Annotated in this window: 389 protein-coding genes, 3 tRNA genes, 3 rRNA genes, 1 other RNA gene, 2 pseudogenes and 1 riboswitch (2 of these 399 only partly in view); of the genes and pseudogenes, 230 read left to right on the top strand and 168 right to left on the bottom strand. The window is 49.7% G+C overall.

From position 1 onward, the window contains the following. The 7 genes from ACXX82_RS07810 to rpe all read right to left on the bottom strand — a co-directional run. Window positions 1-1,265, bottom strand: partial view of a GspE/PulE family protein gene (locus ACXX82_RS07810; RefSeq protein ID WP_458562719.1) — the 5' portion only. 1,126 nt of this gene lie to the left of the window's left edge; the window shows 1,265 of its 2,391 coding nt (coding positions 1-1,265); the start codon lies at window positions 1,263-1,265; its stop codon lies beyond the left edge, outside the window. Window positions 1,266-1,404: 139 nt separating this feature from the next. Beyond that, window positions 1,405-2,208: an indole-3-glycerol phosphate synthase TrpC gene (gene trpC, locus ACXX82_RS07805; protein ID WP_322233342.1), complete on the bottom strand. Its 804-nt coding sequence runs from the start codon at window positions 2,206-2,208 to the stop codon at window positions 1,405-1,407. 59 nt (window positions 2,209-2,267) lie between these two features. Continuing rightward, a complete protein-coding gene (trpD, locus tag ACXX82_RS07800) occupies window positions 2,268-3,305 on the bottom strand; it encodes an anthranilate phosphoribosyltransferase (RefSeq protein ID WP_322233341.1) in 1,038 nt (345 codons plus the stop codon). A gap of 194 nt (window positions 3,306-3,499) precedes the next feature. Then, a complete protein-coding gene (locus ACXX82_RS07795) occupies window positions 3,500-4,063 on the bottom strand; it encodes an anthranilate synthase component II (RefSeq protein ID WP_458562718.1) in 564 nt (187 codons plus the stop codon). Further along, entirely contained in the window at window positions 4,063-5,577 is a 1,515-nt protein-coding gene (gene trpE, locus ACXX82_RS07790; protein ID WP_322233337.1) for an anthranilate synthase component I, read from the bottom strand. The genes ACXX82_RS07795 and trpE overlap by 1 nt, the downstream gene beginning before the upstream one ends. Window positions 5,578-5,815: 238 nt before the next feature. Continuing rightward, window positions 5,816-6,532, bottom strand: coding sequence for a phosphoglycolate phosphatase (locus ACXX82_RS07785; RefSeq protein WP_416186782.1), 717 nt, complete (start codon window positions 6,530-6,532; stop codon window positions 5,816-5,818). Continuing rightward, a complete protein-coding gene (gene rpe, locus ACXX82_RS07780; RefSeq protein ID WP_322233335.1) occupies window positions 6,529-7,203 on the bottom strand; it encodes a ribulose-phosphate 3-epimerase in 675 nt (224 codons plus the stop codon). Before rpe ends, ACXX82_RS07785 begins: the two co-directional genes overlap by 4 nt. 205 nt (window positions 7,204-7,408) lie before the next feature. Between rpe and apaG the strand changes: the two genes are divergently transcribed. Both apaG and mltA read left to right on the top strand, forming a co-directional pair. Continuing rightward, window positions 7,409-7,783: a Co2+/Mg2+ efflux facilitator ApaG/CorD gene (gene apaG / locus ACXX82_RS07775; protein WP_322233333.1), complete on the top strand. Its 375-nt coding sequence runs from the start codon at window positions 7,409-7,411 to the stop codon at window positions 7,781-7,783. A gap of 246 nt (window positions 7,784-8,029) precedes the next feature. After that, complete coding sequence (gene mltA, locus ACXX82_RS07770) at window positions 8,030-9,265, top strand: murein transglycosylase A (RefSeq protein ID WP_323506552.1); 1,236 nt, start codon at window positions 8,030-8,032, stop codon at window positions 9,263-9,265. 138 nt (window positions 9,266-9,403) lie between these two features. On the opposite strand, the gene ACXX82_RS07765 is transcribed toward mltA, so the two are convergent. After that, window positions 9,404-9,841 carry a universal stress protein gene (locus ACXX82_RS07765; protein WP_322233329.1) on the bottom strand — a complete coding sequence of 146 codons (438 nt, stop codon included), beginning with the start codon at window positions 9,839-9,841 and terminating at the stop codon, window positions 9,404-9,406. Between the two features lie 243 nt (window positions 9,842-10,084). Between ACXX82_RS07765 and ACXX82_RS07760 the strand changes: the two genes are divergently transcribed. From ACXX82_RS07760 to ACXX82_RS07715, 10 genes are all read left to right on the top strand, one after another. Then, entirely contained in the window at window positions 10,085-10,861 is a 777-nt protein-coding gene (locus tag ACXX82_RS07760; protein ID WP_322233327.1) for an enoyl-CoA hydratase, read from the top strand. Window positions 10,862-11,393: 532 nt separating this feature from the next. Then, window positions 11,394-12,926, top strand: a 16S ribosomal RNA gene (locus ACXX82_RS07755). Window positions 12,927-13,015: 89 nt separating this feature from the next. Beyond that, window positions 13,016-13,092, top strand: a tRNA-Ile gene (locus ACXX82_RS07750). 21 nt (window positions 13,093-13,113) lie between these two features. After that, window positions 13,114-13,189: transfer RNA gene (locus tag ACXX82_RS07745), tRNA-Ala, on the top strand. Window positions 13,190-13,547: 358 nt separating this feature from the next. After that, window positions 13,548-16,430, top strand: a 23S ribosomal RNA gene (locus ACXX82_RS07740). Window positions 16,431-16,608: 178 nt separating this feature from the next. Then, window positions 16,609-16,721 (top strand): 5S ribosomal RNA (rrf, locus tag ACXX82_RS07735). Together the 16S, 23S and 5S rRNA genes with 2 tRNA genes alongside form the textbook arrangement of a ribosomal RNA operon. Window positions 16,722-17,559: 838 nt before the next feature. Next, on the top strand, window positions 17,560-18,138 hold the full coding sequence (gene ruvA / locus ACXX82_RS07730) for a Holliday junction branch migration protein RuvA (protein WP_458562717.1): 579 nt from the start codon (window positions 17,560-17,562) through the stop codon (window positions 18,136-18,138). 129 nt (window positions 18,139-18,267) lie between these two features. Beyond that, window positions 18,268-19,326, top strand: a complete 1,059-nt coding sequence (gene ruvB / locus ACXX82_RS07725) for a Holliday junction branch migration DNA helicase RuvB (RefSeq protein WP_322233323.1) — start codon at window positions 18,268-18,270, stop codon at window positions 19,324-19,326. Window positions 19,327-19,360: 34 nt separating this feature from the next. Next, the gene (locus ACXX82_RS07720; protein ID WP_322233321.1) at window positions 19,361-19,819 is read left to right on the top strand and encodes a YaiI/YqxD family protein; all 459 of its coding nucleotides are present in this window, start codon (window positions 19,361-19,363) and stop codon (window positions 19,817-19,819) included. 95 nt (window positions 19,820-19,914) lie between these two features. Continuing rightward, the gene (locus tag ACXX82_RS07715) at window positions 19,915-20,757 is read left to right on the top strand and encodes a 2-keto-4-pentenoate hydratase (protein ID WP_322233319.1); all 843 of its coding nucleotides are present in this window, start codon (window positions 19,915-19,917) and stop codon (window positions 20,755-20,757) included. Window positions 20,758-20,915: 158 nt separating this feature from the next. Here ACXX82_RS07715 and ACXX82_RS07710 read toward each other — a convergent pair whose 3' ends face one another. Both ACXX82_RS07710 and ACXX82_RS07705 read right to left on the bottom strand, forming a co-directional pair. After that, complete coding sequence (locus tag ACXX82_RS07710; protein WP_416186781.1) at window positions 20,916-21,362, bottom strand: DUF2147 domain-containing protein; 447 nt, start codon at window positions 21,360-21,362, stop codon at window positions 20,916-20,918. Between the two features lie 130 nt (window positions 21,363-21,492). Then, window positions 21,493-24,312: a valine--tRNA ligase gene (locus tag ACXX82_RS07705; RefSeq protein ID WP_458562716.1), complete on the bottom strand. Its 2,820-nt coding sequence runs from the start codon at window positions 24,310-24,312 to the stop codon at window positions 21,493-21,495. Window positions 24,313-24,592: 280 nt separating this feature from the next. Beyond that, window positions 24,593-24,711, top strand: a riboswitch (TPP riboswitch). Window positions 24,712-24,809: 98 nt separating this feature from the next. On the opposite strand from ACXX82_RS07705, the gene thiC reads away from it, so the two are divergent. The 5 genes from thiC to thiE all read left to right on the top strand — a co-directional run bounded on the left by thiC (window position 24,810) and on the right by thiE (window position 29,473). Continuing rightward, a complete protein-coding gene (gene thiC / locus ACXX82_RS07700; protein ID WP_323506731.1) occupies window positions 24,810-26,723 on the top strand; it encodes a phosphomethylpyrimidine synthase ThiC in 1,914 nt (637 codons plus the stop codon). A gap of 8 nt (window positions 26,724-26,731) precedes the next feature. Further along, window positions 26,732-26,932, top strand: coding sequence for a sulfur carrier protein ThiS (gene thiS / locus ACXX82_RS07695; protein WP_322240225.1), 201 nt, complete (start codon window positions 26,732-26,734; stop codon window positions 26,930-26,932). Between the two features lie 211 nt (window positions 26,933-27,143). Continuing rightward, window positions 27,144-27,950, top strand: coding sequence for a thiazole synthase (locus ACXX82_RS07690; RefSeq protein WP_416348545.1), 807 nt, complete (start codon window positions 27,144-27,146; stop codon window positions 27,948-27,950). Then, window positions 27,947-28,792: a bifunctional hydroxymethylpyrimidine kinase/phosphomethylpyrimidine kinase gene (gene thiD / locus ACXX82_RS07685; protein ID WP_458562715.1), complete on the top strand. Its 846-nt coding sequence runs from the start codon at window positions 27,947-27,949 to the stop codon at window positions 28,790-28,792. Before ACXX82_RS07690 ends, thiD (ACXX82_RS07685) begins: the two co-directional genes overlap by 4 nt. 54 nt (window positions 28,793-28,846) lie before the next feature. After that, window positions 28,847-29,473: a thiamine phosphate synthase gene (gene thiE / locus ACXX82_RS07680; protein WP_458562714.1), complete on the top strand. Its 627-nt coding sequence runs from the start codon at window positions 28,847-28,849 to the stop codon at window positions 29,471-29,473. Window positions 29,474-29,560: 87 nt separating this feature from the next. Here the strand turns inward: thiE and ACXX82_RS07675 are convergent, their stop codons facing one another. Both ACXX82_RS07675 and ACXX82_RS07670 read right to left on the bottom strand, forming a co-directional pair. Continuing rightward, window positions 29,561-30,061, bottom strand: a complete 501-nt coding sequence (locus tag ACXX82_RS07675; RefSeq protein ID WP_322233307.1) for a Dps family protein — start codon at window positions 30,059-30,061, stop codon at window positions 29,561-29,563. Window positions 30,062-30,230: 169 nt separating this feature from the next. Continuing rightward, a complete protein-coding gene (locus ACXX82_RS07670; RefSeq protein ID WP_458563969.1) occupies window positions 30,231-31,469 on the bottom strand; it encodes an MFS transporter in 1,239 nt (412 codons plus the stop codon). Between the two features lie 291 nt (window positions 31,470-31,760). Here ACXX82_RS07670 and ACXX82_RS07665 point away from each other — a divergent pair, with 291 nt between their 5' ends. Further along, window positions 31,761-34,043, top strand: coding sequence for a UvrD-helicase domain-containing protein (locus ACXX82_RS07665; RefSeq protein ID WP_458562713.1), 2,283 nt, complete (start codon window positions 31,761-31,763; stop codon window positions 34,041-34,043). A gap of 63 nt (window positions 34,044-34,106) precedes the next feature. Here ACXX82_RS07665 and ACXX82_RS07660 read toward each other — a convergent pair whose 3' ends face one another. The 4 genes from ACXX82_RS07660 to ACXX82_RS07645 all read right to left on the bottom strand — a co-directional run bounded on the left by ACXX82_RS07660 (window position 34,107) and on the right by ACXX82_RS07645 (window position 37,545). After that, a complete protein-coding gene (locus tag ACXX82_RS07660) occupies window positions 34,107-34,877 on the bottom strand; it encodes a BPSS1780 family membrane protein (protein WP_322233303.1) in 771 nt (256 codons plus the stop codon). A gap of 5 nt (window positions 34,878-34,882) precedes the next feature. Then, window positions 34,883-35,839 (bottom strand): homoserine kinase, encoded by a 957-nt coding sequence (locus tag ACXX82_RS07655; RefSeq protein WP_322233301.1) that lies wholly within the window; start codon window positions 35,837-35,839, stop codon window positions 34,883-34,885. Window positions 35,840-35,976: 137 nt separating this feature from the next. Next, a complete protein-coding gene (locus ACXX82_RS07650; protein WP_323506727.1) occupies window positions 35,977-36,447 on the bottom strand; it encodes a hypothetical protein in 471 nt (156 codons plus the stop codon). Between the two features lie 345 nt (window positions 36,448-36,792). Then, window positions 36,793-37,545 (bottom strand): LOG family protein, encoded by a 753-nt coding sequence (locus ACXX82_RS07645; RefSeq protein ID WP_323506726.1) that lies wholly within the window; start codon window positions 37,543-37,545, stop codon window positions 36,793-36,795. On the opposite strand from ACXX82_RS07645, the gene polA reads away from it, so the two are divergent. Next, window positions 37,546-40,347: a DNA polymerase I gene (gene polA, locus ACXX82_RS07640; protein ID WP_458562712.1), complete on the top strand. Its 2,802-nt coding sequence runs from the start codon at window positions 37,546-37,548 to the stop codon at window positions 40,345-40,347. Window positions 40,348-40,560: 213 nt separating this feature from the next. Then, entirely contained in the window at window positions 40,561-41,445 is an 885-nt protein-coding gene (locus ACXX82_RS07635) for a dienelactone hydrolase family protein (protein WP_323506724.1), read from the top strand. Between the two features lie 141 nt (window positions 41,446-41,586). Here the strand turns inward: ACXX82_RS07635 and ACXX82_RS07630 are convergent, their stop codons facing one another. Both ACXX82_RS07630 and ACXX82_RS07625 read right to left on the bottom strand, forming a co-directional pair. After that, entirely contained in the window at window positions 41,587-42,453 is an 867-nt protein-coding gene (locus ACXX82_RS07630; protein ID WP_458562711.1) for a sulfurtransferase, read from the bottom strand. Window positions 42,454-42,960: 507 nt separating this feature from the next. Next, window positions 42,961-44,079 (bottom strand): aromatic ring-hydroxylating oxygenase subunit alpha, encoded by a 1,119-nt coding sequence (locus ACXX82_RS07625; protein ID WP_322233291.1) that lies wholly within the window; start codon window positions 44,077-44,079, stop codon window positions 42,961-42,963. A 387-nt stretch (window positions 44,080-44,466) separates the two neighbouring features. Here ACXX82_RS07625 and ACXX82_RS07620 point away from each other — a divergent pair, with 387 nt between their 5' ends. The 3 genes from ACXX82_RS07620 to dxs all read left to right on the top strand — a co-directional run bounded on the left by ACXX82_RS07620 (window position 44,467) and on the right by dxs (window position 47,556). Next, entirely contained in the window at window positions 44,467-44,727 is a 261-nt protein-coding gene (locus ACXX82_RS07620; protein WP_322233289.1) for an exodeoxyribonuclease VII small subunit, read from the top strand. A gap of 83 nt (window positions 44,728-44,810) precedes the next feature. Then, window positions 44,811-45,680: a polyprenyl synthetase family protein gene (locus ACXX82_RS07615; RefSeq protein ID WP_322240221.1), complete on the top strand. Its 870-nt coding sequence runs from the start codon at window positions 44,811-44,813 to the stop codon at window positions 45,678-45,680. A 4-nt stretch (window positions 45,681-45,684) separates the two neighbouring features. Beyond that, entirely contained in the window at window positions 45,685-47,556 is a 1,872-nt protein-coding gene (gene dxs, locus ACXX82_RS07610; protein ID WP_322233287.1) for a 1-deoxy-D-xylulose-5-phosphate synthase, read from the top strand. Window positions 47,557-47,826: 270 nt separating this feature from the next. Here dxs and ACXX82_RS07605 read toward each other — a convergent pair whose 3' ends face one another. Beyond that, on the bottom strand, window positions 47,827-48,384 hold the full coding sequence (locus ACXX82_RS07605; RefSeq protein ID WP_322233285.1) for a cob(I)yrinic acid a,c-diamide adenosyltransferase: 558 nt from the start codon (window positions 48,382-48,384) through the stop codon (window positions 47,827-47,829). A gap of 123 nt (window positions 48,385-48,507) precedes the next feature. Here ACXX82_RS07605 and ACXX82_RS07600 point away from each other — a divergent pair, with 123 nt between their 5' ends. Then, a complete protein-coding gene (locus tag ACXX82_RS07600) occupies window positions 48,508-49,917 on the top strand; it encodes an FAD-binding oxidoreductase (RefSeq protein ID WP_458562710.1) in 1,410 nt (469 codons plus the stop codon). 192 nt (window positions 49,918-50,109) lie between these two features. Then, window positions 50,110-50,997, top strand: a complete 888-nt coding sequence (locus ACXX82_RS07595) for a LysR substrate-binding domain-containing protein (RefSeq protein WP_322240219.1) — start codon at window positions 50,110-50,112, stop codon at window positions 50,995-50,997. 57 nt (window positions 50,998-51,054) lie between these two features. Here ACXX82_RS07595 and ACXX82_RS07590 read toward each other — a convergent pair whose 3' ends face one another. Next, window positions 51,055-51,249, bottom strand: a complete 195-nt coding sequence (locus tag ACXX82_RS07590) for a hypothetical protein (protein WP_323506721.1) — start codon at window positions 51,247-51,249, stop codon at window positions 51,055-51,057. A gap of 52 nt (window positions 51,250-51,301) precedes the next feature. Here ACXX82_RS07590 and ACXX82_RS07585 point away from each other — a divergent pair, with 52 nt between their 5' ends. The 6 genes from ACXX82_RS07585 to ACXX82_RS07560 all read left to right on the top strand — a co-directional run bounded on the left by ACXX82_RS07585 (window position 51,302) and on the right by ACXX82_RS07560 (window position 59,706). Then, window positions 51,302-52,801, top strand: coding sequence for an FAD-linked oxidase C-terminal domain-containing protein (locus ACXX82_RS07585; RefSeq protein WP_322233279.1), 1,500 nt, complete (start codon window positions 51,302-51,304; stop codon window positions 52,799-52,801). 76 nt (window positions 52,802-52,877) lie between these two features. Continuing rightward, window positions 52,878-53,930: a glycolate oxidase subunit GlcE gene (glcE, locus tag ACXX82_RS07580; RefSeq protein ID WP_458562709.1), complete on the top strand. Its 1,053-nt coding sequence runs from the start codon at window positions 52,878-52,880 to the stop codon at window positions 53,928-53,930. 205 nt (window positions 53,931-54,135) lie between these two features. After that, window positions 54,136-55,386 (top strand): glycolate oxidase subunit GlcF, encoded by a 1,251-nt coding sequence (gene glcF, locus ACXX82_RS07575; RefSeq protein WP_322233275.1) that lies wholly within the window; start codon window positions 54,136-54,138, stop codon window positions 55,384-55,386. Window positions 55,387-55,739: 353 nt separating this feature from the next. Further along, window positions 55,740-57,290, top strand: coding sequence for a glycerol-3-phosphate dehydrogenase (glpD, locus tag ACXX82_RS07570; protein ID WP_322233273.1), 1,551 nt, complete (start codon window positions 55,740-55,742; stop codon window positions 57,288-57,290). 131 nt (window positions 57,291-57,421) lie between these two features. Further along, window positions 57,422-58,924, top strand: a complete 1,503-nt coding sequence (gene glpK, locus ACXX82_RS07565; RefSeq protein WP_458563968.1) for a glycerol kinase GlpK — start codon at window positions 57,422-57,424, stop codon at window positions 58,922-58,924. Window positions 58,925-58,986: 62 nt separating this feature from the next. Beyond that, complete coding sequence (locus ACXX82_RS07560; RefSeq protein WP_322233271.1) at window positions 58,987-59,706, top strand: MIP/aquaporin family protein; 720 nt, start codon at window positions 58,987-58,989, stop codon at window positions 59,704-59,706. Window positions 59,707-59,782: 76 nt separating this feature from the next. Here ACXX82_RS07560 and ACXX82_RS07555 read toward each other — a convergent pair whose 3' ends face one another. The 3 genes from ACXX82_RS07555 to ACXX82_RS07545 form a co-directional block, all read right to left on the bottom strand. Further along, entirely contained in the window at window positions 59,783-60,280 is a 498-nt protein-coding gene (locus ACXX82_RS07555; RefSeq protein WP_322233269.1) for a glutathione peroxidase, read from the bottom strand. Continuing rightward, entirely contained in the window at window positions 60,277-61,413 is a 1,137-nt protein-coding gene (locus ACXX82_RS07550) for a PilT/PilU family type 4a pilus ATPase (RefSeq protein ID WP_322233267.1), read from the bottom strand. The genes ACXX82_RS07555 and ACXX82_RS07550 overlap by 4 nt, the downstream gene beginning before the upstream one ends. A gap of 61 nt (window positions 61,414-61,474) precedes the next feature. Then, complete coding sequence (locus tag ACXX82_RS07545) at window positions 61,475-62,518, bottom strand: type IV pilus twitching motility protein PilT (RefSeq protein WP_322233265.1); 1,044 nt, start codon at window positions 62,516-62,518, stop codon at window positions 61,475-61,477. A gap of 151 nt (window positions 62,519-62,669) precedes the next feature. On the opposite strand from ACXX82_RS07545, the gene ACXX82_RS07540 reads away from it, so the two are divergent. Together ACXX82_RS07540 and proC are read left to right on the top strand one after the other, a co-directional pair. Next, window positions 62,670-63,371 carry a YggS family pyridoxal phosphate-dependent enzyme gene (locus ACXX82_RS07540; protein WP_323506736.1) on the top strand — a complete coding sequence of 234 codons (702 nt, stop codon included), beginning with the start codon at window positions 62,670-62,672 and terminating at the stop codon, window positions 63,369-63,371. 114 nt (window positions 63,372-63,485) lie between these two features. Then, window positions 63,486-64,310, top strand: a complete 825-nt coding sequence (proC, locus tag ACXX82_RS07535) for a pyrroline-5-carboxylate reductase (RefSeq protein ID WP_322233263.1) — start codon at window positions 63,486-63,488, stop codon at window positions 64,308-64,310. Window positions 64,311-64,442: 132 nt separating this feature from the next. Here proC and ACXX82_RS07530 read toward each other — a convergent pair whose 3' ends face one another. The 4 genes from ACXX82_RS07530 to recG form a co-directional block, all read right to left on the bottom strand. Then, window positions 64,443-64,766, bottom strand: a complete 324-nt coding sequence (locus tag ACXX82_RS07530) for an ElaB/YgaM/YqjD family protein (RefSeq protein WP_322233261.1) — start codon at window positions 64,764-64,766, stop codon at window positions 64,443-64,445. Between the two features lie 81 nt (window positions 64,767-64,847). Next, a complete protein-coding gene (gene ubiA, locus ACXX82_RS07525) occupies window positions 64,848-65,702 on the bottom strand; it encodes a 4-hydroxybenzoate octaprenyltransferase (RefSeq protein WP_323506718.1) in 855 nt (284 codons plus the stop codon). A 293-nt stretch (window positions 65,703-65,995) separates the two neighbouring features. Further along, complete coding sequence (locus ACXX82_RS07520) at window positions 65,996-66,943, bottom strand: LysR substrate-binding domain-containing protein (protein WP_322233256.1); 948 nt, start codon at window positions 66,941-66,943, stop codon at window positions 65,996-65,998. Window positions 66,944-67,166: 223 nt separating this feature from the next. After that, on the bottom strand, window positions 67,167-69,293 hold the full coding sequence (gene recG, locus ACXX82_RS07515) for an ATP-dependent DNA helicase RecG (RefSeq protein ID WP_458562708.1): 2,127 nt from the start codon (window positions 69,291-69,293) through the stop codon (window positions 67,167-67,169). Between the two features lie 214 nt (window positions 69,294-69,507). On the opposite strand from recG, the gene queA reads away from it, so the two are divergent. The 5 genes from queA to secF all read left to right on the top strand — a co-directional run bounded on the left by queA (window position 69,508) and on the right by secF (window position 75,738). After that, entirely contained in the window at window positions 69,508-70,575 is a 1,068-nt protein-coding gene (gene queA / locus ACXX82_RS07510; RefSeq protein WP_323506717.1) for a tRNA preQ1(34) S-adenosylmethionine ribosyltransferase-isomerase QueA, read from the top strand. 143 nt (window positions 70,576-70,718) lie between these two features. After that, window positions 70,719-71,846: a tRNA guanosine(34) transglycosylase Tgt gene (tgt, locus tag ACXX82_RS07505; RefSeq protein ID WP_322233250.1), complete on the top strand. Its 1,128-nt coding sequence runs from the start codon at window positions 70,719-70,721 to the stop codon at window positions 71,844-71,846. A 182-nt stretch (window positions 71,847-72,028) separates the two neighbouring features. After that, window positions 72,029-72,376: a preprotein translocase subunit YajC gene (gene yajC, locus ACXX82_RS07500; RefSeq protein WP_322233248.1), complete on the top strand. Its 348-nt coding sequence runs from the start codon at window positions 72,029-72,031 to the stop codon at window positions 72,374-72,376. A 438-nt stretch (window positions 72,377-72,814) separates the two neighbouring features. After that, window positions 72,815-74,674, top strand: coding sequence for a protein translocase subunit SecD (secD, locus tag ACXX82_RS07495; RefSeq protein WP_322233246.1), 1,860 nt, complete (start codon window positions 72,815-72,817; stop codon window positions 74,672-74,674). Between the two features lie 119 nt (window positions 74,675-74,793). Next, window positions 74,794-75,738: a protein translocase subunit SecF gene (secF, locus tag ACXX82_RS07490; RefSeq protein ID WP_322233244.1), complete on the top strand. Its 945-nt coding sequence runs from the start codon at window positions 74,794-74,796 to the stop codon at window positions 75,736-75,738. Window positions 75,739-75,876: 138 nt separating this feature from the next. Here secF and ACXX82_RS07485 read toward each other — a convergent pair whose 3' ends face one another. The 3 genes from ACXX82_RS07485 to ACXX82_RS07475 all read right to left on the bottom strand — a co-directional run bounded on the left by ACXX82_RS07485 (window position 75,877) and on the right by ACXX82_RS07475 (window position 78,958). After that, the gene (locus ACXX82_RS07485; RefSeq protein WP_322233242.1) at window positions 75,877-76,185 is read right to left on the bottom strand and encodes an AtuA-related protein; all 309 of its coding nucleotides are present in this window, start codon (window positions 76,183-76,185) and stop codon (window positions 75,877-75,879) included. A gap of 11 nt (window positions 76,186-76,196) precedes the next feature. After that, on the bottom strand, window positions 76,197-77,531 hold the full coding sequence (locus tag ACXX82_RS07480) for an acyclic terpene utilization AtuA family protein (RefSeq protein WP_458562707.1): 1,335 nt from the start codon (window positions 77,529-77,531) through the stop codon (window positions 76,197-76,199). Between the two features lie 128 nt (window positions 77,532-77,659). Further along, window positions 77,660-78,958, bottom strand: coding sequence for a CitMHS family transporter (locus ACXX82_RS07475; RefSeq protein ID WP_458562706.1), 1,299 nt, complete (start codon window positions 78,956-78,958; stop codon window positions 77,660-77,662). Between the two features lie 191 nt (window positions 78,959-79,149). Between ACXX82_RS07475 and ACXX82_RS07470 the strand changes: the two genes are divergently transcribed. Further along, window positions 79,150-80,067, top strand: coding sequence for a LysR family transcriptional regulator (locus tag ACXX82_RS07470; protein WP_323506713.1), 918 nt, complete (start codon window positions 79,150-79,152; stop codon window positions 80,065-80,067). A gap of 325 nt (window positions 80,068-80,392) precedes the next feature. Beyond that, the gene (locus ACXX82_RS07465) at window positions 80,393-82,219 is read left to right on the top strand and encodes an ABC transporter ATP-binding protein/permease (protein ID WP_458562705.1); all 1,827 of its coding nucleotides are present in this window, start codon (window positions 80,393-80,395) and stop codon (window positions 82,217-82,219) included. A 196-nt stretch (window positions 82,220-82,415) separates the two neighbouring features. Here ACXX82_RS07465 and purB read toward each other — a convergent pair whose 3' ends face one another. Further along, window positions 82,416-83,783, bottom strand: a complete 1,368-nt coding sequence (gene purB, locus ACXX82_RS07460; RefSeq protein WP_458562704.1) for an adenylosuccinate lyase — start codon at window positions 83,781-83,783, stop codon at window positions 82,416-82,418. 304 nt (window positions 83,784-84,087) lie between these two features. Between purB and ACXX82_RS07455 the strand changes: the two genes are divergently transcribed. After that, window positions 84,088-84,696, top strand: a complete 609-nt coding sequence (locus tag ACXX82_RS07455; protein WP_322233230.1) for a glutathione S-transferase N-terminal domain-containing protein — start codon at window positions 84,088-84,090, stop codon at window positions 84,694-84,696. 64 nt (window positions 84,697-84,760) lie between these two features. On the opposite strand, the gene ACXX82_RS07450 is transcribed toward ACXX82_RS07455, so the two are convergent. Continuing rightward, window positions 84,761-85,591 (bottom strand): AraC family transcriptional regulator, encoded by an 831-nt coding sequence (locus tag ACXX82_RS07450; RefSeq protein ID WP_322233229.1) that lies wholly within the window; start codon window positions 85,589-85,591, stop codon window positions 84,761-84,763. Between the two features lie 315 nt (window positions 85,592-85,906). On the opposite strand from ACXX82_RS07450, the gene ACXX82_RS07445 reads away from it, so the two are divergent. Beyond that, window positions 85,907-87,139, top strand: a complete 1,233-nt coding sequence (locus ACXX82_RS07445; protein ID WP_322233227.1) for an MFS transporter — start codon at window positions 85,907-85,909, stop codon at window positions 87,137-87,139. Window positions 87,140-87,354: 215 nt separating this feature from the next. Here the strand turns inward: ACXX82_RS07445 and ACXX82_RS07440 are convergent, their stop codons facing one another. From ACXX82_RS07440 to ACXX82_RS07395, 10 genes are all read right to left on the bottom strand, one after another. Continuing rightward, complete coding sequence (locus tag ACXX82_RS07440; RefSeq protein ID WP_323506709.1) at window positions 87,355-87,903, bottom strand: peroxiredoxin; 549 nt, start codon at window positions 87,901-87,903, stop codon at window positions 87,355-87,357. 93 nt (window positions 87,904-87,996) lie between these two features. Continuing rightward, on the bottom strand, window positions 87,997-88,350 hold the full coding sequence (locus ACXX82_RS07435; protein ID WP_458562703.1) for a hypothetical protein: 354 nt from the start codon (window positions 88,348-88,350) through the stop codon (window positions 87,997-87,999). 215 nt (window positions 88,351-88,565) lie between these two features. Further along, on the bottom strand, window positions 88,566-89,507 hold the full coding sequence (locus ACXX82_RS07430; protein WP_323506707.1) for a carbohydrate kinase family protein: 942 nt from the start codon (window positions 89,505-89,507) through the stop codon (window positions 88,566-88,568). Between the two features lie 129 nt (window positions 89,508-89,636). Further along, entirely contained in the window at window positions 89,637-91,124 is a 1,488-nt protein-coding gene (locus tag ACXX82_RS07425; RefSeq protein WP_323506706.1) for a DUF3426 domain-containing protein, read from the bottom strand. Between the two features lie 2 nt (window positions 91,125-91,126). Next, complete coding sequence (prmA, locus tag ACXX82_RS07420) at window positions 91,127-92,062, bottom strand: 50S ribosomal protein L11 methyltransferase (protein ID WP_458562702.1); 936 nt, start codon at window positions 92,060-92,062, stop codon at window positions 91,127-91,129. Window positions 92,063-92,070: 8 nt separating this feature from the next. After that, a complete protein-coding gene (accC, locus tag ACXX82_RS07415; protein WP_322233215.1) occupies window positions 92,071-93,441 on the bottom strand; it encodes an acetyl-CoA carboxylase biotin carboxylase subunit in 1,371 nt (456 codons plus the stop codon). Between the two features lie 194 nt (window positions 93,442-93,635). After that, complete coding sequence (accB, locus tag ACXX82_RS07410; RefSeq protein WP_322233213.1) at window positions 93,636-94,085, bottom strand: acetyl-CoA carboxylase biotin carboxyl carrier protein; 450 nt, start codon at window positions 94,083-94,085, stop codon at window positions 93,636-93,638. Window positions 94,086-94,201: 116 nt separating this feature from the next. After that, on the bottom strand, window positions 94,202-94,639 hold the full coding sequence (gene aroQ, locus ACXX82_RS07405) for a type II 3-dehydroquinate dehydratase (protein ID WP_322233211.1): 438 nt from the start codon (window positions 94,637-94,639) through the stop codon (window positions 94,202-94,204). 166 nt (window positions 94,640-94,805) lie between these two features. After that, window positions 94,806-95,333, bottom strand: coding sequence for a TlpA family protein disulfide reductase (locus ACXX82_RS07400; RefSeq protein ID WP_322233209.1), 528 nt, complete (start codon window positions 95,331-95,333; stop codon window positions 94,806-94,808). Next, window positions 95,330-96,049: a hypothetical protein gene (locus ACXX82_RS07395; RefSeq protein WP_458562701.1), complete on the bottom strand. Its 720-nt coding sequence runs from the start codon at window positions 96,047-96,049 to the stop codon at window positions 95,330-95,332. Before ACXX82_RS07395 ends, ACXX82_RS07400 begins: the two co-directional genes overlap by 4 nt. A 174-nt stretch (window positions 96,050-96,223) precedes the next feature. Here ACXX82_RS07395 and mpl point away from each other — a divergent pair, with 174 nt between their 5' ends. From mpl to mtgA, 8 genes are all read left to right on the top strand, one after another. Then, the gene (gene mpl / locus ACXX82_RS07390; protein WP_323506702.1) at window positions 96,224-97,720 is read left to right on the top strand and encodes a UDP-N-acetylmuramate:L-alanyl-gamma-D-glutamyl-meso-diaminopimelate ligase; all 1,497 of its coding nucleotides are present in this window, start codon (window positions 96,224-96,226) and stop codon (window positions 97,718-97,720) included. Beyond that, window positions 97,717-98,310, top strand: coding sequence for a YqiA/YcfP family alpha/beta fold hydrolase (locus ACXX82_RS07385; RefSeq protein WP_322233204.1), 594 nt, complete (start codon window positions 97,717-97,719; stop codon window positions 98,308-98,310). The genes mpl and ACXX82_RS07385 overlap by 4 nt, the downstream gene beginning before the upstream one ends. After that, entirely contained in the window at window positions 98,310-98,879 is a 570-nt protein-coding gene (locus tag ACXX82_RS07380) for a chorismate--pyruvate lyase family protein (protein WP_323506701.1), read from the top strand. The genes ACXX82_RS07385 and ACXX82_RS07380 overlap by 1 nt, the downstream gene beginning before the upstream one ends. Window positions 98,880-98,995: 116 nt before the next feature. After that, window positions 98,996-99,133 (top strand): hypothetical protein, encoded by a 138-nt coding sequence (locus ACXX82_RS07375; protein WP_323506700.1) that lies wholly within the window; start codon window positions 98,996-98,998, stop codon window positions 99,131-99,133. Window positions 99,134-99,155: 22 nt separating this feature from the next. Next, entirely contained in the window at window positions 99,156-101,324 is a 2,169-nt protein-coding gene (locus tag ACXX82_RS07370; RefSeq protein WP_458562700.1) for a ribonuclease catalytic domain-containing protein, read from the top strand. A gap of 34 nt (window positions 101,325-101,358) precedes the next feature. Then, window positions 101,359-102,258, top strand: coding sequence for an energy transducer TonB (locus ACXX82_RS07365; RefSeq protein WP_323506735.1), 900 nt, complete (start codon window positions 101,359-101,361; stop codon window positions 102,256-102,258). 272 nt (window positions 102,259-102,530) lie between these two features. Next, window positions 102,531-103,355: a shikimate dehydrogenase gene (gene aroE / locus ACXX82_RS07360; protein WP_458563967.1), complete on the top strand. Its 825-nt coding sequence runs from the start codon at window positions 102,531-102,533 to the stop codon at window positions 103,353-103,355. An 18-nt stretch (window positions 103,356-103,373) separates the two neighbouring features. Further along, window positions 103,374-104,069 carry a monofunctional biosynthetic peptidoglycan transglycosylase gene (gene mtgA / locus ACXX82_RS07355; RefSeq protein WP_322240210.1) on the top strand — a complete coding sequence of 232 codons (696 nt, stop codon included), beginning with the start codon at window positions 103,374-103,376 and terminating at the stop codon, window positions 104,067-104,069. Between the two features lie 119 nt (window positions 104,070-104,188). On the opposite strand, the gene hemL is transcribed toward mtgA, so the two are convergent. Then, window positions 104,189-105,481, bottom strand: a complete 1,293-nt coding sequence (gene hemL, locus ACXX82_RS07350) for a glutamate-1-semialdehyde 2,1-aminomutase (RefSeq protein ID WP_323506698.1) — start codon at window positions 105,479-105,481, stop codon at window positions 104,189-104,191. Between the two features lie 84 nt (window positions 105,482-105,565). After that, on the bottom strand, window positions 105,566-106,450 hold the full coding sequence (gene thiD / locus ACXX82_RS07345; RefSeq protein ID WP_323506697.1) for a bifunctional hydroxymethylpyrimidine kinase/phosphomethylpyrimidine kinase: 885 nt from the start codon (window positions 106,448-106,450) through the stop codon (window positions 105,566-105,568). Between the two features lie 113 nt (window positions 106,451-106,563). On the opposite strand from thiD (ACXX82_RS07345), the gene ACXX82_RS07340 reads away from it, so the two are divergent. The 6 genes from ACXX82_RS07340 (at window position 106,564) to ACXX82_RS07315 (ending at window position 117,404) form a co-directional block, all read left to right on the top strand. Beyond that, window positions 106,564-106,716 (top strand): rubredoxin, encoded by a 153-nt coding sequence (locus ACXX82_RS07340; RefSeq protein ID WP_323506733.1) that lies wholly within the window; start codon window positions 106,564-106,566, stop codon window positions 106,714-106,716. Window positions 106,717-106,963: 247 nt separating this feature from the next. Then, entirely contained in the window at window positions 106,964-107,434 is a 471-nt protein-coding gene (locus ACXX82_RS07335; protein ID WP_322233193.1) for a response regulator, read from the top strand. Between the two features lie 18 nt (window positions 107,435-107,452). Further along, entirely contained in the window at window positions 107,453-107,818 is a 366-nt protein-coding gene (locus ACXX82_RS07330; RefSeq protein WP_322233191.1) for a response regulator transcription factor, read from the top strand. A gap of 16 nt (window positions 107,819-107,834) precedes the next feature. Then, on the top strand, window positions 107,835-108,473 hold the full coding sequence (locus tag ACXX82_RS07325) for a chemotaxis protein CheW (protein ID WP_458562699.1): 639 nt from the start codon (window positions 107,835-107,837) through the stop codon (window positions 108,471-108,473). 95 nt (window positions 108,474-108,568) lie between these two features. Beyond that, complete coding sequence (locus ACXX82_RS07320) at window positions 108,569-110,953, top strand: methyl-accepting chemotaxis protein (RefSeq protein ID WP_458562698.1); 2,385 nt, start codon at window positions 108,569-108,571, stop codon at window positions 110,951-110,953. A 214-nt stretch (window positions 110,954-111,167) separates the two neighbouring features. Next, a complete protein-coding gene (locus ACXX82_RS07315) occupies window positions 111,168-117,404 on the top strand; it encodes a hybrid sensor histidine kinase/response regulator (protein WP_458562697.1) in 6,237 nt (2,078 codons plus the stop codon). Window positions 117,405-117,651: 247 nt separating this feature from the next. On the opposite strand, the gene ACXX82_RS07310 is transcribed toward ACXX82_RS07315, so the two are convergent. Next, window positions 117,652-119,142, bottom strand: coding sequence for a cryptochrome/photolyase family protein (locus tag ACXX82_RS07310; protein WP_323506695.1), 1,491 nt, complete (start codon window positions 119,140-119,142; stop codon window positions 117,652-117,654). Between the two features lie 283 nt (window positions 119,143-119,425). Between ACXX82_RS07310 and ACXX82_RS07305 the strand changes: the two genes are divergently transcribed. The 6 genes from ACXX82_RS07305 to ACXX82_RS07280 all read left to right on the top strand — a co-directional run bounded on the left by ACXX82_RS07305 (window position 119,426) and on the right by ACXX82_RS07280 (window position 124,402). Then, window positions 119,426-120,001: a YqgE/AlgH family protein gene (locus tag ACXX82_RS07305; protein WP_416186848.1), complete on the top strand. Its 576-nt coding sequence runs from the start codon at window positions 119,426-119,428 to the stop codon at window positions 119,999-120,001. A gap of 72 nt (window positions 120,002-120,073) precedes the next feature. Further along, window positions 120,074-120,460 (top strand): Holliday junction resolvase RuvX, encoded by a 387-nt coding sequence (gene ruvX / locus ACXX82_RS07300; RefSeq protein ID WP_322233179.1) that lies wholly within the window; start codon window positions 120,074-120,076, stop codon window positions 120,458-120,460. Between the two features lie 159 nt (window positions 120,461-120,619). Beyond that, complete coding sequence (gene pyrR / locus ACXX82_RS07295) at window positions 120,620-121,150, top strand: bifunctional pyr operon transcriptional regulator/uracil phosphoribosyltransferase PyrR (protein ID WP_322233177.1); 531 nt, start codon at window positions 120,620-120,622, stop codon at window positions 121,148-121,150. Then, the gene (locus tag ACXX82_RS07290; RefSeq protein WP_322233175.1) at window positions 121,143-122,102 is read left to right on the top strand and encodes an aspartate carbamoyltransferase catalytic subunit; all 960 of its coding nucleotides are present in this window, start codon (window positions 121,143-121,145) and stop codon (window positions 122,100-122,102) included. The genes pyrR and ACXX82_RS07290 overlap by 8 nt, the downstream gene beginning before the upstream one ends. A gap of 207 nt (window positions 122,103-122,309) precedes the next feature. Continuing rightward, entirely contained in the window at window positions 122,310-123,632 is a 1,323-nt protein-coding gene (locus ACXX82_RS07285) for a dihydroorotase (protein WP_322233173.1), read from the top strand. Continuing rightward, a complete protein-coding gene (locus ACXX82_RS07280) occupies window positions 123,629-124,402 on the top strand; it encodes a lysophospholipid acyltransferase family protein (protein WP_323506693.1) in 774 nt (257 codons plus the stop codon). Before ACXX82_RS07285 ends, ACXX82_RS07280 begins: the two co-directional genes overlap by 4 nt. 81 nt (window positions 124,403-124,483) lie before the next feature. On the opposite strand, the gene ACXX82_RS07275 is transcribed toward ACXX82_RS07280, so the two are convergent. Next, window positions 124,484-125,317, bottom strand: coding sequence for a symmetrical bis(5'-nucleosyl)-tetraphosphatase (locus tag ACXX82_RS07275; protein WP_323506692.1), 834 nt, complete (start codon window positions 125,315-125,317; stop codon window positions 124,484-124,486). 452 nt (window positions 125,318-125,769) lie between these two features. Between ACXX82_RS07275 and rfbB the strand changes: the two genes are divergently transcribed. From rfbB to ACXX82_RS07205, 14 genes are all read left to right on the top strand, one after another. Continuing rightward, window positions 125,770-126,849 (top strand): dTDP-glucose 4,6-dehydratase, encoded by a 1,080-nt coding sequence (gene rfbB / locus ACXX82_RS07270; RefSeq protein WP_458562696.1) that lies wholly within the window; start codon window positions 125,770-125,772, stop codon window positions 126,847-126,849. After that, a complete protein-coding gene (rfbA, locus tag ACXX82_RS07265; RefSeq protein WP_322233164.1) occupies window positions 126,849-127,736 on the top strand; it encodes a glucose-1-phosphate thymidylyltransferase RfbA in 888 nt (295 codons plus the stop codon). Before rfbB ends, rfbA begins: the two co-directional genes overlap by 1 nt. Window positions 127,737-127,738: 2 nt before the next feature. After that, the gene (gene rfbC / locus ACXX82_RS07260) at window positions 127,739-128,284 is read left to right on the top strand and encodes a dTDP-4-dehydrorhamnose 3,5-epimerase (protein WP_323506690.1); all 546 of its coding nucleotides are present in this window, start codon (window positions 127,739-127,741) and stop codon (window positions 128,282-128,284) included. After that, window positions 128,281-129,192: a dTDP-4-dehydrorhamnose reductase gene (rfbD, locus tag ACXX82_RS07255; protein WP_458562695.1), complete on the top strand. Its 912-nt coding sequence runs from the start codon at window positions 128,281-128,283 to the stop codon at window positions 129,190-129,192. The genes rfbC and rfbD overlap by 4 nt, the downstream gene beginning before the upstream one ends. 33 nt (window positions 129,193-129,225) lie before the next feature. After that, window positions 129,226-130,080 carry an ABC transporter permease gene (locus ACXX82_RS07250; protein WP_323506688.1) on the top strand — a complete coding sequence of 285 codons (855 nt, stop codon included), beginning with the start codon at window positions 129,226-129,228 and terminating at the stop codon, window positions 130,078-130,080. Then, window positions 130,070-131,500, top strand: a complete 1,431-nt coding sequence (locus tag ACXX82_RS07245) for an ABC transporter ATP-binding protein (protein ID WP_323506687.1) — start codon at window positions 130,070-130,072, stop codon at window positions 131,498-131,500. The genes ACXX82_RS07250 and ACXX82_RS07245 overlap by 11 nt, the downstream gene beginning before the upstream one ends. Then, complete coding sequence (locus ACXX82_RS07240) at window positions 131,500-134,970, top strand: FkbM family methyltransferase (RefSeq protein WP_458562694.1); 3,471 nt, start codon at window positions 131,500-131,502, stop codon at window positions 134,968-134,970. Before ACXX82_RS07245 ends, ACXX82_RS07240 begins: the two co-directional genes overlap by 1 nt. A 385-nt stretch (window positions 134,971-135,355) precedes the next feature. After that, a complete protein-coding gene (locus ACXX82_RS07235; protein ID WP_458562693.1) occupies window positions 135,356-136,399 on the top strand; it encodes a glycosyltransferase in 1,044 nt (347 codons plus the stop codon). Then, entirely contained in the window at window positions 136,381-137,514 is a 1,134-nt protein-coding gene (locus ACXX82_RS07230; RefSeq protein ID WP_323506684.1) for an NAD(P)/FAD-dependent oxidoreductase, read from the top strand. The genes ACXX82_RS07235 and ACXX82_RS07230 overlap by 19 nt, the downstream gene beginning before the upstream one ends. A 39-nt stretch (window positions 137,515-137,553) precedes the next feature. Further along, on the top strand, window positions 137,554-138,519 hold the full coding sequence (locus ACXX82_RS07225) for a glycosyltransferase family 2 protein (protein ID WP_322233154.1): 966 nt from the start codon (window positions 137,554-137,556) through the stop codon (window positions 138,517-138,519). After that, entirely contained in the window at window positions 138,506-139,462 is a 957-nt protein-coding gene (locus tag ACXX82_RS07220) for an aldo/keto reductase (protein WP_458562692.1), read from the top strand. Before ACXX82_RS07225 ends, ACXX82_RS07220 begins: the two co-directional genes overlap by 14 nt. Continuing rightward, complete coding sequence (locus ACXX82_RS07215) at window positions 139,459-140,253, top strand: sugar phosphate isomerase/epimerase family protein (protein WP_322233151.1); 795 nt, start codon at window positions 139,459-139,461, stop codon at window positions 140,251-140,253. The genes ACXX82_RS07220 and ACXX82_RS07215 overlap by 4 nt, the downstream gene beginning before the upstream one ends. Then, entirely contained in the window at window positions 140,250-142,304 is a 2,055-nt protein-coding gene (locus ACXX82_RS07210; RefSeq protein ID WP_458562691.1) for a GtrA family protein, read from the top strand. Before ACXX82_RS07215 ends, ACXX82_RS07210 begins: the two co-directional genes overlap by 4 nt. Before the next feature lie 439 nt (window positions 142,305-142,743). Then, window positions 142,744-143,172, top strand: coding sequence for an acyltransferase (locus ACXX82_RS07205; RefSeq protein ID WP_458562690.1), 429 nt, complete (start codon window positions 142,744-142,746; stop codon window positions 143,170-143,172). Window positions 143,173-143,202: 30 nt separating this feature from the next. Here ACXX82_RS07205 and tnpC read toward each other — a convergent pair whose 3' ends face one another. The 5 genes and pseudogenes from tnpC to ACXX82_RS07180 form a co-directional block, all read right to left on the bottom strand. Then, window positions 143,203-144,768 carry an IS66 family transposase gene (gene tnpC / locus ACXX82_RS07200; RefSeq protein ID WP_458562689.1) on the bottom strand — a complete coding sequence of 522 codons (1,566 nt, stop codon included), beginning with the start codon at window positions 144,766-144,768 and terminating at the stop codon, window positions 143,203-143,205. Between the two features lie 29 nt (window positions 144,769-144,797). Then, window positions 144,798-145,112: pseudogene (gene tnpB, locus ACXX82_RS07195) on the bottom strand (IS66 family insertion sequence element accessory protein TnpB). A gap of 29 nt (window positions 145,113-145,141) precedes the next feature. Next, on the bottom strand, window positions 145,142-145,534 hold the full coding sequence (gene tnpA / locus ACXX82_RS07190; protein ID WP_416186780.1) for an IS66-like element accessory protein TnpA: 393 nt from the start codon (window positions 145,532-145,534) through the stop codon (window positions 145,142-145,144). A gap of 919 nt (window positions 145,535-146,453) precedes the next feature. Beyond that, complete coding sequence (locus tag ACXX82_RS07185; RefSeq protein ID WP_458562688.1) at window positions 146,454-147,671, bottom strand: hypothetical protein; 1,218 nt, start codon at window positions 147,669-147,671, stop codon at window positions 146,454-146,456. A gap of 167 nt (window positions 147,672-147,838) precedes the next feature. Further along, complete coding sequence (locus tag ACXX82_RS07180; protein WP_458562687.1) at window positions 147,839-148,984, bottom strand: hypothetical protein; 1,146 nt, start codon at window positions 148,982-148,984, stop codon at window positions 147,839-147,841. Between the two features lie 313 nt (window positions 148,985-149,297). Between ACXX82_RS07180 and ACXX82_RS07175 the strand changes: the two genes are divergently transcribed. The 8 genes from ACXX82_RS07175 (at window position 149,298) to waaC (ending at window position 157,884) form a co-directional block, all read left to right on the top strand. Further along, entirely contained in the window at window positions 149,298-149,459 is a 162-nt protein-coding gene (locus ACXX82_RS07175; protein WP_458562686.1) for a hypothetical protein, read from the top strand. Window positions 149,460-149,973: 514 nt separating this feature from the next. Continuing rightward, window positions 149,974-150,762: a glycosyltransferase family protein gene (locus ACXX82_RS07170; RefSeq protein WP_322233139.1), complete on the top strand. Its 789-nt coding sequence runs from the start codon at window positions 149,974-149,976 to the stop codon at window positions 150,760-150,762. Window positions 150,763-150,833: 71 nt separating this feature from the next. Further along, window positions 150,834-151,811, top strand: coding sequence for a UDP-glucose 4-epimerase family protein (locus ACXX82_RS07165; protein WP_458562685.1), 978 nt, complete (start codon window positions 150,834-150,836; stop codon window positions 151,809-151,811). Between the two features lie 13 nt (window positions 151,812-151,824). After that, window positions 151,825-152,385, top strand: a complete 561-nt coding sequence (locus ACXX82_RS07160) for a sugar transferase (protein WP_458562684.1) — start codon at window positions 151,825-151,827, stop codon at window positions 152,383-152,385. Between the two features lie 64 nt (window positions 152,386-152,449). After that, window positions 152,450-154,378, top strand: coding sequence for a polysaccharide biosynthesis protein (locus ACXX82_RS07155; RefSeq protein ID WP_458562683.1), 1,929 nt, complete (start codon window positions 152,450-152,452; stop codon window positions 154,376-154,378). A gap of 315 nt (window positions 154,379-154,693) precedes the next feature. Next, a complete protein-coding gene (locus ACXX82_RS07150) occupies window positions 154,694-155,014 on the top strand; it encodes an H-NS histone family protein (RefSeq protein ID WP_322233131.1) in 321 nt (106 codons plus the stop codon). Between the two features lie 447 nt (window positions 155,015-155,461). Beyond that, window positions 155,462-156,856, top strand: coding sequence for a phosphomannomutase/phosphoglucomutase (locus tag ACXX82_RS07145; protein ID WP_458562682.1), 1,395 nt, complete (start codon window positions 155,462-155,464; stop codon window positions 156,854-156,856). Between the two features lie 23 nt (window positions 156,857-156,879). Further along, entirely contained in the window at window positions 156,880-157,884 is a 1,005-nt protein-coding gene (gene waaC / locus ACXX82_RS07140) for a lipopolysaccharide heptosyltransferase I (protein WP_458562681.1), read from the top strand. On the opposite strand, the pseudogene ACXX82_RS07135 reads toward waaC, so the two are convergent. The 6 genes and pseudogenes from ACXX82_RS07135 to ACXX82_RS07110 form a co-directional block, all read right to left on the bottom strand. Further along, window positions 157,881-159,155 (bottom strand): annotated as a pseudogene (locus tag ACXX82_RS07135) (IS5 family transposase). The gene waaC and the pseudogene ACXX82_RS07135 sit on opposite strands and share 4 nt — an antisense overlap. A gap of 178 nt (window positions 159,156-159,333) precedes the next feature. Further along, a complete protein-coding gene (locus tag ACXX82_RS07130; RefSeq protein WP_458562680.1) occupies window positions 159,334-159,729 on the bottom strand; it encodes a GtrA family protein in 396 nt (131 codons plus the stop codon). Window positions 159,730-159,744: 15 nt separating this feature from the next. Beyond that, window positions 159,745-160,689: a WxcM-like domain-containing protein gene (locus ACXX82_RS07125; RefSeq protein ID WP_458562679.1), complete on the bottom strand. Its 945-nt coding sequence runs from the start codon at window positions 160,687-160,689 to the stop codon at window positions 159,745-159,747. After that, the gene (locus tag ACXX82_RS07120; RefSeq protein ID WP_458562678.1) at window positions 160,676-161,620 is read right to left on the bottom strand and encodes a glycosyltransferase family 2 protein; all 945 of its coding nucleotides are present in this window, start codon (window positions 161,618-161,620) and stop codon (window positions 160,676-160,678) included. Before ACXX82_RS07120 ends, ACXX82_RS07125 begins: the two co-directional genes overlap by 14 nt. 2 nt (window positions 161,621-161,622) lie before the next feature. Beyond that, window positions 161,623-162,732, bottom strand: a complete 1,110-nt coding sequence (locus ACXX82_RS07115; RefSeq protein ID WP_458562677.1) for a DegT/DnrJ/EryC1/StrS family aminotransferase — start codon at window positions 162,730-162,732, stop codon at window positions 161,623-161,625. 28 nt (window positions 162,733-162,760) lie between these two features. Next, a complete protein-coding gene (locus tag ACXX82_RS07110; RefSeq protein WP_458562676.1) occupies window positions 162,761-164,644 on the bottom strand; it encodes a glucosyltransferase domain-containing protein in 1,884 nt (627 codons plus the stop codon). Window positions 164,645-165,495: 851 nt separating this feature from the next. On the opposite strand from ACXX82_RS07110, the gene kdoO reads away from it, so the two are divergent. The 3 genes from kdoO to ACXX82_RS07095 all read left to right on the top strand — a co-directional run bounded on the left by kdoO (window position 165,496) and on the right by ACXX82_RS07095 (window position 168,565). Continuing rightward, window positions 165,496-166,365 carry a Kdo hydroxylase KdoO gene (gene kdoO / locus ACXX82_RS07105; protein WP_458562675.1) on the top strand — a complete coding sequence of 290 codons (870 nt, stop codon included), beginning with the start codon at window positions 165,496-165,498 and terminating at the stop codon, window positions 166,363-166,365. Then, entirely contained in the window at window positions 166,365-167,678 is a 1,314-nt protein-coding gene (gene waaA / locus ACXX82_RS07100; RefSeq protein ID WP_458562674.1) for a lipid IV(A) 3-deoxy-D-manno-octulosonic acid transferase, read from the top strand. The genes kdoO and waaA overlap by 1 nt, the downstream gene beginning before the upstream one ends. Before the next feature lie 125 nt (window positions 167,679-167,803). Next, window positions 167,804-168,565 (top strand): YdcF family protein, encoded by a 762-nt coding sequence (locus tag ACXX82_RS07095; protein WP_458562673.1) that lies wholly within the window; start codon window positions 167,804-167,806, stop codon window positions 168,563-168,565. A 118-nt stretch (window positions 168,566-168,683) separates the two neighbouring features. On the opposite strand, the gene ACXX82_RS07090 is transcribed toward ACXX82_RS07095, so the two are convergent. From ACXX82_RS07090 to ACXX82_RS07080, 3 genes are read right to left on the bottom strand one after another with little or no spacing between them, the layout of a single operon-like run. Beyond that, window positions 168,684-170,144, bottom strand: a complete 1,461-nt coding sequence (locus ACXX82_RS07090) for an efflux transporter outer membrane subunit (protein ID WP_322233118.1) — start codon at window positions 170,142-170,144, stop codon at window positions 168,684-168,686. Next, entirely contained in the window at window positions 170,137-173,289 is a 3,153-nt protein-coding gene (locus ACXX82_RS07085; RefSeq protein ID WP_458562672.1) for an efflux RND transporter permease subunit, read from the bottom strand. Before ACXX82_RS07085 ends, ACXX82_RS07090 begins: the two co-directional genes overlap by 8 nt. A gap of 11 nt (window positions 173,290-173,300) precedes the next feature. Continuing rightward, entirely contained in the window at window positions 173,301-174,551 is a 1,251-nt protein-coding gene (locus tag ACXX82_RS07080; RefSeq protein WP_323506891.1) for an efflux RND transporter periplasmic adaptor subunit, read from the bottom strand. Between the two features lie 269 nt (window positions 174,552-174,820). Here ACXX82_RS07080 and ACXX82_RS07075 point away from each other — a divergent pair, with 269 nt between their 5' ends. Beyond that, window positions 174,821-175,456, top strand: coding sequence for a TetR family transcriptional regulator (locus ACXX82_RS07075; protein WP_322233112.1), 636 nt, complete (start codon window positions 174,821-174,823; stop codon window positions 175,454-175,456). A gap of 275 nt (window positions 175,457-175,731) precedes the next feature. Here ACXX82_RS07075 and ACXX82_RS07070 read toward each other — a convergent pair whose 3' ends face one another. From ACXX82_RS07070 to ACXX82_RS07055, 4 genes are all read right to left on the bottom strand, one after another. Continuing rightward, window positions 175,732-177,012: a TolC family outer membrane protein gene (locus ACXX82_RS07070; protein WP_458563966.1), complete on the bottom strand. Its 1,281-nt coding sequence runs from the start codon at window positions 177,010-177,012 to the stop codon at window positions 175,732-175,734. A 113-nt stretch (window positions 177,013-177,125) separates the two neighbouring features. Next, entirely contained in the window at window positions 177,126-177,449 is a 324-nt protein-coding gene (locus ACXX82_RS07065; protein WP_322233110.1) for a rhodanese-like domain-containing protein, read from the bottom strand. A gap of 136 nt (window positions 177,450-177,585) precedes the next feature. Beyond that, complete coding sequence (locus ACXX82_RS07060; RefSeq protein WP_458562671.1) at window positions 177,586-178,251, bottom strand: protein-L-isoaspartate O-methyltransferase family protein; 666 nt, start codon at window positions 178,249-178,251, stop codon at window positions 177,586-177,588. Between the two features lie 215 nt (window positions 178,252-178,466). Continuing rightward, window positions 178,467-178,664, bottom strand: a complete 198-nt coding sequence (locus ACXX82_RS07055) for a hypothetical protein (protein WP_322240762.1) — start codon at window positions 178,662-178,664, stop codon at window positions 178,467-178,469. Here ACXX82_RS07055 and ACXX82_RS07050 point away from each other — a divergent pair. The 5 genes from ACXX82_RS07050 (at window position 178,597) to recQ (ending at window position 183,635) form a co-directional block, all read left to right on the top strand. Beyond that, window positions 178,597-178,857, top strand: a complete 261-nt coding sequence (locus tag ACXX82_RS07050) for a YkgJ family cysteine cluster protein (RefSeq protein ID WP_322240201.1) — start codon at window positions 178,597-178,599, stop codon at window positions 178,855-178,857. The genes ACXX82_RS07055 and ACXX82_RS07050 overlap by 68 nt on opposite strands. 75 nt (window positions 178,858-178,932) lie before the next feature. Next, complete coding sequence (locus ACXX82_RS07045) at window positions 178,933-179,484, top strand: DUF1439 domain-containing protein (protein ID WP_322233106.1); 552 nt, start codon at window positions 178,933-178,935, stop codon at window positions 179,482-179,484. Between the two features lie 168 nt (window positions 179,485-179,652). Further along, the gene (locus ACXX82_RS07040) at window positions 179,653-180,507 is read left to right on the top strand and encodes an undecaprenyl-diphosphate phosphatase (protein WP_322233104.1); all 855 of its coding nucleotides are present in this window, start codon (window positions 179,653-179,655) and stop codon (window positions 180,505-180,507) included. Between the two features lie 157 nt (window positions 180,508-180,664). Beyond that, the gene (locus tag ACXX82_RS07035) at window positions 180,665-181,537 is read left to right on the top strand and encodes an undecaprenyl-diphosphate phosphatase (protein WP_322233102.1); all 873 of its coding nucleotides are present in this window, start codon (window positions 180,665-180,667) and stop codon (window positions 181,535-181,537) included. Between the two features lie 277 nt (window positions 181,538-181,814). Continuing rightward, complete coding sequence (recQ, locus tag ACXX82_RS07030; RefSeq protein ID WP_322233100.1) at window positions 181,815-183,635, top strand: DNA helicase RecQ; 1,821 nt, start codon at window positions 181,815-181,817, stop codon at window positions 183,633-183,635. Between the two features lie 403 nt (window positions 183,636-184,038). On the opposite strand, the gene ACXX82_RS07025 is transcribed toward recQ, so the two are convergent. Continuing rightward, the gene (locus tag ACXX82_RS07025) at window positions 184,039-185,220 is read right to left on the bottom strand and encodes an FAD-dependent oxidoreductase (protein WP_322233098.1); all 1,182 of its coding nucleotides are present in this window, start codon (window positions 185,218-185,220) and stop codon (window positions 184,039-184,041) included. A 440-nt stretch (window positions 185,221-185,660) separates the two neighbouring features. Between ACXX82_RS07025 and ACXX82_RS07020 the strand changes: the two genes are divergently transcribed. Beyond that, window positions 185,661-187,979, top strand: a complete 2,319-nt coding sequence (locus ACXX82_RS07020; RefSeq protein WP_322233096.1) for an NADP-dependent malic enzyme — start codon at window positions 185,661-185,663, stop codon at window positions 187,977-187,979. 183 nt (window positions 187,980-188,162) lie between these two features. On the opposite strand, the gene ACXX82_RS07015 is transcribed toward ACXX82_RS07020, so the two are convergent. The 3 genes from ACXX82_RS07015 to ACXX82_RS07005 form a co-directional block, all read right to left on the bottom strand. Beyond that, window positions 188,163-189,110 (bottom strand): 5'-nucleotidase, encoded by a 948-nt coding sequence (locus ACXX82_RS07015; protein WP_458562670.1) that lies wholly within the window; start codon window positions 189,108-189,110, stop codon window positions 188,163-188,165. Window positions 189,111-189,285: 175 nt separating this feature from the next. After that, entirely contained in the window at window positions 189,286-190,293 is a 1,008-nt protein-coding gene (locus ACXX82_RS07010; protein WP_458563965.1) for a response regulator, read from the bottom strand. Next, entirely contained in the window at window positions 190,277-193,795 is a 3,519-nt protein-coding gene (locus ACXX82_RS07005; protein ID WP_323506885.1) for an ATP-binding protein, read from the bottom strand. Before ACXX82_RS07005 ends, ACXX82_RS07010 begins: the two co-directional genes overlap by 17 nt. Window positions 193,796-194,419: 624 nt before the next feature. Between ACXX82_RS07005 and urtA the strand changes: the two genes are divergently transcribed. The 10 genes from urtA (at window position 194,420) to ACXX82_RS06955 (ending at window position 208,578) form a co-directional block, all read left to right on the top strand. Further along, window positions 194,420-195,688, top strand: coding sequence for an urea ABC transporter substrate-binding protein (gene urtA, locus ACXX82_RS07000; RefSeq protein WP_323506884.1), 1,269 nt, complete (start codon window positions 194,420-194,422; stop codon window positions 195,686-195,688). A gap of 181 nt (window positions 195,689-195,869) precedes the next feature. Beyond that, window positions 195,870-196,787: an urea ABC transporter permease subunit UrtB gene (gene urtB / locus ACXX82_RS06995; RefSeq protein WP_322233088.1), complete on the top strand. Its 918-nt coding sequence runs from the start codon at window positions 195,870-195,872 to the stop codon at window positions 196,785-196,787. Window positions 196,788-196,818: 31 nt separating this feature from the next. Further along, window positions 196,819-198,033: an urea ABC transporter permease subunit UrtC gene (gene urtC, locus ACXX82_RS06990; RefSeq protein WP_322233086.1), complete on the top strand. Its 1,215-nt coding sequence runs from the start codon at window positions 196,819-196,821 to the stop codon at window positions 198,031-198,033. After that, window positions 198,030-198,794 (top strand): urea ABC transporter ATP-binding protein UrtD, encoded by a 765-nt coding sequence (urtD, locus tag ACXX82_RS06985; RefSeq protein WP_458562669.1) that lies wholly within the window; start codon window positions 198,030-198,032, stop codon window positions 198,792-198,794. Before urtC ends, urtD begins: the two co-directional genes overlap by 4 nt. 21 nt (window positions 198,795-198,815) lie before the next feature. After that, the gene (gene urtE / locus ACXX82_RS06980) at window positions 198,816-199,505 is read left to right on the top strand and encodes an urea ABC transporter ATP-binding subunit UrtE (RefSeq protein WP_323506883.1); all 690 of its coding nucleotides are present in this window, start codon (window positions 198,816-198,818) and stop codon (window positions 199,503-199,505) included. Between the two features lie 84 nt (window positions 199,506-199,589). Then, complete coding sequence (locus ACXX82_RS06975) at window positions 199,590-200,612, top strand: aliphatic amidase (protein WP_323506882.1); 1,023 nt, start codon at window positions 199,590-199,592, stop codon at window positions 200,610-200,612. Between the two features lie 84 nt (window positions 200,613-200,696). After that, window positions 200,697-201,869: a formamidase gene (fmdA, locus tag ACXX82_RS06970; RefSeq protein WP_322233078.1), complete on the top strand. Its 1,173-nt coding sequence runs from the start codon at window positions 200,697-200,699 to the stop codon at window positions 201,867-201,869. Between the two features lie 90 nt (window positions 201,870-201,959). Beyond that, complete coding sequence (locus ACXX82_RS06965; protein ID WP_458562668.1) at window positions 201,960-202,256, top strand: FmdB family zinc ribbon protein; 297 nt, start codon at window positions 201,960-201,962, stop codon at window positions 202,254-202,256. Between the two features lie 1,154 nt (window positions 202,257-203,410). After that, window positions 203,411-206,347 carry a chemotaxis protein CheB gene (locus ACXX82_RS06960; RefSeq protein ID WP_458562667.1) on the top strand — a complete coding sequence of 979 codons (2,937 nt, stop codon included), beginning with the start codon at window positions 203,411-203,413 and terminating at the stop codon, window positions 206,345-206,347. Then, complete coding sequence (locus ACXX82_RS06955; protein WP_458562666.1) at window positions 206,344-208,578, top strand: putative bifunctional diguanylate cyclase/phosphodiesterase; 2,235 nt, start codon at window positions 206,344-206,346, stop codon at window positions 208,576-208,578. The genes ACXX82_RS06960 and ACXX82_RS06955 overlap by 4 nt, the downstream gene beginning before the upstream one ends. 145 nt (window positions 208,579-208,723) lie before the next feature. Here the strand turns inward: ACXX82_RS06955 and ACXX82_RS06950 are convergent, their stop codons facing one another. Beyond that, window positions 208,724-209,857: a sigma-54-dependent Fis family transcriptional regulator gene (locus ACXX82_RS06950; protein ID WP_322233068.1), complete on the bottom strand. Its 1,134-nt coding sequence runs from the start codon at window positions 209,855-209,857 to the stop codon at window positions 208,724-208,726. 249 nt (window positions 209,858-210,106) lie between these two features. Between ACXX82_RS06950 and ACXX82_RS06945 the strand changes: the two genes are divergently transcribed. Then, on the top strand, window positions 210,107-211,009 hold the full coding sequence (locus ACXX82_RS06945) for a LysR family transcriptional regulator (RefSeq protein WP_323506878.1): 903 nt from the start codon (window positions 210,107-210,109) through the stop codon (window positions 211,007-211,009). A 112-nt stretch (window positions 211,010-211,121) separates the two neighbouring features. Here ACXX82_RS06945 and ACXX82_RS06940 read toward each other — a convergent pair whose 3' ends face one another. From ACXX82_RS06940 to ACXX82_RS06925, 4 genes are all read right to left on the bottom strand, one after another. Continuing rightward, complete coding sequence (locus ACXX82_RS06940; RefSeq protein WP_322233064.1) at window positions 211,122-211,919, bottom strand: SDR family NAD(P)-dependent oxidoreductase; 798 nt, start codon at window positions 211,917-211,919, stop codon at window positions 211,122-211,124. Window positions 211,920-212,020: 101 nt separating this feature from the next. Then, window positions 212,021-212,794: an SDR family NAD(P)-dependent oxidoreductase gene (locus ACXX82_RS06935; protein WP_458562665.1), complete on the bottom strand. Its 774-nt coding sequence runs from the start codon at window positions 212,792-212,794 to the stop codon at window positions 212,021-212,023. Window positions 212,795-212,882: 88 nt separating this feature from the next. Continuing rightward, window positions 212,883-214,769, bottom strand: coding sequence for a TRAP transporter large permease (locus tag ACXX82_RS06930; protein WP_416186779.1), 1,887 nt, complete (start codon window positions 214,767-214,769; stop codon window positions 212,883-212,885). Next, window positions 214,769-215,812, bottom strand: a complete 1,044-nt coding sequence (locus ACXX82_RS06925; protein WP_322233060.1) for a TRAP transporter substrate-binding protein — start codon at window positions 215,810-215,812, stop codon at window positions 214,769-214,771. The genes ACXX82_RS06930 and ACXX82_RS06925 overlap by 1 nt, the downstream gene beginning before the upstream one ends. A gap of 558 nt (window positions 215,813-216,370) precedes the next feature. Between ACXX82_RS06925 and ACXX82_RS06920 the strand changes: the two genes are divergently transcribed. The 5 genes from ACXX82_RS06920 (at window position 216,371) to cfa (ending at window position 222,067) form a co-directional block, all read left to right on the top strand. Next, window positions 216,371-217,561: an acetyl-CoA acetyltransferase gene (locus tag ACXX82_RS06920; RefSeq protein WP_322233058.1), complete on the top strand. Its 1,191-nt coding sequence runs from the start codon at window positions 216,371-216,373 to the stop codon at window positions 217,559-217,561. A 201-nt stretch (window positions 217,562-217,762) separates the two neighbouring features. After that, window positions 217,763-219,418: an acyl-CoA synthetase gene (locus ACXX82_RS06915; RefSeq protein ID WP_322233056.1), complete on the top strand. Its 1,656-nt coding sequence runs from the start codon at window positions 217,763-217,765 to the stop codon at window positions 219,416-219,418. Continuing rightward, complete coding sequence (locus ACXX82_RS06910; RefSeq protein WP_458562664.1) at window positions 219,415-219,987, top strand: PPC domain-containing DNA-binding protein; 573 nt, start codon at window positions 219,415-219,417, stop codon at window positions 219,985-219,987. Before ACXX82_RS06915 ends, ACXX82_RS06910 begins: the two co-directional genes overlap by 4 nt. Then, window positions 219,980-220,378 carry a PPC domain-containing DNA-binding protein gene (locus tag ACXX82_RS06905; RefSeq protein WP_322233053.1) on the top strand — a complete coding sequence of 133 codons (399 nt, stop codon included), beginning with the start codon at window positions 219,980-219,982 and terminating at the stop codon, window positions 220,376-220,378. The genes ACXX82_RS06910 and ACXX82_RS06905 overlap by 8 nt, the downstream gene beginning before the upstream one ends. A gap of 534 nt (window positions 220,379-220,912) precedes the next feature. Further along, window positions 220,913-222,067 carry a cyclopropane fatty acyl phospholipid synthase gene (cfa, locus tag ACXX82_RS06900; RefSeq protein ID WP_458562663.1) on the top strand — a complete coding sequence of 385 codons (1,155 nt, stop codon included), beginning with the start codon at window positions 220,913-220,915 and terminating at the stop codon, window positions 222,065-222,067. A gap of 122 nt (window positions 222,068-222,189) precedes the next feature. Here the strand turns inward: cfa and ACXX82_RS06895 are convergent, their stop codons facing one another. Then, the gene (locus tag ACXX82_RS06895) at window positions 222,190-222,663 is read right to left on the bottom strand and encodes a MarR family winged helix-turn-helix transcriptional regulator (RefSeq protein ID WP_322233049.1); all 474 of its coding nucleotides are present in this window, start codon (window positions 222,661-222,663) and stop codon (window positions 222,190-222,192) included. 200 nt (window positions 222,664-222,863) lie between these two features. Here ACXX82_RS06895 and ACXX82_RS06890 point away from each other — a divergent pair, with 200 nt between their 5' ends. The 3 genes from ACXX82_RS06890 to ACXX82_RS06880 all read left to right on the top strand — a co-directional run bounded on the left by ACXX82_RS06890 (window position 222,864) and on the right by ACXX82_RS06880 (window position 225,782). After that, window positions 222,864-223,223 (top strand): CzcE family metal-binding protein, encoded by a 360-nt coding sequence (locus ACXX82_RS06890; RefSeq protein ID WP_322233047.1) that lies wholly within the window; start codon window positions 222,864-222,866, stop codon window positions 223,221-223,223. 376 nt (window positions 223,224-223,599) lie between these two features. Continuing rightward, window positions 223,600-224,601 (top strand): Bug family tripartite tricarboxylate transporter substrate binding protein, encoded by a 1,002-nt coding sequence (locus tag ACXX82_RS06885; RefSeq protein ID WP_322233045.1) that lies wholly within the window; start codon window positions 223,600-223,602, stop codon window positions 224,599-224,601. Window positions 224,602-224,651: 50 nt separating this feature from the next. Then, window positions 224,652-225,782, top strand: a complete 1,131-nt coding sequence (locus tag ACXX82_RS06880) for a nitronate monooxygenase (protein WP_458562662.1) — start codon at window positions 224,652-224,654, stop codon at window positions 225,780-225,782. 12 nt (window positions 225,783-225,794) lie between these two features. On the opposite strand, the gene ACXX82_RS06875 is transcribed toward ACXX82_RS06880, so the two are convergent. After that, the gene (locus tag ACXX82_RS06875) at window positions 225,795-226,562 is read right to left on the bottom strand and encodes a hypothetical protein (RefSeq protein WP_458562661.1); all 768 of its coding nucleotides are present in this window, start codon (window positions 226,560-226,562) and stop codon (window positions 225,795-225,797) included. Between the two features lie 243 nt (window positions 226,563-226,805). Between ACXX82_RS06875 and ACXX82_RS06870 the strand changes: the two genes are divergently transcribed. From ACXX82_RS06870 to ACXX82_RS06860, 3 genes are all read left to right on the top strand, one after another. Beyond that, window positions 226,806-227,768 carry an alpha/beta hydrolase gene (locus tag ACXX82_RS06870; RefSeq protein WP_322233039.1) on the top strand — a complete coding sequence of 321 codons (963 nt, stop codon included), beginning with the start codon at window positions 226,806-226,808 and terminating at the stop codon, window positions 227,766-227,768. 12 nt (window positions 227,769-227,780) lie between these two features. Continuing rightward, window positions 227,781-229,412 (top strand): flavin-containing monooxygenase, encoded by a 1,632-nt coding sequence (locus ACXX82_RS06865; RefSeq protein WP_458562660.1) that lies wholly within the window; start codon window positions 227,781-227,783, stop codon window positions 229,410-229,412. Window positions 229,413-229,523: 111 nt separating this feature from the next. Continuing rightward, window positions 229,524-230,267: an SDR family oxidoreductase gene (locus ACXX82_RS06860; RefSeq protein WP_458562659.1), complete on the top strand. Its 744-nt coding sequence runs from the start codon at window positions 229,524-229,526 to the stop codon at window positions 230,265-230,267. A 15-nt stretch (window positions 230,268-230,282) separates the two neighbouring features. Here the strand turns inward: ACXX82_RS06860 and ACXX82_RS06855 are convergent, their stop codons facing one another. Beyond that, entirely contained in the window at window positions 230,283-230,540 is a 258-nt protein-coding gene (locus ACXX82_RS06855; protein WP_458562658.1) for a hypothetical protein, read from the bottom strand. Between the two features lie 229 nt (window positions 230,541-230,769). Between ACXX82_RS06855 and ACXX82_RS06850 the strand changes: the two genes are divergently transcribed. From ACXX82_RS06850 to ACXX82_RS06825, 6 genes are read left to right on the top strand one after another with little or no spacing between them, the layout of a single operon-like run. Next, complete coding sequence (locus ACXX82_RS06850; protein ID WP_458562657.1) at window positions 230,770-231,999, top strand: ABC transporter substrate-binding protein; 1,230 nt, start codon at window positions 230,770-230,772, stop codon at window positions 231,997-231,999. A 1-nt stretch (window position 232,000) separates the two neighbouring features. Next, window positions 232,001-232,867, top strand: coding sequence for a branched-chain amino acid ABC transporter permease (locus ACXX82_RS06845; protein WP_322233029.1), 867 nt, complete (start codon window positions 232,001-232,003; stop codon window positions 232,865-232,867). Between the two features lie 4 nt (window positions 232,868-232,871). Beyond that, complete coding sequence (locus ACXX82_RS06840; RefSeq protein WP_322233027.1) at window positions 232,872-233,990, top strand: branched-chain amino acid ABC transporter permease; 1,119 nt, start codon at window positions 232,872-232,874, stop codon at window positions 233,988-233,990. Beyond that, entirely contained in the window at window positions 233,981-234,733 is a 753-nt protein-coding gene (locus ACXX82_RS06835) for an ABC transporter ATP-binding protein (protein ID WP_322233025.1), read from the top strand. The genes ACXX82_RS06840 and ACXX82_RS06835 overlap by 10 nt, the downstream gene beginning before the upstream one ends. Continuing rightward, on the top strand, window positions 234,730-235,575 hold the full coding sequence (locus tag ACXX82_RS06830) for an ABC transporter ATP-binding protein (protein WP_458562656.1): 846 nt from the start codon (window positions 234,730-234,732) through the stop codon (window positions 235,573-235,575). Before ACXX82_RS06835 ends, ACXX82_RS06830 begins: the two co-directional genes overlap by 4 nt. 54 nt (window positions 235,576-235,629) lie before the next feature. After that, window positions 235,630-237,285 carry a flavin-containing monooxygenase gene (locus ACXX82_RS06825; RefSeq protein WP_322233020.1) on the top strand — a complete coding sequence of 552 codons (1,656 nt, stop codon included), beginning with the start codon at window positions 235,630-235,632 and terminating at the stop codon, window positions 237,283-237,285. Window positions 237,286-237,460: 175 nt separating this feature from the next. On the opposite strand, the gene ACXX82_RS06820 is transcribed toward ACXX82_RS06825, so the two are convergent. Further along, entirely contained in the window at window positions 237,461-238,237 is a 777-nt protein-coding gene (locus tag ACXX82_RS06820) for an SDR family NAD(P)-dependent oxidoreductase (protein WP_323506868.1), read from the bottom strand. Between the two features lie 434 nt (window positions 238,238-238,671). Between ACXX82_RS06820 and ACXX82_RS06815 the strand changes: the two genes are divergently transcribed. From ACXX82_RS06815 to ACXX82_RS06760, 12 genes are all read left to right on the top strand, one after another. Beyond that, window positions 238,672-239,961 carry an ABC transporter substrate-binding protein gene (locus ACXX82_RS06815; protein WP_458562655.1) on the top strand — a complete coding sequence of 430 codons (1,290 nt, stop codon included), beginning with the start codon at window positions 238,672-238,674 and terminating at the stop codon, window positions 239,959-239,961. A 253-nt stretch (window positions 239,962-240,214) separates the two neighbouring features. Further along, window positions 240,215-240,973, top strand: a complete 759-nt coding sequence (locus ACXX82_RS06810; protein WP_322233014.1) for an IclR family transcriptional regulator — start codon at window positions 240,215-240,217, stop codon at window positions 240,971-240,973. 560 nt (window positions 240,974-241,533) lie between these two features. Then, window positions 241,534-242,619 carry an LLM class flavin-dependent oxidoreductase gene (locus ACXX82_RS06805; RefSeq protein WP_458562654.1) on the top strand — a complete coding sequence of 362 codons (1,086 nt, stop codon included), beginning with the start codon at window positions 241,534-241,536 and terminating at the stop codon, window positions 242,617-242,619. Between the two features lie 75 nt (window positions 242,620-242,694). Continuing rightward, the gene (locus tag ACXX82_RS06800; RefSeq protein WP_322233008.1) at window positions 242,695-243,252 is read left to right on the top strand and encodes a flavin reductase family protein; all 558 of its coding nucleotides are present in this window, start codon (window positions 242,695-242,697) and stop codon (window positions 243,250-243,252) included. A 49-nt stretch (window positions 243,253-243,301) separates the two neighbouring features. Next, window positions 243,302-244,234, top strand: a complete 933-nt coding sequence (locus tag ACXX82_RS06795) for a LysR family transcriptional regulator (RefSeq protein ID WP_458562653.1) — start codon at window positions 243,302-243,304, stop codon at window positions 244,232-244,234. Between the two features lie 225 nt (window positions 244,235-244,459). Further along, on the top strand, window positions 244,460-245,722 hold the full coding sequence (locus tag ACXX82_RS06790) for an ABC transporter substrate-binding protein (RefSeq protein ID WP_458562652.1): 1,263 nt from the start codon (window positions 244,460-244,462) through the stop codon (window positions 245,720-245,722). A 114-nt stretch (window positions 245,723-245,836) separates the two neighbouring features. Further along, window positions 245,837-246,742 carry a branched-chain amino acid ABC transporter permease gene (locus tag ACXX82_RS06785; RefSeq protein WP_458562651.1) on the top strand — a complete coding sequence of 302 codons (906 nt, stop codon included), beginning with the start codon at window positions 245,837-245,839 and terminating at the stop codon, window positions 246,740-246,742. Beyond that, a complete protein-coding gene (locus ACXX82_RS06780; protein WP_322233001.1) occupies window positions 246,739-247,752 on the top strand; it encodes a branched-chain amino acid ABC transporter permease in 1,014 nt (337 codons plus the stop codon). The genes ACXX82_RS06785 and ACXX82_RS06780 overlap by 4 nt, the downstream gene beginning before the upstream one ends. 61 nt (window positions 247,753-247,813) lie before the next feature. Continuing rightward, window positions 247,814-248,581, top strand: coding sequence for an ABC transporter ATP-binding protein (locus tag ACXX82_RS06775; protein WP_322232999.1), 768 nt, complete (start codon window positions 247,814-247,816; stop codon window positions 248,579-248,581). After that, window positions 248,578-249,294: an ABC transporter ATP-binding protein gene (locus tag ACXX82_RS06770; RefSeq protein ID WP_322232997.1), complete on the top strand. Its 717-nt coding sequence runs from the start codon at window positions 248,578-248,580 to the stop codon at window positions 249,292-249,294. Before ACXX82_RS06775 ends, ACXX82_RS06770 begins: the two co-directional genes overlap by 4 nt. Window positions 249,295-249,430: 136 nt before the next feature. Further along, complete coding sequence (locus ACXX82_RS06765; protein WP_458562650.1) at window positions 249,431-251,122, top strand: PQQ-dependent dehydrogenase, methanol/ethanol family; 1,692 nt, start codon at window positions 249,431-249,433, stop codon at window positions 251,120-251,122. A 65-nt stretch (window positions 251,123-251,187) separates the two neighbouring features. Continuing rightward, window positions 251,188-251,547, top strand: coding sequence for a c-type cytochrome (locus tag ACXX82_RS06760; RefSeq protein WP_322232994.1), 360 nt, complete (start codon window positions 251,188-251,190; stop codon window positions 251,545-251,547). 50 nt (window positions 251,548-251,597) lie between these two features. Here the strand turns inward: ACXX82_RS06760 and ACXX82_RS06755 are convergent, their stop codons facing one another. Next, window positions 251,598-252,050, bottom strand: coding sequence for a CzcE family metal-binding protein (locus ACXX82_RS06755; RefSeq protein WP_458562649.1), 453 nt, complete (start codon window positions 252,048-252,050; stop codon window positions 251,598-251,600). Between the two features lie 767 nt (window positions 252,051-252,817). On the opposite strand from ACXX82_RS06755, the gene ACXX82_RS06750 reads away from it, so the two are divergent. The 11 genes from ACXX82_RS06750 to ACXX82_RS06700 all read left to right on the top strand — a co-directional run bounded on the left by ACXX82_RS06750 (window position 252,818) and on the right by ACXX82_RS06700 (window position 263,328). Beyond that, window positions 252,818-253,804, top strand: coding sequence for a Bug family tripartite tricarboxylate transporter substrate binding protein (locus ACXX82_RS06750; RefSeq protein WP_322232990.1), 987 nt, complete (start codon window positions 252,818-252,820; stop codon window positions 253,802-253,804). Continuing rightward, on the top strand, window positions 253,801-255,426 hold the full coding sequence (locus ACXX82_RS06745; RefSeq protein ID WP_458562648.1) for a class I adenylate-forming enzyme family protein: 1,626 nt from the start codon (window positions 253,801-253,803) through the stop codon (window positions 255,424-255,426). The genes ACXX82_RS06750 and ACXX82_RS06745 overlap by 4 nt, the downstream gene beginning before the upstream one ends. A gap of 27 nt (window positions 255,427-255,453) precedes the next feature. Continuing rightward, a complete protein-coding gene (locus tag ACXX82_RS06740) occupies window positions 255,454-256,605 on the top strand; it encodes a thiolase C-terminal domain-containing protein (protein ID WP_322232986.1) in 1,152 nt (383 codons plus the stop codon). Next, complete coding sequence (locus tag ACXX82_RS06735; RefSeq protein WP_322232984.1) at window positions 256,602-257,795, top strand: thiolase family protein; 1,194 nt, start codon at window positions 256,602-256,604, stop codon at window positions 257,793-257,795. The genes ACXX82_RS06740 and ACXX82_RS06735 overlap by 4 nt, the downstream gene beginning before the upstream one ends. Window positions 257,796-257,996: 201 nt before the next feature. Next, window positions 257,997-258,455 (top strand): Zn-ribbon domain-containing OB-fold protein, encoded by a 459-nt coding sequence (locus ACXX82_RS06730; protein ID WP_322232982.1) that lies wholly within the window; start codon window positions 257,997-257,999, stop codon window positions 258,453-258,455. After that, entirely contained in the window at window positions 258,455-259,825 is a 1,371-nt protein-coding gene (locus ACXX82_RS06725; RefSeq protein WP_323507546.1) for a flavin-containing monooxygenase, read from the top strand. The genes ACXX82_RS06730 and ACXX82_RS06725 overlap by 1 nt, the downstream gene beginning before the upstream one ends. 139 nt (window positions 259,826-259,964) lie before the next feature. Continuing rightward, a complete protein-coding gene (locus ACXX82_RS06720) occupies window positions 259,965-261,119 on the top strand; it encodes a thiolase family protein (protein ID WP_322232978.1) in 1,155 nt (384 codons plus the stop codon). Between the two features lie 4 nt (window positions 261,120-261,123). After that, window positions 261,124-261,534, top strand: a complete 411-nt coding sequence (locus tag ACXX82_RS06715) for a Zn-ribbon domain-containing OB-fold protein (RefSeq protein WP_322232976.1) — start codon at window positions 261,124-261,126, stop codon at window positions 261,532-261,534. Next, window positions 261,531-262,319: a TetR/AcrR family transcriptional regulator gene (locus ACXX82_RS06710; RefSeq protein WP_322232974.1), complete on the top strand. Its 789-nt coding sequence runs from the start codon at window positions 261,531-261,533 to the stop codon at window positions 262,317-262,319. The genes ACXX82_RS06715 and ACXX82_RS06710 overlap by 4 nt, the downstream gene beginning before the upstream one ends. A 359-nt stretch (window positions 262,320-262,678) precedes the next feature. Further along, window positions 262,679-262,969, top strand: a complete 291-nt coding sequence (locus ACXX82_RS06705; RefSeq protein WP_322232972.1) for a nucleotidyltransferase family protein — start codon at window positions 262,679-262,681, stop codon at window positions 262,967-262,969. Beyond that, on the top strand, window positions 262,966-263,328 hold the full coding sequence (locus ACXX82_RS06700; protein ID WP_322232970.1) for a HepT-like ribonuclease domain-containing protein: 363 nt from the start codon (window positions 262,966-262,968) through the stop codon (window positions 263,326-263,328). Before ACXX82_RS06705 ends, ACXX82_RS06700 begins: the two co-directional genes overlap by 4 nt. Before the next feature lie 160 nt (window positions 263,329-263,488). Here the strand turns inward: ACXX82_RS06700 and ACXX82_RS06695 are convergent, their stop codons facing one another. Then, the gene (locus tag ACXX82_RS06695; protein ID WP_322232968.1) at window positions 263,489-264,595 is read right to left on the bottom strand and encodes a CaiB/BaiF CoA transferase family protein; all 1,107 of its coding nucleotides are present in this window, start codon (window positions 264,593-264,595) and stop codon (window positions 263,489-263,491) included. A gap of 280 nt (window positions 264,596-264,875) precedes the next feature. On the opposite strand from ACXX82_RS06695, the gene ACXX82_RS06690 reads away from it, so the two are divergent. The 38 genes from ACXX82_RS06690 to ACXX82_RS06505 all read left to right on the top strand — a co-directional run bounded on the left by ACXX82_RS06690 (window position 264,876) and on the right by ACXX82_RS06505 (window position 306,694). Then, window positions 264,876-265,640 carry a crotonase/enoyl-CoA hydratase family protein gene (locus ACXX82_RS06690; protein WP_322232966.1) on the top strand — a complete coding sequence of 255 codons (765 nt, stop codon included), beginning with the start codon at window positions 264,876-264,878 and terminating at the stop codon, window positions 265,638-265,640. Between the two features lie 122 nt (window positions 265,641-265,762). Then, entirely contained in the window at window positions 265,763-266,929 is a 1,167-nt protein-coding gene (locus ACXX82_RS06685; protein WP_458562647.1) for an acyl-CoA dehydrogenase family protein, read from the top strand. A 682-nt stretch (window positions 266,930-267,611) separates the two neighbouring features. Next, a complete protein-coding gene (locus tag ACXX82_RS06680) occupies window positions 267,612-268,082 on the top strand; it encodes a tripartite tricarboxylate transporter TctB family protein (RefSeq protein WP_322232962.1) in 471 nt (156 codons plus the stop codon). 3 nt (window positions 268,083-268,085) lie between these two features. Next, window positions 268,086-269,639 carry a tripartite tricarboxylate transporter permease gene (locus ACXX82_RS06675; RefSeq protein ID WP_458562646.1) on the top strand — a complete coding sequence of 518 codons (1,554 nt, stop codon included), beginning with the start codon at window positions 268,086-268,088 and terminating at the stop codon, window positions 269,637-269,639. A gap of 275 nt (window positions 269,640-269,914) precedes the next feature. Continuing rightward, window positions 269,915-270,754 carry an AraC family transcriptional regulator gene (locus ACXX82_RS06670; RefSeq protein WP_322232958.1) on the top strand — a complete coding sequence of 280 codons (840 nt, stop codon included), beginning with the start codon at window positions 269,915-269,917 and terminating at the stop codon, window positions 270,752-270,754. 619 nt (window positions 270,755-271,373) lie between these two features. After that, on the top strand, window positions 271,374-273,011 hold the full coding sequence (locus ACXX82_RS06665; RefSeq protein WP_458562645.1) for a class I adenylate-forming enzyme family protein: 1,638 nt from the start codon (window positions 271,374-271,376) through the stop codon (window positions 273,009-273,011). 88 nt (window positions 273,012-273,099) lie between these two features. Continuing rightward, on the top strand, window positions 273,100-273,993 hold the full coding sequence (locus ACXX82_RS06660; RefSeq protein ID WP_323505909.1) for a LysR family transcriptional regulator: 894 nt from the start codon (window positions 273,100-273,102) through the stop codon (window positions 273,991-273,993). Between the two features lie 192 nt (window positions 273,994-274,185). Beyond that, window positions 274,186-275,133, top strand: coding sequence for a cupin domain-containing protein (locus ACXX82_RS06655; RefSeq protein ID WP_458562644.1), 948 nt, complete (start codon window positions 274,186-274,188; stop codon window positions 275,131-275,133). Window positions 275,134-275,250: 117 nt separating this feature from the next. After that, the gene (locus tag ACXX82_RS06650) at window positions 275,251-276,147 is read left to right on the top strand and encodes a TauD/TfdA dioxygenase family protein (protein ID WP_322232950.1); all 897 of its coding nucleotides are present in this window, start codon (window positions 275,251-275,253) and stop codon (window positions 276,145-276,147) included. Between the two features lie 107 nt (window positions 276,148-276,254). After that, window positions 276,255-277,286 (top strand): amidohydrolase family protein, encoded by a 1,032-nt coding sequence (locus ACXX82_RS06645; protein ID WP_322232948.1) that lies wholly within the window; start codon window positions 276,255-276,257, stop codon window positions 277,284-277,286. 161 nt (window positions 277,287-277,447) lie between these two features. Continuing rightward, a complete protein-coding gene (locus ACXX82_RS06640) occupies window positions 277,448-279,115 on the top strand; it encodes a flavin-containing monooxygenase (RefSeq protein WP_458562643.1) in 1,668 nt (555 codons plus the stop codon). Between the two features lie 111 nt (window positions 279,116-279,226). Next, the gene (locus ACXX82_RS06635; protein WP_322232944.1) at window positions 279,227-280,423 is read left to right on the top strand and encodes an ABC transporter substrate-binding protein; all 1,197 of its coding nucleotides are present in this window, start codon (window positions 279,227-279,229) and stop codon (window positions 280,421-280,423) included. A gap of 42 nt (window positions 280,424-280,465) precedes the next feature. Continuing rightward, window positions 280,466-281,386 carry a branched-chain amino acid ABC transporter permease gene (locus ACXX82_RS06630; protein ID WP_322232942.1) on the top strand — a complete coding sequence of 307 codons (921 nt, stop codon included), beginning with the start codon at window positions 280,466-280,468 and terminating at the stop codon, window positions 281,384-281,386. Then, entirely contained in the window at window positions 281,386-283,245 is a 1,860-nt protein-coding gene (locus ACXX82_RS06625; protein WP_458562642.1) for a branched-chain amino acid ABC transporter ATP-binding protein/permease, read from the top strand. Before ACXX82_RS06630 ends, ACXX82_RS06625 begins: the two co-directional genes overlap by 1 nt. Then, window positions 283,239-283,961 carry an ABC transporter ATP-binding protein gene (locus ACXX82_RS06620; protein WP_458562641.1) on the top strand — a complete coding sequence of 241 codons (723 nt, stop codon included), beginning with the start codon at window positions 283,239-283,241 and terminating at the stop codon, window positions 283,959-283,961. Before ACXX82_RS06625 ends, ACXX82_RS06620 begins: the two co-directional genes overlap by 7 nt. Window positions 283,962-284,058: 97 nt before the next feature. Continuing rightward, entirely contained in the window at window positions 284,059-284,910 is an 852-nt protein-coding gene (locus ACXX82_RS06615; protein WP_458562640.1) for an SDR family NAD(P)-dependent oxidoreductase, read from the top strand. A gap of 80 nt (window positions 284,911-284,990) precedes the next feature. Further along, window positions 284,991-285,944 (top strand): glutathione S-transferase family protein, encoded by a 954-nt coding sequence (locus tag ACXX82_RS06610; RefSeq protein WP_323505915.1) that lies wholly within the window; start codon window positions 284,991-284,993, stop codon window positions 285,942-285,944. Between the two features lie 91 nt (window positions 285,945-286,035). Then, on the top strand, window positions 286,036-287,271 hold the full coding sequence (locus ACXX82_RS06605) for an ABC transporter substrate-binding protein (protein WP_322232933.1): 1,236 nt from the start codon (window positions 286,036-286,038) through the stop codon (window positions 287,269-287,271). 71 nt (window positions 287,272-287,342) lie between these two features. Beyond that, window positions 287,343-288,233, top strand: coding sequence for a branched-chain amino acid ABC transporter permease (locus ACXX82_RS06600; RefSeq protein ID WP_322232931.1), 891 nt, complete (start codon window positions 287,343-287,345; stop codon window positions 288,231-288,233). Then, entirely contained in the window at window positions 288,220-289,335 is a 1,116-nt protein-coding gene (locus ACXX82_RS06595; RefSeq protein ID WP_322232929.1) for a branched-chain amino acid ABC transporter permease, read from the top strand. Before ACXX82_RS06600 ends, ACXX82_RS06595 begins: the two co-directional genes overlap by 14 nt. Before the next feature lie 8 nt (window positions 289,336-289,343). Then, a complete protein-coding gene (locus tag ACXX82_RS06590; RefSeq protein WP_322232927.1) occupies window positions 289,344-290,090 on the top strand; it encodes an ABC transporter ATP-binding protein in 747 nt (248 codons plus the stop codon). After that, on the top strand, window positions 290,087-290,806 hold the full coding sequence (locus ACXX82_RS06585; RefSeq protein WP_322232924.1) for an ABC transporter ATP-binding protein: 720 nt from the start codon (window positions 290,087-290,089) through the stop codon (window positions 290,804-290,806). The genes ACXX82_RS06590 and ACXX82_RS06585 overlap by 4 nt, the downstream gene beginning before the upstream one ends. A gap of 511 nt (window positions 290,807-291,317) precedes the next feature. Next, the gene (locus ACXX82_RS06580; protein WP_322232921.1) at window positions 291,318-292,505 is read left to right on the top strand and encodes a porin; all 1,188 of its coding nucleotides are present in this window, start codon (window positions 291,318-291,320) and stop codon (window positions 292,503-292,505) included. A gap of 568 nt (window positions 292,506-293,073) precedes the next feature. Continuing rightward, window positions 293,074-294,312, top strand: a complete 1,239-nt coding sequence (locus tag ACXX82_RS06575; protein WP_322232920.1) for an ABC transporter substrate-binding protein — start codon at window positions 293,074-293,076, stop codon at window positions 294,310-294,312. Further along, the gene (locus ACXX82_RS06570; RefSeq protein WP_322232918.1) at window positions 294,312-294,824 is read left to right on the top strand and encodes a 2,4'-dihydroxyacetophenone dioxygenase family protein; all 513 of its coding nucleotides are present in this window, start codon (window positions 294,312-294,314) and stop codon (window positions 294,822-294,824) included. The genes ACXX82_RS06575 and ACXX82_RS06570 overlap by 1 nt, the downstream gene beginning before the upstream one ends. A gap of 68 nt (window positions 294,825-294,892) precedes the next feature. Next, the gene (locus ACXX82_RS06565; protein WP_322232916.1) at window positions 294,893-296,200 is read left to right on the top strand and encodes an NtaA/DmoA family FMN-dependent monooxygenase; all 1,308 of its coding nucleotides are present in this window, start codon (window positions 294,893-294,895) and stop codon (window positions 296,198-296,200) included. 13 nt (window positions 296,201-296,213) lie between these two features. Further along, window positions 296,214-296,966 carry an ABC transporter ATP-binding protein gene (locus ACXX82_RS06560; protein ID WP_323505917.1) on the top strand — a complete coding sequence of 251 codons (753 nt, stop codon included), beginning with the start codon at window positions 296,214-296,216 and terminating at the stop codon, window positions 296,964-296,966. Then, a complete protein-coding gene (locus tag ACXX82_RS06555; protein ID WP_322232911.1) occupies window positions 296,959-297,684 on the top strand; it encodes an ABC transporter ATP-binding protein in 726 nt (241 codons plus the stop codon). The genes ACXX82_RS06560 and ACXX82_RS06555 overlap by 8 nt, the downstream gene beginning before the upstream one ends. 3 nt (window positions 297,685-297,687) lie before the next feature. After that, complete coding sequence (locus tag ACXX82_RS06550) at window positions 297,688-298,575, top strand: branched-chain amino acid ABC transporter permease (protein WP_323505918.1); 888 nt, start codon at window positions 297,688-297,690, stop codon at window positions 298,573-298,575. Window positions 298,576-298,598: 23 nt separating this feature from the next. Next, window positions 298,599-299,654: a branched-chain amino acid ABC transporter permease gene (locus ACXX82_RS06545; protein ID WP_322240195.1), complete on the top strand. Its 1,056-nt coding sequence runs from the start codon at window positions 298,599-298,601 to the stop codon at window positions 299,652-299,654. Further along, on the top strand, window positions 299,647-300,747 hold the full coding sequence (locus ACXX82_RS06540; RefSeq protein ID WP_323505919.1) for a flavin reductase: 1,101 nt from the start codon (window positions 299,647-299,649) through the stop codon (window positions 300,745-300,747). The genes ACXX82_RS06545 and ACXX82_RS06540 overlap by 8 nt, the downstream gene beginning before the upstream one ends. 53 nt (window positions 300,748-300,800) lie before the next feature. Then, a complete protein-coding gene (locus ACXX82_RS06535; protein ID WP_322232905.1) occupies window positions 300,801-301,676 on the top strand; it encodes a cyclase family protein in 876 nt (291 codons plus the stop codon). 3 nt (window positions 301,677-301,679) lie between these two features. Further along, window positions 301,680-302,894, top strand: a complete 1,215-nt coding sequence (locus ACXX82_RS06530; RefSeq protein WP_323505920.1) for a CaiB/BaiF CoA transferase family protein — start codon at window positions 301,680-301,682, stop codon at window positions 302,892-302,894. Between the two features lie 797 nt (window positions 302,895-303,691). Beyond that, the gene (locus tag ACXX82_RS06525) at window positions 303,692-304,048 is read left to right on the top strand and encodes a hypothetical protein (protein ID WP_322232901.1); all 357 of its coding nucleotides are present in this window, start codon (window positions 303,692-303,694) and stop codon (window positions 304,046-304,048) included. 136 nt (window positions 304,049-304,184) lie between these two features. Next, window positions 304,185-304,436 carry a hypothetical protein gene (locus tag ACXX82_RS06520; protein ID WP_323505921.1) on the top strand — a complete coding sequence of 84 codons (252 nt, stop codon included), beginning with the start codon at window positions 304,185-304,187 and terminating at the stop codon, window positions 304,434-304,436. 989 nt (window positions 304,437-305,425) lie between these two features. Beyond that, complete coding sequence (locus ACXX82_RS06515) at window positions 305,426-305,890, top strand: Hsp20/alpha crystallin family protein (RefSeq protein ID WP_458562639.1); 465 nt, start codon at window positions 305,426-305,428, stop codon at window positions 305,888-305,890. A gap of 28 nt (window positions 305,891-305,918) precedes the next feature. Next, entirely contained in the window at window positions 305,919-306,299 is a 381-nt protein-coding gene (locus ACXX82_RS06510; RefSeq protein WP_322232895.1) for an Hsp20/alpha crystallin family protein, read from the top strand. A gap of 74 nt (window positions 306,300-306,373) precedes the next feature. Next, window positions 306,374-306,694 (top strand): hypothetical protein, encoded by a 321-nt coding sequence (locus tag ACXX82_RS06505; RefSeq protein WP_322232893.1) that lies wholly within the window; start codon window positions 306,374-306,376, stop codon window positions 306,692-306,694. Window positions 306,695-307,478: 784 nt separating this feature from the next. Here the strand turns inward: ACXX82_RS06505 and ACXX82_RS06500 are convergent. Beyond that, window positions 307,479-308,489, bottom strand: a complete 1,011-nt coding sequence (locus tag ACXX82_RS06500; RefSeq protein WP_458562638.1) for a PEP-CTERM sorting domain-containing protein — start codon at window positions 308,487-308,489, stop codon at window positions 307,479-307,481. Window positions 308,490-308,820: 331 nt separating this feature from the next. Between ACXX82_RS06500 and ACXX82_RS06495 the strand changes: the two genes are divergently transcribed. Beyond that, entirely contained in the window at window positions 308,821-309,390 is a 570-nt protein-coding gene (locus ACXX82_RS06495; RefSeq protein ID WP_458562637.1) for a recombinase family protein, read from the top strand. Window positions 309,391-309,924: 534 nt separating this feature from the next. On the opposite strand, the gene ACXX82_RS06490 is transcribed toward ACXX82_RS06495, so the two are convergent. The 19 genes from ACXX82_RS06490 to trxA form a co-directional block, all read right to left on the bottom strand. Next, window positions 309,925-313,194, bottom strand: coding sequence for an autotransporter domain-containing protein (locus ACXX82_RS06490; protein WP_458562636.1), 3,270 nt, complete (start codon window positions 313,192-313,194; stop codon window positions 309,925-309,927). Between the two features lie 1,435 nt (window positions 313,195-314,629). After that, on the bottom strand, window positions 314,630-315,490 hold the full coding sequence (locus tag ACXX82_RS06485; protein ID WP_458562635.1) for a baseplate hub protein: 861 nt from the start codon (window positions 315,488-315,490) through the stop codon (window positions 314,630-314,632). A 119-nt stretch (window positions 315,491-315,609) separates the two neighbouring features. Next, window positions 315,610-316,008 carry a hypothetical protein gene (locus tag ACXX82_RS06480; protein WP_458562634.1) on the bottom strand — a complete coding sequence of 133 codons (399 nt, stop codon included), beginning with the start codon at window positions 316,006-316,008 and terminating at the stop codon, window positions 315,610-315,612. 164 nt (window positions 316,009-316,172) lie between these two features. Next, window positions 316,173-318,836, bottom strand: a complete 2,664-nt coding sequence (locus tag ACXX82_RS06475) for a DUF927 domain-containing protein (RefSeq protein WP_458562633.1) — start codon at window positions 318,834-318,836, stop codon at window positions 316,173-316,175. Beyond that, window positions 318,833-319,024, bottom strand: coding sequence for a hypothetical protein (locus ACXX82_RS06470; RefSeq protein WP_458562632.1), 192 nt, complete (start codon window positions 319,022-319,024; stop codon window positions 318,833-318,835). Before ACXX82_RS06470 ends, ACXX82_RS06475 begins: the two co-directional genes overlap by 4 nt. Before the next feature lie 175 nt (window positions 319,025-319,199). Beyond that, window positions 319,200-319,520, bottom strand: a complete 321-nt coding sequence (locus ACXX82_RS06465) for a hypothetical protein (protein WP_458562631.1) — start codon at window positions 319,518-319,520, stop codon at window positions 319,200-319,202. Then, the gene (locus ACXX82_RS06460; protein WP_458562630.1) at window positions 319,520-319,738 is read right to left on the bottom strand and encodes a hypothetical protein; all 219 of its coding nucleotides are present in this window, start codon (window positions 319,736-319,738) and stop codon (window positions 319,520-319,522) included. Before ACXX82_RS06460 ends, ACXX82_RS06465 begins: the two co-directional genes overlap by 1 nt. Then, on the bottom strand, window positions 319,735-319,935 hold the full coding sequence (locus ACXX82_RS06455; protein ID WP_458562629.1) for a hypothetical protein: 201 nt from the start codon (window positions 319,933-319,935) through the stop codon (window positions 319,735-319,737). Before ACXX82_RS06455 ends, ACXX82_RS06460 begins: the two co-directional genes overlap by 4 nt. 249 nt (window positions 319,936-320,184) lie before the next feature. Continuing rightward, on the bottom strand, window positions 320,185-320,475 hold the full coding sequence (locus tag ACXX82_RS06450) for a helix-turn-helix domain-containing protein (RefSeq protein ID WP_458562628.1): 291 nt from the start codon (window positions 320,473-320,475) through the stop codon (window positions 320,185-320,187). Further along, window positions 320,472-321,161 carry a Rha family transcriptional regulator gene (locus ACXX82_RS06445; RefSeq protein WP_458562627.1) on the bottom strand — a complete coding sequence of 230 codons (690 nt, stop codon included), beginning with the start codon at window positions 321,159-321,161 and terminating at the stop codon, window positions 320,472-320,474. The genes ACXX82_RS06450 and ACXX82_RS06445 overlap by 4 nt, the downstream gene beginning before the upstream one ends. A 449-nt stretch (window positions 321,162-321,610) precedes the next feature. Next, window positions 321,611-322,093 carry a hypothetical protein gene (locus tag ACXX82_RS06440; RefSeq protein WP_458562626.1) on the bottom strand — a complete coding sequence of 161 codons (483 nt, stop codon included), beginning with the start codon at window positions 322,091-322,093 and terminating at the stop codon, window positions 321,611-321,613. Window positions 322,094-322,198: 105 nt separating this feature from the next. Further along, window positions 322,199-323,431, bottom strand: a complete 1,233-nt coding sequence (locus ACXX82_RS06435) for a tyrosine-type recombinase/integrase (protein WP_458562625.1) — start codon at window positions 323,429-323,431, stop codon at window positions 322,199-322,201. A gap of 162 nt (window positions 323,432-323,593) precedes the next feature. Next, a tRNA-Leu gene (locus ACXX82_RS06430) sits at window positions 323,594-323,678 on the bottom strand. 118 nt (window positions 323,679-323,796) lie between these two features. Next, window positions 323,797-325,194: an MATE family efflux transporter gene (locus ACXX82_RS06425; protein ID WP_416348518.1), complete on the bottom strand. Its 1,398-nt coding sequence runs from the start codon at window positions 325,192-325,194 to the stop codon at window positions 323,797-323,799. A 51-nt stretch (window positions 325,195-325,245) separates the two neighbouring features. Then, complete coding sequence (locus tag ACXX82_RS06420; RefSeq protein ID WP_322240191.1) at window positions 325,246-327,015, bottom strand: ArnT family glycosyltransferase; 1,770 nt, start codon at window positions 327,013-327,015, stop codon at window positions 325,246-325,248. Between the two features lie 283 nt (window positions 327,016-327,298). Further along, entirely contained in the window at window positions 327,299-327,568 is a 270-nt protein-coding gene (locus ACXX82_RS06415) for a type B 50S ribosomal protein L31 (protein ID WP_205319311.1), read from the bottom strand. 244 nt (window positions 327,569-327,812) lie between these two features. Beyond that, entirely contained in the window at window positions 327,813-329,111 is a 1,299-nt protein-coding gene (locus ACXX82_RS06410; protein WP_458562624.1) for an MFS transporter, read from the bottom strand. A gap of 448 nt (window positions 329,112-329,559) precedes the next feature. Beyond that, the gene (rho, locus tag ACXX82_RS06405) at window positions 329,560-330,822 is read right to left on the bottom strand and encodes a transcription termination factor Rho (protein ID WP_205319314.1); all 1,263 of its coding nucleotides are present in this window, start codon (window positions 330,820-330,822) and stop codon (window positions 329,560-329,562) included. 171 nt (window positions 330,823-330,993) lie between these two features. Then, window positions 330,994-331,320, bottom strand: coding sequence for a thioredoxin TrxA (trxA, locus tag ACXX82_RS06400; RefSeq protein WP_322232888.1), 327 nt, complete (start codon window positions 331,318-331,320; stop codon window positions 330,994-330,996). A gap of 356 nt (window positions 331,321-331,676) precedes the next feature. Between trxA and ACXX82_RS06395 the strand changes: the two genes are divergently transcribed. Both ACXX82_RS06395 and ACXX82_RS06390 read left to right on the top strand, forming a co-directional pair. Beyond that, window positions 331,677-334,433, top strand: a complete 2,757-nt coding sequence (locus tag ACXX82_RS06395; RefSeq protein ID WP_458562623.1) for a PD-(D/E)XK nuclease family protein — start codon at window positions 331,677-331,679, stop codon at window positions 334,431-334,433. Between the two features lie 56 nt (window positions 334,434-334,489). Then, window positions 334,490-337,921 carry a UvrD-helicase domain-containing protein gene (locus ACXX82_RS06390; protein WP_458563964.1) on the top strand — a complete coding sequence of 1,144 codons (3,432 nt, stop codon included), beginning with the start codon at window positions 334,490-334,492 and terminating at the stop codon, window positions 337,919-337,921. Window positions 337,922-338,079: 158 nt separating this feature from the next. Here the strand turns inward: ACXX82_RS06390 and ACXX82_RS06385 are convergent, their stop codons facing one another. The 4 genes from ACXX82_RS06385 to ACXX82_RS06370 form a co-directional block, all read right to left on the bottom strand. Continuing rightward, window positions 338,080-338,823 (bottom strand): amino acid ABC transporter permease, encoded by a 744-nt coding sequence (locus ACXX82_RS06385; protein ID WP_322232884.1) that lies wholly within the window; start codon window positions 338,821-338,823, stop codon window positions 338,080-338,082. 340 nt (window positions 338,824-339,163) lie between these two features. Continuing rightward, entirely contained in the window at window positions 339,164-339,970 is an 807-nt protein-coding gene (locus ACXX82_RS06380; protein WP_322232882.1) for a transporter substrate-binding domain-containing protein, read from the bottom strand. Window positions 339,971-340,071: 101 nt separating this feature from the next. Further along, the gene (locus ACXX82_RS06375) at window positions 340,072-340,863 is read right to left on the bottom strand and encodes a basic amino acid ABC transporter substrate-binding protein (RefSeq protein ID WP_322232880.1); all 792 of its coding nucleotides are present in this window, start codon (window positions 340,861-340,863) and stop codon (window positions 340,072-340,074) included. 288 nt (window positions 340,864-341,151) lie between these two features. Continuing rightward, the gene (locus tag ACXX82_RS06370; RefSeq protein WP_323505942.1) at window positions 341,152-342,228 is read right to left on the bottom strand and encodes a substrate-binding domain-containing protein; all 1,077 of its coding nucleotides are present in this window, start codon (window positions 342,226-342,228) and stop codon (window positions 341,152-341,154) included. A 300-nt stretch (window positions 342,229-342,528) separates the two neighbouring features. Between ACXX82_RS06370 and ACXX82_RS06365 the strand changes: the two genes are divergently transcribed. The 13 genes from ACXX82_RS06365 to ACXX82_RS06305 all read left to right on the top strand — a co-directional run bounded on the left by ACXX82_RS06365 (window position 342,529) and on the right by ACXX82_RS06305 (window position 355,577). Continuing rightward, window positions 342,529-344,169: an OFA family MFS transporter gene (locus ACXX82_RS06365; RefSeq protein WP_323505944.1), complete on the top strand. Its 1,641-nt coding sequence runs from the start codon at window positions 342,529-342,531 to the stop codon at window positions 344,167-344,169. A gap of 208 nt (window positions 344,170-344,377) precedes the next feature. Beyond that, the gene (locus ACXX82_RS06360; RefSeq protein ID WP_323506042.1) at window positions 344,378-344,890 is read left to right on the top strand and encodes a formate dehydrogenase subunit gamma; all 513 of its coding nucleotides are present in this window, start codon (window positions 344,378-344,380) and stop codon (window positions 344,888-344,890) included. Further along, window positions 344,887-346,464, top strand: coding sequence for a formate dehydrogenase beta subunit (locus ACXX82_RS06355; protein ID WP_322232873.1), 1,578 nt, complete (start codon window positions 344,887-344,889; stop codon window positions 346,462-346,464). The genes ACXX82_RS06360 and ACXX82_RS06355 overlap by 4 nt, the downstream gene beginning before the upstream one ends. Window positions 346,465-346,663: 199 nt before the next feature. After that, window positions 346,664-349,522 carry a formate dehydrogenase subunit alpha gene (fdhF, locus tag ACXX82_RS06350; RefSeq protein WP_322232871.1) on the top strand — a complete coding sequence of 953 codons (2,859 nt, stop codon included), beginning with the start codon at window positions 346,664-346,666 and terminating at the stop codon, window positions 349,520-349,522. Between the two features lie 36 nt (window positions 349,523-349,558). Further along, entirely contained in the window at window positions 349,559-350,410 is an 852-nt protein-coding gene (gene fdhD / locus ACXX82_RS06345; RefSeq protein WP_323505945.1) for a formate dehydrogenase accessory sulfurtransferase FdhD, read from the top strand. Between the two features lie 562 nt (window positions 350,411-350,972). Then, window positions 350,973-351,197, top strand: coding sequence for a formate dehydrogenase subunit delta (locus ACXX82_RS06340; RefSeq protein WP_322232867.1), 225 nt, complete (start codon window positions 350,973-350,975; stop codon window positions 351,195-351,197). Between the two features lie 225 nt (window positions 351,198-351,422). Beyond that, complete coding sequence (locus ACXX82_RS06335) at window positions 351,423-351,941, top strand: FUSC family protein (protein ID WP_322232865.1); 519 nt, start codon at window positions 351,423-351,425, stop codon at window positions 351,939-351,941. A 109-nt stretch (window positions 351,942-352,050) separates the two neighbouring features. Continuing rightward, on the top strand, window positions 352,051-352,290 hold the full coding sequence (locus tag ACXX82_RS06330; protein ID WP_322232863.1) for a DUF904 domain-containing protein: 240 nt from the start codon (window positions 352,051-352,053) through the stop codon (window positions 352,288-352,290). Continuing rightward, complete coding sequence (locus ACXX82_RS06325; RefSeq protein WP_322232861.1) at window positions 352,287-352,598, top strand: cell division protein ZapA; 312 nt, start codon at window positions 352,287-352,289, stop codon at window positions 352,596-352,598. Before ACXX82_RS06330 ends, ACXX82_RS06325 begins: the two co-directional genes overlap by 4 nt. 46 nt (window positions 352,599-352,644) lie before the next feature. After that, window positions 352,645-352,823, top strand: a non-coding RNA gene (gene ssrS, locus ACXX82_RS06320) — 6S RNA. Between the two features lie 68 nt (window positions 352,824-352,891). Next, window positions 352,892-353,353: an EVE domain-containing protein gene (locus tag ACXX82_RS06315; protein WP_323505946.1), complete on the top strand. Its 462-nt coding sequence runs from the start codon at window positions 352,892-352,894 to the stop codon at window positions 353,351-353,353. A gap of 330 nt (window positions 353,354-353,683) precedes the next feature. Then, window positions 353,684-354,466 carry a class II aldolase/adducin family protein gene (locus tag ACXX82_RS06310; RefSeq protein WP_458562622.1) on the top strand — a complete coding sequence of 261 codons (783 nt, stop codon included), beginning with the start codon at window positions 353,684-353,686 and terminating at the stop codon, window positions 354,464-354,466. Between the two features lie 73 nt (window positions 354,467-354,539). Beyond that, a complete protein-coding gene (locus ACXX82_RS06305; protein ID WP_458562621.1) occupies window positions 354,540-355,577 on the top strand; it encodes a Bug family tripartite tricarboxylate transporter substrate binding protein in 1,038 nt (345 codons plus the stop codon). A 244-nt stretch (window positions 355,578-355,821) separates the two neighbouring features. Here ACXX82_RS06305 and lgt read toward each other — a convergent pair whose 3' ends face one another. The 3 genes from lgt to ACXX82_RS06290 form a co-directional block, all read right to left on the bottom strand. Further along, complete coding sequence (gene lgt / locus ACXX82_RS06300; protein ID WP_322232853.1) at window positions 355,822-356,634, bottom strand: prolipoprotein diacylglyceryl transferase; 813 nt, start codon at window positions 356,632-356,634, stop codon at window positions 355,822-355,824. After that, window positions 356,635-357,531: a LysR family transcriptional regulator gene (locus ACXX82_RS06295; protein WP_322232851.1), complete on the bottom strand. Its 897-nt coding sequence runs from the start codon at window positions 357,529-357,531 to the stop codon at window positions 356,635-356,637. Between the two features lie 116 nt (window positions 357,532-357,647). After that, window positions 357,648-357,887 (bottom strand): TIGR04438 family Trp-rich protein, encoded by a 240-nt coding sequence (locus ACXX82_RS06290; RefSeq protein ID WP_322232849.1) that lies wholly within the window; start codon window positions 357,885-357,887, stop codon window positions 357,648-357,650. A 389-nt stretch (window positions 357,888-358,276) separates the two neighbouring features. Between ACXX82_RS06290 and ACXX82_RS06285 the strand changes: the two genes are divergently transcribed. Both ACXX82_RS06285 and ACXX82_RS06280 read left to right on the top strand, forming a co-directional pair. Beyond that, window positions 358,277-358,435, top strand: a complete 159-nt coding sequence (locus ACXX82_RS06285; protein ID WP_322232847.1) for a DUF5993 family protein — start codon at window positions 358,277-358,279, stop codon at window positions 358,433-358,435. Window positions 358,436-358,449: 14 nt separating this feature from the next. After that, a complete protein-coding gene (locus ACXX82_RS06280) occupies window positions 358,450-359,037 on the top strand; it encodes a disulfide bond formation protein B (protein ID WP_322232845.1) in 588 nt (195 codons plus the stop codon). Between the two features lie 165 nt (window positions 359,038-359,202). Here the strand turns inward: ACXX82_RS06280 and ACXX82_RS06275 are convergent, their stop codons facing one another. The 9 genes from ACXX82_RS06275 to ACXX82_RS06235 all read right to left on the bottom strand — a co-directional run bounded on the left by ACXX82_RS06275 (window position 359,203) and on the right by ACXX82_RS06235 (window position 366,516). Beyond that, the gene (locus tag ACXX82_RS06275) at window positions 359,203-359,931 is read right to left on the bottom strand and encodes an amino acid ABC transporter ATP-binding protein (protein ID WP_322232843.1); all 729 of its coding nucleotides are present in this window, start codon (window positions 359,929-359,931) and stop codon (window positions 359,203-359,205) included. Then, window positions 359,912-360,568, bottom strand: coding sequence for an amino acid ABC transporter permease (locus tag ACXX82_RS06270; RefSeq protein ID WP_322232841.1), 657 nt, complete (start codon window positions 360,566-360,568; stop codon window positions 359,912-359,914). The genes ACXX82_RS06275 and ACXX82_RS06270 overlap by 20 nt, the downstream gene beginning before the upstream one ends. Beyond that, window positions 360,565-361,245 carry an amino acid ABC transporter permease gene (locus ACXX82_RS06265; RefSeq protein WP_322232839.1) on the bottom strand — a complete coding sequence of 227 codons (681 nt, stop codon included), beginning with the start codon at window positions 361,243-361,245 and terminating at the stop codon, window positions 360,565-360,567. The genes ACXX82_RS06270 and ACXX82_RS06265 overlap by 4 nt, the downstream gene beginning before the upstream one ends. A gap of 118 nt (window positions 361,246-361,363) precedes the next feature. Beyond that, window positions 361,364-362,155: a transporter substrate-binding domain-containing protein gene (locus ACXX82_RS06260; protein WP_323505950.1), complete on the bottom strand. Its 792-nt coding sequence runs from the start codon at window positions 362,153-362,155 to the stop codon at window positions 361,364-361,366. Further along, on the bottom strand, window positions 362,152-362,898 hold the full coding sequence (locus ACXX82_RS06255) for a GntR family transcriptional regulator (RefSeq protein ID WP_323505951.1): 747 nt from the start codon (window positions 362,896-362,898) through the stop codon (window positions 362,152-362,154). Before ACXX82_RS06255 ends, ACXX82_RS06260 begins: the two co-directional genes overlap by 4 nt. A 332-nt stretch (window positions 362,899-363,230) precedes the next feature. Then, entirely contained in the window at window positions 363,231-363,647 is a 417-nt protein-coding gene (locus tag ACXX82_RS06250; RefSeq protein WP_323505952.1) for a VOC family protein, read from the bottom strand. Between the two features lie 105 nt (window positions 363,648-363,752). Then, window positions 363,753-364,778 carry a threonine ammonia-lyase gene (locus ACXX82_RS06245; protein ID WP_323505953.1) on the bottom strand — a complete coding sequence of 342 codons (1,026 nt, stop codon included), beginning with the start codon at window positions 364,776-364,778 and terminating at the stop codon, window positions 363,753-363,755. An 83-nt stretch (window positions 364,779-364,861) separates the two neighbouring features. Beyond that, window positions 364,862-365,755 carry an amino acid ABC transporter substrate-binding protein gene (locus ACXX82_RS06240; RefSeq protein ID WP_458562620.1) on the bottom strand — a complete coding sequence of 298 codons (894 nt, stop codon included), beginning with the start codon at window positions 365,753-365,755 and terminating at the stop codon, window positions 364,862-364,864. A gap of 35 nt (window positions 365,756-365,790) precedes the next feature. After that, window positions 365,791-366,516 (bottom strand): HAD hydrolase-like protein, encoded by a 726-nt coding sequence (locus tag ACXX82_RS06235; protein WP_322232829.1) that lies wholly within the window; start codon window positions 366,514-366,516, stop codon window positions 365,791-365,793. A 107-nt stretch (window positions 366,517-366,623) separates the two neighbouring features. Between ACXX82_RS06235 and ACXX82_RS06230 the strand changes: the two genes are divergently transcribed. Continuing rightward, entirely contained in the window at window positions 366,624-367,307 is a 684-nt protein-coding gene (locus tag ACXX82_RS06230) for a GntR family transcriptional regulator (RefSeq protein WP_322232828.1), read from the top strand. Window positions 367,308-367,534: 227 nt separating this feature from the next. Here ACXX82_RS06230 and ACXX82_RS06225 read toward each other — a convergent pair whose 3' ends face one another. From ACXX82_RS06225 to ACXX82_RS06215, 3 genes are all read right to left on the bottom strand, one after another. Beyond that, window positions 367,535-370,363, bottom strand: a complete 2,829-nt coding sequence (locus tag ACXX82_RS06225) for a winged helix-turn-helix domain-containing protein (protein ID WP_458562619.1) — start codon at window positions 370,361-370,363, stop codon at window positions 367,535-367,537. 688 nt (window positions 370,364-371,051) lie between these two features. Then, the gene (locus tag ACXX82_RS06220; protein WP_322232824.1) at window positions 371,052-371,882 is read right to left on the bottom strand and encodes an OmpW/AlkL family protein; all 831 of its coding nucleotides are present in this window, start codon (window positions 371,880-371,882) and stop codon (window positions 371,052-371,054) included. A gap of 131 nt (window positions 371,883-372,013) precedes the next feature. Beyond that, the gene (locus ACXX82_RS06215; RefSeq protein ID WP_458562618.1) at window positions 372,014-373,144 is read right to left on the bottom strand and encodes a collagen-like triple helix repeat-containing protein; all 1,131 of its coding nucleotides are present in this window, start codon (window positions 373,142-373,144) and stop codon (window positions 372,014-372,016) included. Window positions 373,145-373,629: 485 nt separating this feature from the next. On the opposite strand from ACXX82_RS06215, the gene ACXX82_RS06210 reads away from it, so the two are divergent. The 7 genes from ACXX82_RS06210 (at window position 373,630) to denD (ending at window position 380,851) form a co-directional block, all read left to right on the top strand. Then, entirely contained in the window at window positions 373,630-374,421 is a 792-nt protein-coding gene (locus tag ACXX82_RS06210) for a FadR/GntR family transcriptional regulator (RefSeq protein WP_322232820.1), read from the top strand. Between the two features lie 123 nt (window positions 374,422-374,544). Then, window positions 374,545-375,438, top strand: a complete 894-nt coding sequence (gene ltnD, locus ACXX82_RS06205; RefSeq protein WP_322232818.1) for an L-threonate dehydrogenase — start codon at window positions 374,545-374,547, stop codon at window positions 375,436-375,438. Between the two features lie 4 nt (window positions 375,439-375,442). Further along, window positions 375,443-376,780 carry a 3-oxo-tetronate kinase gene (gene otnK / locus ACXX82_RS06200; RefSeq protein ID WP_322232815.1) on the top strand — a complete coding sequence of 446 codons (1,338 nt, stop codon included), beginning with the start codon at window positions 375,443-375,445 and terminating at the stop codon, window positions 376,778-376,780. Then, window positions 376,780-377,442 carry a 3-oxo-tetronate 4-phosphate decarboxylase gene (otnC, locus tag ACXX82_RS06195; protein ID WP_322232813.1) on the top strand — a complete coding sequence of 221 codons (663 nt, stop codon included), beginning with the start codon at window positions 376,780-376,782 and terminating at the stop codon, window positions 377,440-377,442. Before otnK ends, otnC begins: the two co-directional genes overlap by 1 nt. Before the next feature lie 120 nt (window positions 377,443-377,562). Next, entirely contained in the window at window positions 377,563-378,912 is a 1,350-nt protein-coding gene (locus tag ACXX82_RS06190) for an MFS transporter (protein WP_322232812.1), read from the top strand. Between the two features lie 78 nt (window positions 378,913-378,990). Continuing rightward, complete coding sequence (gene otnI / locus ACXX82_RS06185; protein ID WP_458562617.1) at window positions 378,991-379,785, top strand: 2-oxo-tetronate isomerase; 795 nt, start codon at window positions 378,991-378,993, stop codon at window positions 379,783-379,785. An 88-nt stretch (window positions 379,786-379,873) separates the two neighbouring features. Further along, window positions 379,874-380,851, top strand: coding sequence for a D-erythronate dehydrogenase (gene denD, locus ACXX82_RS06180; protein ID WP_458562616.1), 978 nt, complete (start codon window positions 379,874-379,876; stop codon window positions 380,849-380,851). A gap of 184 nt (window positions 380,852-381,035) precedes the next feature. Here the strand turns inward: denD and ACXX82_RS06175 are convergent, their stop codons facing one another. The 12 genes from ACXX82_RS06175 to ACXX82_RS06120 form a co-directional block, all read right to left on the bottom strand. Then, window positions 381,036-381,761 carry a GntR family transcriptional regulator gene (locus ACXX82_RS06175; RefSeq protein WP_458562615.1) on the bottom strand — a complete coding sequence of 242 codons (726 nt, stop codon included), beginning with the start codon at window positions 381,759-381,761 and terminating at the stop codon, window positions 381,036-381,038. Between the two features lie 132 nt (window positions 381,762-381,893). Next, window positions 381,894-383,192 carry an MFS transporter gene (locus ACXX82_RS06170; protein ID WP_322232804.1) on the bottom strand — a complete coding sequence of 433 codons (1,299 nt, stop codon included), beginning with the start codon at window positions 383,190-383,192 and terminating at the stop codon, window positions 381,894-381,896. Between the two features lie 95 nt (window positions 383,193-383,287). After that, window positions 383,288-384,730, bottom strand: coding sequence for a tagaturonate reductase (locus ACXX82_RS06165; RefSeq protein WP_458562614.1), 1,443 nt, complete (start codon window positions 384,728-384,730; stop codon window positions 383,288-383,290). Between the two features lie 28 nt (window positions 384,731-384,758). Next, on the bottom strand, window positions 384,759-386,366 hold the full coding sequence (locus ACXX82_RS06160; RefSeq protein WP_323505963.1) for a UxaA family hydrolase: 1,608 nt from the start codon (window positions 386,364-386,366) through the stop codon (window positions 384,759-384,761). A gap of 52 nt (window positions 386,367-386,418) precedes the next feature. After that, complete coding sequence (gene uxaC / locus ACXX82_RS06155; protein ID WP_322232798.1) at window positions 386,419-387,813, bottom strand: glucuronate isomerase; 1,395 nt, start codon at window positions 387,811-387,813, stop codon at window positions 386,419-386,421. Window positions 387,814-388,330: 517 nt separating this feature from the next. Then, entirely contained in the window at window positions 388,331-389,254 is a 924-nt protein-coding gene (locus ACXX82_RS06150; RefSeq protein ID WP_322232797.1) for an HlyD family secretion protein, read from the bottom strand. 7 nt (window positions 389,255-389,261) lie between these two features. Beyond that, complete coding sequence (locus ACXX82_RS06145) at window positions 389,262-389,465, bottom strand: DUF1656 domain-containing protein (protein ID WP_322232795.1); 204 nt, start codon at window positions 389,463-389,465, stop codon at window positions 389,262-389,264. Further along, window positions 389,455-391,701, bottom strand: coding sequence for an FUSC family protein (locus tag ACXX82_RS06140; RefSeq protein WP_322232793.1), 2,247 nt, complete (start codon window positions 391,699-391,701; stop codon window positions 389,455-389,457). The genes ACXX82_RS06145 and ACXX82_RS06140 overlap by 11 nt, the downstream gene beginning before the upstream one ends. Before the next feature lie 15 nt (window positions 391,702-391,716). Then, a complete protein-coding gene (locus ACXX82_RS06135; protein ID WP_458562613.1) occupies window positions 391,717-393,351 on the bottom strand; it encodes an efflux transporter outer membrane subunit in 1,635 nt (544 codons plus the stop codon). Between the two features lie 235 nt (window positions 393,352-393,586). Then, a complete protein-coding gene (locus ACXX82_RS06130) occupies window positions 393,587-393,862 on the bottom strand; it encodes a DUF4148 domain-containing protein (RefSeq protein ID WP_322232789.1) in 276 nt (91 codons plus the stop codon). 578 nt (window positions 393,863-394,440) lie between these two features. Next, complete coding sequence (mnmA, locus tag ACXX82_RS06125; protein WP_323505966.1) at window positions 394,441-395,577, bottom strand: tRNA 2-thiouridine(34) synthase MnmA; 1,137 nt, start codon at window positions 395,575-395,577, stop codon at window positions 394,441-394,443. Beyond that, window positions 395,570-396,073 (bottom strand): NUDIX hydrolase, encoded by a 504-nt coding sequence (locus ACXX82_RS06120; RefSeq protein ID WP_322232784.1) that lies wholly within the window; start codon window positions 396,071-396,073, stop codon window positions 395,570-395,572. The genes mnmA and ACXX82_RS06120 overlap by 8 nt, the downstream gene beginning before the upstream one ends. A gap of 359 nt (window positions 396,074-396,432) precedes the next feature. Here ACXX82_RS06120 and ACXX82_RS06115 point away from each other — a divergent pair, with 359 nt between their 5' ends. The 5 genes from ACXX82_RS06115 (at window position 396,433) to kdsA (ending at window position 401,161) form a co-directional block, all read left to right on the top strand. Next, on the top strand, window positions 396,433-397,548 hold the full coding sequence (locus ACXX82_RS06115) for a Re/Si-specific NAD(P)(+) transhydrogenase subunit alpha (RefSeq protein ID WP_322232782.1): 1,116 nt from the start codon (window positions 396,433-396,435) through the stop codon (window positions 397,546-397,548). Window positions 397,549-397,619: 71 nt separating this feature from the next. Then, the gene (gene panD / locus ACXX82_RS06110) at window positions 397,620-397,976 is read left to right on the top strand and encodes an aspartate 1-decarboxylase (RefSeq protein WP_322232780.1); all 357 of its coding nucleotides are present in this window, start codon (window positions 397,620-397,622) and stop codon (window positions 397,974-397,976) included. Window positions 397,977-398,047: 71 nt separating this feature from the next. Then, complete coding sequence (locus ACXX82_RS06105; protein ID WP_322232778.1) at window positions 398,048-398,380, top strand: NAD(P) transhydrogenase subunit alpha part 2; 333 nt, start codon at window positions 398,048-398,050, stop codon at window positions 398,378-398,380. Then, window positions 398,380-399,840, top strand: a complete 1,461-nt coding sequence (locus ACXX82_RS06100) for an NAD(P)(+) transhydrogenase (Re/Si-specific) subunit beta (RefSeq protein WP_322232776.1) — start codon at window positions 398,380-398,382, stop codon at window positions 399,838-399,840. Before ACXX82_RS06105 ends, ACXX82_RS06100 begins: the two co-directional genes overlap by 1 nt. Before the next feature lie 478 nt (window positions 399,841-400,318). After that, entirely contained in the window at window positions 400,319-401,161 is an 843-nt protein-coding gene (kdsA, locus tag ACXX82_RS06095; protein ID WP_322232774.1) for a 3-deoxy-8-phosphooctulonate synthase, read from the top strand. A 121-nt stretch (window positions 401,162-401,282) separates the two neighbouring features. On the opposite strand, the gene ACXX82_RS06090 is transcribed toward kdsA, so the two are convergent. The 4 genes from ACXX82_RS06090 to ACXX82_RS06075 all read right to left on the bottom strand — a co-directional run bounded on the left by ACXX82_RS06090 (window position 401,283) and on the right by ACXX82_RS06075 (window position 405,844). Continuing rightward, complete coding sequence (locus ACXX82_RS06090) at window positions 401,283-402,437, bottom strand: UbiH/UbiF/VisC/COQ6 family ubiquinone biosynthesis hydroxylase (RefSeq protein WP_323505967.1); 1,155 nt, start codon at window positions 402,435-402,437, stop codon at window positions 401,283-401,285. A 10-nt stretch (window positions 402,438-402,447) separates the two neighbouring features. Next, window positions 402,448-403,788: an aminopeptidase P N-terminal domain-containing protein gene (locus ACXX82_RS06085; protein ID WP_323505968.1), complete on the bottom strand. Its 1,341-nt coding sequence runs from the start codon at window positions 403,786-403,788 to the stop codon at window positions 402,448-402,450. Window positions 403,789-403,951: 163 nt separating this feature from the next. Continuing rightward, window positions 403,952-404,662: an N-acetylmuramate alpha-1-phosphate uridylyltransferase MurU gene (gene murU, locus ACXX82_RS06080; RefSeq protein WP_322232769.1), complete on the bottom strand. Its 711-nt coding sequence runs from the start codon at window positions 404,660-404,662 to the stop codon at window positions 403,952-403,954. A 93-nt stretch (window positions 404,663-404,755) separates the two neighbouring features. Next, the gene (locus tag ACXX82_RS06075; protein WP_323505969.1) at window positions 404,756-405,844 is read right to left on the bottom strand and encodes an aminoglycoside phosphotransferase family protein; all 1,089 of its coding nucleotides are present in this window, start codon (window positions 405,842-405,844) and stop codon (window positions 404,756-404,758) included. A gap of 190 nt (window positions 405,845-406,034) precedes the next feature. Between ACXX82_RS06075 and ACXX82_RS06070 the strand changes: the two genes are divergently transcribed. From ACXX82_RS06070 to rsmA, 4 genes are all read left to right on the top strand, one after another. After that, a complete protein-coding gene (locus ACXX82_RS06070) occupies window positions 406,035-408,329 on the top strand; it encodes an LPS-assembly protein LptD (protein WP_322232765.1) in 2,295 nt (764 codons plus the stop codon). Window positions 408,330-408,346: 17 nt separating this feature from the next. Next, window positions 408,347-409,828: a peptidylprolyl isomerase gene (locus ACXX82_RS06065; protein ID WP_458562612.1), complete on the top strand. Its 1,482-nt coding sequence runs from the start codon at window positions 408,347-408,349 to the stop codon at window positions 409,826-409,828. A gap of 126 nt (window positions 409,829-409,954) precedes the next feature. Next, window positions 409,955-411,064, top strand: coding sequence for a 4-hydroxythreonine-4-phosphate dehydrogenase PdxA (pdxA, locus tag ACXX82_RS06060; RefSeq protein ID WP_322232762.1), 1,110 nt, complete (start codon window positions 409,955-409,957; stop codon window positions 411,062-411,064). Window positions 411,065-411,276: 212 nt separating this feature from the next. Beyond that, a complete protein-coding gene (rsmA, locus tag ACXX82_RS06055; protein ID WP_322232760.1) occupies window positions 411,277-412,047 on the top strand; it encodes a 16S rRNA (adenine(1518)-N(6)/adenine(1519)-N(6))-dimethyltransferase RsmA in 771 nt (256 codons plus the stop codon). A 29-nt stretch (window positions 412,048-412,076) separates the two neighbouring features. Here rsmA and gloA read toward each other — a convergent pair whose 3' ends face one another. The 23 genes from gloA to ACXX82_RS05940 all read right to left on the bottom strand — a co-directional run bounded on the left by gloA (window position 412,077) and on the right by ACXX82_RS05940 (window position 438,370). Next, entirely contained in the window at window positions 412,077-412,487 is a 411-nt protein-coding gene (gene gloA, locus ACXX82_RS06050; RefSeq protein ID WP_322232757.1) for a lactoylglutathione lyase, read from the bottom strand. A 178-nt stretch (window positions 412,488-412,665) separates the two neighbouring features. Next, entirely contained in the window at window positions 412,666-413,655 is a 990-nt protein-coding gene (locus ACXX82_RS06045; RefSeq protein ID WP_322232755.1) for a M48 family metallopeptidase, read from the bottom strand. 47 nt (window positions 413,656-413,702) lie between these two features. Continuing rightward, a complete protein-coding gene (locus tag ACXX82_RS06040) occupies window positions 413,703-414,434 on the bottom strand; it encodes a lysophospholipid acyltransferase family protein (RefSeq protein WP_322232753.1) in 732 nt (243 codons plus the stop codon). A gap of 159 nt (window positions 414,435-414,593) precedes the next feature. After that, window positions 414,594-415,151 carry a D-glycero-beta-D-manno-heptose 1,7-bisphosphate 7-phosphatase gene (gene gmhB / locus ACXX82_RS06035; protein ID WP_322240185.1) on the bottom strand — a complete coding sequence of 186 codons (558 nt, stop codon included), beginning with the start codon at window positions 415,149-415,151 and terminating at the stop codon, window positions 414,594-414,596. A 19-nt stretch (window positions 415,152-415,170) separates the two neighbouring features. After that, entirely contained in the window at window positions 415,171-417,291 is a 2,121-nt protein-coding gene (gene glyS, locus ACXX82_RS06030; RefSeq protein ID WP_322232751.1) for a glycine--tRNA ligase subunit beta, read from the bottom strand. Beyond that, window positions 417,288-418,271 carry a glycine--tRNA ligase subunit alpha gene (glyQ, locus tag ACXX82_RS06025; RefSeq protein WP_322232749.1) on the bottom strand — a complete coding sequence of 328 codons (984 nt, stop codon included), beginning with the start codon at window positions 418,269-418,271 and terminating at the stop codon, window positions 417,288-417,290. The genes glyS and glyQ overlap by 4 nt, the downstream gene beginning before the upstream one ends. 240 nt (window positions 418,272-418,511) lie before the next feature. After that, on the bottom strand, window positions 418,512-420,077 hold the full coding sequence (gene lnt, locus ACXX82_RS06020; RefSeq protein ID WP_458562611.1) for an apolipoprotein N-acyltransferase: 1,566 nt from the start codon (window positions 420,075-420,077) through the stop codon (window positions 418,512-418,514). A 288-nt stretch (window positions 420,078-420,365) separates the two neighbouring features. Next, window positions 420,366-421,250, bottom strand: a complete 885-nt coding sequence (locus ACXX82_RS06015; protein ID WP_322232745.1) for a CorC family transporter — start codon at window positions 421,248-421,250, stop codon at window positions 420,366-420,368. A 179-nt stretch (window positions 421,251-421,429) separates the two neighbouring features. Continuing rightward, complete coding sequence (locus ACXX82_RS06010; protein WP_323505973.1) at window positions 421,430-421,690, bottom strand: pentapeptide MXKDX repeat protein; 261 nt, start codon at window positions 421,688-421,690, stop codon at window positions 421,430-421,432. 184 nt (window positions 421,691-421,874) lie between these two features. Further along, window positions 421,875-422,660 (bottom strand): molybdopterin-dependent oxidoreductase, encoded by a 786-nt coding sequence (locus ACXX82_RS06005; RefSeq protein ID WP_322232741.1) that lies wholly within the window; start codon window positions 422,658-422,660, stop codon window positions 421,875-421,877. A 72-nt stretch (window positions 422,661-422,732) separates the two neighbouring features. After that, the gene (locus tag ACXX82_RS06000; RefSeq protein ID WP_322232739.1) at window positions 422,733-423,347 is read right to left on the bottom strand and encodes a cytochrome b/b6 domain-containing protein; all 615 of its coding nucleotides are present in this window, start codon (window positions 423,345-423,347) and stop codon (window positions 422,733-422,735) included. Window positions 423,348-423,944: 597 nt separating this feature from the next. Continuing rightward, on the bottom strand, window positions 423,945-424,439 hold the full coding sequence (gene ybeY / locus ACXX82_RS05995; protein WP_323505975.1) for an rRNA maturation RNase YbeY: 495 nt from the start codon (window positions 424,437-424,439) through the stop codon (window positions 423,945-423,947). Further along, window positions 424,423-425,601 (bottom strand): PhoH family protein, encoded by a 1,179-nt coding sequence (locus ACXX82_RS05990; protein WP_322232734.1) that lies wholly within the window; start codon window positions 425,599-425,601, stop codon window positions 424,423-424,425. The genes ybeY and ACXX82_RS05990 overlap by 17 nt, the downstream gene beginning before the upstream one ends. 178 nt (window positions 425,602-425,779) lie before the next feature. Continuing rightward, window positions 425,780-427,135, bottom strand: coding sequence for a tRNA (N6-isopentenyl adenosine(37)-C2)-methylthiotransferase MiaB (gene miaB / locus ACXX82_RS05985; RefSeq protein ID WP_322240183.1), 1,356 nt, complete (start codon window positions 427,133-427,135; stop codon window positions 425,780-425,782). 14 nt (window positions 427,136-427,149) lie between these two features. After that, entirely contained in the window at window positions 427,150-427,500 is a 351-nt protein-coding gene (locus ACXX82_RS05980) for a hypothetical protein (protein WP_458562610.1), read from the bottom strand. Window positions 427,501-428,130: 630 nt separating this feature from the next. After that, window positions 428,131-429,255, bottom strand: coding sequence for an Imm72 family immunity protein (locus tag ACXX82_RS05975; protein WP_323505977.1), 1,125 nt, complete (start codon window positions 429,253-429,255; stop codon window positions 428,131-428,133). Between the two features lie 16 nt (window positions 429,256-429,271). After that, window positions 429,272-430,768 (bottom strand): hypothetical protein, encoded by a 1,497-nt coding sequence (locus ACXX82_RS05970; protein ID WP_458562609.1) that lies wholly within the window; start codon window positions 430,766-430,768, stop codon window positions 429,272-429,274. Between the two features lie 510 nt (window positions 430,769-431,278). Further along, window positions 431,279-432,220, bottom strand: coding sequence for an SHOCT domain-containing protein (locus tag ACXX82_RS05965; protein ID WP_458562608.1), 942 nt, complete (start codon window positions 432,218-432,220; stop codon window positions 431,279-431,281). Window positions 432,221-433,097: 877 nt separating this feature from the next. Next, window positions 433,098-434,525, bottom strand: a complete 1,428-nt coding sequence (locus ACXX82_RS05960; RefSeq protein WP_458562607.1) for an amidohydrolase family protein — start codon at window positions 434,523-434,525, stop codon at window positions 433,098-433,100. Further along, complete coding sequence (locus ACXX82_RS05955; protein WP_458562606.1) at window positions 434,522-435,316, bottom strand: ABC transporter permease; 795 nt, start codon at window positions 435,314-435,316, stop codon at window positions 434,522-434,524. The genes ACXX82_RS05960 and ACXX82_RS05955 overlap by 4 nt, the downstream gene beginning before the upstream one ends. Before the next feature lie 12 nt (window positions 435,317-435,328). Beyond that, window positions 435,329-436,150 (bottom strand): ABC transporter ATP-binding protein, encoded by an 822-nt coding sequence (locus tag ACXX82_RS05950; RefSeq protein ID WP_322240181.1) that lies wholly within the window; start codon window positions 436,148-436,150, stop codon window positions 435,329-435,331. A 29-nt stretch (window positions 436,151-436,179) separates the two neighbouring features. Beyond that, window positions 436,180-437,199 carry an aromatic ring-hydroxylating dioxygenase subunit alpha gene (locus ACXX82_RS05945; protein WP_458562605.1) on the bottom strand — a complete coding sequence of 340 codons (1,020 nt, stop codon included), beginning with the start codon at window positions 437,197-437,199 and terminating at the stop codon, window positions 436,180-436,182. A gap of 220 nt (window positions 437,200-437,419) precedes the next feature. Next, window positions 437,420-438,370 (bottom strand): ABC transporter substrate-binding protein, encoded by a 951-nt coding sequence (locus tag ACXX82_RS05940; protein WP_323506043.1) that lies wholly within the window; start codon window positions 438,368-438,370, stop codon window positions 437,420-437,422. Between the two features lie 775 nt (window positions 438,371-439,145). Here ACXX82_RS05940 and ACXX82_RS05935 point away from each other — a divergent pair. Next, window positions 439,146-441,221 (top strand): PEP/pyruvate-binding domain-containing protein, encoded by a 2,076-nt coding sequence (locus tag ACXX82_RS05935; protein ID WP_458562604.1) that lies wholly within the window; start codon window positions 439,146-439,148, stop codon window positions 441,219-441,221. 142 nt (window positions 441,222-441,363) lie between these two features. Here the strand turns inward: ACXX82_RS05935 and ACXX82_RS05930 are convergent, their stop codons facing one another. From ACXX82_RS05930 to ACXX82_RS05915, 4 genes are all read right to left on the bottom strand, one after another. Further along, window positions 441,364-442,035: a glutathione S-transferase family protein gene (locus tag ACXX82_RS05930; protein ID WP_322232713.1), complete on the bottom strand. Its 672-nt coding sequence runs from the start codon at window positions 442,033-442,035 to the stop codon at window positions 441,364-441,366. Window positions 442,036-442,095: 60 nt separating this feature from the next. Further along, window positions 442,096-443,544 carry an MFS transporter gene (locus ACXX82_RS05925; protein WP_322232711.1) on the bottom strand — a complete coding sequence of 483 codons (1,449 nt, stop codon included), beginning with the start codon at window positions 443,542-443,544 and terminating at the stop codon, window positions 442,096-442,098. 212 nt (window positions 443,545-443,756) lie between these two features. Then, window positions 443,757-445,727 (bottom strand): aconitase family protein, encoded by a 1,971-nt coding sequence (locus ACXX82_RS05920; protein WP_458562603.1) that lies wholly within the window; start codon window positions 445,725-445,727, stop codon window positions 443,757-443,759. A gap of 141 nt (window positions 445,728-445,868) precedes the next feature. After that, on the bottom strand, window positions 445,869-446,756 hold the full coding sequence (locus tag ACXX82_RS05915) for a LysR family transcriptional regulator (protein ID WP_322232707.1): 888 nt from the start codon (window positions 446,754-446,756) through the stop codon (window positions 445,869-445,871). 381 nt (window positions 446,757-447,137) lie between these two features. On the opposite strand from ACXX82_RS05915, the gene ACXX82_RS05910 reads away from it, so the two are divergent. The 3 genes from ACXX82_RS05910 to ACXX82_RS05900 all read left to right on the top strand — a co-directional run bounded on the left by ACXX82_RS05910 (window position 447,138) and on the right by ACXX82_RS05900 (window position 449,016). Then, window positions 447,138-447,794 carry an alpha/beta fold hydrolase gene (locus tag ACXX82_RS05910; RefSeq protein ID WP_458562602.1) on the top strand — a complete coding sequence of 219 codons (657 nt, stop codon included), beginning with the start codon at window positions 447,138-447,140 and terminating at the stop codon, window positions 447,792-447,794. Window positions 447,795-447,817: 23 nt separating this feature from the next. Next, on the top strand, window positions 447,818-448,081 hold the full coding sequence (locus ACXX82_RS05905) for an alpha/beta fold hydrolase (protein ID WP_458562601.1): 264 nt from the start codon (window positions 447,818-447,820) through the stop codon (window positions 448,079-448,081). 626 nt (window positions 448,082-448,707) lie between these two features. Continuing rightward, window positions 448,708-449,016 carry a hypothetical protein gene (locus ACXX82_RS05900; protein WP_322232703.1) on the top strand — a complete coding sequence of 103 codons (309 nt, stop codon included), beginning with the start codon at window positions 448,708-448,710 and terminating at the stop codon, window positions 449,014-449,016. A 280-nt stretch (window positions 449,017-449,296) separates the two neighbouring features. Here the strand turns inward: ACXX82_RS05900 and ACXX82_RS05895 are convergent, their stop codons facing one another. After that, window positions 449,297-449,497 carry a hypothetical protein gene (locus ACXX82_RS05895; protein WP_322232700.1) on the bottom strand — a complete coding sequence of 67 codons (201 nt, stop codon included), beginning with the start codon at window positions 449,495-449,497 and terminating at the stop codon, window positions 449,297-449,299. Between the two features lie 614 nt (window positions 449,498-450,111). On the opposite strand from ACXX82_RS05895, the gene ACXX82_RS05890 reads away from it, so the two are divergent. Then, the gene (locus tag ACXX82_RS05890; protein ID WP_458563963.1) at window positions 450,112-450,420 is read left to right on the top strand and encodes a panthothenate synthetase; all 309 of its coding nucleotides are present in this window, start codon (window positions 450,112-450,114) and stop codon (window positions 450,418-450,420) included. A 69-nt stretch (window positions 450,421-450,489) separates the two neighbouring features. Here ACXX82_RS05890 and ACXX82_RS05885 read toward each other — a convergent pair whose 3' ends face one another. Next, window positions 450,490-450,690 (bottom strand): hypothetical protein, encoded by a 201-nt coding sequence (locus ACXX82_RS05885; RefSeq protein WP_322232698.1) that lies wholly within the window; start codon window positions 450,688-450,690, stop codon window positions 450,490-450,492. 391 nt (window positions 450,691-451,081) lie between these two features. Between ACXX82_RS05885 and ACXX82_RS05880 the strand changes: the two genes are divergently transcribed. The 7 genes from ACXX82_RS05880 (at window position 451,082) to ACXX82_RS05850 (ending at window position 457,519) form a co-directional block, all read left to right on the top strand. Next, the gene (locus ACXX82_RS05880; protein WP_322232696.1) at window positions 451,082-451,810 is read left to right on the top strand and encodes a TetR/AcrR family transcriptional regulator; all 729 of its coding nucleotides are present in this window, start codon (window positions 451,082-451,084) and stop codon (window positions 451,808-451,810) included. Beyond that, entirely contained in the window at window positions 451,807-452,553 is a 747-nt protein-coding gene (locus tag ACXX82_RS05875; protein WP_322232694.1) for an enoyl-CoA hydratase-related protein, read from the top strand. Before ACXX82_RS05880 ends, ACXX82_RS05875 begins: the two co-directional genes overlap by 4 nt. Window positions 452,554-452,568: 15 nt before the next feature. Next, window positions 452,569-453,288 (top strand): NAD(P)H-dependent oxidoreductase, encoded by a 720-nt coding sequence (locus ACXX82_RS05870; protein ID WP_322232692.1) that lies wholly within the window; start codon window positions 452,569-452,571, stop codon window positions 453,286-453,288. A 62-nt stretch (window positions 453,289-453,350) separates the two neighbouring features. After that, window positions 453,351-453,806, top strand: coding sequence for a DUF2000 family protein (locus ACXX82_RS05865; protein WP_322232690.1), 456 nt, complete (start codon window positions 453,351-453,353; stop codon window positions 453,804-453,806). Window positions 453,807-454,031: 225 nt separating this feature from the next. Beyond that, entirely contained in the window at window positions 454,032-455,228 is a 1,197-nt protein-coding gene (locus ACXX82_RS05860; protein ID WP_322232688.1) for an amino acid aminotransferase, read from the top strand. A gap of 430 nt (window positions 455,229-455,658) precedes the next feature. Beyond that, the gene (locus ACXX82_RS05855; protein ID WP_458562600.1) at window positions 455,659-456,792 is read left to right on the top strand and encodes a porin; all 1,134 of its coding nucleotides are present in this window, start codon (window positions 455,659-455,661) and stop codon (window positions 456,790-456,792) included. Window positions 456,793-457,054: 262 nt separating this feature from the next. Further along, entirely contained in the window at window positions 457,055-457,519 is a 465-nt protein-coding gene (locus ACXX82_RS05850) for a porin (protein WP_416186778.1), read from the top strand. Here the strand turns inward: ACXX82_RS05850 and ACXX82_RS05845 are convergent. The 5 genes from ACXX82_RS05845 to ACXX82_RS05825 form a co-directional block, all read right to left on the bottom strand. After that, on the bottom strand, window positions 457,428-458,111 hold the full coding sequence (locus tag ACXX82_RS05845) for a response regulator (protein WP_458562599.1): 684 nt from the start codon (window positions 458,109-458,111) through the stop codon (window positions 457,428-457,430). The two genes, ACXX82_RS05850 and ACXX82_RS05845, sit on opposite strands and share 92 nt — an antisense overlap. Next, window positions 458,108-458,653, bottom strand: coding sequence for a type II secretion system protein (locus ACXX82_RS05840; RefSeq protein ID WP_458562598.1), 546 nt, complete (start codon window positions 458,651-458,653; stop codon window positions 458,108-458,110). The genes ACXX82_RS05845 and ACXX82_RS05840 overlap by 4 nt, the downstream gene beginning before the upstream one ends. Next, window positions 458,640-459,074 carry a type II secretion system protein gene (locus ACXX82_RS05835; protein WP_322232676.1) on the bottom strand — a complete coding sequence of 145 codons (435 nt, stop codon included), beginning with the start codon at window positions 459,072-459,074 and terminating at the stop codon, window positions 458,640-458,642. Before ACXX82_RS05835 ends, ACXX82_RS05840 begins: the two co-directional genes overlap by 14 nt. A 2-nt stretch (window positions 459,075-459,076) precedes the next feature. After that, window positions 459,077-459,556 (bottom strand): type II secretion system protein, encoded by a 480-nt coding sequence (locus ACXX82_RS05830; protein ID WP_458563962.1) that lies wholly within the window; start codon window positions 459,554-459,556, stop codon window positions 459,077-459,079. 289 nt (window positions 459,557-459,845) lie between these two features. Further along, window positions 459,846-461,373, bottom strand: the 3' portion of a protein-coding gene (locus tag ACXX82_RS05825; protein ID WP_458562597.1) for a secretin GspD/PilQ domain-containing protein. The gene runs 1,058 nt beyond the window's last position; 1,528 of the gene's 2,586 nt are visible here — the last part of the coding sequence; the start codon falls outside the window, past its right edge — the gene reads right to left on this strand; the stop codon is at window positions 459,846-459,848.

Raw genomic sequence — 461,373 nt, 5'->3', positions numbered from 1 at the left:
TCATGTCCCTTCATGGTTTCAATATGGATGTCAGAAGCCCCTTGTTCATAGGCGTCCATGATGATTTTATTCACCAGGCGAACCATGGTGTTATCGGACTCGGTGATCACGTCATCGGCGGGCTCGTTGGTGACGGAGCCGCTGCTATCATCCAGTTTGGAAACAAAATCTGCAATATTCTGGCGTTCACCTTGCGTGCCATAAAACTTGGAAATCACGGATGCGAGGTCGGCCTCGGATGCCATGACAGGATCAATAGTATGTTTCGTGTAGACCGTGAGTGCTTTTAAAGCGTCCGATGAAAGCGGGTCTTCCATTGCAACCACCATCCGGGTTTGCGCACGGTATAACGGCATGACTCTATAGCGGCGGACGAGATCACCGGGGACTATTTTGATCAGTTCCAGATCAAACTGGAACTTCAGCAAAGTGACAAAGGGGATGCCCAGTTTTTGTGCGAGGACTCTCTTGATAGTGTCTTTGTTGACCACACCCATATCACATAGAATATCGCCTAAATGTATTCGCCGATCCGAGGCCTGACGCTGGAGCGCCTGTACCAATTGATCTTCCGTGATAAGGCGCTCTTGAATCAGCGCCTCCCCAAGTCTTAGATGCGGTATTGACTTTTGTCTTTGTAAAGCTGTTTCAACTTGCAACTCCGTGACTAGATTTTCCTGTTGCAGGTAATCGCCTAATTTGGATGCACGGAGTTCATTTTGTCTTTTTAGTCCGGCATCTAACGCATCGGCAGAGACAATTTTTTCGTCTACAAGTATCTTTCCCAGCTTTTCGCCAATTTGATAGTTAGCAATCGATCCAGCTGGAATGAACCAGCGCAATACGTTATTGCCGACTGTGGAAAGAAAAAGGAAAAGCCCCGTTTCGTGCGGAACGAAGGCGACGGTTTCAGTAATCAGGCGCTCGCCATCATTGAAGGAAATAATGCATTTTTGCTTAACGGAGGCGGAAGGTGCCTCGTGCAATCCCGCTGCTAACGGTAGGGACAATCTTTGGAGCGTAACCGGATTGGTCAGACGGATACTTTTTATGGCTGAAAATCCGATGTGAATGTTTTCACCTGCACGTTCAGGGTGAAACTCCAATTGGGCTGCGTCGAGATTAAAACGTATTAGCTCGCCGACTTTTTGGCGCCCATCGTGCAAGGTCACGACGCACGGCACGATGTGGTTATTTTCTGCTGGCGGAGTGGTCGCTATTACCTCGAAGTGAGCGGGTGTGGGCCATTCCAAATCGAATTCCATTGGTTTCTCCATTTAAGTTCAAAAGCCCCCTGTTACGTTCTGATGACGTTCAGGGTGTCGTGCTTGAAATTGTCATGCGTACCCGCCGGAAGAATACATCCGCTTTTTTGCCACTCCTAACTTATATGAAACTCTCTAGTTAATTCTTAAACAGATTTGCCAATTCCAGACCAGGTTCTGGCGCGCGCATAAATGTTTCACCTATCAAAAAAGAGTGTACGTTGGCGTCGCGCATTTGCTTTACGTCTTCTGCTGTTCGAATACCGGATTCGGTCACGACCAGCTTGTCGGGAGAAATATGCGGTAGCAAAACCAGCGTATTTTCCAGCGACGTTTCAAAGGTACGCAGATTGCGGTTGTTAATGCCTAATAGCGCTGTTTTTAGTTTGAGGGCAGCGGTGAGTTCTTCTGCGTTATGTACTTCAACCAGCACGCTCATCCCAAGCTCTAGCGCGATGGCTTCCATTTCTGCCATTAAGCCATGATCAAGAGCCGCAACGATCAGCAAAATAGCATCGGCACCCCAATAACGCGCCTGATAAATTTGATACGGATCAATCATGAAATCTTTACGCAAGACCGGAAGTGCGCAAGCCGACCGCGCTTGTTTCATGTATTCCGGCGACCCTTGAAAAAATTTCTCATCAGTGAGTACGGATAAACACGCAGCGCCATGCGTCGCGTAGCTGATAGCTATATCAGCGGGGCGGAAATCAGCACGAATGATACCTTTTGATGGCGATGCTTTTTTGATTTCAGCGATGATGCCAGCATTACCAGCATCGACTTTGGTTCTCAGTGCGGCCTCGAAGTCACGCAACTGTAATCGGGCATCGGAATCGGTTTCGACCTCACGTCGCAGACTGGCTAGGTCACGCTGTTTTTTGGCAGCGGTGATTTCGTCTGCTTTGACGTCGAGAATTTTATTTAATATATCGGACATAGCGGATTTCCATTTCGTATTCTGAATGCGCGTATTCTCGCGGATTGGAATGTATTTAACTAGGTGTTGGCACCAAGCGATTGCGTGGCTTGCACAAACTGTTCCAGTTTGCGGCGCGCAGCACCTGAAGCCATGACTGCGCGTGCTTTAATCAAACCATCGGCAATTGAATTGGTAATGCCCGCAGCATAGAGAGCGGTGCCAGCGTTGAGGGCGACGATATCCCGAGCAGGGCCCGGTACGTCATCGAGCGCTTCGAATATTTTTTCTTTTGACTCGTGCGAATTGGCGACCTTTAAATTGCGGCTAGCGATCATTTGTAGCCCGAAATCCTCCGGATGTATTTCGTATTCGCGGATTTCGCCATCGATCAATTCACCCACCAGCGTTGCTGCGCCGAGCGACACTTCATCCATATTGTCGCGGCCCCAAACAACGATTGCACGCTGCGCACCAAGGCGCTGCAACACGCGCACCTGGATTCCTACCAGATCAGAATGGAACACGCCCATCAGGATATTCGGTGCGCCAGCGGGATTAGTGAGCGGGCCTAAAATATTGAAAATCGTCCGCACGCCTAGCTCTTTACGCACCGGTGCCGCATATTTCATCGCCGCATGATGGTTTGGCGCAAACATGAAGCCGATGCCGGTTTGGTCTATCGAGCGCGAAACTTGCTCCGGTGTCAGGTTGATGTTGGCACCCAATGATTCGAGTACATCAGCGCTGCCGGACGAAGAAGAAACACTCCGGCCGCCATGTTTCGCAATGCGTGCACCAGCGGCTGCGGCGACGAACATGGTTGCTGTAGAAATATTAAAAGTCTGTGCACCGTCACCGCCGGTTCCGACAATATCGAGTAGATTGCTGGTATTTGTGGTCGGAACCGGGGTTGCAAATTCCCGCATCACTTGTGCAGCAGCGGCAATTTCACCGATTGTTTCTTTTTTAACGCGTAACCCCATGGTCAATGCTGCGATCATGACTGGCGACATTTCACCCCTCATGATTTTGCGAAAGAGATGCAACATTTCATCGTGGAAAATTTCGCGATGCTCAATGCAGCGCAAGAGTGCTTCTTGGTCAGTAATCGGCATGAACTTCCTCTTGAGGCTTTACGTGGACGACATCTTTAATACCAATGCCATCGTATCCTGAATACATGGGTAATGTTAGCGCGCAACGGCTGGATGGCCGCTACGTGTTGCTGGATTAGGGTATATCTGAATGGTTGAGTTAGCGTTCCGCAGGCATCTGGATCGAATGTCAGATCGAAAAGCGCCCGGCAACATTAACGCTGTAAGAAATTTTTAAGCAGAGCGTGACCATGTTCGGACAAAATGGATTCCGGATGAAATTGGACGCCTTCAATATCAAGCGTCTTATGGCGCACCCCCATAATTTCACCGTCATCGGTCCACGCTGTGATTTCCAGGCAATCGGGTAAGGATGCGCGTTCGATCGCCAGCGAATGATAGCGCGTGACATTAAACGGGTTGGGTAAATCCTTGAACACGCCAACGCCGGTATGATTAATGAGCGACGTTTTGCCATGCATAACTTGTTGTGCACGAATCACTTCACCGCCGAATGCCTCGCCAATTGCCTGATGTCCCAGACAGACGCCGAGGATTGGCAGCGTGCCGCCTAACTTTTGCAATAGCTCAACGCAAATGCCGGCCTCTTTTGGACTACAGGGACCGGGCGATAAACAGATACGATCGGGATTCAGTGTCGCGATTTCAGCGAATGAAATTTCGTCGTTACGGAAGGTGCGGACATCTTCACCCAGTTCACCGAAGTATTGGACCAGGTTATAGGTGAAGGAGTCATAGTTATCGATCATCAGTAGCATCAGATTTCTCCATCCAGGCCATCTTGTACTTGTTCGGCTGCGCGCAATACTGCGCGGGCTTTATTTTCGGTTTCTTCCCATTCGGTCTCTGGCACCGAGTCAGCGACGATACCGGCGGCGGCTTGTACATATAGCATGCCGTCTTTAATGACACCGGTGCGGATGGCAATAGCGACATCCATTTCGCCACCGAATGACAAATAACCGCAAGCGCCGCCATAAATGCCGCGCTTGGTGAGTTCTAGTTCATCGATGACTTCCATCGCCCGCACTTTTGGTGCACCGGAAAGGGTGCCAGCGGGGAAGGTTGCCTTCAGGACGTCAAGATTGGATAGGCCGGATTTCAGCACGCCTTCTACGTTTGAGACAATATGTTGCACGTGAGAATATTTTTCGATGACCATCTGGTCGGTGACTTTGACGCTGCCGGTTTCGGCAATGCGACCAATATCGTTGCGCGCCAGATCAATCAGCATGACGTGCTCTGCTATCTCTTTTGGATCGGCTAGCAATTCGATTGCCAGTTGTTCGTCACGTTCCGGTGTCGAGCCGCGTGGACGCGTACCAGCCAGTGGGCGGATGGTGACTTTACGTTTTCCGTCAGAGGTGGGCGTCGGCGCAGCAGTTTGCTCGTTGCGGACCAGTATTTCGGGTGATGAGCCGACAATCTGCATATCACCGAAATTGTAGAAATACATGTACGGAGACGGATTTAATGACCGCAATGCGCGATACAGCATGAGCGGTGAATCGACGTACGGTTTTTTGATGCGTTGGCCAATTTGTACTTGCATCAAATCACCGGCCATGACGTAGTCTTTGGCTTTGGCCACCGCTTTGAGGTAATCCTCTTTTTTGAATTCGCGAATTGTTTCTGTCCGTACCGAGGCAGATGTTACAGGAGCGTCCGCAGGACGGCGTAACATCATGCGTAACTCTTTCAGGCGTTGGCGGCCCTTGGAAAACGCTTCCGGCTGGGTTGGATCGGTGTAGACGATTAGATATAGTTTGCCTGACAGATTGTCGATTACCGCGAGTTCTTCCGTGAGCAGCAATTGAATGTCAGGCAAGCCCAAATCATCTCTGGGCGTGGTGTTTGCCAGCCGTTTTTCGATGTGGCGTACGGTGTCATAGCCAAAGTAACCCGCCAGACCGCCGCAAAAGCGTGGCATACCAGGGCGGATTGCTACTTTGTAGCGCGATTGGAATTCGCCGATGAAATCGAGCGGATTGCCTTCAAGGCTTTCGATGATCTTGTCATTTTTGACGACTTCGATCCGTGTGCCAAAACTGCGCAACAGCGTTGATGCTGGCAAGCCGATAAATGAGTAGCGCCCAAAGCGCTCTCCACCGACGACCGACTCTAGCAAAAAGGTATTTTTGCCAGTTTGCTGGGTCTGCGCAAGCTTTAGATACAGCGTCAAAGGGGTTTCGAGATCTGCCAATGCTTCGGCGATCAGTGGGATGCGATTATAGCCTTGTGCGGCCAGCGATTTGAATTCGAGTTCGGTCATGTTTCTCTCCAGACCGCTATTGTAAAACAGCGGGGGTCGACTACAAAAAACGTTGTCGGTGATCGTCTTTATAAAAAGGCGAAAAGTCGGACAGCGGCGATCAGCGGGTTACTTAGCCCAGGATTGCCAGCGTCGCCAGAGCCAGGCCTCAGCGGCGGCTAATGGGACAATACGTTTTTTTTCGAGAAACATCATTTGAGAATTTTGTTTAAGAGTTTTTTAGCTAAGACGTTTGAACTTAGCTGGAAATGTAGTGCGCCGCGGAAAGCAGCGTGGATACTATACCATCCGAATCGACGTCTTGTATAGGCTCGCCATGATTGTAGCCATACGGAACACTCAATACGCGGCATCCGGCTGCGCGGGCTGCTATTGCGTCATTTGAGGAGTCACCAATAGCTACGACTTGTGCTGGCGCCAACTTGAATTGCCGAAAAACCTCCAGAAACGGCATCGGGTCAGGTTTTTTTCTGGAAAACGAGTCGCCGCCGTAGACCAGTTCAAAAAAATCGCGTAATCCGGTGGTTTCCATTAGCGGTAGCGCAAATGCAATGGGCTTGTTTGTGACACAAGCCAGACGCAAGCCCGATGCGCGCATGGATTGAAGTCCTGCGATGACATCTGGGTACAGTGTCGCGTAATGGCCATTGATCGCCAGATAATGGTGTTGATAAGAGGCTAGTGCTGCGTCGAAATGCGTTTCGACCTGCGCTGGAGGATAATCTGCGCCTAAGACGCGGCGGATCAGATTTTCCGACCCTTTGCCGACGAAGTTGCTAATGGTTTGCAGCGGCAGCGGTGCCAGATCAAAATCAGCACGCATGCGATTGATGGCGACGTGGAAGTCCGGGGCCGTATCGAGCATGGTGCCGTCCAAATCGATGATGACCGCTTTAATGCCGGTCAGCATGACGCTGCGCATACTAGTCGTCACTTCGGCGCTAGGCAAAGTCATACTTTTGCCAATTCACCACGCATTGCATCAATCACTGTTTTGTAATCAGGCTTTCCAAAGATGGCTGAACCAGCGACGAAAGTGTCTGCGCCGGCGGCGGCGGCTTGGGCGATATTTTCTATTTTGATACCGCCGTCGACTTCTAGCATGATATTGCGGCCGGAATCGTCGATCAAGCGACGCACTATGGCGATTTTGCGCAGTGCTTCAAGAATGAAAGACTGGCCGCCGAAGCCTGGGTTGACCGACATAATCAGGATAATGTCGAGTTTGTCCATGACATGCTCAAGATAGTCTAAAGAGGTCGCTGGATTGAACACCAAGCCCGCTTTACAGCCATGGTCGCGAATCAATTGCAAGGATCGATCAATATGTTCTGATGCTTCTGGATGAAATGTGATGATGTTTGCGCCAGCTTTGGCAAAATCCGGAATAATACGATCCACCGGCTTGACCATAAGGTGAACGTCAATCGGTACTTGTACATGAGGACGAATTGCTTGGCAGACCAGCGGTCCAATGGTGAGATTGGGAACGTAATGGTTATCCATGACGTCAAAGTGAATCATATCTGCGCCAGCGCTGACAACATTGCGCACTTCTTCGCCGAGACGGGCAAAGTCGGCAGATAGAATACTTGGGGCGATTCGGTAGGTTGGTTTGTTTGGCATGGCGGTCACTAAATGAGATGATGCGTAAAAGATGCGCTATTTTACTCCGCGCATGCTGTCTGGGCGGAGTTGTACTTGCATCAGTTGATAATTTCGTGTGCAATGATCTGCGGGAATCCATGGATCCGAGAGCGTCGCGCTGAAGTTGTCCGTCGGCTTGTTCAGTGGTTCCACTGAACTAATGGTTTAAATAGAGGAAAACTGCATGTCCGCTTATGAATTTACCGTCACTGTCAAAACCCAATATCTTGAAGAGCAATCCGAACCGGATCGCAATCACTATGTTTTTGCCTATGCAATTACCATTAAAAATACTGGTAAAGTCGCTGCGCAACTGATTTCTCGCCATTGGGTGATTACGAATGCTAACAATGAAGTACAGGAAGTCCGCGGGCTTGGCGTGATAGGCCATCAACCTTTGCTGCAACCTGGTGAAAGCTTTGAGTATTCCAGCGGAACATCGTTGGCAACACCACAAGGATCTATGTTTGGCGAATTTTTCTGCGTGGCAGAGGATGGCGAGCAATTCGAGTCGCGAATTCCAGAATTCGTTTTATCGCTGCCACGGACGTTGCATTAATGTACGTTGTATAAGGCCAGGTTGCATCGCATAACGCGTCATTGAAAAATGTGGCGTTACTTCCTGTAAATGTTATCTAGTCGTTACTTACTTAGTATGTTGATCGCCACTTTGTTTCTGTGGCGGCGCTTTACGTGATGGTGTCTGGTCCGGTTTTCGGCCCGACATAGTCCACCATACAATAAACACAAATAAGAAGAAGGCAACGCTCGCCTCAAGTATCAATAACCACATAAAGAATCCTCAATGTCATTCAAGCGCATAAGTCTACCCGTTTCAGCCCGTATCTCAGCTCTAATTGTTGCTCTCAGTCTGGCAGCGTGCTCTACTTCTCCGCCACTGTCATCATCAATCACACCTAAATCGCCTGAAATTAAACCCCCTCCGTCAGCTTACGTCGGACCCTTGCCAGATATGAAGGTACCTGCTGGTACCTTGAGGTTAAGTACCTTTTCTGCCTTGCCGGGTTGGCTTAATGACGATGTACGTCAGGCGCTACCGGCGTTCTTGACGTCGTGTTCAACCATGGTGAGAAGAGTTGGCTGGACGGAGCCTTGTACTATCGCACGTGATTTGGATGCGACCAGTGAAAGCGTTGTTCGTACATTTTTTGAGGCATTTTTTGCCCCGTATCAAGTAATTAACGCCGATGGTACCGATAATGGTTTGGTTACAGGATATTACGAGCCGCTATTACGCGGTTCCCGCAAGCGCGGGGGTGTCTACCAGACGCCCCTTTATCATGCGCCAGATGATTTATTAACAATAGATTTGGCTAGCGTTTATCCTGAGCTAAAAGGACTGCGTTTACGTGGTCGCATCGTTGGCAATAAGGTGGTGCCCTATCCAAATCGCGCTGAACTGGACAAAACAGGCAGTCTTAGCGGGAAAGAAATTGTGTGGGTAGATGACCCTGTCGATGCATTTTTCCTGCAAGTGCAAGGTTCAGGGCGTGTCCAGATGGCGAATGGGGAAATTTTGCGCGTAGCTTACGCCGATCAAAATGGCTATCCTTATAGATCGATCGGTCGTTATTTGATTGATAAAGGTGAGTTGACGCTGGCGCAGGCTTCGGCGCAAGGAATTAAAGCCTGGTTGGTGGCAAATCCTTCGCGGCGGCAGGAGTTATTGAATTCGAATCCGAGTTATGTCTTTTTTAAGGAGGAGAAAGTGTTGGATCCGAGTCAAGGGCCGAAAGGCGCCCAAGGTGTCCCTTTGACCGCTCAGCGTTCGATTGCGGTTGATCCTCATTTTATTCCTCTCGGCGTTCCTGTATTTTTGGCGACGACTCAGCCAAATAGTACTAAGCCGCTCCAGCAGTTGGTCGTTGCGCAAGATACTGGTGGCGCGATTAAGGGTGCTGTGCGGGCAGATTTTTTCTGGGGTTTTGGTAATGATGCCGGAGAGAAGGCAGGAAAAATGAAGCAACGAGGCGCAATGTGGGTTTTGCTGCCGAAGTTGTCTGTTATAGCCGGACGTTGATTGGCAGCGGAGTCTTTAGTGGATTTTCTTGCAAACTCAACGCCAACTGGCGTTGAGGCTTTCACTATATATATGCACCTACCTAAATAGATAAGCATCTAATTGTGTGTATGTAGCCGTGCGCTCTGCCGCCTTATATTAGCGTAACACCAGTACTGGGATTGTAGAGTGAGCCAGGACCCTTTGAGTTTTGCTGCCTAGAAACAGGCGACTTAAGCCGCTTCGACCATGTGAAGCCATAAAAATAACGTCACAACCGTATTTTTCCGCCGCATTGATAATTTCTTCATCTGGATTGAATGCTTGAGCGGTAAGTATTTCACATTCCACTCCTGCCGCCTTAGCCGCATCGGCAACTTTTTGAACATGTAATTGTGCGAGAGCCAGCATATTCTCTTCATAAGTTCCGGGATCAGCCGCCATAGTGCTCTCTGCCATGGGCGAAAATGGATAAGGTTCAGCCACTGACAAACCAATTACCTTGCCGTTGCCAAATTTTGCAAATTCGATGGCTGCGGAAATTGCCTTATCCGACAACACTGAGCCATCTGTCGGTACCAATATGGTTTTGAACATTATGTCCCCTTTGTTAATGAAGAAATTGTGACACTTTCAAGATGTCGCCATTGCAATAATACTTCTTAGGGCGATAGTTAGACGCAATAATTGGACACATTACTGTCTGATAAATTCCTCATCTAATCGAAGCCCTAATTATGAGTGTTAAAAATGTAATGCGCTTCCTGCGAGATCATCGTATCTGTTATCTTTAAGAGGCTACAATTAATCTTTCATAACACCTACTGACACGGAGACACAATGCCATACGAAGCAATTTTGGTTGAGACACAAGGAAAAGTCGGACTGATTCGGCTAAACCGCCCGAAAGCCTTGAACGCTTTGAATGAGCAGCTGATGACTGAGCTAGGGCGGGCGCTGTTGGCGTTCGATAGCGATGACGCAATCGGATGCATCGTTATTACCGGAAGTGAAAAAGCATTCGCAGCCGGTGCCGATATCGGCGCAATGGCCAATTACTCTTACATGGATGCGTACAAAGGTGACTACATCACGCGTAACTGGGAGGAAATACGCCGTGTTCGTAAGCCTGTTATTGCAGCAGTAGCCGGTTTTGCTCTAGGAGGTGGATGTGAGTTGGCAATGATGTGTGATTTCATCATTGCAGCGGACAATGCGAAGTTCGGTCAGCCCGAAATTAAATTGGGTGTGATTCCAGGTGCTGGTGGAACGCAGCGTTTGCCACGCGCGATATCAAAAGCTAAGGCAATGGATATGTGCCTGACAGCTCGGATGATGGATGCGGTTGAAGCTGAGCGCGCCGGACTTGTGTCACGGGTCGTGCCTCTGGATCAATTGATGGCCGAAACCTTGGCAGCAGCAACTGTCATTGCCAATATGTCGCTTCCAGCGGTAATGATGGTCAAAGAGTCGGTTAATCGTGCTTATGAAACCACCTTGGCAGAAGGCATTCACTTTGAGCGTAGATTGTTTCATAGCACCTTCGCCACAGAAGATCAAAAAGAGGGAATGCAGGCATTTTTAGAGAAGCGTTCACCTGTTTTTAAAAATGTTTAAAATTGTTTATAAAATTGCTTGCCAGTGTTGAGATGTGTTGCTATAGTTCGGCCTCTGTTGAAAACGACGCGAAATACTGAGTACGGCGCAAGCGGTGCGAAGGGCGAAATTGGAGGCGGAAACGAGGTTGTAAAGTGGGGTGTTTTGAGCGGTAGTTGTGAGTTGATTTGGTTTTAAATTGTTTCTAAAATGATTTAAAAAGAAGTTGACGAAAAGTTCGAAGTGCCACATAATCTCATCTCTCTGCTGCTGACAAACAAAACGCTTTGTCAGCGCTGCGAACACCGAGCGTAAGGTTGGGTGTGACGCCAAACAGAGACAGTTCTTTAACAATTAACAGCCGATAAGTGTGGGCGTTTAATGAAAGTGCAGCGTGAACTACTTCGGTGGTTTGCGTATAACTTAAAACATTAAATGTTCACAAAAGAAGAAAATAGGATATTTGCCTGAGTCAAATTGGGGAGATAGCCTGTCAGTATTTTGAGTGAGCGATAGCAGCGATGCTAGGCAGCAATGCCACAAAACAGAGATTAAACTGAAGAGTTTGATCCTGGCTCAGATTGAACGCTGGCGGCATGCCTTACACATGCAAGTCGAACGGTAACAGGGAGCTTGCTCCGCTGACGAGTGGCGAACGGGTGAGTAATATATCGGAACGTGCCTGGTAATGGGGGACAACTAGTCGAAAGATTAGCTAATACCGCATACGCCCTACGGGGGAAAGAGGGGGCTTCGCAAGAACCTCTCGTTATCAGAGCGGCCGATATCTGATTAGCTAGTTGGTGAGGTAAAGGCTCACCAAGGCTTCGATCAGTAGCTGGTCTGAGAGGACGACCAGCCACACTGGGACTGAGACACGGCCCAGACTCCTACGGGAGGCAGCAGTGGGGAATTTTGGACAATGGGCGCAAGCCTGATCCAGCAATGCCGCGTGAGTGAAGAAGGCCTTCGGGTTGTAAAGCTCTTTTGTCAGGGAAGAAACGGTCTTGGTTAATACCTGGGGCTAATGACGGTACCTGAAGAATAAGCACCGGCTAACTACGTGCCAGCAGCCGCGGTAATACGTAGGGTGCAAGCGTTAATCGGAATTACTGGGCGTAAAGCGTGCGCAGGCGGTTTTTTAAGACAGGTGTGAAATCCCCGGGCTTAACCTGGGAATGGCATTTGTGACTGGAAGGCTAGAGTGTGTCAGAGGGGGGTAGAATTCCACGTGTAGCAGTGAAATGCGTAGAGATGTGGAGGAATACCGATGGCGAAGGCAGCCCCCTGGGATAACACTGACGCTCATGCACGAAAGCGTGGGGAGCAAACAGGATTAGATACCCTGGTAGTCCACGCCCTAAACGATGTCTACTAGTTGTCGGGTCTTAATTGACTTGGTAACGCAGCTAACGCGTGAAGTAGACCGCCTGGGGAGTACGGTCGCAAGATTAAAACTCAAAGGAATTGACGGGGACCCGCACAAGCGGTGGATGATGTGGATTAATTCGATGCAACGCGAAAAACCTTACCTACCCTTGACATGGCTGGAATCCTTGAGAGATCAGGGAGTGCTTGAAAGAGAACCAGTACACAGGTGCTGCATGGCTGTCGTCAGCTCGTGTCGTGAGATGTTGGGTTAAGTCCCGCAACGAGCGCAACCCTTGTCATTAGTTGCTACGAAAGGGCACTCTAATGAGACTGCCGGTGACAAACCGGAGGAAGGTGGGGATGACGTCAAGTCCTCATGGCCCTTATGGGTAGGGCTTCACACGTCATACAATGGTACATACAGAGGGCCGCCAACCCGCGAGGGGGAGCTAATCCCAGAAAGTGTATCGTAGTCCGGATTGTAGTCTGCAACTCGACTACATGAAGTTGGAATCGCTAGTAATCGCGGATCAGCATGTCGCGGTGAATACGTTCCCGGGTCTTGTACACACCGCCCGTCACACCATGGGAGCGGGTTTCACCAGAAGTAGGTAGCCTAACCGCAAGGAGGGCGCTTACCACGGTGGGATTCGTGACTGGGGTGAAGTCGTAACAAGGTAGCCGTATCGGAAGGTGCGGCTGGATCACCTCCTTTCTAGAGTTTGCCCGGACATTAAGCGTCCACACTTATCGGTGTGTTAGTTAGAAGAAGAACAGTCATATTAGGAACGTGCTAATCAGGACGGGTCTGTAGCTCAGTTGGTTAGAGCACCGTGTTGATAACGCGGGGGTCGTTGGTTCGAGCCCAACCAGACCCACCAGTTATAGAGGTACGATTTAAGGGGGGCTTAGCTCAGCTGGGAGAGCACCTGCTTTGCAAGCAGGGGGTCATCGGTTCGATCCCGTTAGCCTCCACCATTTACTTTGCTGGGCACACCGCCTGGTGCATAAAGTAAGCGTAAAAAATCAAACCTAAGTCAGTATTTGCGCGGGGTAGTAGCGTGAAATAAAGCGATTTAGGTTTGATCTTTTTAAGATCATTGGCTGTTTGTTCTTTAACAATTTAGAAGAAGTAAAGATTCGTCTGCGCTACGACAGTAGTGTGGATGGGTATGATTGTATCAAATCAAAAAGTATTAAAGAGTTCTCAAAAGAGCATACGTAAGTATGCAAATGCGATAACACTTTGGATACGGCAAACGCTAAAGTAATACTCATAAGTAATATCCTATAACCGGTTTTTGGTCGTGAACGCGATCAGAGGCTAACGTTATAGGGACAAGTGAATAAGTGCACATGGTGGATGCCTTGGCGATTACAGGCGATGAAGGACGTAGTAGCTTGCGATAAGCTGCGGGGAGCCAGCAAACAGGCTTTGATCCGCAGATTTCCGAATGGGGAAACCCACCCTTTATGGGTATTGCATACTGAATACATAGGTATGCAAGGCGAACGTGGCGAACTGAAACATCTAAGTAGCTACAGGAAAAGAAATCAACCGAGATTCCCAGAGTAGTGGCGAGCGAAATGGGAACAGCCTGCACGATTTAGCATCAGCGATAATGGAACACTCTGGAAATAGTGGCCATAGAGGGTGATAGCCCCTTACATGAAATCGGTGGTGTGGAACTAAGTGTGCGACAAGTAGGGCGGGACACGTGTAATCCTGTCTGAACATGGGGGGACCATCCTCCAAGGCTAAATACTCGTAATCGACCGATAGTGAACCAGTACCGTGAGGGAAAGGCGAAAAGAACCCCGGAAGGGGAGTGAAATAGATCCTGAAACCGTGTGCATACAAACAGTAGGAGCGGACTTGTTCCGTGACTGCGTACCTTTTGTATAATGGGTCAGCGACTTACATTCAGTGGCAAGCTTAACCGTATAGGGAAGGCGTAGAGAAATCGAGTCCGAATAGGGCGTTCAGTCGCTGGGTGTAGACCCGAAACCAAGTGATCTACTCATGGCCAGGATGAAGGTGCGGTAACACGCACTGGAGGTCCGAACCCACTAATGTTGAAAAATTAGGGGATGAGCTGTGGGTAGGGGTGAAAGGCTAAACAAACTTGGAAATAGCTGGTTCTCTCCGAAAACTATTTAGGTAGTGCCTCAAGTATCACCATCGGGGGTAGAGCACTGTTATGGCTAGGGGTTCATTGCGAATTACCAACCCATTGCAAACTCCGAATACCGATGAGTGCGAGCTTGGGAGACAGACGCCGGGTGCTAACGTCCGACGTCAAGAGGGAAACAACCCAGACCGCCAGCTAAGGTCCCAAAGATTGGCTAAGTGGCAAACGAAGTGGGAAGGCTAAAACAGTCAGGAGGTTGGCTTAGAAGCAGCCATCCTTTAAAGAAAGCGTAATAGCTCACTGATCGAGTCGTCCTGCGCGGAAGATGTAACGGGGCTAAGCCAGTCACCGAAGCTGCGGATATGTACCTATTTATAGGTCATATGGTAGGAGAGCGTTCTGTAAGCCTGCGAAGGTGTCTTGTAAAGGATGCTGGAGGTATCAGAAGTGCGAATGCTGACATGAGTAGCGATAATGGGGGTGAAAAGCCTCCACGCCGTAAGCCCAAGGTTTCCTGTTCAACGTTCATCGGAGCAGGGTGAGTCGGCCCCTAAGGCGAGGCAGAGATGCGTAGCTGATGGGAAGCAGGTTAATATTCCTGCACCGTCGTGTGATGCGATGGGGGGACGGATCGCGGAAGGTTGTCCGACTGTTGGAATAGTCGGTTTTTGGCTCAGAGAAGGCTGTTAGGCAAATCCGGCAGCGTAATTCAAGGGGTTGAGACGAGTGAATTTATTCATGAAGCAATCGGAAGTGGTTCCAAGAAAAGCCTCTAAGCTTCAGTCACACGAGACCGTACCGCAAACCGACACAGGTGGGCGAGATGAGTATTCTAAGGCGCTTGAGAGAACTCGGGAGAAGGAACTCGGCAAATTTGTACCGTAACTTCGGGATAAGGTACGCCCCGGTAGCTTGACTGGCTCGCGCCAGAAGGGTGAAAGGGCTGCAATAAAAAGGTGGCTGCGACTGTTTAATAAAAACACAGCACTATGCAAACACGAAAGTGGACGTATATGGTGTGACTCCTGCCCGGTGCTGGAAGATTAAATGATGGGGTGCAAGCTCTTGATTGAAGTCCCAGTAAACGGCGGCCGTAACTATAACGGTCCTAAGGTAGCGAAATTCCTTGTCGGGTAAGTTCCGACCTGCACGAATGGAGTAACGATGGCCACACTGTCTCCTCCCGAGACTCAGCGAAGTTGAAATGTTTGTGATGATGCAATCTACCCGCGGCTAGACGGAAAGACCCCATGAACCTTTACTGTAGCTTTGCATTGAATTTTGAACCAATCTGTGTAGGATAGGTGGGAGGCTTTGAAGCGTGAACGCTAGTTTGCGTGGAGCCAACCTTGAAATACCACCCTGGTTTGTTTGAGATTCTAACCTTGGTCCGTTATCCGGATCGGGGACAGTGCATGGTAGGCAGTTTGACTGGGGCGGTCTCCTCCCAAAGTGTAACGGAGGAGTTCGAAGGTACGCTAGGTACGGTCGGACATCGTGCTGTTAGTGCAATGGCATAAGCGTGCTTAACTGCGAGACTGACAAGTCGAGCAGGTACGAAAGTAGGACATAGTGATCCGGTGGTTCTGTATGGAAGGGCCATCGCTCAACGGATAAAAGGTACTCTGGGGATAACAGGCTGATTCCTCCCAAGAGTTCATATCGACGGGGGAGTTTGGCACCTCGATGTCGGCTCATCACATCCTGGGGCTGTAGCCGGTCCCAAGGGTATGGCTGTTCGCCATTTAAAGTGGTACGTGAGCTGGGTTTAAAACGTCGTGAGACAGTTTGGTCCCTATCTGCCGTGGGCGTTGGAAATTTGAAGGGGGCTGCTCCTAGTACGAGAGGACCGGAGTGGACGAACCTCTGGTGTACCGGTTGTCACGCCAGTGGCATTGCCGGGTAGCTAAGTTCGGAAGAGATAACCGCTGAAAGCATCTAAGCGGGAAACTTGCCTTGAGATGATATTTCCCGGGAACTAGATTCCCCTAAAGGGTCGTTCGAGACCAGGACGTTGATAGGCTGGGTGTGGAAGCGTAGTAATACGTTAAGCTAACCAGTACTAATTGCCCGTGAGGCTTGTCCCTATAACCTTAGCAGGTTATAGATTAAGCTAATGAGATATGTGTTTGCCTGAAAAGTGCAATCATACCCAGCAGTGCGGTGACACACCCTTGTCACTGCACTGCAGTAATACAAAACTTTACTTCTTCTAGATTGCGTTGTTTGTTGCCCCATTGGGAACACACGACACTACAGTTTATGCCTGATGACCATAGCGAGTTGGTACCACCCCTTCCCATCCCGAACAGGACCGTGAAACGACTTTGCGCCGATGATAGTGCTGCAACCAGTGTGAAAGTAGGTCATCGTCAGGCTCTTATTAGAAAACCCTCTCCGAGTAATCGGGGAGGGTTTTTGCTTTGCAGAAACGATTTATGCAATGACAACACCCAACACCCAACACCCAACACCCAACACCCAACACACACCAACATTAACTACGCATCATCACCCCGCGCGCCGATAAGATGTAGTCTGCAAGACAAATTCCCTCAGTGCCAACAGTCAAACTCAACCCTACAGCCTCACATTTCGCCACGCTCTCCCAATCTTGAGATACTTAGGTAAGCAATCTCGTCCTATTTATAGTGGTAACGATTTTTTTATAAAAACTATAGCCACCAACCGGTAATCACTGGGCCATAAGCCATTAAGTCACATCCCACTACACCAAAATAATTGCCTCCCGCCGTGTTTGGAAAGATATCTGTCACCGCCCTTTGATCAAGCCTGCCTTCACCAAACTTTACTTTACGATCATTCTTTAAACCCAATCGATCAATGTCTCGTCATTCTGGTTTGATTTGTAAGTTAACATCGCGAAATTGTCATGCATTTTTCTTGGAAATCCCGAAAGACAACTTTGCGCACAATAATCTACCCTGATAATAATGCCTTATAAGTTACTTAGCGCCCGACGATCCTGTGGAGGCATCGTTTATGTAAAAAAAATTTACGAGAGCATTAAGAGACAGCATATTTTCGCCAACGTGTGAACCGCATGAGCAATGACGTCATCCAGTTAAATAGCAATGCCTAGAATATCTATATCCAAAATACGCTACTAAGCAAAACAACAAACAGACAACTACTGGGTTTTTAACCAGTTGTCCTGTATGATTTCGTATAAATTAAGACTAAGGTGCTACTAAGATGATAGGTCGTCTCTCCGGGATTTTACTTGAGAAAAATCCGCCGCAATTAATAGTTGATTGCAATGGCGTCGGCTATGAAGTAGGAGTACCCATGAGCACCTTTTACAATCTTCCCGTAATTGGAGAAAGGGTCGTCTTATTGACACATTTGGCCATACGAGAAGATGCGCATGTACTGTTTGGATTCGGCACCGCGGAAGAGCGCAACGTTTTCAAACAACTAATCAAAATTAGTGGAGTAGGTGCGCGTATGGCGCTCTCAATTTTGTCTGGAATGTCAGTTCACGACTTAGCACAGGCGATCACGTTGCAAGAGGCGGGACGCTTGACCAAGGTTCCTGGCATTGGCAAAAAAACTGCAGAACGTTTATTGCTGGAGTTAAAAGGAAAACTAGGTGCTGATATTGGCGCGGTCGGAGGACACCCCGTTAACGTTGTGACGGGTGATATTTTGAATGCGTTGGTTGCGTTAGGTTATTCCGATAAAGAGGCATCGCTAGCTTTAAAGCAAATACCAGAGGACATTACAGTATCCGACGGTATTAAATTGGCACTGAAGGCGTTATCCAAATTGTAATGTTATTTTATTAATGCTAATTTTCGCAATAAGCCGATGAGTATCAAATTTTCCCTCATTCAGATATGGCCGTAGCAAGCTTATCTAAACTACGACATCTAAACCTTTCAGTCCGGCTACAATTCGATCATGAGCATTCAAACCGACGACTTTACCGAGCAGCGAATTATCGCGGCCACTCCGGCCTCTCCAAACGAAGAGGCAATTGAACGTGCGCTGCGACCAAAGCATTTAGATGAATATGTAGGGCAGCAAAAAATTCGTGAGCAGTTGGAAATTTTTATTACTGCTGCTCGCCAACGTAAAGAGGCATTGGATCATACCTTGCTGTTTGGACCTCCAGGGCTGGGAAAAACTACTCTAGCCCACATCATCGCCCGTGAAATGGGTGTTAATTTACGCCAAACATCAGGTCCGGTCCTTGAGCGAGCGGGAGATTTAGCTGCGTTATTGACGAATCTCGAAGCAAATGATGTTCTTTTTATTGACGAAATTCATCGGCTTTCACCGGTCGTAGAGGAAATTCTTTATCCTGCTCTTGAGGATTATCAAATAGATATTATGATCGGAGAAGGTCCAGCCGCACGCTCCGTCCGGCTCGACTTGCAACCTTTTACGTTGGTTGGTGCGACGACTCGTGCGGGAATGTTAACAAATCCGCTGCGGGATCGTTTTGGCATCGTTGCCAGATTGGAATTTTATACGCCGGAAGAATTAACCAGAATTGTTACGCGCAGTTCGGCTTTACTCAACGCGCCAATAGTCGGGGATGGCGCGTTTGAAATTGCTAAGCGCAGCCGTGGTACGCCACGTATCGCCAATCGACTTTTAAGACGTGTTCGAGACTATGCCGAGGTAAAGGGAAATGGTGAAATAACTAAAGCCATCGCCGATGCCGCGTTAGTTATGCTAGATGTTGATCCAGTCGGATTCGATGTAATGGATCGTAAATTGCTCGAAGCTGTGCTCTTTAAATTTGGTGGTGGCCCGGTTGGTCTTGATAATTTGGCCGCAGCAATAGGCGAAGAGCGTGACACTATTGAAGACGTGCTGGAGCCCTATTTGATACAGCAAGGCTTCTTGCAGCGGACGCCGCGAGGTAGGATCGCGACTCCTGCTGCCTATGCGCACTTTGGTGTTAGTGCGCCGCAGACCGGTCCCAACGGCGAACTTTGGGGCCAAAATTAACAACCCCTCGGGCGGAGATGCTTCCGGCGCAAAAATGTCAACTTTCCAGATATGGATTGACGCTGACGCTTGTCCCAATGCGATTAAAGAAATTTTATTTCGCGTTGCAGAACGGCGTCACATGACGATTACGTTGGTAGCCAACAAGTTATTGCGAACCCCACCCTCTCGTTTTATCAAGGCAATTCAAGTGCCAGCGGGATTTGATGTTGCAGATCAGGAAATAATACGTTTGTTGCATCCGGGAGATTTAGTCATTACGGCCGATATTCCGCTGGCAGCACAAGTCCTTGATTGTGGCGGCGACGCACTAAATCCTCGTGGCGAGTTTTATAATCTCGATAATATTCAACAGCATTTAGCTATGAGAAAATGGTTGGAGGAGTTGCGCGGATCGGGTGTCGATACTGGCGGACCAGCAATATTTAGCCAGAGTGATCGCCATCATTTTGCCGCGCAATTAGATCGGCATTTACAAAAAGCGTCTATTTAACAAGGAAGAAACGCATATTCGTCAAGGCGATGCTTGTGTAAAAATTAAACGTCACAGACAATGCGATAGTCGTCACCAATTTGTGTAAGCGAACCATGCTCATGTCAACAAAAGCTAATCGGTACGCGCATCAACTCATCGATGCCAGAGCCAGCGCTCGATTGTTACCCCCATTTTCCAACGGCGAGGCGTTATTGCCGGTAGATGGCTATGATATTTCCAAGCGAATTCTTGACGCGAGCATTAGTCGTGGAGAGATTCCAAAAGGGCGTAAATTAGGTTTCACCAATCGTACTTTATGGCCCAAGTATGGGGTTAATCAACCCATTGAGTCACTCATGTGGGCGCATATTTTTGATAGCACCGTGCGTTTTGCTGAAGACAACCGAGGAATCCAAAGTCTAGAAGGCGCGGTACAACCACGAATCGAACCCGAAATCGTATTCAAATTGGGAACCACTCCAAGTCCGGATGCAAGTCTCAGTGAGTTGGCCGATTGTATTGAGTGGATGGCGCATGCGTTTGAGATCGTTGTGTGCCCATTCCCTGATTGGAAATTTGAGGCTGCAGATGCCATCGCCGCATTCGGTTTGCACGGCACTCTGATCATCGGAGAGCCACACGTCCTGTCGACCGCTACGCGACGTAATTTGGGAGATATATTAGCCAATGCGAGCGTTTCATTGTCTTGTTGTACCGAGGATTCCGTGACTTTATGCGGTGCTGGATTTGGTAGCGATGTGCTTGATAGCCCGTTACACGCCGTATGGCATTTACATCAGTTACTTAAAACCCAGCCACAATTTTCACCGCTCTCCGCTGGTGAGGTAATTACAACGGGGACCTGGACTGATGCATATCCAGTCCAACGGGGGCAAACGTGGGTGACGGCATTTTCTGGGGTAGCCCTTCCTGGCTTAACATTGTCATTTATATAGCTAAAAAACAACTCAACCCTCATCCATCTAATGAGGGTCGAATGCAAAAATGCCACGCAACGTCAACATTGTGTGGCATATTTTCATCACATTAATTTAGGCTTAATAACCTTACCAAGAGCTTTAAAACCTCAATAAGCGTACTGAAGTAGTTAACCTTATTCTTCACGCACCCAGGTTTGTGAGCGTCCAAGCAAGGGCACCCCGATATATCCGCGTACGCTTAATTTTTTACCGTCATCAAGAAGTGACATCTTGCTTTTGTAGACCTTACCGTTTGCTGGGTCCAGAATAGTCCCACCACTGTACTCAGCGCCATCAGCCTTCATACCTTGCAGCATTGTCAGGCCAACAATTGGCTTGTCCTTATTGTCGCCTTCGCATTTGACACACTTCGGATTAGCTTCTTCGTTGGGCTCACGAAATAATTTTTCGATCTTTCCTGACAACTCACCACCAGATTCAGTTATCCGAATCAACGCTTTGGGCTTGCCGGTAGAGTCGTCAATATTTTTCCATAATCCAACTGGAGATGTAGTTTGCGCCGTGGCGCAAAATGCTAGGAGCAAACCAGCCGCGAGGATACTCATTGAACTTTTTTTCATGCATGTCTCCCTTATTTTTTTGTTGTGCGTAAGCGATTTATTTAACAACTTACTTTAGCCACTTAATTTACCCGCCTACGCACATTGATTTACAGGGTTTCATAATGCAATGAGGCTTTGTGATGCGTTTCTAGTCCTTCAGTTTGGCAAACTGTTCGTTTAGTTTAACCAAGATGGCGGTAAAACTAGCCACGCGCTCTTGTTCCTGCGCAACCACTTGCGCGGGTGCCCGAGCTACAAAGCTGTCATTGCTTAGTTTCGCCTGTGCTTTTGTAATTTCTGCTTCCAAACGGGTGATCTCCTTGGTAAGGCGCTCACGCTCGGCGGCAACATCAATTTCTACCTTCAGCATTAGCTTAGCATTACCGACGATGGAAATAGGTGCCGGAGACTCGGGGAAATCCTCTAATACTTGCACTTCCGATAATTTTGCTAGTCCTTGCAAGTATGGCGCGAATGCTTTCAGAGCCGCTTGATTTGATGCATCACCAGCAATAATCAGTGGTATCCGCAATGCTGGCGACAGCTGCATTTCACCCCGCAGATTACGACAGGCATCAGTCAGGGATTTCAATTCTGTCATCCATGCTTCCGCTTTTTCATCGATTTTGTCAGGGCGTGCTTCTGGGTAAGATTGACGCATGATCGAATCGCCAGCTGGATCCATCACGTGGCCAGTCAATGGTGCAACGCTTTGCCACAATGCCTCAGTCACAAAAGGAATGATCGGATGGGCCAGACGCAAAATAGTTTCCAGCACCCGTAATAACGTTCGACGCGTAGCTTGCTGTTGTGCCGGGCTGCCGTTTTGTATCTGAATTTTTGCGACTTCCAAATACCAATCGCAATATTCATCCCATACGAATTTATAGATAGCGGATGAAATATTATCGAAACGATAGTCGGTGAAACCCTTCGCGATGTCAATTTCGGTGCGTTGTAATTGAGAAACAATCCAACGGTCTGCATAAGAGAAATCCAGCTTCTCTTTGTTGCACTCGCCAGCTGTATGACCTTCAAATCCGCAATCCTTACCTTCGGTATTCATCAGAACAAAGCGGGTAGCGTTCCACAATTTGTTGCAGAAATTCCGGTAACCATCGCAACGGCTCAGGTCAAAATTAATATTGCGACCAAGCGTCGCTAGTGACGCAAAGGTGAACCTCAGCGCATCGGTGCCAAAAGCGGGAATGCCATCGGCAAATTCTTTGCGCGTAGCCTTGGCGATGCTATCTGCCTGCTTGGGGTTCATCAGACCCGTGGTGCGTTTTGTGACCAATGTTTCGACGTCAATGCCATCGATCAGGTCGATTGGATCGAGCGTATTTCCTTTGGATTTAGACATTTTTTGGCCGCTACCATCGCGTACCAGACCATGCACGTATACGGTCCCGAACGGCACTTTGCCGGTGAAGTGGGTAGTCATCATGACCATCCGTGCAACCCAAAAGAAGATAATGTCAAAGCCGGTCACCAGCACTGATGATGGTAAGAACATTTTGTAATCAGGCGTTTCTTCAGGCCAACCAAGCGTTGAAAAAGGTATCAGCGCAGAAGAGAACCAGGTATCGAGGACGTCATCATCGCGTCTGATAACTTTGTTGCCAGCTTGAGTCTGCGCTTCCGCTTCGGTCCGCGCGACGTAGATATTTCCGTCTTCGTCGTACCAGGCGGGAATCTGATGGCCCCACCACAATTGACGCGAAACACACCAATCCTGAATATTGTTGAGCCATTGATTGTAAGTGGTGTTCCAGTTCTCTGGCACCATCTTGATTTCACCATTAGCGACTTTTTCCAGCGCGACTTCGGCAATCGATTTGCCTGGGAAATGCGTGCCTTCTGGTGCCGGTTTGCTCATCGCCACAAACCATTGATCGGTCAACATTGGCTCAATCACAACGCCAGTGCGGTCTCCACGTGGGACCATCAATTTATGCGGCTTAACCGATTCGAGCAGACCGAGTGCATCAAGGTCGGCGACGATTTGTTTACGTGCGACAAACCGGTCCATGCCCTGATATTGTTGTGGCGCTTCCTCGTTGATTTTTGCATCGAGTGTCAGGATGCTGATTTTGTCCAGATTATGACGCTGACCCACCGCATAATCATTAAAGTCATGCGCTGGCGTGATCTTCACGCAGCCGGTACCGAACTCTTTATCCACGTATTCATCGGCGATGATCGGAATTTCGCGACCGCACAATGGCAACGTCAGCATCTTGCCGACCAGATGACGATAACGCTCATCGGTTGGGTCGACGGCAACGGCGGCATCGCCGAGCATGGTTTCCGGGCGCGTGGTGGCCACGGTCAAATGACCGCTGCCATCGACCAGCGGATAGCGGATGTACCACATCGAACCGTCTTCTTCTTCCGATACCACTTCGAGATCAGAAACTGCCGTGCCGAGCATCGGGTCCCAGTTGACCAGACGTTTTCCGCGATAAATTAAACCTTGTTCGAATAGTCTGACAAAGACCTCGGTCACGGTCCCGGATAAGTCGGTGTCCATCGTGAAATACTCACGATCCCAATCGGCGGATGATCCAAGGCGACGCATCTGGGCGGTAATCGCAGAGCCAGATTTTTCTTTCCACTCCCAGACTTTTTCGATAAATTTTTCACGGCCTAGATCGTGACGCGATATTTTTTGCGCATCGAGTTGACGCTCGACCACAATTTGGGTCGCTATGCCGGCGTGGTCGGTTCCCGGTATCCATGCGGTATTGAAGCCACGCATGCGGTGGTAGCGCACCAGGCCATCCATGATGGTCTGATTGAATGCGTGGCCCATGTGCAAGGTGCCGGTAACATTTGGTGGCGGTAACTGAATGCTGAACGATGGTTTGCTGGCATCGGTGGTCGCGGCATAGTACCCGCGTTTTTCCCACTCGCTACGCCAAAATTGTTCAATCTCGGCAGGGTCGAAAGACTTGGCTAATTCCATGATTTAGTGGTGTTTTTTGCTAAAACAATGATTATAAAGGACGACACGTTTGCTTCGGCACATAGGCCAGACATATTTAAGGAACGTGACTATAAAATGGTCAAATGCCCTACTTTGAGGAGGCAAAGATCATTTTTTGTCAGAATATTTATTGTTGATCAGAGTAAATAGTCTGATCAACAATGTATAAAACTTTCTTGAAGAGCAAATGTAAATCTTCGCGCGATCTGGATTGTCGGTGTTAGAATTCAGTTCGCTAGCTTGAAATTACGCCAAGTTAGCAAAATGCTAGGGGTCCTGACTATCAGCGTTAATTTATTAACACTGATAGTCGGGTGAGAAACACCCTCTGAACCTGATCTGGGTAATGCCAGCGAAGGGAAGCCGTCGAGTTTGTTGTTGGCCTTATTTCATAACGCTTCACGCCGTTATTCCGCCGCATTCTCGAAAACTCCTTTGCTGGCTCCACGCCGAGACAACCACGCAAAGGAGCCAAAATGAACGCAAATCCAAAATTTCTATCTGCCACCGCCACGGTGGATGAAGCAGCCATTCAGCCACTACCGAATTCCCGCAAGATCTATGTCACAGGATCGCGGCCGGATATTCGTGTGCCGATGCGCCAAATTACCCAATCCGACACCGAAGCGTCGTTCGGTGCCGAAAAAAATCCCCCCATTTATGTCTATGACACTTCGGGACCGTATTCCGACCCGGACGTCAAAATTGACATTCGGTCCGGATTGTCGACACCACGCACACCTTGGATCACCGAGCGGGAAGATACCGACGAGCTATCTGGACCAAGCTCGGAATATGGGATTGAGCGCTTAAACGATCCAAAGTTGACAGAATTGCGTTTCAACTTGCAACGCAAACCTCGCCGTGCCAAAGTAGGTAAAAATGTCTCGCAAATGCATTATGCGCGTCAAGGCATCGTGACGCCGGAAATGGAATACGTCGCTATCCGCGAAAATATGCGTCGTCAGGAATATCTGGAAGAGTTAAAAGCGTCCGGCCCAATGGGCAATCGTCTCGCTGATTTGATGGGCCGTCAACATCCGGGGCAATCGTTTGGTGCAAGTATTCCAGCAGAAATCACGCCAGAATTTGTCCGCTCAGAAATAGCGCGTGGCCGTGCCATTATTCCAGCCAACATCAATCATCCTGAAGTCGAGCCGATGATTATCGGGCGCAACTTCCTGGTGAAGATTAACGCCAATATCGGTAACTCAGCGGTCACGTCATCGATTGGTGAAGAAGTCGAGAAAATGACTTGGGCGATTCGTTGGGGCGGCGATAACGTCATGGATTTGTCGACTGGCAAACACATTCATGAAACCCGCGAATGGATCATCCGTAATTCACCTGTGCCAATTGGCACTGTACCGATTTATCAGGCGTTGGAAAAGGTCAACGGCAAGGCCGAAGATCTGACGTGGGAAATTTTCCGTGACACACTGATTGAGCAAGCCGAGCAGGGCGTTGACTACTTTACGATTCACGCCGGTGTGCGTTTGCAATACGTGCCGATGACTGCCAAGCGGCTAACCGGAATCGTTTCGCGCGGTGGTTCGATTATGGCGAAATGGTGTCTTGCACATCATCAGGAATCGTTCCTGTATGACCATTTCGAGGACATCTGCGAGATCATGAAAGCGTATGACGTCTCGTTCAGTCTGGGTGATGGATTGCGTCCAGGATCGATCTATGATGCCAACGACGAGGCACAACTGGCCGAATTGAAAACGCTGGGTGAGCTCACCCAAATTGCGTGGAAGCATGATGTGCAGGTAATGATCGAAGGGCCGGGCCACGTGCCGCTGCATTTGATCAAGGAAAACATGGATCTGCAACTTGAGCAATGTGACGAAGCACCGTTTTACACATTGGGACCGCTGACCACTGACATTGCACCGGGTTACGATCACATCACGTCCGGCATCGGCGCGGCCACGATCGGTTGGTATGGCACCGCGATGTTGTGTTACGTCACGCCAAAGGAGCATTTGGGCTTGCCGAACAAAGCTGATGTGAAGGACGGCATCATCACCTACAAAATTGCAGCGCACGTCGCGGATTTGGCGAAGGGCCATCCCGGTGCTCAGATTCGTGACAATGCATTGTCTAAAGCACGGTTCGAATTCCGTTGGGATGACCAGTTCAATATTGGTCTTGATCCAGATAAAGCACGCGAATTTCACGATGAAACGTTGCCGAAGGATTCTGCCAAAGTAGCGCATTTTTGCTCGATGTGTGGGCCCCATTTCTGCTCCATGAAAATCACACAGGAAGTGCGGGAATACGCTGCCAAGCAAGGTATCACCGAGATCGCTGCGTTGAAGAAAGGGATGGAAGTGAAGTCCATCGAATTCATCAAAAGCGGTGCGGAAATTTATAGAAAACAGTGAGCGTGATGATGGAAATCGAACTTAACGGTGCGCCGCATCAGCTCGACGATCATCAGACGTTGCAGCAGTTGGTAGCGGCGCTGGCGATGTCCGGCAAGGCGATTGCCGTGGCGGTCAATCGTCAGGTGGTACCGTCCCACTTATGGGCGCAGCATGTCTTGCAGTCACATGATAAGGTCGACGTGGTGCGGGCTATCGGGGGCGGTTAAGGTTGGCGTAACTGGCATAAAGCGAGCGTAAGGCGGGGTGTGAAGTTGGGTGCTGGCGATCTCTGCCATCACGCAGACCATAAGCTGTCCTTACGTCAATTTATGCTGCGAATGTCTTGCCTGCCAAATGCAACTGTTTGCAACGATATTGGTTCGGTAGCGCTGAGCGTTACCGAACCATCAAAGCAATTCGAAAGGAAAAATCATGAACATGCACAATGCCCTCTCAGAAAGCCAACAGGATAGTGGCTTGATTATCGCAGGGAAAACCTACCGTTCGCGGCTGCTAGTCGGTAGTGGGAAATACCGCGATCTGGACCAAACGCGTGACGCGACTGAAGCCAGCGGTGCAGAAATTATTACGGTCGCGATTCGTCGGGTCAATATCGGCCAAGACCCAGACGCGCCTAATCTGCTAGATGTTGTGCCGCAGTCGCGCTATACGATATTGCCTAATTCTGCCGGTTGCTATACGGCGAAAGATGCCGTGTATACGTTGCAATTAGGCCGTGAATTACTGGGCGGTCACAAGTTGGCAAAGCTGGAAGTACTCGGCGACGAAAAGACTTTGTTTCCCAATATGCCCGAGACCTTGAAAGCAGCAGAAACACTCGTCAAAGATGGTTTTGATGTCATGGTGTATTGCAGCGATGATCCGATTCAGGCGCGTATTCTCGAGGAAATCGGTTGCGTTGCCATCATGCCACTGGCTTCATTAATTGGGTCCGGAATGGGGATTTTGAACCCTTGGAATTTATCGCTGATTATCGATCAGGCTAAAGTACCGGTGTTAGTTGATGCCGGAGTTGGCACTGCTTCCGACGCCGCGATTGCGATGGAGTTGGGCTGTGATGGCGTGTTGATGAATACGGCGATTGCTGGCGCGCGTGACCCGATTCGCATGGCGCGAGCGATGCGCTTGGCGGTTGAAGCCGGTCGTGAAGCTTATCTGGCGGGGAGAATTCCTAAGCGCTTTGCAGCGTCCCCCTCGTCGCCTATGGCTGGGCGTGTAAAGTGACGGGGAGACAATCCAGTCTTTCAGAATCGACTACAGAGCGCTCAACGCCTCCGTGCGTTTTGGTCTTCTCGGGTTCTGATCCTAGCGGTGGTGCCGGTTTGCAAGCCGACATCACCGCCATTGCCGGACTTGGTGCGCACCCGATGTCGGTCGTGACGGTCCTCACTGTCCAGGATAACCAGCGTGTCTTCGGGGTTTATCCGGTGGCGGCTGATCTGGTTCATCAACAGGCGCAAGTCTTGGTGGACAGGATCGAGATCGCAGCCGTCAAACTCGGCATTGTGGGCAATCGCGCCAACGCCGACGTGATCGCCGCCATCATACGCCAACTGCGTGCACGCCAGCCTGACTTGCCAGTGGTGTTTGACCCCGTGTTGGCAAACGGTGCGGGCGACACCTTGTCGACGGAAGACCCAATTGCCGCGCTAGCACCATTGTTTGCCTTGGCAACGGTGATTACGCCGAACCGGATTGAGGCGAACCGGTTATGCGGCTCTCCATCTAGCGCGGATCATGATCCCGATGTTCAGGCGCAGCAATTGTTGGCGCGTGGGTGTCAGCATGTATTGTTGAAGGGTGGACATGGCCCCGAGCAGGATCACGTATTGAATCGGTGGTACACCCGCGAACACCAGCAGAGCTGGCGTTGGCCACGCTTGCAGGGAGAGTTTCATGGTAGCGGTTGCACTCTCGCAGCAGGTTTGGCAGCATTGTTGGCGCAGGGAATGTCGATGGAACAAGCGATCAGCGCTGCGCAGACGTATTGTCAGCAAACGTTGACATCGTCATACGGCATCGCCGATGGGCAGCGCATACCGAATCGTTTAAAGCAACTTGCTTAACCCACATCGGCTAACTTTGGCGTCGGCATTTTTTTAGAATACGAAGGAGTCGTTATGAAAACGTTTAACCTGAAAGGCCTCTATATTGTCACGCCGGACTGGGATGATACGGCCAAATTGCTCGCGGTAAGCGAGCAAGCATTGCAAGGCGGTGCGACGTTACTACAGTATCGTCATAAGACCGCAGATGCCGCGTTACGTCAGGAGCAAGCCGCATTATTATTTGCATTGTGTCGGCGCTACCAGCGACCGTTCATCATCAATGATCATGTTGATCTTTGTCTGGCTTTGGACGCGGACGGCATTCACGTTGGTGGCACTGACGCCAGCGTGGCAGAAATACGTGCCAAAGTCGGTCCAGATAAAATCGTTGGTGCATCCTGTTACGGCAGCTTGGAACTGGCGCACGATGCTGTACGTTGTGGTGCTAGTTATGTTGCATTCGGTGGATTCTTTCCATCCAAAGTAAAAAAATACGACGTGACGACGCAAGCGTCAATCATGACAATCGCTAAAACTGAGATCGCGTTACCAAATGTCGTTATCGGCGGCATGACGGCACAAAATGCGATGCCATTAGTGGCGGCTGGCGCTGATATGGTGGCGGCGATTAGTAGTGTTTATCTGGCTGATGATCCGGTCGCAGCAGCGCGTGAATTCGTCGCTCTGTTTACGCGTTAGCACTTCGAAATTGCTCACGACGGTGAAAAAAAACGGCGCTGATTGCGCCGTTTTAATATCTTCATACGATTGGCCACGGCCTAAAAATTAGCCCTCTAGCAAACTACGCAACATCCATGCATTTTTTTCATGCAGCTGCATGCGTTGCGTCAAAAGATCCGCCGTTGGCTCATCAGATGCGGCGTCGACTACTGGGAAAATTGAGCGAGCAGTGCGTGTGACGGACTCTTGTCCTGCGACGAGTTGTTGAATCATTTCTGTTGCGGTCGGGACGCCAACTGCCTCGGCGATTGTCGATAATTTAGCAAACGCAGCATATGAACCAGGTGCAGGGTAACCCAATGCGCGGATGCGTTCAGCAATCAGGTCAACGGCAAGCGAGAGTTCTGTGTACTGACCTTCAAACATCAAATGCAATGTGTTGAACATTGGACCGGTCACATTCCAATGGAAATTGTGCGTTTTCAGATATAACGTGTACGTGTCGGCGAGTAATTTGCTGAGGCCGTCTGCAATTTTCTTGCGGTCTTTATCGTTGATGCCGATGTTGATGACTGCGACGTTTTTCTTTGCGGCTATCTTTGCCATTGGATTACTCCTTCTGTGGGCTACGGGTTTTGGAATTGCCAAAATACTTATATGTTTGTTTGCAACTATTCTATGTCAATTTGATGCATAGCGACACCAGACGTCTAAATCCGATTGCCTTGTCACGATTGAAGTTACGTTCAATCGTGTAGGACGCGCTGTTAACCAATCACTCAATCGACATATTTCCCATCGACTGTTCCGAGCGTCTATACAGAGTGATCGTTAAGGCAACACCTGCAAGCGCAGCCAGGGCAGCGAACAGGAATACTTCGGGATAACCAAATGCGGTGGCGATTAATCCCGCTAACGGTCCGGTAATGCCGAGCGCCACGTCTAAAAACATGGAGTAAGCGCCTAGCGCACTTCCGCGATTATGCTGCGGCACCCTGCGCACGGCCTCGACACCTAGTGCAGGAAAAACCAGCGCAAAGCCACAGCCGGTTAGGGCCGCTCCGCATAACGCGACCCAAGAAGCGGTGGAGAAGCCAAGCAACAGCAATCCCACTGCCTCGACTGCAAAGCAGGCAACTGCCACGCGAAAGCCGCCAAATCGTGTAATCACCGAACCAAATAAGAGCCGGGCACCCACAAAAAAGCCACCAAATAATGTGAGAGCGAAGGCGGCGTTAGACCAATGATGGCTCGCATAAAAGAGGGTAATAAAAGTAGCAATTGATCCAAATCCGACTGACCCAAGGGCCAGCCCGAGACCATGCGGCAACACGCGGCGCAACACGTTTCTAAACGGAAGGTGATCACCTTTAATCACTGCGGTGGCTTGTTTGCGCCGGGCTAGATAGTAACCAAGCCCGCCCAGCCCGATAATGGCAACGCCGACCCATGCCAAACCCCATGCGTGAACGATCACGACGCCCAATGGCGCTCCCACTGCAAGTGCGCCGTAGGTAGCAATGCCGTTCCACGAAATCATGCGTGCGGTATGTTGAGATCCAACGCGACCAATGCCCCAGGCAATGGCCCCGGTACCAACCAGACTTTCCGAGTAACCGAGCACTAACCTGCTAAGCATCAATATAACCAAGCTGAGCCATGGGACGGAGGGCAATAATGCCGCGACAATTAATATTGCTCCACTTGCCGTACATCCAATTAAGCCATACAACACCGATGTTTTGGGACCGACTGAATCAGCAATGCGGCCAGCGCGCGGGCGGCTTAGCATGGTGGCCAGATATTGAATACTGATGGCGAGGCCAGCTAGCACCGAACTGTAGCCTAAATCGACATGGACGTAGCCAGGCAATACCGCCAATGGCAGGCCAATTGACAGGTAGCAGATAAAAGTAAAAAAAGAAGTGGCGATAATATGGAAGCTAACGGCACCCTCTGAAAGGGGCTGCGCGTCTAGCTTTGACGCTTGCTGTAAATCAGGCGCAGGCGACATGCCAGGTTCGGAAGTGGACGGCTTACCGCGGTTGAAGCGGGCTGGTTCGGACATGGTAGTTAACGTAGAAAGATGAGGAAGCGAGAGTAATCGACAAAAAGCGGTGTAACCAGGATGTAACCTAAGAGGTCAACGCAGACAGGATTTTTGCTTTGCTGCAACGCAGTATTTTACTCTTTGGAGTGAATTATTGCTTGCCGTGTGCCGATGTTATAGCGTATACCCTTCGTAACAGTCTCGGTACTCTCGTGGAACGCGCTTCTTTTATAGCCGCGCAGTTATAATGATGGGATGCAAAATCTTCTTCAGAATCTCAATCCCGAACAACTCGCCGCAGTCACTTTGCCCGCTCAACCAGCCTTGATTCTCGCCGGTGCCGGATCCGGTAAGACGCGCGTACTGATCACCCGCATTGCGTGGCTTATTCAAACCGGACAAGTTTCACCGTCAGGCGTACTAGCCGTCACCTTTACCAATAAGGCGGCCAAAGAAATGATGATGCGATTATCAGCGATGTTGCCGATTAATACACGCGGGATGTGGATAGGGACGTTCCACGGCCTCTGCAACCGCCTGCTACGTGCGCATCACAAGGATGCCGCGCTGACGCCGACGTTTCAGATTTTTGATTCGCAAGATCAGTTATCGGCGATCAAACGGTTGCTTAAATCATTGAGCATCGATGATGAGAAGTATCCGCCGCGTAACTTGATGTACTTTATCAATGGTGCAAAAGATCAGGGTTTGCGTGCGCACGATGTCGAAGCTAACGATGACTACAATCGCAAATTTGTCGAGTTATACGCCCTTTATGATCAGCAATGCCAGCGCGAAGGGGTCGTTGATTTTGCCGAACTATTATTGCGCACCTATGAATTGATGGTCAGAAATCAGCCTTTGCGTGAGCATTATCAAGCCCGTTTTAAACATATTTTGGTGGACGAGTTTCAAGATACCAACGATCTCCAATATAAATGGTTAAAGTTGATGGCAGGGCAAGGCGGCGCGGTGTTTGCCGTTGGCGATGACGATCAAAGTATTTATGCATTTCGCGGCGCGAATGTCGGCAACATGAGTACCTTTCAGCGTGAATTTCAGGTCGAAAATTTGATCAAGCTGGAGCAAAATTATCGCTCGCAAGGTCATATTCTAGACTCTGCCAATACGCTAATCGCTAATAATAGCAAGCGTCTGGGTAAAAACTTGCGCACTGATGCTGGCCACGGCGAGCCGGTGAGAATTTATGAGTCAACTAGTGATTTACTCGAAGCCCAGTGGATTATCGAGGAAGCCAAGAGCCTGATCAATGAGGGTGCAACGCGTAGCGAAATAGCGATCCTGTATCGTTCAAACGCGCAATCGCGGGTGATTGAGCATGCGTTATTTTCAGCTGGCATTCCGTATCGGGTGTATGGCGGTCAACGCTATTTTGAGCGTGCAGAAGTCAAGCATGCAATCGCGTATTTGCAACTGATGGACAATCCCCATAACGATTCAGCATTTTTGCGCGTCGTGAATTTTCCAACACGCGGTATTGGCGCGCGTTCTCTCGAACACCTACAGGATGCCGCACGTCAGCAAGGTATTTCGCTGTATGCAGCGGTACCGTACGTGGCGGGAAAGGCCGGCACCTCTCTCGGCGCATTTCTCAAGTTAATTGAAGGTGCACGCTTTGAAACGCAGCATTTGCCGTTGCCAGAAATGGTGCAGATTATGCTCGGCATGAGTGGGCTAATAACGCATTACGGTACCGAGCGCGAGGGCGCCGACCGCATCGAAAATCTGGAGCAATTGGTCAACGCTGCGACCTTATTCGTCTCAGAAGAAGGATTTGGAGTAGAAGCGCCGGCATTGCTCGGCCCGCAAGCCGATGTGTTGGCAGCGGCCTCTATTACGACCGCGGATGGGATTGAAATTATTGATGCGGACGCACGGCTGTCGTTCATCATGTCGCCGTTGTCAGCATTTTTGTCACATGCCTCGTTAGAGGCGGGAGATAATCAGGCTAAAACCGGGCAAGACGCCTTGCAGCTAATGACGGTGCATTCATCCAAAGGTCTGGAGTTTGAAGCGGTATTTATTACAGGGCTGGAAGAGGGATTGTTTCCCCATGAGAATTCCCAAAAAGAAGACTCTGGCGTGGAAGAAGAGCGGCGTCTGATGTATGTCGCTATCACGCGTGCTAAAAAGCGCCTTTACATGAGTTTCTCGCAGACGCGAATGCTGCACGGGCAGACGCGTTATAACCTGCGGTCACGATTCTTCGATGAGTTGCCTGAAGACTCGCTCAAGTGGTTGTCACCCAAAATACAACCACAGCAACAAAGCTGGTTTGCGCACCCGAAAGCGGCATGGGTTGATGAGCCCCAATATGGCGCTAATGCCATTGCAAACAAAATCACGAAACAGGATGTGGGTTGGCGCATTGGGGAAAATGTCGCCCATCAAAAATTCGGTGAAGGCGTGATTGTCAATATCGAAGGTGGTGGTGGAAACGCCCGCGCGCAAATTAACTTTGGCAAGCATGGAATGAAATTGCTGGACTTAACGATCGCCAAGCTGGATAAGGTGTAGGCATCAGATCTCTTATAATTCACTTCTCCGGGGAGACCGGGGAAGTGAACAAGCTACAAGAGTTTACTTTTCAGAGGGTTCCGGCTCGCCAAATACCTGCTTGTAGGTGGGATAAAACGAGCAATACATGACGACTGTTAGCAGGATCGACAGTGGCAACAGCACCATAAGCGTAATCGATGCATTACCTACTAACAGCGCGACGATCACGCTGATAATGGCAGGGAACAATACGCCGAAGACGACCCATGAAAGTCCGTACACCATAAACGCTTTTGTCTCACGCTGAACCGCGAAAAAGCTATAAAAAATCGCCTTGAATACGCTCATTTTTTGCCACGCAATAAGAGGAGCCGCGTACCAGAATCCCATGGCAAAGGGCACGTACACGGCGGCAGAGAACATCATGGCTAATGTCATATTCGATTCTTGCGCCGTTTTGGCATCAAGTGGAATCTGTCCGGTCATAGCTTCCCAGAAAACGCCGCCATCAATCAATGCCGAGGCGCCAATGGCGATCATTGCGGCGAGTAAGTATAAGCACCCAAGTAGTAACAGATTTTTCACTGCAGGCGAACGAAATCCCGTCAGCAGTAAATTTGGGAAAACGCGTTTGTCGTTCTCAATTTGCACACAGGCCTGCATGAACGCCATTGAAAATACAGGTATCAGTATCAGCGGTAGCAGTTGACCCAATACAGGTACGATACCGACAGCCAGCATCAGGAACATATAGGCAAGGAAAAGAGTCGAGATTTCAGCTGGTTGTTTGCGGAATAACGCAAAGCCACTTTTTACCCAGATCCAACCAGTTTTTGCAGGTAATTTTTCCATTATATTCAGAGCAGGGCCGGAGCCGGGTGAGCGATGCGTTGTCGCAAGATCCGTTCAAAATGCGCCGGATCATGCGGCGTCAGCATTTCTGCTGCGCGAGGTAAGTAAAAGTCATAAAGACGAGATAGCCAGAAGCGCAATGCGGCGGCGCGTAACATGGGTTGCCAGGCGGTTTGATCGTCACTACTAAACGCTTGCACTGAGCGGTAGCCGTCCAGCATTGCCGCTACGCGCACCTCGTCAAGTTCTCCTGTATCGACGTCGATACACCAATCGTTAACGGTGACGGCAAGATCGAATAGCCAAGTATCGCATCCAGCAAAATAAAAGTCGAAAAAGCCCGATAATTTATCGCCGTCAAACATCACATTATTGCGGAAAAGATCGGCATGCACGGGCCCTTTGGACAGGCTTTGATAAGTGGCAGTTACCGCAAAATCCTCCTGAAACTTAATTTCGGAACCGAGCAGCTGTTTAATCTCTGCAGGCAAAAATGGCAGCACGGCAGGTGCTGTGTCCCGCCACCATGCGAGTCCACGCAAGTTAGGCTGATAAATCGGAAAATCTTGTGCCGCCAGATGCATTTTTGCCAGCATGACCCCGACTTCGCGGCAATGCACAGGACCCGGCGACATTTCGGATTCGCCACGCAGTTTGCTAACGATCGCAGCGGGTTTGCCGTGTAGTGCATTAATAAGCGCGCCATGCTGATTGGCTATGGGAGCAGGCACCGCCACGCCACGCTGCGCCAGGTGACGCATAAGTTCAAGGTAAAAAGGCAATTGTTCGAACGTCAGTTTTTCAAAAACTGTCAGCACGTATTCGCCGGCCTCGGTATTGATGAAAAAATTACTATTTTCGATACCGGACGAAATACCTTTGATCGCCAGTGCTTTGCCTAAGGGAAATTGTGAAAGCCATTGGCTAAGGTCATCGAGGCTGACCGGGGTAAATACTGCCATGAGAAAAATTTAAAAAAAGAGATTTCGGAAAAAGTCGAAAGGTCACGCTATTTGTGAGAATGTAGAAAAAAGACCCAACATTTGAATCTCTCATCAACATTTGCCGCAGGGCTACAAAAAGCACCAGAAAAGCCGCCTTATTGGGCTGGCGTGGTAGGTGGCATTGGCGCTGTTTTACTATCAACAGCCTGTTCTTGGCCGGGAGTTGCTGGCTTTTCTTTCTTTTGGCCCCAATCGAACTCCTTAATCACCCATCGCGCACCGTTCGCTGGTGCACTTGGCGTATCGCCCGGCAACGACGTGCCGGCTGTTCTAGGTACGATGTGATAAGTACTGCCGCCGCTGTTAACCTTGATGTCCGTGACAACGCCTTGCTGGCGCTGCTGCGTGATGGTGTCTTCCGGCGCTTTCTCGTTTTTTTGAATGGTAATGGCAGGTTTTTCACCCTCTTCCAGATTCTGTAGTTCGGGCGGCGGCGGTGCCAGATTTGCAGGCCGCGGCGTATTCGTCTGCTGCTGTGCCTGCACCATTGATGTCGTCATTACACCAACCGCAGCAATTAAAAGCGCTGATAACGTTGCCACTGGCCAGACTTTAAGGTTATTCATGGTTTTTTGGATGCCATAGTTGTTCGTTGGTATCGAACTAGTAAAAAAATCTAGTTAGATGCAATGGTTCCATTGTAGCAAACCGGCCGTAACGATAGGGCACAAGTCGTAGATCAAGCCCAATTAGCACAGATAAATCGCACCTTTTTGGGGCTGTTGTTGTTGCTTGGCGATGTCACTGCCATTCATAGCGCAACGCTGTCGACCGGCAGGCTGGAAAGTCAGCGCTTAATCTTGTTTAAGCGAAGCCAATAGGAGTCGGACGAAATCGTCCAAATCCAGCTATCCTGGCCATAGGCAGGACCGACACTTTATATGTCGATCCCGTTGTAGTGCGGGTAAAAATTACAACAATGCGCCGGTGTCGGTATGACGGTCTACAGAATCTGCCAGCGATGTTTCACCTTTGTCATAAAAGTCGAAGACGGCATCTACAATCAGCGCAGGATCGTCGATAACCTGAATCAGATCAAGGTCTTTTGCGCCGATCATTCCAGTGGTAACCAACGTCGTACGGAACCACTCCAGCAGGCCTTCCCAGAACGTACTGCCGACTAAAATGATCGGAATCTTTCGACATTTCCCGGTCTGAATCAAGGTCAGGACCTCGGTTAGCTCATCCATGGTGCCAAAGCCGCCGGGTAATACGATATAGGCATCCGCATGCCGTACGAAGGCAACCTTACGCGCAAAAAAGTGGCGGAAACTTAACGAAATATCTTGCCACTTATTACTGCTTTGCTCGTGTGGTAGCTCAATATTGAGGCCAATCGAGGGTGACTTTCCTTCAAACGCGCCCTTATTGGCCGCTTCCATCAAACCAGGACCGCCGCCTGAAATAACCGCGAATCCAGCGTCCGAAAAGCGTCGTGCAATATCCGAACATTGTTCGTAATACGGGTTATCTTCTTTAATCCGCGCCGAGCCAAAGATGGAGACTGCAGGATGTAACTCAGACAGACGTTCGGTCGACTCGATAAACTCTGCCATAATTGTGAACATATGCCATGATTCGCGCGCCTTCTTGGAGGTAGCACGTTCGATGTCCGTCACTTGCCGCAACCGCGGTACATTTTTTCCGTTCGAGTTCGATTCCATATGCAAAAAACCCTGCTGTTAGTTGATGGTTCCAGTTACCTTTATCGGGCTTTTCATGCTCTGCCCGATATGCGCAATGCCGACAACGAGCCGACCGGCGCGTTGTACGGTATTTTAAATATGCTTCGTCGTTTACGTCTTGATTACCCTGCAGCTTACATTGCCTGCGTGTTCGATGCAAAAGGGAAAACGTTTCGTGACGATATGTATACCGAGTACAAGGCTACACGCGCTTCAATGCCGGAAGACCTAGTTAAACAGATTACGCCTATTCACGCTGCAGTGCGCGCTATGGGATGGCCTATTTTAATGGTTGAAGGTGTTGAAGCCGACGATGTCATCGGTACCTTGACAGTTCAGGCGGTCGCGCACGGGATGACCGCGGTGGTTTCCACCGGCGACAAGGACCTGGCGCAACTGGTTAATCAGCACGTGACACTGATTAACACAATGAATAATGAGAAATTGGATCCGCCGGGGGTAATTGCCAAATTTGGCGTTCCCCCAGACCGTATTGTTGACTACCTGACCTTGATCGGTGATACGGTCGATAATATTCCCGGCGTCTCTAAAGTTGGTCCGAAAACCGCGGTGAAATGGCTGGCCCAATACGATACGGTGGATCAAGTGATTGCCAATGCCGCAAACATCGGTGGCGCGGTGGGCGAAAATCTGCGGAAGGCGGTCGATTGGCTACCTCAGGCTAAAGCGCTGGTTACCGTTAAGACCGATTGCGATCTTAGCGAACACATGGGCTTATTTCCAGATTCACTGGCTATTTTGCCGCAAGATAGTGAAACATTAATCTCGCTTTATACGCGTTACAATTTTAAAACATGGCTACGTGAGCTTAGTAGTAGTGTGGCTAGCAGTGTGGCTGCAACGGCCAAAGTAGAAAATACCAGTAAAGCGGATGGCGATGAAAAAGTCGACCTGATCGATGCCGTCACGACGGCAGTGGAAAGTCTGGGGCAAAGTAGTTTGTTTCCGCGGGCGGTAACAAATTATGAGGCCGTCACGACCGAACAGCAACTTGATCACTGGATGACCGTCATTGCCGATGCGCCATTAACCTCGGTCGATACTGAGACAACCTCGCTTGATCCGATGACTGCACAATTAGTCGGTATTTCGCTCAGTTGCACTATAGGCGTGGCCGCGTATATTCCAGTAGCGCATCGGACGCAAGACGGCGCGCAACAGCTATCGTTGGAATTTGTATTGGGAAAAATGAAATCCTGGCTGGAAGATCCAATTAAGTTAAAAGTCGGCCAAAATTTAAAATACGACAGTCATATTTTTGCCAATCAAGGCGTGACACTACGCGGCATCGAGCACGATACGATGCTGGAATCGTATGTTTTCGAATCCCACCGTCCGCATGACATGGACAGCATGGCGTTGCGCCATCTTGGACATAAAACGATTACTTTTCAAGAGGTCTGCGGAAAAGGCGCGTCACAAATTTGTTTCGATGAAGTCGAGATTGCACGTGCCACTGAATATGCCGCGGAAGATGCTGACGTCACTTTGCGCTTGCATCAGACTATGTGGCCGCATATTGAGAGCGACGAAAAGCTGCGTTTTATTTACGAAAGTATCGAAGTCCCAACCGCGGTTGTTTTACAAAAAATTGAACGCAATGGCGTCTTGATCGATGCGGGTTTGTTGAAGACCCAATCGAATGAAATAGGTAAACGCCTGTTGGAAATTGAACAGCAAGCTTATATCCTGGCGGGTCAGCCATTCAATCTTAATTCTCCTAAACAATTGGGAGAAATTTTCTTTGAAAAGCTGCAATTACCAATCATCAAGAAAACGCCTTCCGGTGCACCGTCGACCGATGAAGAAGTACTGCAAAAGCTAGCGGAAGACTATCCGCTACCGAAGATTTTGCTCGATTATCGTAGTCTTTCAAAGTTGAAGTCGACCTATACCGACAAGTTGCCGAAAATGGTCAATCAGTCTACTGGACGGGTGCATACCAACTACGCACAGGCGGTGGCGGTGACGGGGCGATTGGCTTCGAACGATCCGAATTTACAAAACATTCCCATCCGCACCGCCGAAGGGCGTCGTATCAGGGAGGCGTTCGTTGCGCCTGAAAATAGCGTGATCGTCTCGGCTGATTATTCGCAAATTGAACTACGTATCATGGCGCACATTTCCGGCGATGAAAACATGTTGCGGGCGTTTGCTGATGGTATTGATATTCACCGCGCAACCGGGGCCGAAATTTTCGGTGTAACAGCTTCGGATGTCAGTAGCGAGCAGCGTCGTTACGCCAAGGTGATTAACTTCGGTTTGATTTATGGCATGAGCGCGTTCGGTCTGGCAGGTAATCTGGGTATCGAGCGGGCGGCGGCGCAAATGTATATCGAAAAATATTTTATGCGCTTTTCCGGCGTCAAATTGTTTATGGACAACACGCGCTTGCAGGCCAAAGCGCAAGGTTACGTTGAAACGGTTTTCGGCCGTCGTTTATGGTTGCCAGAAATCAACTCGCCAAACGGACCACGCCGCCAAGGTGCAGAGCGCGCTGCGATTAACGCACCGATGCAAGGCACCGCTGCCGACTTGATTAAGTTGTCCATGATTGCCGTGCAGGGCTGGCTTGAGGCAGAACAGCTAAAATCCAAAATGGTGATGCAGGTCCATGATGAATTGGTGCTTGAAGTGCCGCAAGAAGAGTTGGAATTAGTTCGCGTAAAGTTGCCTGAACTGATGGCTAGCGTAGCAAAGTTACGGGTCCCGCTGATTGCCGAAGTCGGGGTTGGAAAAAATTGGGATGAAGCACATTGATGCTGGTTTGAATTGAGTCTGTATGAACGATGCGACGGTTTGTATCGTGTTGATGTCGCTCTCAGCGTACAAATGCTGAGAGCAGTTCATGCAAAGGAGTTAGACGTGGTTAGACAGTCTTAACCGTTTTTTAAATAATTCCATGTGTATTTCATCGCTTTCACGACGACAACTTGACCCACGATAGTTTCACCACTTTTTAGGAGAATCTGAGTGCCGAACTTAAAAGATGATTTTGATAGCCTGGTAGGAAAAGCGCGGTTATCCGACGACGTTGATCGCAGGACCTTTATTAAGACCGCCCTGGGCACCGGCTTTGCGGCTGCGGTTTTGCCGGTCTGCGCACAGACTGTGATTAAGACCGATACCATTGGATTGACCGCCGGTACTGTTGAAGTACAAATCAATGGTCTGACCGTGCCAATATACCGGGCCCAACCGGAAGGTAAGCGCAACTTGCCGGTAGTGCTGGTAATCTCCGAAATTTTTGGTGTACATGAACATATCGCGGACGTGGCACGACGTTTTGCGAAGCTTGGCTATCTGGCTATCGCACCCGATTTGTTTATTCGTCAGGGAAATCCGGCGGCCTTCGCCTCGATTGCGGAACTGCAAAAAGAAGTGATTTCGAAGGTGCCGGACGATCAGGTACTTGGGGATTTGGATGCCTGCGTAGCTTGGGCCAAAGAAAATGGTGGAAATATCGATAAGCTTGCCATTAACGGATTTTGTTGGGGCGGTCGCATTACGTGGTTGTACTGTGCCCACAATCCTAAAGTCACAGCGGGAGCGGCATGGTACGGCCGTCTGGTCGGCGATAAGAGCGCGCTCAATCCCCATCAACCGGTCGATATCGCAGCCGCATTGAAAGTGCCGGTACTCGGTTTATATGGCGGCAAAGATGAGGGAATTACGCAAGATAGTATTCAGCAAATGAAGGCTGCACTTGCAAAGGGCAGCAGCAAATCGACCTTTGTCGTGTATCCAAACTCAGGCCACGCGTTTAACGCGGATTATCGTTCGAGTTATGTTGAAGCTGACGCCAGGGATGGCTGGAAACGCGCCCTGGAATGGTTTAAAAGCCACGGTGTTAGTTGAGCTGAATTGAACGGCGTTGCTCTCGTTAGAGTAGTGCAATTTGAGTGACGCGCATCGTCGGAAGAGTGTGTAGGTCAGTTGCCTTTGCGACTAACCAAACACTCTTTTATTTACTACCGCCAGCGCTGTTTGGAAGGAATATCAAGCACCGGTGGCAATCGGGCGACTTGGATCTGCGCACCATTCGCTCCACGATCCAGGATACAACGCTGCGCCGTGCAAGCCAGCAATTTCCAAAGCCAGCAAGTTGTGACATGCAGTTACGCCAGATCCGCATTGCATCACTGCAGCCTGGGATGCACTGATAATGTTACTAAACTCTTCGTGCAGTTGATGACCCGGTTTAAAGCGTCCATCGGCTTGTAAATTATTTTTAAAGAAGCGATTTTTTGCACCAGGAATATGACCGCCGATGGGGTCTATGGTCTCGTTTTCGCCACGGAAGCGGTCCGGTGCGCGGGCATCGACCACAGTACGTTGTGGATTGGTTAAATTATTTAAAACATCCTGCGCATCAACGTTGGTGACTAACGCGGGTTTGATGCTGATAGTACCCTTCACGTTTGTAGTGACTGTGGTTGATAGCGTTTGCCCTTCTGCTAGCCAAGCCGCTAATCCACCATCAAGCACCGCTACGGAGGCATGACCAATTGAGCGCAGCAGCCACCAAAGTCGCGCAGCAAAGATGCCGCCTTGCGCATCGTAAGCAACGACCTCCGTATCGTCATTGATACCCCATTGGCGCAAAGTCGCGATCAGGGCATCTTGTTCTGGTAACGGATGGCGTCCTTTGAAAACGCCATCTGCAGCTAGCTTGGCACCAGATAAATCTTGATCGAGATGCGCGAATTGCGCCATAGGAATATGGCCAGAAGTATAGGCTGCGCGGCCAGCATCCAGATCGGCCAAATCGTGACGGCAATCGATTATGACCCAGTTCGCTTGCGGCGCATTTTGCAACAGGTTGGCAGCTGAAATCAGCGTGGTGTAAGGATGTTTGTTTGGCATAGCGATCTCCTGTAGTTCTTGCATGTAGCAGCGAATATATTGTACCCAAGCTTGCCATTTAAGTTCGCAATAGTGCCTTGAAATTCAATCTCACATTTGATACTTGGTTTATCGCTCGCTTTTGAGGCGATAAGCGATTTAGCAGTCGAGAATGTTCACTTTAATTATAGAGCGTTGTTGTCGATCAGCCGTTGATAATTAATGGCGGTAGCGACCACATAAAGGGGATTACAAAAAAATCATCAAACTTGGAAAATAAGATAAAGCAACTATCTCAGTAAATGTCGCAGTTGATGCGGACTAAATGCCACAAAGCGCTGCTAATCTTTGATGGCGCACTTATCGCTGCGAGGAACAAATTTGATGGTGTTTCAGCCATAATCAAGTTGAAAAGCGCGGGAGTACGAGCGATAAGTCAAAAACGAGGGAGAAGAAAGGAAGAGAAGAATGAATCTGAACGACTGATTTTTCGAAGTCGTACAGATTAAAGTAATTGATCAGCGGGTGTTAGTCGACGTTAGTTTTTGGTAGGTCCATCTGGCTGCGATACCATTCGTGGAAATGCTGCATACCATCCTCCATCGGTGATTGATATGGCCCGACTTCGCTTACGCCTCGCGCCATTAAAATACTGCGGCCAGCGTCCATGCGTAGCGCAATTTCATCATCTTCGACACAGGTTTCCATGTATGCAGCGCGTTCGGCCTCTACCATTTCGCGCTCGAATAACGCGATTTCTTCAGGGTAGTAGAACTCAACCACATTCGTTGTCTTTTGAGGCCCCCTTGGCCACAAAGTGGATACCACCAATACGTGGGGATACCATTCGACCATGATGTTTGGATATATTGTTAGCCAAATTGCACCGAATTTTGGTGGTTTGCCGTTGCCAAATTTGAGAACCTGTTCTTGCCATTTTTTGTAAGCCGGTGATCCGGATTTTGCCAGACCATGATTGACACCGACTGTTTGTACGCTGTAATCCTTGCTGAATTCCCACGTGAGATCGTCGCAACTGACAAAACTACCCAATCCGGGGTGAAACGGCTCAACGTGATAATCCTCCAGATAAACCTCAATAAAAGTTTTCCAGTTGTAATCGCATTCATGCACTTCAACGTGATCAAACAAATAGTTGCTGAAATCAAGGTCTTTCGACACCCCTAACTTGTTGAGTTTTTCCCCGACATTAAAGCCGTTTTCTTCAAACAGTAAGCCGTTCCAGCTTTGCAGCGGTGTTTGAGACAGGTTCATACATGGAGTTTCGCCGAAATGCGGCGCTCCGATGAGTTCACCTTTGAGGTCATAAGTCCAGCGATGTAGCGGACAGACGATAGTGCGGGCGTTGCCATGACCGTCGAGCATCTTCGCTTGACGATGACGACAGACGTTAGAAACTAGCACAATGCCCTCAGGATTGCGCACTAACATGCGGCCTTCATTTTCGGATGCCATTGTGGCGTAATCGCCAACATTGGGTACCATTAACTCGTGGCCAACATAACGTGGACCACTTTGAAATAGCTGTTGTATTTCGCGTTTTAACAGTGTTTCGTCAAAATAGACGTCGACTGGAAGTTGCGCATCAGACCGCGCCAGCGTGGCAAAAATAGCCAGATCGGACATTCCCGTCCCCCAAATTAATCTGCACCAACCTAAGAGAGAAAGAATCCGTAAAAATCTGTATTCAAATAATATAAAATTAATATGAAGCGGAAGTTTCGGACATAACCTACTATTATGCCACAGCTAGACTTGCTTTTCTCTATTTGACCATAAATTGCCGGATAATCCCTCAGAAATTCAACGGGTTATAACTGTTTGCACTAAAATAGCGGACACCACAATTAAGCACTCGCCTAGAGTTTCTGACTTTAGCTTTTGCTTCCCCGCAATCAGCCGTTACCATCTGCAGTGCTCGGCTTGGTATTGATTCAGATCAACGACGACATCGTGCAGGCTGGCCAATGACTGATGGTAAGGCAACATTATTTTGAACAGGCTTTAACAATTATGGCAAAGAACGCACTTTCTGCCAGTAATCCGGCATCATTTGAACAGGCAATGGCTGAATTGGAGCAACTTGTTGCCCAGATGGAAGCCGGTGAGTTACCGTTGGAGGCGTCGGTAGCGGCTTATAAACGCGGCTCAGAACTGGTTAAATTTTGCGCAGTACAACTCGATAAAGTTGATAGTCAGGTAAAAGTTCTGGAGGGAGATATGTTGAAACCTTTCGCCGCGCCCGCTGATCAGTCCGATGGAAGCGATGCATGACGGGTGCTGACAATACGACGGAAGCTATAGAGTCGCTTCACGCAATTGGAGTGCCGGATGATATTGCTGGGTTTTCTGAATGGATGCGGCAGATTCAGTCAGTAACTGAAGCTGCATTGACAACATTTTTGCCCTTGCCTACGGATGTTCCGGTACGCTTGCACCAGGCTATGCGTTATGCGGTTTTAGATGGCGGCAAGCGGATACGGCCTCTTTTGGTATTCGCGGCTGGTGAGCTGTTCGGAGCACCTCAACCTATGTTGGAACGCGCAGCAGCAGCAGTCGAAATGATTCATGCGTATTCGCTGGTGCATGACGATATGCCGTGTATGGACGACGACGCACTACGCCGCGGTAAACCGACCGTGCATGTGCAATATGATGAACCAACCGCATTATTAGTTGGCGATGCATTGCAGTCGCAAGCGTTTATTGTGTTGTCTGCCAATGTCGAGACTGTTGATCCGGTGCGCCAGATGATGATGTTGCGCTTGCTGGCGGCGGCGTCCGGGTCTTTCGGTATGTGCGGCGGTCAGGCAATCGATTTGGATAGTGTCGGTTTGCAGCTATCTCTGGATGCGCTGGAGTTGATGCATCGATTGAAGACCGGCGCCTTACTACGCGCCTCAGTCCTATTGGGGGCCACCAGCGGCAAGACGTTATCGTTCACGGAAGTGCAAGCATTGGAAGCATACGGTACGGCGATTGGGTTGGCGTTTCAGGTGGTCGACGATATCCTTGATGCGACTGCCGATTCAGCAACTTTAGGCAAGACAGCGGGCAAGGACGCAGCGAATAATAAACCAACCTATGTATCGATCATCGGGTTGACGGAATCGCAGGTATTGGCAGATAAGTTGCGTAACGACGCTCACGCGGCGATTGCGCCCTTTGGAAATAAAGCCCGTCGCCTGCGTGAATTGGCAGATTTGATTGTGCAGCGGAAAGCTTAGTCCCATGAATTTACTTAATACAATAAACAGCCCGGCCGACTTGCGCCTTTTAACGCGTGCGCAATTGCGACCGCTGGCTGATGAACTACGCGAATTCGTTATTGATTCCGTGTCCCAGACTGGCGGCCATTTGTCGTCAAATTTAGGAACCGTTGAACTGACAATCGCGCTGCATTACGTTTTTAATACGCCCGAAGATCGTATCGTATGGGACGTAGGTCACCAAACCTACCCGCACAAAATACTGACAGGTCGTCGTGATCAAATGAAAACCTTGCGTCAGTTTGAAGGTATTTCGGGATTTCCTCGTCGTGACGAGAGTGAATACGATACCTTTGGGACGGCGCATTCGTCAACATCGATTTCGGCAGCGCTGGGCATGGCCTTAGCCGCCAAGACCAAAGGTGAAAAGGATCGTCACGCTGTCGCAGTGATCGGTGACGGTGCAATGACCGCCGGTATGGTTTTTGAAGCGATGAACAACGCTGGCGTGTATGACGACATCAATATGTTGGTTATCTTAAATGACAACGATATGTCGATCTCTCCACCGGTCGGCGCATTGAATCGTTATCTGGCGCGCTTGATGTCCGGTCAATTTTATGCCAAGGCCAAAAATGTCGGCAAATCGATGCTGCCGGGACCAGTGTTGCAATTGGCCAAGCGGTTTGAAGAGCACGCCAAAGGCATGATTGTACCTGCCACCATGTTTGAGGAATTAGGTTTCAATTACATCGGTCCCATTGATGGGCATGATTTGGAATCGCTGATTCCAACGTTGCAAAATCTGAAGCATTTGAAAGGTCCGCAATTTTTGCACGTGGTAACAAAAAAAGGTCAGGGTTATAAGTTGGCTGAGGCCGATCCCGTGCTTTATCACGGGCCCGGAAAGTTTAATCCAGCCGTCGGCATCAAGCCAGCGACGTCCAGCAAGATGACGTATACGCAAGTTTTCAGTGACTGGCTATGCGATATGGCAGCGCAAGATGAAAAACTAATCGGTATTACGCCAGCAATGGCGGGCGGCTCTGGATTGGTGGAGTTTGAGCAGCGCTTTCCAGAGCGTTACTACGATGTTGGTATCGCCGAGCAACACGCGGTGACTTTTGCCGCTGGCCTTGCTTGCGAAGGCCTCAAGCCAGTTGTGGCGATTTATTCGACCTTCTTGCAACGTGCTTATGATCAATTGATACATGATGTCGCGCTGCAAAATCTGGATGTCACCTTTGCGCTTGATCGTGCTGGTCTGGTCGGAGCTGATGGCGCGACTCACGCTGGCAATTATGACATCGCTTTCTTGCGTTGTATTCCCAACATGGTGGTCATGGCTGCTTCTGACGAAAACGAATGTCGCCAGATGTTGTCGACAGCTTATCTCTACAAAGGGCCAGCCGCCGTGCGCTATCCCCGTGGCAGTGGTGTTGGCGCAGTGATTGATCAGGCATTAGTTGGGTTGCCATTTGGCAAAGGCGAGATTCGGCGCGAAGGTAAGGGAATAGCGATTTTGGCCTTTGGTACGATGGTTGCGCCAAGTCTTGAAGCGGCCGAAGCATTGAATGCGACCGTCGCTAATATGCGCTTCATTAAACCGCTGGATGTTGCGCTGTTACTCGAACTGGCAAATTCGCACGAGGCAATTGTCACTGTAGAAGAAGGTTCGATCATGGGTGGCGCTGGCGCCGCGGTGGCAGAAGCTTTGGCGGCGGCAGGATGTGTCAAACCGCTTCTGAATCTGGGTTTGCCCGATCGTTTTATCGATCATGGTGACGCTACACAGTTATTGGCGATGTGTGGTTTGAATGCAGAAGGAATTGCGGCGAGTATTCGTCAACGATTTGGCAAAGAGGTATTGCATTTGGTGGCTATGCAGAATTAGATTGGGTTTTTGATTCCCTCTGATGATGGGTGATTAAGTGTGTTGTCAGCTACGGTCTTCGATAGGTAATTTACAAAGACCGTAGTGAGTGCATTAGTGGACGATCCGGCCAATAAAAAAGTCTTCATCGGTGCAGTCTGATTTGCTTTGTTGGAGCATCTGCCCGAAGCAGAAAAGGAACGCATTACGCAACCGATCCAGATCACCATCGACGCTAAAATCTTGTCAACGCTCAGGTCTCATCAATAGCGCAATAGCGATCAAAGCGGCTCAAACGTCACTGCGCCCGACATTTTTCCACAAAACATCACTGCCGCCATCCAACCGATTTAACACCCGCGACAAAACAAACAACAAATCCGATAGTCGATTGACGTAAAGCCGCACAGGAACGTTGACCGTTTCACTCTTGCCCAGCGTGATGATACTGCGCTCAGCGCGGCGACACACTGTCCGGCAAACATGTGCCAGCGCCGCTGTGCGTGCTCCGCCAGGTAAAATAAATTCCCGTAACGGTGGCAAGTCTGCATTATATTTTTCGAGCAATGCGTCAAGTCGCGCCACTTGTGACTCCTTGATCATCACGTAACCCGGAATACACAACTCGCCACCGAGATCGAATAAATCATGCTGAATCGTCAGCAGATCATCGCGCAAAGTAGTCGGTAATACCTCGCAGAGTAAAACACCGAGATGTGAGTTCAGTTCATCGACATCGCCAATTGCGTGAATCCGCAGACTATCTTTGTCTGTGCGGCTACCGTCGCCAAGGCCAGTTGTGCCGTTGTCGCCCGTGCGCGTAGCTATTTTTGAGAGTCGATTACCCATGTTGGTTGTATATAGTGAAATTATAGTGAGATAGGCGATTACTTTACACTAGTGGCCCAATGCCGTGACAAATTCCCGGCAATCGCTATCGAAGAGTAAAATCTTAACAAAACGGAGACTCTTATGAATCATATCGCCACATTGGCAGCATTAAAAAAGCCGCTGCCTGACGCGTTGCTTGTTGTACTCAAAACCTTATTTGGGGACCGCTTCTCCACTACGCATGCCATGCGCGCGCATCACGGTAGTGACGAATCGTCCTACGATCCGATGTTGCCTGATGCCGTGGTGTTTGCTGAGTCGACCGAAGATGTCGCGGCGACCGTCAAATTGTGCAGTGAATATCAAATACCGCTCATTCCGTACGGTTGCGGGACATCTCTGGAAGGCCATATATTGGCCTTGCAAGGCGGTATTTCGATCGACTTGTCACGCATGAATCGTCTGTTGGCGGTGCACGCTGAAGATATGACCGCTACGGTTCAGGCCGGTGTGACGCGCAAGCAGATCAATCACGAAATCAAAGATAGCGGACTGTTTTTCCCCATTGATCCGGGTGCTGATGCGTCGCTTGGTGGCATGGCCGCGACGCGTGCGTCCGGGACTAACGCCGTGCGTTACGGCACCATGCGTGAGAACACTTTGGCGCTGACCGTCGTCACATCGGATGGCCGTATTATCAAAACCGGCACGCGCGCTAAAAAATCTTCCGCTGGCTATGATCTGACGCGCATATTTGTCGGTAGTGAAGGGACGTTGGGCATTATTACAGAGGTGACCGTTCGGCTATATCCGCAGCCCGAAGCTATTTCTGCGGCGGTGTGTTCGTTCGAGACTATCGGTGACGCCGTCAACTCAGTGATTCAGATTATTCAGCTTGGTGTACCGATTGCGCGGGTCGAATTTCTCGATGAAAATAGTGTCAAGGCGATTAATGCCAATGCTAAATTAGGCTTGCCAGAAAAACCATTATTACTATTTGAGTTTCACGGCAGCGAAAACGGCGTGAAAGAACAAGCCGAAGTGGTCCAGTCCGTGGTCAATGAGTTCCACGCAATTGGCTTCGAATGGGCGACGCAGCCTGAAGATCGTTCACGTTTGTGGGCTGCGCGACATAACGCTTTTTTTTCGCTCTTGCAGTTGCGTCCGGGATCTCGCGCCATATCAACCGATTGTTGCGTGCCGATTTCGCGCTTAGCAGAGTGCATGTTGTCGACCAAAGCAGATTGCGATGCTCACGGCATGATTTATTCGATATTAGGCCATGTTGGTGATGGCAATTTTCATGTGCAAATGCTGGTTGATCCAGATAATGCGGTGGAGATTGCTTGCGCCGAAGGTATTAATAGTCGCATGGTGGCGTTAGCGATTTCGATGGATGGAACTTGCACCGGTGAACATGGTGTCGGCTTGCATAAGATGGATTTTTTGATCGCTGAACATGGCGACGCCGCGATTGAGACTATGCGGGTGCTGAAGCATGCTTTTGATCCGAAGAATATTCTTAATCCCGGTAAAATTATTCGTTGGTAGGGCGATACGACTATCTATAAAAGCAAAATGGATACTTTCAGTTAGTCCTAAAAGTATCTTCGGCCCTAAGCGTTGCAGCGCGGTATGCTACAGCGTTCAGTGATTGCAACATCAGATCAGTGAATCACTAAATCGCACTTTCGGATATCGAATGAAAATTGCCTCATACGGAATATGCTAAACAAGTCCTCCATCGCGACCCGATTGCCACCGGTCCACGCCCTGTCGGCGTTCGAGGCCGCAGCGCGCCATAACTCATTTGCACTCGCTGCCGATGAGTTATGCATTACGCCTTCGGCGCTGTCGCACCGGATTCGCTTGCTTGAGGATTTCGTCGGTGAGCGGCTGTTTAGTCGTGAAGGGCGCACCGTCACTTTGTCGGAATTTGGCCGCCGGTATCTGGACGTGGTACGCAATGCTTTGCGCACGTTAATTGAGTTTCCGATGCCGCATCGCGCTTCTCAGGCGCAGCCGCGGATCAAAATAACAGTGCCACCCACCTTTGCACGCTATTTGCTGATTCCGCATTTAGGCAGTTTTATCGCAGAGCATCCGGACATAGTTGTAGAAATATTCTTGTCGGTTCCGCTGTACGACTTAAGTCTTTCGGAAAGTGATATTGAAGTGCGTTTTGGCGCTGGCAGATATCCCAACACCACGACCGAAAAACTCTTCGAGGAACCTGCGTTTGCCGTTGCTACGCCGGATTATTTGCGTCAAATCGGTGGTATTGATACGCCTGCCGATTTGCGCAAGGCAACACTATTACGCTCTGCTTTAGAGCCTTGGCAGCCTTGGTTTGAGGCAGCCGGATTGGATTGGCCGGAGCCTGCGTCGGGATTGCGCGCAGACGATTTAGGATTGCTGCTTGAGTTGATTCGAAATGGATTTGGCGTCGGATTGACGCGCAAACACTTTGCACAAAAAATGATCGCAGATGGAGAGTTGGTGCAATTGTTTGACGTGAGTCTGACTTCTCCGCCGCATGCTTATTATCTGGTGTACGAGCAAAAGCCCTATGAACGTCCGGAAGTGACGATTTTCATTGCCTGGATGAAAAAAACCTTCAAACGACTTTAAAAAATCGATTTGCGTAGCCTGTCTTACTCGAGCGGTTTTGAAACACGTGAAAAAAATTCATCCGCACAGCATAAGAGTTTCAGCCGCAGATGTTACATAAGCGCCGCCTGACAATGACATTTTCGCTATACTCTGCACTACAAAGCGTGCGCGGGCGGGCGAGAGTGATGGCGTATTCATGGCCTGTTCGGCATGGTTAAAGTCAGGTAACTGATTCCCTTCTCTCTTAAAGTCTGAATTAAAGTTTGTCATTTAGCCTCCGACAGCACGTTACTACCTTACAGTTATCTCGCATAGGAATCGCATGAACGCCCCCGCAGAGACTTCAATTACACCTTCTTTTACTGCTGAACGGCAACGTCAGGTTGCTGCTGCGTTGCGTGCTGTTCTGCCGACGCATTCAGTGCTATTCAATGAGGAGGACACGCGCCCCTACGAGTGTGATGGTTTGGCCGCGTATCGGCAATTACCAATGGTCGTCGCGTTGCCGGAAAACGAGGCGCAAGTTGCCGCGATTCTCAAGATTTGCCGTGATCTGAAAGTACCGATCGTGCCACGCGGCGCGGGAACGGGCTTGTCCGGTGGGGCAATGCCGATTGCCGATGGCGTTGTAGTGTCGACGGCCAAACTTAACCGTATCGTCAAAATGGACGCCTATTCCCGTACCGCGGTTGTCCAGCCGGGCGTGCGTAATCTAGCCATTTCTGACGCTGCGGCGGCACATAATTTGTATTACGCACCAGACCCGTCATCGCAGATTGCCTGCACGATAGGTGGTAACGTTGCAGAAAACTCGGGCGGCGTTCATTGCCTGAAATACGGCCTCACGGTGCATAACGTCATGCGCGTGCGTATGGTTACGATTGATGGTGAGATCGTCGAACTGGGCGGCGCGTCGCTGGACGCACCGGGCCTCGATTTGCTTTCCGTTTTTGTCGGCTCCGAAGGCATGCTCGGTATCGTCACTGAAGTCACCGTCAAGCTCATTCCAAAACCACAACTGGCTCGCGTCATTATGGCGTCGTTCGACGATGTCGTAAAAAGCGGCAATGCTGTTGCCAACGTGATTGCCGCCGGGATTATTCCCGCCGGTTTGGAGATGATGGATAAAACCAGTTCGCGCATGGTTGAACCGTTTGTCAAAGCCGGTTACGACATTGATGCCGCCGCAATTTTGCTATGCGAGTCGGACGGTACAACTGAAGAAGTAGAGGAAGAAATCGGTCGTATGAGCGCGGTACTTGATGCCAGCGGCGCGACCCGGATTGAGGTGTCGCAATCGGAAGCTGAGCGACTGCGGTTTTGGTCTGGACGCAAAAATGCGTTCCCGGCGGCAGGGCGTATTTCACCTGATTATTATTGTATGGACGGGACGATTCCAAGGAAAAATCTGGCGCAAGTATTGCTGCGGATTGAAGAAATGGAAACCAAACATGGCTTACGTTGCGCTAACGTGTTCCATGCCGGTGATGGTAATTTGCACCCTTTGATTTTGTTCGATGCAAACGTGCCGGGCGAGTTTCATCGTGCTGAAGCTTTTGGCGCTGAAATTCTGGAGTTGTGTGTCGAAGTCGGTGGCACGATTACCGGTGAACATGGTGTTGGAATTGAAAAAATTAATTCGATGTGTGTGCAGTTTTCGCCACTCGAGCGTGAGGCATTCTTTGGCGTAAAGCGAGCGTTTGACACGGCGTTTTTGCTCAACCCCGATAAGGCAATCCCGACGTTACAACGATGTGCCGAATACGGGAAAATGCACGTAAAGCGTGGTCAACTAAAATTCCCGGATTTGCCGCGGTTCTAAAAAATAGTGCGACGTTGCCAGAAAAAATGAAAACAGGTCTGGAAATCAGGCCAAAAGCGAGACCAGAAACGAGACGATGGATAATCAAAAATTTAAGGATCAGATCCTTTCCGCCAACAGCACAGGAAGTGCGCTGCAAATTCGCGGCGGCGGGACCAAAGATTGGTACGGCCAAACGCCGCAAGGCGCGGTGCTTGACACCCGCGAACACAGCGGCATCATCGATTACGAGCCTACCGAACTAGTGATTACCGCACGTTGCGGCACGCCCTTGGCAGACATTGAGACCGCACTCGCAGAACGCGGTCAGTCGCTTGCATTCGAGCCTCCGCACTTTGGCGCAAATGCCACCGTCGGCGGTATGGTGGCGAGTGGATTATCTGGTCCTTCTCGGCAGTCGGTTGGCGCTTTACGCGATTATGTATTAGGCGTGGTGTTGATGGATGGCAAAGGCGATGTGCTGCATTTTGGCGGTCAAGTCATGAAGAACGTTGCTGGTTATGATGTCTCACGTTTATTAACCGGATCGATGGGTACGCTGGGTTTGATACTTGAAGCGTCTATCAAAGTGCTGCCACGCGCAATTGCGAGCAGCAGTCGCCGTTTTATGGTCGCCGAGGCTGAAGCGCTACGTTGGTTGAACGAATGGGGTGGTCAACCATTGCCGATTTCTGCCAGTTGCTGGTGTGATGGCGTATTGACCGTTCGATTAGCCGGCGCACAAGCTGCGGTCAGCGCAGCAGAGAAAAAAATGGGCGGCGAAGCAGTGTCCGATGCCGACGCTTTCTGGCAGGGAGTACGTGAGCAAACGCATGCATTTTTTGATACACAATCGCCAATTTGGCGTTTGTCGGTGCCATCTGTAACACCTCCGCTTGCGTTATCAGGAACGTCAATGATTGAGTGGGGCGGCGCGCAACGCTGGTTGCTCACTGATGCCAATCCTTTGGATATACGGGCCGCTGCCAGTGCAGTCGGAGGACACGCGACTCTGTATCGCGGTGGCGATAAGAATGTCGGCGTATTCCAGCCGTTAGCGCCAGCAGTCTCAAAAATTCATCATAATTTGAAAGCGACGTTTGATCCGGCCAGAATTTTTAATCGCGGACGAATGTATCAGGATTTATAAGATAAAAATGTTTTTTTGCGAACGGTCATTGTGCGATACAAGTGACGCGTTTTCTACGACACATTTTTTTGCGTTTAATTTAATGCACCGACTGCGTCAGGCATGCGCAATTGTTAGCACGCCAGCATAGAGAAGGGTAGTGAATTTCCCCGCAAGGATATTTGCCAACTCTCGATGCAAGCCAATAACTGAACCTCAGGATTCTATGCAAACCAATTTAGCGCCATTCATCAAAGATACCCGCGAAGGCCAGGAGGCCGAGGCAATTTTGCGCGCCTGTGTGCATTGCGGATTTTGCACTGCCACCTGTCCCACCTATCAGATTTTGGGTGATGAGCTGGATGGACCGCGTGGACGGATTTATCTCATCAAGCAAGTTCTGGAAGGACAACCCGCCACGGCCAAGACACAGCTGCATTTGGATCGCTGCCTGACATGCCGCAATTGCGAATCGACTTGCCCATCCGGTGTGGAATACGGCCGACTACTGGATATTGGTCGCAAGGTTGTCGACGATCAAGTACCAAGATCATTAGAGCAGCGCATCACACGGACGGCATTGAAACAACTGCTACCGCGCAAATGGCTATTCACGCCTGCGTTTAAAACGGGGCAAGCTTTGCGTTCCTGGATGCCGCAAAAACTGAAAGAAAAATTACCGGCAAAACAGGCGGCCGGAAGCTGGCCGCAACGCCAGCATGCACGCAAAATGTTACTTCTCGATGGCTGCGTGCAACCAGCGATGGCACCCAATATCAATAGCGCAACCGCGCGAGTATTGGACGCGCTGGAAGTACAAGTATTAATTGCCCCCAAAGCAGGTTGTTGCGGGGCGATTCGTTATCACCTTAACGACCACGAAGGCGGCCTTGATGATATGCGCCGCAATATCGACGCATGGTGGCCGTATGTCGATGGTAGCAATGGTCAAAAGATTGAGGCGATTGTGATGACTGCATCGGGTTGCGGCACTACCGTCAAAGAATACGGACACTTGTTGGCTGCCGATGCTGAGTACGCCGAAAAAGCGCAAAAAATCTCTGCGCTGACACGTGATTTAAGTGAGATTTTGCCTGAGCTTGAGACGCCGTTACTCGCTAAATTAAAAGGGAAAATCAGTAAGCGTGTTGTCTTTCATCCGCCGTGCACTTTGCAGCATGGTCAACAAATTCGCGGCAAGGTAGAGGGTTTGCTACGTGGCGCTGGCGTTGACGTGCAACTGTGTGCTGACAGTCACCTGTGTTGCGGTTCGGCCGGGACTTATTCTGTGTTGCAACCAGAACTCTCGCATCAGTTGCGGGATAACAAATTGCGTAATCTGGAAGCTACGCAGCCTGAGATGATCGTATCTGCCAACATTGGTTGTCTGACGCATTTACAGTCGGGAACGCAGACGCCTGTGAAGCATTGGATTGAGCTGTTGGATCAGGCTTTAGGGCAGCCTGCGGTGCATTAAACAAGTTGCACCTTTCACGCTAATGTGGTCGCCATGCAATGCTATGGCGGCCTTTTTTTTGCATCAGAATCTTTATTTTCGTGCGGTTTGAAGAGGCTTATTAAAATAAATATGCTTATTAAAAAAGACAAATTTAACAAGTTTATTGTTATTTAGTTAAATATATTTTGGCAAAATAATATTGCTATCGCACAATAAATGTCTATAAAAAAATTTGCCTTTCAATGTTCGAATTCGAACATTATAATTTCGAATGTAAATATTTAATGTCCATTTGCAACTAAAGTGCCCAACTTGAGTCAATTAACGGTAAATAGTTGACGATTATCAGTAGGCGAAATCGAGGGGAAATTGTGAGCGCAGGAAAAATTGTTGATTTGTTAGTGGTGGGTGGCGGTGTTAATGGCGCAGGCATTGCGCGAGATGCTGCCGGGCGAGGTCTAAGCGTGTTTCTGTGCGAGCAGGACGATTTGGCCGCGCACACGTCCTCCGCCAGCACAAAGCTGATCCACGGTGGCCTTCGCTATTTAGAACACTACGAATTTAGTCTCGTGCGCAAGGCATTACAAGAGCGGGAAATATTGCTGCGTCTCGCACCGCATATCATTTCACCTTTGCGCTTCGTTATGCCGCATGTCTCCAGCCTGCGGCCAGCATGGATGATCCGTGCGGGCTTATTTTTGTATGACCATCTGAGCAAACGTGAAGTATTACCTGGTTCACATGGCATTGATTTCCGCACGCATATCTCTGGCGGACCGTTAAAAAAGTCGTTGAAAAAAGGTTTTGTCTATTCAGACGCCGCAGTGCAGGATGCGCGCCTAGTAGTTCTCAATGCGATGGATGCGCGGGAGCGTGGCGCGACCATTCTCACTAAAACACGCTTGATTGCAGCAAAGCAAGGACCGCAACATTGGGATGCGACGTTGCAGTCGACGCTTAACGGCGAAACCACGCTCGTGCAAGCGCGCTGTGTTGTCAACGCAGCGGGGCCTTGGGTCGGGAGTTTGCTAAGCGGTGCATTGAATACCTCGGCACGACACCATGTCCGCCTGGTTAAGGGTAGCCATATCGTGACAAAACGGTTGTTTGATCATGATCACGCTTATATTTTTCAAAATCCGGATAAACGGATCGTGTTCGCGATTCCTTACGAAAACGATTTCACCGCAATTGGTACGACCGATGTCGAATACAGCGGCGACCCAAGCAAGGTTGATATTTCGGAAGAAGAAACAGCTTATCTATGCGAATCGGTGAATCGCTATTTCGATATCCCTGTATCGCCATCGCAAGTTGTCTGGTCGTGGTCCGGCGTTCGCCCATTGCTTGAGGAAGAAGTTGCGAATCCTTCTGCCGTGACCCGAGACTATCGTCTGGACCTGACGGCTGAAAACAATCTCGCCCCGGTGTTATCTGTGTTTGGCGGAAAAATCACCACCTACCGGCGTTTGGCGGAAGAGGCGATGGAAAAGTTGCAGCCGTTGTTCAGCTATATGGAAACAGAAGACTGGACGGCACACGCGCCATTACCAGGTGGAGATATTGAAAATGCAGATTTTGCGCGGTTCCTGACGCAATTTCGGCAACGTTGCCCTTGGTTGCCAGTGGTGACCGCCAAGCGTTACGCGCATGCGTATGGGACCCGCGTAGACATGTTGTTGGACGGTATCCACGATGTGACGGAGCTCGGCGAATTATTCGGAGCTGATCTGTACGAGGTTGAGGTGCGCTATCTTATTGAACATGAGTGGGCGCTTACAGCAGAAGATATTATCTGGCGTCGTTCCAAGTTGGGTTTACGTTTAAATGCTGCTGAAGTCGCACGATTAACCGCATGGTTGCAAACTCAAAATAGCGTGAACATTAGTGCGCCGACCATTGAATGCACAGAAGGTATTTGAACCACTGGAAAATCCAGTGACAAAGCAGGCGACGGTTCATTCTTAACTAGTCAACGTTACTGTGATTGGTCAGCAGTTTTAGGGATAAAAATAATGGCGCATCTATGCGCCTCCAACCTTGGAGTAGACAGTTGAAAGATAAATATATATTGGCCTTGGATCAAGGCACTACCAGTTCGCGTGCGATCCTTTTTGACCGGCAAGGAAACATCGTTTCATCTGCCCAGAAAGAATTCCACCAAATCTATCCGCAACCAGGTTGGGTTGAGCATGATCCGCAGGAAATCTGGTCGACGCAGGTTGGCGTGGCCGCCGAAGCGACGACTAGCGTTGGTTTGAATGGTGCTTCAATCGCCGCTATCGGCATTACCAATCAGCGCGAAACAACGATAGTCTGGGATCGCGAAACCGGCAAAGCAATTTATAACGCCATCGTTTGGCAGGATCGCCGGACTGCTTTATTTTGCGACGACCTAAAGCGTCAGGGTCTGGCAGATCAAATTCGTGAAAAAACCGGACTATTAGTAGACTCATATTTTTCGGGTACTAAAATACGCTGGATTCTGGATAATGTCGACGGTGCGCGACAACTGGCGGATCAAGGTCGTCTGGCGTTCGGCACTGTTGATACCTGGCTAGTCTGGAATATGACGCGTGGCAAACTTCACATTACTGATGTGTCGAATGCCTCTCGCACTATGTTGTTTAACATTCATACGCTGGATTGGGACGACGAACTTTTGAATATTATCGGCGTCCCACGCAGTATGTTGCCGACGGTAAAATCATCCAGCGAAGTGTATGGTCATACTGAAAAATCAGGCTTCGGTGCCGAAATTCCGATCGCTGGTATTGCCGGTGATCAGCAAGCGGCGCTGTTCGGGCAAATGTGTACAGAACCGGGGATGGTGAAAAACACCTACGGTACGGGTTGTTTCATGGTGATGAACACCGGCACTAAGCCTATCGTTTCCAAAAATAACTTACTCACGACCGTCGCATGGAAAATCGGTGATGAAGTAAATTATGCGTTAGAGGGCAGTATTTTTATCGGCGGCGCTGTCGTGCAATGGTTACGTGATGGGTTAGGAATCATCAAAAAATCCAGCGAAGTTGAGGGTCTGGCGCGCAGTGTCAAGAATACAGACGGTGTCTATCTGGTACCAGCGTTCGCCGGTCTGGGTGCGCCACATTGGAATCCGCATGCACGCGGCACCGTATTTGGTGTGACGCGTGGCACCACCTCCGCTCATTACGCCCGCGCGGCGCTGGACAGTATCGCCTATCAGACGATGGACGTATTAAAGGCCATGGAAGCGGATTCAGGAATTGTTATTCCTGAATTGCGCGTTGATGGTGGCGCGACTGCAAATAATTTACTGATGCAATTTCAGTCGGACATTCTAGGCGTCGACGTGGTTCGCCCAACAGTCACCGAAACCACGGCACTAGGCGCAGCGTATCTTGCGGGTCTGGCTGTCGGGTATTGGAGCAGCATTGACGAAGTGCGCGGTCAATGGCAGCTAAACAAACGCTTTCATTCCGAGATGCCGATTGACGAGGTCAAGGCCAATATCAAAGGCTGGCAACGTGCCATCGTAGCCGCTATCGCTTGGGCCGATGATCGTATCTAAAACATAATTTATGGTGGCGTTGCGCTATTCAATGTCGGACCTTGTTATTCGAAAGATTTTCTATGCATCCCTTATTAGGTGAATTTGTGGGGACAACGTTGGTTGTCTTGCTGGGAAATGGCGTCGTTGCCAATGTCATCTTGAGTAAAACAAAAGGTCATGGCGGCGGATTGATCGTGATTACTGTTGGTTGGGCAATGGCGGTTTTTGTCGGTGTTTTTACCGTAGCTTCGGCTAGCGGCGCGCATCTTAATCCTGCTGTGACAGTCGCTTTGGCGGTCGCCGGAAAATTTCCGTGGGGAAGTGTGCCGGGATATATTGCGGCCCAAATGTTAGGTGGCATGACGGGTGCTTTTTTAGTCTGGTTAGTATATCGAAAGCATTTTGAACAGACGACAGATGGCGATACCAAGCTCGCCGTATTTTGTACGGGGCCAGCGATACGCAACATCTTTGGCAATTTGATATCCGAGATTGTCGGGACATTTGTCCTGGTATTTGGCGTATTAAGTATTGCTTCACCAAAATTTGGACTGGGTGCGCTCGATGCGTTGCCAGTCGCGTTGCTGGTAATGAGTATCGGTGTTTCGTTAGGCGGTACTACCGGCTATGCGATTAACCCGGCACGCGATCTGGGGCCGCGTCTGATGCATGCTTTGTTACCCATCCCGGGCAAACGTGACAGTGACTGGGGTTATGCTTTTGTGCCGGTGTTTGGTTCCATTGCAGGTGGCGTCCTGGCGGCATTGTTATATGGTTTAGGTTCTACGATGACGCATTAAAGCCATCGTGAAAGGTTCTCTCCGCAGTCCCTTTGCGCAGCCTTTCGGTTGCGCTTTTTTTATCGTATTGGTAAGTTTACAGTGCCAGCAATTTTTCAATGTCTGTCGTTAGTGCTTCGGGTTTTGTTTGTGGTGCGTAACGATCAAATACCGTACCGTCTTTGTTGATTAGAAATTTGGTGAAATTCCATTTGATTCCTTCACTTCCGAGTAAGCCTGGCGCGGAATTTTTCAGATATTGGAAAAGCGGTGCAGCGTGATCTCCATTGACGTCGATTTTGGCGAAAAGTGGAAAGTTCACGCCGAAGTTTTTTTCGCAAAATGCACCGATTTCCTCTGCGGTTCCTGGCTCTTGCGACCCGAACTGATTACAGGGGAAACCAAGTACCTCAAATCCCTGAGAGTGATATTTATCATACAGTTCTTCAAGCCCTTTGTATTGGGGCGTGAATCCGCATTTGCTGGCGGTATTGACGATGAGTACCACCTTGCCGCGGTAGTCTGCCAATGTTGTGGGTGTGCCGTCGAGTCGCTCAACGGCGAAATCGTAGATGTTGGTCGGTTGATGATTCATATTATTCCCAAATGTTCGGTGCCCGCACTTAAGTCGCGCGTGTTGGCATCTTTGCTGCGTAACTTGATGGCTAGTCGAAGATCGTTGAGCGAGTCGGCATTGCGCAACGCATCTTCATAGGTAATTTTATCCGCTTCGTACAAATCGAACAACGCCTGATCAAAAGTTTGCATGCCGAGTTCACGTGATTTCTTCATGATTTCTTTAATTTCGAGTACATCACCCTTAAAAATTAATTCAGAAATCAGTGGTGAATTAAGCATAATTTCCACAGCAAGACAGCGTCCCTTGGTCTTTTTCAGAGGAATTAATCGTTGCGATACGACGCCTTTTAAATTTAAAGAAAGATCCATCAATAATTGTGCGCGCCGCTCTTCGGGGAAAAAGTTGATGATGCGATCCAGTGCCTGGTTCGCGCTATTGGCATGTAATGTTGCCAGGCACAAATGACCAGTCTCAGCAAAAGAAATCGCATAATCCATGGTCTCGCGGTCGCGAATTTCGCCGATTAAAATGACGTCTGGCGCTTGACGTAATGTATTCTTCAGCGCGACGCCCCAACTTTCAGTATCCACACCGATCTCACGCTGTGTGATGATGCAGTTCTTGTGTGGATGCACGTATTCGACCGGGTCCTCCAGCGTGATGATGTGACCGTGACTGTTCTCGTTACGAAAGCCGATCATCGCCGCTAACGTGGTCGATTTGCCGGATCCGGTAGCGCCGACCATGATCACCAGACCGCGCTTGGTCATCGCGATTTCTTTTAACGATTCGGGTAAGCCAAGGTCGTCGAAGTTTGGAATCTCCGTGGTGATCATTCGAAGCACCATTCCCACGCGTCCTTGTTGTATAAACGCAGATACCCGAAAGCGTCCGACTCCAGTCGGGGTAATCGCAAAATTGCACTCTTTTGACGCCTCAAAATCTGCTGCTTGCTTGTCATTCATGATCGCGCGCGCGAGCTCCATCGTGTGCGCCGTGCTCAGCGGTTGATTCGATACCGGTGTGATTTTGCCATCGATTTTGAAGGCTGGCGGAAAGTCCGCTGTGATGAACAGGTCGGAGCCGCGCTTACTAACCATCAAGCGCAGCAGGTCGTGCATGAATTTGGTAGCCTGATCCCGTTCCATAATACTTTTGCCTAACAAAAAAAATAGTGCGAATAGTGGATAAGGAGTAATTTTTTAAATACTAACCTGGAAAATTATCTGGCGTCTTCGCCGCAGCGCGGGCCGTGGCCACGGAGATAATATTGCGTTTTACCAGATCGGTCAGATTACTATCAAGTGTTTGCATGCCAACGTTGCTGCTCGTTTGAATGGTTGAATACATCTGTGCAATTTTGCTATCGCGAATCAGACTACGGATCGCTGGGGTTCCCAGCATGATTTCATGGGCAGCGACGCGACCGGTGCCGTCTTTTGTTTTAAGAAGTGTTTGCGAAATCACAGCTTGCAAGGATTCAGACAGCATCGCCCTCACCATTTCTTTTTCCTCGCCCGGAAATACGTCGACTATGCGGTCAATGGTCTTGGCTGCGGAAGAGGTGTGCAATGTACCGAACACCAAATGACCGGTTTCAGCCGCTGTCAGGGCCAGTCGGATGGTTTCCAGATCGCGTAATTCGCCGACCAGAATGACATCTGGATCTTCCCGCAATGCTGATCGCAGTGCATTGTCGAACGAGTGGGTGTGCGGCCCGACTTCGCGTTGATTGATCAGACATTTATTCGACTGATGAACAAATTCAATCGGATCTTCAATCGTCAGAATGTGGGCATATTCGTTTTCATTGACGTGATTAACCATCGCTGCCAGCGTAGTGGATTTGCCAGAACCGGTCGGCCCCGTAACCAACACCAAACCACGCGGTTTCAACGCAAGCTCAGTAAAAATACGCGGTGTATTAAGTTGTTCAAGAGAAAGAATTTTGGACGGAATCGTCCGCATGACCGCTGCCGCACCGCGATCCTGATTAAAGGCATTCACGCGAAATCGGGCTAATCCAGGAATTTCAAACGAAAAATCGCATTCCAGATTTTCTTCATATACTTTACGTTGGCCGTCGTTCATGATGTCATAAATCATGCTGTGAACGGCTTTGTGATCCAGCGGCGGCAGATTAATGCGGCGTACATCGCCATTTACCCGGATCATTGGTGGCAGCCCCGCAGATAAATGCAAGTCGGAAGCCTTGTTCTTAACCGAAAAGGCCAGAAGTTCGGTAATGTCCATTTATAATCCCTGAGCTATTTTGTTTCGCTAACGATGAAAAGTGTTGCTGGTCCGCTCGCGGTACCGGCGCGTTTGAATGAGTATTAATGCAGTGTATTTACGGGTATTACGTTTGACCATGTGCCGAACGGCAAATTCAACCAAGTCGATTATGTCCTCAATCTCTCAGAAGTTGCAAGCTGTGCACGAAAGTATCCTGAACGCGACGACCCGGGCGTCGCGTCCGCTCGACACCGTGGCGTTATTAGCCGTATCAAAAACATTTGGTGCCGAAGCGGTATTAGAGGCAATTGCCGCTGGTCAACGTGCTTTTGGTGAGAATTATCTGCAGGAAGCATTAGACAAGATGGTGAAGGTCAGTGCATCTGGATTGGCCAGCGGTATTGAATGGCATTTTATTGGGCCAATTCAAAGCAATAAGACACGACCTATTGCCGAGCATTTTGATTGGGTCCATACGATTGAGCGTGAAAAAATTGCACAGCGTTTGTCCGATCAACGGCCGCCGGAACGCGTGCCGTTGAATGTTTGCCTGCAAATAAATATTAGCGGTGAGGCTAGCAAAAGTGGCGTGTCACCCGATCAGGCGCTCACCGTAGCACATGCCATTGCCGCTTTGCCCCGTTTGAGGTTAAGAGGTTTGATGGCGATCCCGGAAGCTACTGACGACGTGGTTCGGCAGCGCGCAGCATTCCGCCAGGTGAGAGAATTATTTGAACATTTACAAGGTGGCGGATTGGCATTGGATACCTTATCAATGGGGATGTCGGCTGACATGGATTCCGCAATTGCAGAAGGCGCCACGATTATACGTATTGGCAGTGCTATTTTTGGGCAGCGGGATTATTCCTGATGCTGATTCTGGCCGATCATGATCGATCAGCCCAGATTGTTGCTGAAACCACGTGCTGTGATTGATGCGCAATATTATGCAAAAAACACCTATTAATAATGATTGGGAAATAAGATGGAACAGAAGCTAAAAATAAGCTTTATCGGCGGTGGCAACATGGCGACTGCCTTGATTGGCGGTTTGGCTGGGACCGTCACCGAGGGTGTAAATATACATGTGGTGGATGTTAATTCTGCGGCGCTTCAAAAACTTGCACAGCGATTTTTAGTCACCACATCGACCGAAATCGATGCCACCGTCAGCGGCAGTGATGTTGTCGTTTTAGCCGTAAAACCGCAACAAATGAAGCAGGTAATTACGGCTTTGTTGCCTTACGTCAATGGTCAGCTAATACTTTCCATTGCTGCTGGAATTCAAGCTGTGGATTTATCTCGTTGGTTAAATGGCCACAATGCGATCGTCCGTTGTATGCCCAATACCCCCGCACTTATCGGTAAAGGAATTACCGGCATGGTCGCAACCGCTGGAGTATCCCCACAGCAGCACGCTATGGCCGACTTGATTATGTGTGCAGTTGGTTCAACTATTTGGCTGGATGATGAAGCGTTGATTGATTCTGTTACCGCGATTTCCGGCAGCGGCCCGGCTTATGTGTTTTACTTTATCGAGGCGATGCAGCAAGCGGCCCAGGAATTGGGGTTGACTCCTGAACAAGGCAACGCATTAGCGATTGCGACCTTTGTTGGCGCATCCCAGTTAGCTGTAGAGTCTTCCGATCCGGTGTCGATTTTACGTGAGCGGGTAACGTCAAAAGGCGGCACCACTTATGCAGCCTTAAACAGTTTGGAGGCGAGCGGAGTAAAGGCGTCCATCATCGAGGCAGCGAAAGCGGCAGCGTTGCGTGGCAAGGAGTTAGGCGAAGAATTTGGGCGTGATTAACGAAGCGATAAAAACAGGGATATTTTGCTCTTCCTGGACAGCTTAACGAAAGATTGCCGGAAGGCCGACCCAGTTTAAAAAGGCGTAAACGATTTTCGTTTGCGCCTTTTTTTACCAAAATTTATGTAATTCTTACTTGCTGCGACCAATCACGATGCCAGCCAGCAGACCAATCGCCGCAGCCACGCCGACAGCTTTCCATGGATTCCCGCCAACGTATTCGTCGGTGACATGTGCGGCGTGCTTGCTTTTTTCTACCGCTTTTTTTGTCACTTTCGGGAGTTCTGATTTTGCGCTCTGTAAGGCTGCTTTCAGCTTCTCACGGGCGACTTTGAAACGGTCATCTACCTGATCACCTGTTGCATCGATAAGGTCTTGCGCATCTTGCATAACAGATTTCAGTCCGCCGCCTAAATTCTCGCGACCGTCTTTTATGGATTCGTTATTAATAGCCATAATTTACCTCTTTCATGTGAGTGAGCAAAACAATTAATTCGAAATGGTTCTATAGGAAAATTAGAATAATTGTATGATTTATTATCGTAAAGCATAGTCAAGTACAACGCCACAAAATAGTGCCGCACCGAGCCAATTGTTATGCCGGAATGCGGCGAAACAACGGGCTCGATCACGACCTCGTATCAGAATGTAATGATAGATTGCAAACAAACTTGCTACCAATAAACCCGCGCTGAACCACCCACGCAAACCGTACTGCCAGCCAACAAAAAACAGCAATAAAAAACAGATGGCATAGCAGATCATCACAGCTAAAACATCGAAACGACCAAATGTAATGGCTGAGGTTTTTATGCCGATATGGAGATCATCTTCACGGTCCACCATTGCATATTCAGTGTCGTAGGCAATCGCCCAAAATACATTTGAGATCAACAAAATCCATACTAGTAGTGGTACAGCATTTTGAACGGCAGCAAAACTCATTGGTATGCCAAAGCCGAATGCGATACCCAGATATGCTTGCGGTATCGCAAAAAAACGTTTGAAATAAGGATACGTTCCAGCGATGATCACGGCCGCGACCGAGAGTTGTTTGGTATAGGTGTTCAGGGGTATGATCAGCAATAATGCCGCGACAGCCAATACAGCCGCTACCATCAATGCTTCCCAACTGGCAATCTTGCCGCTTGTTAAAGGGCGCAGAGCGGTACGTGAAACATGTTTATCGAAATCGCGATCAGCATAATCGTTGATGGCGCAACCGGCGGACCGCATCAAAACCGTGCCCACTGCAAAAATCAAGACTAGCTTCCAATCCGGTTTGCCATCGCTCGCTAACCAGAGAGCGATGAGAGTCGGCCACAGCAATAACAGGATGCCGATGGGTTTGTCGATGCGGATGAGTTGGCAGTAAAGTTTAAATCGGTTCATGGTTTCTAATCGTGGTGTCTTTATCTATCTGCACTCTTTGCGTTTGGATAGATAAAGAACATGCTGGCGCGCTAACAGTCGTTTCTTTATTTGGTAAATATTGATGATGCAAAAAATAAATAAAGAGCTTACATAACCAGCGGTGACACTTTCCAGTCGGTATGTCGTTTATTCTGCTTTACTCTTGGTGCCGTTTGCCTGATGGTCGGCCAAAGACTCCGTGCTAGTAAGCCAATAGTTGGCCGGATGCTGCCATTTAAACGATGGTTTCTGAAGTGGCGATTAACCCGCAATCATCCCTCAATCACTTTTTCATCTGGCAGAAAGCTCACTCCTGGCAAACCGCATGCCAGCACCGCTTGCCGGACTGACTCGATTGCGGCAAGTCGGGTAAAACTTTTGCGCCACGCAATCACGACGCGTCGTGATGGACGAGGAGAGGAAAACGGAATGTAGCGCAGGTTACCCTCTTTCGTATCCATGTCGGGCACGGATGCACGTGGTAACGCAGTGATGCCGATACCGGACGCGACCATGTGGCGGATTGTTTCCAATGATGAACCTTCAAAAGTTCGGGCTATACCGTCACCGGTTGTGGAGAAGCGAGACATTTCCGGGCACACTTCTAACACCTGATCGCGGAAGCAATGGCCGTTGCCAAGCAGCAGCATGGTTTCTGATTTTAAATCTTCTGCACTAATATTTTTACGACTGGCCCAGTCGTGATCCTTAGGTAGCGCGACGACAAATTCTTCGTCGTAAAGCGGTTGCACCATCAGACCGTGCTCCTGAAATGGCAATGCCATGATGGCAGCGTCTAACTCCCCTTGACGTAATAATTCAAGCAGCCGCACTGTAAAATTTTCTTGCAAAACCAAGGGCATTTGGGGGACGCGGTCGATCATGGTTTTGACCAGCGGCGGTAGCAAATAAGGGCCAACGGTATAAATAATGCCAAGTCTTAGCGGGCCAGCTAACGGGTCTTTATTTTGATTTGCGATCTCGCGGATGGTGGCTGTTTGTTCCAATACCCGTTCGGCCTGCGCGACAATTTGCAAACCCAATGGCGTGATGGAAATTTCACTGCCACCGCGCTCAAAAATCACAACACCCAGTTCCTCTTCCAGCTTTCTAATGGCAACGGACAGAGTCGGTTGTGCGACAAAGCAGGCTTCCGCTGCATGGCCAAAATGTTTTACGCGGGCTACGGCGACGATATATTTTAGTTCGGTTAGAGTCATGTCATTATCTTCGCATATTTTTTAAGACGTTTTTTTACAATTGAATAATTGGGACATCATCGTGATGTACATCAAGCGGGCATAAAGGCGTGCATTAAAGGATGCATCAAACAGCGCATCAAGTCGCACACCGTATCCAATATATTCAGGGCAGCAGCACAATAAAACTGACAATAATACGATGGCCGCTACGTTACTGTACGGCGTGTGACCGTAGCAGATTTTACACCTTCAAAAAATCTTCGCGGCCAGCAAGCCAGCGCGCCAGATGTGCCTCGACTGTTATCACGTTTTCTGGCGTTGAATGGTGCAAAAGACTCTCTGCGAGCGCGCTTGCCTGATCGACGATCCATTGATCAGTACTCAAGTCCGCAAAGCGCAGCATGGCTTGTCCAGATTGACGCGCTCCTAAAAATTCTCCAGGGCCGCGTATTTCCAGATCACGACGTGCAATCTCAAAGCCATCCGTCGTTTCTCTCATTGTCATGAGACGCTGCTTAGCAATCGGGCCTAATGGACTTTGATATAGTAACAAACATACGCTGGCCGCGAGGCCACGTCCAACCCGGCCCCGTAATTGATGTAATTGCGACAAGCCAAAGCGCTCTGCGTGTTCGATTACCATCAAAGAGGCATTGGGTACGTCGACACCGACTTCGATCACGGTTGTGGCGACCAGCACGTGAATATTACCGGCTATGAAGGCCTCCATGACAGCTTGCTTTTCGGCGGGCTTAAGACGCCCGTGCACGAGGCCAATCTGCAAGTCTGGCAGCGCTTCGACCAGCATCGCATAGGTATCCGTCGCAGTTTGTAATTGCAAGGCCTCAGACTCTTCGATCAAGGGGCAGACCCAATACACCTGGCGACCTTCCTGTGCCGCGGCGTGGACGCGTTGGATGACTTCTTCACGACGATTCTGGTCGACGCTGCGGGTTACGATCGGGGTGCGTCCAGGTGGGAGCTCGTCGATGACAGAAATTTCCAGATCTGCGTAATAGGTCATCGCTAGCGTACGCGGAATCGGCGTTGCGCTCATCATCAATTGATGTGGCACTACCTCGGATGCGACGGCATCCGGATTACTGCTTTCGGTCGTCGATTTTTGCCTTAGCGTCAGGCGCTGACCGACACCGAAACGATGCTGTTCATCGACAATTACTAGCCCAAGTTTGAAAAATTGCACGGTTTCCTGGATCAACGCATGCGTGCCGATGACCAATTGCGCCTCTCCGGACGCAATGCGCACCAACGATGCGAGTTTTTCTTTTTTCTTTAAACTACCGGTTAGCCAAGCCACGCTGATACCTAACGGTTCCATCCAGCCAGCAATTTTACGGAAATGCTGATCTGCCAGGATTTCCGTCGGGGCCATCAAAACTGCTTGAAAGCCGCTATCGATTGCTTGCGCAGCGGCTAGCGCGGCAACCACGGTTTTGCCGCTGCCGACATCGCCTTGAAGCAAGCGCTGCATCGGAAATGGCTCCTTGATATCGGTGCGAATCTCTGCCATCACCCGCTGTTGTGCGGCAGTCAGGGTGAACGGCAACGTTTTTAAAAAAGCATCGGATAATGCGCCGATCAACGGAAGCGCCCGCGCATTTTGGGCGCGACGTGCGAATTGCGCACGTTTTAGCGACAACTGTTGGGCCAATAGTTCATCAAATTTCATTCGTACCCACGCAGGGTGAGAACGATCTGCCAACGCTCCTTCGTCAATTTCAGGCGGTGGATTATGTAATAAACGGACAGCTGGCTCAAACGGGACTAATTGATAGGTTTTTAGCTGGGCCGGGGATAAAGTGTCACTCCATTCTATTTTTTGCATGGCATCGGCGATTGATTTGCGCAGAAAAAGTTGCGACAAACCTTCGCCTGACGGATAAACGGGCGTTAATGCGCTTGGCAGCGGCGCACCCTCAAGGACGATTTTGTAGGTTGGATGGACTACCTCGGCACCAAAAAAACCGTGCCGGATTTCGCCGCGCGCACGAACGCGTGTGCCGACCGCCAATTGCGTGATTTGGCTGCCGTAAAAATTGAGAAACCGCATCATCAACTGACCACTGTCATCTGCCAATGTCACAACCAGTTGGCGCCGTGGCCGATATTGAACGTCGCAGGCGCTGACAATGCCTTCGACTTGTGCGACGGTGGTTCCCATCATACTAGCCTGATGGATGGTGACGACCTGGGTTTCGTCCTCATAGCGGGCTGGCAGATGCAACACCAGATCCATATCGGTACGTAAGCCGAGGCGTGCTAACTTGGTTTCCCTGCTCGCAGCAGGGGCTTTGGCGGGCTTACGAAGTTTGGTGGCAGATGATGGTTTTCGCGTTGGTTCAGGCATATAGGCCGTAAATGTGGCGGCTGGGCGTAAAATAGCGGGTTGTTTGAGGTTAATACAGAACTTATGCAAAACTTATGCAATATAAGTGCAACGCCTGGTCCTTAGAGTTGTGCCATTGTAAAGGCTACTCGACACATTCGTAAGGTGCATAAACCTTAAGTGTTGATAGATCGGATATTTTTAATCTTATTATTTACTCAGTTATTAGTTAAGTATGCATTCTCTTTCCGATTACGATTTCACCCTACCACCCGAATTGATTGCGCAACTGCCGTTGAGCGAGCGTAGCGCCTCTCGTTTATTGCATGTTGACGATGCATCGTTTGGCGCATTAGATGGTGCGTCATTAATTGATCGCCAGTTTACGGATGTGGTGGATTTGCTATCACCCGGTGATTTATTGGTATTCAACGATACCCGCGTATTGAAAGCCCGTTTCTTTGGTGTCAAAGCGACTGGCGGCAAAGTCGAGGTACTGGTCGAACGCGTGATCGATAACCGCACCGTGCACGCGCAGGTGCGCGCGTCAAAATCGCCGCAAACGGGGACGCAGATACGTTTAGCTGAAGCTTTTGACGTCACCGTCGGCGAGCGTGTCGGTGAGTTTTTTACACTGATATTCCCAGCGGATGTATTCGAACTGATCGAGACGCATGGTCGCTTGCCGTTGCCGCCCTACATAGAGCACACGGCAGACGCGTTCGACGAGACGCGCTATCAGACCGTCTATGCGAAGCAACCTGGTGCCGTAGCGGCGCCGACTGCAGGCTTGCATTTCGATTTGGCGTTGCTCGAGCGTTTGCGTGAAAAAGGCATCGGTTTTGCCTACGTCACCTTGCACGTCGGGGCCGGGACTTTCCAGCCGGTACGTACTGAAAACCTTGCCGACCATAAAATGCATACAGAGTGGTACACAATCGATTCTGCGACTGTGGAGGCAGTCCGGGCGACCAAGGCCGCTGGTGGTAACGTCGTCGCTGTGGGAACTACTAGCTTGCGTGCGCTGGAATCAGCTTCCCAAACCGGTGAATTGCTGGCCGGCGGTGCCGATACTGCGTTATTTATAACGCCGGGTTATCGCTTTAAGACTGTTGATCGTCTCATTACCAATTTCCATTTGCCGAAATCGACATTGCTGATGTTAGTGTCGGCTTTTGCCGGTTACGATGTGATCAAGGCAGCTTACGCGCACGCGATTTTACAAAAGTATCGGTTTTTTAGCTATGGCGATGCCATGTTGCTTACTTATCGGCGAAGTAGCGGTAAAGGTGCCGAAAAATGAAATGATATTGCGTTTATGCTGGGCTACGTTGTAGAGCATTTGTTCTGTGATCGCCCGCAATATAAAATGCAAAGCGCGTGACGGCGCGTTTGATGATGTCAGGCGTGCCAAAGTGCGTGCCAAAAATACAATTGAGAATCCATATGCTTGAATTTACGCTGCTTAAAACTGAAGGAAACGCACGCCGAGGCCGCGTTAAACTCAATCACGGTATAGTCGAAACACCGATTTTCATGCCAGTCGGCACATACGGTTCAGTCAAGGCCATGTCGCCGCTGGAACTAAAAGAGATCGACGCACATATTATCTTGGGTAATACCTTTCATCTGTGGTTGCGCCCGGGTATCGAAGTCGTCAAAAAGTTTGGTGGTCTTCATAAATTTATGGGCTGGGACAAGCCGATCTTGACAGATTCCGGCGGATTTCAGGTGTTTTCTCTCGGGGCGATGCGCAAGATTACCGAAGAAGGTGTCAAGTTTTCATCGCCTATTAATGGTGATAAGTTATTTTTGTCGCCGGAAGTATCGATGCAAATTCAGAAAGTCCTGAATTCTGACATCGTGATGCAGTTTGATGAGTGTACGCCGTACGAAATTGACGGTCGTCCTGCCACGCAAGTTGAGGCAGCTGAGTCGATGCGCATGTCTTTGCGCTGGGCCAAGCGCTCGCAAGATGAGTTCATTGGCGGCGAAAACTCCAATGCTTTGTTCGGTATCGTCCAGGGCGGGATGTTTGAACATTTGCGCGATGAGTCGTTGGCGGGTCTAAGCGAGCTGGATTTCCATGGCGTGGCGATTGGCGGTCTGTCGGTCGGCGAGCCAAAAGAAGAAATGATGCGCGTACTGGAACATATCGGCCCTAAGTTGCCAGCCAACAAGCCGCATTATTTAATGGGTGTCGGCACGCCGGAAGATCTGGTGGCCGGTGTTCAAAGCGGCATTGACATGTTTGACTGCGTTATGCCGACGCGAAACGCGCGAAACGGTTGGTTGTTCACGCGTTTTGGTGATGTGAAAATCAAAAATGCGCGCTATAAAGAGGATATTCAACCGCTTGATGAAACCTGCGGTTGCTATGCATGCCAAAACTTTTCACGTGCTTATTTACATCATTTGCACCGCACTGGCGAGATTCTGGGCGCGCGTTTAAATACGATTCATAACTTGCATTACTACCTCGATTTAATGCAAAACATTCGTAATTCTCTCGATGTCGGGGGATTTTCGGCATTTGTAGAGCAATTTCATGCAGATCGCGCGCGCGGGGTTTAACGAAGAAATACTGCAAAAAAGTGCCAAAAACTGGCAAAAAATAGGTAATTAAGAGGGGGAAGTCGCAAATCACTCAGCGTTGCCCCATAAGCATCTGCCTAGTATTTAGGCAGTATGCTATTCCTGGGCCGCCCAATGCTAAAATGCGAGGCTATTTTAAAACAACCATCAGGAGCATTCTCGTGTTTATTACTACTGCACATGCGCAGACTGCGCCCGCCGCCACAGCATCTACAGGCCCTTTTGGTCTGGGTGGCAATCTGACTAGTTTCCTGCCGATCATCTTGATGTTCGTCGTTTTATACTTCCTGATGATTCGTCCGCAGATGAAACGTCAGAAAGAACAAAAATCCATGATGGATGCTTTGGGTAAGGGCGACGAAGTCGTCACAACCGGCGGCATTCTGGGTAAAGTTGTAAAAGTCGCTGATGGTTACGTGACGTTGGAAATCGCCAGTGGCACTGAAGTTACTCTGCAAAAAAACGCAGTGACAACATTGCTGCCTAAAGGCACGATCAAAGCACTGTAAGCACCTCGCTGATTGCTGGCGTGATAAGAACGTTCACTGATAATTTTACGATTTGGGCGTTAAGAGTGAGTTTATTGGTTGCATAGTGGTTGCTTACTATTCACCCATTGCTCGCTCTCATAAATTGTGATTTTATCGGTGAGGCGTTCTTAATATCATCAGGTTCAGTAGTGGTTGTGGATGTGAGTATTGAATCGTAAAAGTTGAAAAGCCAAATTTTTGCCGTTTTGCCAATAGCTTCGCTATTGATCATAAAAACCGACAAAATTTGTTTTTCTTAGTAATTTTTCGCCTTGAATCCTCGCCTTGATTCCTGAAGTGAGACGCTGTCTGTTTTATCAGACGTTTCTATCGGTATCGGGCATTATTTTTAGTAGTACGAGTATGTTGCAAATTGCGTTTTGCAAGTTGCGGACTCACACCAAACGCTGAATCACTATGAATCGCTATCCAATCTGGAAATATATTGTGATCGTCATCGCGCTGTTGTTTGGCGTGCTGTACACACTGCCGAATTTTTTTGGCGAATCACCTGCGGTACAAATCAGCAGCATAAAGTCTACCCTGAAGGTAGATAGTGCGTTGAGTGGGAGGGTGGAACAGGTTCTGGACCAAGCCAATCTGGCGCCCCTCAATGTTATCTTTGATAATGCCGGTGCCGAAGGCTCGGTGCGTGCGCGTTTCAAGGATACGGACACCCAGTTCAAGGCTAAGACCGTACTGGAAAAAGCATTAAATACCGATCCGACCGATCCAACTTATAGCGTCGCGTTTAATCTGGTCCCGAATACGCCGCAATGGCTACAAAGTATTCACGCGTTCCCTATGTTTCTTGGGCTTGATTTGCGCGGCGGAGTGTATTTCCTGATGCAAGTTGATGTTAAGGCGGTCGCCAACAAGCGCATTCAGGGTTTGCAATCAAGTGCTCGCAGCATTTTGCGCGACAAGGATATACGTTATAGCGGTATTGATCGTAACGGTGATGCGATTGAAATCAGTTTCCGCGATCAAGATACTCTGGGCAAGGCAAAAACCTTACTGGCAGATCAATTGCCGGAGCTGACGCTGACCGATGGACCAGTTGGTGCCGATCCAAAGCTGATTGCGACCTTGAAAGCGGATGTGTTGAAAACAACCACTGATCAGAGCGTGCAGCAAAATATTCTGACGTTGTCCAAGCGCGTCAACGAGTTGGGTGTTGCCGAACCGATCATTCAACGCCAAGGCGCTGATCGCATCGTGGTGCAGTTGCCGGGTGTGCAAGATGTAGCGCGCGCCAAGGACATTATTGGTCGTACCGCCACCCTGGAAGTGCGGATGGTCGATGAGTCAGTTACGCGCGGTACCGAGGCAACTGCCGCTGTGCCGTTTGGTTCTGAATTGTTCAAGATTGGCAAGAACGCCCCGGTGGTTTTGTACAAAGATCCCGTACTGACCGGCGACTATATCTCTAACGCGTCTGTGTCGTTTGATCAAAATCATCAGCCAGCGGTGAGTATTGATTTGAATGGTGATGGCGGGCGCAAGATGCGCGCTGCTACACGCGACAAAATCGGTAAAGCGATGGCAGTCGTTCTGTTTGAAAAAGGCAAGGGCGAAGTCCTGACGGTAGCAACAATTCAAAGTGAGTTGGGTTCCAGCTTTCAGATTACGGGCATGGGTACGCCACAAGCGGCTGCCGATCTGTCGTTGTTGATGCGTGCTGGTTCGCTGGCTGCACCAATGGAAATTATTGAAGAGCGGACCATCGGACCGCAACTCGGTGCCGAGAATATCAAAAAAGGTTTTGATTCAACCATGTACGGCTTCCTGGTGGTCTCGATCTTCATGATCGCGTACTACTTGTTATTTGGTGCGTTTAGTGTGATTGCGTTGTCGGTCAATCTGTTGCTTCTGGTAGCAGTATTATCGACGCTGCAAGCAACCTTGACGCTGCCCGGTATCGCCGCGATCGCGTTGACACTCGGTATGGCAATTGATGCCAACGTGCTGGTGAACGAGCGGATACGAGAAGAATTACGCAAAGGGAACTCACCGCAAGCGGCGATTGCTTTGGGCTTCGAGCATGCCTGGCATACCATTCTCGACTCTAATGTGACCGCATTAATTGCCGGTATTGCGTTGCTGACGTTTGGTTCAGGTGCGATTCGCGGCTTTGCAGTGGTGCATTGCCTTGGTATTCTGACCTCGATGTTTTCAGCGGTGTTCTTCTCGCGTGGTTTGGCCAATTTGTGGTACGGCCGCCGTAAGAAACTGACATCATTGTCGATTGGTAAAGTCTGGACGCCGGGCGATTAATTGTTTGTCTGTTGTCTGATAAAAATTGCTAAAGTAATTGTTGATATGACCGGAGTGCCAATTTTTACTCCCTGCAGTGCAGGTTAGAAAGATGGCACGGTCGAACTGAAAGGTCTGTGATGGAATTTTTCCGAATTAAAAAAGATATTCCGTTTATGCGCCACGCATTGATTTTGAATGCGGTGTCAGCGCTAACGTTTGTCTTAGCCGTGTTTTTCCTTTTTCATAAAGGATTGCATTTATCGATCGAATTCACCGGTGGTACAGTGATGGAGCTGACGTACAGTCAACCGGCAAATATCGACGGCATCCGCAAGACGGTCGAAGATATTGGTTTTACTGACAATCAGATCCAAAGTTTTGGTACTGCGCAGGATGTCTTGATTCGCCTTCCAGCCAAAAAAGGCGTCAGTTCATCTCAACAGAGTGAGACTGTTTTGACTGCGCTGAAGGCCGTGAATCCTGACGTTCAGTTGAAACGCACCGAGTTTGTCGGGCCGCAGGTTGGTGACGAACTGGCACATGACGGTTTGATGGCATTGCTGTTCGTGATTATTGGTATCGTTATCTATCTGGCGATTCGCTTTGAGTGGAAATACGCAGTCGCAGCGATCATCGCTAACTTGCATGATGTGGTGATTATTCTAGGATTTTTTGCCTTCTTCCAGTGGGAATTTTCTCTTACCGTATTGGCGGCAGTATTGGCCGTATTGGGATATTCCGTCAATGAATCGGTGGTGGTGTTTGACCGGGTTCGCGAGACATTCCGTGACCGAAAATACGGCAAAATGGCGACGCCGGATGTATTGAATCACGCGATTACAAGCACAATCTCTCGCACAATTATCACTCACGGTAGTACCGAAATCATGGTGTTATCAATGCTGATATTCGGCGGCCCAACGCTGCATTATTTTGCTGCTGCGCTGACCATCGGTATTCTGTTTGGTATTTATTCTTCGGTATTTGTCGCTGCTGCGCTGGCTATGTGGTTGGGTGTTAAGCGCGAAGATCTGATCAAGCCGATTAAAGAAAAAGATGAAACTGAAGGCGCTGTAGTTTAAGTGTCAGTTTGAAATCCCAGTTTGACTCCCGATCAGCCCCGTTAAGAAAAACGGGGCTTTTTTTCGTCTGTTGCTGACGTCTTTGCAATTATCAGTATGGATATGACTGCTCAGTTATTTATGCGGCCACTGAGCACTTTAAGCGTCAGGGATGTTGAGACTCAGTAACGCTGAACTAAGGCATTTTCCATGTGCATCAAGCGCTAGCGAGCGAGTAACGCCGCCGCCGAGTGCTTTCTGCAAAACAAAATTCATAGCGCCGAGGTTGGGTAGCATATAGCGGACGACTTCGCCAAATACGATATCGGCGAAGTGCGCTTTCACTACCTCGGCGGTGACATATTTTTCTAATAGTGGATAGTCTTTGCCATCATAAGCAATGAGCGAAAGGTTAGAAATATCTCCCTTGTCGCCAGCGCGAGAATGGGCAATATCGCGAAGCTTCATGTCAGGTCTCCTTATGCTGAATAGTGAATAGAGGTCATGACCGAAGCCTCCGGCAGCAACGTTGAGCGCACGGCAACCACATCTTTCGCCACCTTGGTTGCACCGCCGCCGCCAGCTGGTCCGCAGGTATATAAAGTCTCAACTTCATTACCGATGCGGATGGCTTCTTTCAGGCTGTCGGTACGCGCTACTACGCGGATGCGGACTTCGTGCGGCTCCGAATCTGGCATACTTAAGCCAGCGCCATGGATAGCATTGACGCCGATTAAGTCATACCGGATTTCGTCAACTTTCACTTCGGTTGTTTTCAATCTTTCAGCAACAATATCTAGCGCGAATTGAGCGCGTGCCAAGGCACCGGGACCGGCATACGACATTTGTCCTTCACCGATATAACTATCGATGTAGCCAATCGATACCTTTAGCATGCCGGTCTTTGGATGGCCTGTCGCGCCATGAATGGCGACCCGATCCGTGCCGATTTCGGAGATCGTTACTGCAGAGAAGTCGGCCACGACATCTGGCGTCAAATAGGCCGCCGGATTATGAATTTCGTAGAGCAGTTGTTCCTTGCATGTCGCGGCCGTGACCCGCCCGCCAGAACCAGCCACCTTGGTAATAATCACGCTGCCATCCTCGGATACCTCGCCAATCGGAAAGCCCAACCGTGCCAGGTCAGGGACGTCCTTATAACCTGGGTCAGCAAAATAGCCACCGGTAATTTGCCCTGCGCATTCGAGCAAATGGCCTACTAACGTACCTTGCCCGAGTCGATGCCAATCGTCCATCTCCCATCCAAACGCATGAATCAGCGGTGCGAGAACTAAGGCCGGATCGGCCACACGGCCGGTGACGATCACGTCTGCGCCTTGGGCCAAGGCATCCACCAACGGTTGGGCGCCAAGATAAGCGTTGGCAGACAGTAAGCGCTCGCCCAATGCCATCACTGGACTGCCACTCTCGTCTACATAATGACCTTGCTGAAGGATGGACAAAACGTCATCGCCAGAAATCGCAGCAATTTTCAGTTTGGTCAAACCCAGTGATAACGCAATCTCCTTAATCTTGGCGGCGGCGCCAAGTGGGTTTGCGGCACCCATATTGGTAATGATTTTGATCCCTTTTTCGCTGCAAATCCGCAATACCGCCTGCATCCTGTCTGCGAGCAGCGGATCGTAACCCAGCGTAGGATCTTTCATTTTTGCTTGTTGGGCCAAGGCAATCGTGCGCTCTGCAAGGCATTCGAATATCAAATAGTCGATATTGCCTTTTTCGGCCAGTTCAATTGCTGGCTCAATGCGGTCGCCCGAGTAGCCAGCACCGGCTCCAATACGGATATGTTTCATTATTTCTCCTTTCACCTAGCGCCTGTATTCGGACGCCAGCCATCAAAGTGGACATTATTAATTCGGCACTATCGATATAAAAATACCAACGTAGATAACACTGGTCACGGTCATCATTGGGCCTGACGTTACAGCGGAAAAATCCCGAGAATAACGCAAGCGATGGTCATCACAATTGATGCTGCAAATAGATATTTGAACGTGTATTTTTGATGATCAGCCAGATCGATTCCGGCAAGTCCTGCGACCAAAAATGTGGCTGGTGTCAGCGGACTGATAGGAAATCCTGTCGTCATCTGACCCAATAATGCCGCCTGTGCCACCTGGATCGGCGGCACACCCAGCATATGACTGACCTCCGCGACTACCGGAAGCACGCCGAAATAAAACGAGTCGGGATCGAACAGTAAAGAGAGCGGCATCGACAGCAATCCCAGCACCACAGGAATATGCGACGCCATTGAGGGTGGCACCAAGGCGACCGCTGCCTTTGCCATCGCCGAAAGCATGCCTGATTTGGTCATGATGCCGGTAAATACGCCTGCCGCAAATAGAATGCTGGCCATCAGCAATGCCGCTTTAGCATGTGCGTCGACGCGGGCGCGTTGCATGTCCACGTTCGGGTAATTGATCATCAGCGCGAGGACGACGCCAACCATAAACATCACCACTGGATCAATCTTGCCGCTGATCATGACGCCAAGGACGATCACTGTTAGTGCAATGTTGATCCAGAAATTGCGAGGCCGACGAATCTGCTTTTCGAGATCGGTCAATTCATGCTTGTGGACAAATCCGATCGGCGCGCCGTTGGTCAGACCTAAACGGATTTCCTCTTTCCGGCCCAACCAATAGGACACTCCGAAAACAAATACCAGACCGATCAGTTGAATCGGTATCAATGGAGTGAAAATTTCGCTTACCGGTATATGAAGCGCAGCCGAAGCACGGATCATCGGGCCAGTCCATGGTAAAAAATTTACGCCGGCTGCCAGCGATGCAACACAAGCGAGAACCCGTTTGTCTATACCAAGCCGCGTATACAGCGGCAGCATCGCTGGAATTGTCACCAGAAAGGTTACCGCGCCCGAGCCGTCAAGCTGGATCAGCAATGCCAGCAACGCTGTGCCGGGAACAATGCGCGTCGGACGACTTCCCACCACCCGCAAGATGCCGCTGATGACGGGGTCGAGCATGCCTGCGTCAGTGACGATTCCGAAGAACAAAATAGCAAATACGAACATTCCTGCGACGGGCGCAATATTGGTAATGCCGGCGACAATGAATTTTGAGGTTTCCAGCCCGAAGCCACCGATCAGCGCGGCAATAATTGGTATGGCAATAAGCGCCACCAACGGCGACATTTTTTTGGTGAGGATCATCGTCAGCAATACGATAATCGTGATAAATCCGAGCAGTGCCAGCATGTTGTCTCCAGGTTTTTTAAATATGCTTATCTAGGTAGCATTTGGGTATATTCTGAATGGCTTTATTTATATTGTAAAATTAGATTTTTAGATGAATTAATCGGTAATTGAGATTAATTGACCGTCAAATCAAAATGCGAGTGGTGGGTAGCGAACACTAACTTTTCTCAATCTATCGTTGAGCCGAACGTATGCAGCCTAATATCTCCACAAAGTTACTCCACGCGTTTCTTGCCCTCAACGAGTGCCGGCATTTTACGCGGGCGGCGCAGCGATGCCATTTGTCGCAGTCGGCATTTAGCGTGGTGATTCAAAAATTGGAGACGACAGTCGGTACGCAACTGGTCGAGCGCGATACACGTAACGTCACACTCACTGCAGAAGGTGAAATTTTTGTGGAAGTGGCGCGCAGTCTTGTTGCTGATATCGAATCCGCATTTTCGGATATGGCCGATTACGTGGCTCGCCGTAAAGGACGGGTATCCATGGCGGCACTGCCATCGTTGGCCGCCAATGGCTTACCGGCGGTGATTGCGGCGTATAAAAAACAATTTCCGGGGATTAGCGTTCAGCTTTATGACGCGCTATCCGATCAATGTCTGGAATTGTTGCGATTGGGAAAGGTCGATCTGGTGGTGACCGCACCTGGCGCTCGTTTGATGGAGTTTGAGACGAGAACGCTTTGCAGTGATCCGTTTTACCTCGTTTGCCGACGGGATCATCCTTTGGCGGAAAAAACGAGTATCGCCTTAACCGACTTAACCGGCTGCGATTTGATTCACCTGGCGAAGTCCACTAGCGTGCGGCAAAAGGTCGATCTTCTTATCCGCAATATAGCGGTCAACGATACGGGATTCGAAGTCGAGCATTTAGCGACAGTAGCGGGGCTAATCGAGCACGGCTTGGGCATAAGCTTGGTTCCTGCGCTCACTTTATTCCAATTTCGACAGTTGAATCTGAAGGCGATTCCGGTCGAAACCGAGGGCGTAATCCGTCCGATATATATCGTGAAACAAAAGGATCGCAATCTCTCTATCGCCGCACGGGGAATGTTCGATTTGATCGTGGCAAGCTTTCAAAACCCTGCATTGCCAGATCCATACCTATGATCTCGATTCTGCGCTGACCGTTTAGCTAATCGGCTCTTTCAGGCAATTATCCAGCGAAGATGATGGTAGCGCTAGCCGAGAAGACATGCCGTAACCAGAGCGCTCCGTTACATCTATTGAATGAGATCCAGCGTATAAAAAAGCAAGATATCAAGTCTACAGGCATAATTAGATCGGTCGTGAACTGAGGCGTGCTCCTATCGTCATAACGCTATCCACCAAAAAATGTTTGGCATTGTCGGCATTGGATTTTTGTACAGAATTGTTGTAAATCAATATTCAAAAAAATGATGCGCCAATTGGCGATTAGCGGACAGGAGTAAAGATGGATTGGAATAATGCGCTGCTGGAAAGCCTGATATGGATCAGTAAGGCTTTCGTTATCAGCATTATCTGCTTGACCCTGATCGTGCTGATTCTGGCGCGTTTTACAACCTGGGGGAAACAGTTTAGCCGGCTAACAGCGGATTTTTTTAATCCTGCAAGAAGTAAGCAACCATTAATCTGGTTAGTTGGGATTGTTATTCTGACCCTTTCTTCGGTGCGAATGACTGTTCTATTTTCATTTTGGAGCAACGGTCTTTACAGTGCGTTGCAAAAATTGGATGCCAAAACGTTTTGGGCCATGATGATGATTTTTTCCATCTTGGCTACCGTTCACGTTTTCCGTGTGTTAGTTAATTTTTATGTGCGGCAGGCTTTTTTGATTCATTGGCGCGTGTGGCTTACCAACAATTTGGTGGATCGCTGGCTGGCCAATCAAGCCTATCACCGCACACAATTTGTTGCGCAAAAAATCGATAACCCCGACCAACGTATTCAGCAGGATGTAGAAGGTTTTGTGTCAAGTTCGCTGACCTTATCGATGGGCGTGCTGGATTCGGTCGTTTCACTCTTCTCGTTTAGTATTATCTTATGGGGCTTGTCTGGCGCGCTGGCAATGTTTGGTATTGAGATCCCGCGCGGCATGGTATTTGTGGTTTATATTTACGTACTGATCGCCACAATTTTTGCAGTAAAAGTTGGTCATCCATTGATGCGATTAGCGTTCTTAAGCGAAAAATTTAACGCGGATTTTCGTTATGCATTGGTCCGCATACGCGAATATGCGGAAAGTATCGCTTTTTTTCGTGGTGAGAATGTTGAGCGCAACACGTTGGGTATCCGTTTCGGCAATTTGATTGGCAACATGTGGGCGATCGTTTCTCGATCCCTGAAGTTTCAAGGCTTGAATCTCGTCATTAGTCAGATCGCGGTAGTGTTTCCCCTAATCATTCAAGCGCCACGTTTTTTCAGTAAACAAATTACGTTGGGCGACATGATGCAAACGGCGCAAGCATTTGGGCAAGTCCAGGATGCGCTTTCGTTCTTCCGTAATGCGTATGATGATTTTGCAAGCTATCGGGCGATTATGAATCGCCTTACAGGCTTCCTTGATTCGATCGACGCCGCACAACAGTTACCGGGCGCTCAGATCGATTATCAACAGAATGCGTTTATCGTCGACGGGCTGACGGTCAAAACGCCAACGCAGGTGGCGTTGGTAGAAAATCTAAGTTTTAGTTTGATGCCAGCGTCGTCGCTTCTAATACGCGGTCGTTCGGGTGTCGGAAAGACTACATTGTTGCGTGCAGTTTCTGGATTGTGGCCTTACGTTGAGGGCGATGTGGTACGTCCGGACGTTGAGCACGCTTTATTTCTACCGCAAAAGCCGTATCTTCCTTTGGGTACGCTGCGTACCGCCTTGCATTATCCAAACCTTGTGCTTAACGATGATAGTGCAGATGAAGTGCTGCGCCAGTGCCAACTCGGACATTTGATTGGGCGGCTCGATGATCCGGCTGACTGGACGCAAATACTATCGCTAGGTGAACAACAACGGCTGGCAATTGGCCGCGTGTTATTGAGTCGACCGCAAGTCGTTTTTCTCGATGAGGCGAGTTCGGCAATGGATGAAGGGTTGGAGCATGCGATGTATCAATTAATGCGCGAATCGTTGCCGCAATTGATCATGGTCAGCGTTGGGCATAGGAGCAGTTTAGCGATGTTCCACGCCCAGGAATTGGTCTTGCTTGGCAGTGGAAAATGGCGGCTCGGGGCGATGGAAGGTTGGCTGGATGCTTCCGAAACGCCGCTGCTACCGGTGGTTTGACGGGTTTGCACACCCGGTCAGTTTAATCGAATGATTTTGTTTTTGATTTGGTTACGCCGGGTCAAGAGCTTCAAAATACTTTTTATGGTGCGACTATTTTTATAGTCCTAAAATATTAAGTCGAAAAAAATGGCTACCGTAAGTAGCCATTTTTTTGTCGGGCAAGGGAAACGCAGCAACCTAAACTACGTTTCTATTAAATCTTCTTCGCAAGTTCAGCTGCATAGCCGATGTAATTTGCTGGCGTCATTGCCAGCAAAAGATCTTTTGCTTCTTGCGGAATGGCCAGTGTCAAAATGAACGTCCGCAATGCGTCTTTGGAAATGCCTTTGCCACGGGTTAGTTCCTTTAATTGCTCGTAGGGATTTTCGATACCATAGCGACGCATCACGGTTTGGACCGGTTCTGCCAATACTTCCCACGTTGCATCAAGGTCTTCCGCCAGGCGGGATGGATTGACTTCCAGCTTGTTCAGGCCGCGCAAGCAACTGTCATAAGCCAGCAGCGAATAGCCAAGTCCGACACCGATATTGCGCAGCACGGTGGAGTCGGTCAAGTCACGCTGCCAGCGCGAGACCGGCAATTTTTCCGACATGTGTTTGAGTACAGCGTTGGCCATACCCAGATTGCCTTCGGAGTTTTCAAAGTCAATAGGATTGACCTTATGCGGCATTGTCGACGAGCCGATTTCACCAGCCTTAAGGCGCTGCTTGAAATAACCAAGGGCAACATAGCCCCAAATATCGCGATTCAGGTCGAGCAATATCGTGTTGGTGCGGGCAACCGCATCAAACAGTTCCGCCATGTAATCGTGTGGCTCAATTTGAATTGTGTAGGGGTTGTAAATCAGGCCGAGGCGTTGTTCAATCACATTTTTCGAGAATGCTTCCCAATCAAATGTTGGGTAGGCAGAAAGGTGGGCGTTGTAGTTGCCGACTGCACCATTCATTTTGCCCAGTATTTCCACATCAGCTATACGCTTGGCGGCACGCTGAAGGCGGGCGACGACGTTTGCCATTTCCTTGCCAAGCGTTGTCGGACTTGCCGGTTGACCATGCGTGCGCGACAGCATCGGTAGTTCGGCGTTCTCGTGCGCCATTGCGGTGAGCTTGGCGATTAATTGTTGTAGCGATGGCAGCAAAACAGTGTCTCGCGCTGCCTTCAACATCATACCGTGGGATGTATTATTAATGTCTTCTGAGGTGCAGGCAAAATGGATGAATTCCGATGCTGCGACGAGTTCGGGCACGTCCTTGACTTGCTCTTTAAGCCAGTATTCCACTGCTTTTACGTCGTGGTTGGTGACTGCTTCTATTTCTTTAATTCTCGCGGCGTCTGACTCAGTAAATTCAGCGGCTATCCTATCCAACTGTGCGTTTGCGATTGCCGAAAACGGTTTGATTTCGGTAAAACCAGCGTTAGATAGAGCTTGCAGCCACGATATTTCTACTTTGACACGGTGGTGCATGAAGCCGGACTCAGACAAGATCGGGCGCAGTTTGTCGGTTTTTGCGGCATAACGACCGTCTAGCGGAGACAAGGCAGAAAGTGCGGTAAGGGACATGGTAGTGAAGATCAGAAAGTGTGAATCAAAGCGCCGAGAATTTCTTTGGCGAAACTATTGTATTGGTGTCAATTGAGCGAGCACCATCGCTATTGCGTGTTCTGTACGATGTTACTGCGATGCGCGTGATCCGGAAGTCTAGGATAACCAACAACTTCTGCATTGCCGCAGGCACGACCAGAGTCGAATTTTACCATTTGCGAGGGTGATGATCTGTTGTTTTGCATGTCGGCCAGTGATGGGAGTTGCCGAAAATGATAAACCCCGAGTTATAATCGGGGCCAATTATTTCTATAAGTAGCATATGAAGCTGATCGGATCTCTAGGTAGTCCCTACGTGCGTAAAGTCCGCGTTGTCATGGCGGAAAAAAAACTCGACTATACTTTTGTCCTGGAGGACGTCTGGTCTGATAACACCGCGATTCAGATATCCAACCCACTGGGCAAGGTACCGTGCCTGGTGATGGAAGATGGCGGCGCGATGTTTGACTCACATGTGATTGTTGAATATCTCGACACCCTGACCCCGGTCGGTAAATTGATTCCGGTGAACACTCGCGAGCGTGCTGAAGTTAAATGCTGGGAAGCATTAGCCGACGGTGTGTCGGATGCGGCAATCTTAATGCGGCTGGAGCGCTTGCAACGTCCCGTCGAACATCAAAGTGAAGCGTGGGTTGCGCGTCAGCGCAGCAAGGTTGATGCGGGATTGAAAGCGATGGCGGCCGGTTTGGGCGAGAAGCCATTTTGTTCAGGTAATCATTACACGCTGGCGGACGTTGCTGTCGGTTGCGCACTGGCCTGGATCAGCTTTAGATTTCCTGAAATCGAATGGCGCGAGACTTATCCTACGCTTGCGAAGTTGGTTGATAAAGTATCAGAGCGTCCATCTTTTAAAGATACTGCGCCACAATAATTACACCATAGCTCAGTGATTGTGCAGTAAAGGCGCAGCAAAAAGCTGAGTAAAAGTATTTCGACTACTCATTCGGATGGTTAATCTTAGTGGGTAGCTGACTTTTTTTAGTCGTGAAAAAAGTCGATGGTGACTCTCCAAACGTCTTCTTGAACATTGCAGAAAATGCGGATTGGCTAGCGTAGCCCAATTCGGCAGCGACCAAAGAGAGTGGCATGCCACGGGTGATCATCGGTGCTGCGTGCGCAAGCCTGATTTGCTGCCTCCATTGTCCAAATGTCATTCCTAAATCGCGCTCAAATAAACGCGCTAACGTTCTTTCAGATGCGCCCACCCGTTGTGCCCAATCACCAAGTGTCATCGCAGAACCTGGATCGTTAAGCAACGCCTTGCATAGCGTCACCAGGCGTTTTTCGGTCGGTAACGCGACACGAATCGCTTGTGTCTCTGCGAGCGTCAGTTCGTTCAAAATAAGTTGGCTTAGAAGCGATTCACGCACGCTCTCCTTGTCAGCATCGACTAACGTTAATGCAGCGATCAATTCACGCAACAGCGAGGAAACTTCCACAACGATGCATTGATCACCCTGAAATGGTGTGGCGCTGGTATGGATATATAGTGCACGCAACTGTGCTTTCTCGATGGTCTTGATTTCATGTACGACTTGCGGAGGAATCCAGATTGCACGAAGCGGCGGTACGATCCACGTGCTGTTGCCGACTGAAACACGAAGCGTGCCTTCAGGCGCATATGTGACTTGACCCCAAGCGTGCATATGCGGGTGCAATACCGCAGATGCGGCAAGATCGCGTGCTCGCATCCGAACAGGGTGACGTTGATCCGGCACCGAATCTCTAAGGTCTGTCTCGGTATGAGTCAGTATTGGAATTGGCATGATGGTGGCAATCGGTATGAGCGAATGGCAGAAATGCGATAGAAGATGACATTTTATCTTAAAACAGTCGCCGTGTTTTTGCTTACACTGCAGTGAGTAGCGGTGTAATCTGTCCGCTTTAAAAGTGATTTTCGCCTGATACCCAGAGTTGTTAAGCCCGGCCATCCAAAAGTTATCCGGGAGATAATTAGCGTAACAAGATCAGGATTAAGTCAAAGTCAGCAAATGTTGAGGCAAGTTGCTGGCACCGTCGGCCCTAAGCCTTATTGAGCTTATGCCTTCCACCATCAGTTTTTATACTTTTTTCTACTCGCCATGCAAACAGCTATCAATCAATTACCCGTTTCGCAGAAAGAGCAAAGTTCGGAAAAAACCGGCTTTCGCGTTCTAGGCGCGATCAGTTTTGCCCATTTTTTGAATGACATGATTCAGTCGCTGATTCTGGCGATTTATCCGTTGTTAAAGGCTAACTTTAGCCTCAGTTTTGCTGAAATCGGGCTTATTACCTTAACCTATCAGATTACTGCCTCGATTTTGCAACCAGTGGTTGGTCTCTACACTGACAAGCATCCAAAGCCGTATTCGTTGGCGGCAGGAATGTGTTTCACGCTGGTCGGGTTGGTAACGTTGGCAATGGCACCAAGTTTTGGGGTGTTATTGGTCGCAGCGGCGCTGGTCGGTACTGGATCATCTATCTTTCATCCAGAGTCATCGCGTGTAGCGCGTATGGCGTCGGGTGGGCGGCACGGTCTGGCGCAATCAATATTTCAGGTCGGCGGCAATGCGGGTAGCTCGATGGGACCGTTGCTGGCCGCATGGATTATTATTCCACACGGACAAACCAGCATTGCCTGGTTTTCGTTGGCGGCGTTGTTAGCCATTGCAGTGTTATGGCAAATTGGCAACTGGTACAAACAACAGGGGCGGATAAAAAAGAGCGCCAAAGCACATCAGGTCTTCGTTGCTTTACCACGCAAAAAAGTACTATTTTCAATTGGTATTTTGCTGCTACTCATTTTTTCTAAGTATTTTTACATGGCTAGTTTGAGCAGCTATTTTACTTTTTACCTGATTGATAAATTTCATTTGTCAGTGCAGTCGGCGCAAGTGCATCTGTTCATATTTTTGTTTGCGGTTGCGGCTGGCACAATGCTGGGCGGTCCAATCGGCGACCGCGTCGGGCGCAAGTTGGTGATTTGGGTATCGATATTAGGCGTTGCGCCTTTTACGCTGATGTTGCCCTATGCTAATTTGTTCTGGACCGGCATTTTGACGGTTGTGATTGGCTTAATTCTGGCTTCTGCGTTCTCAGCCATTTTGGTATTCGCTCAGGAGTTGGTGCCGGGCAAAGTTGGTACTGTGTCTGGTTTATTCTTTGGATTTGCGTTCGGCATGGGAGGGATTGGCGCGGCAGCTTTGGGTAAATTAGCCGATATGACCGATATTCACTTTGTTTATCAGGTGTGTTCGTTCCTCCCTTTGATTGGGTTATTCGCGGCTTTTCTACCTAATCTTGATGCGCACAGACAAAAAGCGGTGGCTAGCTAAAAAGCTAACCGCTCAAGGTGGCGCGACAGCAGGATGTCAACAGTAATAATTGGCATGAGAAGCAAGATTATTGTCAATTTACGACTGTCGATAGCCACACCTGAAGCTATTACCTTTATGCAGATTTGGAAGCTAGAAATATAAAAGCGCGCTTACTCATCGTAAGCGCGCTTTTTTGTATGCTTTAGCAACAATACTCAACGTTAGTCGTTAAATTATTTTTTATTGTTCGTGACCCATTGCTGCAATGCCTGCATTGTATTTTCAACGTGCTTTTCAGGGCTCAAGCTGCTGTATTCGTAAATAATATTGCCATTCGGGGCAATAACATAAGATACGCGATCGGCATAACTGGTCTTGGATAGCAGAACTGAGTCGTATGACTTCATGATGCTTTGGGTAGTATCGGCTGCAACAGCAAATTTACTACGACATTCGCTGAGAGAAAATTTATTGAGTGTGTCAATATTGTCGTTGGAAACACCGATTACAGTCGCGCCGAGAGCCTTGTATTTATCGGTTGCATCAGCAAACAAGTGGGCTTCAATCGTGCAGCCTTTAGTGAATGCCGCGGGATAAAAATACAATACGACCGGCCCCTTTTTCAGCTCATTGGCTAAAGAATAAGTAAAGACCTTGCCACCCAAAGATGCCTCGGTGGTGAAGTTGGGCGCTTTTTCGCCAACTTTCAGTGCTGCCAGCGCAGGCACGATTACAGTCGCGCTCACCACAAGTCCAGCTAGTGCGGCAATCCATCGTCTCATGTCAATTCCTTTAGAGATAACCATTAAAAGTATTGGTTATCATGCGGCCTTAACGTTGCTTTGTCGACTGGATTTTGATTGCTGCGGAGACTCTTAGCGTCCGCCGCCCCAATGACCGCCTCCGCCACGTCCACCTCCACCTCCACCTCCACCGCGCCCGCCGTGACCCCATCCGCCGTGACCCCATCCGCCGCCGCGACCACCATGCCAACCGTTACCCCAGCGATACGGGCTGTACCCAAAGTTAGAGTATCCGAACCCTAACGATACTGCTGGTGCTGCGTAAACGGGGCCCCCGCCGACATAGGCGCCATCTACCGCACCATAAGGCGTATAGCCACCGCCATAACCGTAGCCGGAGTTTCCATAACCGTCATAAGGGACGGCAACACAGCCACCGAGTAGCAGCATTGCGCCCACGGCGCCTAATAAAAGAATTTTTTTCATGATCCCTGCTTCCTTGTCGTGATGCAATATTGGACGCGGAACGACAGGTGAAGTTCATAAGCGGTTTTTATTGATCTTAACAATGAAAAAAATGCAATGAACCACGATAAGGGGTGAAATATTCTGATCTTCGCTTAAATAGTAGCTATTTAAGCGCAATTTAGCTTCGGGTTATGAGCGCCCTCATGATTTCCGGTTAAACTTTGATTATCATTTTACAATTGGTAACCAAATGCCTTTTGAAAACGATCATCGATTTCTGCGCGAGTTGGAGCATGATTTTGCGGTCCTTGCTCAGCGATTTTTATACTACCCATTAAATTGGACAGTCGCGTAATCGTAGGCCAGTCCATACCCGTTGTAAGTCCGTATAACATTCCGGCGCGGAAAGCATCGCCGCATCCGGTCGGATCTAGCAAGCGTTCAGCCTCCACGCAAGGAATCGTGACTTTGTTGCCACTGGTAAAGACATCCGCTCCTAACTCGCCACGTGTCACCACCAGCGCAGTTACTTGATCAGCAATTTGTGACAGCGACAGACCTGTCCGTGAAGTCAGTAATTCAGCCTCGTAATCATTGACCGCAATGTAGGTTGCCCAATCAATAAAACGCCGCAACTCCGCGCCGTCAAACATGGGCATACCTTGGCCTGGATCAAAGATCAGCGGAATGCCATGTGATACCGCATGCTCAGCATGTTGCAGCATCCCGTCACGACCATCCGGTGCGACGATGGCGTATTTGATAGCGCTACGCGTGCTTAAATCAGCCATGGTCACTTCGTGTGAGTGCGTCATTGCACCTGGGTGGAAAGCGGTAATCTGGTTGTTATTTGCATCCGTGGTGATAAAGCATTGTGCGGTGTAGATGGAGTCGATGGTGCGAATGCCGGCACATGAAATATCCAACTGTTTCAACCGTTCCAGATAGGGGGCCGCATCATTGCCAACGGTCGCCATGATCAATGGTTCGCCACCCAGCAATTTTAAATTGTAAGCAATATTGCCAGCGCACCCGCCGAAATCCCGGCGCATGGTGGGTACTAAAAAGGACACGTTTATTTTATGCAATTGATCCGGCAGAAGGGCATCCGCAAAGCGGCCCGGATATTGCATGATGACGTCGTAAGCTAATGAACCGGAGATGAGGGATGTCATAGGTGGTTTTCAGAATAAGGAGAAATCGGTTGGAATGTGGTTGTAAATCAGTTCGGTAATCAGTTTAGCAATAATGCCGAAAACAGATCAGAATACCCACTTTAAAATTTGGTAGTTGACGCGCAGAAACTATGGGTAAAAGAGGTAAACCCGATATCCGGATGGCTTTAACTGTAACAGTTCAAACGTCAATATGACGGGATGTTCGGTGTTACGGCGGAATCCATCTGCTGTATCCGCCACGGTCGTTAGATAGTCGCTTGGCGCAAAGACACGTCGCGCTATCGCTTTTTCGCTAGCGTCATTCAATGTCAGTTCGACTGTTGGCCAAGCTTGCGCCGTGCTGCTGCGATTACGCATCAGCAATGTTAAGGCAAACAGATTACGCGCAGGCGCGATTAATTGCAGTTCATTAGATTCGATCGATATATCGTCGATGCTGGTTGGTAAGTTTATCTGGCATCCAAATTTGCCGCATGCCCTCTGCAGTAATGGTTTGAGCATGGGGACACTTGCCGCGAGTTGATCCCGATAGCGATAACCCGTTTGTCCAATCAAGCCAACGGTCAGGATCACACTAGCGATCCACATGAAGGTCCTAACCACGCCGCCGACACGCTGTTTGCGTTTTGCTTGCTGCATAAATCGCGGTTCTGCTAGGACATCGTGCATGCCTTGGTCGGCCTGGCGCGGGTTTTCTTGACTGGTTTCATTGCTGCGGCCCTTGAAAGTAACGTCTACGCCACTCTCAATGGTTGGCTCTGGCGGATTCTTCTTTTTTCCATTCCAGTGCCTATTTTGCAGCTCGTCAATCAGTCGATCAAGCTCTTCATCTTCAGCAGTATCTGTGCCGTCCGGCAAGAATACGTTTTCAGCATGAGGCGAATTGCCAGAGGCTACCTGAAATAAGGTCATCCGCTGCAACGGGTCTTCCTCGTCGACCGGACTATTTATTCCACTTAGATCTGGTTCGTTGGTCTGAAGACGATGCCACACATCTGGTAATTTTATGCTGCTAGTCGCAGAAGTTGTATGCTGAACGTCAACCCCAACTTGTGGGGTCGCTTCGCCTGGCGCTTCTACTTCGGTTGGCTTAACGTCCTGATCTGAAGATGGCGCAAACGTTGGCTCAAACGGATGGCCTTCCACGCCCTCTGTGAATGCGAGAGGTTTAGTTGGCGGAGAGTATAGCGTTGACGAAAGCGCCGAGGACAGATATTCAGAAGTTGACGACGGCGGTTGTGCTGAATCAGGTAAATAAACTGGACGACGTTCCAGTGGCCCAAACCACTTACTGTTGGCGATGGCAGTGGAAGAGGTTTTTGTCAGTACTATTTCTGGAGCAATTGGCGCAGGTGCTGAAAATGTGGTGCGATCTGGAAAAGCTGTTGAGGCCTGAAATGCAGGCGTCGTTTGAGACGGATCGCTATGGTCTTTAGCTGTTAGGCTTATAGGGATTTCGGTCGGCGCTGAATGGTCTGGCCTTACCAAGTGTTCGATGCCATTGAACACTTCACGGCAGGAGCCGCATCGGACCAACCCTGCGCGCAATTTCAATTGATCATTAGCGACCCGAAAGGTGGTCTGACAATGGGGGCATCGCGTCGCCAGCGCCATAATTACCTAGGTAATCCAGCTGACACTGTCGGTAAAGTGCCCGACAATGCAACCCAGCCATCCTGCTCGCGCCAGACCGTCAGCTCTATCCACGGTGCATAAGCCGCAATGACGTCCTGTGCTTGCTCTGCTAAAACGCCTGACAACGTGAGGCTGCCGCCAAGTGCAATGCGCGCGCACAACATCGCAGACATCAGCTGTAACGGACCTGACAAAATGTTTGCCACGACGATGTCGAATGTCTCTTGTCCTGCGCGTTTCACGAAATCATCTGGCAAATAATAATTAATATCACAGTGATTGCGGGCGCTATTGTCGCTCGCGGACACGATCGCCTGGGGATCAATGTCCACCCCAATGACGCTCGCTGCGCCGAGTTTTTTAGCTACCATCGCCAAAATACCTGAGCCGCATCCGTAATCGAGTACAGACTCCACCTTTTGTTCGCCAAGATGGGTTTCTAGCCACTCCATGCACAAACGTGTGGTCGGATGGCTGCCGGTGCCGAATGCGAGGCCGGGATCCAGTTCGAGGATCAGTCCATTTGCTTCAGGCGCATCGTGCCAGCTTGGCACGACCCAAATATTTTTACCGATATGAATGGGAGCAAACTGTGACTGCGTTAACCGCACCCAGTCTTGCTCGCCAACCGAGCGCAACGTGTATACCGGTGCTGATTGCAAGCCGCACGCTAATGCGGCGGCGGTGACAATGGCGTCATGATCAACGTCGACGTCACTCAACGCGACAACACGGCTCCGCTCCCATGCTGCTTCTTCCGGTTCCATGCCCGGTTCGCCGAACAAAGGTTGTTCGGCTGCCGTGCCTTCGTCCGCGTCTTCCACTGAGACCGATAATGCGCCAGCTTCCATCAATGCGTCTGACAACGCTTCAGCGTGACTGCGCGATACTTCTATAACAATTTCGGTCCAGCTCATGTGCAGCCTTACTTCTTTTCAGGTTTAGGTAAATCCGGTCTTTCGGCCAGTTTATGTTCCAGATAGTGGATGTTGGTACCGCCTTCAATAAAGCGCGCATCGATCATTAACTCACGATGCAGTGGAATATTGGTGCTAATACCTTCGACTACCATCTCGGAGAGCGCAATTTGCATGCGCTTGATCGCTTGTTCGCGGGTAGTGCCGTATGAGATCACCTTGCCGATCATTGAATCATAGTGTGGCGGTACGTAATAGCCAGCGTATGCATGCGAGTCAACCCGAATTCCAGGGCCGCCCGGGACATGCCACGTGAGGATTTTACCCGGCGATGGCGTGAACTTGAACGCATCTTCGGCGTTGATGCGACATTCTATCGAATGACCGGTCAGATGAATATCGCGTTGGCGATACCGCAATTTTTCGCCTGCAGCGATATGAATTTGCTCTTGAACGATGTCAACACCGGTAATCATTTCGGTGATCGGATGTTCAACCTGGACGCGTGTATTCATTTCGATGAAATAGAACTCACCGTTTTCATACAAAAATTCAAACGTCCCAGCGCCGCGATAATCCATCTTGCGACAGGCTTCGGCACAACGATCGCCAATTTTTTCAACGACTTTGCGCGGGATGCCCGGTGCTGGTGCTTCTTCAATCACTTTTTGGTGGCGGCGTTGCATGGAGCAGTCGCGCTCACCGAGCCAAATGGCATTCTTATACTGATCGGCCAAAATCTGAATTTCCACGTGACGCGGATTTTCCAGATATTTTTCCATATAGACTTCTGGATTGCCGAAAGCTGCGCCAGCTTCAGTTTTTGTCATCGTGACGGCATTAGCCAATGCTGCTTCCGTATGGACAACACGCATACCGCGTCCGCCACCACCGCCTGATGCTTTAATAATGACCGGATAACCGACTTTACGAGCAATCTTAATTACTTCTTTCGGATCGTCTGGCAGTGCGCCTTCTGAACCTGGAACGCATGGCACGCCAGCACGGATCATTGCTTGTTTGGCGGAGACTTTATCGCCCATCAAGCGGATATTTGCTGGCCGCGGTCCAATAAAGACAAAACCGGATTGTTCAACACGTTCAGCAAAATCGGCATTTTCGGATAGGAAACCGTAGCCGGGATGAATTGCTTCAGCATCAGTTACTTCTGCCGCGCTAATAATCGCTGGCATATTTAGATAACTAAGACTTGAGGGTGCGGGGCCGATACAAACTGATTCATCTGCCAACTTCACATATTTGGCGTCGCGGTCAGCTTCTGAGTGGACCACCACGGTTTTGATGCCCATTTCGCGGCATGCGCGCTGGATTCGCAAAGCAATTTCGCCGCGATTGGCGATGAGAATTTTTTCAAACATAGTAAATGGTATTCCGTGGCTAGTATTTAAGCGTTAATTCGAACGATATCAAGCGTTCGGGCGGCAGATGCGTGAAAGGCGTACGACGACACTTCTGAGAAGAGCCGCTGTCTACATAAATACGCCGGTATCATGCTCAATGCCGTCCGCAAGTTTATTCGGTTCTCCCGAATAAACTCTCCGTTGGCGCGAACTTAACCGATGATAAACAAAGGTTGACCGAATTCTACCGGTTGGCCATTTTCCACCAGAATTTTTTTCACCACACCAGAAACGTCGGCTTCGATTTCATTCAGCAGCTTCATCGCTTCAATGATGCACAACGTTTCGCCTTCCTTGATTTCCGAGCCGACCTCTACAAATACTCCCGCGCCTGGAGCTGACGAACGATAAAACGTGCCGACCATAGGTGATTTGACGATGTGACCTTCTGGGACCGCAGGGACTTCTACCGCTGGCGCGCTGACTGGTGCCGCCATTTGCGCCTGGTACGGTTGTTGAGCAACTTGCGGTTGCATCATCACGACCTGATTGTGCGATGACTTAACAATACGTACTTTGCTTTCACCCTCGGTGACTTCCAGCTCTTCGATATCCGATTCAGCGACTAGGTCGATTAACGTTTTAAGTTTTCTCAAATCCATAATGCAATCCTTCAGTGTATGTTTTAAGAATAAAAAGTGTTAACGAATGAATTACTGCCATTCTTGTTTTTTAGTAGGCAGAACCATCCGTTTGGTACGAATTAATGTTTGTAAGCCTAAAGTTGATCGATTGCGAACGAAATCGCGATGCGATAACCCTCTACGCCCAACCCGCAGATGACGCCAACGGCAATGCCTGATAGATAAGAGTGATGCCTAAACTCTTCTCGTTGGTGAATATTGGAAATATGCATTTCCACAAAGCGTATTGCCACGCCAGATAATGCATCTCTCAATGCAACACTGGTGTGTGTCAGTCCACCGGGGTTGATAACAATAGCATCTACCCCTTCAGCTTTTGCGGCATGGATACGATCAATCAGCGCACCTTCGTGGTTGCTCTGAAAATGCGCCAGGCGAACACCAGCATCGGCTGCTTGAGCCTGCGCTGCGAGCACAATATCTGCTAGCGTAGTTGATCCGTAGACTTCTGGCTCACGCGTGCCCAACAAATTCAGGTTAGGACCATTGAGGAGAAGTAAATTTTTTGCCATGGAGATCGTGCTTCGTTTGACGACGTTGAGCGCATTTTGCCGTTAAATGACTTTAACTGGCAAGCGGAATTTTGTTATGGTTCGATTGGGTTTATTTTTTCGCGTCCATAAATCCCAATTATCTCAGCGCAGACGATAGTTATTTTAATTGCTAATAATCAACTATTTAGTGCTGCAATAATGACAAATCTTTGCGTAATTCATCAAATTTAATGCTCCCAAGGTAAGTCTTTTTTACCTGCCCGTCAGCGCCGATCAATACGGTAAATGGCAATCCGCCAGCGGCATTACCAAATTGTCGCAAGAGAGATGTGCCGTCTGTTCCTGCAACATATAAAGGATAGGTAATTTTATATTTCTCAGCAAACTTAGCGATCGCCTCTTGTGAGTCAATACCGACGCCAATCACATGAATATCTTTTTTAACAAGTTCAGTGCGTAATGCATTCAATTCTGGCATTTCTTCGACGCAAGGGCCGCACCAGGTCGCCCAAAAATTCACTATGAGCGGTTTCCCTTTCCATTGGGATAACGGCGTTTGCTTACCGCTAGTGTCTGCCATCGATTGAGCGAATAGATTAGCAACAGCCGGCGCTTGAGGAGGAGATGGTGTCAGTCGTTGAAGATTGAAATAGACGCCGATAGCGCAAAATAGGATCGCAATCGGTATATATAGGAACAATTTTTTTTTCATTCGGTATCGTTTGTCTTTGAAAGTGTGGCTCTTACTTGCTCTGTAGTAATGCCAATTTGTTGTTCAAGCAACAAGCGTGCTGCAACCAGATCCAGTCGGTCGCTGCGCGATAAGTGTGTTCGGCTCGGCCTGATACTACCGCGTAAGGCGTTACTTTCATATAGCGCTAAGTGTATACCCTCGTTTTTATAGGCAAAATGAAGAATTTCAGCTGGATCGTTACCCGTATGATGGCGATGGCGTTTTTCGGTCTGGTTATCGCTCTCCAGGTCGGACACAGTGAATTGCACATTTTTATTAAGCAGGTAAATTTCCACATCTTTAGGACTATCAACGAATAACTGTAAATGGATATCAGAGTGTTCGCCAGCGGTGCCATTGCACACTGCCCCGGTCAAATAAGGGCAAAAGGCCGAAAGTTCAGACATTACCTCAATCGCAATTTTTCTTAAATGCAATAGCCTGACGGGCTGGGTCTCAGCCAAGAACAATGCATTATATGAACGCACTTCCTCTTCTATCTGACTATTATTTGGTATGAAATCACTATCAATTCGCCTATTGCCCAGTAACTGTTGCGCGGCTTTTCGCTTGGCGCTAGCGTAATCTGCCCCATCTTCTGCAATCAAACGTGCCGCGGCGACGGCAATTTCTGATCTTAGTCGATGCGATGGATTAAATTCAGAGGATTTTTTGTAAGCCATAGCAATCATCATAATGTTATTCGCTACTGATTTCTTGCTAGACCTCATTTGCGGTCGCCAAGAAATAGCGGTGTAAACAAGCGTCACTTAAGCATAATTGATAAATACGCGTTCGACTTTTAACGGCGGCGCTGGCGTGTCAGGTAAAATTCACTATTCTTCTTTTACGAATGTTGACACTTTAGAATGCACATCCATATCCTGGGTATTTGTGGCACCTTTATGGGCGGTTTGGCCGTTCTCGCAAAACAAGCCGGACATAAAGTCACAGGCTGCGATGCGAACGTCTATCCCCCAATGAGTACGCAACTCGAAGCGCAAGGGATACAGTTAATTCAGGGCTTTGGGGCCGAGCAGACCGCACTGACACCGGATTTGTTCGTGATAGGCAACGTCGTCTCCCGTGGCAATCCTTTAATGGAAGAGATTCTTAATCGCGGTTTACCTTACACTTCTGGCCCCCAATGGATCGGTGAGCACATCCTGGCCGACAAATGGGTACTGGCCGTTGCCGGTACGCATGGCAAAACCACCACCTCGGCAATGCTCGCGTGGATATTGGAAGATGCTGGTTACAATCCGGGCTTTTTGATTGGTGGCGTGCCGATGAATTTTGGTATTTCGGCGCGATTATCGGGTAACGGGATCGAGACGTCTGCGTCTCCTTTTTTTGTGATCGAAGCAGATGAATACGATACGGCTTTCTTCGATAAGCGTAGTAAGTTCGTGCATTACCACGCAAAGACTGCAATTCTGAATAATCTCGAATACGATCATGCCGACATTTTCCCCGATCTTGCCGCGATAGAGACGCAGTTTCACCACTTGGTGCGCACCGTGCCAGGAATAGGTCGATTAGTTGTCAACGCGCGCGAACCCGCTTTGCAGCGCGTATTGACGCGTGGCTGTTGGAGCGAGCAAGAGTTATTCGGGATTGACGCACAAGCCGCCCAACATAACCCGACGCAGCTGGGCTGGTCCTTGACCACTCATACGGATGGCAACTTTGACGTGATTTTCAACGGCGATCACCAGGGAACCGTGGTGTGGTCGCTGACTGGCGAGCATAATCGCATGAATGCGATCGCGGCGATTGCTGCAGCGCGCCATGTTGGCATACCAACTGTTCAGGCTATCAAGGCACTCGGACGGTTTGAGAACGTGAAGCGCAGGATGGAATTGCGCGGCACCGTCAATCAGATTGCGGTGTATGACGACTTTGCGCATCACCCGACGGCGATTACCACCACCATCGCAGGTTTACGTAAAAAGATTGGCAATGCCCGCATTTTGGCTGTTTTGGAGCCGCGTTCCAATACGATGAAACTTGGGGCCATGAAAGAGGCGTTGCCGGATAGTCTGATTGATGCCGATCTGGTGTTTGGTTATGGGGCCAAGGGTGAAGGTAAGGAAGCGCTCGGATGGGATCTCGGTCAGGCCTTGGCTCCGTTAGGCAATAAGGCGCAAGCTTTCGACGTGCTGGATCGATTGATCGGCGCGGTTGCGCAGGCCGCACACCCGGGCGATCAGATATTGGTGATGAGCAATGGCGGATTTGGCGGTGTTCATCAAAAAATCCTGGATGCGTTGGCAAATCCGGGTACACACTCTTTGCCAGAGTCAGCGCCACATTCTGGCAATGCATCGGCCACGGCGTCAGTGATCATTCCAGCGCGATCATGATCCTTTACTTGCACGGCTTTCGCTCATCGCCCTCGTCATTTAAGGCGCGTTTTCTGGCTGAGCGACTACAAAGTTTAGGACTGCAAGACAAGTATATCTGTCCGCAATTACCAGCCTCACCGCAGGCTGCGATCCAACTCGCGCAGGCTTGTATCGCGCACGTCAACCCAGGCGATCTGACGGTAATCGGTTCTTCACTTGGCGGTTTTTATGCAACGTGGCTGGCCGAACAGACCGGTTGTCGGGCGGTATTGCTCAATCCTGCGGTGAAGCCGCCGCGCGATCTGGAAAAATATGTGGGTATGCATACGCAGTATCACTCTGACGCACCTTTTGAATTCAAGCGCGAATATATTGCTGAACTTGAAGTGCTTGTTTCGGCGAAAATTACGCTGCCGTCACGCTATTTCCTTGTTGCAGCCACCGGCGACGAGGTTCTCGATTGGCACGAAATGGTTGATCACTATCCATTGACGAAGCAATTGATTATCAATGGAGGTGATCACGGTCTCAGCGACTTTGCGGATTATGCCGATGCCATACTGACGTTTTGCGGAGTAGACGTTCCTCCTTTGCCGAGTGATCGCTGATGGCGCGCTCGCCGAGTTTTGCGCATTGGCATGATCATCCAAATGGTGTTCACCCAACGGCGTCGATGCGCGACTGGTTGATTGATCGCGCGTCGCTGACCTATAAGTTAATGGCAAACAGCACGCAATTTCGAGTGCAGCGTTTGCATCAGCATCGTGCAATGTGTCTTGCTGACGAATGCGCTGCAATTTTGTTGCCTCAGCGGCAAGTGGTGCAAGAGCGGGATGTATTGCTAATCTGCGATGGTCATCCTGTGGTGTTAGGTCATACTGTCTTGTCATTGGGCGCGACAACTGCCGAGTGGCCATTTTTCGGCACATTGGGTGAGCGCTCATTAGGCACCACACTGTTTGGCGATCCACTTGTGGCGCGGGGACAATTGCAATATGCCCGTTTGTATAATGGTCATCCGTTGGTCCGTCGGATGCGCGCGGCGACTGGTTTGGCAACACTGCCGACTCCCCTATTTGCGCGGCGTTCGACGTTTCGTCGCAAAGGCGGCGTAATGCTGGTGACTGAAGTGTTTTTTCCGGAAATTAAATTTTTACGGAATGTTTTAACGGGTTAGTCGAATGAATCCGGCGTTATTTTGTTGATCATCATTTTTTTTGAATGATAAAAGTTGTTCTTTGCCGTTATCGATTAAAAACAGATACGGGATTTACGCAAGATGCGTGCTGCAGCATGTCACTATTTGTTGCCGATGTGGTGGTGATGTTAATGCAACGCAATGCACCATCTTGCGTAAGTCATCATTACACCATGCAGGCGGTATCAACTAGCAAAGTAGTCATCACCGCAATACTCAGAATCCATAATTAAAGTAATCAATGAATCGTAATCAATGAATCTATTTTTTGAAGAGTCCGGCGACTTTAAAGCAGGGTCTGTTTTGTCACAGCAGGGCGAGGCTTATCAGGTCGAACTACCTACCGGAAAGCGTAGCAAAATTAAGTCAAAAGACGTATTGATACAGTTTGGCGCCCCGACACCGCAACAACTGCTCGATGACGCAAAACTTATCGCACAAGAAGTTGATGTTGATTTCTTATGGGAAGTTGCGGGTCAGGAAGAGTTTGGTTTTGCAGAATTGGGTGCCGAGTATTTTGGTCATGCTCCAATACCGTCTGAAGCCGCCGGATTGTTGATGTGCTTACATTCGGCACCGATATATTTTTATAAAAAGGGTCGTGGGCGCTATAAGGCTGCGCCTGAAGCGTCGCTTAAAGCCGCGCAGGCTGGCGTCGAAAAAAAGCGCCAGCAAGCGCTCATACAGGCTGAATATGTCGAACAATTGGTCGCTAATCAGTTGCCCGATGCGATGAAGCCGTTGGCTTTGCAGTTATTATTTAAACCAGATAAAAATAGTATTGAATACAAGGCGCTTGATGCCGCTTGCGTTTTCTTGCAAACCACACCGCAGCGTTTGATGCTGGTCGTTGGGGGCATTGCATCGCCAAAGGATCTGCATTTTTCCAAGTTTCTGTTTGAGTTTTTCCCGAAAGGCGCGGGTTTCCCAGAAATCTCGGTGCCAACTATTCCGACCGCTGCAACCTTGCCTTTGGCTGACGTCCTTGCATTTTCTATCGATGACGTGACAACCACCGAAATCGACGATGCGCTGTCAGTTGTGATATTGCCAGATGGCAATGTACGGATCGGTATCCATATCGCTGCGCCTGGACTCTCGATCAAACGTGATGACGCCATCGATGCGATCGCGCGTCATCGCATGTCAACCGTCTACATGCCCGGCGACAAAATTACCATGTTGCCCGATGCGTTGGTCGAAGCGTTCTCTCTGGATGAGGGAAAGAACTGTCCGGCTTTGTCGTTATACGCAACGCTGGACCCGCAAGACTGGCGCTTGATCAGCACCGAAACCAAAGCCGAATTGGTACCAATCTCCGCTAATTTACGTCACAACACGCTCGATATGCTGGTGACAGAAGATAACTTGGCGAGCGGTGAAGGCGACTATCCCCATAAGGCGGATATCGCCATTCTGTGGCAATGGATTTCTGTACTCGAACAAGGTCGGATGGCGAAGCGAGAAAGTTTCGGCCTGCGTCCCGAACAAAATAATCGCGTTGACTTCAATTTTTATGTTGAAGACGACGTTGTCACGATTGCTCGTCGCAAACGTGGTGCGCCGCTCGACAAGATCGTTGCTGAACTGATGATTTTTGCCAATAGTACTTGGGGAAAACTGATGAATGACCACGGTGTGCCGGGAATTTATCGTGCACAGGGCGGCGGCAGTGGTGGTTGGGCGACAAAAATGCAGGTGCGCATGGTAACCCACGCCGCGCCTCATCAGGGATTGGGCGTCGACCAATATGCATGGAGTACTTCACCGTTGCGTCGTTATACCGATCTTGTGAATCAATGGCAGATTTTGGCGTGCGTTGAGAGTGGCGTCACGGCGCCACTGGTGGCGCCATTCAAACCGCGCGATGCAGACTTGTTCGCGATTGTTTCGGCTTTCGATGCAACCTACGCGGGTTACGGTGATTTTCAGTCAACGATGGAACGCTATTGGTGTCTTCGTTGGCTGGGCCAGGAACAGGTGAAGCAGGTTGAAGCGGTTGTGTTGAAGGACGAAATTTTACGTCTGACCGATATACCTTTAGTAATCAAGTTACCTGGTATGCCACAAGTTGCACGGGGCGCGTCAGTAAAACTTGATTTGATTCGTTGGGACGAAATCGATTTGAGTATCGAGGTACGATTGCTGGAAGTGTTGACGCCGCCCGCGACCACGGCACAGGGCGATCCAAATGATGCCTCGGATGATGATGAAATGGTGGACGAACTTAATGCGGCCATGGATTTGCCGAACGAGCATTCGGGAATAGAAAAAGAGGGTGAGGGAACCGCGGAGGACGGTAATATCAATAGTATTGATGACCGTGAAGTTACAGATGTCGCGGTCAATGGTGTCGATGCGGAAACTGATGCCAAAGCAGATGTGGTTGCGGGCAGCGCTGCTTCAACCGACATGAAGCCTTAAGCTTTTGACGACCGGACGCCCAATCTTGCTGCGCGTGAAACCATTTTCTCAAAATCTGGTTTTATATATCGCCATCGCTATTTCGGTTTTAGTGCACGGGGCGCTGCTGGCCGTTCGCTTTACGCTGCCAGCATCGGCTAAGGTCAGGCTAACTGATCCAGCACTAGAAGTGATTCTCGTGAACGCCAAAACGCAGAGTGCGCCGGTGAAAGCGGAGGCGTTGGCGCAAGCAAATCTGGATGGAGGTGGTAACGCCGACGCTGGCCGTGCCAAGTCGCCGTTACCGGATATGCTGAAAACAGAAGATGGCGACAGCCTCAACACCGCCGATCACCGGATCGCGGCGCTAGAGAAAAAGCAGCAGCAAATGTTGTCACAGATGCAGAGCGCGGCATTGTTTTCGGTTCCGGAAACGACATCTCAGGATAGCCGTACAGATGCCGTGCCGACAGAGGATGGTAATGAGCTTACGCCGGATACCAAAGCACTGCGTCGCGAACAGGCCGAAATTGCCAAGAGTATCGAAGACTATAACAAGCGGCCGCGGAAAACTGTGATAACGCCCAGTACGCGTGGCGTGCGGTACGCGATGTATTACAAAGCTTTTGCGGACAGAGTGGAGCGCTTGGGAACGTTGAATTTTCCTCGTAAAAATGGGAGAAAATTGTACGGTAAATTAGTAGTGTCGGTCCCGATCTTTCAGGACGGGAGTATTTATACAAAAGACGGCGGCCTAGAAGTGGAGAGAAGTTCGAACGTTCCTGGCCTTGATGCCGCCGCGCTGAAAATAATCGAAAGAGCAGCGCCGTTTAACCGTTTTCCGCATAATATGCGCTCTGGCACTGCGGATGAAGTATGGGAAGTGATTGTAACCTTGGATTTTTCTCGCGAAGGTCAACTTGAGACCAAATTGCGGAGTGTTGATAATCATTAAGCAAAGCTGTCGTCGCTTCTTTTGGGCAAGTATGGGTGAATATGAATCTATAAGATTGGTTTTTCATATCCGGCGATCTTTGTCTTGTTTGTATCAATATAAATATTAATAAAAAATTTTCATAAAGCTTTCAATATCAGTCTTTATCGATAGAACATCGATGTGTGGTGTTCCAAAAAATAACATAAAAAATTGCCAACATTATGTCTGCACCTGCTTCAAACTCATGCGATTTATCAAACGCAATATTAGCTTCCGTGCAATCTTCTTCTATGCCAGATCGCTATGTCGTCATTGGCAATCCGATAGCGCATAGCAAGTCCCCCGATATTCATGCGCGTTTTGCTGCTGAAACCGGACAGTCTATCGACTATGCGCGCTTGCTTGCGCCGCTGGATGGTTTTGCGAATGCGGTACGGGAATTTATCTTGCAAGGCGGTAAAGGCGCGAATGTTACCGTGCCATTTAAACTTGCTGCCTACGCATTGGCAACAACGTTGACCGCACGCGCCGAAGCCGCAGGGGCAGTCAACACCCTCGCTTTCAGAGATGAACAGATAATTGGCGATAATACCGACGGTATCGGTTTGGTGACAGATATCGTGCGTAATGCAGGGTCGCCAATCGCTGGAAAGCGCGTCTTGTTATTGGGAGCTGGTGGTGCGGCGCGTGGGGCGCTATTGCCACTATTGCTGGCGCGTCCAGCGCAACTGGTTTTGGCTAACCGGACAGTGGCTAAAGCGCAAGAATTAGTGGACCAGTTTGCACAAAAATTTCCTCAGGAAAATACCATCATTGCTTGCGGGTTTGCGGATGTGCATGGTCCGTTTGACTTGATCATCAACGCGACGTCTGCCAGTTTACAAGCCGACGTGCCGCCAATCTCAGCAAACGTTTTTGGACCGCAGACCTTGGCCTATGACATGATGTATGGCAAACAAGCTACCGTGTTTATGCAGTTTGCCAGTGCCCATGGTGCAACGGTGCGCGATGGTTTAGGAATGTTGGTGGAGCAAGCGGCAGAGTCGTTTTTTGTTTGGCGCTCCGTCCGACCGAACACTAGCGGCGTGTTTGCCGCATTGCGTGCGCAGCTTTAATTCTGACGGGAAATAATGATGAAATCTGTCAGTAAACTGGTGTGGCGTTTGTTCCTGATTGTCATTGTCGCAATATTAGCGTTGCAACTTTATTTTTTCGTTCAAATTTGGTGGTGGGTCGATCACAACCCTAGTTCCACCAGCTTCATGCGACATCAATTGTCAGTCCTGCGCGAAACGAATCCGACTGTTCAGTTGCAATACACATGGGTACCGTATAACCGTATTTCGACTAACTTAAAGCGTGCCATCATTGCTTCGGAAGATGCTAATTTTTCAGAGCATGAAGGAATTGACTGGGATGCACTGGAAAAAGCGTACGCGCGAAATAATAAAAAAGGCAAAATCATGCTTGGTGGTTCAACCATCACCCAGCAATTAGCCAAAAATCTCTTTTTATCGGGGGAGCGCAGTTATATTCGCAAAGGTCAGGAATTCGTTATCACGTACATGCTTGAATTTCTCATGGATAAAGAGCGGATTTACGAGATCTATCTGAACGTTGTGGAATGGGGAAGCGGCGTCTACGGCGCTGAAGCAGCAGCCCAACATTATTACCGTTCATCAGCGGCTAATCTTGGTGCTAGTCAGGCTGCGCGGTTGGCGGTCATGCTGCCACGTCCGCGTTTTTATGACAAAAATCGCGGATCAGCTTATTTGTCGAGGCGCACTGGTTTGATTTTGCGGCGCATGGGATCGGCCGAGTTGCCGTAAGCAGCCAATAAAATATTGGCTTTATAAAAATAAAACCGCTGGTAAAGCAACGTGCTTTACCAGCGGTTTTATTGTTAGTCCATCACACTTTAGCGGTATTGGATGACTAGTCGGATAATTTACGAGGTTGCGCGTAACTTTGCAAAAGCCCCACACGCCGCCTCAAGCGTCGCCTCTATCACTGCATCATCATGTTGTGCGGACACGAAGCCAGCCTCAAAGGCAGACGGTGCCAAATACACGCCCGCATCCAGCATTGCATGGAAAAATACGTTGAACTGCTCTTTATCGGTAGCCATCATTTCAGCAAAAGTATTCGGTACTTTTTCTGAGAAGTAGAGACCGAACATGCCACCGATAGCGTCAGCACAAAAAGCAACTCCGGCGTCAGCCGCAGCTTTAGTCAGGCCTTGTGTCAGCCTCAGGGTTTGCGCGCTGAGGTGTTGGTAGAAACCAGGCTCCTGAATCAACTTCAGTGTCGTCATGCCGGCTGCGACTGCGACTGGATTGCCGGATAGTGTACCGGCTTGGTAGACGCCGCCGAGTGGTGCCATGTGCTGCATCAGGTCAGCGCGACCGCCGAATGCGGCCACCGGCAAGCCGCCACCAATGACTTTGCCGAGCGCGGTAATATCCGGGACAACCTGATACAACGCTTGCGCACCGCCAAGTGCCACGCGGAAGCCACACATGACTTCATCAAAAATGAGCACAGCACCATATTTTGTACACAAACTACGCATAGCTTGTAAGAATTCCGGCGTGGCGCGAATCAAATTCATGTTGCCAGCAACCGGTTCGACGATCACACAGGCGATTTCGTCACCCATGTTTGCAAACGCTTCTTCCAGCTGGGAAACATTATTGTAGTCAAGTACCAGTGTGTGCTTGACGAAATCGGCTGGAACGCCAGACGAAGTAGGGTTGCCAAAGGTTAGCAAACCACTACCAGCTTTAACCAGTAACGAGTCAGCATGACCGTGATAGCAACCTTCAAACTTGACGATTTTGTCGCGTCCGGTGGCACCGCGTGCCAGGCGCAGGGCGCTCATGGTGGCTTCTGTGCCGCTCGAAACCAGACGCAGTTGCTCAATTGATGGCATCAGTTTGCAGATTTCTTCGGCAATCAGGATTTCGCCTTCGGTTGGCGCTCCAAAGCTTAGTCCGCGGGCGGCGGCGTCCTGAACTGCTTTAACCACGGTTGGATGAGCGTGACCAACGATCGCGGGACCCCACGACCCAATGTAATCAATGTAGCGACGATCATCCGCATCCCAGAAATAAGGTCCTTCAGCACGCGTGATAAAACGTGGTGTCCCGCCTACCGAGCGAAAAGCGCGCACTGGCGAATTAACACCGCCAGGAGTCGTTAATTGCGCACGGGAAAATAGCGTATCGTTATTGGATGTCATGTCGTAAGGATCATTAGAATAGGGTGCGCGCCCTTCATATTAAGGGCAAAAAAATGAACAGTCAGGCAATGCAGCCCAACTACATCAAGATACTATTGGTGGATTTTGTTCTTTCTCGTCGTTTTGTTGGCTTTCCTCTTCCGCAAGTCCATCCAAAACATCTTCTCGGGCCCAGAAAAAACGGTCGGGGACCAATTTTCCCATACCGAGTCGTTGGCCGGCCATGACCGCAGCGAGGGTGAACTCTTGTGCTTCGGAGACCGCTTCGGGAACATCAAGCCCGTTTGCCAGCATTGCAGCAATGGCAGCGGAGAGCGTAGTGCCAGCACCGCTAAACGAGCCAGAGACGCGCGGCCAGCTATCTTGCCGCAATATCCCGGTATCGTTAAACAGCGTATTGCTGATTTCTGCTGCTGTCCCGGGTGTTCCGGTGACGAACAGGTATTCGCATCCCAGTTCGATGATGTGCATTGCATCGACAGTCGATAGATCCTGTGTCGACGGTTCGCGCCAGGTTTCGGCTAGTCGCGATAATTCGACGGCCGACAAGACCATTACCGTGCTTTGCGGGATCAATAGTTCGCGCATCGCGGTCAGAAGATCTTCGCTATCCTGACCTTGATCAGGCATCGCCGTCAGGAACGGATCGAGAATTAAAGGAATGTCAGGGTAATCGGAGACGATCTCTGCGATCACGGAGACACTTTCAATACTGCCGATTGCGCCAACCTTAAAGGCGGCCACCGGCATATCTTCGAGTAAAACGCGGGCTTGATCAGCGACCCAATCGGCGTCAATCTGCTGCGTATCTTCGATACGTGCAGTGTCACCGATTAAAATCGAGGTAATAACCGATAATCCATGGCAACCCATGGAAGAAAATGTGGCAAGATCTGCCTGAATTCCAGCGGCGCCGACTGGATCAGCAACACCGAATGTCAATATAAGAGGAGAAGTTTGGTTTTGCACGGCTGTTAGATTAAGATATCCGACTTTACATTTTACTTGATTGAAGGGTTTCCGCCGTGAGCAATACCAACGAAACATCGAACGAAGCGTCAAAACCAGCATATAAAACCTGGATGTGTCTGATTTGCGGCTGGATTTACGACGAAGAGCAGGGATTGCCGGAAGAGGGAATCGCTGCCGGAACGCTGTGGGATGACGTGCCTATGAACTGGACTTGTCCGGAATGTGGTGCGCGAAAGGAAGATTTTGAAATGGTAGTAATGTAATTTTAGCAATTTAGTTGTTAGTTGCAATTTGATCCCATCTGGATGAAATGTCATGCAGATTAAACCGCGTAATTAATCTGTGTAAATAGCAGATTAATCGCTACTCAACGATCAAAAGTGACAGACTTTTCTGTAGTAAACTCAAAAAAAACCGTCAAATTTGGCGGTGCGTCGAAATGTTGTTCTAAAGTTTCTTGAACTTTGTTACAGTGATTTGGTAAATCAAATTGATCTGGACAAAAACTTCATGACACAACCCATTGGCATCGCAAGCCTGAAGGTTATGGTGATTGACGATAGCAGCACTATTCGTCGTTCCGCCGAGATTTTTTTAAATTTGGCGGGTTATCAAGTGATCCTCGCAGAGGATGGTTTTGATGCCCTTGCCAAAATTAACGACCATAAGCCCGCCCTTATTTTTTGTGATATTTTGATGCCCCGACTGGATGGGTATCAAACCTGTGCGCTTATCAAAAAGAGTGCCAGATTTCATGCAACGCCAGTGGTGATGTTGTCTTCAAAAGACGGCTTATTCGATCGTGCCAGAGGGGCGATGGTGGGTGCCGACGAGTATCTGACCAAGCCTTTCACCAAAGATAGTCTGCTAAAGACTGTCCACCACTACACACAGCATCTTCAGGAAGCGAATCAGGCATTCGCTTCTACGACGTCCCCTGTTATGCCAGCTGAAACAGCGCTGGTACCTATTCCGACATAATTGAAGTAAAGGTTGAGCATGGCCATTCAAAAGGTTTTGGTTGTTGACGACTCTCCTACAGAGCGTTATTTTCTGACAGATATTCTGGCAAGAGGCGGTTACTCCGTCTCGACCTCTGAGAGTGGCGACGGCGTTATCAGCAAAATCAAGGCCGACAAACCGGACTTGATATTGATGGATATTGTGATGCCCGGTCAAAACGGATTTCAGGTCACACGTTCCATTTCACGCGATCCGGAGTTGCAAGATATTCCCATCATCATCTGTAGCAGTAAGGGCCTGGAGACAGATCGGATTTGGGGCTTGCGCCAAGGTGCGCGTGATTATCTGGTGAAGCCGATTAATCCGCAGGAGTTGCTGGCTAAAATCGCAGCACTCGGCTAATTCCAGGCGCTATTCAATGAGCCAATCAGAAGCTGATCCGCATATACCGTATTTGGCTGTCCCTCCTCCGCGCAAATTCGGCACTGACGCGGATGCGCGGCGTAGTCGTCTACGTGAATTTCAATCGCATTTACTCGAACGGATGGAAGCTGCACGCAGCGGTGTCAAGGTCCACCATAACCAATTAGGTTTATTAATCGGGCAACAACGCTGGCTACTTAGCCTGGAAGAAGCGGGTGAAATTGTCGCTGTTGACCGCATCACCAAAGTACCGTTGACGCAGGATTGGTATCTCGGTCTGACAAATATCCGCGGTACCTTAATAAGCGTTATCGATTTTGCACGCTATCAAGGGCAGGCCATCACGGTCATCGACCAAGATACGAGGATTGTCGCATTTGCCAATGCACTAGCATTTAACAGCGGTTTATTGGTAAGTCGAGTTCTCGGCTTACGCAATATCGATGAAATGGTCTTGCAACCGATTTCCCAGGATGTCGACGGGATTGGAGTTGAAGCCGCCGGTAGGGCTGATCCAGTTAATAGTGTGAAGGCAAGTGCCGCACAGTATTTGGATAGTGAGTCGCAGCTCTGGACTGAACTCAAATTGACGCAGGTACTAAGTAGCCCACGATTTTTACACATTGGTAGATGAAATCAGGGAAATAGAGGCCAGTTTATCGACGTCAGCAGTTGACGTAATAGTGGTGACATCGGGCAGCATCGAATTGGCAATTAGGAGATTCAGCAATGGCATTTAAACTACCGTTCCTATTCAAGACGGCGAAAGAAGAACAGATTAATGGCGGCAATTTTTTTCGACAAGAGTCGGGACCCGCAGGGATAGCATCGCTTGCCGCAGTCGGCGAGCATGGCGCAACGTCGAACAAAAGCCAGGCACCGCTGATGATGCGGGGCCATGAAGCATCATCGCTCAACGCCTCGGCAGTATTTCCATCATCGGAATTTATAGACGCAACTAGTTCAGTGGAGTCATCTGGTGCATCTGGTGTAGCAAGTCAGCCCTTCAGATCGTATCAAGACAAGCCATTACCACTGATCGGCAAGTTGCCGCAACAGCAGCAAGTTCGTACCCTATTGGCCATAATGGGTGCCGGCCTCGTGCTGACGATTGTCTTCCTGTGGTTGAGTACCAGAAGTGACACGCTAATTGCGACGCAGACCCAAATTGCAGGCGATGCGTTGATGCATTCCCAGCGGATTGGTAAAGCGACGCCGAATGCTATTCAGGGTAATACAGAAGCGTTTAAGCAGTTGTCCGATAGCCGCAAAGAACTTAATCAGGATTTGGTTTTACTGACTACCGGTGGGGTGTACAAAGGAAGCGAAATTCCTGCGCCGAGCCCACGAATGGCTTCTGCAGCCGCGGATGTGGAGAAAGTTTGGTTGAACACCGATAAGGCAGCTGAGACTATCTTAAAGCACCAAAAAGAATTGTCAGGCTTTGGCGTAATCTTACAAAAGCTAAACGGGATTTCGCCTGTATTGCTGGATTTGTCGGAGCAAATTGCCGCGATGAAGACGGAAGGCAGAGCAACACCGCGCGAAATTTCCGCAGCCTCACAACTGGTAATGCTGACGCAGCGTCTAGGGCGCAGCGCCAATGAATTTCTGACTTCTCAGGGGGTTAATCCTGAAACTGCATTTTTGCTTGGCAAGGATACCAACACCTTTCGCGACATCGTTAGTGGGTTTTTGAATGGTAGCGCCATATTGCGTTTGCCCGCTTCCAAAAATGAAGAAGAGCGCCAAAAATTAGCTGAGTTAGAAAACAGCTTTGCTGAATACCAGGTCGCCGTCACCGCTATTTTGGCGAACATACAGAACTTTGTATCGACTAAGCAATCCGAAGAATTGATCTTTACCGAAAACGAACTGTTAAAGCAGCGCCTGAGTACCTTGCAAGATAGTTATCGTAATGCACAGGATGAACTTAGCCTTCCATTTTGGCTGATGCTGGCATCGGCGTTGCTCGCCCTATTGGCTGCGGCCGGAATCGCGTGGGTCCAATTACAGGACGGACACCGTCGAACGCACGACGCAGACATGCGTCGACTTGAAGCCGAAGATCAGCGCTTAATGGCTATTCAGCATGAACTGGATACCAGCAACTTGAACGACCAGAATCAGGCAGCTATTTTACGTTTAATGAACGAGTTGCAAGAGGTAGCGGACGGTGATTTGACGGTGCAAGCGACAGTCTCTGAAGACATAACCGGGGCTATTGCGGATTCCGTGAACTACACAGTTGAAGAGTTGCGCGGACTGGTTGGTCGTGTCACCGCGACTGCACGACAAGTAACGACAGCGTCAGATCAGGCGCAAAGCATTTCGACCGAATTGTTAGAGGCATCCCAAACACAGGCGCGCGAGATCAAGGAAGCTACGCTAGCGGTGTTGGCAATGGCAACACAGATTACGGATGTATCCAAATCCGCGAGCGCGTCCGTTGATGTGGCACGGCAATCGGTAAGTGCGGCAGAAGAGGGTTCAAAAGCCGTTGAAAACGCCATTACCGGCATGAATGAAATTCGTGAGCAGATTCAGGAAACCTCAAAGCGGATTAAGCGTCTTGGAGAATCTTCACAAGAGATTGGTGAAATCACTGAGCTTATCGCTGATATTACGGAGCAGACCAATGTGCTGGCATTGAATGCAGCGATTCAGGCTGCATCCGCTGGTGAGGCGGGTCGTGGCTTTTCGGTGGTGGCTGAAGAAGTCCAGCGCCTGGCAGAGCGCTCCGGTGCGGCAACCAAGCAGATTGGCGCGCTGGTACGCACCATTCAAACCGATACGCACGATGCCGTGGTCGCGATGGAAAAGTCGACACAGGGCGTGGTCGAAGGAGCAAAGCTATCCGATGCCGCTGGCGCTGCACTGTCAGACATTCGTGGCGTGTCGAACCTGTTGGCCGAATTGATTCAAAATATTTCGTTGGCAACTGAGCAGCAGGCAAACTCGGCAAATGGTGTCGCTTCCAACATTCAGAATATTCTTACGGTGACCGAAAAAACACGGGAAGGAACTAGTCAGACTGCGTCGTCTATTCGTGAGTTGTCTAAACTTGCAGAAGATTTGAAAAGTTCGGTATCGCGCTTCCGCGTCACCAACTAACAACACCTTTATTGATTCGATTGCAGCGTGGCTATCTTTCCTGGTAACGGAATTGAGAGACTGGCGATAAAGTTAGTCTCTATAGTCTGAATGTTAAATTGCAAAATTTGAAAAAATATCACTCACACTTTTTACGTTCAATAAGATCAAGTCACCTGAATCAGGTCAACCCGTGGGATGACCGTATTGATTCCTTAGAACTGATGAGGCAGTCATGAGCACAGATTTTCACGGGCCCGCTACAGTGTCACAAATACAGCCAATGCAACCAATGCAATTAGATACCGGCCCGTTGTCTTGGGTGATGAGCGAAATTCGCGTAGCACTTGGACAATCACTCCAGGCTTTACAGTACTCATTGGCGGTAAGTGATGACCTTTCGGCAACCGACGTTGTTGAGACACCAGTTGTGGGTGGCGTTGTGCCCCCGTACGATCAAACTACTGCGCTGCAATATGCCAAGACATATTTGCATCAGGCGCACGGTGCGTTGCAAATGGTGGATATAGACGGTGTCACAGTGATTACTGACGCCGTTGAAAATCTACTTGAATATGCGCAAACTGAGCAATGTATTGGTCGGACAGCGCTAACCGTTGAAAACGTGCAGAGTATTCAATCTGCTTATCAGGCATTGATCGAATATCTGGAAGAACTATTGGCTGGGGCGATGCACCAGCCTGTGAAATTGTTCCCCTATTACAAAGCACTACTAGAAATTCGCGGCGCTGATCGGATTCATCCTGCAGACTTGTTTTTCCCTGATTTGACGACTCGTCCGCAGTTCGACATGATCGAGAGTTCTACCAGCTTCGGAGCGAGCCCGTTGCTTGGACAATTGAGCGATCAGGTGATCGACCAGTCGGTCGACTACAGCCCATTGCGCAAACGTTTTGAAATGGCCCTCTTGCCATTTTTAAAAAGTGCCGATAGCACCGTTGAGTGTACCAATGCGGCGATTATGCAGGCTGTTATTGCTGATATTTCTCTTGTGCAAAAAAATCATCAGGTAAGGGCTTTCTGGTGGGTATTGCAAGGGTTTGCCGATGGCGTGGCGAATGCGCAAATTGCAAACGAGTTGTTCGTTAAGCAGTTATTTGCCCGCATCAATTTACAGCTACGTCGTTTAAGTCAGGGCTCATCAAGTATCTCGGAACGTCTTTTACGCGATGCATTATTTTTTATCTCCAGAATAGATGCTCCATCAGCACTAAACGCACAGATTCGTAGCACTTATCGGCTGGATGGACTCGTTCCCTCGGATTTTTCTTTGCATCGGTATGGTCAGGTTGATTTGGCAGCTTTGCGTGCGGCCAAAGAACATTTAACGCGGGCTAAACAAATGTGGGATTGTCTCGCCGCTGGTGAGCCCGATCTTCACCAGGAGTTTGAGCAAGAAATGCTTGGGTTGAGCGCTGTTGGCAGTAAGTTAAACGCGCCATCTCTCGCTAAGTTATTGCGAGAGTTAAGCGGTATTGCGCGTCATGCCACCTTGGCCAGACAGGGTGATCCAATCGGTTTGGAGATAGCGACGAGTTTACTATTTATCGAATACTCCCTTAGCTGTATTAACCGTTTGCCGGTGAATTTTTCGGAAAGTGCCGATGCCATGACGGCACACTTATTATCAGTGATGTCAGATGAGCCACCCGCTGAACCGATGCCTTGGTTGGATGATATCTATCGGGACGCGCAACAAAAAAAAATAGTCAAGGTGCTAGTTGGCGAGATGCTAGTTAGCTTGCGCCATGTCGAAAAGTTACTCGACGAATATTTTGTAATGCCAACCAAGCGCGAAGTATTAACTCAGATCGACTATGTCTTACATCAGATCGAAGGGGCGCTTGCTATACAAGAGAAGTCAGAGGCGGCAGCCGTGGTTGCGCATACGCGCGTCGCACTTCAACAGCTTTTTGACGCGGGAGAGGATGTGGCTGAGCCAGCACAGGAGGAGTTTGAGCGCATTGCACAAAACATCGGCGCGCTCAGTTTCTATCTTGAGGCAGTGCAGCACCAAGCCGATAAGTCTGACTTCACGGATGCCTTCGGTTCGCAAACTATACGCTTAAGTTTCGATCCGCAACGCAGTGTATTTCGCGTGAATTTATTAGAGCGCCACACTGCGGTGCACTTGCCACAGAGTGGAGCGATGCCGCATTCAGTTGCCTCGATCTCCACCATTACAATATCGCCTATAGAAACCTCGTTTGAGAAATTAGAACAGACCGATGTTTTTACGGAAAAATCTGGCGACAGCAGCCAGTCAATATCGTCGTCATTCTTGGAAGCGCTACCATCGTTGTCTTTTCTTGATGTGCCGACTGTAGAAGTCGAGTTGTTGCAACATCAGACCCAATCTGTAGAGTTGGCGCGGTCACTGGCGGCAAACCCAGAGAATGCCGCTCTGCACGGGCAGCTAAAAGACGCGTTAGTGCAATTGCGGGTCGACGCAGCCCTAAGTGACGATCATGCGGCTGTCGAACGAGCTCAAGCTGCGATTAAGATTCTCAACGACCAATATTTTTCCGCATCACAGCAGTCGCTCACTGAGATTATTGCTGTGATTGTGCCACATCATAATGTCGAAAATTTTCCAGAAATGGATTTGGATGCGCCGTCTCAGATCAGTGAAGAAGAGGCCGACGCCGAGCTTCTCGATATTTTTCTGTCAGAAGCAGAGGAAGTGCTGGACATCGTCCAGCAGACAGTTCCGCTTGCCCGCTCAGCACCTGATGCGCAAGAACATCTCATCGTATTACGACGGGCTTTTCACACATTAAAGGGTAGTAGCCGGATGATCGGCATGAATGCATTTGGGGATGCATCGTGGGCTGTTGAGCAAGTGCTGAATTTGTGGCTCACCGAGGCAAGATCCGGTACGCCCGATTTATATGCGTTGCTTGACCATGCGGTAGTCTTCCTCGACGACTGGGTAAAAGAGGTTTACGCAGATGGAGGCTCAACCCGTACCTCACAAATACTCATCGAATATGCAGAACAAGTACGCGATGGGAAAACATTTTTGTTGGTCGAGTCCGCTACGACGCCAATTAAGCCAAGCAGCGCGGCATTCCGTGACATTGATCTATCACTTTCGTCAAATATAGAGAATATTGCTTTAATTGGTAACCCGGAGGCGCTACTCTTTTCTTTTAATCGCGATAATTCAGCGTTAGAAAACGATGAGGCAGCCTATCAACCAAGTCAGATTGGGTCGATTGATCAGAGCAAATTTTCTCACGCGAGCTTGTCGAATATTCACGCCGATTTTTTTGATCCCGGCGCAGAGATATTTGGTTTTCCAGGTTTGCCCGAGACGCGACAAGATGACAGCATTAAAAAAATTGGAGATTTGTCGATCAGCCTGCCGCTGTATAACATTTACTTGTCGGAGACCGACCAGTTGGTACGCTTGTTATCACACGACTTTTCTGAATGGCGTCACGAACCAGAACGGCCAGTCGCCGTGCAATCCATCTACGCCGCGCATTCGCTGGCGGGAAGCTCTGCGACCGTTGGCTTTAAACCATTACATAACGTTGCGCATGCGCTAGAAATGGTTTTGCAGAGGATGGCCTTACAGCCAAGCCCCGTGCGCGAGCAAGAATTCGACATTATTGAATCGACGATCACGCGGGCCAAATGGATGTTGCAGCAATTTGCGCAAAGTGAAATGCCGTACTACGAACCTGCATTGGTCAGCGCGCTTGAGGCTTTACGGCATGGGCCGCAAGTGCAGATTGATGATCTCGCTGATGAGACAGTTATTCAATCAGATGTTTATCCCGAACATCAGCGAATAAACCCTTCAGAAAACGCGGCTAGCGTCAGCCCACATCAACAATCGCTAACGATTAACCGACGACCGCTTATATCTGCGTCGTTACAAGCGATCGATGCTACCGGGCTCGACGTTGATCCCTCTTCGATTTTACGTGACGAGATTGATGTTGATTTATTGCCTGTATTTTTGGAAGAAGGGCGCGATATTCTTCCGCAAATCGAAAGTGCATTACGAAGTTGGCAGAGTACTGCAATGTATGGCGACGATGGCAATTCTGATCGTAATAGTGGCATTCATAGCCACGCTCTTACTGCCATTCCAGTAGAAACCGTACACGCTATTTTGCGACATTTGCACACCATTAAAGGTAGCGCGCGTATGGCAGGCGCGATGGTGCTTGGTCAGCATATGCACGAGATGGAAAGTCATATTGAGGCAACGTTATACAGCCCCACGCCATCGCCGCATGTGAGCGAAGAATTGCTGGCGCATTACGATCATGGCGTCCAGATGTTCGAAGGCTTGCAACGTCCAAGCCCAATTTCTTCTGCTCAACAGGCTCTCCAACAAGCTCTCCAACAGGCGACACCACAGGCGATAAGTGGAAGTGCATTGGAAGACGCGAAGGTGTTCAATCCGAGAAATATGGTGTCAACGTCGGTTGGTGCCACGAACCTGATGTCGGCGAATGCTGTTCACGGTAGCGCGCCAGCGCCATGGCTAGCAACAGTTCCTGGTGTTGCCGCAGTGACGCAGGTGCGCGTCAATGCCGATGTGTTAGACCGCTTGGTGAATCAGGCTGGTGAAGTGTCGATTGCCCGCTCTCGGATGGAATTTGGCGTGGGTTCGCTCCAACAATCCTTAGTGGAGTTAACCGAAAATGTTGACCGCTTGCGTGGTCAGTTACGTGAAATTGAAATGCAAGCAGAAACACAGATATCCTCGCGGATGACATTGGCAGGTGAGCGCGAATTTGATCCACTCGAGTTTGATCGCTTTACGCGCCTGCAAGAATTAACCAGGATCATGGCAGAGAGCGTCAATGATGTGTCGTCTCTACAAAAAAGCCTGACCAAGACGGTAGAAAGCACTAGCGCAGACCTTGTTATGCAAGGACGCCTTACGCGTGATTTGCAACAAGACTTGATGCATGTGCGGATGGTGCAGTTTGCCAGTGTCGCCGAGCGATTATATCGATTGACGCGCCAGGTATCGAAAGAAATCGATAAACGTGTAAATTTGGATATTCGCGGTAGCACGGTGGAAATTGATCGTAGCGTTCTAGAAAAAATGGTCGGACCTTTTGAGCATTTGCTGCGTAATGCGATCGTTCACGGCATTGAATCACGTGAAGGTCGTCGCGCCGCCGGTAAGAACGATGTTGGCCAATTGAAAATTGAAATTCGTCAGAATGGTAACGAGATATTGATTCAGCTGTCTGATGACGGCCAAGGTTTGCAATTAGGCCACATCCGCGACAAGGCTGAGGCACTTGGCTTGTTGGACAGCGGGCAGCAACTCTCTGACGGTGAGTTAAATGATTTTATTTTCCGGTCAGGATTTTCTACCGTTACTGAAGTGACTAAACTTGCAGGTCGTGGAATTGGTATGGATGTTGTGCGCTCTGAAGCCGCAGCGCTCGGTGGCCGTGTTGCAGTCTCCAGTGAAGCCGGCAAGGGAACGCATTTTACGATTCATTTACCGCTTACGCTTGCTGTGACGCAAGTAGTCATTTTTTCGACCGGCAGCAATACTTATGCAGTACCGTCGGCCTTGGTAGAGCAAGTGCAACACTTGAAAGCAACAGCGTTGGCGAGTGCCTACAATGACGGCACAGTATTGTGGCAGGACCAATACGTTCCGCTACATTACTTGTCGGCGTTGTTGGGGGAGCATCAGGTGACGCCGATAACCCAGCAATACTCGCCAATTATTCTTTTGCGCAGCGGTAACGATCGGGTGGCAATCCACGTGGACGCTATCATTGGTAACCGAGAAGTGGTCGTCAAAAATATCGGTCCGCAATTGTCGCGCATGATCGGTATCGTCGGTGCGACGGTTCTCGGGTCAGGTGACATTGTATTAATTTTGAACCCTGTGCCAGTGGCGTTGCGGTTGGCCCAGCAATTGCGCTCACCGCTTAAAGTAAAAAGTAACGAGTCAAATATGGCGGAGATTAGCCAATACGTTAATGAAGAGTTAGTCAATCCTGGTCAGGTGATTGGTGCGGTCGCCAGCATCGTCGCACCCAATCAACCGGCCGTGCCTGTGCAGGGTCTCCGAACCCAAAAAATTGTTATGGTAGTCGACGATTCGCTAACCGTACGTCGCGTCACGCAGCGCTTGTTATCGCGCGAAGGGTATCAGGTGGTATTAGCAAAAGACGGTATCGATGCCCTGCAACAATTACAGGCAGTCACGCCCGACGTCATGCTCGTAGATATTGAAATGCCACATATGGATGGCTTTGATCTGACACGTAACATCCGCAACGATGATCGGACTCGCCATATTCCCATCATCATGATTACGTCGCGCACAGCCGCAAAACATCGAACTTACGCAATGGAATTAGGTGTCAATGAATACCTCGGAAAACCATTTCAGGAGGACGCGTTGTTGGCTGCGATTAGTGCATTTGTAAAAAAAGAAATAGCAATAATGTGATTTGGTGTGATTTGGTGTGGTTTGCTGTGATAGCAGATCAAGCTGACAACCGGAGCGTCAAGTTGGGGGTGTCCGGCAAGGGACGCCCGCCTTATAGTTCCAGGACTCAGGAGTCCTTCCAGGTTGTCACGCAATTTCACTTGTCTAAGTATTGGTTAGCGCTAAAAATCTACGTTAGCGCGTGTTGATGGAACTTCCTGATTCGTATCGGATGGCGTGCCGAAACGCGAATGAAGCCAGGTCATGTTTATTCTTCCGTGACCTTCTTGACCACTGCGTAACGCGCCAGTGTCTGTTTACGTGCTTCATCATGTTGGATCAAAGGTCTTGGGTAGTCGACGCCCAGCTTAATTCCTGCGTCGGCCAGCGTGTCAGCGTCGGCCAGCCATGGAGCATGGATGGCTTTGTTGCTGAGTTTGGCCAATTGGGGAAGATAGCGGCGGATAAACTTGCCTTCACTATCAAATTTTTCCGATTGGGTAATCGGATTAAATATGCGGAAATAAGGTTGGGCGTCACAGCCCGATGATGCTGCCCATTGCCAGCCGCCATTGTTGGCCGACAGATCGAAGTCATTTAGTTGCGCAGCAAAGTACGCCTCGCCCCAACGCCAGTCGATACCAAGGTCTTTGATTAAAAATGACGCCACTACCATTCGCAGACGGTTGTGCATATAACCCGTTTGATTGATTTGCAGCATGGCGGCATCAACCAAGGGATAGCCAGTGCGGCCATCGCACCATGCCTGAAAAGCGGCCTCCGCAGGAGCGCCGGTCTCCCATTGAATCGCATCGTAGTCCGGTTTGAAGGCGCGTTGGGCGACATGCGGATGGTGATGCAGGATCATAAAATAAAAGTCGCGCCACACCAACTCCGATAGCCATACCGAAGCACCGCTTCCTTCGATTCCTTGTCGCATCGCCTGATAGGCATTCCGAGCCAGTGTGCGGATAGAAATGGTCCCAAACCGTAAATGGACGGATAAATAGGACGGCCCCTTCACAGCCGGAAAGTTGCGCGTCGTGTCATATCCGCCAATGCGCGGCATGAAGTCTTCGAGCAATTCTTCTGCGCCGGCGATGCCGGTAGGAATTTTCAGCTCACTTAAATTGGTCTGAGTAAAGCCCAATTCTGACAACGAAGGGATCGGTACTGCATTCTCTGGCGGTATGGTTGCCAATCGGGATGCATAGGACGAAATCGGATAGGGCTTGAGGAAGAACTCACCGTCCGCCGCGGCAAGTCGTTTCATCCATGCATTTTTGTACGGTGTAAATACCGAAAAAGGTTTGGCGGAGAGCGACAATATTTCATCGGTTTCAAAAATCACCTGATCTTTGTAACTGTGCCAGATGCAACCATTTTTGGCCAAAGTGGCTTTAACTGCGTTGTCGCGCGTAACCGCCTGTGGCTCATAATCACGATTGGTGAATACTGCGTTGACGTCAAGTTCGCTTGCTAAAGAAGAAATTTCTGGCAATGCCGAGCCATGTCGGACGATCAAACCACCACCCAATTCTCGTAACGCTGTGTCTAAAGCCATGATACTGGCATGAATAAATTCAACCCGGCGGTCGGCGGTCAGCCCTGCCTCGCGTAGCGGTTGCAGAATATCGGTGTCAAATACAAATACACAAAAGACGGCGCGACTATTCTTTAATGCATGATGCAACGCGGCATTGTCGAATACGCGCAAATCGCGACGAAACCAGACTAGGGACTTGTCAAATTGGGGCATATTGATGGGTGATGGGAAAAGAAACGGGTGGACATCGAACCATTGCTAAAAGTCATTATTTCGAGAAAATTATCTTAGCAAGTCAGATTCTGGGCAAATGAGGCTACTTTACGCGAGGTCAGCAGCTATTCAAAGCAGGATAGTCACATTTAAAAATGATAAAATGCAGATTATGGCTAAGCTACTAAACCCCTACGAAACATTCTGGCAGCCCGACCACGCGGTAACTTCTTCCTCTGAGGAAGCAACGGCGCTTGACCTGACTAATCATTTTTTGATTGCCATGCCCACGATGCAAGATCCCGTGTTTGGCGGCAGTGTCGTCTACCTGTGCGAGCATAACGCCAACGGCGCACTTGGGGTGGTGATTAACAAGCCCACCGATATGACAATGGACGTATTGTTTGACCGAATCGAACTGACGCTCGAAATCGCGCCGCAGCATACGCATGCCGTTGCGTACTCCGATAGCATTAGCAAGTTTGGCGACAGCATGTCTACTTGCCCAGTCATGTTTGGCGGTCCGGTACAAGTTGAGCGTGGCTTTGTGCTGCACTCTCCGCTCAATACCTATTCTTCGACGCTCAAAGTCACCGATCAGATTGCGATGACGACCTCCAAAGACGTACTGGAAGCGGTTGCGCATGGCAACGGTCCTGCACAAATCCTGGTCAGCCTGGGTTGCTCTGGTTGGGAAGCTGGCCAACTTGAAGAGGAAATTGCGCGCAATGGCTGGCTGACCGTCGCGGCAGATCCTACTATTATTTTTGATTTACCGATTGAACAGCGGTTTTTGGCAGCCCTGAAACTACTTGGTATCGATCCTCATATGCTGACAGGGGAATCTGGCCGTGCTTGAGTTGATGTCAGGCCGGCGGAATATTGCATTTCGACCTGGATTTAAGGTTGCAATGACCGCGGCGGTGCGCTAGTGGAAACGATCCTGGGCTTTGATTTTGGTCTTAAACGCGTTGGCGTAGCAGTTGGTAATACCATGATGAAGCAGGCGCAACCGTTATCCATCATCAGCGCCATCAGCAACGATGGCAAGTTTGAAGAAATAGCTGTTTTAATGCGCGAGTGGCAACCGGCCCGTTGCATTGTCGGTTTGCCTTTGCACCCAGACGGCGCAGATCATGAGATGACTGTGCGCTGCCGCCGGTTTGCCAACCAGTTACACGGGCGCTATGGCGTCGCCATCGTACTAGTCGACGAGCGTTATTCGTCGGCCGTGATTGCGCACCAGCGCGGCGAGTTGATTGACGATCGCGCAGCGGCGATCATCTTGCAACAATACTTTGATGAGTTGAGTGAATGAGCTGTGCGCGCAAGGTTGAATCGGGGCGCGCATCCCACACTCAATGGCGGCGAACCTTAATGAGATTTATTTAATAAAACTAATTTAATAATAAACTTTAATAAAAAAACTTAAAAAAAACTTAACCAGACTGATTACTTATAAAAAAGATAAATTTTCATGACAATAACTCACTCACCAGATTCATCCTATGATGCTGAAGCGTTATATCGGATATTGGAAGCGCAGGTAATCGCCGGTTTAGCCAACGCCGATAAAATTGCGGTGGTCGGCATCTATTCCGGCGGTGCGTGGCTTGCTGAACGGTTGGTGGCCGCATTGAACCTGTCTGACAAAGATCGCCTGGGGTTTATCGATGTCTCCTTTTATCGTGATGATTTTGCCGAAAAAGGGCTGCGTGCCGACATCAAGCCGACCCATATTTCGTTCGACGTCAACGGTGCTACCATTTTGCTGGTGGACGACGTGCTTTACACAGGCCGCACTACGCGAGCAGCCATCAATGAATTATTTGACTACGGTCGTCCGGCAAAAATCATGCTGGCGGCATTGATTGATCGCGGTGGGCGTGAATTACCGATTTCGGCTGATTTTGTGGCCGAAACTATCACGTTGCTGGCTGGCGAATCATTAGAACTTCATCGCGCCGAAAATGGCGAACTCTCTTTGACTGTGCATCACAATGCTTAATCCCCAACTGAATAAAAACGGCGAACTACAACATTTGCTGACCATCGAAGGACTGCCGACCTCAGTCGTTACGCACATTCTCGACACTGCATCATCGTTTGTGGGTATCAGCGACCGCGACGTTAAAAAAGTACCGTTAATGCGCGGCAAAAGCGTATTCAATCTATTCTTCGAAAACTCCACCCGTACGCGTACCACTTTTGAAATTGCATCGAAGCGCTTATCGGCAGATGTGATCAACCTGAACATTTCTGCCTCCAGCGCAAGCAAGGGCGAGTCATTGTTGGATACCATCGACAATCTGGCCGCCATGCACGCCGACATGTTCGTGGTACGCCATTCGCAATCGGGCGCGCCTTATCTGATCGCTAAACATCTGACGGATACTAAACAGTCCCACGTACACGTTGTCAATGCCGGTGACGGACGTCATGCGCACCCGACACAGGGCTTGCTCGACATGTACACGATTCGTCATTACAAAAAAGATTTTACCAATCTGACCGTTGCGATCGTTGGCGATATTTTGCATAGCCGCGTCGCGCGTTCCGACATTCATGGGTTGACAACATTGGGCGTGCCGGAAGTGCGCGCAATCGGCCCGCGCACGCTATTGCCGAGTGGCTTGGAGCAAATGGGCGTGCGGGTTTTCACCGATATGAATGAAGGTTTGAAAGGCGTCGATGTCATCATCATGTTACGCCTTCAAAACGAGCGTATGACCGGAGCGCTGTTGCCGTCGGCGCAGGAATTTTTCAAGAGCTACGGCCTCACGCCAGAGCGCCTGGCGCTGGCAAAACCGGACGCCATTGTGATGCACCCTGGGCCAATGAACCGTGGTGTCGAAATTGATTCTGCCGTGGCTGATGGCGCGCAAGCGGTGATTTTGCCACAAGTGACTTTTGGGATTGCAGTAAGGATGGCGGTGATGAGTATTTTGGCAGGAAATTAAATGTGCGGAAAATAATGCTCGCCGGTCGATGAGGACGCATGAATATTCATGCGCCGATTTATACACTACCGCCGGGCATACGGATCAACATAATCGCTGGTTTGCTAAGCCAATAAGTAACTAACTTATTGGCTTACTTAGCAACTTACTAAAGACTTGACCAACGATTTTGTGTCATTAAAAAACTCGCTAAGAAAAAATTTATACATGAAACTGCACATTAAAAACGGTCACCTGATTGATCCTGCAAACGGTATCGATGCCAAGCAAGATCTGTATATAGCCGATGGTAAGGTAATCGCTATTGGCCAGCCTCCCGCCGATTTTGTTGCGGATAAAACGATTGATGCCAGTGGGTTGATAGTCGCTCCTGGCCTGGTCGATCTGAGTGCGCGTTTGCGGGAGCCGGGTTACGAATATAAGGCTACGCTTGAATCGGAAATGCAAGCAGCCATGCAGGGCGGAGTGACTAGTCTGGTTTGCCCGCCAGACACCGATCCAGTGCTGGATGAACCTGGTCTGGTGGAGATGTTAAAACATCGCGCCAAGTCGTTAAATCAGGCACACGTCTACCCGCTCGGTGCGTTGACGGTTGGCTTGAAAGGGCGAGAGTTGACTGAAATGTCTGAGTTGACCGACGCCGGGTGTATTGGATTTTCTCAGGCCGATGAACCGATTTTGGATACAACCGTACTATTGCGCTCGCTGCAATATGCGCAGACGTTCAATTACACCGTATGGTTGCGTCCGCAGGATCCGTATCTTGGGCACGATGGTATCGCCAACAGCGGGGCGGTAGCGTCGCGTTTGGGATTGTCCGGCGTTCCTGTCATGGCCGAGACTATCCGGTTGTACACCATTTTTGAATTGGTACGGGCAACCGGCGCACGCGTGCATTTATGCCGAATTTCTTCGGGAGCCGGTGTTGATTTGGTACGGTTGGCGAAAAAAGAAGGTCTGCCGATCACGTGTGACGTCGGCGCGCATCATATTCATATGACTGAAGTGGATATTGGCTTCTTTGATTCGAATGCGCGTATGACGCCACCGTTCCGTTCGCAACGCGACCGTGACGGAATTCGTCAAGGTTTGCTGGATGGCACCATCGATGCTATCTGCTCAGACCACACGCCAGTTGATGACGATGAAAAATTGCTGCCGTTTGGAGAAGCAACGCCAGGCGCTACGGGACTTGAACTGCTGTTATCGCTGGCGCTCAAGTGGGCCGAAGAACACGTGGCACCTTCTGAGCAACCACTCAGCCGTGCATTAGCAAAAATTACCAACGATGCGGCCCGCGTAGCCGGTTTGTCAGCCGGTCAACTGAATGTGGGCAGTATTGCCGACATCTGCCTTTTTGATCCGTCGGTACGTTGGACGGTGGATGCTAAATCACTGGCGAGTCAAGGTAAGCACACGCCATTTTTGGGTTACGAGTTAACCGGCCAGGTAAAAGCGACGATCGTTGCTGGCCACATTGCTTACGAACGCTTACTTGATGGCGTTGATGGCGTACCTAAACGCGCATGATCGCCTATCGGCTGTTCAGGATAATCGCGCATCTGTTCGCCGGTCTTTTGACCTGCGCGTTAGTGTTTCCGTTTACCGATGCTGCCGGTCGTCATTGGCGCATTCGTCGTTGGTCAATCAAGGTATTAGCTATTTGCCGCGTAACCGTCGAAGTCAGTAATCCGTATCAACGTGACATTGCATCGCCAGCGTTGATCATCGCCAATCATGTCTCGTGGCTAGATATCTTTGTGATCAACTCAACAGAACCTTGTCGCTTTGTCGCAAAATCAGATATCCGTGACTGGCCGTTAATCGGCTGGCTGTGCGCGCAGGCCGATACAATTTTTATTGCGCGTGGCAAGCAGCGCGATGTGCGTCGGATTTTTCAGGGCCTCGTCAGCAGTATCCATGCCGGCGAGCGCGTCGCCTTTTTCCCTGAAGGCACAACTGCTGCACAAGGCGCAATATTGCCATTTCATGCAAATTTGTTTGAGGCGGCGGTTGATGCGCACGTGCCGATTCAGCCCTACGCGTTACGTTATGTCGATGCAGCCGGTCAATTGCATCCGGCTGCAGATTTTATCGGAGACATGAGCTTTGCTCAAAGCATGATTGCAATCATGAAAGCAGCACCTATTAAGGCAGAGTTGATTCAGCTGAAATCAATTGAAACAGCAGGAATACATCGACGCGATCTGGCGGCGATTGCTCACGTCGCCATTGCGGAAGCGTTAGGGCAAAGGCGACCAGAAGAGCAAGTTGTCAGTATGGCCAGTGTTGGAAATTAGAGCGATAGTGGAAAAGTGCAGAATAGTCATTCTGCACAAGTACGGTGCTCAACAGACGCTTAGTAAAAAAAAGACCCAAAATTAACTCGGTTTTTGTGATTCTGGACAGCTAACCTGAAACAAAGCACGGTCTTCAAGCCGTACAGCAGTCAACTTCCCACCCCACACGCAACCGGTATCAAGACCAATTAAGTTCGGTCTCAAGGTCAGACCCAAAGTCGACCAATGTCCGAATACAACGGTAACGTCTTTTGTCTGGCGCTGGGCTACGTCAAACCAAGGCAGATAACCGGGCAACGCTGTTCCCGCGCTTTCCTTTGCCGCAAATTCCATCGTTCCATCCTCGGTACAAAATCGCAGTCGGGTCAAAGCATTCACGATGCAGCGTAAACGCGCGTTACCTTGCAATGTATCGTCCCAGCGCGTCGGTTCGTTACCATACATTTCACGTAAAAAATTAACCCAATCCGGACTCTGCAACACCGCCTCAACCTCTCGTGCAAGTGCTAAGGTCTGGGTTGCCGACCATTGCGGCAAAACGCCCGCATGCAGTAACAAATGACCATTTTCAAACAAAGCCATTGGTCGTCGTCGTAACCAGTCCAGCAGTTCGTCGCAGTCCGGTGCATCCAACACTTGCGCCAGGGTATCCTGTCGATGCAATTTGCGAATCCCATGCGCCGCCGCTAATAAATGCAAATCATGGTTGCCAAGCACTGCCTGCGCGCGATCCCCAAGGGAACGTATTAATCGTAAAGTAGCCACTGAGTCCGGCCCCCTATTGACCAGGTCACCAACAAAAATTAATTTCGCGTCTGGTGTCGCAGCGTCAATTTGCGCAAGCAATTCGACCAGACTTTGATAGCAGCCTTGCAGATCGCCGATGGCGTAAGTATGGGTATTGTTAGTTGTCATGGTTTGATTGGATGGCTGATAAATGAATGCCTTATTGTAGGGCATTCATTTTATGTTTCAGGTTGGTCCTGATATGTCGCAGGTAAAACTGCATTAATCCACGAATTGGTATTTTGAACGCGGTTAATGGTTGATTCCCAGAGGGTTGATTGCTAAAAAATTAACCGAGAACCAGCATTTTATCGGTCTCGACTTTTTTTGCTTTAATTCATTTTAGATTGTATCTAAATGGCATTTGTGGCATCACAACAGAATGATACTTTGCAACAAAATGTTACTTTAGGTGCCTTTTCTCAGGGGAAACGAAATATAAAGTGCTGTTTTGGTAACTTAATGACCGCGATAATAGTGGATAATTATGGGCTAGTGGCAAATTGGTGTATTTCCCTGTACGACATTCTTTTTGAGTCGGGTAGATCGCTATCATTTTTAAACGCATTCAGGATACCCACATGATTCTCATTACTGGCGGCGCCGGTTTTATCGGCTCTAATTTTGTACTCGACTGGTTGGCACAAAGCGATGAATCGGTAATTAATCTCGATAAGCTAACTTACGCCGGCAATATTAATAACCTCGCCACCGTTAATGAGGATCAACGACATATTTTTGTGCATGGGGATATCGGTGATACCGTACAAGTTGCCGCACTGCTGGCCCAATATAAACCACGTGCCGTTGTTCACTTCGCCGCAGAAAGTCATGTTGACCGTTCAATACACGGACCTGCTGCGTTTATCGAAACCAACGTTAATGGCACTTTTGGTCTATTGGAAGCAGTGCGCGCCCATTGGTCAGTTTTGCCTGAAACCGATAAGGCCGCTTTCCGTTTTCTGCACGTGTCGACCGATGAGGTATACGGCACGCTGGGCGCAGACGATGCGCCGTTCACAGAAACGACAGCATACGCCCCGAATAGCCCTTACTCAGCCTCGAAAGCCGCATCAGATCACCTGGTGCGCGCCTATCACCATACATATGGCTTGCCGACGCTAACCACCAATTGCTCGAATAATTACGGGCCGTATCATTTCCCCGAGAAGCTCATCCCGCTCATTATTACCAACGCCCGTGCAGGGAAGCCGTTACCCATTTATGGCGACGGTCAGCAAGTGCGTGACTGGCTCTATGTCAGCGATCATTGCGCCGCAATTCGTCGTGTTTTAGAGGCAGGACGGCCAGGCGAAGTCTATAACATCGGCGGCTGGAACGAGAAAGCCAACCTGGATGTGGTCCATGTTTTATGCGACATCCTGGATGCCCTCGATCCAAAAACGAATGGCAGCTACCGCGATCAAATTACTTACGTAACTGACCGTCCCGGGCATGACCGCCGTTACGCAATTGATGCAGGAAAAATTGCTCGAGAGCTAGACTGGAAGCCAGCTGAGACTTTCGAAACAGGCATTCGCAAGACGGTCCAGTGGTATCTTGATAATCAGCCTTGGGTGAACAATGTTCAGTCAGGCGATTATCTGAAATGGGTTGAGCAAAACTATAGCCAACGTAAAGCCAGCGAGGAGATCAAGTAATGACGTTAGCACGTAAAGGAATTATTCTCGCAGGTGGGTCAGGCACCCGTTTATATCCAGTCACCATGGCGGTTTCCAAGCAGTTACTGCCGGTCTATGACAAACCGATGATTTACTATCCGCTGACCACGTTGATGTTGGCGGGTATTCGCGAAATCCTGATCATATCGACACCGCAAGACACCCCGCGCTTCAAGGAACTGCTTGGTGATGGTAGTCAATGGGGTCTCGCTTTAACCTATGCAGTACAACCGACACCCGACGGACTGGCGCAGGCTTTTATTATCGGACGCGAATTCGTTGGTGATGCGCCATCAGCTTTGATCCTCGGCGATAACATCTATTACGGTCATGATTTCGAAACGCAATTGCGGGATGCGTCTGCTCGGGCCACGGGTTCGACCGTGTTTGCCTATCACGTGCAGGATCCGGAGCGATACGGTGTAGTCGAGTTTGACGGTGAACGCCGTGCAGTCAGCATTGAAGAAAAGCCAGCGCATCCGAAGTCTAACTATGCGGTTACCGGTTTGTATTTCTACGATCAACAGGTCTGTGATATCGCAGCCAGTATAAAACCCTCCGCACGTGGTGAATTAGAGATTACGGACGTGAATCGGGTTTATCTTGAAACTAATCAGCTTAATGTGGAACTAATGGGCCGCGGTATGGCGTGGCTGGATACTGGCACGCATGAATCTTTGCTGGAAGCAGGTCAATTCATTGCGACTATCGAAAATCGTCAAGGTTTGAAAGTCGCTTGCCCAGAAGAAATCGCTTTTCGCAAAGGGTATATCAGCGCCGAACATCTCGAAGCGCTTGCGCAACCATTAAAGAAAAATGGCTACGGTCAATATTTGCTGCGATTACTGACAGATAAGGTTTATTAAAGATGCACATTCAAACAACCGATATTCCCGACGTACTCATCATCGAACCCAAAGTATTCGGTGACGATCGAGGATTCTTTTACGAGAGTTTTAACGAGCGCACCTTTCAAGAACTGACCGGTGTCACGACCACTTTCGTGCAGGATAATCACTCCAAATCGGCTAAGAATGTGCTGCGCGGTTTGCATTATCAAATCCAGCAACCACAAGGTAAATTGGTCCGCGTCGTAGCCGGCGAAGTATTTGACGTTGCCGTCGATATCCGCAAAAGTTCTCCTACATTTGGTCGTTGGGTCGGCGTGGTCTTATCGGCTGAAAATAAGCGTCAAATGTGGGTACCACCGGGCTTCGCGCATGGCTTCGTCGTGACCAGCGATTCTGCTGAATTTCTTTATAAAACAACCGATTATTGGGCGCCAGAGTTTGAGCGCTCTATTCTCTGGAATGATCCCGCTATCGGCATAAAGTGGCCGATCGAAGGTAGCCCATTGCTGTCGGGTAAAGACCAGATCGCAGCATTGCTCGGCGATGCCGAGGTGTTTCCATGAAAATTTTGGTGACAGGAAAAAATGGCCAAGTAGGATATGAACTTGAGCGCAGCTTAAAAGGTCTGGGCGAGATTATCGCAGTTGATCGCAGCCAAATGGATCTGTCTAACCTGGATCAAGTGCGTGATGTCATTCGTACAGTTAAACCGAACCTGATCATCAACGCCGCCGCATACACGGCGGTAGACAAAGCGGAAAGCGAGCCAGAGCTGGCGATGCGCATCAACGGTGAAGCGCCAGGAGTGATGGCAGAAGAAGCACAAAAACTTGGTGCCGCGATGATTCATTACTCAACTGATTATGTGTTTGATGGCACCAAAAAGAGTCCGTACACAGAAGAAGATATTACCAACCCTCAAAGTGTGTACGGCCGCACCAAACGAGAAGGGGAAATTGCAGTAGCGAAGGAGTGTGAAGCGCATTGGATCATGCGTACCAGTTGGGTCTATGGCGTGCACGGCGGCAATTTTCTAAAAACAATATTACGTTTGGCCCAAGAACGGGAAGCTATTCGGATCGTGGCTGATCAAACCGGCGCCCCAACTTGGGCGCGTACTATTGCTCGTGTAACAACTGCCGCATTAGAGACGCAAGAATCGACTTGGAATCACATTTTAGCAAGTGCCGGCATTTACAATTTATGCGCCAGTGGTGAGACAACGTGGCACGGCTATGCGAAGCGTGTGGTTACACTGGCAGGACTTAATGGTCTGGCGCTTATGCTTTCCCTTGACGCTATTGAACCGATCCCAACCGAAGCTTATCCTCTTCCGGCGCCAAGACCGGGTAACTCTCGTTTAGCGACAGATAAATTACAAAATACGTTCAAACTTGGACTGCCGGATTGGCATACCGATCTGGATATTTGTTTAAGTGAATTGATACAAGGAATAAATGATAAACCATAATATCTGCTCAATCGCTGAAGACGAGTCGTTGATATGAGCGTTCAAACAACCTCTGTTAACCCGCACGCCGCTCACACAACATCTCTGTTGGCTCTTGTCAAAAGTCTTTGGCGCAACCGCCAGCTTATTCTGCAAATGACTAGGCGTGAAGTCGTTGGACGCTACAAAGGCTCCGCGATGGGAATGGCTTGGTCATTCTTTAATCCTGTATTTATGTTGGTGGTGTACACCTTTGTTTTTTCCGAAATTTTTAAGTCCCGATGGGGTGGAATCGGCGGTGATAATAGTAAAACACAATTTGCCTTGGTGCTTTTTGTTGGCATGATTGTATTAAATTTGTTTAGCGAGGTGCTGAACCGCGCCCCTGGTTTAATTATCTCCAATGTCAATTACGTGAAAAAAGTAGTGTTTCCGATTGAAATATTACCGGTTGTCACGATAGGCGCAGCACTCTTTCATAGCATTATTAGTCTTGGCGTGCTTCTGGCTGCCTTTGCTATATTCAATGGCTACTTACATTGGACGGCGCTTTTTGCACCTTTGGTCCTGCTTCCGCTACTTATCTTGACTGTAGGTCTTGCCTGGATGCTCGCATCCTTAGGCGTTTTTCTCCGTGACGTGGGACAGTTCATCACTATCATTACCACCGTATTGATGTTCCTGGCCCCGGTTTTTTATCCATTAACCGCGGTACCGGCACGATTTCTCCCGTTTATCATGGCTAATCCGCTTACCTTCATCATCGAACAGGCGCGGGAGGTGCTGATCTGGGGGCATCTTCCCAATTGGCTCGGATTGGGTGGTTACACCTTGGCGGCTATTTTCATTGCCTGGATAGGCTACGCCTGGTTCCAAAAAACCAGAAAGGGGTTTGCCGATGTCCTCTGAACTAGATATCTACTCTTCGAATCAATCTTCAAACCAAGCTGACGTTGCGATCCGGATCCAAAATGTCACTAAGCGGTACGAAATATACGACGCACCGCGTGACCGTCTCAAGCAATTTATCCTTCCTCGTTTGCGCCGAATGATTGGCAAAGTATCAAAACAATACTTTCGTGAATTTTCGGCGTTAACAGACGTTTCGTTTGAGGTAAAAAAAGGCGAGACCGTTGGTGTTATCGGCAGAAATGGCGCCGGTAAATCGACTTTACTACAGATTATTTGCGGCACGATAACGCCCACCAGCGGCACAGTTGAGGTTAACGGGCGTGTTGCGGCTCTGCTCGAATTAGGTTCAGGTTTTAATGCTGAATTCACTGGTCGTGAGAACGTCTACATGAATGCGGGCGTTTTGGGCTTACTTAAAAATGAAATCGATGAGCGATTTGAAAACATTGTGGCCTTTGCTGATATTGGTGAGTTCATTGATCAACCAGTCAAAACTTACTCAAGTGGAATGTACATTCGTCTTGCCTTCGCGGTTATCGCCCATGTGGACGCCGATATCCTGATAATTGACGAAGCTCTATCAGTAGGAGATATATTTTTCCAGCAAAAATGTATGCGTTACTTACGCGCCCTCCAAGAGAAGGGTGGGACAGTGCTGTTTGTTAGTCACGATACAAGTGCTGTTGTCAGCCTCTGCAATAGAGCCATTTTGCTTTCACGTGGGAAGGATACTGTTGTAGGAAAAACAGATGAGATTTGTCGGATGTACATTAAAGATTTTTACTCGGAACGTACTACTCCAGTAATGACGACTCCAATAAAAGCGATTGAGACCAGTTCCCGCGAGCCAATTAGTAATCAAGCTAGTGACTTTTTTGAGGGTTTAGTGGAAGGTGAGGAGCAGACTTCCAACCTGATTCGAATAACCCCTTTTCGTCAAGATGCAGACTCGTTCGGGAGCGGTGGCGTTAATATCGTCGACATTTGGTTTGAGGGCGAAGATAACTCAAAGCTTTCAATGATTAACGGTGGGGATCTTGTCAAGTTTTGTATCAAAGCCCAGTCTAAGCAGGACATTCATCATGCTGCTTTCGGTTTCATGATTAAAGATCGCCTGGGTCAATACATTTTTGCCGAGGGGTCGGACCTCGCATATCGCAATCAGCCACCCGCCTTGAAATCTGGAAAAACGATATTAGTAACATTTTCATTTCTCATGCCTATATTAATTCAGGGGGAATATTCTCTGAATGTAGCAGTTGCAGAGGGGTTGGGAGATGATCATATTCAGCATCAATGGATAAATGATGCAATGGCATTGCACAGCTTAAAAAGTAGATTGGTTCACGGTATCTGTGGACTGCAGAGTTTGCGCATAGGCATTCAAGTATCTTCAGCATTTCAATCGGAGTCGTAATGAGTATCGTTGTAACGCAGTATGGAAAAATGCGCATTATTGATGCGGATAAAGTGGTGTCTCATGCGTTAGGGCTATATGGCGAATGGGCAATGGATGAGCTTGATTTGCTCGGTCAGATAATTTCTCCTGGAATGCGTGTTTTAGATGTAGGTGCTTTTATTGGCACGCACTCACTTGCCTTCTCGCAATTTGTTGGTGAAAAGGGGCGGGTATATGCGTTCGAGCCACGTAAAGAAATTTATGCAATTTTGTCGGAAAATTTATTATTAAATAATTGTGAAAATGTCACAGCGCTTAACATTGGTCTGGCTGAGATCGAAAAAGATTTAGTTCTCCAATCGATAGACTTAAATGAGATGGTTAATTTTGGCGGCCTCTCGATTGATGCAGAGGTAACTTTATTAAATTCTGCCACATATAAAATTCATGTTTCGACTATTGATGGTTTAGGAATCGGGAAAATAGACGTTATAAAGTTGGACGTTGAAGGGATGGAAAGAAGCGTATTGGATGGTGCAACAGAAACTATTTTGCGTGATCGCCCTATCGTTTTTTGTGAATGTAACTCTTTAAGTTCGGGAAACGAAGTTCTGACATTTTGTCAGGCACGGGAGTACGACACGTACGGGTTTTTGGCGAGCGCATATAATCCCAATAATTTTAATGCCATAACCGAAAATATTTTCGGAATGGCAAAGGAACTGGCTTTACTGTTAGTGCCACGAGAAAATACCGCAAAAATTATCAGTGCAATATCCGATACTCTTTTATTCCCCATTCGAAATATTGAGGATTTAGTATTGCCGTTACTGCATAAGCCGCAATACGCCTATGAGGTTTTAGCCAATACCTCGACTTCTTTACCGCTGGGTATAAATTTTCCTTCCCCGGCCGCCGTGGGGCAAGATGAAAAGATAGTTAGTCTTAGTCAAGGAATTGTGCAGCGTGACCAAATGATTACTAGTCGCTCCCGTGAATTGGAGGAGCGTAATGAAGTAATTGTCGGTTTAAGTGAAACGATTACTGGTCTGCAACAAATAGTGATTGATCGGGATGCTTATATTCAAGAATTGGTAAATTCTACATCATGGTTTATTACAAAGCCGATACGTTTTGCCGGTAGGTTGATCCGAGGTGATTTTGTAGCTGCTATGACTTCGATTAAGAGCGCGTTAAATGTAAGCAATACCATTACCCAAGCATCGCCAAATGGTGGGCTGAAACTGGAGAAAACTAGTAGTTATTTAGTGACTGCCTCCCCTATAGCACCTACACATCCTGTCGCGGTCATCCTCCCGGTATATCGCGGGGTGGAAATGACCAGGCGCTGCATTGATGCTGCTATACCAAACATACTGTCTAATCCTGGTGCGCGTATTGTCGCAATAAATGATGCAAGTCCGGATGCCGGTATGCAAGAAATGTTGGAAGAGTTAGGTAAAAAATGGCCGGATGTTTTTGTGGTGCTAAAGAATGAAAGCAACCTAGGTTTCGTTCGAACCGTAAATCGTGGTTTTGCACATTTCCCGCAACATGATGTGGTGTTGCTCAATAGCGATGTCATCGTTCCCAAGGACTGGCTGAGCAGATTAATCGACGAGGGATATTCTCGAAAGAATATCGCGACTGTTACGCCTTTTTCTAATAACGCAACCATCTGTAGTTTCCCGTACTTCTTACAAGAAAATCCTCAACCTTTTGGTCTCGATGTTGATTCGGTGGATGCGGTGTTCAGGCAAGCCAAGTTACCTTGTATTGAGGCACCAACTGGGGTCGGATTTTGTATGTATATTCGTAGAGAATGTCTCGATACCATAGGCTATCTGAACGAGGAGAAATTTGGCAGAGGCTATGGTGAAGAAAACGACCTATGTCAACGAGCGTTAAAAAGCGGTTGGTTAAATATAATTTCCCCAAATTTGTATGCCTATCATGAGGGTGGGGTTAGTTTTTCCTCAGAAAAGCATGCGCTGGTTACTCGTGCCATGGGCGTCATCGAAGACTTGCATCCTAGTTACCATTCTGACATCGAATTATTTGTTAAGAATGATCCCCTCCGGTCGGCAAGGGTAGCGCGTTACGTGCAACTTTTGTCGACGCTCCCGATACCAAAGGTTCTTCACATTTCCCATGCAGTTGGTGGCGGAGTCGCGCAACATGTTAATGAGTTGGCACAATATTTTGGTCAAAGCGTCGCGCATGTTTTACTTGCTCCGCATGTAGAAGAGGGTGAGATTAGTATTAGTTTGGGTATTGATCAACATGCTGATAAAGTCATTTTTTCTCTGCCGTCTGGATATAAGGACGTCGTTAGTTTGTTGAAAGCTATCGGTGTAAGTGCCATCCATTATCACCATACTCAGGGTCTGGATCCATCTGTGTTGTGCTTACCGGTTGATTTGAACGTTGCATCGATTCTTACCGCACATGATTTTTATTGGCTTAACGCCAATCCAACTCTTACTAATGAGAGCGGTAGATATCCTGGATTTTATTCTGATAAGCTCAGAAATCCGTTATATCCGTTGCCGCCGGGGGAAACGCTGGAAACATGGCAAGAGCGATTTCGCCCATTAATCGAAACTACGCAATGCGTTATATTTCCTTCAAGTGCTACAAAGTCACTTTTCGAGAATGTCTATCATATTGAAACAGGTATTATTGCTCCGCATGTCGAAATGCAATTGGATGTAAATAGAATACCAAGCATCTTTACAAAAAGAGACTCTTACACTATTGGAGTCATTGGTGCAGTTGGCCGCGAAAAAGGGGCGGACATACTGGAGGAAATGGCTGAGAAAGCGAAAATTCTAGGGCTGCCACTTAGATTTAAATTAATTGGTTACGCCTACAGATTACTTAAAGTCGTAGACACTACTGGCCCATATGATGTTAACGATTTGGGAGAGCTGATGCGTGAACATGCGCTGGATATTGTCTTATTTCCTGCGCAATGGCCAGAAACCTACAGCTATACACTTAGCCATGCCTTAAATTCAGGACTCCCAATTATCGCTCCGAGTATTGGTGCCTTTCCAGAGCGTTTATCAGGTCGTTCTAACACATTGCTGTTTAATCACTTGAGTTCGCCCAATGAATTGCTGGATCAATTTAACGCATTTATTGAAAATTTGTCAAAGGGTGTATCAGTAGTTGCGCCAATTTTTGAGGGGGTTAGCTCCAAAACTGATTTTTATGACTTAGAGTACAAACAACTTATCTCGTGCGATTTGAAAGTTATTAAAAGCGATCAGACTGCCCCGATCATTTTTCACGCAGCCCAGATTCTGAGCGGTTCATCTCATAATAAGTCGACTTGGAGAGGTTCCGTTTTAGGCGCACTTTGGTATTTATATACCCACCCATTAATGAGACGGGTTAGTTCTGCTGTACCGTACAAAATGCGTCGCTCGATTAAGCGCTCACTTAGCCGCAGTGCGCTTCACGACATAAATAAATTTAAATGAAAGTAAATATAGCGCTGTCTATCCCCACTGCTATACCTACGTTTTGTTTCTATCAAAGCATGAATAAGTGAACGAATACTGTTATAGGTTTGGGACATAAAATCGTTGATGAATTTGAACGAATAAAAGATATTTACATTCACCTCATTGAAATTTTGTTACCGCTTTTTATGACTCGGAAATCTGAAACTTCTAAGTTTCGTAATTTATTTAGGGCGGACTAAAGTGCCGTTTGTTTTAAGTCGAATTTAACGTTGGCCTGCGTTGTGTTGAGTTTTTCCCACTGACAAATAGAGTGACACCCTGCTCAGACGTAACGTAAAATACTTGGAATGTTGATAAAAGAGGGCGCTAATCGTGTGAAGAGCGTTTAAAGGGGTATTAAATGGCGTTTTTTCCGATTTTTCTGTCGATCGTATTTGTCGTACGCAACCAAGCAGCAAATACTGAAAAAATATTATCCGACGCTGCTTCTTGTATTGCTAACCTGGTTAGTGATTATGAAATCATCATTGTCGATAATGCGTCCGACGATGACAGCATTTCTGTACTCAAAAAACTCACAGGAGAAAATGGTTTACCCAACCTGCAAATCTATGCGTTGACTAAAGAGGTCGATGCCGACACTGCGTCATGGGTCGGATTGGAGAATGCATTGGGCGACTACGTAGCGGTCATTGATTCTCAAGCAGACGATATCGCATTTCTGCCAGAAATGCTCGAGAAGGCGGTAAGGGGAGCTGATGTAGTATTTGCTAGCAATCAGCAAAAAGTGCCACAAAGCTTTGCTTATCGAGTTTCATGCGCCATTTTTAACGGATTCTATAAGCGCTTTAATGGCATCCATCTAGCCAAAGAAGCGCCTCAGTATCGTGTATTAAGCAAAAAAGTCGTTAACTTTATTCTGCAACATTCCCAACCTGCGATGACTTATCGGCATCTACCGGCTACAGGCGGATTTGCACGCGTTAATCTGACGTATAGCGCAGCGCCAAGACTCTCGCACACGAAACGGTTGGGCGAAAGTATTGACCGAGGTATGCGTCTGTTGGTGTCGACCACCCGTGCCCCAATGCGTCTTGTTACATCATTGTCATTATTTGGAGCCGTTGCTAACCTGGCCTATTCTATCTACGTTGTCGCTGTCGGTTTTTTGAAACCTCATATCGCGCCTGGTTGGGTTAGTCTGTCCCTTCAGCAATCTGGCATGTTTTTCTTGATTTCCCTGGTTCTTCTTGTATTGGGCGAATACATCCTGCACATGGTCAGCTCAGCCAATGAGGGCCCGCTTTATCACGTAGGGCAAGAGTTCACCAGTATTCGTATGACTAGGCGAGAGAAATTAAATATCGAGGAAGTAGCCACTAACCCGAAATATATACCAGACACCCGCGCTGAACAAATTGCCTCATGCCAACCACAAATATAAATCTGGATGCAATTATTGTCGGAGGCGGATTTTACGGTGCTGCTATTGCGATCTACCTGGCTAAGCAGCGTGGGTTGAGGCGCGTCGTTTTGGTGGAGCGTGAGGCGGGCCTTCTGACTCGTGCCTCGTACAACAATCAGGCACGGGTTCACAACGGTTATCACTATCCGCGCAGCTTTACAACAGCTTATCGAAGTCGCGTTAATTTGCCTAAATTCGTACGCGACTGGCCTGAAGCAGTAACGCAAGATTTTATGAAGCTTTATGCGATTGCACGTCGTAACTCCAAGGTCACTGCCAAGCAGTTTGAGCGCTTCTGCGGGGATATCGGTGCCAAAATTCAAGTAGTAGAACCCTCTCTGCGAGCATTATTTGAGCCGCGTCTTATCGAGGATGTGTTTTTAGTAGAGGAGTATGCATTTGATTCAACCAAGTTGGCTAGTTGGGCCGCGCGAGAATTACAAGATTCTGGTGTACAGATTCATCTTCAAACAAGCGTAACGGCGATATCAAACGGGCCAAATCAAACACTGCAAGTGGTTTTAAAGTCCGATGACGGATCAGAAGAAATGCTGTCTTGCCGCTACGTCTTCAACTGCACCTACAGTGGGCTTAATCAATTTAAAGGTGATTTTCCTGGGACGCAAACTGGTCTTAAACAGGAAATCACGGAAATGGCGCTGATGGAGGTGCCGCCCGTACTAGCTGGACTGGGCATTACAGTGATGGATGGCCCATTCTTTTCGATGATGCCGTTCCCCGCCCGTGGGTTGCATACGCTTTCCCATGTCCGGTATACCCCGCATATGCACTGGAATGACGATCAGGGCATTAATCCTTACCAAAAACTTAGTGAATATGAGCGTGCAACGCGTGTTGACCGCATGATCAGGGATGTAGGTCGTTATCTCCCTGCCGTTTTTGATGCCAAGTATGTCGACTCGTTATTTGAAATCAAAACCGTTCTGGTAAAGAATGAGGGGGATGACGGTAGGCCGATTTTGTTCGAAAAGCATCCAGAATTACCGGGGTGTTACTCCGTCCTAGGTGGAAAAATAGACAATATTTATGATGTGCTTGAAAAGCTTGAAACAGAGTCTTTTAGCAGCTACTAAGCGATGCCGATATTTGGAAATAAATAGGAACTGATTTTGATGAAAAAATTGATCTCCGTAATTGGTCCAATGTACAATGAAGAGGAGCTTGTTTCCACGTTTTGCGAGGAAATTTTGACAGCTCTGGAGCCGATTACAGACCGTTATGAACTTGAAATAGTGTTGGTAGATGATGGCTCTAAGGATGGAACGCTAGTCCAAATGCGACAGCTTCGTGAGCGCTTCCCGGAAACTGTCACTTTAGTGCAACTATCTCGAAATTTTGGTCTGGAGGGCGCTATACATGCCGGTCTCCGCATAGCGGCGGGAGATGCGGTAATTGTAATGGACGCTGACCTTCAAGATCCCCCTGGCATAATTCTGCAAATGGTGAAGGAATGGGAGGAGGGAGCCAATGTCGTCGTCGGATCTCGGGCAGGTCGGCCCAATGACAGCGTTTTTAAGCGCCTGAGTGCCCATTTGTTTTATAGCACTTTGAATTCGCTATCGGGCAGAATTTGTTTAGAAAAAGATGCTGCCAATTTTCGTTTGCTGGATAGAAAAGCTGTGGCGACTCTTTTGGCACTCCCCGAAGTCAACGGAGTATTTCGGGTAATAGTTCCCTTTTTAGGTATGAAAACAGCGGTAGTTTCGTACGACAGGGACAAGCGATTTGCAGGAGAAACAAAATATCGTTTGAAGTCAATGATCAGGTATGCGCTGGATAGTCTTACGGGAATTTCTATTGAGCCCTTAAGAAAAATCCCTTCTGCTGCTGTGGCCTCATTCGTTTTGATGCTCCTATCGTTAGCTGGTATGTGCTTTGGTCCTGGCCAATGGCAGCCATCATTTTTAGTTTGCGCTGTAATGTCACTGTTATTTTCCCTTCTTTTTGTTGTACTTTCAGTGATTGCCGAATATCTGGGTCAAGTCTGCACCGAGGTCAAGGGTCGCCCGACTTCACTCGTGTATGATTTTGAGCCTAGCAATTCTGCCCTTAAAAAGGTAACTCATGAAACCCTTTAAAAGGGTCGGTATGTCCGGCCTTAAGTTGTCCCAAATCACCTTTGGAAGTGCTCTGACCATTGGGACCGAAGATTCTGGCAAGGCATTTGCTCAGATGATGATCGACGGCGCCTGGGACCTGGGTATCAGATCCTTCGATACCTCGAACAATTATGGGATGGGGAAGGCGGAAACACTTTTAGGGCATGCGCTGAAGAAATACCCTAGGGAAGAGTTTGTCTTGGCCACCAAGGGTTCATGGCCGATTGGTTCACACACCTATCATCAGGGTTTGGGAAGAAAGCATATTCTCTGGGCTTTCGACGAGTCCATGAAAAGGTTGGGAATGGAATATGTGGATGTTTATTATGCCCACCGTTACGATCCAGAAACCCCTATGGAGGAGGTTGTACGCACCTTCAACCGGCTGATCAACTCCGGCCGAATTCTATATTGGGCCACCTCAGAATGGCCTCTCGCAGCTTTAGTTGAATGCCACGAGGTTTGCAATCGACTAGGGCTCGAAAAGCCTATCCTTGACCAATTCATTTATTCGTATGCAATTAATAAAGCCGATATTAATGGTGTCCGCGCTTTCTGTCAGGCGGAAGGCGTTGGAATGTTAGGCTTTGCTCCCTTAGCTCAAGGTCTCCTTACCGGAAAGTATCGCGATTCTATTCCTCCAGAGTCCCGGATCGCAAAAAGTGGCCAGCTTGGGTACGACAAAACACAGAAAATATACGAGCAAAACAAGGCTAGGATCGATCATTTTTCCAGGGTATGCGTTGAACATGAGGTCAAGGGATCCCATGCCGCTATTCAGTGGGTTTTACGTCGTGGCGTTCTACCGGTCTTGGGTGCAAGTAGTCCCACACAACTGAAGGAGAACGTGGGCGCCTTAGATAGCGAAATCCCTGATGATTTTTGGGTTGAGGTTGATGCGTTTGAGGTAGATAAAATATGAAAATTTCAGCATCGAATATCGCATGGGGCCTCGAAGACGATCAAGAGGTTTATTCAAAGATGAAGGCTGAAGGCTTTTCCGCGCTCGAAATTGCTCCGACCCGGCTAGTACCGCAGAAGCCTTATCAGCCCGAAAATATTATTGTGGCCGCTTCCCTGGCTGCAGAGATTCAAAATAGTTGGGGCTTTGGTATCTGCTCTATGCAGTCTCTTTGGTACGGCCTGACTGAGCGAATTTTTGGCACTCCAGAGGAAAGGGCATTTTTATTGCAATACACATGTTCGGCACTGGATTTCGCCGCAGCCGTTGGCTGCCCGCATGTGGTTTTTGGAAGCCCCCGAAACCGGATCATCGAGCATCCTGAGCAGAGACCGGTAGGGGAGGAGTTTTTCGCTGCCTGTGCCGCCTATGCAGAGTCCAAGTCCGTCACTATCGGCATTGAGGCGAACCCGTCCTCTTACGGAACCAACTATCTAAACACTACGCCCGAGGCATTGGAGTTGGTTCAAGCTATTAATTCTCCTTTTTTTAAGTTAAACCTTGATCTAGGGACGATGTTGGAAAACGAGGAAAATTTGAGCACACTTGAGACCTTAATCCCTCATATCAGTCATGTTCACATCAGTGAACCATCCTTGGCGGCTGTTATTGACCGGTACGAACACCAGGAACTCGCTCGACGTTTGGAGGATGGGGGCTACACCGGCTGGGTATCTTTGGAAATGAGAAACCTTGGGACAGAAACTTTATTTCGGTCCCTGGAAACGGTAGCTAAGGTTTTCAATAGATGACGGCGGCATCCTGGGAACGTCATAGACCACTTTTGAATGGCTTTCTAAAATTTGCCGTCATTGGAGGGCTCGGAACCCTTACCAACTTACTTCTGTTTTTCTTGTTGGTGGACTGCCTTCGTGGCGCCGCTCTGCCCATCGCTGTACTGTGTTACATACTTGCATCAACCCAGAATTATATTCTTAATCACTATTGGACCTTCAAAAGGGACGTTGGCCCCAGCATAAGGCTTTGGCAAATGTACCTTGTGGGATCCTTGGGTGGCTTGGTGGTCAACATATTAATACTTCGGATAACGTTGTCTTGGTTCCCTATGATTGTCTATTCTCAGTTACTTGGGATAGGTGCGGGTTTAATAGTGAATTTTTTCATGGTTAAAGTATTTGTCTTTAAAAATGAACACTCAGCAAATTTGCATAAGGATACGGATTTAAGTCCGAATTCAAATTTTTTTAATTTAATTAACTTCAAGACCATTAGAAATTATTTTTTTAATCTCCAGAAAGAGGACAAAAAATATTTTATTTTAGCTTGGATTGTTATGTGTTTCGGTGTCTTTTTGAGATTCTATCATCTGGACAAGGTCGGATTGTGGTCAGACGAATTGTTCACCGTAGCTGCCGCTTTGGACGTGGGGCATGGATCATCATGGCTAAATTTCACTCCCAAAGTTATACCTGAGTTAAATTTTAATGATTCCTTTATTACTTGGAAGGCAGCTGATAATACTCCTCCGTTATTTGACTTATTAGTTATCCTTTGGGCTAAATGTTTTGGTAGTTCGGATTTCGTACTGAGGTCTTTATCGGCTTTCTTAGGGGCGCTCTCTCCATTTATATTTTTCTATGGGTTGAAAAAAAATGTCGGCTATTTGTCGGCATTTTTAGGTGTCACTTTATTGGCACTTTCTCCTTCTGCAATCATTTATTCGCAGGAAGTACGTAGTTACACATTAACTTTATTGTTATGCACGATAGCAACTGTTAGAGTTACTAATCATATATTACAAGCATCAAATTTTCCGACCGATAAAAAATGGACATCAAGTATATGGGTAGATGTAGCCATATACGTATTGATGGCTTACTCCCATTACACTGGTTTATTTATGGCCGGTCTTTTTGCTGGAATTTACACTCTTTTTGTCATATTTCCGAGTCGCAGATATTTTGAAATCACAAAATTTTTAATTGTTCCTCTTGCTATTTTTCCGTGGATGTTGCTGAGCAAAAAAGCATTCATATTTAGTAGTCATGGAGGTTATGCTTGGGGGGAGTATCATCTCTCTCAAATAATTACCCAAATGATTCCCGGGACGTTAAATTTCTTGCTGCCAGGTTATGGAGTCGGATTTAGTGTAGTCTGGGCTGTTTTTCTTATGACATGCTTGACTGGTTACTCTGAAAAACAAAATTGGATTTTTTCACTCAAGCATATAAGAGAACGGATTTTTGATAAAAAAATTATTTTAGCGATTTTATTGATAGCTACTATTTTATTTTTATTCTTATATTCTGTATATAACGCCTTTACATCAAAAATGTGGCATCCTCGCTATTTTTTAGTCGCGTTGCCGGTCATCTATTGTTCATTTTCATTGTTATTTTCTGCGTCAAAGCTAAAAGAATTACTCTCAATTATATTAACAATAATAATTTCAATATTAAGTTTGATTGGTATATTTAATTATTTTTATAAAGATAACTCTTACAAAGAAGAATATAGGGAAGGCGCGGATTTTATTGCAAATAATATAAAGGACGATTCTGTAATTCTTCTAAATTGGCCGGCAAATGAAGCGTATTACCGTCATTATTTAGACAAGTTGTTACCCAAAACGGGCCTTAAATACACATATAAACCTGTTGCAAACTATGATGACGTAAAGAAAATTTGTGCTTCCGATCAGAAAAAAGGACGGAGTTTCTTTGTATTTCAACACCAGGATCAAACGCCTCTCTTCCAAGAACTTGATCGTTGTTCAGGTATGGTGAAGATTGCTGGCCAAAAATTTAGGGGTGTCTTAGTGTATGAATATGTCGTTAAGTAAGGCCGTTTATTAAACGCTTACTTTCTCATACTTAAGTCATAATCGCCGCCTTTTACTTATGAATATGGATATATTAACGATCAAGATAAATGTAAGCATATCCGCTACGGGCAAGGTGTTATCATTAAGCCGCTGCTTAGGGACGTGATCGGTTAATGTCATGCATATTTGACTTTTAACCGCGAAAGATATATTGCGATTCTAATGTGAGTTTGAACTGATACGTAGTAACTTGTGTGTAATGAAGCGCTGAACCTATACTTACTTGATGTAAAAAGTTATTTAAGATTATTTCAGCCTGTAAGTTCATATGTCTAAAAGAGCGGCAGGATAAATTTCAATTTTAAATTACTAATATATTTATCCGTAATACACGCCAAACCATTACGCGCCTTCTTTTATACGTTCAAGCCTGTATATTACAATTTCTGAGGTTAAATTGAATTTTCGTATTTCGTACCTGCGCGCCTTGGCTTGTATATTAGTTGTTTTACTCCATGTCAGTGGCGAGGAGTTCGGGGCCTTTTCCGATCGGTGGGCTGCTGCGAATATATATGCAGCAATTTCACGCGTATGCGTCCCCATATTCTTTATGATTGCTGGGGCGACATTGCTTGGTAAAGTTGAGCCCTTAGGCGAATTTTTCTCTAAACGAGTGATAAGAATAGGACCACCAATCTTGTTTTGGTCTGCTATTTATATAGCCTGGTCTTATTACTGGATGCGTTCAGACGATTGGCCAATTAAATTTATTAATGGACAGGCTGCGTTTCATTTATGGTATCTATACTCACTAATTGGAATATATGCCTTCATTTCGCTGTTGCGTCGCTTATATGTAAGCGTATTCCCACGGCCGTCTCGATAAATTCCGGCAGAGAAATTCAATCGGCAAGAATTAGCGGGCTATCGCCATCGTAGATGTGAAGTTCCACGGCAGGAAGTCATGGACCTGATTGACCGGGTGGTCGGCGATATGGGTGAGAACGTGGCGTAGCCACGCTTCAGGATCAATACCGTTTAATTTCGCTGTGCCGATCAGTGAATAAACAGCGGCAGCCCGCTCTCCACCGCTGTCGGCACCCGCGAAGAGATAATTACGACGTCCGATAGCGACGCCACGCAAGGAGCGCTCCGCTGCGGAATTATCGATTTCAATGCATCCATCGTCACAATAACGTTTTAGCGCAGGCCATAGATTGAGGCTATACATGATGGCAGCGGTCGTGTCTGACTTGCGCGATAGCAGCAGAAGCGTCGCCCGTAACCAGAATTCGAAGTCATCGATAAGCGCGAGCGATTGTGCTTGTCGGGCTGCGCGACGTTGGTCCGGTGGTTGGCCGCGAATCTCAGCTTCAATCACATACAGTTCGCCGATCCGGCGCAAGGCTTCAGTGGTGACCGCAGATGGTCGGGCCACATGCAAATCATAAAATTTATGGCGTGCATGCGCCCAGCAAGCGGCTTCCACGACCTGGCCGCTTTCATAAATGGCGTTAAATCCAGCGTAGGCATCCGCTTGCAACACGCCACTAAAAGAGGCCAGATGTGTTTGTGGATGGATGCCTTTACGGTCCGGAGTATAGGCAAACCAGACTGCTGCTGGTTCAACAGATCCGGAAGGACGGTCATCCCGCACATAGGTCCATAGTCGCGCTGTCTTGGTCTTGCCATTACCCGGTGCCAGAACGGGTATGGGTGTGTCGTCGGCATGCAGTTTCGTGGCAGCCAGCACATGGCGTCGAATCGCGTCCACCAGTGGTCGCAGCAAACTGCTGGCAGCACCGACCCAGTCAGCCAATAATCCCCGATCCAGTTCGACACCTTCACGGGCATACATGACAGATTGCCGATAGAGCGGCAGGTGATCGGCATATTTACTGACCAGTACATGGGCCAGTAATCCGGGACCTGCCAGACCGCGTGTAATCGGACGACTGGGCGCGGCAGCTTGCAGGATGGTATCGCAGCACTTGCAGGCCAGCTTCGGACGAATGTGTCGGATGACTCTGAAGCTGGCGGGAATGAATTCGAGTTGTTCAGCAACGTCTTCGCCCAGTTGCCGCAGGCCACCACCGCAATCCGGACAGGCATTTTGTTCGGGCAAATAAATCTTCTCATCACGGGGTAAATGAAGGGGCAGCGGTTTGCGCGGTGCACTCTGGCGTGGCTTTCTGGTCGGAGGTTCTTCCATGGCAACAGCACTCTCATCGGCCTGCAAATCTTCCAGTCGCAGTTCAAGTTGTTCGATCTGGTGATCGAGCTTCTCGGATTTGCGGCCGAACTGCATGCGTCTGAGCTTGGCGATAAGAAGCTTGAGGTGTTCGATTTCGATCCCGCGCGTGGAAAGCTCTTCCCGCAACTGCGCCAGCGTTTCACTTTGCGCGGCAAGGGCGACGTCACGCTCCAGGATCATGGCCTGCAAGGTCGCGATATCGTCAGGAAGAGTGGTGTGCGTTGGCATGGTGCCAGTTTACGCATGTGTGGCGATGTTTACAAGCCTGATGAGGGCCGATTCGTGCGTTCCGGACGCCGCCAGTCGATCCCTTCCAATAGCATCGACAACTGCGCTTGCGAGAGCGATACCGATCCTTCCGTTGCCTGCGGCCAGATGAAACGGCCGCGTTCGAGGCGCTTGGCCAGCAGGCACAGGCCATCGCCGGTCTACCACAGAATTTTCAGGATATCTCCACGCCGTCCCCGAAAGACGAAGACATGACCGCTGAACGGATCTTCGCCCAATGCCGTCTGCACCTTGGCTGCCAGGCCATTAAAACCACAGCGCATATCGGTCATACCCGCTGCCATCCAGATACGTGTGCCTGCCGGCAGACCAATCATGCGAGCAACCGTTCCAGAACAAGGGCAAGCATGGCAGAGTCGACGACGCCTTCGAGTCGAAGCCGGGCTTTGCCTACTTCCAGAATAATGACCCCGGGGGAAACAGCGGTACTGGTAAAGACCGGTTGTGTATCTACCGGCAGGGGATCGCTGAGCACAACCGGCAATAATGTACTCTGCGGGCCCGAGGCAGTTTCAAAGGCTCCCACATGAAATAGCTTGCGCCATGCAAAAACCTGATTGGCATTGAGGTCATGCGCACGCGCCACCCGCGATACCGAAGTTCCTGGCACCAGAGATTCTTCGGCGACCCTGCGTTTAAATTCCGTTGAATGCTGGCGATAAGCGCCGCGCTTTGCTCGCGAAACCGTCCCAATATTTGTGTCCATAATGTGAATTTGTGGGCACAATTAATTTGTGCCTTCCCATTCAAATCATGCAGAAATTTGGTGTTTCTGGGTAGAGGGTACTGAGGGAACGCTTACATTACCTCTACTTATATAACTTTTAAGGTAGCGTTACCTGCAAGTTTACAGAGTTTATTAGAGGGTTGGCATCTTTGGCAATTCTACGGAAATACAGGATACCTACTTCTCGGTGCTTGTTCATACGATGATCGTTTGTTTTCCCGATTAGGTCGGATGTTTTTGGGGTAGTATTTATTGTCGCATTCGCCGTGACTACGTTATCAAACCTATTATTATTGGCATTTAATTGGCGCGCCCTCACAACTGTTTTACTCGAATTTATCTCCAAACATTATTTTGTTATCAGCTGCGGTACTCTCACTCGTTCGTCGAGTTAAGAAATTGCCTCAGTTACTTGACATACCAATACAATTTCTCAGCAGCTCGCTCGGGATTTATGGAATTAATGTACTGATAGTTGGTCAACTAACAGCAAACTGGAGAGTTCCGCCCACTATAGGACGCCTTTGGACAGGACCACTAATTTCTACTGTTGCAGCACTCGGCATATCGTTCGCAGTTGTTCGAACTCTGCGTTTTTTGCCATTCATGCGGAGCGTGGCTGGGCATTGTATAAATGGAAAGATTTTTAACCCGGAAGTTCAAGTAAAGACGTATTTATATGATGTGCTTTATAAAAATTGGTGTGTCTTGTCTAATTTGAACTTAGACGTGCTCCTTGTACGCTTTAAACCGAAAGGCGAAATATAGGTATGACTGCTGCTATTTCGCTGAAATGCTCTCTGCGCAGAAGTTCGTTGCTCGCCGATTGGCCGAATTTTTCACGGCCAGCCAGCAAAATGGACGTTGGGGGTCCTAATTTATTTGCGTAACATCAAGATCACAATCGAATTTGCCGAATTCTTGAATTGAATCTGCGGATATTAAAAACAGGACATGCTAACTTGATGCCCTGACAAGTTGCATTCGGAAGGGCGCCCATAGCGCCTACTCGATGAGATGTAGAGCTTTTAGAAAAATTAATTTTGTTAAGAAAGCTTATCGGGAAAAAGTCACTGGCAGGTGAAACATGTGGACATGTCATAGTCTTTCCAAGGGTTTTGATAGCTAGACCAAGGCTATAGTTTCCTCGTAAACTGGATACGTTCGCGACCATGCTGTAGCCCGAATTATTAAGGCGGGAGTCTTTAAAGTGAGAACCCACGTCAGCTCGCAGAATACGGCGCGTATTTAAATATCGACGCTTCCCATTCTCGTCTGTCAAGGTTATGTAGACTGCCTCCGGCAATGTAGCCTTTTCAATCGAATCTGCAAGCCAACCGTTAACTCTCAATAAGTTTGCGATCACTATCCCCGCAGACCTCGGAGGCTTGTCGTTCACCATGTCAATCACACCGTTACATTTCTCTGAGGTCTGCACGTTAATGTTCAAGAGCTCATCATCAAAATCACTAAATTCGGATTTGTAAATTTCTGAAACATTAATTTTAGATACCGGCTTAATTTCACTCAAGGTCGCCGTATATTTTCCGCTCCAAGACTTGATCCCGTCATAATGCGATGACACTGAGAAAGATTCCACCATCTTTTCACTCAAAAACTCTGGCTTTCCGTACAGCATTCCAAATTCTAGTGTATTTTCTATTAAGGGAGATATCAAAAATCCTGACTTTGCCATGTTAGATATAATTCGGAACTCCTTTTTACTACCATTTTTTAAATTAAGAGTGATAAATAATTGGCTTGGTTTAAAGAGAATACTCATTAACCTTCCAGCGATGGTCGGTGCGAATTCCAATTTGGCAAATAATTGATTTGGAGAATTAGGCAGATTTACCTTCTCACCAAAGCTCCGCTCCATTTTTTTTATATTTATAAATTCAGGTTTTTTTATTGTAGGTTTTTTCCGAAAAACCAAAAAATTATTTTTTATTTCCAGCGGTTGATAATTTTGAATAATAACAGGCCAGCTAACGCCATCATCAAGAGAGGGCATTCGACCATCGATTAAATCTACTTTAAAAAAGATGTTTTCTGGGGCTTTAGAACTCAACAAGTAATCTTTATTTAGTTCTGCAAATTTTGCGCTGTAAGCCATGTAGCTTTGAAATATTGGTCTTGGAGACCATAAATTCCCGGATGCAATTAAGTAAGATTGGTCATATGAATAAATATCTGAGGTCCCTTGAACAAGGGGAAAAGATGCCTCGACGCGAATTTTCTTTACGGCAGCATCAAATTGAACGTTCAGCCAATCTGGGTTAATTATCCTTTGTCTCGCACCCTCCAAGCTGAAAAATACGTTAAGCCAATGTTTCTCCCGATATCCACCATAGATGTACGAAAGTAGCTATGGTTTATGTAGTTCCATGAAATAAACGCAATGATTATTACAGGGAAAATGCTTCTTCCATTTAAGAAAATTGGTAGCAACAATGCACCAATTAGGAGAGAAGTACTAGCTATGATGGTGTGAGTATCGTGACGAGTGAATCCCCCCTTGAAGGCAATGAATAAGAATAAAAAATAAACCATAGCTAGGAAGAACTTCGAAATAAGATCAATTTTATTTTGGAAAAAGATAGCTAAGAATATAAGTATTGAAGTGACACCGTAAGCGATAATTTCTTTAATATCGCCATCCACTGCCAGCGCTTCGGAATATCCGGAAATCACATTGAGCATAGATGAGAAATATGTTGCCAGATTATCTATGGGTTGCCCGGCGGCTACCCAAAATAGAGGCATCGAAATGGCGGGTGACATTGTGCAGATTATCGCTAGTATTTTTTGTTTTTTAATAAAACAATATAATGCACAAATAAATGTTGTCAGCGTGCACAGCACCAACATAGTTCCTTTTATTAATGGCAAAAAACCCAACCCCATAAAAATTATAGCAATAGACAGTGGGATTAATTTTTTATTATCTCGTAGTTCATTATTAGTCGTTATAATTTTGAACGTCGCTAATCCGACAATTAGCGGTAAAGAGAAAAGTAGGGCATCTCTGGAGTATATTGATGCAAATAAAGCTGTAAATAAAGTAAGCTGCCATGGCCATTTAAGGCGACGCATTAATATTGAGCAACAAAATGCGTATGACGCTACCAAGTACAAACTTCCCATCAACATTATGAAATCTGTCGAAGGATGGTATTCTTTGGTATAGATAGATGCATAAGGCCCAAAAGTATAAATAATTTGCTTGCCAAATTGGAAGCCTTGCGCCACAGCTTGATTGAGCGCGAATTGCCAAGACGGATCGAGACCACCGGATGGCATAGCTGGAGAAAGCGGAACAAATATTGAAGCGATGGTAATTAACAATATCAACCACATAGAGAATTTGATTACGAAATCATTTTTCTTTGGACTGATATCTTGTTTATTATTTAAAAGGATGGACATCTCGATTTCTACTATAAAATTAAATGCTGGAATTTAAAAAATGCGTATCTACTTAAAGACGGGCTGTTTAGATCGGCAATCGAAATATTGAATTCATGCCTGTATCCACCGGATATTTGAGTATTTTGATGTGCCGAGTGTATACGAGTAGTGGTGAATAATCGAATCTTGCCCTAGGGAGTGTATTGCGCGATAAGGCGACGGCGTTTGGTGCGACCTAGGACGGAAAGGTGCGTTTAGTGGCGCGCATTCGTTTTACATTTGTCCGCATTAGCAATGCGTAACGTTGGTCGACAAAATAGCGCTGTAAGCTATGCGCCCATTGCAAACTTTGAAACTGTACGTTTCCCGACCTTGGTTCGACGGCATGATCTTGCTGCTATCTGATGGCTCGGGATCGGGTTATGCGGAAAAAGCTGTCGACACCGGCCTTGGCGGTGACGTGTTCCTTGTTGGCCAGCATATGGGTGTTTGACTAATGTTCTAATGGGATAGCTTTACCAGTGGCCTTGTTAAGGTCAGTCTTCCAATGGGTGGGGAGACACGGTCCGCCGATACTTTTAAAAATTGGATAAATGTGCTTGGCATGCTAGAACTTAGCTACGGAGACTAGTATCAGGACTTTGCTGTATGCGCGTCTGATTGCCATGTCATGGGCGATTATGTGCATGGGTTCACCGCGCGGAGCCAAATAGATAATGTTACAGACAGTCTCTTCAGACACAGTTTTTTCAAATTGTTGCGGCCGAAGGTGCGTGAATTTGCTGTGATGAGCAGAGAGGTTTCGCTGCTCATCGTACTCGCTGAGATTAGGAAATAAGTTTGGCAACAGACGAAGGGGGCAACGGTCATCCCTTATGCTCAAAATTAAAGCTGCCTGAATCGTTAAGTATTCGTAAATTATCGCCATGGCGTCAACTTATAGTAGCAAGAATTTCACTTGATATTTAGGAGCGCCGTGTTCCATTTAATTGTTTACATCAACCCTCATGCAAAAAATATTTTCAATATCAATAGTGAGTCATGGTCATAAAAAATATATTGAAGAACTGATTCAAAATATAAGAAAAATTAATAGGGATGATGTCGAAATTATTCTGATTAGTAATATACATGAGAAATTTGATGTTGATTATGATGGACTTTCATTTCCTTTACGATTGATCGAAAATAGCACGCCAAAGGGCTTTGCCGAGAATCATAATTTTGCCTTTAACTTTAGCAATGCGGAGAACTTCGTCATTCTCAATCCAGATATAAAGTTGCTCAGAGATCCTTTCGACATATTGTTGGCTCTTCTTAAAGAATCACCTAATAGCATCTGCGCACCGTTGGTCCTTAATGAAAAAAATGAAGTTGAGCCAAGTGCTCGACATTTTCCAAGCCCCTTTTTGTTGTGCAAAAAATTGTTAAGTCGACTTTGTCATTTTTCATTAAAACCTGAGGCGCTCGTTGATACAGAAGATGTAATCATGCCTGATTGGGTGGCAGGAATGTTTATGGTAATTCCGCGCGAAATCTATGCTAGTTTGCATGGATTAAACGAAAAGTATCATATGTACTACGAAGATGTAGACTTTTGTGCTAGGGCTCGTTTGGCTGGGTATAAAATTTTAGTTAGTAAACATGCCAAGGTTGTTCACGATGCGCAGCATGATAGTCATCGCAAAATACGCTACTTGTTATGGCATTTAAGCAGTGCTTTTAAATTTTTTTTATCAAGCGCTTATTTGAAAATTAGTTGGAACCGTATCGTAGATAAGTCATCTAAACTTTGAAAAATTCCGCTGTAAGAAAGAAACGTCACATAGGCTAACGAGATTTTTATAACGAATAGCCATACATATCTATGGAGCACGGTCTGGAATTGCAAAATAAAAAAATCGATCATGCGATTCTACTCACTGGCGCCAGTGGATTTGTTGGGCGCGCGTTATCTTTAAGGTTGATTGAGCTTGGAGTAAAATTGATTTGTGCTGTCAGGGAGCCTTTTTCTTTGCCAGACGCTCAAATGGAAGTCATTCTAGACATTAACGAGAAAACCGATTGGTCGCGATGCCTGGCTGGAATTGATACGGTCATACATGTGGCAGCGCGGGTTCACGTGATGCAAGAAGTCTCCGGCGATCCTCTTGCTGAATTTAGACGAGTGAACGTTGCTGGCACATTAAATCTTGCTGAGCAGGCTGTGGAATCCGGCGTAAAGCGATTTATATTTCTCAGTTCGATCAAAGTTAATGGTGAAGAAACGATTGACGGCGTAAAACTCACAGAGAAAGATATTCCAAACCCCCAAGATGCTTATGGAGTCTCTAAATATGAGGCGGAGTTAGGGCTATTTCAAATAGCCAAAGACACAGGATTAGAAGTTATTATTATTCGTCCGCCCTTAGTATATGGCCCAGATGTAAAGGCAAATTTCGCGAGTATGCTGCGTTGGGTTTACTCGCGGGTTCCTTTGCCATTTGGGGCAGTGAAAAATAAACGAAGTTTTGTCTACCTTGGAAACCTGATAAGTTTAATTATCTGCTGTATTGAACATCCAGATGCGGCCAACGAGATATTTTTTGTATCCGATGGAGATGATTTATCAATTTCCGAATTACTTAATGCCTGCGCAAAAGCGCTTGGTAAGCGCTCTCTTTTATTCTCTGTACCTCCTGTTGTATTAATGTTACTTGTTAGTATGTTTGGAAAGCGTGCAACGGCGCAACGTCTTTTAGGCTCCTTGCAGGTTGATATAAGCAAATCCAAAGAGCGGTTAGGATGGGTACCACCGATATCTGTAAATGATGGCTTAAAGGAAACAGTAAGGCGTATATTTTAAATATGGTCATTTTATGAAACGTCTTTTTGATCTATTTCTGGCTATAGTGGCATCTATTCTTTTGTGCATTCCTATAGTTTTGATTGCTTTATGGATTTTTATCATGTCGAAAGGGCCGATTGTGTATTGGTCAGACCGTATTGGTCGTAATAATAAAATTTTTCGCATGCCTAAATTTCGTACCATGAAAATAAATACGCCAGCTGTAGCTACGCATTTACTGATTGATGCAAATAAATATTTAACACCGAACGGCTCTTTTCTAAGAAAGTCCAGCCTGGATGAATTGCCGCAATTGTGGAGTATTTTTCGTGGAGATATGAGTTTTGTCGGGCCTCGTCCAGCATTATTTAACCAAGAGGATCTGATTACATTGCGGACTGAGTATGATGTTGATAAGATGAGACCAGGCTTAACTGGTTGGGCTCAGGTTAATGGCCGTGATGAATTGCCGATTCCAGAAAAAGTGAAATTAGATATTGAATATATGCAAAATTGTTCAATATTTTTTGATGTTAGAATAATTTTTCTCACTTTATTAAAAGTTGTGCGTAGGGATAATGTTACACATTAAAATGATTCGATGAACGTTAGCTCCGATTATTATTGATGTTATATACTTTGATTGAATTATTTATATGATTTGGTTTCTAAATTTGTCACGAATTTACAAGCAATTTATAGCGGTAATATTAGATGTTGTCTTTCTGCCATTGACATTCTGTCTGGCAATTTGGCTGCGTTATGATTATCTCAATCTTCCCTTGCTTCTTCAATATAAATTATTGCTCGTCGCAACGCCAATAATATCTATTCCTGTTTTTATCCGATTGGGTTTATATCGGGCGGTCATTCGGTTTATAGATCACAAGATTGTTTACGTTGTGGTGTTCGGAGTGTCTCTTTCCGTGGTTACGCTGGCAGCATTGGCGACATTTACGCAAACAGGGGGGTATTCCCGCGCGGTTTTCGGCACTTATTGGATTAGCACGATTCTATATCTTGCTGCGAGCCGATTTATTGCTCGCGCTTACTTGTTGCAGCTAAGCGGTTTCATGGGAAATAGTGGGGCGGTACGCGTGGCTATTTATGGCGCAGGTCAGGGGGGGTCGCAATTGGCGATCGCTTTGCGCACCGGTAATGAATATTTGCCAGTGGCATTTGTTGATGATAACAAAGAGCTGCATAACGCCACTATTGCGGGTATTAGGGTATTTTCGGCTGGTGAACTGCGTGACCTGATTGTGCGTTACGACATCAAGGAAGTATTAGTCGCTATTCCTTCACAGACCAAGGCGCAGCAAAAGCGTATCCTAGATCATCTGGAACCACTCAAAGTAAAAATTAAAGTAGCACCGCCGATTAAGAGTTTAATCAATGGCGAGTTACGCGTGCAGGATATTCGCGAAATTGAGATTGAGGATTTGCTTGGTCGCGACCAAGTTGATCCTGACCCTGATCTGATTTCCGCTTGTATAGTGAATAAATCGGTCATGGTGACCGGAGCGGGCGGATCAATTGGTTCTGAACTATGCCGCCAGATTATTCGCCAACGCCCATCGCATTTGATTTTGCTTGAAATGTCTGAGTTTGGATTATATTCAATTGAGCAGGAGTTGGTGGAGCTAAAGCAGAATCTTGGAATTGAGCTGGAGTTATTGCCTTTTCTTGGTTCGGTACTTGATACGCAAAAATGCGAGCGTATTATGCGTACATTCTCTGTTGAAACGGTTTATCATGCTGCCGCTTATAAGCACGTTCCGTTGGTCGAACATAACCCTATAGAGGGTATCCGGAACAATGTTTTTGGAACGTTAAGTTTGGCTAAGGCGGCGATGGCAGCGGGAGTCAAATCGTTTGTTTTGATTTCTACTGACAAGGCGGTGCGACCTACGAATGTTATGGGTTCTACCAAGCGCTTCGCCGAATTAATATTGCAGGCCTTTTCAAGGCTCCAGGCTAAATCACCGTCACGTACACGTTTTTGCATGGTGCGTTTTGGCAATGTCTTGGGCTCTTCCGGCTCGGTAGTGCCTCTGTTTCGCAAGCAAATTATTGCTGGTGGGCCTATTACATTAACGCATCCAGAGATTATGCGTTATTTCATGACAACGCCTGAAGCAGCACAATTGGTTTTACAAGCTGGCGCAATGGGTGAGGGGGGAGATGTATTTGTTTTGGATATGGGCGACCCCGTAAAGATTGTTGATTTGGCTAAACGCATGGTGCATTTGAGTGGGCTTGAGGTTTTATCTGACTCTACGCCGGACGGCACTATCGAAATTAATCATGTTGGCCTGCGTCCCGGTGAAAAGTTATATGAAGAATTGTTGATTGGGGAGAATGTCGAGGGAACCGAGCATCCACTTATAATGCGTGCTCAAGAACTAGAGATTCCTTGGGTCGTATTGCAGGAGTTATTAGCCAAGTTGGATATTGCATGCGATCAGTTTAATTTTGAAGAAGTGCGTACTATACTGTTGCGTACGGTAGCAGAATATACGCCGCAATGTGATATCGCAGATTTCATTTGGCGCATTCATGAAACTAATGATCGCGCTGCCTGACTTCAAATTGTATTAATAAACCAGTATATACATTTTGAAATGAATAGATAATTTGGTTTTTTTATAGAATATCGTATTGGCGAAAACGACATTTATTGCATGATTCGCTATTTGCATCGAAAACTACTAAATTATTTTTAGTATTTTCAGCATAATCGACTTTGGTGTTCAGCCTTTACAATCCGTTGATAGTACATCATTCGATATCAGTAAATTCGCAGTAATTTTCAATATAATGATTGGTTGAATTTTTGCGAAACTATATAAGTTAACCGCATGTGCAGTTTTCAATGAACCTCAAATTACGGAGTAATTATGGATTTATCAGGCCTAACGGTTGCCCAGTTACGGGTATTGCAAGAGCAGGTTAAGCAGAGCTTGAAGGATCGTGAGCACGAAGAAATGACGAAAGCGCGTGAGCAAATTCTAGCAATCGCTCAAAGTGCGGGTATTTCCTTGAAGGATTTGCTAAGTACCCCGCCCCGTAACAAAAATACGGCAACGAAAAATAAAGTCGCTGTGCGTTACCGCAATCCTTCTGATGCATCCCTGCAATGGACTGGTCGTGGTCGTCAACCGAAGTGGATACAAGAGTGGGTTTCATCGGGCAAATCGCTGGATGCGCTGCACGTATAGTCCTTATTGGTAAGTACTTCTAAGAGTCACGCTTTTTGAGTTAATAACAGATAGCCAAATTCTGGTGGTATAGGTTGCCTATTGAGTTGATGAACTTAAGAAGACGGTATTAAAAGATTGATGTACATGTAAGCTTGGCTGGTGGGTCCTATCGCCTATGCTGCGTGCCAGCGTCAGATATCAAGACCTGAGATGTGCTGTATTTAATTCTTTGTACAACCTCACTTCATTAGTACTAACGCTCAAAGTTTTACCGTCTTTGTTTCTTTGTCTGAGATGGCGAATCTATTCTGTAAATGTGAATAGACAAGAATCCGTTGTGTCTTTTTAAGGAGATTGATGAGAGCTGTCGTACTACAAGTGCAAAAAACTTTCAGCAGCTTGGAAATAACTTCCTTGCGATCGTTTGTTCCTCATCGTTCACTTTAATTCCTTCGTAGTAAATCTATGCTCCCACTCCAAAATTCGATATTCAAAGCCTACGACATCCGCGGTGTTATTGGCAAAACGCTTGACGCTGGCATCGCGCGTCATATCGGTCAGGCTTTTGGCCTAGCGGCCATCGCTAAGGGGCAAAAGACAGTTGTGATCGGTCGTGATGGCCGTTTATCTGGCGCCGAAATGACCGCGGCCCTGGCGTCAGGGTTACAGGATGTTGGCGTCGACGTGATTGATCTCGGTGTCGTCGTCACGCCCATGGTGTATTTTGCGACCCATGTGCTGGACACACAATCCGGCGTCATGGTGACTGGCAGCCACAATCCTCCCGATTACAACGGCTTCAAAATGGTTTTGGCGGGCGAGGCGATTTATGGCGAAACCATTCAGGCACTGTATCAGTCGATTGCGACGGATGCGGTTAGCCGCACGGTCGAGCAGACGCAGAATGTGGGGCATTACAGCACGCACGATATCAAGGACACCTATCTGGAACGCATCCTCAGCGACGTGACGTTGGCAAAGCCGATGAAGATCGTTGTCGATTGCGGCAATGGCGTGGCGGGTGCGTTTGCTGGTGAACTGTATCGCGCCCTCGGCTGCGAAGTACAAGAATTGTTTTGTGAGGTTGACGGAACATTTCCGAACCATCATCCCGATCCGGCGCATCCGGAGAATTTACAGGATGTCATTCGGGCGCTGCAAACCTCTGACGCAGAAATTGGCCTGGCGTTCGACGGCGATGGCGATCGTCTGGGCGTCGTCACCAAAGATGGTCAAATCATTTATCCGGATCGGCAATTGATGCTGTTTGCCGCTGATGTCCTGACCCGTCATCCGGGCCAGGAAATTTTGTACGACGTCAAATGCACGCGCCATCTGGCGCCATGGATTACGCAGCACGGTGGCAAGCCGCTGATGTGGAAAACCGGCCATTCACTGGTCAAAGCCAAGATGCGCGAGACCGGTGCGCCGTTGGGCGGTGAGATGAGTGGACATGTGTTCTTCAAAGACCGTTGGTATGGTTTTGACGACGGCTTGTATGCCGGTGTCCGCTTGCTGGAATTGTTGAGTCGGGAGAGTGATCCTTCAGCGGTGCTGAACGCACTACCGCAATCGACTAGCACGCCGGAATTACAATTGACCTTGGCCGAGGGCGAGAACTTTACGCTGATTGCCGCTTTACAGCAGCAAGCGGAGTTTCCCGGTGCGGATGACATTATCAAGATTGATGGCTTACGCGTGGAATATCCGGATGGCTTTGGATTGGTGCGGGCATCGAATACCACGCCGGTGGCAGTCATGCGTTTTGAGGCCGAATCGGAAGAGGCACTAGCGCGCATACAAGCAGAATTTAAGCGGGTGATTCTAGTAGTTAAACCCGATGCAATATTACCTTTTTAACATTTTTTTGTACTGAAATCTGCTTGAACATCCTCATCGTTCGTGTTTCCTCGCTAGGCGACGTAGTGCATAACATGCCCATGGTGTCTGACATCCGACGCCATTTTCCTGATGCCAATATTGATTGGGTCGTGGAGGAAGGTTACGCTAGTTTGGTACGGCTTAACCCAGACGTGCGTAGAGTCATTCCGTTTGCGTTGCGACGCTGGCGCAAAAGCCTGCTAACAGTGGCGACGCGGGGAGAAATGTCCGACTTTAGACGTTTGCTTAAGCAAGATGCTTATGACGTTGTTTTTGATACGCAGGGATTGTTGAAAACAAGTATCGTTATGCGAATGGCGCGTATCGCAGAAAATGGCAAACGGGTTGGATTGGCAAACGCGACGGAGGGTTCTGGCTACGAACCGATATCGCGTATTTTTCATACGATGAGTGTTAAGGTTGATTTGCGTACGCATGCAGTTTTGCGTGCGCGTCAGGTTGCAGCCCAAGCGTTGGGTTATAGCGTTGACGGCCTGGCAGATTTCAATCTGAAGATGCCAGACATCCCACTTGAACAGTCGCCAACGTGGTTGCCGGGTGCTCCTTATGCTGTTTTTTTTCACGGCACTGCACGCGCCGAAAAACAGTGGGCGTTTGCCAATTGGGTAAGCATCGCTAAAAAATTATCAGAATACAAGATGACAATATTGTTGCCTTGGGGCAGCGAGGCTGAAAAACAAACGGCTGAGAAGATGGCCGCACAAATGCCTAACGCCTACGTACTTCCTAAATTACCGTTGATGGAAGCGGTCATGCTGGCCCAGCGAGCATCTTTAGTGATCGGTGTCGACACCGGACTAACGCATGTTGCGGCGGCTTTCAACCGTCCGACTATTGAGTTGTACTGTGATTCGCCACGCTGGAAAACGGAAGGTAATTGGTCCCAGAATATTGTTAATTTGGGGGATGAAAGAACTCCGCCTAAGGCACAACAAGTTGAGGTCGCAATTAACACTCTTTTTAAGTCCACCTTACCAACTATTTAGTCAGACCTGAACACTTCGATGTTTAAAAATGTATCCGCAATCAGTGCCGTTATTCGCACTATCCTACATACCATAACCAGAATATCGGCGCAAAAAAGCCTTAGCTCTATCAAAGTCATCCGCCAGTTGGGACCACACCACAGAGAATCGCATGCATCGCATCACCCAGCGGCGCTTTGAGCAATTTTCTATCGAGCTTACCATCCGATTTCATATGGCCAATCGCCGGTTCAATGGCACTACGTCGCTTGATCATTGCCTTACGCCCGCGTCTGACGCCGCGCCGCTGTCCTGATTTCCAAATCTGTACGCCGTCAATTTGAACACCTCGATAATCACGGTCGACATCATACAAGATGTGGCTGTCATACGGATTACCGGGCAGGCGCACCGACGATTGGTCTTTCTTTGTATATTGTCAAAATCTATACTTTGATGCCAAATACATACGGCTTTCTGCCTTTCCCCTGCTGATGCACTCGACCTTCGGTACATGAATGCATACAGCTAGTGTCTGTCTTTCGGTTTTTGCGACAGTATCGCGTTGTGTGCGATTTAACAGCGCCTTGAGTGTGCGCTGTGGTTGCTCCGGGACTTGGTTGCCCTGTCGTTCGATGTCGCGATATACCCGACCCACGTGTACGCAGAGTCGTAACACTCCGTTCATGCGCTAGGCATAACGTCCCACCAGTAATGCCAACCGTGGCGCTTCCCGGTTGTAATTCTGGTGCCACGTCAGGCCACATTTCTGCGCAACCTTCACCAGATGTTCTCGCGAACGTTCCAGTAAATTCGAATCAGTGGGGTGGACAGTCTTTCGCCATCACTGTTACATCCACAATCACGCCCTTGATGCTGGCGGCTTTGATTATGGAGCTCCGCTTGGCCACTTAGATGATCTACTCCAGTAGTTCTTCCATCCCGGCTTGACCCAGGCGGTCGCTTCAGCGTATTAGGCTCGATGGACCAATCGGTGGCTCTTTCTGCAAATACGTCTCGCCAGTGAACGCCTGCCAATACGGATTCCCCACCTAATTTCAGACCACCAATAAGTCGGAAGCATGTTGCAAATACAGCAGACCGGCGAAGAGTCGGGGACGCACCGCGGGACGACCGCGCTTCGACTGGAAGGGTTCAGACGCGACTAGATCAACCTTCTCCCAGTCGATCAGCGCCGTCAACTGGATTAGCGGATGCTACTGGTTCAGATGCTCCATCAACGGGAAGCCAAATAATTCAGCAGATTGGGGAGTTTTAGGGTTTGGATTCATAAAAATCTCGTCAGAATTTGCAAGGAAGTGACTATAAATATTTCATATTCCTGCAAATTCAGCAATCGTCTTTAAGCATCAAACCTATGTCAGCATTCATTCTTTTGAGTTTTTCGGCGTCGCCTACTTAGTATTTGCTGAAATCGCATCGAGAGCCTACAATTTTCAGGTCATGAATCTAAGATGAAGACTTTTTTAGAAATATGAGTCTTGAAAGCAGATAGGTAATTGGCAAAGAAAGAATTATTGCCATAAGCGGAGCAATTTTTCGACTCAGCCCCAACTGATCAATCCAAATCCAAAGTATTAGCATACTAGCCAAGTATTGAAAAACGTACACCAGCGGAAATAGGGCTACTGAACGAACGCCACGGTGACTATTGAAGACAAAAAAACGGTTCAGTGCAAAAGATAAAAAAATGCCTGACAAATATGCAATTGTGTAGCTTACCCGATAAGAAGTAACGTTAAGTAGCAAAAGATACAGGGCAAATGTCAGGGCAGTATTAAAGCCACCCGATACAAGAAATCTGGCGAAGCTAAACTGCATCCATTTTCTTAAAATAATACGCATATCGAGAGGACTTTCTTACTTTTTTTTAAGATTAATAAATTCGTCATAGTTCCGAATGTAATCTGTGGAGTCGTAGTAATGTGATGCAAAAACTAATAACACAGCGTCACTTGAATAACGATACTGAATTCCCCAAGTCATAGGGGGAAGGTTAATTCCGTCGTTAGGGTGATTCAATACAAATTCCTCACGGTTTGTTCCGTCGTCGGCGACGACATGAACAGAGCCCTTAACTGCGACAAGGAATTGATGACAATTAAGGTGAGCGTGCTCACCCCGAGTTTCAGCAGTGGGCACGTCGTATACCAAAAAGTAGCGCATAGCCTTGAAGGGTATCGTACGCTCAAACTCTCCTGCCGAAAGACTGCCCCGAATATCGGCTACCTCATTCATTCTATGTAGTGTAACGCCCTCAACGGAGGTTGATAGAACGTTTTGATACGCTAATCGAGATTGGTATGAGTGGTTCGAATTGCTCGGCTTGGCGTCCACGTAACCACTAATTTTAGCTGGATTTCCAACTACGATCGCATTCGGTGGGACAGAACGCGTTACCACAGCACCCGCCCCGACCATGGTATTTGTGCCGATTGTTATACCAGGAAGAATTGTCGAATTGGCTCCCAGTGATGCGCCTTTTTTAAGGATAGTACGTGAAAAGTTTTCTGGGTAAACCTTGCTGCGTGGAAAGCGATCATTGGTGAAGGTCACGTTTGGTCCAATAAAGACATCGTCTTCGATAGTGATGCCGTCCCATATTTGTACTCCGCATTTTATAGTTACGCGATCTCCTATAAATACATCATTTTCTATAAAAACGTTATCGCAAATATTGCAGTCGGTACCTATTCTGGCTTGCGGGAGGACGTGAGCGAAAGCCCATACGCGCGTTCCCTTACCGATGTTATCGGATTCACATAGAGCGTGGCTATGTACGAAATAATCCTTACTCTGAGTCATGCTTTTCTCCAAAGCTATTAATTCGCATAGGTATAGCTAGTGGTCGCTTTTTGGTATTCTCGTAAGTTCTCCATGCATAAGATCCAACGATGCCTAACCCAAGGAGGTTGAGGCATCCGAGAAACGAAATAGTTATCATGGTCATTGCATACCCGGGCACGTTAATCATTTTGTGGAACTTCGCTATCAACACGAAAATACCAATTAACGCTGCGAGTGCTGAACCGCTGGCACCTACACGAATTAGTAACCGAATAGGTAAATCGGTGAACGAGAAAAGACTATCCATTAGGTAGTTCACCTTTTTGCGCAGTGTCCACGCCGACTTTCCATGTCTTCGCTCTTGCCTAGTATAGGTTACTATCTCACGGCGAAACCCCAACCAAAAAATTTGAGCAATAAGGGAGCTGTGTCGCTCATCAAGAGTAAGGAGGGAATCCCGAAATATTTTATTACAGCCGAATATGTCTACGCCACCTGGAGGTATTTCAGGAATTACGTAGCGACGGTATAACCCCCAGAAAATTTGTGATGCGATACGAGTTGTCAATGTGTCATGGCGACCTTCGCGGACACCCACAACGACATCCATGTCTTGATTACGTAAAATTCGATTTATTTCCAGTACCAATTCTGGGGGCTCTTGAAGATCTGCCGCCATCACAGCAAAATAATTTCCTTTACCAAACTCCAAGCCAGTACGAATTGCCATGAAGGATCCAAAGTTTTTGGACAAAAGAATCAATTGGGAAGTGAAAGATTGATGCGGGAGTGCATCGCGCAATAGCTCATAACAGCGGTCAGGACTACCATCGACAACGAATACAACCTCAAGGTCGTTGTCCAGTTTTTTGTTGAATTCTTTAACTGCTAAAAGCAAGTCCGGAATAGAACCTTCATTTCGATAAACAGGGATGACTAGTGTCAGCATAATCAGATCCCGCTAGAAAAGTAGACGGTAACTGCTTTAATTACTCGTTGTACTTCCTCGTCGGAAAGACCAGGAAAGCACGGCAATGAAATCACCGTCTCGCATGCCGACTCGGTAATTGGGAGCCTTAGCTGGCCTGAAAGTTTATAGGCTGGCTGATGGTGGTCTGGGATTGGATAATGGATGTCCGTATTTATCTGTAATTCTTTTAAGGCATTGGCGAATCGAATGCGGTCTTTAACCCGGAGCACATACAAATGGGCCACAAAATCTTCGGCGATCGAGCAGGGAAGCTTCACGTCCATGCCGCTAAAGGCATCGTTATAACGCTTTGCAATAGAACGACGTTCTGTATTCCACCGATCCAAATGAGGTAACTTAATGCGTAAGATCGATGCTTGCATTTCGTCCAGACGGCTGTTACGGCCACCCATCAACGAAACTTGATATTTCTGGGACCATCCATATTGCCGAAGCTGAAGAATACGATTAGATAATTCGATGTTGTTAGTAACGATTGCCCCCCCATCCCCAAGAGCGCCCAGATTTTTTGTTGGATAAAAACTGAAGCAAGCAATATCTCCAAAACTTCCCGCTCTTTTGCCATTGCGAATCGCGCCGTGTGATTGTGCGCAATCTTCGACCACTGGAATACCGGCCATTTGCGCGATTTGCACCAATTCTTCGATATCCGCCAATTGTCCGTAAAGGTGGGTGACTATTATTGCCGCAGGTTTGGTGCTAATTGAAGCCGCCAGCGACTCGGGGCAAAGCGTGAGCGAATGGGAGTTTACCTCTGCATATACTGGCGTAGCGCCTACGGCGTGGATTGCTGTACTACCGTAAAAACCGGCATTAGCTATCGTTATCACCCGGTCACCGTACCCTACGCCTAGTCCACGTAAAGCCAATTCTAACGCATCGGAACCGTTGGCCACGCTGATGCAATGCTTGACTCCAACATATTTAGCGAATTCTTCTTCAAATTTTTTTACCTGTTCACCTAGAACGTACCAATTGCTATCAAGAACTTTTTTAATGGGCGTAACAAAATCGAGTCCCCTATTCGCTTTGTCTGCCGAAAAAAGTAGTATTGGTTTGGTTTTGTTCATAGATTCCTCGAAAATGGGGCGTCCCACACTAATGTGTGGGAATGAATTGGGCGTGAAAAGGGTCCGGATCCTGGCTGAGTTTAATAAGATAACGGTCCCCCACCTTCTTTACTGAACCCAAAGCTGGCCAAGAAGGCATAAAATTAAAATACGGGGTTAGTTGTTGACGCTCTTGATCGTCAATCATAAAAATATTTTCATAACCCATAACTTTCATATAATTAATCATACGAAACAAGTTGCCTTGATCCCAATCGAAGAAGGAGCCTTGGATTGCTGATGACCAAGCTGCTGCGTAAACAGTAGATAATTTTTTATGTCCATACACATCGACTTTTATTGGCTTATTTCGATCAAAATTAGCTCCAGCTTCACCAATTCTTCTATATATGTCAGCCGCCAGCATTCTATCGTGCGCTTGGGTGATACTTGCGGAAGCAATGTATTGCGACGTAACGCTAATGACTTCAAGTTGAAAGAATACGATAACGAATATACCCATTAGCACAATGATCGTCCTCGTATTTGATATCAATATTATTCCCATTAACCAAAATACATAAGGCAATGCGAACATACTTCGTAGCGGCATATCACCGCCTGCTACGAGGTGAAGAGTAAAAGGCAGTGTTAAAACAGAACACCATAATAAGACGGTTAATATTATTTTCCGTCTGCCGGTGTACATAATTAATAGTGTGGAAAATATTAATAAAATAGAAGTCAATGGGATATCTGCACCAAATCTGCTACTTGCGCCACGATATATTTGCCATAACTCTAGAAAGGCCGTCGTGAATATTGAAAGCGGTGATTGAATTAGCTTGTCAAATTTAATGAAACCATCAATATAGGGACTACTAGTGTTACTTAATTTTTGAGCTATATAATTTATTAAAAAATAAAGAAGTAAGCTAGAAACGGTTATTAAAAAAATACGAAAAATTTTATTAAATATCTGTTTTTTGAGTACGTCTGAATTTCCATCCGTGCGTAATGTTTTGATTAGCCCGATACCTGCAATAATCGTGAGATAGAGGAGTATCAGAGATTGATAGGCGCCTATGGCGCTCGCTAAGGTAGCGATTATGAATATATTTATGCTTGCGGTTGACGTACTCTCGAGTTGATCTGCTTTGCTGTTGAGGTAACTAAGGTACGCACTTATGCTAACCAAAAGAACCCCAATACTTGCGGCAGGAACGTTAGCGTAAAATTCAGAAATAAGCCACCATGTCGGGAAAGTACAAAATATGGCATAAGTTCCATACGTTTTCCAGTTGACTGGGTAGTTATGTGCTCTAACAATTAAAGCATAAGAAATAGCTAGGCAGACTATTAATGCAATGTACGGCGCATACGGGATAGCAGACTGAGGAAAAAGGAATTTTTCAATTAAAAAAGCAGTCCATCTACCCTGGGCAATCCAAATAATAGAATTTCCGCCGCGTAAAGCGCCATTTTCATCGTCGATAGAAAAGGAAAAATTGGCCAAAAAATAAATATTAGAAACAGCGCCGATAGATAGAAGAATTGCTAGTTCACTAAGGGTGAATTTTTTTATCTTTATATGTTCGACTATAAAGAGTGATTTAATTTCGATTATTGTTGCCAATTTTATTAAGTATTTTTTAAAATATAATATCATTCCTAATGTTAAAGATATGAGAAATCCTAAAGATATACTTAAAATTATGCGAAATTTATCAATTGCGTAAGTGTCTAATACAACATTAAGTTGCGGATCATTCGCATTTTTCTGTAAGCGAATAAAAGTATTATCAATTAAATTACGTATTACCTCAACTTGATTCGCCGCTTGAATATGATTTCGAGTGGAGAAAATTTCGATACCTAAAATATCTACGTAAGAGTCATAAACTATTAGCGTGGCGCTCTTATCATTTTGCATAAAAGGATCCCATCGGACTGGGGAAAATGACGATGTTAAGGGGTAACTTAGCTTATTGTCACCATGAACCACTGATTTTAAAATAGAGTTTGCATCGCTATATCCCTTCCCACTGTTAAGAAATAGCTGGGATATTCCATCAGTATCGGACCAGACGTTGATAGTTAGCTTCGGCTCACTTAATGGAAAAAACCAGATGAAAAAACTTAAAGCGAAAGTGAGAATAAGGAATGCGGTACCGATTTTAAGTCTGTAAAAATTTCTGCTGGCTTCGCTCGAAAATTCAATCATTATGGGTTTACATTCATAGGTATTCGGTATTTAATGTTGTTGAAATTAATCTTTTAAAACCGAACTAATTTAGTTCATCCATGCCTCTGGACTAGTTACCATTAAAATTAGCTTAATTTTTAGAATTCCAAGATAATTTCAAATTCGAAAAATGTTTAGGTGCCTGAAAGAAATCTGATTAAGGCGAAAGATAGATTTTGAGATTTTAAAATAGTTATTTGATTTAACCCATCAATTCCTGGAGTGTGTTAGCCGCTCCAAGTATACCCATTTTCCCGAATGTATTAAAAGACATTTAGATCGCAATTTTAAGTACTGTAGTGCCAGACCAGACCAGACCAGACCAGACCATTTTTATTTTTCCTGGTTATTATGAGGGAACACAAAAATTACTGATACGCTTTGGCTTAAGTATGTTATAAAAAATGCAACTATAAGTTTGTCGATTAAAAAATTAGTTGGTTAAAAAAGTCCCTTTAGTTTCCACGACTCTTTAATAAACCTGCCGAATGCCGGCAATCTTAGTTCACCCAGCTAACACAACACGGCATAATACGGCGATGGAACAACAAATTCTCGAAATCGACTGCGCAGACTGGCACGTCGCCACCCCCAACAACGCTTGGATCGCGGCACTTGAAGCGGGGAAAGTATTGTATTTTCCTCGGCTTGCGTTCGATTTGATGCAGGATGAACGGCGATTTTTGTCGCCAACTATCCTTGATCCTAAAAGCCGCAATATCAGTCTCAATGCTGATGGTGTTATCAAAGGCGTTCTTGGGGATGCCGCTGATCAGGCAGCAATGGCTGCGATGGTGGGACGTTTTCGTATTCAGGCGCGGCAATTAATTGATTCTTTGTTACCAGCGTATAGCGATATTGTGCGGTTGGCGCCGACCAGTTATCGACCGATGCAAGTCGAGACACGTGCGCAGTCGTGGCGTGCCGATGACAAGCGGATGCATGTTGATGCGTTTCCTTCCCGCCCTAATTATGGCGAACGTATTTTGCGTGTATTTGCCAATCTGAATCCTGACGGAGTACCACGCGTATGGCGTGTGGGCGAGCCGTTTGAGGATGTCGCAAAACGATTTTTACCGCAGGTGAAGGCTTATTCTCGCTGGCAAGCGCGTGTGCTTAAAGCGGCCCATGTGACCAAATCTCTGCGCAGTGAATATGATCATCTGATGCTGCAATTGCATGACAGCATGAAGTCGGATATGGAATATCAGCGCAGTGGACCGCAAGTGACGATGCCTTTTGCAGCCAGTTCGGTGTGGGTGTGTTTTTCTGATCAGACGCCGCATGCGGTGATGTCTGGGCAATATATGATGGAGCAGACCTTGCACTTGCCCGCAGCAAATCAATATGATTCCAACGCTAGTCCATTAGCTATTTTGACGCGGCTAACCGGCCACAGTCTGATTTGATGCGGGCGCGTTGGTATCGCCTGCTTTATTCCTTTGTGTGGTGGCTAATCATTCCGCTGGCGCTGTGTCGCCTTTGGTGGCGTGGTCGCAAGGAGCCGGGATATCGGCAGTATATTCCGGAACGCCTGGGATTTTATCCGAAGCTAAATAATGGTGCTGTATACCCGACGCCCTCCTATATATGGGTGCATGCGGTATCCGTCGGAGAAACACGGGCGGCTGAACCACTGGTGAATATGCTACTCGCCGATTACCCGCAACACACGATCTTGTTGACGCACATGACCGCGACCGGTCGTGCAACCGGACAGGCGCTGTTTGGTACCTCAGCGCGTGTAGTACAAAGTTTTCTGCCTTATGACACGGGTTGGATGGTGGGTCGATTTTTACGTCATTTTTCGCCGCGCTTGTGCGTCCTGATGGAAACCGAAGTCTGGCCGAACATGATTGCACAATGCGCCCGTTATAATGTTCCGGTAGCGTTGGTCAATGCGCGGTTATCGGAGCGGTCATTGCGACGCGGGAAAAAATTTGAGACGCTGATGACTGAAGCCGCGCATGGAATTTCTTGCGTTGGTGCGCAAACGAAAGAAGATGCGCAGCGGTTGCAGCAACTCGGTGCCAGCAGCGTGACGATTACCGGTAATCTTAAATTTGATGTCGAACCGTCAGAGGATTTAGTACGCATCGGTATTGCTCTGCGTCATCAAATAGGGTTACGCCCAGTGCTGTTGTGCGCTAGCACGCGGGAGGGCGAGGAAGCACTCATCCTTGCGGAGTTGTGCAAAGCGGAGAGGGCGCTTTCGATCGAAAACCTGTTGCTGATCATCGTTCCACGTCATCCACAGCGATTCGATGAGGTTGCCAATTTGATCACGGCGAATAAATTACTAATGGCAAGACGATCAGCCTTGGGAAACGACCAACTTAAGCCGGAAATCAAGGTGCTGCTCGGCGACTCGATGGGGGAAATGTTTGCATATTATGGCGCCTCGGATATCGCATTTATTGGTGGAAGTCTGATGCCGTTAGGCGGACAAAATTTGATCGAAGCATGTGCGGTTGGTAGGCCCGTCCTGATTGGTCCTCATACTTTTAATTTTGCCGCAGTGACGGAGCAAGCGATCGCTGCCGGTGCGACTGTGCGGGTAACGGATGCGGGCGACATGCTCGATGTAGCGAGTCGATTATTGCTCGCTGATCAAGAGCGTGAGACGATGGGGCGGCACGCCAGCGAGTTCGCGCGACTGCATCGTGGCGCGACGGCCAGGACTTTGGCGCTGTTGGCTTTGTTACTGTCGTCGCTACAATAGATAGAATCTGCACTAGTCGGCTTTCGCCAGATTCGGGAAATAGTCACGAATGACTTTCCCGCAAACTCGCACATTTGCGCATCCATGCAAGCCATAACTATCTCGAGCGAATTGAAGAATACAAAATGCACATTGCTCTTATTATCAATAATCTTGTCAGTACATTTTTGCTTCCACCTACGAGTTTGATGTTGGTCTGTTTTCTGGGCTTGGCTTTACGTCGCCGCTACTCTCGTTGCGGGTTATCGCTCAGTGTTGGTGCACTGATTATTATGCTAGTGATCAGCACTAAAGCAGGTTCTTTATTGTTTGTCGCGCCGTTAGAAAATCAGGCGCCTGTTCTCAATATGAAATCAATCGGGGACGCGCAAGCTATCGTCGTTCTTGGTGGCGGTCGGTTAGCCAATTCTCCGGAATATGGCGATGTTGATAGTCCCAGTTACGTGACGTTAGCCCGACTGCGCTATGCGGCCAAACTGCATCGAGAAACTGGCTTGCCAATATTAGTTACTGGCGGACAACCAGAAGGTGGTGGAGAGTCGGAGGCGGCGGTGATGGCGCGCTCTCTGGAGCAGGATTTTGGTACGCCAGTGAAATGGATCGAGGACGCTTCCGATAACACGGCGCAAAATGCTTCTCTGTCCTACGCAATTCTCTCTCGGGACAAAGTGAAGCATATTTTGTTAGTGACGGATGCGATTCATATGCCACGTGCGCGGATGCTTTTCAAGCAAAGTGGTTTGGACGGAATACCTGCGCCGACGGTATTTTTTAGTCGTAGCCAACAGTCATTGTTGGATTTTATGCCGACCGGAGAAGGGCTTCGCCGCAGTTATTATGCGTTGCATGAATGGATCGGTATCGTGTGGTACAGGTTACGCTATTGATGTCATCTATCGCGAGTGATATTCCATAGAGTCATTAAAAAAGCCCGCAAGGATTAATCCGTTGCGGGCTTTGTTCTAAGTGAATTTCTTCCCTTTACAGATGTATATCTTTACGATTTTATTTTACTGTCTGCTTCGACGTGACCACCGCTATGGGCGCTTGTGTCGTTTCGTTCAAGCCGCCACCCAATGATCGATACAAGTCAATCGCGTTGTTCAAGCGCAATTGACGCGTCTGGATCAATGCTTGCTGAGCAGAAAACAGATCGCGGTCTGCGTCCAACATTTCATTAGAGCTGGCAATGCCGTTCTTAAAGCGCAGGTCGGTCAATTTAACGCGCTCTTGCTGCGCGACTAAAAAGGCTTGTTGTGCATCCAATTGCTCATCAAGTGCACCACGTGCAACCAAGGCATCAGCGACTTCACTGAACGCGGTCTGGATGGTTTTTTCGTAGTTGGCGACGGCAATGTTTTTACGTACTTCCGACAACGTCAGATTAGCGCGATTACGTCCGCCCTCAAAAATCGGCAGCGTCAGTTGCGGGATAAATGACCAGGTACGACTACCCGCTTCAAACAGACTACCGAGTGACGAACTGGCATTACCGATCCCAGCAGTCAGAGATATTTGTGGGAAGAACGCAGCGCGGGCAGCGCCGATGTTTGCGTTGGCAGCACGCAGTTGTTGTTCGGCAGAGCGAATATCAGGACGCCGGATCAGTAAGTCGGACGGCAAACCGGCAGGAATATCCGTCACGATTTGCTGAGACTCCAGCGTTTGTGGCGCTGGAAGATCAGTCATTGGTTTGCCTACCAATAATGTCAGCGCGTTGGTTGCCTGACCGCGTTGACGGGCCAATGTGGCAAATGAAACACGAGCAGACTGCACTAGTGTTTCGGATACGCGTAAGTCGAGTGCTGATGATGCGCCTACTTCAAATCGCATTTTTGCTAGCTTATAGTCCTGCAATCGGCTGTTCAACGTTTGTTGCGCCAGTTCTTGCTGTTCCGCATAGGACCGTTCCGCCAGATACGCTTGAGCGACTTGCGCAACGAGGGTAATTTGTACTGATCGGCGCGCTTCTTCAGTAGATAGATAACTTGCCAGTGCCGCATCTTTCAGGCTACGTACACGCCCAAAAAAATCCAGCTCAAACGCAGTCATATTTAATCCGACTGAATAAGCATTGCCGACCGGCGCTTGACCGGGAAGCAATTGATTAGCGGCAGAGCGACTGCGGGTCTTGCTGAGATTGCCCTCAAAATTTGGCAATGCATCAGCAGCGGTAATGTTGTACTGCGCACTTGCCGCTTCGATATTCAGCGCTGCCGTTCGCAAATCACGGTTGTTGACGAGTGCTGCCGCAATCAGCGTTTGAAGGCGCTGGTCGGGGAAGAACTGACGCCAGCCCAGTGCAACCGCATCAGCGTTTGATTGCGTTGTTGCAAACTCCTCGGCAGGGAAAGTCCCCGCCACCGGCGCTGTTGGTCGCTCGTAAGTTGGGGCCATGCTGCAACCCGATAGCACGCCTGCCAGCAGCAGAACGCTGGTCAGGTGTTTTGGTAAAGAATTAAACATGCTGGTCCTCCACATCAATTTTTTTGTTGGCCGCATACATTTTGTTCTGACGCTCGCTGCCCTTGAAGAATTTACGGACCACAACGAAGAAGACTGGCACCAGGAATACCGCCAAAACGGTCGCCGTAATCATCCCGCCCATCACGCCGGTACCAATCGCACGCTGACTGCCTGAACCCGCGCCGGTCTTGATGGCTAACGGCAATACACCGAGGATAAACGCCAGGGATGTCATCAAAATCGGTCGGAACCGCAAATGTACTGCTTCGAGTGTTGCTTCGATCAATCCCTTGCCTTGTGCCTGCAAGTCTTTTGCAAACTCAATAATCAGAATCGCATTTTTCGCAGACAAACCGATGACGGTAATCATCCCGACTTTAAAGTACACATCGTTCGGCATGCCGCGCAACGTCACACCCAGCAATGCGCCCAAAATACCCAACGGCACCACTAACATCACGGCGAATGGAATAGACGTGCTTTCGTACAACGCAGCCAATACCAGGAATACCGCAATCAGGGACAACAGATACAGCATCGGCGCTTGTGATCCGGAGGTTTTTTCTTCCAACGATTGCCCGGTCCACTCAAAGCCAAAGCCCGGAGGCAATTTGGCAGTCAGCGCTTCCATTTCGTCCATTGCTTCACCAGTACTATGGCCTGGTGAAGCGCCGCCCGAAATTTTCATTGCAGGATAGCCGTTATAGCGCGTCAGTTGCACCGGTCCACTGATCCAATGCGAGGTGGTAAAGGCTGACATTGGCACCATCGATCCAGTTGTATTTTTGACGTACAGTTTAGCCAGATCTTCGGGGTGCAGACGTTGCGGTGCATCAGCTTGTACGATCACACGTTGTTGGCGTCCCTGATTTGGGAAGTCGTTCACGTAGGCCGAACCTAGCGCCACCGATAGCGTGCTGTTAATGGCATCGAATGTCACGCCCAGCGCATTCGCTTTGTCGCGGTCAATATCAAGTTGTAACTGTGGCGCATCTTCCAAACCTTCAGGGCGAATACCAGCCAGAATTTTACTTTTCCCAGCCATACCCAGCAATTGATTACGGGCCGCGATCAACGCGGCGTGCCCTAAACCAGCGCGGTCTTGTAAGCGGAAAGTGAAGCCCGTTGCGTTACCCAATTCCGGGATCGGTGGTGGATTCAATGGAAAGATAATTGCATCTTTGATTTTAGAAAAAGCACCAAATGCTGCGCCAGCTATCGCATCGGCGGATTCACTCGGGCCACGCTGACTCCAGTCTTTTAGCGGAACGAAAACCAGGCCAGCATTTTGCCCATTACCAGAGAAGCTGAAGCCGGTAATCGCAACCACGTGCGCAACGGCAGGTAACTTGGCGTAATACGCTTCGATTGTCTTGATCACCTCCAAAGTACGATTCTGGCTTGCACCAGCGGGCAATTGCACGTTGGTGACGATATAACCCTGATCTTCACTTGGCAGAAATGACGCTGGCAAACGCGCATAAAGTAAGCCAACGCAGACGACGATCGCACCATAGACCAGCATGTAACGGCCGGTTTTGGTGAGCATCTTTGCGATAATTCCTTGATAGCTGGTAGTGGTGGCGTTAAAGCGACGATTGAACCAACCGAAGAAGCCTTTTTTCTCGTGATGATGTCCCGCTTCCACTGGCTTCAGGATCGTGGCGCACAATGCTGGTGTCAGCGTAAATGCCATCAATACAGAGAAGAACATCGACGCGACCATCGACAACGAGAATTGGCGATAAATCGCACCAACCGCGCCGCTGAAGAAAGCCATCGGGATGAATACTGCGATCAACACGAGCGTGATACCGATCAACGCACCGGTAATTTGTCCCATTGCCTTACGTGTTGCGTCACGCGGCGACAAACCTTCTTCGCTCATGATGCGCTCAACGTTTTCGACCACCACAATTGCATCATCGACCAAAATACCGATTGCCAGCACCATACCGAACATGGTCAGTACGTTGATCGAGAAGCCGAACAATAGCAGCGTAGCAAAAGTACCCATCAACGCCACCGGCACCACAATGGTCGGAATCAATGTGTAGCGAATATTCTGCAAGAACAGATACATCACCAGGAACACCAGGATGATCGCTTCAATCAGTGTTTTGACCACTTCTTCGATCGATATTTTGACGAAAGTTGAGGTGTCGTATGGAACGGTATATTTGACGCCAGCCGGGAAGTATTTAGACAACTCTTCCATTTTGGCATGCACTGCTTTAGCGGTGCCTAACGCGTTTGCCGTTGGGGACAACTGAACACCGACGAATGACGTTGGCTTACCATCCAGACGACCCGAGGTGGCATACGATTGGCCGCCGATTTCAATACGCGCGACGTCACGCAGACGGACGATTGAGCCGTCTTTGTTAGCGCGTAGTTGAATATTGCCGAATTGCTCAACTGTATTCAGTTGACCGGTAACAACGACAGTGGCAGAGATTTGCTGCGTGCCCGGACTTGGCAAATCACCGATAGTACCGCCAGCGACCAAGGCATTTTGCGCCTGAATGGCACTGGTAACATCACCCGGTGTAAGATTCAGACCGACCAATTTAGCAGGATCAATCCAGATACGCATCGCGCGTTCTGTACCAAATAACTGCGCTTGACCAACGCCAGGAACGCGTTTGATTTCATTGAGCACATTGCGCGACAAATAGTCGCCCAGCGCGACTGGATCAAGTTTGCCATCGGTAGAAGATAAGCCGATGAACATCAAGAAGTTACTACGCGACTTTGTGACCTGTACACCCTGTTGGGTAACTGCTGCTGGCAGTCGGGCTTCGACCCGTTTCAAGCGGTTTTGAACGTCTACCGCTGCCAGATCGGCATTGGTATCAGGCGAAAATGTCACCGTGATTTGCACGGCGCCGTTTGCCTGGCTTTGTGATTCAATGTATTGCAAACCGTCCGCACCGTTCATTTCCTGTTCAATCAGACTAGTCACACTATCATCCAGAGTTTGTGCTGTCGCACCTGGATAGTTGGCGCTGATGACGATCGTAGGCGGCGCGATGGACGGATATTGTGCAACGGGTAATTGCGTAATGGCTAAAGCACCCCCGAGCAGGATGAAAATAGCGAGCACCCAAGCAAAAACCGGGCGATCAATGAAAAACTTTCCCATCTGGGTGCTCCTTATTTAGCGGTAGAGGTTGCCGAGGCGGCGGCTGCGCTTGCTGCCGCTGCCGGTGCGGCCGCTGGTGTTGGCATGGTCGTTGTTGTAGCGGTGTCTGCGACTGCTGGATTTTTCCATGGGACTGGCTTAACGACGACACCCGGTTTGATTTTTTGCAAACCTTCCACGATGACTCTGTCGCCGGTCTTCAGGCCTTCCGTGACGACCCATTTATCACCTTGGGCATTGTCTGCTTTGATAGTTCGCGCAACCACCTTGTTGTCAGCATCTACGACAAAGACTGTCGCGCCTGTCATATCCCGTGTGACCGCTTGTTGCGGTACTGTGATCGCCTGATCGTTGACGGCTTGTTCCAGTTTGGCGCGTACGTACATGCCGGGCAACAAACTATGGTCAGGATTAGGGAATTCAGCACGGATGCTGACCGAGCCGGTAGTCGGGTCAACCGTCAGATCCGAAAATAGTAATTTGCCGCTTTGTGGGTAAGTGCTACCGTCTTCCGTGACCAGTGTGACTTTCGCCTGTCCTTTGCCGACGCTTTGCAATTGACCGTTTTTCAACGCTTGCTGCAGTTTCAATATGTCAGTGCTGGATTGCGTCAAATTGACGTAAATAGGGTCGATCTGCTGTACGGTTGCCAACTGGGTAACTTCGCCTTGCCCAACCAACGCCCCTTCGGTTACCAGCGCGCGACCGATACGGCCGGAAATCGGCGAATTGACCGTGGCATAACCAAGGTTGAGGCTAGCAGTCTGGCGTGCGGCCTTGGCAGAAGCAACATCAGCCGCGGCTTGTTTTTGTAACGCTACCGCGTCGTCATAATCTTGCTTGCTCACCGCATTGGCTTCTACCAACGGTTTATAACGTTGCGCTTTGAGGGTTGCCTGAGTCAGATTGGCGTCTGCTTTTGCCAATGCTGCTTGCGTGCTCTCAAAGGTTGCCTGTAACTGCGCAGGGTCAATGCGGAACAAAATTTGACCGGCTTTCACGTCGCTTCCTTCGACAAAGTTACGCTTGAGAATAATGCCGGCGGCGCGCGCACGCACTTCTGCAATGCGGGTCGCTTCCAGGCGGCCTGGCAACTCTGAGGACAGCGCGAGGCGTTCAGGCGCGATACTAATAATCGATACTTCCGCAGGCGGCGGTGCGCCTGGCGCATCTGGTTTCTTACCGCAAGCGGCAACCGCTGACAATACTGCTATGGCTAACGCTATCCGCGTAAAACGATATAGTGAGTTGACTGAATTCATAAAATTTCTCGCACAAAAAGTGAATAAGTATCGTGAATAAGTACGGCAAAAGTACGTTAAATAAGTACCGGTCATGCTGAGGGTGGTGCGGAGTTGACGTTGACCAAAATACGGAATGTAAAGCGCCGGGCTACTATATGGTCCTGACGCTTCAAGTTAGTCGGCAAGACGCCGCGGATGTGCTATTATACATACATTCATGAATGTATGTGTTTTTCGTGGCAAAAATGTTGCACCTGCACACTACATCGGTTCGGAGATAAATAAAAATGGCAAGATGTACAAAAGAAGAAGCGCTGGAAACGCGCTCACGCATTTTGGATGCAGCGGTAGACGTATTTTATGCGCAAGGTGTAGCGCATACTTCCCTTGCCGACGTAGCCAATGCCGCCGGTGTTTCTCGTGGTGCAATTTATTGGCACTTCACCAATAAAAGTGATTTATTCAATACGATGTGTGAGCGCGTCCATCTGCCGATGGAAGCGCTGATTCGTAACAGTGCTGAAGAGAGTTCAATTGACCCACTCGGACAATTCCGAAGCTGGTGCTTATTTGCATTGGGCGAGGGTGTCAACAACGTACAGACGCGTAAGATTTTTGCCACGATTTTGCATAAGTGCGAATTTGTCGATCCAATGGATCCTATCTATATGCGCCAGCAAGAATGCTTTCTGGAGGGGCGCATCAATATTCAACGTATTTTGCGATTTGCAGTGGCAAAAGGGCAATTGCCGCGCAATCTTGATACAACCTTGGCCGCGATTACGGTGCAGGCGCTGTTGTCAGGCGTACTGGATAATTGGTTGTTCAGCCCAGATAGCTTTGATTTGGGTGAGCAAGCAGTCAACATTGTTGATCTTTGTATCCACGCCTTAAAAACTGCACCCACTTTGGAAAAAATTTGATCTGAAGCAGATCCGAGGATTTGCTTCAATCAAAGTCGCTTCATGATGTAAATAATTCATTACTCTAGATTAATCGTGGAGTTCTGAATCAGATAAAGTTGGCATGAAGGTCGAAAAGGTTAGCAACGCTTATCTGCGACAGCAGTGACCTATATTTCTGGATATTTAAAGCTGCGAGCGCCAATGAAATGATGCACTGCTGAATGTCAGTGATCTTTCTGCGACTGGTACTGCGATCAGCTTCGTGACGCGTTTATAAGGCCCAACTGCTAAGTCTAATAATAAACGGGGACCAACAATGTATTAACCTGTACCAGGTCGTTTTCTTTCAGAGCGCCGGTTGCAGCTTTCAGTTTTAGGCCATTCATCAACGTATCGTAACGTACCTTAGCCAAATCACGGCGGGTGGAAAACAACTGTTGCTCCGCATTCAATACGTCAATATTGATACGTACCCCGACCTGATAGCCTAGCTTATTCGAGTCCAGCGAGGACTGGCTGGAAATTTCTGCCGCTTCCAATGCTTTTATCTGCGCCAATCCGTTACTTACTCCTAAATAGGCCTGGCGCGCGTTCAACGCTGCCGTCCTGCGGGCATACTCAAGATCGGATCGTGCTTTGTCTTCCAGTGCGACTGCCTGTTTTACTTCGCTGTTAACCGATCCGCCTGAGTACAGCGGAATCGTCCATTGCACGCCTATCGCATTAGATGTGCCTGAACCATTCGAAAATTGGTTATTGTTGCCATTAATATTAGAGAAATTACGGCTTGCGACCAGATCAACAGTAGGTAAATGTCCGGCGCGCTTTAACTTGATTTGGCGTTTTGCCGCTTCAAGCGAAATTTGCTGGCCCAAAACGCTGTAATTTTGTTGTTCTGCAATGCCAACCCAAGGCGTAATTTGCGCAGGTTCCGGGGCACTGAGCTTGACGCTAGGACGCAATGTCGCCAGCGGCGCGGGTGCTTGACCGCTGATTTGTTGTAACGTGCTGCGTGCAACTTCCAGATTGTTATTTGCCGCGATTTCTTGTGCTAGTACCAGATCAAAGCTGGCTTGCGCTTCGTTGGTATCGGTAATAGTCGCGCTGCCAATTTCAAAATTGCGTTTAGCGGAGGCTAATTGCTCTGCGATGGCGCTTTCTTGCGCTTTTAGAAAGGTCAGCACGTCTTGCGCTGCCAATACATCAAAGTAAGCTTGTCCGACGCGCAATATCAAATCTTGCTCGGCCTGAAAAAATGTAACTTCGCTGCCAGCAACGGAGAGTTTTGCTTGTTCATATTGCTCCCAATTCGCAGGACGATAAAGCGGCTGAATTAATTGCAGAGCATATTCGTTGGTGCTCTTATTCCAGTTATCCCCTGATCGATTGTAAGCCCCACTTAGTCCAATTTGCGGCAACAGACCTGCACGACCCTGAACACTGGTTTCCCGGCCAGCCGTTAATGCATAACGGGCACTTGTATAAATTGTATCATTAGCAAGCGCTTGATGATAGGTTTGCACCAGATCAAGTGCCTGTGAATTAAAAGACGATAAAGCGCCGACCACTAGCATCAGTCCGCCTAGCAAATTGCCATGGCGCTGACGCATCAACTTTGCTTTCGATTTCGGTAGCCGGAATGCGCCTGAGGCAAGCGGGGCCGCTGATGCAAAAAGATTGCGCGCTTTCAATAGACCGGCATAGTGCTGTCGACCTGTTGCGCCCATGCATGCATCCCGCCCGTTAGGTTAATGACATTGGTGAAGTGATTGCGCTCCAAAAATGCCGCTACGGACATACTGCGCGCGCCATGATGGCAAATACAAACGACCTGCTGATCTTCTTCCAGTTCATTGAGGCGAGCTGGAATGGTTTGCATTGGCATTAATTGTGAATCGGCAATATGACAAGTCTCATATTCCCACGGTTCACGAACATCTAGTAACAAAGGCGTTGGACGGTCCGGATCGGCGATCCAGGCAGCTAATTCAGGGGCGGTAAGATGTTGCATCGTATGCTCGTCGGTGAGTTTGCTGGGTCAGAACTTAACATCGGGATGGAAAGTCAGAAGCTGAAATGAGGGTTTGAAATCAAAATCTCAATTAATTTAATTGAAGTTAATTTAACTGAGGATCACACTGTAAAAATCAGAATTTAAAATGAGAGTGCGGTGCTGCATCGCGTAGAGACCGAACATTTGTCTCAAACAAATTGCGGGTATCGTAAGCGGTGTCTGAAATACGGGTAATCACCTCCGCAGTCATTACTGGCGCTTCACCAATGATCGCGATGATGCGACCGGCAACCTTTAGTTGCTCAAGAAAAGCGACCGGTAGCGACGGCAGGGAACCTGAAATCACGATGACGTCGTAAGTTGTCTCTTTGCCTTCGAGCCATCCCTGCGCACCGTTCCCTTCTACTACCTCGACGTTACGCACGCCATAGGCACTCAAATTCTTTTCGGCGAAAGCTTTCAGCTCCGCATCTATTTCTACAGTGACAACATGGCGTGCTTTATGGGCCAGCAATGCCGCCATGTAGCCTGATCCAGTACCGATTTCCAAAACGCTCTCGTGTTTTTTGACGGCAGCTTCCTGAAGCAGGCGCGCTTCGACCTTCGGTGACAGCATGCATTCCCCGCTATCGCCCGGCAAAGGAATTTCAGTATCGCTGAAAGCCAGGCTTTTATATGCCGCTTGTACGAATTCTTCGCGCCGCACGACCGTCAACAGGTCGAGAATGTCCAGCTCCAGCACATTCCAGGGACGGATTTGCTGTTCGATCATATTGAAACGTGCTTGTTCGATATTCATGGCGAAGGGTCAATAACGGGATAAAGACGTTATTCTATCAAGGACGACCTTAAAAACCTACTGTACGGGTTATTTTTGCGCCTTCTTGCCGTATATCGTCACCTTTGCAAGGTGCGACCGACTTTGGCCAGAATTTTTAATCCGAATATTCACTTTGTGCCAAGTCTATAGCGTCAGGAGATTAGCCATATAAGGCTAATAATGACCATTTACGGTTAAAATGCGGCTTTGATGTAGTGAGCGACTGCGTAAATGATTGAGGGAGTAAATGCCAAAGTACCATCGTCCCTATCAACCTCCTCGCCGATGCTGTTCGCAGCGGTGACAGTAGTAGAGGTTGCGCCCTTGGCCTGCCGTCTGGGCTGTGGTGCCTGCTGTACTGCGCCGTCTATTTCCTCGACGATTCCAGGCATGCCCAATGGTAAACCTGCTGGTGTCCGGTGCATTCAACTCGACGATACAAATAAATGCCTGATTTTCGGTGCGCCGGAGCGGCCCGCAGTATGCGGAAGTTTGCAGCCGTCGGTGGAGATGTGCGGCGATTCGCAGGTGCACGCGATGCTTTTTCTCAATGAGCTTGAACGATTGACGGCGGCGACCATCTGAAAATACAGTCTCTTGCCCTCGGATACGCACATTTGGGCAAAGCGACAGCTTCTGAACACACTATTAAGGATGGTGATGAAATTAAGATGGATGGCGATATTCGCTCTTATTAGCGTATTTTTATTGAGTTCATGCGCGATGTTGATTGGCACGCGTGATGTTGATTTTTCATTAATTAGTTTGCAACAATCATTGAATAAGCGCTTGCCTTTCACGAAACGCTATTTAGGACTTATTGACGTAACCGCCAGCAACGCCCAGTTGGCTCTGGATGCCGATCTGGGACGTTTGCATGTCGATATGGACGTGACTATGGCGCTGCCATTGGCGCGTAAGTCCTGGAGCGGAAAACTGGCAATGTCAGGCGTGGTCACTTTGGACGCGGCGCATAACGCCGTGATATTGAATGATCCACAGCTGGATAAAATTACGCTTGCCAATCTTGATGGCGCTTACAGTGAGCAAGCAACCCAAATAGGTGGTTTACTGGCGCGGGAATTAATGCAGAGTGTTCCGCTGTATAGCTTTAAGCCAGAAGATTTGCGCTATGTTGGCGTGACGTTTGTACCAACCAAAATTGTCACAAAGGCGGACCGCCTCGTCGTTACCTTTGAGCCGCAAAAATGAGGGTTGGTCAACGCGATGGCCACTGCGTAGCTGCTCAAATACTCTCGTTGATGCCGGTCGGTTTATGTTGAATGGTCATTGCTACGCAGTTCCCACTGCCCGGTTTGTCGCCATCTCTTCGAAGTTGCCCCTCGATTCCCACATAATGCAACATAACTTAGACTAGGCATGGATATTCTTCTCGCGTTAAAAGTCATCATCATGGGTGTGGTCGAAGGATTGACCGAATTTCTCCCTGTTTCCTCGACTGGTCATTTAATTCTGGCTGGAAGTTTGCTGAATTTTTCCGCTGACATTGGTCGTGGTAAAGCTGAAGTATTCGATATCGCGATTCAAGCCGGTGCAATTTTTGCGGTCTGCTGGGAATACCGCGTGCGTATCGCTGCCGTATTACGCGGATTGACGACCGAGCCTCAAGCGCAAAAATTAGTCCGAAATCTGATTATTGCTTTTATACCTGCCGCAATCATGGGCTTGTTGTTTAGCAAAATGATTAAAGAAAAATTGTTTGCACCTATTCCTGTTGCGATTGCGCTCGTGGTGGGTGGTTTGATTATCTTATGGGTCGAGCGTCGTAATAAAAATCCCCAAAACAATCAAGAACTTAGCCGCGTTGAAACCGTTGAAGACATGACCGCGCTGGATGCATTGAAGATTGGTTTTGCGCAAGCCTTTGCGCTTATTCCTGGTACTAGCCGTTCTGGCGCGACGATTATCGGCGGCATGATGTTTGGCTTGTCACGCAAAGCAGCCACAGAGTTTTCATTTTTTCTGGCAATTCCGACGCTGTTCGCCGCCACTTTTTACTCACTGTACAAAGATCGTGCATTGCTGAGTGCCGCTGATGTACCGCTATTTTCACTCGGTACGGTGGCAGCATTCATTTCGGCATTCTTTTGCGTGCGCTGGTTATTACGCTATATCGCTACGCATGACTTCACGCTATTTGCCTGGTATCGCATTGTTTTCGGTCTGATCATATTGATCACTGGTTTCACAGGCGCGGTGGCTTGGGAGCATTGATTTTGCTAAGCACTAATAGCATTCAGTAACATTGAGTCGCACTAAGCCACACCAAGTCACGAGTGAAATCTTCATTTTTCGCTAAAAATTGTGCGTAAATTTTGTCAGAAATATTTTTTATAAACTGGTACGCGTCAATACGCGAATGGAGAGTAGTGTGGCAAATGTATGTTCCGCCGGTTTGGATATCGGCTTCGCTTCGCTGGATTACCTGCAAATTGGTATTCTAGGCATCATTCAGGGGATCTCTGAATTATTGCCAATTTCATCTACCGCGCACATGCGGATTGTCCCTGCTGTATTGGGTTGGCACGATCCCGGTTCAGCCTTTTCTGCGGCAATGCAACTTGCCGCACTGGTGGCAGTGGTGAGTTATTTCTGGCGCGATGTGCGGCAGGTCACAGTTGGTAGTATTACCGCGTTGCGCGAGCGTGACTATCGCAATCCGTCATTGCGGCTGGGAATCGCCATTTTGGTTGCCACCATACCAATTGGTATCGTCGGACTAGCGTTGGCACCGGTGCTGAATGCCTGTAATTCACCGTTGCGAAGTCTGACAGTGATTGGTTATGCCTGTATTGGCCTGGCGGTTTTGCTGGCCTTAGCCGAGTTGACTGCCAAGCATCGCCGCACAGTCGGCGAAATGCGCATGCGGGATGCCGTAATTGTCGGATTAGCACAAGTTGGCGCGCTGATTCCCGGTGTTTCACGCTCGGGTTCTACGTTGACAGCCGCGTTATTTTTGAACTTCAAACGGGAAGAAGCGGCACGCTTTTCGTTCCTGCTTGGTTTGCCGGCAATTGCATTGGCTGGCTTTAAAGAACTGTGGCATTTGTTCCATGCGCATATGCCGATGGATGCGTGGTTGTTGCTGCTATTCGGCTTGGTGGTAGCGAGTATTTCGGCATTCTGCGCAATCTGGGGCTTGATGAAATTTCTCGAAAAATTCTCCACCTGGCCGTTTATTATTTACCGTGCAGCGTTGGGCATATTTTTGCTGGTGGCGGTAGGGAACGGCTTCCTTCATTAAGTAACCCCAAAAACGATCAGTACCAACTCATGTCGTGTTTTCGATATTGATCGTACGGCAATCCCTATTTGTTTTTATGTGCTTTTATTTAGTTTTTAATTGTTCTTCAATACGACCTTGGCTGCGGGCGGAAAGTCCGTTCGCCGGTTTTTTTTGAGGAACAGTTGATCATTGCTCGCTCGCCGTGTCAGGTGCTGGTTTAGTCTTTGATTTTGACTTTAATCATGCACCATGATGCCTAACTTGTTCCTCGTTAAGTTCTACTCAGTCCCTATTAATGCCTGACCAAAATAATTCGCAAGCGCTACATATTCTGCAAACCATTTTCGGCTATCCGTCGTTTCGTGGACAGCAAGGAGAGATTGTCGGTCACGTAGCCGCTGGTGGCGACGCACTGGTATTAATGCCAACCGGCGGCGGCAAGTCGTTGTGCTATCAAATCCCTGCAATGCTGCGTGAAGGCGTCGGCGTGGTGGTGTCGCCTCTGATTGCATTGATGCAAGATCAGGTTGATGCGTTGGCTGAAGTCGGTGTCCGAGCCGCATTTCTGAACTCTACCCAAACCTATGAAGAAGCGTCACAAATCGAGCGCCGCGTGCGTAGCGGTGATCTGGATCTGGTCTATGTAGCGCCCGAACGCTTGCTGACACCACGCTGTCTCGACTTGCTGGAAGCCTCCAAAATTGCGTTGTTTGCGATTGACGAGGCGCATTGCGTCTCTCAATGGGGCCATGATTTTCGACCGGAATATATCAAGCTGTCGATACTGCATGAGCGGTTTCCCAATGTGCCGCGCATCGCCCTCACGGCGACCGCCGATCACCAGACGCGCGAAGAAATCGCCCTGCGTTTGCAATTGCAGGACGGCGCAAAATTTGTCTCATCATTTGACCGTCCAAACATTCGTTACCAGATTGTCGAAAAGGCGAATGGTCGTAAGCAGTTGCTCGACTTTATTCAGGCCGAGCATGTAGGTGATGCCGGTATCGTCTATTGCCTGTCGCGTAAAAAAGTAGAAGAAACAGCTGAATTTTTGAATCAGCAAGGTATATCTGCGCTGCCTTATCACGCCGGTATGGAATATTCGATACGCAGCAAAAACCAAGGGCGGTTTTTGCGTGAAGAGGGCATTGTCATGGTCGCGACGATTGCCTTCGGCATGGGAATTGACAAGCCGGATGTCCGTTTTGTCGCGCATCTCGATTTGCCTAAAAGTATCGAGGGTTACTATCAGGAAACCGGCCGCGCCGGACGTGATGGCGGCCCGGCCAATGCCTGGATGGCATACGGTTTGCAGGACGTGGTGCAACAGCGCCGCATGATCGATGAATCCGAGGCCGGTGAAACGTTTAAGCGCGTTCAGGGTGTCAAGCTGGATGCGATGCTTGGCCTTTGTGAAACGCTGTTTTGCCGTCGCGTACGATTGCTGGATTACTTCGGTGAGGAGTCGACGCGCTGCGGCAATTGCGATACCTGTATGTCACCGCCAGTGTCGTTCGATGCGACCGTGGTTGTGCAGAAATTGCTTTCTACTATTTATCGCGTCGACCAACGCTTTGGTGCAATGCATGTGTTGGATGTCTTACGCGGCATTGATTCCGACAAGATCAAGCAATGGCGGCATGACGAGCTCTCGACATACGGTATCGGAAGTGACCGTAGCGAACAGGAATGGCGGGCGATTTTGCGACAATCGATTGCGCTGGGTTTAGTGAGCGTTGATCACGAGGCTTATAGTGCGTTGAAGTTGACGGATGCGGCTAAGCCGGTGTTACGTGGAGCGCTTCAGGTGCAGTTGCGGGAGTATCAAAAGCCGATCAAACAGAAGCGTGCCAGCAGCAAGCCGAAGGGTTATGTTGAGTCAGATTTGTCGAGCGATGAGCAGATGATTTTTGATAAATTGCGCTGGTGGCGGGTGGAGACGGCGCGGAAACACAACGTTCCGGCGTATGTGATTTTTCATGATGCGACTATGCGTGAGATCGCTAAGGCGCGGCCCGGATCGTTGGATGATTTGCGGGGCGTTAGTGGCGTGGGGGAGAAGAAGTTGGAGACTTATGGGGCGGAGATTGTGGAGTTGATTGCGGCGATTGGGTAGCGTTTAATTTGAGGTTTTTTATTTCTCGGTGCAACTCCGTGATCAACACCATTTCGGCTTTCGATAGATGACGCGGTCTGTGCACCGTGGGTGCTTGCCGGTGGTAGACCGGAGGCTAGTCACTTTCTTTTGCCTCGGCTCGGCGCCCCCACCAAAAGAAGAGTAACCAAAGAAAAGGCGACCGCAGAGCCGCTGCCCGCCGTAGGCGGGTCCCCAAATTTTTCGACTGTCAGTCGGGTTGAAAGACCAACTCGCTACGCTCAAACATGTTTTCCAACAATTCCCGCCTAACACCCGAAAAACTTGGCAGCGCCGATGACGGGGTAGCTCAACTTCAACTGCAACTGCAACCCAGAGTGTCACTTTTGACGTGTTTGGCGTATTAGCGACAACTTGCCTTGAGTTACGCGATCACGGTTCCCAGCGCTGCTAATAATGCTTGTCGCACTTTCATTTCTTGAGGTGCTACGCCGAAGCCGACCATTACACCTTGGGCGTCGATGAATCGGCAGATGGTTCTTTCGCCGTCTTGCTCTGTCTCCCAACGGCCGCCTTCTATAGCGTGGCGTGGTGGTGGGACGAGTGCTAGCGGGTAGCTTGGGGTTTTGACGATTACCGGGGATTCTTTTAGCTCAATTGGTGTGTGCTCGCCTGTGAGCGTTTTGGCGATGGCGCGGGCGGCGCTCATTATGGGGGCGATGTAAGGTAGTGGGCCGGTGCGGCCTTCTTTGTCCAATAGATATTCGGCGCAGTCGCCCAGCGCATAGATATCTGCGTTGCTGGTGCAACCGTGGGTATCGACCAGAATGCCACGTTCGGTTTTTAATTGCGCGGCTTGTGCCAGGCGCAAGTCTGGGCGTAATCCGACCGCAGATAATACTAAATCTGCATTGAGAATTTCACCATTTGCCAACGTTATTTGTAGGGCGCCGTCGGCATGGTCGATACGACTGGCGGTGGTGCTTAAATGCAGTGTGATGCCGCGGGATGTGAGCGCTTTTTGCAGACCTTGGGACAGTGCCGGTGCGGCGAGGGCTGCTAACGGTAATGCGTTCGGATCAATCAACGTCACTGCGTGGCCGTGCGCGGCAAGATCATCGGCGAATTCGCAGCCGATTAGACCAGCGCCAAGTATCGCGACGCGGGCAGATGCGCGTTGATCCGGTAGCAGTTGGGCGCGGAATGTCGCGTAATCGCCGATGTGATTGACCGATAGTACGGTGTCGCTGGCGTCTCCATCAATATTGAGTCGAATGGGTTGCGCGCCCACTGCCAATATCAACTTTTCATATTCAAACAAGCCTGCGCTGGTATCCAGTGTCTTGGCCATGGGGTCGATGTTATTTACCTGAACGCTGGTCATGATGTCGGCTTGCAGTTGCTCGGCCATTTGCGCTGAAGTCTGTGTGATCAACTGCGCCGCTAATTTCTTTTGGGCAAAGGCAATTGACAACATTGGTTTTGAATAAGACCCGCCATCGTCACCGGTGAGGATGAGCAGCGGAGTGGCTTTGTCCAATTTGCGCAATTCGCGGGCCAAAGTGTAAGCGGCAGTGCCTGCGCCAATAATGATGATGGGATTCATGATGAGTTTCTGAAGAGATCGATTGGCCGTGATGATAATGCGGATTGCTTGCAGCGGCTAGAAACTAATTATTGTGGATACTGATCTGGCCGAAGTGTAGATGCGTATCAAAGACGGATGCCTTGAAATAAATTAATAATTTAATAATTTATTTTTATGAAAATTGACTGCCTGATAATGTAAATTCCCCAAAACTGTCAAAAAGTGGCTTGATCAGTAAGCTCCATTCACCAGAAGCGGAAGCGGATTGGCTCCGGGATAGTATTGTTTCTTAAGTGGCAACTGATGGTAGCGCTGCATCGATTTGGGTAAATAGCCCAAGGTATTCTCGCCCAGAAAGTACTTCTGGTACAAGTTGTTCATAACAAATACGCATAAGTGACAGCGCCCAGTCTGCTAAAATTACTTTCTTTACACTAGAACTTTGGGGACGGCAGCGTATGGATTCGATGATCGACAAAAAAGAAGAACTTCGCCAGCAGTTGCGTCAGGCTGCACTCGAATATCACGAGTTTCCAACTCCTGGCAAAATTAGTGTTACTGCGACTAAATCATTAACCACCCAGCGCGATCTGGCGCTGGCGTATTCTCCGGGTGTTGCTGCGGCATGTGAAGAAATCGTCGCCGACCCCGCTAATGCTTTCCGTTACACGGCGCGTGGCAATCTGGTTGCAGTGATCACTAACGGGACTGCCGTGCTGGGCCTTGGCAATATCGGTCCTCTGGCTTCCAAGCCGGTGATGGAGGGCAAGGGCGTTCTGTTCAAAAAATTTGCAGGCATTGATGTCTTCGACATCGAAGTCAACGAAACCGACCCGGACAAACTGTGCGACATCATTGCATCATTAGAACCAACTTTCGGCGGTATTAACCTCGAAGACATCAAAGCGCCAGAATGCTTTGAAATTGAACGTAAATTGCGCGATCGTATGAAGATTCCAGTCTTCCATGACGACCAGCACGGTACCGCGATTATCGTCGGTGCGGCTATTTTGAACGGCCTTAAAGTGGTCGGTAAAGATATAAAAAACTGCAAGCTGGTCGTATCCGGCGCGGGCGCTGCGGCGCTGGCCTGTCTCGACCTGATCGTTGATCTTGGATTCCCGATTGAAAATATCTTTGTCACCGATTTAGCTGGTGTGGTCTACGAAGGCCGTGTTGAGCTGATGGACCCGGACAAACTGCGCTTTGCCCGCAAAACAGAAGCACGCAAGTTGGCAGATTTAATGCCCGGTGCTGATATATTCCTCGGCTTGTCTGCCGGTGGCGTGCTAAAGCAAGACATGGTAAAGGTCATGGGACCGCGTCCAATAGTCTTGGCTTTGGCAAATCCGAATCCTGAAATTTTGCCGGAAGACGTCAAAGAAGTGCGTGATGACGTGATCATGGCAACCGGCCGTTCGGACTATCCGAATCAGGTTAACAACGTCTTGTGCTTCCCCTACATTTTCCGTGGCGCGCTGGATTGTGGTGCCACCACGATCACCCGCGAGATGGAAATCGCGGTGGTCCATGCGATCGCGGAACTAGCGCAGGCTGAGCAGTCCGACGTCGTTGCCGCTACCTATGGCATCGCCAATATGTCGTTCGGTCCGGAATATATTATTCCGAAGCCTTTCGATCCGCGTCTGATGATCAAGATTGCACCCGCGGTAGCAAGAGCTGCTGAAGCGTCCGGAGTGGCTGCACGTCCGATTCAGGATATGGAAGCCTATATTGAGCGTTTGCAGCAGTTCGTCTATCACAGCGGCACTTTCATGCGTCCACTTTTCCAGATCGCCAAGAAAGCACCGGCGGGGGAAAAACGGATTGTCTTCGCAGAAGGCGAAGAAGAGCGCGTTTTGCGTGCAGTCCAAATTGTTGTGGATGAAAATCTGGCAAAACCGATTCTCATTGGTCGCCCGGCAGTATTGCAACAGCGTATTGAACGCTTCGGCTTGCGCCTGAAAGTCGATGTCGATTTTGAGGTCATTAATCCAGAGTTTGACAACCGCTATCGCGATTACTGGCAGACATTCCTGGCAATGACCAAGCGCCAGGGCGTCACTGAGCAATATGCCAAACTTGAAATGCGTCGTCGTCACACGTTGATCGGATCAATGGCGATTCATAAAGGCCATGCAGATGGCATGATTTGCGGCACGTATGGAACGCATGATTTACACTTGACCTACATCAACATGGTGTTGGGCCGTCGTGAAGGCGTCAACGTTTATGCAGCGATGAACGCGTTGATTCTGTCGAATCGCCAATTGGTATTGGTCGATACGCACGTCAACGAAAATCCTACCGCTGAAGAGTTGGCGGAAATTACTATTTTGGCTGCAGAAGAAATGCAACGTTTCGGTATCAAGCCGCATGTTGCATTGCTGTCGCACTCCAACTTCGGCACCAGCAATAGCCTGTCTGCACAGAAAATGCGCAAGACGTTAGCGATCGTCCGCGAGCGTGCGCCAGACTTGGAGATCGACGGTGAAATGCACGGCGATACAGCATTGAACGCCGGCCAGCTCCGAAAAGTGATGCATGATTCACCGCTGACAGCAGATGCCAACCTGGTTGTGATGCCGAATATCGACGCTGCCAATATTGCCTATAATCTGCTCAAAACAACTTCAGGTAATGGCGTTGCAGTCGGTCCGATTCTGTTGGGTTGCGCTAAGCCGGTTCACATTTTGACGCCATCGGCGACAGTACGTCGCATCGTCAATATGACGGCATTGTGCGTGGTGGATGCGATTTCGGTACGTAAGCCTTAATAGCCAGAAAAAACTGGAAGCGACCTCGATATGCGATCCTTTAGGGACCGAATATCGAGGCTTTTTTTTATCGAAAATATAGGTTGCTGGCTTTTGGCAAAGACTAGCGATAGACCGATCTCCGGATTGAGCCAGCCTATTCAACGCACCGAAAAAAAATCCCTGACGCTGTGATGCTGGCGTTTAGATTTCGCCGCCGTCATCTTTCTTTTTTTGCCGCTTGATAGGTACGCGGCCGGTCTGCACATGCCGAGAAGCATGGTCGCAATGACCTGGCTGATCATCAAAAAACATATGCGGCCTGAATGCTGCCAACACGTCCGATTTGGCGACGCCACCCATGAAAAACGTTTCATCAATCGTCACGTTCCAGGCGCGTAACGTGCGTATCACGCGTTCGTGTGCGGGAGAGGAACGGGCTGTTACCAATGCCGTGCGAATCGGACCGGCGCGTCCATCGGGATTTTTAAAATTACTCTGAATAAAAGAGAGCGCCATCAGCAACCGCGCAAACGGGCCTTCTGGCAAAGGCTTCAAAGCGTTTTCACGTTCATGGCGTTCAAAAGCTTCAATGCCTTTGGTTTGAAAAATACGTTCCGATTCATCCGAAAAAATCACGGCATCGCCATCAAAGGCGATGCGGATTTGATCCAGTTCCTTGCTATCCCGCTGACCATTCTGTTGCGTCGGCATTTGATACAACAACGCCGCAGCGGTATCCGAGTTGATCGCCGCCTGCACATCGTCCTCGTGCAATGACAGAAAAAGACTCACATTAAATGCGTGCAGATAAGGTGCCAATGATGCGCCGCCAGACAATACTGCGCGCGTAATATCCAGCTCATAATGTTTGATCGCGTTAAAAATGCGCATGGAGGTTTCAGTCGAATTGCGCGACATGATCACCACTTCCACCAAGCGCTGATCGGGTGTCAACCGGTTCAACTTAAGTAATGCGCGAACCAGCGCAAATGCAGCGCCGGGTTTGAGTATCTGATTTTCGTTCAGCAGTTGATGCTGTTGATAAGCCGCCAATCCCTGCGTACGAAAAATCGCTTCTTCCGCCTCCAGATCAAACAGTGCACGGGAGGAAATACCGACGACGAGTAGTTTGGCGAGCGAGACGGGCATGGTGGACACTGAATAAGGATAGCAATGACCAATTATAGACGGCAATGTGGATTGCTAAATGCTTGTCAAATAACTGATAAAGATGAACCGCTAACACAATGACTAAAACCGCCGCCCCCGAACGTTCATTCAGTGAATTAGCAAGTTAGTAAGTAGTAAGTCTGCAATCTAACGATCAATGGCTGAGACATTGATGATTGATTGCCATACCGACTGCGGCAGAGCGTGTTTCTACCCCTAACTTGATAAAAATGTGTTCAAGATGCTTGTTCACTGTACGTGGACTCATCCCCAGAATTTCCGCTATGTCGCGGTTGGTTTTGCCTTTTGCCAGCCAGTTAAGAACATCCGTCTCGCGCGGCGTCAAACGATATTGCTCTCGCTGCGCTGCGTTGACTCCGCCTATTCCGGTGAGTTCCAGCAGGCTTGGAATACGGGCGTTATCTGCGGGCACGACGCTCTTTTCTTCCAGCAAAAGGGTCAATTCTCCGGTGCGCGCATTTCTCTCCAGGCGGATGTGCAATTCCTCTTCGTCACGCTTCAATACTAACGGCTGAAAAGGCATTGACGGCAACGTGGCTGGTCCGTTTTGTCGTTCCAATACAAGGTTTTCATTGAGCCAGAATTGCATTTGAGACGGCAGTCTGGAAACCCGTGTGTGATCGGCGGCGACTGAAAAGTATTTTTCCAGCCAATGTGACGCCTTGCTCGATTGCCACAGCGGCGCCCCATTGGCGTCAAGCACGATCACCGCATTAGCGGCCGCATCAATTGCGCCCCTTGTTTGGGACATCATGCGCGCCGTTTTAATATGCGCCCCGATGCGAGCGACGATTTCCTGCGGTCGGATCGGCTTGGTGACGTAATCAATGCCACCAACCTCAAACCCTTTGATCACATGTTCGGTCTCCGTCAGGCCAGTCATGAACACTACAGGCACGTGCTCAATATGCTTCAACAGCTTGATGCGCCGGCACGTTTCAAAGCCATCCATGCCCGGCATCACCGCATCCAGCAGGATCAGATCTGGCGTAATGCGTTGCAGACGCTCCAACGCGCTGGCACCATCGGTGGCAACCAGAACGATATGGCCGCTGTCGTCCAATGCATCCGACAACAGTGCCAGATTGTCTGGCATATCGTCGACGATCAACACCACGTGCCGGTCAAACCTTGTCGACATCCTCACGCATCATCTCCTTAATACGGTTGTTAAAGTCATTGAGCCGAAACCGTTTTACCAGCCGACGCATGTCGCTGGTGAATGGCAAATACAACGCATCCTGCTGCGCGATTTCATCTAGTCGTCGCAGAATACCTTTGACGTAACCGATCTCGCCCAGCGCCAGCAAGGTTTCAAGTTTTTCTTGCGATGGCGTCAGAAACATCACCTTGGCTGGTACTTCAGGCTTAACTTTATCCTGAACTTGCGGTGTTGATTCTTGCGTACTTTGTTCTGGTATTTTCGGTTCCTCCGCGATCCAGTCCAGTTTAAGATGTAGGCGGATTTTATAGAGTAGTTCATTGAACGACACCGGCTTTGCCACAAAGTCGGTGTGCAGCATTGCTTCCTGACGTCCCGGTCCGCTGTCAATGGCGCTGGCCGACACCATAATGACTGGCAAGTCGGCATGTCCGCGTGCACGAATCGTCTGACATACCGCCCAGCCATCCATCGTCGGCATCGAAATATCAAGCAAGATCAAATCGGGCAGTTGCCCGACACCCGCCGCCTCGGCACTCGCCGCCACGGCAATGGCCGCCAATCCCGCTGCGCCGCTTTCCGCTTGCGCGATGATAAAACCCAGCGGTGACAGCATCGCATGCAGCACGGCGCGTTGCGAAGCATGATCGTCGATGATGAGTATACGTTTTCTGGCTCCGCGATAACCAGACATTTGATCTTCCAACTTTAAGCGTGGACGCGGCACATTCACCCTCGGCAGATAGATTTTTAATTGAAACGTGCTGCCGCGACCAGGTTCGCTGTTAACAGTGAGTTGACCGCCCATGATGTGCGTCAACATGCTGCTGATCGCGAGACCCAGACCAGTGCCGATATCATCCCGCAGATTGGCCGCATTGCTGCGTTCAAACGGCAGAAAGATGCGCGTCAGATCATCAGCGCCAATTCCGATACCAGTATCGATAATCTCGAAATAAGCCATTTCCCTGACATAACGCACGCGTAAAACGACGCCACCACTATCCGTAAACTTCACCGCATTACCGAGCAGGTTAATCAAAATTTGACGTAGCCTTTTCTGATCGGCATGAACGACTTCTGGCAACCGTTCCGCTTTATCAAACTGAAACTGCAAGCCTTTCTGTGCGGCTTGCGGTGCGATCATGTCGACAATTTGATCCAAAAATTCGCTCAGCGGCACTTCATCGGAAGCTAAGCGCATTTTGCCAGCTTCGATCCGGGCGATATCGAGCAGCCCGTCAATCAAACTTAACAGATGTTCGCCGCTGCTACGAATCACACTCACCGCATCCCGACGCCCCGCTGGCAGCGCAGCGTCCATTTGCAGAATCTGCGCATAGCCGAGAATGCTGTTAAGCGGCGTGCGCAGTTCGTGGCTCATGCCGGTGACGAAGCGGCTCTTCGCCAGATTTGCTGCCTCCGCCGCCTCTTTGGCGCGCTGCAATTCGGCATCAGTGTGCTTATGGGCTTCGATTTCCTGCAATAACAGATTAGTCTGGCGCTCCGACTCCTCATGCGCCACCTTGCGGCTTTCGTTGGTCAGAATCAGCCACCACGTGCCGACGCCAGTCACAACAATTAATACCGAAAACAACTTGATAAAAACGCTAGCCATAGAATCGGGCGTGCCAGTTGATGCCGTCATTGCAACGTTGAGCGGGGCTGTCAGGCTGGATAGTTGCTGGTAATACAGCGTCCACAAAATCAACGCCAGCCCAGCCGATAGCAGACCGAAAACAATCAGATAATGCCCAATCCGGGTATTCAATTTGCTGGTGAAGCGCATCGGTAATACGGCGCGCATCGCATGTAGAATCTGATCCGGCATCCGCGATTCGGTCTTGCAGCGATCATTGCAACGGGCATCCAGCGAACAGCATAACGAGCAAATCGCGCCCTGATAGGCCGGGCAGTGCGCCATGTCAGGGGTTTCGAATTGTTTTTCGCAAATGACGCATTCGCGTTGCTCGGGGGCGTTTTCGGTCAATGCATTGGTTGGTAAGTCGGACAAGATATTAGGTCGTGCAATGTAATAGTGCCCTTTGGTTAACCATGCGATCACCGGCGCAATCAGCATCGCGCTGCACAATGCGATGAACGGCGAAAGCGCTTTAGCCACAGGCCCAAATACGCCTGCCATTGCAATGCCAGCCAATATCGACGCCAACAGCATCGCACCGACGCCGACCGGATTGATGTCATACAAATGCGCGCGTTTGAACTCAATATGCGGCGGACTCAGCCCCAACGGTTTGTTAATCACCAGATCTGCCACGACCGCACCGATCCACGAAATCGCCACCAATGAATACAAACCTAATACATGCTCCAGCGCCTTGAAGACGCCAAGTTCCATCAACAACACCGCGATCAGAACATTGAATACTAACCACACGACACGCCCCGGATGACTGTGCGTCAGGCGGGCGAAAAAATTCGACCACGCCAGCGAACCGGCATACGCATTCGTCACATTGATCTTGATTTGTGACACCACCACAAACGCCGCGACCGCGGCTAATCCCCACGCAGGATCAGAAAATACATAGCGATACGCAATCAGGTACATTTGGGTTGGTTCAATTGCCCGATCCATCGGCACTTCATGTTGAATCGCCAGAAAGGCCAACAGCGCGCCACCCAACATCTTGGCTGCACCGATCAAGATCCAGCCGGGACCAGCAAGTAACAAAGCGATCCACCAGCGTACGCGATTGGCGGGAGTCTTTTCTGGCAGAAACCGCAAAAAGTCGACCTGTTCACCGATTTGCGCAATGAGCGAAAACGCCACGGTGGCGGCTGAACCGAACAACATGACATTGAATCCCGTACCGTCTTCAGCACGACCGGCAAAGGACATCAAATTTGAAATCGCATCCGGTTCTTTATGCAGTACGGCGATATACGGCAACACTAACAGCGTGATCCAGACTGGCTGCGTCCACATTTGCAGACGATTGATCAGCGTAATGCCATAGGTCACCATCGGAATGATAATCAACGAACAGACGATGTAACCCAGCACCACAGGGAGTCCGAAATAGAGCTCGACCGCCTGCGCCATGATCGACGCTTCCAGTGCAAAAAATATAAACGTAAACGAAGCGTAAATCAGTGACGTGATGGTCGAGCCGATATAACCGAATCCTGCGCCACGCGTCAGCAAGTCCATATCGACGCCGTACTTTGCAGCGTAATAACTGATCGGCAAACCAGTCAGAAAAAACAGAATGGTCACGCAAATGATGGCCCAAAACGCATTCGTGAATCCATAATTCAGCGTGATCGACCCGCTGATAGCCTCAAGCGCCAGAAATGACACCGCACCCAAAGCAGTATTTGCCAGCCGAAATTCCGACCATTTGCGAAATGACCGAGGCGTAAATCGCAACGCGTAATCTTCCAGCGTCTCGTTAGCGACCCAAGTATTGTAATCGCGCCGGACTTTAACGATGCGCTGTGATGCAGGAGCTTTCACGTCGTGTGCTTCTCTTCTTATGCGTTAGCGACAGTTTTCAGACTAAAGCCGACCAATCGCTGCCAAGGGATAAATTTGTCAATAACCATAAGCAATTTCCACACCAGACACCGCCAGGATTTATACGTCATTTGACGTAGAGATGAGCGGTTTTGTATGTTTTTTTAAGGGACTTAGTGCGCAGCGCCTTCTTGTCGAACGAGCTGTGCACTGTTTCAGTGCGGGAGTGTAAATTTTTGTAATAAAAATCGCTGACGGGCGACGTACACCCGTTGTAAAACTTGCCCTCACTAATTCCAGTCATCGTGTAGGAAAGCAATGCCGCAGGCGAGCTTTTATAAATCTCACAAATAGACCGCGGGAGTTACGCAAACGCGTCCCAGCAAGGCGTGCCGACGCAGACAGGACGCAAGTACGGCAAGGAAAGCACAACGCAGCTGGTGCGCGTTTACGTAACTCCCGCCTAAGTTAAATGACTTATTGTTGTAATGCAGTATAGAACTTACTCTTCAATCCGTAACGCGCTATTTGGATCAAGCCGAACAGCGAAAAAAGCCCAAAAGCTCAAAAGCTCAAAGCCCAAAAATAACTCTCGCCCCCTAACCGTCTAACAAGGAGCACCGCATGCCGCATAGTCCATCCTCGCGTCGTACATCTTCAACCGTCGCTTCTTCTCAACGTCGCAAGATGTTATTGGGATTGGCTGCCAGTGCCGCGATGGCGCTGCCGTTGACCGTTTTTGCGCAACAATTTCCAACGGCTAAAGTCAACACGACCAAGCTGGCGATTACCGACACTGAAGTTACCGTCGGTCAGTTACATTCGGCCACCGGCACCATGGCGATCAGCGAAACTGGTTCGATTCAGGCCGAACGTCTGGCGATTGATCAGATCAACGCCGCTGGTGGAATTCTGGGACGTAAGATCAAGATCATCCAGGAAGATGGTGCCAGCGACTGGCCGACCTTTGCTGAGAAAGCCAAAAAATTACTGCAAAACGATCACGTTGCCGCGGTATTCGGTTGCTGGACTTCCGCCTCACGCAAAGCCGTATTACCGATCTTTGAAAAAGAAAACGGTCTGTTGTACTACCCGACTTTCTATGAAGGCCTTGAGCAATCGAAGAATGTGTTTTATACCGGGCAGGAAGCCACGCAACAAGTACTTGCTGGCCTGAATTGGGTAGCTAAAGAGAAGAAAGCAAAAACCTTCTTCCTCGTTGGTTCTGACTATATCTGGCCACGCACGTCGAACAAAATTGCGCGTAAACATATCGAAAACGTGCTCAAGGGCTCAGTCGTTGGCGAAGAATATTATCCACTGGGAAATACGCAGTTCGGCTCTTTGATTAACAAAATCAAACTGAAAAAGCCGGATGTCATCTTCGCTGACGTGGTCGGCGGAAGTAACGTGGCGTTTTACAAGCAGTTGAAGGCCGCTGGCGTCACCGCCAAGACTCAAAACCTGCTAACCATTTCAGTCACAGAAGACGAAATGCTCGGCATTGGTGGTGAAAACGTTGAAGGCTTTTACGCTTCGATGAAGTATTTCCAAAGCCTCGACAATCCGGCGAACAAAAAATTCGTCGCCGAATTCAAAGCAAAATACGGTCCGAATGCGGTTATCGGCGATGTCACCCAAGCAGCCTATCTGGGCCCTTGGTTGTGGAAAGCGGCAGTCGAAAAAGCGGGTAGTTTTGATGTCGATAAAGTGGTTGCCGCTTCGCCTGGAATAGAGCTGAAAGCCTCACCTGAAGGCACCGTAAAAATCCATCCGAATCATCATCTGTGGAGCAAAACGCTGATCGGCGAAGCGCAAAAAGATGGTCAGTTCAAAGTGGTCTATACGTCTGATCTGATTGAGCCAAATCCTTTCCCAAAAGGCTATCAATAATCCACGCATAGTTTATTTTTCTTGATATCGATTACCCGGTGCAGGATTGCGCACCGGGCAATCAAGATCTGAAACTTGAATATTCCGTACCCGATTTTGTCATTAGACTTTTTTCACAACCGTAGCAAGCCTCAGCAAGCGGAAACAGGTTACGAAAAATTTTTATTCACGTGGAGTCACCATGGTCTCACTATCCGAATTCGGTGCCGTCTTTGTCATGCAGGGCTTTAACGGCCTATCGGTTTTTTGCGTGCTACTGCTGATGGCACTTGGTCTCGCAATCATTTTCGGGCAGATGGGCGTCATCAATATGGCGCACGGAGAGTTCCTTACCATTGGCGCTTACGTCACTTATTTGCTGTCCCAATTAACCACCCAATACGCACCCAGCCTTCAACCGTACTATTTCTTCGGCGCGATTGTTTTATCGTTTGTTGTGGCCTATGCGGTTGGTTATCTGGCCGAATGGCTGATGATCAGTCGACTCTACAAACGTCCGCTCGATACCTTGCTGGCAACGTGGGGATTAAGTCTGGCGATGCAGCAAACGTTTCGTTCAGTGTTCGGCGCGAAGGAAGTCAGCGCCACGCTGCCGGAATGGCTAATGGGTTCTTTCAAGCTGACCTCGAATATCGATATTCCTATCAACGGTGTGTTCATCATGGGATTAACCCTGTTGCTCACCGGTGGTATCTTTCTGCTGTTATTCCGTTCGCGCTGGGGTTTGCAAGTACGCGCTACGGTCCAGAACCGTGTGATGAGTGGTGCTGTCGGCATCAATACGCGCAAGGTTGATCGCAGCACCTTTGCTCTTGGTTGTGGCGTAGCCGGTATCGCTGGCGCCGCATTCACGACGATTGGTTCAACTGGCCCGACTAGTGGCTCCTTGTATATCGTGGACACCTTTCTGGTAGTGGTTTTTGGCGGCGCGCAAAGTCTCATTGGTACCATCGCTTCGGCTTTCACGATTGCCCAGACCCAATCCACAGCCGAGTTTTTCCTGACCGGTTCGATGGCCAAGGTGTTGACCTTATCGGCCGTGATCCTGATCCTGATGTTGCGTCCACAAGGTCTGTTTTCTGCCCGGCTGCGCAAATAAGCGTGCCCTTCCAATCGTACAAAGGCGCAATATGAATACGGTATACGAAAAATTGTTGGGCGGTCGATCCGGTGCTATCGGACTGCTGATACTCGGTGTACTGTTGTTAGTGGTGTTTCCCCTCTTGTTTGATAGTTTTCGTCTGAATCTGGTCGGCAAATATCTGACTTATGCTTTCGTCGCCGTGGGCTTAGTGCTGTGCTGGGGTTATGGTGGCATCCTGAGTTTGGGGCAGGGCGTATTCTTCGGTTTGGGTGGCTATTGCATGGCGATGTTTCTGAAACTTGAAGCATCTGATCCCATCAGCACAAAAATCCAGTCGACACCCGGCATTCCAGATTTTATGGACTGGAACCAGATCACCCAATTGCCAATGATGTGGAAGCCATTCCATAGCCTCAGTTTTACTATTTTGGCAGTGTTGATCGTGCCAACATTACTGGCGTTGATAATCGGTATCGCCATGTTCAAGCGACGCGTTGGAGACGTCTATTTCTCCATCGTGACGCAGGCAATAGCCGCCATTCTGTCTATTCTGATTATCGGACAGCAAGGCCTGACCGGCGGCGTTAACGGCATCACCGATTTGAAGACGATGCTGGGATGGGATATTCGCACCGACTCGGCAAAGTTAATGTTGTATTTCGTCAATGCTGGACTATTGCTGAGTTGCGTGGTGTTTGGTCGCATTATCCTGACGTCCAAATTGGGCCGTTTGTTAATGGCGATGCGTGACAAAGAAGAGCGGGTGCGTTTCTCCGGCTACGACGTCGCCAGTTTTAAAATATTTGTATATTGTGTCGCGGCACTCTTTTCCGCGATTGGTGGCGCAATGTTCACGCTGCAGGTTGGCTTTATGTCGCCATCGTTTGTCGGTATTGTGCCATCGATCGAAATGGTGATCTATGCAGCAGTGGGCGGTCGTATGTCATTGCTGGGCGCAGTGTATGGCACCTTGCTGGTCAACTTTGGGAAGACCTTCTTTTCTGAAACGTTTCCTGAATTATGGTTGTTCCTGATGGGTGGACTGTTCATCGTTGTTGTGATGTATTTTCCAAATGGTCTTGCTGGTCTATATGACAGTCACGGTAAAAAATGGCTATTAAAACTGATGCCGCGCCGTTCCGTAAAAGAATCGTTACTCCCAACGCCAGTAGTTGTGCCAGTGAAGAAAAACTCTGTCATACCGACATCTGATCGCACGCTAGCCAATTCTGACGGTGGCAATCTGGAGGTGTTGAAATGAGTAACCCGATAGGATTTGAATCCACCGAACATCCGGTCCTCGCCATTGAAGATTTGACCGTCTCATTTGACGGTTTCACCGCAGTCGATAAGTTAAATCTGTACGTGCAGCGCAATGAGGTACGTGTAGTCATCGGACCGAACGGTGCAGGAAAGACTACCGTGCTGGATTTAATTTGTGGCAAAACGCAAGCGACTTCTGGAAGCATTCGGTTCAAGAATCGTGAACTGACAAAAATGCGCGAACACGAGATTGTGCAAGCTGGCGTTGGACGCAAATTTCAGACGCCATCGATCTATGAAAATCTCACCGTATTTGAAAATCTGGAACTCTCGTTTCCTCGCGGTCGAAAAGTCTTTGGCGCATTGGTGTTCAAGCGTAGCGCTGATGTCATTGAGCGCGTTGAGGCGGTTGCCATCGATATTTTTCTCGAAGAGTATTTAAGCATGCAAGCTGACCTTTTATCGCACGGACAGAAGCAATGGCTGGAAATCGGCATGCTGCTGATGCAAGAACCGGAATTGTTGATGCTCGACGAACCAGTCGCCGGGATGAGCGTATCAGAACGTGAAAAGACCGCAGAGTTGTTGGGTCGCATCAGCAAGGGACGTTCTGTGCTTGTCATCGAGCATGACATGGAATTCGTTAAAAGTATCGCCCATAAAGTGACCGTCCTGCATCAGGGAAAAATCCTTGCCGAAGGCAGCATGGAGTCGGTCCAGGCCGATCCCAAAGTGATCGAAGTGTATCTGGGTCACTGATTTCTTACCAAAGGATTGACTATGTTTAATGTTGCGCATCTCGCTTCCGGTTATGGCCAAAGCCAGGTCATTCATGACATCAACTTGCGCGTCGCCAAACAGGAAATAGTGGCAGTCATGGGCCGCAACGGTATGGGCAAGACTACACTCTTCAAAACGCTCATGGGAATTCTGCCGACACGTGGCGGCAGCATCCAGATCGATGGCGTGGAGTTATCCAAAATGGAAAGCCATCAGCGCGTTGCCAGCGGCGTGGCTTACGTTCCGCAAGGGCGCATGATTTTTCCTGGGATGACAGTATTGGAAAACATCCAGACCGGGTTGCCAGCCGCTGCGCAGGGAAGGGTCCCGGAAGAGTTGTATGCGTTGTTTCCAGTGCTTTTCGATATGCGCAGCCGCAAGGGCGGAAATCTGTCTGGCGGTCAGCAACAGCAACTGGCGATTGCCCGCGCGCTGGCAACTAATCCAAGAGTGTTGTTGCTGGATGAGCCAACCGAAGGTATCCAGCCATCGATTATCAAAGATATCGCACGTAGTCTCAAAGAGATTCGAAAAATACGTGAATTGACCATCATTGTTTCAGAGCAAGTGCTGAGTTTCACGATGGAGATTGCTGATCGTTTTCTGGTCATCGACAAAGGAAATCTGGTGTACGAAGACACCAGGGATCGAGTGGATGCAGCCACGATCAGTCGCTACTTATCGGTTTAAGTCCCTAACTAATTTGCTAGTCGCCAGGCAGACTAACGAAGTCATTTATTTTTTTTCATTACCTCCAATCAACGAAAGCGCACGATGAGACACGGCGATATTTCAGGAAGCAAAGATGCGGTTGGCGTCGCAGTGGTGAATTACAAAATGCCGCGGTTACATACAAAAGCAGAAGTGTTGGATAACGTGCGCAATATTGCGGCGATGGTGGTGGGTATGAAGCAGGGATTACCAGGGATGGATCTGGTCATTTTTCCTGAGTATTCCAGTCACGGCATCATGTACGACCCGACCGAAATGATGGAGACCGCTTCCACCATTCCCGGGGAAGAGACCGATATTTTTGCACAGGCTTGCCGCACTGCGAATGTCTGGGGTGTGTTTTCACTGACAGGTGAGCGGCATGAAGAACATCCGAATAAGGTCCCGTACAACACCTTGATTTTGATGAACAATCACGGTGAAATCGTACAAAAATATCGCAAGATCATGCCTTGGACACCGATTGAAGGCTGGTATCCGGGCGAGCAAACGTATGTTTCAGAAGGCCCAAAGGGTTTGCAAATTAGCCTGATTATTTGCGATGACGGTAATTATCCGGAAATCTGGCGTGATTGCGCGATGAAAGGTGCTGAGTTAGTCGTGCGCTGCCAGGGTTACATGTATCCAGCGAAAGAGCAGCAAGTAATGGTATCCAAATGTATGGCGTGGATGAATAACATCTACGTGGCCGTCGCCAACGCGACGGGCTTCGATGGCGTGTATTCGTATTTCGGTCACTCTGCCATTGTCGGGTTTGACGGACGCACATTAGGCGAATGCGGCACCGAAGAAATGGGGATTCAATACGCCGAATTATCAGTCAGCCAGATTCGCGATGCACGGCGGAACTGGCAATCGCAAAACCATTTGTACAAACTTTTACACCGTGGTTATACCGGAAAAATCAATTCCGGCGAAGCGCCCGAAGGCGTTGCCGATTGTCCGTTCGATTTCTATAAAACCTGGGTCAATGATCCGCAGGCCGCACGGCGCCAGGCAGAAGCACTCACGCGTACCACTGCCGGAACTGCAGAGTGTCCGATTGAAGGTATTCCGAATAGCTAGTTTTTTGGGCTTCGGGTAATACGCGCCATTCCTACTTTTTTCTCTATTTAACATTTTCGTCTGTCACCCGATAAGGAGATACGTATGCAACATTTCAAAATTAAACCTGGCGTGCCGCTGGCAGAACAAGCGGAACTTGGGCATAACCGCTGGCATCCGGATATTCCCTTTTTGTCCTCGGTAAAACCCGGTGAATCGATCATGATCGAATCACTCGATTTTCTCGATGCGCAGATTAAAGATAATGATGACGTGTCGGATGTACAGAACGTTGACCTGACGCGCGCGCATCCATTAACAGGCCCCTTTTATGTTGAAGGAGCAGAGCCAGGCGATCTCTTGGTGATTGACTTACTCGACATTAAGCCAATTACGCCGGTAGGTTTTTCAGGTGTGTTTGCAAAAGAGAATGGCGGTGGATTTCTGGCCGATATGTTCCCCAATGCCGACAAAGCGATCTGGGATTTGAAAGGGTTGTATGCGACCTCGCGCCATATTCCCGGCGTTCGGATAGCGGGCCTGACGCATCCTGGCTTGATGGGTTGTTTGCCGTCGCACGATTTGCTGGCCGAATGGAACCGGCGCGAAGCGCCACTTGCTGCCAAAGGGCTGGCAAAGCCGCCTGATCCTAGCACTGCTGTTTTGCGTGGTTTGAGTGGTGCAAAGTTCGATGCAATGGCACGAGAAGCAGCGCGCACCGTGCCGCCGCGCGAGCATGGCGGCAACACCGACATCAAGGATTTATCGGCTGGCACGCGTATTTTCTTCCCCGTGTATGTTAAGGGCGCTGGTTTCTCGATGGGCGATTTACATTTCTCGCAAGGTGATGGCGAGATCGGTTTTTGTGGCGCCATTGAAATGGATGGCGTCAGTCACGTCGGTTTCGATCTTATCAAAGGCGGTATGGCGAAATATAATATTTCGTCACCGATTTTTATGCCGAGTATTGTCAAGCCGCATTACGAGCAATGGCTGACTTTTGAAGGTATCAGTGTGGAGAACGGCGTCAACTATTATCTTGATGCGACGGTCGCTTATCGTCAGGCCTGTCTCAAGGCAATCGACTATCTGACGCACTTTGGTTATACCGGCAGCCAAGCTTATATGTTACTTACGGCGGCACCGGTAGAAGGGCGGATCGGCGGAATCGTCGATATTCCTAACTGCGCGTGCACGGTGTCGCTACCGACCTCCATTTTTGACCAGGACATCACGCCAAAAGGCATGTTGAACGACAAAGCTTATTGGGGAAGATAGTCGCTTTGATTGATTGACACCGAGCGCCGCATCTCCGTTGATGCGGCGCTATTCGGTGAGATAACAGACCTGACATGACGGGAAAATACAATGCCGCTTTACGATATTCGCTGTAGCCATTGCGATGGCATATTTGAGAAGTTGCTGCGTTTGCAGGCTTTGGGCAACGATATTGGCTGTCCTTATTGCCAGCAACAGACCAATGCAACCCCATTATTAAGCGGCGGCCATGTCGCGTTAAAGACGACGCACAGTTGGAAACCTCGGAACGGTGCCGAGCAATTGGCGGGTATGGGCGCTGGTGGTCCGGGTGCACATGCAGGTGCCGCACCCAGCAGTGTCTTACATAATTGCAAAGGGTTTAATTGCAGTGTTTGTGATACCTGAACTGAAATGGAAGATCGTATTGAGGCGTGCCGACGACATTTGGTTGCGTCGTTGCGGGTTGATGTGATGTTATCAATTAACCTCTACATTAGGGTGCAGACAAAGCGGTAGCGTTGTGTTGATTCTGGCGAACGGTTCTTATTTTGCAGTGTCAAAGCTGCTCTATACAAATAAGGAAACCGACCTCATGATAGACAGCATATTGACTAGTATAAAAAATACGATGAATCAGGTACTGACTACGATAAAAAAGATAAATATAACAACAAAAAAAAATTATAGTAAGCAAGCTATCAACTTGGGTACTCAACCATGAAAAATATGTTGATGGTCACATTACGTGTAGTAAGTTTGTTAACTGTCTCAATAACTGTCTTATTAACTGTCTTAGTCACAGTGGGTTGCGCAAGCCATCCGGCCGAACCGGGTAGAGGTCCAGTGGTGCAAATGTACGGCACCATCGACACTGGCGTTACCATGCAATCTCGATAGTATTAAAACCTCCCCGCCAAATGGAACGATTGCGCCGACAAGGCGCATGACGTTCCTTTTCCTGTTTCCATCAGCTCATGGAATCAACGCTTAGCTATCACGTGTGACCTGTTTCACTAGGCAGTCGGCCGTTGCACCAAATCGGACGGATGTCAGGTTTTTCGCAACTAAAATTGTCGGGTGAAACGCAGCCAGTTAGTATTGAACATAGTACGGAAATGATGAACGCTGTTTTCATGGAGTCGCTCCCTGTCGGTGGTCCCAGTAGTTTATGATGCGTAACTTTTTTAATACTGTTTGTGTTTGACGTTGCCCTCGTTTTTAGCTTACCCGAAGATTTTGTTCGAGATTAAAATAACCGCTTAATAGATCACCCTGTCATTTTTCATTCCTTTTTGCCTTCATTCAGATTGGTTAAGATTGATTGTGTTGCGCCGTTTAATCACGCCATTCAGCCTCTTGTGAATTTAGTAGACTTATAGTTACCACATCGCTATGCTTTAGTTAAAGCAAAGAAAGACTAAGCACACGTGCGAAATTTTTAATATGTTGTGTTATTAAATCGAAAAAAATGCGTACTAATTTATCGATTTGTATCTTCTCCGATTCTGTTATTTATATCACTATTTTTATACGAAGACCCTTGGTAAAAGGAAATTGCCATGGTGGCTAAAGTAGTTAATATCGCCGCTGGCGAGAAGGCCGGCATGAGTCCCAAAAAACAGGAAGGCGATGAACGCTTTCCCATCGTAGGTATTGGCGCTTCGGCCGGAGGGTTGGAAGCGTTCGAGCAATTTTTCCGCCCTGTTCCAGCCGATTGCGGGATGGCCTTCATACTCATTTCTCATCTCGACCCAGATCATGTCAGTCTGCTAACAGAAATATTGCAACGCACAACCACGATGCAAGTATGTGAGGCTAGGGACGAGCAAAAAGTAGAAGTCAATTGCGTCTATGTTATTCCCCCCAATCGGGATATGACAATCAGTCGCGGCGCGCTACGCCTCAGCGTTCCCAAAGTTCCGCGGGGGCAACGGATGGCGATCGACGTATTTATGGGGTCATTAGCTAAAGATCAGGGATCAAGGGCGATTGGTGTTGTTTTGTCAGGTACCGGCACGGACGGTACTGTTGGCTTGAGTGCCATCCTTGCGGCGGGTGGAACCTCTATTGTCCAAGATCCGACTACCGCTAAATACGACGGCATGCCTCGCAGTGCGATCAACGCCGGGTGCGCCCGTTTTACATTCCCTGCAGATCAAATGGCGGCATATTTGTTAGATAACACTCTAAAGCCAATGCCATCGAAAGAACATTTACCGAGTGTGAAGGATACGTCTGGTAGCGTCGCCAAGATATTGCAGTTATTAAAAAGCGGCGCAGGACACGACTTTTCGCTTTATAAAACAAATACCATTTGTCGTCGTATTGAACGACGCATGTCGACTCATAACATTCGCGATATGGAAATGTACGCGCGATATCTCAGTGAGCATCCGGCCGAGGTACAAATCTTATTTAAGGAATTGTTGATTAACGTCACACGTTTTTTCCGTGATCCAGAGACTTTTGTCATTTTGAAGCAGGATATTCTTGCAGCGCTCTTAGCCGATACATCGGATCAATATGTACTGCGGGTGTGGGTGGCAGGTTGCGCCACCGGCGAGGAAGCTTATTCGATTGCCATCATTCTGCGTGAATTGATGAATGAGTGCGGACGAGAGTGCAAAGTGCAGTTGTATAGTACTGATCTCGATGATGAAGCAATTGCTATCGCCCGTGCCGGATTTTACGTATCGGGCATCAGCGAGGACGTCACGCCAGAGCGGCTTCATCGATTTTTCATCAAAGAAGATACTGGCTATCGTGTAAAAAAAGAAATCCGCGAGATGATCGTGTTTGCGGTCCATAACATTTTGAAAGACCCACCTTTCACCAAACTGGATTTACTCAGTTGTCGCAACGTAATGATCTATCTTGAGCCGGAATTGCAAAACCGTCTGATTCCTTCTTTTCATTACGCGCTTAAGCAAAACGGAACACTGCTATTATCGCCTTCTGAAGGCGTAGGTTCGCATACAGACCTGTTTGCCCCCATTAATCGGAAATGGAAATTATTCCGGTCTGTACCGTCCTCCACGCCGACACGACTTGTGCATGCGCGGGACTTATCATGGACAGCGGAAATACGTAAGAAAGTCCCCGAGGAAGTTATCAAAAAAACTAACGAAAATAGCTTCGCCGAGATCACAAAACGCGCGTTAATTCGCGCCTTTGCGCCTGCCTCAGTCATCACCGATTTGAAGGGTGACATTTTATATGTGCATGGCGATACTGGCAAATACCTGCGTCCAGCTCCCGGGCAGGCCACGCTGAATGTCATCGAGATGGCGCGTGAAGGATTGCAATCGGAGCTTCGTGTTGCCATTTATGCTGGCGCTAACCTCGGGACCTCGACACTGGATCAGGAAGTCACTCTCAAAACGGATGACGCTACTCAAATAGTGAGCATTAGTGTCAGACCGCAATCTGAGCCAGACACGAAAAAGGGATTATTGCTAATCAGTTTTAGGGAAGTGGCACAACCACCGGCAGGAGTTCCCGCTGCGGACGCACATCCCGCCAGTTCTGAGGAGTTGCGTCAGATTGAAGAGTTGCAACGCGAGCTAGCTTATATTAAAGAGAGTCTCCATTCGACCATCGAGGAACAGCAGAATTTTAACGAGGAACTCAAATGCGTTAATGAGGAGATGCAATCGACTAACGAAGAACTGCAATCGACTAATGAGGAGTTGGAGACATCTAAAGAAGAGCTGCAATCGGTCAATGAAGAACTGGTGACCGTCAACGCAGAATTAGAGGCCAAGATAGAACAATTGGCCGATATGCAAAATGACATGAAAAATTTGCTGGAAAATATTCACGTCGGCACGATTTTCCTTGATCAAAATATGCATGTGCGCAGGTTCACCCGGGATGCTGTGCGGATTTATCGGTTGGCACAGTCAGATATGGGGCGTGCCCTGGGCGACATTAAATCGGACCTCACTGGCGACGACCTGTTAAGCGAGGCCAAAGAAGTTCTGGAAACGTTGATTCCGCTTGAGCGCGAAGTCAGCACCGCCAACGGCGACTGGTATTTGGCCCGCATTCAGCCTTATCGCACTCTCGACAATGTGATTGATGGTGTCGTCCTGACCTTTACCGACATTACTGAACACATCAAAGCGATTGAGGCACGCGAGGCCCAGCATCTGGCCGAGGGCATTATCAATACTGTGCGTGAGCCATTACTGGTACTGGATAGTTCCTTCAGAGTGATATCTGCGAGCCAGTCGTTCTATCGGGAGTTTAAGGTTCAACCGCAAGATACAGTGGGTAATTTGATTTACGATTTAGGTAGCCGTCAATGGGATATTCTGGCACTGCGCCAGTTGCTGGAAAGTGTCCGACAACACAATGAGACTTTTGAAGACTACCCGGTAGAGCAGGACTTTCCGATTATTGGTCGCCGCAAAATGCTGCTCAATGCGCGTCGTATTGTCAGTAAAACCGGCGAATCGAATTTGATATTACTTGCTCTGGCGGCGGTCACATGAACGATAAGTCCAACAACGCAGATCGGCAACGATCAGAGGCTGAAACTAAACTCGCCCATTCGACGGTGACAACGGTATCGGAGTTCGCAAACTGCTCCACGGACGAAATTCTGCACGAACTACGCGTGCATCAGGTCGAGCTGGAGATGCAGAACGAAGAGTTGCGGCGGACGCAAATTATTCTGGAAGAGACCCGTGATCGCTACGTCGACCTCTACGATTTTGCGCCGGTCGGTTACCTCACGTTGACTTCCGAGGGTTTGATTATTGAGGTCAATCTTACCGCCGCAACGTTGTTGGGGATAGATCGGTCGAAATTACTACAGCGTCGTTTTGCACGTTTTGTCACGGTGGAAGATAAAGATCGCTGGCATCGATATTTCATTGGCGTATTGCGACAGACGCAACAGCAGCAATGTGAACTAACGATGTTGAGTAACGCTGGCTTGCCATTTGAAGTGCAGCTCGATTCTTTGCGTATAGACGCTGATGGGCCGATGAATCCGACACAGGTAGTGCGGGTGACTCTTACGGACATCCACGTCCGCAAACAGGCAGAAGCCAAGCTGCATTTGATTGCTAAGGTTTTTGAGCAGAGCGGCGAAGCCATCATGGTGACGGATGTCAACCGTGCGATCATCATGGTCAACCACGCGTTTACGACGATCACCGGTTATAGCGAAGCCGAGACGATCGGCAAGAATCAAAACATGTTGCAAACCGACCATCACGGTCAGGATTTTTATCAAAAAGTGTGGACCACCGTCGATATGGAAGGGCATTGGCAAGGCGAGATGTCATGCCGTCGTAACGATGGCCGTCTATATATGGGATGGTTTTTGATAAGTCGTGTGCTTGATGCAGACAGCAATCTCTCTAACTATATCGTGATTTTCAGTGATATTACTGAGCACAAAGAAGCGCAAGCGCATATCCATCGGATGGCGCATTTCGATGCTCTCACCGGATTACCGAACCGTGCGCTATTAAAAAACCGTATTCTCCACGATCTCGCTATCGCACAGCGCAACCAGAGTGCGCTGACACTGATGTTCCTTGATCTGGATCATTTTAAAAATGTGAACGATTCGCTCGGGCACCAAGTAGGTGACCAGTTATTGGTCGCATGGTCGAATCGCCTGATCCAGGCGGTGCGCGGACAAGACACCATTTCGCGACTCGGTGGCGATGAATTTATTCTGGTATTTCCGGATACAGATGCAATAGGTGCGGCGCATTTGGTTGAAAAGATACTTGAGTTGGCGAAGAAACCTTATCAGATTGAGCAATATGAGTTGGTGGTGACGCCATCCATCGGCATTGCCATATTTCCTGGTGACGGCACTGATTTTGAAACGCTGTCTCGCAGCGCCGACGTGGCGATGTATCGTGCCAAACAAGCAGGGCGAAACGGGTATCGTTTTTTTACGTCCGAAATGCAGGCCAATTCGGCGCGAGTCATGGTCATCGAAAATGCTCTTCGTCACGCACTGGAGCAAAAACAATTTCAGCTGCATTATCAACCCCAGATACGATTAAGCGACGGCGGTATGGTTGGTGCAGAAGTCTTGCTACGTTGGGAACATCCTGAACTCGGACACCTGGAACCCTCTGATTTCATCCCGATTGCAGAGGATAGCGGTCAAATTTTGCAAATTGGCGAATGGGTGTTACGCCAGGCAATTCGGCAATGCAAAGCGTGGCTCGACAAAGGATTGCCGCGGACACGGATAGCGGTCAACCTTTCTGCCGTGCAGTTTCGTGATCCACGTTTGCCTGAGTTGGTGATGCAGATATTGACGGAAGAAGATTTACCTTCGCATTATCTGGAACTGGAGTTGACCGAAAGTGCGGCCATGGATAATCCTCATGAAGCCATCATCATTATCGACAGACTGTTGGCACATGGCATTCGGTTATCTATCGATGACTTCGGAACGGGCTATTCATCCCTCAGTTATTTACGCCGATTTAAGATTTGCAAGCTAAAGATAGACCAATCTTTCGTGCGGGATATTAGTGAAAGCACGGAAAATCGCGCCATTATTACTGCCATTATTGGTATCGCCAAGAGTCTCGGGTTGGGGACCATCGCCGAGGGCGTGGAAACTGAGGAGCAAATGACGTTTTTGCGAACAAAAGGTTGCGACGAGGTGCAAGGATTTTATATAGGCCTACCACTTCCACCGGATCAGTTTGAGCAGAATTTTGAACTTAAAAAAATACGCTAAGTAAATAATATATTAGCGCTTTTCGGTGTAACCAGATTTTGTCGAAACAGGAGTTAGTTCGGTTTAAGCCATTAAACAGCTTTGGCTTAAACCTCTGCTGTACTTCACGGTACGGTGCGTAATCTACGATTTAACTACGCCGCAACTAGGTTGCATAAGCGGGCATGGCCTGATCACGCACATGGGGAATTTCTAGTTCGCGTAACTTTCGATATAGCGACGCACGGCACATTCCCAATTGTCTTGATGCTGCAGAAATATTCCAGCGACTACCAACTAAAGCATCGATCACCCGCGAGCGCTCGTCTCTAAGCGGAACGTTAAACGTGCGCGATGGAGATAATCGGCTTGGTGGGAAAGCCTGATGGACGGTATTCGAGTGATTAACTGAATGACTGACCGGCAGATCCTGAAGCTGCATTAAATCCTCGGGAAGATCGCTTGCTTCGATCCGATTGTTGCTCATCACCGCGCAGCAATAGCGGACCACCGCGTGCATTTGCCGTAGATTGCCGGGCCACGAATAGGCCATCATTTGTTGCAGAGCTACTGGTGACATAATCCGTTCAGCCTTGCAACTCAGATAGCCAGAAGAGTTGATTGGGCTCATTTGATCGATTTGATCGAGAGATAATTCATCAGCTATCATTTGCATGATTAATTGTTTTTTATCTGCACGTGCGCGCAGTGTCGGCAAGCGCAACACGCCACCCGCAATGCGATAATACAAATCTTCGCGGAAGCGGCCTTGCGCAATTAACGTTTTTAAATCCTGATGCGTTGCACAAATCAAGTGGATATCGACGCTGACAGGATGCGCCGCACCCAGTGGAATGACTTCGTGTTCCGACAGCACTCTCAACAATCGGGTTTGTAGAGAAAACGGCATGTCGCCGATTTCATCCAAAAATAATGTGCCGCCATCGGCTTGTTGGACTTTGCCCTTCATGCCACCGGGCAAAGCACCAGAAAATGCGCCTTTGCAGTAACCAAATAATTCACTCTCAGCCAGACTTTCCGGGATTGATGCGCAATTGACGGCAATCAGGTTGCCTTTGCGCCGCGCACTATATGCGTGAAGTGCGCGTGACAGATATTCCTTACCGGTTCCGGTTTCACCCAAAATTAAAATGGGAATACCTTTATCGATCAGTAATTTACCGCGCATGATCAATTCTTGCATCTGGGGATCGCCACCACATAGTTCATCCAATGAGCGATACGAAGTGGTTTTTGAAAGGCCGGTATTGCTAGATACGGTGACCGTTTGTGTCGGCATGCTTGTCTCCTAGTTCTACATTGTGAACTGATTTTTATGAGTGGCATTGTCTGGCTTGTGACCTGAGACGCCTTTAGAACTATTCAATATTCACAACGCTGGTGAATATTGAAACTTTTTCAGAGTGTGCACTAACATCTGAATCAAACTGATTTGGTGAAGCTGCACTCGCTGTGCCTAAGAATAGCTAGCTTGATTGATTACTTCCAATACAATATAGTCACCCCATTAATACCTTGAAGGTATCAGATGATCGAATTACGCCATTTGACTTATTTCAGAACGGTCGCGGAAACCCTGCATTTTGGACGTGCGGCTGGATTGTTGCATATCTCGCAACCGCCATTAACACGACAAATTGCGGCCTTAGAGCGTGAATTAGGCGTGTTGCTGTTTGACCGTAGCAAGCGCAATGTGCAACTGACAAAGGCAGGGCACAATTTTTACAAAGACACGGCGGAGATATTTAGTGCGTTGGAGCGTGCAAAACGTAATGCCGTCTCTACCAGTGCAGGCAAAATCGGTCGGTTAATGGTCGGCTTTATGATGTCGTCGGCGTATAACATCTTGCCATCGGTAACGCGCCATTATTCGGTGACCTATCCTGACGTCGATATGCAACTGATCGAATACGTGCCTAATTTGCTGGTCGGCGATATCAAGGAAAGCAAAGTTGACGTCGGTATTATGTACCGGCCTGAAGACTGCACCGGTCTTGATAGTCGCACTATTTTTAGCGAGCCATTGGTCCTGGTACTACCAAAACATCATCGGTTGGCAAGTCATGAAACGATCTCGCCGAACGATCTGGCAAGTGAATCTTTTATTAGCATTCCGCGCACGATTGCGCCAGTCGTCTATGACATGATAGTCAGCTATTGCCAGGCTAACGGCTTTCACCCACGCATCAAATTAGCCGCCAATTTGCAGCAAACCATTGTCAATTTAGTCGGCGAAGGGTTGGGTGTGGCGATGGTCCCGCGCTCAATGCAAGCCATGCATCTGGAAACAACGGTGTTCAGGCAGATGACGGACGCGCCGGTGGTTGAGGTGGCTGTGATCTGGAACAAAGAAAATCGGAATCCGTGCGCCCGCACATTTGTCGAAACCGCAGAGGAAGCGTGGAAGAGTTTTAGACAAACATCGGATTAACTATGTCACTCGGACACCATTAAGTAGATCAAAGAAGAGGCCTTAACAAGCGCTGTATCGGCATTCTTTTCTGATCGATTGGCGTGTAAATATGAGGAAAAATATAGCTGGTTCAAATACACTTGAGCGTCAGTCCACCATCCACAATTAAATCTACGCCGGTAATATACCGCGCTGCATCCGACGCCAAAAACAAAGCCGCGTGTGCAACATCCCAGGCATCGCCCATAAATCCCATCGGACATTGCTCGTGACGCTTGCGACGCATTTCTTCGATATCGCCGCCATACGATGCTTTGAGTGGCTCGCGTATCATCGGTGTATCCATCAGGCCGGGTAAAATACAATTCGCCCGAATTCCGGAGGATGCGTATTGTATAGCGATGTTTTTGGTCACCGCCAGCATGGCTGCCTTGGTCGCGCTGTACGCAACATAAGGAAAGCCGATCCAACGCAATGCAGCGACTGAGGAAATATTAATGATGACACCTTTCTTCTGGCGCTCCATCACCGGCAACACATATTTGCACGTCAGAAACACGCTGCTTTGATTGACTGCTACCAGACGATCCCAGCTTTCTTCGCTCGTTTCAACCGGACCGCCAACTTCGGCAATCCCGACATTGTTATGCAATACATCAATCCGATCGAAATGGTCGAGCGCCGCTTGTATCATCGCTTGAACATCGTCGCTTTTCGAAACGTCGGCGGAAATAGCCTCACACACGCCGCCTTCCGCGCGGATCAAATCGCGGGTTTCTTCTGCCGCTTGCAAGTGGCGATCCACCGCAAGAATCGTTGCGCCTTCGCGTGCATATAAAGCAGCAGCGGCCTTGCCATTACCCCAGCCAGGCCCAACCGAACCGGCACCCGTGACGATGACAATCTTATTTTCCATAGTGCGCAACATAAATTATTCCTTGTAAGTAGGACTTAGGCAAAACCACTCCAGCGGCGTTGTGCTTTCCTGGCCGGTCAATAGATAGGCAAATAGATATTCAATATTCCAAATTAGATACTGAGTACGCCAGCGGCAATAAAGCCACCATCAACCGGCACAACATGACCGCTGATGTAGGCGGCATCGGCTCCGGCCAAAAACGCCACAGCGGCGGCGATTTCATCGGGTGTTCCGTAGCGTTTCATCGGAATACCGTTGGTAAAACTGAGGCGTGTTTCAGCAGAATGCAAAGTCTGCGTCATTGCCGTATCGATCGGGCCGGGCGCAACGCTATTGACCGTTATGCCGTGTTCTGCCAACTCGATTGCCATCTGGCGCGTCAAGCCGATGACCGCAGCTTTTGACGTGCCGTAAGCAGTGCGTCCAGCGCTGGCCCGTAAGCCCGAGACAGACGATATATTCACAATGCGACCCCATTTGTGTCGCAGCATCAGACGTGCCGCATGCTGACCGCATAGCAACACGCTGGTGAGATTGGTGGTGACGGTTTTTTGCCAGGCATCCATTGGCAAGTCCAGAAATGCATAGGTTTTTGCGATGCCAGCGTTATTGATCAGCACGTCGCAGCGACCATAATCCAGCGCGATAGCGGCGAATACTTGTGCGATCGTTTCAGGATTGCTGACGTCCATGCAAATTGGCGTAGCTGAGCCGCCCGAGTCGTTTATTTTGTTTGCCGTTACGGTGGCTGCGTCGAGGTTGATGTCGGCGACCAATACGTGCAATCCATCTGCCGCCAGACGTGCCGAAATGGCAGCACCGATACCCATGGCTCCGCCCGTCACCAGCGCCACCCGAGGTGCGCGGTTATCATGTTGGGACATTTTATCTCCGTTAGGTTGGCGGTCTGTTTAGCTAGTTAGCTATCTCTTGCAGACCGCCGGTTTTGAAGTCGAATGGTTTTTAGGTCGATTATTTATCGAGGAATCCGATTGAAATCCAAGGAATAGCAACGACGATCAGCAATGCTATAACCAGCGCAGCGAGATATCCCCAGACCCGATTGAACACTTTATCCGGCGATACTTTGCCGATGGCGCATGCTGCATAGAAACCGACTCCGAACGGCGGTGCGAACAAGCCAATTCCCATTGACAGGATTACCACCATGGCATAGTGCACGTCGTGCACGCCTAATGAACGCGCCACTGGAAATAGTAACGGGCCAAACAATACAATCGCTGGAATTCCTTCCAATATGCTGCCCAGCACGATGAAGATAACCACTGAAATCAGCAAGAAACCGATACCACCGCCTGGAACACCTTGCATCAGCGTCACCAGCTTGGCCGAGAAACCGGATTGTGTCAGTGCCCACGCCATTGATGTCGCCATACCGATGATCAGCAGAATCGCGCCTGACAAGGTTGCGGCTTCAACCAGCATTGGATAAATACGTTTGAAGTCGAGGTGACGCATAAACAGATGCATTACCAGTCCTACCACGATGGTATAAGCCACGCCGATAGTCGCCACTTCGGTCGCTGTCGCGACACCTTCGATGACTGCCACGCGGATCAGTATCGGGAGTGCCAGAGCGGGTATGGCGATGATCAGTGTTTTACCAATGACTGCAAATGAAGCACGTTTGATGTTGGTGATCGGCTCCCGACGGGCCCGAAGCCAGCAGACTGACCCAATAGCGATAGTCGCAATTACCGCTGGCATCAAGCCACCGATGAACAATGACGTAATGGATACGCTACACACCGCACCGATCGTGATCAGCACCAGACTTGGCGGAATCGTTTCGGTCATGGCACCGCTTCCTGACAATAGCGCCACCAATTCCTCCGGCTTGGCGCCGCGTTTCTTCATCTCAGGGAACAGAGCCGGTGCAATGGCCGCCATATCGGCTGCTTTAGAGCCGGATATACCCGATACCAGAAACATCGCGCCAAGGAGGACGTATTGCAAGCCGCCGCGTACGTGTCCAAGCAACGCGGCCATGAAATCGATCAGCGTACGCGCCAGACCGCTGATTTCCAGCAGTGCGCCGAGCAAAACAAATAACGGTACCGAGAGTAAAATCAGACTGGACATACCTTCGTCCATGCGGCTCACCACGATCATCATTGGCGCATTCGTGGCTAACGCCAGATAAGCCATGGTGGCAGTACCGAATGCAAACGCAATTGGAATACCGCCAGCCACGCACGCACCAATCAGCACGACGAAAAATATGATCAGATTGTAGTTGCCCATGGCGAGCAGCAATGGTTTGCCTAGCCACAAAGCCAGAGCGATAACGCCCACCACACCGATTGCTGAGGTGACTTGTTTAAAGGTCGCATGGCTAGCCATACGGGCAACCGCAGCCAGCAACATCAAAATGGCACCGACTGGCAAAGCCGCCGCACGCAGGCCGTCCGGAATTTCCAGAGCGGGCGTGGTGATCGCCATTTGGTCGGTCGCATGGGTGACGGCCGGGTGAATGATCATCAGAACAAAGATGCAGACAATCAGCGCTGCCACAGTCTCGAACCAGATGCGCCATTTTTCGGAAAGTTTATTAACAATCGCCGTTAGCCGCATATGTTCACCACGGTCAAGCGCCAGCACCGCACCCAGCATCGATAGCCAGATGAATAGTGTTGAGGCCAGTTCGTCCGACCAGATCAGCGGATCGTGCAACGCATAGCGATAGGTCACGCCGATCAGCAATATCAACGTCTCAACAATCACCAGCGTTGCCGCCACCGCAGCGACAACGTGCATCACGCCGCGGTTGACCGTCGCCAGAAGCCGCGCCAGAAAATGGCTTTGCACTGGTGTGGTATAGGTCGTAGCGGCGTCCATCAGGCCAATTTTCCAGTGTATTTCTCAAGGATGGCCCAAGCCTCATCCCCAAATTTTTTGTGCCATTGCTCGTAAAATCCAGCACTACGTAGCTTGGTGCGAAAAGCGTCGTTGTTGGTATCGTTGAATTGCAGGCCTTTGGTTTTCATTTCGGCGACTAGTGAATCGTTAAGTGCCTTGGTGTCAACGCGTTGCTTCAGACCGGCTTCGTTGATATTACGCGTGACGATATCCTGAAGATCCTTCGGCAGCTTTTCGAACGAGGTTTTATTTGCCAGACACCAAAAACCATCCCACATATGATTCGTCATCGAACAATATTTCTGCACTTCGTACAGTTTGGCAGTCGAGATGATCGCTAGTGGATTTTCCTGGCCTTCGACGATTTTTGTTTGCAGCGCTGAATAGACTTCGGCAAAGTTAATGCTGGTTGGCGCAGCATCAAATGCGCGGAACATTGAGGTCCAGAGTGGACTTGGTGGAACGCGTAATTTCATACCTTTCAAGTCTTCCGGCTTATTAATCGGGCGACTGCTGTTGGTGATTTGGCGATAGCCGTTATCCCAAATTTTGTCGAACGCGAACAGTGTCGATTTCGCCGAAATCTGTTTGCGCACGTGGGCGCCAAGATCGCCATCCATCGCTGCCCACACTTGGTTGTAATCTTTAAATGCAAAACCAATTCCGCTGATTTGTGCATCCGAGACTAGTGTTCCAAGAATCAACGGTGAAAGCAAAAAGTAATCAATAGCGCCAGCACGAATTTGCGACAGCATGTCGGTATCAGTACCGAGCTGGCTATTTGGATAGACTTGCATATCAATGCGACCTTTTGAGTCGGTCGCAATTTTTGCCGCCATTTCTTTTGCCCGCACATTCATCGGATGTGTGACTGGCAGATTATTGGCGAATTTTAAGGTGAACTCGGCAGCGGCAAAAGCTTGTGTCGAAACCATACTTAAGCCACTGGCGGCGATTGCCGATGTGGCAGAAATTGTTTTCAAAAAATTGCGGCGTGAAATGATACCAACGCGATTACCCATCTGTTTGTCTCCTGGATTTTAGTTATATAAAAAATGATCTCTGGAACCTGGTAGCTACGCTGCGTAAGATTGGATAGAGCAATTTAAGTGCCAAGGCCCAGTTTTGCTATCGGCGGTTATTCCGATTGGCTATATTGTCGTGCTTCTCTTCCTCCTCGTCTCTTGCTCTGGCAGCTATCCTCAGCCCAGTGCTGATATTCTCGTCTAAAAATGCAATTTCGACAAAGGATGTCAGGTGTTTATTTTGTGCGACACCTGTCGCATAAAATAAACACCTGTCGTTACTGCGGTGCAGCAAAATTCTTTATCGCACGCTGCACGCCAGTTGCTATGCAATCGCCGCCCCAAAAATCGGTCCATACGCCACGCCGCTGCGCAAAAGGATAATATTGACGCCATACGCTTTCATTCGCTTCTACTTCATTTTTCGCCTTGATCTACATTGAGAATGACCATTTGATAGTTCTTGGCGACAGTTACCTATAGTTGCCGTTCGTGTCATAACCTTGGCATTATTTTTGCATAGCATTATTCTGAAAACTCTTTTTAGGAATCCAAATGACGACTTCCTCTCCATCGACTTCCGCCCCATGCATTACCGGCTGGAACCATTCTAAGTTTGGTAAACTTGATGCCCTCGATCCTGAAATATTGATTGCCGAAGTAGCGCAGGCGGCGATAGCGCACGCGGGTCTGACACCGGCCGATATCAGTTCTATTCACATCGGCACCTTTAATGGCGGCTTTCTGCAGCAGGATTTTCCTTCTTCGCTCATTTTTAATAGCATTCCGGAAATGCGATTCACGCCAGCAGTCCGGGTCGAAAACGCTTGCGCCACCGGCTCAGCAGCAATTCATTCAGGATTACAGGCAATTTTATCCGGTCAGTCGCGCCATGCGCTAGTCATTGGCTACGAAAAAATGAGCGAACTGGCTACAGCGGCAGTTGGCGATGTCTTGCTCAAATGTTCCTACGTTAAAGAAGAAGCGGCCATTGCTGGCGGTTTCGCAGGTGTGTTCGGCAATATTGCCCAAGCCTATTTTGATCGTTACGGCGATCAGTCGGATGCTTTGGCAGCAATCGCAGCAAAGAACCATAAAAATGGCGCGGCCAATCCTTATGCGCATATGCGCAAAGATCTGGGCTTTGACTTTTGCCGTCATGTATCTGAAAAGAATCCATTCGTCGCCGGCCCGCTGAAACGTACCGATTGTTCCTTGATTTCAGACGGTGCAGTGGCAATGATCATCAGCGCCGCTGATGTCGCTAAAAGTATGCCGCGTGCGGTGCAGTTTCGCTCGGCAGTGCACGTCAATGATTTTCTGCCGCTCAGTCGGCGTGACCCAACGTCCTTCGAGGGCGGCAGTCTGGCGTGGAAGAGGGCGCTGGCGCAGGCAAAGTTGACGCTTACAGATCTGTCGCTGGTAGAAACCCACGACTGCTTTACTATCGCGGAATTGCTGGAATATGAAGCAATGGGTTTGGCTGAGCCAGGACGAGGCGCGCACGCGATTCTCGACGGCGTCACCACCAAAGAAGGCCGTTTACCGATTAATCCTTCTGGCGGACTGAAATCGAAAGGTCATCCAATTGGCGCCACCGGTGTTTCAATGCATGTCATGGCAGCGATGCAGGCTTGCCACGATGCGGGCGAAATGCAAATAGCGGATGCCAGATATGTCGGCGTATTCAATATGGGCGGTGCCGCAGTAGCAAATTATGTCAGCATTTTAGAGCGCGTCAGGTAGGTACCTCGAAAAACCTGCTGCCCAAACAGGTACCTCAAAAAACCTGCTGCGCAAACCAATCTCGCATTTCCGATGCTCACCGTACCTCCGTACGGCTCTGCTTCTCAATGCGACCCTGGCTCGTGCAACAGGTTTTTTGAGGCACCTGATGAGGCGGTGTAAAAGCAAAGCAAACCAGAGCAAATCAATCTTGAATTCTTGATGTTTGTCTTGTCTCCGCACAGCTCACATGCAACAACAATTAATAAGCCCAACCGAAATAAGAGCGAGACCATGTTAAAAAAAGTCATGAATCTGGGGCGGCTGTTATCGGATGTCGCGCGCCGTTTTCCCGATGACGCGGGCATCATTATTGGCGATGACGTCGCTACCTGGAAAGATATTAATGACCGCGTCGATGCGGTAGCGCATGCTTTGCATCAATTAGGCGTCAAAAAGGGTGACAGGTTTTTGGTGCATTCTCGCAACAATTTGCAAATCTTTGAGAGCGCCTGGATCGCATTCAAACTCGGCTTGGTATGGGTTCCTACCAACGTGCGTATTACGCCACCGGAAGCCGCTTATCTGGGGCAATCCAGCGGTGCGACGGTGATGTTGTATGACCGTGGTTTGGCACATTACGTCGATGCTATTAAAGCTGTTTCTCCTGCGCTGACACATGTGATTGCCCTCTCCGATGCGCGTGACGGAGAAATGGACTATGGGACTCTTGCAGCAGCGCCGACAAGCGGTGCAGTGCCGTTTGACGAGGTCGAGGTAGAGTATGAAGATCCGCTCTGGTTCTTCTATACATCAGGTACGACCGGCCATCCAAAAGCAGGAATGTTATCGCACGGACAAATGGCGTTTGTGGTGACCAACCATCTGGCTGATTTGCTACCAGGACTATCGCATCGCTCGCGTTCCTTGGTAGTTGCTCCACTCTCGCACGGCGCTGGAATACACGCGATTGTCAATACGGCCCGCGGTGCTGCCAGCGTATTGCTTGCGACCGAAAGATTAGTGCCGGAGGAAGCCTGGCAACTGGTAGAGAAACATCGTATCGATAATATGTTTACTGTCCCGACCATCGTCAAAATATTGACCGAAGATCCATCGGTAGACCGTTACGATCACAGCTCGCTTCAGCACGTCATCTACGCTGGCGCGCCGATGTATCGTGCCGACCAGCGTTACGCGCTACAGAAGCTCGGTAAGGTGTTGGTGCAGTATTACGGGCTCGGCGAAGTTACCGGCAACATTACATTTTTGCCGACTTATATGCATACCGACGATGACAACGATCCGCATGCGCGGGTCGGCACGTGCGGCATTCCCCGCACGGGAATGGAGATTGCCATTCTCAATGATAGCGGACAAAAGTTGACGGCATTCGAGACCGGCGAAATATGCGTACGCGGCCTCGCCGTATTCATGGGTTATCACAACAATCCGGATGCCAATGCCAAGGCATTTAAGGACGACTGGTTTCATACCGGCGACATAGGCCACGTTGATCGTGAAGGATTTCTTTATATCACCGGTCGTTCCTCTGATATGTATATTTCAGGTGGTTCTAATGTGTACCCGCGCGAAATTGAAGAAGCATTATTGACCCATCCGGCAGTGTCGGAAGTCGCGGTACTGGGTTTGCCGGACCCGAAATGGGGTGAAAGCGGTATTGCGGTGATCGTTACCAAAGACAATTTGACTGTGGAGTGCGGACAGTTACAGGCACATTTGGAGGAACGCATCGCCAAATATAAGTGGCCGCGTCGGTTTGTGTTTTGGGAAACAATGCCGAAATCCGCTTACGGAAAGATTGTAAAGAAAGAGGTTAAAGCGTTATTGGAGGCAGAAGGGGAGTGTCATCTATGAACACCAGGAACGCGTCACATACGAATGCCTCGCCACAGGCGCATCGGCCACGCATGATGCTGCATCCCGGACTGTTTAATCCGGTCCGTATTCAAAGTCGGCATTCCGCCAGTGGCAGACATGTCCGTTTGACGCTGGTGCCAGGCTTAAGTCTCTTTGAAGCTATTGTGAAGCCATTGATCGAGATCGGTATCAAGAACGCCTCGACCACGATACTCGGTGGTTATTTCGATCATCTCGAATACTGCGTCGCGCCGCCCGATCCATCTCATCAAGCCATGATCGCTTATTCGAAACCGATTCAGGCTGGGCGCGCATACATGATTTTTGGCAATGCTACGCTGGGTAAAAATCAGCATGGTCGTCCCATCGTGCATTGTCATGCGGCTATTCGCACAGAGAATGGGACAGTGAAGGGCGGTCACATCATTACTGATACCTGTATTGTTGGATCGACCCCAATTTCGGTGCTGGTTACCTCGTTGGATGGCTTTGAACTACGCGTGACTTTCGATCCAGAAACGAATATTCCCTTAATACAACCGCAAGCGGAGAGTCCGAATGAATGATACAACGATCGTTGAAACCGGCACTATGGGACGCGTTGCTTATGCACGTATCGCACCTAACGAAGATCTGGTTTTAGGGGTCGAGAAACTGTGTATCGCAGAGGGCTTCAAGAACGCCTTCGTGCGGGGGGCGCTGGGTAGTCTGGTGGATGCGTGTTTGGGAACGCTGGATGGCAAATATGTCCAGATTAAAGGGCCAGCGGTTGAGATTGTCAGCCTTGCGGGAGAGGTTCGCTCAAAGGATGATGGTTCTCTCATTGCATCACTCACTGGCGTCGTTGCCGACCCGGAGGGTAACGTTTATGGTGGCCCCTTTGTCGCCGGTGCGAACCCAATTTGTATGACCTTCGAGGTGACTCTGGAAGAGTGGCTTCCGACCGCGCACTCATAATTCTCACCCACTTGTTTCGCTTTTAAACGTGTGACCGATTCAGCAATCGTCGATGCGATTGCAATGCAAACTATGTGAAGATGGCGAAGGCAGCGCTTGGTTGGCTGCCTGTTTACATTTTTATTCACTGTGAATATACTCATCCAGCATCAAATTATTGCACGCATTCAAGTCATGCAAAATTAATCATCGCCATCTCGCATCATTTAAATTTACACTAGACCATTCTGGCGAATCACCACTGGTTAGTATCTGCCAATCGCGATGAAACAAATCGGGCTTTACTTCTGTGCGCAAACACAATTGTGATGGAGGAAAAGAGTTATTTCATGTCCCGCCTAAAAAAATTTTACGCCTGATATTTATCTATTATGATTAGTAACTCGCATAATTAATAAAAGTTGATATTCCGAGTTATTAATAGAAGACGTGAGACTGATTATTATTTCGCAAAGAGCATCAGAAATTTCATACTCGGGTAGACATAACATGACAACTTCGCACAGTAGTGGATTGACACCGACAACGCTCAATATGAAAGCGAATGGTCCGAAAATCATCAACCAGTTGTTTGAACATGCGGGTGTCAAGTTGAACGGAGACGCGCCATGGGACATGCAAATTTACGATAATGCTTTTTTTCGGAAAATGTTTACAAAATGGGAACTGGGGATCGGCGAGTCATACATGGACGGAGATTGGGACAGTCAGCAGCTTGATGAATTTTTTTTCAAAATCACCAGTCATGACCTCGAGCAAACAGTCGTAGGTCCCGCCAAGTTCAGATTTGCGCTGGAAATTTTACGTCAAAAATTCTTCAATCTTCAAACTGAAAATCGTGCCTTTCAGGTGGGCGAGCAGCACTATGACATCGGTAATGATCTATTCGAAAGCATGCTCGATTCAAATTTGATGTACTCATGCGGCTATTGGGAGCACGCAAAAAATCTGGAAGAGGCGCAACTGCATAAGCTTGAATTGATTTGTCGTAAGCTTGAATTAAAGCCGGGTGAACGGTTACTAGATATCGGATGTGGTTGGGGCGGTTTAGCACGCTACGCTGCAGAAAAATATCAGGTCGAAGTCGTCGGAATTACTATTTCAAAAGAGCAACAAAAGCTGGCGCAAGAAAAGTGCGCAGGATTGCCCGTCACCATTTTGTTAACCGACTACCGAGAACTTACCGGTGAGTTCGATAAGATTGTATCGGTGGGTATGTTTGAGCACGTCGGAGCAAAAAATTACGCTACTTACTTTGATGTTGTCGGCAAGTTGTTAAAGGCAGATGGTCTTTTTCTATTGCATACCATTGGTAACCATGTGACTGAGACGAGAAGGGATATGTGGCTGGATAAATATATTTTCCCGAATGGTCATTTGCCCTCGGCGAAACAAATTTCCAGCGCCCTTGAAGGACGGTTTTTGATTGATGACTGGCACAACTTCGGCCGCGATTATGACCGAACGCTGATGGCATGGTGGGATAATTTTGATAAAGCATGGCCCACATTGAAGGATAAATACGGCGAGCGTTTCTATCGAATGTGGAAATACTTCTTACTTTCTTCTGCTGGTTTTTTTCGCTCAGGTCAAGGCCAGCTTTGGCAAATCGTTTTGAGCAAACGCGGTCGGCCGGTTACTTATCGTTCCGTGCGTGGGTCCCCAGCAATTGAAAGGAACCAAGGGTAATATTTAGCATGCATGTTTTATTTCCCTTGCTCACTTACAGGGAAATGTTGCAATGTAATAATTTACACACCAGAGAACCAGCATTGCAACGCTGGTTTTCCCCGCATCTATCAGACTGCCCATTAAAGTGTGTCACTGCGCGTCGGGCACGAAGCCAGCGCACCGCTTAAAGCGTCGAAAACGCGTAAGCACGCATGAATATCCGCGGTATCGATATCGGTAAACAACTGCCGTCGGAAGGGTAACAGTGCCGCTTCCAGTTTCAGCACGCGACAACTTCCCTCTTCAGTAAGATATAACAGCTTCGCCCTGCGGTCGGTAGGATCTTCGCGCCGTTCGACCAATTTTGCGGCAATCAAATGATCAATCACGCGCACCACAGAGGCAGGATCCAATCCCAATGCATCAGCGACGCTGCCCGGGCGCACGCCGCTACCGAGGCGGCCAATCATAACCAGTGGCCATGCGGTAGCTTGCGACAAGCCTAAATTCGATACGCTTTGATCGGCGGCAACCTTATAGGCGCGTGTTATCTGGCCGAGTGACATTGTTAAATGCATTAGGTCACGGTCATGTTGTTGAAGTGTGTCAGGCATAGTTTGTCTCTTTTTTGGTTTTCATACTAAATATTAACATGCAAAGTAAAAGGCGTATAATTAGTTTTGTCGGACAACAATCAATGCAAGTTGTAAGGCAATCGAGTTGAAGCCACAGATTGGCTTATTCGTTATTTCAGAAGTAAAGAAAAAGTATTAGAAGTATTGTAATTTTAACAACCAACACAAAGGAGTACATCATGTCCAATAATTCTATCTCCGCCCTTACTGCCGCTGGCACACTGCGCACTTCGCTTTTGGCTTCAATACTCGCCATAGCATGCTCTTCCTCATTTGCAGCAGAATTGCCACTGAAGTTTTTGGGTGATCCCGGTACGACAGGAACCGCGACGCAAACCATCAACATCAAACCTGATACCAAGTATGTCAATGTGACCGGCGGTCAAACGGTCAAGTTTGTTGTTGGCGACAAATCGTTCGCCTGGTACTTTGACGTCGGTACCAATGTTTCAACGTTTGACTTGAATCGGGTCGCACCGGCTAATATCCTTACGCAACCGATTAAGGTTTATGTCGCGCAAGACGTTACGTCGATTTAGTATTGCGTAGCAGACATGCCGCGGCAACGAGCCCGCGGCTGTTTGTTTTAACCTCAACAGTCCATCGCCGCATTGCGCTCCCTCGGCATCATTTTCCCCGACCCTTCAGTCAAAGAGCAGATTTTATTGGCCTCACTTTTGATGGCTAGTCATTGATTTATCACACTTTAAAATAACACCATTCTGTCCTCGCTTCGTATCAAAGTGTGAATGCGGTTCTACTAATTAAAATAAGTTATCCAAGGCTCGCGTGGTATCATTTTCGAAATAAAGAATAATAATTCGAAATTTCGATAAAGAGACGCAGCGTTCTGATGCTGATCGAGCATCATTTTCCGCATCCAATTCGCTTACCATCGCCCTAGGTAGAACAGCAATGACAATCCGATCACCCGCTTCGCCCCAGCGTCGCCACATCATTCAGAGCGCGGCCGTAGCCCTATCAAGTTTGGCGTTTGGTATTAATCCTGCCGCCGCCGCCCGCTTTACTGATGGGGTTGTAAAAATCATGGTCGGCTTTCCGCCCGGCGGTTCCGGCGATACGTTCGCGCGCATTTTTGCGAACGCATTACGGGAAGAGTTAGGCAATCCGATTATTATTGAAAATAAGCCTGGTGCCGGTGGTTTGACCGTCGCCCTGACATTTTTGCACGGCCCCAAGGATGGTAGTCAATTGATGATGGCAACCGGTTCCACTGCCGTGTCCGCCCCCATTTCGCATGCTAATCCGCCTTACAATCCAGTGACCGATTTCCAATGGATAGCGCTGCTGAGCAACGCCCCATTCGTGATCGCGGTCAACCCAAACCTTCCCTTTACGGACCTCAAGGGCCTCGTCGCTTACGCCAAAGCACATCCCAATAAATTATCTTATGGACATGCCGGACTTGGTACAACGGTCCATCTGGCAGGCGAGCTATTTAAATCGATTGCAGGGATTGATGTAGCCGATATTGCGTACAAAGGTAGTGCGGGCGCGATTGTGGCTTCCCTAGCCGGTGAAGTGCAAATGGTTATCGAGACCTCCGGCACGCTCATGCCATATCAAAAATCCGGCAAATTGCGCATCATTACCACGATGGCGGAAGCGCGAGAAAGAAATCTGCCGGATGTGCCAACCTCACGGGAGGCAGGATACGATTTGATCGCGGGAACTGCTAACCTGCTTGCGGCACCATTAGGCACACCGCGTGATGTAACTGACCCGATTTCGCTGGCCGTAAATCGTACGATGGCGCGTCCTGCCATACAGGCACAGTTGACCCAACTGGGAATTGAACCTGTACTGAAATCCAGCCCTGCCCAAGCGCAAGCTTTTGTCGCTGCTGAAGTTGCACGCTGGACACCGCTGGTGAAAAAGCTTGGTATTGCGCTGTAACTCTTATTTAAATTTACTATCTCGCACTCGCTTCGCTAAGGAATAGAACTATGCGTACCCCTATTTGTGAAAAACTCGGTTGTGATTTACCGATCTTCGCTTTCTCTCACTGCCGCGACGTCGTGGTGGAAGTGACCAAGGCGGGCGGCTTCGGCGTGCTAGGTGCCTCGACTTTTTCGCCTGAGCAACTAGAAACCGAATTATGCTGGATCGATGAACATGTGGGCGGTCGCCCGTATGGAGTAGATGTCATTATTCCGACGAAGTACGACAAACAATCAGAAAGCAGCACGCAAGATCTGGAAAAGTTAATTCCGGATGAGCATCGCGCTTTCCTGGATAAAATATTGGATGACGCTGGCGTTCCGCCCCTTCCCGAAGACGAACGTGAGCGCATCCACGCCTCGATTGTGCATGGTCGCGGTAACATGACACCCGATGGTGCACGCCGCTTGCTACGCGTGGCGTTGACGCATCCCCAAGTCAAGCTGGTTGTCAGCGCGCTGGGATCGCCGCCACCGGATATAGTGGCAGAATTGCGCGAACGTGGTGTCATGATCGGTGCCATGTGCGGCAAAGGCGAGCATGCTGCGCGTCATCGCGCTGCCGGTGTCCAGCTCATCGTTGCGCAAGGCACTGAGGCAGGCGGACATACCGGTGATATCGCCACGATGGTGTTGGTGCCGCAGGTCGTTGAAGCGTGCGGTGATGACGTCGCCGTGTTAGCGGCGGGCGGCATTGCCAAAGGTAGTCAGATTGCAGCGGCGCTGGCATTAGGAGCACAAGGGGTCTGGTGCGGCAGTCTTTGGCTCGGCACGCGTGAAAGCGAGTTAGACCCATTCGAGAAAGAAGTCTTATTCGAGACTAAGACCGAGGATGCCGTGCGTCGTCGTGCCCGGACCGGCAAGCCGGTACGCATGATTAAGAGCTTATTGTCGGAGGCATGGGAGCAACCGGGTGCGCCCGCTTACTTACCGACTCCGCTACAGGGGATTCTCTACAACGAAGCGCATGCACGCGTAGTGCGCGCCAAGCGCAAGGATTTGTACTCTTTCCCTGTCGGTCAGGTCGTCGGCATGCTCAATGAAGAAAGTTCAGTACGGGATGTCATGTACCGTCTGCAGCTTGAGTATATCGAGACCATGGAGCGATTACATAAGTTGTCGCCCGCAGACGCTTAAGCTACCGTAGGTTTAAGCAGGTACAACGCTGGCGTCAATCAGGGCGCTGGCGGGAAACTGCAATATGAGCACTTCAACACCTTTCGCCCCAGCTTGAAGTTCCAGCACATTATCGTGCGGGATAAAGAGTGTTGCCAAGGCAGTTAAATCTGTTTTGTCGACACACAGCGCACCGTCTGTCACTACATAAAAACGCCCACCGTTATTCTCCCCGCATTCAGGAGCAGCTACTTTGTGGTGGGGTGGCACACGGACGATCCATGCGGCAAGCCCGCTTTCTTCCGGCGCGATCAGCACTTCTTCAACTACTGATTCCAAACCAGACAATGCTTGCGCCATCACTGTGGCACTGGGTGCCGCATGCATTTGCTGTTTCTTAATGCGTAGCGGTAAATGTGGTCGTGATTCCGGCAGATACCATGCGCCAGTATCGCCAAGCAGGCGCAAAGTCAGATAAGAGACGCCCCCTTCACCAGACATCAGCGGCCCATAGGCAGAATAGCGAGACGCATAATGCACCTCTAAATGTCGGATGCCATGCTTTCCAAGAAATCCGTCGCCGGCGACAAATACCTGAAATTGATGCTGAGTATGAAAATGTGTCGGCAGCGTCCAATTCGCTTTTTGCTCGACCAGATAGGCTTGCGCTCTTGCTACGCCGTTGGTGGTAATTGCTTTGCTATCCGGCTCGATCAAATCGGTAATATGTCCAACGAACTGTGGACTATTGCGCGCACGACAACCGGTTTCTATTGTTCGCGCTTTTTCTAATGTTTGCATGACAATCAAAATAAATTCCTCTTTGAATTAACTTCATGAGTCTCAATTAAATTTCGAAATAGCGAAAACTTTTTCGAAATTAAAGTATAGTTATCTGCAATCGCCGCGTCAACCATGAGTCAATTGTGCACGAACAGGCGGTGCAACGACGCAAAAAAAACGATATAGTTGTCATAACAAAATGTCGCGTCGGATTTTTGACCTTAAGACGCCACGTCTCTATCAACCCACTCGAGTAATCACATGCCAACATTAGACCCTGAAGTCGAACATTTGCTCGCGCTAGGCCGTGCAGCGGGGCGCGTCCCGTTTGAAGCAATGACGCCCGACGCTGCCCGCGTTGCCTACGCTGCTTCGAAGGATGTCATGCAAGCACCATCAGTGGAAGTTGCATCGGTGCGTGATATTTATATTCCCGGATTGGGTGGATCCTTGTGCCTGCGGCTGTATCGTCCGATGGGCACTCTTCTGGACGAGCAACTTCCTTGTCTGGTCTTTTTGCATGGCGGCGGATGGGTGATCGGCAATCTGGAAAGCCACGACCGGTTATGTCGTCGCTTAGCCAATGCAGCGCGCGTGTGCGTGGTGGCGGTTGATTATCGGTTAGCACCGGAGCATCGCTTTCCAGCGGCGCTGGACGACGCAGCGACTGCATTGCGATGGGTCGTGGATAATGCCGTCGAGATGTCGATCGTGCCGGACCGCATTGCTGTCGGTGGCGACAGTGCAGGCGGCAACCTCGCCGCAGTACTGGCATTGATGGCACGCGATGGTACTGTGCCTCCGCTGGCGTTTCAGGCGCTGATTTATCCTGCCGTAGATTTGACTGCCGCCAGCAATTCCTATCAGACCATGACTGCTGGCATTCCGCTGACCGCCGCCACCATGCACTATTTCATTGATCATTACACGCCTGAGGTGAAGGACAGGCTTGACTGGCACGCTTCTCCGATCAAGGCTTCGAGTCTGGCCGGAACACCGCCTGCACTGGTCGTGACGGTCAGCAACGATCCGTTGTGTGACGAAGGGTTAGCATACGCCCGTCGGCTGGAGGAGGAGGGCGTGCGCGTCACCTCGTTGCACTTGTCGGACCAGATTCACGGCATGCTGATGATGGGACAATTTTTGTCTACCAGCAATATCGTTGTCGATTATATCGGCGCCACGCTCGGTGCCGCTTTGTATTCCCTTACCGCAACAGATTAGAAAGACACACCCATGATTCGCACTTCCTCACCCACTCACTCCGCCCTTGCAAGCGATGTCGACGTCGTTGTCGTTGGGGCTGGCTTTGCCGGTTTATATATGTTGCATCGCTTGCGCCAGCTCGGCTTGAAAACCCAAGTGTGCGAGGCGGGAAAGGGCGTGGGCGGCACCTGGTATTGGAACCGTTATCCTGGCGCCCGTTGCGACGTAGAAAGCATGCAATATTCCTATTCATTCTCCGAGGAGTTACAGCAGGAGTGGCAATGGACTGAGCGTTACCCGAAGCAGGACGAGATTTTGCGTTACATCAACCACGTCGCCGACCGTTTTGAATTGCGTTCCGACATCGCATTCGAAACCAGAATTAGCAGCGCCATCTATGATGCTGAAAGTCAGCGCTGGACTGTTCTTACAGAGCATGGCGACACCATGTCAGCGCGTTTCCTGATCACTGCCGCAGGTTGTCTGTCGGCAGCGCGCATGCCGGATCTGGCCGGACTGGATAGTTTTAAAGGACAGTTCTATCACACCGGAAACTGGCCGCATGAGCCGGTCGACTTCACCGGCAAGCGTGTCGGCGTTATTGGCACTGGCTCGTCCGGGGTCCAGACCATACCGGTGATTGCGCGTCAGGCCAGCGAATTAGTGGTGTTTCAGCGCACACCTAACTTCAGCATTCCTGCGTGGAATTGTCCACTATCGGACGAAGACCAACAAAGTTGGAAGGCTGACTACGCCGCGAACCGCGAAAAAGCGCGACACACCCGTTCCGGTATCTTGTATGAATACAGCACGCGCGCCACCACCGACGTGCCGGAAGCTGAGCGCGAGGCGGAATACGAGCGCCGCTGGCAGCGTGGCGGAGCCAACTACACGCATGCGTTCAACGATATTTATACCAACCGCAGCTCGAACGACAGCGCTGCACAATTCGTGCGAAATAAAATTCACACCACGGTCAATGATCCCGATGTCGCGGCATTGCTAGCACCGAACGACCACGCCATCGGCACCAAACGTATTTGCGTCGACACCGATTATTACCAGACATTTAATCAACCGCACGTCAGTCTGGTCGATTTGCGCACTGCACCGATTGTAGAAATCGTACCGGAAGGAATGCGTACCGCTGCTGCTACATATGATTTGGACTGTATCGTGTTTGCCACCGGTTACGACGCGGTGACCGGCGCGCTTGATCGCATTGATATTCGCGGGACCGGAGGCCTCTCACTAAAAGATAAATGGACTGATGGCCCGCGGACTTATTTGGGATTGATGACAGCTGGTTTCCCTAATCTCTTCTTCATTACCGGTCCTGGTAGTCCATCGATTTTGACCAATGTCGTCGTGGCCATCGAGCAGCATGTGAACTGGATCGCCAATTGTCTTGCTTCCATGCAAAAAAACGAGCGTGGCGTGGCCGAGGCGGATCTGAGTGCCGAGAACGATTGGGTAGCCCACGTGAATGAAGTCGCCTCAAAGACACTCTTTCCAAGTACGAAGTCCTGGTTTATGGGCGCAAATATTCCGGGGAAACCGCAAGTCTTTTTGCCTTACGTGGGCGGCTTCGGAAATTACAGCGTGATTTGCGAAGAAGTAGTCGCCGATGACTATCGTGGCTTTGCATTTACATCTGCCTGACGTTGCGCTGGACCGATCCAAACACCTGATTTGGCTATAACAGCCCGTGCGATCAACGGACCAATTTTGCATCAGGTGCAGAGCCTTTCAAACCTTATTATGAATGCCAATATGACTCACGAACAGACGCGTTTTACTAACAAAGTATTTTTGATTTCCGGCGGCGCACGTGGCCTCGGTACTGCGCAAGTCCGTTTTCTGGTGGCCGAAGGCGCGAAGGTTGTGATTGCCGATGTCCTGATCGAAGAAGGCCAGCAACTGGCGCAAGAATTAGGCGACGCGTGTATTTTTCAGCCGTTGGATGTCACCTCCGAAACGCAGTGGGATGCAGCCGTTGCCGTCGCCCGCAGCATGGGAAAATTACACGGTTTGGTCAACAATGCTGGCGTGTACACCCCGCAAGCGCTAGTCGATACCGACACCGCCCAGTTCGAACGGCATATGCGCATCAATCAATTGGGTACTTTTCTTGGCATGCGCGCTGTGGTCGCAGCTTTCGAAGAAACCGGCAGCGGCGCGATCGTGAATATGTCATCCACTGTGGCCTTGCGCAGCGCGCCTAATTCAATTGCTTACACGGCCAGCAAATGGGCGGTGCGCGGTATGACCAAGGCCGCCGCCTTAGAGTTGGCGGATCGCAATATTCGTGTCAACTCGGTTCATCCAGGGCCGATTGATACCGATATGCTCAACATCCGTAGCCGCGAAGAAAACCTTCGTCGGGTACAGCAAGTGCCAATGAAACGTCTTGGCACCAAGGAAGAAATTGCCAAATTGGTGTTGTTTCTTTTGTCTGATGACAGCGCATACATGACCGGATCGGAAGTAGCTATGGACGGCGGTGCCGCCCTATAGTTTGTAGGAGCTACGTCAACCCGCCCCAGCGGCTTTGTGCTTTCCTTGCCCTACTGGCGTACTGTCTGCGTCGGCAGGATTGGCAAGCCCGTTGCTGGGACGGGTTTGCGTAACTCCTACAAAACCGATTTGGCATCCAAGTGCTCCGCCAACGGGGTATTCTTCTTCTTCTTCTTCTTCTTCTTCTTCTTCTTCTTCTTCTTCTTCTTCTTCTTCTTCCCGTACTTTTCTACCTTTACTCCCCAAGTTAATGTTTTTGTGGTCAAGGTTCATAACCACTTCGCGGGGCAAAGTTGCCTATGTCTTATCACTATTTCCTGGATGCATTAAGCATTGAAATGTTTCGGCGATAAATCGTTAAATCAACCTTGCTGGGATGCATATTCGTGATAATATTTTCGCAAACAAAGATTGGTTTTCGAATATTCGAAAAACACTAAATATTAAAACGACTTTCCTGCGATCGCTTAGCGTTGACAGGTGAGCGACCACGGGAGATGAAATGACTATGTTGAAAAGTGGCGCACGCGCCTCTGCTGGTAAATTTGCGCTTGGCTTAATCGCAGCCAGCTTCGCTTTTAGCGCTAATGCTTTCGAGCAAGAAAGCGATGGCGTCTATGCTGATCATATCGATTGGGGCGTCATGATGGATCTGAGTGGGCCCGCTTCGGCAGCCCAGTTGCCTTGGGTGAAGGGTTTTCAGGCGTATATGCGCAAGGTGAATGAAAGCGGCGGTATTCATGGCCGCAAAATCAACATTCTGGCTGAAGATGACCGCTACGACGCATCGCTGGATCGCGTCGCTTACGACAAGCTAGTCAATCAAACTCCCGTATTAGGCATTTCTGGCGTCGGCAACTCGAGCGCGCAGGTTGCCTTGGCACCGTCAATCCGACGTGGCAAGGTGCCTATTGTCGGTACTTATGTGACGACCAAACCAGCGGTTGAGCCTGCATCGCCACTATTTTATGGTTCCTTTTGCGGTTTCCGTGAAATGGCACAAGTTGGTGTCGGATTTTTTATCGATAAGCTGAAACTGAAAGCGCCAACGGTCGCCACCATCAACCTTGATGTCGCGTCCGGTAAAGAATACGCAGGATATATTGATGAAGCGGTGGCGCAGCGCGGCGGCACGTCGAAGTCGATTCAAATAAAAGTAGCCGCTGCTGATGCGACTGCGCAAGTGCTCGAAATCATTAAAATGAAACCGGATTTCGTCGCCATTCATGGCGTACCGACTACCGCCATTTTGGTAATGCGGGCGATGCAGCAATACGGTTTGAATATTCCAACCTTCGCCATTACTTATCTCGGCACGCCGGGTGTGTATGAGGCTTTGGGCCCTAAGACTGGCAGCAACTATTATTTTGTCAGCTGCTTCACGCCGGGCGGAATCGAAGAAACGCCTGCTATTAAAGAGATGTCGGCGTTAGCCGATAAATATGGCAATGGCGCGTTGAAGAACGATGGTAATTATGTCGCCGGATGGGTGGTTGGCCAACTGGCAGCCGAATCGATCGCCCGGGCTGGCGCTGCGCCGACCCGTGCTGCGATGGTTGCAGCAATGGCGAAAGGCTTTGAAGTAGATACTAAAGGCGTATCGTCGCAACTGAAATACACACCCGACAATCATCTTGGGTTAGTGCAACTGAGACCTTATAACTACGATTACGACACCAAGCGCTTCAAGGCGTATGGCAAGTACGGTGACTATCAGCAGGTCGCCAAATAATATGATGACCCAAATCCTTTTCAGCGGCTTAGCGCTGGGTAGCATTTACGGCTTGGTGGCGCTTGGCTTCGCGGTGATATTTAAGGCGACCGGGGTGTTTAATTTTGCCCAGGGTATGTTGGTTGTTGTCGGTGCTTATTTGGCCGTGACTGGCAGTACGCAGCTCGGTTTGCCTTTCCCGATGGCGGTGGTTTTCATCGTCCTTTCCGCGGCATTATTGGGCGCTGCAATCCATGCGTTATTGATTCGTCCTTTGGCCGGTCGTCCATTGTTACCGGTGATTATGATCACTATTGCATTGGCGATTGTGCTGCGTGCCATGATCGAATTGATTTACGGACCACAGGCAAGGTCATTGATGACGCCCTTGCCAACCGGCAGTTTTTTAGTCGGCGGTGTACGGATATCAGAATTGCATTTAACCGCTGCGTTGGTGAGTTGGGCCTGTATGGCAGGCGTGGGTGCTTTCTTCAAGTTCACGTCGGCCGGTTTACTGATGCGGGCCACTGCTGATAGTCATGAAGCAGCGCTTGTGTCTGGCATCAACGTCAATCGCATCAATGCCCTGGCGTGGGCTATCGGATGCGTCCTGGCGGCTATCGGGGGCGTCTTTTTAGGACAGTTGCAAGTGGCGACTGTCGAGCTGGAAAACATTGGTTTGCTGGCCTTACCAGCGGTGGTGATCGGTGGCTTGCAAAGTATTCCGGGCGCCATTGTGGGTGGTTTGCTGGTTGGCTTAATTGAACAATTCGGGTCCGCATATATCTCACCTAAAGCGCGTGACATATTGATTTATGCACCGCTATTGATGATTCTGATGGTGAGACCGTGGGGTTTGTTCGGTCAACGTGAACTCGGTCGGGTGTGATGCGATGAGTACTCAACCTCAATTACAGGCATCCGCCCAAACATTGGTGATCCCAACACCAGCCGCTGTTTTTCCCTGGCGCTGGATCGGCATCATCGCTGCTATCGCTATTCTGTGCTACTTACCGGTGGTACTGGATCAACGTGCGATATTCGGTTTTCGGCTATCTAACCTGCAACTGCTGAATATTGGTTTAACGCAAGTCAACCTGACGCTGATCGCCATTTTAGGTGCACTATCGCTCAATTATTTAACGGGTTGTGCCGGTTTGATTTCTATCGGTCACGCTGCGTTTTATGCGGTTGGTGCGATTGCTGCCGCCGTGACGGGAACGCAATGGGGCTGGCCTTTTCCATTGGTGCTGATCGCCGCGGGAGTAGCTGGCGCCTTAGCCGGAGTCTTCGCGGGTTTGCCGTCGTTACGCGTGCGCGGATTGTATTTTGTGCTGTCAACGTTAGCGTTGCATTTTATCGTCGTATATCTGCTTGCCGAATACCAGTACAAATTCTTTGACGTAGTGGGTATTCCTTTCAACGAAGCTAAGGTCGGACCGTTTGCACTCGACTCTGGATTGCGCTGGTATTTCTTTTTGCTGCCATTGGTGGCCGTGGTTTATATGTGTTTGCGCAACACCATGCGCTCACGTGAAGGGCGCGCATTGATGGCAATGCGTGATCATGAGCTGGCTGCCACTGCGGCTGGTATCGACGTACGCATTTTGCGCTTGAAAGCCTTCGCTTTTAGCTCCGCCATCGCTGCAATGGCGGGTGCTTTATACGCGTATTTCATGACCAATGTTGCTGCGGATTTTTTCAGCATCAACTTCGCGGTCCAGTTCATCGCCATGATCATTATTGGCGGGATGGGATCGCTGGCCGGTTCAGTATGTGGGGCGGTTATCTGGTTATTGTTGCCAGCCGTGATCAGCGGTTTTGCGACCCATGCGGGCGGATCGCCTGGTGTGGTTGGTCAGTTTTTGCTAAATAGTAAGCCGCAACTGGTGAATCTGACTTTTGGACTGCTGGTGGTTATATTGTTGATTTTTGCGCCGGGCGGCATGGCTGGCCTTGGCGTCCAATTGCGTAAGCGGTTTTCCTCATGGCGGAGCAACGTATGGAAATAATGCTCAATGTAGACAATCTGTCGGTTGCCTATGCACGTAAAGGTTTGGCGCTGGATTCGGTCAGTCTGGCCTTGCCAGCGGGCAGCATCGTCGCCCTGCTAGGCGCTAATGGTGCTGGCAAAACCACCTTAATCCGCGCGATTACCGGTTTGCTGGGTTTGCATGGCGGCGGCGTCACAGCTGGCAGGATCGATTTCGCAGGGAATTCTATTCTTGGTTTGCCTTCGCACCAATTGGTGCGACTTGGTATGGCGCAGGTGCCGGAAGGCAGACTGGTATTCAAGCAATTAAGCGTCGAAGAAAACTTACAGGTCGGCGCTGCTATATTGCCGCGGGCGGCTGTCAGCAAACGGATGGAAGCGGTATACACACTTTTTCCACGCTTGCTTGAGCGACGTCGACAAGCCGCTGGCTGGCTTTCCGGCGGTGAACAGCAAATGCTGGCGTTAGGACGGGCGTTGGTAGCAGGACCCCGACTATTGCTGGTCGATGAGCTGTCGCTAGGCCTCGCGCCCTTGATCGTGGAAACGATTTATGAGCAACTGAAAGTCGTCGGCGACACCTTGGGAACCTCCATGTTGGTGGTCGAGCAAAACGCGCGATTGGCACTGCAATTCGCCAGCACCGCTTATGTCCTGGATCGTGGCCGGATTGTATTGTCCGGTCCTGCGAGTGAAGTAGCCGCCAGCGCATTGGTCAAGCAATCTTACCTTGGCAGTCAGCGCGAAGAGGCAACAGTTTGAGCGCCCCGAGTGAGATGAACACTAGCAAGATGCCATCAACGACTACTATGAAGAGTAACGTTTTACTCAATATTGCATCGTTGCAAATGCGCTTTCAGGGTTTAAGTGCGCTGGATGACGTGTCATTTACCGCACAAACAGGGCAGATTACCTCGTTGATCGGTCCTAATGGCGCCGGAAAAACTACCTTATTTAACTGCGTCACTGGCATGTATCGGCCAACATCGGGACAGGTGGTTTTCGACGGTGCCGACATTACAGGGAAAGCAGCGCATCAGGTCTCGCGGCATGGCGTGGCGCGGACGTTCCAGAATTTGGCATTGTTCGGTGGCCTGACGGTGATGGATAACTTGTTGGTTGGCGCATATCGGCAAGGCGCATCCGGCCTGCTGCAAGGTGCTGTCACAAGCTGGCGGGCGCGTGCGGAGCAACGGGCCGCATTCACGGCAGCGACCGAGGTTTTGGAATTTTTAGGTATGCCCGATATCGCTGACGTGTTGCCGGGAGAGTTACCTTATGGACGACAAAAGCAAGTCGAATTCGCCCGTGCGTTAATGCAAAAAGCGCGCTTGGTGTTGCTCGATGAACCGATGGCTGGTATGAGTAGCGCGGAAAAAAGCGCAATGACCGAATTGATCTTGCGCGTGCGTGAGCAATACGGCGTCAGCTTTTTGATTGTGGAACATGACATCCCGGTGATCATGGATATTTCTGACAAGATCGTCGTTCTTGATTTTGGCCGCAAAATCGCTGAGGGAACGCCGCGCGAGGTGCAGGCAAATCCAGCGGTGATCAAGGCGTATCTTGGCACCGAACATGGCGCTGCCACGGACAACGTTTAAATTTTTTACACACCAGCTTTTCGCTGCGATAACTATAAAAAAGAGACCGATACGATGCCACATTCCAAGCCACCGTTGCAGCATGGCGACGCCCAAGTCAAATCATTGAATTCTGCATCGGATGCAGCGTACGACGTCTTAATCATCGGAGCCGGATTTGCCGGCTTGCACATGCTGCATCAGGTTCGTGCAATGGGTTTGACAGCGCGTGTCTTCGAGGCCGCAAATGATGTCGGTGGTGTCTGGTATTGGAATCGCTACCCCGGCGCTCGTTGTGACGTAGAAAGCTTACAGTACTCGTATTCGTTTTCTACTGAACTTGAGCAGGAATGGGTCTGGACCGAAAAGTACGCGGCACAGCCAGAAATATTACGCTATATCATGCACGTAGCGGATCGCTTCGATCTGCGTCGGGATATTGATTTTAATACGCGCATTACGGCTGCAATTTTCGATGAAACGCAAAATCGCTGGCAATTGGAAACTGATACTGGCGCACAGGCATCCGGACGTTTTTGCGTGATGGCAAGTGGTTCGCTCTCTGCCACAAGATTGCCGGATATTCCGGGTCTGGCCAAGTTCACCGGCAAGATTTATCATACCGGCGCATGGCCGCATGAAGGTGTCGATTTCAGTGGCAAAAGGGTGGGCGTGATCGGGACCGGTTCTTCCGGCATTCAAACGATTCCTGCGCTCGCCCGTCAAGTAGAAAACTTAGTGGTCTTTCAACGTACCGCCAACTTTTCCATTCCAGGATGGAACGAAGCGCTCAAGCCCGAAGACCAGCAACAATGGAAAAGCGTCTATCGCGAACACCGCACCCGGGCGCGCGAAGTGGGGACCTTGTATGAGTTTTCAGATAAAGGCGCGATGCAGGCGACGGAACAAGAGCGCGCACAAGAATACGAACGTCGCTGGAATAAAGGCGGCGTCAACTTCGTTCATTCCTTTAATGATGTGATGGTCGATAAGCGTGCCAATGACACGATTTCAGACTTCGTTCGCGCCCGAATTAGAAATACAGTAGAAGATCCTGTCGTGGCAGAAATGCTCTGTCCACACGATCATCCGCTTGGCACCAAACGTATTTGTGTAGATACCGGTTATTACGAAACATACAATCGCACCAACGTTAAACTGGTCGATTTAAAAAAGACGCCGATTACCGAAGTAAGTGCTGAAGGGGTGCGTTGTGGTGACACAGAATATGCGTTAGATGCGCTGGTGTGTGCGACCGGTTACGACGCATTGACCGGGGCGCTACTGAACATGGATATTCGTGGCAGAAACGGCTTGACGCTGGTCGATAAATGGGCCGATGGGCCATGCACTTATCTGGGCTTAATGACGGCCGGTTTCCCCAATATGTTCATCATCACAGGCGCGGGAAGTCCGTCTGCGCTAGTCAATATGGTGGTCGGTATTGAGCAGCATGTTGAGTGGATTAGTGATTGTATAACCTATCTGGATCGAGAGAAAATCACCACCATTGAGGCGGGAGTGCCGGCGGAAAAAGACTGGGTAGAGCATGTCAATAAAGCGGCTAACAAGACACTTTTCCCACTGGCTAATTCATGGTTTTTGGGTGCCAATATTCCGGGGAAACCACGCGTATTCATGCCGTATGTGGCAAGAATTGGGGTGTACCGCAAGGAGTGTGATGAGATTGCGGATAATGCCTATCGCGGGTTTATCCTGACCGCGGCATAATTGATCAGACCGCAATCAAACCACAATCTTAAAATTAAAATTGCTGTGATGAATACCTGAATTTATTTCAGGTTTCAACCTCACGCTTGCAACATTACTTCAACTTGTTATCACGCCTACGATGAACGATTTCATCGTAGGCACATTCTACTGCGTCATTAGACGTTGATGCAGCTTAACAGGCCAGAAATCCACCATCGACCGGCAATATGACGCCAGTGACATAACTCGCCATCTCAGAGGCCAGGAACACGACTGGTCCAACCAATTCCTCCGCTTGCCCAACGCGTCCCAACGGCATTCTAAGCATAAATTTATGCAGCGTTTCAGGTGTGCCGCGACTATCAATAGTCATTGGTGTTTCGATCAATCCCGGGGCGATAGCATTCACGCGGATGCCGTCTTTGGCAAGTTCCACCGCCAGCGATTGGGTAAGCAGTTTGACCGCGCCTTTAGAGGGCGAATAACCCATACTGTTAGGCTGTCCGGCAAAGGCAGCGACTGAAGCCACATTAATGACTGTTCCACGTGTTGCACGCAATGCTGGTAACCATGCGTGCGTCACGTTGAAAGTGCCATTGACATTGACATCCATCATGCGCTGCATATTGGCGACAACACGTGGACTATCTATATTCTCGCGGATCAGGATTCCAGCATTATTAACAACCACATTCACCTGACCAATTTCATCACCAATTTTTTGCGCAAGAGCCGCACAGGCGTCGGTCGACGTAACATCGAGAACGTGCGCCCACGCTTCTCCGCCAGCGGCACGAATCTCTTCTTCCACTTGCTTGATGTTGGCTGCGTTGATGTCGGTGACGATGACACGCGCACCAGCTCGGGCCAGGCCAATTGCAATGGCGCGACCGTTTCCTTGCCCTGCACCGGTTACCAGCGCCAAACGTCCAGTCAGCACCTGCGGTGCCATATTCGAAGAAATGTCCATGTGTGTTTCCTTTTGGTTGTGCGCTGCAATACTTAGCATGTCCGTAGTTGTGCGGATTAATGTTTAACGTTGCGGCGCGTTTGAAGAGGTGATTTCCATGGCAGGTGTCATGGAAGTATTTTTCCAAATATCGAAATATATTTTTTATTTTCGAAAATATTAACACATAATGATTTTAATAAAATTGATGATGAAGACTTTGAGTTCGAACAGATCGGTGCTTTGGACGAAACAGTGTTCGTTACGTCTGCAACTTTTTTATAAATCAAAAAGAGGGAAATAAAAGGGGATTAACAAAGCCAAAGAAGAGAAGAAAAAAATAAAAGAGACGTGAAAGATCACGCTCGAATCCATGTCAGTCGTCAAAAGGGCGCTCAGAAATTAATCGAGACGTTCGATACGACTTGGCATAGTTGCCAAATTCAGGAGACAAAATGAATCACCATCATCATCACCATAATCATGCGGTCAAACCGTCTACTTTCTTTTTCAGATATAAAACACCCACATCAGGTCTGAGTAGCTGTGTCAGAAGAGTAAGCGTCAGTCTGGTCATCGCCACCGTAGCGATCACCGCGCATGCCTTTGAACAACCTAACGATGGCGTGTACGCCGACAGGATTGATTGGGGCGTGATCATGGATATGAGCGGCACGGCGTCAGGATCGCAGATACCTTGGGTCCGCGGAATGCAGTCGTACATGCGCAACCTTAACGAGGCCGGAGGAATCAACGGCCGTAAAGTTAATCTTGTACTTGAGGATGATCGTTACGAGGCGCCATTGGTACGCATCGCCTATGAAAAATTGAGTAGCCAGACGCCAGTCATTGGCATATCAGGATTGGGTAACACCAGCGCCCAGGTCGCGTTAATGCCATCTATTCGCCGTGGCAAACTACCCGTCGTCGGAACCTTCGCCGTCACCAAAGCCGGTATCGAACCGCCGTCGCCGATGTTCTACAACGGGTACTGCGGGTTCAAGCAAATGGCGCAGGTCGGGGTCGGCTATTTTGCGGATAAACTTAAACTCAAGGCGCTCAAAGTTGCAACTGTTCACATGGATGTGGCGGGGGGAAAGGAGTACGCCGATTATGTCGATGCAGAAGTGCATAAATATGGTGGTACCTCGCAAGCGTTTCCAGTCAAGGTCGGTTCAGCCGACGTGACCGCGCAAGTGATGGGAATCATCGCCATGAAGCCGGATGTTGTGACGGTATACGGCGTTCCTACTCCGACCATTTTGCTGATGCGGACGATGCTGCAATATGGTTTGAAAATTCCTACTTTTTCCATTACGCAACTTGGTACGCCTGATATCTATTCTGCGCTGGGCCCTGAGGCCGGTCGCGATTATCATTTTGTCAGCTGCTTCACGCCGGGCGACATTGAAGAACCGGGCGGTATCAAGGAAATGGCCGCCGCCGCTGATAAATACGGTTTCGGCGGATTGAAGACCAATGTCAATTTTGTCGGCGGATGGGTGGTTGGCGAACTGGTGGCGGATGCGATTGCAAGAGCCGGGAAGGAGCCGACCCGTGCAGCGATGGTCGAAGCAATGTCAAAAGGCTTTGAAGTCGACACGAAGGGCGTTTCTTCACCGCTAAAATTTAGCCCGGATAATCATCTCGGTATGTCAGCGTTGCGGGTCTACAGTTATGACTACGATGCAAAACGCTTTAAAGCCTACGGCAAGTACAGCGATTATCTCAAGTACGTTAAATAGTCCTGAAATAGTTTATTAAACGATCTCTCTCAATACGCACAAATACGCCCACGTTATTCCTTCAATTAATGTGAAGGAATGACGGTATCGGCAGTGCGTAAAGTTGACGTGTTGAGATGGCACAAATTTTGCTATAATTTCTAGTCGAAAAATCACTTTTCGATATTTCGAAACTACTAAATCATTTGGTCAATAACAGTATCTTGTCGCCATCCGTGGCAGGATCGGTAATTTCTGTTTAACGAGGCATCCCATGAGTCCCGACCGATATCTACGCACCTTCGATGTGCTTGACTTGTTAGTGCGCTTTAAAGAAGGTCTGCGCCTGACCGAAATCAAAGAAGCGTTAGGCCTGCCGGTCAGCAGTGTCCACAATATGTTGCAAACCATGGTGGCGGCAGAAGTCTTAACCATGACGGAAGACTTGCGCTACTCAATCGGTCCGCGAGTCGTCGGCATCGCGCTATCGACCGTGGCCTCGCTCGATGTGCGGCCATTGGCGCGCCGCCATTTGCAAGATCTGGCAAAAATCATTGGCGACGACGTCTATCTCGGAATGAATATGGGGCAGCGTGTGTTTTATGTTGACCGATGCATGGGTACGCAGCGTATTTCGCTCGATATTCGTTTGGGCGAGCGGCTGTCGCTGCACTGCACCGCGACCGGCAAGCTATTCGCCGCCAACGATACGCGCCTTGCTGCGAAGGCTTTATCTGGGCCGCTAAAAAAACTGACTACTAATACCATCACTGATGCGCGTGCATTGGAAGCGGAATATCAGCGCATTCGCAAGCAGGGTTACGCGAAAAGCGAAGAGGAAGCGGTCGAAGGCGTGGTCGGCTATGCCATTCCCATCCGACATGCCAATGGTAATTTGGCGGGGGCGATTCACGTTTCCGTCATTGGTCGGCGGGCAACCAAGTCGCACGAACATAAACTATTGGATGCCGCCCGTGCTTGCGCAGAGCAGATTGAGCGCAGCCTAGGCAACATACGGCCGGTCCTGACGTAAACGCGCCCCAGCGGCGTTGTGCTTTCCTTGCCGCACTAGCGTGCTGTCTGCGTCGGCACGCCTTGCTGGGACGCGTTTGCGTCAGGACCGTTGGCTGACTTGGCGACCGTCTTAACTCCCAGCCGCGTTGTGCTTTCCTTGCCGCCTACCAGGCCCGGCACTCAAATATTGTCTGCGTCGGCACGCCTTGCTGGGACGTGTTTGCCTAAGGACTGAACGTCCAACTTAGCATCCAACAAAACCCGTATCGGTTTTTGCTTTTCTTTAGTACTTCTGGGCACTGTCTGCGTTGGCAGGGTTGGCAAAGCCCCTCGCAGAGATCATTTTGCGTATGGACCATCATCTGACTTGGCATCCAACTCGCGGATTTGCCTTTCTTACACGTTTAAATCCTCAACAGTCTAGGCGGTCAACAATTCCTCCAATTTAGTTAACAATCTAATACATCAGAAAAACTGATCGTTTACGGTCCAATCAAGTGTCTTTTTTTAATCTATTGCCTTGCCTAAACTAGCTTTAAGCGATATAGATTAAATATAAATATAAAAAAAGGAGATTTGATGAAACTCGGATTTTTCACGATGCCTATGCATCCTATTGGTAAAGATTGGCAAACTTCCCTGCGCGAGGACCGCGAAGCTTTTATTTTGGCTGATCAACTGGGCTTCGTTGAAGGTTATGTAGGTGAGCACGCGACTGATCCGGAAGAAAACATCACTTCATCCGCTTTGTTTTTGGCAACGCTGGTCGATGCGACCAAACAAATGAAGCTGGGTACTGGCACTCTCAATCTGCCGAATCATCATCCTGTTACTCTCGCTAGTCACATCGCGATGCTGGATCATTTGCTGGGTGGGCGTTTTATCCTCGGGATTAGCCCGGGCGCGCTGCCTTCGGATGCTGAAGCTTATGGCAACTTCGATTTGCCACGTCCTGCGATGTTTCTTGAGTCGATCAATCAGTTGCTGAAAATATGGACGACTGAGCCGCCTTACAATCTCAAAGGTGAGCACTGGAATATATCGACGGAACGTACTTACATCGCGGAGACCGGGATGGGGTCGATTCCGAAGCCGCTCCAGCGTCCGCATCCGCCGATTGTCGTGACAGCCGTCGCGCCATTTTCGCAAGGTATTACCGAAGCCGCAGCGCGTGGTTGGGATCCTATTTCAGCCAATTTCTTGCTGCCGAAGTGGGTCAAGAGTCATTGGACCAAGTATGTCGAAGGTTGCGCACGGGCGGAGCGGGAAGCCGACCCTGCGAACTGGCGCGTCGCCAAGACCGTGTTTGTGGCGAAGGATGATGCTACCGCCGAGGCTTATGCGTTAGGCACCGATGGTCCTTATTATTACTATTACCGTTCTTTGTTCAATAAACTGAAACGCCGTGGTTCGCTGGGTGTTTTCAAAAGCGATCCTAAAATGTCTGACGACAGCGTGACCCTTGAAGATGTCATGAAGCAACTCGTCATTTATGGTTCGCCGTCAAAGGTCGCCGATGAGATCCATGCGTTGCAAGAAGTCACTGGCCAATTCGGTACGATGCTCTATGCGGGTGTCGACTGGACTGACCGCGAACTGGCGCGCGACTCTATGATCTTGATGGCCGAAAAAGTACTTCCTCTGGTCAATGTGGTCAACGGCTAAGAGCAAGATCATGATCGCCCCGTCGTCAATTCCTTTGCATGTGGTTGCGTTTGCCCTCGACGTTAAGGGGCAATCATGGCGGTGACTCACTTGTATCTGGACGGTCAGCATGACACTCGACAGCTACGAAATGCGCTGGGCCGTTTTCCTACGGGCGTGACTGTTATTACCACGCGCGCACCCGACGGAAAATTGGAGGGGATGACGGCAAATTCCTTCTCGGCCTTATCGTTGGACCCGCCGTTGGTGTTGTGGAGTATCAGACGGAACGCGCTTTCGCTGCCAGGATTTTTGGCATCGGGGCATTTTGCGATCAATGTTCTCGGCGTGGGTCAATCCGATTTGTCACAACGCTTCGCCACGCCCAATGAAAACAAATACGGTGGACTCGCGTACGAGGAGGGATTGGGTGGCTCGCCGGTGCTGGATGGCGTGCTGGCTAGTTTCGAATGCGAGACTCAAAGCACCATTGATGGCGGCGATCATGTATTGTTCGTCGGTCGGGTGCATAAGGTTTCTTACCACGATGGCGAGCCCTTGATTTTCAATGCGGGACGTTATTGCACGGCTTTGCCTCTTCAGATGGGTTCGATATCATCGGATGTCAGTGCCATGTGGGCCGACCTGGGCTAGTAGCAGACCAACCTAGTTTTAATTCACATTAGATTCACATAATGTTTATATGAAGCGCGTCACACTCCTCAATCTTGAAACCCTGTGCTGGATTTCCCGGCTTGGCACTTTTCACGCCACGGCGCTGAAAATGAATGCCTCGCCGCCTGCGATCTCAGCGCGCGTGCGTGAAATGGAAGCCGCCTTGGGAGTGGCACTGTTCAGGCGTCAGGGACGGCGCATGGAGTTGACTTTCCAGGGCCGCGAACTAGTGCAAATGGTTGAGCCATTATTGCGTCGTCTTGATGGTGTCGTAGGTGATCTGGACAACGCGGAAACTGCCAGCGGCACTGTGCGTATCGGTGCCGGAGAGATCGCGGCGTTGAGTTGGTTTCCGACCTTTATTGCCAACTTGCGTCAATTGATGCCCAAGGTGGTGTACCAAATTGAAATCGATTTGACCACATCAATGCGTCAACGCCTGGAAACAGGGAAGCTGGACGTCGCCTTGTTTGCCGCGCCTGCGGTAGGCCCGGATATTCGATCAGAATCGTTGGGAACGGTGAAGATGTGCTGGATGATGGCACCCGGACTGGGAGGCAAGTTCCCGGCAGCGGCGACCTTGCGCGAGCGGTTAGAGGCGCATGCCATTTGGTCCTTGTCGAAACCGTCAGCTAGCCATTCAATGACGATGGATGTGTTGCGTGAGCAAGGTATAGACAGCGATGCAATCGGCACGTGCAACAACATCATGGCGTTAATCGCCATTATCTCCAGCGGCTCAGGCATTGCTCTGTTACCGGAAATCCTGGTGCGCTCGCACCTTGCCAGATCAGAACTGGTTCCCTTAATGCCAGGATTGGCAATGCCGGAACTCGAATTCGTCATCGCATGGAATGTCGACCAGGAACAATTAATTATTCGCAATATTGTCGAAGTGGCGCTGCAATGTACTACCTTCGAAATGCCCATTACCGACATGGTTGCGTCACCCAAGTTGTAACGCCGCAGCGTTGTTCATAGCGATCCAATAAAAACCATCGCCAAGTCCCGAAATAAAATTATTTCATAAAAAAATAGGGTATTATTTTCGAAATAATGAATATATTTTCTTAAATTCGAAAATTAAATTATTTTAAATCAAGCTTGGAAATAATAAAAGTACGTAATTTAATTATAAAAATAACATCAAATTTTCTAAAAAATATAATAGATATAGGTGGAGACAATGACAAAAATATCGCTCAAGCGGCGCCGGATATTAGGTGCGGCCGCTTCCCTGGGTGTGGCTGGTGCAAGCTTAGGATTTCCTTCAATTTTGCGTGCTCAAACCGCACAAACGATCAAAATCGGTATTCCAACGATCATGTCGGGACGCATTGCCCAATTGGGTATTTCGTCAACCAATGGCGCGCAATTAGAGGTCGATGCCTTTAATGCAGCTGGTGGCTTCAACGGGCAGATGGTCGAGTTGTTGATCCGTGATTCAAAGGGTAAGCCAGAAGAATCGAGCCGATTGACGCGCGATTTGATCAACAGCGATAAGTGCAACTTTATCCTTGATTGCGATGCTTCCAATGGCGCGTTCGCGGTGCATGAAGTAGTGCGCGGGACCGGCACTTTATGCATCCACGCCAGCCCGGAAATTTCGACACTGACCGCTGACCCGAAGATGAAAATTCCGAATGCCTTTCGCACTGCACGTCAAGGTGCGCAAGATGCGATCGTGGCCGGACAGTATGCTGCCGAAGTAGCAAAGCAAAACAACTTCACCAAATGGATGACCATCGGTCCTGATTATGCGTATGGTCGCGATACCACTGCGCTTTTCGTCCGGTATTTGAAACATTTCAGTCCATCAGCGCAGATCGTCGGCGAAGCGTGGCCAAAAATGTCGCAGCCAGATTACACCGAGTTCATCACCAAAATCATGCAGGAAAAGCCGCAGGCAATATTTACCTGTCTGATCGGCGGCGATTTGGTCTCTTTCATCGATCAGGGCAATCTGTATGGCCTGTTCAATGAGATTGAGGTGTTTGCGGTTGCGCTGGCAGATTTCACCACTATTTCTAAAGTAAAAGCGATGCCGAAGCGGGTCCACTCGGGCACCCGTTATCTAAGCGCTTTTCCGAATACGCAGAACAACAAGGCATGGGCGAATGCCTACAGCGCAAAATTCAAGGATTCTCCGACAAACTGGTCGTGGCAAGCCGCTTCCGGTATGGATTTTATGCTTGAGGCCATACGCCAGACGAAGTCGGTTGATTCGAAAAAAATGTCCGATGCGTTGCGCGGTATGCAAATCAAATCGCCATTCGGTAGCAAAGGCCTGTTGACACTGCGTGCTAGCGACCAGACGTTGGTTGACTATGCCACTGGTTGGGGCCGTATTTCTAATAAATTGCCTTTCATTGAAAATGCAAAAATGGCCGATTGGGGTGTTATCACCGACTTGGAAATGAAGTGGAAAAAAGAAAACGGCTGGGCTTAAGTTTAGTCGCTTAAACCTTGTTGCTCGGTTCTGGTTGCTTGGTGCAGTTAGTCTTGGGCCAGAATTGAAAGCAAGTCGTTTTCAGATTTTGTTGGTGTCGTCGGAGAAACTTGAGTGGATATTACTGCGTTATCAGCCTGTGTGTCGTCGGCTTCTTGCATGATGACCCAAGGCCTGAATGCCTTCGTTATTGGTATGCTGTTATTTTTGGTCGCATCCGGTTTGACGTTAATTTTCGGTGTCTTGAAAGTGGTCAACTTTACGCACGGCTCCCTGTATATGATGGGTGCTTATCTTGCCTACTACATCTATGGAATAACAGATAGCTATGTGCTGGCAGTTATCATCGCCTCAGCAGGCATTGCTGTGTTCGGTGTATTCCTCGAGCGGATCTTTTTCCGGCGTTTGTATCAAAGTAATTTTTTGATGCAACTACTGATGTGTTATGGCTGGATTCTGGTGTTGGACGATCTGGTCCAACTGATGTTCGGTGCCGAATTTCAGTCAATGGGTATGCCATCTTTCTTTGCAACCGCACCATTAATGATTGCTGGCGCACCGATTCCGCTCTTCTATATCTTCCTGATCGGCATCAGCTTTTTGGTGGCATTGGCGGTTTGGCTACTGATTGTCAAAACGTCGTTCGGCAGCAAGGTCCGCGCGGCGGCGACCAATACATCCATGACAGGCGCGTTGGGAATCAATACTTCGTTGCTATATGCCGGTGTGTTTGCACTCGGTGCCGGACTTGCCGGTCTGGCTGGCGCATTGGCCGCTCCGGTCCGGTCGTTAGTGCCGGGAATGGGTTTCTCTATTTTGATCGAGTCATTCATCGTCACCGTCATTGGCGGCATGGGTTCAATCGGCGGCGCCCTGGTTGCGGCAATCTTGATTGGCGTATGTCGATCATTCGGCAGTGTCGGATTTCCGATGTTTACTGAAATTGGTGTGTTTGCGTTGATGGCTGTAGTGCTGGTTTTACGGCCCGATGGCCTCTTTGGAAAAGGCGCTCAACGATGAACAATCGCCTGCTCTCATCAACCTCGTTATGGGTGATCGTAGCCTTTATTATTGTGGCGGGGCTGCCTAGCGTGATCGCCTCACAGATGGTGCTGGACTTGATCATTCACATCGCTATATTTGGATTATTTGCGATCTCGGTTAATTTGTTAATCGGTTATACCGGCCTGATTTCTTTCGGTCACGCCATGTTTTATGCCTCCGGTGCTTACGCGTTCGGCTTGTTGATGCAAACCGGCATGTGGTCGATCCCGGCAGCGATGGCAATGGCGGTACTAAGCAGTGCGTTACTCGCCTTGATCGTGGGTCTGATTTGCACTAAAACCAAAGAAATTTATTTTACTTTTCTAACGCTGGCGATTCAGATGATGTTCTACAGCACGATCCTGAGTTGGCAGACACTGACCGGCGGCGATCAGGGATTGACCGGCGGTTTTAAGAAACCGATTTTTCTCGGTATCGATCTGGCGAATACGCATCATGTGTATTACTTCATCGCCGGCGTCGTTATCGTATCGCTCGGATTGTTGTGGCACATCACCAAATCACCTTTCGGCTATGCACTACGCATGGTTCGCGATAATGCTGCGCGGGTTGAGTTTTTAGGGATGAACGTGCGTGGATATCGCGTCGCGGCATTCGTGATCGCAGCGGCTTTTGCCAGTGTCGCCGGGGTGCTGATGAGTTTGTACGTGAGCGCTGCTTATCCTAACTTTGGTTACTGGACCATGTCGGGAGAAGCGATTTTCATGATTATGTTAGGTGGTGTGAATACGTTCCTTGGCCCGTTGGTGGGTGCGACCATGTTGACCTTGCTTAATCATTATGTCACTGCACATACCAAATACTACGGGCTGGTCTTAGGCACCATTATTTTGCTCTACGTACTTTTGTTACGTAAAGGCTTGCTGGATATTGTCGTTGAGCGGTTTATTGCCTTCCGCCTTGGACGCACGAAGCCTGCCCAATTGGTCAAATTTGACAACCCCGTGGAATCGAGACTTCCTTGAACTTTTCAACGTATTTCTCTGCTGTTGTTGTTAGACAGGTTGCCATTTTTCGGGACACGCCATGCTAAAAATGACCAATGTAACAAAGGCGTTTGGTGGCGTCGTTGCAACCAATGATTTTTCGGCAGAATTTGAGCGCGGCAGCTTGTCAGCAATCATCGGCCCTAATGGTGCAGGCAAAACCACGCTATTTAATCTCATCAGTGGCAAAATAAAAGCAGATTCCGGCAGCATTATTTTTGACGGAAAAGACATTACCACCTTGCCAGCGAAGGCGATTGTTCAACGCGGGATCGGACGCGCATTTCAGGTGTCCAGTATTTTTCCCACCTTGACTGTGGCGCAATCGCTAGAAGCAGCGGTGATGGCACATCGTGGCCAAATGAGTAATATCTTTGCCTCGTTTTCAACGCCGCGTTCGCCGTCTTTGGTGAAGGAGCGGGCAGCAGAAATCGTAGAAATGCTCGGCATGGAATTAAAGGCGAATACGCTAGCCCGAGAATTACCGCATGGGGATCAGAAGCTGCTCGATATCGGTTTAGCGCTCGCGCTTGAACCGCGTTTGTTGTTACTTGATGAGCCGACGGCGGGCATGGGACCGGAAGAGCGGTTGTTGATGATGGAGCGAGTCCACTATTTATGGCAGCGGGAAAAAATAACGATCATTTTTATTGAGCATGATATGGACATCGTATTTGCCCGTGCGCAAACCATCCGCGTATTGTATTACGGCGCATTGCTGGCCCAAGGCACGCCCGATCAAATTCGTAACAATCAGGCTGTCATTGACGCTTATCTGGGCACTGGATTTGAAGAGGCTGCTGCGTGAGCGCCGACAGCAGTTTGTCGGTCGGCGGACTAACCGCATTTTACGGCGCCAGCCAAGTGTTATTCGGTATTAATCTGGAAGTGGGCCAAGGTCAATGCCTGGCATTGTTGGGTCGCAACGGCGCGGGCAAGTCGACCACGATGAAAGCTATCGCGGGCATTATTCCCAGCGCCGCCACGAAAATAGATCTGCATGGAAAAAGCATCAACGGCATCGCATCCTACCGCATCGCTCGCGCCGGGCTGGGATTCGTACCGGAAGACCGGCAAGTGTTTCCAGAGCATTCAGTGGAAGATAATTTGACGCTGGCAGAAAAGACTGGCTTGCAGAATCAGCGTGACTGGACGTTACAGCGTGTTTATGAAGCCTTCCCGCTGTTAGTGCCATTGCGCAATCGATTAGCGGGACAGTTATCTGGCGGCGAGCAACAAATGCTGGTGATTGGACGTGCGTTGATGGGCAACCCGTCGGTGCTGTTGCTGGACGAACCGAGCGAAGGATTAGCGCCGGTAATTGTCCAACAAATAGCGGTGCAGATTAAGGCATTACGAAAAGGCGGAACGACCATTTTACTTGCCGAGCAAAATATGCATTTTTGCCTGCATGTGGCGTCGCACGTTGCTGTTATCGACAAAGGAAAAATCGTTTATTGCGATTCGGTCGAAGGCTTGCGTAATAATGAGCCCATTAAACGCCGATATCTCTCTGTGTAACCCGGTTGGGGAGCATTCCCATTGATATTCATGTAGTTGCTGTAAGCGAGACAGAGGCTTGTCTCGTATCTTTATTTTGTTTTTGATTCAGATTTTATTTTTACAAAAAAATATAACAATAAGGAGGAGACCATTCATGAAGTATCAACAAAAGTTACGTTCCTTAGGCTGTTTGATCGCACTATGTGCGGTGGCGTCGTCACCTTTACAGGCGCAGACGATGGACAATTTGAAGAACGATGCCGCGCATCCGGAAAACGTGTTGACTTATGGCATGGGTTACTCCCAGCAACGCTATTCGACGCTCAAACAAATCGATAAAAAGAATATCAAAAAGTTGGCACCTGTTTGGGCGCTGGGTCTGGAAAATGAATATGGCGAGCAAGCCCAGCCGATGGTGCAGGATGGCGTGATGTACGTTAGTAACGCCAAGTGGACCGTTGCCATTAATGCCCTAACCGGCAAGCAAATCTGGCGCACCGCGGTTGATTTTGATCCTGATACCCCGCGAGTGGTTTGTTGCGGCGTGTCGAATAAGGGTGTTGCCTTATATAACGGCATGGTATTCCGTGGCACGCTGGATGCGAATATCGTGGCGTTGGACCAAAAGACCGGAAAAGAAATCTGGAAGACGAAAGTCATCGACTGGAAAGAAGGATATTCCATCACCGGTGCGCCATTGGTGGCTAACGGTGTATTGATGACCGGTATTTCTGGTGGCGAATTTGGTGTTCGTGGTTTCGTCGACGGCTATGATCCGGCCACTGGCAACCATTTATGGCGTCGTCATACAACAGCCGGCCCGGATGAAAAAGCGGGTGAAAGCTGGAAGGTCGAGAACGCGTACAAGAACGGCGGCGGCAGCACCTGGCTGACGGGCAGCTATGATCCAGAGTTGGATCTGGTCTATTGGGGTACAGGTAACGCGGCGCCCTGGAATCCAAATTCTCGCGGTGGTGACAGCCTTTACACCGCTTCTGTGATTGCGTTCCGTCCAAAAACCGGTGAAATCGTCTGGCATTATCAATTCACGCCGAACGACATGTTCGACTTTGATGCAACGTCCGAAATGATCCTCGGCGAATTGAAAATTGATGGCAAACCGCGGCGTGTATTGATGCAGCTTGATCGCAATGGCTTTGCTTATGTGATTGATCGTACCGATGGCAAGTTGTTGGCAGCCAATCCCTATGCAAAAGTTAATTGGGCTTCGCATATTGATATGGCGACGGGTCGTCCGGTCGAAACCGGTGTCGCCAAGACATTGCGTGATGGCCAGTCGGCCGATATCTGGCCGAATATTATCGGTGCCAAGAATTGGTCACATGCCGCGTTTAATCCACATACCGGTTTGTTGTATGCCAACACTATCCACATGTCGTCGTCCTACTCACTCGATACCGTAGCGACCTATAAATCCGGCATGCGTTGGGTTGGCGTAAAAGATATTAAATTCGCTTTTGAGCCGAATGCGCCACATGGCTTTATCTCAGCAATCGATCCAATGACTGGCGTAGCAAAGTGGCAGATTCCGTTGAACGATCACGCCAATTGGAGTTCGATGTTGGCCACTGCAAGCGGCTTGCTATTTACCGGCCGTCATACCGGTGAATTTATTGCACTGGATGCGGACAATGGTAAGACGCTTTGGCAATTTCAAACGAGTTCCGGCATCAATGCTAGTCCAATTACGTGGACTATGAATGGCAGACAATATGTCACCGTATTGTCTGGCTTCGGCGGCTTGGGTAAGCGATGGGTTGGTCCTGAGGCGAAAAATGTTCCACAAGGTGGTTCAGTATGGACTTTCGCGCTACCGGCTAAATAAGCAGATATAAAAAAAGACGTTTTACGTGCGTGCACCCGTCAAGGGTGTACGCCGGGAGAAATAAATTGCATCAAATCTTTGGTAACTTAGTTAGTGTTCCCCGCCGGTTATATTCAACTGCGATTGCAGGTCTATTTGTCTTCGCGACTGTTGCCGCAACGGCGCAAGATATAGCGACACCGTCGCCAGAACAAGTTGCGCAGGGTGCCAAGTTGTATGCCGCAAACTGTGCTGTTTGTCATGGCGGCCATATGGTAGATGAGGGCGGTGGATTTTTTGACTTGCGTACTTTTCCGCCCCAACAACGGACGCGTTTTATTACTTCGGTAAGCAACGGGAAAAATAGTATGCCGCCGTGGAAAAGCGTGTTGTCGCAAGACGAAATAGCATCACTTTTCGCCTATGTTGTCGCAGGCGAAAAGTAGATAAAAAAAGTAAATAACTTTAATGCGTACTTTTACTAAAGTCGCTTTAGTCAGAAAATCGACAACATACTTGGTGCAACATAGACTTCGACTTGATGGTCAACAACATTAGGTGGTGCTATTCGGTTTAAATCGAATAGGAAAACATTGTGTGGCACATCAAATCGCCATGCAAATGCGTTGCTTCCAACAACAAAATTGACCGTTGTTCCATCGGTTACGTTGATGTGAGTGGTGGTGGGATCAACTCTGACGGTGACCGTCGCCGATCTGGCTGAAGCAGCGCTACCCAACGATACCATTGTGATCGTTGCTGCAGATGCTGGCGCTGACAATAGTGCGCATACCGTGATGAGCAATGCTGCCATTAACGTTGCCAACAAGCTAGGGAGTCTGGATAGGCGATCGCCGTCAGGAATCTTGGAAACAGAGTGAGTTGATGTCTTATTAAACAGCCTGTCAAAGCAGGCGTCGGACGGCCGTAAAATTATTTTCTTGCTCATCGCGCACTCCTTAAATTAGGTAGAACGTGACACTTAGGAATTGAAGCAGTTTCACGCTATAAAAAACGACGTTTCAAGGGATAAAGTAGCACTCTTGATTGTGAAAATATTCGCCGTATCAAAACACAAAATAATGATGTTAATTGTATAAGTCTTTGTTAATACAAAAATTGATCTTTATCAAAACATCCTCATATTTCAGTTCCAGCATAATGTCCTTTAGATCATCGGCGAGCTGGCTATTTCAGAGCCTTTCTCCAGTGCTGTTGTCAAGATCGCGAGCCCGAGAACAGTCGGCAACTTTTGCCAGAGTAGGTTTATGAAGAGAGCCGACCAGGAATGCATTGATGGATGTATTTCCAGCGAATTTTGAGTGATTATTTCAACATTCGAGCGGGAATAAGTTAAGTAAAGCTGGACCCATAAGCGTTGCCATATTTTTTATTGCCGTTCGGAAATTATAAATTTGTCTTTATTTGTTGGTTAAAGCAGAAGGCATGATGTGTCTTTCGCTTTGGTCGATACGGATACCTTCAGCTAATAGCTGGTCGGGACACCATTTGCCGTCCTTGCATCACACTTAACCGAGTCTTCTTTATGTCGTAATATAGAGAAAATGTACTGGCTAGTACAAAAAAAATTCTAATAAGTATTTTAAAATTCCAAAGAATAATGTAACATCAGATTAATCGACTCAGGCATCATTTGGTCGACCAGCCACAGCGGATGGCAAAAGACACAACGGACACAACGGGGGAGACAATAAAATGGTTTCAAGACGTACGGTAATTCAGGCGGCTATTGCCGGTAGTGCTGCGATTGTATTTAAAGCAGCTTCGGCGCAAACCAGCTCCTGGCCCGAAGCGAATGTTCGCATCGTGGTGCCGTTTAGTGTCGGTGGTGCATCCGACGTCTTGACCCGTTTGCTGGCTGCCAAACTTCAGGCGAAGTTGGGGCAAAGCTTCATTGTCGATAATCGTACCGGCGCCGGTGGCAATATCGGTATGGAAGTGGTGCGTAGCGCCAAACCTGACGGATATACGATTGCATCGGCTACGGTCGGCACGCTGTCGATCAATCAGTTCTTGTTCAATAAAATGAGCTACGATCCGGCGCAAGATTTTGACTACGTTTCGATGATCTGGGAAAACTGCAACGTGTTTGTTGTCGCGGCAGAACATCCCGCAAAAACAGTACAAGAATTTCTGCTCTGGGCGCGCAAGCAACCTAAGGGCGTGTCTTACGGTTCTGCCGGTATCGGTACCACGCCGCATCTGGCCGGAGAATTATTCCGTGCCCGTACCGGGATTCAGGCGCAGCACATTCCATTTCGCGGCGCATCGCAATCAATGCCTGCATTATTGGCTGGTGACACCAACTTTGCGATCGATAATATTGCCAGCTACATGGGCCTGATTCGCGCTGGCAAAGTGAGGGCGCTGGCAGTCACTTCGGCCGAACGCTGGCCTACTTTGCCGCAAGTGCCGACCATGGCGCAAGTGGGGATTCCTGATTTTGTCGTTACGTCATGGGGTACCTTCGTCATGCCTAAAGGCACGCCAGCCCCAATCGTTGCCAAATTATCTGCAGCACTGAAAGAAATCGAGAACGATCCGGTGGTCAAGCAGCGTTTTCTTGAAACCGGAGCGCGTGCGATTTGGTCGTCGCCGCAAGATGCGGTCGCGTTTGCCCAAAAAGAGCGCGTGAAGTGGAAAGATGTTGTACAACTTTCCGGTGCGAAACTGGATTCATGATGACGCCGCCTTTTAGCCGAACGCTGATCGAATTAGTTCGTGAGCAAGCCCAGCGCGCGCCGCAAGCCTGCGCTTTGGTGTGCGAGCAAGGACGCTTCACTTACGTGGATCTGGCGGAACGCGCTTCTCGCGTAGCCAGCGCTTTGCAAGCTGCCGGAATAAAACGTGGCGACCGCGTGGGTGTATTGCTGAGTAACCGCGTTGAATGGATTGATGTCTGTCTGGGCGCCGGTGCTTTGGGCGCTATTCTGGTACCGCTGAGTACCTGGTCTACCCGGAATGAACTGGCTTTCTTGTTGAAAGACTCAAGCCTCTCGCTGTTGATTTCAGCGGCTCGCTTCGGCGACCGTGATTTTGAAGCTGATTTCGTTGCGCTTCAGGGCCTGCCAGGTGTACCGGTCTCAGAGCACATCTGGTTGCTTGATAACGTGATCGGCGTTAGCACGCTCTCTTCTTATAACACGATTTTCGATACCGCCATTGCACTAGGCGAGTTGGCATCAGGTGCCGGTCCTTGCGCAGACGATGATGCGTTAGTACTTTATACATCCGGTTCAACAAGCGCACCGAAAGCCGTGCCTTTGCGCCAGTTTGCAGTCGTCGAAAACGGCTTCAATATCGGTGAACGCCAAGGCTTCACGGGCGACGATCGAGTACTGTTGTCATCGCCTTTGTTTTGGGCATTTGGTGGCGCAAATGCATTGCCCGCCACCTTTGGTCACGGCGCGACATTAGTATTGATGGAAAAATTCGATGCCGCAAGCGCGATGAAAATCATCGAGACTGAACGCTGCACCGCTATCTATACTTTGCCAGCAATGACTTCAGCGTTAGCGCATCACCGTGACTATCGCAAAGAGCGTCTGGCAAGTCTGCGTACCGGTGTCACCATCGGAAGCGCCGAAGAGTTTTTGATCGCGGTCGAGACGCTGGGCGCTGACGAGTTATGTAACATTTACGGCGCTACCGAGACTTGCGGTAATTGTGCAGTGACGTGGTACCACTGGCCAGTTTTACGCCGCGCCCATAGTCAGGGCCCGCCGCTGCCAGGACAACAAATTCGCTTTATCGATGAAGATACCGGCGAAGAAGCATTGCCCGGTATGCCGGGATTAGCTGAAGTGCGCGGTTACACCACACTTGGCTACACAGGATTCAGCGCGCAACAGAATGCGACCGCGTTCACCGAAGACGGCTACTACCGCACCGGCGATCTGGGCAAGTTCAATGCCGATGGCGATTTTGTATTCGTCGGTCGGGTTGGTGAAATGATTAAGCGTGCCGGTATTAATGTCTCGCCGGCCGAGGTGGAAGCCGTTTTACGACACCATTCATCAGTACAAGATGTCGCCGTAGTTGGCGTACCGGATGCGATCCGCGGTGAACTGATTTTCGCATTCGTGGTACCTGTTTCGTCCGAGGCCTTCGACTCTGCTGCTTTACTGCGGCATTGTGCGGCGGAATCGTCGAAATATAAGGTGCCCGACCATATCGAGTCCTGCACGAGTCTGCCGCTTACTGCGACCGGCAAACTGCAGCGGCGCGAACTTAAGCAATTGGCTCTCGAACGCGCTTTGGCACTTGCTGCCATCGCGTCCCAAAAACGCGCTTCGGCAGTATAGTCGTCGCGCTTCACTCCTGAGGTATTTATGCCACTTAACCGACCTACGGCCGTTATCGGGTCAGCCATCATGGTCCCGATTAACTCGGACCGCCGTTCCCTAGAGGAAATCCTGTACGACGTTGCACAGGCGGCCCTGAAGAGCGCCGGTATCCCTATCGAAGATATCGACGGCATCATCGTCGGATCTAATGACCAGGTCGACGGTCGTGCTATCTCCATCATGGCCGCATCTGGCTCTGTTGGTGGTGTCGATCGCGACATCCTGTCCACACCATCGGCTGGCGAACATGCCTTCGTAATGGGTGTATTGCGTATCGCTTCAGCCCATTTCGAGACGCAGTTAATTGTTTCCTGGGGCACAAGAGAATCATCGTCACTTTCTGAAGTCGAGCGCCTGGCTAACGATCCTTATTTTCATCGCAAATTGCCGCTGGATGATTTATCTTCGTATGCATTGCAAGCTAATGCGCTGATCGCCGCACAGCCTGAAGCACAAACATTAGCTGCACAACTGGTGCAGCAGAATCGTCGCCGCGGATCTCACGCCTATCCGGAAGCAACCGGTCCGGTTGAGACAGCAGCAGAGATCAATGCGTCAAAAGCGGTACGCTGGCCTGTCCGTGAAGCCATGCTGCGCACACCAACTACAGGCGCGGTAGCACTCGTACTGGCATCGGATGAGTACGTTGCCAAAGCGGGAATTACTAATCCGGCGTGGATTCGCGGCATGGGTTGGGCGACTGAAGCAGCATTCCTGGGTGATCGTGATTTAACTGCTGCGACAGCGTTGCAAGAAGCTGCACGTCAGGCATTTAGTGACGCCGGTGTTGCCAGTATTAAAGAAATCGACGTTGCTGAAATCAGTGGTCCTACACCGTTTCAAGAATTAATCGCTTATCAAGCGCTCGGTATTGCAGAGCCAGCACAATGGGCTGAAGTCGTCAGCACAGAACACGCACATCCGACACTCAATCTGTCCGGCGGTGTGGCGTCAATCAATTCTGTATTTTGCGGCGGACTGGTACGTATTGCCGAAGCTGCTAATCAGGTCATGGGAACGGCCGGTAAGCATCAGGCAGCCAAGGTTGACACCGCGCTGGCGCACGCAGCAAGCGGTCCAGCCATGATGTATCAGACCGTTGTCGTATTCGGAAACAAACTGGGAGGAACCCAATGAGTCAATCACGTACGAATCAACCACGTGTAGGTATTATCGGCATCGGTCAATCCGCATTCAAACCGAAGCGCGACGACGCAAGTTATCCGGATCTGGTACGCGAAGCAGTTGTACTGGCGATGGCCGGGAGCCAACTTGAATTCGACGATATCGATGCTATTGTGTATTCCCTGTCGCCAGATGCGATGGTTGGTATCGGTAACGCAGAACGCCTGGGCGTTGATGCAGTCGGTGGACGTAACAAGCGCTTCCTGCGTATTAACACCGGCGGTGCAACTGGTATTTCCAGTGTTGCTGCTGCGTATTACCACATCGCTTCGGGTGCAAGTGATGTCGTGATGACAGCTGGTGCTGACAAAGTTGGCGAATGCGGTGATTCACAAACCGTACTGAACAAAATCTGGGATCCTATCTACGAGCGTCCATTGCCCCTAGGCACGATCACCATGCTGGCGATGTCGGCAATTCGATACGCAGATAAGTATGGCATGTCGCAAGAAGACATGGCAGCGGTAGTCGTGAAGAACCGTTACCACGCTTCATTGAATGCCAATGCGCATTTGCGTAAAACGACGACTGTCGAAGAAGTGATGAATTCACGCATGATCAGCTATCCGATCAAGCTGATGGATTGCTGTCCACAGTCCAGCGGTGGCGGTGCGATGATTCTAGCTTCAGAAAAGTACATTAAAGACCGCAATCTGGACGCTGTGTGGATTACTGGTCTGGGCCATTGCTCAGAGAGTTATTACATCGGCGACCGTATGGGTAATGACTTCTTGGCCGACCATGCTGACGCTTTTGCATTAAGCCGTTCGTTTGAGCGTACTTATAAAATGGCCGGTATCACCGACCCGCAAAAGCAGATCCATGTGGCCGAATTGTATGCACCGTTCAGCAACACTGAATTTCACTCAATCGAATCAGCTGGCCTGGCTAAAATCGGCACATCGGTGGAGCAGTTGAAAGAAGGACGCTATACGATCGGCGGCGAGATTCCGGTCAATCCATCGGGCGGTACTTTATGTACTAACGCGATTGCGGTGACTGCGATGATTCGCGTAGCAGAAGTAGCGCTGCAAGTGTGGGGCAAAGCTGGAGCGCATCAGGTAAAAGGTGCACGCGTAGGCGTCGCCAGCGGTAACGGTGGTGATCACCAGTTCTTTGGAACAATGGTCATCGAGGCATAACATCGAGAGTGTTAGTACTTAAGCAAAACCGCCCCAGCGGCGTTATACCTCCTTGCGTTACATTCGTAATGTCTGCGTCGGTATGCCTTGCTGGGACAATTTTACGTAAGTCCTAAGAGTGAAAAGGCGATCTCAGGAAACATCTCCTCAAGAATGTTTCAGAGATCACCAAAAATCAATCAATTTTCTGAAGGAAAAAAAATGGAACTGCTGAAACGCCGCGAGGCTTGGAACATTACCTACAATCACGCACTGGGAGAAACAGCAAGCTGGTTCTACGTTCAGATTCGTGACCACGCTAAGATTTATGGTCGTCGTTGTGGCGAAACCGGTCGTGTACTGGTCCCACCACGCGCTTTTTCTGACCAAACTTTAGAGCCAACCACGGAATGGGTTGAAGTCGGTCCAGGCGGTTGTATCGAAACGTTCACGATGGTCTATGAGCCATTTCAAGGCTTGCCAGATCCTCCGTATGCTTTCGGTTATGTTTTGCTGGATGGTGCTGATACTGCAATTGGTGGTTTCTTCAAAGGTATCGACCTGACAGATCCAGATAAAGCAGCTAAACAAATGGCATTGAAAACACGTGTCGTCACTAAATTTGCAGAAGTCCGCACTGGTGATGTCCTTGATTTCTGGTTCGAGCTGGAAGCAATCTGATGCAAACGGCATCCAGAACCGCACAGCGGGTTGCGGTGATTGGTGCCGGGGCGGCTGGCCTCTGCGCCGCCAAGCACTTATTGGCGCGCGGGGTCGACGTCGTAGTCTACGAACTTGGTTCATTCATTGGCGGACTGTGGGTCTACCAGAATGATAATGGCCTTTCACCGGCCTACCGATCGCTGCACTTGAATTCCGAAGTCAGCATCACAGCATATAAAGATTTCCCTTTTCCTAAAGATGGCCCGCTGTACCCGGATCACTTCGGCGTCAGTCGCTATTTGCAAGCTTATGCCGAAAAATTCGGCGTAGTGCCACACATCCGGTTCCACTCTAAAGTGGTGGATGTTGCGGCCAAAAATGGTGGATGGCAGGTTCGTCTCGATGACGATACCGTTGAACAGTTCACCTCGGTCGTGATCGCTAGCGGACATCAGGGCGTGCCTAAGCATGCCGCCTGGCGTCATGACTTTGCTGGCGAATATCTGCATTCAAACAGTTATCAAGTTCCCGAACCTTTCCGCGATAAGCGCGTATTGGTGGTCGGTATGGGTAACAGTGCAGTCGACATCGCCTCCGATATTTGCGTCGTCACTAAATCAACCACAATTTCTGCACGTTCGCCTGTATTAGTCATGCCGCGTATGTTGTTCGGCGTGCCGACTTCACGCGTGCTGGGCAAGATTGAAAAACGCTGGATGCCTTGGCCGATGCGCCGTACCATGCGTGAAATGCTCACCCGCATCGTGCACGGCAGTATGAAGCAATGGGGTTTTGTTGCACCGAAAACACGAACACATCCGACCAGTCATCCAAGTCTGATGGGACATTTCGTCTGGAACCGCATCACGGCTAAACCCGGAATTGAATCGGTGACCGGTAACGAAGTGCGCTTTCTGGACGGTAGCGTCGCGTCATTTGACACTATCATTGCGGCCACTGGCTATTCAGTTGGACTGCCCTTCCTGACTAAAGATGCGGGAGAGACCGAAGAGCACAAACCAGATTTGTTCCTGCGCGTCGTCTCACCAACGCAACCTGGCCTGTATTTTGTGGGATTGTTTAACGTCGCCGGTGGCGGCAACATCCGCATGATGGACGATCAGGCCGAATGGCTCGCCGAGATGGTATGCGGTGATGTCGACTTGCCGGATCAGGCCGGAATGCGCGCCGCGATAAAGGAAGAGCAAGCTTTCCTGCAACGCCATTACCCCGCCAGCCCGCGCTATGCACTTGAACTCGATCCAACTTTCTATCGCAAGCAACTCGCAAAAGAGCGCAAGCGTAGCCTTGGTTATCGGCAACGTGTTGCGCAGCGGGTGTCGATCGATGTGGTTGAAAATTCAGTTGCTAAGTCAGCGTCCACATAAATAGCGGAAGACTAACGTAAAACTATCTCATTAATGGGCGTGTCAACCCTGGCGCCAAAGATAGTACGGTTAGTCCGATTCCGATGTAAATCCTGGCAAGTGCGCGGCAGTCCGACAACTTTGAAATGAGATTACTACTATGTCATTACGTGACAAATCCTGTGTAACTGGTGTCGGTGAAACCGTCTACATGCGCGGTTCTACTAAAACAGCATTCGAACTTCAAATCGAAGCCTCATTGAAAGCGATCGCGGACGCAGGGCTGACACCAAAAGATATCGACGGAATCATCCCGGTCGGCATCGTCAGTGGTACATCCGACGATTTTATCGAAAACTTCGGCATTCCCGATTTGCGTTTCTCAGCGGTGATTCCGCATGGCGGTGCTAGTCCAGTGATGGCGCTGCAATGCGCCGCTGCGGCAATCGCCGCTGGTGTCTGTAATCATGTATTGATTACCTTTGGCCGAAACGTCAGTGCTGGATCCAACAAGGCCGGCGCACGCATCCACCAGATGCCGCAGTTCCATTTCGTGACAGAATTCGAATACCCTATCGGTGCAATCGCTCCGGCGCAATTGTATGCGCCGATGGCACGCCGCCATATGGAGTTGTACGGCACTACGGTTGCGCAATTCGGCGAGGTGGCGGTGGCCTGTCGCAAGCACGCGCTGCTTAATGACAACGCCCTGATGAAGAAACCGATTACGCTCGAAGATCATCGCAACTCGCGCATGATTGCCGATCCGTTCCGCTTGCTCGATTGCAGTTTGGAAAGCGATGGTGGCGCGGCCATTATTGTGAGCGCTGCTGAACGTGCCGGTGATTTGCGTCAACCACGGGTATATATTTCTGGCGTTGCCGCCGGTCATCCCGATTCACCAGGGTCCATCACGCAACGCCCGGATATGACCAGTCTCGGCATTGCTAAAGCGGCACCGCGCGCATTTCAAATGGCGGGCGTAACGCATGATGATATCGACCTCACACAAATTTACGACTGTTTCACCTATGCCGTGATTCGCCAGCTTGAAGATATCGGCTTCTGCGCTAAAGGCGAGGGCGGTCCATTCGTGGAAAACGGTCGCTTGCAACTCGGCGGTGCATTGCCGACCAACACGCACGGCGGTTTATTGTCGCAAGCGCATGTATGGGGTCTGAATCATATCGTTGAATTGGTGCGGCAATTACGCGGTCAAGGTGGCCGCGCACAAGTTGAGAATGCCGAAGTCGGTCTCGTGACCGGCTATGGCGATATGGGCGATGGCGCTTTAGCCATCATGCGCAGAGGATAATAAAATGACCGTTCCAACCAAACCGATTCCACAATTTAACGAACTGTCACGACCTTACTGGGAGGCCGCTGTAGAAGGTCGCCTGGTGATTCAGCATTGCGCCGCATGCGGCAAAGCCCGTCATTATCCGCGCCTGTTGTGCGATGCATGTTATTCAGATGCGGTGGAATGGAAGGCCGCCAGCGGTGCCGGCAGAGTACATAGCTGGACCGTTGCGCACCATGCATTTCACCCTGCTTTCGCGGCCGAACTGCCGTACACGTTGGTAACGGTGGATTTGGACGCCGGTGTCCGTGCGCTGGGGCTTTGGCAGAGCGGTACGCCTGTCATCGGGCAGTTGGTACAAGGCCGATTTGTACCGCGGGATGAAACGGCTGATCTGATTTTTGAGTCAAGTCCAGACCCATTAAAGTGAAAAATAACGCCGAGCATAAGAGTAAAGATCCAGTCGATATCGTCAAGATGCGGGGAACCGTGGCGGCAAAAATGGCCACTCCCTGCAAAGTTGATCGTAGCGTACAGGGCATCTCATCACGCAATACCACGCGTCATGCACCCACCGAGATAGAAGATATTCGCGACGCAGTTTCCAGACTCAAACGTGAACGTATCATCTCGGTCGCGGTTGAGCTGTTCTATCACAGCGGGTTCAACAACACCACGCTTGAAGCAGTCGCCGAGAAAATCAACGTCACCAAGCCATTCATTTATTCGCACTTCAAATCGAAGAACGATTTATTGGCAGAAATATGCTCACGCGGTATTCGTGCATCGTTAGAAGTATTGAATCAGATCGTTGCCACCGGACATTCGCCGACCGAAAAAGTACGCTCGCTGGTGCATGACTTTACGCTGGCAGTCCTGGAAAATCAGGAGGCAATTGCCATCTACATGCGCGAGCAAAAGCATTTGTCAAAGATGGATAGCGAAGTCATTGAAGAGATGCGACGCGAGTTTGATCGTAAATTGTGTGCATTGCTGGAGGACGGCATCGCCACCGGCGAATTCACCGTACCGGATGTCAGAATTACGTCGTTGGCAGTCGGCGGCATCGTCAGCTGGTCATGCGTATGGTTCAGACCTCACGGCCGCCTGAAACAGGTTGAAACCGCCGAGCACGTGTCTGATTTGGTATTAGCCATGATCCAGGCCAAGTCAAATCGCCGCAAACGCGCGCGTGCTGCGGTGGAAACTGCTTGAGTTTTCGGTTGCGAGCCGCATATTATTTCAACATCAGCTTTTAGGGCTCCTTCCGTGATTGACTTTACGTATATTGCTCTAACGAGACTAACTTCCTTATCGCGCCAGCAAACTACCTTCAGCGAAAGGGTTCATAAACCCGTTGCTGGAAGAGTTTCACTTAAAATCCGTTAAAGATTTCTCCGTCAAGGCCAAAAAATAGTCTACTTAGCCAGCCAAATTTATTAGCCAAATAAATAGTTGGCAATCAGAATGGGCTATATTGGTGTTTTTCCACGTGCATCTAGCTAATATAAGCATTTTTATAAGTATATTTTTTAGTATTAACGTGGAACATCATTCCCCCTTGAAAGATCAAGATGAAGCCTTCTACTGCTCTTGAGCAGAACCGTATTGCCGTACGCGAAATCACAAGTAGATTTCATACGGCCAATCCGCGTGTGTTTGGTTCTGTTTTACACGGCGAGGATGAAGAAGGGAGTGACCTCGATTTACTGGTTGATCCTACCAGCGAAACCACGATGATGGATATCGGTGCGATTCGTTACGAACTGCGCCAGTTACTAGGCATTGCAGTTGATGTCCTTACACCCAAAGCGCTGCCGGAAAGCTTCAGGGCCCAAGTGCTTGCGGAGGCAATTCCCGTATGAGCAGGACTGATCAACCACGTGTGGCTGAATACTTAGGCCACATTATTGAAGCAATTCAGCGTATCGAATGGTATAAAACCGGCATGACAGAAATGCAATTTCTTGACGATGAGAAAACTCAGGATGCGGTTGTTCGTAATTTTGAAATCGTTGGAGAGGCTTGTAAAAACATTATAAAGAAGCATCCAGAATTCGCGGCTCAGCACAGTGAAATTCCCTGGGGATTTGCCTACGAAATGCGCAATGCCTTGGCGCATGGCTATCACAAAGTCGATTTTGAAATAGTATGGAATACGATACATCGTAATTTGTATTTACTCCTGGCCCAAATTGAGCAGGCTCTGATAAAGATAAAGTGACAGGCGCTTACATGTCCCTAACTTTAACCCGGCAGTTGAATAGAAGTTATTAAACTAATGAATGTTCTGCAAGGATTGTTGACGACAATCCAGGACTACTATTCTGTTTATTCGGTCTGCTTGCAATCGCGCAATATCCTCCCCGATATTGCGCCCACTTTTATCCCCCTAATATTTCGCTATTATGCTGACCTAGCCCCGGAGCAGGACGGGCGATGGTGCCGATTTGTCCGTCTAAAATCAGTGGTTGCCGAATGAAACGTTCTTTTTTCTGCGCATTTTTATACTGCCCTTCTATTTCAACCACCATGCGGCGTGCGTTGACATGGGCATCTTGTACCACGTCTTCTGCCTTTAACACCGGACCGAAAGCGATACGTTCCGCTTCCAGGTTTTGACATAGCCAGTCGAAACTGCGGCCAGCAATTGCATTGCGCAAATGTGGATCGATTTCCTGGTTGCGTGCATTCCGTTCTAGCTCCGGCAGACCCGCAAATTCGTCGAGCCCGATCAACTCGCAAAGCGCCCGCCACATGTGATCTTCGCCTGCAATACTCAACGTGATCTGGCGTCCGTCGGCAGTGCCAAACAATCCATAACCCGGATCTTCGGGGGGCAGCGGGCGGATCGGTTGCTGGTTCATCACAGGGACCAAAAACGGCGTCATCCAGCAGACTAATGAATCGAACATGGAGACATCGATTTGGGCGCCTTTGCCGGACTGGGATCGTGCGAACAGTGCGGTCACAACACCTAATGCAGCGAACATCGCCGAAGAGATGTCGGCCAGTGGCAACACGGGTAGCGTGGCGTTAGCCTCCTGGCCTTGCGGTACGTCCAGCATGCCGACCGAACCCTGGATGCTGATGTCATGTCCGGCGACGCCTGCCATCGGGCCATTTTGGCCAAACGACGAAATTGAGGTAAATACGAGCGAAGGTTTGCGCGTGCGCAATGTGTCAGCGTCCAACTTTAAGCGTGCCATGACACCAGGGCGAAATCCCTCGATGACGACGTCCGCCGTATCGACCAGTTGCAAGAACTGTTCTTTGCCTGACGAAGATTTAAGATCCAGCGTCACTGAGCGTTTGTTGCGATTCAGTGAGGAGAATAGCCCGGGGAAGCGACGTGACGGATCACCGCCATCTGGTCGTTCAATCAGAATCACATCCGCGCCGAGGTCAGCTAATAGCATCGTCGCGAAGGGGCCGGGATATTGTTCGGCCAGACTAAGGATGCGAATGCCGGCTAATGGAAGTGCTGCCATAAGAGGTTGCCTAATAAGCGATAGTTGATGCTTCAATACCGAAGAGTATAAAACAAATACTAAATAGTATGTGTGATTCTGATTAACGAATTGTTGGCCGAAACGCATAAACATCAGAAATGCGTGGTTTTTTTGAAATCGACTGATCATGCCGTAAAGTATATACTTGACCGTATTGAATAGTACCGTTTAGTATTATGAGCAATGCTGGCCGGAGCCCCTCGCACTGGAGGCATAGAAATTATCGGTAGTACCGAACGCACAATGAAGGATGTAACCCATGGCAGATGAAGTATTGGTCGAACATGAAGATGGTCTGGTGATCATCACAATCAACCGACCACAGGCGAGAAATGCAGCCAATCGTGCGGTTTCTTTCGGCGTGTGTGAGGCAATGGATGAGATGGATCGGCGCGATGACTTGCATTTGGCCATTCTCACTGGCGCGGGTGGTCATTTCTGCTCTGGGATGGATCTCAAGGCATTTGCACGCGGTGAAGTCACGCGGGTTGAGGGAAGAGGCATCCTGGGTATGACCGTGACGCCTCCGGTTAAGCCTGTGATTGCTGCTGTTGAAGGTTATGCGTTGGCTGGTGGATTCGAATCGGCGTTAGCTTGCGATCTTTTGGTGGCATCGCGCACGGCAATGTTTGGTCTGTCCGAAGTCAAGCGCGGACTGGCTGCCGCGGCGGGAGGATTGTTGCGTTTGCCGCGCTTGATCCCGCAGCGTATTGCGATGGAAATCGCGCTTACCGGCGAAATGATATCTGCCGAGCGGCTGGAACGTTATGGACTGATCAATGCATTGGTGGAACCTGGTGGTGCGCTGGCCGAAGCCAAGCGTCTGGCGCGTCTGATTCTGGCGAACGCGCCGATGTCAGTCGCGGCAAGTAAGCGCGTGATTGTTGAACAGCGTGATTGGCCAATTAACGAGATGTTTGCACGCCAGGATGCTATTACCGGCCCGGTGTTGCGCTCCAACGATGCACGTGAAGGCGCATTGGCGTTCGCCGAAAAGCGCGCGCCTAAGTGGACAGGTACTTGAACGCTGTTAGTAGCTAAGTTAAAAATAAGACTTCAACGATAATAATTCAAACCTAAGTCTACATACCATGGCGACAGTCTACTCTTGGGCGTGCGCCGCAAACCTATAACCTTGAGTGTGCCATGATTCCACGTACCATTTTTACAGCCGATTACGAACTCTTCCGCGACACCGTGCGGCGCTTTATCGCTGAACATATCGTCCCTTTTCATGCCGACTGGGAAAAAGCCGGTCAAGTGCCGCGTGAACTGTGGCTTAAGGCGGGTGAGCTAGGTTTGCTCTGTTGCAATGTTCCAGAAGAATACGGCGGCATGGGCGGCGATTTTTTACACAGTGCGATCCTGATAGAGGAAATGGCCCGTGTAGGCGCAACTGGCCCGACTTTTTATCTGCAATCAGACATCATCGCTCCGTATCTGGTGGATTTCGGTACGGAAGAACAGAAACAAAAGTGGTTGCCGAAAATGGCGACCGGCGAAGTGGTAGTAGCGCTAGGCATGAGCGAGCCATCTGGCGGTAGCGACGTGCAGGCCATGCGCACGCAGGCGTTGCGCGACGGTGACGAATACGTGATCAATGGACAGAAGGTTTTTATCACTAACGGTCATAGCGCCGATTTATTGGTGTTGGCTTGCAAGACCGATCCGAAGGCACGCGGCAAGGGCGTCAGTCTGATTTTGGTTGAGACCAATACGCCAGGCTTTACACGTGGACGCAAACTCGAAAAGTTAGGCTGCAAAGCACAAGATACATCCGAGTTATTTTTCGCTGATGTGCGTGTGCCTGTGAGCAACTTGCTTGGTGATGAAGGCGGGGGATTTGTACTGCTGATGACACAACTTGCGCAAGAGCGTCTGGTTCAGGCAATCCGTGGCGTGTCGAGTTCTGAAGCGGCATTGGAATGGACCAAAGCGTACGTCACCGAGCGCCAGATGTTCGGCCAGACGCTTGGGGACTTCCAGAATACGCGATTCAAGTTGGCTGAATTGCATGCTGAAGTATTAGCGCAACGGGTATTTGTTGACCGTTGTATCGAGTTGCATCTGAAGGGCAAGCTGGACTCGACCGATGCTGCAGTTGCGAAATTGGTGACTACTGAACTGCAAGGTAAGGTAATGGATCAGTGCTTGCAGTTCTTCGGTGGTTGGGGCTACATGTGGGAATACCCAATCGCACGTGCGTTTGCCGATGCCCGTATGTGCCGTTTGGGTGGTGGTACTGCCGAGGTAATGAAGCAAATCATTGGTAATGCAATACTGCCAAAGGTCCGAAAACCGGTTGCTGCATAGCGTCAATTTACGTTGGCTGGTTAGTTAGTTTTAAAAAAACTGAAAAGACTAAGTAATCGTTGAGGAAAAATGTATAGAAATTGCTACACATTTTTCTAATTTTATCTCGCTAACATTTGCTCAAAGGAAGCTCTTGCAATAAGACCTTCCCATTTACCCTCGCTTCTATCCGACCTTGATTTATCTGCATCAAGGCGGCTCCGAGCTTTTTTCATCCCTAGGCGGTGCATCGAAAGGCACCTTAAAGTTAAGGCTTGAGGGTTGCTACATTCCTAAAAAGGAATGTTCGTTGACTTATCTGCACTGCAGTCTGTTGCAGCAATACGTCATATTCTAAAGTTTTAATTTGTACCTAAAAGTACATTACAATACCAAATAGTAGAATAATAAATTAAGCTAGTTGGAGTCAGGCAGAAGGCAGTCTTCGCCCATAAAAATACCAGCGCAAGCTTAGAGTGATCTCTAAAACGCATTACGCGAATTAATCTTGCATTGTCGACGCTCACCGCACAGCTGTGCGGCCTTGCTTTTCAGTCGACCTTGGTTGTGGGTGGCAAGCGTGTTCATTGCGGTTTTTAGAGTGCTCTTAAGACAATGAACTTTTCGTCGGAAAGTGCAGGTTTGACGGATATCGGTTCGATAAGTCGCGCAAGAAATAAAAATTTAATGTAGCAATAGGAGGATGACAATGCGCAATTTAATCAATAAATATAATAAAGATTATTACGGCGGCGGTTTGATGATGTTGTTGGGTTTGGGCGCTGTGGTACAGGGGCGCACATATAACATTGGCACGTTAAGCAAAATGGGACCAGGATTTTTTCCCGTGGCGCTGGGAACGATGCTGATGCTGGTAGGTGCAGCAATTGCGCTTACCGCTAAAAGTGGCGTTTCGGCAGAGGAAGAAAAACATTTGCGGCCCGAATGGCGTGGCTGGATCTGCATCGCTCTTTCCATCGTCGCTTTTGTGGTCCTGGGTCGCTATGGTGGATTGTTGCCAGCGACGTTTGCGATTGTTTTCATCTCCGCAATGGGAGATCGGAAAAATTCACTGAAGAGCGCATGCCTATTATCGTTAGCAATGGTGGCAGTGTGCGTAGTCGTGTTTTGGTGGGCGCTTAAAATGCAGTTTCCTTTGTTTCAGTGGGGTTGAGTCATGATCGGACAGTCTTTAATGGATTTGTGGCAAGGCTTCGGCGTTGCGCTTCAGCCACACAATCTGATGTGGTCGTTTGTTGGTGTATTAATTGGTAATCTGATCGGGGTATTGCCTGGCATGGGTGCGCTTTCGGCGATCTCCATGCTGCTACCGTTGACTTATTCTTTACATCCGATTCCTGCAATATTAATGCTTGCCGGCATTTTTTACGGCTCGCAATATGGCGGCGCAATTGGTGCGATTTTACTTAACCTGCCTTGTCATCCTCCGCATGCTGTTACCTGTCTTGACGGTTATCCGCTAACCAAACAGGGCAAGGGAGGAACCGCGCTCGGCATTACCATGATTTCATCATTTTTTGCCGCATCATTTGGTATTGTTGTGATGATTTTTGCATCGCCTTTGTTGGTGAGTGTCGCCTTCAAGTTTGGCCCAACGGAAATATTTTCGATCATGTTGCTGGGTCTGATTTGCGGTGGCACCATGTCAAAAGGATCACCCTTAAAAGGGGTGGCGATGACGCTGGTCGGCTTGATGATCGGATTAGTCGGAACCGATGTGAACACTGGAACCGCCCGCTTTACTATGGGCTTGATCGAACTTTCCGACAAAGTTGAGTTGGTTGCTTTGGCACTGGGTTTATTTGGTGTGACTGAATTTTTGCGCAGCGTGAACCGCATGGAGGTTGTTGCTAAAGGCGTCAAAATGCGCTTGCGCGATATGCGGCCTAGCAAGGCTGAGCTGAAACAGTCATTCTTTCCGATGGTGCGAGGCACCTTGATTGGAACTTTATTCGGTGCAATGCCCGGAACCGGACCGACTATCACGACATTTATTGCGTATGCATTTGAGCGCAAAATATCCAAAACACCTGAACGTTTCGGTCATGGTGCAATTGAAGGTGTCGCCAGCCCGGAAGCTGCTTCACACTCAAAAACCCAGGTTGATTTTATTCCGACGATGAGTCTCGGTATTCCAGGCGATGCCGTGATGGCGCTTATTTTGGGCGCATTACTGATTCAGGGAATCCAGCCTGGACCGCAACTGATCACTGAACATGCTGACCTTTTCTGGGGTCTTATCGCTAGCTTCTGGATCGGTAACGTATTACTCGTTATATTGAATGTGCCACTCATCGGTATTTGGGTAAAACTGCTTCAGGTGCCTTATCGCTATCTGTATCCAGCCGCCTTATTCTTTATCGCGGTAGGCGTCTACAGTACCAACAATAGTCTGTTTGAAATTGGTGAGGTGCTGGTATTCGGTCTGATCGGGGCTATCTTCGTTGCTCTGGATTTTTCAGTCGCGCCGATCTTGCTCGGCTATGTGCTTGGACCCATGGTAGAGGAAAACTTCCGTCGTGCCTTGTTGCTTTCTCGTGGTGACATGATGGTGTTCGTGCAGCGGCCAATTAGTGGTGCGTTCTTGGGAGTGTGTGCTTTCCTGATCCTGATTCAGGTGTATTTTGCGATTCGTGCCAAGCATCGAAAAAAATCGGCGAAATTGCAATCTGTATTGCATCCAGTGATTCCGGTGGTAGAGGAAGGTTGATAGCGCCGGGACTTCTGTCCCGGTTGTTGCAGAACAAATAGTCTTGGATTGCGAAGGGTCTGCTGCATGGGGTGTTGATACCGCATGCAGCTTATCGGATATTTTGGTTCGCCCTACCGCATTGCGCCCTTTGAATTAGAACTGGCTGTTACCGGAACATGAATAGCGTGACATCAGGTTTGCCTTCCACCATTTCATGGGGCAAGGGCGACATAACAAAGTAATTGCAACATGCGGGGCCTAGCGCCCGATACTCAATATTGGTGGATATTGCAATGAAACAAAATGATGCATTACCAGTTAACACAGACGCAGGCAAACGTCCGCAGCGCCAACGTCACATATGGATTAATTCTGACAGGGTGTTTTATGCTGGATTGATCGGTCAGCGCACTACCCGCGTGATGGGCAGCATTATTATGTATGTATCGCTGGCTGAGCCAATACGGATTAGTATCGACGGAGGTGATTGGTTAAGCACCGACCTCGCGATTGTGCAAGCCTATACGCCGCACCGAATTGAATGTGATAACCGTCTGGTCGCGGTGATACATATAGAACCAGAAACAGTTGATGTGAGTCTTCTGCCGAGTTATTTGAAAGCAGTTTCCGGTCAACGAAACGACGACGCAGTGGTGCGGCAGATGCGTGAGGCGTATGCAAAAATTAACAGTCTGGGAGATATTATCGATCCGCAGACTGAAGACTTTGATATGTTTTTTTTCGGACAACTGCTGACGCGTCCGCGTACTTTCGAATCACGGATTGCATCGTTAGTTGCCTCTATTAAACTTAATCCTTGCGGTCAGGCATCGGCAATCGATAGTGCGCGTGATGCAGGACTTTCGGTATCGCGGTTTTTGCATTTGTTCAGGGAGACTGTGGGTGTGCCTTTCCGTAGTTTTCGGTCATGGAAACGGGGACGTAGTTTGCTTTATCGCTTGATGGATTCGACTAATCTGGTTTATCTGGCACTCAATACCGGCTATCCGGACTCTACCCATTTTAGCCATTCAGTGCGTCAGGTTTTTGGCATGACGCCAACACTGTTATTTAAGAACTGCCACAAAATCAACATGTATGGACAGGCTATCCCGCCCCCCAACGCTACTTAGAAAAGGACTTACGCAAAATCGCCCCAGCGGCGTTGTGCTTTCTTTGCCGCCCAAGCATCTTGTCTGCGGCGGAGGGGTTGCAAACCAGTTGCATCATTAGGATTTACGAAAAACCGTCCCAGCAAGGCGTGCCGACGCAGGCAGTACGCTAGTACCGGGCCACTTTGGCGGCAAGGAGAGCACAACGCCGCTGGGGCGATTTTTCGTAAATCCTAATAAATATCTACAAGATTTTCTCGTTTGACTGCAATACGTGGGCGCTCTACTGTTGGGTATAAAAAAATGACAAAGAGTCGACAGCAATATGCTGATACGACCGGAGACAGAAAAAAGCGTTTATCAACACTCTTCCGAGAGCCTTTTGATCAACGCAGCGATGTGAAAGTTTGCGCGAATAATTAACACAAGATATTGATAGCTGTAACGACCGGTTATACGTAATCGGGCGTAACGACTATCAGCGTGAATGCACGACATCACCGCATTATCTGCCGCTCGGAATCTGCCTGGCGCTTGACGCTGGTTGCATGATTTTGCTTAGTCATTTTTTATATTCCCTTGCGAAATACTTTATAGGTACTCGCAGTTGTTATAACCATTGAAAAGACTTGAGCGAACTATGCGTGCACCTTACAGTAGAAATTTATTTGACCTTGCGTGTGAAATGGCTGAGCGGTATACCGATCGGCCTGCCATCATTGCAGGAGATCAGCGTGTTACTTATCCCGAGCTGGAACTACGAATTCGCCGCGTCGCCGCGGGAATGCGTGCTGCTGGCGTAGGTCGCGGTGATCGTATCGGCATTTTGGTCAATAACCGTCCGGAATGGATCGAAGTGTGTATCGCTTCGGCGGCTATTGGTGCAGTCGCCGTGCCTTTCAGTACCTGGTCGAAACGTGCGGAACTCGATTTTTTACTGGCAGACTCAGAAGTCAAAGTATTGTTCACTCTGGAACAGTTTGGGGAACAGGATTATGCCGCTGACCTGATCGCATTGATACCTGAGTTGGGCACCGTCGTGTCTGGTCAATGGCGTTCGGCGCGCTATCCAAAGATGGATGCCGTTGTTGCCATTGGCGGCAGTGGTTCCGGTGGCCTGCCACTGATTGGCGCGATCGATTATGAGGCTTTCGTCAGCCGCCATCCGCCGCTCGATGAATCTCAGGCGCCAGGTGCCGGCGGTCATAACGGCGATGATGCGATGATTCTTTACACATCAGGCTCAACTTCTTATCCGAAAGCAGTGCGATTGACGCAGTGCGCCATGCTTGAAAACGCCTTCAACATCGGTGAACGGCAAGGGTATTCTCCTTACGACAAAGTGCTGCTGGCATTGCCGTTGTTTTGGTCGTATGGATCAGCAAATGCGATGTGCGCCACCTTCACGCACGGCGCCGCGCTGGTATTGCAGACGCGCTTTGAACCGGCTGGCGCTATCGAATTGATCGAGCGGCATGCTTGTACGGCGATCTATACCTTGCCAGCAATGACGACAAGTATTGTCACGCATCCGTCATTTCATCAGGACCGCACGCGTAGTCTGCGCACCGGCCTCACGATCGGCAGCGCGCAGGATGTCGTCAATGCCGCCGAAATTCTCGGCGCGCACGAAATCTGTAACGTCTACGGACAAACTGAAAGCTACGGAAACTGTTGCGTCACCTGGCATCATTGGCCGCTGGAGCAACGCAAACAAATGCAGGGACAGCCGCTGCCTGGTGTGACGGTACGTATTGTTGACGCGGATACTGGCGAACAAATGGCGCAAGGTGAAGTCGGCATGATTGAGGTATTCGGCAATGTAACGCCGGGATATACCGGCACTAGCATCGAACTAAACGACTCGGCCTTTACATCGGATGGCTATTTTCCAACGGGTGATCTGGGGCAATTGACCGTCGATGGTTGTTTGCAATTTGTTGGTCGGAATACCGAAATGATTAAGCGTGCAGGCATCAACGTCGCGCCCGCCGAAATTGAAGAGTTATTGCAGCAGCACGGCGCTGTTGCGCTGGCTGGCGTAACCGGTGCACCGGACGCCGACCGCGGCGAAATGATTGTGGCTTTTATTGTGCCAGTGCCGGGTATGGAAGTGAGTTGTGAAGAATTGCAGGCCCATTGCCGTGCAATTGCTTCCAGTTACAAAGTACCTAATCGTATCGAAATTTGTGAGGCGCTGCCAGTCACTGCGACCGGCAAGGTCTTGCGCAGGGAGTTGAAGGCGATGGCGACTGCGTTGATTGCTCCCAGTAAATAAGGGGTAATTGGCCAAGGAAAGATGTAAGCAACCACCGACTAGCCCACTTACGAACCAACAGACTAAATGTGGAGGTAAGAAGAACACAATGAATATTCAGCAGCTTGAGACCTTTTGCTGGATTTCCCGGCTCGGCACTTTCAGTGCCGCGGCCGAGCGTCTGTACACATCTCAGGCGAGTGTATCTTCACGCATCCGAGAACTCGAAATGGAGTTGGACGTAGTCTTGTTTGATCGTATCGGGCGGCATGTTCAGCTAACGCTAAAAGGGCGTGAGCTTTTGGTTCATGCCGAAAAAGTGGTGATCGATGCGTCTCAGTTACGGCTTGCTGCTGGCAAACCGGAGATCACCAGCGGCGTGGTTAAGATTGGTCTTGGGGAAGTGATCGCCGCACGTTCATTGGTGGCGATGATCAATGCATTGAAGTTGCGTTATCCCGGGCTGGCGGTTGAGGTCGATATCGATTTGAACGCAAGTTTGTTGCAGAAACTGGGGCGTGGGGCAATCGATGTTGCCATTGTCGGTGGGCCGATCCATGCGCCCGAGATCAATGCGATGCCAATTGGTGCAATGAAGGTGGTATGGGTCGGTGCTCCCGCTCTGATAGGCGACTTGAAAGTGGTGAGTCCGCGCGAGATCGCTGCATTGCCGATCATTTCGCTCAGTCGGGAAGCGCGCTTATTTTCCCAGATGCAAAGCTGGTTCGCGGATGACGGTGTGATGCCGGGTTCGATCAGTTTTTGCAATAATATGTCGACCATGTTGTATGTCGCGCGCGGCGGCGTATGCATCTGCATGATGCCGCAAGAGTTGATCAAGGATGATGTTGAGAACGGGACGTTATGTGTGTTGAAAACGCAGCCACCGATCCCTTCCATTACCTTTTTCGTGGCTACCCGTGTTGATAGTCTCGATCCGGCTATTGCGGATTTTGCAGCTATTGTGACTGAGGTGTGCCGATTGCCGTCGGTGATTGAATAGGTCCAATCGGTATAGAAGGTGTGCCCTAAAGCCACGCAACAATGTTGTTAAGTGGTGTTTGCAGTGATCGGTATCGACAAGAATTTCTCGTTTGACCCTGCGGGGTGAGCGGCGTAACGTAATACACATAAAGATCGTTTGGCGCTTACCCGCGAGGGAGGACCAACGGCAACAGAACACTAGGAGATCACCATGACTGAAGCAACGCGTCCTACGACAATTGCGGATTTACCCGTTCAGCTAGCGGCTGCACCGAAAACTAAGGCACAAGCATCGGCCCGGTATTTCAATACTGGTAACGCCTTTGACGTCAAACTGCCCGCGGTACCTGATCAAAGCTTTATTGATGAGCCAGCAAAGGCTTTGCATCCCGACACGCCAACTGGCCTGATCGCTTGTGACGTCTCGGCGCAGCTGGAAAGCGCGGTTCCGGCAACGACACCTTTGTCGTTGGCGCGTTACGCCAAGATCAAAGCAGGTGAGACCTTAAGCACCGAATTTATTGCCAGCGGAATCATCGTCTATGTCATCACGGGCACCGGCACGACCGATTGCGAATCCGAGCAAATCGACTGGAGCACTGGCGATGTGTTCGTGCTTCCCGGTGGCGGCGTGCATCGTTATCACGCGCACGGCACCGATGCCGTATTGTGGATCGTCACGAACGAACCGCAACTCGCGTTCGAGCATCTGCGCGCGCCTGAGCAAGGCAAATCTCCAACCTGCGTCGTTCACTATCCCGCCGATGAAATTACTAAACAAATCGATCTGTTATACGCGGTAGGGCGTGGCAAAGACATTCCCGGCTCTGCGTTGATTTTATCGTCTACGTCGCAACTGGCAATTCGCAATGTGTTGCCAACGCTGACCGTGGCGATGAACTCTCTTCAGCCTGGCGATGCACAGCGTCCGCATCGACACAATGCGATGGCGATGGCACTGATTATCCAGGGCGAAGGCTGCTATTCGATTGTCGATGGCAAGCGTAAGGATTGGTCGCAATGGGCCACGACCGTGACGCCAGCGGTGTCAGTTCACTCGCATCACAACAAGGGTGACAAGCGCGCCATGTTCCTGATTATCCAGGATGGCGGCATCTACTATTACACCCGGGCGATGGGCTTTTCTTTCGCCGACTGATCGCCCTCCTTTGAGCGCGGCAGCAGTCCACCATGGCGGCACGTTTGTGCCGCCTTTTGCTACACCTAAATTACACCTAAAACTAAACATTCCTTTTCTGGATCTGGAGATATCTTTATGTCGTCTTACGTCAAAAATACGTCCAACGCGTCACTTACGGTACGCCCGTTGGGCACCACGCTTGGCGCCGAAGTACTTGGTGTCGATATGCGTCAGAAGCTGGATCAGGAAACCATGCGTCTGTTGAACGATATCTGGATGGATCATCTGGTGTTAGTTTTTCCGAATCAGCATATTACTGATCAGGAACATGTTGAATTTACGCGCAATTTCGGTGAGCCCGAAATATTTCACCAGGACATCATTCGCTCAAAAAGCGTACGCGAAATTTTCCGTGTCTCCAACGTTGATGAAAATAATGTATTGATGCCACTGTCGCACCCAACAGCGCGTCAGGTGTCATTGGCGCAATTTTGGCACACCGACAGTAGCTACCGTGCGATACCCTGCACCGGATCTCTGCTGCACGGGATCGAAGTCAGCCGTAGTGGAGGAGAAACCCAATTCACCAATATGTATGCGGTCTATGAAGCGCTGCCAGAATCACTGAAGAAGGCAATTGAAGGCCGTCGCGCTTTGCATGACTTTGAATTTTTGCAAAAACAGAATTCCTTGCGTCCACTGACAGACGAAGAGCGCGCTGCGATGCCGCCGGTATGGCAACCACTGGTGCGGATTCACCCAGGAACTGGCCGTAAATCGCTTTACATCAGCCCGATCTATAACGAGGAAGTCGAAGGCATGTCTTCTGAAGAAGGACGCAAACTGATTGCCGAACTGACCGCGTTCTCGGGCCAGCCGCAATTTGTTTACTCGCATCGTTGGGAAACCGACGATGTCGTGTTGTGGGACAACCGTTGCACCATGCATCAGGTGACCAAGTTCGACGCTGACGAACGTCGCGTCATGCATCGCACCACAATCGTGGGCGAAGCAGCGGTGGTTGCGGCCTAAATCGCGGTAGATATTTCAGTCAAGATTCAAGCGTATTGGTTTATGTGCGGCTCTGGACTGAAGATGGCAAATCGTGCTTGTTTTTAACGCTAACTGAAAGCTTTCCCATGTCAAATACGTCCATTCCGGTTTTACAGCACATTTCACTTGATCCAGCCTGGTTGCTCCGTTTGCAGGAAGAAATCATCGAACCGGATTTGCCGATCATCGATCCGCACCATCATTTGTGGGAGCGCGAAGGCGGCTATTTCCTTGACGAAATTTTAGCTGATACCAATTCCGGTCACAACGTTGTAGCGACTGTTTTTTCTCAGTGTGGATATGCATATCGTACCGATGGACCGGAAGAATTGCGTTCGGTTGGAGAAACGACATTCGTCACGGCAGTTGCTGAAGAGTGCGAACGCCGCGATGAAAAAACCCGCATTTGCGCCGGTATTGTCGGTGCTGGCAATTTGCTTTTGGGAGACAAAGTTGATGCCTTGTTAGCGGCACACATCGACGCAGGCCATGGCCGCTTCCGCGGTATCCGCCATATCTCGGCACGGCATGAGGCATTTTCCGCCAGTTTGTTGGGGCGTCCACAAGAGCACCTATTTTCTGACCCGACATTCCGTACCGGTTTTGGTCGTTTGCAGGCGTTTAATATGACGTTTGATGCGTGGCTTTATCACACGCAAATTGATGAACTGACGGCATTGGCGCGGGCTTTTCCCGAGACCCCGATTGTGTTGAATCATACCGGCGGTCCACTTGGTGTGGGTCCCTATGTTGGTAAACGTGACACCGTATTTACGCACTGGTTAGCTTCAATGAAAACGTTAGCGACGTGTCCTAATGTGCACGTCAAGTTGGGTGGTTTGGCAATGGCGGTCATCGGATTTGAATTTCATAAAGAACCGATTCCACCATCGTCCGGCGAGTTGTCGACTGCATGGCGCCCGTACATCGAAGCTTGTATCGAACACTTCGGTGCAGATCGCTGCATGTTTGAAAGTAATTTTCCGGTCGATAAAGGTATGTGTAGCTATCCCGTTCTATGGAACGCATTCAAGCGCATAGCCTCCGGTGCATCAGCAACGGAAAAAGCGTCATTGTTCCACGATACGGCGAGCAACTTTTATCGGTTGGGACGTTAAGTTGCTTTGATGATTAGGACTTACCCAAAATTGTCCCAGGAAGGCGTGCCGACGGAGACAGTGCGCTACTACGGCAAGGAGAGCACAACGCCGCTGGGGCATTTTGGGGTAAGTCAATACTATAAAAATAAATATTAGGGCCGTAGGGCTGAGGAGACATAATGCCAGATGCTGTCGAACCGTTTAGTAACGCGCAGGCGAAAACTACTCCTTTGTCCAGTGCCAGTGGCGAAGTGGTGGATGCCGTTGTGATTGGTGCAGGCTTCGGCGGCTTGTACATGCTGCACCGTTTGCGCGCATTGGGATTGAAGGTGCGTGCATTTGAAAAAGGCGATGACGTCGGTGGCGTTTGGTATTGGAACCGCTATCCCGGTGCGCGTTGTGATGTCGAGAGCATGCAGTATTCCTACTCGTTTTCCGAAGAGTTGCAGCAGGAGTATGAATGGACTGAACGATTCGCAGCGCAGCCTGAAATATTGGCTTATGCGTCGCATGTCGCTGAGCGTTTCGATTTGCGCAAGGATATTACATTCCAGACCAGCGTTAGCGCTGCACATTACAACGAAGAACAAGGTTTATGGGATGTCAGTACCGAGCATGGTGAGCACATTTTTGCACGTTTCTGCATCATGGCAACCGGTTGCCTGTCGTCGACCCGCATGCCGGATATTGTTGGTATCGATGCCTTCGAAGGAAATGTCTATCACACCGGTAACTGGCCGCACGAGCCTGTCGATTTTAGTGGCCAGCGCGTCGGCGTAATCGGTACCGGATCTTCGGGAATTCAGTGTATTCCTGTCATCGCGCAACAGGCGGCGCAATTGTTTGCATTTCAGCGCACGCCGAACTTCAGCGTGCCAGCGCGCAATGTTCCTATGACAGACGCGGCTCAGCGGAAATGGAAGGATAACTACGCCGGTTTGCGTCAGCAGGCCCGTGAGGACACCAGCTCCGGAACCTTGTACGAAAAAAGTCCGCATAAAGCGCACGAGGTTAGCAGCGCTGAACAACAGGTCGAATATTCACGCCGTTGGCAAGCGGGTGGTGTCAATTTTATGCACTCGTTCAACGACCTGATGCTTGATATCAGGTCCAACGATAGCGCTGCGGAATTCGTCAGAAGCCAGATCGGCGCTATCGTAGATGATCCTAAAGTGGCCGATTTGCTGAAGCCAAAAGGTTACCCAATTGGTGCTAAACGGATTTGCGTCGACACCAACTACTACAGCACCTATAACCGCGATAGCGTCACATTGGTCGATCTGCGTGCCGCGCCGATCACTTCCATTACGGCTAGCGGCTTGCAGACGACGGACACACATTACCCGCTCGATAGCATTGTCTTTGCAACCGGCTATGACGCCATGACCGGTGCACTATCGAAGATCGATATCGTTGGTCGTGCCGGGGAAACCCTGGCCAGCAAATGGGAAAATGGCCCGCGCACTTATTTGGGCTTGATGATGGCGGGTTTTCCTAACCTGTTCACCATTACCGGCCCGGGCAGCCCTTCGGTGCTGTCGAATATGATTTTTGCCATCGAGCAGCATGTTGAGTGGATCGCCGATTGTCTGTCATGGATGGGTGAACATGGACATAAAACGATTGAGGCTGATCGCGTGGCAGAAGAGCTGTGGGTGGCGCATGTCAACGAAGTCGCCGACAAGACTTTGTTTCCGCTAGCTAATTCATGGTACGTCGGTGCCAACGTACCCGGCAAGCCACGCGTGTTCATGCCGTATGTTGGCGGTGTGGTGCCCTACCGCAAAAAATGTAATGAGGTCGCAGAACGCGGATATGAGGGCTTTCATCTAAGCACTCTTTCTTAAATATTGTAGCAATCAGAGTAATTAGAAGCAGACAACACCAGCAAGACCCAGCACACCAGTAGACCGCAGATTAACTACGGCACAGGTGCAACCAACCGGAGGGGACACAATATGACAATTACACAGAAAAAAATTCGACAGGGATTGGCGCTGGCAGCATTGTTCGCGGCAAACACTGTAGCGGTGCATGCCGAGGACATTAAGATCGGTTTTAACGGCGATCTGTCGGCATCGCCATCGGCACTTAGCGGGAAGGCCGCGGTATTCGGTATTCAAGCTGCAATCGAAGACATCAATGCCAGTGGTGGTGTTTTAGGGCGCAAGCTGAGTCTGGTCACGCGGGATGATCTTTCGCAGCCACAAAAGTCGATGCAAAACATGTCCGAACTGATCGACGCCGAGAAGGTCGTCGCCGTGATCGGGCCGACCAATTCAGGCAATGCGTTGGCCTGGAAGCATATTGCCAATCAAAAGAAAATTCCCGTTATTGGCGCGATTGGATCAGCGACTGCGATTACCTTTCCGATGAGCAAAGGGGTGGATAACTATATGTTTCGCGTCTCCATGGTTGACCGCGATTCCATCGCGGCGCTGATGGCCTACGCTAGCAAAAATCCGACCAGCAAAAAGATCGGCTACATGGTCGAGACCACGGGTTTCGGTCAGGGCGGCTTGAAGGATATTGAAGAAGTCGGACAGTTACATCAAATCGTACCCGGTTGCAGCGAAAAATTTGCTGTGGCGGATACCGACATGACGTCGCAATTGAATAAATGCAAAGCCGCGGGAGTCGACACCTTGATCGTGTGGGCGCAGGCTGTTCCTTCCGCCCAACTGATGCGTAGCATGGAAAAGATAGGTTATACGCCAACGACGCTGATGTCGTGGGGCATCCAGCAACCTTCCTTTAACGAGATAGCTGGCGGCGCCGCAATGCGTCCAACTTTCCTACAAACGCTGACCGATGACCGCACCCCACGCCAACAAAAACTGTTTGAGCGTATTGCGCCAAAGATGCCGTCGAGCCCGTTCGGTATCGCCGGTCATGCCTATGATGCGGTTCTGCTGCTATCGGCGGCGATCAAGCAAGCCAATAGTACTGACGGTGCAAAGGTGCGCAACGCACTGGAAAATTTGCAGGGCAATGTCGATGGCGTGATGAAGACCTATGCCAAACCATTCTCGGCAACCAATCGCGAAGCGCTCAGCTCCTCGGACTATCGCTGGGTGAAATGGCAAGACGGAAAATTAGTGGCTTACTCCGATCCAGTGATCAAGTCATTGATGACTGTCGATTATAAAAAATAAGATCGACGTCAACGCCAATTTTCCTGAAAGGTTTATTTCGCCATGCTGATCACAGTGATTCAAGCGATTATCAGCGGTCTTGCGGTCGGCGGAGCTTATGCGTTGTTCGCATTGAGCTTCAGCATCACCTTTACCACGACCAAAACGCTGAACTTTGCTCAGGGCGATTTTATTTCCTTTGGCGCTTTTATCGGTTTATCGGCGCTCTGGTTTCTGACCGGAAAACCGATGAATGCCTCATTGTCCGACGTCCCGCTCGTCGTCTGGCATCAGGTTCTCGCGGCGATCGCAGTGATGGTCATCGTCGGTGGTACTGGCTTGTTATTGTATCTGTTGGCGGTACGGCCATTTGCTGGCAAGGGCGGAATGTCGTGGGTGATGAGTACCATCGGCTTCGGTATCATCCTGACCAGCGGCGGTCTCGCGTTGTGGGGACCATCACAAGTATTTGTTCCATCTCCGGTGGGCGACAAGGTATTGCACCTGTTCGGTATCGGTGTGCGTCCGCAGGAAATACTCACGCTCGGCGTGAGTATCGGCATCATGCTTGTATTCGATTGGGTAATGCGTAGCACCATGACTGGTAAGGCGATGCGTGCTGTGGCGCATGATCCGCGCGTCGCCGGGGCCATGGGTATCAATGCATCGGCGATGATGATCGGCGCTTACGTGCTTAGTTCCGGTCTCGCCGGATTGGGTGGATTCCTTATCGCGCCGATTACCTCAGCTTCGCTATTTATCGGTCTGGCCATTGCACTCAAAGGCTTTTCTGCCGCCATCATCGGCGGATTGTCGAACCCACGCGGCTGCGTGCTGGGTGGCTTCGCGCTGGGAGTAGTGGAATCGATGGTCAATTTGTGGCAGGCGCAATGGCGTGAGGTGGTGGTATTCCTGCTAGTGATCGTGGTATTGGCATGTCGTCCTTACGGTCTGATGGGTCTGCGTCCGGTGGAAAAAGTCTGATGCGCGCGCACCACAAAATGGATCGCAAAGGGATGCTAGGTCTCATTGCCGTTGTCGGTGCGATTGTTATCGTTAGCTTGTTGGCTGACAACGACTATCAGTTGGGCCTGCTGTTTATGATGGGCGTGTATTTTCTCTGTGCCGCCGGAATGAATGTGCTGGTTGGATTTGCGGGACAAAAATCGCTAGGACAGGCTGGATTGTTTGCGGCTGGCGCTTATGGCACAGCGATCTTGAGTACACGTTTCGACTGGAATCCTGTATGCGCGCTGTTGGGTGCCGCAGTGTTGTCCGGCTTGTGCGGTGCGTTAATCGCATGCCCTTCGCTGCGCGTGCGTGGTCCTTACCTGGCGATGGTGACACTGGCTTTTGGCATCGTGGTAGAGAAATTGGTCGCAGGATGGACCGAAGTTTTTGGCGGTGCGCAAGGGATTTACGGTGTCAAACCGCTGACGTTGTCTGGCGCGCCCTTGTCAGGCTTGCAGTGGGTCTGGCTGGTGGTGGTGTTTGGGGTGATTACGTATTTACTATTGCGTAATCTGTTAACTGGACGCTTTGGCAGAGCCTGGCTGGCGATTCAGGCTGATGAAATTGCCGCCGCTTGTGCGGGCGTTAATGTGTATCGTTACAAGGTGTTGGCGTTTGTCATAGCTGGGGTGTGCTGCGGGGTTGCCGGTGGGCTGGTAGCCCAACATGGCCAGTATATTAACTCCGACTACATCAGTTTTAATCTGTCGATTTTTATCTTATTGCTGGTGTTGTTCGGCGGAGCCGGTTCTCTGTATGGACCGTTGATTGGCGCGATAACTTTGACGCTGATTGATGCTTATCTGGCTCGCTGGCCATCGGTGCAGCATTTCGGCTATGGCGCGCTGTTGCTGTTTGCACTGTATGTGATGCCGGAAGGTGTCGCTGGTTTGCTCAAAAAGGTAAGTGCGCGCTTAGTGCGCTCGCGCTCATCCGCGCCGGAAGTGTCGCCAGAATTGAGCGGCGCTCGCGCAGCACTGTCCGCACTGGCAAAAGAGATTCCTGCAATACACGCGGGCGGAACGAAGCCTGAACTGCTGGAGGTTCACCATCTTGCCAAATCATTCGGTGGCATTCATCCGGTTCAGGATGTATCGTTTTCTCTGCGGTCAGGAAAAATTCATGCGCTGATTGGTCCTAACGGCGCTGGCAAAACCACCATGATTAACATGCTTAGCGGCGTCATTCCAGCCAGTTCGGGAAGAATCGCGTTTCTTGGCAAAGATATCGGTCAGCTTAGCAGCCATGCTATTTGTGGGCAGGGCATTGCGCGCACGTTCCAAAACCTGCGTTTGTTTGGCGCGCTGTCGGTCCAGGAAAATATCCTTATTGGCCGTCATTGTCGCATGCAAAACGGTTTCTTCAGTGCCTTGTTGGGACTGCCGTCCTCTCGCGCTGAGGAGCATCAAGCCCGCGAACATACCGCGTCAGTGCTGGATTTTTTTGGTCTGACGTCATTGGCGTTGCGGCCCGCCGGTAGTCTTGCTTATGGCCTGCAACGTCGTGTGGAATTGGCGCGTGCCCTCGCAACCGAACCGCTATTGCTCTTGCTTGACGAACCCGCCGCCGGGTTAAATCCTCAGGAATGTGCTGAACTAGGGGATCTGATTGTCAGTATCGCCAGACTTGGAATCAGCATCGTCATGGTTGAACATCACATGGATCTGGTGATGAAAATTTCCGATCACGTCATTGTGCTTGATCACGGTAGCAAAATTGCCGAAGGCTTGCCAGCTGCAGTACGCGCTGACGCACGGGTCATCGCATCGTATCTGGGCGCGCCAGTTGATGCGACCGCGCTCACTGCTAAAGCCGAGGAAGTGACATGCTAATACTTGACGAAATTGATGTTTCTTACGGGCCGATTTCAGCGCTGCGCAAAATTTCGCTGGAAGTACCAGCAGGCGCGGTGGTCGCAATTATTGGTGCTAACGGTGCAGGTAAAAGTTCTTTGTTAAAAAGTATCGCGGGGTGGGAGATCCCGACCAGCGGTTCAATCCGCTTTATGGATGGCGGCATGACACGGGATATTACGCGCCTGCCATCGCATCGTCGTGCAGGGTTGGGAATTGCATTGTCGCCGGAAGGCCGTGGCATTTTTCCCGATCAGAGCGTACGCGACAATCTGATACTAGGAGCATATCTGAGACGCCGCGATCCGGTTGCTATCGAGCGCGACATCCTGCGTGCGTACGAACGATTTCCGATTCTTGGAAGCCGCCAACACCAGCCTGCGGGTACGCTTTCCGGTGGCGAACAGCAAATGCTGGCGATCACCCGAGCTTTGATGAGTGAGCCAAAACTGCTGTTGCTCGATGAGCCCTCGCTCGGCCTGGCACCGCTCATGATTCAGGAAATTTTTGCGACGATATGCGCTTTACGAGAAGAAGGATTAACTATTTTTCTCGTCGAGCAAATGGCGAATCAGGCGCTTGGGATTGCCGATTACGCATATGTCCTGGAAAACGGCAGCATCACACAATCCGGTAAGGGCGCTGATCTGATGCATGACCCAAATGTGCGGGCCGCCTATCTTGGAATGCATTGAATGGCGAGAGCGGAATAATAGAAGGAATTTTCGTCGATAACTATCTTTAGCAGCATTGTTCTCAAGATTGCACGTCACAACTTTAAAGGAAATGGCTATGAGTATTGCAACAGATGTGAGTCCAATCCCAGCCAGCTTAAGCAGTACCGTTGGTCAGGATCTATTCGGCCTCGCACAGCAAGTCTGCGTAGTAACCGGTGCTGGTAGCGGTATTGGGCGTAGCATCGCCACTGCTTTTGGTAAAGCTGGTGCGCGGGTTGTTGTACTCGATGTCAATCCTGAAGGCAGCGCTGAAACCGTCAGAGAAATTATCGATGCGGGTGGACAGGCCATCGCGATCCATTGCAATGTCGCTGATCCTGCCAGTATTGAAGCGGCCGCCGATTTCTCTCTTGCCGCCTTTGGTCCTTGCGATGTATTGGTTAACAACGCCGGCCTGATTCGCGCAGGCGGCCTTGATACGTTGCCTGTCGAGGAATGGAATTTGTTGTTGTCGGTGAACTTGACCGGCTATTTTCTCTGCTCGCAAATTTTCGGTCGGCAAATGCGCGCCAAAGGTAAGGGTGCATTGGTGCATGTTGCCTCAATTGCAGGAAGTAATCCGACGGCCTTTAGTGGCGCATACAGTGTCGCCAAAGCGGGTGTGACCATGTTGTCGCAGCAGCTTGCGGTGGAGTGGGGGCCGCAAGGAATTCGCAGCAATGCGGTACACCCGGGCATGATTTTGACGCCGTTGTCTGCTGCGATGTATGACCAGCCTGGCGTGTTAGAGCAGCGCAGCAAAGCAATTCCAATAGGACGTATTGGTAAGCCTGAGGATGTGGCGGACGCCGTGTTGTTTTTGGCTAGTGATCGCGCGTCCTATATCAATGGGGACGCGTTGACCATTGATGGTGGCTTTACCGGCATGTTGCTGAGTCTGGTGCCACGGGCTGGCTACGAGCGTTAGGATTGCCGCTTAGCCGCATTACCGTATTAATGCTTTATATTTTAAATTAAATGGATTGCACAATCCGAGGGATTTAAACCATGGCTGACCTGATTCTGCATCACTTTTTAATATCTCCATTTTCAGAGAAAATTCGCCTGGCATTAGGTTATAAAAAACTTGCCTGGAAGTCGGTCATTGTTCCGGGCGTCATGCCTAAACCTGATGTCGTCGCGCTGACCGGCGGTTATCGTAAAACACCTTTCCTGCAAATCGGTGCTGATATTTATTGTGACAGTGCGCTGATCTGTGAAGTGCTAGAGCAAGTGCAACCGAGTCCGGCCTTATATCCTTCACATGGCAACGGTGTGGCGCGCACTTTGGCGCAGTGGGCAGATACCACGCTGTTCTGGAGCGTTCTGGCACCACCAAGAAATACCGCACATATGTTTGCTGGCGCACCACCCGATACGGCCAGCTTGTTTAGCCTGGACCGGGAAACGATGAAAGGCCCGATGCTCAGACTGCGCGGCCCCGATGCCGCCGCGGCCTGCAAAGACTATCTGGAGCGTGTATCGGATATGCTAAGCGGCCAACCCTATTTGCTAGGCCAGGCGCCATGCATCGCCGATTTTTCGGTATATCACTCATTGTGGTTTAGTCGCCAATTCACCCCAGTGGTAGAGGAAATGCTGCGTAGCGTGCCAGCAATACTTTCCTGGATGGAGCGTATGCAGGCTTTTGGTCATGGACAGATCCAGCAGATTGATTCTTCCGATGCGGTTGCCATTGCCGCTAACGCTGAGCCACTGCCGATTGGTCAGGGTCGTAGCCATTTACCCGACAACGTTTTTCAAGACGAGCATGGTATTCCGCTTGGCAGCCGCGTGTCAATCACGGCAGAGAGTTTCGGGCCAGAAGCGACGGAGGGCGAACTGGTCGCGGCGACGCGGTCCCATTTCACCTTACGCCGCCATGACGTACGTGCAGGATTTGTGCACGTACATTTTCCAAGAATTGGTTACGTTCTCAATAGGGTAACTAGTTTGACGTAGTCGCTATCCTGCTTGCCTGAAGCGTTTGCTGAAAGACGGCGTGGACTTTACATCGTATAAAAAAATAATTCATTTTCACCAGGAGACAAGTATGAGTGCATTTAAATCTGTATTAAAGCCGGTTGTTGGTATCGCGTTATTGGTTGGCGCGACCTTGTTGCCACAGTTGGCAATGGCCGCAGATCCCATTAAAATTGGTGCGATCAATCCTTTCAGTGGTCCACTCGCACTGTACGGTGTTGAGGTTACCCGCGGTTATGAGCTCGCCGTGGATCAGGCCAACGCCGCCGGTGGTGTTCTCGGACGCAAGATCGATATCGTGCGCGGTGATGCTTCCACACCACAACAAGGCATTGCGACCGTTGAGCAATTGGTCGCTAAAGATAAGGTCGACCTATTTGTCGGCACCTACACCAGCCCTGTCTCCAACGCGGCCAGCGATGCAGCATCACGCTATAACAAGCTGTATTGGGAAACCGGCGCACTGGCACAAAATCTAACCGATCGTGGCCTGCCAAACTATATCCGTATGAGTCCTAATGGCGGCGATTTTGCACTCCTGTCGGTGACCGCTGTGCGCGAATTGATAGCGCCTGCACTTAAAAAGAACCTGAAAGACGTCAAGATCTGGATCGAGCATGAAGACTCGCTCTACGGTACGTCGATTGCCCAGACCCAGAAACGTTTATTGGAAGCCCTCGGCGCAAAGGTCGTCGGCGTTGGCGCACATTCAATGCGTTCAATTGACTTGAACGACACGGTCCTGCGTGCCAAGCAAGCCAATCCAGACGTGCTGATCCAGACAGGTTACGTGCCGGATGGCAATTTATTGTTGCGTACAGCACGTGATCAAGGCTTTAAGCCTGGCGCGATTATGTTGGTTGGCGTGGGTGACACCCCGGAGACTTTGCAATCGTTAGGCGCAGGATCTGTTGAAGGCGTGCTGGTGGTCAGCTATCCGCGTACCGATATTTCTGAAAAATACGGTCCTGGTGCAAAAGGTTTTCTTGCAGCATATCGCGCCAAATATAAAACTGACCCGATTGCATCGCAAAGTATGACTGCGTATGTCGGTATGCAAATGCTGTTCGATACGATTCGCGCCGCTAACAGTCTGGACGTCGCAAAAGTCCGTGCCGCCGCTGCCGCAATGGATAAACCGAACGGTACGTACGCAACCGGTTATGGCCTCAAATTTGATAAAAATTTCCAAAACGTGCGCGCACTTCCCGTCACAGCGCAGTGGCAGGCCGGCAAGATGGTGACAGTGTTTCCAGAAAATGCCTCCCCAACTGGCGCCACACTTAAACCCCTGGCACGTAACTAATATCAGGCATTGTTTATCGTGGATGCCGCCCACGCTTTAATTGGCGGCATTCTACTTAAGGAAAGTAGGCAATGGATCAAATTTTAAATGTGCTGGTGTTTGGCATTCTGCTGGGAGGCATTTACGGCCTGGTCAGTATTGGATTGAACCTGATTTTTGGCGTGGTGCGAATCGTTAATTTTGCGCAAGGCGAACTGGTGATGTTTGGTATGTACGGCAGTTACTATGCGTACACCTATCTGGGTCTGAACCCTTACCTGGCCGCATTGATCGTTGCACCATTGGTCGGCCTGATCGGAATGGCGATTCAGCGACTGGTGATTCAACCGCTGCATAATGAGTCGAACATGCAAATTTTTGCCACTTTCGGTCTGTTGATGATGTTTCAGAACATCATGCTGGCAGTGTCGCGAGGCGAGGCAGTCAGTATTGGCGGTCAGGTTGGCGCGTCGGTATTGACGGTCGGTGATATGAAAATCAGCGTCGTCCGGCTGGTGACTTTTATAGCGACCACGCTCATTACGATCGGTTTGCATCTCTTTCTGTCGCGCACAATGGCGGGTAAATCGATTCGGGCGGTGACGCAGGACAAGCGCTCGGCACGGGTGATGGGGATCAACGTTGAACGTACTTTCTTGTACACCTTCGGTCTCGGCGCTGGCCTCGCTGGCCTGGCTGGCGTGCTACTCACACCAATTTATTCGATCACGCCAACAGTCGGTAGCAATTTTATTCTTGCCGCTTTTGCTGTGGTGGTTCTTGGTGGGTTGGGCAGTGTCTGGGGCGCGTATATCGGCGGCCTGATCGTTGGTATCGTTGAAGCGTTTGCTGGCTACTACATCGATCCATCATTGAAAAGTGCGATCTGGTTCATCATTTTTCTTATCGTTTTAATCTTGCGTCCGTCAGGCCTTTTCGGTCAGGTTGGCGCGGAAGAAGTGGGATTCCGTGAACAACAATGAAACAAGTACGCTGGATAAACAGGTGCCTTTGGTCCAACCGCAGGTGCAGCCTAATGTGCAGCCTCAGGCAGAATCTGAGTTGGAACATTACGGCGCTTTGCACCGCGAAAGCGGGATCGATACAAGACGGCAAACGTTATTGAAATATGCGGGCGGCATGGCAGTGGCATTCTTGCCGTTTATATTGTTGGTGCATGATGCTTACTGGCTCAACATTATCGCGTTCACTTATTTAATGGGTGGGCTGGCGGCGGCATGGAATATTATCGGCGGTTTTGCGGGACAATTCTCACTCGGTCACGGTGTATTTTTCGGCATTGGCGCGTATGTCACGGCAAGGTTTTACACGCTATTTGACGTGTCGCCGTGGCTGAGCATGATTCCCGCGGCCGTGTTTGCGGCGCTCATCGCGGTGCTGATTTCATGGCCGACATTCCGTTTGCGTGGACCATTTTTCGCCATCGCAACCATGGCGTTTAATGAGGTCGCGTTCGTAATCGCTAATCACTTCGACTCACTGACCAATGGACCAAGTGGCATTTTGATCCCATTTAAGCCAGGTTTTGCGAATATGATTTTTGTCGAACGCTGGCAGTACTGTTTGCTGATGTTTATCTTCGCCGCTGTGGTAATCGGTGTGACCGTGGTGTTGCGTCGTAGTCGCCTTGGTTATTACCTGCTGGCGGTGCGCGAGGATGAAGACGCTGCACGTGCAGCTGGCATCAACGTGCTCAGCGTCAAGTTGCGCGGCATGGCATTGAGCGCTGGACTGACTTCGATTGGCGGTACTTTGTTTGCAATGTACCTGCGCTATATCGATCCACCGACGTTGTTCACGATGACTGATGTAGGTGTCAAATTTGCATTGATAACCTTGATTGGCGGCATCGGTACCATTGCTGGCCCGTTACTGGGCGCGGCGTTGATTATTCCGTTCGAGAATTTTTTACGTGCTGAACTGGCAAGCGCGCTTCCCGGTATCAATCTGGCGATCCTGGGATTTTTGATGGTGTTGGCAGCCTTGTTCATGAAGCGCGGTCTGGTTGGCGCATTGAGTGACTTGTGGCGCAAGCTGCAAAACCTGTGGATGGCAAAAAAATGACGCAAACAATGTCTCAAATACAATCGCAGAATACAGCAACGGCCTTGCTCTCAGTCTCTGGCGTCAGCAAACAATTTCTTGGCTTACGGGCGGTCGATAACGTCACGTTGTCGGTCAAAAAAGGCGAGATTATCAGCATTATCGGTCCCAATGGTGCCGGTAAAACGACCTTCTTTAATTTGCTCTCCGGTCAGTTATCGCCCAGTCAAGGTGAAGTATGCCTGCGCGGTGAGTCGATTAACCGTCTGGCCCCGCATGCCCGTGCGCAACGTGGCATCGGCCGTACCTTTCAGATCGCCAAGCCACTGATTACGTTGAGTGCGTTGGAAAACGTGATGATCGGCGCATTCATGCGGCATTCGCGGTTGACGACTGCGCGCGACAAAGCGATGGAAGTGTTGCAGCGCGTCGGATTGGCGCGCCATGCATTGCGACGCGCGGGCGACCTGACACTGAGTGAGCGACGCAGACTGGAAGTGGCGCGAGCGCTGGCGCTTGAACCGGAACTGGTGCTGCTCGATGAAGTCATGGCAGGTCTGAATCAAAGTGAAGTCGGTCAAGTCATCGAATTGCTGCAGGATTTGCATGCGAATGGACTGACTTTTTTGATCATCGAACACAACCTGAAAGTGGTGCGTGCGTTCTCGGATCGGGTGGTGGTATTAGACCGCGGACGGATGATCGCAGAAGGCAGCGCCGAGCAGATTCTCAGTTCACCCGAAGTTATTAAAGCGTATCTGGGAGATCAACAATGACCAACGCTATTCTTCAGGTCGAAGCGCTATGTTCCGGATATTCGGAACTGCCGGTGTTACATGGCATGACGCTGGATGTCGGACAGGGTGAATTTGTTTCTGTCGTTGGTGCCAATGGCGCTGGCAAGACGACTTTGCTACTCACGATTACCGGTCATTTGAAAGCGCATTCCGGCCGGGTTATGTTTGATGGGCAAGATATCACTAACCTGCCCGCCCATGCAGCAGCGGAACGTGGTCTGGTCATGGTGCCTGAAGGCGGTCGTTTGTTTCCCTTCATGAGCGTGCTGGAGAATCTACAACTTGGCGCTTACCATCCAAAGGCGCGGGCGCGCATGGCGCAGTCGCTGGACGAGGTCATGACGTTGTTTCCTTTGCTGGCTGAACGCCGCACCCAACTTGCTGGCCGCCTCTCCGGTGGCGAACGCCAGATGTGTGCAGTCGCCCGCGCGATGATGGCATTGCCGAAACTGCTGATGTTGGATGAGCCTTCACTCGGGCTTGCGCCGATCATGGTTGATAAAGTTTTTGAGATTGTCAGCCAACTGGTGGCAACAAAAGGGATTTCTGTGTTGTTGGTGGAGCAGAATGTCGGCAATGCACTACGCATGTGTCAGCGCGGTTGCATCATTGAGCACGGTCGTATCCTCAAGATTGCGAGTGGTAAGGACCTGTTACAAGACCCTGATATCCAGCGCTCGTATATGGGACTGTAAGGTTGACTAGAAGTTTGGCTAAAAGCGGCCTGTAGTTGACAACTGGTGTGATTTAAAACAACGCTCGTAGAAGCGCAACAAATTTTTTCTGATTTCACGTCGCCTGTACGTGATCTGTGAATGGAGAGTCTGGGGCCCGGTACGGTGCATTTTGCATCAATGCCGGGATCGCCAGAAATAAGTCGAATTAGCATTATTTGCTAACACCACCCAAAAAGATCCCAACTGAACTGCATCCAAACTGAGACAAGTTTATCGGACGGAAAAGTGATTAAAAAAATAATTAAACTGGGGCTCAACTGCTAATTGAAATAACAGTTTCCTGCATTAAATTAAGCGTGCCAACCTAGCTCAAAAAAACTACACATTAGGCAAAGTTGATCCTCTTTTTTCCGCTTTAGCTAGTTTACGCAAGAAGCACATAAGTGAGTATGAAATCATCGAATTGAGTGTGGTCTTCAAGAGATAGCACTGTTAAATATAAAAACGAAATGATCACGGGACATCACAAATGAAAAAATTAGTTGCTGCAATCGCCATATTGGCACCTTTCGGCGTAGCACAAGCCGATTCCAGCGTGACCATTTACGGTAACGTAGATGCAGCGATTGTATCGGTGAGTACAATCGGCGGCACGACAAAACCGGGCGGTTCAGTCGGTGTAAATTCAGCGCATATCCTGCGTGAAGATTCTGGCGTTGGTCCAGCGAGTCGTTTGGGTTTCCGTGGTACCGAAGATCTTGGTGGCGGACTGAGCGCTAACTTCGTGCTTGAGGCTGGTTTTGGTGCGGATACCGGTGCTAGTCAGCAGGGTGGTGTGTTGTTTGGTCGTCAATCATGGGTTGGTTTGGCTGGTTCTAACTGGACTCTGTCTGCAGGTCGTCAATATGCACCGATCGACGTCATCTTTGCTGCGATCGATCCATCGTATGGTCTGTACTTTGGTAACGCGACAACGGCAACCAACCATGCTATCTATCCGACTATTGGTGCGACCGCAACTAGTGGAACATGGCAGTCGACTTCCCGTGTAAACAACTCTTTGTTGGGAACATTTAAAACTTCCGGTCTGACATTTAAGTTGATGTTGGCAGCTGGTGATGAAAATACGCGCAATACAGGCCAATTGATCAACCCTAGCGTGACGTACGATAATGGTCCGTTGTCATTGAGTTTGTCGGCTACCCGCCTGCGTCAGGCGCAAGATAGTATTCTTGCAACTGCTAAGCCTGAGTGGGTGAGTGAGCAAATCGCCGGTGGTTCTTATACCTTCGATTTTGCTAAGGTATTTCTTGGCGCTTATCAATTCATCGGACCAAGCAATTTTGCTAATTTGAGCCCGGCTGCGACCGTTGGTGCGCCCGGTGCGGCAGCTTACGCCTATACCTGGAGTCGTCAGCATTCATACTGGATCGGCGCACGTATTCCGGTCGGTACAGGTACTTTCATTCCTTCTATCGACAGAATCGATTACATCTATAAAAATGGCACACCAGACGGTCACGGTACTGTACTCGGTTTGACTTATGAGTATCCGTTCTCGAAAACCACTGTTTTGTACGCTAACTATGGTCAGACTAAGAATAGCGCGACTGCAAACGGTCCATTGGTGTCTACGATCACCTCTGCTACTGCTGGCGTCGTACCTTACGGTTCGACCATCAGAGCAGCGGCTATCGGCATGCGCCACTCCTTCTAACGCCGGACCTACGAAAAACCGCCCCAGCGGCGTTGTGCTTTCCTAGCCACCAATGTGGCCGGTACTATCGTACTGTCTTCGTTGGCACGCCTTGCTGGGACGATTTTGCGTAAGTCTTGAGTTGGTGGGTTTATTTAAAACCTTTTTTGGCTTGTTTCAGAATTATTTGGAATATGTCATATCCGATGGCCCTTCTCAGCTTGAGCGGGGCCATTTGTTTTTGTTGGTCTGATTTTTTTGTTTCAATTTTTCGACGTGATGTTTCCCTAGTCGTTGTCTGTATTTCTTTCCTTGCTTCACTCAATTTTATATCTCTGTTTTGCCTGAAATGGTCTCGCTTCCGTGTGCTTAAGTGTGGGCTTGGCGCACGTGATTTATGGCTGATTTACAGCATGAATAATCATCATTCAAACGCTTATCAAAAAAGTTGCGACGTCAGTAAAAATGCTATACCATCGGGTAGATAACAATTCTATTAAGTATATATCAGCCTGTAAGGCATCAGGAATCGCTCGAAAATTATGCGGTTTGGATACCGGAACAGGGTGGTAAACCAGGGAGATTAAAGATGGTGAATCGTCGTACCGTGATAGCTGGACTATCAGCGCTTTCAGCAGTTTCTTTAGCGCCAATGATCGCAAGAGCACAGTCTAAACCTTTGATTCGTATCGGCATGTTGCAAGATGCATCTGGTCCTTATAGTTATCTTGGTGGCGTCGGTTCAATCGCTTGTGCGCGTCAGGCGATTGCTGAAATCGCGGGAAGCCGTGGTTTGAATGTCGAAATCCTTACAGCGGATCACCAGAATAAACCTGATATTGGCGCTGCCATTGCGCGCCAGTGGCTTGATCAGGGCGTTGATGCACTGATGGAGTTTAATAATTCCGCAATCGCTTTAGCCGTCAATAATTTAGTGCGTGAGCGTGACAAAGTGATGCTTGCCAATAACGTCGGCTCCGCTTCTCTCAGCGGCGTCAATTGCACCCCGAATATGACCCATTGGACTTTCGATACTGCGATGCTGGCAACCAGCATGGGTAACGGAATGATCGAAAAGGGCGCTGGAGAAAGTTGGTTTTTCATCCGTGCCGACTATGTATTTGGCAAAGCCTTACGCGACGATACCGCTGCCGTAGTCATCGCTAAAGGCGGCAAAGTGGTGGGCGAAGTCGCGGTGCCAGTTGGTACGACCGATTTTGCGTCCGCCCTGTTGCAGGCACAAGCTTCCGGCGCAAAAGTTGTGGCGTTGGCGTTGGCCGGTAATGACTTGCTCAACTGCCTCAAGCAAGCAAACGAATTTGGACTGACCAAAGGTGGTCAGCGGATGGCTGCGTTGATCATTTATTTGCAAGATATTAAAGCACTGGGTTTGCCAGTCACCAAAGGTCTGGTCCTGACGGAATCGTTTTATTGGGATTTGAGCGACAAGTCGCGTGCTTTCTCGAAACGTATAACGCCTAACACTAAGGGTGTACCGCCGAACATGGGCCAGGCTGGCGCATATTCTGCTGTGACACATTATTTGAAAGCAGTTGCCGATGTGGGCGCTGCAGAAGCCAAACGTTCTGGCCGTGTCGTAGTTGAGCGTATGAAACAATTGCCGATCAGCGATGACGTGCTGACCAATGCGCGCATTCGTGCTGACGGTCGCGTTGTCAGTGATGTGTATCTATTCGAAGTCAAGTCTCCGGAAGAGAGCAAAGGCGAGTGGGATTTGTACAAGATCAAACGTAAGCTCGGCCCGGATCAGGCTTGGCGTCCAATGTCGGCGGGTGGTTGCCCACTCGTTAAACCAGGGAGTATCTGATGAGTGATATTAAAAGTAACAAACCAATTAATATTCCAGAATCACCTTTTACACGTCCGGAAATGTTTTCGCCGGACGTCATGATTGACGATAACAAATGGTATCCCCTAGGTAAATTGGGCAAGGTTCGTCCGATCCTGTTTGATGTCTCGAATGGTGGTTGGATCAGTATTCTGAAGGCTGAAGGTCAGGGCACTATTCAGCGCCACCGTCATGCTTCGCCAGTAACCGGTTGGACGCTTGATGGCGCGTGGGGCTATCGCGAGTACGACTGGGTTGCACGTGCCGGTAGTTTTGTTTATGAGCCACCGGGTCACATCCATACTCTTTATATTGATCCGGAAGCTGGCAAGATGACCGCGTTGTTTCACGTTCATGGCCCGCTCGTGTATCTGGATGAAGAAGGTAATGCGACTGACTACGATGATGTGTTTTTGCGCCTCGACCGGTACGCCAAGTATTGTCGTGAAGTCGGTCTGGGCGATGATTATCTGCAATCGCTGATTCGATAGCTTTACTCTGCTCAGCTCTGTCGTTTGCTGACTAGCCTATTTATTTTTTGTTCCAAGGATGAAGTCCAATGTCTTCGAAAATGCACTTGATGCAAATGCTGATACACAGCGCCAGTACGCATACTCTGCTTAGTTGGACCGATCCGAAGGATGGGCAGTTAGATGGCTTGCAAGATTTTGCCTATTGGCAGAATCTGGCCCAGACGCTTGAGCGCGGTTGTTTTGATGGCGTGTTTTTTGCCGATAGCCCAGCCACACATGCGGTCTATAAAAGTAGCGTCAAGCCATCAGTAGAATACGGTGCATCATGGCCCAATCATGATCCGATGCCTTTGGTAGCGGTGATGGCTGCGGCGACTAAACACCTCGGTATTGGTGTGACGTTGTCGACCACTGGTACGACGCCTTATCTGGCGACCCGTCGCATTTCGACTTTGAATTATTTGAGTCGTGGTCGCGTTGGCTGGAACATCGTATCCGGTTTCAGCGCAGCAGAACATCAGGCTAATGGTCTTGGCGCATTGGGTCATGACGAGCGTTATGACCAAGCCGACGAATTTATGGAAATTTGCTACCGCTTGTGGGATAGCGTTCCCGATGCAGCGATATTGAAGAACCACGTTACTGGCAAGTTTGCTGATCCCGAACAAATCAATGTCGTTGATTTTCAAGGTCGTTTTCTAAATTGCAAAGCGGTTGCGCCGACGTTGCCATCGTCATACGGTCGGCCATTGTTGTTTCAGGCTGGTTCATCGGGACGTGGTTTGCAGTTTGCGATGGAACACGCTGAAGTGATTTTTGCGATTCAATCGCATATCGCAGGGATGAAAAAGAGCATGCTGCAATTGAGCGCTGCCGCTGCGGAGCAAGGCAAGGGTAAAGAATGCAAGGTGTTATTTGGCCTGCAACCGATCGTGCGCAGTACCGAACTTGAAGCGCGTCAACGTGCTGAAGAATTGGCTGAGCGGATTCCGCTGGATGCCATTCTTGCGCGTCTCTCGGGCGTGTTCGGTATCGATCTGAGTCAGCTTGATCCAGATCGTCCATTGGCGGAAATGGAAACCCAGGCTTCACGCGGATTGATGGCGGCGACGGTGACCGGTGCGGATGGCAAGGCGGTGACATTGCGTCAGGCAGCAACAACCTGGGCCTTGTCGGTGGCCATTCCTCAAGTGATCGGTACGCCGGAACAAGTGGCTGATGAAATGGAGCGTACCTGGCGCGAAACCGGTTGCTACGGCTTTAACCTGAGTCCGACGACCAATCCTGATAGCGTTGAAGATTTTGTTGATCAGGTCGTGCCAATCCTGCAAAGCCGTGGCGTGTTCCGCACTGCTTATGAAGGCGACAGCTTCCGTGACAATTTGATGGCTTGATGGGGCGGGTAAAGTGACTGATACGATCATCGAAACACGTGGCTTGACCAAGGACTTCCGCGGCTTTATCGCGGTTGGTGGAGTCGATTTGAAAGTGCGCAAGGGATCTATCCATGCGCTGATCGGTCCTAATGGTGCGGGTAAATCTACGGTCTTCAATTTACTGACACGTTTTTTGCCCGCTAGTGGTGGACAAATATTTTTCAAAGGTGAAGAGATCACCCGACGCGACCCGGCCTTGGTAGCGCAGAGCGGCATGGTGCGCTCGTTTCAGATTTCTTCCACTTTCCCGGCTTTTAGTTTGCGTGACAATGTACGGATTGCGTTACAGCGCCCGCTGCAAGTTAGCTACCAATTCTGGCGTTCTGACAAGACACTTGCGGCATTGTATGAGCGTGCCGACGAGTTGCTTGAGGCGGTGGGTTTAACGCGATGGCGTGATGTGCGAGCAGCCGATCTGTCATATGGCCGTAAGCGTGCGCTCGAATTAGCGACCACGTTGGCGCTCGATCCAGAAGTGATGTTGCTGGATGAACCAATGGCTGGACTAGGTCATGAGGATATCGCGCGCATCGCCAGTCTGATTCGAAAGGTTGCGGTTGGTCGTACGGTCTTGATGGTGGAACACAATTTAAAAGTAGTGGCCGATTTGTCGGACACCATTACGGTGCTGGCGCGCGGCAAAATATTGGCCGAAGGCCCGTATGCCGTCGTGTCTGCGAATCCGCTGGTGCGTAGTGCTTACATGGGATCAGCGCATGCCTGATTTATCTCCCCAACCGGATTTACTGGCCATTGATAATCTGCGTGCCTGGTACGGCGAATCGCAGGCCTTGCATGGCATTAACCTGACTGTGCAACGCGGCGAAACCGTTACTTTGCTTGGACGCAACGGCGCTGGCAAGACCAGTACGCTGCGTTCGATCATGGGATTGATGCGGCGACGTGAAGGCGCGATTACATTTTCCGGTAGCGAATTAATTGCCGCATCGCCGGATCAGATTGCGCGTCTGGGTATCGGCTATTGTCCGGAAGAGCGCGGCATTTTTGCTGGCTTGACGGTGCAAGAAAATCTGATGCTGCCACCGATCATTAAGGCGGGTGGTATGACGCTGGCGGAAATCCACCAATTGTTTCCTAATCTGGCCGAGCGTAGCGCCAGTCAAGGAACCAAATTGTCCGGCGGCGAACAACAAATGCTGGCCATTGCACGTATCTTGCGCACGGGCGCAGATTTGCTATTACTGGACGAACCAACTGAAGGTCTGGCACCGGTCATCATCGAACAAATCGGTCATGCAATTCAGAAGCTTAAAGAGCGGGGTTACACCATCGTTCTGGTCGAGCAAAATTTCAATTTCGCCGCCAGTGTGTCAGAACGATTTTACGTGATTGAAGATGGTCGTGTAGTTGATCATATTGCTGCAGCCGAGATCGCTGATCCGACGACGGTGGCCAACATTCACAATTATTTGAGTATGTAAATTATGACAGAATTCTTTGGTGTTTCCGTGCAGGCACTGTCTGGGCAATTAATGATCGGTGCTATCAACGGTGCCTTCTATGCCATGCTCAGCCTTGGTCTGGCGGTTATCTTTGGCTTGCTGAACATCATCAATTTCGCGCATGGTGCGCAATATATGATGGGTGCGTTTTGTGCGTGGTTGTTACTCAACTTTCTCGGGCTAAATTATTGGATGGCGCTGGTGTTGACGCCACTTATCGTCGGTGCGAGCGGAATGCTGATTGAGCGCTATTTGTTACGCCATATTCAACAACTTGACCATGTGTATGGTTTGTTACTCACTTTCGGTGCAGCGCTGTTGATTGAGGGTGCTTTTCGCCAACTATTCGGAGCGGCCGGGTTGCCGTATGCCACTCCCGCGCTGTTGCAGGGCGGGCATCATTTAGGCTTTATGTATTTACCTACTTATCGCGCCTGGGTCTTCATCTTTTCTATCGTGGTATGTGGTGCTACCTGGCTGATGATTGAGAAAACCAAACTAGGGTCTTACTTGCGCGCGGCCACTGAAAACCCATCATTGGTTCAAGCCTTTGGCGTGCGCGTGCCGCGCATGATGATGCTGACCTACGGTTTTGGTGTGGGTTTGGCTGCATTGGGTGGCGTGTTGGCCGCACCTATTTATCAGGTCAGCCCGATGATGGGAACCAGCACTATTATTGTGGTGTTTGCAGTCGTCGTGATCGGTGGCATGGGTTCAATCGGCGGGGCGATTTTCAGCGGCTTTGCGCTCGGTTTGGCGGAAGGTTTGACCAAGGTATTTTATCCACAGGCTTCCAGTACGGTGATCTTCGTAATTATGGCGCTGGTATTGCTGATCAAGCCTGCCGGGTTGTTTGGGAGGACTGCATGATGGTGTCGAATGTAAAAGCGTTGATGCAATCCGATCTTGCACAAAAAAATGCGCCACTGATCATCGCCGCTTTGATGTTGCTGCTTGCGCTGGTGAGTCCTTTTATCGGGCTCTATCCGGTCTTTATGATGAAGGCCTTGTGTTTTGCGTTGCTTGCTGCAGCGTTCAATTTGCTGTTCGGTTATGGCGGCTTGCTGTCCTTCGGGCATGCTTCGTTTTTTGGTACTGCGGCCTACGTAACCGGCTACTCAATGAAGTATTGGGGCATTAATCCGGAGGTTGGGATTGTGCTTGGCACACTGGCTGCGACGGTACTAGGTGTGGTGTTCGGCTGGCTGTCGATTCGACGTCAAGGTATTTATTTCGCGATGGTGACGTTAGCGTTGGCCCAAATGCTGTATTTCTTCTATTTACAGGCTGGTGGTTTTACTGGTGGCGAAGATGGCATTCAGGCGATCCCGCGCGGTCATCTTTTTGGCGTCATTAACCTCAACCAACCCTTGGCGATGTATTACACCGTGCTGGCGATCTGTATCGGTGGCTTCGCGCTGATTTATCGCGTCGTGCATTCGCCATTCGGTCAGGTACTCAAGGCAATTCGTGAAAATGAACCGCGGGCTATTTCGTTGGGTTATCGGGTTGAGCGGATTAAGTTGCTGGTGTTTGTCTTGTCGGCTGCGCTGGCTGGACTAGCCGGTGCGACCAAGACGCTGGTGTTTCAGCTTGCGACACTCAACGATGTTAACTGGTCAGTATCTGGCGATGTGATTCTGATGACGTTGGTTGGCGGCGTAGGTACGCTGTTTGGTCCGATTATCGGGGCTTTCGTGTTAGTGGTGATTAGCACTTACCTTGCCGGTTTTGGATCATGGGTCACAATGATTCAGGGCGCGATCTTTATTGTTTGCGTCATGTCCTTCCGGCGTGGCTTGTGTGGTTGGGTTGCCGACCGATTCGAGATCGCACGTTTGCCTTTGGTGGGAAGCGACCCTTTGGTTGCAAATGTGGTCAAAGCCGGCTTTCGCCGTGCGCTTTCCGAACCCTCTATTCCATTGAAAGATACCAGCCTCCATGAGTGATTCTTTGTTAGCATCGCCGCAAGTGTCGCCGCAAGTGTCACCCATTGATCCAGCCGAGTTGCGCCGTTGCCTTGGAGCCTTTGTCACTGGCGTGACGGTAATCACGGCGCTTGATGAGGACGGTGCACCAATCGGCATGACGGTCAATTCGTTCAATTCGGTCTCGCTCGATCCACCGCTTATCGTCTGGAGCGTGCGTACCAATGCGACCAGTTTTCCTGTGTATAGCAAAACGAAACGGTTTGTCGTCAATATATTATCGGAAGAGCAAGTCGATGTCTCTAATCGCTTCGCTAAATCCGGCCCTGGTCGTTTTGAGGGGATCGCTATCACGCCGGGCATCGATGGCTTGCCGCTCATTGATGGTTGCTCGGCATATCTTGAATGCAGCACTGAAGCCACGTATCCGGGCGGCGACCACTTGCTTTTTCTAGGCCGTGTTGATCGCATTCTCGGGACCTCGCGCAAGCCGCTGGCTTTTGGCGCGGGCAAATACATGGTCGTACATCCGCATGCGCCCAACGCTGACTTGGGCTCCGGTAACGTCGCCACATTGAACGCTGTTCAGTTAGCGCGGCCTTGTCTGGAAGAGTTGAATCGTGAAACAGATAAAACTGTCGGTTTAGGCGTCTGGGGCAACCTTGGCCCGACCCTCATCTGGTGGGTAGAAGCACGCCAACCGCTTGATGTGCGCTTGCGTTGCGGGATGGTGTTACCGTTACTGGGTTCTGCTACCGGCAAAGTGTTTGCTGCCTTTTCAGCGCCACAGTTGACGGCACGCTATCTGGACGCAGAAATCGCCGCGGTACAACATATTCCCGATTCGCCATTTAACACCCGTGCAGCGGTGGAAGAACACTTGGCGTTGGTGCGCGAACGCCGGCTGGGGGCGATAGATGATGCGATCATGATCGATATCAATGATCTGGGCGTGAACGCTGTCAGTGCGCCCGTATTCGATGCTTCGGGATCGATTGTGCTGGCGCTGACGATGATGGGCGCAGCAGTGTGTTTTACTCCGGATGATCCGGCGGTAGCGCGTTTGAGCGATGCGGCACGGCGCTTGTCGGTACGCTTGGGTTACCGGCCTTAATGAATTTGTAGTGGCGCGTTGCGCCAACCACCCTCACTTGAAGAAAGAATACGATGATTGAAAATACATGGAAGCGCTGGGGCGACGACGACGAACGTGGCGCGCTGAATTTTATCGGACCGGATCAGGTGCGCCGCGCCACCGGATTGGTGCAGACAGGTGAAGTATTACGTCTTGCACAATTGCTATCGTCAAAGACGCCGGTGCCTGCTCATCGTTGTGGTTTGCAACATTTTATGGGCCGTGATGGTGGTGATTATGCTGCGGGCGCGGGGCGTCCTGAAGGCTTCCAGTTTGCTGAAGACTCAGTCATCATGCCATTGCATATCGGTACTCACGTGGATGCGTTGTGCCACGCGTGGTATGACGATGAACTATATAACGGTTTTTCCAGCGACACTATTCGCAGCACTACCGGCGCTTCTAAATTAGGCGTCGAAAAGATGCCACCTATCGTCACGCGCGGTGTGTTGCTTGATCTGGTCCGTTTAAAAGGACGCGTATTGGTTCCGGGCGAGGTGATCAGCCGCGCCGACCTCGAAGCCGCTGCCGCTTTGGCCGGTCTTCAGATAGAGCAGGGCGATGCAGTATTACTGCGCACAGGTTGGCTGGAATCGCAAAAAGGCGTGAAGAATGTCTCCTTTGACGTTGAGCCGGGTATTGACGTCGAAGCTGGACGCTGGTTGGCTGAGCGCGAGGTTGCAGTGGTGGGTGCGGATAACTTCGCGGTAGAAGTGTTGCCGTTTGCAAAGGGAACAGTATTTCCGGTACATCAATTACTGATCCGCGATTTTGGCGTGCCGCTGTTGGAAGGCCTAATGCTTGATCCACTGGTTGCCAGCGGTCGTTTTGCGTTCTTATTCGTTGCCAGCGCGCTGCCGATTGTTGGCGCTACCGGTAGTCCTCTCGCTCCCGTTGCGGTGCTGTAGACCATGAAAAATTCTACCAAAAAGCGGCCACTTGACGGTATCCGCGTACTCGAAATAGCATCGATGGTATTTGGCCCTGTGGCGGGACAGTATCTCGGCGATATGGGTGCCGATGTGATCAAGCTTGAGCCACCGGAAGGCGATTTAACCCGCTCAATCGGACCGCGCCGTTCGCCGCGCATGGGCGCATTTTTTCTGACAAGTAATCGTAGCAAGCGCAGTATTGTGGTCGATTTGAAGCGTCCGGAAGGGCGCGAAATCCTGCATCGCTTATTAGCCAAAACGGATGTGCTGTTGCACTCAATGCGCACACCGGCAGCCGCTCGCCTTGGGCTTGATTACGCCACGCTCGCCAAAACCCATCCGGGTCTGGTGTATTGCCACGTTACCGGTTATGGCGACGATGGTGAGTATGGTGGACGTCCTGCTTATGATGACATTATTCAGGCTGCGTCAGGTCTGGCAATGTTGCAGGAGGTAGTCGCAGGACAGCCACGTTACATCCCGACAATTGTCGCTGACAAAATTAGTGGCGTCCATGCGGCTTATGCGATCGTGCTCGCGATGATGCACCGTCTGCGCACTGGAGAAGGTCAGGAAGTGGAAGTGCCGATGTTTGAAACCATGGCCTCGTTCAATATGATCGAACACCAATGGGGGCATATTTTTGAGCCGCCAATCGGTGACATGGGATATGCGCCCGTAGTGGCTGCGGCCCGCCGACCATATAAAACGCTTGATGGCTATTTGTCTTTGCTGCCGTATTCGGATTCGCACTGGCGGCGGTTCTTTGAGTTGGCAGGTGCGCCGGAAATAATGGACGATCCGCGTTTTACGCTGTTCGCCTCGCGTCAGCAACATTTCCGTGCAGTATGGGATGAGATTGAGCGTCAGATAGGCCTTAAAACCAATGCCGAATGGTTACGTCTGCTGACGCCGGAAGATATTCCGTTCTCCCCAGTTAACAGCATTGAAGACCTGCGTGAAGATCCTCATTTGAAGAGTGTCGATTTCTGGAGTGTGCAAGAGCATCCGACTGAAGGTAAATTGTTGATCGGACGCAATCCTTTACGCATGAGCGCTTCGCCACCGGATGTCACACGCTTGCCACCGGGATTGGGTGAGCATAGTGCGGAGATTTTGCGCGAATATGAATACGACGAAGAAAGCGCAAAACGCTTGCTAGCCCCGGGCGGAGTTTGTTCTTCCAATTTGTAGTCAATGACGGTGTTGGCGCTTTTATTTTACTTGTATTGAGTAACTGCGTTACCGACGGTAAATTAAGTCATGCTGATTTTTAAATCAGCATGACTTTTTTTGTTTTTATTCTACTTTTTATGCTTAATTGTCAAATTTGAAAAAGTTGCTCGTACTTCGCTTTACGGCTTCATTCGCATACTTTGCAAAGGGTTACTTTGCAGGGCGCCGCACCTATTGTCATCACCGATGTAATTTGTCACTCATCGTCCCATTTTTTTCCGCGATGGCTGGTCTCGTATGTGAGTAAGGCGCGTTACTGACATCAAATGCACAATCCGCTCTTGAATGTCGGCACGTTACCGCGATTTTCACCAAATCTCCTACCTCATCCTTATCGAACTCCTACTTAAGTATCAGTGTTTAGCTGATAGTGATCATCCGGTAATCTATTATGATTTGTCACAGTAAGTGAAGTGAGGGCTTTGCATCACGCGTCCGCAACAAAAGATGGGGGCAGTGTGCGAGCGCAGCGATGCGAGAGTTGATGTGACATTTACCCGATGTGTATCTGGCAAACATCAACCTATACAGGAGCCAGAAACCTGTCACGAATTTGGGCCAACAGAAAAAGTCATCTGATGCCATACCTAATACACAAGTATCTGCTGAGTATTAAAGCGCCTGTTGCAGTGCTTCTTAAAGTGCTACTAGGGCACTAAAAGACGACACGTTTTTTATTACGCCATCGTGGGCTTTTAAGAGCCGACTAATTACGCGACCTATGCCATCTTATTTTTTTAATATTGGAGAAGATCATGGACACAACGCCAGAGCTTACCAAGGTTGTAGACCAAACCGGTGACGGTATTAATGGCATGGTTAAAGAGAAGAGTGCGGACCTTCACAGTGCGATTGATAAGGCTTCCGACACAGTGCGGCCAGCCATTGATCGCATGGCAAATGGTGCACACACGAGTGTCGACCAAGTATCCAGCGCACTGACCGACGCCACAGAGTCGCTTACGCAACACACGCGCGAACTGAGTGCTGCCTATCAACGATTTGCGGATACTGGACGCCAATATGTCCGCACCAGTCCGGTTGTAGCGGTTGGTATGGCCTTGGCTGCCGGTTACTTAATTTCCAAATTATTCAGCGGCAAAGATCATTAAGTTATTCAGTGACTTTTCTATCGCCACGCGGTGTGCGGTGCTGAGCAAGGAGTCTACTTTTTTCGGTGAAACACAATATTAATGATTCTCCGACGGTTTGCACCTCGTAGTGTGCGTTTTTATATTGGAGCGAAAAATGAAGAAATATCTTATGAGTCTTGCAGTATTGATGGCTTTCGGTTCAGGCGCAGCGATGGCTCAAAACGCACCTGCAATGCCAAATAGCAGTATGGGGACAGATGCATCCTCGAGCGGCGCGATGGACAACGGTTCAATGGCCAATCCAACTACGAAAAAGAAGACAATGAAGAAAAAGATGCATAAAAGCACGATGGATAAAGAGGGTATGGACAAAGATGGTATGGATAAACCCGATACTAAGCATTGATTCAGGTATTTTTATCTGGTCAGCAAAGTTTTAGGCGCAGTATTGTTTGGCGATGCGCCGTCTATGCATGGTTTGCTTCCAATCTTAGGGGCCAAACTTTCATTCAGTAAGTGAGGCGACTGTCGGACAATATTACTGTGATGCGTTGCTGATTACGCAGACCCAAAGAACTGCGTTTAAAAAAAACGACGGCCTATCGGATTGACATTCGATAGGCCGTTGATGCGTTTGTGTGTTGAAGTATTTCTGGCTTTGAACAAAAACAGGGATGACTTTGCTCAATGCAAGCATACGCATGCGTTTCTTATTGTTCTTCAAAATTTTTCACGGACAGGATGGTCAGCTTCCCTTCGCCATTTTGGGTGACACAGGCTCAGGATTTCCCACAATGGCCCTAATAATTGCTTTGGTGTGATTCTTGAGGTAACTAATGGGCCTTACTCGAGTTGAGAGTTTCATGCTCAACCTTTAACACAAATTGACGAGGGCTAATGTTAGTTCGAATCAAGGCCTATACATACTATTGTTATTTGCCATTTTGCAACTTTCCCAAGGGAACCGCACCCTAAACGGATGCAAATATGAGGCTTACGTTATAGTAAATCTATAAAACTTTGTTATTGATTAAAAAATTCCTTGCACCTTCAGGTTGGGAGACAGTAATTAACTATCGTCTCATTCCTCTCGTTTTTTCAACAGCCCTTTACCAATGATCATAAGGCGCAAAAAACCGCTACCGGCGAAGGTATGGCCGTCTTTAGAAGCGAGCGAAATTTTTAAATAAAAAGCTTAAATGGACAAGTGTCCAAACAGCTACATATTTGAAATAGGGGGTCTTGAAACGCGTTTAGGTGGATCCTATATTGGAAGCGGTGGAGGAATTATCCGCGTAGTAGCGGATAATTTGCCAATCGGTCGAGAGTTCCGCGATAGTCGTAAGCGAATCTTTCGTATTTATTTTCTGATAAATGGAAAGGAGTGGATGCATCATGTTCTCGTCTTCTATGCAATTTCCCAATAATTTATTTTCTGAGCTTGGCGATATTCAACGCCAGTTCGAACAATTTTTTGGGGTGTTAGATTCGCCTTCCAGTATTCGTGCGGTACGTCGTGGCACGTTTCCGTCCATCAATATGTGCACTACTGATGACGCCATAGAAATCTACGCATTAGCACCCGGGATTGATACCTCTAAACTAGAACTCACCGTCGATAAAGGGCTGCTCATCATCGCAGGTGAGCGCAAAAGCGCGGTGCCCGCGGACCGGCAGGAAAAACTGAGCATATATGCTCGTGAGCGTTTCAATGGCGCATTTAAACGCGTCATTAGCCTGCCAGAAGATGTAGACGCCGAGCATGTCAATGCTACGTACAAAAATGGGGTGCTGCGTGTCGTCATTGCGAAGCGAGAATCTACGAAACCCCGCCGCATCGAAGTGCATAACGTTATTTAACCGATTGTTATCGAGAGGAGGATTCGACATGGATACCAAACAAGAACTAGCGCAGTACAAGTCCAATATCAACGATGAAAAATCCTTATTTCCGCTCGTTGATGTAATCGAGGATGAAAATGGCATCACGCTCACAGCCGACTTGCCAGGCGTCACCAAAGAAAACCTAGCGATTCGAGTAGATGCGGACCTGCTAATCATTGAGGGCGCCTTAACTTTAGGAGAGGGGGAAACTGTAGCGCCAGTCTATGCCGAAATTCGGGCGGCACATTACAAGCGCACTTTTACTTTAAGCCGCGAACTGGATGCGGCGCAAATTGCTGCATCCATTAATGACGGAGTCCTGACGCTTCACATGCCGAAGCTCGAACAAGCCAAACCGCGAAGAATCGAAGTGAACATTTTGTAGCGATCTAATGGTTGTATGTGATTAACTTATTTGCCCCTGACCTTCGTGTCGGGGGTATATCGGGGAGGAGCGAAATGCGCACCTTATTACTCCCAGAGATAGTTAAAACAATCAAACGAAAACTGCGCCATATTCATTATCGGCACTTATTTGAAAGTAAGTCAGATCAGCTTCTTGAGTTGGAAGAATTGGCGCTGGAGTCATTCGAATTAACGCATCAACTCAATAGCAACTTACTACGCATGATCGAAATTGAGCGTTCCCTTAATACTGCAACAGAGCTAGCAAACTCAAGGGAAATGCGCACATGCCGGCGACTATTGAAGAAAATCCAGGAAGTGAGCGGAGTGGAAGATGCGATGCTGATGAGGCAGCCAAAGTTCCCGAGTGAGTAACATGACGGAAAGCGTAAGAGAATTCCGATTGAGGTGCAGGGCTAAACAAACATGCATTTTGGACACTGGCTTGATCTGCGACCTAGTACGCATCTCGACTTTGCGGTATCTGGATCATTCCCACTAATGGCCATTTGCAGCACGCTCGATCAATCTTATTTAAAGTTTGATCAAGAATACTCATGAAAGCGCCTGATCAACGATCTTGGGATACCTAGAAATTGCGGCTGAAAGTGCTGCACCACGGCGTCAGGTAATGAATGTAGATTGCGAAGGCACATGGGCGATTTATAGGCCTGAACGTTATAAATTTCATGCATGGTTTGCTCCAGGGTGACGCTAGTCATCCGCAATCTTTACATGATATTTTCGTAAGAGATTAAAGTAAAAAACAATTTTTAGGAATATTTTAAGATTTTAGGCCGGAATGCAAAAACGTCGCAGAACCAGTGTTTACTTGGTTTGCGACGCTTTATGCTGACCTACTACTATGTTTCTTGGTGCGAGAGCCGGAATCTAAAAAACAACACAAGTCATTGATTAATATGATTATGTTTAATTTGAAATTCTTTTATGGATGCATATATGGATGCAAAAATAATTCCTTAAGTCTTTTCCGTTACGGTGGGGCCATTTCATCATAAAAATGATTCGGCTAGAAAATGCCGCTAACCTGCCTTTTCCGCTTTCGTCAATTTACTGGCCTTCAACGAATCGCCAGGCATGAAGAAGTCCCTTGTGGGGCATTTACCTTGACATCAAGTTAACCGCCTAACTAGCAATGTTACAAAGACTTGCGACGACGGACCATGACGCCAATCAATGCCAGGCCGCCCAGCAGCATCGCGTAGGTTTCTGGCTCAGGTACAGAACTGACGATTAGTGAGAAAGCATGTGCTTCATTGGTCAAGTTGTTGTGGGCTTGTCCAACGATCGAACCGCTATCGTTGATACCGTCGGCTTCTACCAGGGTCCAGCCAGCATTGATTTCGCTGGTGGTCAGGAAACTGTTGAGATTGGTTGCCGTGGTGCCATTCCACAAAGTGGCAGCATAGGTGTCGTAGGATTGCCCCACCACTTGGCCGACATTGTTTATGGCATAGGCAATACCGCTTCCCAAGCTCGTCGCCGTGGTCCCATTCCATATGGTGGCGGTACCGCTAACCCAATCACTGCCGGAAAAACCCGCCATCTGGCCGGCATTATTGATGGCCCTGACGACGCCTTTCCCCAAGCTGGTCGCCGTGGTGCCATTCCACACAGTGGCAGTAGCGTTATAATTGCTGTCCATGGAATACCCCGCTACTTGGCCGACATTGTTGATTGCATCGGCGACTCCATTGCCTAGGCTGGTCGCCGTGGTGCCATTCCACACAGTGGCAATATAATTATTATTACGGCCCGCTACTTGACCGGCATCGTTGATGGCATAGGCGGTGGCCGCATCTCCTTCCAACTGGGTCGTCGTAACGCGACTGCCAGCAATGTCCCACTTTGCGGCAATGAAACCTCGACCGATGGCGATGGAAGTTCCCACAACTTGGCCAGCATTGTTGATGGCATAGGCACTCACGCTTCCCAAGCTGGTCGCCGTAGTGCCATTCCACACGGTGGCCTCGTAATAACCGTTGCTGGGACTAGTAACCCCCGCTACCTGACCAGCATTATTGATGGCATAGGCAGCGCTTCTGTTACCTAGGTCTGTAAAGGTATAACTTTGTTGAGCATTCGCCTGACTCGCGCCTATCAATAGAATGCCTGCGAGAAAACTAAGTCGGTGCAATTGTAGGTTCATTTTTTATCTTCTTATGAAACAGGTCGAGGACGACAATCCTATATATTTTCTAATTATTTCCGTTTCTCATTTTAATAATAAAAGTTGCTATAAATCTTACTAATTTCTATTTATCCTGATATTGCATTAAGAGAAATATTTTGTTCTCGCTGTTTGTTGCTGTTCAAAAACGACCGTATATGAACAGGTAAAAAACAGCCGGTTTTACACGTTCAAAATATAGCCTTTTACATTTTGTGCATGTTCATATATATTCATGCCCTTAATGAACGCCTTTGTACGTCCCTGTATGCCCATGGACGACTACGGACAACCCACTTAAGGACATGCCATGTCAATCTTCGCTTACAGCCGGGTCAGCACGAAAGACCAGACCACTGCCAATCAAACGCTGGATATTGAAAAGGCCGGTTACAAGGTGGATTACTGGTTTGCGGATGAAGGTGTCAGCGGAAAGGTATCGGCCAGCCAGCGCCCCCAGTTCAAGGCGTTGCTCGGTCAGATACGTGAAGGGGAAACGCTGGTGGTCTCCAAGCTGGATCGATTGGGCCGCGATGCGCAGGACGTTGGGGCAACTATTAAAGACCTCGCCAAACGCAAGATCGTGGTCATCGTTTTGCAACTGGGCACCCTCGATCTGGCCTCACCGGCTGGCAAGCTGATGTTGACCATGCTGGCCGCCATCGCTGAAATGGAACGTGATCTTTTGGTAGAGCGCACGCAATCTGGCCTGGCACGCGCCAAAGCTGAGGGAAAAGTATTGGGGCGGCCAACGAAAACGACTGATGCGCAACGGGCTGAGATTGTCAGCCAGCATAAGGCTGGATCATCGATCAGCGCCCTGGCACGGACCTACGGCATATCGCGGGCAAGCATCATGCGGGTCACTGGTGATTTATGAACGCCATCGAGACCCCCATTTTGGTGTTCTCGGTAGGCGATGCGGGGTATAACCAAATTTGGATACACCCCCCTTTCCGTGGATACCAGAGTGGATACCAACTTTTGGATACCGGCGTTTCTGTGCGTACCGGCCTGCGTACCAGGTTGCTGCGTACCCAATTTTGCTGTTACACCGGTTGTTACAGGCGATCTGTTACAGATCAGGCGATAGTCCGAACATTCCCAAACTGACGGTCTCGAAAATTGCCTGTACGCTGGTGGGTTCGCGCCTGCTATCCCGCGTTGAGGTGCGAACCTCGCTGCGAACCAACGAAGTGCGAACCAGTATGTCCGCGCTTTGCCTTGCGCGTTGAGGGTGCGGACTGGGTGCGGACCAGCGCCAGGTAATCCAAATAGTTGTCCAGTACTGCAATTGCTGTATCGATCGCTGTCCTGCTGGCGCAAAGCGGTCCATGCGCCGGACATAAAAAAAGCTGCAACCTCCGTCAAGAGGTTGCAGCTTTCATCGATGCTGGGTTTTGCTACCCAGGCATCAGAACTTCCAGGCCACGGTGGCCTTGAAACCATTGTCGCGCACGCCATTGCCGAACTGGCCGGAATAACCGACGTTCAGTACCGCGTTGGTGTTGATCTGGGTTTCAATGCCCGCTTCGACCACACCGACATTGCTGGCCAGCGGAATACCGTAGACGGTAAACGGGGTGCTGCCGGCCAGGGTTTCGGTCACCGATGGCGTACCGGCACCAAACGCATGACGCCAGCCGACCATGCCGCGCAAACGGGTCGATTCGGTGATGGCGGTACCCGAGCGTACGCCCAGCGTACCGAAGGTCGAATTGATCGTGCTGCCCGAGCCGCTCAGTGCTGCCAGGCCACCGCTCTCGCTGAATGCATCGCTGTGCACGTTCACATAGGCCACGCCAACAAACGGTTCCAGCACCAGCTTGTTCATTGCGATCTGCTGGCCGACTTCGGCAAACACCTGGGAGGTGGTGGCATTGTACTTGGTCATCAGACGGTCACTGAAGCCGGCAAAGCCGACGCTGCGCTGGCTGTCGACCCGGTGCGCGGTATACGCCGCACCGACCCGCACGCTGGTATTGTTCCAGCGGTTGCCGCCATACACACCGACATGGTAATCATCGGTTCTGGCACTGGAATTGACCGCATCATCATAATTGGTGCTCTGGCTGTAACCGAACAGGCCACCGACACGCCAGCCACCCGCCACACCGGTGTCAGCACCGACGAAGAAGCCGGCAATCCCGTGGTTGAGTTGTGCCGCATTGCCATCGCTGCTGTTGCGCCCGGTAGAACCGAACACGCGGCTCCAGGCTACGCTGTCAGATGAAGTGCTGCAACCGGCCGGTTGGGCCGGGGTGCCGGCGGCAGTCAGCGTATCGGCACCGGGTGAACACAGCGCGCCGATCAGACGGTCGTTGGCGGCATCGCGCACGTAACGGCTGTCCTGCAGCAGGTTGCTGTTGACTGACGCATGGATTTCACCGGAGAGCTGGTCAGACGCATGGTTGGCATCCGCATTCGTGGCCGACCATGCCATGGCATTCACCAGCGCATTGCTGCTGTTCATGCTGTCGAGGCTGCGTGCCGTGGCGAGTTGGTTGCGGGTGCCGCCGGCCGACGCAAAACTGCGTTGCTGCTCGGCAGTCAGGTAGACATTGTTGGCATCGTAGGTATCATACAGCTGGACGAAAGCGGTACGGATGGCCCCTGTCAGGCCATAGGTGCCGGTGACGCCGCCGGTGGCATTGAGCACCGTGTAGCGGGTACCCAGCGTGTACAGCCCGGCCGGATTTTGCGTGACATTGAGCAGCGACCCGCTGGCTAACGTGGCGCTACCGAGCACATTGATGCGGTCCGAACTGCTGTTGTTCGGATTGACTTCGACCTGGTAGATGGACCCTGCGGCCTGACTGTAATTGCCGTTGACGGTCAAGGTGCCGATGCTGTTGCCGGGGCCGACATTGCCCCCGGCCAATGCCGTGACGCTGCCGACCGTGCCGTTGCCACCGAGCGTGCCGCCGTTGCTGACCGTGACCGCTGAACTGGCGATTGAGCCGTTCACCGACAGCGTACCGCCGGTGATCGTGGTCGGGCCGGTATAGGTGCTGGCGGCGGTGAAGATGGTATGGCCGGCGAGTACGTTGACGCGGCCGGCACCGCTGATGACCGGTGCAAAGGTATAGCTGGCATTGGTGTGATTAAAATTGATGGTGCCGGTGCCGGCGCCGAAATTGACGGCACTGGTGTTCAGCGTGCCGGAGCCTGTTGCTGCGCTGGTTGCCGCAGCGCCGATGTTAATGGTGCCTGTCGACCCCACACTGTTCGCCAGCGTGAGGGGCGCGGCAAGCGTAACGCTACCGCCGTCGCCAATGGTCAATACAGCAGTACCAGTGTTGTTGCCCATGATTGCTGAAGTGCTGCTCTTATCCGTCCAGCTGGAACCGGCTCCCGTTACGTTGAATGTCAAAGTACCTTTACCGGTACCACCATAAAAGGCGCCATTATAGTTACTCAAATCCGCCATGCCAGTGGTTAATGTGCCACCGCTGGTAATATTGATTGTTGCTGCCGCAGGATGAGCACCCACCCCCGAACCAGCGATGAGAGAATTCAAAATGATGCTGCCACCATTGCTGACATTCAACGTCCCCAGCGCGTTGACACCTTGAGCGATAGTCGTCCCACTTGTGACACGCAGAGAAGAGTTCGGACCATTCACGGTTAGCACGCCATTCGCAGCACTAGCGCCAATTCCCAGGGAAGACGTTTTTACCTGGCCTGCGCCCTCGATGTCAAATGTTCCAGGACTTCCTGTAAGTCCCTGGACAGTGATATTAGTACTTCCAAGTTTGCCGGTCACACCCAACGTGCCGCCGCCGATGTAGGTTGTTCCCGCAAAGCCGCTGCTGTCACCGGTCAGGGTGGTCACGCCAGCGTACTGGTTGATCGTGGAATAGACAGTGCCGCCACTAATCCCCGCAGCGAAGACATAAGCCGAGTTAGTATGATTAAAGTTAATGGCACCGGTACCGGCACCAAAGACCACTGCGCTGGTGTTAAGCGTTCCGGCAGCAGCTGCCGGGGTGCCTGCGGCAGCACCGATGTTAATTGTTCCGTTTGAACCAGCATTGGTTGCAACACCAATTGTAGCGGCAGATGCAACGCCGCCGTTGCTTACGGTTAATACGCCGATACCGACTAATCCCACATCAAATGTAGAGGCCGACGAAATGCTGCTGCCACTGCCTGTGACAAGTACTGTGCCGCTTGCAGCAACATCCTGATAGGCCAGTGCCAGAGTTCCCGCTGAAACACTTCCGCCATTAGTAATAGTCAACAATCCTGTAGCTTCATTTCCAACCAAAAAAATTCCTGCGTCGTTCCATAACGTACCCGCTCCGTCTACTGTGGCAGTTCCTGTGCTTATGACGCCATTTACCACCTGTTGGCCAAGTTGGGAGTTCGCGCTTGTAACAACAATCTGGCCTCCTGCTAAAGCCAGCGTACCGCTACCGCCAGATGAGCCGATAGTGATCGCGGTTGGCGTCCAGATAGGGATAGTGGGTGAGTTTCCTGATGTAGCGCCCAGTCCTGCGTTAATCCGATTAGTTCCACTGATTACAGCTGTTTGCGCGTGTGCGGCCATAACTGGTAAAAAAGTAAGGACGGCAGCCATAGCGATTGAACTACCGCTTTTACCACATGCCATTGTAATTTCAGAAACGGCGACAGAGGTGCCAAGTACAGGGTTCCAGATGGAGCGGAAGGTTTTGTTCATTTTTTTCCAAGTTAATACAATCGTTGATTCGAGATGCACAACCATTCGGTCTGCCCGTTCTTGATCGCCTGGTGCGAATTTATAAGAGTTTGCCCAGGCATTCTGTGCGGTAGCGCACATACAAATCCCGCAAAGAAGGAACATAAACAAAACTTGCCGGATTAAAAATGGACAAAAAGAAGTGTTGAGAAAGGAGGCGCTTAGTCCCGGCCATGCCTCACAAAGTAGTAAAAAAACAGGTCATTCCAAGAACAAGGCAGAGCTTGGAGCTAACCGAATGATACGTACGATTACTTGTTAAATGCTCAAATTGCCGATGAAACAATAATCGATTTTGCAATTGTTAACAATATTTGTTGCGTATTAACCTCAGATGTCGAAACGGATATAGCGAAGCCCAGTCCTGAAAAAACGATCGGCAAGTGCGGAACCATCAGCCATTTCAAATTTCCCGCTAAAAAGTTGCATTAATTATAAGTTATGACATCGTCTGATCTGCTTCGTCATTTACGGCGCAGGGCAATCAATGCGCACTTATTCGCTTAAAAATGCGCACTTACTCGGTTGCGAAACGCGGCGTTATCGTTGCGAAATAGTTCGGGGCATTGTCCGCTTTTACCTATGAAGATAGGGGTAAAAGACGTTGCGAAACTTACGGCTTTATGCGGCTTTATCTGCGCATTTACTGCGCGCTAATTGCGTCGGTAACTGCGGCGTTATTTCCCCCTCATACCGCGGTAACCAAGGTGGTAACCGGCTGTTTGGTAACCGCTGTTTCTGTGGAAACCCGGGTGGAAACCTTGGCTTTGGAAACCAGCAAGCGGCCTGTTTTCTGTGGCAACCTCCGTGGCAACCTAGCGTCTGGCAACCTATCCGCACCCCTGATTTCCGTGGCTACCAGACTGGCTACCTGCTGGTGGCTACCAGTCCCTAGCTATCCTCGGGTCTCGCCTGGCCGATGCGCGTCAACTCTGCAACCCGCTTATAAACTGCCACCTGAGCCGCCAAAGGAAGCGATTTAAACGCGCTCTGTGATTCCACCAGCATATTGGCAACGATTCGTATCTGCCGGTTCTGCGCGCTGCATTGCTTCCGGATGGCGGCCTCAGAGATACCGAACTCCCGGCCTAGTGCCCGACATGACTCGAAATTAAGCAAGCGCCAGGTTATTTCGTGCCACTGATCTGCGGTAAGTAATGAGGTGCGGCCCATGGTCTGCCCAATCTGACGGTCTGAGGTGTGGTGGTTGCTCCCGCGTGCGCGACGGCTTAGTATCTGTAACTCCAGAGCGGGACAACAGGTAATCCGTCGGGGGCGTATTAGTCGCTTAATGTTGACTAATACAGGGCGCCTCAGACAGAGGCACCCTAGCTGAGGTGCGAATTGGCTTACTTATTCGTGAATGAAATATTGGGTATCCCGCACGCCGTTTTGACTATTGGACATTGGGGACGCATTCAATTTGAGTAAACCATGATCCGCCGGCGCGCTCCGATTCCAGCGCGTGCGATACTTTAACCGTGGTCCATATTCCACACGCGGGTGCCAGCGAGCTTTGCACCTTCACCTGGCCGCCGAGTCGAATATCAGGATTGAGCAGCGTTACCAGCGTCAGACCGTTACTCGTGAACGATGGATAGCCGACCATCCCAGTATCCGGAGAGATAACAACCGGTGGGCCTGCCCGAAAGCCATTTTTTGGCCAGACTGCCAGTACACTGAGGTCCAGGGTGTAGCGGAAATCAGCGGCTTGCGCGCAGTCTTTGAGTTGCGTCAGTGCTGTGCCTGGGAAATAGGGGTTCGATAATTGCCCGGATACCCCGTTATTTTCAAGCGCAACGCCCATAGTCTTTGCAAGGCTACTGAGGATCGTCGTTACATCAGCCGCCCCCTGGTAACTGCTCGGGGCAACGGGTTTTACGGCTGCGTCGAGGCCGGCAAGGCCGACCAGGTTAAAGAAAATATCTGGCGCATCATGATAATCGCCCCATGCCTGGTCGATCGTACCAACGTAAAGCGTTTTCATGCCGGTAATATCGTCACCAGCAGTCAAGGTAATTTTATTTTGATCGCGCGTAGCGGTAGCAATTGGACCGACCACCGTCAACTGGTTCATCATTCCTTGCGTGAGACCATAGACACGCATCTGTAGAGCGCCCATCGATTCGCCGCCGGCATTAACGACGTCCGCGACAACGTGATGCCTCGACAGCGTGACGGAATTTGATCCGCTCGATCCAAAATTACCGGAGCCAAGTGTAATCGTGACATCGATACGTTTTTTTGCAATGCTCATAAATTGGTTGCCTCTTTATTTTCGTTAATCAATTTGATTACGTCTTATGGATCGAACCGGTATTGCCGCCCTGAACGTATCCTTGTGGTGGCAAATATCGGCAAGGCGTCAAATTTTCGTCATTGGGTCAACCTCTTGAATAAATCCATCACATCGATGTAAGCCGCTTCACATGCCGTCACCTGGCTGGATACGACAATGACGGCTGCTTTATGGATCGCCTCGTCAAAGCGCATTCCTTCGGTTTGCATAAAATGCCACGCCATATTGTTAACCCGGCAACCATCATCAGCCGGATGTCCGTTTTCAATGTCGATTAGAAACTGGTCGAATTGAAATTGCTTTAAAGCACTTAACGTAGATTCGCGGTGCATTTGTTGGTGATGCTGTTTTTGCGGTGTTCCAGGTGTTCCCGGTGTTCCGTACCCATCGGAACGGCCACCAGCTTGGCTCTTTGCGGAACACCAATCTAAAAGCACCGTTTTCTGCCGGTGTTCCCGGTGTTCCGCAAATGGCAAAATGGAACACCGGGAACACTGGCAATTTTCGGGTGTTCCGCTCCGGTGTTCCGCGCCGAGTGGCTCTGGTATTGGCTCTCCGAAGGGTGGAACACCTGGAACACCGGGAACACCGTTTTTTTGCATGTTCCAACAATTGGTCTGGAAAGCGTCGTTCCACATGATCAGGACTCCCACATTTTTGAGCTGAAAACATAGCAACGAGTTTTAGCCATGTCAGGCAAGCTCTTACTTTGTGTCGATTTACCCGAGCCGTCTTGTTTAAGCCACCCGGCTTCAACTAAGGTCTTAGTTACCGTTTTCATATCAAAGCCGGAACACACATCCCGCTTGTAGGCTTCGGTCAGAACAAAGTATTCCAGATGCCCATCGGTAGTAGTGCGGAACCCGGCCCGGTTGATCGTGACGCGCCCGGATGTATCCCTGGTATCGGAGAAACGTGATTCACCGTGGGACTCAAAGAAAGCCTTCACACTGGATAGGATGGTGTTCTTTTCCAGATTGCCACCACCGCCGCGTCCATCGAGCCACGACTTAAACAATAGTCCCGCCGCTGCGACGGCATCGCCTTGCTGCCAGCCGGTAATGCCTGCACCGGTCGCGTATTCCCCCGCAATGGCAATAATGGCAAATCGGCTACAGACGCGTTCCGCTTGGCCGCCCGCATCAGCGGGAAGATGGGCACCAACAAAGCTGCTCATCGCTTTTTTTAGCTCCACTGGGAAACTCTCCAAGTCGCCGGACAGATGCTCCAAGAAAGCAATGGCAGGGGTCCCGTAATAAGCGTTTGTCATCCCCTTGATGGCATCGGACAATTTGGCCCCGCCCTCATAGCCGTGCAACTCTTCAAATAGGCCATGCCCGATACCAGCGTCCGCGGCAATGTCGATCATGCGGACTTCTTGGCCCGCCTTCGTGACTTTGCCGCCATCCAGCATGTGCTGTGACAGGCCAATCTCGCCAGAACTAAGGATCATCAAGCGCCACGTTTTACGCTGCCTGGCTTCCCCTGTGCGACCGGCGCGGCCCTTGCCGGTACCGTTGCCGATCATATAAACAATGCTCCCAACTTCCTTAGGCTCAACCTCGGCCATCTCGTCCAAGATTAGCGCCGCATCGTTATGTAGGGCGCAGGTACCCTCCAAGGCGTTACCAGTTGCGCGCCAGCTTTGTTTAAATGAGGGACTTCCATACACCGAAGCGGCAACCAGTTGCGCTGTACTTTTACCGGTTGAACTACTGCCGACAAAGTGAACGCCACCGGAATCTTGTTCTGCAAGGCGCAAAATCATTCCGGCAAACGCAGCGGAAACCGCAAAGATCAAACGACTATTACCAATGCACAAGCGCGCCACATTATCGCGCCACTCATCGAGCGTGCCACTTTGGACGTACTGGCAAGGCGTTTTATTGTCCGACTGATACAGAACGATCTCGTTACTGTCGCCTATCGTCCGGTCAGGCATGACAAACACATTGTTGAACCACCCAGTTTGCTGCACGCACCGCGCCCGGTCCTTCGGATTGCTCTCGGTCAGATATTCGAGCAACTTGTTTCTGGCACCGAAGCCCGATCCGATTTCCAGCCCCAAACGGGATAACTCGCGCCGCACGTCTGCACCATCACCCGATAGCATTTCCATCGGAATGGCCCATTGATGTTGCACGCCGTCTGCGTCTTTGAACTCAATGACGCGGCCCCAGTTCTCGGACGACCTGTCCCGAATCATGGCCTTGACGTGCATTTGGGCACATACGCGGATCGATTTTCCTGTGTCCTCGTTCGCGTGATAAACGCCGGTATTAGAAATGGTGAATCCATACGGTAAACCGGTTTTTCTTTTCATCTCCTTTCTTGCGTCTGCCTTGGGTGCATCAGCCGGGGCGTCCACTGCAACGGCGTGGTCAATGATCGCTTGCACCGCTGCGTTGCCCTCTGCCTGGTGTAGGTCGTTAAAATCCGTGTGCGTTACGTCGTCGCCTTGAAACACCGGTACCGCCAGCGCGCCCGATACGGCTTGCGCTGCTTTGGTTGCCTTGGTGAGACCGACATTTTCCGTATCCTTGAAACGGTCGTTATCGGCACACACGATGATCTGGATGGTTGGTAGTTTGGCGTGCAACGTTTTCGCTACCGCTTCCAGATTGCCAGCATCGAACGCTACCGCTACCGGATGGCCCGTAACGGCGTGAAGGCTCGCACCAGTAGCGAATCCTTCACAGACAAGAAGCGTATCAACAGGGGTGCCGCCAAAGCTGTAATAACGACCGGCTTTCGTGCCACCGCTTTTAAACTTCTTGCCGCCGTCCGCATCAACGAATTGCAACGTGCTGATAACACCGTTGCCATCGCGGGCAGGAATAATCAAGGTCCGTTTATCCTTGAACTCTTTCAGACCGTAAGGCTTGATGCCCTTGCGCTGGCAGTAAGGGTTATCGTCCGTGGCCGGTCGTGCGCTATCCCAGATGGCCTGTGATTTTACTGCCGCATCTGCTGCCCGTTTGATGCGCTCTATCTCTGCCGCTGCCTTAGCTTCGGATAGTTGATTGGATAGTTCAGTGCGTTCAATGGGTGTCAGCGAGTCACGCGATTTACTGCACCACGTTTGCGTCTCGCCAGTTCTCCAATCCCCATACGCACCACCGAAAAAACCGGTCAGCGCATCGCCACCTTTGAACACATACCAGCCGCTGGTACCGCTTGGCTTTTCGTCCCTACCGGGGCAACGATGCATCAAACCGTCTGCAATGACTTCATCGGGTTGCAAGCCATCTGATTCAATCGCATTACGGAACTGGTCTATTGCAGTATCAATGGTGGCGTTCAATGGACGGCCTCCGTTCCATTTTCAGGCGTTGGAATACGAACGATGACGGCCTTGAACGTGCCGCCGCGCTGATCTGCAACGTCCTTCTGATTGATCTTGATAAAGCGCTTGGCTTCGGCACGTGTGGCAAAGGGAATCGATGCACCGCCAAAGGAAACTGCCCAACTTGCGGGTGAAAGAGTGGACATTATTTAACTCCTTTGTTGTGGCTAGCAATCGAGGCCAAACAAGCTTCCATCTCGCTCTTATTTCTAGCGGCGATGCGCGTACATAGCCTGACAATAGGCTCCTTTTGGACGTGATCCATTCTTCTAAATTGGTGTATGAGATCGGCCTCCATTTTCACGACTTTGATAGAGCGCATTATTTGCCCTCCTTACGCACGCGATTATTTTCAGACTGGATTTCCATCGATGCCATTTCAGCGAGTAGTGATGCAGAGGTGATCGCCATCCGCATCAAGTTCGCACGGTAATTGCAGTCGAACATCGGGGGACGCTCTGATTCGTCATCGAGCAAGCCCAGTTCGATTATTTCGAGAATAGTTACGATACCTTTTCCGATATCCAGTGCTGCGGTCTGTAACGGATGATAATGTTCGGGCTTGCCGTGATGCCAGGAGAAAGCCTTAAACGTTTCAGCAATGGCTTCGACTGGTACGGCTATGGTGGTGGTCTTAGTCATTATTGTGCGTCCTCCACTATGCTACGCGCCACACCGGTCAGGTCAGCCAGCAGATAAGCCGCATCACTGACGCCCTCATAAGTTAAATTGCCGTCTATGACTGACGCCGCAATCATCCGAGTGATGGCCTCCATACCGGATAACAAAATCAGCAAATTCGAGCCAACTTCAAAATGCTCTTTCAGAATTGCCGTGGTTGGTGTGGTGATGGTTTTCATGCTGCACCGCCAATAAGCGCCGATAGGTCGATGGAAACATCCGTGGCAAGCTCATGGCAATCAACCAAGGCATTCTTCTGACCATCGGAAGTAAGCGCATCGAACACAGACAGCAAGGCTGTCAAGGCGTTGGACTGACTCGTAAGACGTTGGATTATTTGTAAACGGGATTGGGTAGACGTGACGATATTAAGCATTGTGCTTCCTCTGTGTGCAGTGAAACTGCTTCTCGCGATCAAACGAGGTGGGCAGCAAATGATGAGGTTGATCGACTGGACACAAAAGAAACCAGCAAGCCCTAAGGCTTCCTCGCCACCGCCGCCCATTGAGGACACACGAAGACATACGCACGTAAAAAAACGGCATTGCGCCGTTTGTGCGCTTTTGTGTTGTCAGGCGATCAAACCCGGTTCCCTTTTTCTCAGGAACATAATTAGTGTACCTGATCATGTCGGCACCTGCAAAGATTTACTGTGTAAAACATATCGGCCAGCCGTGTGTAACGCTCCACACTCGGTTTCCAATGACTCCATCACTGTGGTGATGCGATGCCCAGCGGCTCGCAATTCCATGACGCGGGCCGGTGGACAATAGCTATCCAGATAACGCCGTGCCTCATCGGTCGTCACACTACCAAGCTGCTGCAACGCGGTCAGTAAGCGGATGCGTTGCGATTCGGACGATGTGCCAGGGTGCAGGCGCAAGATTGCGGCCAGCGTCTTGATGCGGGCGGTCATTGGGTAATCCTCGATTGTTTAGCGCGTAATGAATCTAGGTAAGCCGGTAACGTGGCTTTTCGCTCGTTATATGTGCGTCCTCGGGCTATCCATATGGCGTTAACTGCCTCGATCTTTTCCATGCAATCGAGATCCACTTTTTCCATCTGGTCACGGTCAACAGATTCAAAGCGCCCGAACATTACCCAGTTCACCAGCTTGGCCTCGTTGGCATAATGGAAGGCACTTGTATGCTTTCCGTCGTCTTCTCTAGTTTCCTGTAAAGCCATACTCATCATCTGGTAACCGGTCGATACCTTTTTCCGTGACTGTGACCAGTCGCCGGTCTGATTGGACATCTCGTCACGCATCGCTAGGAATGCATCAACAAGTCGAACCTGGCCGATGCGGGAGTTTCTGCCTCCGATAAACGGCATGGCGATCAGTGCACCGCGTTCGGTCAATTCGATCATTCGGCGCTTCTTTCCCTGCGCATCAGAGTAAAAGGCCTCCTTAGATTCAAGGTGGCTAACCGTGCCGTCTCCTTTCAAGTCATCCAGATGTTGCAAGACATTATCGTGCCGACGTCCGAACTCTCGGGCGATTACCAGCGAGTCAGTAACTGGCTTTCCTTGATACAGATGCACGATTGTGGCCTGAGCTGACGCACTCACCATTGCCGGAACCCTGGCGATACGGGCGGCCATTATTTAACCTCCGCACGATAGTTGAGAACGTCAGCAAACCACCGATGAAGCTCCCGGTTACTGTAAACCGTACATCTGAGAGACAGTTTGACTGCTTGCGGTGCCTTGCCAGCTTTCATCAGTTGCCGGTACTTTTCCCTGCACACCGGGGAGAACTGGGCTATCTGGTTCCAGCGGCTCATGCCATCGAGCGGGAGAGATGGGGGCAGGGTATCTGCCGGTGGTACGGGTGGAACTGTGCGAGTTGCCATTGTTTGCCTAACCTTTGCTCGTTATCGCCAAGTAGCGAATAGAACAAAGCTTAGGGGGCGGGATGGGTGCCTGAATAGCTAGGTAGGTTAAGAAAACTTACCCACCTATTGCCGATAACAGGTGGGTAGGTTACTGGCCTAATGGGTGGGTAGGTTAGCTCTCACCCAATGCCAGAGCGGCTCTAATGGGTGGGTAGGTTACCCCGGGGTCTTTGGTGCACCGCCTTTTTTATTCCAGTTGCAAACAAGTGCAATGCGATCTTTTGCTGATGTTGTTAGGTGTGGATAGGTTGCGTTTAACCAATCCGTTATCTGTTCCTTCGGTTGTTTACTGCTTTCTTGGTGGCGAACTGCGCGCCAAGCTTGTGTCGCTATATCTAATTCTTCAGGGTATTGGCGATCATTCTTCTTAAATGCGTCGTCTTGCATATCGTCAATTATTTTAGGTTTATCAATATTTTTTGCGGAAGCAATTTCATCTTCTCGGGCGCTCTTATAAAGAGACGTCTTCCAGCAGGCTCCGCCAATCAGGCCAGCAAGATACATTACTCCTGCAGACAAATAAAAAACAGCTTGCCTTGGGTTGCCATGATTCATCGCTTCGCGTATGTGGGGTAAAAATATAGAGCCTATACCAATTATTGCCACTGCTAGGCACAGTGAAGTGAATGAATATTTCAATTTCCCCCCTTTCCCCTTTTCCAAACTCGGAAGCCATGCCAGCAGATATAAGGGGTAACTATCTGTTTTCCCGCCGTCGCGGTAGGCATGGCGAAACTGGTGACGCTATGCGGCCTTGAATGGGATTACGTTATCGCTGTCTCTCAGGCCGCCCAGATAGTCAGACCATCGCTGCATCATTTTTCTACGCGCCGGCAGGTGGGCGGTACGATTGTAGGCGCGGCCATTCGGGTCTTTCACGGCGTGCGCAAGCTGGTGTTCGATCAGGTCAACGCGTTCGCCCATGACTTCATCCATGATGGTGCGTGCCATTGCCCGGAAGCCGTGGGCGGTCATCACTTCTTTGCTGTACCCCATGCTGCGCAGTGCTGCGGTGATGGTGTTTTCACTCATGCACCTGGCACCGGTGCGGATACTTGGAAAAACGAATTTACTCCCGCCTGTCATTAAATGAACGCCGCGCAATATCTCCACGGCCTGCACGGATAACGGCACCAGGTGATCTACTTTCATTTTCATTTTGCTGGCAGGGATACGCCATTCTGCTGCGTCCAGGTCGATCTCGACCCATTCGGCTGATCTCAGTTCACCAGGGCGCACGAACAAAAGCGGGGAAAGTTTCAGGGCAGCAACGGCATAAGGGTGGCCGGTGTAAGTGTGAATCGAACGCATCAGTTCACCCGCTTGCTGCGGTTCAGTGATCGCCGCATAGTGAATCTGGGGCGCAACCGACAATGCACCTTTCAAGTCTATGGTTACGTCACGATCTGTCAGACCACTTGCCACGGCATGGCGCAATATTTGACCGCATAGTCGCCTGACGCTGTGTGCGGAATCTATCGCACCTCGCGCTTCCATCTTTTGGATGGTGCTCAATACATCGATCGGTTTGATTGCCGATACCGGCATATCGCCAATGAAAGGAAATACGTCCTTTTTCAGCCAGTTCGTTACCTTGTCTTGCGTTGTTTCAGCTCGGGTGGCAGCAGTTTTTCCCAGCCATGCCCATGCCACGCGCTCAAAAGTATTGATCGTCGCCGCTGCTATGGCCTGTTTATCGTCACGTTTGAGTTGTGCCGGGTCTGTACCAGCGGCTCGCTGCTCTCTTGCAAGATCGCGTTTCTTGCGGGCGTTCGTCAGTGATACGGCTGGATATGTACCAAAGGTCAGCCGGGTATTTTTCCCATTAGGCTGACGATATGCCATGCGCCATGTCTTCGATCCGGTTGGTGCAATTTCCAAATACATGCTGCTGCCATCAGCAAGCGTATAGGTCTTGTCTCTGGCTTTGGCATTTCTTACCTGTATGTCGGTAAGCGGCACGGAAAGTTTAGGCATTTTGTATCCATAGGTTTTTTGCGTAATCCATGGATATAAGGATGGATGTAAAAAACGTGGGTGTCAATGGGCAACGATGGGCGCAATAGGCAACAAAAAACCCCTAAGTGTTTGATTTCTTAGGGGCTTATTGTCAAACTTAGCCAACGTTTGTAATACTTCTGGTGCCGAGAGCCGGAATCGAACCGGCACGCCTTACAGCGCGGGATTTTGAGTCCCGTGCGTCTACCTATTCCGCCATCTCGGCAACGCGTGCAGTATTATGACTTATTTGGTGCGTCAGATCAATAGCTTTGAGCAATCAAATAGGTTTTTTATCGGATAAATGATTAACGCGATATTTTTCGCCATTTTGCTGCGTGAAATTAAAGCCGTTGCTGTTTGGCACGGCGCTGCACTGTGTGTAAATAAAACAGCAGGCTTACGGCGACCAAGGCAATGCTTGCGCTGTTTCCCATCCAGAATCCCGATGCGCCATGCAAGGCGGGAGGACTTATGCCGAACGGATTCAGGCCCAAAATGTAGCCGGATACCAAGCCAACTCCCCACAGCGAAAACGCGTAAATAATCGTCGGAATAATGGCGACTTTATAGGCGCGTAAAACAAAAGCGGTACTGCACTGTATCGCATCGAATAATTGATAGAAGCCAATGAATATAAATAGCGGCATGGCGGCTGCGATGATGGTTTCGTTGGGTGTGTAGGCGCGAATAATTGTCTCGCGTAGCAACCAGATGATGAGGCCCAGACTTGCCGAACAGAGCGCTGCCAGACGAATCCCGGAATAGCCTATCCGTTGCGCGTGATCGAGCTCCTTTGCGCCGATCGCTTGTGCTACCAGGATTCCTGTAGCAATTGCAATGGATAACGGCAGCATGTAAAGCACCGTGGCGAAGTTGGCAGTGATTTGATGTCCTGCGATCGCGGTCTCTCCCAGTCTTGCGATAAAAATCGCCATGAAGGTAAACGCTGTCACTTCAATGAAATAGCTCAAGCCGGTCGGGATGCCTAGTTTTAATAAGGCACGTTGTGCACGCCAGTGTGGTTTGACAAAACCGCTGTGGAACAGAGCAAATGGTGTGTAAAAACTATTGTGGCGCAGGATCATCCAGCCAATCAATAGCATCAGCCATGCAATGAGAGTCGTAGCAATGGCGCAGCCCGGGCCGCCGAGTGCAGGAATGCCAAAACCACCGAATATGAACAACGCGTTCAGAGGAAATTTTAGTAGGACCCCGATGAGTTTGATTGCCATCACCATCTTGGGTCTGGCAACGGCAGTGTTGAGCGCTGAATAGACATTAAAGCCGAGTGTTGCAGGTAGCGCTAACGCAAGAATTTGTAGATATAGCGTGGCTTTTTCACTGAGCAAAGGTGACGCATGGGCGATTGATAAAAAAGGCTGTGGAAATAGTAGTACGACGCAGCCGAGCAACGACAAGAAGAGGGCGAGCCATGTACCTTGTTTGACTTGATAGCCGATTTCCGCCATCCGTTGTCCACCATATAACTGACCGATAATGGGTGAAAGTGCTTGCAGAACGCCGCTTAGACCGACGAATACACTGACATAGATCGCGCCACCCAACGCCAGGGCGGCGAGATCAGTCGCGGAATATCGTGATGTCATGGCGGTGTCGATGACGCCGTTCAATACAATCGCCAATTGCCCGATGAGGATGGGCCACGCCAGCTTGGCGATGCGGACTGTGTTAGAGCGGCCGAGACGCGTTTTAGCTTGATGAAGGAATGAAAGTGTAATGTTCTGCTCGTTGGTTAATAGTATGTTCGGCTAATGGTAGGGGGCGGCTGCTTAGTTACCAACGCGTTGATATAAGCGGAAACGTTCATCACGATCCGATGGGCGTCGTCCGGTCCAAAGTAATTTCCAGCGACCGCCAAAGGCGCGTTTAATGGCGGCATCGTCGGATTTGGTTCTGTTGTTATCTTGATAAAGCAAATAGTCGCAGCGCTCCTGGCTTAAAGCGGAAAAAGGGACGCTACCAAAATAGGCAAACGAGGCGCGTTGCGCCGGACCCACATTGGTATCGACACATTGTTTGACCGTTGGTAAATGCGTGTTGATTTGCTCAGCGACACCGGCATAACTTTTGCCGTAGTTGATCCACGGTAGCCATAGTGTCATCAGTAATAACCAGCATAATACGACGCCGCCGGATGACAATACTACGGCGCGCCAGAGTACCGCCGGTCGTCTTGAAAGACGCCAGTTAACCAACAGAATCCAACAGATTGAGCCGAGAGCGGCAATGACGACGGCGGTCAGATTAAAGCCGGGTTTGAATCCTGGAGCCAGCTTGTAAGCATTTTTGGCAATTTGTGCGGGCCAACCGGTTTCTTTAGCAATCCATCCGATCCAGATGAACGCGGCGCAGGTGCTGAGTGTCATCACGGAGAACCAGTCAACCGCATTAATGGCACCACGCTTCATGGTCGGCAAGCCAAACGCTGCCAGAATTACGAGCGCTGGTAACAGTGGCAACAACACGCCTTCATCAGGCCGTGGCATCAGCAACATCATGACGCTCAGACTGATAAAGAATGCGAGGGGTAGCGCGATATGGAGCGCTTTGCGTTGTTGACGCCAGGCGTAGACAGCCCAGCCAGCGAACGGCCACGCGGGCCATGCGAACCAAATGCCATATTTGAAGTAATAGGCGAAAGCGTGTAACGACGGCCAGCCGAATTGCTGCAGATTTTGTTCTTGCCATAAGGCGTAATTATTACCTTCGGGGAGGTAATAATATCCAGCGACGAACCATGCGCCACTAATCGCGATAGCGACCGGTAAAGTGACGCATAGCAGGTGTATGGCGATAGATTTTTGACGTAACAGAGCAAGGCCGATTAAGCCTGCAAGGATAGCAACCGGGACACCCCAACCACGGGTCAACGTCAGTAGACCAAGTGCTATGCCGAGTAATGCTGCGCTATGGAGTGCTAAGGAATTCGGATTTTCGGTGTTGGATGGTTTTGTACTTGATCCGGTGGCAGGCGCATCGAACAAACGGACAGCGAGATAGATGGCATAGGCAACCAGCGACATCTGCAGGCTTTTTGCGGTCGTTTCGTGGCTGTGTAATAGCAGCCCCAAACATCCCAGATAAATGAGGAACGCGCCATCCGCGAGCGTGCGACCAAAGTCCCTTGGCTCGGGTTGGCCGCCAAATGCCAGTCGAAGCGGCTGCGCTTCACTGCGGCGTCCTAGCAAGTACGTGGCATGCCAAACAGATAGTGAGCCAATTAAAAAGAAAATAATCGTGGACAGCCGGGCTGCCAATGGATCGCCTAATAACCAGCCGAATAATTTGATGCAGATGGCACCAATCCAAAAGGTTAACGGGCTTTCTCCTGGCATAGGTAAACCCGCGATTTGTGGTGCCAGCCACGTATTGAAGCTGCCGTGCGCCATGGTCCACATGATCCCAAAGCTCGATGCATCCTCATTTTTCCACGGGTCGCGACCAAACAAGCCGGGCAATATATAGAGTAGACCAAGCGCCCATAATCCCCAGCGTGGCAATGCGCTGGTGGCAGAAGCGGGAAGGCGGACTGGCTTCATCACGATATGGCTTTATGAGAATAGTAAGTTGGGGGAGTATTGTGCCGCAAAAACGGCATAGGGCACAGCGTATCGGGTAGAAAGTCTTTGGCAATTATAGCGATTCGCTGGTTGCGTGAGACATCACTTACTATCGCTTACGTTTTGCCAGTATCAGTTGACTTCAACTAGCCTTGCCAGACATCACTTGCAAGTGGCAATGCATTGGATGAGGAATGCGTTGCTGAAATTAAAAAAGGCAGCCATAGCTGCCTTTTTGAAACATCGACTACGCTGATAGGAATTAACCTGCAGCGACGGATGTTTTCGAACCAACAGTACCGAATTTCTTACGGAATTTGTCGACACGACCAGCTGTATCAACGATTTTATGTTGACCAGTGTAGAACGGGTGCGATTCCGAAGAAACTTCAATCTTCACTAGAGGATAGTCTTTACCTTCGAAGTTTGCTGTTTCGCGTGTTTGAATAGTCGAACGTGTGACGAATTTAAAATCGCAAGACATGTCTTGGAATAAAACTTCACGATAATTTGGGTGAATGCCGTCTTTCATAATTGCCTCTAAAAATTCGGTAGCCAATCGTCACTTCGTCGGTCGCCATGCTTCTTGACCCGATTGTCGATCACTTGCCAAGGTGGAAAACACGCGATTATACAGTAAAACGACATGTATTCTGTGGATTCAGTCATGAGGAGCGAATTCATAGGCTGACCGGCAACAAATTGCGGTCAGCCCCGAGTGCTACCTTCTTTTTATCTTGCAAGATTAACGAAGCGCCTTGTTAGCGCCTGTCGACTCAGGCTGATGCTTTTACTGCCGATGTGCGTTGGTTGCCACTTTTTCGATACAGTACCAGTGTTGCGATCAGACCACAGATGGCGGCAAAGCTCATCCACAGACCCGGCGCAGCTTTGTTACCGGTCATTTGAATCAAGCCAGTCGCAATCGCTGGTGTAAAACCACCAAAAATGGCAGTTGCAAGGCTATACGCCAGAGAAAAACCAACAGTACGGACATCCACCGGCATGACTTCGGTCAGTGCTACGACCATCGCACCATTGTAACTTGCATATAAAAATGACAACCATAACTCAACAATCAGCATCCGCTCAAAACTCGGTGCTGCGACAAGCCAGGATAAGGTTGGATAGGCGGTGAGGATGGTAAGGACCGTAAATACCAGCAGTAAAGGACGGCGACCTATGCGATCAGATAATGCGCCCATTATCGGGAGCCAGATAAAGTTGGAGATACCGACGCAAAAGGTGACAACCAACGCGTCTGTGGTGCTGAGTTTCAACACCGATTTACCGAATGTCGGTGTGTAGACGGTGATGAGGTAGAACGAGACGGTTGTCATCGATACCAGCATCATGCCAGCCACCACAAGACCCCAGTTATCGACCATCGAGCGCAAAATCTCGCGCATGTTCGGTTTCGTCTTACGGGCCAAAAATTCTTCTGTTTCCTGCAGCGAGCGGCGTATGACAAACAATACAGGCACGATCATGCAACCGATAAAGAATGGGATGCGCCAGCCCCAGTCAGCGATTTGAGCGGGCTGAAGCCAGACCTGAAGGCCATAACCGAGGGCTGCAGCGAAAATGATCGCGACTTGTTGGCTTGCCGATTGCCAACTAACATAAAATCCCTTGCGACCGGGAGTTGCCATTTCGGACAGGTAGACAGAAACGCCGCCAAGTTCAACACCAGCAGAAAAGCCCTGGAGAAGGCGACCGACTAACACCAGAAATGGAGCCAGATAGCCGATGGTGGCGTAGCCAGGAACAAAGGCGATCAGCATGGTGCCGATTGCCATGAGTGCGAGGGTAACGATCAACCCTTTGCGTCGGCCAATGCGGTCAACGTATGCACCCAGAATGATTGCTCCTAAAGGACGCATCAAAAATCCTGCGCCAAAGGTCATAAAAGTCAGCATCAGTGATGCAAATTCATCACTCGCAGGAAAAAAGGTCTTTGCGATGTACGTTGCGTAGAACCCAAAGAGGAAAAAATCGAACATTTCCATGAAGTTACCGCTGGTAACGCGCAGGACGGTAGCGACTTTTGATGGGCTGGACTTGGTGATTGTCATGTTTTTTCCGCCAGAAAATTAAAGTTGAAGATTAGTATTGTTGTTTTACTTAGCCGTTGGGAATACCGAGGCCAAGAGGTGAGTTTTCGATCTTCAAATGAGGATATTGTTTAACGAGTAATGCGAGGATGGCATTCTTGAACTTCTTAAGGTCTCTTGCTGTTGGTTATTTGTTAATTAAAACTGCGTGTTTGCACGTTCCATAATTCTGTTCTCATCGGTCGATTATGTCTACAGGCAATAGAAAAAATTGCTTGGGTTTAAGAGTTTTTTAGCCGCTCTTCATGGCCTCAGGCCGATTTGGTAAAATGTTGGTTAGCAGATTGCAGTTACAAAAAAGGGTCCGGCAAGCTTTCGCATGTCAGACCCTTTACACATTTTGCTTCAATTGTTTCGATTTGAGCTTATTGTCATCAGTTATGACGAAGGCCCAAATTGATCCAATTGATTAGTTACCGCGTCGCATCATGTCGAAGAATTCCAGATTGGTCTTCGTTGATTTGATTTTGTCGAGGATGAATTCCATCGCTTCGATTTCATCCATGCTATACAGCAACTTGCGCAATACCCAGATTTTTTGCAGCTGATCTGGCTTGATTAGCAATTCTTCACGGCGGGTGCCGGATTTGTTCAGATTAATCGACGGATAAACGCGTTTTTCTGCAAGGCGACGCTCAAGGTGGACCTCCATGTTACCGGTACCTTTGAACTCTTCGTAAATCACGTCATCCATGCGGCTACCGGTTTCGATAAGCGCCGTTGCGATGATGGTCAGCGAGCCGCCTTCTTCGATGTTACGGGCCGCGCCAAAGAAACGTTTTGGACGTTGTAGTGCATTTGCATCAACACCACCGGTCAATACCTTGCCGGAAGCAGGGATCACGGTATTGTAAGCACGGGCCAGACGGGTGATCGAATCCAGCAGAATCACAACGTCTTTTTTCATCTCAACGAGGCGCTTGGCTTTTTCAAGCACCATTTCAGCAACCTGAACGTGGCGAGTTGCGGGTTCATCGAAAGTCGACGCGACGACTTCACCGCGCACTGAGCGCTGCATTTCGGTCACTTCTTCAGGACGCTCGTCGATCAGCAAGACGATCATCACAGTGTCGGGATGGTTGGTCGTAATCGCATGCGCAATGTGTTGCAGCATGACCGATTTACCGGATTTTGGCGATGCCACCAACAAACCGCGTTGGCCTTTACCGATAGGCGCGATCATATCGATGATGCGACCCGTAATGTTTTCTTCACCGCGCATATCGCGCTCTAGCGGAAGTGGCTTGTTCGGATGCAGTGGCGTCAGGTTTTCAAACAGAATGCGGTGTTTGGACGCTTCTGGTGATTCGCCGTTGACCTTGTCAACTTTGACCAGTGCGAAATAGCGTTCGCCATCTTTCGGTGTGCGGACCTCGCCTTCAATCGAATCGCCGGTGTGTAAATTGAAACGGCGGATTTGTGAGGGCGAGATATAAATGTCGTCAGTGGACGCCATGTAACTGGCGTCGGGCGAGCGCAGAAAGCCAAAGCCATCAGGCAGGACTTCAAGCGCGCCATCGCCAAAAATTTGTTCTCCTGATTTCGCGCGTTTTTTCAAAATGGCGAACATCAGTTCTTGTTTGCGCAAGCGCGCGGCGTTATCAATGTCTAGGCCAATTGCCATTTCTAGCAGTGCTGAGACGTGTAGCGCCTTTAATTCGGATAAATGCATAGTATATGAGTATCCCGGGGTGGGAATTGTCTGGTGGGGGAGGGGACTTCGTGGTGTGAGTAGTATCTTGCTTGTACTGTGTCTCTACATTACTCGTACTTAAATTGTACTGTATCTCTGAAAATATAAGCGGCGGCGCGGGCGCACCACCGCAATGTCGACTAGTTTACATCAAATATTGCTATCGATGAAAGATGTTAACTGCCCTTTTGCTAAAGCGCCTACCTTTTGAGCAGCGGCAACACCATTTTTGAACAGAATCAACGTTGGAATACCGCGAATACCAAATTTGGCAGGTACTGCCTGATTGGCATCAACGTCCATCTTGGCGATCAGGATTTTGCCGTCGTATTCTTTGGCGACTTCTTCCAGAATGGGTGCAATCATTTTGCATGGACCACACCATTCGGCCCAAAAATCGACCAATACGGGTTTGTCTGATTTAAGCACATCTAGTTCAAAGGATGCATCGGTAATATGTTTAATGTTTTCGCTCATGAGTTCCTCTGGAAGAGGGAAAAAAAATGATTGTGTACCAAGTCAACTTATCTGTTCACCTGGGCGGCTTACCTGCGTTGGATCCCGCGTTGGGTCCCTATTCTAATGAATAAGTGGGGGCGCCGTGCGGGACTTCAAGTTTTGCGGGTGTGATTAGATGGTGTTGCGGCGGGGTGTTCGTTAAATCATAACCGATTTTAATAAAAAGGGGAGACTACGATCTTCTTTTTTTGCTTATTTTTTACTTATATTCACCGATTGCTCGCATAAAATGCAAAACAATTGTTGCTAAAACGAGCAGCACCGCAGATTTCTTGCGTGGCTGGCTTCATCCACACCTTATTTTTTGTGAGTCCATGTTGCCACCGTCTTTATTAAAATCCCGCTTGACGTTGCACTCTATTCCGCCTTCCAACGCGTTTTGGTCGGAAGTGGCGCGTGCTTTATCGGCAGCCTCGCTTGAAAGCGGAGGCGAAAATAATCGTGATCTGTCTGCCTGGCGAGTGGTCGTTCCGGCATTTGCGCACGCGCATCTGTTAAGAGCGGCACTGGCGAGCGCACTACCGGGTGCATTTGTACCGCCGCGGATTAATACCTTATCAGCCCTGCTTGATACCTTACCGCCAGCGTTGAATGCTCCTATCGCCAGCGCAAGTAGTGAACGGTTGATGCGGTTGTATTCGGAGTTACGACAGCATGCCTGGCTGAAAAAAATATTTACCGCGAGGCGAAATACCGATTTGCTACCGTTGGCGCAAACGCTGTTATCCCTATCCGATGAGTTGACGCAGGCCTTGCTGCCGTCGATGCAGGATGCGAGCGACGTTGCGCAGCGCTGGCAGACTGCGCTTGAAGAATTGACGCCAAGTTCTCGCGAGCTACTGTCCGACGAGACCGAACTGGTCTGGTCAATCTGGAAAAGTCAGCTCGATGGCGACGATGCGCTTGCAGTGCGTTTTGGTCAAATGCTGCGATTTGCAGCGCAGGCCAACTCACCGTTAGCATGGATTAGTTCGGTCGAGCCGGAGCCGATGGAACGCGCATTTTTGCAGGCTTACGCACAATATCAGCCCGTTTTGCAGATTTCACTTGACTGGCGCGTTGACACTATCGCCTCGGCATATACCACTGCATGGCCGGAGTTGATTGATGTCGCGGCGACGCCCGAGAGCCAGCTTCCGACACCTCCGGACGACTTATTTGCGTCGGCAGAATTTAATGTTGCATTGCCGCCGGGTATCGCCCTATGCGCAGCGCAAAGTATCGAAGACGAGGCCGTGCAGGGTGCGCAGACGGTACTTGACTGGTTGCACGCAGGTAAAACGCAACTGGCGATCGTGGCGCAAGATCGTGTCGTTGCACGGCGGATACGTGCTTTGCTGGAACGGGCACAGGTTCACGTTGCTGATGAGACTGGCTGGAAGTTGTCGACCACGCGCGCGGCATCGGCTATCGCTGCCTGGTTTGATGTTGTCACCCAACGCGGTGAAACAACCGCGCTGCTGGATTTTTTGAAGTCGCCATTTGCATTGGCTGATATGCCTGATAAATCGGCGCAGGTAATGGCGGTCGAAATCGCACTGCGAAGGGCGAATGTACTGGGTGAATGGAATAGTGTCATTTATGCGCTGACTGATCTTCCTGACGCGCAAAAAATGGTTGCCACGCTGGCGCAGCAAGCGAACTTATATGCTGGCCGCAAAACGCTGCGCGGGTGGATCAATACGGGAACGGTGTTCGAGGTGCTCGGCATGACAAGTGCACTGAACGCTGATCCTGCCGGTCAACAGGTTTTGCAGATGCTGCAAAATATTGCTGGCATGGAGGATGATGAAGGAGGTGATGCCTTATTCTCATTTTCAGAATGGCGGGCATTGGTCAACCTGCAAATGGATGAGACCAGCTTCATCAGTCCCGCCATCGATCGACGCGTGGTGATGCTTCCACTGAACGGTGCGCGTTTGCGACACTTTGATGCGGTGTTGATGGTTGGTGCTGATAGCAGTCATCTTCCTTCGCAACCCCAGGAGACGCTGTTTTTTGCGAATACTGTCCGACGCGAGTTAAATCTGGCGACACGTGAAAGTCGTCAGCGCCAGCAAATGCGCGATGTAGCAGAGTTGCTGGCGATGAATCCGTTGGTGGTGTTGTCCTGGCAAGCGCATCAGGATGGCGAGCCAAATCCCGTAAGCCCGTGGATTGAGCGGCTGGAACTGACGCTGGCGCGGTCGGGTGCAGCGTCGTTACCGCGTCATCGGGCGCCGATTGTCGAGCGCAGTTTGCTCGAGATCCCGGCAGCGATGCCGGCACCAGTTGCTAGCGCGTTGCGTCCCACGCGTTTATCTTCTAGTGGCTACAACAGTTTCGTATCTTGCCCGTATCAATTTTTTGCGCAACGGATGTTGCGATTGACTTCCCTTGATGAGCTTTCCGATATGCCGGAAAAGCGGGATTACGGCGGTTGGTTACATCAGATTTTGGAAACCTATCACGAAACAATTCGCGATGAGGCGATTGTCAACAACCATGATCAGCGGGTTGCAGTATTGGTCGATATATCGCAGCAATTATTCGACAAAGTGATTGCCAAAAATGCTGCCGCGCTGGGCTATTATGCACGTTGGCAGAAAGTGATTTCTGCCTACGTAATGTGGGCTAACGAGCGCGAAGCGAATGGGTGGAATTTTGTTTTTGGCGAACAGGCTTATGAAAAAATATTGCCATTGCGAACGGGCGAAATAACGTTACACGGACGCGTGGATCGGATTGATCAAAACGATGCTGGCGAACGCGCCGTGCTGGATTATAAATCGAATAGTATTGCCGTATTAAACAAGAAATTAAAAGACCATGAAGATCATCAATTGGCATTCTATGGTTTGTTATCAGACGTGTCGGTGGACGCCGCACATTACGTGGCACTTGAAATCACCAAGGACAAAATCGGTGATGTAGTGGCACAAGATTATGCACAGGCGCAAAAAATGTTGGAAGAGCATATTAAGGACACAATGCAGGCGATTTCCGATGGCGCACCAATGGTCGCCAATGGTGCCGAGTCGGTATGTCAGTATTGCGATGTACGTGGTTTGTGCCGCAAAGGGGCATGGTAATGGATGACCTCACTCCAACATCAATACACCATGATGGCCAAGCTGGCCAAGTCGATATGGTAATACCGCATGCCTATCAAATGAACGGCGTGCCAGTAGAAGCGCAGCGCTTCGTCAACGCCGCCTGCGATCCGCAGCATTCCGTTGTGGTGGAAGCCTGTGCTGGCAGCGGCAAAACCTGGTTGTTGGTAGCACGTATGCTGCGCTTGTTATTGGCTGGCGCTGCACCTTCCGAACTGCTGGCGATTACGTTCACTCGCAAGGCAGCACAGGAAATGCGCGACCGTTTGCTTGAACTGCTGCATGATCTGGCTTTGGCGTCTGATGAGCAGGTGCGCGTGTTGCTTGTGGAGCGCGGCATCTTGCAAACCGACTTGAAGCAAACTGTGCACGCCGCACGCGGTTTGTATGAACGTGTTTTGTCGAGTCCACAAAGCCTGTCCATCGACACTTTTCATAGCTGGTTTGCGCGCTTGCTGCAAATCGCGCCGCTCAATTCTGGGGTGCCACACGGCTATACATTGACCGACAAGACCGGCGAACTTCTTGCCGATGCTTATAGGCGGTTTATGCAGTCGTTAAACAACAAGGACAACGCGGATACCAAACAAGCGCTGCTAGATTTGTATCAACTCGTCGGCGATGGCAACGCTCGCAAATTATTGAACGCCTTCGTCAGCAAGCGCGCTGAATGGTGGGCCAGCAGCATGGCCCCACGCGATCTCGACGTGCCGCTAAATTGGCTTAAAGAATTGTGTGGCGACGACGCCAAAATCGATGCGCGTTTATCGTTGTGGGATGACGCCAAACTGACCGCCAAAATAACGAGCATCGCGTGGTTGCTTGGGCAAGGCACAGCCACTAATCAAAAACGTGCAACGGCAATTGAGACAGCGCTATCCGAAGGTGCAGGATTAGTAAACTTTGATGCGCTATGTCATCAATTTTTTGACGACAACGGAAATCCGCGTGGCAATTCCAAAACTAATAATCTCAAAAAAGCGCTGGAAAATAACTTCGGTGTAGACGGCATCAGCGCTTTCGACGAAGAATTTTCTAACGTCGGCGAAGCCCTTAAATTATTGCGCCGCCGCAGCGGCGAACGCGACGTGCTGGCGCTGAATCGTGCATTGTTCGTGGTCGGTGATGCGCTGGTCGACATTTATCAGGCGATGAAGGCAGAACAGCGGGTCTTCGATTTTGCTGATCTGGAGTGGCAAGCTTATCGCCTGTTAACCAATCCCGATAGTGCCGCGTACATCCAAAGTCGGCTCGACAGCCGTTACAAGCATATCTTGCTGGATGAATTTCAGGATACCAATCCACTGCAATGGAGCATCGTCCGCGCCTGGTTGAATGCTTATGGCGAGGACGCCGGTCAACCCAGCGTGTTCATCGTTGGCGATCCCAAGCAATCGATTTATCGCTTCAGACGCGCAGAACCAAGAGTGTTTGTCGCTGCACGGGATCTGTTGCAAGCGCAGGGCGCAACGGTGTTGCAAGCGAATCAGACCAGACGCAATGCTACGGCGATTATTAAAGTGTTAAACACCAGTTTTTATGCAAATCCGCTATTTTCTGCCCAAACGACGTTAGGAGAAGAGGGCGGTGCGGTGTGGCGCTTGCCGTTGATTCAACAGGTTAGCGCTGAATCAGTTGAGCAAGCTCCGACAGAACCAGGTTTACGCAATCCGTTAATCACACCGCGGGAAGAGTCGGAGGATGCGCGGCGTCGCGACGAGGGGACGAGCGTGGCGCAGGCTTTAATCGCAGCGCGTCAGCATGTGCATATCAAAACTGGGAGCGGAAGCCGTAATGTGCGTTGGTCGGATGTCATGTTATTGGTAAAAAAGCGAACACATTTGGGTGCTTATGAGAACGCGCTCCGGCATGCTGGCATTCCTTTTGTATCAGATCGGCGCGGTGGTTTGCTGGAATCGTTAGAAATTTCTGATCTGATTGCTTTGCTCACGTTTTTAATTACCCCCGATGATGGACGCGCTCTGGCGCATGTCCTGAAATCGCCGATTTTCGCTGCGACCGATGACGATTTAATCGTATTGGCGCAACGTGTGGAAAAGAATTGGTGGCCAAGGCTTTTGGCAGCTGTCGAGGAGGGAACATTAACCGTCGGGCAGGCTGTGCCAGCTTCTGACGCGTTGCAGCGCGCAGCCCGTTTGCTGATGCACTGGCTGGACGTTGCACCACGTTTATCGGTCCATGATTTGCTCGATGTCATTTTGCATCAAGGGCAATTGATCGAACGCTATGCGCAGGATGCGACCGCACTGACGCGGAATCAGTCGATTGGCAATATTGAGGCTTTTGTGGCACTGGCGCTGAATATGGATGCCGGACGTTACCCCAGTTTGCCAAAATTTATCGACGCTTTGCGTGTGCTGCAAAATACTGCTGAAAGTGACGCACCGGATGAGGCCAGTATTGACGCCTCAATGGACGCAGTACGGATATTGACCGTGCATAGCGCCAAGGGATTGGAGGCGCCGATTGTCGTGTTACTGGACGCCAACCACAGCGATCCGGCCCGTGATGACATTGGCATTCTATGTGACTGGCCTCAGGACGAAGACGCACCGGTGCATTTTTCTGCATTTGGCCGCGCCGCTGACAGGGGCGCGGCACGCGACAAATTATTTGCCGCCGAGGACGGATTTAAGACCCAAGAGGATTGGAACTTGCTCTACGTGGCGACCACCCGCGCCAAGCAACTGCTGATCATTAGTGGCGTTGCAGGCGCCAGAAATAGCACAGCCGGCGGTGTCACGGAAGGAAGTTGGTATGCGCGTCTGGAATGGGTGCCGGAAACCGAATTGGATGCGTTAGCATCGTCGGGCATGCAGGTGGATGATGTAACTCAGAATAGGGATGCCGAGCTTAAATTTGTTCTTCCGATATTTGATCCAACGGCGTTGCCGTTGAAGCGGGCACTTACTGCTACTCAAAATAACCTGCCGATGGATGACGACGCATTGCTATTAGCGTTGACATCGCCGTTTGTTGAAGATGAAATAGCTGCAAATAATGACGCTATCGACGAAGGTATTGCGCTCCATGCATTATTGGAGCGATTGACGCAGCATGGGCACTGGCCGATTAATGTACCTGATGTCGCGACGATTGCGCGCTGGTTGCCGTGTACACCAGCCTTGGCTTTGATCGTGCAACAACAGGCCAGGACGATTTTGGCGCAACCGTCACTTACGCATTTCTTCAATCCGGGTTTGCATATCGCAGCGCGTAATGAAATGGAAGTGATGACGGATGTTTTATTGCGCTTTGATCGGGTGGTAATGTTCGAGGATGAAGTATGGATACTCGATTACAAACGCCAGCTACTGGATAGTGAGCGTGCGGGATATCAGGCGCAGTTGATCGGTTATCGCGCCGCTGCCGCCCAGATATTTGTTGGCAAGACGCTTAGGACGGCAGTCATCACGACCGACGGCCAATTGTGGGAAGTGGCCTAATCAGCATCTCCATTAAGGGTAAGACTTTTAATGCTGGGCGGACTGATGGTGTAGTTTGGCAAACAAGGCTGGCAAAGCGACAAGTCAAGAAGGCGAAGATGCATCTTTTTCCTCTTGCCAAATTGGTTTGCCAATCGGCCTTAGTCCAAAAGAGCCGGTTAGTGGCGACCTGGCGCAGCGTACTTACGTTCGAGCCTTGAAACCAGAGCGGCTAAACACATCGTCATGGTGAAGTAGACTACAGAAATTGTTATATAGGGCTCCCAATAGCGAGAGTAAGCACCCGCTACCGTTCGTGCTGCGTAGGCTAATTCAGCTAATCCAATCGCGGATACAAGTGATGAATCCTTCAGTAATGTAATGGCCTCGTTACCTAGTGGCGGCAGCATGCGACGAAATGCTTGTGGCAACACCACGTAGCGCATCGTGGTGCGATAACCCATGCCTAAGCTTGATGCGGCATAGGTTTGTCCGCGGTCAATTGACTGAATCCCTGCGCGAAAAATTTCAGAAATGTAAGCGCCCGCATTCAGTGAAAGCGCCACCACACCTGAGATGAACGCGCCATAGTTTTGTTTGATGGTGCGTGCCAGTTCACCGGAAATGAGCAGGCCGTTGTCCTGATGGATCAAGACCGGCATGACAGCAAAGTGAATGAGCAGAATCTGGACAAACAGCGGCGTGCCACGAAAAAATGCAACGTAAAAACTTGCTAATGCTTTGACCAGACGGAACGGCCATTTCCAAGGACCATGCTTGACTTCAGCGACGCGCAACATACCTAAAAAAAGACCGAGTAAGGTGCCGATAATAATGCTGATGACCGCAACCTGCACAGTCATGAAAAAACCTTGTACGAACAGTGGCGCGTAGCCCTGGATGATGCTCCAGCGAAAATCCATATTTTTGTGAAGAGAAAACAATGCGGCGGGATGAATAAAAAATGCGTAACCAAAAAACTTGTCGAGTGTGAAATAGCGTCTGTATTCGTGTATCGAAACATTTGTATGACATCGGCTTACATTCACCGACAGCGACTTATGACCTGGATATTGGTGGTAAGTCGCTGTAAGCCAATATCATTCGACTTCCGATGCAATTGTCGCTTTTTAACTCAACGGTTTTTACTGGTCACGCATTTCGGCGCGTAAAAATTAGGCAAAAATTATACCGTACTCGCAGGCAAACACCCACATTCATCGTAGGGTTGGTTGTCAGTAATGCAATGTTGCTTAATGATTCCTAGGTCTTTCCCGAAAAATACTTTGCGTAAATTTTGTCGGCAGTACCATCTGCCTTGATATCTGCAAGTCCCTTATTCAGTTTTTCCAGTAAAGCCGTATTACCTTTTTTGACGGCGATTCCGTAAAACTCTTTTGGGAAGGTAGGATCAGAAATAATCTTAAAACTATTGGCACTATTATTTTTTACGTAATTAACCACGACGCCATTATCGCCGACTACGGCGTCAACGCCGCCACCGTTAAGCTCCTGAAATGCTAAGGGCATAGATTCGAAGCGTTTGACATTGGGGTTATTTTTACCCACCAGTTGCTGGGCTGCTTCGTCACCCGTCGTCGCACTTTGTACGCCGATTTTGAGCGTTTTTAAGTCGGAAAATTTTGTAACTTTAGAATTTAACGGCACGGCAATCAATTGATTGGCTTCAAAGTATGGATCGGTGAAATCAACTGTTTGCTTGCGCAGATCCGTAATGGTGATGCTGGATATCAAGATATCGCGATCTCCTTGCGCTAACGCATTGAAGATGCCATCAAACGGCGTATTCTCCACTTTGATTTTAATACCTGCCCGCTCGGCGACAGCTTTGATGATATCCATTTCAAAGCCGACCGCTTCTTTTTGTTCGTTCATTGATGAGAAGGGCGCATAAGCGGCATCGGTTCCCACTACATATTCAACGTTAGTATTGACCGGATTTGTTGCTCCGGAAGCTGCTTCTGCTGATTTTGGATCAGTTTTTCCGCACGCCACTAAGGCGGCGCACGCGCAGGTCAAGGCTAACAGAGACAGAAAGCTTTTCTTCATGTGAGATTCCTTAAGTCCTTAGAATTACACTTCACTCTCGACGAGGCCACATTCGTCGCCATCGCTATCGCCAATAGCTATCAGTTATTGGCTATTCGTCATTATTTCGCGTCATCAGCAAAGTATTTCTTGAAGATTTTGTCATAAGTGCCATCGGCTTTGACGGCAGCAAGGCCTTGATTTACTTTAGCAAGTAAAGCGGCATTGCCCTTTTTGACTGCAATACCGTAATACTCTTTAGGAAAATCTGGATCGGAGATAAAGTGAAAGCCTAATGCTGCATTATTTTTAACGTAATTTTTTACCGGGCCGGTATCCAGGACCACCGCATCAACACCGCCGCCTTCCAATTCTTTCAAGGCTAACGTCGCCGATTCAAGACGCTTGATTTTCGGATTACTCTTACCCAATAGCTTTTGGACCACTTCATCACCGGTGGTGGCACTTTGTACGCCGACGGTGAGTTTTTCTAAATCCCTGAATTTTGTCACTTTAGAGTCTTTGGGGACGACGATCAACTGGGTTGATTCGTAATAGGGTTCAGAAAAATCGACGGTTTGCTTGCGCTCATCGGTGATCGTGATCGCAGATGCCAGTAAATCGCGGTCGCCTTGTGCGAGAAAATTGAAAATGCCTTCAAATGGCGTATTGACGAACTTGACCTGGAAGCCCGCTTTGTCTGCAATCGCATTCATCAGATCGACGTCGAAGCCAACGATTTCTTTTTGTTCGTTTTGATATTCAAACGGCGCAAAGGTTGCCTCTGCACCGACTACGTAGACCGACGGGGCGGATACCGCCACTTGTGCTTCTTTATTTTCTTTTTTGCCGCATGCTGCCAACAGGACAACACTTGATGCTACGCATAGCAACGCTTTAGACAACTTTTTCATCAATATTCTCCGTGATTCCACCAATTGCGAATAGTCGGCCATTTTAAGGTGAGGATGGTAACAGCGACCGATTGACCTGGATTTTTTTAGTACTTTTACTTAATTATCGCCATAAAAAGGTGTGATATCTGGCTTATATAGATGCCTTTTAACATAAGCTCAGGTACGAATACCGAGTACAACGTCTGCGTGTTAGCTTATTTTGAGTACAGATGAGACCTTCTTGCGAGCATAAATCCGATCATCATCATCATCATCACCATCGTTAGTGTGTCCGTCATCGCGCGTTCAGCGTAAATACGCAAATGCGTCCGGCAGCGACAAAATGTCACCAGTTGCGCTTCCATCATAGCCAGCTAACTGGTTGACCACTTCGCGGAAGGTATCGGTTTGTATTGTGGTAATGATTTGTTGGATCAGAGGATCTTGCATTGCCGCGATTGGCAGCGCAAAGAAATAACGCTCTCGGACTAACGGGATGAATTCAAGGCCGAAGCGGGCTGCGGCAGTTTGCACGCCGAATCCAACATCGGCCATACCGCTGGCAATAAAAGCCGCCACCGCAGAGTGTGTAAATTCGGTGCTCTCAAATCCGTTTATGGCCTGTTGCGCGACTCCGGCTTTGGCCAGTAGCATTTCCAGGAGCAGGCGGGTGCCGGACCCAGTCTGCCGATTTACGAAAAGGACGCCGTTGTTAGCCAGATCAGTCAACGTATGAATGTTTTTTGGATTACCGGGTGCGACCACCAATCCTTGATCTCTCACTGCCAGATGGATCAGGCAGTGGGTTTTTTTGTTCAGCCAGCGCGCGTAAAGGGAGATAATCGCATCTTCAAATTCGCCAAATGGAACATGAAAACCTGCCAGATCACATTCGCCGCGAGATAGAGCAGACACAGCGTCGGTGCTGCTACGATAGCGCAGATCGATTGGTAATTGAATAGCATTTAGCTGACTCAGCAATGCCGCAACCGCAAATCCATGGCTTGCATTTAGCCGAATCGTTTTGCTCGAGCCAGCGACGGCTTTGCTCAACTCGCCCTCCAATTCGGAGGCTAAACTATCTAACGTGGGCGACAAGCGAGCGGCGATACGGCGGTCGGCCCAAATTAATTTTTCTGCAAGCGGTGTGAGAACGCTGCCGCGACCGCGCTCGGTCAATACCAGTGGATGACCGAAAAGTTCTTCTGCGGCGCGCAAGAGTCCCCAAACATGACGGTACGATTGCTTCGTGGCTTTGGCCGCATTGGAAATTGAGCCAGTTTCCCGGATTGATGTCAGCAAAATCAACAGCCCAGTCGTGTCCAGAACGGCATCAGAAGTTTGTCCAATTTCCCAATGTGGTTTGATTGTAACTTTATACATACGATTTTCCATGACGGCAGTCTCAAAACAAGCGCCCAGGCGGTTTGGGTGTTAAAAAATGGGTTTTTAAACAGTATCTTTTGTAAGGCGGCGATGACGGCGAGTAACGCTCAGAATACGATATTTGTATCAACTTCTGGAAAAATATATGCAATATTTTACATATTGAAGAATGCCCCCCTTAATGGTATTTTAAGAGAAGCTATAGATATAATAGTTAAATAAAATCTATCTGCTATAAAAATATATGTAATTAAATACATATAATTGGGGCTCTTAAAAGAAATAAGCGGGGGAGATATGGGTTTTTTATCAAAAGAACGGACTATTGCCGGTGCTGGATTCAATCGATGGCTAGTGCCGCCTGCGGCCTTGGCGATTCACCTTTGTATCGGAATGGCCTACGGTTTTTCGGTATTCTGGTTGCCTTTATCCAAGGCGATTGGGATTAAAGAGTCTTTGGCGTGTGGCAGTGATATAGGATTTTTTGCTGAGATATTTGCAAGCAATTGCGACTGGAAAATTTCAATGCTGGGCTGGATATTCACTATGTTCTTCGTGATATTGGGCACTTCTGCAGCAATTTGGGGAAGCTGGCTGGAGCACGTTGGACCGCGTAAGGCAGGTTTCGTGGCCGCATTATGTTGGTGCGGCGGATTGCTGATCTCGGCCCTCGGGGTTTATCTTCATCAAATTTGGCTTATGTGGCTCGGTTCGGGTGTGATCGGTGGTATCGGTCTGGGATTAGGTTACATCTCGCCGGTGTCGACATTGATTAAATGGTTTCCGGATCGGCGCGGTATGGCGACCGGAATGGCGATTATGGGTTTTGGCGGTGGTGCGTTGATCGGCAGTCCCTTGGCATTCAAGCTGATGCAATATTTTGCCAGCGATACAGGCGTTGGCGTATGGCAAACTTTTGTGGTTTTGGCGTTAGGTTATTTTGTCTTCATGATGGCCGGTGCGTTTGGTTATCGGATTCCGCCATCGGGCTGGAAACCGGCTGGCTGGTTGCCGCCGCCGCCATCTAAAAACACGATGATTACGCAGAAACATGTGCATGTCAGCAAAATTTGGGGCATTCCGCAATTCTGGCTGGTGTGGTTGGTGCTATGCCTGAATGTGTCGGCAGGTATTGGCGTGATTGGGATGGCTTCGCCGATGTTGCAAGAAGTATTTGGTGGTCGCTTGCTTGGCGTTGCCACAAAATTTTCAGCATTGTCCTTAGAGCAGAAGAGCGCGATTGCCGCTATTGCAGCAGGATTCACTGGTCTTATCAGCTTGTTTAATATTGGTGGTCGTTTCGTCTGGGCTTCATGTTCCGATTTTCTAGGGCGCAAGAAAACTTACATGATCTTTTTTATACTTGGTTTCATTCTCTTTGTATCGCTGCCATGGTCTGGCGCGGCCGGTAGCATGGCGTTATTCGTCACAGCGGTATGTTTGATCGTGTCGATGTACGGCGGTGGTTTTGCGACTGCACCAGCGTATTTAGCCGATTTGTTCGGTACGCAAATGGTGGGTGCGATTCATGGCCGTTTGCTGACAGCTTGGGCAACAGCAGGGATTTTGGGGCCAGTAGTCGTAAATTATATGCGTGAGTATCAATTGTCATTAGGCATTCCACGGGAGGCAGTCTACAACACGACCATGTATATCCTCGCGGGAATGCTGCTGGTGGGTTTGGTGTGCAATTTAATGATTCGTCCAGTGGCAGAAAAATATTTCATGACCGCGGAAGAGCTGGAGCATGAAAAGCATCTCGCGCACGAAAAAATAGTCGCGACGACTGGTGTCCGTGCACCGGTTGTGGTGGATATGTCGCTCGTCGGTAGCGGTGGTAACCCAGCGCTCTTGATGCTGGCGTGGGCTGCAGTCGGTATTCCGCTAATCTGGGGTATTTTCACGACATTGCAAAAAGCAGCGGTGCTGTTTAAATAATTGCAGCTTGTGGTTGTAGGGATGTAATAGAGTGTAATTTTCATTGCTGCTGACCCTTGTGGGTTATCAGCTGGCGTTTAAAAAAGTATGAATTAATTCAACGCGAGGGCGTTAGATCATTGCCGCCCGGCGCGCCATTCGACGTATTGGTAGGAGGTTTGCTGTGAGCACGCAAAGTATTACAGAAAAGACGTTTCCGTTGCATCTGATGAACCCGAAGACCGGCGCTAAAATAGATCTTAAATCTGCCATCTCGGCAGAAATCAAAGCGCAAGTCTCGGTCATTATTGGCGAATTAAAAGACAAGCCTGGCGCGATGCTACCAATTTTGCACGCCATACAAGATGCCGTCGGATACGTTCCTTCAGATGTCGTACCGATGATTGCCGATCAGCTCAATCTGTCCCGTGCGGAAGTGCACGGCGTGATCAGTTATTACCATCATTTTCGGCAACACCCAGCTGGCAAACACGTCGTGCAAATCTGTCGTGCTGAAGCCTGTCAGGCGCGTGGTTCCGAGCTACTTGAAGCGCACGCAAAATCAGCATTAGGCTGTGATTATCACGGTACGACTAGTGACAAACAATTTACGTTGGAGCCGGTATATTGCCTGGGCCAATGTGCATCAGGGCCGAATATCATGATCGGAGATGACTTGTATGCGCGCGTGACGACCGACAAGTTCAATCGATTAGTGCAAGCTAAAAGGAGTGCTTTATGATCACAGCGATTACAGTTTACGTCCCGCGTGACTCAACCGCGATTGCGCTTGGTGCCAATCAAATTGCAGACGCCATCGTCGCCAAGGCAGCGCAGCGCGGGATTGCTATTAAATTGATTCGCAATGGTTCACGCGGCATGTTCTGGCTAGAACCGCTGGTAGAAGTGGCCACCGCTGCGGGTCGCATTGGTTATGGTCCTGTCGAACTGGAAGATGTGGAGGCGTTGTTTGACGCCGATTTCTTAAACGGCGGTAGTCATAAACTAGCACTCGGCCTGGTTGATCAGATTCCATATTTGAAAAAGCAGGAACGGCTCACGTTTGCCCGTGTCGGCATCACCGATCCGGTCTCGCTAGATGATTACCTGGCGCATGAAGGATATGTCGGTTTACGTAAAGCGCTGGCGATGTCGCCCGAAGCAGTGGTGCAAGAGGTTTTCGATTCTGGTTTGCGTGGACGGGGCGGCGCCGCTTTTCCTACCGGTATTAAATGGAAGACAGTCGCCAACGCGCAGGCTGGACAAAAGTATATTGTCTGCAACGCTGATGAGGGTGATTCGGGCACGTTTTCGGACCGCATGGTGATGGAAGACGATCCGTTTGTGCTGATTGAAGGCATGACGATTGCCGCGCTGGCCGTCGGTGCGACGCAGGGATACATCTACGTGCGCTCGGAATATCCGCATGCTATTGCCGCTTTAAATGAGGCGATTGCGGTTGCCGGTGCACGCCACTATCTCGGCAAAAATATATGCGATTCTGGCAAAACTTTTTATCTGGAAGTCCGCAAGGGTGCTGGGTCGTACGTTTGTGGTGAAGAAACCGCTTTGCTGGAAAGTCTGGAAGGCAAACGCGGCATCGTGCGCGCTAAGCCACCGCTGCCAGCACTGGAAGGTTTGTTCGGCAAACCGACCGTGATCAATAACGTGATTTCGTTGGCATCGGTACCGATTATTCTGGCCCGCGGTGGTGCATTTTATAAGAACTACGGCATTGGTCGATCATATGGAACGTTGCCGATGCAATTGGCCGGAAATATCAAGTTCGGTGGATTGGTGGAGAAGGCGTTCGGCGTCACCTTGCGTGAATTATTGTTTGACTTCGGTGGCGGCACCGCCAGCGGACGCGCCATTCGCGCAGTGCAAGTCGGTGGCCCGTTGGGGCCTTATTTGCCGGAATCGTTATTCGATACCAAGATCGATTATGAAAGCTTTAGCGCGGTTGGCGGTACAGTCGGGCATGGCGGAATCGTGGTGTTTGATGACACTGTCGACATGGCAAAACAGGCCCGCTATGCGATGGAATTTTGTGCAGTTGAATCGTGCGGAAAATGTACGCCATGTCGTATTGGGTCGACCCGTGGCGTGGAAGTGATCGACAAGATTGTAGCTGGATCAACCGGTGGTTTTGATCAGCCGCAGCAGGTACATCTGCTGCGTGATTTATGCGACACCATGATCAATGGTTCATTGTGCGCAATGGGAAATATGACGCCGTTACCAGTGTTGTCGGCGCTGAATAATTTTCCGGAAGATTTTGGTATCGCCGCAGAGCAAGAGGTTGCTGAACACTAAGTGCGCAATTTGCTGAAATGCAAACATGCGCAGTAGGATGGGCTTCGGCAAATAGTTGCCCTGTTCCTGCTTAGCAGTTTGTTATTTGGGACTGTCGGCAATCCAGGTCGGCACCGTATCAATTGTCAATTTTAACTACAGTGGCCTTATGTCACGTCACCTTCCCGGGTGTAAAAGGGATCAGTAAAAGGAATCAGCCATGAACCAGATGAATGAACTTGATTACGGCACGCCAGAAAAATTGTCTGCGCAATTAGTGACGCTTGAGATCGACGGCGTCACCGTCGAAGTCGCTGCCGGTACTTCAGTAATGCGAGCGGCGGTAGAAGCGGGTGTGAATGTACCAAAGCTTTGCGCGACCGATAGTTTGGAGCCGTTCGGTTCCTGTCGTTTGTGTCTGGTAGAAATCGACGGCAAGAGAGGTTACCCGGCGTCGTGTACGACACCTTGCGAACCGGGTATGAAAGTCAGGACACAAACGCCTAAGTTGGCCGATATTCGCCGTGGCGTGATGGAATTGTATATCTCCGATCATCCGCTGGATTGCCTGACTTGCCCAACCAATGGCAATTGTGAGTTGCAGGACATGGCTGGTGTGGTGGGTTTGCGGGACGTGCGTTATGGCTATGAAGGCGCGAATCATCTAAAACTCAAAAAGGATGAATCGAACCCGTACTTTACCTATGATCCGTCCAAGTGTATCGTCTGTAACCGTTGTGTACGTGCTTGCGAAGAAACGCAGGGTACCTTTGCATTGACCATCGACGGACGCGGTTTTGAGTCACGTGTGTCGGCTGGACAGCTGGACAGTTTTATGGAGTCCGAATGCGTTTCTTGCGGGGCTTGCGTGCAAGCCTGTCCGACTGCAACGTTGACCGAAAAAACCGTCATCATGATGGGGCAAGCGGAGCATAGCGCAATCACTACTTGCGCATATTGCGGCGTTGGCTGTTCGTTTAAAGCCGAGATGAAAGGCAATGAAGTAGTGCGCATGGTGCCGCATAAAGACGGCAAGGCCAATCATGGTCATTCCTGTATTAAAGGACGTTTTGCATGGGGTTATGCAACCCATAAAGATCGTATGACCAAGCCGATGATTCGTAGCAAGATTACCGATCCATGGCGCGAAGTGTCATGGGAAGAAGCGCTTGGCTACGCGGCTAGCGAATTCCGTCGGATTCAAGCCAAGCATGGCAAGGACTCTGTCGGTGGCATCACCTCATCACGTTGCACTAATGAGGAAACCTATCTCGTTCAAAAGCTGGTACGCGCCGCTTTTGGTAACAACAATGTCGATACATGCGCCCGCGTTTGCCATTCGCCGACAGGTTATGGCTTGAAGCAAACATTAGGTGAATCGGCAGGTACACAAACTTTTGATTCGGTCATGAAGTCAGATGTCATCATGATCATTGGTGCAAATCCGGCCGCAGCGCATCCGGTATTTGCTTCACAAATGAAGCGTCGTTTGCGTCAGGGTGCCAAGTTGATCGTGGTCGATCCACGTACGACAGAAATGGTTAAATCGCCGCACATTGAGGCTAACTATCATTTGAAATTACGCCCGGGTACTAACGTGGCGCTGATTACTGCGTTGGCGCACGTCATCGTATCTGAGGGCTTGGAAGATGCTGCTTTTGTCGCGGAGCGTTGCGATACCGCGTCGTATGCCGATTGGCGCGAGTTCGTCTTGCGTCCAGAGAATTCACCGGAAGCAATGGCTGAAGTAACGGGTGTTTCTGCCGAAGAATTACGCGGCGCGGCACGTTTGTTTGCGACCGGTGGCAACGGTGCGATCTATTACGGTCTGGGTGTCACGGAGCATGCGCAAGGTTCGACGATGGTGATCGGTATTGCCAACCTGGCGATGGCGACCGGCAACGTTGGTCGTGACGGTGTTGGTGTCAATCCATTGCGTGGTCAAAACAATGTGCAAGGTTCTTGCGACATGGGTTCGTTTCCGCATGAGTTGCCTGGCTATCGGCATGTGTCCGACACCACAGTGCGCACCGAATTTGAGCAAGCTTGGGGCGTACCGTTGAGCCCGGAACCAGGCCTGCGGATTCCGAATATGTTCGATGCAGCGTTGGACGGTAGCTTTTTGGGTTTGTATTGCGAAGGCGAAGACATCGTTCAATCTGATCCCGATACACAGCATGTGATTGCGGCGATGATGGCGATGGAATGTATCGTTGTGCAGGATCTGTTTTTGAACGAAACCGCCAAATACGCCCACGTATTTTTGCCGGGCTCATCCTTCCTCGAAAAAGACGGTACTTTCACTAATGCCGAGCGCCGTATCTCACGCGTGCGTAAAGTCATGCCAGCTAAGGCCGGTATGTCGGATTGGGAAGTCACGGTTGCATTGGCAAATGCATTGGGTTATCCGATGCATTACAACCATCCATCCGAGATTATGGATGAGATCGCCGCACTAACCCCGACTTTTAAGGGCGTCAGTTATGCCAAGCTTGATGAAGTCGGTAGTTTGCAGTGGCCGTGTAATGACGCTGCGCCAGAAGGCACGCCGATCATGCATATTGGGGAGTTTGTGCGAGGCAAGGGCAAATTTATCAATACCCAGTATTTCGCGACCGACGAGAAAGTAACGATGAAATTTCCGCTAATTTTAACCACCGGCCGAATTTTGTCGCAATATAATGTTGGCGCGCAGACGCGTCGTACCGAGAACGTGGAGTGGCACAGCGAAGACCGCTTGGAAATTCATCCGCACGATGCTGAAGATCGCGGCATTAAGGAAGATGACTGGGTCGGTATTGAGTCCCGCGCTGGCCAGACCGTGTTACGTGCAACGGTGACGGATAACGTGCAACCTGGTGTGGTCTATACCACGTTCCATTATCCGGAATCTGGCGCTAATGTGATTACGACTGATAATTCCGACTGGGCGACTAACTGTCCTGAGTATAAAGTGACTGCGGTGCAGGTTATGCCGGTATCGCAACCGTCAGAGTGGCAGAAGAACTTTAGTCAGGTATCAGAACTACAAATGCGCTTGTTGCAAGGGGCTTCTGCTGAACCAGCAGTCTCTAAATAAAGGCACGAGGCGATTTAAATAGGAAGTGTGATGTAAATGCGTAGTCCAGTATCAGGTACCGACGTAACAACCGTCTCAAGCTCGGAAGACTATCCGACCAGCGCGCATGTTGACATTGAAAAATGGCGCGAAGGTCGGGTGACGTCGGTACGTGATGTGGTAGCGGAAGAGGTTCCGATTGCGTTGGAATACAACGGTATTTCGCATGTGGTGATGATGGCGTCGCCAGCCGATCTGGAAGATTTTGCGTTAGGCTTTTCCTTAACGGAAGGGATTCTTGCTGATCCCGGCGAGTTGTTCGGCTGTGAAATAGTGGGCGCTGCCGATGGTATGCAGGTGCAGATGGAAATAGCCTCGCAACGATTCATGGCTCTAAAAGAGAAGCGCCGTAATTTGACCGGTCGTACCGGCTGTGGTTTGTGTGGTGCAGAAACCCTTGCGCAAGCAATCCGCAAGCCGCCGCCGGTAGCATCCGACGCGCAGTTTACGGCTGTGGCCTTACACAAAGCCATTGAGCAGATGCAACAGCAACAACAGTTACAACAAGCGACCGGCGCAACGCACGCAGCGGCATGGGTGCGAAAAAATGGCGATGTTGTGTTGGTGCGCGAGGACGTCGGACGACACAATGCGTTAGATAAACTGATCGGTGCATTAGCGGCAGATAAAGAAGATTTTTCTAGTGGCGCGGTTCTCATTACCAGCCGGGCAAGTTATGAAATGGTGCAAAAGGCCGCCACGATGGGAATTGGCTTGGTTGCGGCAATCTCCGCACCGACTGCGTTGGCGATCAGGTTGGCGCAGGAGGCTAATGTCACCTTGTTAGGTTTTATGCGCCAAAGCTCTCATGCCGTGTACGCAAACGGGCATCGTTTGTTGATCGAATAAAGACCGCGTTGTGGGGTGATGTAAAAAAAAATCGATGGTAATGTAATGCGCAGTGCTAGTTAATTAATCCGAATTAGGACCGGTTGATATATAAAATTTATAGATGAAGTCAGTGCAAACTAAATCACATTCACTATAAAGGCTGTTGCTGTTGCTGTTGATCTACACCGTCATTGGCGCTGCCAAGTGTTTAGTCATCAGGCGGGAATTGTTGGAAGACGTGTTTGAGCGTAGCGAGTTGGTCTTTCAACCCGACTGATGGCTAAAACGCTTGGGACCCGACCAACGGGAGGGCAGCGCCTCTGCGGTCGCCTTTTCTTTGGTTACTTTCTTTTGGCTGAGCAAAAGAAAGTAACTGGCTGTCGGGCCGCCCCCGACCAGTATCCACGGAGCGATAACTTTTCCAGTTGTCGATGAATCGAATCATCGCAATAACACCCAATAAGCAACTTTTAAAACAACACTCAAATATCAACACGCCCCAAGTGATTCAGATTAAGTGTTTAACGCATCTGGTCAGCAGGATGCTACAGACCAGATAACAGCGAAATGAAAGAAAATAATGAACGTACACCATCTCATCAAAATGGCAAATCAGATTGGTTCTTTTTTTGAAACCATGCCAAACCGTCCTCAGGCAATGACTGATTTCGCCATGCACATCAAGCGCTCGTGGGAGCCGCGCATGCGTTCTGCCTTGCTGAAATATGCGGACGAGCAAGAAGAAAATGAATTGACCGATATGGTGCGCCAAAGCATACGGGAACACGCCGATGCGATGCGATAGATTATCTTGCAAAATGATTATCAAAACGCCATAAGCGAGTCAGCGGACGCGTCACTTACATGGACCATCACCTTAGAATATCAAAGTGCTGGTCTTTTGCTATTTGTCAGTTGAAATACGATTGAATACGTGTAGATAACGCCGTTGCGGTCATCGCAGGATTGTGCGTGCCTTCAGCCGGTTGGAGTGCTAGTCTATGCCCTCCGCCTATATTGTATGCATTCAATGGAATTACAATTCATCAGCCCGCGCAAGAATGCTCTTCTATATCTGATCAAGATACTGACCGGCTCGTTGATCTCCTGGTATGGATTGCGTGCAGCGGGTATCGCAGAGCCGTATTGGGCAATGATTTCTCTGATTGTTGTGACTGAGCCGGATATAACGCTGGCCAAAACCAATTTCAAGGCGCGCGTGATCAATACCATCAATGGCGCGGTTGTCGCGTGCCTGACGTTGGTGATACTAGGTCCGAGTTTTTTTTCCATGCTGATAGCATTGGCGATATCCGTATTAGTAGCAATGTTTTTACATAACTATCCAGCCAATTGGCGCTTGGGTCCCGCAACCGTAGTCATTTTAATGTCTGCTGCTGTCGAGGGGACCGGCTTGAATGAGGAGTTGCATCTTGCCTTATTACGGGTGGGCGAGGTGTTAGCCGGCAGCAGTGTGGCTTTATTGCAAACTCTAGCATATGGCTTTGTCATTAAGCATGTGTCAAATGAAGATAAGGAGTTGCTGTAGAGCAGATTGATCGCGCATTCAGGGCGACTTCAGATAGACTGCTAGGCTGCGGCAAATTCCTTGATCGAATCTATTGACGTAGATTGATCGGCAACACTATAGTGACGACATGATTTCAGAATTCCACCAACTATCCGAAAAAGTCCGGCTACTAGCCGAATTAACGCAGACATTGCGACACGAAAATGCGGACCTCCGCAAAAACGCCGCCACTTTAGTCAGCGAAAACGCTGACCTTGTAAAGCGTATTAATGAGGCGCATCGGCGGGTTGCCGCATTGCTCGACAAAATTCCGGCGCTGCCACAAGATGAACCGCTGGTTCAGCCTCACGTTCAGGAGAACGCATGACACAGTTAAGCGTCCAAATCATGGGCCAACCTTACACGTTATCCTGCAAAGAAGGCGAAGAGGCGACATTGCAGCAAGCCGTTACTTATCTCGACAGCAAGATGATCGCTATTCGTGATGCAGGAAAAATTCGCGGCAATGACCGCATCGCGGTGATCGCAGCGCTTGGTCTGGCGGCAGAATTGTTATCGGCAAAAGCGCCTGATGGGCCTTTGTCGGATCTTACTATGGCGGAAGTAAAGAAAGAAATTGCTGTCATGCATACGGTGCTTGACGACGCTTTGGGATCACAGGAAGTACTGTTTTAATTTTTTACCAAAGTGTTTGACATGAAGGACGTTTGGAGTAAACTTAGGGCTCCTGCCGTGTTCGCCATTGTCATAATTCCTTGAACCATTTTTACGCAGCGGTTACGGAATATCGTTCGATGGGAGTGATCGTCGCTAGTTCGATGAACCCGAAATTGAACTAACTGTAGCCAACTTGAACCTTCTTGGTTCAGGATGCCGGCAAAGCGGCACAGCGGGAATCAATTCGAAAGCAGTTGCATGCAGATGCAGCTGCTTTTTTATTTTACTTGGCCTTATCCGGTGAACCCACTATGCAATATTGGCTCATGAAATCGGAACCGGCAGATGCTAGCATCGACGATGTGTTGGCTTTGCCGCATCAGACCATCCCTTGGTATGGCGTGAGGAATTATCAGGCGCGTAATTATATGCGCGATGTCATGAAAGTAGGTGACGGCGTACTGTTTTATCATTCCAGTTGCGCAGAGCCTGGCATCGCCGGAATTGCTGAGGTGGCGAGCATCTCGTATCCTGATGACACACAGTTCGATCCCGACAGTAAGTATTTTGACCCGAAAGCCACGCGTGAAAATCCCCGCTGGATGCTGGTAGATGTGCGCGCAATAAAGAAGACGCCGCTATTTAATCTTGCATCCTTACGGGCTGCACCATTGCTGTCTGAAATGCAAATATTGCGTCGCGGAAATCGCCTGTCGATTACGCCCGTTTCCGCTGCCGAATGGCGCTATCTGATCAAACAGATTGCCTCTTAGCGTTATTGACTATTTTTTGGTTTGGCTTTCTGCATTCCGTTGGCATCTTAAAGCATCACGTTTTAATTCAGTTTCAGCATCTAATCATTTCTCTTGGGATATAAGCCGCTCCCTCGTTGTCTTGTCCCTTCTTACTTATCCTTCTATTACCACTTCAAGTTACAACAATTTTTCCGATGATTAACGATCAGAAAAAGTTGGGTGACGCCAAGCGTAAAGTTGAGAATACTAGTTGGTAATATTTTGATTTTTTTTAAATCACATTTACCGACGACTCCCGACGTGGTGCGCTTCCGTTTATGCGTCCTCTCATGCATCAAGGAACAAAAAATGTATTCTGATTTGCAAGAAGCGATAAGCATGCGCTCAGAACAAGTTGGTGAAGAAGAGTGGGAACATAGACTCAAACTTGCCGCTTTCTATCGGTTAGTCGATTGGTTCGGCTGGACTGAGCTGATCTATAACCACATCACGTTACGTGTGACAGGGCCGGAAACACATTTCCTGATTAATCCTTTTGGATTGCATTACTGTCAGGTGACCGCGTCCAATCTGGTCAAAATAGATCTCGCCGGTAACAAGGTCGAAAGTTCAAAGTACGCTATCAACGGCGCTGGTTTTGTTATTCACAGTGCGATTCATGCGGCCCGTGACGATGCCCATTGCGTGATCCACACGCATACGTTGGCTGGTTCAGCGGTAGCTGGAAAACAGGATGGTCTGCGCTACGATAATCTGGTGAGCGTGCGGCTTAAAGGACGCATCGCTTACCATGATTTCGAGGGCATCACGACTGATGAAAGCGAGCAGCCACGCCTGGTCAAGAGTTTGGGCGATAAGAATATGTTGATTTTGCGCACGCACGGACTACTTGCCATCGGCCACACTGTAGAAAAGGCTTTCATGAACTATTGGCGATTGCAGCGTGCCTGTGAGTTGCAGATGGCGATGGATGCATTGCAGGGCCCAAATCAGGCTATACCTTTGAAGGTATACGAAGAATCGCCAATGCGCGAGGCGTCAATTCGCCAGCCGCAGCCAGATGAAATGCCGATCGATATCTTTAATGCGATGCTGCATAAAGCCGGTATTCACTATCAAGCGCTGGTGTAATACCTATGACGGATTTAGCGAGTATTGCGCCAACATAAAAAGCTATTAATCATCGTATCTTAAGATCTAGACCATGACCATCATAAATAGAAAAAGATCGTTGGTATTTTCGTTGTGGTTTGCAAAACATCTTGATCTGCAACTTAACCCGCTAATTAAGCGCGCGATGGTATGCCTGATCGTCAGTACCGGCATGGCGCAATCCGGCTGGGCGCAACCTTATCCGGCTAATCCAATACGTATTGTGGCTCCCTTCGGCGTCGGTGGCGGCGGTGATACTTCTTTACGCATCCTCGGTCAGCAGCTTACGCTTGAACTAGGCCAGCCGGTTATCATCGACAACCGACCTGGAGCCAATGGGATTATCGGCGCGCAGGAAGTGCTGCGCTCGCCAGCGGATGGCTACACATTATTCTATGGAAGTACCACCACGCTCGCCGCAAATACCAGTTTGATGAAAACGCTGCCTTATGATCCGCTCAAGGATTTTGCCCCGATTACCCGCGTTGGATTGCTGCCATTTGTATTGGTCGTGACGCCCGCACTCCCGGTCCATTCGGTACGGGAATTGATTGCCTATGCAAAGGCCCATCCGGGTAAGCTGTCCTATGCTAGCGCCAACGCAACGGGACAAGTCGCAGGAAGCACGTTTGCGCAGATGGCTGGTATCGACATGTTGAATGTGCCTTACAAAACTAACGCCGCTGGCTTGACAGATGTGATGAACGGGACCATCTCGGTCATGTTCGCCGATGTGCCATCTGCGCTGGTGCAAGTCGAGGCGGGCAGGATGCGTGCGCTTGGGGTGACAACAGCACAACGGAGCGCGATCTTGCCGCAATTGCCATCAATCGCCGAGTCAGGGTTGCCCGGTTACGAAGTGGTTGCGTGGACCGCAATGTGCGTACGCGCGGGTACCAATCCGGCTATCGTGAAGCAACTCAATGCGGCCATAATTAAAGCGCTTGATAACCCGGAATTAAGGGCCAAATTTGCAAAAATCGGGATTGATGTTGCGCTGAGTAGCCCCATAGAACTCTCGACTTTTATACGAACTGAAAAAGGTAAATGGGCGACCTTAATTCACGCGGCTGGTATTCAGCCCGAATAGGGCGGTGGGATTCTTAGATCAGTCGGTCCTTCTGTGATCAATACCCAATAACCTTCTGGAAGATTGACCGCCATTAACATGGTTGGAGCAGAAGCGCTTGCTTCATGCGGTTAAGTATGTGGCTTGAAAGACCGGTTCGCCTATCGATTGTTCAAAAAAAATCCGGAACAACCTTCGTTCCGGAGTGCATAACATTCGCGTACACAAGTTCAAGCCAAGTTCAAGCGGTAATTACGTGGCTTAACTATTGAGGTGCACTAGCGAAGCGCGGCGTTCGATACGCCAGCACCAACAACACAATTCCCAGTATCACCATCGGTATCGACAGCATCTGTCCGGCCGAAATAGTGATTCCTTCAAACGTCACGTTATAGTCTGGAATGCGGAAGTATTCGGTGAAAAAGCGTGCGCAGCCGTATAACAAGCTGAACATACCGGCAACAGCCATACGCGGACGCGGTTTGCGCGAGAAAAACCACAGGATGATAAATAGCAAAATACCATCTACCAGCATTTGGTAAATAGGCGATGGATGGCGCGGCAAATTGTCTACGTTCGGCCAGATCATGGCCCACGGTAGCGATGCGTCGGCGACGCGGCCCGGTAGTTCTGCATTGATAAAATTGCCCAGACGTCCAGCGGCATAACCCAGCGGTACCATTGGCGCAATGAAATCCATGATGTCCATGAGCTTGCGCCCTTTTTTGCGGCCCCACCAGGCCATCGCCAGCATGACCCCGATGAAGCCTCCGTGAAATGACATCCCGCCATTCCAGACAGCGATAATTTGCGAAGGATTATGGAAGTAAAAGACCGGATCGTAAAAAAATACCTGACCTAAACGGCCACCAATGACGACTCCAAGCACACCGTAAAACAGCATGTCATCGAGATCTTCTTTTTTCCATCCGGCCGCTGCGATATGCGGTTGTTTAATTCTGATTCTACCGACCCAGATAAATTGTATAAAGGCCAACAAATACATCAGGCCATACCATCGGACATGAAGTGGACCCAGTGAAAAGGCAATTGGATCGGGCATTGGATGTATCAGCATTTATTGTTTCTTTCTTAATAACTCTAAAAAGGCTTGTAATACTGGTGATGTATTGTCCTTGCGCCAGGCCAGACCGGTTTCGATTTGCGACGTTGCATCCTTCAGTTCGCGGTAATCGACTCCGGGGCGCTTTAAATTGGACACTGATTGTGGCACAAGTGCACATCCCATGCCGGCTGACACCAAACCGACGATGGTTTGCATTTGGATCGCCTCTTGCCCGATATGCGGGGTTTGCCCTGCATTACGAAAGCACGCCAGTATCGTGTCGTGAAAACCGGGCGAAATTCTGCGAGGGAAAATGATGAGTGGTAAATCGCTCAACGTACTCAAACTGATTTTTCCTTTTACCCGCAAGGCTTTATGACCGGATGGCGCGGCCAGTATCAGCGGTTCGGATAATACTGGCAAATAGTCTAGCCCCCGCTTGGCCTGATCTGGCAAAGGGGGAATCAATAAACCTGCATCAATTTGACCTTGCGCCAATTGTTCCAATTGGAGATCGCTGGTGGACTCTTGCAAATCGATCTGAACATGCGGGTACGCTTCGCGGAACTCGCGTAGCAACGGCGGCAAAATGCTGTAGTCCGCGGTCGATACAAACGCCAGCGTTAATAATCCGGATTCACCGGTTGCGGCGCGCCGCACCAGATCAGGCAAAGTACTGGCCTGTTGCAAGATGCGGCGCGCCTCCGGCAACAAGGCCAGGCCAGCCGGGGTAAGTGCCACACTGCGTTTGGTTCGCGCAAAAAGAATAGCGCCGATATCGGCTTCGAGCGCTTGTATCGCTTGCGATAACGGAGGCTGCGTCATATGTAGCCGAATAGCGGCTCGTCCAAAGTGCTTTTCTTCGGCAACAGCGAGGAAGTAACGAAGTTGCCGCATCTCTACAGGCATATGATATCCAGTTTCATCTTGGTGGGATCATAGCCGCTTTGAATGCTTAAAGGCAACTTGGAATGCACGATTATGAAAAATGACAAAGGGTCGGCTTTAGATTGAGTGCAAGGAAATTAGCGTTGGCCTGGACGTTTTTTTGTTTCAAAGGTCTTTTCAATGCGCTCTTTGCGGACCTTTTCCAACTCTTCGTGGGCGCGTCGTTTATCGAGACCGAGCATACGTTCCACAAACTCAAACCAGATGAATGCAATCGCCATCAAGCCAGCTACCCACCACCAGGAGAAATTTGCGAAGGGGCCAATGGCAAAATACTTAAGAGCGACCAGTGAAACGATGACGATGATAAGCGGCATTGCAATTCCTTAGCGCGATTTGCTGGGTGGATGATGCAGGATAGGTTGATTTGTGATGGGGGTCAACGAGCATGGTATCGTTGCATCAGTTGTTGTATTTATATTAATGCAAAGTATGCGCCTGAACGTTTAGCGGGGTGATGCTGTTTATCCCGTTAACAGGACTAATTGAAGGTCTGTCAATAGGGTTAAAAATCCCTAAACATCTCGCTGATATCAGGCACTGGCATCTGACTAGGTGTACATTGTTGCCTCGCCAAAAATTAGTTTTAGCAATGCACTGCTGTTGATAAAGCTATTTGGCGGTCAGCCCGCAAATGAAAGCCCACGTTTTAAACATTTATTTGTAGAGGCTTTCAAGCGCTTAGTTCCCTTAAAGGAAATCTCACATGTTTATGTTTTTACCCTTCTTGATCGCGTTGCTTGCCGTTCTGAGCATGCTCGCCGGAAAAGAAAAAATCGGCCTTGGTTTGTGGCTAACGCTACTGATCGTCACTATCGCTTCCTTTAACCATCACGCGACAAGTTCCCTGAATCTGTCCTTTTAAAGCGAGACCTTGCGATGATCCCTGATTATTCATTACCAAAAAACGATATTCCACAATCTCTCGGTGCGAGTGAGTTACTGAATATTTTTGCACTACTTGGCATTAGTTTGTCGCTGACGATTGCCTTTTACTATCAACTAGCGTTGCATGAATTGCCTTGCCCGCTGTGCCTTCTTCAGCGTGTTGGACTGATCGCGGTCGGCATCGGATTTTTGATGAATGTCCGATTCGGGATTCGTAGCGCCCACTATGGCGTTTCTCTTATTGGCGCTCTTTTGACGTTGGCCGTTGCTACACGTCAAATGTTTTTGCACATCATTCCTGGCCGTACTAACGGTTATGGTTCAGAAGTATTTGGTGTCCATTTTTATACATTAGCGGTGCTTTCGTCTCTCGCTGCCATCTTGTTTATTGGCGCGATGTTGATGCTGAAAACGTGGGAACGTCCGCTGGAAAGCAAACAGAAAGTAAATGTTGCAGGTAAGTTCGCCATTGTCATTTTCACGTTGCTGATTGCGGCGAATTTAGTGTCCACCGTGCTGGAGTGCGGCGGCGGTGAATGCGACAGCGATCCGACTTTTTATCAGTTGCTAGGGAAGTAGAGCGATAGCATCGACTGGGCGTTGTTCATCCTTAAGTTGCCGATGATAGTCGTATAGCCTGAATTCTCAGACTAACACCGCCATCAAGTCTTGCTACGGGACTTACTGGCGGTGAAGGGAGCGACAAGGTTTAAAAAACCTGTTGTAGAAACCGGATAGAGCGTATTACGCACCCGCGCCTAAAAATTGCTGCAATTCCAACGTCTGTGGATTGGCAAAAATATCTTCCGGCGCGCCAATTTCATGGACTTTTCCATGATGCATAAAGACCACACGGTCACAGACTTCGCGTGCAAAACGCATTTCATGTGTGACCATGAGCAACGTCATCCCCTCGTTTGCCAGGCCGCGTACGACGCTGAGCACTTCATTGACCAGTTCGGGGTCAAGTGCTGAAGTAATTTCGTCGCACAACAACGCTTGCGGTTGCATCGTTAGCGCACGTGCAATGGCAACGCGCTGTTGCTGACCGCCGGATAACTGATCAGGATATGCATCAAATTTCTCCGAAAGACCGACCCGTGCCAGATTTTCTTCCGCTGACTTACGTGCTGCACTTTCCGTCGTTCCCTTAACGATCATCGGCGACAACATCACGTTGCGGCCAACTGTCAGATGGGGAAACAGGTTAAATTGCTGGAAAATCATGCCGACTTTCAAGCGCAGTGCGCGCAGCTCAATTTCCGTGTTCCCCAAGTGCGATCCGGCCACACTGATACTGCCGTCATCAATGCTTTCAAGGCCATTGATACAACGCAGCAACGTGCTCTTGCCAGAACCACTTTTACCGATAATCGCGATGACTTCACCAGGATCAACATTGAGGCTGATACCCTTCAGAACCTGATTGGTACCAAAGCTTTTTTTAACGTTATCAATCGCGATGAGTGGCATTGAATTTCCTTTCTAGAGACTGACTATATTTGGACAGCGGCCAGCACAGCGCAAAATACATTAACGCGACCAATGCATACACCGTGAACGGTTGAAACGTTGCGTTGGTAATCATGGTCCCGGCTTTTGATAATTCGACGAATCCGATGATAGAGGTGACTGCAGTGCCCTTGACGATTTGAACGCTAAAGCCAACGGTTGGGGGAATACCCATGCGTAGGGCTTGCGGCAAAATAACGTGGCGCATTTGCTGCAAGTAACTCATCGCCAGACAGGATGAGGCTTCCCATTGACCACGTGGAATGGCCTCAACGCAGCCGCGCCAGATTTCTGCCAGATAAGCGCTACTCCAACAAGTCAGCGCGATGACGGCGGCGAGCCAGGCGGGTACTTCCAGACCGAATAGTGCTAAGCCGAAAAAGACCAGAAACAATTGCATCAGCAATGGCGTGCCTTGAAATAATTCGATATACAGTTTGGTCACCCGCCGTAACCAGACTTGTTTGGAGGTCCGGAGAAATAAGATGATCAGACCAAGCAATCCGCCCATGGCAAAGGCAGCTAATGATAGTAATACGGTCCAGCGTAGCGCTAATAACAGATTACGTACGATATCCCAGAGTGAAAATGAAATCATACGGCGCTCCTGATTGCGGGCCGTCCAAATAACCAATGCCCGAGTAACCGCAGTAATTGACGCAGGCCGATAGCCAATATCAAGTAGATGGCGGTAGACAGTAAATACGCCTCAAATGAACGGAAGTTGCGGCCTTGAATGAAGTTGGCTGCATAGGCGAGTTCTTCCACCGCGATTTGGGAACATACCGCCGAGCCGAGCATGACGATCACCACCTGACTGGTTAAGGCGGGCCATATTTTTTGTAAGGCGGGCGGCAATATCACGTGGCGAAATATCTGCATTTTTGTCATTGCCAGACTTTGACCTGCTTCGATTTGACCGGGCGCAATGGCTGCGATTCCTGCACGGATAATTTCGCTACTATAGGCGCCCAAATTAATGACCATTGCAAGGGAAGCGGCTTGCATTTCGCTGATGTGCAATCCGATTCCGGGCAGTCCAAAAAAAATGAAGAATAATTGAATCAGAAATGGGGTGTTGCGAATCAGCTCGACATACGCGCTGACCAAAGGTCGCAACCAAAGTGGCCCCTGGGTGCGAGACCAGGCTGCAAAAATGCCAACAGCGATGCCTAAAATTCCACCAATCGCGATCAATTCGATCGTGACCAGCACGCCCTTGATAATGACGCTGGTGTAGTCAAACGGTGCCAGAAAATCGAAGTGATAACTCATGCGCTTTTTGCCTTTAGGCGTGTTAAGTCAATCGTCGCTCATATCGGTATTGCGCTGCCTGTTCTGAGGTGTAAAAAAGTTTCAGGCAGACGATAAATTGCGGAATACCGATGTTGCGTTACATGTTGGCAGGCAAGGGCAGACCAAGCCACTTCACACTAATGGCGTTTAGTTCCCCATCTTTTTTGGTCTCAGCCAGAATTGCATTTACTTTATCGAGCAATTTCTTTTCATCTTTGTTTAGTCCGATTGAGCAAGGCGAATTTTTGATCAGAAATTTTGTTTCCGGCTTCTTTGGTGGATTCTTGGCGATGATAGCAGCTGCAACCACGTTGCCGGTTGCGATCAATTGTACTTGGCCAGACAGGAACGCACTGATGGTTCCGTTATTATCTTCATACCGCTTGATGGTCGTGCTGGCCGGTACAATCTTAGTTAGCTCCAGATCTTCAACAGCACCGCGAGTGACGCCAACGGTTTTGCCAGCAAGATCCGCAACACTGGTCACTTTTTGATCCGCACCACCAAACACGCCGTTAAAAAATGGGGCATATGGCGCACTGAAATCAATCACTTTTTCACGTTCCGGATTTTTACCGAGGCTGGAAATAATCAGGTCAACTTTCTGGGTTTGAAGGTAGGGCACGCGATTCGCGCTGGTAACCGGGATCAGTTCAATTTTGACGCCCATCTTCTTGGCGATGAGTTTAGCCACGTCGATGTCGAGACCTTGTGGTGTGAGATCGCTGGTGACCGATCCAAATGGCGGAAAGTCCTGAGGCACGGCGACTTTGAGCACGCCACTTTTAGTTATCTGATCCAGCGCATCGGCGTGGACGGTTGTACTGATGATGGTGCTGACGAAAGTAGTCGCAGTCAACAAGGCGAGCAGAATACGCGGACATTTCATTTTGAGACTCCTTTAGCGGGGATAGGAAAAATGCTGGGCGGCTGTGGATTGATAGTGTTGGTCATCGGCGCCAATGCCTGACGCAATGGCGACAGTGTGTCAGTGCGTACAGATTGATTGAGACCCGCCTCGACATTGCATAAATGGTCGCGCATCAGTTGTTCGGCGAGTACTAGATTGTTGTCTTCGAGTGCCACCACGATGCCCGCGTGTTCCTCACACGATTGGCGGGCGTGATGTGACGATTGATAAAGCATTGCTGTTAATGTCGTGCGCGTCGTGAAGTCGCGCAAAGTATCGGCAAGCAAGGAATTGCCAAACGATTCGCATAAGCAAACGTGGAAGTCACCCAGCAAATAACTCCGTGCAGCGACATCGTCACTATCTACGGCGGCCTGTTCACGCTCAACGTGCCGACGTAAAAGACGTACTGCGTCGAGGCTGATCGGCCGTGCATGGCGTAGTAATCCCAATTCGAGCACCCGACGGGCTTCGAACGCTTCACGTGCGTCTTCGGGCGTGGGTGCAATGACGTACCAACCGCGACGTGGGCTGACGGTGACGATCCCGCGTGTCACCAATCGCGTGAGCGCCTCACGAATTTGGGTCCGGCTAACATCAAATAACTCGGCAAGTTGCTGTTCTCCGAGCCGCGTACCAGGCGCGAGTTTTTGCGCCAGCATCGCATCGGTAATCCGTTGTGCGATCTGGGCGGAGGATTTGGTGGGGAGGTCAACTGTCATGCAACTTGATGAGCAAGTCGTGTGCCAGGTTGTCCGTTACTCTGATGGACCAATCTGATATACAAGATTGATGTACAAGATTCACCAAGTTGGTAAGTTTTGTGTGAATAGCATCCCTAAAAAGGGGAAAGACGCCCTATTTTGGTGTGTGATTCTGGGACACCATCTGCATGAACGTTGGCGAGGGCTGGCGCTGCGACGGTGTTTCGCCTATGAATAGGAGCATGTTAGCTGGATAGACTAAACATTGAACACGCTCAGTTTTAGTAAAAGGGCTAAAGTTGCCAAAATATTAATTCTTATCTGGGCACAATTAGAGGCTTGTCCTGGACTCATTTTTCGTAAATCTGCGCGCAGTCCGCAAATCCTTTCACTTCGATAGGATTGCCGGATGGGTCCACAAAAAACATGGTTGCCTGCTCACCGGCCTCACCAGGAAACCGAATATTCGGTGGTATCACGAATTGAACCTCTGCACTTTCAGACAGTGCGTCAGCAAGTTTATGCCAGTCATCCATTTGCAAGATGACGCCAAAATGTGGCATCGGTACCATATGCTGACCTACTTTTCCGGTATTCGTTACCTCGAACGGCTTGCCCAGATGCAGCGAAAGCTGATGGCCGAAAAAATCGATGTCGATCCATGTATCAGCACTTCGCCCTTCCTTGCATCCGAGTAAATTGCAGTAGAAATGACGAGCGATATTTAGATCGTGTACATGATATGCGAAGTGAAAAAATGATTTCATCATAATCCTTGATTTTAAAATATTTGGTTGTCATGTGACGGGTATTTTCGGCGGTAAGAACCGGCGGGCGATACTGGCACATCGCGGTTTGCGACGATATTGGATTTAACGCAGCATGCCTTCCAGCAGAGGCATATCAATATTGCCTCCCGACAGGACAAGTATCGTATTTTCGCCATTAAGAGGCAACTTTCCTGAGAGGATTGCAGCAAGCGCAACACAACCGCCAGGTTCGACCACAACATGAAGTTGCTCCAGCGCGAAACGGATCGCTATGATAACTTCTTCGTCGCTTACGACGACTGCTCCGGTCATAAAACGTCGGTTAATTTCATAAGGCAACTCGGCGGGAGTCACCGCTTGCAGGGCATCGCAAATCGATTGGCTTCTGGCAGGATTGCTTTCACGACGACCACTTGACAGTGAGCGTGCCATATCGTCGAAGCCTGCTGGTTCAACGGTGAAGATACGGGTCGATGGCGACAACTGATTGAGTACCAGGCTACTGCCTGCGGCAAGGCCGCCACCGCCAAAAGGAGTGATAAAGTTCCCTAGGTTTTCGCCAATTTCGCGCTGGAAGTCTGCGAGCGCTTCAAGGATGACCGTTCCTTGTCCGGCCAGCACGTCGGGGTGATCTCCCGGTGGAATCAGGGTCCCTCCGGTTTCTTCTACTATTTTTATGCCGATGGCCTCGCGGCTTTCATGGCGACGGTCATATAGTTTGACCTCGGCGCCGTGTTTCGACGCACCAAGGATTTTATTTTTTGGAGCGTCGAATGGCATAATGATTGTTGATTTTGTGTTGAGTTGCCGTGCCGCCCAGGCAATTGCCTGCCCGTGATTGCCCGTCGAATAGGCGATGACGCCTCGTGATATCTGCTCTGGAGACATGTTCAGCAGTGCATTGAATGCGCCACGTGCCTTGAACGAACCAGTGACCTGCAGGTTTTCTGCTTTCAGCCAGACTTGGGCATTTGCGATTTCATCGAGAAGGGAAGAACGCAGCAAAGGAGTCCGGTGTACATAGGCCTTGATACGCAGCGCAGCCCGTTCAACATCATGAAAGACAGGCACCGAAATTTCTCCGAGTAAAGAATGTTGAATACTCGAATTGGGTTGTAGAGCAAGCATGGAATGTCTCTTTGAATAGGATTTCTGTCGTTTAAATGCTGCATTCCTTCGCATGGAGTGACAGCACTGTGAAATTTTGAAATTCAATCAGGGATGGCATTTAGTTCGAAGGATGCCTTGGATAGTGGCGAGAGTGGCATGTTCAATGGGCCGAACCATTTTTCGTACATCGTTTTCCCGTCGCCGTTGCGGAATTTCTCCGAAATCGTACGATTTACAATGGCCAGCAAGGTAGAGTTGTTCTTGGCAATCATGATCCCGTAAGGCAGATAGGATAGAGGACGTCCGGTTATACGAAATTCGGCTGGATTCCTCGCTGCTTTTCGAAGTCCGTAGAGGATCGTGTTATCCGTGATGTAGGCATCGGCGCGACCGGTCTGTACCGCGAGAAATCCTTCCGCCTGATCGCGTGTGTACATCAAACGCATGTTCAGGTGTTTCTTAATGTTAATGGCTATTATGGATGCCAAACTGGTGGAGGCGCTCGGCAACGCAACCACCTTTCCTGCTAGATCTTCCAGCTCTTTGATGGGCGAAGAAGCCTTAACCAGAAGCTGGTCGGAAGCAATCGCTATAACGTAAGAGAATTCGACCTGTTTCTGACGCGCAAGTGTGTTGACGGTAGAGCCGCATTCCATGTCGATCATTCCGTTTTGAATCAGAGGAATCCGTGTTGAAAGATCCACTGATAGCATGACAACTTCGAGAGACGGGAGATTTAATTCCTTCTTCAAGGATGCGACCACGGCAGCGCACAACTCAACTGTGTAGCCGGTCTGCTTTTGATTCTCGTCCAAGTAAGAGAGTGGCACGCTGAAATCGCGAACGCCTATCTTCACTTTGTTCGTGGCCTTTATGCGTGCAACGGTTGAGTCGGCCATTTGCGCGTTGGCGTCACTACAAAAAAGACCAGCCACTATTGCAATACACGCTGCAAAGTGGACCCAGGCTTTGGATTCTGTGTTGTTACTGCTCATGGCGTTCTCCTACCTTAAAAAGAAATTGAATGCGATCAGGCAAGTGCCAAGTGTGCTTGGTGATACAGAACGAATTCCTGCATCGAGTCAAAACTGAGATCCGGCTTGGCGCCAATAGCATCTTCAGGACGCGAGCCGAGACTGCGTCCCGGACGTTTGATCCAGACGCTGGACAGCCCGAGCTGGTTCGCGGGAATGACGTCGGCACGCAAACTCTGGCCAACGTGCAGAATTCTTTCTTTTGGAATACCCATTGCGGCGAAGGTCTCGAATGCTGCCTGAAAATGCGCGTGATCCGGTTTGTATGCGTTGACGCTCTCGGCTGTAACGATAACGTCGGCCTTTATTCCCAATTTACGTTCGGAGAATTGGATTGATGAATTGTCAATATTACTAAGTAGACCGATCTTAAAGTGCTTCTGCAGATGAGCCAATGAATCCCGCGTATCGGTGAATGTCGGCCATAACATCACGGAGTTGGCGCACACCTCGCGCTCTTGGACGTTCTCCGGAATATCGTATTTACGGCAGAACTGGCCGTACGCAGCGCGGAGCACGTCCGGATAAAGCAAGGCGGGACGCTGTTTCTGCAGCGCTGCCCGTGCCTTGTCGAATTCCATCAATAATTGCTCGTTCGGGAGCGTGACGCCGTATTGGTCTGCCGTGCTGTGAAACATTGAGATGATCGTGGGTTCCCAGTCGATCAAAGTACCGTAGACATCAAACGTCAGGGCGTCGAATTGGGTTAGGTCTAGCTTCATGTGGTCCTCTTGAATAATCGATAATCGATAATTTATAATTGGGAATATTAGTATCGATAATCGATTATGTCAAATAAATTTGTTAGAATGTCGACCACGAGGTGAATATGAAAATACTTGAATCATTTGCACAGGGCGTCATTGCCAATCGGCAACCTGCAACTGCGTCGATTGCCGACGCATTGCGCGATGCGATCCTGAAAGGCGTGCTTAAGGGCGGCGAACCATTGCGGCAGGATGCCATTGCGAAGCAGTTCGCAGTAAGCCAAGTCACGGTCCGCGAAGCATTACGTATTCTGGAACACGAAGGACTGGTGTCGGTGACGCCACGGCGCGGTGCTGTGGTGTATTCATTGTCACCAGAGGATGTGGCCGAAATCACCGACTTGCGCGCCACCTTGGAGGGAAGTCTAATCAAGGCGGCCATGTCGTCGTTGAATGCGCAAGACTTTGAAATGGCAGAAGCGACGATTAAGCAGCTTGAGCAGGCGCGCGATATCGACGATCTGATTTCGCTGAACGTCGTTTTCCATAAGTGTCTTTATGGAAAAGCTAATCGTCCACGCACGACGGCAATCCTTGACCGTTTAAGAGCTAGTCTCGAGCCATACTTGCGGCTTTTATGGAATAAGACCGGTTACAAGAGGGAATCGCAGGACGATCACAGAAAAATTCTTGTGCTATGCCGAGAAAAAAATGTGGCTGAGGTAGAGAAATTCCTCAGGATACACATCGAAAAAACCGGCCGCGAGATCGAAGATCTGCTAAAAAATTTGGTAAAGAACGATTGATTTTTTCCTGCGTATAGGGATCTAGGGAGTGATCGTAGGCGAGTGCAGTTAAAACCGGAGGCAACCAGGCAAGGTGTTCGTTTCATAGGCGTCCTTATTCCTGTTTGTAAAACGACGCGGTATCGGTTTTCTCGCATCTTCCTAGCATAGTGTGATTTTTCAAAGAAATTTTTCTTATCGACTGCGTAAGGACGATTCCGCAAGAGTGACGGGCGCTACCGAAAATATTACCGAATAATGGCGCGTTTGCGGGCAATGGCAATCGCTTCGGTGCGGTTATGGGCGTCAAGCTTCAGATTAATGTTGCGCAAATGCGTGCGCACAGTCGTCACGGAGACAAACAGCTTTTCGGCGATGACCTGATTGCCATGGCCTTTTGCGAGTAAAAGCAAAACATCGCGCTCGCGCTCTGTTACGTCGCCGCTATTTTTGGCGGTGCGCGGTCGCAGGTTCTCGGTTCGGTCCCCGCCCTCTGCGATGGCAACGCGTTGTTTAGATGTTTCGTCGTTGACAGCAACGTGCGTGTGATCGTAGGAGTCGATGATTTTTTCTGCGAATAAACGCAGTGCCGTCTGGTTGCGTTTATCAGCAAAGCCGGTATGTGATTTGCCCTGTGATCTGTTTTGCAGGGCGTCCAGCAGCTCTTCGATCAGCGTCAAAAGTGCAGGACCTTCGTCTTGAAATATACGCACAAAATTTTCTGCCAGTGCTTCGTGCAAAGCTTCCGCCAGTATCGCTAAAGCGAGGTCACGTTGTTTTGCATGGTCTAACGCCAAAGCATAAAGCACCTTGGTACGAAGCGCATAACGCACGCGACCGCGACGCGAGGCATCTTCCAAATGGACTTTTAGCAGCGGAACGGCAGCGAGTGCTTGTCCGGTATATATCTTCAATCGCAACAGTGCCAGCGTTGGACTGTCGATATCATTTGCGATCGGTTGAAAATCAGGATGGTTGCTGACCGACGTTGGTTTGATTAACGCCAGCATGTCTTTTGCGGTGACGACATCGCGATCAAGCATCGCACCGCGGGCGCGCTCTATACGGGCCATCTCAACCAAACGTGATAATCCGCGCTGTAATCCGAGATGCTCCATATCAAATAGGGTTTGCAGGGCGTCGTTAATATTTCCTTCTGCACGCAGAATACGCGCATAAATCAAATGGCTGGCGATCAGGTGATCTGGCATGCCCGCTTCTTTGACCAGCGGAAGGTACATTTTTAATAGACGTTTGGCCGCATCCAGCAGTCCGGTTTCATAGTAAATTTCGGCCAGATAGATACTGGAAAATCCACTATCAGCACCGACTCGTGCCACGACCGGAGGTGAGGGCTCACCGATTAAGCGATGCAGCCGCGCAGCCGCTGAGCGAAATTTTCCCTGTAGCATATCGAGCATGCTATTCATATAGCCTGCGACTGCCCCGCCAAATAACGATCTGCCGGTTGAATACTGCTGCGTCACCCGATCAAGTGCCTGCCGCGCTTCCTGATAGCGCCCAATGGTCGCGTAATAGTAGGCGCAACCGATCATCAGCATCGTTTGCAAAAAAGGCGCATAAGCTTCATTTTCGAGGCCATACGCACCCTCCCAAATCGGGGCAGTTTCTTCAATCCGATCCAGCATCACAAGGCTGAATGTGCGCAGCGCCATTGATGCGGGATAAGACATTCGCTTGCCAGAAGCAGCATTACAATCGTCAATGCTGTCGCTGCCCATTGACTCCTGCAACGCTAATGCCTCACCGCTGCGATTGGTATGTATCAGTACCCAGGCATAAACGAAGATTAATTTTGGATTGTCATCGATGCTTTGGCCTTTCAATGTATCGAACCAGCGCGCCAGTAAACGGACCCGGCCTTGTAGCAATAACGATTCTGCTTTTTGTTCGAGCAATTCCAGTACCAGCGTTTTATCCCATGATAAAACTGCGTGATCAATGGCAGGTATTGGTCGATTCTGCTCTAGATACCAACCCGCTGCACGTCGATGCAAAGTGCGCGATAAGCCAGGATATTTTTGCTCCAATTGAGAACGCAAAAACGTGGCAAAAAGCGGGTGATAGCTGAACCACTTTCGCTGCTCATCAAGCGGTGAAATAAACATATTGGAATGCTCGATTTCTTCCAATAATTGTTGGCTGTCAGTTCGGCCTGTGACGGCGTTACAGCTTTCGATACAAAATTGATCAAGGACGCTGGTTTGCAGGATGAACGTTTGCAAATATTCCGGTTTTTGAGACAGTACATCTTCTGCCAGATAGGTCGCGATGGTGTTATTCGAACCCGAAAACGTCTGCACAAATTGGCGCGGATCAGGATTGTTTTCAAGCGCTAACGATGATAACCATAATGCGGCAGGCCATCCATCGGTAATGGTATGGAGTTGTTTTAACTCTTGATCGGCGAGTTTTAAATGGCGTTTATCGCGCAAAAATTCGATGGTTTCTTTCAGACTAAATCGTAGGTGTGTAGCATCGCATTCCAGCAATTGCTGACGGGCGCGCAACCGCGCCAGATTTAATAGCGGCCTTCCGCGCGAACCAATAATGATTTGTTGTCCCGCTCCCAATGTTTCAATAGTTTGCTGTATCAAGGACATCACTGCAGAGTTGCGTAACGTCTCGAATTCGTCAAGTATTAGTACAAACGGCAGTGCGCTGGCGACCACCGTATCCAATACGCCCGGAGGTGACTGTTTACGCGAATGGACGGATGCTTCATCCGCAAATATAGTGGCAAAAATGCTGGCGGTAAGAAGCATTTTTTCCAGCGCTTGTGCCAGGTTGAGCGTCAGTTGATCAATATCGTTGTCACCCACATCCAACGTCAACCAGGCGACCGCCTTATCTTCGGCTGTTAAAAAATGATGCAGAGAGCGTAATAAGGTCGTCTTTCCGAAACCGGCGGGCGCATCAATAACCATCAGCTTCGCAGTGTCTGCGCGAAGCAGTCGGTCAACGACTTGCTGACGTGTTATGAGAAGAAGAGAGTTCGCAGGTGGACTAATTTTGGATGGCGGAAAATGTCGCGCACCGATTGCTTTTTCGGTCATGTCAGCACCGTTTTTTATGCTATTTGATGATGTGATTTTCGAACTGTTGTTGCTGCTATTAATCCGATTGGGAGGATTGCTAGTTTGTTTGATGATTTTTTTTGGCGGGGAAAAAGTTGGCGTAGGGCAATTTATATCGGTTGACTGAGTTGCGGTCGCAGTTGCACCGTGAGTTGCAACATCCCAGGGTAATGTCAAATTACATTTGAGAAACATTTTTTTCATTGAAGCTTCTCATTTCTATCATCTCAACTTCACGGGCAATCTATTGGATAACCGGGCGAAGGTAGTTGCTTCTGGCTAGTCCAAAAAATACGCGCACTTGTCGGGCGCAATTCATGGTTTTCGATTCAATTTTCGTGAATCAATGCTGATTCTATCGCAGAATTTCCTCAAGGAAATGTGCTTAAAAGCTATTTTATGTTTTTAAAAAATGCGGTAAATGACCAGTTAACTGGTGGCATCTGGACGGAAGGATGAGTTGTGATGCTCTTCAATGGTGCTTGTGGGGCAACCGATGGTTGTAAACGGATTGTTAAGCGTGAGATAAGAGGAAGACCTACGAAGGTATTACGTGCAGCGTCGTCATATTTTTAGATATTGACGAGGACGCAGTGTTGTTTTCTGGAGCGAAAGGTGCAGGTCGGACTACTTTAGCCGTCCGACCTGCGTCAACAGTTACGGTACCTTAAAACTTATAGCCGAGCGTAAAGTTGGTGGCGATGGCGGGGATATTCAGTCTTGCAGTACTGGTCAAGACGGTATTGCCATTCTTGTCTTTAACCGTAATGATCGAATCTGTTTGCAGAGGAAGATACGATACGCCGAGGTTGCCAGACCAGTTGTCGTCAAAATTAATGTTCAGACCGCCGTTTAATACCGGTCTGAACGACGAAGTCGCTTTGGCTTGGATTGTGGTTGCATTACTGCCTGTGGAGGCGAAGGCAAGATAACCGCCCGTGTTTTTCAGTTCCTGATTGAAGTTGTCGTTGAGTTTGACGTGGGTAAAGAAGTTATAGCTAACACCAGCGCCCAGATAAGGACGGAAAGTCGCTTTTGGATCGCGGAAATAGTATTGAAATAGCAGTGTGGGACTCCATTGCAATACGCTTGCCAGAGGAGCATTTCCAGGTTGGTTGAGTACGACCGGAGGCACCGCAGCGCCAAGAGCGCCGGGCGTAGTCACCTTGCCACTGCCATAAATATTAAAGCTTGGCGGCAAACCAGCAACATTCGTGATGGCGAAATGGTCGGTGACAAAATGCGTGACCGTCAATAGCGGCGTGACCGCATTACCTACCCTGAGGTTCGTACCCGGCGAGTCGAATTTTTGCGGCAGCAGGGTGGTTTGGGTCAATAAGGACACGCCCAGATCAGTATGCAGCGGCGTGCTACTACTTTTGGAGTTGTTAATGTAAAGCCCACCGACATTGACCACGGTATCACCAGCTTTTTGCGCTGCTGCCATGCTCGAAATCAGAATGAATGTTAAAGCAGCAAGGCAATGACTTACTTTCATTTTATATGTCTCCGGATATTTTTATGTTTGTGCTGAGTTGCCGCCTAGCGTCATCTCGTTGACGAGTTGCAAAGCCTCCAGCTTTCGCAGGGTGAAGACTTTGCAGGGAGTGCGTGTTTCGCTCAATAGTTTTAATGCGCCTTACCTACACCGCCCAATAATCCAGTCACGGGCATTAACGGGCTGCTGGTGGACGCAGAGCCAGCGGCCGATGCACTACTCAATAAGGGAGCGAGGGCAGTGGCAAGGTTAGTGGCCGGCGCTACCGGATTGCTAGTGGATGCCGAACCAGATGCGCCGGCCAATAGATTGGTAACAGGTGCCAGTGGACTACCACTGCTGCTGCCGGTCGCACCGATTGAGGTGACTGATTTAAGTGGATCCAACGGACTGCTCGATGCACTGCCGGATGCATTATTCGTCGTGCCGGGGGAGAGCAATAGACCGGTCGTGCTATTTATGATGCCACCAACTGTTGTAACGATGCCACCCACATCCTGCACCAGGACATTGCTGGAACTCGCTCCAACTTGTGTGCCAGCACCACCAATACCGTTGCCGATGGTCGTGATTAACCCTGCGACTGGTTGACCCAAACCGGTAGTTTGACCCACTGTTAAAGTAGTGCTGGAGATGGTTGCCCCAAGTGGCGTGATGGTGCTGCTTATTGATTGGGTAATCTGCTCTACCGGGCCCGTAGCGAGCGACAAAGCAGCCAGCTGACCAGCACTATTAATCGATACACCCGCGTTACTCAGAGCGGATCCGACTGGTCCTGTGAGGGGACTCAGCGGCTGCAATGGGCTACCAGCCGCACCTGAGTCGGTCGCTAACTGACCGACGTTTCCTACTGTGATGCCAGTTGCACTGATGACGTTCCCTGTGCTGGCAACCGTGGTGCCGACCGAATTTGGGTTGGTTCCCATTTGGCCCAACCCACTGCTGACGCCATTGCCGAGAGCGGTGACTATATTGCCGCTGCTAGACACTGTAGCCCCAAGATCTTTTTGGGTTGTAGCGATCCCTGGAATCGGCAAAGGTGTCGTGCCAATCAGATTGCCCGCATCAGAAATGGTAGAGCCGGTCTGGCTGACTGCGGTCGCGGTTTGATTGACTGGTGCGGCCGCAGGCACAGCGGTTCCTGAAGTGGAACCGCCCGAGCCTGAATTTGAAGCGACGGAACCAGTGCTGCCGCAACCGCTCAATGCCAGAGTGGCCAGGACACAGCTGACGATGATTGATTTTTTATAAAGTAATTGCATTTTGTCTCCTTATTATTTTTTGTCAGATACCCGTTGCTTGTCGCTGTGAAAACCTCTGCTGGACGACACCTTTGCTGGTAATCCAAGCCGAAAGTTTGCACGTCGGTGCGAACGGCTCTTTTATAGTCGGCATAGTCGAATTTGAGCCGCAGTAGATTGACTAATGAACACATTCAGGATGGATGACCTGTTTAATTTTTCACAAACTGTTGTCTTGTAGAGGCAAGTTTGTGCAGTTTGGGTCAATGTACCGATGAAAGTTGCGTAGGAGTATCGTCCGATTGGACTATATTGCGCACGTAGTAATAACTGCATAAGTCTTTAAAGTGTTTCTCGGAAGCCATGATTGCGCCAGCAGGTATAAAAATTTTATTTTGATGCTTGATTTTTATTCAAAGTCATATGATGATATGGTCACATTATGAAAAATCGATAAACTAATTCATCGAAATAATGAGTTAATAATTAGAAAATAACGAGACCTTATGTTCAAAAAACTAGCTGCCAATCGCGCATCACTGAGCGATACCGTCGCGCAGGAATTACTTCAAAAAATTCAAAGCGGCGAATATGGTCCAGGCGCAAAACTGCCGACTGAGCCAGTACTTTCTGAAGAATATGGCGTCAGCCGCACCGTCGTTCGGGAAGCTATTTCGCGATTGAAGAATGAGGGCGCGGTCGAACCACGTCAGGGCAGCGGCGTGTATGTCAGTGAACAAGGCCATTTACGCCCATTGCGCATTCAGTTTGATGAAGCATCCTCCGCCGATGCCGTTCTGCAAATTGTTGAGTTACGGCGGGCGATTGACGCCGAGGTTGCCGCGTTGGCAGCCATTCGTCGCACGCCACGCCAGCTTAAGTCGATTGAAACAGCATTGCGCGGAATTGAGGCAGATGTCGTGGCTGGCGGTGATGGCGTAAAGGCCGATGTGATGTTTCACCGCAGCATCGCCGAAGCCACGGGTAATCCTTTCCTGCTCCAAACGTTGGCTTTCTTAAATCAGTATCTCGAAGCGGCGACAAAAATCACCCGTACGAATGAAGCGCGGCATGCCGATTTCATGCGTCAGGTCTATGAGGAACATGCCGCTATCGCGACGGCAATCTCGGCTGGTGATGCGCTCAGTGCACGAAATGCAGCGCAAACACATATGTTTAACGCGGCGCGCCGGTTATCGCAGGGTGCGAAGCCTGCGATAACCGGCGGAGTGATCAAGAAAAGCAGCGTTAAAAATGTTACTTCGATTAAGGTCAAAAAAATCGTAGATGCTGTCTAGCTCACGACGCAATTATTCAAGTCAAGTTTGTAAACAAACTCAGTGCATTTTATTAAACCAAAAAAATATGCCGCTCAATGTTGTGCGGTAAGCGTTAACACCATTATTAAAACAGGATAAATCATGACCATAAACGTGGGTGTCATCGGCCTTGGTGCCATGGGTTTGGGCGTTGCCCGTTCGTTGTTACGGGCCGGTTTGCGTACGCACGCATGTGATCTTCGTCCGCCAGTGCTGGCACAGTTTTCCAGCGAAGGCGGGATCGCTTGCGCCACGCCAGCCGAACTAGGCGCGCAGTGCGATGTTGTGATAACCGTGGTTGTTAATGCCGCCCAGACCGAGCAAGTGCTTTTTGGTGAAAACGGCGCTGCGGAAGCCATGAAGCCGGGTAGTCTGGTGATTGCCAGTGCGACAGTTGCGCCCGATTTCTCGGCCGCATTAGGCCAGCGTCTGGCCGCACTGCAGTTATTGATGCTGGACGGTCCTTTATCAGGCGGAGCGGCGCGCGCCAATGCCGGTGAAATGACGATGATGACATCTGGACCGGCTGAGGCATATGCTAAAGCAGAAGCCGTACTGGCAGCGATTGCAGGGAAAGTCTATCGCCTTGGCGATGCTCACGGCATTGGTTCGAAGGTCAAAGTGATTAATCAATTACTGGCGGGTGTGCACATCGCCGCGGCTGCCGAAGCGATGGCGCTGGGCATGCGCGAGGGCGTTGATCCAGATGCGTTGTATGAAGTCATCACCAATAGCGCGGGCAATTCCTGGATGTTTGAAAACCGGGTCCCCCATATTTTGAAAGCGGACTATACCCCGCTATCGGCAGTTGATATTTTCGTCAAGGATCTGGGTTTGGTCCTCGATACCGCGCGTGCCAGCAAATTCCCTTTGCCATTATCAGCGGCGGCACACCAGATGTTTATGATGGCGTCGACCGCCGGTTATGGCGGCGAGGATGATTCTGCCGTGATTAAAATTTTCCCGGGTATTAACTTGCCGGTTGCGAAGGAGTAATCGTATGTCCAGCATAGCTAATCCAGCCAACAAAATATCTCAACCTCTTCTTGGTTGTATCGCCGACGATTTTACCGGCGCTACCGATCTGGCAAATATGCTGGTGCGCGAAGGAATGCGCACTGTGCAAACCATCGGTGTACCGGATGTTGCACCAACCGAGGTAGATGCCATTGTGGTGGCGTTGAAATCTCGCACGATTCCCGCTAATCAAGCCGTGGCAGAGTCGCTGGCGGCGCTGGCTTGGTTGCAGAAGCAAGGCTGTCGTCAATTTTTCTTTAAATACTGTTCAACTTTCGACTCCACAGCGCAAGGCAATATCGGGCAGGTTACCGATGCTTTACTGGATGCGCTAGGCGCGGATTTTACGCTTGCCTGTCCAGTATTTCCAGAGACCGGACGCACGCTATATCGCGGTCATTTGTTTATCAATGATCAGCTACTCAACGAATCCGGCATGCAGAATCATCCGTTGACACCGATGACGGACGCCAATCTGGTGCGCGTGCTGCAACAGCAAACCACTGGCACAGTGGGTCTGGTTGGCTATCCGGTCGTGGCGCAAGGGGTTGAAGCTATTCAGGCCGAAATGGCTTCGCTGCATCAGCGCGGGGTGCGCATGGCTATTGTGGATGCGTTGGTTAATGCCGATTTGTACGCAATTGGCGCGGCGTGCGCGGGTTTGCCGTTAGTCACTGGCGGCTCTGGTATCGCTCTTGGCTTACCTGGCAATTTTGTCCGTGCCGGATTGTTAAACACGTCGCAAAATGTGCAGGCAAGCGCTTTGCCGACGATTGATGGTTGGTCGGTGGTGCTGGCCGGTAGCGCTTCGCTGGCGACTAATGCACAAGTCGGGCACTGGAAAGAAAAGCATCCGGCCTTCCGTATCGATGCGTTAGCCGTTGCAAGAGGTGAGCCGGTTGTTGCAAACGCGTTGGCATTTGCGCAGGAGCATCTTTCCAATCAAGCGCCACTAATCTACGCGACCACGACATCGGAGCAGGTCAAGCAAGTGCAAGCCGAACTGGGCGTTGAACGTGCAGGCGCATTGATTGAAGACACGCTGGCTGAGATTGCCAGCGGTTTGTTTGCTCTCGGTGTCCGTCGTTTTGTCGTCGCTGGTGGTGAAACCTCGGGCGCAGTCGTCAAAGCACTCAATGTTACTGCGCTGCGCATCGGCAAGCAGATTGATCCTGGTGTCCCGGCAACTGCTTCAATCGGCGATGTGCCGCTGGCATTGGCGCTTAAGTCTGGTAATTTTGGAACCGTTGATTTCTTTGAAAAAGCTTTACGACAACTGGGTGATGAACGCATTGCATTGCGCTCGGGAGCTGCAAACTAATGAACGCCTTATCGAATAAACCATCGCTTAAAGAGCAGTCATTGCGCGAAGAAATTTGTCGCGTGGGGGCCAGTCTATTTCAACGCAACTATACCGTTGGGTCATCTGGAAATATCAGTGCCAGATTAGAAGATGGATGGTTAATCACGCCGACTGATGCATGTCTTGGAATGCTGGACCCCGCATTGATTGCCAAAGTCGATGCAACGGGGCAATGGGTGAGTGGCGATAAGCCTTCCAAAACATTGACATTGCATCGCGCAGTCTACGATAACAATCCGACAGCGCAGTCCGTGATACATACCCACTCGACCAATCTGGTGGCCTTGACTTTAGCGGGTGTGTGGAGTAAGGACGCAGTGTTGCCGCCGATTACCCCATATCAGGTGATGAAAGTAGGCCGTATTCCGCTGATTTCGTATTGCCGTCCCGGTCATCCTAAAGTGGGCGAACAGATCACAACATTGGCGAACTCTGTGCGTGGTGTGTTATTGGAACGACTGGGCCCTGTGATATGGCACACCAGCATTTTGCAAGCCGCTGCGGCTTTGGAAGAACTTGAAGAGACGGCGCGTTTGTGGATGATGTTGCAGGAAAAACCGCTTGCATTGGATGAGGCCGAGATCGCCGATCTTTGTCAGACGTTTGGCGTACGGTGGTGAAAGTAACATAAACAGTTACCCAAAGCATGACTAAAAGCATGACCAAAAGAATGACTAAAACAGTCACTCAAACAATGTGCAGCATAGAACGATTTTTTAAAAAACCAAGACGGAGACAAGATGTCATCAACAATCAACCCAGGAAATGTGGCAAATAAACCAGCCGGTTCTGGTAAGCCAATAGTCCCAAAAAAGGGCGTTATTGACGCCGATGGATTGTACAAAAAAGTATTCTGGCGCTTTGTGCCATTTATTATGTTGTGTTACGTGATCGCTTATCTGGATCGCGTCAATATTGGTTTTGCCAAGCTTCAGATGTCGGTCGATTTAGGATTCAGTGAAACCGTTTTTGGCCTCGGCGCAGGTATATTTTTTCTAGGCTATTTTTTGTTTGAATTGCCAAGTAATTTGATCATGCACAAAGTCGGCGCCAAGTTATGGATTGCCCGCATTATGATTACATGGGGATTGCTGTCCGCATGCTTTGTCTTTGTCCAGACGCCGACGCAGTTTTATGTTTTACGTTTTCTGCTCGGTCTGGCTGAAGCAGGATTTTATCCCGGTATCATTCTGTATCTGACCTATTGGTTCCCATCACATCGGCGCGCCAAAGTGGTTGCGACTTTCATGGCAGCGATTCCGTTATCCGGCATTTTCGGTAACCCATTATCTGGCTGGATCATGCAAGCATTTCACGGTTCCAGTGGATGGCATGGCTGGCAATGGATGTTTCTGATCGAAGCAATTCCAGCGGTCCTGATCGGTATTGCTGTTTTTTTTGTAATGGACAACAGCATTCGCAAGGCGAAGTGGTTATCGGAGGACGAGAAAGATTTTCTGGAAGCCGCAATCGTTGAAGACCAAAAAGGTAAAGTCAGCCCGAAATCTACCGCCGGTGTTTTTAAAGATGCCCGTATCTGGCATATGTGTCTGATCTATTTTTGCATCGTTATGGGTCAGTATGGTTTGACGTTCTGGTTGCCAACATTGGTCAAGGCTTCTGGTGTGGAAGGCGCGCTAAATATTGGTTTGATCAGTGCGATTCCATTCTTGTGCGCGGTAGTGGCGATGATTTTGATCGGGCGTCGTTCAGACCGTCTGCGTGAGCGTCGCTGGCATCTGATGATCCCGGCATTGTTGGGCGCAGTTGGGTTCGTTATATCAGCGCTGGCTGCGGACAACACGGTAATCGCCATCACATTTTTATCATTGGCTGCAATGGGTGTGCTGACGTGTTCGCCTTTGTTTTGGTCCTTGCCGACGGCGTTTTTGTCGGGGACAGCGGCGGCTGCCGGTATTGCAGTGATTAATTCGGTCGGCAATCTGGCGGGATTCGTCAGTCCATTTTTGGTCGGTTGGTTGAAAGATACGACACATAGCAATGAAACCGGTATGTTTATGCTGGCCGGAATGCTCGTCGTCGGGGCAATTTCCATCTATCTGACTTCGCCTAAGATGGTGAATAAATAGTTCGTCTGTAATAGCGCAAGTAATAACATTTCGGCAGCATAGACATGCTGCCGAAATAAATATTTAAGGAGTTTCGCGATGCCACGTTTTGCCGCAAATCTAACGATGATGTACACCGAACACGAATTTCCAGACCGCTTTAAGGCCGCTGCGAAAGATGGTTTTAAAGCCGTGGAATTTTTGTTTCCCTATGACTATGCTGCTGCTGTATTAAAAGACCTTTTGGACGACAATGGACTTACGCAGGCATTGTTTAATGCACCGCCGGGAGATTGGGCAAAGGGTGAGCGTGGTATCGCCTCACTACCAGGGCGTGAGGATGAGTTTAGACGTAGCATTGATACTGCGCTGAAATATGCCAGTGTATTAGGCAACGATAAGCTGCATGTGATGGCTGGCTTGATTGGCCCGGAACAGGATCGCGCCCGTCATCGTGCCGTGTATATCGACAATCTGGCGTATGCGGCACAGCAGCTTGCGCCACACAACATCACGCTGGTGATCGAGCCGATCAATAGCCGCGACATTCCTGGATTTTTTCTGAATCGTCAGGATGATGCGCAAGCGATTTGCGCTGAGGTTGGGCTGGATAATTTGCGCGTACAGTTTGATCTGTATCACTGCCAGATCGTAGAAGGTGATCTTGCGGTTAAATTAAAGCGCGACATGGTGCGGCCGCATGGTGGAATCGGCCACATTCAAATTGCGGGCGTGCCTGATCGGCATGAGCCGGACCTGGGTGAAATTAATTATCCCTATTTATTTACATTGATTGATCAGTTGGGTTACGACGGCTGGATCGGTTGCGAGTATCGCCCTAAAGCCGGTAGCTCTGAAGGCTTGGGATGGCTTAAACCCTGGCTAAAAGCCTAATTGCCAGAGCAACTTCCAGCGCAAAAATAAGCGAATCATTGCGCTGCAAGACGAACTTTAAAACATCTATCATTTTAGAAAGTATTCCATGCAAGTAGTTATTACCGGCGGAGCCGGATTTTTAGGACAGCGCTTAGCGCGCCAGCTATTAGCGCAGGGAACGTTGCCAGATAGCAAGGGCGCGCTACAGACTATCACCAAAATTGTACTGGTCGACATTGTCGCCGCAACCGGTTTTGACGATGCGCGGGTCACGCAAATCACTGGTGATATCGCCGACAGCGCATTGCTGGAACGGGCGATCACGACGGATACTGCGGCTATTTTTCACTTGGCGGCTATCGTTAGTGGACAAGCTGAGTCGGATTTTGAGTTAGGCATGCGCATCAATCTTGAAGCGTCGCGCCTGTTGTTGGAACGCTGCCGTCTTTGTGGTCATCAACCGCGTGTGATATTTACCAGTTCGGTGGCGGTGTTTGGCGGCGACTTGCCAGCGGTGGTGCAAGACAATACTGCGCTTAACCCGCAATCGTCATACGGTGCACAAAAAGCGATCGCCGAGCTATTGCTGAATGACTACAGTCGTAAAGGGTATGTCGATGGTCGGGTGTTGCGGTTGCCGACAATCAGTGTGCGTCCCGGCAAGCCGAACAAGGCCGCATCATCATTTGCCAGCGGTATCATTCGCGAGCCGCTTAACGGTGAGCCGACGGTCTGTCCGGTCGGCCCGGAAGTGCGGCTTTGGTTACTTTCTCCACGCAAGGTCATCGCGTGCCTGATTCATGGCTATACGCTGACTACTGAAGCGCTCGGTACGCGTCGCACGATTAATTTACCAGGTGTGTCAGTGACTGTTGGCGAGATGGTTGGGGCGTTGGAACGCGTCGCCGGATCAGAAGTCGCCAAACGCGTGGAGTGGAAACATGACCCGTCCATAGATCGCATTATTTCCAGTTGGCCCGGTGCATGGGACGCAACCCGAGCAACGGCTCTCGGCTTTAGCAGCGATGATAACTTTGACGATATCGTGCGTGCTTATATTGAGGATGATTTACCGGCTGCCTAAAATAGGACAGTTGTTTTCAATACCGCTTTGCTGATACGGTCGAACCATATGTGCGTCGGCCGTATTGGTATCTATATTTACCCGGACAGATGGCAGGTTGTCGGTTGGAAGATGAAGGCGTGTTCTGAAACATCACCAATCGTTGCCGTGGCGTTGATGTTGCCTGAGTCCAATTCACGTTAATCTAAAATTTATTAGCTTTTGGTTTGGCGCTGGCAATAAAATACTCCGGACGCATCTTGCGGGTTATTTCGAGCAACGGCAGTACGTGGTCGAGATGATCGCGCATGGCTGACACCGCATTGGACGGATTGCCCGCAGCAATCGCAGCCACAACTTCGCTATGCTCGACCAGCACGCCATCCATACGACCCTGCAAAGGTAATGTTAGCTGGCGGTAGCGGTCGATCTGGGTTTTGGCTTGCAGTATTAATGGCCATACCCCGGGAAAGCCGGACAGCTCCGCTAGCATCTCGTGGAAAGCCTCATCGGTCTGATGAAAACCGGCTTTATCGTTTGCCGCAATACAGGCCCTTTGCGCGTCAAGAATCGCTTGCAAGCGGCTGACCCCATCCTTCGTAGCGCGTTGTGCCGCCTTTTCGATGATTGCAAGTTCCAGCGCGGAACGTACCAACATCGCTTCTTCCAGACTGTCTAGCGGAATACGCGCAACGAAAGTGCCGACGCGGGGCACCACTTCGATCAGCCCTTCTTCTGCTAATCGTTGCACCGCTTCATGCACCGGCGTGCGGCTGATACCAAGTTCTTCGGCGATATCGCGTTCGACCAGACGCGCGCCCGGAACCAGTGTCATGTCGATGATGCGTTGGCGCAGGTAACGGTAGACACGCCGTGCCGCGCTAATTGGCGTCTCGTCGGTGGATTGCTGATCAGGTTGTGATGCGTTCATAGTTGGATTCGCTTAGCAATAAGATGGAAATGATGTGTGCAGTGATTCAACGCTCGGATACCCAGAGTCGCCAAATTTACCAGTTTGACACCATTTCCAAAAGTATAACCGCGTGGCGTCGCCAAATGTTGATCAGGGATTGAGTGCTACCTGCGCGCCAATCGGTGTGCCAGCGTCGCTACAGGCACGCTCACGCGCCAGTAGCACCAGCACGACGACCGCAAGTAGATCGAATACAGCCAACAGCACGAAAAGCGGCCCGTAACCGACTTGCGTAACGAGTATGCCGAACACGAGCGTAAATAATGTCGCACCTAAATATCCTGACATACCGGCCATGCCAGTGGCGGTTGCTACTTCGTTCTTGCCAAATACATCGGACGTGATGGCATACAGTGCGCCGGATAAGGTCTGGTGTGCAAAGCCGCCTACACATAGCAAGGCGATGGCAATGTACGGACTGGAAACGAGTCCGATACAAGCTGGTCCTATCATGCACAAGGCACCGACGCCGACCACCATTTTGCGTGATGTGAACAGTGAGACGCCTGCATATTTATGGAAGAAAGGACTCAGGTAACCGCCCAATACGCAACCAATGTCGGCCGCGAGGAATGGTAACCATGCAAACATCGCAATTTCCTTCAAGTTCATGTGGTGCACCGTGACCATGTATAACGGAATCCAGGCGTTAAAAGTCTGCCATGCCGGTTCCGACAGGAAGCGCGGAATAGCGATTGACCAAAAGTTACGATTGCGGACAATTTGCGACCAGCTGGCCTTTTTAGAGTGGCTTTCGTTGTACTTGGCTTCTTGTCCGCGCAGGATAAAATCGCGTTCAGTACCGCTGAGATGTTTTTGATTTTTTGGGTGCTTATAGAGCAACATCCATAAGCAGCTCCACACGATTCCAAGGGCGCCGACGATGATGAAGGCCCATTTCCAGTTGCCATGTAATAGTGCCCACACGACCAGCGGTGGTGCGCATAAAGCGCCGACCGATGAACCGATGTTGAACCAGCCGATTGCAATGGAACGTTCTTTGGCTGGAAACCATTCGGTGGTCGCTTTGACGCCAGCCGGGATACCAGCGGCTTCAGCCAGACCCAGACATCCACGCAGGAACGCCAGACTTTGCCAGCCGGTCGCCAGTGCTGCGGAGGCGCATGCTAAAGACCATGCCACTGCAAAGACTGCAAAGCCAATTTTGGTGCCGACGGTATCGAGTATGTAACCGGCAATCGGCTGCATTAATGCATAACAAATTTGCCAGGCGACCACCACATAGGAATATTGCTGAGTAGTAAAATCCAATTCCTTCATCATGGTCGGCGCTGCGACCGAGAGCGTATTTCTGGCCAAGTAATTGACGATTAGTCCGGCCGTGACCATGCCAACCATCCACCAGCGCATGCCTTTAATTTTGTTCATTTTGTCCCCACCTGTTTTTTGTTATCTATGATTCCAACTGGAATGGTGTTTTCGGATTGTTAAGCTTTCGCCGTCAATCTCTAAAATGTGTAAATTTAGTTAACTACGTTAATTGCATTAATTGTGGCAAGGATGCCATCGCGCTCAATCGATGCCAGCGCGCTGACGACTGCGTTCGTCAGACCATCTATTTGATTCAAATCGCTGTTCCACAATGATGTGTTCGCAAGCCACTGGCCGACCAGATCCCTGGTGGTATCTTGTCCCGTCTTGACGCGCGACCAGGCGTCCTGAAACCACGTTAAAGTAGCGGCATCGTCGGATAGGATTACCACGTCGCCCCGGTATAGAAGCAGCGTTGCCGCTAGCGCCAATACCAGACGTTGCGGCAGTTTGCCGGTTATTGCGTGAAAGCTTTGTATTTGGGGCATCACGCGTGCTGCAAACTTAGGCCAGCTATTAAGCGCGATAGACTCCAGCTTGTGATGGATAGAGGGATTACGGAAGCGACGTAACACGTCGGCAGCAAATTGCACCATTTCGTCGTGCGGCAACGGTAGAGCAGGAATAATTTCATTATCGAGCGCGGCAATCAGGAAGTCACCGATCGTTGGATGATTCACTGCCTTCGAAACAGAAGTCAATCCGGCCAATAATGCGACCGGGACGAGCGTGGTATGTCCGCCGTTGAGGATGCCGACTTTCATTTGTTTGTATGGGGCAATATCGTCGACTAGTTTGATGTTCAGATTGGCATCGGCTAAGCGCAGTTCATCGGCCAGCCACGCAGGGCCTTGAATAATGAAGACATAATAATATTCTGCGGCAACGAGAAACTGATCCTTGTAGCCAAGTTCTGTCTCGATATCGGCTATCTGACTTTCAGGGAATCCACTAACGATGCGGTCGACCAGCGTGGAGCAAAAAGTATTCGCTTGTTCTAACCAATTAATAAATTGACTGTCGAGTTTCCATAACACGGCAAAGTGCAGCACTGCAGCTTTCAGCGCGGGACCATTATGATCGATCAGTTCACAGGGCAGAATGACCCAGCCTTTGTCTTGTGCACCATCGAAGTGTCGAAAACGTTCGAACATCAACTGCGTTAATTTGGCAGGGAAGGACAGTGGCGGCGCATCGGTCAATGCATCCGTATCGTTCGTGACGATGCCTGCCTCGGTGGTATTGGACACCACAAATCTGGTATCAGGGTTACGCGCTAATGCCAGAAAGTCGTCATACATGGTGACAGCGTTGATCTCGCGCTGTACGCAACTGATCTTTCTGTATTGCCTGACTGCGCCGCCCTTCTCGTCGATTCCCTGTATCAGGGTCGTAAATAAACCGTCTTGCACATCCAGCAATGGCTTGGCAGTATGACCGCGTGGTCGCACTACGACTACGCCAGCATTCAGGCCAACGCGTTCGTTCAGCAGGTCGATTTGCCAGTCGATGTAAGCACGCAGGAAGTTACCTTCACCAAACTGGATAAATTTGATAGGTAGAGAGAATGGCGTGTCGCGGTGTAGTGGCTGCATAAAAAATCCTAAAAAACCTTACAAAGTCTTAAAGCGAAATGTCGCGTTTCCAAAAAATGAAATCGTATTGCTGCAGCCGGTCGGCTTTTGTCTTGTATTCGCCGCCCGCTACCGCCACCACCATATCGAGCAATTGATTCGCGATTTCCGGGACGGGTGCACCGTCGATAACGGGGCCGCAATCAAAATCAATCATGTCAGTGAGTCGGTTTGCGATCCGGCTATTACTTGAAATTTTTAGTACCGGCACAATCGGGTTACCGGTGGGCGTACCCAATCCGGTTGAGAACAACACCACATTTGCGCCCGAGGCGACTATGCCGGTCACCGATTCGACATCGCCGCCCGGCGTACACAGCAGAGCCAAGCCTGGCTTGTCAGTTTGCTCGCCATAATCCAACACCGAAATAATCGGAGAAGTCCCGCCTTTTTTTGCCGCGCCCGCTGACTTCATCGCGTCAGTAATCAAACCATCGCGGATGTTGCCGGGACTAGGATTGTCGGCAAAATGCGCGCCTACCGCTTCGGCTCGTGCTTCAAAATCACGCATCAGAGTGAGAAAGCGACGCTTATCGTCATCGCTTTCGCAGCGTTCAATCAGACTGGCTTCAACCCCACACAGCTCCGGAAATTCGGCCAGAATCGATGAGCCGCCTAACGCCACGACCAAGTCCGATACCTGACCCATCACCGGATTGGCGGAAATCCCGGAGAAACCATCCGAACCGCCACATTTCACGCCGATCTTCAAATGCGATAGCGGTACTGGCTGACGCAAGACATTGTTGGCCGCCTTAAGATTGCTCAGCGTGTCTTGCAGTACAGCTTTCATCATGGCTTGTTCGCTATCCCAGGCTTGTTGTTCGTAGATCAGGCATGGCTTGTCGAAGTGCGGATTTTGCAGTGTCAGCGCCTCTTGAAACATCTTGATTTGAGCGTTCTGGCATCCGAGACTGAAGACGGTAATGCCTGCTACGTTTGGATGATCCGCATAGGCGGCCAAAATCTTGCACAGTGAGCGAGCATCCGCACGCGTGCCGCCGCAACCACCAGCGTGAGTAATAATGCGCACGCCGTCCAGATTGGGAAAAGGTCGCACTACCGGCTTGGGCGCTTCCATGTCTTCGCCCAACAATGACAGGGTGAACGCAGCGAGATCGTTGCTGGTGTAGCCGAGTGGCCCTTCCAGTGCATTGCGTAGATGCTCAACGTTGCGATTTTCACAGAACACCAGTGGAAAAATCAGCCAATAATTAGCGGTGCCGACGCGACCATCTGCGCGCACCACACCCGGAAAAGTGAGGCCATCAAAGCGGCTTACTTCAGGCGCGCTCCATTGGTAAGGAACGCTATCTGCCAGTTCGACTTCGGCAGCGTAATGTTCCAAATTTTCAGTGGTGACCGCCTCGCCACGGCGGATCGGCTGGGTAGCTTTGCCCACAGGCACGCCATACAACACTAATAACTCGCCTACTGCAAAAGCTTTACGCGCAAATTTATGCTTGCCCTTCACCGCCGTGCAGATGATGACGGATTCGCCTTCCCATACGACGACTTCGCCCGGCACGAGATCGACTAATGCGACCAACATGCTGTCATCTGGATGTATGCAAAGTATCTTTTGCGAGTTGCTCATGAAGATTTCCGTGGCTAATTAATATCTGCTAGTGGTCAATATTTACAGGCAATTAAAGCTTGAAGTATTGCTTGGCGTTTTCGTAGCAAATGCCACGCACGATCTGACTCAAGGCATCGATATCGGCTGGATACTCACCGCTTTCGACCCACAATCCGAGTTGGCGGCACAGCAAGCGGCGGAAATAGTCGTGACGTGGATAGGATGCAAAGCTACGTGAATCGGTGACCATGCCAACGAAGGTACCCAATACGCCGTGATTTGCAAGGCTAATCATTTGTTGCAGATTGCCTTCTTTATGATCGTTGAACCACCACGCCGGGCCGAACTGAATCTTGCCGACGACAGTACCGTCCTGAAAATTGCCGATCATGCTGGAGAGCACTTCATTCATGTTCGGATTCATGCAGAACAACATCGTGCGCGGCAACTCATCAGTGGCATCAAGCGAATCCAACAAACCGGCTAGTCCTGCACTGATTGTCATATCCGAAATGGAGTCATAACCGGTATCGGAACCAAGACGGGCTTGCATACGGCTATTGTTGTTGCGCTGTGCACCGATGTGCAGACACATGGCCCAATCGAATTTGGCGTAGACCTTGCCGATGTCAGCCAAAAGGCCGCGCAAGTATTGGCCCATCTCAGCTTCCGTCAGTAAATCGCCCGCCAGACGCTTGGCAAATAAGGCTTCCAGTTGTGCTGGTGTAGCTGCAATTAGCGGCAGCGTAGTATCAATTGCGTGGTCCGAGATGCGGCCGCCACGTTGATGAAAATACGCCACACGGACTGCCAACGCTTCCATCATCGATGCAAAAGAATTAATCTTAACGCCAGAAACCTGCGCCAGATGGGCAAGATAATCGACGAAATCGTCGCGATTAATACGCATCGCGCGATCTGGGCGATAGGCTGGCAGCACGCGGCATTTCAGTGGCGAGGCGGCGATTTCATCATGCTGGATCAAATCGTCAGCGGGATCATCGGTCGTGCAGGCGATTTCAACACCTGCTTGTTCGAGGAAGGACCAGGTATCCATCGTGGCTAGCTTGGCATTCGCGGCTTCCCAGATTGCACCGGCGTTGGCGGCGTTAATGGTCAGTTCAATACCGAACAGGCGACGCAACTCAAGGTGGCTCCACTGATAAATCGGATTACCAATGGCGAGCGGTAATATTTTGCAGAATGCCCGGAATTTGGCTTCGTCGTCCTGATCACCGGTAATGAAGTCTTCGCTGACGCCAGAGGCGCGCATTAAGCGCCATTTGTAGTGGTCACCGCTTAACCATAAGTCGGTTAAATTACGGAACACCTTGCGCTCTACGATCTCGCTTTGTTGCAAGTGCGAGTGGTAATCAATGATGGGCAAATCGGCCGCAACATCATGATAAAGCTGCCGAGCGATTGCGGTGCTGAGTAAAAAATCTTTGTCCATAAATGTTGTCATGCTGAAATGGCCTCCGCGCCTCGAATGGCGACATGGCCACTCCATTAAGTTAAATTTCTAAGGACTTATGCAATCGCCCAGCGGCGTTGTGTTGTCCTCGCAGGGACATTTTTTGCTGAAGTCTTGTCTTTTAATTAGGTGATGTTGTGATATATCAGTAGATTATTCGTAATATATCAGAAATGCAAGCGCAATCTGACGAATGACAGAAGGTCGCTTAGAACGTGTATTTATTTGGAACGACCGCGGCCTGCCGAGAGTTGCACTTTGATCTATGGCAGCAAAACGGCGTTTTGAGGATGTATTGTTGATACTAGGAGTGGGAAATGCCACGCCCACGCTGTGGGGCGATACGGGGAAGGGCGGCCAAGAGTATCGAAGGCTACAACTTGGCAAGCTTTATTGATACCGATTGTAAAAAAATGCGTGGATCAATCGGAATATCTTATCCCGCGGTTAATCCATTCACTCTTTTATCACTGCAATATTGCGTTGATAGATATATTTTCTCTGGTATTCATCCAGCTTTTTTTGCCTCTACTGTTGGTGGCTGCGATGCGCTTTTTTCACCCGGTTTGACAACCACCGTGCATGTCATCCCAGCCGCCAGCGTGATCCCGTCTGGCACTTTATCGATATGAATTCTGACTGGTACGCGTTGCGCCAGTCGCACCCAGTTGAAGCTTGGGTTCACGTTTGCCAGTCCATTGCTACTAGGCCCGTTGTCGCGATCGGTGATGCCGCGGGCGATACTTTCAATGTGTCCGGTCAAAAGCTTGTCGCTGCCCAGAAGACGCATTTCGGCCTTGTCACCAACTTGCATCAACGGGAGTTTATTTTCTTCAAAATAGCCGTAAATCCAAAATGAATTAGCGTCAATCACTGTCATTTTAGGAACACCAACCTGGGCAAAATCGCCAGCGTGAACGTTGAGGTTAGCAACCCAGCCATCGGCCGGTGCGAGCACGTTAGTGCGCTCAAGATTGAGTTTTGCCATGTCGCGTGATGCCAATGCCGCCCGATGCACCGCTTCAGCGGCCGATGCGTCGGAACTGGAATTTTCGCGACTTTCATTTGAAATAACATCACCGTCAAGCATGGCACGGCGCGCTGCATCGCGCTGTTTAATTGTCAGCGCAACGCGGCTTTGGGCCACCATTGCGTCGGCTTGCACCAATGCCAGCGCGTAGTGGGCCGGATCTATTTTCATCAGGATGTCGCCTTTGTGGACGTAGGCATTGTCGCCGACCGGTACTTCGATCACGCGACCGGCGACATCGGCAGCAACACTAATGACATCTGCGCGGACTCTACCGTCACGGGTCCATGGTGAATTCATGTAGTGATCCCACAGCGCTCGGGTCAACCAGCAGGCAATGACGACGACGATCAGTGTGATGACGATTTTTAGGACGTTTTTAATAAATAGCGATAAGTTCATATGAGTCTCAAGCAGCGTGCAGTAAAAGGCCAAAACCACCAAAAATACAAAAAAACATGGCAATCCTAAACAGACTAGGATGCCAGACGAAACGATACAGACGTAATCGCGTTAGTAGCCAGTCAACGCCGAATTGCAAGATGACACAGCCAATGAATACAGCAAGCAGGGTCGGTACGAGGGCATCAAAAATTGCGATTTCACGGGGCATTGTCAGATCCTGATGATGAAGTGTTGCGCATTGGATCAGTTGGGCCGTGCTCCAGAAGCGAAGTTCGGATCAGATGGAGATTGGCCAAGACTGCGGAGTAATTTTGCAAGGCCTGAATCTGCACCGTGGAAACGACACGGCAAGCGGCAATAGCAGCGATAACAGCCACCAATGCACTGTCCATATTACGCGGATTAGGGCGGGAAAAGAATTGCGAAACGGTGGTGATACTGCGTTCAATCGCGGTATGGGCATAATTGACCGACTCTGTGGACTGTGCCGATTGACCCTGTATGACGGACATGTTATTTCGGTAGCGGTTTTGCGGGGCGATATCTTCTCGCAAGTGAATTACCGCACGCCCGATTTCAAACACGGAGAGTAACCATGTCATGACTTCCCGATCATCATCACTTGGCACCAAATGCCCCATGGCAAACCGTCCGACCAGATCACGCGTACCACTTTCGAAGCGTGCCAATAAACCGGTAAGAGGTTTATTGCAGCCTTCGACTACCTGGCGCCGTAGCGCTCGGATCAGTCTTGCTCGTTCCCAGCGACTATCGACAGGGTCGATAATCATATACATCGCTGCGGCGATCGCGCATCCAATCAGACCACCTGTCATGCCATTCAAAAAGCCGACATAGTCGAACTCATAGACATTGCCTACCGCGGCATAGGACAGAAAAAATAACAGCATTCCCAAGCCGGGTCCTGTGTATTTCGGTTTGGCAGCAAGCCATGAAAAAAAGAGCAAAAATGGTGTCAGCGATAAGCACAGCATAACGAAATTTTGCGCGCCGGGCTGGATGTAATACGCGCAGATAAAGCCACAAACGCCGCCGATGAATGCGCCTTGCATAAAGCCGATAACGGTTTTGGTCGGGGATGGCGACGCCGCAAATAAGGCGCTGACGACGGTGGCGAACACTACGGCATCCACGCCTGAAGGCCAGCCGGTTTGCCACCAAAACAGCATCGATACGCCGAAACCGATCATTGCCCTTAACGATGACATGGCCACCATGATGGGATCGGTACGATTGACGTAATGAGCGGTGAGGGCGATATCCGCGGGTAATGTATGGTCGCGCGCCAGCACGGCGTTGTGAACCCGCGTGTAAAGACGCAATTCATCGGTAAAACGTTGTAATAAGGCCGCGGCGGCATCGAAGTCTAGCAAGGCATCGTTGATGTAAGTCTCATCAAGGTGCAGCATTTCGGCAAAGCTCAATGTTAATCCACGCCGTAACGCAGCAAGCCGTTCTGAAAGTTGTTGGCGGCATTCCTGCAACTTCAGCGGGATATCGACTCGGCTGTTGCTCATAATGCTAACAATGGCGTTGTACTCCATCATCACGGCATTAAATGTATTTATTTTTCCGGTATTTTGTAGTCGTAGAAAAAGTTGGTCAAGGGAGTGAAAGGTGGTGGAGACCGTCATGAACGTCGTATTTAAGAGACGTAAATGGTCTGCTTTTACATGGCCAGTTGAACTTTCGAAAGTCGATGAGGTGCGCAGACTTTCTAGCGCGATGACCTCGCCGATGAGGCGCAGCATCAAGCTATCGCGATCCAATTGCGAGCGTTGAGAATGCGGGTCGATTGCGTTGTTTTGCACAAACGTAGAAAAATGGGCGAAGCGATGAGCGACCGTGGCAAGAATCATTTCTGACAGACGTTTAGGAAACAATACGTCGCTAACGACGCCAGCACATAGCAACCCCAACACTACTTCGCTGAGCCGTGTTGCGGCGATATCGAACGCATTAGCCGGGTCCAGCGCAGCCGGTAAACCAACGATCACCAGGGTATAACCGGCCAGTACAAACGCGTAAGACTGAAAGTTGCGGAAAGTAATTGCGCCCGCAGTGCAAAATCCCATCCAACACATTCCAGCAATCAAAAATAGTACCGGTTCCTGCGTGAAGCAGGCCGCCATTACCAGAGAAAATACTACGCCGATGAAGGTGCCGATGAAACGGTAGAAACCTTTCGCCATGACCAGCCCGCTACCCGGCTGGGTCACAATCACGACGGTGACCATCGCGGTGGATGGCTTGGATAAATTGAATAACATCGACAAACCCATCGCCAGAAAAATCGCTAGCAACATTTTTGTCATGTGTAACAGAGTCGGCGCTTGCGCGTGAATCCAGGCACCGCTGCTTTTTTTCAAGCGCGGTAACCACGCGTCATTGGCGCTATCCAGTTTTTGGGCGAGTTCACTCATGGCGTGAGGTCAGCCTTATTTAGCGAAAGAGGCAGCTTTTGCAACCTCAACTTTGGGATGCGGCAAATCGTCACCAAGTCCGCCGCCCAGTGCTTGCATGAGTTGTGCCCATGCATCCAAATATGCGGCGCGGGTTTGTGCGACACGTTGCTGCTCTTGCAGCAACGCCGTTTGAGTTTGAATGACATTGAGATAGGAGGTAAGACCCGCCTTAAACGCACGCTGCGCAAAACTTGCCGATTTTTCGGCGAGTGCCATAGCGCGTTCGGATTGATTGCGCTGCAACTCAACAGATTTCAATTTGACAATCTGGTCTGCCACGCTTTGCAACGACTGCAACAAGGTATTGTTGTAGGTCTCAATAGCAGCATCCAGCGTCGCCGTTTGTGCGCCCAGATTAGCGCGCAAACGGCCGCCATCAAAGATGGGCAATGAGATTGCAGGGGCAAAACCACGAACATTGGAGTCGGTGGTCAGGAAGCGGCTTAAGCCGATTGATTCGAACCCGATGAAAGCCGAAATATTGATATCAGGATAAAACGCTGCCTTGGCGACGGCGATGTTTTTGGTCAGCGATTCGACGCGCCAGCGTTGAGCAATAACGTCAGGACGCCGCCCGATTAGATTGGCCGGCACATTGTCGGGAAGGCTGATCGTTAGTTCTGCGTTACTGGCAAGTTGACTATTCACCATACTGCGCGATAGGATCGGACGCGCTATAGCGTCGCCAGCGGAGGGCCCTTGGCCCGTCAACGCGGCAATTTGATTGCGCGAAAGCGCGATGGCTTCGTTGATCTTTTCAATCGCAGCGCGGGTGGTCGGTAAGCTGGTTTCGGCTTGATTCACCTCAAGTCCGGTACCGATGCCAGCATGCAGGCGACGTTGTGCAATGTTAGCGATAGCTTGCTGCTGTGCCAGCGATGCTTCGGCAATATCTTTTAGTACAAACTGGGATGCGAGCTGCAAATAGCTGCGCACTACCATGCCTTCCAGATTCAGTTGTGCCGCACGTGCCTCTGCCGCGCTGACGTGTACATTATCAAGCGCAGCTTCCAATGTGTTGCGATCCTTATCCCATAGATCGAGGTTATAACTGGCCTTGATGCGTGCATCGTTGCTCCAGTCCCAACCGCCACCTAACGGTGCTGGATATAAGCCGTCGGTGGTGAACAATTCGCGCGTGACTGACGCTGCGGCACCAACCTTCGGTAAGGTTCCCGCTTCTGCCACACCAGCCAACGCGGTGGCCTGACGAATCCGCGCTTGGGCGATTTTAATAGATGGGCTGTCCGCAATTGCCTGTTTTACCAGCGTATCGAGTTGCGGGTCGCGGTAAGCTTTCCACCAGGTGACGGTCGGCCATTGTGCGTTTATTTGCGTGGCGGTCATGGCTGCGCTGTTATTGAGTGCGCGGCCGTCGATGCTCTGACCATCGCTGAGTTTGGCGATAGGGTCGATGCCTGAATAACTTGCACACCCGCTAAGCGAAACTGCCAAAGTGCTGGCAACGAGAAATCCGTTGGTCGATTTTGATGTCAGCCATGATGTCAGCAATGCTGTCAGCGAAGCGAAGGAGCGTTTCGGAGATAACGGCGCTGGACATGAATCTGTTAGCAGATGCTGAGGCAAGAAGGAAGCTAGGAACCACATGGTGAAACCCGATGAGTGATGAGATGTTGCTACGCGTATCAGTAACTACATCAGTTCGCATTTTGAATACGTGCTTACGTGATTGTTGTACTAGCCGCTTATTTTTTATGAAAAGTCACAACTATCTAATCACGACTATCTAAAGTGTTAATAAAACAGCAAAACGCCACTTGTGGTGGCGTTTTTTTTAGCAGCGATATTCATACTATCGCATACCTGTCTTTGACTCGGTTGATTAGTTGCCCGTGTTAATTGACATATCTGTTTTTTCAGAAACTTGTTGTTCAACCTGAGCGCGTGTTAGCGAGCTTTGTTCTGAAGGCAGAATTGGATAACGGGCGTGGTTTTGATTCAACAAACCTTGTGCTTGTGCTGCCACTAATTCGGTCTTCACTTCGGCGCGGGTTTTGGTTGAAACGAAATGATCATCCGCAGGGTAAGGCATTTCAGCAAAAGCACTACCAGCGGCAGCTAAGACAACTAAACCAGCGATCAATTGTTTGGTGTTCATATATTTCTCCATAAAGTTAATTTCAACACCGGGCTTGGCGGAACGGGCGATTAACGCCTATCGGGTCCTGCCTCAGTGAACGAGTACTTCTTTACTTTCTTCCGCCTGACTGTGTCATATTGGCGGGAAGCTGTTGTCGTTTCCTCGATGAAATGAATTATAAATAATCCTTTCCCGTCAATAAACAGCAAAATTCATAATTCACTATTTCATTATTAGAAATAATAAAGGGGTTGAAATTTTGGGTGGTGTTTCCATTTGTTGTATCGGGAAAACTTTTTGGTAGGGTCTTCTGGCTCGGCTAAGGGGAAATAGCAAGATGGATAGGCGCGAAAGGCAATCACCAAGCGACATGCAGCAGGTCGCGAAGGCGAATGGAAGCTATTGCTAATCTTCCACCCGGTGCACTGCAAAAAGTAACGTTAATAGCGCGACGCATTAACGGAGGCGTTCTTAGCGCGAAGGTCCGTAAAGGATGTGCGACGAATTCCAACAAGTGGGTTGTCAGGTCGCTGGCTGGGGGGTGTCCATTAACGCTTTAAGAGGTTGTCATATTGTCTATATTGCATGTCTTTGCTTTATTTTTCGTCTCCAGATGACATGATAATTCCTCCGCCCAGACAAACATCGCCGTCATATAGCACTGCAGACTGTCCCGGCGTGACTGCCCATTGGGCAGCGTCGAAGTTGAGGGAAAAAGTTTCGGTCGTGTCAGCTGCGGTATTGGCGAAGTTGCCATTAAAGTTACATGCCATATCGGCCTGGCGATAGCGGGTCTTTGCAGATAATTGCGCTTGTTTTGGCGCTTCACCTGCGACCCAACTGACTTGTCCCGCCTCTAACGTCGATGAGAGCAGCCAAGGATGATCGTGGCCTTGCACTATGTGCAGCGTGTTACTTTCAATGTCTTTTTTTGCGACGTACCAAGGGTCGCTATCACCAGCAGCATTTTTATGTGACTGCATTCCACCAATGCCGATTCCTTTGCGCTGGCCGAGTGTGTAAAAACTCAGGCCAACGTGTTCACCAACGGTGTCGCCAGCGTCGGTTTTCATCGGGCCGGGTTGATACGAAAGATAGCGATTCAAGAATTCTCGAAACGGCCGTTCACCAATAAAACAGATACCTGTCGAATCTTTCTTTTTTGCGTTCGGGAGCTGAATTTGTTCAGCGATTTTACGTACTTCCGTTTTCTGGATTTCGCCCAGAGGAAATAAGGTCTTCGACAATTGGGCCTGATTCAGCCGATGCAAAAAATAACTCTGATCTTTGCTGGCATCCAGCGCTTTTAATAACTCAAAATTGCCAGCTGGCGCTTGACGTACGCGGGCATAATGGCCGGTCGCGATCAGGTCAGCGCCGAGCTTCATTGCGTGATCAAGAAAGGCTTTAAATTTGATCTCGGCATTACACAATACGTCAGGATTCGGGGTGCGACCGGCTTGATATTCGCGCAAAAATTCTGCGAAGACGCGATCTTTGTACTCAGCCGCAAAGTTGACAGCTTCAATATCTACGCCGATGACGTCGGCGACGCTGACAGCATCAATCCAGTCCTCCCGTGTTGAGCAATATTCGGAGTCGTCATCATCCTCCCAATTTTTCATGAACAGGCCGATCACTTCATAGCCTTGTTGCTTCAATAGCCATGCCGAGACGGACGAATCGACACCGCCCGACATGCCGATAACGACGCGTTTTTTTGCTTTAGACATGGTCGCTCCCGCTGTCATTGTGATGGGTGAGCGCGCTGGCGTGGGTGTGCAGCGTTGATAGCGGCACTCGGTCGCCACGCAAGTAATCATCTATACATTGCAGAACCTGCGGACTGCGATGGCGTTCTGGACAAGCGGCTAATTCATCTCGCGACATCCACAGCACGCCGACAATACCCTCGTCGAGTGGTTGGTTGTGTATTTTGCCGACAGTGCCACAAAATACAAATCGTAAATATGTGGCACTTTCGCCTGTGCGGGCAGAGTAATAGCTGGCCAGATAGGTACCAATTAACGCAGTTGGGGTGAAATCGTGTGCAGTTTCTTCCAACGTTTCCCGCACCACCGCCTGAATCAGTGATTCATGGGGATCCAGGTGCCCGGCTGGCTGATTAATACGAAGGCCGTCATTTGTGTGTTCTTCTACTAACAAAAAATGGCCGTCACGCTCAATAATGGCTGCTACCGTGGCAGAGGGTTTCCAAACTTCAGTCATAAATTCCTCGGGTAATCCGACATTTTAACGTGGCTGTCAAATTTTCGATCAAACCCCTTCAATATCGTGTATCCACCACAACAGAATGCCGATGTTCATTAAATGACGACCTGATAGAGCGTTATGACTAGTTTCATATTGTTTAGCAATAAATATTCCGTGTAATATCCCTACCACCCGTTATCGGAGCGCGCTGTCTGAATTGATTGGACTCTCTACGGTAGATTGGCATTGACGTTGTCGTTGTCGCTGTCGTTGTGTCATTCAGTATGGTTTAGCATCGTGGTATATCATCTGTTGGCAACAAATTAATAGTGTGTATTTACCACAAGAATTTTTACACAATAAGGGAGAATCTTATGAAAATCGGCATCCCCGCCGAAACGCGGCCTGGCGAAACCCGGGTTGCAGCGACCCCAGAGACGGTCAAAAAGTTAGTAGCAGCAAAGCATCACGTTGTAGTGCAAGCTGGTGCCGGTATCTCGTCGAGTATCACTGACGAGGCTTATGCAGCGGCTGGTGCGCAAATTGGCACTGTCGCAGACGCGTTTGGTGTAGAGACGGTGTTAAAAGTACGTGCTCCTGCGGTAGAAGAGTACGCGCATCTCAAAAGCGGCACGGTCATTATCGGCATGTTGAACCCTTTTGATGCCGAAAACATTGTTGTAATGGCAAGCCATGGTCTGACGGCTTTTGCACTCGAAGCCGCACCGCGGACTTCACGTGCACAATCGATGGACGTTCTTTCGTCCCAGGCGAACATTGCTGGCTACAAAGCGGTGCTGATGGCGGCGAATACCTACCAACGCTTCATGCCGATGTTGATGACCGCCGCCGGAACCGTCAAGGCCGCGCGGATGCTGATCATGGGCGCGGGTGTGGCCGGTTTGCAGGCAATCGCTACGGCAAAACGTTTGGGCGCAGTAATTGAAGCATCCGACGTGCGGCCAGCGGTAAAAGAGCAGATTGAGTCTCTGGGCGCCAAGTTTCTCGATGTGCCTTTTATTACTGATGAAGAGAAAGAAATCGCCCAAGGCGTCGGTGGATATGCACGCCAAATGCCAGCGGACTGGATGCGACGTCAGGCTGAGTTGGTGCATGAGCGCGCCAAATTAGCCGACATCATTATCACAACGGCATTGATTCCTGGTCGCAAAGCACCCATTCTGATCAGTGAAGAGACCGTCAAGGCGATGAAGCCAGGGTCGGTGATTCTCGATATGGCAGTCGATCAAGGTGGCAATTGTCCCTTATCGGAATCTGGCAAGACCGTCATCAAGCACGGCGTGCACATTATCGGCGAAGGCAATCTGGCAGCGCTAGTGGCCGCGGATGCCTCGGCGCTGTATTCCCGCAATGTACTGGATTTCTTAAAGTTGATCGTCAATCCTGAGGGTGGATTGGTGATTAACCGTGAAGACGATATTGTTGTCGCGACCTTGTTGTGCAGCGGCGGTGAAGTTCTTCGCAAATAACATTACATATTTTCGGTGGATCTGCGCAGGTAAAAACGGGCAGACACCATCGAACACAGGAGAAAGAAGTAATGCAACGCATCATGTTACGCGCGAAAATTCATCGCGCAACTGTTACCCAAGCCGACCTTCATTACGAGGGATCATGTGGTATTGATCCAGACCTGCTGGAAGCGGCCGATATTATTGAGGGCGAAAAAATCGAACTTTATAATGTCAATAATGGTCAGCGCTTTTCGACCTATGCAATCCGTGCCGAGCGCGGCAGCGGTGCGATTGCGCTCAACGGCGCTGCCGCCCGTTGCGCCCATCTGGGAGATTTGTTGATTATTTGTACGTATTCCCCATTTTCGGATGCGGATGCGGCGATTTATGTACCGAAAGTTGTATTTGTCGACGATAAAAATCGTATGACAGGGATGAAATAAGGCTAACCGATAGCAACCGCATACCAACCATTTTGAATCTGCGGTCTGTCAAAAAATAAGGGGGAGAACACATGGAAGTGTCGCACACCATCACCAATTTGATCATCTTTGTACTGGCGATCTATGTCGGTTATCACGTGGTCTGGACTGTCACACCGGCGTTACATACGCCGTTGATGGCCGTTACCAATGCGATTTCTGCGATCATTATTATCGGCGCAATGTTGGCCGCCGGATTGACTGAAGGTCTGGTCGGTCAGATCGCCGGAACATTAGCTGTCGCACTCGCTGCGGTCAATGTGTTCGGTGGCTTTTTGGTCACGCAGCGCATGTTGGAAATGTTCAAGAAAAAAGAGCCTAAGACCAAAGCTGCAGATGCAGATACCAATAAGGGAGCGCATTAATGGGTGCCGAAATCGCTAACTTGTTAAGTATGAATCTGGTCACAATGTTTTATCTGATTGCGTCGGTTTGTTTTATCCAGGCGCTAAAGGGTCTATCGCATCCGTCCACTGCACGGCGCGGAAACGCGTTCGGTATGGGTGGGATGGCGCTGGCGATTGTGACCACGATAGCGTTGATCATCAAATTGAAAGTTGAATCGCAAGGTGCTGGATTTGGCTTCTGGCTGGTCGCTGGTGGTGTAGTAGTCGGTGGCGGTATTGGCGCGTATCTGGCCAAAAGCGTTGAGATGACTAAAATGCCGGAATTGGTTGCAGCGATGCATTCGTTGATTGGTCTGGCTGCGGTTTGTATCGCGGTCGCAGCGGTCTCGGAGCCTTGGGCTTTCGGGATTGCGGCGCATGGTGCGGCATTGCCAGTCGGTAATCGCATCGAACTGTTTATTGGTACTTTTGTAGGTGCCATTACATTTTCTGGTTCGGTCATCGCATTTGGTAAACTTTCTGGAAAATACAAGTTCCGTCTGTTTCAGGGTGCGCCGGTAAGTTTTGCCGGTCAGCACTTTATTAATCTGTTGCTGGCTGTAGCAATGCTGATTCTGGGCATTATCTTTGTCATGACGCAAGCATGGCTGCCATTTATTTTGATGGCGCTCATCGCGTTTGTACTCGGCGTACTGATCATCATTCCAATCGGTGGCGCGGATATGCCGGTGGTCGTGTCGATGCTGAACAGTTACTCTGGTTGGGCAGCGGCCGGAATCGGTTTCTCGCTCAACAATTCGATGCTGATTATTGCCGGTTCACTGGTCGGTTCTTCCGGTGCGATTTTGTCTTACATCATGTGCAAGGCGATGAATCGTTCGTTCTTTAATGTGATTCTGGGTGGCTTTGGTGGCGACACGAGTGCCGTTGCCGCCGCCGGGTCGCAAGTTCAGCGTCCAGTCAAATCCGGCTCGGCTGATGACGCTGCGTTTCTGCTAGGTAACGCAGAAACTGTCATCATCGTTCCTGGTTATGGCTTGGCTGTAGCACGCGCGCAACATGCGTTAAAGGAACTGACCGAGAAGCTGACGCACAAAGGCGTGATCGTGAAGTATGCGATCCATCCGGTGGCAGGACGTATGCCGGGACACATGAACGTACTGCTGGCAGAAGCCGAAGTGCCGTACGATCAAGTGTTCGAGATGGAAGACATCAACAACGATTTCAGTCAGGCTGATGTGGTGCTGGTGCTGGGTGCGAATGATGTGGTTAATCCTGCTGCTAAAGATCCAAAATCATCGATTGCAGGCATGCCGATTCTGGAAGTCTACAAAGCCAAAACCGTCATCGTCAACAAACGCTCAATGGCCTCTGGTTATGCCGGTCTGGACAACGAGTTGTTCTATATGGATAAAACCATGATGGTGTTTGGGGATGCTAAGAAGGTGATTGAGGCGATGGTGAAAGCGGTCGAATAAATCTCGTGTTTGTACGTATAAAACCGCGTTGATGAATACACATTCATCAGCGCGGTTTTTTATTGGAGCGATTTTTGTTGCGTTGGCTTAAATTAATTTTCTCACTATATTTTGCATGAAGTCCCTTTTTATAATAAATTCAGCCAGATTCTTCTTCTTGTATTTTTGATTTATTTTCTGGAAATCTTTCCATCGCAAAATACTTTTTCCCATTTTTCATGGAATACTACGTTTTTGAGGTTTGTAGATGTTAAATATTGCCTTTTAGGTAGTTTTATTGATTCTCCAGCAAGCCTTGTTATTTCTTGGGGCGTCGCTGGAAATAACGCTTTGAAGCGCTCAGTTTTTCCCGTGCGTGCAGTGCGTCACGACTTCCGAAATAAGTCGTGTAATTGCTTGTATGTGAGGATGATCTATCTAATTTCGGTGCAAAATAATAGTTGTATTTTGTGCCTTTAAAAAATCTACAAAGGTTCTGATGATTAAAATTAATAACATTATTGATGTGGACAATGCTGCGCCGTTTGTTTTATTCGGTGGGATCAACGTCCTCGAATCAAAAGATTTTGCCTTGCGTACTTGTGAGGAATACGTCCGTGTCACCCAGAAGCTTGGTATTCCGTTCGTATTTAAAGCTAGTTTCGATAAAGCTAATCGCTCTTCGATTCACTCTTACCGCGGTCCGGGGCTTGAAGAGGGGCTAAAGATATTCGAAGCAGTCAAGTCGACCTTTGGCGTACCTATCATCACTGACGTGCATGAATCGTGGCAAGCAGCACCCTTGGCGGAAGTTGTTGATGTATTGCAGTTGCCGGCTTTTCTGGCGCGCCAAACCGATCTGGTGGTCGCGTTAGCGAAGACCGGGCGGGTGATCAATATTAAGAAGCCACAATTTTTGAGTCCAACGCAAGTGGCTAACATCGTCGAAAAATTTAAAGAAGCAGGTAACGATCAACTCATCTTATGTGATCGCGGTACCTGTTTTGGATATGATAATCTGGTGGTGGATATGCTAGGTTTTGGTGTTATGAAAAAGGTCTGCAATGATCTGCCGATTATCTTCGATGTGACGCATGCACTACAGCAGCGCGATCCGATGGGAGCCGCTTCAGGCGGTCGGCGTCAGCAAGTTGCTGAGTTGGCTCGCGCTGGTCTGGCTACCGGGCTTGCGGGTCTTTTTTTAGAGGCGCATCCAGATCCCGACTCGGCTAAATGTGATGGACCAAGCGCATTACCTCTCGATAAGTTGGAGCCTTTCCTGCTACAACTTAAGGCTTTGGACGATTTGGTTAAATCGTTTGCTCCGCTGAGCATTATTTGAGTAAGCACATGGTCATGTCATGTGTCAGGTAATGAATCGATGATCTTGGTCTGAGTTGCCAGACACGCAGATCGGCATTTAATAAATTTATCAGATGCCGATTAAAACGCTCAAATTGATCTCAACGCCGCCCAAACATCATCTGCTCAGCCAGCATATTTTTCGCTGGCTTGATTGCGTCTACAAGACCTAGTGATAACCCGAGTAGTGTTTGCGAGAGTGCGCCTTGTGGTGCACTGGCAAAAACCCTTGCCATCAGGTCGGTCATATGAATCGTCATGCTGCGATCGGTTTTTCTACTGTTAGAAAATTTCTCCAACGTTAAAGGTGAAACTTCTTGCGCCAACAATTTCGCCAGGACGGCTGCGTCGCGCAAGCCCAGATTAAGACCTTGGCCAGCGACGGGATGCAGTGTTTGTGCGGCATTGCCAATGGCGACCGTGTGTACTGAAGTGGCGGGATGGGCATTTAAGCCTAGGGGGAAACTGTTGCGAGACGACATACGAATGAAGTGTCCGACTCGACCGCCAAAAGCATTTTCAAGTGCTTTCAGAAATAGTTCATCAGGCAGCGTGAGCAATTTCGCAGCGTTATCAGGACGTACGCACCAGACCAACGCGTAGCCATCATCTTGCGGCAAAAGCGCCAGCGGCCCTTGATCGGTGAAGCGCTCAAATGCGCGATGTGGAACAGGCGCACTGGTTTGCACGTGCGCGACAATAGCGATCTGATCGTAATCACGTTGTAATTCTTTGTTCGTTTGCGCGCCAAACAATCCGCCCTCAGCCTGCACCATTATCTTGCTGCGCAGCACGCGACCATCCGATAATGTGATGGTGACACCGTCGCTTTGTTCGTTGCTGGCGCTGACCTGAACTGGACGCAGCAAAGTAATACCATGTAATTCGGGTAACGCGGTCAATGTCGTAATCAAATCGCCATAACGGCAAACGTAGCCTAATGCCGGTATTTGATAGTCGGCGCGCTCAATGAGCGTGCGGCCGAAATGCCCCCGACGCGAAACATGGATTTGATGAATCGCGGTCGCCGCTAACGGCCACGCGCGGACATCTTCCAGAATTTGACGGCTGCCATACGAGAGGGCAATTGCGCGTGGATCAAGGCGCGCCTGATCAATGGTTTTTCCATCGATCAGGGCAATGCGATCCGGTGCGACGCCGCGCTTGATTAACAGGGCGGCGAGTGTGACGCCAACCGGACCGGCTCCACAAATGGCGATGTCTGTATGCAGCGGTATATGTGTGTTGTCTGTCATTATCAGGTGGTTATTTCCGCATCAGCGCTTCGATATCAGCAACAGTGCGTGGTGCGCCAGTGGTCATGAGTTCGCAGCCCGTGTTGGTGATTAAAGCATCGTCTTCAATCCGGATGCCGATGTTCCAGTATTTTTCTGGAACGCCTTCTGCCGGTCGCACATAAATACCCGGTTCGATAGTGGTCACCATGCCGGGTTGCAAACCACGCCAGGGTTTCGGTTCGCCTTCAGCGATTGACGCATCCAGGTCGCGATATTCGCCGACATCGTGCACATCCATGCCCAGCCAATGACCGGTGCGATGCATATAAAATTGCCTGAAATCACCGTTGGTAATGACGTCATCCAGTGACCCGACTTTGTTTTTGTTGAGCAGTCCTGTATCCAGCATGCCTTGTGCCAGTACGCGAACGGCGGCGTCATGACCGTCCATAAAATGCTTGCCCGGACGCGTAACTTCAATGGCAGCATTTTGCGAGGCCAGCACAATCTCGTAGAGTTCTTTTTGCGGGCCGGAGAAGATGCCGTTTGCAGGAAAAGTGCGCGTAATATCACCCGCATAGCTATCGAATTCGCAGCCAGCATCAATGAGAACCAGATCGCCGTCTTTCAGGATCGCATCGCTGGCGCGGTAGTGCAGGACGCAAGCATTAGCGCCGGTAGCGACAATCGATCCGTAGGCGGGATATTGCGACCCCTGGCGACGGAATTCGTGGAGCAATTCTGCTTCAAGTTCGTATTCGCGCAAACCAGGTCCGGAGAATCGCATGGCGCGACAATGACCTTCAGCGGAAATCTCACCGGCCCGTCGCATCAAGGCGATTTCATCGGCGTCTTTGAACAAGCGCATTTCGTCCATCAATACCTGAACGTTATGGATGGCAGACGGGGCAACAACCCCGGCGCGACCCATGGCACGCACGCTGCCTAACCAACCTTGCAGTTTTTCATCGTATTCGCTCTGATGGCCAAGTGCATAAAAAACGGAGGGCGTATCGGCCAACAGTTTTGGCATTTCAGTGGACAGCGATTCGATCGGAAATGTGGCATCAAAGCCAAATTTTTCGCGTGCAGCAACAGGACCATAACGGACGCCATCCCAGATTTCGCGTTCCAGATTTTTTTCACGGCAAAATAAAATGGCTTTTGGATGCTCTCCCGCGATTAGCACGACGACCGCTTCCGGCTCCATAAAGCCTGACAGATAATAGAAATAGCTGTCGTGGCGATAAGGATAGTCGGCATCGCGGTTGCGCATGACTTCAGGTGCAGTCGGAATGATCGCGACGCCACCACCCTTGGCTTGCATCAGGGCGATTAGCTGGGCACGTCGTGTGGAGTAAGGGGTCATGTGCATCCTTGCGTTTGAGTTAATGTCGATGATGCGCGCTATGTCGGGAAGTACCGGTCATTTGATGCTGACCTTAATGTTGCAACAAATCGTTGCAACAAATCGTTGCTACGAATGCTTGCGGCAGCCGCCTGGAAATTGCGGCCTTTTTTACAAAATGTGTTTACAACGGTGCGTTCAATTGCTCCAGCCGCGCGATAGTGCCAACATCCGTCCAGTCTCCACGATACACCTCTCCACCGATTTGGTTGAGATCAGCATATTGCCGCAATATTGGTGCCAGTTTTCCGAATTCGCCCGCAGCAATGGAGTCGAACATCATCGGACGGAAGACGCCGATGCCGGAATAAGTGAAGCGCGGTTCGCCTTCGTTTCCTTTATTGGAGACTGAAAAGCTGTTGACTACAAAGTCTCCTTCGGGATGATGCGCCGGATTTTTTACCAGATATAACCATGCTACATCGCGGGTTTCAATCGGGTGGGGAACGCCCCATAAGTCGTTATCTTCTAACGTAGTTTTAACCTGTTCAAAATTAAAGTAAGGGCAGTAAATGTCGGCGGAGACTGCGACAAATGCCGCATCGCCGAGCAAATGGCGGGCCTTCGCGACGGCGCCGGCGGTCTCCAGCGCTGTGCCTTCGGCTGAATAGGTGATTTTGGCACCGTATTTGCTGCCATCACCGATGGTATCTTCAATTAATTGGCCCAGGTGAGCGTGATTAATAATGATGTCGGTGATGCCCGCGCGCACCAGATTGACGATATGCCAGACGATGAGTGGACGGCCACGGACTTTTAAAAGCGGCTTGGGGGTGGTATCGGTCAGCGGGCGCATGCGCTCTCCGCGACCGGCGGCAAAAATCATTGCTTTCATGGAATGCTCGGTGTCTCAGTTATTTCGTTAGCGTATTTATACGTCAATATATTCAACAAAAAATAGTGGTTGAACTGGTTTAAAAATACTGGTTTAGAACGTATAGCCAATTTTCTGTGGCGTGTCTTCCAGTTTATCAATCAAGCGAACCAGGGGAATCAATTCGCGATAGCGCAATGCCGCTTTTCGGACATAGTCCATAACCTGCGGAATGTGTTGCATGTATTCCGGCTTTCCATCGCGATAATTCAAGCGCGCAAATAATCCGAGAATTTTTAGATGACGCTGTAAGCCGATGTATTCAAAATCCCGATAAAAGGTGTCGATATCAGGGGCAACCGGTAAGCCGACGCGTTTGGCACGTTCCCAATAACGGATGACCCAATCGAGTACCTGTGCTTCGTCCCAGGAGCGATAGACATCGCGGAACAACGAAGCCAGGTCATACGTGATGGGCCCGTACAGCGCACCTTGAAAGTCTAGTACGCCAGGATTGCCGTTGGGCAATACCATTAAGTTGCGTGAGTGATAATCGCGGTGTACGTAGACTTGCGGTTGCGCCATATTGTTGGCCAGAATGACATTGAAGACGCCATCGAGGCTAGCGCTTTGCTCTGTGGTCAATGTGACATTTAAATGCTTGCCGATGTACCACTCAGAAAATATGTGTAATTCTTTTGATAAAAAAGCGCGGTCATATTCTGGCAGAACATCTGGTTTGCTATGCGTTTGCATTGTAACTAATGCATCAATTGCATCCAGATAGAGCGCGTTAGGGTCAGCTTTCTCATCATTGAGTTGTTGCAAATAAGTTGTCGGGCCGAGGTCGGATAACAACAAAAAACCGCGCTCAACGTCCTGCGCCAGAATGTCCGGCGTTGACATGCCCGCATTATGAAATAGGGCGGCAATTGAAATAAATGGGCGCACGTCCTCTTGCGGTTGAGGTGCATCCATCACTATCAAGGTTTTAGCATCGCCTGAATTAGCAGCATCAATGCGAAAATATCGTCTGAAACTGGCGTCAGCAGATGCAGGGCGGATCGACTCCGCCAGAGTAGGATGGTCAACTAAAGTTGATAACCAGTCAATTATTTGTGTCAGGCGCACATCCGGTGTGGCGGAAGTTAAAGAGGGCGTGCTTGGCGGCGTAGATTGAGGCGATAATTCAGGTGATGTCATTAAGCAGTCCAGGAATACGGTTGTAGGTAGTCAGTTCCCATATAATAAGGGATTAATTTTAAAAAATCCCTACGATGGCGTTTGCTCAATGCATTTCTTGACACGGTTTTCATCAGTATCCCTTTCACAATCGTCGCCGCAATCCTTGCTGTCGCCTCCACTTCGCTCGCCTTTTCGTGGGCATGTGGCCATGCGGAAACACCAGATGGTGCGGTTGCCCTTGCCGCGTATGCGACGTCTCGCATGGCTGATTGCCTCAGTACTAGCTTCTTCAGTACCAATATTTGTGTCGTCGGCAGCGGTGGCGCAAACCACATTGGTCCGGCAGCCGCGCGTCGATGAGAGCAATTTGCCAACGACGGTGGAGGCCGAGCAGATGACGGGACGTCCTGATCGGGTGTTGAATCTCGACAACGATGTTGATCTAACACGTGGTCAGACAGAAGTTAAATCCGACAAGGGGACTTACCGGATCATCGAAAACGAAGTCGAAGCCCACGGTTGCGTGCGCATGAATCGTTACGGAGACGAATATACTGGAAACGATCTCAAGCTAAATATGGATTCGGGGCAGGGATTTTTGACGCAACCGACGTATAAATTTGGGATAAACGGAGGTCACGGCACCGCTGAACGTTATGATTTTCAGGATGAAGATCACGCTAGAGCGATTACGGGCACGTACACGACTTGTCCCGGTACTAACCCTGATTGGTACATTAAGTCCAGTACCATGGATATCGACAGCGGTCGTGGCGAAGGTTTAGCCCATGGTGGAGTGCTGTATTTTAAAGATGTGCCGATTCTGGCCTCACCTATTTTATCCTTCCCCCTGTCAAGCGACCGTCAATCCGGATTTTTGCCGCCGACGATTGGTGCCACCAGCACGGGCGGGTTCGAAGTCAGTATGCCGTATTACTTTAATATCGCGCCCAACCGAGACTTGACGTTCACCCCGAATGTGATTACCAAACGCGGTGTGCAGTTGGGCCTGGAAGGACGTTATCTTGGCGATACATACAGCGGGATAACCAAACTCGAATATCTGCCGAATGATCTGTTGACCAAGACCAATCGCTATGCGATTCAGTCGAATCATACGCAGACCTTGGGTGGTGGCTTTGGCTTGGGATGGAATGTCAACTATGCATCCGACAATCAATATCCGGATGATTTCTCTCGGTCGATTACGCAAAGTGCACAACGCTTGTTGAACCGTGAATTAGACCTGACCTACGGTGGCGCATATGGCAACGTGTCCGCGGTGGCATCGCGTTACCAGGTTTTGCAAGATTATGACGCTAACGGGAATCCATTGATCGTGCGTCCATATGACCGGCTGCCGCAAGTGAGTTACAACTTCAGTCGGCAGGATGTCGGTGGATTTGACTGGTCTGTGAATGCGCAATACACCCGATTTAAGAATAGTTCTTACGATGTGCCAAAGACCATACAATTGCCGGGTGAGGGTGATCGTCTTTACATTAATCCGCAGATTTCCTATCCGATTATTGGTGCAAGTTATTTTTTGACACCAAAACTTCAATTGGATGCGACGTCGTACAGCCTCACGGATGTGGTGCCGGGTTCGCCGACGAGTTTTAGCCGTGTCTTGCCGACGTTCTCTCTCGATGGTGGTCTGACGTTTGAACGTGAGGCTAAATTGTTTGGTAATGCCGTGACACAAACGTTGGAGCCGCGGATGTTTTACGTGCGCACGCCGTACAAAGATCAAAATAACTATCCGCTGTTCGACACAGGCGTATCTGACTTTAATTTTGCGCAGATTTTTACTGAAAACAGCTTTTCCGGCCATGATCGTATTGGTGATGCAAATCAGCTAACCACAGCAATCACCTCCCGCTTTATCGAAGAAAGTGGCATTGAGCGTTTGCGCTTGGCAGTCGGTCAGCGCTTTTATTTCACACCACCGTTGGTATCTTTAGATAACAGTGTTGTCAATAGTCGCTCTGATTTATTACTGGGAGCCAGTGGTCAACTCACGCGCACTTTAGGGATAGATAGTAACCTGCAATACAGTCAAAGTATTAACACCGTTCAGCGTGCAAACTTCAGTATGCGCTGGCAGCCCGCGCCTAAAGAAGTGATTAATCTGGCTTACCGTCTGGATCGTACTCCGGCAGATGTTGCTCTCAATAATAACGAGATATTGAAGCAGGTTGATCTCTCGGCGCAGTGGCCGATAGCTAAACGCTGGTATGGTGTTGGTCGTATCAACTACTCGCTTCAGGATCGTCGGGTCGCTGAGGGGCTGATCGGAATAGAGTACAAAGCGGATTGTTGGGTTTTCCGCGTAGTAGCGCAGCGCACACCGACGTCTACGGCACAGACTAGCTCGGCATTATTTTTCCAGCTTGAATTGAATGGATTGACAAAACTCGGCTCTAATCCGATGCAGGCGTTAAAAGGCAGCATCCCAGGTTATCAGAATGTAAATCAACCAGACAAGATCATCAGTAATTGAATCCGTCATACTTATATATGAATGCTCTCATCACTATGCGCAAAACCAATCAGTCCAATCACTCCAATAAGCTGCAGCTAGCCTCGATCATTGTGGCAATGCTGTTTAGCGTCACATCCAGTGCGTGGGCACAAAAGCCAGCGGCGAGCCCATCAAGTCCGCCCGTCATGGCCTCACCAACTACTTCTGACACGGCGCCAGCGCCCTCAACTGCGCCCGCTTCGAGAGCAACAACGGCCAATACTCCGCAGACTATCGATGTCATCGTGGCGGTCGTTAACAACGAAGTTATCACGCGTCAGGAATTAGCCTTACGCCTGAAGGATGTGATTCAACGGATGAAAAGTCAGGGTATCGAAGCACCGCCACCGGCTGAATTGCAAAAACAACTGTTGGAGCGCCTGATTCTTGAGCGCGCACAAGTGCAGGCAGCCAAAGAATTAGGCTTGTCAGTTGATGACAAAATGCTGGATGCTGCCATTGGCCGTATTGCGGAACAAAACAAGCTGTCCATGAGCGACTTCCGCAAGCAATTGGTTCATGACAATATTCCGTATCCTGCTTTTCGAGATGACATTCGCCGCGAAATTTTGCTACAACGTTTACGTGAGCGGGAAGTCGACAACAAGATTCAAATTACCGAATCAGAAGTCGACAATTACATGATCGCTGAAGCTAGCAACAAGCAATCGCAACAAGCGCAGCAGGAGTTAAACCTGGCGCAAATTTTAGTGCGGGTACCAGAAAATGCCTCGCCAGCGCAAGTCAGCGCCCGACGCAAGCGTGCTGAAGAGGTCTTGCAGCAACTTAAATCAGGCGGAAATTTTGGCAAAATTGCGGCAACCTACTCTGATGCACCCGATGCATTGACCGGTGGAGAACTGGGATGGCGTTCACAGGATCGTTTGCCAAAAATGTTTCTTGATGCAGCCGCCACGCTGACGCCAGGACAGGTCTCACCTATCTTGCAGAGTGCAAACGGATTTTACGTCATCCGACTTAACGACAAACGTGCTGCTACCAATGTTGAAAAACCAGCCGCTGCGCCAGTTGAGCAAACGCATGCGCGCCATATTTTGATCAAGGTTACGCCAACAGTTTCCGCTGCAGAAGCGAAAAAGCGCTTGCTTGAATTAAAAGATCGTCTGGATAATCATGCTGCGAAATTTGAGGATCTGGCAAAACTCTACTCAAATGATCTGTCAGCATCTAAAGGTGGCGATCTTGGTTGGATTTATCCTGGCGACACGGTACCTGAATTTCAGCGCGCCATGGACGCTTTGAAACCCGGACAAATTAGTGAGCCGATTGAAACACCTTTCGGTTATCACCTGATTCAGGTGTTGGAACGCAAAACCGACACTGTTTCGGCTGATCGTAAGCGACTCGCGGCCCGTGCTGCCATTCGTGACCGAAAAACGGAAGAAGCTACCAATGACTGGTTGCGTGAGCTACGCGATCGCGCTTATGTTGAATACCGTACCGAAGATAATAATTGATCGTTAGCCCCGCGCGCATCGAGACTTCCTGTGAGTGCGCGGGGTAACAAGCTCAACTCAAATGCAACTCAAGTAAAACTCAAGTAAAACCGGCATGATCGTAATGACTTACTTATTGACCATTCAATGACAGATCAAAAATTTGTTAGTACCGCAACACTATCCCTTAGCGCTAATGCGCGTCGTCCTATCCTCGCGATCACCTGCGGCGAGCCAGCTGGCGTCGGGCCTGAGATTTCTATCAAGGCGGCGTGGGAATTGCGGGCTGACATCAATAGCGTTCTTATAGGTGACGCTGCTTTTTTAGCGATGATCGCGGCTGAGATTGATCCGGCGATTAAATTGGTTGCGCTCTCGGAGCAGGCCTTTCTTTTTAGCGGTTTGCCCAATTTTGGTCCAGATCGTATTGCTGTGATTGACTCGCCTTTTAGCGTGCATGTGCAGCCGGGCAAACTTGATCCGCGTAACGGTCGCGCCATCTTAAAGACGCTGGATATCGCGATTGCAGGTGCCGCCGCAAAAAGCTTTGACGGTATCGTCACTGCGCCTCTGCAAAAGAGCACTATCAACGATGCTGGCGTTCATTTCACCGGTCATACCGAATACCTGGCAGAAAAAACCGGTACAGCGCAAGTAGTGATGATGCTGGCGACTGATCGCACCACGCCGCCGTTGCGGGTTGCCTTAGCGACTACGCATCTGGCGTTGAAGGACGTGGCTGCGGCGATTACTACAGACAGTTTGAGCCGCACGTTAGATATTTTGTACCACGATTTACAAACCAAATTTGGTATAGCGCAGCCGCGTATTATGGTAACGGGGCTTAATCCGCATGCGGGTGAGGGCGGTTACCTCGGACGTGAAGAAATTGAGATCATCACACCGGTATTGGCGGCAGCAAAGGCTAAAGGAATGCTGGTCAGTGGCCCTTATCCGGCCGACACACTGTTTCAGCAAAAGTATCTGGATCAGGCAGATTGCGTGTTGGCGATGTATCACGACCAAGGTTTGCCAGTCCTCAAATATGCCAGCTTTGGGCACGGCATTAATATTACGCTTGGCTTACCCATCATTCGGACGTCGGTCGATCACGGAACCGCTCTTGACTTAGCGGCTGCGGGATTAGGCAAAGCGGATCATGGCAGTATGCTGGCTGCGCTGCATTCTGCGGCTCAGATGGTGCGCGCGACTGCCACTTCCGACGCCGTGGGCCTTAGCGTTAGCACGGCAGAATAACTTAGTTTTATACGCCCTTAAAAGTGCCGTTGCATAATCCAGAGGGATAAAGAATCATCATCGCCGTCCAAAGTGGATTGCCGAATGCACTCCGCAATAGTGTAAAAAAAATGCGGCATTTATTTTTTTTGTGCGAGATTTTTTCAGCCACTCGGCACAGAATCCCATCACCTTATTAGTATTACCTTTGATCAGCGTATTGCACCCATAACATGAAACATATCGCACGTAAGCGCTTCGGCCAAAATTTTCTCACTGACAAGCAGGTATTGACCGACATCATCAGTGCAATAGCACCACAAGCAGATGACAACATGGTTGAGATTGGGCCTGGTTTGGCGGCGATGACCAGTTTGCTGCTCAAATCGTTAAAGCAGTTGCACGTGGTCGAACTGGATCGAGATTTGGTGACGCGGCTGGAAAAAACTTTCGATCCTGCCCGTCTTCATGTGCATTCCGCAGATGCATTGAAATTTGATTTCAGTAGCATTCCATTGGTGGGTGAGGGCAAACTGCGTGTGGTTGGCAATTTGCCGTACAACATTTCAAGTCCACTGCTATTCCAATTGACTGAGATCGCCCCTTTGGTCCAGGATCAGCATTTTATGTTGCAAAAAGAAGTTGTCCAGCGGATGGTGGCAGAGCCCGGCAGCAAAACGTTTGGTCGACTTTCTGTGATGCTGCAGTGGCGCTACAAAATGCAATTAATGTTTATCGTACCTCCGACAGCATTTGATCCACCGCCACGCGTTGAGTCGGCAATCGTGCGTATGATTCCGATTGCAGAGCCCTTGGCGTGTGATCAACAGAAGCTGGAAGATGTGGTGTTAAAAGCTTTTACCCAGCGTCGCAAGGTGATTCGTAACAGTCTTTCGGGGATGTTTACCGAAAATGATCTGATCGATGCCGGTATCGACCCGCAAGCAAGACCTGAAACTGTTTCAATGGAACTGTTCGTTGGCCTTGCGAACCGAATGAAGTAAAAGACATTGGGGCGGACTGCTATACCGCGTTATAGCTTTGCATTCGGCCAATGGCCGGGTTTGCGCTCAATTAACTCAATTTTATAGCCGTCCGGGTCTTGTACGAACGCGATATTGGTTGTGCCACCTTTGACCGGGCCTGCTTCGCGGGTAACATTGCCACCTTGCAATTTGACATCCGCGCAAGCCTTATGCACGTCTTCAACGGCTAAAGCAATATGGCCGTAAGCCGTGCCTTGTTCATAACTATCGACTCCGTAGTTGTAGGTCAATTCTAATTCTGCGTGGTCCGGATTGGTGCCATAACCGACGAAAGCAAGTGTGTATTTATATTCAGGGTTATCGTTGGTACGCAGCAATTTCATGCCGAGCACTTTGGTGTAAAAATCGATAGAACGTTGCAGGTTGCCGACGCGCAGCATAGTGTGTAGGAGTAGCATAAATTTTCTCGGTAGTGGGAAGGGAAATGCTTAGAGCATGCGGAGGGTAATAGTATCCCTCTTTTAATGCCGCATTTACGTACTGCGTTGAGTGACGACTTTAGAGATGATTCCAGATAACAGATGCTGATGGTAAACGAATTTTCAATATCCGAATTTTAGACCTAACATCCGTAGCTTAAAAAATAGGTAACGTTTCTTGTGCACTATCGCGTAGTGTGCGTCTAGCCGTTTCAAACTCTGGGAATATGGATTGTACTGTCGCCCAAAAGCGCGGGCTGTGATTCATTTCACGGAGATGGGCTAATTCATGCGCGATCACGTAATCAATCAGCGGTAAGGCAAAGTGCATCAGTCGCCAGTTCAGGCGTATTTTGCCGTCCGCGGTGCAAGAGCCCCATTGCGTGGTGGCAGACGAGAGCGCATACGATTTGTAGGTCACTCCCAGCTTGCTTGCGTACAACGGAAGCCGTTCACCGAATACGCGTTTGGCTTCAAGTTGCAACCAGCCCAACACACGATCTTTCAATTGTTGCTCACTGGCATCAACAGGAAGGCAAACCGTTAATGTACCAGCTTCGGCATCGAATTCAATACCGGCGACTTGGGTTGAGCGGATGCGTAATGTGATGTCATTACCAAGATAAGGTAATGTTTCACCATCGCACCATGTCATTTGTGGCTGCAGACGACGTGCCGAGCGATCGCGGTATTCGTGGAGTTTGGCAAAAATCCAACGTTTCTTTTCGCGAATGGCACTTTCAATTTCAACGACCGTGACCCACTTTGGCGCAGTCACCCGCAGACCATCGTCACTAATCACAAAACCGATTGAACGCCGTTTAGAGCGCAGTAGCGCGTAGTCCAGCACGTGCGCGTCGATGTGCAGGCGACGTTTGCCAGCAGCGAGCGGAAGCTGCATTAGCGACGTGTGAATGTCGGGCGGTGATACCGGTACAGTCGGTGATGGAATGCGTTTCGATTCCGGCGGCGTTATCGGCGCAACTGTCAGATTTGTCGAGGCCTCTGATTCCTGATCTGCGTGAGGCGGCTCGATACTGAACAGATCCAGTTGGCGGGCGAGCGGTTGCTGCAGAGAAACCAGCGGCCGCAGATGCGGCTTAAGGTCGGGCGTCGGTTGTTTCGATTTTTGATGCAAAAATTTCAAGATTGGCGGCTGTTATTGTTAACAATGCTGATCAACGGTCTGGCGTGCTACTTTGAGTAGACGTGCGGTGAAATGACCCGCATCTCTGATTCTATCCAATTTTCAACTTTTTCCATCATCTCGGCACTATTTAGGCCTTCTGGTGAGATCGGTTTGCCAATTGAGACAGTAATCATCCCCGGTTTTTTGATAAATGAGTTCTTCGGCCAGCACTCACCCGCATTAACGGCGATGGGTACGACTACCGAGTTGGTTTCGATGGCAAGCCGTGTGCCGCCGTGTTTATACTTACCTTTTTGACCAACAGGAATCCGTGTTCCTTCCGGAAACATGATTATCCACTGGCCATCGGCCAGACGGCGGCGTCCTTGCGTAACCACTTGCGCGAACGCATCACGGCCTTTGCGATCAATAGGAATCATGCGCAACAATGCAATGCCCCAACCAAAGAACGGAATGTAGGTAAGCGATTTCTTGAAGACGAACACTAACGGGCGCGGCGTCATCGGCAGTAAAAAAATGGTTTCCCACGCTGACTGATGCTTGGATAGCACGATAGCGGGGGCGTCTGGAAAATTTTCAGCGCCTTTGATTTGATAATGAATGCCGCAAATTACCTTCGCTAACCAGATGATAAAGACGTTCCAGCGTGACGTAAGATAATATCTTCTGGCGTAAGGAAAGGGCGCGAAAAAAAGACAGGCGATAGCCCATATAACCGTCGCGATAGTCATGATCGCAAAGAACAACACGGACCTTAGAAACAAGAAAAACTGCATACATACTCCAAAAATATTAATCGCAGCAACGTCAAACCAGCTTAAGCCTTAACCAAAGCCATCAACGTTGTCACAGAATGTCTATACCATCAGCAGGTTGAAAGGCGCGGTATGTTGGAGTCACTTGAGTACCCCACTCCAGCGCTCAGATTACGTGCTTCAAACCGACATTTCTACCGACTTTTTCAATAGAAAATCGACCACCGCCGCTAAATCCGGAAACACCATGGTCCCGGGGGGAAGGCCACCTTTTTCTCGCGTAGTCTCACCTTTGCCGGTCAATACCAAAAACGGCGCGCATCCTGCTACGAAACCGGCTTGTAAATCGCGCAGGGAGTCGCCGATCACGGGCACGCCGCCACGCAGACTGATATCAAAACGTTTGGCAATGTCGATAAACATTCCTGGCTTCGGCTTGCGACAGTCGCAATTATCTTCAGCGGCATGTGGGCAAAAGAAGACCGCATCAATTTCTGCACCGACCATTTGTGCCGCATTGTGCATCTTTTGATGGATTTCATTCAGCGTTTGCATGCTAAGCAAACCACGGGCAACGCCCGATTGATTGGTTGCCACGACGACGTGATACCCCGCCTGATTCAGACGCGCAATGGCTTCTAGCGAGCCTTTGATCGGAATCCATTCATCGGGTGACTTGATGAAGGCATCGGAATCTTGATTAATCACGCCATCGCGGTCAAGAATGATCAGTTTGATTGTCTGTCCCATGTTGATCTCAGGCAACCAGCTTGGAGATGTCAGCGACCTGATTCAGCATCAGGTGCAGATTGGACAGTAACGCCAAACGGTTGTTACGCAACTGTTCGTCTTCTGCCATCACCATCACCTCATTAAAAAAGGCGTCAACTTCGGATCGTAAACGTGCGAGCGATTGCAGTGCGCCAGCAAAATCGCCTTGGGCAAAGGCTGCATCGACTTGCGGTTTGACATTGGTCATCGCTGCTACGAGATTTTTTTCTGCGGCGTCCTGTAATAAGTTTGCTTGTACTGCACCGGTCTGGACCACATTATTCTTTTTCAGAATGTTGGTGATTCGCTTGTTGGCCCCTGCCAATGCTTCGGCCTCCGGTAAAGCTGCAAATGCCTGCACAGCATCCAGGCGTTCAATGATGTTGGTCAGCGTATCAGGCTGTTGCGCGACAACCGCTTCGATCTGGTTCGGTGCGTATCCGCGCTCGCGCAATATGCCACGCAAGCGGTCGTACATGAAGCTCAGCACATCTGTGCCGGGATCTTTGAAGTTAGCATTGTCGGCGAACGAAGCCGCTGTCGTTTGCAACAAATGTTGTAACGATAACGGCAGACGTTTTTCGAGCAACATGCGCAATACGCCTAATGCGTGGCGACGTAGCGCAAATGGATCTTTGTCGCCGGTTGGTTGTAAGCCGATACCCCAGATACCGACCAGCGTTTCCAGTTTGTCGGCAAGCGCAACTGCGGTACTGGTATCGGTCGTCGGTAGCGCATCACCTGCAAAGCGCGGTTGATAATGTTCCGAGATCGCCAGCGCAACCTGATCTGCCTCGCCGTCATGGCGCGCGTAGTACGTTCCCATAATGCCTTGCAGTTCCGGGAACTCGCCCACCATATCGGTCAGTAAATCGGCTTTGGCTAGTTCTGCACCACGGGCCGCACGCACTGCCAACAGAGGATCAGAGCTGAGAAGGGTGGCGATAGCAACCGCGATTGTCTGAACGCGTTGTGTGCGTTCAAACTGATTACCCAGCTTGTTGTGATACACCACGTTGGCGAGTAGCGGTACGCGATCTGCCAAGGTTTTTTTCTGATCTTGCTCAAAGAAAAATTTGGCATCTGCAAGCCGCGGTCGCACCACACGTTCATTGCCTTGAATAATGTATTGCGGATCTTTAGTTTCCAGATTCGAGACGATCAAAAAGCGCGAACGCAATTTGCCGGTCGCATCAGTCAGCGCAAAATATTTCTGATTGGTTTGCATGGTCAGGATCAGACATTCCTGCGGAACCGTCAGATATTCGTCTTCAAAATGGCATGGATAGACCACCGGCCATTCGACCAGAGCGGTCACTTCATCCAGCAACGATTCTGGCATCAACACTTGATCACCACCGGCTGCGGCCAGCAACGCTGTACGGATTTGTTCCTTGCGTTGGCTGAAACTGGCGATGACCTTGCCTTGGCTTGCCAATACTTCGACGTAGCTCTCTGCATTTGCAATCGTGATAGCGCCTTTTGACAAAAAGCGATGACCGCCGGTGATCCGACCCGCGTTCAGTCCCAACAAGCGTAACGGCACCACGGCGTCGCCATGCAAGACAATCAGACGGTGTGCCGGACGGACGAAATGCACTGTTTCGCCAGCGGCCGGGCCGTACTGAAGCTGATAGCTCATTTGCTTCGGAATCGGCAATTTGGCAACGGTGTCATCCAGAATGACTTGCAAGCCAGTTTCCAGCGCTGCACCTTTCGCGGTATAGCTGTAGAAAAAGCTTTCGGCCTTGCCATCGACGGCACGTTCCAGTTGATCTGGCGTGATCAGTACAGCGTTGGTCGCAGCAGCTAATGCGGCGAGTTTTTTGATCAGCGGCACGCTGGGCTGACCTTGTGTGTCGAGTGCTACTGAAACCGGCAGCACTTTCTCGCGCATGGTCTTATCCAGCGAGACTGCACGGACGTTACTGATAATGACAGCGAGACGTCGTGGCGTCGCGTAAGTCGTGGCGATGGCATCGGTGTTTAAAAAATCACGCGCTTTCAGACCATTAAAAATGCCGCTGGCGAAAGCGTTACCAAGTTTTTCGAGCGCCTTTGGCGGCAATTCTTCAGTAAAAATTTCGATTAAAAGGGTAGAACTCATGCTGCTTCACTCCCTGCGCGGCGTGCCACCGTCGTGGTGTACTCGTCGCCAAATTCTTTTAACAATAACGGCGCATTTTTTTCGCTGAGTTCCCACATCGGAAAGCCGAGTGTTTCGCGCGATTCGTAATAGGCCTTCGCGACTTCGCGTGAAAGGTTGCGAATCCGGCCCATATAGGCAGCCCGCTCAGTCACTGAGATCGCGCCACGTGCATCCAGCAAATTGAAGGTGTGCGCCGCTTTTAACACCATTTCATAGGCTGGCAGTGCCAGCGGCACGGCTAGCAATTTCTTGGCCTGTGCTTCGTAGCTACCAAATAGCGGGAACAAGAATTCGGTATCGGCATACTCAAAGTTGTAAGTCGATTGCTCGACTTCATTTTGGTGAAAGACATCGCCATAGCTTAGATGCTTCTTGACGTCATTTTCGATCCATTCCGTCCAGACCAAATCGTAGACGTTTTCGACACCTTGCAAATACATTGCCAATCGTTCAATGCCGTAAGTGATTTCGCCCAATACAGGCTTGCAATCCAGACCACCGACCTGCTGAAAATAGGTGAATTGCGTCACTTCCATGCCGTTCAGCCAGACTTCCCAACCCAGACCCCATGCACCCAAGGTCGGATTTTCCCAGTCATCCTCAACGAAGCGGACATCGTTCTTTTGCAGATCAAGGCCGAGGGCCTCAAGCGAGCCGAGATAAAGATCGAGAATGTTTTCTGGCGCAGGTTTTAGCACTACCTGATATTGATAGTAATGTTGCATGCGATTAGGATTGTTGCCGTATCGACCATCTTTAGGCCGACGTGATGGCTGCACATAGGCAGCGCGCCACGGTTCTGGCCCAATAGCGCGTAAAAAGGTCGCGGTGTGCGAGGTGCCAGCGCCGACTTCCATGTCGTAAGGTTGCAATAGCGCGCAACCTTGAGCGCCCCAATAGTCTTGCAATTTGAGAATAATTTGTTGAAATGTAAGCATTATTTTTTGTGCTGCTCCATGCGGCAGGGCCGGTTGCTAAAAAGCAAAGTGAGTTTCGCTAAAGGAGCGATTTTAGCGGGTTTTGGCAGCCTTATGTGACTGGCTTGGGTTACGACTTCTGTTACGGCTGCATAATGTTGTAGTTACGTTATAGTTAAGACATTAGTAACTGACCATCGAATGACTTTTTAGAGCGCACGAATCATTGCTCAGCAATCGACCGGTGCAAACGTATTTGATTCACTCTTTTTTGGTCTTACGCTGGCGTCCAGACAGTCTCGTGATAGCCAACAATACCGTGGCTAACATTAACAGTAAGCGGTTGCCAAGCAGTATATAAGGTGTATTACCCGTAAAACCTTGTATCGAGGCCGCAAGTGCATCACGACTGAGCGGCGCTAAGTGGGCGGTCACATTGCCATGCGGATCAATGACGGCGGTTGTGCCGGTATTGGTTGCCCGCAACATTGGGCGGCCGGTTTCGATACTGCGCATTTGTGAAATCTGCAAATGTTGTGGTAAAGCAATCGAATCGCCGAACCACGCGATGTTCGACATATTGAGCAATATCGTCGCAGCAGGATGACCGGCAGACGCGGATGCCGCCAGTTGTGCCGCGATTTCTTCTCCAAATAAATCTTCATAGCAAATGTTAGGCAACACCCATTGATCCTTTACCGCGAACGGCGGTTGCACCGGCGCGCCACGGGTAAAGTCGCCCAACGGGATATTCATCAAATCGACAAACCAGTGGAAGCCATAAGGAATAAACTCGCCGAATGGGACCAAATGGTGTTTGTCATAGCGATAAATGTGCGGTCTATCGGCGCTAGCGTCTGAATTTTCGGCAGTGTTCGGCGAAAATCCAAGGACGCTGTTTGCATACAAATTGGGACCATCCGTGATGGGGATGCCCACCGCAATATAACTGCCGGATTGCCGTGCAAACTGTGCGATTGCAGGAAGATATTCTGGCGGTAGCTGCGTCTGCAATAGCGGTATCGCTGTTTCTGGGGTGGCGATCAGGTCAGCTGGCGCGGCGCTGATCAAATCCTTGTAAAGACCGAGTGTCTGATCGATTTTTGCCGGATCAAACTTCATCTCCTGAGCAATGTTGCCTTGTAGTAATCGTACCGATATCGGTTGCCCCGTGGGTTTGGTCCAATCGATCTTGTGTAGACCCACGCCGATCAACAGAATCACAATGGCTGCTATTCCTGCCAGTTTTCCCTGCTCATTTTTGTTGAGCAGCAAGGCCAGACAGCCGCCGATCAACGCCGCGATCATGCCAAGGCCGTAGACACCAATTATCGGGGCGTAACCGGCGAGTGGGCTGGCGGTGTGGGCATAGCCGGATACCAGCCAGGGAAAGCCGGTAAAAATCCACCCACGAACCCATTCGCTCAAAGCCCATAGCGACGGAAAAATCGCCAGCGCAGTCATCACTGGCGAGGCTGACCAGCGACGGCGCAACCAGATTGTTAAGCCGGCCGCCGTGGCCGCGTGCAGACCTACGAATAGCGCCAGCAATCCCACTGCTAACGCTGTAATCCATGCTGGCATTCCGCCATAGACGTGCATGCTGATATACAGCCAGTACACGCCGCAAACACTCCAACCAAAGCCAAATGCCCAGCCCAGTAACATACCTTGTTTAACTGAGTCGATTTTTAGCAACCGCCATATCAAAAGCGCCAGCGTCAGCAATTGGATCGGCCACGCGCCAAAAGGCGCAAAGGCCAGTACATTGAGTGCGCCGAGCAGAGTGGCTAGCGGGAGTTGTCTCGAGGTGAAGCGCAAGGTCATCGGTTGGCGTTAGACTGGTGAGAAGTTATGCGATCAATACGCTTAAATCATATCGATTTAAGCGTATCAGTTGAATCGTCCTGTTGGAGTCGTCTTAATGACGATTTGCCAGGACTGATTCGCGTCGCTTGAATGGGGCAAAACGAGAGCCATGGTGTGAGGAGGGACTCTCGGTTCAGTTGTGCATCTACAGGTAACACGTTGACTGGTCTCGGGTGCCAGTTATTTAGTTAGTTCGGCCAGGCCAGCACATGCATTCAGGATACCGAACTCGCCAAACCCACCAACTTACGCGTCATCTTCTGGAAGCACGCCCTGTATTTTTTCGACCAGCAATACATGGACCTGACGAGGGTCGGCGCGCAAGACTTCAAAGCGCACGTGATCGAAGACGAATTGGTCTCCTTTACGCGGTACCCGGCCCAAATGATTCGCAATCAGGCCGCCAATCGTATCAACATCTTCGTCAGAAAAATGGGTATCCAGTGCTTCGTTAAATTGCGCAATTTCTGTTAATGCTTTGACGCGCCAGCGTGCGCCATGATCGCCGTCGCGGATGACCAGAATGTTATCTTCTTCTTCATCGAAGTCGTATTCGTCTTCGATATCGCCCACAATCTGTTCCAGCACGTCTTCGATGGTGATGAGGCCAGCGACGCCACCATATTCATCGACAACGATGGCCATGTGATTGCGGTTGGCGCGAAAGTCGCGCAGCAATACATTGAGACGTTTGGATTCAGGAATAAAGATGGCAGGGCGCAACATGTCACGTACGTCGAACGATTCTTCTGCGTAATAGCGAAGCAGATCTTTCGCCAATAGGACACCGATGACTTTGTCACGATCACCGTCGACCGCGGGAAAGCGTGAGTGCGCGGTAGATAACACTTCCGGCATCCATTCTTCGATGGGTTTGGTGATATCGATCATATCCATTTGCGAACGCGGAACCATGATGTCGCGCGCGGAAAGATCGGATACCTGAAATACACCTTCGATCATCGACAAAGCGTCGGCGTCAATCAGGTTGCGCTCGTGCGCATCTTGCAATACATCAAGAAGTTCGGCGCGGTTTTCAGGCTCGGGAGAAATGAGGGCGGTCAGGCGTTCAAACAAAGACCTATGGGGTTTAGCGTCAAAGGATTTGACGCTACTAGAGTGCTCGGGCATATGGCGTTAGCCTTGGATTTACGTTATTTCGAATGCGATAGGATACAACAAATATGTGACAGGACGAAGAAACGTGCCCGTTTGCAGCAATATATAAGGTTAATTGTCGATAATTTAACCACAAATAAAAAAAAGGCAATGCATTGATTGCATTGCCAAAAGTGCTATTTACAACGCAATTATTTCTTCATTTCATCTTTTGCCATGCCATCCTTGCTCATGGCGTCTTTACCCATCGCATCTTTGTCCATGCTCGATTTTTTCTTCATGGTATGGGCTTTTTTGGTCATTTTGTCGTTGGACATTTGATCCTTTGACATACTATCCTTGGCCATACTGTCTTTTCCCATCGCATCCGGTTTCATTGCATCCTGCGCATAGACGCTTGTAGCGGCCAATAACAGACAGCCCATCAAGACGGCCGATAATTGCTTTTTCATGTAAATCTCCATATAAATAAATGCGGCAAAAGTGCCCTATCAATCAGTGGTTATCTAGTGAGTGGGTGCAGACTATCTTGACTCTGCGAGAGAGTCTGCACCGGCTCATAAAGCATCTCTCGCGATTTGGAGAGTTGTTTCAGAACCTTCAAGATCTGGTTTTAGCGAGATATTGAACAGATTCTTAGGCCCCACCGAACCAGTTGTACCCTTGGTCTTCCCAATAACCACCGGGGTACGTGTTTGTTACTTCAAGCGACATAATATGTTTGGGGTTTTTGTATCCGAGTTTGGTCGGCATCCGCAGCTTCATCGGAAAGCCGTACTTTGGTGGCAAGATTTGGCCATCGTAGGTTAATGTCAATTGGGTTTGTGGATGTAGTGCAGTCGGCATATCGATGCTGGTGTGATAATCGTCACCGCATTTAAACTCGACATATTTGGCACTCAGATCGGCACCAATCTGCTTCAAAAAAAGAGAAAATGGCACGCCGCCCCAGCGCCCGATTGCACTCCATCCCTCCACGCAGATATGTCGCGTAATTTGCTCATTTTGCGGCAACTGATGCAAAGCATCGAGTGTCCATGGACGCTTATTGCTCACCAGCCCACCCACTTTCAGCAAGTAGTCTTCTGCCGGAATTTCCGGAACATCTTCTTCACCGTAGTAGGCATTGAATGGAAACGGTCTCGTGATCATCGACGCTGGATATGTCGGTGCCAATTTGTTGGGATCAAACAGCCATGCTTGCACGCCATCATTCATGCGTGAAACACGTTCCAGCATCCGATTGACGGACAAATCGTCGCTGATATTGCACCCTGTCAGCAATGACAGACCACCCAGAGTCAGCGCGCGCTTACCAAATAGGCGCCGCGATGGCATTGATAGTTCATGCCGCGCATCTTTTAAAATCGACTCGGTATCGAGTTGGGATGCTGCGATGATTAATCGCGATTTCTTGATCATGATCGGATCTCCTTGTATCACTATCTGAGTGTCTGAGCATTTATCTGCATGTTTATCGGATTCGGATCAAGCTCACCGTCCGCGCAGCATGGCCAGCAAGGTGCGTGGGACCAAGGCCACCATGACGATGTGGACCACGATAAATAGAACCAAAAAACTCATTGCAAAGAAGTGCACGATGCGTGCATTGTCATAGCCACCCATGAGATCGCGCAGAAGCGGAAATTGCACCGATTTCCAAATGGCGAGTCCGGAGATAACTAAAAGTATCAGGTCGAGAATGACTGAAACGTAGGCCAGTTTTTGTACCGCGTTATATTTGTCGAGGGCATCGTGTTGTAGCTTGCCCGTCAGTGCTTTCTTAACGTCTCGCAATACAGCGCCCGGTGTTAGCGGAAAAAACTTCCTCCAAAGACGTCCTGTTGCCCCATTGAACAGCAGGTAAATCAGTCCGTTAAAAAATAAGAGCCACATCGCAGCAAAATGCCATTGCAATGCACCTCCAAGCCAACCTCCTAATGTCAGGTTGGCTGGAATACGAAAGGCGAATATCGGTGACGCGTCATAGATACGCCATCCGCTTAAGATCATCAAGATCACTGCAACGGCATTGAGCCAGTGGGTGATACGTAACCAGACCGGATGGATGATAGCGTGGCTTGACGCGTCGGTCGCTAATGTATTCATTTTTGTCTCCCAACATTAAAGAAGGTGAGGTCAAGAAGCGGAATGTAATTTTGTCCAAAGGTTTGCATGCAATGCACCCAAAATGCTTGAATGAAACATAGTCGGGCCCACAAACGATTCCTTACACATTATTTTAGAATTTTCGCAAACCCCCGCCAGCGTCGTGCTTTCTTGCTTATGCTATAGCGATAATCTCTTCGTTGGCAGGCGCGTGAAGTTCGTTGCAGGGATGATTTTTGGGCGGTCCTATACGTCTATGCTAGACCTTTTTTTGTAAAAAAGAATAGAATATGTGTCCAAAAAAGAAATGTTATTTTCTGAAATTGCTTATTGGTGCTGGGTAAATTAAGGGGGAGTTTCTAGCTTGATGTGCTTATCGTCTGTAAGGGGCGATTACCGGCCGGATGAATCGATGCGCCTATACGGACTGTGTTTGTAGCTCGTCGGCTATGAGGGTTTGCTGAAGTTGGTCGGAACGTCTACGCCTTTTTCTAAAAAAAGGCGCAACGCTATGTTAATCGCCCGGTGTTAAGGCATCGGCTGGCATGGATGATAGTTATGCCTTTATATCTCGGACGTCACTTTGCGTAGGTTCGATTAAAGCAGTGCAATACCAGCATCTTCATCCGCATAGGGATTAGGCCAACCTAAAGCGGTCAAAATCTCAATTTCGAGGCTTTCCATCTCGGTCGCTTCTTCATCATCTTCATGGTCGTAGCCCTGTGCATGCAAAACGCCATGAACGACCAGATGGGCGGTGTGTTCTTCGACCGATTTGTTTTGTTCAGCGGCTTCGCGTTGCAGAACGTCGGTGCAGAGAACAATATCGGCCTCGGTCGTTTCTGCGTCTTCATCTTCGGTGTAAGCGAAGGTCAGCACATTGGTGGCGTAATCCTTGCCGCGATAATCGCGGTTAAGGGTTCGGCCTTCCTCTACATCAACAAAACGAATAGTCAATTCGGCTGGCGCCAGCAGCGCCGCCTTCACCCAGCGCCGTACTTGCGGACGCAAAATGATTTCTTTTAAACGGGGATCGGGATATTGCACCGACAACGACAATTTGTTAGCTGGAGGTTTATTTTTTTGCGACATTGCGGCTGCGAGCACGTTTGGTGATACCTGTTTCAATCGGTTTAGGAAGTTTGATTGCCTTGATCGGCGGCGACACTGGATCAAGCACGCCATGGGTTGATGCCACCGGCGTTGCTAATGACGCAGCTTCATAGGCATCCACGATTCTTGCTACCAGTGGATGACGCACTACGTCGGTACTATTAAAACGGGTGAAAGCGATACCGCGCACGTCTTTCATGATGTTCATCGCATCAATCAAACCACTCTTCTGGCCGCGCTGCAAGTCGATTTGGGTGACATCGCCAGTGACGACGGCCTTGCTGCCAAAACCGATACGTGTCAAAAACATTTTCATTTGTTCCGGCGTCGTATTTTGTGCTTCGTCCAGAATAATGAAGGCGTGGTTTAACGTACGGCCGCGCATATAAGCGAGCGGGGCAATTTCAATTGCCTGCTTTTCAAACATTTTTTGGGTGCGATCAAAACCAAGTAAGTCATACAATGCGTCATACAAGGGGCGCAGATAAGGGTCGACTTTTTGTGCAAGATCACCCGGCAAAAATCCTAGTCGCTCGCCAGCCTCAACCGCCGGTCTCGTCAGGACGATACGTTTTACTGCGTCGCGTTCGAGTGCATCAACCGCGCATGCCACCGCCAGATACGTTTTGCCAGTACCGGCAGGCCCGATGCCCAACGTCACATCGTGCTCCAAAATCGCGCGAATATAAGCTATTTGATGCGGTGTGCGACCACGTAGATCAGCCCGACGCGTCTTTAGTACAGGGCTCTCTATTTGCGATGGTGGTATCGGCGTTGTAATGTAAGGGTCGCTAATGATGTCATCAACATCCTCATCGCCGTCCTCGCCACCATTTACGCCATTACTCCGCTTATGCGCCTGATTAGCCCGTTGTTCGACCAGCGCCAACTGAATTTCATCCACTGAAATGACGCGGTGTGCCAGTGCATAAAACTGTTCCAGCATGGAAACTGCGCGTTCGGCGTTAGCGCCAGAGGCAATAAATTTCTCACCGCGACGAAAAAGTGTCACGTCCAGAGCAGCAGAAATTTGACGCAAGTTCTCATCCAGTGGCCCGCATAAATGCGCCAGCCGGGTATTATCCAGCGGTTCGGGAGTGAAGTAGAACGGCTGCGATGGGGTTTTAGTTTTGGTTTTCAAGCGAATGTCTGCTCTTAAGTGATTGCATCAAAATGAGAGAAAAAAGCGTTATACTTTTTGCTATGGCGGCGTCAATCGTGCAAATACAAGGGCCAGATTACACGATCTATGCGATCTGTATGGCCTGAACCTCGGTAATAGTCAGCAACCAGCGACAGCAACGACATTCAGCAACACGTTAAGCTGCATTGACATCTGCGGTCATCAACAATTCGCCACGCAAGGTGTATTTATAACTCTCTGTGATGGTGACGTCGATCAGTTGTCCGATCAGTCGTGCGCCGTTTGGGCCGCCATCAAAGTTCACCACACGATTGTTTTCAGAGCGTCCTTGCAATTCCTCAGCGTCCTTTTTAGATGGGCCTTCAACCAATATACGTTGCACGGTCCCAATCATCTCTTCGCTGATGCGGATTGTATTGGCCTGAATTGCCGCTTGCAAATGTTGCAAACGCTTCAACTTGACCTCATGCGGCGTGTCGTCGACCAGATTAGCGGCAGGCGTACCAGGGCGCGGACTAAAAATAAAGCTGAAGCTATTGTCGTAACCGGTCTCGTGGATCAGTTTCATCAATGCATCAAAATCTTCATCCGTTTCACCCGGAAAACCAACGATAAAATCACTGGAAATACAAATGTTAGGGCGCACCTTACGCAAACGTCGGATCACTGATTTGTATTCAAGGACGGTATATCCACGTTTCATCGCCGCTAAAATGCGGTCTGAACCATGCTGCGCCGGCAAATATAAATGATCGACCAACTTAGGCACTTTGGCGTAGGTATCAATCAACCGTTGCGTGAATTCTTTCGGGTGGCTGGTCACAAAGCGGATACGTTCGATACCCGGTATCTCGGCAATAAATTCGATCAGCAGCGCAAAGTCAGCGATTTCTCCATCGGCCATTTCGCCGCGGAATGCATTCACGTTTTGACCCAGTAACGTAATTTCTTTGACACCTTGCTCGGCCAGACCAGCGACTTCAGTCAATACATCCTCAAAGCGGCGCGAGACTTCTTCACCGCGCGTGTAGGGCACCACGCAATAACTGCAATATTTGCTACAACCTTCCATGATGGAGACGAACGCGGTCGCGCCATCCACCTTGGCCGGTGGCATGTGATCAAACTTTTCGATTTCAGGAAAGCTGATATCAACCTGAGAATTGCCGGTCATGCGGCGTTGCTTGATCATTTCTGGCAAACGATGCAGAGTTTGCGGGCCAAATACGATGTCAACATACGGCGCACGTTTAACGATTGCCGCGCCTTCCTGTGAGGCAACACAACCGCCGACGCCGATTAACAGATCAGGATTTTTGAATTTAAGTTCACGCAAACGGCCAAGATCGGAAAATACCTTCTCTTGCGCTTTTTCGCGGACCGAACAAGTGTTCAATAAAATAACGTCGGCATCTTCCGGGCGATCAGTTTTAACCAAGCCATGGGACGCGTTAAGGACATCGGCCATTTTATCCGAGTCGTATTCGTTCATCTGACAGCCGAACGTTTTTATGTAGACTTTCTTTTGTATCGTGTTTTCCATGACTACCATTTCAAATTGCTGCGTTGACTCTCGACTGACTGACTCGCTTCGTCGGAGGTCAGTATCCAGACGCGATCTACGTCACCCTGGATATTTTGTGTGTAATTTACTAAATAAGTACTAGCGCCCAGAGATACGGGAATTTGCGTCAGATGATTTTGACCCCAAATCCGTGAACCGGGGGAAAGCTGCAAATTGGCCTTGTCAATGACGATCGCAGGATAGGCGGTAATCGTCATTTTGCCACGCAAGGTGGTCTGCGGAAACGTGCGGTCAAAAGCGACTGCGGGAAGGGCCAATGTTGCCATTGATACTGCAATCAACCAGCGTTTTAACCACATCGTTGTCTGCATAGATGAACTCCATTGAGTTGTGTGTTTAATTTTGTCAGTATCGAGCCAGATTGCGTGTTGCATAAATATTTAGAAGCGCAATTCTGTGCTTCTCGCATTTATCCCGATGATCGACCGGCAAAATACAGCTAATGCAGCATAGTGAGATCATGCGCCAAGAACCTATGCCGCTCGTTGGTTCAGTCTATTCGGCAACTTCAGCATAAATAGCTGCAATTAAGCTCACCATTTACAGAGACAGTGTTTCGGGAATCGGTACTCGGGCGGGATTATAGCATTCCGAAATAGTAGTTTATCGGCTAAAGCCCTTTTGTATGCGGTGTTAACGAACCGGTCAACGTTATTTAAAGACATTTAGCAACAGATAGAGCCAAGTGCTCACAATGCGTGCAAGTTACGGCCGCAAGTTAAGCCTTTCCGACGGGATATCCCTACTTCCCTACTTGCCATCCGGCGTCCTCACGACTGCTTAGCAACAACTAATCAGATAACATTTTGGCGAAGTAGAGTGCCCGCTTTTTGGGGGAGTCTCTCGCGGTTCCCAAAAGCGGGTATGTGAACAAACTTAATTGACCATTATCTGCGAGAAAAAATAGCCGCTAAAAGCAACTATAAAATAGTCTGAAGACTTTACACTTTGAGATACCAGGTCACAGCATTTCCCGCGGCGTTAATTTTTGATCCGGGTATGACATTCCCGGCCTCCAATCGCACCGTTTTGCCTTGCATATGCGGTGCATGCCAGTTGCCGGTTATTGGACACACATCGCCCGGATAAGCTTTTTGATCGGCGAATATTGGCGGTGCGACCGGTGGCCGGGTTTTTACATAGTCCGCTTCTTCAGCGGGAATCGTGCCATCCAGATAGCGCTTGTCTTCCCACAGCAAACGCCACCAGACTTCCTCCCACTTATCCGTGCCTTCCAATTGATATTCGGTGGCGACCGCACCCGCTAAAAAATAATTAGGGCAACCGACTTTTGCGGCCATTTTTGCCGGATCGGTATTGGTGAAGATCGGCATGATAAACCACGGTTCCCAGATACCGTCAGTGGGAATGGTCCCGCCGCTGAAGATTTGATCCTGATGGTTATGGTTATAAGGCGGGCATGATGGAAGGTAATCCGGGAAGATACGAGGGATCGGCCATTCGGGTTCGAAGAAGAGGGTTTCATAGGTCCATTTTTGGGACTGACGTAGGCTATCCTCATCCACTAAACGAAAAGGGTCGTAATCTTTAAACTCCCTCATTGTGATTCCCCGAGCAGATTGCATTTCCGACGCGATCATGACGTCCTTGATGAAGGCGGTATGATTGCTCGGATGAATGCTATTTCCCGGATGTTCACAGACCATGCCTAAAGCAATATAAAAAGGGTCATCTTCCAATCCATGTTCATCAGCGTAGCGACCAAATAATAGCCCCATAAAACCTGCGTGAGACATCGTTTTATACGCCTCTTGCTTATGAGGCGAGGAACGGAGCAGCGCCAGCCCTTGCTCCATTGGTATCATCTGGCGCAGGAATTCTTTATATTCATATTCGTGCCGGATCTGAGTATGGGCGGCATAGCGATAGTTTTGTACCGTAAGCGGCGGATTCTTAAGTTGCTTAACAAACACATCCAAAAAACCTTGATACCGCAATCTGACCTGATCCAGAAAAGTAAAACTGGTATATTTTTTAAGTAAGTAAAACGCCTGATTCCGTGCTTGCTGTTCCTGCTCTGGTGTCATCGATTGTCGGTTTTGCATATTATTTCCCTATCTGTTAGTTATTTGTTTGCCTACCCGCCGTGGCCGCACCGCGTAATAGATAACCTTCCTGGACGATCTTGGCGGAGCGTTCGTTAGGGGCCAAAAAGACGGCGGTTGGCCGCACATGATGTGGAATGTTTGCGTCCGTCCAGTTGGTCGGCTTTACCGGTACATGTTTTTCAACGTATTCACGCAGCGGCTTGTGATAGGCGTCATGAAAGTCGATATACAGCTGAATCTCGCCACCCGGCAACAAGATACCGGTGGCTTTCGCCCCCTGCGAATCAATTTGCTCGGCCACTTTGCCGCGCCATGCACGAATACCCTCCCAGCTGTCGTCAACATGAATACCCAGTTTGCGCATGTCGTCTGCGGATGGTACGTGTTCCAGCACCAGATAAGCGCCGTTTTTACTCCAGCCTTGCTTGACTGCGTAATCCAACCGCCATGCTTTGCCATTTACCGGCATTTTATCTGCCCAAAAACCTCCGATTTTTCTGGGCTCTTCTGTTTCAACTATTCTTGGCAGATAGACCTTCTTTCCTGCGGGGAGCAATACCGGTTCTATTGATGCTTTACTACTGAAGGCATATAAGTTTGGGTAAATAGTAAGGTCCCCAATTTTATCCTTACGTCCATCCAATCGAGGCCATCCCTCCTTATGCTTATAATGCGCTCGCGTCGCCGATGTATGTCCCTTACTCGCAATATGAATAGGTGACACCTCGCCAATGCGCGCCTCGGTGGTGCGAATTTTGATTGGACCCGCACCGACTGAGATGGGAAAAACATTACCCTCAATTAAATTGCTGCGCACTTTATTGAGTAAAGCGTTCAGTTCTTTAAAAGCTTGTGGAATCATTTTGTCGGCCAGAAGCTGTAATTTGTCGAGCTTTGGCGGCAGCGCTTGCAACCAGCTTTTGACCGGGGCGGGCAATACCGCGCCCAACTCACGGGCCGTAAAAATACTCGTGTCGCGTAGACGGCGCATCAATACATAATAAGCTGACGTGACGGTTGCCTGATACGCTGTAAAGTCCAGCGTGTTAAAAAAAACGCGTGTATTTCCGTAGCCCATTTTGCGCAGGAAGGCCAATATCTGTTCGCCTATGTGTGATAGTTTGGCGGAGTCATATGCCGCCTGTAATAGCAATCTGCCGACACCTTTCACGATCCCGCCTAACACTGGTACCACGGCCATTAAACACAATACCAATGCGACCCAGTTCCAGATGTCTTTCGCCTCTTTATCGCTATCGGCCATGCGCAAGCTAATCGCAATGGCATCGCGGGCAGCCGTGATTTCGCCCGCTACAGGAAACATGCTGACCACTGCGTCGACGACAATTTGGCCCACCGTTGGCTTGGTTTTAAACTCTCCTTTTAATGCCCCGCCGATCCACTGTGCCCCGTTGCCGATCTGGTTCACGGCCTGATTTCCTACCCGATGCGCACGTTCCCAGATATCATCGGCGACCTCTAATGCGGTCAATTTGATTTCTGCACTCATGGTGCATCTCCCCTTTTTTTAATGGACTTATGCTTATCGCTCTGTCGTTCTCGGGGGTTGATCGGTGTCGATGCAGGTTGGTTCAGGCGTGTTGGAATAGCGCTGCTAAAAGCGCTGAAAGTGCGACTGCTGGACATGGGGGAAGACCTTCCGCAACGAACGTGAGGACGATTGACTGTAATCGTGGAGGTGAAAAACTCTGCCTAAATAATAAACGTCTTACGTTAAAAAAGATGTAAGAACATTCTTAAAGTAAGCGTTTCTTTTGAAAATAAATGTAGCGGGGTTTTTGAATTGCCGGGTCGACAAAAAAGATGGGTTAATTAAATAATGTTGAAAAAAATCAACGACGCAGGCGATCAGGGTTATCAATATTTTTGGTGGCAAAGAAATTGATAGTCGGCTATTAAGATTGCAGGCCTCGTTAAACCGTCGTTAGCTCAAACGCGGAAATAAAAAAGCTCTCAAGATTGAGAGCTTTTTTATATTGCTAGTTGAAAAAAAAGCAGCTTACAGTCGCGCAAGTAATTCCGTTTTTTTGGTGACGAATTCTGCTTCGCTGAGGAGATCTCTGCTGCGCAAGTCGGCCAATTTCTCAATCATGACAAATATATCGGCGTCGGCAGTGTTGCCAGATTTCGGTTGTGGCTGTGACGGCTGCTGTTGTTGCTGCGTTGCTGCCACCGGTTGCACATTATTATCTTGCACTGCCACTGGTATTGGCATGTTTGTAGACTGGTTGATGTTATTGTTGGCTTGACTTGCTTGCGGGATGCCATCGATTGAGATAATCGGTAAGCGGGCTACATCAATCAGTCCGTACTGGCTGTTAAAACAGATCGAACCACCGTACGATTGTTGCTGCGAGAAGCCGCCGATTTGATGGTCTAGCGTGTCATAAACGGTAACTCTTCCGTTCAGCTCAATCACCAGCCGACGCGCTTGGGCGAAGTAAGCGTAGCGCACGTCGTTTTGCGCGCCGGTGCTATTCGGCCAGCGCAAATCGGCGGGCCACCAATCAGCAGATTTACCTGGAGCTGGCGGCACGAACAGGCTCGCCGAATGATCCATTTGCGTAAAACTTGCGTCCTGATATTGCGTATTTGCATAATTGTTTTGCTGTTGGCCGCCCTGACGCGAACCGCCTTGGCTTTGCGACTGAAAGCTTCCCGTTCTCAGCAAGTCAGGCTGATTCGCGACCAGGCGCGCAAGCTCTGAGCATAGGCTATCAACACGGTTTTTAAGGTAATTATTAAACATGTCAGACACCATCGTCATCCCGCCTTGCATCCATTGGCCCGAGCCGCTGAATTCAGGGTGATTAAACTGTGCCATCCCGCCATTTCCATTGATGACCGACTCAAGCATGCTTAACACCGCATCAAAGCTGAAGCCGTGACGTCTTGCGATTTCTTCGATTGCCAGACGACCGTTTGGAGAAAGTTGTTGCATGGTAGTTTTCCTATTCTGCGAATGACAAAGGGAAAGGTTGCGATCGATGCCAATGGCGTACTACAGGCAAGGATGGGAGATCGTGATGAGAGGTAAATGCTGATTTTGCGACATTTTAAACCGTTATCAAGCTTGCACGCCGTGATTCTCCGTAATACAACGGGTTAAGGGCGGTAAACATGCAACCAGTATTTCCGGCGCATAACATACTCACACAATCGGTGACTTTGTCGACACATTAAAGCGCAGTACAAGCCCAAATATGAGGTCGTCTGACACAAGGTCTGGAATGTTGCGATAGTGGATTGAGGTATGGTGACGCCGTACAGACTGGTTTATGGAAAATACTATTCAGACTGAGGGGAGGATTTTGATGACAATACACATCGAACGTATTGTATCGGGCACTGTGCTGCGAATATAACGACTATCGCAATCTACGCACCAGGTAGGTGCATTTGTTCCTGCAAGAAAATACTAATATTCAGACACTAAGCTAAGCGTTGCTGAATCTTAGTATGTTTTCTAAGTATGTTTTTAAAACCACGCTGCAACACTGCAACGTCGCCATATTAGATCGATTTGTTATCTTGCTGCGATACTGATTTTGATGAAACATAAAAGCGTAGAGCAAAGGCGACGACTGCTAAAACGACTGGAAAATATTGAAGTGTGCTCATGTTGTGGCTCCAAGAAATAAGGGTTAAATCGATAGCCTCAAGTATAAAAAAGAAGCCGTTCGAATGCCAATTTCGAATACCCATCTCTACTATATGTTTCTTGAATATCACCACCTTATTAACCTTATTTTTAACCTGATTGACAGAGCCACACAGACTGAATCACAGAACAGTCGATTTCAAGCGAATTTATCTCATCAAATATTCTCCGCACGTGCAAGCATTGTGCACACAGCGTCGCGCGCCTCGGCTGCGAGTGCCTGCATGTCCAGACCCGGCACAGCGCCATCGCGCACAACTTCGCGCCCGCCGATCAGCAGCGCGCGCAAATGCGCCGCACCACCACTGGCAACCGGACCGATGGCGGGATCGTGCAGGCCAAAATAACGCGGGTTGCGGCTAAGGTCGTAGATCGCGATATCAGCCGCTTGCCCGGGCACCAATGTGCCGACAGCAGATAAACCCAACACGGCCGCGCCGCCTGCAGTACCCCAGCGCACCACATCCTCGACGGTTGCTGCATCAGCGCCAGCTTCGCCTTTGCCATTTTGATAGACGGGCCGCGCCGCTTCGCCACCCTTGGCACGTTGCATCAGCCACGCTGCGTGCACTTCCGAAATCATATCGGCGGCTTCATTTGAGGCCGCGCCGTCCACCCCGAGAGAGATAGGCACGCCAGCGTCTTCCAATGCGCGGATGGGTGCAATGCCACTGCCGAGTCGACCATTGCTTTGCGGGCAATGCGCAATGCCGGTGCGGGTCTGACCCAGCAACGCGATCTCATCCGCATCAAGTTTGACCATGTGCGCGAACCATACATCCTCACCAACCCAGTCAACACTCTCACAAAAGCGCACCGGACTCATATTGTGCATACTTTGCACGCTATCTTGATAGCCCACCGTTTCCGAAAGGTGCGAATGCAGGCGCAAGCCCAGCCGACGCGCAACCGCAGCACACTCACGCAATTCGTGCGGTCGCATCGAATATGGTGGCGTGGTCGGGGCAACCACAATGCGGCGCATCGCGTCGGGTGCGGGATCGTGATAGCGCGCTGCCAGACGTTCGATATCGGCCAGATAGCCATCAAAGGTCTCGGCCCGCATCGCTTGCGGTAATGTCGATTCAAGCTGGCGTGTGAGTGTGGCACCGCCGCGGCACAGTACAAAGCGTAGACCGAGTTTCTCTGCCTTCTCGAACAAAATCGCCGAAGAATCGAAATCTTGTCCCGGATAATAAAGATAGTTGTGATCTGCAACCGTCGCGCAGCCTGATAAAACTAATTCAATCAATCCGATACGCGCCGCCAGTCGAAACAGCTTCGCGTCAAACGCAGCACGGAAGCGGTACGGCGTCGCCGCCAGCCAAGGCGTCAGCGTCGCATTGATACCAAGCGGATCGCCTTTGAGCAGCGCCTGAAACAGATGATGATGGGTATTCACCCAAGCCGGATAAATCACACAATCGGTGGCGTCCAGTGTTCGTTCGCCGGAAAGTGGCGTCAGGCTGCCGATTGCGGCAATACGCCCATCCGTTACACGGATATCAGGTCCGATATGGCGGGCCGCATCGCCGCTTAAACCAGTGAGGATGCTATTGGCATTACGGATCAATAAGTTGTTCACGATAACTCGCTTTCATGCCAGTGGCGCAGGCACAAGCGGGAGATCGCGGCCATGCTAAGAAAGAGTAGCACGCCAGTGACCGCGATCAGCAACAACGCTGCAAACATTACCGGAATGTTTAATTGAAAGCCTGCCTGCAATATCTGATAAGCCAGACCCGCGCCGTTGCCACCCGTGCCAGCGACGAATTCAGCGACGACCGCGCCGATTAACGCTAATCCGCTGGAGATCCGCAAGCCGCCAAAAAAATATGGCAAAGCACTTGGAATGCGCAGCCGCAGCAATATCTGCGATGGCGTCGCACGGTTCAGTTTAAACAGGCTCAGCAAGCCAGGATTGACACTCCGCAAGCCTAATAAGGTATTGGAAATAATAGGAAATAGCGCGACCATGGCAGAGCAGATCACCAATGCCGCTGTCGGCTGCTTGACCCATATAATGATCAGCGGCGCAATCGCAACGATGGGCGTCACCTGCAACAGAACGGCATAGGGAAAAAGACTGATTTCGATCAGGCGACTCTGCACCAAAAGGAACGCGACGACGACGCCTAGAATTGTTGCACTTAAAAACGCCAGCGCAGTCACCTTCAGCGTGACTAGCAATGCGCTAAACAGCGCGCTCCAGTTAGCAAATAGCGCATACATAATTTCCAGTGGCGTTGGTATCAGATAAGTGGGTACTTTCCAGATAACGCACAACGTCTGCCACGTGCCTAGCAATAAAAACCCTACCAGCAGCGGCGCAAAGAAACGCAGCGCACGCGGGTTATGAATGAGTGGCAATTTCATAGTAGTCTCCTTTTACGCGTCAAGCGCGTTGGCACGGATCAGCAGTTCGGAAAGAGTTTGGCAGTGCTGCACAAATTCAGGCGAGACGCGAAACGCCTCGTCGCGATGCGCTGGTCCGTCAATCTCAACCTCGGCAATCACGTGGCCGGGTCGCGCGCCCATCACCACCACCTTCGTCGACAAAAATACCGCCTCATAAATACTATGCGTGACAAAAACAACGGTCAGATCCTGCTTACTCCAGAGATCGCGCAGATCGGCGTCCAACTTGTTGCGGGTGAATTCATCCAGCGCACCAAACGGCTCGTCCATCAACAACAAGTTGGGTTCGGTCGCCAGTGCCCGTGCGATCGACGCGCGCATCTGCATGCCACCAGAAAGCTCGCGCGGCCACGCATGATGAAATTTTGACAGACCCACCAAATCCAGCGCACGTGCTACACGGGCATCGCTTTCCAATTTTGGTATTCCCGCAAGATTCAGCGGCAGGCGGGTGTTAGCGGCCACACTTGCCCATGGCATTAATGTCGCTTCCTGAAACACCATCGACATACCGCGACCAGGCTGGCGCAATGGAATGGCACCCTCATTCCACCAGCGCACATGTCCAGCGCTCGGTTGATCCAGACCTGCAAACATCCGCAGCAGCGTACTCTTTCCACAACCGGATGGACCAAGTAAAGAGACAAACTCGCGGCGCTTCACATTGAGGCGCACGTCGTTAAGCGCATGCGTTCCGTTGGGGTAGATTTTTTCTACCTTGTTAGCGAACAAAACGCTGTCAGCATCAGGGTTGATCGCACGTTCCGCAGAAGTAATCGGATTATATTTCATCAGCATAGCGTTCTCCTTGGCGGTCCGGTTCAGGTACGAAAAACTTCGACTTCACCATGTGCGGTGAGCAAATCCAAAAGCTGCTTGCGGATCATCAATCCGGGTTTGTCCGACGGCATGTGAAACTCTATGCGGCGTCGGGTATCGATACAGGCGTCTGGATCAGTCGCTTCCAAAATGCCGCGGTCCTCGGCCGTAATGGCTGCATCCCAATCGATCAGCGTCTGCGTGCTAACAGCCTCTTCGCTGTCATTGCGATACAGCCATTGCACCAAAATCATGTGATCATCATCAATTGGCGTGGCACAGTTATAGATAATATGATCGATACCGCTAGTTGGGTACATGCAGCCGAAGCGGCGGCAAAAAGGCAGATAGTAGCGATTGATCAGGTGCCGATTGGTGATCGCATCACTGGTGCCCGTGATCTGGTGACCAGCTTGCGGATTGCGGATCGGCACCATCGTTTCGGCTTCGAAACCATAGTCGGTATCGGTGAATGTATAAGGGGCTGGCGTGGGTTGATCCAGAATACCAAAATTAGCTTTATGAACAAAAGAAAAATGCGCATTGTCGAACGAGTTTTCCATCATCCGTACCGGACTGGTTTTCCATTCCTCATAGAACTGAAATATGCGTCGATAGCCTGGCGCACCGTCTTCAGGAAAATCCGGAATCGGACGTAATGGATCTTCCAGTGCCACCCAGACATAACCGTATTTTTCCTGGCAATGAAACGATGGTACTTTGGCCCCGGCGGGCATGGCATTGTCTGGATTTTGCGGAATTTTTACACAGGCGCCAGAACAGTCATACGTCCAACCGTGATACCCGCAGACGATGTTATCGCCCTCAACAAAACCCTTGGAAAGCTTGGCTGTGCGATGGCAGCAACGGTCGCGCAATGCAGCTGGCGTCCCATCCTCTTTTTTCCATAAAACGATATTTTCACCAAGAAGCGTAAAAGGCTTCGGACCATCTTCAAGACTGCTCATTGGCATTAATGCATACCAGAAGCGACGCAGGACAGGCTGTTTTGTAACTAACATGGCGGTACTCCTTACTGTTTAGGACTTTCGCAAAATCGCCCCAGCGGCGTTGTGCTCTCCTAGCCGTACTCGCGTACTGACTTCGTCGGCACGCATTGCTGGGACGGTTTTTCCTGAGTTCTAAATTTAATTATTTAATTATTGATTATTTTTATTCGATCGAAAATGAGGAAAGTGTTTCAACGTAAGTTCGTTTAAACCATCCTCATCTCCGTAAAAATCAAGGCATGATTTTCAGGTCTTTAACAAACCGTGTCGTGTAGGCCTTTTTCCAGTCGGTGTCGGATTTCAATAATCCGGCCGATACCATGAATTTGTAGGTCTGTTCCCAGCGTGCGTCGGTCATCACGCCTGCGCCTAGTTTGGCTGCGTCGCCGCCGTCAAAAACCTTTAGTTCTTTCATCCGTTTGACGCCATAGGCGATCTGCTCGTCATCCATTTTAGGATTTTCTTTTTTGATCAGTTCATTACCAGCGGTTGGGTCGGCGAGGTAACTTTTCCAGCCTTCAATCGATGCTTTCACAAAGCGCGCCACCATGTCTGGTTTGTCCATGATCGTCTTCTGCATCGTCACAATCGTGCTGCCGTAGGGTGGATAGCCATCATCTGCAAACAGGAAGAAATTGGTTTTGACGTTGCCCTTCATCGCCTGAAATGGCTCGGAAGAAGGATAGGCTTGCTGCGCCACGTTTGGATCGGCAAAGAACGGTTGCAGATTAAATGTATACGCCCGCACCTGAGCATCGGTATAGCCGTATTTAGCCTCAAGCCAAGGCAACCAGGTTGCGTGCGCCGTGCTGCCTGCCAAAATAGTTTTGCCCTTCATATCGGCCAGACTTTTGACATTCTCGTGCGTCATCATGCCCTGCAAATCTTTCTGAAACGAGGTGGCGACGGTGGTGACCGGCATCCCTTTTTCAACCGCGCTCAACACCTGCAGATCGTAGCCCATGATGAAGTCGGCCTGACCCGCAGCCAGCAGCTGCATACCATTGATCTGCGGACCACCCATCTTGACGGTGACGTCGAGGCCATATTTTTTGTAAATACCTTTTGCCACAGCTTGATAAAAACCGCCATGCTCCGCTTGTGCGTACCACGACGTAAGGAAAATAACTTTATCCTCAGCATGGGCCAGCGGTGCAATCAGCGTGGTGGTGACGAGTGCCATCGCAGTCGCAACACGACGCAGCAGCACACCGTAACGCGTGGAGGTACGAGAAGGAGACAAATGACGGGCAAGGGCGAGCAGCATTTCGGTTCTCCGTTGAGAGGTTGCGCACAGCAAAGCCATGCGATGAACCGGAACACAAGAGGGCGACCAAGCGACAGGCGTAAAAGCGCAAAAATGCCAAAGCAATCGTTGGGTCCCCGTTGCGCTCCGTAACGAACACAAGCGTCCATATGGCGGACGCGCAACGGTCATCAAACCGACCGTTACCAGAGCAATGACCCGTTATGCGATCCAGGAAGACCTCACAATTGCCAGCTTCTACTCCGCAATTAGCTAAGCAATCTACGTGCCAACGCGTAGTGAAATAGTCATTTTTATTAAAATCAGATATTTAGAGGAAGTGCGGTTACTATAATATTTCTTAGTGGAAATGGTTAGTGGGTGTCTGCATCAAATCTGCGCAAACATCTGGCTCATCTTGGTGCGGAAAGATGGCGATGACCCATTAAATAGCGATGGAACCGGGAGGCCTTGATGGATCAATGCCACATCTTTATTCTCGGTGATCCTATTTGAACGAGAGATATCAGCGCCGCTTGTTTGGAGGAAATGTTGAAGCTTCTCATGTCGATTTACTCTCGACGCTTGTTTCAAGCGTACGTTGGTGTGTCGCTATTTGGAGGTAGTGAAGTAAGGGGATAAAAACTAGGGTGAAGCTTAAAAGCTATTTTTAAATAAAAAAGCCACCAATTTTGTTGAGGATCCTCTTCGGATGAACTACTTAAGCAGTCTAAAAGATGCAAGTGACTTACATTTTGGGCGTAAAGCATGTTCTTTGGCGCAACTGATAGGCGGAGGATTTAATGTCCCCAATGGCGTCGTCATTGCAGACATTGTTATTAACCTTTCTGCCTTCGATGCAGAAATACTTTTCCATTTTGACAGTCTGCAGACTCCGCTTGTTTCAGTTCGCTCAAGCAGTCGTAACGAAGATTCAGTGCATTCGTCAAGGGCGGGCCAGTTCACCACATTATTAAATATTGATCGTAGCGGCTTATTGAAAGCGATTGCGGCCGTTCGGGAGGATGCACAGATTAAAGGTGAGTCTATTGCCGTCATCATTCAAGCTATGGTGATCGCGGAAATAGCAGGCGTTTGTTTTACCTGTGATCCAACAACAATAGATTCAGATAATCTGCGCCTGGAAGTCGTAAAAGGGGGGTGTGATGCGCTTGTTTCCGGCAAAATATCTCCATCCAGCTACGTATGGAGTCGTGCGACAAGTGCTTGTATTTATCGCTATTTACAAGCGGACCTTGATTTTGCTGACGAGTATATCGATTTACTCTGTCAACATTTTGTTAGCATCGAGCAGATGTTTGGGCATCCGGTAGATATTGAATGGGCGTTACATCAAAACAGAATTTTTATTCTGCAAGCACGTCCCATCACCGCCAAATCCTATACGCTAAGCGAATTTCATTATCAGTATGCCTGGTCTACAGATGAGCCTATGTGGACGATGGATTTGGGGTTCAAGGTACGTACCGGGGAGTTAATAAATACCCGCGGGAGCGAACCTTTTGAACCGCACCAACCGCTGATCTACGTAAAAAAAGGACGCTACGTCTGTTTTGAAGGTGATCACATTTCTGATATTCCACTTGATAAGACCACGGCCAGGCTCACGCAATTTTGTAAAAATACCGAATCGCTCATTACGCAGCAAACGGATTTTTTTGATAAGCTGGATACGACCTGCGTTACAGAGCTTACCAATATTGGGATAGTCAATTTGCTTGAGTCCTGCGCTGATTTCTATTGCCTCCATATCGCCGCCTATACGGCCACGGAAAGCAGTGTCATACGGCCTTTAGAAGACTATCTCAGAACACGAATGGGTGATATTGCTTTATTGCAAGCGATGGCGACGGCAAAGCGTGTTCTTATTTGTGAAGAGCACGATAGCTGGCTGGCGCTGACCAATAAACCTTTCGATGAGAATAGCTTGTTCGCGCACGTCCGATCTTTCCCTTTTCTTGCACTTGGTTTTCATGATCGTGATGCATTAAATCATTATTTAATACGCATGTATTACATTACTGCAGCACGCTCTTTGACCAAAAAAACTACGCCAACTCCAGCATCAACTTCTTTGGAAAGCGGCATCACTCTGTCTGATCAGGATCAACAAAAATTAACCTTATTTCTCACTCTATCTGATCAACGGATGAGAATTAAAAATGGATGGGCTGGCCTCACTTTTTTCATGTTTCCTTTTCTTGAGCAGATAGCTATAAGTCGCAACATTCCAATATTAGATATCTACGGTTATTATCTTTATGAAGAATTATTGGCGTTGATTCTTCACGGACAAATACTCTCAGTCGCAGAGAAAATAAGGCGTGATGATCTATGCATTTGGATTAAACAATCTAATGAAAATAGTTTTCTCACCGGATCATCATGGTTATGGTTGTGCCCAAATCAAACCTTAGAGATGCCCGACTATTTGCCTGGCATAGTGGCGCAAGATGGATACGCAGCCGGTATTGCACGGGTCATACTTTGCAATAATCCCGAGGCACTTTCCGATGCAGAAAAATATTTTAACGATGGCGATATTTTAGTCACGGATATGGCGCAACCTCTTATGTTTAACTTGATAGAGCGTTGTTCGGCTGTGGTAACTGATGAAGGTGGCGTGTTGTCGCACGCTGCGATTATTTGTCGTGAACGGGGAATTCCTTGCGTGGTACAAACCAAATATGCAACGCAATGGTTGCAATCTGGAGACGAAATTCAAGTCGCTGAAGGTAAGGTGGTGTTAATAAAACGGCGAGAATAAATAGTGTTGTTTTTTACGTGGGATAGTTAGCTTGGGTTGTACTTGATGTTTAGGGGCAGAAGTGTGATCAAGTCTTCAGCAAATATTATATGCGACCCTCCTGGTGTGTTTTCCTAGGTAGTAGTCTCTTTTCGTATCACGCTCAGGGCGGCAACACATCTGGCGCAGGTATCAACGAAACGTCCTGATCGATGGCTGCCCGCTCTTGCGCTTGTATGGCGCGCTGAAATCCTATCCGACTTCGCAGGCGCTCCCAATAGGCCAAAACTGAGGGCGTAAAGCGCTGGCTCAAATCCAGATGTTCCGCCAGTAACAACGCATAGCCAACCGAGACGTCGGCGGCAGTGAAGCGTCCCGCGCATAAAAATTTCTGTTGCGCCAATAGGGTTTCGAGCGTTCTCAGGCGCGCCAGAAACCATTTTGTATAGTCCTCTACCGCCTGCGGTAACAGTCGATCCGGTGATTCGAACCGCCCATAGCGCAACACTAACGTTTGCGGAAAAGTCAGCGTTGCTTCACCAAAATGCAGATAATTCAGATACGCCCCGAAGTCCGGTTCATCAATCTCCACGTTTAAGGATTTTGGTGAAAATCGGGCCGCCAGATACTGACAAATGGCGGTCGATTCGGTCATCTGCGTGGCGTCGTCGGAGAAGGCCGGAACCGTGCCTAAAGGATTGATGGCAAGAAAAGGCCGTGCGAGCACGCGGGGCGGGAACGGCAGCATCTTTAATTCATAGGGAATACCCAGTTCCTCCAACATCCAAAGTGGTCGGAACGAGCGTGCGCTCATGCAGTGATACAAAGTAATCACGATTCATTGCTCCAAAGTTGTAGCCGCTGATATCGGGCTTTGCGATGGAGTCTATCATTTTCAATGCGAAATGCTTTCGAGCGATTTGCCCCGGGTGCGCGGTCCCATCACACCGATGGTGATCATCACGATCAGCATCGCACCGGCGATGAAGATGAATACGCCCTCGACCCCGAATCGCCCAAGAATATGGGCAATGACAAAAGAACTCAACACGGCCGACAGTCTGCTCCATGAATAGACGAAACCAACCGCGCGCGCTCTGATGCCGGTTGGATAGAGTTCCTGCTGATAGGTGTGATAAGTGAAAGAAATAATATTGCCCGCCAGCGTGAGAGAGATGCCCAGTGCCACGATCATCGCCGGTGCGCTGACTTGGCTAAAAATCAGTCCGCACACGACATTGACACCCGCCATCACGACGATCACATGTTTACGTTCGAAACGATCGGCAATCCAATAGCCAATTAACGGACCGATAGGTGCTGCCAAACCGATCAGCGTTGTGTAAAGAAGACTGGAGGTGACGGTGATACCCTGTTTGACCAGCAAGGTTGGTACCCAGTTGGCAAAGCCAAAAAAACCGATGGTCTGGAAGATGTGAAAAATAATCAGCATAATGGAACGCTTGCGGTAAGGCGGTTTCCACATGTCAACAAAGCGGCCCACAACGGCGATTGGTTCCGACGGGCCGGGCGCAGGCAAGGGTTTGCCAGTTTCTGTTTGTACTTTGAGTTCTAGCGCACGCAGGATCTCGTCTGCTTCTTTCAGGCGACCTTTGCTTGCCAACCAGCGTGGACTTTCTGGCACGTTGCGACGGATCCACCACACCAACACTGCGCCAAAACCGCCCAGTAACACGACCCAGCGCCAGCCAGCCACGCCGAAAGGCGCGTTTGGTACGAGCAGATACGATAAGAAAGCCACTACGGGAACCGCTGCGAAGCCGGTTGCCTGACATACCGCGAAGGCTCGTCCGCGCAAGTGTTTTGGGGCCAGTTCAGATAAATAGGTACCGATGGTGATCAGTTCGACGCCGATCCCAAGGCCTGATACAAAGCGCCAGCTGTTGAGGCCTAATGCCGTCGTTTGGAACACCATGATGGTATTGGCGATTGCGTACCACAGCAAGGCGTAGGTAAAAATGGCTCTACGTCCAAAACGATCTGCCAGAAAGCCGCAAGCTATCGTGCCGACAAATAGTCCGGAAAATAGCGAAGCAATAAAACTGGCGACACCGGAAGTACCGAACAACCCGGCCGTGGTAGCCGTGAGAATCCCACTTTTGACCAGACCTGGTGCAATATATCCGGTAAACAACAAATCGTAAATTTCAAAAAAGAAGCCAAGGCTCAACAGCACGATGAGTTTCCATACTGTTCGCGAAGCGGGGAGACGATCAAGTCTGGCGGAAATACTGCCGCTGTCGAGTGGCACCGTTGGCGCGGTTAAGTGTGCAACCTCTACAGTCGCTAGCGACGCGGAAGAAAAAGGGGGTGAATAGGCCATGTCTTGTCTCCATCTATTTTTAATTTGATCAGGATTTACACAACACTACCGCAGCAACACGGCAACCTTTTGCGCTTAAATCCTGTCGATACAGCTAACGTCTACAGTCAATATTCAATAGCTAAGGTTGGGTGTCATGAACCGCTTGCGCGATTGCCTCCCCCCTCTCGGGGCCGATTCCATCGCCCAGAAAAAGTGCAATTTTCATCATGTCATGCTGACGCCGTCTGATGTCTGTAACGCTGACAAAGTTCTTCGAACGAGATCAGTTCACCGGCGATAGCGCTGGCAACCACAGTGGGTGGACTGGCCAGCCACACCTGTCCGGGACCTGATCGCCCGGGAAAATTGCGATTGATCGCACTCACCGTAATTTGATCGGATGCCGTTGATGCGCCCGGCCCACAATTCGCACAGGAACCGCATGACGGTTGCAGAATCTCCGCACCGACCGCTTCAAAGGCCGCCATATAACCTTGCGCCATGCAGTAGTCGCGCACTGCAATTGTGCCGAACTGCAGATAGAGTTTGACGCCGTCAGCCACACGCAGATCATGTTTTGCAGCCCACGACAATACGGCATGATAATGATCAAAGTCCTCGCGTTTGCCTGCCGTACAGGAGCCGCCGTAGGCGATATCGACCTCCACCCGATCCGATAACTGGTGCAAAGGAATGCCGTTTCCCGGGTCACCGGGAAGCGCGACCATTGGCGTGAGTTTGGCGCAGTTAACTGTGATCACGTGAGCATAGTTAGCGCCAGGATCGCTGCACATCCACGGTTCGATGATAAACTCTATGTCTCGCCGCTCTCGCAAAAAGCGCACCGTTTCGGCGTCGGGTGCGACGATTCCTGTAAATCCACCTAACTCGGCGGTCATATTGGTCAGGGTTGCGCGTTCGTCCGTACTCATCAGCGTGACTGCCGATCCACCAAATTCAAATACCCGTCCAGCGCCAACACCGGCCTTGATGTCCTGATGCGCAAGCAGATACAGCACGATATCTTTTGCCGTCACACCGGCCGGGATGGGGCCGGTCAATTCAACGCGCATCACCTGCGGAACCGTGATGCGCACGGCGCCGGTCACAAATGCGTTAGCCATATCGGTGGTGCCGACGCCAAAAGCCACACAGCCGAGTGACCCACTATGCGGCGTATGAGAATCGGTGCCGACCAGCACTTGGCCCGGCAGCGCGTAAGTCTCGGTCATGATCGGATGCGAGATACCCTCAGCGCCATGCGCCCAGTCATCTTGCAAATGACCATGCGAGCGCAAGCCGTAATCTTTTACAAAAGTGCGGTGAGCAATCGACAGACCACGCAAATCCGGTAACAAACCGTTGGTTGCATGCATCGGGCTGCGCTCGGCGTAGGACAGATGATCTTCGAAGGTGACGATGGCCTCAGGCTGATGCAAGACTAGCGGCGTGCCAAAGCTTGAATGCAGCATGTGCGCACACATACCGGTGTAATAATCGACGATGAAGCGCCAGTCGGCCCGTACGAATGCGCCGCTGCCGTGCTGCAATGCGCCATCCACGTCATCGGTCTTGATCGCATGACGTGCCAAAATTTTTTCAAAAAGCGTTTTGGGCTGGTGACTGTCGAGTGACGGTGCGAGGGCCGATACCGACCGCATGCGCTGTTGCCCATAGCGCAATAAGCCGCCGCAACGCAGGATCGCCGCCGCCAGCGTATCCCGCGAGCCGACAATTTCTGCGATGTCAATCGATTCGCCGCGCTGAATGCGTTCAATCAGAGAAAAATCGGTGGATGTGAATAAACCGACGTTGTCCGCATTCTGACGATAAATACGCGCAAAACTTTCGGCGATCACCAGTTGAATTCCCGCAGCGCGCTCCGCCACCGGGCTGTGCTCGCGGGATGAGCCCTTGCCATAGTTTTTGCCCGCAACGGTCACGCTGAAGTCCGCTGAGCGCACCGCGTTGCGGCCAATCGGCAAACTATCGCCGACTTTCAGGCCCACATAAGGATAGGCGGCGAGCTTCTCGTCGTAATGCACCAGCACTGGCATCGGCGTGATTTCATCGGTAGAAATATCATCGCGTAGCTTTCCTGCTTGCGACAACACCAGGTCGCTCCCAGCAAGTTGCGCTGTAATAATAGTCGGGTCAGTGCTAAGAAAAAGGATTCGCCCTGTGAGCGTAAGTTGTGTCATGTCAGTCTCCTGAGACGCAATTTACGGTTACAAACACTTTTAGAGGAAGTGCTTTGTCAGCAAGGGGGGCATCGCGGGCGACGATGCCCCCGGGAGGCGACCATTCCAGGTTCGATTTTCTCTCACTCTTACAACCTTGGCCTAGCCCTGCAACACGTCGATCAAAGCATCGACCACGCGCGGACGTGGTGTTTTACGCAAGGCGAAGAGTCGTAATTCGCGCCCAGCCCAAGGCTCGTCCAGTAAACGGCGCACGAAGCGATTCGCACCCGCGTATGCAGATGCCGCACTTTCGGGTAGCACGGTAATGCCAAGCCCAGCCTCGACCATCCGGCAAGCAGCATCAAAACTGCTGACAGACACCGCAAATTTTGGCGTTCTCGATGCAGCCGCGGCGCGCTCATGCAATAATAAATCCAGCGTGCCACCGATATGGATCGAAATTAACGGATACGCCAATACTTCGGCGAAACGCAGGCTCTTCTTCTTTGCCAGTACGTGACCGGCAGGTAATACCACCAGCAGCGGATCGTCCGCAAAGTGCCACGACTCGATGCCTGCCGGTATCTGAATATTGACGCCGATCCCCAGATCAGCGCGGTCGTCCAGGCAGGCGCGCACGATTTCCATACTGCTGCCCTCACTTAATGCCACGTCCACATGCGGATATTGCGCAGCAAAACGCTTGAGTCGTTCGGGCAAAAAGCCCACGACCGACGACGGATTGGCAAACAATCTGACAGTGCCGGCGATCTCGCCGCTTAGTGCCTGTATTTGACGCACCAATGCTTCCAGATCACCCTCAATTCTGGTCGCCAGCGCGGTTGTCAGGTGTCCCGCCTCGGTCAAGGTTATACCGCGTGGCGAGCGCACCAGCAGCGGCGCACCAATTGCCTCTTCAAGATCAGCTATGCGTCGACTCAGTGCGGAGGGCGCGATATGCTCCTTGGCTGCAGCACGCGTGATCGATCCTTCCTGAGCGGCAGTTACCAGCAGTTGAAGACTATAAGCGTCAATATGGCGTTTCATATGTGTAGGTCAGATGTGTAGGTCAGATGTGGTGAAGACGACGCAACTGCATATTTGGCCCAAAGGCTTGAAGAGGGTGTTTGGATCGCATGGAGGTTATAAATTTTTTCCTTACTCTAGACGACATCATTCTTGCTTGTCAATAATTCGCTTAACGACGTGATTGTCATCGACAGACTGGGCGAACCCCTCGAATCTGATGCGGCCTTATAATAAGGTTTGAACCATCAACACCCATATTTTCCGACATGATGAGGCTTGCCGAATGATCTTCGTCGCTGACATCGGTTGCATTAGCGTGGTATCGCGCTAACCACATATTCGTAAGCTCTGCACGCATTACAAATAATAGAAATACGACTAAACAAAAGGAATCATCTAATGAGCGCAGGTAAAAGACTAGCAGGAACCATTGATCCTATGCATGTGTGGGAGGGTGCTGGCGGCGTGAAGATTGCAGGCGATTCATGGGGCGATCCCAGCGGTCATTTGGTGATCTTGCAACATGGCGGCGGACAGACCCGTCACGCATGGAAGCGCACTGGTCGCCTACTGGGCGCGGCGGGTTATCACGCGGTGGCTTTTGATGCACGTGGTCACGGTGATTCGGAGTGGGCACCGGACGGATTATACGGTCAGGATGTCATGGTCGAGGATCTGAAGTGTGTCATCGCCGCGCTGGGCAAAGGGCGGCCGGTATTGGTCGGTGCATCAATGGGCGGCGGAACCAGCCTGGTGGCGATTGGTGAAGAACATGTCAATGCCACGGCCCTGGTATTGGTGGATATCGCGCCGCGTGTCGAGACCGAAGGTATCGACAAAATTCAGGCGTTCATGAGCCTAAAGCCGGATGGATTCGACTCCCTGCAAGAAGTCGCCGACGCGATTGCGAGTTATCAGCCGCATCGTGAGGCCCCAAAAAATCTCGATGGATTGGCCAAAAATGTACGACTCGGCAGCGATGACAATATCGCTGGCATTGGGACCCGCGGTTTCGGCCGCAACGGCACGATTTTGTCGCCCGCGAAATTCGGCTGACAGAGTGCGCACGTCGGCTTCGGTTGCCGACATTGCTGGTGCGCGGCGGCTTGTCGGACGTGTTGACCGAAGAAGGCGCGCAGGATTTTCTACGGCTTTGTCCGCATAGTGAATATGTGAACGTGACCTCGGCAGGGCATATGGTGGCTGGTGATCGCAACGACGTTTTCGGTACGGAAGTCATCGCGTTTCTCGGGCGGAAGGTGCCGTCCGATGGCACACCTTCGTACCCATCTCAATCGTTGAGTCCGCATAGCGCGGCAGGAAATATGTTCGACGTTCCCTGATGCAGGTGTGCGGTCAAGATACAGCATAGTGTAAGAGATGCAAGAAGGGTGTTGACGGTATTGGTCGATACCCTTCATAAAAATTCAGCCGGACTTTACATTCATGCTGTGGTATTTCCTGTCCTTGCCTGACGCGTCCACAGCCGACGATCTTTAGAAAAATGTGGTGCTCGATTTTACAAATCGCGTTGCAATGCTCTATACTCTTTTCGTCCCCGAATAAAAAAGTGAACAGGCTTGATAACCTGAATACACAAAAGCGCACAAACGGCGCAATGCCGTTTTTTTTCGTGCGGTCGTCTTCGTTCGCCTCAATGGGCGGCGGTGACGGGGAAGTCCGCGGACTTGCTGGTTTTCTTTTGTGTGCCAGTTTATCAACCCTGCCATTTTGCCGCCCACCCGCTTGATAACGGGAAGCGGATGAAAAATACACACAAAGGAAAGACATTGCTTAATATCGTTAAACCTATCTCATCCGACCTACGAAACTGCGAAAGTGATGCAGTTGCTATTTTTAGCAGTACAGTCGAGACGCCGAAAAATTCAGGTCATTCTGTTAATGCCGTTGCTGGATTTTCACCCGCAAATTTGGATAATTTCGCCCGTGACATTAGGATGACACAATCATGAGCGACCCGTCCAAAGCATTTCATCAATCGTTCACATGGCTGCCTTCTCATCATAAAAATAACCCGGTGGCGCAATTTTATGCGCTCACAGTAGATGTCTGCCGTGGGGTGCAGACATGCATTGATCTGGCCCATATGAGCAACTCGGATAAAGGCACATCTGATGCACCAACGTTGACAATTCTTGACACGGAACGCTTGCTGCGCCTCGCCTTAACGTCATCGCACATGCTGGCGGACGTTGCCGAGAGGCGGATTGATCGACTTGACGACAGCGATAGCAAGAAGCCAAAGGTAGGGACTTAATGTGTGTATTAGTAAAATAATGTGATGTATTGTGAGAAAGAATGTCCTTCAATAAGCGACTAATCTTCATGGCCAGATGCGCGCCCGCTTACGCGTTGCTCTGGTCAGTTACGGCCCTTCTATTTTTGGATGAGGATGCAGCTATGTTGGCGTTTGCGTTTTGTTGATGTACGCGGTTGTATAGTGGTATAGGATAATAAAAAACTTACCAAGCCCGCTTTACAGCGGGCTTTTTAGCGCTCAATGCTATCTCCGCAAATATCTCGCAGGTTGCAAACCCCTATTCCGGAGGTCTCTCCGTCAGACTCTTTTGCCAAATATCCCGATAACCGAACGTCGGTGCCGGTATTTCCTCCGCAAACCAAAAATCAGTAAAGCTAGCCACATGCGGAGCAAGGAACCAGTGAGCATACCCATTGGCATCAATTGCCCACCAACGCGCACTTTTCGGTGCTTCCTTCCAATCAACATGTTGATGCATAGTATTCACCTCCAATAGATGTTGTCGTTAAATGTTTGGACAAGCTAAGCGGTAAGCGGTTTCAATGAATTTTCTGTAGGTGATGCGGATGAAGGCTTTTGCAGCCTGTTGATGCTTTAAAGAAATAAATTTTAGGCAATAAAAACCGCTAATGCAAGAATCAAATGGCTAGCAAGAGCGCCTTAATCGGCTACACGGTAGTCTGAAGCGGGGATTTTTTTCGCAGAATACTTGGATAAAAATCATCTAATCGTTGCTTCATGTCATGGCACTGTAATTCTTTCTAATTATTATGCAGCCTTGCCTGCGTTTTATTCGCACTACCGGGGCTGGCGGTCGGGAAACATACCAGCACCAATTCAGAAGCCCGCAGTATCTAGCGGGCTTTTTCACGTATGGCAATCGGATGACGGGTGGGAAGATGGAAAACATTTTTCACTTAACAATGTCAATGCATTGCAGCATTCTGGGCAAGCTGGTCAACTCTCAAAAGTTGTGAAAATAAGTGAATTGCCAACTAGCGAAATAATCAAGAAATCCTAGAATGGAAATACGCTTCACAGAAACGCATTAAAGCCAGTGACCGCACAAACACACCAATCCAGGAGGTAATGATGCGAATGCTACTGAATGTCAAATTTCCTAATGCTGAATTTAGTAACTCTGTCAGGGATGGATCTGCTGGTCAGAAAATAGGCCAGATTCTAGAAGAGTTAAAACCGGAAGCAGTTTATTTCACCGAGCAACATGGGCAACGATCTGCCCTGTTAATCGTCGATGTCGACGACTCTTCAAAAATTCCTATGATTGCTGAACCATTCTTTCTGACTTTTAACGCCAATGTGGAGTTAAAAATAGTCATGTCGCCAGAAGACTTGAAGAAAGCTGGGCTGGAAGAACTGGGTAGAAAGTGGCGATTTTAGGGTTTCCATCAACATTGCCGCCCAACATAATATAACTTTTGTGAAGGGCGGCAACGCAAAAAAAACGTCCTAATGATAGCTATCACCGCGGCCGTAACCATCTCCTGGCCGATGATAATCGTCTCCACCTCTATCCCTGTCTCGGTCTCGATCATGGCCGCGGTCGCCGCCAGCGCCGTGATAATAGTCTCCACCACCGGGACCCCATGGTTCTGCGACGCACCCGCCCAATAGTGTGGCTAGCATCAGCAAAATAGAGAGACGTTTCATAATGCCTCCAGAATAGTTGTCTATATTTACTTCGACGCCAGAACGTGAACCGAGTTCAGATTGTTTATTTTGCGTTTTTCATCTGCACTCCTTTGAATTCAGTTTATCAAACGCGTGTGTCCGTTTTTTTCAGGTTACCTCAAGGAAATCCTGCGGACCTTGACTGCGCAGCTTGACCACGATTACGGGCCTGACGGGGTGCGCCCGGGCCGCACATCTGGCGTCCATCGATTGTCGTCAAAACCAAGGCATCACCAAATGTGATTTACACTCATTTATTTTGATTCGACATTTGCTTTATGCAAGTATTTTCTTGCTTTTTATAAGGATTTTGCCTTTTATCTTCTTTTGATATATATTGTGAGTGTCACTTACAAACGATCGAGGTATCATGCCATCTTCTACTCTTACGACTGGTACACGGAAGGCTAAAGGACAGAAATCCGAGCGCACAGTCGAAGCCCTGATGGTCGCCGCGCAAGCCGTGTTTGTCGCGTCAGGCTATGAGCGAGCAACGACCGCTGAGATCGCTCAAAAGGCCGGTGTCTCGGAGGCTAATGTCTTTGCCTACTTCGGCAGCAAGCGGCAACTGTGCATCGAGGTGCTTCGCCGCTGGTACGACGAGATCAGCGCAGAACTGGAGCGTGACGTGCCCGCGCTTCCCGGCATGCGTGCGCGCCTGCAGTTCGTCATTCGCAGGCACCTTACGCATCTGATGGGGGAAGGCACCGGACTTTGCGCTCTGGTGTTGGGCGAGGGGCGTACGGTCGACGAGGCGTTCTCCGCTGTCATCCTGGAATTTAAGCGGCGGTACACGGCGCCCCTCGTGCGCGCCTTGCATGAAGCTCAGGCGACCGGCGAGTTGCGCGGCGACATTCCCGTCCGTCTGATGCGAGACATGGTGTATGGCGCCATGGAGCACGTGCTGTGGGGCTATGTCGCATCGGGTCGCAAGCCCTCGCTCGAGGAGACGACCCAGCAGTTGACCGACGTATTCGTGGCCGGCTTCGGTTCGCGGCCCTACCCGTTGGAGGCGCTTCAGCGCTTTCAAACCGACGTCAAGGCGGCGGTGCTGGCGCTTGAGGCAAGCGACACTAACCCCGAAGGGGATCCCTCATGAGTTCGGTAGAAGTTGTGACGGCCACGTCGGCACAGGAGATCGCATGCGCTTTCGAAGGCGGCATCTGCCACATCGAGATCAATCGTCCCGACAAGCGCAATGCGCTCACGATGCCCATGTTCGTAGCACTTGCCGAATCCCTGGCGCTTGCCGAGTCCCGGGAAGATGTCAAGGCCGTCCTCGTGACGGGTACCGGTCAGGCCTTCTGCGCAGGCCACGATCTTCAAGCTTTTGCCGAGTGGCCGCAGGGTCGCGGCGACCCGGTGCCGCGTTTCCTGCATGCCATCGCCGAACTACGCAAGCCGCTAGTGCTCGCGGTGCATGGCAGCGCCGCAGGTATCGGGGTGACTTGGATGCTTCATGCCGATTGGGTGATTTGCAGCCCCGATGCTGCGCTGCGATTGCCCTTTGTCGACCTCGCCATCGCGCCCGAGGCCGCGAGCAGCATACTGCTTGCGCGCGCCATCGGGCTCCAGCGTGCACGGTGCCTACTGATGGGCGGCGAGCCGTTCACAGGGAAGCAAGCGCATGAGTGGGGCCTGGTCACCGAGCTTGCCGAAGCTGACCAAGTTCGGGTGACAGCTTGGCAGCGCGCACGGATGCTCGCCGCCAAAGATGCTCATGCCTTGCGTCAAATCAAAAGCTGGCTGCATCCCGCTGGTGGCTACACGGCGCAGATCGACGCGGAAATCGCTGCCATCAACGAGACAGTGTTGCGCCGCAGCAGCGGTCAACCCAACTGATAACGAGGCCGAAGTATGAAAAAAGTGCATGTAGTGTACTGCCATCCGGAGCCGAAGTCGTTCGTCGGGTCGATGCGCGACACAGTATGTCACGCCCTGAGTGAATCGGGCTGGCAGGTCACTCTAAGCGACCTTCACGCGAGCCAGTTCAACCCTGTGGCTTCCGCCGCAGACTTCGGCCAGCGCGAACGCTCCGACCATCTCGTGTACAGCCTTGAGCAGCGGCATGGCTGGCAACACAAAACCATCGCGAAGGACATCGCCGCGGAGGTTGAGAAGATCGTCGATGCAGAACTCCTGGTGCTGGTCTTCCCGTTGTTCTGGTATTCGATGCCCGCGCAACTCAAAGGCTGGGTCGACCGGGTCTTCCTCTCGGGTACCTTCTTCGGCGGCCGCCGTATCTACGACCAGGGCGGTATGGTAGGCAAGCGCGCGATGGTGGTCACTTCGCTCGGAGGCCAAAGCCACATGTTCGGGCCAGAAGCTATCCATGGCGAACTCAACGGCATGCTGAGACATCTGCTCCAGGGAACCCTCGGATACGTGGGGTTCGACGTGTGCGAACCGTTCTATGCCCACCACGTACCCTATGTCGATGACCAGGCGCGTGGCGCTATGCTGGACCAGCTCGATCGCGAGATGCGCGTAGTCGACCGGAGGCCCACTCTTCCGATGCCATCGCTGGAGGCGTTTGACGAGCAGTTTCGCCCGCGCGTTACCAAGCCGTCGTATTGAAGAAGTCGTTCGGCGGCGACCGCGAGTCCCTTTAATCTTCCACATCACTTTTTATGTCAACAATGAAAACCAACCTCCCATCCGAAGCCACTGAAGCCACTGAAGTCGTCCGATTCGACACGAAGATTGCCGTTGTCGTGCTAGAGGATCTGCCTGTCTGGCAGAAGCTAAACGTCACGGCATTTCTGGTCAGTGGCATTGCCGCGCAGCACCCGGACATCATGGGCGAGCCCTACGTAGATGCCGACGGTCAGGTCTACAACCGGTTGTGCCGCCAGCCGATCATTTGCATGGCGGCCAATGCCGACACGCTGCGCACGATCCACCGGCGAGCGATCGAAAAAGGGGTAACTACATCCGCCTATACCGAAGAGATGTTTACGACGGGACACGATGGGGCAAACCGAGCGGTGTTCGCCAAGTTCGGGAAGGAGGACGCTCGCATCGTCGGCGTCGCCTTGCGAGACAGCAAGAAGCGGGTTGACAAGATCACCGACGGTGCCCGCATGCATCCCTAGCAATTGATGGCGGATGGCCCTCGCGGAGCCCGTTCTCAGGATGGTGAAGCTTACGAAGTGGAAGACGCGTGCACAGGAACGGAACGCCTCTCTTTCGCCGGTTTCTTTGCATGGGTTCCAATCGTAATCTGGGCTTGTCTCAGGAGCAACTGATGCTTGGGTTGCGTTCATCGTTTTATCATTTCAGGCTACTCAGGTCTGAACAAATTCAAGGAAAGAAACAGTATGTTTGACCACATAGCTTCCTATGCTGGAGATCCCGTCTTTGGCCTAACTGATGCATTGCAGAAGGACCCCCGCTCCCACAAAATCAACCTAGGGATTGGTCTTTACCATGATGAGGATGGGCGCATTCCCTTGTTGCCGGTAGTTGCAAAGGCGGAAGCGGCGCTGGCTTTGGAGGTCCATGCTCGGCCGTATCTTCCGATGGAGGGAATTGCTGCGTATCGAGAGGCCGTTCAAGACATGGTGTTCGGCGCGTCGCATGAGGCGGTAACCTCCGGTCGCATTGCCACCATTCAAACGGTTGGAGGCTCTGGTGCGCTAAAGGTCGGCGCCGATTTTCTAAAACGCTACTTCCCCGACAGTGAGGTATGGCTATCCGATCCAACCTGGGGCAGCCATCATGCGATATTTGAGGGTGCAGGATTTAAGGTCAGGACGTACCCCTATTACGATCCGGTTACAGCCAGTGTTCGTTTCGACGACATGCTTGCGGCGCTCAAGAGCATGCCTGAACAAACCGTGATTCTCCTTCAGCCCTGTTGTCATAATCCGACGGGCGCGGACCTTTCTAATAATCAATGGGAAGAAATTCTCTCAGTCGTGCTCGATCGTAAACTGATTTCATTCCTTGATATGGCGTACCAGGGCTTTGGCGACGGCCTTGACGAAGATGCGTTTGTAATCCGTGCGATGGCGCAAACTGGTGCGCGATTCCTCGTTAGCAATTCTTTTTCCAAAAATCTTTCCTTCTATAGTGAACGATGCGGCAGCCTGTCGGTAGTCTGCGCAGACAAATCGGAAGCCGCGCGCGTTCTTGGACAGTTGAAGTGCACGGTAGGAACGAATTATTCGAGCCCACCAAACCACGGGGGGCAGATTGTCGCTCGCGTGCTTCTGGATCCTTTGCTACGCGAAGAATGGGAGGCTGAGGTTACCGCCATGCGGGTTCGGATCAAGACGATGCGTCAGAAGCTTTTCTATGCATTATCAAGCAGGCTTGCGGGTTGGGATCTGCAGTACCTCCTGAAGCAGCGAGGCATGTTTAGCTACACAGGACTTTCTGCAGATCAGGTCGACCGTTTGCGGGATGAATTTGGTATCTATCTGGTTCGCTCCGGTCGTATTTGCGTCGCCGGCATTAATAGCCGAAACGTCGAGTACGTCGCTGAGGCCATTGCGAAAGTAATTGTCGACTGAACGAAGTGGGGCACGTCGCTTACAGGCGGGCGTAACTGCGATCCGCATATCACCGATGAGATGATCAAACAGTATTTCAACTTTCGCCCAAGGGAGGGTGCATGCGCCATCAGTCCGTCTGACGTTACATCAGTGGCTGCTTGATTCTGGTGTAGTTCATAGAAGGGCTGCTTTCATATCTTCTCTGAAAATTCAGTCTGATATTGATCAAAAAATACATCAAATTCAAGTCGTTCCAATTACCTTAGTTTCTTATTTTTAGAATTCTCACGAGGATACTTATGAAGATAATTTGACGTCATTCTGGTAGAGAGCGTTTGAAACGCTCATGCAAAGGTGTGGGGAATTAAAGCGTGGAAGAAGTGCGCATTAGTGCGCATTGTGTCTCGCTTCTGAAAAATTTTTTATAACTTATATCCAGGGTTATTCAATGAAAAAAACAATATTAACACTGTCCGTAATGGGCACATTATCCTCTACGGCATTTGCGCAAACGAACGTCACGATGTATGGCGTGATCGATACTGCCATCCGTTACACAAATAATCAGGTGACATCAAACGGTAAATTAGGCAGCCAGACGGCGATGACCGAAGGGGCTTTTCAGGGTTCGCGTGTTGGATTTAAGGGAGAGGAAGACCTGGGTGGAGGGACCTCCGCCGTGTTTAAACTTGAAAACGGTTTCCAGAGCAACAATGGCGCGATTGACCAGCAAGGGCAGATCTTCGGCCGTCAGGCATTTGTCGGTCTAAAGGACAAGAGTTGGGGTGAGCTCGACCTTGGGCGCCAATATGGTATTGCCAATGACCTACTGAGCAACTACGATCCTTTGGGGATTGGTAACTTCAACGAAAACGAATGGGCCTCCTTCTATTATGGCACCCGCTTTGACAACACGTTGAAGTACACCAAGAGCTTTGGCCCGGTCACGGCTGAACTTCAATACTCGGTCGGAGAGAGGGCCGGGCAAACCAGCATTGGCGCAACAAGCGGCGCCGCACTGAGTTATACGCAAGGCCCGTTGAGCATCGGCGGCGTTTATCAGCAATCGAAGGATGCCAACTCTGCGGTGCTCAAGGTCGCCGGCTTGGGCGGATCGTATGTTGCTGGTCCAGCGACCCTGTACGTGCAATACTTCAACGCTAAGCGTGATCCTGGTTTTGCCAAGGCAGCGTCCAATAGTGGCGGGGCACTTGCCAATACCACCTTGCTTTCCAACGCAGGCAATTCGCTCAAGCGTACCGATAGCGTGTGGACTGCAGGCGTCTTGTATCAGGCTACACCGGCTGCTAGCTTTATCCTCGGCTACATGAGTGATTCGATTAAAAACGTTTCGTCCGCAGGCGACAGCGGCAGGGTCTCGACCCTCTATGCGGTTGCTGATTACAATTTCTCCAAGCGCACAGATATCTACGTTGAAATCGACCGCACGTCCCTGTCCGGCGGTGAAATCCAGGATGTCAACGGGGTCATGCCGTTTGCCGGCGCCAGCCTCGGAGCCGGCAGCGCCAATGCCGCCTCAACGCGCAACGGTGTAGGTATCGGTCTGCGGCACAAGTTTTAATTTGAACAGTACCAGTTCGATGGATAGCTTCACTGTGGGGAACTGCCGCATTTATCAATAACCTCAACGCTTGTAGCCATCCATAAGGTAATCCTCGACTTTGTCGGGGATTTACCAAAATCCAACATAAAAATCGTTACATAACAAGGAAATCACGGATACCTTTATCTAACAAATTATCAATTGCTTAGTGCTGGGAAGCATGTATCCATTCATCGTAAGCGGTCCGTGAGCGGCGTCTATTGTGCGCGTTGCGGAGTGGATGATGGTGTCTACAGTAAATGAACCGCACGCCAAAAGATATGTTCGGTGCAGTCCCCGAGTGGACAATGCGATTGGCATTTTTTCGCCAGATATGAGCGGGTTCAAAATCCAGGGGGCGTTTGCGAGAGTAGCTGTTGGCGGCGGCACACCGTTGCCGGAGGTTAGTGGCAATAACAATATGCATTTGGCGGCCGAATACGAAAAAGGGCCACTGTATATTGGCGTTAATTATGAAGAGATTAGTAATACATCCTTAGTTTATAAAGTAAAGCGGACTGGCGCGGGAACATCTTATCCATTTAGTGATCAATGGAAGCTATTCGCGGCAGTGGATAGGGAGTCTGCCTATACTCGAGTGGTTGTGCGATTAGCTAATCCGAGATTACTACAGTCTTGGGTTCGTTTTTGTTTTCAATTAATCCCATATTCAACGCAAATAGCACAAGTTCTGTTGCATTCTTAAGCCCAAGTTTGTGCATCAAATTGGCCCGATGCTTTTCGACTGTCTTAGAGCTGATGTTAAGAAACTCAGCAGCCAAGCGATTCGTACGACCTTCCGCGATTAGCTTAATAATGCTGCGTTCACGGGAGGTCAGTGTACTCCACGGGGCAACGGTTGCTGGCTCTGCGTCGCCGCGTAAAATAATATCGATCAGGTGCACAGACAAGTCTGGACAGATGAATTTTTTCCCCGTAACGACGGTATGCATCGCACCAATAAATTCTTCATACGAAGAATCTTTGAGTGCATAGCCATCCGCCCCGGCCCGAAACGCCTCGCGTACGTATTCGTCGGTTTTATATCCTGTTAGCGCAAGGATACGGATGTTAGGCAGGCGTCGTTTTATTTGTGCAGTAGCTTCAATCCCATTGATGCCAGGCATGGACAGATCCATTAAAATCAGATCGGGTTGCAAAAGAACAGCATTCTGTATTGCCTCCTTGCCGTCCCGCGCTGTACCAACAACTTCATAGTTGGGCAGTCGCATGATCATGGATCGGAGGCCTTCTCGTAATAAATTATGATTTTCAACGATTAAGACGCGATGGCTCATGGTTTTACTCCCTGATTTTTTTCTTGTTTTGCTGCTACTTTCGGTGTGACAGATATTGCTTTTCTGCCTCGCGGCGGGGTGAATAAAAACTTCCACTGATCGTATGTTTCTATGCCTTCGAACGCTGTGTAGGGTGGAAAAAAACCGCTTCGTTTAATGGCCTTTTTCTGCGATGTGCTCGCCACACCATGAATCTGTTCCCCGATATGGATTAATTCAAACGGCTCGCCCGTCATCGGGTCGAGGTAGAGGCGGCGTAAATGCCGCACAGGTATGGGAAATCTCTGGTCTTCAATCAGCTCATCCAAACGCATCGGCAACGCCTTGGCATTGCCAGGGGTTGCATAGTAATACCGTTCAATCGCTAGCCTATATTGATTACCGATAAAAAGCAGGTCTTCTTCGTTTTCACGCTGGCGTTCCAGAGACCACCAGCTAACGGCCCCCATCAGAGCAATCCCCATTAGTGCCAGCGTTAATAGCAACGCAAGTAATACAATACCGCGACTGGGTCGGGTGGTTAGATATTTATTTTGCATCACTTACCTCTGCGGCGCTATGTACGTCATAAACGCCACTTATTCCTCCACTATTCCCGTTTGCATCTGTGCCCGTTGCAGGGTTCGGTTCCCTACTGGATACTGTATCCACAGGCGCCACAATCGTCCAATTGCTCTTTTCGGTCAATGGATCGATCGGAACGCTGCGCAGGTAACGGCTTTGCACCAACGTATCAAGCGTTTCAGGATAGTGGCCCTGATCGCCATAAAATTTATCGATCGCATCACGTATTGAGGCTAGGTTTTGCTGCTGAACCTTGATTTTTCCGTTTTCCAGTGCCGTGAAATATCGTGGCACGGCCAGGGTAAGGAGCAGGCCGATGAGGGCCATGACGATGACCATCTCGATGAGGGTAAAGGCCTTGTTGCGGGAGTAGGCAGGGATGGAAGGCACACGTTTCATGATCACCAATCCTTATAGTAAATGCCGTTAAGCCCCCTGCGAGGCGATAAAGAGGCAACATCAAAGATATCTTCGCCCGGTTGCGGCGCCTCAGGCGGACTCCCATAACTGCGTAGCATCCAGGTTTGGGCGGCTGGCAGTGTCGCATCTAAAAAAAATGGATCACGCGGAACACTGCGCAGAAAGATTAACCGCCCATGTTTGATATCAGAAGGATTTTCCACGCCATTTACTAACATTTCCAGAGTCGGTGGATAGCCAGATTCACCCGTAGCTTTAGGAATCTGGCCATTATCTGAGGCTCTTTTGTAGGCATCAAGTGCGCCGCGAATTTGATGAAGGGCAAGTTTTAATTCGGTTTCCTTCACCCGCACGGATGAAATTTCATATAGTGGTAGAACGACCAGTGCCACTACCCCCACCAACGCGAGCGTGACGACCAACTCAATCAGCGTGAACCCGCGCGCAGATACTCGGCAAATTGCGATGGTTGAGCGAGCTCCATCACCTGCTTGCCTCGTTGGCCGCGGAAGGTAGCTTAGAGCGGATCGGGAACATAGCGAACATAACGAATATATTGCGCTGGCCAACCATCTCCAAGGCTGCGCCCTCAGCCGCCAAACCGAAGCGCGCTTTATCTGCTGGTAATTTAAAGTATTCATCGATAGCACCTTAAAGATACATATTCAGGATCATCGCTTATCAGTATTCACAGGCGTCAACTTCTTCTATAAAGTCAACGCAGGTAAAGTCTTATCTCCCAAACCGCTGTTAAGGATTGACGGCTAATGTAAGTGGCTGAGGGCGCGGTATAGTGAGTAAAGTATGCCCATCATTGACATCGACTTTTGCCACCAAGACCTGGGTCCGCTTGCGTGATAATTTCGCGACAAATCCAAGATTGAGTAATTCACCAGACCCCATGAACGATGCTGCTTGATCAGCTGTCAGCAGCATACTGGCGCGGCCCGCAGGCTGATTGATGGAGGGGGCAACGTTACCAACATGGGAGCGAATGCTAAATTCCCCCAGCGTAACTTCGACCAATGTCAGGACCACCGCATCGTACTGAATGGAAAGCGGCAGGGCATGAATATTGTCGAAATTTTCACCGCTCAGGGTCACGTTGAACCGTTCTCCGGCTTTGACATTGTCAGGCGAACTCAAGATAATTTTTGGGCTAGCGCCAGTTGCCGCCGGAATGATAGCGGCCACGCTGACTGGTATGCCTACGCTGGTTGAAGCGGCGTCAGGATTATTGTCGCCATCGATCTTCGTCATGCTGGTTTTAGCCGCCACCTCAGTGCCGCCGGGCAGGGCGGGCTGGACGATTGCACTTTCCGGAGGAAGGGCAGATGTCGGGATAATCGTGGGGGTCAAAATAGCTGGTTCTTTTGGCGCCGGTGGGACGGGTACCGCAACGACTATTTCGGACCCGGCTGGAACAGCATTGCTGACTGTCTCAATCGGCTTGGCGGGCAAGGTTAGCGGCATGGGTTCGATCCGGGCAGCGCTATTCGCTGCGGGACTATTTGGACTTGCGCTGACACTTGAAATAGGGTCCAGACGTAACGGATTTTCTCGAATGGTGCCTTCCGTCCCAGACCAGACATCGGCCATGGTATCTTCAGCAATCCCTTTCGCCCGTAAAATACGCGGCGTGATCGACAGTACGATTTCAGTTTTGGTATGGTTGCCATTGTTGTTTGAGAACAAGCGGCCAAGTATCGGAAGCTGACCAATTCCTGGCACTTTGGCTGCGGTATTACGATCCGAATCGCTGATCAGCCCACCTAATATCTGGGTCTCTCCATCATGCAGTCGCAGACTGGTAGAAACCATTCGTGTGCCAATTTGATATGCCAACGAGCCACCAGGACCCGAAATTTCTTTGACGATATTGCTGACTTCAAGATTTAATTTGATCCCGACGTCCCCTTCAGCGTAGACATGCGGTTCAGCCTCAAGCTTTATACCGACATCAATGTATTGAACGGAGCCGGTGATCACTGGCGTACCGGTTGACACCGGTGTTACCGTATTGGTAATGATAGGGACTTTATCGCCGATGAGTATTTTCGCTTTTTCGTGCTCGCGCACACGAATGCGCGGACTCGCAAGAAGATTGGCGTCGGTGTCCTGAAGTTTGAGATTCAATCCGGCTTGGAGCGGCGTTGTGAGCAAGCTGTTGGAAGAAAGACGTTTCAATGCACCCAATGTCAACGCGCCACCATTTACATCGGTTGGGGTCGACACGTTGAAGTTGTCAGGCCATACGATGCCAAGGTTGGAAAGTCGA

This window comes from Glaciimonas sp. GNP009, assembly GCF_054343755.1.
This window is presented reverse-complemented; position numbering and strand designations above follow the sequence as displayed.

Coding starts and splice junctions, on each gene's coding strand:
- trpC (WP_322233342.1), bottom strand. CDS start 2,208: ATGTCCGATATATTAAATAAAATTCTCGACGTCAAAGCAGACGAAATC.
- trpD (WP_322233341.1), bottom strand. CDS start 3,305: ATGCCGATTACTGACCAAGAAGCACTCTTGCGCTGCATTGAGCATCGC.
- ACXX82_RS07795 (WP_458562718.1), bottom strand. CDS start 4,063: ATGCTACTGATGATCGATAACTATGACTCCTTCACCTATAACCTGGTC.
- trpE (WP_322233337.1), bottom strand. CDS start 5,577: ATGACCGAACTCGAATTCAAATCGCTGGCCGCACAAGGCTATAATCGC.
- ACXX82_RS07785 (WP_416186782.1), bottom strand. CDS start 6,532: ATGACTTTGCCTAGCGCCGAAGTGACGACTAGTATGCGCAGCGTCATG.
- rpe (WP_322233335.1), bottom strand. CDS start 7,203: ATGCCAAACAAACCAACCTACCGAATCGCCCCAAGTATTCTATCTGCC.
- apaG (WP_322233333.1), top strand. CDS start 7,409: ATGTCCGCTTATGAATTTACCGTCACTGTCAAAACCCAATATCTTGAA.
- mltA (WP_323506552.1), top strand. CDS start 8,030: ATGTCATTCAAGCGCATAAGTCTACCCGTTTCAGCCCGTATCTCAGCT.
- ACXX82_RS07765 (WP_322233329.1), bottom strand. CDS start 9,841: ATGTTCAAAACCATATTGGTACCGACAGATGGCTCAGTGTTGTCGGAT.
- ACXX82_RS07760 (WP_322233327.1), top strand. CDS start 10,085: ATGCCATACGAAGCAATTTTGGTTGAGACACAAGGAAAAGTCGGACTG.
- ruvA (WP_458562717.1), top strand. CDS start 17,560: ATGATAGGTCGTCTCTCCGGGATTTTACTTGAGAAAAATCCGCCGCAA.
- ruvB (WP_322233323.1), top strand. CDS start 18,268: ATGAGCATTCAAACCGACGACTTTACCGAGCAGCGAATTATCGCGGCC.
- ACXX82_RS07720 (WP_322233321.1), top strand. CDS start 19,361: ATGTCAACTTTCCAGATATGGATTGACGCTGACGCTTGTCCCAATGCG.
- ACXX82_RS07715 (WP_322233319.1), top strand. CDS start 19,915: ATGCTCATGTCAACAAAAGCTAATCGGTACGCGCATCAACTCATCGAT.
- ACXX82_RS07710 (WP_416186781.1), bottom strand. CDS start 21,362: ATGAAAAAAAGTTCAATGAGTATCCTCGCGGCTGGTTTGCTCCTAGCA.
- ACXX82_RS07705 (WP_458562716.1), bottom strand. CDS start 24,312: ATGGAATTAGCCAAGTCTTTCGACCCTGCCGAGATTGAACAATTTTGG.
- thiC (WP_323506731.1), top strand. CDS start 24,810: ATGAACGCAAATCCAAAATTTCTATCTGCCACCGCCACGGTGGATGAA.
- thiS (WP_322240225.1), top strand. CDS start 26,732: ATGGAAATCGAACTTAACGGTGCGCCGCATCAGCTCGACGATCATCAG.
- ACXX82_RS07690 (WP_416348545.1), top strand. CDS start 27,144: ATGCACAATGCCCTCTCAGAAAGCCAACAGGATAGTGGCTTGATTATC.
- thiE (WP_458562714.1), top strand. CDS start 28,847: ATGAAAACGTTTAACCTGAAAGGCCTCTATATTGTCACGCCGGACTGG.
- ACXX82_RS07675 (WP_322233307.1), bottom strand. CDS start 30,061: ATGGCAAAGATAGCCGCAAAGAAAAACGTCGCAGTCATCAACATCGGC.
- ACXX82_RS07670 (WP_458563969.1), bottom strand. CDS start 31,469: ATGTCGCCTGCGCCTGATTTACAGCAAGCGTCAAAGCTAGACGCGCAG.
- ACXX82_RS07665 (WP_458562713.1), top strand. CDS start 31,761: ATGCAAAATCTTCTTCAGAATCTCAATCCCGAACAACTCGCCGCAGTC.
- ACXX82_RS07660 (WP_322233303.1), bottom strand. CDS start 34,877: ATGGAAAAATTACCTGCAAAAACTGGTTGGATCTGGGTAAAAAGTGGC.
- ACXX82_RS07655 (WP_322233301.1), bottom strand. CDS start 35,839: ATGGCAGTATTTACCCCGGTCAGCCTCGATGACCTTAGCCAATGGCTT.
- ACXX82_RS07650 (WP_323506727.1), bottom strand. CDS start 36,447: ATGAATAACCTTAAAGTCTGGCCAGTGGCAACGTTATCAGCGCTTTTA.
- ACXX82_RS07645 (WP_323506726.1), bottom strand. CDS start 37,545: ATGGAATCGAACTCGAACGGAAAAAATGTACCGCGGTTGCGGCAAGTG.
- polA (WP_458562712.1), top strand. CDS start 37,546: ATGCAAAAAACCCTGCTGTTAGTTGATGGTTCCAGTTACCTTTATCGG.
- ACXX82_RS07630 (WP_458562711.1), bottom strand. CDS start 42,453: ATGCCAAACAAACATCCTTACACCACGCTGATTTCAGCTGCCAACCTG.
- ACXX82_RS07625 (WP_322233291.1), bottom strand. CDS start 44,079: ATGTCCGATCTGGCTATTTTTGCCACGCTGGCGCGGTCTGATGCGCAA.
- ACXX82_RS07620 (WP_322233289.1), top strand. CDS start 44,467: ATGGCAAAGAACGCACTTTCTGCCAGTAATCCGGCATCATTTGAACAG.
- ACXX82_RS07615 (WP_322240221.1), top strand. CDS start 44,811: ATGCGGCAGATTCAGTCAGTAACTGAAGCTGCATTGACAACATTTTTG.
- dxs (WP_322233287.1), top strand. CDS start 45,685: ATGAATTTACTTAATACAATAAACAGCCCGGCCGACTTGCGCCTTTTA.
- ACXX82_RS07605 (WP_322233285.1), bottom strand. CDS start 48,384: ATGGGTAATCGACTCTCAAAAATAGCTACGCGCACGGGCGACAACGGC.
- ACXX82_RS07600 (WP_458562710.1), top strand. CDS start 48,508: ATGAATCATATCGCCACATTGGCAGCATTAAAAAAGCCGCTGCCTGAC.
- ACXX82_RS07590 (WP_323506721.1), bottom strand. CDS start 51,249: ATGACAAACTTTAATTCAGACTTTAAGAGAGAAGGGAATCAGTTACCT.
- ACXX82_RS07585 (WP_322233279.1), top strand. CDS start 51,302: ATGAACGCCCCCGCAGAGACTTCAATTACACCTTCTTTTACTGCTGAA.
- glcE (WP_458562709.1), top strand. CDS start 52,878: ATGGATAATCAAAAATTTAAGGATCAGATCCTTTCCGCCAACAGCACA.
- glcF (WP_322233275.1), top strand. CDS start 54,136: ATGCAAACCAATTTAGCGCCATTCATCAAAGATACCCGCGAAGGCCAG.
- ACXX82_RS07560 (WP_322233271.1), top strand. CDS start 58,987: ATGCATCCCTTATTAGGTGAATTTGTGGGGACAACGTTGGTTGTCTTG.
- ACXX82_RS07555 (WP_322233269.1), bottom strand. CDS start 60,280: ATGAATCATCAACCGACCAACATCTACGATTTCGCCGTTGAGCGACTC.
- ACXX82_RS07550 (WP_322233267.1), bottom strand. CDS start 61,413: ATGGAACGGGATCAGGCTACCAAATTCATGCACGACCTGCTGCGCTTG.
- ACXX82_RS07545 (WP_322233265.1), bottom strand. CDS start 62,518: ATGGACATTACCGAACTTCTGGCCTTTTCGGTTAAGAACAAGGCTTCC.
- ACXX82_RS07540 (WP_323506736.1), top strand. CDS start 62,670: ATGTCCTCAATCTCTCAGAAGTTGCAAGCTGTGCACGAAAGTATCCTG.
- proC (WP_322233263.1), top strand. CDS start 63,486: ATGGAACAGAAGCTAAAAATAAGCTTTATCGGCGGTGGCAACATGGCG.
- ACXX82_RS07530 (WP_322233261.1), bottom strand. CDS start 64,766: ATGGCTATTAATAACGAATCCATAAAAGACGGTCGCGAGAATTTAGGC.
- ubiA (WP_323506718.1), bottom strand. CDS start 65,702: ATGAACCGATTTAAACTTTACTGCCAACTCATCCGCATCGACAAACCC.
- ACXX82_RS07520 (WP_322233256.1), bottom strand. CDS start 66,943: ATGACTCTAACCGAACTAAAATATATCGTCGCCGTAGCCCGCGTAAAA.
- recG (WP_458562708.1), bottom strand. CDS start 69,293: ATGCCTGAACCAACGCGAAAACCATCATCTGCCACCAAACTTCGTAAG.
- queA (WP_323506717.1), top strand. CDS start 69,508: ATGCATTCTCTTTCCGATTACGATTTCACCCTACCACCCGAATTGATT.
- tgt (WP_322233250.1), top strand. CDS start 70,719: ATGCTTGAATTTACGCTGCTTAAAACTGAAGGAAACGCACGCCGAGGC.
- secD (WP_322233246.1), top strand. CDS start 72,815: ATGAATCGCTATCCAATCTGGAAATATATTGTGATCGTCATCGCGCTG.
- secF (WP_322233244.1), top strand. CDS start 74,794: ATGGAATTTTTCCGAATTAAAAAAGATATTCCGTTTATGCGCCACGCA.
- ACXX82_RS07485 (WP_322233242.1), bottom strand. CDS start 76,185: ATGAAGCTTCGCGATATTGCCCATTCTCGCGCTGGCGACAAGGGAGAT.
- ACXX82_RS07480 (WP_458562707.1), bottom strand. CDS start 77,531: ATGAAACATATCCGTATTGGAGCCGGTGCTGGCTACTCGGGCGACCGC.
- ACXX82_RS07475 (WP_458562706.1), bottom strand. CDS start 78,958: ATGCTGGCACTGCTCGGATTTATCACGATTATCGTATTGCTGACGATG.
- ACXX82_RS07470 (WP_323506713.1), top strand. CDS start 79,150: ATGCAGCCTAATATCTCCACAAAGTTACTCCACGCGTTTCTTGCCCTC.
- ACXX82_RS07465 (WP_458562705.1), top strand. CDS start 80,393: ATGGATTGGAATAATGCGCTGCTGGAAAGCCTGATATGGATCAGTAAG.
- purB (WP_458562704.1), bottom strand. CDS start 83,783: ATGTCCCTTACCGCACTTTCTGCCTTGTCTCCGCTAGACGGTCGTTAT.
- ACXX82_RS07455 (WP_322233230.1), top strand. CDS start 84,088: ATGAAGCTGATCGGATCTCTAGGTAGTCCCTACGTGCGTAAAGTCCGC.
- ACXX82_RS07450 (WP_322233229.1), bottom strand. CDS start 85,591: ATGCCAATTCCAATACTGACTCATACCGAGACAGACCTTAGAGATTCG.
- ACXX82_RS07445 (WP_322233227.1), top strand. CDS start 85,907: ATGCAAACAGCTATCAATCAATTACCCGTTTCGCAGAAAGAGCAAAGT.
- ACXX82_RS07440 (WP_323506709.1), bottom strand. CDS start 87,903: ATGAGACGATGGATTGCCGCACTAGCTGGACTTGTGGTGAGCGCGACT.
- ACXX82_RS07435 (WP_458562703.1), bottom strand. CDS start 88,350: ATGAAAAAAATTCTTTTATTAGGCGCCGTGGGCGCAATGCTGCTACTC.
- ACXX82_RS07430 (WP_323506707.1), bottom strand. CDS start 89,507: ATGACATCCCTCATCTCCGGTTCATTAGCTTACGACGTCATCATGCAA.
- ACXX82_RS07425 (WP_323506706.1), bottom strand. CDS start 91,124: ATGGCGCTGGCGACGCGATGCCCCCATTGTCAGACCACCTTTCGGGTC.
- prmA (WP_458562702.1), bottom strand. CDS start 92,062: ATGAGCTGGACCGAAATTGTTATAGAAGTATCGCGCAGTCACGCTGAA.
- accC (WP_322233215.1), bottom strand. CDS start 93,441: ATGTTTGAAAAAATTCTCATCGCCAATCGCGGCGAAATTGCTTTGCGA.
- accB (WP_322233213.1), bottom strand. CDS start 94,085: ATGGATTTGAGAAAACTTAAAACGTTAATCGACCTAGTCGCTGAATCG.
- aroQ (WP_322233211.1), bottom strand. CDS start 94,639: ATGGCAAAAAATTTACTTCTCCTCAATGGTCCTAACCTGAATTTGTTG.
- ACXX82_RS07400 (WP_322233209.1), bottom strand. CDS start 95,333: ATGAAAAAAAAATTGTTCCTATATATACCGATTGCGATCCTATTTTGC.
- ACXX82_RS07395 (WP_458562701.1), bottom strand. CDS start 96,049: ATGATGATTGCTATGGCTTACAAAAAATCCTCTGAATTTAATCCATCG.
- mpl (WP_323506702.1), top strand. CDS start 96,224: ATGCACATCCATATCCTGGGTATTTGTGGCACCTTTATGGGCGGTTTG.
- ACXX82_RS07385 (WP_322233204.1), top strand. CDS start 97,717: ATGATCCTTTACTTGCACGGCTTTCGCTCATCGCCCTCGTCATTTAAG.
- ACXX82_RS07380 (WP_323506701.1), top strand. CDS start 98,310: ATGGCGCGCTCGCCGAGTTTTGCGCATTGGCATGATCATCCAAATGGT.
- ACXX82_RS07375 (WP_323506700.1), top strand. CDS start 98,996: ATGTCACTATTTGTTGCCGATGTGGTGGTGATGTTAATGCAACGCAAT.
- ACXX82_RS07370 (WP_458562700.1), top strand. CDS start 99,156: ATGAATCTATTTTTTGAAGAGTCCGGCGACTTTAAAGCAGGGTCTGTT.
- aroE (WP_458563967.1), top strand. CDS start 102,531: ATGCCAGATCGCTATGTCGTCATTGGCAATCCGATAGCGCATAGCAAG.
- mtgA (WP_322240210.1), top strand. CDS start 103,374: ATGAAATCTGTCAGTAAACTGGTGTGGCGTTTGTTCCTGATTGTCATT.
- hemL (WP_323506698.1), bottom strand. CDS start 105,481: ATGACATCCAATAACGATACGCTATTTTCCCGTGCGCAATTAACGACT.
- ACXX82_RS07340 (WP_323506733.1), top strand. CDS start 106,564: ATGTGTCTGATTTGCGGCTGGATTTACGACGAAGAGCAGGGATTGCCG.
- ACXX82_RS07335 (WP_322233193.1), top strand. CDS start 106,964: ATGACACAACCCATTGGCATCGCAAGCCTGAAGGTTATGGTGATTGAC.
- ACXX82_RS07330 (WP_322233191.1), top strand. CDS start 107,453: ATGGCCATTCAAAAGGTTTTGGTTGTTGACGACTCTCCTACAGAGCGT.
- ACXX82_RS07325 (WP_458562699.1), top strand. CDS start 107,835: ATGAGCCAATCAGAAGCTGATCCGCATATACCGTATTTGGCTGTCCCT.
- ACXX82_RS07320 (WP_458562698.1), top strand. CDS start 108,569: ATGGCATTTAAACTACCGTTCCTATTCAAGACGGCGAAAGAAGAACAG.
- ACXX82_RS07315 (WP_458562697.1), top strand. CDS start 111,168: ATGAGCACAGATTTTCACGGGCCCGCTACAGTGTCACAAATACAGCCA.
- ACXX82_RS07310 (WP_323506695.1), bottom strand. CDS start 119,142: ATGCCCCAATTTGACAAGTCCCTAGTCTGGTTTCGTCGCGATTTGCGC.
- ACXX82_RS07305 (WP_416186848.1), top strand. CDS start 119,426: ATGCCCACGATGCAAGATCCCGTGTTTGGCGGCAGTGTCGTCTACCTG.
- pyrR (WP_322233177.1), top strand. CDS start 120,620: ATGACAATAACTCACTCACCAGATTCATCCTATGATGCTGAAGCGTTA.
- ACXX82_RS07290 (WP_322233175.1), top strand. CDS start 121,143: ATGCTTAATCCCCAACTGAATAAAAACGGCGAACTACAACATTTGCTG.
- ACXX82_RS07285 (WP_322233173.1), top strand. CDS start 122,310: ATGAAACTGCACATTAAAAACGGTCACCTGATTGATCCTGCAAACGGT.
- ACXX82_RS07280 (WP_323506693.1), top strand. CDS start 123,629: ATGATCGCCTATCGGCTGTTCAGGATAATCGCGCATCTGTTCGCCGGT.
- ACXX82_RS07275 (WP_323506692.1), bottom strand. CDS start 125,317: ATGACAACTAACAATACCCATACTTACGCCATCGGCGATCTGCAAGGC.
- rfbB (WP_458562696.1), top strand. CDS start 125,770: ATGATTCTCATTACTGGCGGCGCCGGTTTTATCGGCTCTAATTTTGTA.
- rfbA (WP_322233164.1), top strand. CDS start 126,849: ATGACGTTAGCACGTAAAGGAATTATTCTCGCAGGTGGGTCAGGCACC.
- rfbC (WP_323506690.1), top strand. CDS start 127,739: ATGCACATTCAAACAACCGATATTCCCGACGTACTCATCATCGAACCC.
- rfbD (WP_458562695.1), top strand. CDS start 128,281: ATGAAAATTTTGGTGACAGGAAAAAATGGCCAAGTAGGATATGAACTT.
- ACXX82_RS07250 (WP_323506688.1), top strand. CDS start 129,226: ATGAGCGTTCAAACAACCTCTGTTAACCCGCACGCCGCTCACACAACA.
- ACXX82_RS07245 (WP_323506687.1), top strand. CDS start 130,070: ATGTCCTCTGAACTAGATATCTACTCTTCGAATCAATCTTCAAACCAA.
- ACXX82_RS07240 (WP_458562694.1), top strand. CDS start 131,500: ATGAGTATCGTTGTAACGCAGTATGGAAAAATGCGCATTATTGATGCG.
- ACXX82_RS07235 (WP_458562693.1), top strand. CDS start 135,356: ATGGCGTTTTTTCCGATTTTTCTGTCGATCGTATTTGTCGTACGCAAC.
- ACXX82_RS07230 (WP_323506684.1), top strand. CDS start 136,381: ATGCCAACCACAAATATAAATCTGGATGCAATTATTGTCGGAGGCGGA.
- ACXX82_RS07225 (WP_322233154.1), top strand. CDS start 137,554: ATGAAAAAATTGATCTCCGTAATTGGTCCAATGTACAATGAAGAGGAG.
- ACXX82_RS07220 (WP_458562692.1), top strand. CDS start 138,506: ATGAAACCCTTTAAAAGGGTCGGTATGTCCGGCCTTAAGTTGTCCCAA.
- ACXX82_RS07215 (WP_322233151.1), top strand. CDS start 139,459: ATGAAAATTTCAGCATCGAATATCGCATGGGGCCTCGAAGACGATCAA.
- ACXX82_RS07210 (WP_458562691.1), top strand. CDS start 140,250: ATGACGGCGGCATCCTGGGAACGTCATAGACCACTTTTGAATGGCTTT.
- tnpC (WP_458562689.1), bottom strand. CDS start 144,768: ATGCCAACGCACACCACTCTTCCTGACGATATCGCGACCTTGCAGGCC.
- tnpA (WP_416186780.1), bottom strand. CDS start 145,534: ATGGACACAAATATTGGGACGGTTTCGCGAGCAAAGCGCGGCGCTTAT.
- ACXX82_RS07185 (WP_458562688.1), bottom strand. CDS start 147,671: ATGGCTTACAGCGCAAAATTTGCAGAACTAAATAAAGATTACTTGTTG.
- ACXX82_RS07180 (WP_458562687.1), bottom strand. CDS start 148,984: ATGTCCATCCTTTTAAATAATAAACAAGATATCAGTCCAAAGAAAAAT.
- ACXX82_RS07175 (WP_458562686.1), top strand. CDS start 149,298: ATGCGCCCATTGCAAACTTTGAAACTGTACGTTTCCCGACCTTGGTTC.
- ACXX82_RS07170 (WP_322233139.1), top strand. CDS start 149,974: ATGCAAAAAATATTTTCAATATCAATAGTGAGTCATGGTCATAAAAAA.
- ACXX82_RS07165 (WP_458562685.1), top strand. CDS start 150,834: ATGGAGCACGGTCTGGAATTGCAAAATAAAAAAATCGATCATGCGATT.
- ACXX82_RS07160 (WP_458562684.1), top strand. CDS start 151,825: ATGAAACGTCTTTTTGATCTATTTCTGGCTATAGTGGCATCTATTCTT.
- ACXX82_RS07155 (WP_458562683.1), top strand. CDS start 152,450: ATGATTTGGTTTCTAAATTTGTCACGAATTTACAAGCAATTTATAGCG.
- ACXX82_RS07150 (WP_322233131.1), top strand. CDS start 154,694: ATGGATTTATCAGGCCTAACGGTTGCCCAGTTACGGGTATTGCAAGAG.
- ACXX82_RS07145 (WP_458562682.1), top strand. CDS start 155,462: ATGCTCCCACTCCAAAATTCGATATTCAAAGCCTACGACATCCGCGGT.
- ACXX82_RS07130 (WP_458562680.1), bottom strand. CDS start 159,729: ATGCGTATTATTTTAAGAAAATGGATGCAGTTTAGCTTCGCCAGATTT.
- ACXX82_RS07125 (WP_458562679.1), bottom strand. CDS start 160,689: ATGACTCAGAGTAAGGATTATTTCGTACATAGCCACGCTCTATGTGAA.
- ACXX82_RS07120 (WP_458562678.1), bottom strand. CDS start 161,620: ATGCTGACACTAGTCATCCCTGTTTATCGAAATGAAGGTTCTATTCCG.
- ACXX82_RS07115 (WP_458562677.1), bottom strand. CDS start 162,732: ATGAACAAAACCAAACCAATACTACTTTTTTCGGCAGACAAAGCGAAT.
- ACXX82_RS07110 (WP_458562676.1), bottom strand. CDS start 164,644: ATGCAAAATGATAAGAGCGCCACGCTAATAGTTTATGACTCTTACGTA.
- kdoO (WP_458562675.1), top strand. CDS start 165,496: ATGGAACAACAAATTCTCGAAATCGACTGCGCAGACTGGCACGTCGCC.
- waaA (WP_458562674.1), top strand. CDS start 166,365: ATGCGGGCGCGTTGGTATCGCCTGCTTTATTCCTTTGTGTGGTGGCTA.
- ACXX82_RS07095 (WP_458562673.1), top strand. CDS start 167,804: ATGCACATTGCTCTTATTATCAATAATCTTGTCAGTACATTTTTGCTT.
- ACXX82_RS07090 (WP_322233118.1), bottom strand. CDS start 170,144: ATGTTTAATTCTTTACCAAAACACCTGACCAGCGTTCTGCTGCTGGCA.
- ACXX82_RS07085 (WP_458562672.1), bottom strand. CDS start 173,289: ATGGGAAAGTTTTTCATTGATCGCCCGGTTTTTGCTTGGGTGCTCGCT.
- ACXX82_RS07080 (WP_323506891.1), bottom strand. CDS start 174,551: ATGAATTCAGTCAACTCACTATATCGTTTTACGCGGATAGCGTTAGCC.
- ACXX82_RS07075 (WP_322233112.1), top strand. CDS start 174,821: ATGGCAAGATGTACAAAAGAAGAAGCGCTGGAAACGCGCTCACGCATT.
- ACXX82_RS07070 (WP_458563966.1), bottom strand. CDS start 177,012: ATGCTAGTGGTCGGCGCTTTATCGTCTTTTAATTCACAGGCACTTGAT.
- ACXX82_RS07065 (WP_322233110.1), bottom strand. CDS start 177,449: ATGCAACATCTTACCGCCCCTGAATTAGCTGCCTGGATCGCCGATCCG.
- ACXX82_RS07060 (WP_458562671.1), bottom strand. CDS start 178,251: ATGAATATCGAACAAGCACGTTTCAATATGATCGAACAGCAAATCCGT.
- ACXX82_RS07055 (WP_322240762.1), bottom strand. CDS start 178,664: ATGCCTGGAATCGTCGAGGAAATAGACGGCGCAGTACAGCAGGCACCA.
- ACXX82_RS07045 (WP_322233106.1), top strand. CDS start 178,933: ATGAAATTAAGATGGATGGCGATATTCGCTCTTATTAGCGTATTTTTA.
- ACXX82_RS07040 (WP_322233104.1), top strand. CDS start 179,653: ATGGATATTCTTCTCGCGTTAAAAGTCATCATCATGGGTGTGGTCGAA.
- recQ (WP_322233100.1), top strand. CDS start 181,815: ATGCCTGACCAAAATAATTCGCAAGCGCTACATATTCTGCAAACCATT.
- ACXX82_RS07025 (WP_322233098.1), bottom strand. CDS start 185,220: ATGAATCCCATCATCATTATTGGCGCAGGCACTGCCGCTTACACTTTG.
- ACXX82_RS07020 (WP_322233096.1), top strand. CDS start 185,661: ATGGATTCGATGATCGACAAAAAAGAAGAACTTCGCCAGCAGTTGCGT.
- ACXX82_RS07015 (WP_458562670.1), bottom strand. CDS start 189,110: ATGCCCGTCTCGCTCGCCAAACTACTCGTCGTCGGTATTTCCTCCCGT.
- ACXX82_RS07010 (WP_458563965.1), bottom strand. CDS start 190,293: ATGTCGACAAGGTTTGACCGGCACGTGGTGTTGATCGTCGACGATATG.
- urtA (WP_323506884.1), top strand. CDS start 194,420: ATGCCGCATAGTCCATCCTCGCGTCGTACATCTTCAACCGTCGCTTCT.
- urtB (WP_322233088.1), top strand. CDS start 195,870: ATGGTCTCACTATCCGAATTCGGTGCCGTCTTTGTCATGCAGGGCTTT.
- urtC (WP_322233086.1), top strand. CDS start 196,819: ATGAATACGGTATACGAAAAATTGTTGGGCGGTCGATCCGGTGCTATC.
- urtD (WP_458562669.1), top strand. CDS start 198,030: ATGAGTAACCCGATAGGATTTGAATCCACCGAACATCCGGTCCTCGCC.
- urtE (WP_323506883.1), top strand. CDS start 198,816: ATGTTTAATGTTGCGCATCTCGCTTCCGGTTATGGCCAAAGCCAGGTC.
- ACXX82_RS06975 (WP_323506882.1), top strand. CDS start 199,590: ATGAGACACGGCGATATTTCAGGAAGCAAAGATGCGGTTGGCGTCGCA.
- fmdA (WP_322233078.1), top strand. CDS start 200,697: ATGCAACATTTCAAAATTAAACCTGGCGTGCCGCTGGCAGAACAAGCG.
- ACXX82_RS06965 (WP_458562668.1), top strand. CDS start 201,960: ATGCCGCTTTACGATATTCGCTGTAGCCATTGCGATGGCATATTTGAG.
- ACXX82_RS06960 (WP_458562667.1), top strand. CDS start 203,411: ATGGTGGCTAAAGTAGTTAATATCGCCGCTGGCGAGAAGGCCGGCATG.
- ACXX82_RS06955 (WP_458562666.1), top strand. CDS start 206,344: ATGAACGATAAGTCCAACAACGCAGATCGGCAACGATCAGAGGCTGAA.
- ACXX82_RS06950 (WP_322233068.1), bottom strand. CDS start 209,857: ATGCCGACACAAACGGTCACCGTATCTAGCAATACCGGCCTTTCAAAA.
- ACXX82_RS06945 (WP_323506878.1), top strand. CDS start 210,107: ATGATCGAATTACGCCATTTGACTTATTTCAGAACGGTCGCGGAAACC.
- ACXX82_RS06940 (WP_322233064.1), bottom strand. CDS start 211,919: ATGTTGCGCACTATGGAAAATAAGATTGTCATCGTCACGGGTGCCGGT.
- ACXX82_RS06935 (WP_458562665.1), bottom strand. CDS start 212,794: ATGTCCCAACATGATAACCGCGCACCTCGGGTGGCGCTGGTGACGGGC.
- ACXX82_RS06930 (WP_416186779.1), bottom strand. CDS start 214,769: ATGGACGCCGCTACGACCTATACCACACCAGTGCAAAGCCATTTTCTG.
- ACXX82_RS06925 (WP_322233060.1), bottom strand. CDS start 215,812: ATGGGTAATCGCGTTGGTATCATTTCACGCCGCAATTTTTTGAAAACA.
- ACXX82_RS06920 (WP_322233058.1), top strand. CDS start 216,371: ATGACGACTTCCTCTCCATCGACTTCCGCCCCATGCATTACCGGCTGG.
- ACXX82_RS06915 (WP_322233056.1), top strand. CDS start 217,763: ATGTTTGTCTTGTCTCCGCACAGCTCACATGCAACAACAATTAATAAG.
- ACXX82_RS06910 (WP_458562664.1), top strand. CDS start 219,415: ATGAACACCAGGAACGCGTCACATACGAATGCCTCGCCACAGGCGCAT.
- ACXX82_RS06905 (WP_322233053.1), top strand. CDS start 219,980: ATGAATGATACAACGATCGTTGAAACCGGCACTATGGGACGCGTTGCT.
- cfa (WP_458562663.1), top strand. CDS start 220,913: ATGAAAGCGAATGGTCCGAAAATCATCAACCAGTTGTTTGAACATGCG.
- ACXX82_RS06895 (WP_322233049.1), bottom strand. CDS start 222,663: ATGCCTGACACACTTCAACAACATGACCGTGACCTAATGCATTTAACA.
- ACXX82_RS06890 (WP_322233047.1), top strand. CDS start 222,864: ATGTCCAATAATTCTATCTCCGCCCTTACTGCCGCTGGCACACTGCGC.
- ACXX82_RS06885 (WP_322233045.1), top strand. CDS start 223,600: ATGACAATCCGATCACCCGCTTCGCCCCAGCGTCGCCACATCATTCAG.
- ACXX82_RS06880 (WP_458562662.1), top strand. CDS start 224,652: ATGCGTACCCCTATTTGTGAAAAACTCGGTTGTGATTTACCGATCTTC.
- ACXX82_RS06875 (WP_458562661.1), bottom strand. CDS start 226,562: ATGCAAACATTAGAAAAAGCGCGAACAATAGAAACCGGTTGTCGTGCG.
- ACXX82_RS06870 (WP_322233039.1), top strand. CDS start 226,806: ATGCCAACATTAGACCCTGAAGTCGAACATTTGCTCGCGCTAGGCCGT.
- ACXX82_RS06865 (WP_458562660.1), top strand. CDS start 227,781: ATGATTCGCACTTCCTCACCCACTCACTCCGCCCTTGCAAGCGATGTC.
- ACXX82_RS06860 (WP_458562659.1), top strand. CDS start 229,524: ATGACTCACGAACAGACGCGTTTTACTAACAAAGTATTTTTGATTTCC.
- ACXX82_RS06855 (WP_458562658.1), bottom strand. CDS start 230,540: ATGAACCTTGACCACAAAAACATTAACTTGGGGAGTAAAGGTAGAAAA.
- ACXX82_RS06850 (WP_458562657.1), top strand. CDS start 230,770: ATGACTATGTTGAAAAGTGGCGCACGCGCCTCTGCTGGTAAATTTGCG.
- ACXX82_RS06845 (WP_322233029.1), top strand. CDS start 232,001: ATGATGACCCAAATCCTTTTCAGCGGCTTAGCGCTGGGTAGCATTTAC.
- ACXX82_RS06840 (WP_322233027.1), top strand. CDS start 232,872: ATGAGTACTCAACCTCAATTACAGGCATCCGCCCAAACATTGGTGATC.
- ACXX82_RS06835 (WP_322233025.1), top strand. CDS start 233,981: ATGGAAATAATGCTCAATGTAGACAATCTGTCGGTTGCCTATGCACGT.
- ACXX82_RS06825 (WP_322233020.1), top strand. CDS start 235,630: ATGCCACATTCCAAGCCACCGTTGCAGCATGGCGACGCCCAAGTCAAA.
- ACXX82_RS06820 (WP_323506868.1), bottom strand. CDS start 238,237: ATGGACATTTCTTCGAATATGGCACCGCAGGTGCTGACTGGACGTTTG.
- ACXX82_RS06815 (WP_458562655.1), top strand. CDS start 238,672: ATGAATCACCATCATCATCACCATAATCATGCGGTCAAACCGTCTACT.
- ACXX82_RS06810 (WP_322233014.1), top strand. CDS start 240,215: ATGAGTCCCGACCGATATCTACGCACCTTCGATGTGCTTGACTTGTTA.
- ACXX82_RS06805 (WP_458562654.1), top strand. CDS start 241,534: ATGAAACTCGGATTTTTCACGATGCCTATGCATCCTATTGGTAAAGAT.
- ACXX82_RS06800 (WP_322233008.1), top strand. CDS start 242,695: ATGGCGGTGACTCACTTGTATCTGGACGGTCAGCATGACACTCGACAG.
- ACXX82_RS06795 (WP_458562653.1), top strand. CDS start 243,302: ATGAAGCGCGTCACACTCCTCAATCTTGAAACCCTGTGCTGGATTTCC.
- ACXX82_RS06790 (WP_458562652.1), top strand. CDS start 244,460: ATGACAAAAATATCGCTCAAGCGGCGCCGGATATTAGGTGCGGCCGCT.
- ACXX82_RS06780 (WP_322233001.1), top strand. CDS start 246,739: ATGAACAATCGCCTGCTCTCATCAACCTCGTTATGGGTGATCGTAGCC.
- ACXX82_RS06775 (WP_322232999.1), top strand. CDS start 247,814: ATGCTAAAAATGACCAATGTAACAAAGGCGTTTGGTGGCGTCGTTGCA.
- ACXX82_RS06765 (WP_458562650.1), top strand. CDS start 249,431: ATGAAGTATCAACAAAAGTTACGTTCCTTAGGCTGTTTGATCGCACTA.
- ACXX82_RS06755 (WP_458562649.1), bottom strand. CDS start 252,050: ATGAGCAAGAAAATAATTTTACGGCCGTCCGACGCCTGCTTTGACAGG.
- ACXX82_RS06750 (WP_322232990.1), top strand. CDS start 252,818: ATGGTTTCAAGACGTACGGTAATTCAGGCGGCTATTGCCGGTAGTGCT.
- ACXX82_RS06745 (WP_458562648.1), top strand. CDS start 253,801: ATGATGACGCCGCCTTTTAGCCGAACGCTGATCGAATTAGTTCGTGAG.
- ACXX82_RS06740 (WP_322232986.1), top strand. CDS start 255,454: ATGCCACTTAACCGACCTACGGCCGTTATCGGGTCAGCCATCATGGTC.
- ACXX82_RS06735 (WP_322232984.1), top strand. CDS start 256,602: ATGAGTCAATCACGTACGAATCAACCACGTGTAGGTATTATCGGCATC.
- ACXX82_RS06730 (WP_322232982.1), top strand. CDS start 257,997: ATGGAACTGCTGAAACGCCGCGAGGCTTGGAACATTACCTACAATCAC.
- ACXX82_RS06725 (WP_323507546.1), top strand. CDS start 258,455: ATGCAAACGGCATCCAGAACCGCACAGCGGGTTGCGGTGATTGGTGCC.
- ACXX82_RS06720 (WP_322232978.1), top strand. CDS start 259,965: ATGTCATTACGTGACAAATCCTGTGTAACTGGTGTCGGTGAAACCGTC.
- ACXX82_RS06715 (WP_322232976.1), top strand. CDS start 261,124: ATGACCGTTCCAACCAAACCGATTCCACAATTTAACGAACTGTCACGA.
- ACXX82_RS06705 (WP_322232972.1), top strand. CDS start 262,679: ATGAAGCCTTCTACTGCTCTTGAGCAGAACCGTATTGCCGTACGCGAA.
- ACXX82_RS06700 (WP_322232970.1), top strand. CDS start 262,966: ATGAGCAGGACTGATCAACCACGTGTGGCTGAATACTTAGGCCACATT.
- ACXX82_RS06695 (WP_322232968.1), bottom strand. CDS start 264,595: ATGGCAGCACTTCCATTAGCCGGCATTCGCATCCTTAGTCTGGCCGAA.
- ACXX82_RS06690 (WP_322232966.1), top strand. CDS start 264,876: ATGGCAGATGAAGTATTGGTCGAACATGAAGATGGTCTGGTGATCATC.
- ACXX82_RS06685 (WP_458562647.1), top strand. CDS start 265,763: ATGATTCCACGTACCATTTTTACAGCCGATTACGAACTCTTCCGCGAC.
- ACXX82_RS06680 (WP_322232962.1), top strand. CDS start 267,612: ATGACAATGCGCAATTTAATCAATAAATATAATAAAGATTATTACGGC.
- ACXX82_RS06675 (WP_458562646.1), top strand. CDS start 268,086: ATGATCGGACAGTCTTTAATGGATTTGTGGCAAGGCTTCGGCGTTGCG.
- ACXX82_RS06670 (WP_322232958.1), top strand. CDS start 269,915: ATGAAACAAAATGATGCATTACCAGTTAACACAGACGCAGGCAAACGT.
- ACXX82_RS06665 (WP_458562645.1), top strand. CDS start 271,374: ATGCGTGCACCTTACAGTAGAAATTTATTTGACCTTGCGTGTGAAATG.
- ACXX82_RS06660 (WP_323505909.1), top strand. CDS start 273,100: ATGAATATTCAGCAGCTTGAGACCTTTTGCTGGATTTCCCGGCTCGGC.
- ACXX82_RS06655 (WP_458562644.1), top strand. CDS start 274,186: ATGACTGAAGCAACGCGTCCTACGACAATTGCGGATTTACCCGTTCAG.
- ACXX82_RS06650 (WP_322232950.1), top strand. CDS start 275,251: ATGTCGTCTTACGTCAAAAATACGTCCAACGCGTCACTTACGGTACGC.
- ACXX82_RS06645 (WP_322232948.1), top strand. CDS start 276,255: ATGTCAAATACGTCCATTCCGGTTTTACAGCACATTTCACTTGATCCA.
- ACXX82_RS06640 (WP_458562643.1), top strand. CDS start 277,448: ATGCCAGATGCTGTCGAACCGTTTAGTAACGCGCAGGCGAAAACTACT.
- ACXX82_RS06635 (WP_322232944.1), top strand. CDS start 279,227: ATGACAATTACACAGAAAAAAATTCGACAGGGATTGGCGCTGGCAGCA.
- ACXX82_RS06630 (WP_322232942.1), top strand. CDS start 280,466: ATGCTGATCACAGTGATTCAAGCGATTATCAGCGGTCTTGCGGTCGGC.
- ACXX82_RS06625 (WP_458562642.1), top strand. CDS start 281,386: ATGCGCGCGCACCACAAAATGGATCGCAAAGGGATGCTAGGTCTCATT.
- ACXX82_RS06620 (WP_458562641.1), top strand. CDS start 283,239: ATGCTAATACTTGACGAAATTGATGTTTCTTACGGGCCGATTTCAGCG.
- ACXX82_RS06615 (WP_458562640.1), top strand. CDS start 284,059: ATGAGTATTGCAACAGATGTGAGTCCAATCCCAGCCAGCTTAAGCAGT.
- ACXX82_RS06610 (WP_323505915.1), top strand. CDS start 284,991: ATGGCTGACCTGATTCTGCATCACTTTTTAATATCTCCATTTTCAGAG.
- ACXX82_RS06605 (WP_322232933.1), top strand. CDS start 286,036: ATGAGTGCATTTAAATCTGTATTAAAGCCGGTTGTTGGTATCGCGTTA.
- ACXX82_RS06600 (WP_322232931.1), top strand. CDS start 287,343: ATGGATCAAATTTTAAATGTGCTGGTGTTTGGCATTCTGCTGGGAGGC.
- ACXX82_RS06590 (WP_322232927.1), top strand. CDS start 289,344: ATGTCTCAAATACAATCGCAGAATACAGCAACGGCCTTGCTCTCAGTC.
- ACXX82_RS06585 (WP_322232924.1), top strand. CDS start 290,087: ATGACCAACGCTATTCTTCAGGTCGAAGCGCTATGTTCCGGATATTCG.
- ACXX82_RS06580 (WP_322232921.1), top strand. CDS start 291,318: ATGAAAAAATTAGTTGCTGCAATCGCCATATTGGCACCTTTCGGCGTA.
- ACXX82_RS06575 (WP_322232920.1), top strand. CDS start 293,074: ATGGTGAATCGTCGTACCGTGATAGCTGGACTATCAGCGCTTTCAGCA.
- ACXX82_RS06570 (WP_322232918.1), top strand. CDS start 294,312: ATGAGTGATATTAAAAGTAACAAACCAATTAATATTCCAGAATCACCT.
- ACXX82_RS06565 (WP_322232916.1), top strand. CDS start 294,893: ATGTCTTCGAAAATGCACTTGATGCAAATGCTGATACACAGCGCCAGT.
- ACXX82_RS06555 (WP_322232911.1), top strand. CDS start 296,959: ATGCCTGATTTATCTCCCCAACCGGATTTACTGGCCATTGATAATCTG.
- ACXX82_RS06550 (WP_323505918.1), top strand. CDS start 297,688: ATGACAGAATTCTTTGGTGTTTCCGTGCAGGCACTGTCTGGGCAATTA.
- ACXX82_RS06545 (WP_322240195.1), top strand. CDS start 298,599: ATGCAATCCGATCTTGCACAAAAAAATGCGCCACTGATCATCGCCGCT.
- ACXX82_RS06540 (WP_323505919.1), top strand. CDS start 299,647: ATGAGTGATTCTTTGTTAGCATCGCCGCAAGTGTCGCCGCAAGTGTCA.
- ACXX82_RS06535 (WP_322232905.1), top strand. CDS start 300,801: ATGATTGAAAATACATGGAAGCGCTGGGGCGACGACGACGAACGTGGC.
- ACXX82_RS06530 (WP_323505920.1), top strand. CDS start 301,680: ATGAAAAATTCTACCAAAAAGCGGCCACTTGACGGTATCCGCGTACTC.
- ACXX82_RS06525 (WP_322232901.1), top strand. CDS start 303,692: ATGGACACAACGCCAGAGCTTACCAAGGTTGTAGACCAAACCGGTGAC.
- ACXX82_RS06520 (WP_323505921.1), top strand. CDS start 304,185: ATGAAGAAATATCTTATGAGTCTTGCAGTATTGATGGCTTTCGGTTCA.
- ACXX82_RS06515 (WP_458562639.1), top strand. CDS start 305,426: ATGTTCTCGTCTTCTATGCAATTTCCCAATAATTTATTTTCTGAGCTT.
- ACXX82_RS06510 (WP_322232895.1), top strand. CDS start 305,919: ATGGATACCAAACAAGAACTAGCGCAGTACAAGTCCAATATCAACGAT.
- ACXX82_RS06505 (WP_322232893.1), top strand. CDS start 306,374: ATGCGCACCTTATTACTCCCAGAGATAGTTAAAACAATCAAACGAAAA.
- ACXX82_RS06500 (WP_458562638.1), bottom strand. CDS start 308,489: ATGAACCTACAATTGCACCGACTTAGTTTTCTCGCAGGCATTCTATTG.
- ACXX82_RS06495 (WP_458562637.1), top strand. CDS start 308,821: ATGTCAATCTTCGCTTACAGCCGGGTCAGCACGAAAGACCAGACCACT.
- ACXX82_RS06490 (WP_458562636.1), bottom strand. CDS start 313,194: ATGAACAAAACCTTCCGCTCCATCTGGAACCCTGTACTTGGCACCTCT.
- ACXX82_RS06485 (WP_458562635.1), bottom strand. CDS start 315,490: ATGAGCATTGCAAAAAAACGTATCGATGTCACGATTACACTTGGCTCC.
- ACXX82_RS06470 (WP_458562632.1), bottom strand. CDS start 319,024: ATGTCCACTCTTTCACCCGCAAGTTGGGCAGTTTCCTTTGGCGGTGCA.
- ACXX82_RS06465 (WP_458562631.1), bottom strand. CDS start 319,520: ATGACTAAGACCACCACCATAGCCGTACCAGTCGAAGCCATTGCTGAA.
- ACXX82_RS06460 (WP_458562630.1), bottom strand. CDS start 319,738: ATGAAAACCATCACCACACCAACCACGGCAATTCTGAAAGAGCATTTT.
- ACXX82_RS06455 (WP_458562629.1), bottom strand. CDS start 319,935: ATGCTTAATATCGTCACGTCTACCCAATCCCGTTTACAAATAATCCAA.
- ACXX82_RS06450 (WP_458562628.1), bottom strand. CDS start 320,475: ATGACCGCCCGCATCAAGACGCTGGCCGCAATCTTGCGCCTGCACCCT.
- ACXX82_RS06445 (WP_458562627.1), bottom strand. CDS start 321,161: ATGGCCGCCCGTATCGCCAGGGTTCCGGCAATGGTGAGTGCGTCAGCT.
- ACXX82_RS06435 (WP_458562625.1), bottom strand. CDS start 323,431: ATGCCTAAACTTTCCGTGCCGCTTACCGACATACAGGTAAGAAATGCC.
- ACXX82_RS06420 (WP_322240191.1), bottom strand. CDS start 327,015: ATGAAGCCAGTCCGCCTTCCCGCTTCTGCCACCAGCGCATTGCCACGC.
- ACXX82_RS06415 (WP_205319311.1), bottom strand. CDS start 327,568: ATGAAAGACGGCATTCACCCAAATTATCGTGAAGTTTTATTCCAAGAC.
- ACXX82_RS06410 (WP_458562624.1), bottom strand. CDS start 329,111: ATGACAATCACCAAGTCCAGCCCATCAAAAGTCGCTACCGTCCTGCGC.
- rho (WP_205319314.1), bottom strand. CDS start 330,822: ATGCATTTATCCGAATTAAAGGCGCTACACGTCTCAGCACTGCTAGAA.
- trxA (WP_322232888.1), bottom strand. CDS start 331,320: ATGAGCGAAAACATTAAACATATTACCGATGCATCCTTTGAACTAGAT.
- ACXX82_RS06395 (WP_458562623.1), top strand. CDS start 331,677: ATGTTGCCACCGTCTTTATTAAAATCCCGCTTGACGTTGCACTCTATT.
- ACXX82_RS06390 (WP_458563964.1), top strand. CDS start 334,490: ATGGTAATACCGCATGCCTATCAAATGAACGGCGTGCCAGTAGAAGCG.
- ACXX82_RS06385 (WP_322232884.1), bottom strand. CDS start 338,823: ATGGATTTTCGCTGGAGCATCATCCAGGGCTACGCGCCACTGTTCGTA.
- ACXX82_RS06380 (WP_322232882.1), bottom strand. CDS start 339,970: ATGAAGAAAAGCTTTCTGTCTCTGTTAGCCTTGACCTGCGCGTGCGCC.
- ACXX82_RS06375 (WP_322232880.1), bottom strand. CDS start 340,863: ATGAAAAAGTTGTCTAAAGCGTTGCTATGCGTAGCATCAAGTGTTGTC.
- ACXX82_RS06370 (WP_323505942.1), bottom strand. CDS start 342,228: ATGTATAAAGTTACAATCAAACCACATTGGGAAATTGGACAAACTTCT.
- ACXX82_RS06365 (WP_323505944.1), top strand. CDS start 342,529: ATGGGTTTTTTATCAAAAGAACGGACTATTGCCGGTGCTGGATTCAAT.
- ACXX82_RS06360 (WP_323506042.1), top strand. CDS start 344,378: ATGAACCCGAAGACCGGCGCTAAAATAGATCTTAAATCTGCCATCTCG.
- ACXX82_RS06355 (WP_322232873.1), top strand. CDS start 344,887: ATGATCACAGCGATTACAGTTTACGTCCCGCGTGACTCAACCGCGATT.
- fdhF (WP_322232871.1), top strand. CDS start 346,664: ATGAACCAGATGAATGAACTTGATTACGGCACGCCAGAAAAATTGTCT.
- fdhD (WP_323505945.1), top strand. CDS start 349,559: ATGCGTAGTCCAGTATCAGGTACCGACGTAACAACCGTCTCAAGCTCG.
- ACXX82_RS06340 (WP_322232867.1), top strand. CDS start 350,973: ATGAACGTACACCATCTCATCAAAATGGCAAATCAGATTGGTTCTTTT.
- ACXX82_RS06335 (WP_322232865.1), top strand. CDS start 351,423: ATGGAATTACAATTCATCAGCCCGCGCAAGAATGCTCTTCTATATCTG.
- ACXX82_RS06330 (WP_322232863.1), top strand. CDS start 352,051: ATGATTTCAGAATTCCACCAACTATCCGAAAAAGTCCGGCTACTAGCC.
- ACXX82_RS06325 (WP_322232861.1), top strand. CDS start 352,287: ATGACACAGTTAAGCGTCCAAATCATGGGCCAACCTTACACGTTATCC.
- ACXX82_RS06315 (WP_323505946.1), top strand. CDS start 352,892: ATGCAATATTGGCTCATGAAATCGGAACCGGCAGATGCTAGCATCGAC.
- ACXX82_RS06310 (WP_458562622.1), top strand. CDS start 353,684: ATGTATTCTGATTTGCAAGAAGCGATAAGCATGCGCTCAGAACAAGTT.
- ACXX82_RS06305 (WP_458562621.1), top strand. CDS start 354,540: ATGACCATCATAAATAGAAAAAGATCGTTGGTATTTTCGTTGTGGTTT.
- lgt (WP_322232853.1), bottom strand. CDS start 356,634: ATGCTGATACATCCAATGCCCGATCCAATTGCCTTTTCACTGGGTCCA.
- ACXX82_RS06295 (WP_322232851.1), bottom strand. CDS start 357,531: ATGCCTGTAGAGATGCGGCAACTTCGTTACTTCCTCGCTGTTGCCGAA.
- ACXX82_RS06290 (WP_322232849.1), bottom strand. CDS start 357,887: ATGCCGCTTATCATCGTCATCGTTTCACTGGTCGCTCTTAAGTATTTT.
- ACXX82_RS06285 (WP_322232847.1), top strand. CDS start 358,277: ATGTTTATGTTTTTACCCTTCTTGATCGCGTTGCTTGCCGTTCTGAGC.
- ACXX82_RS06280 (WP_322232845.1), top strand. CDS start 358,450: ATGATCCCTGATTATTCATTACCAAAAAACGATATTCCACAATCTCTC.
- ACXX82_RS06275 (WP_322232843.1), bottom strand. CDS start 359,931: ATGCCACTCATCGCGATTGATAACGTTAAAAAAAGCTTTGGTACCAAT.
- ACXX82_RS06270 (WP_322232841.1), bottom strand. CDS start 360,568: ATGATTTCATTTTCACTCTGGGATATCGTACGTAATCTGTTATTAGCG.
- ACXX82_RS06265 (WP_322232839.1), bottom strand. CDS start 361,245: ATGAGTTATCACTTCGATTTTCTGGCACCGTTTGACTACACCAGCGTC.
- ACXX82_RS06260 (WP_323505950.1), bottom strand. CDS start 362,155: ATGAAATGTCCGCGTATTCTGCTCGCCTTGTTGACTGCGACTACTTTC.
- ACXX82_RS06255 (WP_323505951.1), bottom strand. CDS start 362,898: ATGACAGTTGACCTCCCCACCAAATCCTCCGCCCAGATCGCACAACGG.
- ACXX82_RS06250 (WP_323505952.1), bottom strand. CDS start 363,647: ATGAAATCATTTTTTCACTTCGCATATCATGTACACGATCTAAATATC.
- ACXX82_RS06245 (WP_323505953.1), bottom strand. CDS start 364,778: ATGCTTGCTCTACAACCCAATTCGAGTATTCAACATTCTTTACTCGGA.
- ACXX82_RS06240 (WP_458562620.1), bottom strand. CDS start 365,755: ATGAGCAGTAACAACACAGAATCCAAAGCCTGGGTCCACTTTGCAGCG.
- ACXX82_RS06235 (WP_322232829.1), bottom strand. CDS start 366,516: ATGAAGCTAGACCTAACCCAATTCGACGCCCTGACGTTTGATGTCTAC.
- ACXX82_RS06230 (WP_322232828.1), top strand. CDS start 366,624: ATGAAAATACTTGAATCATTTGCACAGGGCGTCATTGCCAATCGGCAA.
- ACXX82_RS06225 (WP_458562619.1), bottom strand. CDS start 370,363: ATGACCGAAAAAGCAATCGGTGCGCGACATTTTCCGCCATCCAAAATT.
- ACXX82_RS06220 (WP_322232824.1), bottom strand. CDS start 371,882: ATGAAAGTAAGTCATTGCCTTGCTGCTTTAACATTCATTCTGATTTCG.
- ACXX82_RS06215 (WP_458562618.1), bottom strand. CDS start 373,144: ATGCAATTACTTTATAAAAAATCAATCATCGTCAGCTGTGTCCTGGCC.
- ACXX82_RS06210 (WP_322232820.1), top strand. CDS start 373,630: ATGTTCAAAAAACTAGCTGCCAATCGCGCATCACTGAGCGATACCGTC.
- ltnD (WP_322232818.1), top strand. CDS start 374,545: ATGACCATAAACGTGGGTGTCATCGGCCTTGGTGCCATGGGTTTGGGC.
- otnK (WP_322232815.1), top strand. CDS start 375,443: ATGTCCAGCATAGCTAATCCAGCCAACAAAATATCTCAACCTCTTCTT.
- otnC (WP_322232813.1), top strand. CDS start 376,780: ATGAACGCCTTATCGAATAAACCATCGCTTAAAGAGCAGTCATTGCGC.
- ACXX82_RS06190 (WP_322232812.1), top strand. CDS start 377,563: ATGTCATCAACAATCAACCCAGGAAATGTGGCAAATAAACCAGCCGGT.
- otnI (WP_458562617.1), top strand. CDS start 378,991: ATGCCACGTTTTGCCGCAAATCTAACGATGATGTACACCGAACACGAA.
- denD (WP_458562616.1), top strand. CDS start 379,874: ATGCAAGTAGTTATTACCGGCGGAGCCGGATTTTTAGGACAGCGCTTA.
- ACXX82_RS06175 (WP_458562615.1), bottom strand. CDS start 381,761: ATGAACGCATCACAACCTGATCAGCAATCCACCGACGAGACGCCAATT.
- ACXX82_RS06170 (WP_322232804.1), bottom strand. CDS start 383,192: ATGAACAAAATTAAAGGCATGCGCTGGTGGATGGTTGGCATGGTCACG.
- ACXX82_RS06165 (WP_458562614.1), bottom strand. CDS start 384,730: ATGCAGCCACTACACCGCGACACGCCATTCTCTCTACCTATCAAATTT.
- ACXX82_RS06160 (WP_323505963.1), bottom strand. CDS start 386,366: ATGAGCAACTCGCAAAAGATACTTTGCATACATCCAGATGACAGCATG.
- uxaC (WP_322232798.1), bottom strand. CDS start 387,813: ATGACAACATTTATGGACAAAGATTTTTTACTCAGCACCGCAATCGCT.
- ACXX82_RS06150 (WP_322232797.1), bottom strand. CDS start 389,254: ATGAACTTATCGCTATTTATTAAAAACGTCCTAAAAATCGTCATCACA.
- ACXX82_RS06145 (WP_322232795.1), bottom strand. CDS start 389,465: ATGCCCCGTGAAATCGCAATTTTTGATGCCCTCGTACCGACCCTGCTT.
- ACXX82_RS06140 (WP_322232793.1), bottom strand. CDS start 391,701: ATGAGTGAACTCGCCCAAAAACTGGATAGCGCCAATGACGCGTGGTTA.
- ACXX82_RS06135 (WP_458562613.1), bottom strand. CDS start 393,351: ATGTGGTTCCTAGCTTCCTTCTTGCCTCAGCATCTGCTAACAGATTCA.
- ACXX82_RS06130 (WP_322232789.1), bottom strand. CDS start 393,862: ATGAACACCAAACAATTGATCGCTGGTTTAGTTGTCTTAGCTGCCGCT.
- mnmA (WP_323505966.1), bottom strand. CDS start 395,577: ATGTCTAAAGCAAAAAAACGCGTCGTTATCGGCATGTCGGGCGGTGTC.
- ACXX82_RS06120 (WP_322232784.1), bottom strand. CDS start 396,073: ATGACTGAAGTTTGGAAACCCTCTGCCACGGTAGCAGCCATTATTGAG.
- ACXX82_RS06115 (WP_322232782.1), top strand. CDS start 396,433: ATGAAAATCGGCATCCCCGCCGAAACGCGGCCTGGCGAAACCCGGGTT.
- panD (WP_322232780.1), top strand. CDS start 397,620: ATGCAACGCATCATGTTACGCGCGAAAATTCATCGCGCAACTGTTACC.
- ACXX82_RS06105 (WP_322232778.1), top strand. CDS start 398,048: ATGGAAGTGTCGCACACCATCACCAATTTGATCATCTTTGTACTGGCG.
- ACXX82_RS06100 (WP_322232776.1), top strand. CDS start 398,380: ATGGGTGCCGAAATCGCTAACTTGTTAAGTATGAATCTGGTCACAATG.
- kdsA (WP_322232774.1), top strand. CDS start 400,319: ATGATTAAAATTAATAACATTATTGATGTGGACAATGCTGCGCCGTTT.
- ACXX82_RS06090 (WP_323505967.1), bottom strand. CDS start 402,437: ATGACAGACAACACACATATACCGCTGCATACAGACATCGCCATTTGT.
- ACXX82_RS06085 (WP_323505968.1), bottom strand. CDS start 403,788: ATGACCCCTTACTCCACACGACGTGCCCAGCTAATCGCCCTGATGCAA.
- murU (WP_322232769.1), bottom strand. CDS start 404,662: ATGAAAGCAATGATTTTTGCCGCCGGTCGCGGAGAGCGCATGCGCCCG.
- ACXX82_RS06075 (WP_323505969.1), bottom strand. CDS start 405,844: ATGACATCACCTGAATTATCGCCTCAATCTACGCCGCCAAGCACGCCC.
- ACXX82_RS06070 (WP_322232765.1), top strand. CDS start 406,035: ATGCGGAAACACCAGATGGTGCGGTTGCCCTTGCCGCGTATGCGACGT.
- ACXX82_RS06065 (WP_458562612.1), top strand. CDS start 408,347: ATGAATGCTCTCATCACTATGCGCAAAACCAATCAGTCCAATCACTCC.
- pdxA (WP_322232762.1), top strand. CDS start 409,955: ATGACAGATCAAAAATTTGTTAGTACCGCAACACTATCCCTTAGCGCT.
- rsmA (WP_322232760.1), top strand. CDS start 411,277: ATGAAACATATCGCACGTAAGCGCTTCGGCCAAAATTTTCTCACTGAC.
- gloA (WP_322232757.1), bottom strand. CDS start 412,487: ATGCTACTCCTACACACTATGCTGCGCGTCGGCAACCTGCAACGTTCT.
- ACXX82_RS06040 (WP_322232753.1), bottom strand. CDS start 414,434: ATGCAGTTTTTCTTGTTTCTAAGGTCCGTGTTGTTCTTTGCGATCATG.
- glyS (WP_322232751.1), bottom strand. CDS start 417,291: ATGAGTTCTACCCTTTTAATCGAAATTTTTACTGAAGAATTGCCGCCA.
- glyQ (WP_322232749.1), bottom strand. CDS start 418,271: ATGCTTACATTTCAACAAATTATTCTCAAATTGCAAGACTATTGGGGC.
- lnt (WP_458562611.1), bottom strand. CDS start 420,077: ATGACCTTGCGCTTCACCTCGAGACAACTCCCGCTAGCCACTCTGCTC.
- ACXX82_RS06015 (WP_322232745.1), bottom strand. CDS start 421,250: ATGCCCGAGCACTCTAGTAGCGTCAAATCCTTTGACGCTAAACCCCAT.
- ACXX82_RS06010 (WP_323505973.1), bottom strand. CDS start 421,690: ATGAAAAAGCAATTATCGGCCGTCTTGATGGGCTGTCTGTTATTGGCC.
- ACXX82_RS06005 (WP_322232741.1), bottom strand. CDS start 422,660: ATGATCAAGAAATCGCGATTAATCATCGCAGCATCCCAACTCGATACC.
- ACXX82_RS06000 (WP_322232739.1), bottom strand. CDS start 423,347: ATGAATACATTAGCGACCGACGCGTCAAGCCACGCTATCATCCATCCG.
- ybeY (WP_323505975.1), bottom strand. CDS start 424,439: ATGTCGCAAAAAAATAAACCTCCAGCTAACAAATTGTCGTTGTCGGTG.
- ACXX82_RS05980 (WP_458562610.1), bottom strand. CDS start 427,500: ATGCAGACAACGATGTGGTTAAAACGCTGGTTGATTGCAGTATCAATG.
- ACXX82_RS05975 (WP_323505977.1), bottom strand. CDS start 429,255: ATGCAAAACCGACAATCGATGACACCAGAGCAGGAACAGCAAGCACGG.
- ACXX82_RS05970 (WP_458562609.1), bottom strand. CDS start 430,768: ATGAGTGCAGAAATCAAATTGACCGCATTAGAGGTCGCCGATGATATC.
- ACXX82_RS05965 (WP_458562608.1), bottom strand. CDS start 432,220: ATGCAACAACTTTCTCCAAACGGTCGTCTGGCAATCGAAGAAATCGCA.
- ACXX82_RS05955 (WP_458562606.1), bottom strand. CDS start 435,316: ATGAAATTGCCACTCATTCATAACCCGCGTGCGCTGCGTTTCTTTGCG.
- ACXX82_RS05950 (WP_322240181.1), bottom strand. CDS start 436,150: ATGAAATATAATCCGATTACTTCTGCGGAACGTGCGATCAACCCTGAT.
- ACXX82_RS05945 (WP_458562605.1), bottom strand. CDS start 437,199: ATGTTAGTTACAAAACAGCCTGTCCTGCGTCGCTTCTGGTATGCATTA.
- ACXX82_RS05940 (WP_323506043.1), bottom strand. CDS start 438,370: ATGGCACTCGTCACCACCACGCTGATTGCACCGCTGGCCCATGCTGAG.
- ACXX82_RS05935 (WP_458562604.1), top strand. CDS start 439,146: ATGAACTACTTAAGCAGTCTAAAAGATGCAAGTGACTTACATTTTGGG.
- ACXX82_RS05925 (WP_322232711.1), bottom strand. CDS start 443,544: ATGGCCTATTCACCCCCTTTTTCTTCCGCGTCGCTAGCGACTGTAGAG.
- ACXX82_RS05920 (WP_458562603.1), bottom strand. CDS start 445,727: ATGACACAACTTACGCTCACAGGGCGAATCCTTTTTCTTAGCACTGAC.
- ACXX82_RS05915 (WP_322232707.1), bottom strand. CDS start 446,756: ATGAAACGCCATATTGACGCTTATAGTCTTCAACTGCTGGTAACTGCC.
- ACXX82_RS05910 (WP_458562602.1), top strand. CDS start 447,138: ATGAGCGCAGGTAAAAGACTAGCAGGAACCATTGATCCTATGCATGTG.
- ACXX82_RS05900 (WP_322232703.1), top strand. CDS start 448,708: ATGAGCGACCCGTCCAAAGCATTTCATCAATCGTTCACATGGCTGCCT.
- ACXX82_RS05895 (WP_322232700.1), bottom strand. CDS start 449,497: ATGCATCAACATGTTGATTGGAAGGAAGCACCGAAAAGTGCGCGTTGG.
- ACXX82_RS05890 (WP_458563963.1), top strand. CDS start 450,112: ATGCGAATGCTACTGAATGTCAAATTTCCTAATGCTGAATTTAGTAAC.
- ACXX82_RS05885 (WP_322232698.1), bottom strand. CDS start 450,690: ATGAAACGTCTCTCTATTTTGCTGATGCTAGCCACACTATTGGGCGGG.
- ACXX82_RS05880 (WP_322232696.1), top strand. CDS start 451,082: ATGCCATCTTCTACTCTTACGACTGGTACACGGAAGGCTAAAGGACAG.
- ACXX82_RS05875 (WP_322232694.1), top strand. CDS start 451,807: ATGAGTTCGGTAGAAGTTGTGACGGCCACGTCGGCACAGGAGATCGCA.
- ACXX82_RS05870 (WP_322232692.1), top strand. CDS start 452,569: ATGAAAAAAGTGCATGTAGTGTACTGCCATCCGGAGCCGAAGTCGTTC.
- ACXX82_RS05865 (WP_322232690.1), top strand. CDS start 453,351: ATGAAAACCAACCTCCCATCCGAAGCCACTGAAGCCACTGAAGTCGTC.
- ACXX82_RS05860 (WP_322232688.1), top strand. CDS start 454,032: ATGTTTGACCACATAGCTTCCTATGCTGGAGATCCCGTCTTTGGCCTA.
- ACXX82_RS05855 (WP_458562600.1), top strand. CDS start 455,659: ATGAAAAAAACAATATTAACACTGTCCGTAATGGGCACATTATCCTCT.
- ACXX82_RS05850 (WP_416186778.1), top strand. CDS start 457,055: ATGATGGTGTCTACAGTAAATGAACCGCACGCCAAAAGATATGTTCGG.
- ACXX82_RS05845 (WP_458562599.1), bottom strand. CDS start 458,111: ATGAGCCATCGCGTCTTAATCGTTGAAAATCATAATTTATTACGAGAA.
- ACXX82_RS05835 (WP_322232676.1), bottom strand. CDS start 459,074: ATGAAACGTGTGCCTTCCATCCCTGCCTACTCCCGCAACAAGGCCTTT.